General features: G+C 72.4%; 389 protein-coding genes and 8 pseudogenes (1 of these 397 only partly in view). 172 read left to right on the top strand and 225 right to left on the bottom strand.

Going from position 1 to position 454,560, the window contains the following annotated elements:
- Positions 1 to 1,804: pseudogene (rph, locus tag PSQ21_RS00005) on the bottom strand (rifamycin-inactivating phosphotransferase); the annotation flags it as partial.
- A 364-nt stretch (positions 1,805 to 2,168) separates the two neighbouring features.
- Positions 2,169 to 2,884 (bottom strand): annotated as a pseudogene (locus PSQ21_RS00010) (LuxR C-terminal-related transcriptional regulator).
- Positions 2,885 to 3,438: 554 nt separating this feature from the next.
- On the opposite strand from PSQ21_RS00010, the gene PSQ21_RS00015 reads away from it, so the two are divergent.
- The 3 genes and pseudogenes from PSQ21_RS00015 to PSQ21_RS00025 all read left to right on the top strand — a co-directional run bounded on the left by PSQ21_RS00015 (position 3,439) and on the right by PSQ21_RS00025 (position 6,761).
- Positions 3,439 to 4,095: a DUF5701 family protein gene (locus PSQ21_RS00015; RefSeq protein WP_274028209.1), complete on the top strand. Its 657-nt coding sequence runs from the start codon at positions 3,439 to 3,441 to the stop codon at positions 4,093 to 4,095.
- Positions 4,096 to 4,746: 651 nt separating this feature from the next.
- Positions 4,747 to 6,032, top strand: a pseudogene (locus PSQ21_RS00020) (family 16 glycoside hydrolase); the annotation flags it as partial.
- 180 nt (positions 6,033 to 6,212) lie between these two features.
- Positions 6,213 to 6,761, top strand: a complete 549-nt coding sequence (locus PSQ21_RS00025; protein ID WP_274035582.1) for an HAD domain-containing protein — start codon at positions 6,213 to 6,215, stop codon at positions 6,759 to 6,761.
- A 32-nt stretch (positions 6,762 to 6,793) separates the two neighbouring features.
- On the opposite strand, the gene PSQ21_RS00030 is transcribed toward PSQ21_RS00025, so the two are convergent.
- Entirely contained in the window at positions 6,794 to 7,378 is a 585-nt protein-coding gene (locus tag PSQ21_RS00030; RefSeq protein WP_274028211.1) for a DUF998 domain-containing protein, read from the bottom strand.
- Positions 7,379 to 7,676: 298 nt separating this feature from the next.
- Here PSQ21_RS00030 and PSQ21_RS00035 point away from each other — a divergent pair, with 298 nt between their 5' ends.
- Together PSQ21_RS00035 and PSQ21_RS00040 are read left to right on the top strand one after the other, a co-directional pair.
- The gene (locus tag PSQ21_RS00035) at positions 7,677 to 8,084 is read left to right on the top strand and encodes a YciI family protein (protein ID WP_047174922.1); all 408 of its coding nucleotides are present in this window, start codon (positions 7,677 to 7,679) and stop codon (positions 8,082 to 8,084) included.
- Between the two features lie 7 nt (positions 8,085 to 8,091).
- Complete coding sequence (locus PSQ21_RS00040) at positions 8,092 to 9,237, top strand: RNA polymerase sigma factor (RefSeq protein WP_274028214.1); 1,146 nt, start codon at positions 8,092 to 8,094, stop codon at positions 9,235 to 9,237.
- A 348-nt stretch (positions 9,238 to 9,585) separates the two neighbouring features.
- Here PSQ21_RS00040 and PSQ21_RS00045 read toward each other — a convergent pair whose 3' ends face one another.
- Positions 9,586 to 11,709: a glycoside hydrolase family 6 protein gene (locus PSQ21_RS00045; RefSeq protein WP_274028215.1), complete on the bottom strand. Its 2,124-nt coding sequence runs from the start codon at positions 11,707 to 11,709 to the stop codon at positions 9,586 to 9,588.
- 477 nt (positions 11,710 to 12,186) lie between these two features.
- On the opposite strand from PSQ21_RS00045, the gene PSQ21_RS00050 reads away from it, so the two are divergent.
- Positions 12,187 to 13,323, top strand: coding sequence for a PQQ-dependent sugar dehydrogenase (locus PSQ21_RS00050; protein WP_274028217.1), 1,137 nt, complete (start codon positions 12,187 to 12,189; stop codon positions 13,321 to 13,323).
- Positions 13,324 to 13,481: 158 nt separating this feature from the next.
- Here the strand turns inward: PSQ21_RS00050 and PSQ21_RS00055 are convergent, their stop codons facing one another.
- Together PSQ21_RS00055 and PSQ21_RS00060 are read right to left on the bottom strand one after the other, a co-directional pair.
- Positions 13,482 to 14,093, bottom strand: coding sequence for an XRE family transcriptional regulator (locus PSQ21_RS00055; protein ID WP_274028219.1), 612 nt, complete (start codon positions 14,091 to 14,093; stop codon positions 13,482 to 13,484).
- 184 nt (positions 14,094 to 14,277) lie between these two features.
- Positions 14,278 to 15,266, bottom strand: a pseudogene (locus PSQ21_RS00060) (aminoglycoside phosphotransferase family protein).
- Positions 15,267 to 15,482: 216 nt separating this feature from the next.
- Here PSQ21_RS00060 and PSQ21_RS00065 point away from each other — a divergent pair.
- Together PSQ21_RS00065 and thpR are read left to right on the top strand one after the other, a co-directional pair.
- Positions 15,483 to 15,860: a VOC family protein gene (locus PSQ21_RS00065; protein WP_274028220.1), complete on the top strand. Its 378-nt coding sequence runs from the start codon at positions 15,483 to 15,485 to the stop codon at positions 15,858 to 15,860.
- A gap of 212 nt (positions 15,861 to 16,072) precedes the next feature.
- Entirely contained in the window at positions 16,073 to 16,702 is a 630-nt protein-coding gene (gene thpR, locus PSQ21_RS00070; RefSeq protein ID WP_274028221.1) for an RNA 2',3'-cyclic phosphodiesterase, read from the top strand.
- Between the two features lie 277 nt (positions 16,703 to 16,979).
- On the opposite strand, the gene PSQ21_RS00075 is transcribed toward thpR, so the two are convergent.
- The gene (locus tag PSQ21_RS00075; protein WP_274028222.1) at positions 16,980 to 17,606 is read right to left on the bottom strand and encodes a hypothetical protein; all 627 of its coding nucleotides are present in this window, start codon (positions 17,604 to 17,606) and stop codon (positions 16,980 to 16,982) included.
- A 57-nt stretch (positions 17,607 to 17,663) separates the two neighbouring features.
- On the opposite strand from PSQ21_RS00075, the gene PSQ21_RS00080 reads away from it, so the two are divergent.
- Positions 17,664 to 17,891, top strand: a complete 228-nt coding sequence (locus PSQ21_RS00080; protein ID WP_274028224.1) for a hypothetical protein — start codon at positions 17,664 to 17,666, stop codon at positions 17,889 to 17,891.
- Here PSQ21_RS00080 and PSQ21_RS00085 read toward each other — a convergent pair.
- On the bottom strand, positions 17,885 to 18,373 hold the full coding sequence (locus tag PSQ21_RS00085) for a MarR family winged helix-turn-helix transcriptional regulator (protein WP_274028226.1): 489 nt from the start codon (positions 18,371 to 18,373) through the stop codon (positions 17,885 to 17,887). The two genes, PSQ21_RS00080 and PSQ21_RS00085, sit on opposite strands and share 7 nt — an antisense overlap.
- Positions 18,374 to 18,486: 113 nt before the next feature.
- On the opposite strand from PSQ21_RS00085, the gene PSQ21_RS00090 reads away from it, so the two are divergent.
- Positions 18,487 to 18,897: an Ohr family peroxiredoxin gene (locus tag PSQ21_RS00090; protein WP_097871267.1), complete on the top strand. Its 411-nt coding sequence runs from the start codon at positions 18,487 to 18,489 to the stop codon at positions 18,895 to 18,897.
- A 65-nt stretch (positions 18,898 to 18,962) separates the two neighbouring features.
- On the opposite strand, the gene PSQ21_RS00095 is transcribed toward PSQ21_RS00090, so the two are convergent.
- The gene (locus tag PSQ21_RS00095) at positions 18,963 to 20,492 is read right to left on the bottom strand and encodes an alpha/beta hydrolase (RefSeq protein WP_274028227.1); all 1,530 of its coding nucleotides are present in this window, start codon (positions 20,490 to 20,492) and stop codon (positions 18,963 to 18,965) included.
- Positions 20,493 to 20,584: 92 nt separating this feature from the next.
- On the opposite strand from PSQ21_RS00095, the gene PSQ21_RS00100 reads away from it, so the two are divergent.
- The 12 genes from PSQ21_RS00100 (at position 20,585) to PSQ21_RS00155 (ending at position 33,601) form a co-directional block, all read left to right on the top strand.
- Positions 20,585 to 21,667 carry a MerR family transcriptional regulator gene (locus PSQ21_RS00100; protein ID WP_274028229.1) on the top strand — a complete coding sequence of 361 codons (1,083 nt, stop codon included), beginning with the start codon at positions 20,585 to 20,587 and terminating at the stop codon, positions 21,665 to 21,667.
- Between the two features lie 209 nt (positions 21,668 to 21,876).
- Entirely contained in the window at positions 21,877 to 22,089 is a 213-nt protein-coding gene (locus tag PSQ21_RS00105) for a hypothetical protein (RefSeq protein WP_274028231.1), read from the top strand.
- Positions 22,090 to 22,176: 87 nt separating this feature from the next.
- Complete coding sequence (gene yhfZ / locus PSQ21_RS00110; protein ID WP_274028233.1) at positions 22,177 to 23,115, top strand: GntR family transcriptional regulator YhfZ; 939 nt, start codon at positions 22,177 to 22,179, stop codon at positions 23,113 to 23,115.
- A 91-nt stretch (positions 23,116 to 23,206) separates the two neighbouring features.
- Positions 23,207 to 23,593: a PRD domain-containing protein gene (locus tag PSQ21_RS00115; protein ID WP_274028234.1), complete on the top strand. Its 387-nt coding sequence runs from the start codon at positions 23,207 to 23,209 to the stop codon at positions 23,591 to 23,593.
- 91 nt (positions 23,594 to 23,684) lie between these two features.
- Entirely contained in the window at positions 23,685 to 24,041 is a 357-nt protein-coding gene (locus PSQ21_RS00120; RefSeq protein WP_274028235.1) for a DUF2620 domain-containing protein, read from the top strand.
- Between the two features lie 43 nt (positions 24,042 to 24,084).
- Positions 24,085 to 25,419 (top strand): YhfT family protein, encoded by a 1,335-nt coding sequence (locus PSQ21_RS00125; protein WP_274028236.1) that lies wholly within the window; start codon positions 24,085 to 24,087, stop codon positions 25,417 to 25,419.
- A 69-nt stretch (positions 25,420 to 25,488) separates the two neighbouring features.
- Positions 25,489 to 26,445 (top strand): phosphotriesterase family protein, encoded by a 957-nt coding sequence (locus PSQ21_RS00130; RefSeq protein ID WP_274028237.1) that lies wholly within the window; start codon positions 25,489 to 25,491, stop codon positions 26,443 to 26,445.
- Between the two features lies 1 nt (position 26,446).
- Positions 26,447 to 27,574 carry an aminotransferase class V-fold PLP-dependent enzyme gene (locus tag PSQ21_RS00135; RefSeq protein ID WP_274028238.1) on the top strand — a complete coding sequence of 376 codons (1,128 nt, stop codon included), beginning with the start codon at positions 26,447 to 26,449 and terminating at the stop codon, positions 27,572 to 27,574.
- A gap of 2 nt (positions 27,575 to 27,576) precedes the next feature.
- Positions 27,577 to 28,740 (top strand): YhfX family PLP-dependent enzyme, encoded by a 1,164-nt coding sequence (locus PSQ21_RS00140; protein WP_274028239.1) that lies wholly within the window; start codon positions 27,577 to 27,579, stop codon positions 28,738 to 28,740.
- A gap of 11 nt (positions 28,741 to 28,751) precedes the next feature.
- Positions 28,752 to 30,011 (top strand): phosphopentomutase, encoded by a 1,260-nt coding sequence (locus tag PSQ21_RS00145; RefSeq protein WP_274028240.1) that lies wholly within the window; start codon positions 28,752 to 28,754, stop codon positions 30,009 to 30,011.
- 161 nt (positions 30,012 to 30,172) lie between these two features.
- Positions 30,173 to 32,386 (top strand): HelD family protein, encoded by a 2,214-nt coding sequence (locus PSQ21_RS00150; RefSeq protein ID WP_274035584.1) that lies wholly within the window; start codon positions 30,173 to 30,175, stop codon positions 32,384 to 32,386.
- Positions 32,387 to 32,476: 90 nt separating this feature from the next.
- On the top strand, positions 32,477 to 33,601 hold the full coding sequence (locus PSQ21_RS00155; protein WP_274028241.1) for an AI-2E family transporter: 1,125 nt from the start codon (positions 32,477 to 32,479) through the stop codon (positions 33,599 to 33,601).
- An 11-nt stretch (positions 33,602 to 33,612) separates the two neighbouring features.
- Here the strand turns inward: PSQ21_RS00155 and PSQ21_RS00160 are convergent, their stop codons facing one another.
- The 3 genes from PSQ21_RS00160 to PSQ21_RS00170 all read right to left on the bottom strand — a co-directional run bounded on the left by PSQ21_RS00160 (position 33,613) and on the right by PSQ21_RS00170 (position 37,606).
- Positions 33,613 to 34,629 carry an alpha/beta hydrolase gene (locus PSQ21_RS00160; RefSeq protein WP_274028242.1) on the bottom strand — a complete coding sequence of 339 codons (1,017 nt, stop codon included), beginning with the start codon at positions 34,627 to 34,629 and terminating at the stop codon, positions 33,613 to 33,615.
- 131 nt (positions 34,630 to 34,760) lie between these two features.
- A complete protein-coding gene (locus tag PSQ21_RS00165; RefSeq protein WP_274028243.1) occupies positions 34,761 to 36,401 on the bottom strand; it encodes an alpha/beta hydrolase in 1,641 nt (546 codons plus the stop codon).
- Between the two features lie 164 nt (positions 36,402 to 36,565).
- Entirely contained in the window at positions 36,566 to 37,606 is a 1,041-nt protein-coding gene (locus tag PSQ21_RS00170; RefSeq protein WP_274028244.1) for an NAD(P)-dependent alcohol dehydrogenase, read from the bottom strand.
- A 162-nt stretch (positions 37,607 to 37,768) separates the two neighbouring features.
- Here PSQ21_RS00170 and PSQ21_RS00175 point away from each other — a divergent pair, with 162 nt between their 5' ends.
- Positions 37,769 to 38,698 (top strand): helix-turn-helix transcriptional regulator, encoded by a 930-nt coding sequence (locus PSQ21_RS00175; RefSeq protein WP_274028245.1) that lies wholly within the window; start codon positions 37,769 to 37,771, stop codon positions 38,696 to 38,698.
- A 402-nt stretch (positions 38,699 to 39,100) separates the two neighbouring features.
- Here PSQ21_RS00175 and PSQ21_RS00185 read toward each other — a convergent pair whose 3' ends face one another.
- The 3 genes from PSQ21_RS00185 to PSQ21_RS00195 all read right to left on the bottom strand — a co-directional run bounded on the left by PSQ21_RS00185 (position 39,101) and on the right by PSQ21_RS00195 (position 42,053).
- A complete protein-coding gene (locus tag PSQ21_RS00185; protein WP_274028246.1) occupies positions 39,101 to 39,949 on the bottom strand; it encodes an NmrA family NAD(P)-binding protein in 849 nt (282 codons plus the stop codon).
- Between the two features lie 12 nt (positions 39,950 to 39,961).
- The gene (afsA, locus tag PSQ21_RS00190; RefSeq protein ID WP_274028247.1) at positions 39,962 to 40,906 is read right to left on the bottom strand and encodes a 2-oxo-3-(phosphooxy)propyl 3-oxoalkanoate synthase; all 945 of its coding nucleotides are present in this window, start codon (positions 40,904 to 40,906) and stop codon (positions 39,962 to 39,964) included.
- Positions 40,907 to 41,441: 535 nt separating this feature from the next.
- A complete protein-coding gene (locus PSQ21_RS00195) occupies positions 41,442 to 42,053 on the bottom strand; it encodes a LysE/ArgO family amino acid transporter (protein WP_274028248.1) in 612 nt (203 codons plus the stop codon).
- Positions 42,054 to 42,120: 67 nt separating this feature from the next.
- On the opposite strand from PSQ21_RS00195, the gene PSQ21_RS00200 reads away from it, so the two are divergent.
- Together PSQ21_RS00200 and PSQ21_RS00205 are read left to right on the top strand one after the other, a co-directional pair.
- Entirely contained in the window at positions 42,121 to 43,041 is a 921-nt protein-coding gene (locus tag PSQ21_RS00200) for a LysR family transcriptional regulator ArgP (protein WP_274028249.1), read from the top strand.
- 106 nt (positions 43,042 to 43,147) lie between these two features.
- Positions 43,148 to 44,008: an endo alpha-1,4 polygalactosaminidase gene (locus PSQ21_RS00205; protein WP_274028250.1), complete on the top strand. Its 861-nt coding sequence runs from the start codon at positions 43,148 to 43,150 to the stop codon at positions 44,006 to 44,008.
- Positions 44,009 to 44,032: 24 nt separating this feature from the next.
- On the opposite strand, the gene PSQ21_RS00210 is transcribed toward PSQ21_RS00205, so the two are convergent.
- The 9 genes from PSQ21_RS00210 to PSQ21_RS00250 all read right to left on the bottom strand — a co-directional run bounded on the left by PSQ21_RS00210 (position 44,033) and on the right by PSQ21_RS00250 (position 53,341).
- Complete coding sequence (locus PSQ21_RS00210; RefSeq protein WP_274028251.1) at positions 44,033 to 44,830, bottom strand: VOC family protein; 798 nt, start codon at positions 44,828 to 44,830, stop codon at positions 44,033 to 44,035.
- 394 nt (positions 44,831 to 45,224) lie between these two features.
- A complete protein-coding gene (locus PSQ21_RS00215) occupies positions 45,225 to 45,890 on the bottom strand; it encodes a lysophospholipid acyltransferase family protein (protein ID WP_274028252.1) in 666 nt (221 codons plus the stop codon).
- 212 nt (positions 45,891 to 46,102) lie between these two features.
- On the bottom strand, positions 46,103 to 47,704 hold the full coding sequence (locus PSQ21_RS00220; protein ID WP_274028253.1) for a glycoside hydrolase family 13 protein: 1,602 nt from the start codon (positions 47,702 to 47,704) through the stop codon (positions 46,103 to 46,105).
- Between the two features lie 162 nt (positions 47,705 to 47,866).
- Positions 47,867 to 48,820 carry a carbohydrate ABC transporter permease gene (locus tag PSQ21_RS00225; protein WP_274028254.1) on the bottom strand — a complete coding sequence of 318 codons (954 nt, stop codon included), beginning with the start codon at positions 48,818 to 48,820 and terminating at the stop codon, positions 47,867 to 47,869.
- A gap of 17 nt (positions 48,821 to 48,837) precedes the next feature.
- Positions 48,838 to 49,806, bottom strand: a complete 969-nt coding sequence (locus PSQ21_RS00230; protein ID WP_274028255.1) for a carbohydrate ABC transporter permease — start codon at positions 49,804 to 49,806, stop codon at positions 48,838 to 48,840.
- A 7-nt stretch (positions 49,807 to 49,813) separates the two neighbouring features.
- A complete protein-coding gene (locus PSQ21_RS00235) occupies positions 49,814 to 51,166 on the bottom strand; it encodes an ABC transporter substrate-binding protein (RefSeq protein ID WP_274028256.1) in 1,353 nt (450 codons plus the stop codon).
- Between the two features lie 757 nt (positions 51,167 to 51,923).
- Positions 51,924 to 52,085: a hypothetical protein gene (locus tag PSQ21_RS00240; RefSeq protein WP_274028257.1), complete on the bottom strand. Its 162-nt coding sequence runs from the start codon at positions 52,083 to 52,085 to the stop codon at positions 51,924 to 51,926.
- Positions 52,086 to 52,418: 333 nt separating this feature from the next.
- On the bottom strand, positions 52,419 to 52,634 hold the full coding sequence (locus PSQ21_RS00245) for a hypothetical protein (RefSeq protein ID WP_274028258.1): 216 nt from the start codon (positions 52,632 to 52,634) through the stop codon (positions 52,419 to 52,421).
- Complete coding sequence (locus tag PSQ21_RS00250) at positions 52,631 to 53,341, bottom strand: alpha/beta fold hydrolase (protein WP_274028259.1); 711 nt, start codon at positions 53,339 to 53,341, stop codon at positions 52,631 to 52,633. Before PSQ21_RS00250 ends, PSQ21_RS00245 begins: the two co-directional genes overlap by 4 nt.
- Before the next feature lie 209 nt (positions 53,342 to 53,550).
- Between PSQ21_RS00250 and PSQ21_RS00255 the strand changes: the two genes are divergently transcribed.
- Complete coding sequence (locus PSQ21_RS00255; RefSeq protein ID WP_274035585.1) at positions 53,551 to 55,584, top strand: ATP-binding protein; 2,034 nt, start codon at positions 53,551 to 53,553, stop codon at positions 55,582 to 55,584.
- A 208-nt stretch (positions 55,585 to 55,792) separates the two neighbouring features.
- Here the strand turns inward: PSQ21_RS00255 and PSQ21_RS00260 are convergent, their stop codons facing one another.
- A complete protein-coding gene (locus PSQ21_RS00260; RefSeq protein WP_274028260.1) occupies positions 55,793 to 57,586 on the bottom strand; it encodes an acyl-CoA dehydrogenase family protein in 1,794 nt (597 codons plus the stop codon).
- Between the two features lie 345 nt (positions 57,587 to 57,931).
- On the opposite strand from PSQ21_RS00260, the gene PSQ21_RS00265 reads away from it, so the two are divergent.
- A complete protein-coding gene (locus PSQ21_RS00265; protein WP_274028261.1) occupies positions 57,932 to 58,432 on the top strand; it encodes a GNAT family N-acetyltransferase in 501 nt (166 codons plus the stop codon).
- Positions 58,433 to 58,540: 108 nt separating this feature from the next.
- On the opposite strand, the gene PSQ21_RS00270 is transcribed toward PSQ21_RS00265, so the two are convergent.
- Positions 58,541 to 59,356 (bottom strand): PepSY domain-containing protein, encoded by an 816-nt coding sequence (locus tag PSQ21_RS00270; RefSeq protein ID WP_274028262.1) that lies wholly within the window; start codon positions 59,354 to 59,356, stop codon positions 58,541 to 58,543.
- Between the two features lie 197 nt (positions 59,357 to 59,553).
- Between PSQ21_RS00270 and PSQ21_RS00275 the strand changes: the two genes are divergently transcribed.
- The 6 genes from PSQ21_RS00275 (at position 59,554) to PSQ21_RS00300 (ending at position 64,781) form a co-directional block, all read left to right on the top strand.
- A complete protein-coding gene (locus tag PSQ21_RS00275) occupies positions 59,554 to 59,802 on the top strand; it encodes a DUF6296 family protein (RefSeq protein WP_274035586.1) in 249 nt (82 codons plus the stop codon).
- A gap of 205 nt (positions 59,803 to 60,007) precedes the next feature.
- Positions 60,008 to 60,769 carry a DeoR/GlpR family DNA-binding transcription regulator gene (locus tag PSQ21_RS00280; RefSeq protein WP_274035588.1) on the top strand — a complete coding sequence of 254 codons (762 nt, stop codon included), beginning with the start codon at positions 60,008 to 60,010 and terminating at the stop codon, positions 60,767 to 60,769.
- The gene (gene pfkB, locus PSQ21_RS00285) at positions 60,766 to 61,713 is read left to right on the top strand and encodes a 1-phosphofructokinase (RefSeq protein WP_274028264.1); all 948 of its coding nucleotides are present in this window, start codon (positions 60,766 to 60,768) and stop codon (positions 61,711 to 61,713) included. The genes PSQ21_RS00280 and pfkB overlap by 4 nt, the downstream gene beginning before the upstream one ends.
- Positions 61,714 to 61,854: 141 nt before the next feature.
- Entirely contained in the window at positions 61,855 to 63,957 is a 2,103-nt protein-coding gene (locus PSQ21_RS00290) for a PTS fructose transporter subunit IIABC (protein ID WP_274028266.1), read from the top strand.
- Between the two features lie 47 nt (positions 63,958 to 64,004).
- Positions 64,005 to 64,274, top strand: a complete 270-nt coding sequence (locus tag PSQ21_RS00295) for an HPr family phosphocarrier protein (RefSeq protein ID WP_274028268.1) — start codon at positions 64,005 to 64,007, stop codon at positions 64,272 to 64,274.
- 60 nt (positions 64,275 to 64,334) lie between these two features.
- The gene (locus PSQ21_RS00300) at positions 64,335 to 64,781 is read left to right on the top strand and encodes a protein-tyrosine phosphatase family protein (RefSeq protein WP_274028269.1); all 447 of its coding nucleotides are present in this window, start codon (positions 64,335 to 64,337) and stop codon (positions 64,779 to 64,781) included.
- Here PSQ21_RS00300 and lepB read toward each other — a convergent pair.
- The 10 genes from lepB to PSQ21_RS00350 form a co-directional block, all read right to left on the bottom strand.
- Positions 64,778 to 65,482: a signal peptidase I gene (lepB, locus tag PSQ21_RS00305; protein ID WP_274028270.1), complete on the bottom strand. Its 705-nt coding sequence runs from the start codon at positions 65,480 to 65,482 to the stop codon at positions 64,778 to 64,780. The two genes, PSQ21_RS00300 and lepB, sit on opposite strands and share 4 nt — an antisense overlap.
- Before the next feature lie 92 nt (positions 65,483 to 65,574).
- Positions 65,575 to 65,865: a hypothetical protein gene (locus PSQ21_RS00310; protein ID WP_274028272.1), complete on the bottom strand. Its 291-nt coding sequence runs from the start codon at positions 65,863 to 65,865 to the stop codon at positions 65,575 to 65,577.
- A 112-nt stretch (positions 65,866 to 65,977) separates the two neighbouring features.
- A complete protein-coding gene (locus tag PSQ21_RS00315; protein ID WP_274028274.1) occupies positions 65,978 to 66,487 on the bottom strand; it encodes a mycothiol transferase in 510 nt (169 codons plus the stop codon).
- 111 nt (positions 66,488 to 66,598) lie between these two features.
- On the bottom strand, positions 66,599 to 67,627 hold the full coding sequence (locus PSQ21_RS00320) for an alpha/beta fold hydrolase (protein ID WP_274028276.1): 1,029 nt from the start codon (positions 67,625 to 67,627) through the stop codon (positions 66,599 to 66,601).
- A gap of 160 nt (positions 67,628 to 67,787) precedes the next feature.
- Positions 67,788 to 68,021 carry a hypothetical protein gene (locus PSQ21_RS00325; RefSeq protein WP_274028278.1) on the bottom strand — a complete coding sequence of 78 codons (234 nt, stop codon included), beginning with the start codon at positions 68,019 to 68,021 and terminating at the stop codon, positions 67,788 to 67,790.
- A gap of 6 nt (positions 68,022 to 68,027) precedes the next feature.
- Entirely contained in the window at positions 68,028 to 68,702 is a 675-nt protein-coding gene (locus PSQ21_RS00330; RefSeq protein ID WP_274028281.1) for a TNT domain-containing protein, read from the bottom strand.
- A gap of 226 nt (positions 68,703 to 68,928) precedes the next feature.
- Positions 68,929 to 69,444: a lytic polysaccharide monooxygenase auxiliary activity family 9 protein gene (locus PSQ21_RS00335; protein ID WP_274028282.1), complete on the bottom strand. Its 516-nt coding sequence runs from the start codon at positions 69,442 to 69,444 to the stop codon at positions 68,929 to 68,931.
- Between the two features lie 274 nt (positions 69,445 to 69,718).
- Positions 69,719 to 70,423, bottom strand: a complete 705-nt coding sequence (locus PSQ21_RS00340) for a DUF4230 domain-containing protein (protein ID WP_274028283.1) — start codon at positions 70,421 to 70,423, stop codon at positions 69,719 to 69,721.
- Positions 70,424 to 70,680: 257 nt separating this feature from the next.
- A complete protein-coding gene (locus tag PSQ21_RS00345) occupies positions 70,681 to 71,472 on the bottom strand; it encodes a DUF4389 domain-containing protein (RefSeq protein ID WP_274028285.1) in 792 nt (263 codons plus the stop codon).
- A 111-nt stretch (positions 71,473 to 71,583) separates the two neighbouring features.
- Positions 71,584 to 72,216 carry a VanZ family protein gene (locus tag PSQ21_RS00350; RefSeq protein WP_274028286.1) on the bottom strand — a complete coding sequence of 211 codons (633 nt, stop codon included), beginning with the start codon at positions 72,214 to 72,216 and terminating at the stop codon, positions 71,584 to 71,586.
- Between the two features lie 99 nt (positions 72,217 to 72,315).
- Here PSQ21_RS00350 and PSQ21_RS00355 point away from each other — a divergent pair, with 99 nt between their 5' ends.
- The gene (locus PSQ21_RS00355) at positions 72,316 to 72,816 is read left to right on the top strand and encodes a tetratricopeptide repeat protein (protein ID WP_274028288.1); all 501 of its coding nucleotides are present in this window, start codon (positions 72,316 to 72,318) and stop codon (positions 72,814 to 72,816) included.
- A gap of 306 nt (positions 72,817 to 73,122) precedes the next feature.
- Here the strand turns inward: PSQ21_RS00355 and PSQ21_RS00360 are convergent, their stop codons facing one another.
- The gene (locus PSQ21_RS00360; protein ID WP_274028290.1) at positions 73,123 to 73,383 is read right to left on the bottom strand and encodes a type B 50S ribosomal protein L31; all 261 of its coding nucleotides are present in this window, start codon (positions 73,381 to 73,383) and stop codon (positions 73,123 to 73,125) included.
- A 454-nt stretch (positions 73,384 to 73,837) separates the two neighbouring features.
- On the opposite strand from PSQ21_RS00360, the gene PSQ21_RS00365 reads away from it, so the two are divergent.
- On the top strand, positions 73,838 to 75,265 hold the full coding sequence (locus PSQ21_RS00365; protein ID WP_274028293.1) for a PP2C family protein-serine/threonine phosphatase: 1,428 nt from the start codon (positions 73,838 to 73,840) through the stop codon (positions 75,263 to 75,265).
- 51 nt (positions 75,266 to 75,316) lie between these two features.
- Here PSQ21_RS00365 and PSQ21_RS00370 read toward each other — a convergent pair whose 3' ends face one another.
- Entirely contained in the window at positions 75,317 to 76,804 is a 1,488-nt protein-coding gene (locus PSQ21_RS00370; RefSeq protein WP_274028295.1) for a DNA-binding protein NsdB, read from the bottom strand.
- Positions 76,805 to 77,035: 231 nt separating this feature from the next.
- On the opposite strand from PSQ21_RS00370, the gene PSQ21_RS00375 reads away from it, so the two are divergent.
- From PSQ21_RS00375 to PSQ21_RS00385, 3 genes are all read left to right on the top strand, one after another.
- The gene (locus PSQ21_RS00375) at positions 77,036 to 78,172 is read left to right on the top strand and encodes an aminoglycoside phosphotransferase family protein (RefSeq protein ID WP_274028296.1); all 1,137 of its coding nucleotides are present in this window, start codon (positions 77,036 to 77,038) and stop codon (positions 78,170 to 78,172) included.
- A gap of 567 nt (positions 78,173 to 78,739) precedes the next feature.
- The gene (locus PSQ21_RS00380) at positions 78,740 to 79,414 is read left to right on the top strand and encodes a transglycosylase SLT domain-containing protein (RefSeq protein WP_274028297.1); all 675 of its coding nucleotides are present in this window, start codon (positions 78,740 to 78,742) and stop codon (positions 79,412 to 79,414) included.
- A 163-nt stretch (positions 79,415 to 79,577) separates the two neighbouring features.
- On the top strand, positions 79,578 to 81,791 hold the full coding sequence (locus PSQ21_RS00385; RefSeq protein ID WP_274028299.1) for a terpene synthase family protein: 2,214 nt from the start codon (positions 79,578 to 79,580) through the stop codon (positions 81,789 to 81,791).
- 68 nt (positions 81,792 to 81,859) lie between these two features.
- On the opposite strand, the gene PSQ21_RS00390 is transcribed toward PSQ21_RS00385, so the two are convergent.
- From PSQ21_RS00390 to PSQ21_RS00405, 4 genes are all read right to left on the bottom strand, one after another.
- The gene (locus PSQ21_RS00390; protein ID WP_274028300.1) at positions 81,860 to 82,417 is read right to left on the bottom strand and encodes a TetR/AcrR family transcriptional regulator; all 558 of its coding nucleotides are present in this window, start codon (positions 82,415 to 82,417) and stop codon (positions 81,860 to 81,862) included.
- Positions 82,418 to 82,474: 57 nt separating this feature from the next.
- Positions 82,475 to 83,734 carry an MFS transporter gene (locus PSQ21_RS00395; RefSeq protein ID WP_274028302.1) on the bottom strand — a complete coding sequence of 420 codons (1,260 nt, stop codon included), beginning with the start codon at positions 83,732 to 83,734 and terminating at the stop codon, positions 82,475 to 82,477.
- Between the two features lie 217 nt (positions 83,735 to 83,951).
- Positions 83,952 to 84,452: a hypothetical protein gene (locus PSQ21_RS00400; protein WP_003971159.1), complete on the bottom strand. Its 501-nt coding sequence runs from the start codon at positions 84,450 to 84,452 to the stop codon at positions 83,952 to 83,954.
- Between the two features lie 500 nt (positions 84,453 to 84,952).
- Positions 84,953 to 85,951 carry an AraC family transcriptional regulator gene (locus PSQ21_RS00405; RefSeq protein WP_274028305.1) on the bottom strand — a complete coding sequence of 333 codons (999 nt, stop codon included), beginning with the start codon at positions 85,949 to 85,951 and terminating at the stop codon, positions 84,953 to 84,955.
- 261 nt (positions 85,952 to 86,212) lie between these two features.
- Between PSQ21_RS00405 and paaK the strand changes: the two genes are divergently transcribed.
- Positions 86,213 to 87,508, top strand: coding sequence for a phenylacetate--CoA ligase PaaK (gene paaK / locus PSQ21_RS00410; protein ID WP_274028306.1), 1,296 nt, complete (start codon positions 86,213 to 86,215; stop codon positions 87,506 to 87,508).
- Positions 87,509 to 87,682: 174 nt separating this feature from the next.
- Here paaK and PSQ21_RS00415 read toward each other — a convergent pair whose 3' ends face one another.
- Entirely contained in the window at positions 87,683 to 89,182 is a 1,500-nt protein-coding gene (locus PSQ21_RS00415) for an acyl-CoA synthetase (RefSeq protein ID WP_274028307.1), read from the bottom strand.
- Positions 89,183 to 89,335: 153 nt separating this feature from the next.
- Between PSQ21_RS00415 and PSQ21_RS00420 the strand changes: the two genes are divergently transcribed.
- A complete protein-coding gene (locus PSQ21_RS00420) occupies positions 89,336 to 91,750 on the top strand; it encodes an acylase (RefSeq protein ID WP_274028308.1) in 2,415 nt (804 codons plus the stop codon).
- 57 nt (positions 91,751 to 91,807) lie between these two features.
- Here the strand turns inward: PSQ21_RS00420 and PSQ21_RS00425 are convergent.
- Positions 91,808 to 91,921: pseudogene (locus tag PSQ21_RS00425) on the bottom strand (nitronate monooxygenase); the annotation flags it as partial.
- 225 nt (positions 91,922 to 92,146) lie between these two features.
- Here PSQ21_RS00425 and PSQ21_RS00430 point away from each other — a divergent pair.
- Positions 92,147 to 94,078, top strand: a complete 1,932-nt coding sequence (locus PSQ21_RS00430; protein ID WP_274028311.1) for a serine hydrolase — start codon at positions 92,147 to 92,149, stop codon at positions 94,076 to 94,078.
- A 206-nt stretch (positions 94,079 to 94,284) separates the two neighbouring features.
- On the opposite strand, the gene PSQ21_RS00435 is transcribed toward PSQ21_RS00430, so the two are convergent.
- The 3 genes from PSQ21_RS00435 to PSQ21_RS00445 form a co-directional block, all read right to left on the bottom strand.
- Entirely contained in the window at positions 94,285 to 95,904 is a 1,620-nt protein-coding gene (locus PSQ21_RS00435) for a phytoene desaturase family protein (RefSeq protein ID WP_274028312.1), read from the bottom strand.
- A gap of 224 nt (positions 95,905 to 96,128) precedes the next feature.
- On the bottom strand, positions 96,129 to 98,399 hold the full coding sequence (locus PSQ21_RS00440; RefSeq protein ID WP_274028313.1) for a serine/threonine-protein kinase: 2,271 nt from the start codon (positions 98,397 to 98,399) through the stop codon (positions 96,129 to 96,131).
- A 160-nt stretch (positions 98,400 to 98,559) separates the two neighbouring features.
- Entirely contained in the window at positions 98,560 to 99,462 is a 903-nt protein-coding gene (locus PSQ21_RS00445; protein ID WP_274028315.1) for an oxygenase MpaB family protein, read from the bottom strand.
- A 279-nt stretch (positions 99,463 to 99,741) separates the two neighbouring features.
- Between PSQ21_RS00445 and PSQ21_RS00450 the strand changes: the two genes are divergently transcribed.
- From PSQ21_RS00450 to PSQ21_RS00460, 3 genes are all read left to right on the top strand, one after another.
- A complete protein-coding gene (locus tag PSQ21_RS00450; RefSeq protein WP_274028317.1) occupies positions 99,742 to 100,575 on the top strand; it encodes a hypothetical protein in 834 nt (277 codons plus the stop codon).
- 638 nt (positions 100,576 to 101,213) lie between these two features.
- Positions 101,214 to 102,491, top strand: a complete 1,278-nt coding sequence (locus PSQ21_RS00455; RefSeq protein WP_274028319.1) for an MFS transporter — start codon at positions 101,214 to 101,216, stop codon at positions 102,489 to 102,491.
- A gap of 174 nt (positions 102,492 to 102,665) precedes the next feature.
- The gene (locus tag PSQ21_RS00460) at positions 102,666 to 104,099 is read left to right on the top strand and encodes an MFS transporter (RefSeq protein WP_274028320.1); all 1,434 of its coding nucleotides are present in this window, start codon (positions 102,666 to 102,668) and stop codon (positions 104,097 to 104,099) included.
- A 114-nt stretch (positions 104,100 to 104,213) separates the two neighbouring features.
- Here the strand turns inward: PSQ21_RS00460 and PSQ21_RS00465 are convergent, their stop codons facing one another.
- Entirely contained in the window at positions 104,214 to 104,969 is a 756-nt protein-coding gene (locus tag PSQ21_RS00465) for an alpha/beta fold hydrolase (protein WP_274028321.1), read from the bottom strand.
- Between the two features lie 165 nt (positions 104,970 to 105,134).
- On the bottom strand, positions 105,135 to 106,625 hold the full coding sequence (locus tag PSQ21_RS00470) for a SulP family inorganic anion transporter (RefSeq protein ID WP_274035590.1): 1,491 nt from the start codon (positions 106,623 to 106,625) through the stop codon (positions 105,135 to 105,137).
- Between the two features lie 450 nt (positions 106,626 to 107,075).
- On the opposite strand from PSQ21_RS00470, the gene PSQ21_RS00475 reads away from it, so the two are divergent.
- The 5 genes from PSQ21_RS00475 (at position 107,076) to PSQ21_RS00495 (ending at position 112,275) form a co-directional block, all read left to right on the top strand.
- Positions 107,076 to 107,477 (top strand): MerR family transcriptional regulator, encoded by a 402-nt coding sequence (locus tag PSQ21_RS00475; RefSeq protein ID WP_274028322.1) that lies wholly within the window; start codon positions 107,076 to 107,078, stop codon positions 107,475 to 107,477.
- Between the two features lie 74 nt (positions 107,478 to 107,551).
- Positions 107,552 to 108,778, top strand: a complete 1,227-nt coding sequence (locus PSQ21_RS00480) for a hypothetical protein (protein ID WP_274028324.1) — start codon at positions 107,552 to 107,554, stop codon at positions 108,776 to 108,778.
- Complete coding sequence (locus PSQ21_RS00485; RefSeq protein WP_274028326.1) at positions 108,762 to 109,532, top strand: hypothetical protein; 771 nt, start codon at positions 108,762 to 108,764, stop codon at positions 109,530 to 109,532. Before PSQ21_RS00480 ends, PSQ21_RS00485 begins: the two co-directional genes overlap by 17 nt.
- A 183-nt stretch (positions 109,533 to 109,715) precedes the next feature.
- Positions 109,716 to 110,705, top strand: coding sequence for an alpha/beta hydrolase (locus tag PSQ21_RS00490; RefSeq protein WP_443334414.1), 990 nt, complete (start codon positions 109,716 to 109,718; stop codon positions 110,703 to 110,705).
- A gap of 16 nt (positions 110,706 to 110,721) precedes the next feature.
- Positions 110,722 to 112,275, top strand: a complete 1,554-nt coding sequence (locus PSQ21_RS00495) for a peptidoglycan DD-metalloendopeptidase family protein (protein WP_274028330.1) — start codon at positions 110,722 to 110,724, stop codon at positions 112,273 to 112,275.
- Positions 112,276 to 112,442: 167 nt separating this feature from the next.
- On the opposite strand, the gene PSQ21_RS00500 is transcribed toward PSQ21_RS00495, so the two are convergent.
- Complete coding sequence (locus PSQ21_RS00500) at positions 112,443 to 114,095, bottom strand: hypothetical protein (protein ID WP_274028331.1); 1,653 nt, start codon at positions 114,093 to 114,095, stop codon at positions 112,443 to 112,445.
- A gap of 227 nt (positions 114,096 to 114,322) precedes the next feature.
- Between PSQ21_RS00500 and PSQ21_RS00505 the strand changes: the two genes are divergently transcribed.
- The 3 genes from PSQ21_RS00505 to PSQ21_RS00515 all read left to right on the top strand — a co-directional run bounded on the left by PSQ21_RS00505 (position 114,323) and on the right by PSQ21_RS00515 (position 116,941).
- Positions 114,323 to 115,408, top strand: a complete 1,086-nt coding sequence (locus tag PSQ21_RS00505) for an NAD-dependent epimerase/dehydratase family protein (protein ID WP_274028332.1) — start codon at positions 114,323 to 114,325, stop codon at positions 115,406 to 115,408.
- 67 nt (positions 115,409 to 115,475) lie between these two features.
- Entirely contained in the window at positions 115,476 to 115,970 is a 495-nt protein-coding gene (locus PSQ21_RS00510) for an NUDIX domain-containing protein (RefSeq protein WP_274028333.1), read from the top strand.
- Positions 115,967 to 116,941 (top strand): mevalonate kinase family protein, encoded by a 975-nt coding sequence (locus tag PSQ21_RS00515; RefSeq protein ID WP_274028335.1) that lies wholly within the window; start codon positions 115,967 to 115,969, stop codon positions 116,939 to 116,941. Before PSQ21_RS00510 ends, PSQ21_RS00515 begins: the two co-directional genes overlap by 4 nt.
- Positions 116,942 to 117,021: 80 nt before the next feature.
- Here PSQ21_RS00515 and PSQ21_RS00520 read toward each other — a convergent pair whose 3' ends face one another.
- From PSQ21_RS00520 to PSQ21_RS00535, 4 genes are all read right to left on the bottom strand, one after another.
- Positions 117,022 to 118,119 (bottom strand): radical SAM protein, encoded by a 1,098-nt coding sequence (locus tag PSQ21_RS00520; protein ID WP_274028336.1) that lies wholly within the window; start codon positions 118,117 to 118,119, stop codon positions 117,022 to 117,024.
- Positions 118,120 to 118,186: 67 nt separating this feature from the next.
- Positions 118,187 to 118,966 carry a carbohydrate ABC transporter permease gene (locus tag PSQ21_RS00525; RefSeq protein ID WP_274028338.1) on the bottom strand — a complete coding sequence of 260 codons (780 nt, stop codon included), beginning with the start codon at positions 118,964 to 118,966 and terminating at the stop codon, positions 118,187 to 118,189.
- A gap of 65 nt (positions 118,967 to 119,031) precedes the next feature.
- Entirely contained in the window at positions 119,032 to 119,946 is a 915-nt protein-coding gene (locus PSQ21_RS00530; protein ID WP_274028339.1) for a carbohydrate ABC transporter permease, read from the bottom strand.
- Positions 119,936 to 121,228 carry an extracellular solute-binding protein gene (locus PSQ21_RS00535; protein WP_274028340.1) on the bottom strand — a complete coding sequence of 431 codons (1,293 nt, stop codon included), beginning with the start codon at positions 121,226 to 121,228 and terminating at the stop codon, positions 119,936 to 119,938. The genes PSQ21_RS00530 and PSQ21_RS00535 overlap by 11 nt, the downstream gene beginning before the upstream one ends.
- A 315-nt stretch (positions 121,229 to 121,543) precedes the next feature.
- On the opposite strand from PSQ21_RS00535, the gene PSQ21_RS00540 reads away from it, so the two are divergent.
- Together PSQ21_RS00540 and PSQ21_RS00545 are read left to right on the top strand one after the other, a co-directional pair.
- A complete protein-coding gene (locus PSQ21_RS00540; RefSeq protein WP_274028342.1) occupies positions 121,544 to 122,707 on the top strand; it encodes a serine/threonine protein kinase in 1,164 nt (387 codons plus the stop codon).
- A gap of 8 nt (positions 122,708 to 122,715) precedes the next feature.
- Entirely contained in the window at positions 122,716 to 123,480 is a 765-nt protein-coding gene (locus PSQ21_RS00545) for an HAD family hydrolase (RefSeq protein ID WP_274028343.1), read from the top strand.
- On the opposite strand, the gene PSQ21_RS00550 is transcribed toward PSQ21_RS00545, so the two are convergent.
- On the bottom strand, positions 123,419 to 124,897 hold the full coding sequence (locus PSQ21_RS00550; RefSeq protein ID WP_274028344.1) for a N,N-dimethylformamidase beta subunit family domain-containing protein: 1,479 nt from the start codon (positions 124,895 to 124,897) through the stop codon (positions 123,419 to 123,421). The genes PSQ21_RS00545 and PSQ21_RS00550 overlap by 62 nt on opposite strands.
- 169 nt (positions 124,898 to 125,066) lie before the next feature.
- Between PSQ21_RS00550 and PSQ21_RS00555 the strand changes: the two genes are divergently transcribed.
- Both PSQ21_RS00555 and PSQ21_RS00560 read left to right on the top strand, forming a co-directional pair.
- Positions 125,067 to 125,942, top strand: a complete 876-nt coding sequence (locus PSQ21_RS00555; protein WP_274028345.1) for a class I SAM-dependent methyltransferase — start codon at positions 125,067 to 125,069, stop codon at positions 125,940 to 125,942.
- 28 nt (positions 125,943 to 125,970) lie between these two features.
- Positions 125,971 to 126,735 (top strand): GNAT family N-acetyltransferase, encoded by a 765-nt coding sequence (locus tag PSQ21_RS00560; RefSeq protein WP_274028346.1) that lies wholly within the window; start codon positions 125,971 to 125,973, stop codon positions 126,733 to 126,735.
- A 42-nt stretch (positions 126,736 to 126,777) separates the two neighbouring features.
- Here the strand turns inward: PSQ21_RS00560 and PSQ21_RS00565 are convergent, their stop codons facing one another.
- The 5 genes and pseudogenes from PSQ21_RS00565 to PSQ21_RS00585 all read right to left on the bottom strand — a co-directional run bounded on the left by PSQ21_RS00565 (position 126,778) and on the right by PSQ21_RS00585 (position 130,244).
- The gene (locus PSQ21_RS00565) at positions 126,778 to 127,845 is read right to left on the bottom strand and encodes a hypothetical protein (protein ID WP_274028347.1); all 1,068 of its coding nucleotides are present in this window, start codon (positions 127,843 to 127,845) and stop codon (positions 126,778 to 126,780) included.
- 124 nt (positions 127,846 to 127,969) lie between these two features.
- Entirely contained in the window at positions 127,970 to 128,269 is a 300-nt protein-coding gene (locus PSQ21_RS00570) for a hypothetical protein (protein WP_274028348.1), read from the bottom strand.
- A 99-nt stretch (positions 128,270 to 128,368) separates the two neighbouring features.
- Positions 128,369 to 128,721, bottom strand: a pseudogene (locus PSQ21_RS00575) (acyl-CoA dehydrogenase family protein); the annotation flags it as partial.
- 30 nt (positions 128,722 to 128,751) lie between these two features.
- Positions 128,752 to 129,906 (bottom strand): methyltransferase, encoded by a 1,155-nt coding sequence (locus PSQ21_RS00580; protein ID WP_274028350.1) that lies wholly within the window; start codon positions 129,904 to 129,906, stop codon positions 128,752 to 128,754.
- A 125-nt stretch (positions 129,907 to 130,031) separates the two neighbouring features.
- Entirely contained in the window at positions 130,032 to 130,244 is a 213-nt protein-coding gene (locus PSQ21_RS00585; RefSeq protein WP_274028351.1) for a hypothetical protein, read from the bottom strand.
- A 158-nt stretch (positions 130,245 to 130,402) separates the two neighbouring features.
- Between PSQ21_RS00585 and PSQ21_RS00590 the strand changes: the two genes are divergently transcribed.
- From PSQ21_RS00590 to PSQ21_RS00610, 5 genes are all read left to right on the top strand, one after another.
- Complete coding sequence (locus tag PSQ21_RS00590; protein WP_274028352.1) at positions 130,403 to 130,954, top strand: GH25 family lysozyme; 552 nt, start codon at positions 130,403 to 130,405, stop codon at positions 130,952 to 130,954.
- Between the two features lie 296 nt (positions 130,955 to 131,250).
- The gene (locus PSQ21_RS00595) at positions 131,251 to 132,525 is read left to right on the top strand and encodes a polyprenyl synthetase family protein (RefSeq protein ID WP_274028353.1); all 1,275 of its coding nucleotides are present in this window, start codon (positions 131,251 to 131,253) and stop codon (positions 132,523 to 132,525) included.
- Positions 132,522 to 134,039 carry a phytoene desaturase gene (locus PSQ21_RS00600; protein ID WP_274028354.1) on the top strand — a complete coding sequence of 506 codons (1,518 nt, stop codon included), beginning with the start codon at positions 132,522 to 132,524 and terminating at the stop codon, positions 134,037 to 134,039. The genes PSQ21_RS00595 and PSQ21_RS00600 overlap by 4 nt, the downstream gene beginning before the upstream one ends.
- Positions 134,036 to 135,064 (top strand): phytoene/squalene synthase family protein, encoded by a 1,029-nt coding sequence (locus PSQ21_RS00605; protein WP_274028355.1) that lies wholly within the window; start codon positions 134,036 to 134,038, stop codon positions 135,062 to 135,064. Before PSQ21_RS00600 ends, PSQ21_RS00605 begins: the two co-directional genes overlap by 4 nt.
- A complete protein-coding gene (locus PSQ21_RS00610) occupies positions 135,061 to 136,071 on the top strand; it encodes a DUF5914 domain-containing protein (protein WP_274028356.1) in 1,011 nt (336 codons plus the stop codon). Before PSQ21_RS00605 ends, PSQ21_RS00610 begins: the two co-directional genes overlap by 4 nt.
- 37 nt (positions 136,072 to 136,108) lie before the next feature.
- Here the strand turns inward: PSQ21_RS00610 and PSQ21_RS00615 are convergent, their stop codons facing one another.
- From PSQ21_RS00615 to PSQ21_RS00625, 3 genes are read right to left on the bottom strand one after another with little or no spacing between them, the layout of a single operon-like run.
- Positions 136,109 to 137,668, bottom strand: coding sequence for an NAD(P)/FAD-dependent oxidoreductase (locus PSQ21_RS00615; protein WP_274028358.1), 1,560 nt, complete (start codon positions 137,666 to 137,668; stop codon positions 136,109 to 136,111).
- Entirely contained in the window at positions 137,665 to 138,381 is a 717-nt protein-coding gene (locus tag PSQ21_RS00620) for a class I SAM-dependent methyltransferase (RefSeq protein WP_274028360.1), read from the bottom strand. The genes PSQ21_RS00615 and PSQ21_RS00620 overlap by 4 nt, the downstream gene beginning before the upstream one ends.
- Entirely contained in the window at positions 138,378 to 139,616 is a 1,239-nt protein-coding gene (locus PSQ21_RS00625; RefSeq protein ID WP_274028361.1) for a lycopene cyclase family protein, read from the bottom strand. Before PSQ21_RS00625 ends, PSQ21_RS00620 begins: the two co-directional genes overlap by 4 nt.
- Positions 139,617 to 139,986: 370 nt before the next feature.
- On the opposite strand from PSQ21_RS00625, the gene PSQ21_RS00630 reads away from it, so the two are divergent.
- A complete protein-coding gene (locus PSQ21_RS00630) occupies positions 139,987 to 140,805 on the top strand; it encodes an endonuclease I family protein (RefSeq protein WP_274028362.1) in 819 nt (272 codons plus the stop codon).
- Positions 140,806 to 140,830: 25 nt separating this feature from the next.
- Here the strand turns inward: PSQ21_RS00630 and glsA are convergent, their stop codons facing one another.
- Positions 140,831 to 142,180 carry a glutaminase A gene (gene glsA, locus PSQ21_RS00635; RefSeq protein ID WP_274028364.1) on the bottom strand — a complete coding sequence of 450 codons (1,350 nt, stop codon included), beginning with the start codon at positions 142,178 to 142,180 and terminating at the stop codon, positions 140,831 to 140,833.
- 341 nt (positions 142,181 to 142,521) lie between these two features.
- On the opposite strand from glsA, the gene PSQ21_RS00640 reads away from it, so the two are divergent.
- Positions 142,522 to 143,637 carry a baeRF3 domain-containing protein gene (locus PSQ21_RS00640; protein WP_274028366.1) on the top strand — a complete coding sequence of 372 codons (1,116 nt, stop codon included), beginning with the start codon at positions 142,522 to 142,524 and terminating at the stop codon, positions 143,635 to 143,637.
- A gap of 28 nt (positions 143,638 to 143,665) precedes the next feature.
- Here the strand turns inward: PSQ21_RS00640 and PSQ21_RS00645 are convergent, their stop codons facing one another.
- The 8 genes from PSQ21_RS00645 to PSQ21_RS00680 form a co-directional block, all read right to left on the bottom strand.
- A complete protein-coding gene (locus tag PSQ21_RS00645) occupies positions 143,666 to 144,625 on the bottom strand; it encodes a D-2-hydroxyacid dehydrogenase family protein (protein ID WP_274035591.1) in 960 nt (319 codons plus the stop codon).
- Positions 144,626 to 144,710: 85 nt separating this feature from the next.
- Positions 144,711 to 147,098, bottom strand: coding sequence for a phosphoketolase family protein (locus tag PSQ21_RS00650; protein WP_274028367.1), 2,388 nt, complete (start codon positions 147,096 to 147,098; stop codon positions 144,711 to 144,713).
- Positions 147,099 to 147,141: 43 nt separating this feature from the next.
- Positions 147,142 to 148,554 carry an NADP-dependent succinic semialdehyde dehydrogenase gene (locus tag PSQ21_RS00655; RefSeq protein ID WP_274028370.1) on the bottom strand — a complete coding sequence of 471 codons (1,413 nt, stop codon included), beginning with the start codon at positions 148,552 to 148,554 and terminating at the stop codon, positions 147,142 to 147,144.
- A 163-nt stretch (positions 148,555 to 148,717) separates the two neighbouring features.
- A complete protein-coding gene (locus tag PSQ21_RS00660; RefSeq protein WP_274028372.1) occupies positions 148,718 to 149,176 on the bottom strand; it encodes an ATP-binding protein in 459 nt (152 codons plus the stop codon).
- A 207-nt stretch (positions 149,177 to 149,383) separates the two neighbouring features.
- A complete protein-coding gene (locus tag PSQ21_RS00665; protein WP_274028373.1) occupies positions 149,384 to 151,483 on the bottom strand; it encodes a xanthine dehydrogenase family protein molybdopterin-binding subunit in 2,100 nt (699 codons plus the stop codon).
- Between the two features lie 65 nt (positions 151,484 to 151,548).
- Positions 151,549 to 152,550 carry an FAD binding domain-containing protein gene (locus tag PSQ21_RS00670; RefSeq protein WP_274028374.1) on the bottom strand — a complete coding sequence of 334 codons (1,002 nt, stop codon included), beginning with the start codon at positions 152,548 to 152,550 and terminating at the stop codon, positions 151,549 to 151,551.
- On the bottom strand, positions 152,547 to 153,119 hold the full coding sequence (locus tag PSQ21_RS00675; RefSeq protein ID WP_274028376.1) for a (2Fe-2S)-binding protein: 573 nt from the start codon (positions 153,117 to 153,119) through the stop codon (positions 152,547 to 152,549). The genes PSQ21_RS00670 and PSQ21_RS00675 overlap by 4 nt, the downstream gene beginning before the upstream one ends.
- A 60-nt stretch (positions 153,120 to 153,179) precedes the next feature.
- On the bottom strand, positions 153,180 to 153,569 hold the full coding sequence (locus PSQ21_RS00680) for a hypothetical protein (protein ID WP_274028377.1): 390 nt from the start codon (positions 153,567 to 153,569) through the stop codon (positions 153,180 to 153,182).
- Positions 153,570 to 153,799: 230 nt separating this feature from the next.
- Between PSQ21_RS00680 and PSQ21_RS00685 the strand changes: the two genes are divergently transcribed.
- On the top strand, positions 153,800 to 154,141 hold the full coding sequence (locus tag PSQ21_RS00685; RefSeq protein WP_274028379.1) for a DUF6479 family protein: 342 nt from the start codon (positions 153,800 to 153,802) through the stop codon (positions 154,139 to 154,141).
- Between the two features lie 127 nt (positions 154,142 to 154,268).
- On the top strand, positions 154,269 to 155,078 hold the full coding sequence (locus PSQ21_RS00690) for a VOC family protein (RefSeq protein ID WP_274028380.1): 810 nt from the start codon (positions 154,269 to 154,271) through the stop codon (positions 155,076 to 155,078).
- A 6-nt stretch (positions 155,079 to 155,084) separates the two neighbouring features.
- Here the strand turns inward: PSQ21_RS00690 and PSQ21_RS00695 are convergent, their stop codons facing one another.
- Positions 155,085 to 155,708 carry a DUF6328 family protein gene (locus PSQ21_RS00695; protein WP_397991779.1) on the bottom strand — a complete coding sequence of 208 codons (624 nt, stop codon included), beginning with the start codon at positions 155,706 to 155,708 and terminating at the stop codon, positions 155,085 to 155,087.
- Between the two features lie 165 nt (positions 155,709 to 155,873).
- Here PSQ21_RS00695 and PSQ21_RS00700 point away from each other — a divergent pair, with 165 nt between their 5' ends.
- On the top strand, positions 155,874 to 156,254 hold the full coding sequence (locus PSQ21_RS00700; RefSeq protein ID WP_274028382.1) for a VOC family protein: 381 nt from the start codon (positions 155,874 to 155,876) through the stop codon (positions 156,252 to 156,254).
- A gap of 94 nt (positions 156,255 to 156,348) precedes the next feature.
- Here PSQ21_RS00700 and PSQ21_RS00705 read toward each other — a convergent pair whose 3' ends face one another.
- On the bottom strand, positions 156,349 to 156,846 hold the full coding sequence (locus tag PSQ21_RS00705; protein WP_274028383.1) for a GNAT family N-acetyltransferase: 498 nt from the start codon (positions 156,844 to 156,846) through the stop codon (positions 156,349 to 156,351).
- Positions 156,847 to 156,878: 32 nt separating this feature from the next.
- The gene (locus PSQ21_RS00710) at positions 156,879 to 157,283 is read right to left on the bottom strand and encodes a J-domain-containing protein (protein ID WP_274028384.1); all 405 of its coding nucleotides are present in this window, start codon (positions 157,281 to 157,283) and stop codon (positions 156,879 to 156,881) included.
- A gap of 219 nt (positions 157,284 to 157,502) precedes the next feature.
- On the opposite strand from PSQ21_RS00710, the gene PSQ21_RS00715 reads away from it, so the two are divergent.
- On the top strand, positions 157,503 to 158,081 hold the full coding sequence (locus PSQ21_RS00715) for a hypothetical protein (protein WP_274028386.1): 579 nt from the start codon (positions 157,503 to 157,505) through the stop codon (positions 158,079 to 158,081).
- The gene (locus PSQ21_RS00720; protein WP_274028388.1) at positions 158,078 to 158,647 is read left to right on the top strand and encodes a hypothetical protein; all 570 of its coding nucleotides are present in this window, start codon (positions 158,078 to 158,080) and stop codon (positions 158,645 to 158,647) included. Before PSQ21_RS00715 ends, PSQ21_RS00720 begins: the two co-directional genes overlap by 4 nt.
- Before the next feature lie 127 nt (positions 158,648 to 158,774).
- Here the strand turns inward: PSQ21_RS00720 and PSQ21_RS00725 are convergent, their stop codons facing one another.
- Positions 158,775 to 159,572, bottom strand: a complete 798-nt coding sequence (locus tag PSQ21_RS00725) for a tyrosine-protein phosphatase (RefSeq protein WP_274028389.1) — start codon at positions 159,570 to 159,572, stop codon at positions 158,775 to 158,777.
- Between the two features lie 119 nt (positions 159,573 to 159,691).
- Positions 159,692 to 160,216 (bottom strand): SHOCT domain-containing protein, encoded by a 525-nt coding sequence (locus tag PSQ21_RS00730; protein ID WP_274028391.1) that lies wholly within the window; start codon positions 160,214 to 160,216, stop codon positions 159,692 to 159,694.
- 266 nt (positions 160,217 to 160,482) lie between these two features.
- Here PSQ21_RS00730 and PSQ21_RS00735 point away from each other — a divergent pair, with 266 nt between their 5' ends.
- From PSQ21_RS00735 to PSQ21_RS00755, 5 genes are all read left to right on the top strand, one after another.
- A complete protein-coding gene (locus PSQ21_RS00735; RefSeq protein WP_274028392.1) occupies positions 160,483 to 162,345 on the top strand; it encodes a methylmalonyl-CoA mutase family protein in 1,863 nt (620 codons plus the stop codon).
- On the top strand, positions 162,345 to 164,570 hold the full coding sequence (scpA, locus tag PSQ21_RS00740; RefSeq protein ID WP_274028394.1) for a methylmalonyl-CoA mutase: 2,226 nt from the start codon (positions 162,345 to 162,347) through the stop codon (positions 164,568 to 164,570). The genes PSQ21_RS00735 and scpA overlap by 1 nt, the downstream gene beginning before the upstream one ends.
- Before the next feature lie 11 nt (positions 164,571 to 164,581).
- Positions 164,582 to 165,601, top strand: coding sequence for a methylmalonyl Co-A mutase-associated GTPase MeaB (meaB, locus tag PSQ21_RS00745; protein ID WP_274028396.1), 1,020 nt, complete (start codon positions 164,582 to 164,584; stop codon positions 165,599 to 165,601).
- Between the two features lie 159 nt (positions 165,602 to 165,760).
- Entirely contained in the window at positions 165,761 to 166,249 is a 489-nt protein-coding gene (locus PSQ21_RS00750; RefSeq protein WP_274028398.1) for a MarR family winged helix-turn-helix transcriptional regulator, read from the top strand.
- Positions 166,246 to 167,541 (top strand): MFS transporter, encoded by a 1,296-nt coding sequence (locus tag PSQ21_RS00755; RefSeq protein ID WP_274028400.1) that lies wholly within the window; start codon positions 166,246 to 166,248, stop codon positions 167,539 to 167,541. The genes PSQ21_RS00750 and PSQ21_RS00755 overlap by 4 nt, the downstream gene beginning before the upstream one ends.
- A gap of 6 nt (positions 167,542 to 167,547) precedes the next feature.
- Here the strand turns inward: PSQ21_RS00755 and PSQ21_RS00760 are convergent, their stop codons facing one another.
- Positions 167,548 to 168,339: an ABC transporter ATP-binding protein gene (locus PSQ21_RS00760; RefSeq protein WP_274028401.1), complete on the bottom strand. Its 792-nt coding sequence runs from the start codon at positions 168,337 to 168,339 to the stop codon at positions 167,548 to 167,550.
- Positions 168,340 to 168,479: 140 nt separating this feature from the next.
- On the opposite strand from PSQ21_RS00760, the gene PSQ21_RS00765 reads away from it, so the two are divergent.
- Positions 168,480 to 169,484 carry an ABC transporter substrate-binding protein gene (locus tag PSQ21_RS00765; protein ID WP_274028402.1) on the top strand — a complete coding sequence of 335 codons (1,005 nt, stop codon included), beginning with the start codon at positions 168,480 to 168,482 and terminating at the stop codon, positions 169,482 to 169,484.
- Between the two features lie 84 nt (positions 169,485 to 169,568).
- Here the strand turns inward: PSQ21_RS00765 and PSQ21_RS00770 are convergent, their stop codons facing one another.
- The gene (locus PSQ21_RS00770; protein ID WP_274028403.1) at positions 169,569 to 170,780 is read right to left on the bottom strand and encodes an amidohydrolase; all 1,212 of its coding nucleotides are present in this window, start codon (positions 170,778 to 170,780) and stop codon (positions 169,569 to 169,571) included.
- Positions 170,781 to 170,915: 135 nt separating this feature from the next.
- Here PSQ21_RS00770 and PSQ21_RS00775 point away from each other — a divergent pair, with 135 nt between their 5' ends.
- From PSQ21_RS00775 to PSQ21_RS00785, 3 genes are read left to right on the top strand one after another with little or no spacing between them, the layout of a single operon-like run.
- Positions 170,916 to 178,316, top strand: a complete 7,401-nt coding sequence (locus PSQ21_RS00775) for an amino acid adenylation domain-containing protein (RefSeq protein WP_274028404.1) — start codon at positions 170,916 to 170,918, stop codon at positions 178,314 to 178,316.
- A gap of 5 nt (positions 178,317 to 178,321) precedes the next feature.
- Complete coding sequence (locus tag PSQ21_RS00780; protein WP_274028405.1) at positions 178,322 to 178,525, top strand: MbtH family protein; 204 nt, start codon at positions 178,322 to 178,324, stop codon at positions 178,523 to 178,525.
- The gene (locus PSQ21_RS00785) at positions 178,522 to 179,985 is read left to right on the top strand and encodes a DHA2 family efflux MFS transporter permease subunit (protein ID WP_274028406.1); all 1,464 of its coding nucleotides are present in this window, start codon (positions 178,522 to 178,524) and stop codon (positions 179,983 to 179,985) included. Before PSQ21_RS00780 ends, PSQ21_RS00785 begins: the two co-directional genes overlap by 4 nt.
- 68 nt (positions 179,986 to 180,053) lie before the next feature.
- Here the strand turns inward: PSQ21_RS00785 and fes are convergent, their stop codons facing one another.
- Positions 180,054 to 181,358, bottom strand: a complete 1,305-nt coding sequence (gene fes / locus PSQ21_RS00790; protein WP_274028407.1) for an enterochelin esterase — start codon at positions 181,356 to 181,358, stop codon at positions 180,054 to 180,056.
- Positions 181,359 to 181,372: 14 nt separating this feature from the next.
- Positions 181,373 to 183,733: a Fe(3+)-hydroxamate ABC transporter permease FhuB gene (gene fhuB / locus PSQ21_RS00795; protein ID WP_274028408.1), complete on the bottom strand. Its 2,361-nt coding sequence runs from the start codon at positions 183,731 to 183,733 to the stop codon at positions 181,373 to 181,375.
- A 99-nt stretch (positions 183,734 to 183,832) separates the two neighbouring features.
- Between fhuB and dhbA the strand changes: the two genes are divergently transcribed.
- The 5 genes from dhbA to PSQ21_RS00820 all read left to right on the top strand — a co-directional run bounded on the left by dhbA (position 183,833) and on the right by PSQ21_RS00820 (position 188,485).
- Entirely contained in the window at positions 183,833 to 184,663 is an 831-nt protein-coding gene (gene dhbA, locus PSQ21_RS00800) for a 2,3-dihydro-2,3-dihydroxybenzoate dehydrogenase (RefSeq protein ID WP_274028409.1), read from the top strand.
- A gap of 85 nt (positions 184,664 to 184,748) precedes the next feature.
- Positions 184,749 to 185,954: an isochorismate synthase DhbC gene (gene dhbC, locus PSQ21_RS00805; RefSeq protein WP_274028410.1), complete on the top strand. Its 1,206-nt coding sequence runs from the start codon at positions 184,749 to 184,751 to the stop codon at positions 185,952 to 185,954.
- Positions 185,951 to 187,588 carry a (2,3-dihydroxybenzoyl)adenylate synthase gene (locus tag PSQ21_RS00810; RefSeq protein ID WP_274028412.1) on the top strand — a complete coding sequence of 546 codons (1,638 nt, stop codon included), beginning with the start codon at positions 185,951 to 185,953 and terminating at the stop codon, positions 187,586 to 187,588. The genes dhbC and PSQ21_RS00810 overlap by 4 nt, the downstream gene beginning before the upstream one ends.
- Before the next feature lie 28 nt (positions 187,589 to 187,616).
- Positions 187,617 to 188,249: an isochorismatase family protein gene (locus PSQ21_RS00815; protein ID WP_274028414.1), complete on the top strand. Its 633-nt coding sequence runs from the start codon at positions 187,617 to 187,619 to the stop codon at positions 188,247 to 188,249.
- Positions 188,250 to 188,254: 5 nt separating this feature from the next.
- A complete protein-coding gene (locus PSQ21_RS00820; protein ID WP_274028415.1) occupies positions 188,255 to 188,485 on the top strand; it encodes a phosphopantetheine-binding protein in 231 nt (76 codons plus the stop codon).
- Positions 188,486 to 188,739: 254 nt separating this feature from the next.
- Here PSQ21_RS00820 and pgm read toward each other — a convergent pair whose 3' ends face one another.
- On the bottom strand, positions 188,740 to 190,383 hold the full coding sequence (pgm, locus tag PSQ21_RS00825; RefSeq protein WP_274028417.1) for a phosphoglucomutase (alpha-D-glucose-1,6-bisphosphate-dependent): 1,644 nt from the start codon (positions 190,381 to 190,383) through the stop codon (positions 188,740 to 188,742).
- A gap of 217 nt (positions 190,384 to 190,600) precedes the next feature.
- The gene (locus PSQ21_RS00830; RefSeq protein ID WP_274028418.1) at positions 190,601 to 191,668 is read right to left on the bottom strand and encodes a chitinase; all 1,068 of its coding nucleotides are present in this window, start codon (positions 191,666 to 191,668) and stop codon (positions 190,601 to 190,603) included.
- A 396-nt stretch (positions 191,669 to 192,064) separates the two neighbouring features.
- Between PSQ21_RS00830 and PSQ21_RS00835 the strand changes: the two genes are divergently transcribed.
- Entirely contained in the window at positions 192,065 to 193,819 is a 1,755-nt protein-coding gene (locus PSQ21_RS00835; protein ID WP_274035593.1) for a hypothetical protein, read from the top strand.
- Between the two features lie 34 nt (positions 193,820 to 193,853).
- Here PSQ21_RS00835 and PSQ21_RS00840 read toward each other — a convergent pair whose 3' ends face one another.
- Both PSQ21_RS00840 and PSQ21_RS00845 read right to left on the bottom strand, forming a co-directional pair.
- The gene (locus tag PSQ21_RS00840) at positions 193,854 to 196,034 is read right to left on the bottom strand and encodes an NB-ARC domain-containing protein (RefSeq protein ID WP_274028419.1); all 2,181 of its coding nucleotides are present in this window, start codon (positions 196,032 to 196,034) and stop codon (positions 193,854 to 193,856) included.
- Positions 196,031 to 196,489 carry a hypothetical protein gene (locus tag PSQ21_RS00845; RefSeq protein WP_274028420.1) on the bottom strand — a complete coding sequence of 153 codons (459 nt, stop codon included), beginning with the start codon at positions 196,487 to 196,489 and terminating at the stop codon, positions 196,031 to 196,033. Before PSQ21_RS00845 ends, PSQ21_RS00840 begins: the two co-directional genes overlap by 4 nt.
- Before the next feature lie 329 nt (positions 196,490 to 196,818).
- On the opposite strand from PSQ21_RS00845, the gene PSQ21_RS00850 reads away from it, so the two are divergent.
- Positions 196,819 to 197,772 (top strand): DUF3048 domain-containing protein, encoded by a 954-nt coding sequence (locus tag PSQ21_RS00850; protein WP_274028421.1) that lies wholly within the window; start codon positions 196,819 to 196,821, stop codon positions 197,770 to 197,772.
- Positions 197,773 to 198,051: 279 nt separating this feature from the next.
- Here PSQ21_RS00850 and eno read toward each other — a convergent pair whose 3' ends face one another.
- A complete protein-coding gene (gene eno, locus PSQ21_RS00855) occupies positions 198,052 to 199,356 on the bottom strand; it encodes a phosphopyruvate hydratase (protein ID WP_274028422.1) in 1,305 nt (434 codons plus the stop codon).
- A gap of 239 nt (positions 199,357 to 199,595) precedes the next feature.
- Here eno and PSQ21_RS00860 point away from each other — a divergent pair, with 239 nt between their 5' ends.
- On the top strand, positions 199,596 to 200,018 hold the full coding sequence (locus PSQ21_RS00860; protein ID WP_274028424.1) for a MarR family winged helix-turn-helix transcriptional regulator: 423 nt from the start codon (positions 199,596 to 199,598) through the stop codon (positions 200,016 to 200,018).
- Positions 200,019 to 200,103: 85 nt separating this feature from the next.
- The gene (locus PSQ21_RS00865; protein ID WP_274028425.1) at positions 200,104 to 200,634 is read left to right on the top strand and encodes a DinB family protein; all 531 of its coding nucleotides are present in this window, start codon (positions 200,104 to 200,106) and stop codon (positions 200,632 to 200,634) included.
- A gap of 33 nt (positions 200,635 to 200,667) precedes the next feature.
- On the opposite strand, the gene PSQ21_RS00870 is transcribed toward PSQ21_RS00865, so the two are convergent.
- From PSQ21_RS00870 to PSQ21_RS00900, 7 genes are all read right to left on the bottom strand, one after another.
- Positions 200,668 to 202,368: an ABC transporter ATP-binding protein gene (locus PSQ21_RS00870; protein ID WP_274028426.1), complete on the bottom strand. Its 1,701-nt coding sequence runs from the start codon at positions 202,366 to 202,368 to the stop codon at positions 200,668 to 200,670.
- 236 nt (positions 202,369 to 202,604) lie between these two features.
- On the bottom strand, positions 202,605 to 204,392 hold the full coding sequence (locus PSQ21_RS00875) for an ABC transporter ATP-binding protein (protein WP_274028427.1): 1,788 nt from the start codon (positions 204,390 to 204,392) through the stop codon (positions 202,605 to 202,607).
- A 63-nt stretch (positions 204,393 to 204,455) separates the two neighbouring features.
- Positions 204,456 to 205,505, bottom strand: coding sequence for an iron-siderophore ABC transporter substrate-binding protein (locus PSQ21_RS00880; RefSeq protein ID WP_274028428.1), 1,050 nt, complete (start codon positions 205,503 to 205,505; stop codon positions 204,456 to 204,458).
- Between the two features lie 91 nt (positions 205,506 to 205,596).
- Positions 205,597 to 206,505 (bottom strand): ABC transporter ATP-binding protein, encoded by a 909-nt coding sequence (locus PSQ21_RS00885; protein WP_274028429.1) that lies wholly within the window; start codon positions 206,503 to 206,505, stop codon positions 205,597 to 205,599.
- A 37-nt stretch (positions 206,506 to 206,542) separates the two neighbouring features.
- Positions 206,543 to 207,601, bottom strand: coding sequence for a FecCD family ABC transporter permease (locus tag PSQ21_RS00890; protein WP_274028430.1), 1,059 nt, complete (start codon positions 207,599 to 207,601; stop codon positions 206,543 to 206,545).
- Positions 207,598 to 208,656, bottom strand: a complete 1,059-nt coding sequence (locus PSQ21_RS00895; RefSeq protein ID WP_274028431.1) for a FecCD family ABC transporter permease — start codon at positions 208,654 to 208,656, stop codon at positions 207,598 to 207,600. The genes PSQ21_RS00890 and PSQ21_RS00895 overlap by 4 nt, the downstream gene beginning before the upstream one ends.
- Before the next feature lie 228 nt (positions 208,657 to 208,884).
- Complete coding sequence (locus PSQ21_RS00900) at positions 208,885 to 209,562, bottom strand: NUDIX domain-containing protein (RefSeq protein ID WP_274035594.1); 678 nt, start codon at positions 209,560 to 209,562, stop codon at positions 208,885 to 208,887.
- 91 nt (positions 209,563 to 209,653) lie between these two features.
- Between PSQ21_RS00900 and PSQ21_RS00905 the strand changes: the two genes are divergently transcribed.
- Positions 209,654 to 210,418, top strand: a complete 765-nt coding sequence (locus tag PSQ21_RS00905; protein WP_274028433.1) for a DeoR/GlpR family DNA-binding transcription regulator — start codon at positions 209,654 to 209,656, stop codon at positions 210,416 to 210,418.
- A 60-nt stretch (positions 210,419 to 210,478) separates the two neighbouring features.
- Here the strand turns inward: PSQ21_RS00905 and PSQ21_RS00910 are convergent, their stop codons facing one another.
- A complete protein-coding gene (locus PSQ21_RS00910; protein ID WP_274028435.1) occupies positions 210,479 to 211,009 on the bottom strand; it encodes a MarR family winged helix-turn-helix transcriptional regulator in 531 nt (176 codons plus the stop codon).
- 153 nt (positions 211,010 to 211,162) lie between these two features.
- On the opposite strand from PSQ21_RS00910, the gene PSQ21_RS00915 reads away from it, so the two are divergent.
- Both PSQ21_RS00915 and PSQ21_RS00920 read left to right on the top strand, forming a co-directional pair.
- Positions 211,163 to 211,672: a nitroreductase family deazaflavin-dependent oxidoreductase gene (locus PSQ21_RS00915; protein ID WP_274028437.1), complete on the top strand. Its 510-nt coding sequence runs from the start codon at positions 211,163 to 211,165 to the stop codon at positions 211,670 to 211,672.
- 87 nt (positions 211,673 to 211,759) lie between these two features.
- On the top strand, positions 211,760 to 212,857 hold the full coding sequence (locus PSQ21_RS00920; RefSeq protein WP_274028439.1) for an NAD-dependent epimerase/dehydratase family protein: 1,098 nt from the start codon (positions 211,760 to 211,762) through the stop codon (positions 212,855 to 212,857).
- On the opposite strand, the gene PSQ21_RS00925 is transcribed toward PSQ21_RS00920, so the two are convergent.
- Both PSQ21_RS00925 and PSQ21_RS00930 read right to left on the bottom strand, forming a co-directional pair.
- Positions 212,838 to 213,944, bottom strand: a complete 1,107-nt coding sequence (locus PSQ21_RS00925; protein ID WP_274028440.1) for a sensor histidine kinase — start codon at positions 213,942 to 213,944, stop codon at positions 212,838 to 212,840. The two genes, PSQ21_RS00920 and PSQ21_RS00925, sit on opposite strands and share 20 nt — an antisense overlap.
- Positions 213,941 to 214,873: a response regulator transcription factor gene (locus tag PSQ21_RS00930; protein ID WP_274028441.1), complete on the bottom strand. Its 933-nt coding sequence runs from the start codon at positions 214,871 to 214,873 to the stop codon at positions 213,941 to 213,943. The genes PSQ21_RS00925 and PSQ21_RS00930 overlap by 4 nt, the downstream gene beginning before the upstream one ends.
- Positions 214,874 to 214,992: 119 nt before the next feature.
- Here PSQ21_RS00930 and PSQ21_RS00935 point away from each other — a divergent pair, with 119 nt between their 5' ends.
- Genes PSQ21_RS00935 through PSQ21_RS37795 form a run of 3 tightly spaced genes read left to right on the top strand, consistent with a single transcriptional unit; the run spans position 214,993 to position 217,333 of the window.
- The gene (locus PSQ21_RS00935) at positions 214,993 to 215,760 is read left to right on the top strand and encodes a glycosyltransferase family 2 protein (protein WP_274028442.1); all 768 of its coding nucleotides are present in this window, start codon (positions 214,993 to 214,995) and stop codon (positions 215,758 to 215,760) included.
- Positions 215,757 to 216,464 (top strand): TIGR04282 family arsenosugar biosynthesis glycosyltransferase, encoded by a 708-nt coding sequence (locus PSQ21_RS00940; RefSeq protein ID WP_274028443.1) that lies wholly within the window; start codon positions 215,757 to 215,759, stop codon positions 216,462 to 216,464. The genes PSQ21_RS00935 and PSQ21_RS00940 overlap by 4 nt, the downstream gene beginning before the upstream one ends.
- The gene (locus tag PSQ21_RS37795; RefSeq protein WP_337961662.1) at positions 216,461 to 217,333 is read left to right on the top strand and encodes a class I SAM-dependent methyltransferase; all 873 of its coding nucleotides are present in this window, start codon (positions 216,461 to 216,463) and stop codon (positions 217,331 to 217,333) included. Before PSQ21_RS00940 ends, PSQ21_RS37795 begins: the two co-directional genes overlap by 4 nt.
- Positions 217,334 to 217,718: 385 nt before the next feature.
- Here PSQ21_RS37795 and PSQ21_RS00950 read toward each other — a convergent pair whose 3' ends face one another.
- Positions 217,719 to 218,990 (bottom strand): molybdopterin-dependent oxidoreductase, encoded by a 1,272-nt coding sequence (locus PSQ21_RS00950; RefSeq protein WP_274028445.1) that lies wholly within the window; start codon positions 218,988 to 218,990, stop codon positions 217,719 to 217,721.
- Positions 218,991 to 219,166: 176 nt separating this feature from the next.
- Between PSQ21_RS00950 and PSQ21_RS00955 the strand changes: the two genes are divergently transcribed.
- Positions 219,167 to 220,606 carry a hypothetical protein gene (locus PSQ21_RS00955; protein WP_274028447.1) on the top strand — a complete coding sequence of 480 codons (1,440 nt, stop codon included), beginning with the start codon at positions 219,167 to 219,169 and terminating at the stop codon, positions 220,604 to 220,606.
- Between the two features lie 28 nt (positions 220,607 to 220,634).
- Here the strand turns inward: PSQ21_RS00955 and PSQ21_RS00960 are convergent, their stop codons facing one another.
- Together PSQ21_RS00960 and PSQ21_RS00965 are read right to left on the bottom strand one after the other, a co-directional pair.
- Positions 220,635 to 222,296, bottom strand: a complete 1,662-nt coding sequence (locus PSQ21_RS00960) for an ABC transporter permease (protein ID WP_274028449.1) — start codon at positions 222,294 to 222,296, stop codon at positions 220,635 to 220,637.
- Entirely contained in the window at positions 222,293 to 223,270 is a 978-nt protein-coding gene (locus PSQ21_RS00965; RefSeq protein ID WP_274028451.1) for an ABC transporter ATP-binding protein, read from the bottom strand. The genes PSQ21_RS00960 and PSQ21_RS00965 overlap by 4 nt, the downstream gene beginning before the upstream one ends.
- 123 nt (positions 223,271 to 223,393) lie before the next feature.
- Here PSQ21_RS00965 and PSQ21_RS00970 point away from each other — a divergent pair, with 123 nt between their 5' ends.
- Entirely contained in the window at positions 223,394 to 223,900 is a 507-nt protein-coding gene (locus PSQ21_RS00970; protein WP_274028452.1) for a GbsR/MarR family transcriptional regulator, read from the top strand.
- A 36-nt stretch (positions 223,901 to 223,936) separates the two neighbouring features.
- Here PSQ21_RS00970 and PSQ21_RS00975 read toward each other — a convergent pair whose 3' ends face one another.
- The 28 genes from PSQ21_RS00975 to PSQ21_RS01110 all read right to left on the bottom strand — a co-directional run bounded on the left by PSQ21_RS00975 (position 223,937) and on the right by PSQ21_RS01110 (position 260,089).
- On the bottom strand, positions 223,937 to 224,104 hold the full coding sequence (locus PSQ21_RS00975) for a hypothetical protein (RefSeq protein WP_274028453.1): 168 nt from the start codon (positions 224,102 to 224,104) through the stop codon (positions 223,937 to 223,939).
- Positions 224,071 to 225,279, bottom strand: coding sequence for an esterase/lipase family protein (locus PSQ21_RS00980; protein ID WP_274028454.1), 1,209 nt, complete (start codon positions 225,277 to 225,279; stop codon positions 224,071 to 224,073). The genes PSQ21_RS00975 and PSQ21_RS00980 overlap by 34 nt, the downstream gene beginning before the upstream one ends.
- Before the next feature lie 266 nt (positions 225,280 to 225,545).
- Entirely contained in the window at positions 225,546 to 228,797 is a 3,252-nt protein-coding gene (locus tag PSQ21_RS00985) for an error-prone DNA polymerase (RefSeq protein WP_274028455.1), read from the bottom strand.
- The gene (locus PSQ21_RS00990) at positions 228,790 to 230,340 is read right to left on the bottom strand and encodes a DNA polymerase Y family protein (RefSeq protein ID WP_274028456.1); all 1,551 of its coding nucleotides are present in this window, start codon (positions 230,338 to 230,340) and stop codon (positions 228,790 to 228,792) included. Before PSQ21_RS00990 ends, PSQ21_RS00985 begins: the two co-directional genes overlap by 8 nt.
- On the bottom strand, positions 230,337 to 230,888 hold the full coding sequence (locus PSQ21_RS00995) for a hypothetical protein (RefSeq protein WP_274028457.1): 552 nt from the start codon (positions 230,886 to 230,888) through the stop codon (positions 230,337 to 230,339). The genes PSQ21_RS00990 and PSQ21_RS00995 overlap by 4 nt, the downstream gene beginning before the upstream one ends.
- 310 nt (positions 230,889 to 231,198) lie before the next feature.
- Positions 231,199 to 231,714, bottom strand: a complete 516-nt coding sequence (locus PSQ21_RS01000) for a hypothetical protein (protein WP_274028458.1) — start codon at positions 231,712 to 231,714, stop codon at positions 231,199 to 231,201.
- Between the two features lie 49 nt (positions 231,715 to 231,763).
- Positions 231,764 to 232,159: a gas vesicle protein K gene (locus tag PSQ21_RS01005; RefSeq protein ID WP_274035595.1), complete on the bottom strand. Its 396-nt coding sequence runs from the start codon at positions 232,157 to 232,159 to the stop codon at positions 231,764 to 231,766.
- 68 nt (positions 232,160 to 232,227) lie between these two features.
- On the bottom strand, positions 232,228 to 232,440 hold the full coding sequence (locus tag PSQ21_RS01010) for a gas vesicle protein (protein WP_274028460.1): 213 nt from the start codon (positions 232,438 to 232,440) through the stop codon (positions 232,228 to 232,230).
- Positions 232,437 to 233,285, bottom strand: a complete 849-nt coding sequence (locus PSQ21_RS01015; protein ID WP_274028461.1) for a GvpL/GvpF family gas vesicle protein — start codon at positions 233,283 to 233,285, stop codon at positions 232,437 to 232,439. The genes PSQ21_RS01010 and PSQ21_RS01015 overlap by 4 nt, the downstream gene beginning before the upstream one ends.
- The gene (locus PSQ21_RS01020) at positions 233,282 to 233,713 is read right to left on the bottom strand and encodes a gas vesicle protein (RefSeq protein ID WP_397991731.1); all 432 of its coding nucleotides are present in this window, start codon (positions 233,711 to 233,713) and stop codon (positions 233,282 to 233,284) included. Before PSQ21_RS01020 ends, PSQ21_RS01015 begins: the two co-directional genes overlap by 4 nt.
- Positions 233,714 to 233,765: 52 nt before the next feature.
- Positions 233,766 to 234,875 carry an SRPBCC family protein gene (locus PSQ21_RS01025; protein ID WP_274028462.1) on the bottom strand — a complete coding sequence of 370 codons (1,110 nt, stop codon included), beginning with the start codon at positions 234,873 to 234,875 and terminating at the stop codon, positions 233,766 to 233,768.
- The gene (locus PSQ21_RS01030) at positions 234,868 to 235,464 is read right to left on the bottom strand and encodes a hypothetical protein (protein ID WP_274028463.1); all 597 of its coding nucleotides are present in this window, start codon (positions 235,462 to 235,464) and stop codon (positions 234,868 to 234,870) included. The genes PSQ21_RS01025 and PSQ21_RS01030 overlap by 8 nt, the downstream gene beginning before the upstream one ends.
- Before the next feature lie 57 nt (positions 235,465 to 235,521).
- Positions 235,522 to 235,779, bottom strand: a complete 258-nt coding sequence (locus PSQ21_RS01035; protein ID WP_274028464.1) for a gas vesicle protein GvpG — start codon at positions 235,777 to 235,779, stop codon at positions 235,522 to 235,524.
- A gap of 51 nt (positions 235,780 to 235,830) precedes the next feature.
- The gene (locus PSQ21_RS01040) at positions 235,831 to 236,541 is read right to left on the bottom strand and encodes a GvpL/GvpF family gas vesicle protein (RefSeq protein ID WP_274028465.1); all 711 of its coding nucleotides are present in this window, start codon (positions 236,539 to 236,541) and stop codon (positions 235,831 to 235,833) included.
- A gap of 2 nt (positions 236,542 to 236,543) precedes the next feature.
- Positions 236,544 to 236,981 (bottom strand): gas vesicle structural protein GvpA, encoded by a 438-nt coding sequence (locus PSQ21_RS01045; protein WP_097869901.1) that lies wholly within the window; start codon positions 236,979 to 236,981, stop codon positions 236,544 to 236,546.
- Positions 236,982 to 237,026: 45 nt separating this feature from the next.
- Positions 237,027 to 237,326 (bottom strand): gas vesicle protein GvpO, encoded by a 300-nt coding sequence (locus tag PSQ21_RS01050; RefSeq protein ID WP_274028467.1) that lies wholly within the window; start codon positions 237,324 to 237,326, stop codon positions 237,027 to 237,029.
- Positions 237,327 to 237,832: 506 nt separating this feature from the next.
- Positions 237,833 to 238,234, bottom strand: coding sequence for a VOC family protein (locus tag PSQ21_RS01055; RefSeq protein WP_274028469.1), 402 nt, complete (start codon positions 238,232 to 238,234; stop codon positions 237,833 to 237,835).
- Positions 238,235 to 238,259: 25 nt separating this feature from the next.
- Positions 238,260 to 239,240, bottom strand: coding sequence for a TIGR03557 family F420-dependent LLM class oxidoreductase (locus PSQ21_RS01060; RefSeq protein ID WP_274028471.1), 981 nt, complete (start codon positions 239,238 to 239,240; stop codon positions 238,260 to 238,262).
- Positions 239,241 to 239,393: 153 nt separating this feature from the next.
- Entirely contained in the window at positions 239,394 to 240,356 is a 963-nt protein-coding gene (locus tag PSQ21_RS01065; protein WP_274028473.1) for an ATP-dependent DNA ligase, read from the bottom strand.
- A gap of 20 nt (positions 240,357 to 240,376) precedes the next feature.
- Positions 240,377 to 241,405: a non-homologous end joining protein Ku gene (gene ku / locus PSQ21_RS01070; RefSeq protein ID WP_274028474.1), complete on the bottom strand. Its 1,029-nt coding sequence runs from the start codon at positions 241,403 to 241,405 to the stop codon at positions 240,377 to 240,379.
- Between the two features lie 256 nt (positions 241,406 to 241,661).
- Entirely contained in the window at positions 241,662 to 243,422 is a 1,761-nt protein-coding gene (locus PSQ21_RS01075; protein WP_274028476.1) for a ThuA domain-containing protein, read from the bottom strand.
- Positions 243,419 to 246,241, bottom strand: a complete 2,823-nt coding sequence (locus PSQ21_RS01080; protein ID WP_274028477.1) for a PQQ-dependent sugar dehydrogenase — start codon at positions 246,239 to 246,241, stop codon at positions 243,419 to 243,421. The genes PSQ21_RS01075 and PSQ21_RS01080 overlap by 4 nt, the downstream gene beginning before the upstream one ends.
- Positions 246,242 to 246,733: 492 nt before the next feature.
- Entirely contained in the window at positions 246,734 to 247,966 is a 1,233-nt protein-coding gene (locus PSQ21_RS01085; protein WP_274028478.1) for a hypothetical protein, read from the bottom strand.
- A 334-nt stretch (positions 247,967 to 248,300) separates the two neighbouring features.
- Positions 248,301 to 250,058 carry a hypothetical protein gene (locus PSQ21_RS01090; protein ID WP_274028480.1) on the bottom strand — a complete coding sequence of 586 codons (1,758 nt, stop codon included), beginning with the start codon at positions 250,056 to 250,058 and terminating at the stop codon, positions 248,301 to 248,303.
- Between the two features lie 62 nt (positions 250,059 to 250,120).
- Entirely contained in the window at positions 250,121 to 251,188 is a 1,068-nt protein-coding gene (locus PSQ21_RS01095) for a hypothetical protein (protein WP_274028481.1), read from the bottom strand.
- Entirely contained in the window at positions 251,185 to 255,144 is a 3,960-nt protein-coding gene (locus PSQ21_RS01100) for a hypothetical protein (RefSeq protein ID WP_274028483.1), read from the bottom strand. The genes PSQ21_RS01095 and PSQ21_RS01100 overlap by 4 nt, the downstream gene beginning before the upstream one ends.
- A complete protein-coding gene (locus PSQ21_RS01105; RefSeq protein WP_274028484.1) occupies positions 255,141 to 257,528 on the bottom strand; it encodes a hypothetical protein in 2,388 nt (795 codons plus the stop codon). Before PSQ21_RS01105 ends, PSQ21_RS01100 begins: the two co-directional genes overlap by 4 nt.
- The gene (locus tag PSQ21_RS01110) at positions 257,525 to 260,089 is read right to left on the bottom strand and encodes a DUF6603 domain-containing protein (RefSeq protein WP_274028485.1); all 2,565 of its coding nucleotides are present in this window, start codon (positions 260,087 to 260,089) and stop codon (positions 257,525 to 257,527) included. The genes PSQ21_RS01105 and PSQ21_RS01110 overlap by 4 nt, the downstream gene beginning before the upstream one ends.
- Before the next feature lie 593 nt (positions 260,090 to 260,682).
- On the opposite strand from PSQ21_RS01110, the gene PSQ21_RS01115 reads away from it, so the two are divergent.
- Together PSQ21_RS01115 and PSQ21_RS01120 are read left to right on the top strand one after the other, a co-directional pair.
- Positions 260,683 to 262,293 (top strand): hypothetical protein, encoded by a 1,611-nt coding sequence (locus PSQ21_RS01115; RefSeq protein ID WP_274028487.1) that lies wholly within the window; start codon positions 260,683 to 260,685, stop codon positions 262,291 to 262,293.
- Positions 262,294 to 262,710: 417 nt separating this feature from the next.
- Positions 262,711 to 262,890 carry a nucleotidyltransferase domain-containing protein gene (locus tag PSQ21_RS01120; RefSeq protein WP_274028488.1) on the top strand — a complete coding sequence of 60 codons (180 nt, stop codon included), beginning with the start codon at positions 262,711 to 262,713 and terminating at the stop codon, positions 262,888 to 262,890.
- Positions 262,891 to 263,005: 115 nt separating this feature from the next.
- On the opposite strand, the gene PSQ21_RS01125 is transcribed toward PSQ21_RS01120, so the two are convergent.
- Positions 263,006 to 263,701 carry a flavin reductase family protein gene (locus PSQ21_RS01125; RefSeq protein WP_274028489.1) on the bottom strand — a complete coding sequence of 232 codons (696 nt, stop codon included), beginning with the start codon at positions 263,699 to 263,701 and terminating at the stop codon, positions 263,006 to 263,008.
- 56 nt (positions 263,702 to 263,757) lie between these two features.
- On the opposite strand from PSQ21_RS01125, the gene PSQ21_RS01130 reads away from it, so the two are divergent.
- Together PSQ21_RS01130 and PSQ21_RS01135 are read left to right on the top strand one after the other, a co-directional pair.
- Positions 263,758 to 264,537 (top strand): ArsR/SmtB family transcription factor, encoded by a 780-nt coding sequence (locus PSQ21_RS01130; RefSeq protein ID WP_274028490.1) that lies wholly within the window; start codon positions 263,758 to 263,760, stop codon positions 264,535 to 264,537.
- Between the two features lie 66 nt (positions 264,538 to 264,603).
- Positions 264,604 to 264,762, top strand: a complete 159-nt coding sequence (locus PSQ21_RS01135; RefSeq protein WP_274028491.1) for a hypothetical protein — start codon at positions 264,604 to 264,606, stop codon at positions 264,760 to 264,762.
- A 70-nt stretch (positions 264,763 to 264,832) separates the two neighbouring features.
- Here the strand turns inward: PSQ21_RS01135 and PSQ21_RS01140 are convergent, their stop codons facing one another.
- Positions 264,833 to 265,012, bottom strand: a complete 180-nt coding sequence (locus tag PSQ21_RS01140) for a hypothetical protein (protein ID WP_274028493.1) — start codon at positions 265,010 to 265,012, stop codon at positions 264,833 to 264,835.
- 844 nt (positions 265,013 to 265,856) lie between these two features.
- Between PSQ21_RS01140 and dhaK the strand changes: the two genes are divergently transcribed.
- The 4 genes from dhaK (at position 265,857) to PSQ21_RS01160 (ending at position 268,542) form a co-directional block, all read left to right on the top strand.
- Complete coding sequence (gene dhaK, locus PSQ21_RS01145) at positions 265,857 to 266,849, top strand: dihydroxyacetone kinase subunit DhaK (protein ID WP_274028494.1); 993 nt, start codon at positions 265,857 to 265,859, stop codon at positions 266,847 to 266,849.
- Positions 266,850 to 266,953: 104 nt separating this feature from the next.
- A complete protein-coding gene (dhaL, locus tag PSQ21_RS01150) occupies positions 266,954 to 267,565 on the top strand; it encodes a dihydroxyacetone kinase subunit DhaL (protein WP_274028496.1) in 612 nt (203 codons plus the stop codon).
- Positions 267,562 to 267,972, top strand: a complete 411-nt coding sequence (locus PSQ21_RS01155; RefSeq protein WP_274028497.1) for a PTS-dependent dihydroxyacetone kinase phosphotransferase subunit DhaM — start codon at positions 267,562 to 267,564, stop codon at positions 267,970 to 267,972. Before dhaL ends, PSQ21_RS01155 begins: the two co-directional genes overlap by 4 nt.
- A gap of 66 nt (positions 267,973 to 268,038) precedes the next feature.
- A complete protein-coding gene (locus PSQ21_RS01160; protein WP_274028499.1) occupies positions 268,039 to 268,542 on the top strand; it encodes an NUDIX domain-containing protein in 504 nt (167 codons plus the stop codon).
- Here the strand turns inward: PSQ21_RS01160 and PSQ21_RS01165 are convergent.
- The 6 genes from PSQ21_RS01165 to PSQ21_RS01190 form a co-directional block, all read right to left on the bottom strand.
- Positions 268,506 to 270,299 (bottom strand): ABC-F family ATP-binding cassette domain-containing protein, encoded by a 1,794-nt coding sequence (locus tag PSQ21_RS01165; protein WP_274028500.1) that lies wholly within the window; start codon positions 270,297 to 270,299, stop codon positions 268,506 to 268,508. The two genes, PSQ21_RS01160 and PSQ21_RS01165, sit on opposite strands and share 37 nt — an antisense overlap.
- A gap of 380 nt (positions 270,300 to 270,679) precedes the next feature.
- Positions 270,680 to 271,720, bottom strand: a complete 1,041-nt coding sequence (locus PSQ21_RS01170; protein WP_274028501.1) for an NAD(P)-dependent alcohol dehydrogenase — start codon at positions 271,718 to 271,720, stop codon at positions 270,680 to 270,682.
- Between the two features lie 69 nt (positions 271,721 to 271,789).
- Positions 271,790 to 272,602, bottom strand: coding sequence for an SDR family NAD(P)-dependent oxidoreductase (locus tag PSQ21_RS01175; RefSeq protein WP_274028502.1), 813 nt, complete (start codon positions 272,600 to 272,602; stop codon positions 271,790 to 271,792).
- Positions 272,599 to 273,315, bottom strand: coding sequence for a TetR family transcriptional regulator (locus PSQ21_RS01180; protein WP_274028503.1), 717 nt, complete (start codon positions 273,313 to 273,315; stop codon positions 272,599 to 272,601). Before PSQ21_RS01180 ends, PSQ21_RS01175 begins: the two co-directional genes overlap by 4 nt.
- Positions 273,316 to 273,460: 145 nt before the next feature.
- Positions 273,461 to 274,735 carry a PP2C family protein-serine/threonine phosphatase gene (locus PSQ21_RS01185; RefSeq protein ID WP_274035599.1) on the bottom strand — a complete coding sequence of 425 codons (1,275 nt, stop codon included), beginning with the start codon at positions 274,733 to 274,735 and terminating at the stop codon, positions 273,461 to 273,463.
- A gap of 186 nt (positions 274,736 to 274,921) precedes the next feature.
- On the bottom strand, positions 274,922 to 275,677 hold the full coding sequence (locus PSQ21_RS01190) for a GNAT family N-acetyltransferase (RefSeq protein WP_274028504.1): 756 nt from the start codon (positions 275,675 to 275,677) through the stop codon (positions 274,922 to 274,924).
- A 665-nt stretch (positions 275,678 to 276,342) separates the two neighbouring features.
- Between PSQ21_RS01190 and PSQ21_RS01195 the strand changes: the two genes are divergently transcribed.
- The 5 genes from PSQ21_RS01195 to PSQ21_RS01215 all read left to right on the top strand — a co-directional run bounded on the left by PSQ21_RS01195 (position 276,343) and on the right by PSQ21_RS01215 (position 281,007).
- A complete protein-coding gene (locus PSQ21_RS01195; protein WP_274028506.1) occupies positions 276,343 to 277,224 on the top strand; it encodes an RNA polymerase sigma factor SigF in 882 nt (293 codons plus the stop codon).
- A 155-nt stretch (positions 277,225 to 277,379) separates the two neighbouring features.
- Positions 277,380 to 278,294 (top strand): TetR/AcrR family transcriptional regulator, encoded by a 915-nt coding sequence (locus PSQ21_RS01200; RefSeq protein ID WP_274028507.1) that lies wholly within the window; start codon positions 277,380 to 277,382, stop codon positions 278,292 to 278,294.
- Between the two features lie 147 nt (positions 278,295 to 278,441).
- Positions 278,442 to 279,335 (top strand): 3-keto-5-aminohexanoate cleavage protein, encoded by an 894-nt coding sequence (locus tag PSQ21_RS01205; protein WP_274028508.1) that lies wholly within the window; start codon positions 278,442 to 278,444, stop codon positions 279,333 to 279,335.
- Positions 279,336 to 279,415: 80 nt separating this feature from the next.
- Positions 279,416 to 280,423 (top strand): 3-hydroxyacyl-CoA dehydrogenase NAD-binding domain-containing protein, encoded by a 1,008-nt coding sequence (locus PSQ21_RS01210; RefSeq protein ID WP_274028510.1) that lies wholly within the window; start codon positions 279,416 to 279,418, stop codon positions 280,421 to 280,423.
- A 98-nt stretch (positions 280,424 to 280,521) separates the two neighbouring features.
- Entirely contained in the window at positions 280,522 to 281,007 is a 486-nt protein-coding gene (locus PSQ21_RS01215) for a thioesterase family protein (RefSeq protein ID WP_274035600.1), read from the top strand.
- Between the two features lie 137 nt (positions 281,008 to 281,144).
- On the opposite strand, the gene PSQ21_RS01220 is transcribed toward PSQ21_RS01215, so the two are convergent.
- Positions 281,145 to 281,906: an adenosylcobinamide amidohydrolase gene (locus PSQ21_RS01220; protein ID WP_397992172.1), complete on the bottom strand. Its 762-nt coding sequence runs from the start codon at positions 281,904 to 281,906 to the stop codon at positions 281,145 to 281,147.
- Positions 281,907 to 282,133: 227 nt separating this feature from the next.
- Here PSQ21_RS01220 and PSQ21_RS01225 point away from each other — a divergent pair, with 227 nt between their 5' ends.
- Positions 282,134 to 283,180 carry a PRC and DUF2382 domain-containing protein gene (locus PSQ21_RS01225; protein ID WP_274028511.1) on the top strand — a complete coding sequence of 349 codons (1,047 nt, stop codon included), beginning with the start codon at positions 282,134 to 282,136 and terminating at the stop codon, positions 283,178 to 283,180.
- 309 nt (positions 283,181 to 283,489) lie between these two features.
- On the opposite strand, the gene PSQ21_RS01230 is transcribed toward PSQ21_RS01225, so the two are convergent.
- The 9 genes from PSQ21_RS01230 to PSQ21_RS01270 all read right to left on the bottom strand — a co-directional run bounded on the left by PSQ21_RS01230 (position 283,490) and on the right by PSQ21_RS01270 (position 293,671).
- Complete coding sequence (locus tag PSQ21_RS01230; protein ID WP_274028513.1) at positions 283,490 to 284,713, bottom strand: beta-ketoacyl-[acyl-carrier-protein] synthase family protein; 1,224 nt, start codon at positions 284,711 to 284,713, stop codon at positions 283,490 to 283,492.
- Positions 284,710 to 284,985 (bottom strand): acyl carrier protein, encoded by a 276-nt coding sequence (locus PSQ21_RS01235; protein WP_274028514.1) that lies wholly within the window; start codon positions 284,983 to 284,985, stop codon positions 284,710 to 284,712. Before PSQ21_RS01235 ends, PSQ21_RS01230 begins: the two co-directional genes overlap by 4 nt.
- Before the next feature lie 105 nt (positions 284,986 to 285,090).
- Positions 285,091 to 287,118, bottom strand: coding sequence for an acyl-CoA dehydrogenase family protein (locus PSQ21_RS01240; RefSeq protein WP_274028516.1), 2,028 nt, complete (start codon positions 287,116 to 287,118; stop codon positions 285,091 to 285,093).
- Positions 287,119 to 287,191: 73 nt separating this feature from the next.
- Positions 287,192 to 288,448 carry a beta-ketoacyl-[acyl-carrier-protein] synthase family protein gene (locus PSQ21_RS01245; RefSeq protein ID WP_274028518.1) on the bottom strand — a complete coding sequence of 419 codons (1,257 nt, stop codon included), beginning with the start codon at positions 288,446 to 288,448 and terminating at the stop codon, positions 287,192 to 287,194.
- A complete protein-coding gene (locus tag PSQ21_RS01250; RefSeq protein WP_274028519.1) occupies positions 288,432 to 289,466 on the bottom strand; it encodes a beta-ketoacyl-ACP synthase 3 in 1,035 nt (344 codons plus the stop codon). Before PSQ21_RS01250 ends, PSQ21_RS01245 begins: the two co-directional genes overlap by 17 nt.
- Positions 289,467 to 289,647: 181 nt before the next feature.
- A complete protein-coding gene (locus PSQ21_RS01255) occupies positions 289,648 to 290,580 on the bottom strand; it encodes a carbohydrate kinase family protein (protein WP_274028520.1) in 933 nt (310 codons plus the stop codon).
- The gene (locus tag PSQ21_RS01260; RefSeq protein ID WP_274028521.1) at positions 290,564 to 292,033 is read right to left on the bottom strand and encodes an MFS transporter; all 1,470 of its coding nucleotides are present in this window, start codon (positions 292,031 to 292,033) and stop codon (positions 290,564 to 290,566) included. Before PSQ21_RS01260 ends, PSQ21_RS01255 begins: the two co-directional genes overlap by 17 nt.
- The gene (locus tag PSQ21_RS01265) at positions 292,030 to 292,707 is read right to left on the bottom strand and encodes a winged helix-turn-helix domain-containing protein (RefSeq protein WP_274028523.1); all 678 of its coding nucleotides are present in this window, start codon (positions 292,705 to 292,707) and stop codon (positions 292,030 to 292,032) included. The genes PSQ21_RS01260 and PSQ21_RS01265 overlap by 4 nt, the downstream gene beginning before the upstream one ends.
- A 91-nt stretch (positions 292,708 to 292,798) precedes the next feature.
- On the bottom strand, positions 292,799 to 293,671 hold the full coding sequence (locus PSQ21_RS01270) for an ABC transporter substrate-binding protein (RefSeq protein WP_274028524.1): 873 nt from the start codon (positions 293,669 to 293,671) through the stop codon (positions 292,799 to 292,801).
- A 225-nt stretch (positions 293,672 to 293,896) separates the two neighbouring features.
- On the opposite strand from PSQ21_RS01270, the gene PSQ21_RS01275 reads away from it, so the two are divergent.
- On the top strand, positions 293,897 to 294,733 hold the full coding sequence (locus PSQ21_RS01275) for a M12 family metallo-peptidase (RefSeq protein ID WP_274028526.1): 837 nt from the start codon (positions 293,897 to 293,899) through the stop codon (positions 294,731 to 294,733).
- Positions 294,734 to 294,878: 145 nt separating this feature from the next.
- Here the strand turns inward: PSQ21_RS01275 and PSQ21_RS01280 are convergent, their stop codons facing one another.
- The 19 genes and pseudogenes from PSQ21_RS01280 to PSQ21_RS01375 all read right to left on the bottom strand — a co-directional run bounded on the left by PSQ21_RS01280 (position 294,879) and on the right by PSQ21_RS01375 (position 318,741).
- Positions 294,879 to 295,808 (bottom strand): YihY/virulence factor BrkB family protein, encoded by a 930-nt coding sequence (locus PSQ21_RS01280; protein ID WP_274028528.1) that lies wholly within the window; start codon positions 295,806 to 295,808, stop codon positions 294,879 to 294,881.
- A gap of 151 nt (positions 295,809 to 295,959) precedes the next feature.
- Complete coding sequence (locus PSQ21_RS01285; protein ID WP_274028530.1) at positions 295,960 to 296,277, bottom strand: cupin; 318 nt, start codon at positions 296,275 to 296,277, stop codon at positions 295,960 to 295,962.
- Positions 296,265 to 296,498 (bottom strand): annotated as a pseudogene (locus tag PSQ21_RS01290) (substrate-binding domain-containing protein); the annotation flags it as partial. The pseudogene PSQ21_RS01290 and the gene PSQ21_RS01285, both read right to left, overlap by 13 nt.
- Before the next feature lie 77 nt (positions 296,499 to 296,575).
- A complete protein-coding gene (locus PSQ21_RS01295) occupies positions 296,576 to 297,766 on the bottom strand; it encodes a S8 family peptidase (protein WP_274028532.1) in 1,191 nt (396 codons plus the stop codon).
- Positions 297,767 to 297,865: 99 nt separating this feature from the next.
- A pseudogene (locus PSQ21_RS01300) lies at positions 297,866 to 298,996 on the bottom strand (type III polyketide synthase); the annotation flags it as partial.
- Between the two features lie 22 nt (positions 298,997 to 299,018).
- On the bottom strand, positions 299,019 to 300,251 hold the full coding sequence (locus PSQ21_RS01305; protein WP_274028533.1) for a cytochrome P450: 1,233 nt from the start codon (positions 300,249 to 300,251) through the stop codon (positions 299,019 to 299,021).
- Positions 300,252 to 300,398: 147 nt separating this feature from the next.
- The gene (locus PSQ21_RS01310) at positions 300,399 to 301,238 is read right to left on the bottom strand and encodes an ABC transporter ATP-binding protein (protein WP_274028534.1); all 840 of its coding nucleotides are present in this window, start codon (positions 301,236 to 301,238) and stop codon (positions 300,399 to 300,401) included.
- On the bottom strand, positions 301,235 to 302,290 hold the full coding sequence (locus PSQ21_RS01315) for a FecCD family ABC transporter permease (RefSeq protein WP_274028535.1): 1,056 nt from the start codon (positions 302,288 to 302,290) through the stop codon (positions 301,235 to 301,237). Before PSQ21_RS01315 ends, PSQ21_RS01310 begins: the two co-directional genes overlap by 4 nt.
- Positions 302,287 to 303,327 (bottom strand): FecCD family ABC transporter permease, encoded by a 1,041-nt coding sequence (locus PSQ21_RS01320; RefSeq protein ID WP_274028536.1) that lies wholly within the window; start codon positions 303,325 to 303,327, stop codon positions 302,287 to 302,289. Before PSQ21_RS01320 ends, PSQ21_RS01315 begins: the two co-directional genes overlap by 4 nt.
- Complete coding sequence (locus PSQ21_RS01325; RefSeq protein WP_274028537.1) at positions 303,324 to 304,364, bottom strand: iron-siderophore ABC transporter substrate-binding protein; 1,041 nt, start codon at positions 304,362 to 304,364, stop codon at positions 303,324 to 303,326. Before PSQ21_RS01325 ends, PSQ21_RS01320 begins: the two co-directional genes overlap by 4 nt.
- Before the next feature lie 201 nt (positions 304,365 to 304,565).
- Entirely contained in the window at positions 304,566 to 305,339 is a 774-nt protein-coding gene (locus PSQ21_RS01330; protein ID WP_274028538.1) for a helix-turn-helix transcriptional regulator, read from the bottom strand.
- Positions 305,340 to 305,633: 294 nt separating this feature from the next.
- Positions 305,634 to 306,728, bottom strand: a complete 1,095-nt coding sequence (locus PSQ21_RS01335; RefSeq protein ID WP_274028539.1) for an aldose epimerase family protein — start codon at positions 306,726 to 306,728, stop codon at positions 305,634 to 305,636.
- A 96-nt stretch (positions 306,729 to 306,824) separates the two neighbouring features.
- Positions 306,825 to 307,856, bottom strand: coding sequence for a LacI family DNA-binding transcriptional regulator (locus tag PSQ21_RS01340; RefSeq protein WP_274028540.1), 1,032 nt, complete (start codon positions 307,854 to 307,856; stop codon positions 306,825 to 306,827).
- A gap of 44 nt (positions 307,857 to 307,900) precedes the next feature.
- Positions 307,901 to 308,950 carry an ABC transporter permease gene (locus PSQ21_RS01345; protein ID WP_274028541.1) on the bottom strand — a complete coding sequence of 350 codons (1,050 nt, stop codon included), beginning with the start codon at positions 308,948 to 308,950 and terminating at the stop codon, positions 307,901 to 307,903.
- Positions 308,947 to 309,924: an ABC transporter permease gene (locus PSQ21_RS01350; RefSeq protein WP_274028542.1), complete on the bottom strand. Its 978-nt coding sequence runs from the start codon at positions 309,922 to 309,924 to the stop codon at positions 308,947 to 308,949. Before PSQ21_RS01350 ends, PSQ21_RS01345 begins: the two co-directional genes overlap by 4 nt.
- Positions 309,921 to 311,567, bottom strand: coding sequence for a sugar ABC transporter ATP-binding protein (locus tag PSQ21_RS01355; protein WP_274028543.1), 1,647 nt, complete (start codon positions 311,565 to 311,567; stop codon positions 309,921 to 309,923). The genes PSQ21_RS01350 and PSQ21_RS01355 overlap by 4 nt, the downstream gene beginning before the upstream one ends.
- 92 nt (positions 311,568 to 311,659) lie before the next feature.
- Positions 311,660 to 312,742 (bottom strand): ABC transporter substrate-binding protein, encoded by a 1,083-nt coding sequence (locus tag PSQ21_RS01360; RefSeq protein WP_274028544.1) that lies wholly within the window; start codon positions 312,740 to 312,742, stop codon positions 311,660 to 311,662.
- A 743-nt stretch (positions 312,743 to 313,485) separates the two neighbouring features.
- Entirely contained in the window at positions 313,486 to 315,147 is a 1,662-nt protein-coding gene (locus tag PSQ21_RS01370) for an alpha/beta hydrolase (protein ID WP_274028545.1), read from the bottom strand.
- Between the two features lie 240 nt (positions 315,148 to 315,387).
- Complete coding sequence (locus PSQ21_RS01375; protein ID WP_274028546.1) at positions 315,388 to 318,741, bottom strand: LamG-like jellyroll fold domain-containing protein; 3,354 nt, start codon at positions 318,739 to 318,741, stop codon at positions 315,388 to 315,390.
- 299 nt (positions 318,742 to 319,040) lie between these two features.
- On the opposite strand from PSQ21_RS01375, the gene PSQ21_RS01380 reads away from it, so the two are divergent.
- Both PSQ21_RS01380 and PSQ21_RS01385 read left to right on the top strand, forming a co-directional pair.
- Entirely contained in the window at positions 319,041 to 319,538 is a 498-nt protein-coding gene (locus tag PSQ21_RS01380; RefSeq protein ID WP_274028547.1) for a hypothetical protein, read from the top strand.
- Positions 319,539 to 319,670: 132 nt separating this feature from the next.
- A complete protein-coding gene (locus PSQ21_RS01385) occupies positions 319,671 to 320,087 on the top strand; it encodes an ATP-binding protein (RefSeq protein WP_274028548.1) in 417 nt (138 codons plus the stop codon).
- A gap of 505 nt (positions 320,088 to 320,592) precedes the next feature.
- Here the strand turns inward: PSQ21_RS01385 and PSQ21_RS01390 are convergent.
- The 4 genes from PSQ21_RS01390 to PSQ21_RS01405 form a co-directional block, all read right to left on the bottom strand.
- Complete coding sequence (locus tag PSQ21_RS01390; protein WP_274028549.1) at positions 320,593 to 320,976, bottom strand: YkvA family protein; 384 nt, start codon at positions 320,974 to 320,976, stop codon at positions 320,593 to 320,595.
- 86 nt (positions 320,977 to 321,062) lie between these two features.
- Positions 321,063 to 321,329, bottom strand: a complete 267-nt coding sequence (locus PSQ21_RS01395) for a WhiB family transcriptional regulator (RefSeq protein ID WP_274028550.1) — start codon at positions 321,327 to 321,329, stop codon at positions 321,063 to 321,065.
- A 344-nt stretch (positions 321,330 to 321,673) separates the two neighbouring features.
- Positions 321,674 to 322,765 carry a PP2C family protein-serine/threonine phosphatase gene (locus PSQ21_RS01400; RefSeq protein ID WP_274035602.1) on the bottom strand — a complete coding sequence of 364 codons (1,092 nt, stop codon included), beginning with the start codon at positions 322,763 to 322,765 and terminating at the stop codon, positions 321,674 to 321,676.
- Between the two features lie 73 nt (positions 322,766 to 322,838).
- Positions 322,839 to 323,672: a Scr1 family TA system antitoxin-like transcriptional regulator gene (locus PSQ21_RS01405; RefSeq protein ID WP_274028551.1), complete on the bottom strand. Its 834-nt coding sequence runs from the start codon at positions 323,670 to 323,672 to the stop codon at positions 322,839 to 322,841.
- A 165-nt stretch (positions 323,673 to 323,837) separates the two neighbouring features.
- Between PSQ21_RS01405 and PSQ21_RS01410 the strand changes: the two genes are divergently transcribed.
- On the top strand, positions 323,838 to 324,248 hold the full coding sequence (locus tag PSQ21_RS01410) for an ATP-binding protein (protein ID WP_274028552.1): 411 nt from the start codon (positions 323,838 to 323,840) through the stop codon (positions 324,246 to 324,248).
- Positions 324,249 to 324,424: 176 nt separating this feature from the next.
- On the opposite strand, the gene PSQ21_RS01415 is transcribed toward PSQ21_RS01410, so the two are convergent.
- On the bottom strand, positions 324,425 to 325,138 hold the full coding sequence (locus PSQ21_RS01415) for a ribonuclease H family protein (protein ID WP_274028553.1): 714 nt from the start codon (positions 325,136 to 325,138) through the stop codon (positions 324,425 to 324,427).
- A 193-nt stretch (positions 325,139 to 325,331) separates the two neighbouring features.
- Here PSQ21_RS01415 and PSQ21_RS01420 point away from each other — a divergent pair, with 193 nt between their 5' ends.
- Positions 325,332 to 327,230, top strand: a complete 1,899-nt coding sequence (locus PSQ21_RS01420; protein ID WP_274028554.1) for an ABC transporter ATP-binding protein — start codon at positions 325,332 to 325,334, stop codon at positions 327,228 to 327,230.
- Between the two features lie 87 nt (positions 327,231 to 327,317).
- On the opposite strand, the gene PSQ21_RS01425 is transcribed toward PSQ21_RS01420, so the two are convergent.
- Entirely contained in the window at positions 327,318 to 327,587 is a 270-nt protein-coding gene (locus tag PSQ21_RS01425; protein ID WP_274028555.1) for a hypothetical protein, read from the bottom strand.
- 152 nt (positions 327,588 to 327,739) lie between these two features.
- Between PSQ21_RS01425 and PSQ21_RS01430 the strand changes: the two genes are divergently transcribed.
- The 3 genes from PSQ21_RS01430 to PSQ21_RS01440 all read left to right on the top strand — a co-directional run bounded on the left by PSQ21_RS01430 (position 327,740) and on the right by PSQ21_RS01440 (position 330,891).
- Positions 327,740 to 328,435, top strand: coding sequence for a class I SAM-dependent methyltransferase (locus PSQ21_RS01430; RefSeq protein ID WP_274028556.1), 696 nt, complete (start codon positions 327,740 to 327,742; stop codon positions 328,433 to 328,435).
- Between the two features lie 314 nt (positions 328,436 to 328,749).
- Positions 328,750 to 329,346 carry a carbonic anhydrase gene (locus tag PSQ21_RS01435; RefSeq protein WP_274028557.1) on the top strand — a complete coding sequence of 199 codons (597 nt, stop codon included), beginning with the start codon at positions 328,750 to 328,752 and terminating at the stop codon, positions 329,344 to 329,346.
- 75 nt (positions 329,347 to 329,421) lie between these two features.
- Positions 329,422 to 330,891 carry a SulP family inorganic anion transporter gene (locus PSQ21_RS01440; RefSeq protein WP_274028558.1) on the top strand — a complete coding sequence of 490 codons (1,470 nt, stop codon included), beginning with the start codon at positions 329,422 to 329,424 and terminating at the stop codon, positions 330,889 to 330,891.
- A gap of 91 nt (positions 330,892 to 330,982) precedes the next feature.
- Here the strand turns inward: PSQ21_RS01440 and PSQ21_RS01445 are convergent, their stop codons facing one another.
- From PSQ21_RS01445 to PSQ21_RS01455, 3 genes are all read right to left on the bottom strand, one after another.
- A complete protein-coding gene (locus PSQ21_RS01445) occupies positions 330,983 to 331,411 on the bottom strand; it encodes a DUF2267 domain-containing protein (protein WP_274028559.1) in 429 nt (142 codons plus the stop codon).
- A gap of 125 nt (positions 331,412 to 331,536) precedes the next feature.
- A complete protein-coding gene (locus PSQ21_RS01450; RefSeq protein WP_097870484.1) occupies positions 331,537 to 331,935 on the bottom strand; it encodes a DUF2267 domain-containing protein in 399 nt (132 codons plus the stop codon).
- A gap of 97 nt (positions 331,936 to 332,032) precedes the next feature.
- Positions 332,033 to 332,464 (bottom strand): Hsp20/alpha crystallin family protein, encoded by a 432-nt coding sequence (locus tag PSQ21_RS01455; protein ID WP_274028560.1) that lies wholly within the window; start codon positions 332,462 to 332,464, stop codon positions 332,033 to 332,035.
- A 138-nt stretch (positions 332,465 to 332,602) separates the two neighbouring features.
- On the opposite strand from PSQ21_RS01455, the gene PSQ21_RS01460 reads away from it, so the two are divergent.
- Positions 332,603 to 333,286 carry an HSP18 transcriptional regulator gene (locus PSQ21_RS01460; protein WP_274028561.1) on the top strand — a complete coding sequence of 228 codons (684 nt, stop codon included), beginning with the start codon at positions 332,603 to 332,605 and terminating at the stop codon, positions 333,284 to 333,286.
- A gap of 72 nt (positions 333,287 to 333,358) precedes the next feature.
- On the opposite strand, the gene PSQ21_RS01465 is transcribed toward PSQ21_RS01460, so the two are convergent.
- On the bottom strand, positions 333,359 to 334,144 hold the full coding sequence (locus tag PSQ21_RS01465; protein ID WP_274028562.1) for an SAM-dependent methyltransferase: 786 nt from the start codon (positions 334,142 to 334,144) through the stop codon (positions 333,359 to 333,361).
- A gap of 255 nt (positions 334,145 to 334,399) precedes the next feature.
- Between PSQ21_RS01465 and PSQ21_RS01470 the strand changes: the two genes are divergently transcribed.
- On the top strand, positions 334,400 to 336,460 hold the full coding sequence (locus PSQ21_RS01470) for a neutral/alkaline ceramidase (RefSeq protein WP_274028563.1): 2,061 nt from the start codon (positions 334,400 to 334,402) through the stop codon (positions 336,458 to 336,460).
- On the opposite strand, the gene PSQ21_RS01475 is transcribed toward PSQ21_RS01470, so the two are convergent.
- The 4 genes from PSQ21_RS01475 to PSQ21_RS01490 form a co-directional block, all read right to left on the bottom strand.
- Positions 336,453 to 336,947 carry an NUDIX hydrolase gene (locus tag PSQ21_RS01475; protein ID WP_274028564.1) on the bottom strand — a complete coding sequence of 165 codons (495 nt, stop codon included), beginning with the start codon at positions 336,945 to 336,947 and terminating at the stop codon, positions 336,453 to 336,455. The genes PSQ21_RS01470 and PSQ21_RS01475 overlap by 8 nt on opposite strands.
- A gap of 30 nt (positions 336,948 to 336,977) precedes the next feature.
- Positions 336,978 to 338,570, bottom strand: coding sequence for an apolipoprotein N-acyltransferase (lnt, locus tag PSQ21_RS01480; RefSeq protein ID WP_274035604.1), 1,593 nt, complete (start codon positions 338,568 to 338,570; stop codon positions 336,978 to 336,980).
- Between the two features lie 163 nt (positions 338,571 to 338,733).
- The gene (locus PSQ21_RS01485) at positions 338,734 to 339,297 is read right to left on the bottom strand and encodes a hypothetical protein (RefSeq protein WP_274028565.1); all 564 of its coding nucleotides are present in this window, start codon (positions 339,295 to 339,297) and stop codon (positions 338,734 to 338,736) included.
- A 98-nt stretch (positions 339,298 to 339,395) separates the two neighbouring features.
- On the bottom strand, positions 339,396 to 340,181 hold the full coding sequence (locus PSQ21_RS01490) for a glutamate racemase (RefSeq protein WP_274028566.1): 786 nt from the start codon (positions 340,179 to 340,181) through the stop codon (positions 339,396 to 339,398).
- 58 nt (positions 340,182 to 340,239) lie between these two features.
- On the opposite strand from PSQ21_RS01490, the gene PSQ21_RS01495 reads away from it, so the two are divergent.
- Entirely contained in the window at positions 340,240 to 341,421 is a 1,182-nt protein-coding gene (locus PSQ21_RS01495; protein ID WP_274028567.1) for a glycosyltransferase, read from the top strand.
- A gap of 40 nt (positions 341,422 to 341,461) precedes the next feature.
- Here PSQ21_RS01495 and PSQ21_RS01500 read toward each other — a convergent pair whose 3' ends face one another.
- The 6 genes from PSQ21_RS01500 to PSQ21_RS01525 form a co-directional block, all read right to left on the bottom strand.
- On the bottom strand, positions 341,462 to 342,811 hold the full coding sequence (locus PSQ21_RS01500) for a TerD family protein (protein WP_274028568.1): 1,350 nt from the start codon (positions 342,809 to 342,811) through the stop codon (positions 341,462 to 341,464).
- A 141-nt stretch (positions 342,812 to 342,952) separates the two neighbouring features.
- Positions 342,953 to 344,488 (bottom strand): SulP family inorganic anion transporter, encoded by a 1,536-nt coding sequence (locus PSQ21_RS01505; protein WP_274028569.1) that lies wholly within the window; start codon positions 344,486 to 344,488, stop codon positions 342,953 to 342,955.
- A gap of 81 nt (positions 344,489 to 344,569) precedes the next feature.
- Positions 344,570 to 345,172, bottom strand: coding sequence for a carbonic anhydrase (locus PSQ21_RS01510; protein ID WP_274028570.1), 603 nt, complete (start codon positions 345,170 to 345,172; stop codon positions 344,570 to 344,572).
- A gap of 394 nt (positions 345,173 to 345,566) precedes the next feature.
- Entirely contained in the window at positions 345,567 to 346,226 is a 660-nt protein-coding gene (locus PSQ21_RS01515) for a response regulator transcription factor (protein ID WP_274028571.1), read from the bottom strand.
- Complete coding sequence (locus tag PSQ21_RS01520; protein WP_274028572.1) at positions 346,156 to 347,655, bottom strand: sensor histidine kinase; 1,500 nt, start codon at positions 347,653 to 347,655, stop codon at positions 346,156 to 346,158. The genes PSQ21_RS01515 and PSQ21_RS01520 overlap by 71 nt, the downstream gene beginning before the upstream one ends.
- Positions 347,655 to 348,065: a hypothetical protein gene (locus PSQ21_RS01525; RefSeq protein ID WP_274028573.1), complete on the bottom strand. Its 411-nt coding sequence runs from the start codon at positions 348,063 to 348,065 to the stop codon at positions 347,655 to 347,657. Before PSQ21_RS01525 ends, PSQ21_RS01520 begins: the two co-directional genes overlap by 1 nt.
- Before the next feature lie 468 nt (positions 348,066 to 348,533).
- Here PSQ21_RS01525 and PSQ21_RS01530 point away from each other — a divergent pair, with 468 nt between their 5' ends.
- The 8 genes from PSQ21_RS01530 (at position 348,534) to PSQ21_RS01565 (ending at position 357,043) form a co-directional block, all read left to right on the top strand.
- Positions 348,534 to 348,689 carry a hypothetical protein gene (locus tag PSQ21_RS01530; protein WP_274028574.1) on the top strand — a complete coding sequence of 52 codons (156 nt, stop codon included), beginning with the start codon at positions 348,534 to 348,536 and terminating at the stop codon, positions 348,687 to 348,689.
- 132 nt (positions 348,690 to 348,821) lie between these two features.
- Positions 348,822 to 350,063: a hypothetical protein gene (locus PSQ21_RS01535; protein WP_274028575.1), complete on the top strand. Its 1,242-nt coding sequence runs from the start codon at positions 348,822 to 348,824 to the stop codon at positions 350,061 to 350,063.
- Positions 350,064 to 350,101: 38 nt separating this feature from the next.
- Positions 350,102 to 350,617: a hypothetical protein gene (locus tag PSQ21_RS01540; RefSeq protein WP_274028576.1), complete on the top strand. Its 516-nt coding sequence runs from the start codon at positions 350,102 to 350,104 to the stop codon at positions 350,615 to 350,617.
- 107 nt (positions 350,618 to 350,724) lie between these two features.
- On the top strand, positions 350,725 to 351,990 hold the full coding sequence (locus tag PSQ21_RS01545) for an MFS transporter (protein ID WP_274028577.1): 1,266 nt from the start codon (positions 350,725 to 350,727) through the stop codon (positions 351,988 to 351,990).
- A 326-nt stretch (positions 351,991 to 352,316) separates the two neighbouring features.
- Positions 352,317 to 352,799 (top strand): DUF6643 family protein, encoded by a 483-nt coding sequence (locus PSQ21_RS01550; RefSeq protein ID WP_274028578.1) that lies wholly within the window; start codon positions 352,317 to 352,319, stop codon positions 352,797 to 352,799.
- 129 nt (positions 352,800 to 352,928) lie between these two features.
- Entirely contained in the window at positions 352,929 to 353,765 is an 837-nt protein-coding gene (locus tag PSQ21_RS01555) for an MOSC domain-containing protein (protein WP_274028579.1), read from the top strand.
- A gap of 77 nt (positions 353,766 to 353,842) precedes the next feature.
- The gene (locus tag PSQ21_RS01560; RefSeq protein ID WP_274028580.1) at positions 353,843 to 354,448 is read left to right on the top strand and encodes an Rv1733c family protein; all 606 of its coding nucleotides are present in this window, start codon (positions 353,843 to 353,845) and stop codon (positions 354,446 to 354,448) included.
- A gap of 165 nt (positions 354,449 to 354,613) precedes the next feature.
- On the top strand, positions 354,614 to 357,043 hold the full coding sequence (locus PSQ21_RS01565; RefSeq protein ID WP_274028581.1) for a right-handed parallel beta-helix repeat-containing protein: 2,430 nt from the start codon (positions 354,614 to 354,616) through the stop codon (positions 357,041 to 357,043).
- Here the strand turns inward: PSQ21_RS01565 and PSQ21_RS01570 are convergent.
- Positions 357,010 to 359,469, bottom strand: coding sequence for a hypothetical protein (locus tag PSQ21_RS01570; RefSeq protein WP_274035605.1), 2,460 nt, complete (start codon positions 359,467 to 359,469; stop codon positions 357,010 to 357,012). The two genes, PSQ21_RS01565 and PSQ21_RS01570, sit on opposite strands and share 34 nt — an antisense overlap.
- Before the next feature lie 265 nt (positions 359,470 to 359,734).
- On the opposite strand from PSQ21_RS01570, the gene PSQ21_RS01575 reads away from it, so the two are divergent.
- The 4 genes from PSQ21_RS01575 (at position 359,735) to PSQ21_RS01590 (ending at position 363,402) form a co-directional block, all read left to right on the top strand.
- A complete protein-coding gene (locus tag PSQ21_RS01575) occupies positions 359,735 to 360,595 on the top strand; it encodes a DeoR/GlpR family DNA-binding transcription regulator (RefSeq protein WP_274028582.1) in 861 nt (286 codons plus the stop codon).
- A gap of 62 nt (positions 360,596 to 360,657) precedes the next feature.
- The gene (locus PSQ21_RS01580) at positions 360,658 to 361,104 is read left to right on the top strand and encodes an SRPBCC family protein (protein ID WP_274028583.1); all 447 of its coding nucleotides are present in this window, start codon (positions 360,658 to 360,660) and stop codon (positions 361,102 to 361,104) included.
- A 165-nt stretch (positions 361,105 to 361,269) separates the two neighbouring features.
- The gene (locus PSQ21_RS01585) at positions 361,270 to 362,862 is read left to right on the top strand and encodes an SDR family oxidoreductase (protein WP_274028584.1); all 1,593 of its coding nucleotides are present in this window, start codon (positions 361,270 to 361,272) and stop codon (positions 362,860 to 362,862) included.
- A 60-nt stretch (positions 362,863 to 362,922) separates the two neighbouring features.
- A complete protein-coding gene (locus PSQ21_RS01590) occupies positions 362,923 to 363,402 on the top strand; it encodes an SRPBCC family protein (protein ID WP_274028585.1) in 480 nt (159 codons plus the stop codon).
- Between the two features lie 20 nt (positions 363,403 to 363,422).
- Here the strand turns inward: PSQ21_RS01590 and PSQ21_RS01595 are convergent, their stop codons facing one another.
- Positions 363,423 to 364,556, bottom strand: coding sequence for a PLP-dependent cysteine synthase family protein (locus PSQ21_RS01595; RefSeq protein WP_274028586.1), 1,134 nt, complete (start codon positions 364,554 to 364,556; stop codon positions 363,423 to 363,425).
- Between the two features lie 232 nt (positions 364,557 to 364,788).
- Between PSQ21_RS01595 and PSQ21_RS01600 the strand changes: the two genes are divergently transcribed.
- Entirely contained in the window at positions 364,789 to 365,106 is a 318-nt protein-coding gene (locus tag PSQ21_RS01600) for a hypothetical protein (RefSeq protein ID WP_097871336.1), read from the top strand.
- A 257-nt stretch (positions 365,107 to 365,363) separates the two neighbouring features.
- A complete protein-coding gene (locus tag PSQ21_RS01605) occupies positions 365,364 to 365,882 on the top strand; it encodes an ATP-binding protein (protein ID WP_274028587.1) in 519 nt (172 codons plus the stop codon).
- Positions 365,883 to 366,047: 165 nt separating this feature from the next.
- Here PSQ21_RS01605 and PSQ21_RS01610 read toward each other — a convergent pair whose 3' ends face one another.
- A complete protein-coding gene (locus PSQ21_RS01610; RefSeq protein WP_274028588.1) occupies positions 366,048 to 366,341 on the bottom strand; it encodes an SHOCT domain-containing protein in 294 nt (97 codons plus the stop codon).
- A gap of 314 nt (positions 366,342 to 366,655) precedes the next feature.
- Positions 366,656 to 367,870, bottom strand: coding sequence for an ROK family protein (locus PSQ21_RS01615; RefSeq protein WP_274028589.1), 1,215 nt, complete (start codon positions 367,868 to 367,870; stop codon positions 366,656 to 366,658).
- A gap of 239 nt (positions 367,871 to 368,109) precedes the next feature.
- On the opposite strand from PSQ21_RS01615, the gene PSQ21_RS01620 reads away from it, so the two are divergent.
- From PSQ21_RS01620 to PSQ21_RS01630, 3 genes are all read left to right on the top strand, one after another.
- On the top strand, positions 368,110 to 369,240 hold the full coding sequence (locus tag PSQ21_RS01620; protein ID WP_274028590.1) for an MFS transporter: 1,131 nt from the start codon (positions 368,110 to 368,112) through the stop codon (positions 369,238 to 369,240).
- Positions 369,241 to 369,354: 114 nt separating this feature from the next.
- Positions 369,355 to 369,720, top strand: a complete 366-nt coding sequence (locus PSQ21_RS01625; RefSeq protein WP_274028591.1) for an SCO4225 family membrane protein — start codon at positions 369,355 to 369,357, stop codon at positions 369,718 to 369,720.
- 42 nt (positions 369,721 to 369,762) lie between these two features.
- A complete protein-coding gene (locus PSQ21_RS01630; protein WP_274028592.1) occupies positions 369,763 to 370,554 on the top strand; it encodes a maleylpyruvate isomerase family mycothiol-dependent enzyme in 792 nt (263 codons plus the stop codon).
- Between the two features lie 37 nt (positions 370,555 to 370,591).
- Here the strand turns inward: PSQ21_RS01630 and PSQ21_RS01635 are convergent, their stop codons facing one another.
- The 3 genes from PSQ21_RS01635 to PSQ21_RS01645 all read right to left on the bottom strand — a co-directional run bounded on the left by PSQ21_RS01635 (position 370,592) and on the right by PSQ21_RS01645 (position 373,530).
- A complete protein-coding gene (locus tag PSQ21_RS01635) occupies positions 370,592 to 371,254 on the bottom strand; it encodes a response regulator transcription factor (protein WP_274028593.1) in 663 nt (220 codons plus the stop codon).
- On the bottom strand, positions 371,251 to 372,558 hold the full coding sequence (locus PSQ21_RS01640) for a sensor histidine kinase (protein ID WP_274028594.1): 1,308 nt from the start codon (positions 372,556 to 372,558) through the stop codon (positions 371,251 to 371,253). The genes PSQ21_RS01635 and PSQ21_RS01640 overlap by 4 nt, the downstream gene beginning before the upstream one ends.
- A 267-nt stretch (positions 372,559 to 372,825) precedes the next feature.
- Entirely contained in the window at positions 372,826 to 373,530 is a 705-nt protein-coding gene (locus PSQ21_RS01645) for a TetR/AcrR family transcriptional regulator (protein WP_274028595.1), read from the bottom strand.
- Positions 373,531 to 373,656: 126 nt separating this feature from the next.
- Between PSQ21_RS01645 and PSQ21_RS01650 the strand changes: the two genes are divergently transcribed.
- Positions 373,657 to 374,112: a nitroreductase/quinone reductase family protein gene (locus PSQ21_RS01650; protein WP_274028596.1), complete on the top strand. Its 456-nt coding sequence runs from the start codon at positions 373,657 to 373,659 to the stop codon at positions 374,110 to 374,112.
- 73 nt (positions 374,113 to 374,185) lie between these two features.
- Here PSQ21_RS01650 and PSQ21_RS01655 read toward each other — a convergent pair whose 3' ends face one another.
- Positions 374,186 to 375,400 carry a geranylgeranyl reductase family protein gene (locus tag PSQ21_RS01655; protein WP_274028597.1) on the bottom strand — a complete coding sequence of 405 codons (1,215 nt, stop codon included), beginning with the start codon at positions 375,398 to 375,400 and terminating at the stop codon, positions 374,186 to 374,188.
- A 195-nt stretch (positions 375,401 to 375,595) separates the two neighbouring features.
- On the opposite strand from PSQ21_RS01655, the gene PSQ21_RS01660 reads away from it, so the two are divergent.
- Positions 375,596 to 376,960, top strand: a complete 1,365-nt coding sequence (locus tag PSQ21_RS01660) for a dipeptidase (RefSeq protein ID WP_274028598.1) — start codon at positions 375,596 to 375,598, stop codon at positions 376,958 to 376,960.
- 109 nt (positions 376,961 to 377,069) lie between these two features.
- The gene (locus tag PSQ21_RS01665) at positions 377,070 to 377,759 is read left to right on the top strand and encodes an MBL fold metallo-hydrolase (RefSeq protein ID WP_274028599.1); all 690 of its coding nucleotides are present in this window, start codon (positions 377,070 to 377,072) and stop codon (positions 377,757 to 377,759) included.
- Positions 377,760 to 377,803: 44 nt separating this feature from the next.
- Here the strand turns inward: PSQ21_RS01665 and PSQ21_RS01670 are convergent, their stop codons facing one another.
- Positions 377,804 to 378,841: an NUDIX domain-containing protein gene (locus PSQ21_RS01670; protein ID WP_274028600.1), complete on the bottom strand. Its 1,038-nt coding sequence runs from the start codon at positions 378,839 to 378,841 to the stop codon at positions 377,804 to 377,806.
- A 192-nt stretch (positions 378,842 to 379,033) separates the two neighbouring features.
- Positions 379,034 to 379,963: an ROK family protein gene (locus tag PSQ21_RS01675; protein WP_274028601.1), complete on the bottom strand. Its 930-nt coding sequence runs from the start codon at positions 379,961 to 379,963 to the stop codon at positions 379,034 to 379,036.
- Between the two features lie 197 nt (positions 379,964 to 380,160).
- Here PSQ21_RS01675 and PSQ21_RS01680 point away from each other — a divergent pair, with 197 nt between their 5' ends.
- Positions 380,161 to 381,189, top strand: coding sequence for a LacI family DNA-binding transcriptional regulator (locus tag PSQ21_RS01680; RefSeq protein WP_274028602.1), 1,029 nt, complete (start codon positions 380,161 to 380,163; stop codon positions 381,187 to 381,189).
- Between the two features lie 132 nt (positions 381,190 to 381,321).
- Here the strand turns inward: PSQ21_RS01680 and PSQ21_RS01685 are convergent, their stop codons facing one another.
- Positions 381,322 to 382,155, bottom strand: coding sequence for an alpha/beta fold hydrolase (locus PSQ21_RS01685; protein WP_274028603.1), 834 nt, complete (start codon positions 382,153 to 382,155; stop codon positions 381,322 to 381,324).
- 100 nt (positions 382,156 to 382,255) lie between these two features.
- On the opposite strand from PSQ21_RS01685, the gene PSQ21_RS01690 reads away from it, so the two are divergent.
- Positions 382,256 to 382,804 (top strand): CGNR zinc finger domain-containing protein, encoded by a 549-nt coding sequence (locus tag PSQ21_RS01690; RefSeq protein WP_274028604.1) that lies wholly within the window; start codon positions 382,256 to 382,258, stop codon positions 382,802 to 382,804.
- Positions 382,805 to 382,905: 101 nt separating this feature from the next.
- Here PSQ21_RS01690 and PSQ21_RS01695 read toward each other — a convergent pair whose 3' ends face one another.
- The 5 genes from PSQ21_RS01695 to PSQ21_RS01715 form a co-directional block, all read right to left on the bottom strand.
- Positions 382,906 to 384,204: a DUF6986 family protein gene (locus PSQ21_RS01695; protein ID WP_274028605.1), complete on the bottom strand. Its 1,299-nt coding sequence runs from the start codon at positions 384,202 to 384,204 to the stop codon at positions 382,906 to 382,908.
- A gap of 164 nt (positions 384,205 to 384,368) precedes the next feature.
- Entirely contained in the window at positions 384,369 to 385,331 is a 963-nt protein-coding gene (locus PSQ21_RS01700) for an electron transfer flavoprotein subunit alpha/FixB family protein (protein WP_274028606.1), read from the bottom strand.
- A 72-nt stretch (positions 385,332 to 385,403) separates the two neighbouring features.
- A complete protein-coding gene (locus tag PSQ21_RS01705) occupies positions 385,404 to 386,189 on the bottom strand; it encodes an electron transfer flavoprotein subunit beta/FixA family protein (RefSeq protein ID WP_274028607.1) in 786 nt (261 codons plus the stop codon).
- Between the two features lie 196 nt (positions 386,190 to 386,385).
- Positions 386,386 to 386,895: a flavin reductase family protein gene (locus tag PSQ21_RS01710; protein ID WP_274028608.1), complete on the bottom strand. Its 510-nt coding sequence runs from the start codon at positions 386,893 to 386,895 to the stop codon at positions 386,386 to 386,388.
- Positions 386,896 to 387,091: 196 nt separating this feature from the next.
- The gene (locus PSQ21_RS01715) at positions 387,092 to 387,418 is read right to left on the bottom strand and encodes a thioredoxin family protein (protein WP_274028609.1); all 327 of its coding nucleotides are present in this window, start codon (positions 387,416 to 387,418) and stop codon (positions 387,092 to 387,094) included.
- Between the two features lie 227 nt (positions 387,419 to 387,645).
- Between PSQ21_RS01715 and PSQ21_RS01720 the strand changes: the two genes are divergently transcribed.
- Positions 387,646 to 388,368 (top strand): lysophospholipid acyltransferase family protein, encoded by a 723-nt coding sequence (locus PSQ21_RS01720; RefSeq protein WP_274035606.1) that lies wholly within the window; start codon positions 387,646 to 387,648, stop codon positions 388,366 to 388,368.
- A 68-nt stretch (positions 388,369 to 388,436) separates the two neighbouring features.
- Here PSQ21_RS01720 and PSQ21_RS01725 read toward each other — a convergent pair whose 3' ends face one another.
- The 4 genes from PSQ21_RS01725 to PSQ21_RS01740 all read right to left on the bottom strand — a co-directional run bounded on the left by PSQ21_RS01725 (position 388,437) and on the right by PSQ21_RS01740 (position 392,362).
- A complete protein-coding gene (locus PSQ21_RS01725; RefSeq protein WP_274028610.1) occupies positions 388,437 to 389,036 on the bottom strand; it encodes a transglutaminase-like domain-containing protein in 600 nt (199 codons plus the stop codon).
- Positions 389,037 to 389,112: 76 nt separating this feature from the next.
- Positions 389,113 to 390,174: a threonine aldolase family protein gene (locus PSQ21_RS01730; protein WP_274028611.1), complete on the bottom strand. Its 1,062-nt coding sequence runs from the start codon at positions 390,172 to 390,174 to the stop codon at positions 389,113 to 389,115.
- A complete protein-coding gene (locus tag PSQ21_RS01735; RefSeq protein WP_274028612.1) occupies positions 390,171 to 390,938 on the bottom strand; it encodes an SDR family NAD(P)-dependent oxidoreductase in 768 nt (255 codons plus the stop codon). The genes PSQ21_RS01730 and PSQ21_RS01735 overlap by 4 nt, the downstream gene beginning before the upstream one ends.
- Positions 390,939 to 390,964: 26 nt before the next feature.
- Positions 390,965 to 392,362, bottom strand: coding sequence for a DUF6421 family protein (locus PSQ21_RS01740; RefSeq protein ID WP_274028613.1), 1,398 nt, complete (start codon positions 392,360 to 392,362; stop codon positions 390,965 to 390,967).
- A 327-nt stretch (positions 392,363 to 392,689) separates the two neighbouring features.
- Between PSQ21_RS01740 and PSQ21_RS01745 the strand changes: the two genes are divergently transcribed.
- Complete coding sequence (locus tag PSQ21_RS01745) at positions 392,690 to 393,340, top strand: glycerophosphodiester phosphodiesterase (RefSeq protein ID WP_274035607.1); 651 nt, start codon at positions 392,690 to 392,692, stop codon at positions 393,338 to 393,340.
- Positions 393,341 to 393,352: 12 nt separating this feature from the next.
- Here PSQ21_RS01745 and PSQ21_RS01750 read toward each other — a convergent pair whose 3' ends face one another.
- A complete protein-coding gene (locus PSQ21_RS01750; protein WP_274028614.1) occupies positions 393,353 to 393,928 on the bottom strand; it encodes a GNAT family N-acetyltransferase in 576 nt (191 codons plus the stop codon).
- Positions 393,929 to 394,213: 285 nt separating this feature from the next.
- On the opposite strand from PSQ21_RS01750, the gene PSQ21_RS01755 reads away from it, so the two are divergent.
- From PSQ21_RS01755 to PSQ21_RS01775, 5 genes are all read left to right on the top strand, one after another.
- Complete coding sequence (locus tag PSQ21_RS01755; RefSeq protein ID WP_274028615.1) at positions 394,214 to 394,822, top strand: DUF5134 domain-containing protein; 609 nt, start codon at positions 394,214 to 394,216, stop codon at positions 394,820 to 394,822.
- A gap of 98 nt (positions 394,823 to 394,920) precedes the next feature.
- Positions 394,921 to 395,856 (top strand): M56 family metallopeptidase, encoded by a 936-nt coding sequence (locus tag PSQ21_RS01760; RefSeq protein WP_274028616.1) that lies wholly within the window; start codon positions 394,921 to 394,923, stop codon positions 395,854 to 395,856.
- A 101-nt stretch (positions 395,857 to 395,957) separates the two neighbouring features.
- Complete coding sequence (locus tag PSQ21_RS01765) at positions 395,958 to 396,671, top strand: phosphatase PAP2 family protein (protein WP_274028617.1); 714 nt, start codon at positions 395,958 to 395,960, stop codon at positions 396,669 to 396,671.
- An 11-nt stretch (positions 396,672 to 396,682) separates the two neighbouring features.
- Positions 396,683 to 397,378, top strand: coding sequence for an HAD family hydrolase (locus PSQ21_RS01770; protein ID WP_274028618.1), 696 nt, complete (start codon positions 396,683 to 396,685; stop codon positions 397,376 to 397,378).
- Positions 397,379 to 397,473: 95 nt separating this feature from the next.
- The gene (locus PSQ21_RS01775) at positions 397,474 to 397,650 is read left to right on the top strand and encodes a hypothetical protein (protein ID WP_274028619.1); all 177 of its coding nucleotides are present in this window, start codon (positions 397,474 to 397,476) and stop codon (positions 397,648 to 397,650) included.
- Positions 397,651 to 397,957: 307 nt separating this feature from the next.
- Here the strand turns inward: PSQ21_RS01775 and PSQ21_RS01780 are convergent, their stop codons facing one another.
- Positions 397,958 to 399,448, bottom strand: coding sequence for an LVIVD repeat-containing protein (locus PSQ21_RS01780; RefSeq protein ID WP_274028620.1), 1,491 nt, complete (start codon positions 399,446 to 399,448; stop codon positions 397,958 to 397,960).
- A gap of 158 nt (positions 399,449 to 399,606) precedes the next feature.
- Here PSQ21_RS01780 and PSQ21_RS01785 point away from each other — a divergent pair, with 158 nt between their 5' ends.
- Both PSQ21_RS01785 and PSQ21_RS01790 read left to right on the top strand, forming a co-directional pair.
- A complete protein-coding gene (locus tag PSQ21_RS01785; RefSeq protein ID WP_274028621.1) occupies positions 399,607 to 400,293 on the top strand; it encodes a DUF305 domain-containing protein in 687 nt (228 codons plus the stop codon).
- 83 nt (positions 400,294 to 400,376) lie between these two features.
- Positions 400,377 to 401,756, top strand: a complete 1,380-nt coding sequence (locus PSQ21_RS01790) for an FAD-dependent oxidoreductase (protein ID WP_274028622.1) — start codon at positions 400,377 to 400,379, stop codon at positions 401,754 to 401,756.
- A 16-nt stretch (positions 401,757 to 401,772) separates the two neighbouring features.
- Here the strand turns inward: PSQ21_RS01790 and PSQ21_RS01795 are convergent, their stop codons facing one another.
- The gene (locus PSQ21_RS01795; RefSeq protein ID WP_274028623.1) at positions 401,773 to 402,501 is read right to left on the bottom strand and encodes a class I SAM-dependent methyltransferase; all 729 of its coding nucleotides are present in this window, start codon (positions 402,499 to 402,501) and stop codon (positions 401,773 to 401,775) included.
- Between the two features lie 89 nt (positions 402,502 to 402,590).
- Positions 402,591 to 403,025 carry a hypothetical protein gene (locus PSQ21_RS01800; protein ID WP_274035609.1) on the bottom strand — a complete coding sequence of 145 codons (435 nt, stop codon included), beginning with the start codon at positions 403,023 to 403,025 and terminating at the stop codon, positions 402,591 to 402,593.
- A gap of 379 nt (positions 403,026 to 403,404) precedes the next feature.
- Between PSQ21_RS01800 and PSQ21_RS01805 the strand changes: the two genes are divergently transcribed.
- The 4 genes from PSQ21_RS01805 (at position 403,405) to PSQ21_RS01820 (ending at position 407,400) form a co-directional block, all read left to right on the top strand.
- Positions 403,405 to 404,490 carry a WD40/YVTN/BNR-like repeat-containing protein gene (locus PSQ21_RS01805; protein WP_274028624.1) on the top strand — a complete coding sequence of 362 codons (1,086 nt, stop codon included), beginning with the start codon at positions 403,405 to 403,407 and terminating at the stop codon, positions 404,488 to 404,490.
- A gap of 44 nt (positions 404,491 to 404,534) precedes the next feature.
- Entirely contained in the window at positions 404,535 to 405,212 is a 678-nt protein-coding gene (locus PSQ21_RS01810; protein WP_274028625.1) for a uracil-DNA glycosylase, read from the top strand.
- The gene (locus tag PSQ21_RS01815) at positions 405,209 to 406,312 is read left to right on the top strand and encodes an N-acetylglucosamine kinase (protein WP_274028626.1); all 1,104 of its coding nucleotides are present in this window, start codon (positions 405,209 to 405,211) and stop codon (positions 406,310 to 406,312) included. The genes PSQ21_RS01810 and PSQ21_RS01815 overlap by 4 nt, the downstream gene beginning before the upstream one ends.
- Positions 406,313 to 406,476: 164 nt before the next feature.
- Positions 406,477 to 407,400: a sirohydrochlorin chelatase gene (locus tag PSQ21_RS01820; RefSeq protein ID WP_274028627.1), complete on the top strand. Its 924-nt coding sequence runs from the start codon at positions 406,477 to 406,479 to the stop codon at positions 407,398 to 407,400.
- 222 nt (positions 407,401 to 407,622) lie between these two features.
- On the opposite strand, the gene PSQ21_RS01825 is transcribed toward PSQ21_RS01820, so the two are convergent.
- From PSQ21_RS01825 to PSQ21_RS01855, 7 genes are all read right to left on the bottom strand, one after another.
- A complete protein-coding gene (locus PSQ21_RS01825; protein WP_274035610.1) occupies positions 407,623 to 408,684 on the bottom strand; it encodes a lactonase family protein in 1,062 nt (353 codons plus the stop codon).
- 218 nt (positions 408,685 to 408,902) lie between these two features.
- On the bottom strand, positions 408,903 to 410,024 hold the full coding sequence (locus PSQ21_RS01830; protein WP_274028628.1) for a cytochrome P450 family protein: 1,122 nt from the start codon (positions 410,022 to 410,024) through the stop codon (positions 408,903 to 408,905).
- On the bottom strand, positions 410,021 to 410,998 hold the full coding sequence (locus PSQ21_RS01835) for a class I SAM-dependent methyltransferase (protein ID WP_274028629.1): 978 nt from the start codon (positions 410,996 to 410,998) through the stop codon (positions 410,021 to 410,023). Before PSQ21_RS01835 ends, PSQ21_RS01830 begins: the two co-directional genes overlap by 4 nt.
- 2 nt (positions 410,999 to 411,000) lie before the next feature.
- Positions 411,001 to 418,431 carry a non-ribosomal peptide synthetase gene (locus PSQ21_RS01840; protein ID WP_274028630.1) on the bottom strand — a complete coding sequence of 2,477 codons (7,431 nt, stop codon included), beginning with the start codon at positions 418,429 to 418,431 and terminating at the stop codon, positions 411,001 to 411,003.
- Positions 418,428 to 419,000, bottom strand: coding sequence for a DUF6875 domain-containing protein (locus tag PSQ21_RS01845; protein ID WP_274028631.1), 573 nt, complete (start codon positions 418,998 to 419,000; stop codon positions 418,428 to 418,430). Before PSQ21_RS01845 ends, PSQ21_RS01840 begins: the two co-directional genes overlap by 4 nt.
- The gene (locus PSQ21_RS01850) at positions 418,994 to 420,262 is read right to left on the bottom strand and encodes an FAD-dependent oxidoreductase (protein ID WP_274028632.1); all 1,269 of its coding nucleotides are present in this window, start codon (positions 420,260 to 420,262) and stop codon (positions 418,994 to 418,996) included. The genes PSQ21_RS01845 and PSQ21_RS01850 overlap by 7 nt, the downstream gene beginning before the upstream one ends.
- Positions 420,259 to 421,938, bottom strand: coding sequence for a non-ribosomal peptide synthetase (locus PSQ21_RS01855; protein ID WP_274035611.1), 1,680 nt, complete (start codon positions 421,936 to 421,938; stop codon positions 420,259 to 420,261). The genes PSQ21_RS01850 and PSQ21_RS01855 overlap by 4 nt, the downstream gene beginning before the upstream one ends.
- A gap of 364 nt (positions 421,939 to 422,302) precedes the next feature.
- Between PSQ21_RS01855 and PSQ21_RS01860 the strand changes: the two genes are divergently transcribed.
- Positions 422,303 to 423,307, top strand: a complete 1,005-nt coding sequence (locus PSQ21_RS01860) for a ParB/RepB/Spo0J family partition protein (RefSeq protein WP_274028633.1) — start codon at positions 422,303 to 422,305, stop codon at positions 423,305 to 423,307.
- Here the strand turns inward: PSQ21_RS01860 and PSQ21_RS01865 are convergent.
- Both PSQ21_RS01865 and PSQ21_RS01870 read right to left on the bottom strand, forming a co-directional pair.
- Positions 423,215 to 424,570, bottom strand: coding sequence for an MFS transporter (locus PSQ21_RS01865; protein ID WP_274028634.1), 1,356 nt, complete (start codon positions 424,568 to 424,570; stop codon positions 423,215 to 423,217). The two genes, PSQ21_RS01860 and PSQ21_RS01865, sit on opposite strands and share 93 nt — an antisense overlap.
- Complete coding sequence (locus PSQ21_RS01870) at positions 424,567 to 425,721, bottom strand: sulfatase (RefSeq protein ID WP_274028635.1); 1,155 nt, start codon at positions 425,719 to 425,721, stop codon at positions 424,567 to 424,569. The genes PSQ21_RS01865 and PSQ21_RS01870 overlap by 4 nt, the downstream gene beginning before the upstream one ends.
- Before the next feature lie 173 nt (positions 425,722 to 425,894).
- On the opposite strand from PSQ21_RS01870, the gene PSQ21_RS01875 reads away from it, so the two are divergent.
- From PSQ21_RS01875 to PSQ21_RS01905, 7 genes are read left to right on the top strand one after another with little or no spacing between them, the layout of a single operon-like run.
- On the top strand, positions 425,895 to 427,559 hold the full coding sequence (locus tag PSQ21_RS01875; protein WP_274028636.1) for a B12-binding domain-containing radical SAM protein: 1,665 nt from the start codon (positions 425,895 to 425,897) through the stop codon (positions 427,557 to 427,559).
- 3 nt (positions 427,560 to 427,562) lie between these two features.
- Positions 427,563 to 428,582 carry a sulfotransferase family protein gene (locus tag PSQ21_RS01880; protein WP_274028637.1) on the top strand — a complete coding sequence of 340 codons (1,020 nt, stop codon included), beginning with the start codon at positions 427,563 to 427,565 and terminating at the stop codon, positions 428,580 to 428,582.
- A complete protein-coding gene (locus tag PSQ21_RS01885) occupies positions 428,579 to 429,322 on the top strand; it encodes a class I SAM-dependent methyltransferase (RefSeq protein WP_274028638.1) in 744 nt (247 codons plus the stop codon). The genes PSQ21_RS01880 and PSQ21_RS01885 overlap by 4 nt, the downstream gene beginning before the upstream one ends.
- 1 nt (position 429,323) lies before the next feature.
- On the top strand, positions 429,324 to 429,776 hold the full coding sequence (locus tag PSQ21_RS01890) for a rubrerythrin family protein (protein WP_274028639.1): 453 nt from the start codon (positions 429,324 to 429,326) through the stop codon (positions 429,774 to 429,776).
- Positions 429,773 to 431,704: a methyltransferase domain-containing protein gene (locus PSQ21_RS01895; RefSeq protein ID WP_274028640.1), complete on the top strand. Its 1,932-nt coding sequence runs from the start codon at positions 429,773 to 429,775 to the stop codon at positions 431,702 to 431,704. The genes PSQ21_RS01890 and PSQ21_RS01895 overlap by 4 nt, the downstream gene beginning before the upstream one ends.
- Complete coding sequence (locus PSQ21_RS01900) at positions 431,697 to 432,950, top strand: sulfotransferase (RefSeq protein ID WP_274028641.1); 1,254 nt, start codon at positions 431,697 to 431,699, stop codon at positions 432,948 to 432,950. Before PSQ21_RS01895 ends, PSQ21_RS01900 begins: the two co-directional genes overlap by 8 nt.
- Before the next feature lie 49 nt (positions 432,951 to 432,999).
- The gene (locus PSQ21_RS01905) at positions 433,000 to 433,878 is read left to right on the top strand and encodes a dimethylarginine dimethylaminohydrolase family protein (RefSeq protein ID WP_274028642.1); all 879 of its coding nucleotides are present in this window, start codon (positions 433,000 to 433,002) and stop codon (positions 433,876 to 433,878) included.
- A gap of 19 nt (positions 433,879 to 433,897) precedes the next feature.
- On the opposite strand, the gene PSQ21_RS01910 is transcribed toward PSQ21_RS01905, so the two are convergent.
- Entirely contained in the window at positions 433,898 to 434,308 is a 411-nt protein-coding gene (locus PSQ21_RS01910) for a DUF6027 family protein (RefSeq protein ID WP_274028643.1), read from the bottom strand.
- A 74-nt stretch (positions 434,309 to 434,382) separates the two neighbouring features.
- On the opposite strand from PSQ21_RS01910, the gene PSQ21_RS01915 reads away from it, so the two are divergent.
- From PSQ21_RS01915 to PSQ21_RS01930, 4 genes are all read left to right on the top strand, one after another.
- Complete coding sequence (locus PSQ21_RS01915) at positions 434,383 to 434,514, top strand: hypothetical protein (protein WP_274028644.1); 132 nt, start codon at positions 434,383 to 434,385, stop codon at positions 434,512 to 434,514.
- A gap of 146 nt (positions 434,515 to 434,660) precedes the next feature.
- Positions 434,661 to 434,885 carry an MbtH family protein gene (locus PSQ21_RS01920; protein WP_274028645.1) on the top strand — a complete coding sequence of 75 codons (225 nt, stop codon included), beginning with the start codon at positions 434,661 to 434,663 and terminating at the stop codon, positions 434,883 to 434,885.
- A 163-nt stretch (positions 434,886 to 435,048) separates the two neighbouring features.
- Positions 435,049 to 436,905, top strand: a complete 1,857-nt coding sequence (locus PSQ21_RS01925; RefSeq protein ID WP_274028646.1) for a KedN5 family methylcobalamin-dependent radical SAM C-methyltransferase — start codon at positions 435,049 to 435,051, stop codon at positions 436,903 to 436,905.
- Positions 436,906 to 436,928: 23 nt separating this feature from the next.
- Entirely contained in the window at positions 436,929 to 437,087 is a 159-nt protein-coding gene (locus PSQ21_RS01930; protein ID WP_274028647.1) for a hypothetical protein, read from the top strand.
- Here PSQ21_RS01930 and PSQ21_RS01935 read toward each other — a convergent pair.
- On the bottom strand, positions 437,063 to 438,568 hold the full coding sequence (locus PSQ21_RS01935) for an FUSC family protein (RefSeq protein WP_274028648.1): 1,506 nt from the start codon (positions 438,566 to 438,568) through the stop codon (positions 437,063 to 437,065). The two genes, PSQ21_RS01930 and PSQ21_RS01935, sit on opposite strands and share 25 nt — an antisense overlap.
- 255 nt (positions 438,569 to 438,823) lie before the next feature.
- Between PSQ21_RS01935 and PSQ21_RS01940 the strand changes: the two genes are divergently transcribed.
- From PSQ21_RS01940 to PSQ21_RS01955, 4 genes are all read left to right on the top strand, one after another.
- Positions 438,824 to 439,195: a hypothetical protein gene (locus PSQ21_RS01940; RefSeq protein WP_274028649.1), complete on the top strand. Its 372-nt coding sequence runs from the start codon at positions 438,824 to 438,826 to the stop codon at positions 439,193 to 439,195.
- A 90-nt stretch (positions 439,196 to 439,285) separates the two neighbouring features.
- Positions 439,286 to 439,795, top strand: coding sequence for an Lrp/AsnC family transcriptional regulator (locus tag PSQ21_RS01945; protein ID WP_274028650.1), 510 nt, complete (start codon positions 439,286 to 439,288; stop codon positions 439,793 to 439,795).
- Positions 439,796 to 439,832: 37 nt separating this feature from the next.
- Positions 439,833 to 440,546 (top strand): HAD family hydrolase, encoded by a 714-nt coding sequence (locus PSQ21_RS01950; protein WP_274028651.1) that lies wholly within the window; start codon positions 439,833 to 439,835, stop codon positions 440,544 to 440,546.
- Positions 440,547 to 440,789: 243 nt separating this feature from the next.
- Positions 440,790 to 442,046, top strand: coding sequence for a serine/threonine-protein kinase (locus tag PSQ21_RS01955; RefSeq protein ID WP_274028652.1), 1,257 nt, complete (start codon positions 440,790 to 440,792; stop codon positions 442,044 to 442,046).
- A gap of 52 nt (positions 442,047 to 442,098) precedes the next feature.
- Here the strand turns inward: PSQ21_RS01955 and PSQ21_RS01960 are convergent, their stop codons facing one another.
- A complete protein-coding gene (locus PSQ21_RS01960) occupies positions 442,099 to 443,082 on the bottom strand; it encodes an aldo/keto reductase (RefSeq protein WP_274028653.1) in 984 nt (327 codons plus the stop codon).
- A gap of 99 nt (positions 443,083 to 443,181) precedes the next feature.
- Positions 443,182 to 444,090: a glycoside hydrolase family 16 protein gene (locus PSQ21_RS01965; protein ID WP_274028654.1), complete on the bottom strand. Its 909-nt coding sequence runs from the start codon at positions 444,088 to 444,090 to the stop codon at positions 443,182 to 443,184.
- A gap of 271 nt (positions 444,091 to 444,361) precedes the next feature.
- Between PSQ21_RS01965 and PSQ21_RS01970 the strand changes: the two genes are divergently transcribed.
- The gene (locus PSQ21_RS01970; protein ID WP_274028655.1) at positions 444,362 to 444,925 is read left to right on the top strand and encodes a DNA polymerase ligase N-terminal domain-containing protein; all 564 of its coding nucleotides are present in this window, start codon (positions 444,362 to 444,364) and stop codon (positions 444,923 to 444,925) included.
- Between the two features lie 33 nt (positions 444,926 to 444,958).
- Here the strand turns inward: PSQ21_RS01970 and PSQ21_RS01975 are convergent, their stop codons facing one another.
- Positions 444,959 to 449,863 (bottom strand): HEAT repeat domain-containing protein, encoded by a 4,905-nt coding sequence (locus tag PSQ21_RS01975; protein ID WP_274028656.1) that lies wholly within the window; start codon positions 449,861 to 449,863, stop codon positions 444,959 to 444,961.
- Between the two features lie 140 nt (positions 449,864 to 450,003).
- Here PSQ21_RS01975 and PSQ21_RS01980 point away from each other — a divergent pair, with 140 nt between their 5' ends.
- Positions 450,004 to 451,413, top strand: coding sequence for a geranylgeranyl reductase family protein (locus PSQ21_RS01980; RefSeq protein ID WP_274028657.1), 1,410 nt, complete (start codon positions 450,004 to 450,006; stop codon positions 451,411 to 451,413).
- Between the two features lie 121 nt (positions 451,414 to 451,534).
- Here the strand turns inward: PSQ21_RS01980 and PSQ21_RS01985 are convergent, their stop codons facing one another.
- The 3 genes in view from PSQ21_RS01985 to PSQ21_RS01995 are tightly spaced (at most 9 nt apart) and all read right to left on the bottom strand, a layout consistent with a single transcriptional unit that may run on beyond the window.
- Positions 451,535 to 452,311 (bottom strand): uracil-DNA glycosylase, encoded by a 777-nt coding sequence (locus PSQ21_RS01985; RefSeq protein ID WP_274028658.1) that lies wholly within the window; start codon positions 452,309 to 452,311, stop codon positions 451,535 to 451,537.
- Between the two features lie 9 nt (positions 452,312 to 452,320).
- Positions 452,321 to 453,358 carry a hemolysin family protein gene (locus PSQ21_RS01990; RefSeq protein WP_274028659.1) on the bottom strand — a complete coding sequence of 346 codons (1,038 nt, stop codon included), beginning with the start codon at positions 453,356 to 453,358 and terminating at the stop codon, positions 452,321 to 452,323.
- Positions 453,355 to 454,560, bottom strand: partial view of a hemolysin family protein gene (locus PSQ21_RS01995; protein WP_274028660.1) — the 3' portion only. Its footprint extends 180 nt past the window's final position; 1,206 of the gene's 1,386 nt are visible here — the last part of the coding sequence; the start codon falls outside the window, past its right edge; its stop codon occupies positions 453,355 to 453,357. The genes PSQ21_RS01990 and PSQ21_RS01995 overlap by 4 nt, the downstream gene beginning before the upstream one ends.

A 454,560-nucleotide genomic window follows, 5' to 3' on the forward strand; every position in this document is an offset into this window, starting at 1 on the left:
TCGTGGCCTGGTGATGTCGATCTCGCCGACGCAGCGCATGCCGTACCGGTCGAGGTAGGCCTCGATGGCCCTCGCGCGCCTCGTCCCCGGCCCTCGGTCTTCGCCAGCTCGTCCAGGAAGGTGGCGTCCTCGAGGTGCCCGGCGTCCCGCAGGAACGCCAGCACCTCCGGCAGCGGGCGGATCACGTCCGCGAGCGTCGAGAAGCGCCAGCCCCATCTCCGACGTGATGTTGCCGGGGGCGGACAGTGTCAGCGTGTCCGCGGCGTTCTTCTCGCCCAGCCACTCCCACAGCCTGTCGTTGAGCCACCATGTGGCGTCCATCCCGCCATGATCGCCTGCATGCTCAGCGGAGTCGGCAAGTACCCGCTTGTGCTCCTCGAACGCCTCCAGCAGGAAGTCGAACAGTGCCGGACCCTTCTTCGTCCGGATGTCACGTTCCAGAGCGGCGATGGACGTCCGGCTGTACTCGATCAGTTCCGTGACAACGGCCGGATCGGTGTCGATCGGGGCGGGCGCACCCGTGGGCGGCGGGCCGCCGGGAGCCGCGTCCGGGAGCAAGGGAACGAAGCCCTCGCGTTCGAGGACGGTCTCCAGCGCGTCCCTGACCAGCGGATCACCCTTCCCCATGGCCTCCAGGAGAGCATCACGGCCGGCAGGCGATGCCAGTCGCCGGGTGACATCGACGAACAGCCGCCCACCCGCCTCGTGCATCGGCACCATGGCCGTCAGCTGCCACATGGAGAACCCGAGGGGCTTCATGGGGTCGGTCATCATCTGCTGGTGGCCGACAGAGACGTAGACGTGGTTCCCCCCGTCCTTGCCCTCTTCGCCGTTGTCGATGACGGGGAGGGGGAAGAGGGTGGTGACCGGCCGGCTCTGGACGATCCGGAAACCATCATCGACCAGGCACCATTCGATGTCCTGCGGGCGGCCGAAGTACGCTTCGATCCGGCGGCCGAGCCCCACGAGGCTGACGGCCTGCTCGTCCGTCAGCGCCGGCCGCTCCCGCTGCCGCGCGTCGACCGCCACGTCACACGTACCGCCGGCGGGCAACGGCGTGAACGGCGCGCTCCTTGACGGCGATGGCTCTCGTGACGACTTCGCCGTCCCGGACCGTGAAGACGTCGGGGTTCACCAGACCGGAGACCAGTGCCTCGCCGAGGCCGAAACCGGCTTCCACGGTGGCGACCTTCCGGTTGCCGGTGACGGGGTCGGCCGTGAACAGGACGCCGGACGCCTGCGGGAAGACCATCCGCTGAACGACCACGGCCATGTGGACCGTACGGTGGTCGATACCGTTCCGCTGTCGGTAGATCACGGCCCGCTCGGTGAACATCGAAGCCCAGCACCGGCTGATGTGCTGGAGGACCGCGGCCGCCCCCAGGACGTTCAGATACGTGTCCTGCTGGCCGGCGAAAGAGGCCGTGGGCAGGTCCTCCGCCGTCGCACTGGACCGGACGGCGTACGCGGCGTGCTCGCCATACCGGGCGAGCGCACCGGTGACCGTCTCCGCGAGGTCGCCCGGAACGGCGAGATCCTCGATGATGCCGCGCATCTGTGCGCTGAGCGTGCGAATCGCCTCCCGGTCGTCCGGGCTCAGGCGTGCCAGCTCATCGAGCCGACCGCCGATCGACGGGACCTTTGTCATGGCCCGCCGGAAGGCGTCCGTCGTCACGCAGAAACCCTCCGGCACACGCACGCCCTCGAGCCGCGACAGTCCGCCCAGGTGCGCGCCCTTGCCGCCGACGGCCGCGACGCACCTCTCGTCGACCTCTTTGAGATCCAGCACGTACGAGGCCGTCACCGCGACACCCCCGGGGCGGTCGTGTTCCGTCGCACCGCGGCGGCCGGCCCGGTCTCCGCCGCCCCGCCCTCTGCCGAACCCCTTGTCGGGCACGTACTCATTCCTGGTTCTCTTCCCTCTGACGTCATGGCCCGGTGGACACTCCCGGCCGACCGGCGCACGTCGTGCCCCGTTCCGCAGGCGGGGGCACCGACCCGAGGATTCTGCGCCGTCACCCGGGGCTTGCCGCAAGCCCCCCGGTAAGCTATAAGTTGAGAGTGGCAAGGAGAGGGTCTCTCCTTGCCTTTGTTCTGCCCTTCTGTGTTTTTGTGTTTTTGCGTTTCTGCCTTCTTTTTTGTCTTGCTGCGGCTTCCCCGGGGCGCTGTCATTCCTCCGCGTCGCGGACCAGCAAAGCGATCTGTACCCGGTGTTCTGGACCGCCGGAATGGAGAACAGACCGCCGGTGCGCGCCTTGACCGTCACAACACTGACGTGCAGCCTCCGGGCAATCTCCGCGTTCCCCAGTCCGTCCGCGCTGGCCCGAGGCGGTCTCGCGCTCGCGTTCGGTTCAGAGGCGACAGCCGTTCCCACGCGGCCCCACGGAACGATTCCCGCGCATGGGAGGACTGCGGCCCAGTGGCTGCGGCGATCACCCGTGCCGCGGCGGCCGGGGACAGCACGGGGCTCCCGCCCGCCACGGCCCGCACGGCACCGAGAAACCGCAGCGGCAGGGTATGTCCTTGAGGACGAACCCCAACGCTCCGGCCCGCAGGACGCCGGGCACCAAGCCGTCGGAGCCGAACGTCGCCAGCATGAGCACCCGGGGCGGCACCAGCCGGGCCAGGAACTCCCCGGGTCACGCCGAATCCGCCGACGCCGCCGAGGCCGCCGAGGCCAGGCATCCGTACGCCCATCAGCACAACGCCCGGCCACTGCTCGCCCGCCCCGATGACCACGGCGTTCCCGTCAGCCCCCCTCCGCGACGACAGTCCACAGTCAGACCCGGTCCGCCTTCGCCGTCGATACGAGCCGCAGCACCATCCGCACCAGTTGACCGCCGACGACGATGACGACACGCACCGGCTCCCGCTCACTGTCCACGCGTGCTCTCAGCTCGCGGGCGGGGTCCGGCCAGGGCAGCCGCACACTGAGGACGTAGCCGCTGTCGGACGCGAGGTAATGACGGAGCGCTCCGCCGGCCAGCCCGACCCGTTCGATCAGGCCGAGAAGTCCGAACCCCAAGGCCACTGGCCGACGGCCGGTGGCCGGTGGCCGGTGGCCGGCGGCAGGTGGCCGGCGGCAGGTGCGTGGTACTCGTGGTGGCCGGGGCATCGCGGACATCGACGCCAAGCCACTCACCCGCCGCTCCTCCGAGAGCGACACGGACGGGGGCACCCGGGGCATGTCCGGCAGCGCCGGCCAGCCCTGGACCACCCGGCAGCAGATTCACCCCACAACACCGGCCGGCGCTCCCCTGCGGAACGTCCAGAGCGTCGAACGAACAGCAGATCATGAACGCACCTGCCAACGCCGCCGCAACAGCGCGGGGTGCGGGTCCGACCCGAGGGAACGTGACCCCGCCGGGAACACTCCGGCGATCTCTCTCGTTCGACCTCCGGCCCACTACCGGCGAAACGTGAATCCGAGGAACTGCCTTGCCCAACGCTTCCACTGCCGACCCTGCACACGCGCTCCCGTCACCAGCCGACCAGGCACGGCGCCTGATCGAGCTCGGAGTGCACGAGATCGCGGGGATCCCCGCCGAGGACATCCACGCGTTCGCCGAAACAGCCGACCCGGGCCGCGACATACTGCTCGCCGTCCATCCCGACCACGCCCCCGCCTCCACCCTCGCACCACTACTGCTACGCGACGGCAAGCCCGGCTTCGTCGTCGTCGACATGCCCGACGTCGACCAGTTCACCCCCAACACGGCCGAACTCCCCGACACACCGCTCTACTTCATCACCGGACCCGACCGCGGCGACCACATGTCCAACTGGAGCCCGGAGGAAGCGTTGCCCGCCTTCACCCAACAGGGCCGCACCCCCCTGGTACTCACCGAGGGCATCCACTGGGTCCTGCAGCAACCGGCGGTACTCCAGCGGAACCTCTGCTTCATGACCATCGGGTCCCGGCTACGCAAAGCGAACGGCACCCTGGACGCGCGCACCCCGGCCATCTGGATCAGCAACGGCACCGGGCGAGACAGCCGGGAACGGCGCAACGCACCCAAGATCGGCTGGTGCTGGTGGGGCAACCGCCACACCTGGCTGGGATTCGCCTCCGCCACAAGCCGCGAACGTCAATAACACCCCCGCCCCCCCCACCCCCAGTTCCCCTCCAGCACCACAAAACACCACACCCACCAGAACCCGCCCCCGACAACCAGACACAGAACACACGGCACAGGGCACAGGGCACACGGCACACGGCACACGGCACACGGCACACACGAAACACCACACCACCACACAACCGAACATTCACCCCCACGACACCAGCCAACCCCACCGTCGACGACGGGCCCTTCGCCGCGAGGAGCCAGGAGGAAGAATGCGTTCATGGCCGCTCCCACCGTTGCCGCATACATCTCACCAGCCTGGGCGCCGGGCCCGCAAGGAGTGCGAGGGCGCCCTCGACTCCCCCGGGGACGGACTGCCGCTGACCGGGACACACCCGGACTACGTGCTCACCGATCTGCAGCCCACGGGCTCGAACCGCAGGTCACCGCGACGGCCTGGCTGCCCGACGGCCGACTCGCCGTGACCGCCTCGGCGGCACCGACCACACGACCGGCGAGGTCCACCTCCTCGACAACGTCCAGGGCGACACCGGTCCCGGTGAGGTGACCGCCAAGATGGTGACCGAAGGGCTCAAGGAGCCGATGGACATCAAGGCCGTCGACGGCAAGTTGTACGTGTCCCAGAAGCACGAACTCACCGAGCTCACCGACATCGCCGGGTCTGCGTACACCCAACGGCATCGGCTGGGGTCCGGAGGGCGACATGGTCGTCCTCGACAACCAGGGCGGCTGGCTGCCCTCCTCGAAGCTGGTCCACATCACGCAGGACCGCTTCTTCAGCCACTCCACCAACCCCTCGGGCCCGTTCGACGCGAAGCCGGTGACCAGGCCGGTGCTGTGGCTGCCACAGAACGAGATAGCCAACTCCCCCAGCAATCCGCTGCAGTTGGAAGAAAGCCGGTTCGCCGGGCAGATGCTGTTCGGTGATGTCACCTATGGGGGCACCCAGCGCGCCTACCTGGAGAAGGTCGACGACGAGTGCCAGGGGGCAGTCTTCCGCTTCACCCAGGGCCTGGAGGCGGGCGTCAACCGGATCAGCGCGGGCCCGGACGGCGCCATCTGCGCCAGCGGCCTCGGCGCGGGCGGCAACTGGGGCCAGGAGGGCAAACTGACCGGGGGCGCGGGCTTTGACACCGAGCACGCGGGCTACTCGGGTGGCGGCTTCGTCGACAACTTCGGCCAGCAGGGCGCGTCCGTCGCCTTCGACGTGGAGACCGCGAAGGCGGGCAAACACGACGTGGGCCTGTGCCACTCCAATGGGCCCGGCTCCGGGCACCAGTATGGTGAGCGTCCACGGCAACAGCGAGAAGGTCCGGCAGATCAAGCTGCTCTCCACCACTGACTGGAAGACTTGGTCGACGAGCACCCGCGTCCAGCTCTTCGACAGCACCAACCAGGCGGCCTGGCAGCATCCGGACGGCCGTGCGCCCGCATGGCCGGTGAGCGGTGGGGAGATGGAGGTCGCCAGCGGGGGCCTGCGCACCAGGCAGGGCTTCCAGGTGTTCCGTGCGCACGTCGGGTTCCGGCTGCCGAACCTCCCGCCGGACGTGACCGGCCAGGACCGCGCCAACAGCGGTGTGTACCTGCAGAAGCGTTACGAGGTGCAGCCCTCGACTCGTACGGGTGACACCACGCTCGCCGACAACGAGGCCGGGCGATCTACACCGAGAAGGCCCCGGACGTGAACGCCGCGACGGCCCCGGAGACCCGGCAGACGTACGACATCACCTTCCGCGCCGCCCGCTCCGACGCCTCGGGCGCGAAAACGGAGGACGCCCGGGTCGCCGTCCGTCGTATGGAACGGCGTCACCGTCCACGACGACGTGGCCGTCGACGGCACGACCGGGCGGTGGAGCGGCCGAGGGTCCGACGGCCTGAGCGATCAGGCTCCAGGACCACGGAAGCAAGGTCCGTTACCGCAGCGTGTGGATCGCGCCGCTCACCTGGAAGGCTGATGAAGATCTTGGGTTCGAGCCGGGCTCGATGTCCTGGTTCCGGGGTGGCAGCGGCCGGCTGTCACCCCGGTGCCGTCGGCACCGGCGCTCCAGCCGCGCGCCGCACCGGTCCTGGCCCTGGCTCCGGGGGCCCTGCCCGATGGGGCCGGACCACCGCTATCGTGCTCCCGTGACCGGCACCGTGCAGCGTCCGCTGCTGTTCCTCGACGTCGACGGCCCGCTCATCCCCTTCGGCACGACGTCCCGCCCCCACCCGACCTACGGGACGGACCCCGGGACTCCGGGGGCCGGCGCGAATCCACTCCTCACCAGGATCGATCCTCGGCACGGGCCCCGGCTCGCGGCGCTGCCCTGCGAGCTCGTCTGGGCGACGACGTGGGGGGAGGACGCGAACGCGTGGGTCGCGCCCCGCGTCCGCCTGCCGCCGTTGCCGGTCGTTTCCTGGCCGGAGCCCTCCGAGGCCGACGGCACGGCCGGAGTGGAGGACCAGGACGAGCGGGACGGGCTGCACTGGAAGACCCGTGCCCTGGTCGCACGGGCCGCCGGGCGTCCTTTCGTCTGGGTCGACGACGAGATCACCGACACCGACCGGGCCTGGGTCGCCGCCCATCACCCGGGCCCCGCCCTGCTCCACCGGGTCGACCCCCGGCAAGGCCTGGCGGACAGCGACTACACGGCTATCGACGCCTGGCTGCGGAACGAAGCGGACGACTCATAGGCGCGCCCCCGGCACGCCCACGGACTTCGCTTTCAGGCCGCGCTTCTCCGGCAGGAGACGACCACCAGGAACGGCCACAGCGCCTGGACGAACGTCACCACGCGCTCGGCGACGCCGGGCGCCCCCGCCCCCTGCAGCTCCGCCAGGAACCACAGAGCGCTCGCGCACATCAAAGCGCTCGCGGCGAGCGACACATCGAGCCTCAGCCCCCACGGCACCGGCCCCCTTCCCCGGACGGCGGCCAGCGGAGGCCACACCGCCAGCAGCACGAGGCCCACGGTGGACACGGCCCCGTGCCCCCACGCCCCGCCGCTGCTCGGGGCGGGCACCAGCGTCAGGGCCAGTGCGGACAGTCCGCCGCCTGCCAGGGCGACCCGTCCGGCGGGCGCCGCCGCCCGGAGCGCGTGCGCCGTCACCATGTAGGACGTCCCCAGCACCAGAAGCATCCCCGTCATCAGCCAATAGGCGGCGGCGCCGTAGGAGGCCAGCACGCTCAGCGTCTGCCTCGCGGGGTCGTACTCCGGCCCTTGACGCAGCTGCGCGATCATCCAGGCGCCGACCAGAAAGACGGGCGCGCATCCGGAGGAAACCAAGGCCCACCACGGAGCAGATCGCATCGAGTCAGCATAAATCCGAACATGTCGCCCGCTGTCGACATCCGTCCGCTGTCGGCCCGCCGAACCGAGTGCCGCGGGGCGGAAGACACCCGGCAGCAGTCGGGGGCGTCGGGCCGACAGCATGCGCAGGCGGGTGACGACGGCACCGATGGCGGCGGCCAGGGGTCTCGGGCGCCTCCCCGGCACGCCGAGAAGATTTCCAGAAGTTTTCGGGCGACGATGTCGAGAACCCGAGTCCGGCTCCGTCCCCGTAGTGAAAGCGGCCACAATGGGCCGCACCGCACCGAGGAGTAACACCATGGCCAAGTACCTGCTGCTCAAGCACTACCGCGGAGCCCCGGCCGCGGTCAATGACGTACCGATGGACCGGTGGACGCCCGAGGAGATCTCGGCGCACATGCGGTACATGCAGGATTTCGCGGACCGGCTGGAGAAGACCGGGGAGTTCGTCGACGGCTCGGCGCTCGCCCCCGAGGGCGCGTGGGTGCGGTACGACGGCGAGGGCCGCCCGCCGGTCACCGACGGGCCGTTCGCCGAGACCAAGGACCTCATCGCCGGCTGGATGATCATCGACGTCGACGGCTACGACCGCGCCGTCGAGCTGGCCGGGGAGCTGTCGGCCGCTCCGGGGGCGGGCGGAAAGCCCATCCACGAGTGGCTGGAGGTCCGGCCGTTCCTGTCCGCGCCGCCCACCGTCACGGAGTGACGCCACGATGAACGAGGCCCTTCTGCGGAGCCTCGCTCCGAGCGTTCTCGGAATCCTCGTCCGCCGCGGAGCAGACTTCGCGGCGGCCGAGGACGCCGTGCAGGACGCCCTGGTCGAAGCGGTCCGTGTATGGCCGGACGAGCAACCGCGGGACCCGAAGGGCTGGCTGGTCACCGTGGCCTGGCGGCGGTTCCTCGACGCGACCCGGGCGGAGGCCGCCCGGCGGCGGCGGGAGGGCCTCGTCGACGAGGAGCCGGCGCCCGGGCCCGTGCCGTCGGTGGACGACACGCTCCAGCTCTATTTCCTGTGCGCCCACCCGTCGCTGACACCGTCGTCCGCCGTCGCGCTCACGCTGCGCGCCGTCGGCGGGCTCACGACCCGCCAGATCGCCCGGGCCTATCTGGTGCCCGAGGCGACCATGGCGCAGCGCATCAGCCGGGCGAAGCGCACCGTCTCCGGTGTGCCGTTCGATCGGCCCGGCGATGTCGCCACCGTGCTGCGGGTCCTCTATCTGGTTTTCAACGAGGGCTATTCCGGCGACGTCGACCTCGCCGCCGAGGCGATCCGCCTCACCCGGCAGCTCGCGGCAGCGATCGACCACCCGGAGGTGGCGGGGCTGCTCGCCCTCATGCTGCTCCACCATGCCCGCCGCGCCACCCGGACCGCGCCCGACGGGAGCCTGGTGCCGCTCGCCGAGCAGGACCGGGGCCGCTGGGACACCGTGGCCATCGCCGAGGGCGTCGAGATCCTGCAGGCGGCCCTCGCCCGCGACCGGCTGGGCGAGTTCCAGGCCCAGGCCGCCGTCGCCGCGCTCCACGCCGACGCGCCGACCGCCGGTGAGACCGACTGGGTGCAGATCGTCGAATGGTACGACGAGCTCGCGGGCCTGACGGACAGCCCGGTCGTCCGGCTCAACCGGGCGGTGGCCGTCGGTGAGGCCGACGGGCCGCGTGCCGGGCTGGCCGCACTCGCCGAGCTGAGCGACACGTTGCCCCGTCACACGGCGGTGGCGGCGTATCTCCACGAGCGCGACGGCGACCTGCCGACGGCGGCTCGGCTGTACGCGGAAGCCGCCCACAAGGCTCCTACGCTCGCCGAGCGCGACCACCTGACGCGCCAGGCCGCCCGGCTCAACGCCCGTCTTCGGCGTTGATGGATCGAACACGCCGGCCGCGCCCGCCGTTGGACGCGCCCGGAAGTACACCTCCGAGCAGTCCGCGGTCGTCCCGTCGAAGGCCGACGGCTCCAGCGGGTGGAGCAAGCCGACGACCGTACGCGCCAACAGCACGCCCGTGTTCCCGAAGGGGGCTCACCGCGAAGAAGGACGTACCCAAAACGCGCGGTCCAAGGCCATATCACCCCGTCCGGGCACGACCGGCTCCGGCGACCGGGGCGACGTGCGCCGACCCGGGCCCGTCCGCGCCGCTGCCCCTCTCCCGTCGTCCGGTGAGAGGGGCAGCGGCAGTGGCAGTGGCAGAAGCCGTGCCGGTCGCGGGGCAGGTCAGGGGGCGGTGCCCCAGGCGAGGGTGGAGCCGGTGAAGACGCCGATCCTCGGGGCGTCGGCGAAGGCGGTGTTGGTGGAGCGGCTGTAGTCGTCGCTCTCCTGGAATGCCGACCAGTCGCTCTTGTTGAGACGCAGCTGGATCTCCCCGGTCGTGGCGCCCGCCGCGAGGCTACCGCTCCCGAAGCCGACCTCCAGGTAGTGGCCTGCGCCCGTGGCAGGCGCGCTCACCGGACGGACACCGTGCGTCACGTTGCCGCAGCCCAGTACCGCGTAGTCGCAGGCGGTGGCGAAGGTGCTCGCACCGCCGTCGGAGGTGAACCAGTAGCGGGCCGTCACCGTGGAGAGGTCGATCGCGGCCGAACCGGTGTTGACCAGGCGGAGGGACATCCGGATCTGATTGTCGGTCGGAGAGCCGTCGGTGTTGCGGTACTCGGCCTTGAGCGCTCCTGTTCCGGTGCCGCCACCCGCCTCGGTGGTGACCTGCGCGGCCGGGCTCCCCGCCGAGACGTTGCCTGCCGCGTCCTTGGCCCTGACCGAGTAGCTGTAGGCGGTCGAGGCACGCACGCCGGTGTCGGTATAGGTCGCCGTGGCCGCCGTCCCCACCCGGACGCCGTCACGGAGGACGTCATACCCCGTGACGCCGGTGTCGTCCGTGGACGCCGTCCAGGCGAGGGTGACGCTGCTGCTGGACTTGGCCGTCACCCGCAGGTTCGTGGGCACGGTCGGCGCCTGGGTGTCCTCCTCGCCTCCGCTGCCGCCGTCCAGCGGCGGGTGGGCGTTGCGAAGCAGTTCCTGGAACTGTGCGGAGAACCAGTGCCCGGCCACCGGGGAGTCCGGCAGGGCACCTGTGAGGTTGAAGCCGTTGCGGCCGTTGCCGGTGTACGTCGGGTCGCACATCCGGTCGAAGCCCTTGCCCTCGTCGTTGTCCCGGGGCTCGCTGCTGCCGTCGGACTCGCCCGGGGGCTTGGCCCAGACATAGGCGTCGATCCCCGGCTCGGGGGCGGTCGTGGGACGCTCGCCGATGCCGGCGCCGCTCTGGTTGCACCAGTTGCCGGCGTGGATGCGACGGTCGGTCCGGCTCCCGTCGACATAGGCGTCGGCGCTGGTCAGCGGCCCGGGCCCGGAGGGCCGGGAGGTCCCGCCCCAGCCGTTACGGGCGGTGTCGATGAGCATGCCGATGTCGGAGGCGAAGCCCTGGCGCACCAGTTCCGTGCGCAGAGCCTTGGCGAACGAGAGCTCGTCCACGTAGTAGTTCCAGTCCACCCAGCTCGACTGGCGCACCGTGGTCCCGTTCACGGAGTCGGTCACCGCGAAGTGCGGCTCCTGGAGCGCCGAGTAGTTGGCCGTGTTGACGATGAAGCCGTGCACGTCGGAGACGGTGGCGCCCTCCATCGTCGCGGCCTTCTTGAACTGCTGGGCCGCGGGGACGAAGTTGGAGTCCCAGCCGAGCCAGCCGTGGTGGGCGGCGTCGACGTAGTTGTAGACGTTGGGCACGGCGCCCAGGGTGTGCAGGGCGTATCCGATGCCCTTCTCGTAGTTGCCGTTGGCCTTCATCGTGGCGCACTCGGGCGTGGAGCCGGCGGTCCCTCCGGCGTTGGTGACGAGGTTGGGCAGCGAGTCCGGTTCGATGAGCGTGACAATGCGCAGGCTCGCGTAGGCCGGGTCGTCGAGGATGTCGGCGATGGGGTCGATGTAGTCGTTCTTGTAACGGCTCAGCTCGGTGGGGCCGAGTTCGCCGTTGGAGGCGAGTGCGGCGCAGTCCCGGCCGGGGAGGTTGTAGATGACGACCTGGAAGAGGTCGGCTCCCTGGCTCACGGCCGTGTCGAGGTGCGCGCGCAGGCCTCGCGCGCCGGGTGTGCCTTCGATCGCGGCGATGCGGTCCATCCAGACGAACGACGGCTCGTCCGCGATGACGTCGCCGCCGGGCTCGGCGGCGGCCTTGGCGGACCAGTCGGGATTCACGTACGGGGTGGCGCCTGTGTAGGGGTTGTCGACGCGGGCGGCGGCGGCTGACGCCTGTCCGGGTACGGCCACCGCGAGTGCGGCGCCCATCATCAGTGCGGACAGTGCGGCGGCCGCCCTCCTGCGGAGTGCGTGCGGGGTGGTGCCTCTGATTCTCATTGCGGCTCCGTGCTCCTCTCGTACGTCCGTCGGGGGTAACGACGGACGGGTTCGGGGGTCCGTGATGCTCGGGAGGTCAGGCATTCGCATGGGGAAGCATGTGCGTGGGAGCGCTCCCAAACTGGCGTGGCATTCGATGGCTGTCAAGCATTACGGCGCAATAACGTTGAACGGAGCGGCAGTTGGTGGGAGTTGGAGCGCTCCCACCAACGCCGGAACCGGCGGAACGAGCACATCACCGGTCGACTTCGCGTCGACGATTGGCCGACTACCGACTTGCGGAGCGCGCCAGAGCCACCGCGCGAGAAAACGTTGCGCCGCTGGTCTAGGCCAGGCCACGCCCGTCCCCCTATCCTCACCCGTAGCCGGTGCCACACCAACTCCCCCACCCAGGTTGCCTGCCGGCTCGTGCCCCCCACCCAACTCCGCTCGAGCAGCCGGGTGACCTCCCCCCTTCGCCGCCTCCAGGAGGCCACGGTGAGATTCCGCACCAGAAGCTCGGCGATCATCGGCACGCTCTGCCTCGTCACATCACTGGCGCTGGCCACGGCATCGGCCCACGAGCCGGCCGCCCCGGACCGGCCGGTGAGCGCTTCCCTGACCGAAGTGGCCAGGGCCCAGGGGCCGTCGGCCGGAGCGGCCGGACCCGATGACACGCTGTGGATCGCCGAACGCGCCGGTACCGTAAGGGTCCTGGACGATCAAGGCCTCGGCGCACCCGTGCTCGACATCTCCGACGAGACCACAACGGACGGCGAACGCGGCCTGCTGGGCGTCGCGTTCGACAAGGCCTTCGAGCACTTCTACATCTCGTTCACGGATCTCGAAGGCACCAGCACGGTGGACGAGTTCGCCGTGGAGGGCGGCCGGCTCCAGCCGGACACCCGGCGGACCGTTCTGACCCAGACGCAACCGTACGCGAACCACAACGGCGGGGACATCAAGTTCGGCCCCGACGGCTATCTGTACATCGCGTTCGGTGACGGCGGTGCGGGCGGCGACCCGCACGGCAACGGGCAGAAGCTCGACACCCTGCTCGGCAAGCTGTTGCGGATCGACCCGAGCGGAGGCGAGCCGTACGCGATCCCGGCGGACAATCCGTTCGTGGACGACGCGAACGCGAAGGACGAGATCTGGGCGTACGGGCTGCGCAATCCGTGGCGGTTCTCCTTCGACGCCGGCACGGGCGACCTGCTGATCGGCGATGTCGGCCAGAGCGACTGGGAGGAGATCGACTGGGCCCCGGCGGACAGCGAGGGCGGTGAGAACTACGGCTGGTCCTCCATGGAGGGCACCCACCCCTTCCGGGGCGGCACGGAGCCCGCGAACCACGTCCCGCCGGTCCACGAGTACGACCGTACGGGCCTCGGCTGCTCGGTGACCGGTGGATTCGTCTACCGCGGCGACGCGCTCGGGGACCTTCAGGGGAGCTATGTGTTCAGCGACTACTGCGACGGCACCCTGCGTACGCTCCAGATGCGGGACGGCGAGGTGACCGGCGTCGGCGACCTCGGAGTCAGCGGCGGCGAGGTGATCTCGTTCGTCGAGGGCGGTGACGGCGAGCTGTACGTCCTCGGCAGCGGCGGCGCCATCTCCCGCGTCGATCCCGCGTGAGCCGCTGAAACGCGCGAGAGGCCGGCTGTGCGGGCCCGCGCCGGGGGCCCGCCGATCACGGTGATCGGCGGGCCCGCGTCCCATGGTCCCGCCGTACGTGCCGGGGGCTCGGGTCCTGACGATGCGGCCGGCACCACCGGCTCACTGCCGCACGCTCGTCACCGCGGGCTCCGCCCGGGCGGGGCCGGGGAGTCCGCCTTCTCCGTGCCTTCACCGCGCTGATGGCCACGGCGGGCGTCCCGGTCGAAGATGCCCAGCAGCTCGCACGGCCCGCCCTCGGCGCCGATCGCGTGCGGGAGCATCGTGGGGAACTCCGCCGCCTGGTTCGTCTCGATCCGCAGGCGCCGGTTGCCCAGAAGCAGGACGGCGGTGCCGGACAGGACGACGAGCCACTCGCGGCCCGGATGCGCGCGCAGCCGGGCGGGGTTGTCGGGCGGCGGCTCGGTCATGCGCTGACGGATGACGGTCATGCCGGGTTCCGCCTTGATGGGCCACCGCATCTGACCGTGGGCCCCGTCGAGCGTCGGGTAAGAGACGACGTCGTCGGAGGCGGTCTCCACCAACTGGTCGAGGGAGGTGTCCAGGGCGCGGGCGAGCGTGACCAGCTGGTCCAGGGCCAGCCGACGCCGGCCGTTCTCGATGCGGCTGAGCGTGGACTGACTGACCTTCGCCCGGCCGGCCAGCTCCTCCAGGGACCAGCCCTGGGCCACGCGCAGGGCGCGGATGCGTTTGCGCACCAGGCTGTCCAGCTCACCGTCTTCTTGCGTCATACGCCTGAGCGTATGCCATCGGAGCATGGCCGTGATCGCGTCGGTCTCGGGGCTCGACGTCAACGTCACCCTGCCCGACCTGGCCGTCGCCTTCGACGCCACGCAGAGAACCGCCCTGTTGACTACCACGTCACCCCGGATGGACCCGGTCGGCCCGGCGGGTCGGGGACCGAGCGCCGATGGATCAGGTCGGGCGTCGCGAGGGAACGGGACCGAGTCCGGGCCAGCGGGCGACCATCCGCCGCCGCATGTCCGTGCAGAGCGTGCTCAGCCCGCTCGGACCGTCGCGGCCGGCAGTCATACTGCCGACGACACCGAGCCGGTGGACGAGGCGTTGCCGGGCGGTGACGGTGCCCCATTAGCAGTCACGGACCGGGACCCGGGCCAGGTGATCGGTGGCTCCGCGGTGGGCTCTCCGGACCAGGGCGTCGCCCCGGATCAGCCAGCCGGCGCAGAAGTCGGTGAGGTCGTCGTGGAGTTCCTCGCCGGTCTCGGAACGCCATGCCGTCCGGTAGGCGGCCTCCGCCCGTTCCAGCAGCGGGGCGGGCGCCGCGGTGACACACCAGCAGGTCGGGAAGCCGATGCGCAGGTAGGCGAGTTCCACCAGCCCGCTGCCCAGCGAGGCCTGTTCGAAGTCGATGAACCGGGTTCCGCCGGTGGTGTGCAGGTCGTTGCCGGGGCACGGGTCACCGTGGAGCAGGGCGTGCCCGGGCGCTCGGGCCAGCCGGTGCACGAGGTCGTCGAGCTCGCCGGGCACTCCGGGTGGGACAGGAGCGCCGAGCGCCTCGGCCAGCCGGAGGAAGGCGGCGGCGTCGGCGGCGTCCGGGCCCTGCCAGCGGGGCAGCGCTCCGGCGTGCTCGGGGCGGGCGACGGCATGCAGCCGGGCCAGTGCCGCCGCGTAGTCCACGATCCAGTCGCCGGAGGGGTGTTGGTGGTCCAGATGCTCCAGGACCAGCACCCGGTCGCCGGGGACGCTCCCCAGCAGCGCGGGCACCACGGCCGGGTCGGCTCCTGCGGCGAGCCGCAACGCGGCCAGTTCACGGGCGTACCGCTCCTCGGCGTCGGGACCGCCGACGATCTGCTTCACCACCACGGGCGCCCGGCCGTCTCCACCCGCCACACGCGTGAGCGCGGGCTGCTGCTCAGCCGCCGGGAGCGCCCCGGAGCGCCCAGCCCTGCCCGTAACCCGTCCCCCCAGGGCAGTCACGATCGCATGCGCTCATCCTCGCACGCGGGCCACGGCCTGATCCGTGGGATGCCCGGCCCCGGCCTCCGGGGCATGGAGCGACGCATGGCGTGGCCCGCGCCGGAAACCGATGCTGGAGTGAGCGGCCGGGGCCCCGGCCGAGCGAGACATTCCCGAAGTTCCAGGAACGGAGCGAAGAAACCATGACGCCGATCAACGCCCTCATCATCGATGCCTCGGACCCGGAACGGCTTGCCGCGTTCTGGTCCGAGCTGCTCGGCAGGCCGGTCGTGGGCCGTACCGGTCCCTACGTATGGCTGCGGCGCGAGCACGGCCTGGGACTGGGATTCCAGCGGACCGACGCGCCGAAGCGGTCCAAGAACCGGATGCACTTCGATATCTCGGCACCCGACCCGGCCGCGGAGCAGCAGCGAGTCGAGGCGCTCGGCGGGCGCCGGCTGGAGGGATACGCCGAGGGTGGCTTCCTGGTGATGGGCGACCCCGAGGGCAATGAGTTCTGCATCATCCCCGAGGGCCCTTTCGACCTCGACGAAGAAGGCCGCACGAACTATATGGGCTGACCCCCGCGCCGAACCGCCGCGGGCTCAGGCCCTCGTCCGGGCCGCCTCACGGTGCCGCGGGTCGCCCCGATGCCCTGATGCCCTGCCGCAGTCACCCCCGCCACTTTTCCGCCGCCGCATCGCGCCGTACGGTACGGGGTCGGCCCGCCCCCCAATCCCGTCGTCGGCCCCGCGTGGGGGCGGGGGCACGGCCGGCACGTACGGTACGGCAGGTGAACGAACCGCTCGAAGCCGTGACCGGCCCCCCTGCGGACGAGTGCGTCCGGGCCTCGACGACCCGCGTGTTCCTGGCGCTCGCCCCGCCCGACGACGCGAAGGAAGAGCTGGCGCGGGCGCTGCGCCCGGCCTACGACGCCTACCCCCGCATGCGGTGGAACCGTATCGAGGACTGGCACATCACCCTCGCGTTCCTCGGTGAGCTGCCGGTCGCCGCCGTCCCGCCCCTCATTCCTCCGCTCGCCGGGCTCGCGGCGCGGCGCCGGCCTCTGCGGCTGGCGCTGCACGGCGGCGGGCACTTCGACGAGCGGGTGCTGTGGACCGGGGTCACGGGGGACCTCGCAGGGCTGCATCACCTGGCCGCCGACGTACGCGCCCTCGTCAGGGAGTGCGGGGTCTCCTTCCCGGAGCGGCCGCTCCGGCCCCATCTGACCCTCGCCCGGTCCCGCCGGGGCGACCACGCGGCCACGGCGGAGGCCGCGGAAGGGCTCGCCGCGTTCGTCGGCCGGAGCTGGGAGGCCGGACGACTCCACCTGGTCGGCAGCAACTTCGGCCGAGGCCCGGGGCCGATCCACTACCGCGACATCGAGGCCTGGGACTTCCGCCACGGGGCGAGCGGGACCTGAACGGACCGGAGCTGCCTGCGGCCGTCGCGGGGAGCCCGCGTCGTCGGGGTGCAACGTGAGCAGACCCGGGTTGCCGTGGGCGGCCGGCCGCACGGTCAGTGCGCCGAGCGGCGTCGCCCGCGGGTGAAGTGCCGGAAACGGTCCCGTAGGTCGTCGGGACCGTTCGGTGGGAAGGGCAGCGACCGGCGTGCGCAGCGCTGTCCCCGAGCGCGGGAAGAGATCCGCATCGACAGCGGTCGTGCGGTGCGGGATCAAGCGAGTCGGGTGATGCCCGGCGTCACGCGGTTTCGCGCGGCGCGGGCCGGTCGTGCGCCAGCAGGAACTCGGTCGCCCGCGCGATGGCCTCGGCGGACGTGCCGTGGACGGCTTCCGACTCCTCCTCCCGCAGGTCCGCGCCCGTCGCGGTGTACCACCAGGCGTCGGCGCCCGGGTCGTGGTGAATGACGGCGTCGCCGCCCGCGTAGTGGAGCGGAATCGATTCGCTGGCGGACTTCTTGGGCACCGCATGGGGCCACTTGAGGCGGGCCGACTGGCGCTTGATGCCGCCCCAGGCCGCGCCGAGCTGTGCGTAGCTGGATCCACCGCGTCCGGCGACGGTGGCCGCGCTCTCGGCCAGCCGGTCGACGGACCGCTTGGTTTCGTAGAGGGACCGCAGCATTGCCAGCTGAACATCGGGAGCGGCCATGAGGGCCGCGTCGAAGGGCTTGCCGGCCGCGCGGTAGGCCAGCGCGCGTGTCGAGATCCGTTCCGCCAGTGACCGGGCCGCGTCGAGCACCTGCTTGTCCATGGCGAACGCGTCCTCGTCGCCGGGCTCGTTCCACGCGGGGTCCACCGGAGTCAGGACCGTGGCCCAGAAGTTCTCGTCGTTCTGGTCAGGGGTCGGAATCACCTTCATGCCATCCATGCGACAACTTTAGCTGTCGGCCAGCGGCACGGCAAGTATATTTGTCGCCTTGTGGCGATGACAGCTTCTCCTGTCATTCATGTCGCGAACGGACAGCGCGCTCGCCTGACCCGGGAAGGGACAGGAACCAGCAGCGCGCTCCACCAGCAGCCGGCCGACCGGTGGGAAGCCGACCTGGTCGCGGCGGCCGGGTCCACCCGCGAGGGACGGCTCGCCGACTTCAGCCGCCCCGCACCAGCGCGGAGCCGCTTCCGGCCGGGCACCTTGCCCCCGGCGGCTCAGTAGGCGTCGGCGGCCTTACCCAGGGCCGCGGTGAGGCGGCCCAGGACTTCCTGCAGCCCGAGAACCTCGTCCAGGGACAGGCCGGTGGCGCCCAGCACGCCACGGGGGACGGACAGCGCGCGGTCGCGCAGTCGCGCGCCCTCGTCGGTCAGGTCGATCAGAACGGAGCGTTCGTCCTCGCGGCTGCGCTCGCGCCGGACCAGCCCGGCCGTCTCCAGCCGCTTCAGCAGCGGCGAGAGGGTCCCGGACTCCAGATGGAGGCGCTCCCCGATGCCCTTGACCGGCTGGGCGCCGTGTTCCCAGAGGACCAGCATGACCAGGTACTGCGAGTAGGTGAGACCCAGGTCCTTGAGAGCCTGCCGGTAGAAGCCGCCGAACGCGCGCGACGCGGCGTGCAGCGAGAAGCAGACCTGGTGGTCCAGTCGCAGCAGCTCCGCGTCGGGGACGCCGGAGAGATCGGGCGAGCCGCCCGGAGCAGTGGTCATGGGTTCCAGCCTACCGTCGGCCACGCCATTAAGTTGTGCGCAACTTAGTTGTGTGCAATCTTTATCTCCGTCGCCGCGACCATCCCGGTCGGGGCTCCAGTGGAGGGTCACCCATGGACGCGTTGTACACCGCCGCCGCCACCGCCAACGGCCGCGAGGGCCGTGCCGTAAGCTCGGACGGTCAGATCGACCTCCCCCTCGCCATGCCCCCGGCCCTCGGCGGCAACGGCCGGGGCACCAACCCCGAGCAGCTGTTCGCCGCCGGCTACGCCGCCTGTTTCGCCAGCGCGATGGCCGCTGTCGGTCGCGAGTCGAAGATCGACACCAAGGACGCCTCCGTGACCGCCGAGGTCTCCATCGGCAAGGACGGCGACGGCTTCGGGCTCTCGGTGGTCATGCGCGTGGAGCTCCCGGACTCCCTCGCGGGCGAGGCCGGGCGGAAGCTGGTCGAGGCCACCCACGCCTACTGCCCGTATTCCAGGGCCACCCGGGGGAACATCGACGTCGAGCTGGTCATCGAGTAGTCGCCCCCCTCATCCGGCCGCCTCCCGGGCACGTCGCGCCCGGGAGGCCCTCCGCATCGGGGGCGTCACCCCTTCACGTGGCCCAGCACCGCGCTCACCGCGCGGTGCACGGCCTCGCGCGCCCCGTGGGTCAGGTCGAGCGTCTCGAAGCCGTGACGCCCCTCCGGTACGTCGATGACCTCGACGTTCGCTCCGCAGCGGGCTGCCTCGGCCAGGAACTCCTCAACGGTCGCGGCGATTTCGGCGCTCTCGCGTTCCGCCCGGACCAGCACGAAGGGAAGGCGACCGGCGTGGGAGACCGCCCGGACCGGGTGGAAGCGGGTGGCGTCCATTCCCCAGCTCGGCAGCGGCGCGAGGACCGGGTAGTTCGCGGCCACGCAGCGCAGCCACGCCGGCGGGTTCGTCAGCCAGTCCGCCGCCATCGGGCCTCCGCCCGAGAAGAACCACAGGGCGACCCGGTCCGCGTCCACCCGCGGATCGGCGCGCACCCTCTCCACCACGTCGGCCACGTCCGCGGCGGCCACCTCGTAGTCGGTGACGGCGCGCAGACGGTGGTCGAGCGTCACGCCCACGACGCCCTGCCCCGCGACGTGACGTGCGTATCCCGTGAGGGTCGGCCAGTCCCGGGGCGTGGGCCTGGCCTCGGCGGGCACCGGTCCGCCGTGCACGAACACCACGGCCGGGTGCGGGCCCGGACCGTCCGGCAGATAGAGGTCGGTGTTCCCGGCCCGTTCGCGGGGCCGTTCGGGCACATCGAGGAGGAACGGCCGCAGATGGGCGGGCGTACGGGTGGGGTCGGCGGCGGTGAGCCGGTGTCCCGCGCCGGCCGCGGCCTCGATCAGGGTCGCGGCCAGCTCGGCGGGGCAGGACAGCATCGGCCAGTGCCCCGTGGGCAGTTCGAAGAAGGGCACGTGGGCCTCGGCCAGGGCCCGGAGGGCGGGGTCGCCGACGTCCACCAGGATCTGGAGCATCGCGACGCCCGGCCCGTTGCCGGTGCAGAGCACCCCGGTCACGGGCACCTCGGCCACGGCTCCGGTGAGCCGCAGCGGCTGCAGGAGCGTTCCGAGCGGCTGCGGCGCCGCGAGAGCGGTGAGCCCGTCGAGCGCCGCCTCCGAGAGGCCCTCGGTGCTCCCCCAGCGGGACCACGCGTCCCGGGCCGGGGGCGGCAGCTCACCCCCGTACCCCCCTTCCCCGCCTCCGGCGGCGCGCTCCATCACTTCCTCGCGCAGGCGCTGGTCGGGCACGGCGGCCAGGGCGGGGACTCCGTCCCTGGGCATCCCGGCGTCCAGGTAGACGATCCGGGCGATCGCCCCGGCCCTCCGGTCGGCGGCGCCGAGCACCGGGTGGATGCCGTACTCGTGGCCGACGAGCACGATCTCCCTGCCGTCCTCCCCCGCCACCGCGTCGATCACCGCGAGCACGTCTGCGACATGGGTCTCCAGGTCGACGGCCGCGCCGGGATCCGCGGGGCGCCCGCCGAGCGCGGTGAGCGCCACCGTTCGCACCTCGGCGCCGTCCGCGGTCAGCCGAGCGGCGGTGTCCCGCCACACGTGCGGTCCGGTGAACGCCCCGGCCACCAGGATGAATACCGTCATGGTCCCTCCTCGTCAGGTGTCTTGCGCGCACCGGCCCGATCCCCCGGCAGCGCTCGCCGGTACCGTAGGAACTCCCCCTGGTGGAGGTTCAAGTGTTCTCGTCGCACGACGGTCTGTGCACCATCGGTGAACTGGCCGAGCACGCGGGCGTGAGCGTCAAGACCGTCCGTTTCTATTCGGACCGAGGGCTGCTTCCGGAGGCGTCCCGCAGCGCCGGCGGGCACCGCAGGTACGCCCCGGAGTCCGTGCAGCGGCTCGGCATGATCCGCTCTCTGCGCGGCCTCGACCTGTCGGTTCCCGAGGTGCGTCGCGTCCTCGACGAGCAGGACGCGCAAGATGGGCGGGACGACGGGGCCGCGGCGGGTGGCGCGCTGGAGAATGCCGTGGCCGGGCGGCTGCGCTCGCTGGGGTCCGAGCTGGCGGCGCTGCGCTGGCGGGAGGCCGCGCTCAGACTGGTGCAGGAGAGCCCGCCGGCCGAACGGCCGGGCCGGCTGCGGCTGGTCGGCGCGGTCGCCGCCCCGCCGAACACCGCCTCGCTGGCCCGATTCTGGCGGGCGTGGCTGCCGCCCCGCATGCCCGCCCGGTCCGTCACCGCCTTCCTGGAAGCGGCGGTGCCGCACCCGCCCGAGACCCCGCGGCCCACCCAGGTCCTCGCCTTCGCCCGGCTGCACGCCTACGTGACCCGTCCGTGCGACGGCGGGGGCCGCGGCTCCTGCCAGCCCCGGGCGCACGGCATCGCGGGGGCCCGTGCGTCGGCCGTGCTGTACGCGGGACTGGCCGAGGCGTACGACCTGGCGGGCGGGGAACTGCGCCGCGGCGCGGAGCCCTCCCCCGGCGAGGCGCTGGACGCGTTCGTGGACGTGTACGCGAGCACGTACGGCGCCCACGACACGCCCGCGTTCCGCCGCGTGCTGGCGGACCGGCTCGCGGCCGATCCGCGCATCGACCGGTACTGGGACCTGACGGCCGAGGTGATCAGCGCTCCCGGCGGCCCTCCCGAGCCGACGCCGGGCTCCGCGCACGACTGGCTTCTGGCTTCCCTGGAGGCGCAGTTGGTGGCGACGGACGGCCGCGGCGGTGCGCGGAGCGTGGCCACGGGTGAGCGGCCGGGGCCGGCCGCCGTCTCTCCCGGACGGGGCGTACCGGACGGGGCGGGGGCCGTTTCGTCCCGGTGAGCGGGACGGTCGCGCTTGACGACCGCCCGTGCGGGAACGCCCCCGGGGGTGGCCGCCGGTGACGGACCCCGCCGGGAGCACCGCGTACAGCCGGACGATGCCCTCGCGCTCACCGACACCGACAGGCTCGGGCGCGCCGTACACCGTCCACGGCCGACGCGCCCTCATATGCTTCGCCTTCTGCCAGTTCGCCCGCTTCAGGAGGTTCCGTGCCGGCCCGTGCCATGTACTGCTCCACGTGCGATTCCGATGAACAGCACCGTTCGCTCACCCCCGGCGAGAAGACCTGGCTCCGCAGCCGGACGGGCCGCCGGAGCGTCGACGAGTTCTTCATGTGCCAGGCGCCGGGGTGCCGCAATGTGCGCAGCGGTTTCAACAAGCACCCGTTCACCCCCGTGATCCGCGTCCCCCTGCCGGACTGAGGCGGCTCGGGAGGCGGCTCGGGGGCTTCTCCGTCCCGGCGACGGCGACCCTTGCCAGTATCCAGAATCCTGTTTACTGTTTGATGCGTGAACGACCTCGACGACCGCCTCCTCACGCGCAACGGCCTCGCCGCCCGGCAGCTGGCCGTCCTGCTCCTGCATCACGAGCCGGACACCCGTCTGCCCCGCGTGCGCGACTTCGCCCAGAAGCTGGACTGCGGGAACGGAACCGTCCAGGCGGCCCTCCAGCTGCTGGAGGAGGCCGGAGCGATCGCCACGACCGCGCGCGGCCACCTGGGGACCTTCCTGGTCCGCTCGGACCGCACCGTCCTGTGGCGGCTGTCCGGGCTGGGGACCCTGCTCGCGGCCATGCCGCTCCCCTACTCGCGCAGGTACGAGGGGCTGGCGACCGGGCTGCGCAGCGCCTTCGAGGAGGCGGGCGCGCCGTTCGCGATCACGTTCATGCGGGGCGCCGGAGCCCGCACCGCCGCCCTGCTGGAGGGCAAGGTCGACCTGGTGGTGCTGTCGCGCTTCGCGGCCGACCAGCTGATCGCCGAGCATCCGGTGGAGCTGGTGGCCGACCTCGGCCCCGCCACCTATGTCGGCGCGCACGGCATGCTCGTCCGGCGTGGTGCGGACCTGGCCGCACCGGGGCTCCGCGTGGCGATCGACCACGCCTCGGAGGATCTGCGCATGCTCGTGGAGCGGGTGTTCGCCGGCCGGGACGACATCGAGTGGCGGGAGGCCTCCTACATGCAACTGCACGACCTGTTCGCACGGAACGAGGTGGACGCGACCGTCTGGAACCTCGACGAGGCGCAGGACCGGCTCGGGCTCGGCGTCGACGTGGTGCCGCTCGGGGACGAGGTCACCCGGGAGCTGGCTCTGCGCAACTCCACCGCCGCGGTGATCGGCCGGACCGAGGGAGCGAAGTCGCTCGCCGCCGTCCGCGAGTCGCTCGACCTGTCCACGGTGACACGGCTGCAGAGTGAGGTACTGCGGGGAGAGCGCGTCCCCTCGTACTGACCCGCGGGCCCGGCCGCCGACACGAAGGTTCCGGAGCGCCGCGTACCCTGAAAATACAGAATCCTGGTTATTGTTGATTGAGGAGGACGTCATGGACGACCAGCTCGCGCTGCGGATCCAGCTGTTCCGCGAAGGCGGTCAGGTCACACCCGAGGTGGCCGATTTCGTCGCCGCCGAACTCGCCGCCCTGGAAGCCGAGGGGCACCTGATCACCGAGGCGACGGCCGCCATACTGACCAGCCATCTCATGATGGCCATCGGCCGCCTGCTGAACGGTGAGCCGATCGAGCAGTTCCTCACCGACGACCAGGTCGCCGCCGAACTGGCGGACCATCCGGAAGCGGTCGCCCGCGCGCGGGCTGTCGCCGCACGGGCCGAGCGCGAGCTGGGGGCCGCGCTCCCCGGATCCGAGATCAACTTCCTCGGCATGCACCTGGCCGTACTCGCCCGGCAGTCCCCGCCCGCCCCCGCGTCCTGACCGGTCGCCGCGCTCCTCCCCCCGTACGCCCACTCTCCCGTACGCCCCCTCCCCGTACACCCCGCGGGAACACGCAGAAAGCAGGACAGCCATGACGAAGATCCTCACCGGTGGAGTCGGCAAGGTCGAGGTCACCCAGGCCATCGGCAAGCTCGGCATCGACTCCCTCGATGTCGTTCCCTCCAGCGACATGGACGCCGCGATGAAGCTGCGGGCCGGCCAGGCCGACTACTACCTGGGCACCTGCCACACCGGCGCGGGCGCGTCGCTGGGGGTGCTCGTCGGTCTCCTCGGCAGCGCCTCCTGCCACACCTTCGGCCGGAGCGTCCCCACCGAGGACGCGATCGCCGCCCTGCTCGCCGACGGCAAGAAGGCCTTCGGTTTCTCGATGGACCAGATCGACGTCATCGCCCCGCTGATGGCCCGTGCCATCGCGGCCCGCGGCTGATCACAGCCGCCTTCTCATCGTCCCGGGCACCAAGGAGTGACTCGTGAGCACCACCCTCGCCGCCGGCGCGGAACTCGACTTCTCGCTGGCCCAGCAACTGACCGTGATAGCCCTCTGCGCGCTCACGGCGTTCATCGCGCACATGGCGCTGGCCGTCTTCAACGACGGTGTGCGCCCCTTCCTGCTGGACTTCATCCAGGGGCGCACCACCCGCAGCGCGACGACGGCTGTCTCGTTCGGGCTCTCCGCCGGGTTCATCTTCGGGCTCGGCGCGCCGATGGCCCTGTCCACCGGCGTGCTGAACCCGTGGCTGCTCTTCCTGCCCACGGACATCCTCGGAATGCTGTCACCGAAGAAGTGGCTGGCCCCGGTCCTCGGCGGCGCGTGGGGCGCGGTGGTGGTCTTCGGACTGAACGGCGCCAACAACATCGCCCATGATCTCCCGGTCGACTTCCTGACCGCGATGCAGCAGATGTCGACGCCGATCCTGTTCCTGTTCACGCTCTTCCCGGTGCTCGCCATCACCAAGCAGTTCGGCCGCAAGTGGGGCGGCATCGCGGGCGTCCTCGAACTGGCCCTGGTCGTCATGACGATGAAGCTGTGGCCCGACATGTTCGCCGGGGCGCTGGCCATGGCGGTGGGCGTGCTGATGCTCATCGGCCTCGCCGTCTCCAAGGACCTGCGGCAGCGCCGGGCCGACCGCGCGTCGGGCGTCGTGGAGGAGGTGACCGGGGACGACCCGATGGCGTCCCTCTTCAGCGCCAGCGCGGCTCGGCTGCGGAAGTACCTGCCGCTGTTCATGCTGCTGGGCGCGGGAGTGTGCGTCCTCGCCCAGATGCACGTGTTCGGCGGCGGCGAGGCGACCAGCTTCCTGATCGCGAAGGGGCAGTACGCGGAGGCGGCACAGGTCGACTTCTACCGGGTCTTCGGCTTCATCCCGCTGATCGCGACCACCGCCCTGGCGTCCGGCGCGTACGGCATCGCGGGCTTCACCCTGGTGTACCCGATCGGGTACCTCATGCCCAACCCGTTCCTCGCCGCCGTCGTCGGTGCGCTCGTGTTCGCCGTCGAGGTGCTGGCCCTCTCCTGGATCGGCAAGGTGCTCGGCAAACTGCCGAGCGTCCGGGACTCCTCGGAGCATCTGCGCAGCGCCATCGGGGACACCCTCCAGCTCGCGATCCTCTTCGGTTCGCTGATGGCCGCCAACGCCATGGGCGGCGGGCTCGGCATCCTCGTCGTCGGCGGGCTCTACCTGCTGAACGAGTCGATGGGCCGGCCCGTCGTGAGGATGGCCGCGGCCCCGGCGGCCGTGATCATCGGTGGCGTCCTCCTCAACATCCTGTACTGGCTCGACCTGTTCACCCCGGTCACGGGCTGAGGTCCGACCGGATCCGGCCGTGCCGTACACGCGGAAGGCCGCGCCGTACCTGGAGCAGGAGGCCCCACGATGAACCACCCCGCACCGCACACCCTGCACACCGTCACCGGAGAACTCCGGGCCGCTTCGGTACGCGGCCCCGCCCTCGCCCACGAACACCTCGTCCTCGACCTGGACCGCGTGGGCGACGGCGCGGCCGTCCTCGCACCGGAACGCCACGCGGCGGCCGTGGCCGCCGAACTCGCCACGCTGCGCGAGAAGTACGGCCTGGCCCTGCTCGTCGAGCTGACCTGCCGGGGCATGGGACGCGACATCCGCGCGCTGTCCCGCATCGCCCGGGAGACCGGCGTCGCCGTCGTGGCCGCGACCGGCTGGTACTACGAGCCGTTCCACACGCCGGAGATCGACGCCCTCGACGTTGCGGCGCTCGCCGGCGTCCTCGTCCGGGAGATCGAGGACGGCATCGACGGGAGCGGCGTCAAGCCCGGCGTCCTCGGGGAGATCGGCAGCCACGGCGACGTACCCACCGCCGCCGAGGCCAAGGTGCTACGGGCCGGCGCACGCGCCGCGCTGGCCACCGGCCTCTCCGTCGCCACCCACGCCCAGCTCGGCCGGGGCGGCCTCGCCCAGTTGGAGCTGCTCACCGGTGAGGGCCTGCCCGCCCACCGCGTGAGCATCGGGCACCAGGACCTCCTGGACGACCCCTGCGTCCACCGGGAGCTGGCGGCGAGCGGTGCGTACGTCGCGTTCGACACCGTGGGCAAGGCCGCGTACCAGAGCGACGAGACCCGGCTGCGGCTGCTGCTCGCGCTGCTGGAGGCAGGCCACGCCGACCGGGCCCTGCTCAGCTGTGACATCTCCCGCCACGGCTATCTGCGCGACGAGGGCGGCCAGGGGTACGGGCACCTCTTCGCGAGCTTCCTGCCCCGGCTGCGGGCGGCCGGGGCCGACGACGACCTGATCGACCTGCTGACCCGCCGCAATCCGGTGCGCTTCCTGACCGGCGCGACCGTGGAGGAGAACTGACATGAGCCCCGCACCCCCGCCCGCGCTCCCCGTGACCTTTCCGCTGCCGACGGTGGCCCTGGAGGACGCCGCGGCCCGGCAGTTTCGGCTGCTGGAGGCCACCGCCGCGCACTTCGAGGGCGACCAGCTGTTCTGCGCCGACGCGGGAGTCGTCCCCGGCCTCGGCCGGCCCCGCACCACCGCCCGCGTCGAGGCGGTCCTCGCCGACTTCTTCGGCGCCGAGGACGCCGCCCTCGTACAGGGCGCGGGCACCGGGGCGATCCGGGCCGCGCTCAACGCCGTCGTCCGGGCGGACGACGACCTGCTCATCCACCGGGCCCCGGTCTACCGCACCACCGAGGTCACCTTCCGGGGCATCGGCGTACGCACCACGGAGGCGGACTTCAACGACCCGGCGGCGCTCGACACCGCTCTGGCGTCCGGGCGGTACCGGTGGGCGTACGTCCAGCACACCCGGCAGCGGCTGGCGGACTCCTACGATCCGGCCGAGGTCATCGCCGCCTGCCGGGCGGCCGGGGTCCGCACGATCGTGGACGACAACTACGCCGTCATGCGCACCCCCGCCGCCGGGGTGGAACTGGGCGCCGACGCCTCCTGCTTCTCGCTGTTCAAACTTCACGGGCCCGAGGGCGTCGGCCTGGTCGTGGGCGCCCGCGACCTGGTCGAGGGAGTCCGCCGCGACAACTACTCCGGCGGCGGGCAGGTCCAGGGCCACCAGGCGCTGGACGCGCTGCGCGCCCTCACCCACGTACCGCTCCTGTGGGCCGCGCAGTCCCGGGTGGGGACGGAGGTCGCCGAACGGCTCGCGGCCGGTGAGGTGGCCGGGGTGGCGGAGGTACGCGTCGCCAACGCCCAGGACCGCTGCCTGCTGATCCGGCTGGACCGGCCCGTCGCCGCCGAACTGCCGTCCGTCGCCGCACGGTTCGGCGCCGCGCCCTACCCCGTCGGCTCCAACTCGCGCTACGAGATCGCCCCGCTCTTCTACCGGATGTCCAGCTCCGCCCTGGACGACGCCCCGGAGCTGGCCGACTGGACCGTACGCGTCAACCCGATGCGGGCCGGCGCGGACCTCGTCATCGACATCCTGCGCCGCTCGCTCGCCGCGATGGCCGACCCGAAGGACCACTGACCGTGTTTCTCGACACCGTGCTCACCCGCAACCCCGAGCTCGTCGACGCCGCGGCCGCCCTGCACCGGCGGGGCGAGATCCCGCCCGACACGTATGTGATGGACCTCGACGCCGTCGAGTCCAACGCCGCCCTGCTGGCGGCCGAGGCCGAACACCTCGGCCTCGGCCTGTGGTTCGTCGTCAAACAGATCGGACGCAACCCGGAACTGATCCGGGCAATCGCCCGGCACATCCCCCGCTCCGCCGCCATCGATCCGGCCGAGGCCCGGACCCTGCACGCGGCCGGGGCGAGGCCGGGCAACCTCGGCCACCTCGTGCAGATTCCCCGGCGGCAACTGCCCGGCATGCTGGCGTGGCGGCCGGAGAACGTCACGGTCTTCGACCTGGCCAACGCCCGTGCCGTCTCGGACGCGGCCCGGGAGCTGGGCTTCGTCCAGGACGTCCTGATCCGGCTCGAAGGCGCCGGGGGCATCGTCTACCCGGGACAGGAGGGCGGGGTTCCGGTGGAGCGGCTGGACGCCTTCGCCGAGGCGGCCGAGGCGCTGCCGGGCATCCGGATCGCCGGTGTCACCGCCTTCCCGTGCGTGCTGTGCGACCCCGCGACGGGTCTGCCCACCGCGACGGCCACCTTCGACCTGGCGCTCAAGGCCCGTGACCTGCTGGCGGCGCGCGGGCACCGGGACCTGAGACTGAGCGCGCCCAGCGCCACCTCGATGGCGTCCCTCCCGCTGCTCGCCGAGCGCGGGGCCACGCACGGGGAGCCGGGCCACGCCCTCACCGGCACCACTCCGCTGCACGCCCTGGACCCGGCCCAGCCCGAGAAGCCCGCGTACGTGTACGTCAGCGAGGTCGCGCACACCCTCGACGACGGCCGGCCGGCCCTGTTCGGTGGCGGTTTCTACGCCCGCTCCCACATCCGCGGCGCCCTCCTGCCACGCACCGGCACACGTCTGGGCGTGCGGGACGCCCCGGCCGAGAACATCGACTACTACCGGCTGCTCGACGCGCCCCCGCCCGGCTCGGACGTCCGGCTGGGCGACACCGCGCTGCTCGCCTTCCGCACCCAGATCTTCGTCACCCGCTCGACCGTCGCCGTCGTCTCCGGACTCGCCTCCGGTCGTCCCCGGCTGAACGGGCTCTACGACGCCCACGGCCGAGCCCTGTAAGGAGCTGTTCCATGGCCAGGACCGTCATCGTCGTCATCGACGGATTCGGCGTCGGCGCCATGCCCGACGCGGGCGCCCTGCGCCCCGGCGACCTCGACGCCGACACCTGCGGGCACGTCCTCGACCACGCCCGTGCCGCGTTCGGCCGGCCGCTGCGGCTCCCGGTGCTCGGGGCGCTGGGCCTCGGTCTGGTGCACCCGCACCGTGATCTGGCGCGGAGCACCCGGCTGCCCGTGGCGGCGGGCCGGGCCGCCCTCGGCTACCCGGGCGCGGACACTTTCGCGGGCCACCAGACCATGATGGGCGCGGACTTCAGCCGGGTGACGGTGGCCCGGCTGGCCGACCATCTCGACGAGGTGGCCGAGGCGCTCACGGGGGCCGGGCACCGGGTGGAGCGGCTGGACGGGGAGCCGCTGCTGCTGGTCGACGGGGCGGTGCTGGTCCACGACAACCTGGAGGCCGACCCCGGGATCAACTGGAACGCCTCGGGGCGCCTGGAGGATCTGCCGTTCGACGGTCCGGGCGGGATTCTCGCGGTCGCCCGTACGGTGCGGGCGGTCGCCCCGGTCGCCCGGGTCATCGCGGTGGGCGGGCACGCGGACGGTCCGCTCGGCTCCTACGTACGGCGCGGGGACGGGGGCACCGTCGGTCTCGACACCCCGGCCACCGGCTTCTACCGCAACGGCGGCCTGGAGGTCCAGCACCTGGGCGCCCCGCTCGACCACACCCGTCAGCTCCCCGGTCTCGCGGCGCGGGCAGGCATCCCGGTCACCCTGGTGGGGAAGGCCGCCGACATCCTGGTGTGCGAACAGGCGGACCGGCGGCCGGCCGTGGGCACCGCCGACGTCCTGGCGCACACCCTGGACGCGGTGCGCGCCGGGGGCGACGCCCTGGTGGTCGCGAACGTCCAGGAGACGGATCTGGCAGGGCACCAGCAGGACAGCGGGCGCTACGGACAGGTGCTGGAGCAGGTGGACTCGGGGCTCGCCGGGCTCCTGGCGCTGCTCACAGGCCCCGGCGACCGGCTGATCGTCACCGGCGACCACGGCAACGACCCCTCGATCGGGCACGCGCACCACACCCGGGAGTATGTGCCGGTGCTGATCCACCGCCCCGACGGGGCCGGGGTGGAGCTGCTGCCGGACGCGCGGAGTCTCGCCGACGTGGGCGCGACCGCCGCCCGGTCGCTGGCGCTGTCCCCCCGGGACCTGGCGGCGGGAGAGCCGATCGGCACGGACGGGGAGGCGCGGGCCGCCGCACTCGGGAGGTAATCGCCGGGCACGAAGAATCCCCGGGCCGTCATTGCGGTCCGGGGATTGCCTCGCGTATATTGAATTCTTCTGCGCTCATGCAGAAAGGCCCCACTCGGAGGCCTTATGAGAACGAATATATCTGGCGGGGAGCCGTTTTGTCAAACCGGGAAAGCGACGAATTGCGGGAAGAGCAGGAATTCATCGACCGGCTCCATGCCCGGGTCGACGCCCTGCGCGGGGTGGCCGCCGACGGCGTCGAGCACGCGCTGACACCGGTCGGTACGGGCCAGCAGGCGCGGCTGGAGCGCGACATCCTCGTCGCGGAGCGCTCCGGTCTGCTCGCCGCGCTCAACGCGGTGGACGGTTCACTGTGTTTCGGTCGCATCGACCGCTCCGATGGGCTCGCGCACCATATCGGCCGTATCGGGATCCGTGAGGACGACGCCGAGCACACCCCTGTTCTGATCGACTGGCGTGCGCCGGTGGCGCGTCCTTTCTATCTCGCCACGGGGCACACGCCGATGGGGCTTCGCCGGCGGCGGCACATCACCACCGAGGGCCGGACGGTCACCGAACTCCATGACGAGATCCTGGACCTCGGCGACCGCGACCGCACCGGTTTCGAGGATCCGAACGGCGACGCCGTGCTGCTGTCGGCGCTCAATTCCGCGCGCACCGGCCGCATGGGCGACATCGTGCGGACCATCCAGGCCGAGCAGGACGGCATCATCCGGGCACCGCACCGGGGCGTCCTCGTCGTCGAGGGCGGACCCGGCACCGGCAAGACGGCCGTCGCGCTGCACCGGGCCGCCTTCCTGCTGTACGAGCACCGCGAGCTGCTCGCCAAGCGGGCCGTGCTCATCGTGGGACCGAACCCGGCGTTCCTGCGCTACATCGCGGAGGTGCTTCCCGCGCTCGGCGAGACGGGGGTGCTGCTGGCGACGCAGGCGGAGCTGTTCCCCGGGGTGCGTGCCGCCGGTACGGACTCCTCGCGCGCCGCGGCCGTCAAGGGCGGCGAGCCGATGGCCGAGGCGCTGGCCCTGGCCGTACGCGACCGGCAGCGGCTGCCCGAGCCCGGGGCGGCGATGGTCATCCCGCACGAGGACGGCGGGGACCTGGTCCTGGACTGGGAGATCGCGTACGAGGCCCGGCAGGCGGCCAGGGACACCCGTCTGCCGCACAATCTCGCCCGCCCCCACTTCGTCTTCCGGGTCATCGACGCGCTCACCGCGCAGCTCGTCGAGCGCATCGGCGCGGACCCCTACGGCGGGCCCAACTTCCTCGGACCCGACGACGTGGCCCAGCTCGGCCGGGACGTCGCGCTGAGCAAGGAGGTGCACGCGGCGGTGGACGAGCTGTGGCCGCCGCTGACCCCCGAGGATTTCCTCGCCGACTATCTGGCCGACCCGGTGTACGTACCGGACGAGGACGCCGACGCGATCCGACGCCGTCGCGCCGCCGCGGTGTGGACGCCCGCCGACGTACCGCTGCTGGACGAGGCCGCCGAGCTGCTCGGCATCGACGACAGCGCGGAGAGGGCGGCTGCCGAGGCAGCCCGTCAGGAGCGGGTCGGCTACGCGCAGGGCGTGCTGGAGCTGTCGCGCGGTTCGGAGAGCTACGAGTTCGAGGACGAGGAGTCCGAGGTCCTCGCCGCCCACGACATCATCGACGCCGAGCGGATGGCGGAGCGGCACGAGGAGGCCGACCACCGCACCGCCGCCGAGCGGGCCGCCGCCGACCGCACCTGGGCGTTCGGGCACATCATCGTCGACGAGGCGCAGGAGCTGTCGCCGATGGCGTGGCGGCTGCTGATGCGCCGGGCGCCGACCCGCTCGCTGACCCTGGTCGGCGACCCGGCGCAGACCTCGGAGGAGGCCGGTGTCGGGTCGTGGGAGAAGATTCTTTGGCCGTACGTCGGGGACCGCTTCGAGCACGTCACGCTGGGGGTCAACTACCGTACGCCCGCGGAGATCATGGAGCTGGCCGCCGGGGTCCTGCGGGAGAGGGACCCCTCGTTCACCGCCCCCGTCTCGGTGCGGTCGACCGGCGAGAAGCCGTGGACGCGGGATGCCGGAGAGGATCTGGCGGGCGAGGTGGCCCGGGCCGTCGTGGAGCTGACGCCCCGGGAGGGACGCCTCGCGGTGATCGCGCCGCGTGCGCTGCACGAGGAGATCGCCGCGCCGCTGGACGGTGTCGTGGCGGGTGAGGCCCCCGACCTCACGCATCCGGTGGTGCTGCTGGATCCGCGCCAGGCCAAGGGGCTCGAATTCGACCATGTGCTGGTCGTGGAGCCCGCCCGGTTCGGCACGAGCGATCTGTACGTGGCGCTCACCCGCGCCACCCAGCGCCTGGGCATCGTCCATCGGGAGGAACTGCCCCCGGCGTTGCGCTGACGGGGCCGGACGGCCCGCCCTCGTGGCACTCGGCGTCGGCGGGCCGCGGGTGTGGCCGGAACACGGTCGGCGAAGCCATAGGGTGACGCCATGTCTTCGCCATTGAGTTCGACAAAGACCGCGGCTGCTCTCCGCACGTCGGCACGGGTCTCCGCAGAGGCGCTGCTGGTGCTCGTGGCGGCGGCGGTCGCGCTGTGGGTGCTGGGCCGGATGTGGTCGGTCGTGTGGCCGCTGATAGTCGGCCTCTTCCTCACCACGCTGACCTGGCCGCTCGCCCGTTTCCTGCGCCGGCTCGGGTGGTGGCCCTCGCTCGCCGCTTCGGTGGTGACGGTGTTCTCCCTGCTCGTGGGGGCGGGCATCGTGGCGCTGATCGCGGTGCCGGTGGCGGGCGAGTCCGGGGAGCTGGCCGACGGGGTGATCGCGGGTATCGACAAGGTCCGTGAGTGGGCGGCGGGTCCGCCACTGAACATCGGCGACGACCAGATCACCGGTGCCCTGGACACCGCGACCGCTCAGCTCCAGGACAGCGTCGGCAGCGTGGTCACCACCGCCGTCACCGGGGTGAGCACCGTGGTCAACGGGCTGGTCACGGCGGTTCTGGCGGTCTTCCTGATGTTCTTCTTCCTCAAGGACGGCCCGCGCTTCCTGCCGTGGCTCACCCGTCAGCTTCCCGGCCGGCTCGCCACCGACATCCCCGAGGTGGCTTCCCGCTGTTGGGACACCCTGGGCGCGTTCGTGCGGGCCCAGGCGTTCGTCGGTCTGCTGGACGCGGTCTTCATCGGGCTCGGCCTGTGGATCCTGGGAGTGCCGCTGGTGCTGCCGCTGGCGGTCCTGACCTTCGTCTGCGCGTTCGTGCCGATCGTGGGGGCGCTGTTCGCCGGATTCGTGGCGGTGGCCATCGCGTTGGTCTCGAACGGACCGATGGACGCTCTGCTTGTGCTGGCGATCATCGTCGTGGTGCAGCAGTTGGAGGGCAATGTGTTCCAGCCCATGATCCAGAGCCGTGGGCTGGGACTGCACGCGGCGACGGTCCTGCTCGCCGTGACGCTGGGCGGCAGCCTGGCCGGCGTGGTGGGGAGCCTGCTCGCCGTGCCGGTGGCGGCGCTGCTCGGGGTGGTCTGGAACTACCTCCGCGAGCAGCTCGTGGAGGAGCCGCGTCAGCCGGAGGCGGCGGATCCGGCCGACGGGGCCGGCTCACCGGTCCCGTCGGAGTAGGGCCCTGCCCCTCACCGCCCGAGGGTGCGCAGCAGCGCCGGCAGCGCCCCGCGCAACTCGCGCTCCCAGTAGGGCGGGGAGTGGGTGCCCTGGTAGAAGTGCGTGGTGACCGCCACCCCGTGGGCCCGCAGCCGGGAGGCCATCGCCCGGTTCTCCGCCCCCATGATGGCCTCGGTCGGGGACAGGACGTCCTCGGGGAAGGGGTCGTCGGGGTCCTCGAGGCCGGGGACGTGCGGGTCCGGCTCCGTGCCGGGCGGGTCGAGCGCGCCCGCCCGGCCGTCGCCGCTGGAGAGGTGGACCTCGACGCCGCGCAGTCGCTCCGGCCGGTAGTACGGGTCGTGGTCCTGCCAGATCCGCCGCTGGGCCACCGGGTCGCCCCACAGCGCGGACCGGTCCAGGCCCAGATAGTCGAGTCCGGCCCGGACCGCCCGGGGGTGCTGGAGCGGATGGACGTAGCCGCTGAGGCCCGCCACCGCGCGGAACAGGCCGGGGTGGCGTGCCGCGTAGGTCAGCGCGCCGAAACCGCCCTGCGACTCCCCCGCCGCGACCCGCCGGTCCCCCGCGCCGTAGGAGCGCTCCAGCAGCGGGCGCACCTCGTCGAGGTGGAAGGTCTCCACGCGCGGCGCGCCGCCGGCGCCGCCGTTCCACCAGTCGCTGTAGAACCCGAAGAGCGGCATCGACGGCATGACCACGAGCACGTCGCGCAGGTGCGGGAGCCGCTCCACCGCGTAGTCCTCGGTCCAGGCCTCGGGGTCGCCGTGGCCACCCGCCAGCAGATACAGGACCGGCCACCGCTCGCCCCGCCGGCGATCCTCCCAGCCGTCCGGGGTGAGCAGGCGGACCGTAGCGGCACCCTTCAACGCCGCCGACCGCACGGTCAGTTCGAGGAGCCGGTCGCCGATCCACCGCTCCCCCGTCACCCGTATCCCCGGGGGCGGTTCCCCGGGCGGGGCCGCTGCCGCCGTTGTTCCGGGCACGAGCAGCAGCAGGGCCGCGCCCCATGCGATCACCTTGCGCGCCGTGCTCATCACCGCGACCTCCCGACATCGTCGGCCGGACTTCGCCCGACTCCTCGGACGGTACGGAGTGGGCCGGGTGCCCGGCATCCTCCGACGGGAGGCCGCCCGTACACCGACGGGAGGCGGTCTCCTGCCCCGGGTCACTTCACGCAGGTCTCGTCCTTCTTCGGGAGCCGCCCCGTCGCCAGGTAGCGGTTGACCTCGGTGTCCACGCAGGCGTTCCCGTATTCGCCGTACAGGGCGTGGCGGTTGGCGTTCTCCAGGGTGAGGAGCCTGGAGCCCGGAAGCCTGCTGTGCAGGGTGGTGGTGCTCCGGTAGGTGGTGCGGGGGTCGCCCGTGGCCGCGACCAGGAGGACGCGGGCGTCGTGGCTGATACGGGTGGGGGCTTCCCGTGGCGCGTCCCAGAAGGCGCAGGGGCCGATGTTCTCGGTGAGGGGGCCGAACAGGGGGTGTGCGCCACGGCTCCGTTGGATGTCGCGCCAGTAGCGCTCGGTCTCGCGCGGGGCCGGTACGTCACCGCAGATGATCGCCGTCTGGGAGCTGCCGAAGGAGGAGCCCGCGCCGGAGAACAGGAGGCGCAGCGTCTCCGCGAACCCCGGGGGCAACGGAGCCTCACGGCCCTTGGACGCCCGGGACAGTGCCGCCACCTGCTGGGCAAGGAGGTCCCGCGCGCCGTCGACGTCGTCGGCCACGCCCATGAAGAGCAGCGTCGGTATGTGGGTGTCGTCGACCCGGAAGACGTCGGGGCCGGTGCCGAGCGTCAGCGGGGCGCGGGCCGCCTTCGCCATGACGTGGTCGATGGTGGAGAGCACCGCGGTACGGGAGCGGCCCAGGCCGTACGTCGTGTGGCGGGCGGCCGCCCAGGCGGCCCAGGCGGAGAGCGCCTGCTCGTTCTCGCGCACGGTGTTCTTCAGCAGGCGCGGGTTGTAGTCGTCCGGACCCACCGCTCCGTCCAGGACCATCCGGTCGTAGCGGCCGGGGAACATCTGGGTGTAGACCGTGCCCAGGTAGGTGCCGTACGAATAGCCCAGGTAGGAGATCTTGCGCTCGCCCAGTGCGCCCCGGATCACGTCCATGTCCCTGGCTGTGTTGCGGGTGCTGATGTGCGGGAGCACCGAGGCGTTCGTGGCGCGGCACTTGTCGGCCAGGCTCTTGCTCAGCGCCACCTGGCGGTCGAAGCCGGCCCGGCTCGCACCGGCCGAGAACCAGGTGAAGCTGACGGGCCAGCCGCAGTCCAGCGGGGTGCTCCGGCCGACGAAGCGCGGGTCGAAGCCGACGATGTCGTAGCGCGGGCCGACCTCCTTCATCGCCGTGCGGACGATCGGCGGGGAATCCACGGCCGGGCCGCCGGGGCCGCCGTTGTTGAGGAGGATCGCGCCGATGCGGCGGCGGGTGTCGGTGGCCTTCAGACGGGATATCGCGACCGTGATCGTCCGGCCCCCGGGGGCTGTGTAGTCCAGCGGGACCGTGACGTCGGCACACTGCACGCCCGCCCTGTCCAGGTCTCTGCCCGTCTCGTCCTGCGGGGAGCTCATACAGGTGCCCCAGTCCAGGGGTTGGTGGTAATAGCGGTCGAGCGCTCCGGCGGTCGTCGGCGGTGCGACCGTACGGGGTACCGGCCCGGGCCGTGCGGTGGCCAGGGCCGGTGACGCCGTGATGCCCGCCGCGAGGGCCAGGGCCAGGCCCGCGGCGGCGGCCCTGGCGGTCGTCCGGGCGGCCGGGGTGGTGCGGGCGGCCGCCCGGGGTCGGATGGTCTTCTCTGCGTCCTGTGCGTAACTCACATCAATGGACGCTAGGGGAAGGACCGTTGGGGATCATTGGGGCTGGCACCCCAACGCGGCGGGGGGTCGCCTCCCCCTTTCGTCGGGTTCCCGGGTCCAGGACCGCCTGTCCACTCCCGCAGGGGCAGGGTGGTGGACGTGCGCGTGGCGGGGCGGCCGACGCCTCAGATCGTCGCCGTGTCGATGACGAAGCGGTAGCGGACGTCGCTGGCGAGAACCCGCTCGTACGCCTCGTTGACCTGGCCCGCGCCGATCACCTCGATCTCGGCGCCGAGCCCGTGCACGGCGCAGAAGTCCAGCATCTCCTGGGTCTCCTTGATCCCGCCGATCATCGAACCCGCGATCGACTTGTTGCCCAGGATCAGGGAGAAGAGGTTCAGCGAGATCGGCTCCTCGGGGGCGCCCACGTTGACCAGCGTGCCGTCGGTGCGCAGCAGAGCGAGGTAGGCGCCGAGGTCGAGCGGGGCCGAGACCGTGGAGAGGATGACGTCGAACGTGCCGGCCAGCTCCTCGAAGGTCCGCGGATCGCTGGTCGCGTAGTAGTGGTCCGCGCCCAGCTTGAGCCCGTCGTCCTTCTTCCGCAGCGACTGGGAGAGGACCGTGACCTCGGCACCGAGCGCGTGCGCGATTTTGACGGCCATGTGGCCGAGTCCGCCGAGACCGACGACGGCGACCTTCTTGCCGGGGCCCGCGCCCCAGCGCTTGAGCGGGGAGTACGTGGTGATGCCCGCGCACAGGAGCGGCGCGGCCTCGTCCAGGGCGATGCCCTCGGGGATGGAGAGGGCGAACGTCTCGGCCACGACGATGTGCGTCGAGTAGCCGCCGTACGTGGGCTCGCCACCGCGGTCGAGAGCGTTGTACGTCTGGGTGTTCCCCTCGGCGCAGTGCTGCTCGCGGCCCAGCAGGCAGGCGTCGCACGTTCCGCAGGAGTCGACCATGCAGCCGACGCCGACGCGGTCGCCGACCTTGAACCGGGTGACCCCGGGGCCGGTCTCGGCGACGATCCCGGCGATCTCGTGGCCGGGCACCATCGGGAAGATGCCCTCGCCCCAGCCGTCGCGGGCCTGGTGGATGTCGGAGTGGCAGATCCCGGCGAACTTGATGTCGATCAGGACGTCGAACTCGCCCACCGGGCGGCGTTCGATCGTGGTGCGCTCCAGCGGGGCCTTGGCACGGGGAGCGGCGTAGGCGGCAACGGTGGTCATGCCGGAGGTTCTCCTCTGGGTGATGCGGTAGGAACGTCTCCCAGCATCACGCCGTGACGGATGTCTACCCAGGTCACCGCTTTGCCTACGTCCAGTGGTCCTACTACTGACGGGGACAGGCTCGGGCTCGTACGACCTGGGATCACAGGAATAATGGAAACCATGGACGATCGACCGGAGGGAGCCGCCCCCGAGCCGCTGGACGGGCGCGCCGAGCTCAGCGAGTTCCTGCGCACCCGCAGGGCCAGGCTCCAGCCGGGCGACGTGGGACTCCCGGAGTTCGGCCGGCACCGCCGGGTGCCCGGTCTGCGCCGGGAGGAGCTGGCACAACTGGCCGGGGTCTCCGTGGCGTACTACACGCGCCTGGAGCAGGGAAACGGGCGCAACGTGTCGGCCGAGGTCCTTGACGCGATCGCTCGGGCCCTGCGGCTCACGGACGCCGAGAGCGCCCATCTGACGCACCTGGCCAAGCCCGCGCGGCACAGGAAGAAGCGCCGCCCGGCCAGGGTGCAGCGCGTGCGCAAGGGCCTGCTGTACTTGCTCGACAGCATGGACGGCATCCCCGCGTACGTGACCGGGGCACGCTCCGACGTCCTCGCCTGGAATCCGATGGCGGCGGCGGTGTTCGGCGACTGGGGCGCGCTGCCGCCGGGCGAGCGCAACTGGGCGCGGCTGGTGTTCCTCTCCCCCGACTACCGGGACCTGTTCGCGAACTGGGACTCCAAGGCCTCGGACATGGTCAGCTATCTGCGGCTGTACGCGGGCTGCCACCCCGACGATCCGGAGCTCTCGGCGCTGGTGGGCGAACTCTCCGTCAAGAGCGACGAGTTCCGGCGGCTGTGGGCCACGCACAACGTCAAGGAGAAGGGCCACGGCAGCAAGGTGCTGCGGCATCCGCTCGTCGGGGAGCTGACCCTGTCGTACGAGACGCTGAACCTCCCGGACGACGAGGAGCAGCATCTGGTGACCTACCACGCGGAGCCGGGTTCGGAGTCGTACCAGGCCCTGCGTCTGCTGGCGAGCTGGGGAGCGGACGCGGGCCGGCCCGGCGCTGTCAGCGAGGCGGGCCGAGGTCCGGCCGGCGAGCGATGAGGACGTGCTCCCTGCCGGGGCGGCCGGGCGCCTCGCGCACGTCACGTACGACGAACCCCTGTGCCGCCAGGTCCGCCTCGGCCCCCTGACGTCCGCGGAAGCACAGGGTGGAGTCGGAGGTGAGGACCTGCCTGCCTGGCCGTCGCTCCGGAACACGTAGGTCCAGCGGACCCCGGTCTGGTCCGAGTGGGTCGTGGAGTGCAGCCGGCCGGGGATGCGCGAAGATCCGTCTTTCCGGCTTCTTTTCGGAGAACGGAGGAATCACGGCAGAGAAGAGTGAGCGCTTTCCGTGCACGCCTCTCCCGTGAATCCGCATAACGGACCGGAAAGGAAATGCGCGAGTCGTCGCTCCTGTGCGCGGTCGGCGAGTGTGCGGGGCCTCCCCTCGCCGGTGATGCGGCCTTATTCCGGCGTGAACGCCTCCGCGTGCTCGGCCGACCAGACGCGGTACGGCCTCGCCGGGCGGCCCGTCAGTTCCTGGACCGTGGGCACCACGGCTGCCTTCGCTCCCGCCCGCTGCCGCTCCGCGCTCCGCAGGAAGGCCTCCGCGACGGGCGGCGGATACTTCGCCAGCAGGGCCGTGCGCGCGGTGTCCAGGTCCAGTTCCTCGAAGCGCAACGGCCGCCCCAGCACCCGGGAGAGCTGGGCCGTCTGCTCCCGCGCGGTGATCGCCTCCGGGCCCGACACGGCGTACGCCCTGCCCTCGTGCCCCGTACCGGTGAGGACGGCGACGGCCACCGCGGCGACGTCGCGCGGGTCGACGCACGCGACCGGAGCGTCACCGTACAGGGCGCGCACCACTCCCGCCGACCGGATGCCGGGCCCCCAGGAAAGGGTGTTGGACATGAACGTCCTGGGGCGCACGAACGTCCACGGGACCCCCGACTCCCTCACCGCCTGTTCGTTCTCCCGCTGACGCCGGGTGATGAAGTCGTCGGCGCCCGGCTCCTCCACCGCCATCATGGACAGCTTGACCAGGTGGCGTACGCCCGCCGCGGCCGCCGCCGCCGCGACCCTCTCGTCGTCGGGCTCCGTGGGGCTGTTCGTCACCAGGAACACCGAGGCGACTCCCCGCAGGGCCCGGTCGAGAGCGGCGCGGTCCCCGTACTCGCCCTCGACGATTTCGACCCCTCCCCCCTGTACGGTGAGCCGCTCGGGGCGGCGCGCGAGAATCCGCACGGGGCCGGCCGCCGCCAGCTGTCCGGCGACCTCACGGCCCACCGCTCCGGTCGCACCCGTCACGAGAATCACTCGGGAAACCTCTCAGCCGTGGGCCCGGGGGCCGGACAGGACGGTGGAGAACACCGTTTCGCCGTCCTGATGGCCTGTCACCTGTACCGTCACCGTATCCTCGGCCGTCCCCGGCAGGACCACCGCCCTGATCCAGCACGGACTGCCGAACTCGGAGTACCGGTGGAAGCGGGTGCGCGCCTCGGCCGGAACGATCCCCGCGGGCCCGGCCGCGAGGCACGCCGCCTGGCGGGCCGCCTCCAGCAGCAACATGCCCGGGACATGGTCATTGGGGCGCTGGAACAGGGTGGGATGCCGGGTGTCCACGCGCAGTTCCCAGACTCCGTCCCGCCCGGTCTCCGAGAGCACCACGTCCTCGACGCGGGTACGGCCCGCCCGGACGGCCGGGACCGGCACGGTCTCCGGTATGGATATCCCCTCGGCCGGGGCGTCGCCGCGCATCCGCCTGTACGCCTTGGGAGTGCTGAAACGGGTCTCCCCCCTTCCCGTCGCGGCGAGCCGACCGTCGCGGTACACCGCCCAGCCGACACGCCCCTGGGCCGGGAGCCCGCCCCGCCACTTCAGGTCGGAGCAGAACACCTCCACGTCGATCTCGGTGGGTGCGCCCCCCACGGCCAGGTGCTCCTGATGACAGACGTAGTCGAGTCCCGTCATCAGGAACTGATAGCCGAGCGGGATCCCGTACCCGGCGTGGAAGGCGAGCATGGCCGCCTGCCGCATCGCCTCCGCGACCAGCAGCGGGTCGTGCCGGTCGTCACCCACCGGAGCGAAGAACGGATGATCGTGCGGAAGGACCGCCCCCACCGAGAACCGGTCGTGCTCCAGGCGGACCCAGTTCCGCGGAAACGCGTCCTCCGGCCTGGTCCGGTGCACCATGTCGATCCCCACGGAGTGCACCACCTCGGCCTCCGCATCCATGGTCGGCACCGAATCGATCAAAACTGCTGCTTCGGGCATAACTCCCCCCAGGGGTCATGTAGTGGCGAGCCGTTCCTGCGATGCTTATATCGGTATAATAAGACGAGAATACTCGGTCTTTTTCCCTTTACCCGGGACGAATCCCCCACGTCCGCCCCGCCGCATTTCCGGGCCCCGCCCGGGAATGCGGATGACGGCGGCGCGGGCATTGAGGAGGCGCGTCGTCCCGGCCGCGAAGTCCGCCGGAATTCGCCGGAGCGCCGACTCCGCGAAATGTGCCGGCCGCTCCAATTTTCCGCGCGCCCAGCGGCGCCCGGCCCGGGACGCCGGGCTCGGACGGATGCACCCCGTCCAGGGCGAGAACGACGGCCCGTTGCACGCTTCCCATGGCACGATCCTGTCGAAAGATGGCGATCATGGCATGGTACGCCGGGGGTGCGCCCTCGACCCTGGACGTGTCGAGTGCCCGGGGAGGACCCTGGGCACTGGCGAAGGCCGAACGCTCACCCTCGCGGCGTTCCGGCGTTCCGGCGTTCCGGCGTTCAGGCGTTCAGGCGTTCAGGCGTTCAGGCGTTCAGGCGTTCAGCGCCAGCTTCGCGCCGAGCCCGATCATCATCACGGCTACCAGACCGTCCAGCACCCGCCACGCGGAGGGCCGCGCGAGGACCCCGCTCAGCAGCCGGGCGCCGAACCCGAGCGCGGCGAACCAGCACACGCTGGCGAGGATCGCGCCGAGGCCGAAGGTCCAGCGCAACGGTCCTCGGTCGGCTGCGACGGATCCGAGCAGGAACACGGTGTCGAGGTACACGTGCGGATTGAGCCAGGTCATCGCCAGGCAGGTCAGCACCACGCTCCCGCGCGAGGCGGCCGGGGCGTCCCCCGCGTGCAGGGCGGACGGGCGCAGGACGCGGCGTGCGGCGAGCAGTCCGTAGCCGATCAGGAACACGCCGCCGAGCAGTCCGACCACGGTCAGCGCCGAAGGCCAGGCCACGACGAGGGCGCCGACCCCCGCGACCCCCAGCGCGATGAGCACAGCGTCGGAGAGGGCGCAGATCCCGACCACCGCGAGCACGCCGTCGCGGCGGACGCCCTGGCGCAGCACCAGGGCGTTCTGGGCTCCGATGGCGACGATGAGCGAGAGGCCGGTGCCGAAACCGGCGGCCGCGGTGGTCAGGGCGTTCGTCATGCGGGCGACGGTACGGAGCGGGGAAACCTGGTGTCCAGCTAAAGATTCTTACGTATCATCAGTGTTCATGATGTCCGAGCTTCCTCTCGACCAGGTGCGGACCCTGCTGGCCGTGGTCGACGAAGGCACCTTCGACTCCGCGGCGAACGCCCTGCGGCTGACGCCGTCGGCGGTCAGCCAGCGGGTGAAGGCGCTGGAGCAGCGCACGGGCCGCGTGCTGCTGATGCGCACGAAGCCGGTGCGGCCCACCGAGTCCGGTGAGGTGGTGGTGCGCTTCGCCCGCCAGCTGGCCAGACTGGAGCAGGACGCGCAGGCGGAGCTCGGGATGTCCGGGCCGGGCGAACCGACGCTCCTGCCGATCGCGGTGAACTCCGATTCCCTGGCGACCTGGTTCCTGCCCGCTCTGCGACGCGTGCCCGAGGAGCTGGGGCTCTGTTACGAGCTGCGCCGGGAGGACCAGGACCATACGGCCGCCCTGTTGCGGGAGGGGCTCGCGATGGCGGCGGTGACCTCGTCGCCGGAGGCGGTGACGGGCTGCTCGGTACGCCCGCTGGGCCGGATGCGGTATCTGCCGGTGGCGAGCCCCGGTTTCGCCGACCGGTGGCTGGGGCGGCGGGAGGGCACCGCGCTGCGTGAACTGATCGGCGACGCCCCGGTGATCGGCTTCGACCGGCGCGACGACCTTCAGGACGCTTTCGTGCGCCGGCTCGGCCCCGGCCGCCGGCCGAGCCCCCGGCGCCACCTGGTCCCCACGTCGGAGGGGTTCGCGCACGCCGTGGCGTCGGGCATGGGCTGGGGCATGGTGCCCGAGGTCCAGGCGGAGCCGTTGCTGAGCGGCGGACGGCTCGTGCGGCTCACCCCGGACCACACCGTCGACGTCCCGCTGTACTGGCAGCAGTGGAAACTGGAGTCCCCGGCCCTGGCGGCCGTCGCCGAGGCGGTGGTGGCGGAGGCCGCCGAGGCACTCGACGGCGACTGGCCGGACTGACCGCCGCACCGCCCGGTCACGGGGCGGTGCGGCCACGCACGATTCGCTCATGATCGGCCGTCCATGATGGGGGGCAGGTTCCGAAGTCCACGCACGGGAGTCACGTATGCCCCAGCCCGCCGTCCGTCCGTTCCTCCGCCGTGGGAGCACCCTCGCCGGTCTGGCCGTCGGCGTCGCGACCGCGACGGTAGCTGGGCTGCTCCTGTCCGACACGTTCGCCTCGGGCACCACGGCCGATGCCGCGCCCGAGGTCGTGCCGCCCGAGGCGAACGTGACCTTCGACTACCAGATCGGCGGCGGGTATTCCCCGCCCGCCGGGGTCGGGGCGGTCTCCCGCGACCGTCGCGACGAGCCGGCCGAGGGCCTGTACAACGTCTGCTACGTCAACGCCTTCCAGACCCAGCCCGACGCGCTGGACCAGTGGGAGAAGAACCACCCGGATCTGCTGCTGCGCGACGGCGACGGCCGGCTGGTCAACGACGAGGACTGGGGCGAGGCGCTGCTCGACACTTCGACGGCGGACAAGCGCGCCCGGCTGGCGGATATCGTCGGGGGCTGGGTCGACGGCTGCGCGAAGTCGGGCTTCCAGGCGGTGGAGCCCGACAACCTGGATTCCTTCGAGCGCTCAGAAGGATTGCTGACCCGGGAGCACAACGCGGCGTTCGCGGAGCTCCTGGCCCACCGGGCGCACGCCGCCGGGCTGGCGATCGGCCAGAAGAACACCACCGGTCTGCTGGAGCGGCGGGCGGAGATCGGCTTCGACTTCGCCGTCGCCGAGGAGTGCGGCCGGTACGACGAGTGTGCCGACTACGCCTCCGCGTACGGCGACAGGGTGTTCGTCGTCGAGTACACCGACGGCGACTTCGCGAAGGCGTGTTCGTCCGTGGGGACGACGGTCTCGGTGGTGCGCCGGGACCTCGACGTCCGGCCGGCCGGACAGCCGGGGTACGTGTTCCGCACCTGTTGAACGGCTCTTTCGGGGACGGGTGGCTCAGGGGGCGCCCGTCGGGTGGGCGCAGATGGTGAAGATGCCGCCGTCGGGGTCCCTGATCACCGCTTCGGTCCCGTCGGCGGGCGAGTCCACCGGCGGTCCACCCGTGCCGCCCGCGGCTCGGGCCGCCTCGGTGGCCGCTTCCAGGTCCGCGACCGGGAAGCGGACGTGCCAGCGCGGGCGCAGCCGGGGGTCGGGGGAGGACGCGTCGCCGCCTCCGCGCAGGGTGGCCACGGTGCGGCCGCCCTGCCGTACGACGACCGTGTCCTGCTGGTACGCGTAGCCGACCTCGCAGCCGCCGGGTTCCCCGGAGGCCCAGCCGAACACCTCGGCATAGAAGATCGCGCAGTCGAAGGCGTGGCTGGTCCGCAGTTCGATGGAGGCGGGAGGGTGGTCTCGGCCGAACGACCAGGGCGGGGTCCTGCCTTCCCAGAAGCCGAATCCGGCGCCTTCCCGGTCGGCGGCCACCGCTCCCCGTCCGGGGCCCACCCGGATCGGGCCGACGGCGATGGTGCCACCCCGTTCACGGATCCGGGCCGCTGTGGCGTCGACGTCGGCGACGGCGAAGTACGGTGTCCAGCTGACTTCCGTGGGCAGACCGTGGGCGATCTGCCCGATCCCGGCGACCGGCAGGGCGTCGGCGTGGGCGACGGTGAAGCCCTCGCCGAGGGTGCCGGAGCGGAAGGTCCACCCGAGAACGGTCCCGTAGAAGTCCTTGGTGGCCCGCAGGTCCCGGGTCATGAGACTGACCCAGCACGGAACCCCGTGCACCGGGGTGCTCTGCTCTGCCGCGGTCATCGGGATCCGTCTCCTCGTCCCCGGGTGGCGAGCCGCCGGACGTGGACGCCGGTCCGGCGGGTGGGCCTGTCGGTCACCTGCCGTCGCAGGCCGGTGCGCTCCGTGGCGTCGCACGTCCTCCGGAGCGGCACGCCTCCATACCTACGCCGCCGGGGTCGCCGCCGCCACCCGGGCCGCGCCCCGGAACGGTGCGGAGCGCACGCCCCCGGCCGGCCCGGACGGGACCCCGCAGGTCAGTGGCCCGGGACAGGCTGCCCGGTCGGCCGCCTCGCAGCCGAGGGCGGCCTCCCGCACAGTTGCCGGGCGACCGCGCGGGGTGGGAGAAGTGCCGGCAGCGCCCGGAGCCGGGGGCGTGGGAGGCCGGACTGCCGTTCCGCCGGGTTTCGTCGCCCGTTCAGTGTCCGGCGAGCGCCGCGGGTTCGCCGAGCCGGTGCGCGGCGGTGCGCCAGGCGGCGGTGACGGCTTCGCGGGCCGTGACGGTCGCCGCCTCCACCTCCGGCGGGAGCTGCAGCGGGGCGCCGACGTGGACGTGGAGCCGGGGGCGGCGGGCCGGAGCGGTGAGGATCCCGGAGATCTGCTTGACGCACGAACCCGAGGTCACGCGGCGGGCTCCCGCCTGGCCGAGCGGCACGACGGGCGCGCCGGACGCGTGCGCGAGACGGGCGAGGCCGCTGCGGAAGTTTTCCGGCGGGGCCTCCGCCGCGTCCGTGCGGCGGGGCAGCCGTCCTTCGCCGTAGATGAGCAGATGACGCCCGTCCCTGAGCGCGGCCGCCGCCGTGTCGAGGGCGTCCGCGGCCCGGTCGGTGTTCCGGTGCACGGGCACGTGCCCGCCACGCTCCAGGAGACGGCCGAGTACCGGTACGCGCCACAGGCCCGCGGTGGCCATGACGACGGGTTCGACGCCGAGGCGCAGCAGTGCGGCGAGGACGATGCCCGGGTCGGCCAGGGAGGTGTGGTTGGCGACGATGATGCTGCCGGCGGCCGGAGCCGTGGCGTGGTCGGATGTGACCGTGAGTCGTCCGAGCGAGGGGACGACGGCGGCGGCGAGGCGGCTGAGCACGGTTCTCCCGGGGTCCGGCGGGCGAGGCCGTCCTGGCGACGGCGGTGCGGGTGCGGGGTCCGCCTCTCCCGGCTTCGCCCGCCACGGCCTCATCGTCGTGGCAGCCGGGGCGTGGGGCCTGAGTGCGCGTACTCAGGCCCCCTGGTCGGTCTCCCCAGCGTCGGTTTGCTCCCGGGCTGCCGGAACTCTCCGGGGCGGTGCGCCGTGCCGGTTCAGAGGGCCAGCCACACCGCCGTGTCCCGGGGCAGCCGGCCCTCGGCGTCGAGGGGGCCGCTGGTGAGCAGGACCTCGGTGTGGGCGGGGAGGCCGGCGGAGCTCGCGGCGAGGTTGACGGCGCAGACCAGGCCCTCGCCGCGGGCGAACATCAGGAGGCCGGGCTCTTCGCTCAACCAGCGCAGCGGTTCGGTGTGCAGCGCGGTCAGGGTGCGCCGCAGCCGGAGGGCCTCGCGGTAGAGGGTCAGCATGGAGTGGGGGTCCTGTGCCTGGAGGTCCGCCGCGCGGGCAGGCCAGTCGGCGGGGAGCGGAAGCCAGGGTTCGACGGTGGAACCGAAGCCGGCGAACGGTTCGCCGGCCGCCCAGGGCAGGGGGGTGCGGCAGCCGTCGCGGCCGGGGGCCCGGCCCTGGGAGCGGAAGTACATGGGGTCCTGGACGCGGTCCACCGGTACGTCGGCCTCGGGCAGGCCCAGTTCCTCGCCCTGGTAGAGGTAGACGGAGCCGGGCAGGGCGAGCGAGAGGAGGGCTGCGGCGCGGGCGCGCCGGGTGCCCAGTTCCAGGTCGCTGGGGACGCCGAACGCCTTGGCCGTGAAGGCGAAGCCGGTCTCCTCGCGGCCGTAGCGGGTGACGGTGCGGGTGACGTCGTGGTTGCAGAGGACCCAGGTGGCGGGGGCTCCGACGGGGGCGTGCTCCGCGAGTGTCCCGTCGATGGCACGTCGGAGAAGCCGGCCGTCCCAGGGGCAGCTGAGGAAGGTGAAGTTGAAGGCGGTGTGCAGTTCGTCGGGGCGCAGGTAGCGGGCGAAGCGCTCCGGGTCGGGCAGCCACACCTCGCCGACGAAGACGCCGCCGAACGCGTCGGCGATGGCCCGCCAGCCCCGGTAGATCTCGTGCAGCTCGTCCCGGTCGATGTACGGGTGGGGCCCCTGGTGCCCGTCGAGGTCCGGGAGCGCCGGGTCCTTGGCGACGAGGGCCGCGGAGTCGATGCGCACCCCGGCGACGCCGCGTTCGAACCAGAAACGCAGGATGGCCTCGTGCTCCTGGCGTACGGCCGGGTGCGCCCAGTTGAGGTCGGGCTGTTCGGTGGCGAAGAGGTGCAGGTACCACTCGCCGTCCTCGACCCGGGTCCAGGGCACTCCGCCGAACTCGCTCTCCCAGTCGTTGGGAGGCAGTTCGCCGTGTTCGCCGCGGCCGGGCCGGAAGTGGAAGAGTTCGCGTTCCGCGCTGCCGGGGCCCGCCGCCAGGGCGGCCCGGAACCAGACGTGCTGGTCGGAGACGTGGTTGGGAACGATGTCGATGATGGTCCGGATCCCCGCCTCGCGGGCTTCGGCGATGAGCTTCTCGGCTTCCGCGAGGTCGCCGAAAGAGGGGTCGATGGCCCGGTAGTCGGCCACGTCGTACCCGCCGTCCGCCATCGGGGACCGGTACCAGGGGGTGAACCAGAGCGCGTCGACGCCGAGTTCGGCCAGGTAGGGCAGCCGGGACCGCACGCCCGTCAGGTCGCCGGTGCCGTCGCCGTCGCCGTCGGCGAAGCTGCGGACGTAGACCTGGTAAATGACGGCCGAGCGCCACCAGTCGGCGGCGGCAAGCTGGCTGCCTTCCATGAGGCGGGTTCCTTTCGGGCGGGGCACGGTCGCCGGCGGGGTGGGCCGGTGCGCGCGACGGAGGACGGGAGGTTCTGACGCCGCCGCCCCGGAGCGGGACGGGATGGCCGGGGGCGGCGGCGGGTCCGGGGCGGGCGGCACAGGTGGCGCCGTCCGGCGCGGTCAGCCTTTGGTGCCGCCGGCGCTGATTCCGGCGATGATGTGCCGCTGGAAGACCAGGAACATCAGGACCATCGGGATGCTCGCGATGACCATGGCCCCGATCAGCACGGTCAGCGGGACGTTCTGCGAGAGCTGCACCAGTGCCACGCTGATCGGTTGCTTGTCGGTGTCGGAGAAGACCATCAGCGGCCAGAGGAAGTCCTGCCACACGGCGACCAGCGCGAAGATCGACACGACGCCGAGGACGGGTCTCGACAGGGGCAGGACGATGGACCACAGGGTGCGGAGCTTGCCTGCTCCGTCGATCTCGGCGGCTTCCAGGACATCGCGCGGGATCTGGTCGAAGAACCGTTTGAGCAGGTAGAGGTTGAAGGCGTTCGCGACGGCCGGCAGCCAGATGGCCAGCGGGTCGTTCAGCAGGTTGACGTGGATCAGCGGCATGTCCGCGATCGTGAGGTACTTGGGTACGACGAGGGCCTGCACCGGGACCATGAGGGTGGCGAGGATGCCCCCGAGGATGATGTTGCCGAAGGCCGGCTTGAGTTTGGACAGGGCGTAGGCGGCGGCCGTGCAGAATACGATCTGCAGCACCCAGGCGCCGGTCGCCTGGACGACCGTGTTCCACAGGTGGGTCGGCAGCCGCATCAGGTCCCAGGCGTCGGTGTAGCCGCTCGCCCGCCACTGCTCGGGGACCAGGGTGGGCGGGGTGCGCACCACTTCCTCGGGCGGTTTCATCGCCCCGGTGACCATCCAGTAGACGGGGAAGAGGAACGCGAACGCGAAGAGCAGGACGACGAGGGAGAACACCGACCAGTAGGCGGCCCTGCCACGGCGTCCGGCGAGTGCCAGCGGCGAGATGACGGTACGTGTGGACCGCTCGGCCGGGGCGTCGCCGGACTTCCTGGCGCGGACGGCGGGCGGTTTCCGTACGGGGGGCGGAGCTGTCTGTGTCATTGCGGGCGACGCTCCTGTCAGTCGGTGCGGGTGAGTCGCAGATACAGGGCGGAGAAGGCGCTGAGCACCAGCAGGAGCAGCACGCTGAGGGCGGACGCGCCGCCGAAGTCGTTGTAGAGGAAGGCGTACTTGTAGATCAGGTAGAGCACGGTGACGGTGGAGTTCTCCGGGCCGCCGCCGGTGATGACGAAGGGTTCGGTGAACACCTGCATCGTCGCGATGACCTGGAGGAGCATCAGCATGAGGATGACGAAGCGGGTCTGCGGGATCGTGACGTGCCGGACGCGCTGCCAGACGGACGCACCGTCCAGCTCGGCGGCCTCGTACAGCTCGCCGGGGATGCCCTGGAGGGCGGCGAGGTAGATGAGGACGGTGCCGCCCATGTTGGCCCAGGTGGCGACGGCGACGAGCGAGACGAGCGCGGTGTCGGCGCCGTTGGTCCAGTTCGACGTCGGCAGGTGGAGGAAGCCGAGCACCTCGTTGGCGAGGCCCGCGCCCGGATCGTAGAACCACTTCCACAGCAGGGCGCTGACCACCGGCGGGATCATCACGGGGAGGTAGACGACGACCCGGAAGAAGGCCTTGGCGTGCCGCAGTTCGTTGAGGACGAGTGCCATGAGGAACGGGACGGCGAACCCGATGACCAGGGCGAGCACGGTGAAGGTGAGGGTGTTGCGCCAGGCTGCGGCGAACTCCGGGTCCTGGAAGAGGCGGGTGAAGTTCGCGGTGCCGACCCATGCGGGGTCGGACCCGGGGGTGTACTTCTGGAACGCGATGATCACCGACCGGACGGCCGGGTACCAGGAGAACAGGATGAAGCAGAGCAGGCCGCCGGTCAGGAAGCCGTAGGCGGTGGCCTGGTCGGCGATCTTCCTGCGCAGCGGGCCGAGGGGCCCGCGGCCCGCCGGGCGCGCGTCCCCCGGGGGAGGCGTCGTGCCGGCGGACCGCGGCGTCACGCGCGCCGCGGGCTGGGACGTGGTCTTCATGGCTCTCTCAGCCCCGGGCCAGGATTCCGTCGATCTTGGACTGGGCGTCCTTCAGCAGGGCGTCGATGTCCGCGTCCTTCTTCGTCAGGACCGCCGAGACGGCACCGTCGAGGACCGCGTAGATCTGCTGGCCGTGCCGGGGCTCCAGCTTCATGTCGAGCTGCTGGCCGCCGTCGATGAAGGCCTGGTAATTGGCGACCGGGACGTTGGCGGACGCCTTCTTCAGCTCCTGGTCCTTGGCGTCGGTGGCTCCGGTGAACAGGCGCGGCTCGGGCAGGCCGACCGGGGACTTGTCCTCGGCGGCACGGGCGTAGTTGTTCATGAACCCCTGGCCGGGGGTGAGGAAGGTCCACTCCAGCCACTTGAGACCGGCCTTGATCTGCTCCGGGGTGGCCTTCTTGTTGAACATGTAGCCGTCGCCGCCCATGAGGGTGCCCTTGCCGCCGGGCATCGGGGCGAAGGCGAGGTCCTGGTACCTGCCGCCGGCCTCCTTGACGATGCGCGGGACGTTGTCGGGAGCGGCCAGGTACATGCCGAGCTTGCCGGAGCCCATCATCTGGAGGGTGTCGTTGATGATGAGCAGTTGCTTGGCGCCCATGGAGTTGTCGCGCCAGCGCATGTCCTTGAGGTTCTGCAGGACGGCCTTGCCCTCGGGGGTGTCGACCGTGGCCTTCTTGCCGTCCGCGCTGACGACCGTGCCGCCCTGGGAGTAGATCGAGGCGGTGAAGTGCCAGCCGCCCTGGTTCTGGGCGCTGTACTCGGCGAAGCCGACGGTGCCGTCGCCGAGCGCGGCGATCTTCTTGGCCGCGGCCCGGACCTGTTCCCAGGTGGCCGGCGGCTTGTCCGGGTCGAGACCGGCCTTGACGAAGAGCGGCTTGCTGTAGAGCAGGCCCATGGAGTAGTTGGTGCGCGGGATGCCGTAGATCCTGCCGTCGACGGTGTAGGCGTCGCGCAGGGGCCGCGCTATGTCCTCGTACGCCTTGAGGTCCTTGACGTACGCGGTGATGTCGGCGGCCTGGTTGATGGAGACGACGCGCTCGGTGTCGGTGAAGTACGTGTAGAAGACGTCTTCCATCTGGCCGCCGGCCAGCTTCGCGTCGAAGGTCTTGGGGTCCTGGCACGGGAAGGCGTCGTGCGCGGTGACGTCGATGTCGGGGTTCTGCTTCTCGAACGTCTTGACGTCCTCGTCGAACCGCTGGTGGTCGATCTTCGCACTCGGCTGGGGCCAGCAGTTGACCGTGATGCGTGTCCTGCCGTCCGCGGGGCTGTCGCCCTCGCCGCCGCAGGCCGCCAGGCCGGTGAGGGTCAGGGCCGTGGCGACGGCGGTGACGCAGGTACGACGAAGAACAGAACTTCTCATCGGTGGACCCCTCTAGGGCAGGAGTGCGGGAAGCCCACAGCCCCGAGCTGTGTGGCGAGCCACACTCAACCACCGCCGACGAATGTCCGCAAGATCTCGCGTTCATTTCGTAAATCTTTGACAGTCTCTGCTCTCCATGGGTTGTGACGGCTGACGGAACCAGGGAGAACCGCGGAGTCGGGGCCCGTACGAGATGCCGCACGAGGGCTGCGAGAACGCTGTGACCGGGCCCGTCACCGCCGGGCCGCCGCGCACGCGGGAGCGGCGGAGCCGGCGGGGACCGCGCGGCGGAAAGCAGGGACGGTCACAGGCGGGGTTCGGTTTCGCGGGGCGCGCGACGCCCGCGAGAGCTGCCCCGCAGAGGCGGGCGGCGGCGGGGGGCACGCGGCGGGAAAAGCCTGCGGGAATCCGCCCGGGGGGGGCGGTGGCGCGGCCGGTGTCACCCACGGCCCCGGCGGCCCGGCCGCCGCTCGGCGGCCGGCTGGGAGCGCTCTCCACGCGGCTGCGTGGACCGCTCACCGAAGCCCGGCCGCCCGGGCGGTCGCGATGGACGGCCGGGGAGCCGCGGCGGCGTCGGGCGCGATGTCGGACGCCCGGCCTGCCGCGGCCTCACCCGCTCGCCCTGACGACGGCTTCGGCAAACCGTCGTGTCACGAACGCAAGAATATGGCAATAGTTGCAGGACGTTAATCGTCCCGTGATGAACATGACCGCCCCGAGGCGGCTACGACCGGGATTCCGGCTCGCCGGCGGCTCCCTAGCGGGCCGGGGCAGCCGTCCGCACCGTGCCGAAGTCGATGGCGCGGTCTGCCTCGCGCAGGACCTCCTCGGCCACCCTGCGTACTTCGGCGGGTACATCGCCGTGCTCCTCCACGAGGCCGGCGTAGATCGGTGCTTCGGTGCTGTCTGCGGAACTCATACGGTTCTTTCCCGTCGGTCTGGTGTGTGAGAAACCCCTGCCGGTCGGCGGAGGCGGGGGCGAGTGTACGTGCTGGGTGGCAGCGGTCGCGATTCCATTCCGGCGCGCGGACCCCGCCGCATCTGCTGGAACAGCGCCCCGCCCCGCCCCGGAGGGCGCGTGGCGGCCGCTCCGTCACCGGCCGGGTCGGCCCGTGCCGAGGTGCTGCGCGGGACAGCCCGCACGGCCGGCGAGCACGGTCAGCTCGACGGGGCGGAGGTGGGGCCGGGAACCGGGGCGCACGGGGTGGGCCGGGAGCCCGGGGGTGGGCCGGGGGTGCGGGACCGGGCAGCTTCAGGTCGGGTCCGCCGAGCGGCGTCTCCGGGCCTCGGGCAGGGGTCGGTGGCCCTCGGTCCACTCGTTGACCCAGCCGCAGCCCGAACAGGCGTACCGCCCGTCGAGGCCCGCGATCAGGGTGCCGCAGCGCGCGCATCCGATGTAGGTGATCTCCGGGTGCTGCGTGGCTGCTTCGTCCGGGGAGCGCCGCTCCGGGCGGGGTGAGGCCGTCATCGTCCGGCGTCCGTTCCCGCGGCGTCCAGCAGGATCCGGGCGAGCTCGCGCGGCTGCGAGAACATCGGCCAGTGACCGGTGTCCATCGTGGCCAGCCGCCATCGCTCCCCCGTCAGCAGCTCGGCCACCTCCAGGCTCGGCTCGGGCCGGTCGAGCAGGCACTTGACGTACGTCGCGGGCAGCAGGCCCAGGGGGCGGGTCAGGGCGGCGGGATCCGTGAGGGTGGCGCCGGGGTGGGGCGTCGAGCCACCGAGGAACCGGGCGAGCTGTTCCTCGGTGAGGCCCTGGTCCGCGCAGTCGGAGGCGGCCGGCGGCGGCCAGAAGCCCCCGTTGGCGGCGATGGCGGCCTCGACGCCGGCCCGGCCGTCCGGCCAGCCGGAGACGAAGGACTCGCCGTCGGCCGGGACGTTGGAGTCGACGAACACGACGCGGGTGAGCCGGTCGCCGATCCGCTCGGCGGCCTGCCCGACCGGAATGCCCGCGTAGCTGTGGCCGACCAGCACCACGTCGCGCAGGCCGAGGCGCTCGACCTCCTCGACGATGTCCTGGACGTGCGTCTGCTGCCCCGCCGCCGCCTCCTGCTTGTCGGCGAGGCCCGACAGGGTCAGCGGGTGGACCCCGTGGCCGGCCGCGCGCAGGCCGGGCTCCACGTCCTGCCACGCCCACGAGCCGAGCCAGGCCCCTGCCACCAGTACGAATTGCGTCATGCCAGCAACGTAGCGCAGGGGTACGACAGAGCCTGCCCCCCGCTGCCCCGCCGGCCGTCGTCGCCTCGCCGCCTGACGGGCGGCGGCACACCACCACCCCGTCGCTCTATGCCACTTGCCGATCGAACAGGATGCGTTGTCAGCCGTTTCTGACTGCTTTTCGCTATGAACGGAGGCGGCGGGCCGCAGCGAGGCAGGATGTCCCCGTGATGGGCAACCTCCCCGTCGTGACGACCAGCTTCGTCGGACGCGACAACGAACTGGCCGACATCGAACGGGCACTTCGAGAACGTCGGCTGGTCACGCTCACCGGCCCCGGCGGGGTCGGCAAGAGCCGGCTGGCCCTGCGCACCGCCGAGCGTACCCGGGACCGTTACGCCGACGGCGTCTGGTGGGCCGACCTTTCCCATCTGCACGACGCGCAGCTGCTCGCCACCACGGTCTGCGACGGCGTCGGGCTCCTGGACCACAGCCCCCGCCGACCTGCGGCCGCGCTCGGTGAATGGCTCTCCGGCCGACGTCTGCTCCTCGTTCTCGACTGCTGCGAGCGGATCGTCGGCCCCTGCGGGCAGCTCGTCGCCGAACTGCTCGCCGCGGCCCCGGGGCTGACGGTCCTCACCACCAGTCGGGAGCCGTTGGGCGCGGCGGACGAGAAGTGCGTCGAGGTGCCCCCGCTCTCCGCGGGCGACGACGGTGACGAGGCCGTCCGGCTCTTCCACGAGCGCGCGGCCGCCGTCGCCCCGGGTCTCTCGCTCGACGACCCGGAGAGTTCGGCCGCCGTCGAGGAGATCTGCCGTCGGCTCGACGGCATACCGCTCGCTCTCGAACTGGCCTGCGTGCAGCTCCGCGAGAGCAGCGCGCAGGAGATCACCGGACGGCTGGCCTCCCGGATGGAGGAGCTCACCGACGACACCCTCTGGCCCCGCCGCCACCGTGCGCTGCGCACCACGATCGGCTGGAGCCACGAACTCTGCGCACCGCTGGAGCGGCTGCTGTGGGCTCGGCTCTCCGTCTTCCGCGGCGTCATCACGACTGCGGACGCGGAGGCGGTGTGCGCGGGCGGGCCGCTGGACGCCGGCGCCATCGGCCAGGCCCTGGAACGCCTGGCCGACCAGTCCGTCCTCCGGCGCACCGGGAGTGGTTACCGGATGCTGGACACGCTGCGCGAGTACGGGGCGATGTGGCTGGCGGAGCTGGCGGAGGACGCGCTCCTCGCGGACCGGCACGCCCGGCACTTCGCCCATGTCGCCGTCCAGGCGTACGCGGGCTGGCTCGGGCCGTCACAGGTCCTCTGGTACCACCGGATCGCCGACACCCACGCGGACCTGTGCGCGGCCCTGGACCACCTGCTGGCCGAGGACCCGGAGATGGCGATGGAGCTGGCCGGGTGCGCGGGCCTCTTCTGGAGCTGCTGCGGCCATCTGCACCAGGCCCGTACGTATCTGGAGCGGGTGCTCGCCCTGCCGCTCTCCGCCGGTCCTCACCGCACCCGGGCACTGTGGGCCCTGGGCATCACGCTGACCCTGCAGGGCGACCACGAGGCGGCCCGCCGCACCGGCGAGGACTGCCGGCACGCGGCACTCCTCGACGAGGACCCGGAGGCGGTGCTCCTCGCGGCCCACTCCATGAGCTTCACGTATCTGATGATGGGCCAACCGCTCACCGCGTACGCCGTCAGCGACCAGGCACTGGGCCAGCACGAGGGCGACCCCGCCGACGCGCCCTCCCAGCTGCGCTGCCGGGTGATACGCCTGTTCGCCCTGTCCGCGCTCGGCCGGCTCGACGAGGCGTACGAGGAGGCCATGCGGCTCCAGCGGATCAGTCTGCGGTTCGGCGAGCACTGGGCACGGGCGTACGCCGATCACCAGCTCGCCCTGATCCACCTGCTCCAGGGCCGCCCCCGTCATGCCGAGAGTCACGCGCGCGCGATGCTCGCGAGCAAGCACGAGCTCCACGACAGCCTCGGCATAGCGCTCGGCCTCGATCTGCTCGCCGGAGCCATCGCCGCGCAGGGGAACGGAGTGGCCGCGGCCCGTGCCTCCGGTACCGGGCACGCCTACTGGCGCATGATCGGCCACCCGCACCGGGGCACCCCGGAGCTCGGGGCGATCCGCGCGCAGTGGGAACTCCGGGCCCGGCAGGTCGCGGGCGACTCCGCGTACGAGCGGGCCTACCGGCGCGCCTCGGCCGACGACGCCGAACGCGGTCTGGCCCACGCGCTGGAGCGCGGGAATCCCGGATAGCCGAAGCGGCCTCCGCACCGGCGTCCGCCGTCCGGACACCGGCCCCGTCCGCCCACCGCACCGGCGGCAGCGGGACACTCGACGAGACCCCACGTGGGCTGGGCCCTGTTGGGGGGGGGTGACTCGCTGGCCGCTGTGCCTCCGACCCGTCCTTCCGGCCGCCGCCCCTGTCCGGCGGCCGGGGAGACCGTTTCCCCCTTCGTCCTGGTCAGGCGCTGAGCATCGGGTGCGTCTCCAGCAGTGCGTCGGTTACGCCGAAGGCGCGGGTGAGGATCAGCGCGTGCGGCTCCAGGAAGCCGAGCACCGCGTCGACCGCGTCGGGCAGGCCCTCGACCTGATCGACGGTCATCCGCCCCCGTGCCAGCAGGTCCCCGCTGTGCGCGGCGACCCGGCGCAGCGCGAACAGGGCATGCAGCCCGCGCAGCAGGTCCGCCGCCTGCCCGGAGCGAACCTGGTCCGCCGCGGTCAGCAGGGACTCGGCGGCGAGCCTGTGGACGTGGGCGTCGGCCAGTGCCACGGCGGGCGTCACCGTCGCGTTCCAGCGGGCCAGCGGGGAGTCGGCGCGTTGCCGCAGCCGGGCTTTCGCACGGCCGTGGGCGATGCGCTCGATGTCGGCCAGGAGGTCCTGGAGGAACTGGGGGCCGGTCAGCTCCCGGTCCTCGGCCGCGAGCTCGCTCTCCGGCTTGAGGTCGACGCCGCCGAGCAGCATTTCACCCCCTGCCTTCTCCATGATGACCTTGTTGTCCCCCTCGGCCGTGATCGCACCCTCGACGGAGGCGAGCTGGAGCGCGATGCCGTTGGCCTGGATCAGGCCCTGGGCCCCGCACCGCTCGCGGCACTCGGTCATGACCGCCCGGGCCCGCCAGGTGATCCAGGCCTTGCTGATCGCCGTCAGCCGCTCGTACGCCTCGCGCTCCTCGCCCGTGGCCCGGTCCCACTGCCGCACCACCTGCCGCTGGAGCAGCGTGGCGGCGTAGGTCGTCGCCGCGGCGTCCAGCAGGGACGCGTGGTGACCGCGGTGGGCGATCAGCGGCACACGCTGCCCGTTCGTCATGCCCGAGGTGACCCGTGTGTGGGCGTAGCGCATGGCGACGTCGAGAGCGTGCCGCATGACGCCGAGGCTGTGGGCGGTCATGCACAACTTGCCCATCGTGACCCGCCCGATGGAATGGAGGAACCGTCGGCGGGGGCTGCCGAGCGCGCTGGTGAACTCGCCGTCGGGGGTGAGGCGGCCGTGGTCGCCCTGAAGAAGTGCGCTGAACGGAAGCCGGACACCGTGGAATCGGGTGGTGCAGTGATCGACCGGGCTGCTGGCCGTCTGGGGCAGCGGCCGCACTTCCACGCCCGGCAACGGGCTGCCGTCGCTGTCGCTGAGCGGCGTGAGGAACAGAAAGACGCCCTGGTCGGTGCCGTCCACTATCAGACGGGCCGCGACGACGGCCCCCTTCGCCCCTCCCGCCGGACCGGTGTTGGGCATGAACTTCTGCGCGCCGGCGTGCGGGGTGTGCAGGACGAATGCGCGCGCCGCCCGGTCGAACGTCGCCGTGGTCTCCATATGCGCGGCGTCATTGCCATGGGCAACCTCGGTACAGAGAAACGTTCCGATGCGGTCCGCGCGGATGTACTCGCTGAGGTCGCGCCCGGCCGGGTCGTGATCGACCAGGCTCCCGAGGAAGAGGTTGTAGTGGATGGCGACGACAGTGGCCATGCCGGGATCCACCGCACCGGCCCACTCGTGGATGGCGGTGAGTTCGACCGGATCGCTCGCGAGGGCCTGCGGAGCCTCTGCGGCCTCATTGACCAGCCGAAGCCGTTCGTAGCTCAGGGCTATGCGTTCTCCGTGGGTCAGTCCCTCCTCGAAGCGGAACGGGGTGGAGCTGAAGAGACGCCTCCATCGTTCGTGAGTCGTGGCCAGCTGACCGGCGAACAGTACGTCGGCGAGCGCGGCGGCGACGGGTGCGGCAAAGTCGGTTGCGGTATACGGAATCTGAGAGACAGTCACACCCGAGAAAGTTAGCCTGATCGATCACGTTTGACGGAGTGAGGATCAACACGATTGAGCTGGGCGAAACACGGTAGGCGCCTGCCTGCTCCGTCACTCGCTTCCGCTGCCCGGCGGCCCCTCGGAACGATCATGATCAGGGTGCGAGCGGGCCGATCCGACCCGGATCGCGGCCAGGGTCGCCCGCCTGCCCGGGGACGGGGCGGAGCGGCCGTGCCCTCGACGGCGGGATCGGCGGCTCCGCGATCTCCCCCAGCCCGTCCGCGGCCATCCGGCTCCACGCGGCCGCCCCCCGTCGGGGCCCACGCGCCGACCCCCCGTGGGGCACGGCCTTAGCATCCCCGTATGACGTCCATCAGCCGACTCCGTCCCGACCATGCCGAGGCTCTACTCGCTTTCGAGCGGGAGAACCGGGCCTACTTCGCCGCGTCCATTCCCGACCGGGGCGACGACTACTTCGCCGCATTCGCCGAACGCCACCGCGCGCTGCTCGCCGAGCAGGAGGCGGGGCTGCACCACTTCCACCTCATCGAGGACGACGGCGGCATCCTTGGCCGGATCAACCTCCTCGGCGTGCGGGAGCGGTCGGCCGAGCTGGGCTACCGGATAGCGGAGAAGGCCGCGGGGCGGGGGCTGGCCACCTGGGCGGTGCAGCAGGTCTGTGTCCTGGCGGTCCGGGAGTACGGGCTCACCGCTCTGCGTGCGGAGACGACGCTGGACAACACGGGATCCCGCGCGGTGCTGGCGCGCTCCGGGTTCGAGCCGCTGGAGGACGTCATGTTCGGCGACCGCCCCGGGCGGCGGTACGTCCTGGACCTGAGCGGGGGCGCTCCCCCGGCCCCTTGAGCGGCGCCGCCACCGAGGGGAGCGGCGGCGGGCGACGGGCATCATCGGGCGGGAAAGGGGTACGCCGGGCGTCCGGCGTACCCCTTCGAGGGCAGGGCGGGGCGGAGGTCAGTCCTTGTCGGTCTCTTCGCGGACGATGGTGTCGTTCTTGGCGTCCACGTCGAAGGTCGTCCTCTTCCAGTCCGAGCCGATCACGTCGACCTGCCAGATGGCGCCGTTGCCCTCCTTGTCGTCGAGGCCGACGGAGGTGACCGTCCCCTTCTTCTTCTCGGTGGCGACCTTGGCCGCCTGCTGCGGGGTCTGGGTGGCCTGCGCGAGCCGGTCGGCCGTCTGCTTCTTGTCGTCCGCGTCCTGATCGGCGTCGACACGGGCCTCGATCACCTTGCCGTCGACCGCGTTGATCCGGACGGTGTGGACCGTGCCGTCCTTCTCCGCGACTTCCGCGACCCAGACCGGACCCTCGGAGCCCGGGCTCGCGCTCGGGCTGGATGTGCCGGTCCCGGTCGGGCTCGCGGTCCCGGTCGGGCTCGCGGTTCCGGTCGGACTCGCGGAGCCCGTGGGGCTGCCGGACCCGGTCGGGCTGGGGCTCTGGTCGCTGTCGTCGTCGTCCACACCCTCCAGGTCCAGATCGATCAGCTTGCCCCCGGCCACCTCTCCGGAGGCGGTGGTGGCGGCGTCGTCGAAGGTGACCTTCGTGGCGTCGAGCACCTTCTTGCGCTCCTTCTGGTCCTCGGTCAGCTGGGCCGTGGCCGAGGGCGACGTCGTCTGCTTCTGCGGGACGACCTTCGCGGCCTCGGAGGTGGCGGCGCTTGTCGCGCTGTCCGAGCTCTGACCACATCCGGTCATCAGAACGGCTGTGGCGGCGGCCATGCCGAGGGCGCCGACCGTCTTGAGGGTGCGGGATCGGGAGGAGGCACTGTTCATGCGTCGAGGCTCAAGTCTCATGCACGCATGCCTAGCCCTCCGGGCCATCGGTCATGTTGTCCTACCGGGGAGTCACCCGATCGACCGGGCGGGTCCGCCCGTTGGCCGTCGCTCCCCGGGCGGTGGACGCCGAGGTGCGAAACAATGGCGGCAGGGCCGTATTCTTTCCGCCCGGCCGGGAGGCCGTCATGGATCACATGGTGCACACCGAGTGTTACGAGCTCATCTTCCAGATGTCCGGTGCCGCGGACGACGTGGTCCGTGTCCGGCTCACCGACCGCCTGGGGGCCGGCGGATTCCCGGTGTACGAGGACGATACGGGGATCGTGCGCGCCGAGATCAGTGACCGGGGCGAGGTCCGCATGCTCGCCAGCGGCGGCCACCAGGCCCCGGGAGCTCCCCTGCTGGCCCGGCCCCTGAGCGAGGACTCCCCCGGAACACCGTGACCTGACTGCGGGAGGGCGGGGCGCACCGTGCACGGTGCGCCCCGCTCCCCTGTGCCCGCACGTCCAGGTGCGAGCCCGTCCTCCCGTTGACGCCCACTCTTCGCCTGGTGCCCACTCTTCGCCCGATTGTGTTTACATTCCCGCGCCACACTCGTAATCTGAGCGCGAAACAACAGACTCGGGCATGAAACGGATACGAAACCACATGTACGCACCGGAGCGTCAGCAGGAGATCCTCCGCCTCGCCCAGGAGAGCGGGCGGGTCGACGTGCTGTCCCTGGCCGAGGAGTTCCAGGTGACGGCCGAGACCGTCCGGCGCGATCTCAAGGCCCTGGACCGGGCGGGGCTGCTGCGCCGGGTGCACGGTGGGGCGATCCCCGCCGGGCGGCTCGGCTTCGAGCCGGACCTCGCCGAGCGCGACACCGTCGCCGCCGACGAGAAGGACCGCATCGCGCAGGCCGCCCTCGCCGAACTGCCCGTCGACGGCAACGTGATCGTGGACGCCGGGACCACGACCGCGCGCCTCGCCGCCGCCGTACCGGTCGAGGCGGCGCTGACCGTGGTGACGCACGCACTGCCGGTGGCCGCGCGTCTCGCCGACCACCCCGGCATCGCGCTGCATCTGGTGGGCGGCCGGGTCCGGCACCGCACCCGAGCGGCGGTCGACGCCTGGGCGCTGGGCGCGTACGCCGAGATCAACGCCGACGTGGTCTTCCTCGCCACCAACGGCTTCTCCCCCGACAGTGGCCTGACCACGCCCGACCTCGCCGAGGCTGCGGTGAAGAGGGCCGTGATCAAGGCGGCACGCCGGGTCGTCCTCCTCGCCGACTCCGGCAAGTTCGGGCAGGAGCACTTCGCCCGCTTCGGCGATCTCACCGATGTGGACCTGCTCATCACCGACACGGGGCTCAGCCCCGACGACGCCCGCTCCATCGAGAGCCGGGGCACGGAAGTAGTACGCGCATGATCCTGACCGTCACCCCCAACCCCAGCCTGGACCGCACCTACGAGCTGCCCGGCCTGACCCGCGGCACCGTGCTGCGTGCCACGGCGGACCGCGTCGATCCGGGCGGCAAGGGCGTCAATGTCTCCCGCGCCGTCGCGGCGGCCGGACACCGCACCGTCGCCGTCGCCCCGATGGGGGGCCCGGAGGGCGCCCTGCTCGCCCGGCTGCTCGGGGACCTGGGCATCGAGGCCGCCGGCGTGCCGATCGCCGGGAACACCCGGATCAACGTCACCCTCGTCGAACCCGACGGCACCCTCACCAAGGTCAACGCGGCGGGCCCCGAGCTGAGTCCGGCCGAGGCCGAGGACGTCCTGGAAGCGGTGCGGGCACGCTCATCCGCCGCCGACTGGATCGCCTGCTGCGGGAGCCTGCCGCGCGGACTGCCGCCGCGGTGGTACGCGGAGCTGGTCGAGCGGAGCCACCGCGCCGGCGCCCGGATCGCACTGGACACCTCCGGAGCGGCGCTGACCGCCGCCCTGGACCGGGCACCCGATGTGATCAAGCCCAATGCCCAGGAACTCGCCGAGGCCGTCGGCCGGCCGCTCGCCACCGTGGGCGACGCGCTGAAGGCGGCCGAGGAGTTGCGTGCGCGCGGTGCCCGGTCGGTGCTGGCGAGTCTGGGCGCCGACGGGCAGCTGCTGGTCGAGGCGTCGGGCGCGTACTTCGCCACCGCGCCGGTGGCCGCCGTGCGCAGCAACGTCGGCGCCGGGGACGCCTCCCTGGCCGGCTTCCTGACGGCGGGCGGGCGGGGCCCGGAAGCCCTCACCGCGGCCGTCGCCCACGGTGCCGCCGCCGTGCAGTTGGCCGGAAGCCTCATGCCCACCCCGGCCGACCTCGATCTGCCGTCGGTCGTGACGACCTCCGACGTGCCGCTGAACCGCGTGCTGACGGAGCCCGCCCCATGACCCCCGCACCGCCATCACCCGCCTTCGTGCCCCCGTCGCCGCCGCAACTCCCGCGACGTCCGTACGGACCCGATCCGTACGAGCCCGCCGCCCCGTCCCCCCGAGCCGCCGCACGGCGGTCCCCGAGCAAGGAGCACCGCGATGAGTGAGCTGATCACCGCGGAACTGGTCGACCTCGATCTGTCCGCCACCACGAAGGACGCCGCCGCGAGGTCGCTCGCCGAGCGGATGGTGGCCGCGCACCGCGTCACCGATCTCGACGGCTTCCTGGCCGACGTCGCCGCCCGCGAGGCGCAGATGCCGACCGGGCTGGACGGCGGCATCGGCATCCCGCACTGCCGCAGCGAGCATGTGAGCGCCCCGACGCTGGCCTTCGGGCGCAGCGGGGCGGGCATCGACTTCGGAGCGGCCGACGGTCCGGCCGACCTGATCTTCCTCATCGCGGCCCCGGCCGGGGCCGACGACGATCACCTCACCATCCTGTCGGGGCTGGCCCGCAGGCTGATGGACCCGCGGTTCACCGCCGCTCTGCGTGCCGGAACGGATCGGCGGGAAGTGGCCGCGCTGATCCGGGACGAGGAGCCGCCGGAAGAGCCCGAACAGGCACCGCTGGGGACAGAGGACCAGGGCCAGGAGCAGGAGCGGAACCAGGAGCAGGAACGGGAGCGGGCGGAAGCGGGAACGGGAGCCGCGGGAGCCTCCGAAGCCGCCGGGAGCGTCCCCTTCCGGATCGTCGCCGTCACCTCCTGCCCCACCGGCATCGCCCACACCTACATGGCGGCCGAGTCCCTGGCCGCGGCGGGTCGCGCCGAGGGGGTCGAGGTGACGGTGGAGACCCAGGGCTCGGCCGGCTTCACGAAGCTGGACCCCGCCGTCGTGGCGGCGGCGGACGCCGTGATCTGGGCACACGACGTGGAGGTCCGGGAGAAGTCCCGCTTCCGCGGCAAGCCGCTGGTCGACGTCGGGGTCAAGGCGGGCATCAACCGGCCCGCCGAGCTGATCGCCGAGGCCCGCCGCAAGGCGGAACGCGGGGAGCCGGCCGCCCCGCCCGAGAACAGCCGGGCGGCGAATTCCGGGGACGGGGACGAGGACGGAGCCGGGGACAAGTCCGGTGCGGATCACGCGCACTTCGGCGTCCGGCTCCGTACGTATCTGATGTCCGGCGTGAGTTACATGGTGCCGTTCGTCGCGGCGGGCGGTCTGCTGATCGCTCTGTCGTTCGCCATCGGCGGCTACGAGACAGCGAGCGCCACTTCGGTCGCCGACCACTTCGCCTGGGGCGAGGCGGACAGCTGGGCCGCGCTGCTCAACCAGATCGGCTCGGCGGCCTTCGGATTCCTGGTGCCGGTGCTGGCCGGGTACATCGCGTACGGGATGGCGGACCGGCCGGCGCTGGTGCCCGGTTTCGTCGGCGGGGCCATCGCGCTCACGGTGAACGCCGGGTTCCTCGGGGGCCTGGTCGCCGGTCTGCTGGCCGGTGCGGTGGTGATGGCCGTCCAGCGCGTCCCGGTCCACGCGACCCTGCGCGGCATCATGCCGGTCCTGGTGATCCCCCTGATCTCGTCGGCGGTCGTGGGGTTCCTGATGTTCGTCGTGGTCGGCCGGCCCATCGCCTCGTTGCAGAACGCGCTGACGGACTGGCTGAACGGTCTGTCGGGCTCCAACGCGGTGATCCTCGGCGTCGTCCTCGGGCTGATGATGTGCTTCGACATGGGCGGCCCGCTGAACAAGGTGGCGTACGCCTTCGCGGTCGGCGGTCTCGCCGACCCGACGCCGGGCAGTCTCAAGGTGATGGCCGCGGTCATGGCGGCCGGGATGGTGCCGCCGCTGGCGATGGCGCTGGCCACCACCGTACGCACGAGGCTGTTCACGAAGACCGAGCGCGAGAACGGCCGGGCGGCCTGGGTGCTGGGCGCCTCGTTCATCACGGAGGGCGCGATCCCGTTCGCCGCCGCTGATCCGCTGCGGGTCATTCCGTCGGTGATGGCGGGCGGCGCGGTCACCGGCGCCCTGTCGATGGCCTTCGGCGCGACCCTGCGTGCTCCGCACGGCGGCGTCTTCGTCGTCCCGCTGATCGGCGAGCCGTTCCTCTATCTGCTCGCCATCGCCGCCGGGACGCTGGTGGCGACCGCGCTCGTCGTCCTGCTCAAGAGCGCGCGCGGGACGGCGCCGCAGGCGGCCGGGGACGCCGGGGGCGCCAGGTCCGTGGAATCCGACGAAGCCCGGGTCACCGCCACAGCCTGAACTCCCCACACCCACCCCTCCCGTACGTCCTTCACAAGGAGTGATCCATGCACCAGCAGACCGTCGCCATAGCCTCCCGCAGTGGACTTCACGCCCGTCCGGCGTCGCTGTTCGTCAAGGCCGCCGCCCGCCAGCCGGTCAAGGTGACCATCGCCCGGGAGGGCCGCGACCCGGTCGACGCCCGCAGCATGCTCGCGGTGCTGGCCCTGGCCGCCCCGCGCGGGGAGACCGTGGTGCTCAGCGCGGAGGGCGACGGGGCGCGGGCGGCGGTCGCGGAGCTGGCGGAGCTGCTCGCGCGGGATCTCGACGCCACCTGACCTCCGCGGGCCGCCCCGACGCGTACGCGCGGCGACTGCCGGGTCGTTAGGTTGGGACATGTGACCGAGACATGGAACGCCTCCGACCCGGCCGTCCTGGCCCTGCCTTCCGGACGCCTGGTGCGCGGCCGGGGTCTGCGCGAACCCTTGCCCGCGGGCCCCGAACCGGACTTCGCCCTCCACCTTCTGGGGCGCACCCCGCCCCAGGTCGCCTGGGAGTCCCGGTGGCTGCGGTGGCCGGACTTCCGGCTCCCGGCCGACCGGGCGGCGGCGCGGGACCTTCTCCAGGAGGTGTGGGAGCGGGCCGACGGGAGCCGGGTCGAGGTGGCCTGCGACGGCGGGAGGGGCCGCACCGGGACGGCGCTGGCCTGCCTGGCCGTCCTGGACGGGGTCCCCGCCGAGGAGGCGGTGGCGTTCGTGCGCGCCGGCTACCACCCACGGGCGGTGGAGACACCCTGGCAGCGCCGCTACGTACGGAATTTCCCGGCGCGCCGGGACAGCCCCTAGGACTTGTCGGGCACGCTCGTGAAGGTCTCCGGCACCGGCAGGGTGCTCCAGCGGCCGACCGGCCAGGCGATGACGACGGCCCGGCCGACGACCTCGTCGACCGGGACCATCCCCTGGTTCGGGTCGTCCTGGTGGTAGCGGGAGTCCGCGGAGGCCTGACGGTGGTCCCCCATCACCCAGACCTTGCCGTCGGGCACGGTGACCTTGAACCGGCCGCCGTCCTCGTCGTCGCTGCAGGGGGTGTTGCCGGGGAAGACGTACGGCTCGTCGAGGACGGCGCCGTTGACCTTCACCGGCCCGTCGCCCTCGCACTCCACGGTGTCGCCCCCGACGCCGATGACCCGCTTGATGAGGTCCTTCTCCTCGGCGGAGGGCATCACGCCGACGAAGCTCAGGACCTTCTGCACCGTGTTGGGCGGGTCCACGGGCACATTGGCGAGCCAGTCCGCCGGGTCGTGGAAGACGATCACCTCACCGCGCTCCGGCTCCGACCCGAACCAGGGCGTCAGCTTGTCGACGAGGACCCGGTCGCCCTGCTGGAGGGTGTTCCGCATGGAGTCCGAGGGGATGGAGAAGGCCTGCACCAGGAACGTCTTGATGAGCAGCGCCAGCACCAGGGCGACGCCGATGAGGAGCGGCAGCTCCACCCAGAACGGCCGGTTCTTCCGTGTCCTCGACCGCCGTGTGCCCGCCCGCCCCATCGCACCGCTCCTCGCCCGTGTACCGCCCGCCCGTCCCTGGGGGAACGGATCCGGTGATCCACTCTATGGGGCGTGGTGAGCGGTGCGGGACGTCAGGCGGGTCCCGCGCCGACCGGCGGGACGGTCGCGCCCTCACCGGCGCGGACGGCTTCGACCACGCTCTGGTGGAAGACGCGGCTCTCCTCCTCGGAGGGGCACGGCACGGGGCTGCCGGTGAGGGTGAACCAGTCCGACGAGCCGCTGTACTGCACGGCCACCGACGCCTGTCCGTCGGACCAGGTCGTATGCACCGTGAGGTCGCCGCTCAGGATGCCCGCTTCTTCCGTGCGCACTCCGCCGGTTCCCGCGTAGACACCGCTGGTCGTCCAAGATGCCCAGCTCATGACGGTCACCTTTCGGACGATGGCAAGCCTGTCCGGCCGACTTCTTCCGAGTATGGCACCGCTGGTGGGCCCGCGCACGGGTGTACGCGGGCCGGCCTCCTGCCGCCGGTCCTCAGGCGCGTTCCAGCACCCCTCGGACGAAGGCGGCCTGGCCCGCGTGCTGGAGATCCTCGGCGATGACGCTGATCAGCCGGACCCCGAGGGTCACCGGGGGCGACCAGCTCGCGTCGACGATGCGGTCGAGGGCGTGGCCCTCCAGGCCCGCGACGAAGTCCAGGGTCCGTTCGTGCACGGCGTCGAAGTAGCCGAGGAGGGGTTCGGCGGAGTTCACGCGGACGGCGGCGACCTCATCCGCGCTGTGCCCGTAGCCGGTCGCCGTCTCGTCGAACGGGAGGCCGAAGGTGTCCGACCAGCCTTCGGTGAGCCAGATCTGTCCGGTTCCGGCGGCGTCGGCGATGTGGTCGTCCTGGACGCGGGTGAGATGCCAGACCAGCCAGGAGATGGAGTTCGCCCCCGTGTCGATGCGGGCGTTGAGGATGTCGGGCGTGAGTCCTTCGACCGCCGCGTGGACCGCTTCCCCGACCCGGTCGAACGCTTCGGCCAGCATGCCTGCGGTGTTCATCGGTCCACCTTCGCCCGAGGGGTCCGCGGCTCCCGGGTGCGACACGCCGCCGGTCCGGCGGTGTGTCGCGGCCCGGCCCGCTGACGCGGGGCGTCGCGGGCCGGGTGTCCCTCAGCGCAGTCCGTGCAGCCAGTCGGTCAGCAGGCGGTTGACCTCGTCGGGGCGTTCCTGCTGGATCCAGTGGCCGCAGTCTTCGAGGATGTGGGCGGCGGACAGGCCGGGGAGGGTCCGCGGGTAGGCGTCGATGGCGTCGGACATCCAGGTGGTGGAGGCGTCCAGGGCGCCGCCGATGAAGATCGAGGGCTGGGTGATGGGTGTTCCGTCCCAGGCGGCGAGGTCCTCCCAGTCCCGGTCGATGTTGCGGTAGCGGTTGAGTGCGCCGGTCAGGCCGGTGCGCTCGAACTCCTCGCTGTAGACGTCGAGGTCCCGTTCGTCGAGCCACCCGGGCAGGCGGCCGGCGGGGAACCGGTCGGCCATGCGCGCGCCCGGCGGTACGAAGAAGAGCCCGGGGTGGTCCGTAGGGGCGGGGGCGTCGCCGGAGAGCCCCGCGTAGAAGCCGGCGAGCCAGCCGCGTACGTCCGGTTCGATCTCCGCCTCGGCGCGACCGGGGGTCTGGAAGTAGCTGACGTAGAACTCCTCCTCGCCCCCGATGCCCGCGAAGCCGTCGGTGGGGCGGGGGCCTCCCCGGGGCGCGTACGGAACGCTCAGCAGCGCGACCGCCGTGAAGACGTCCGGCCGGAGCAGGGCGCTGTTCGCGGCGATGGGCGATCCCCAGTCGTGTCCGACGACCGTGGCGGTCTCCTCGCCGAGGGCGTGGACGACCGCGGTGTTGTCGGCGACGTGGGCGAGCATGCGATAGGCGTCGGTGGCGGCGGGTGCGGAGGAGCGCCCGTAGCCGCGTACGTCGATGGCGACGGCCCGGTGTCCGGCGGCGGCCAGGGCGGGGAGCTGGTGGCGCCAGGAGTACCAGGACTCGGGGAAGCCGTGGACGAGGAGCACGAGGGGGCCGGTGCCCTGCTCGACGCAGTGGATCCGGCCGCCGGGGACATCGACCGTCCGGTGCGTCGCGCCGGGCAGGAGGGCCGAGGGGCGGGCTGTTCCGTCCGCGGACGGCGTGGGTAGGGGGGTGGACTCCGGCATGGCTCCTCCTCGGGCGCCCCGCACGGGCGGGGCGGTCGTGACGCTTCGGAGGGCGGCCGGGCCACGGCCCGGCCGCCCGCATCACGATCATTCGGCCGGTGCGACCGCCCGGACAAGGATCTTTGCCGGTCCGGCAAAAAGACCGGGGGCGAAAACGGCTTCAGACGAGCAGACTCAGCAGGTGAGCGCAGGCGGTGGCCTCGTCCGGGTGGCGGGCGACGACTTCGTGGGTTCCACGCTCGAACGCCCCGGTCTCCCAGCCGCCGGTCACGCCCCGCCGGACGAACAGGAAGTCCGGCGGGGTGGGAACGGGCTCGTGGACGCCCTCGATCCGGTAGTAGCCCCCGGGGATCCGTGCCTCGACGAGTGCGGCGTGCAACGCCCGGCGGTCCATGGAGGGTTACACGCCCGCGGGCGTCAGGTAGGCGTTGTCCAGCAGCCACTTCACATTGAGCCGCTGCCCCTCGCCCGGGTCGAGGAAGACCGCGTCGAGCTTGATCTGCCGGCCGCCGCCGGGCTGCTCGAACCACGGGGCGATGCCGCCCTGCCAGACCCAGAAGGGCTTGGCGACCTTGTAGACGCGGTAGTCGCACGGGGTGGCCGCGTCACGGGTGTTCAGGTTCTGCGGGGGCAGGGCGCGCTCGGCGTAGGAGTCGCCCGCGGGGGCGAGGTAGCCGCCGTACTCCGAGCCGAAGCGGTCCAGGCGCTGGCCGGTACGGAGCTTCACGGGCTCCTTGTCGATCTCACCGTTCACCTCGGCGAAGCCGTCGTTGGGCGGGTACTTCCAGCTGCCGGTGTCCGCGGGCCCTTCCCAGTACTTCTTCAGGAAGTCCTTCGGCGTGAGGTCGCCGGTGCGCTGCCAGCCCTTCAGGAGCGGGCCCACCGGGGCGAGCCGCTTGCTCGGCAGCCACTTGGGGCCCAGGCGGGCGTCGCCGCGGAACTCTCCGGTACAGGGGTCGTGGCGCTCGGCGGCGGGTGCGGGCCGGGCGGACACCGGCGCGGCGCTCGCCGCCGGAGCGGAGATCAGTCCGGCGGTGATGCCGAGCGCGGCGAGTACGGTACGCATGCGGTTCATTCAGGAGTCCCCTCGAGCACTGATGATCAATCAGGACAGCTGACGTAGGGTAACCGCTCGACTACCCACCCCTTCCACGCCATGCCGTTTTCCGGCCACCGCGGACAGCACCACGCCCCGGCCCGCGACGATGCGCGACCGGGGCGTGACGGGCCGAGGGGTGAGAACCCGACCGGTACGGGGCCCAGGGCCCTCGTGTCGGTCGGCCCGGCCCCGACGAAGGGCTCTAGCCGACGTTGACGTCGATGCAGGCGTAGAAGGCGTTCGCGGTGTCCGCGATGTTCCAGACGGCGAGCACCTCCTGCCGGCCGGTCTTGTTGCCGAAGTCGACCTGGTGCGTCACGGTCGCGCCGGGCCGCGCGCCACCGTCGTCGAACTCGGCGATCTTCTCGCCGCCCACGAAGTACTGCCAGGTGCTGGTCGAGTGGCGCGCGGTGAGCTTCCACTCGAACTGCTGGGAACGGTTCACCGGAGTGACCACCCAGCCCTTGGAGTCGTCGTCCAGCTCCGCGAAGCCGCTGTTCCCGCCGCTGCAGCTGGTGAGCCCCTTGGGACCCTCGACGCTCTGCGGTTCGTACGTGATCGCACCGCAGCTGACCGTGCCCGCGGCGCACTGCGCCTGCCTGCTCGGCGGGTTGGAGATGTAGCCGTGGGCACCGGCGGAGCTCGCCGGGAGGCTCAGGGCGAGGACCGGGGCGAGCAGGGCGCCGACGGCGAGCGCTGTCTTCCTTTTCGCGTGCATGCTTCTCCTTCACATGAGGCCGCACCGCGCGGTGGCGGGCCGTGGGGGGCCCGGCTTCGACGGCGAGACCTCGCGAGTGTGGGGCCAAGAGGCGCGAAGGGCCGCAAGTCCCTTGCCGGACACACCTGATGACGGTGTCCGAAAAGGCCTTGCACTTGGACTAGACCATACCGATGGACGCGTTCACGTCAAGAGCGGTACGCGGCGGGAGGCCTGCCCGTCCGACGCGCACGGACGGCCCCGCGCATCCGGCGCGTCCACCCGGGTGACGCGATCACCCCTGGTCGTCCCCGTAGCGGACCGTGACGCGCTCGAAGCCGAGGGAGCCGAGGAGACCCTTCAGCATGTCGGCGGTGTTCTTCTCCGCCCGAGCGGTCAGTTCGCTCTCCTTCGCCGCTTCGGAGATGTGCTGGGCGGCGAGCTTGTTGACCGCCTGCTCACTGCCGGGGTTGTCGGAGAACAGATCGCCCAGCCGGTCGAGGAGACCGCGCTGTTTGGACACCGCGTAGGAACGGTCGGGATCGAGGGCCGGCCTGCCCAGCACCGCGTGCGGCAGCCGCAGTTCGGCGGCGGTGCGGTCCTCGTTCACCACGACGCCGCCCTCGGTGACCTTGCCCAGGTCGACGGAGGCACCGACCGTGCCCGCCCCGACGAACAGGGTGCGGGTGCCGCGCAGGGCGTCGGGGACGAACTTCGCGTCCTTCTCCAGATCGACGACGACCTGGAAGTTGCCCGAGGCGGCCTCGTACGCGCTCATGTCCTGGATCGACTTGAGCACCGCGGGGCCCGAACGGTCGTGGGTCTCCTCGCCGAAGAGGTCGTCGAGTCCCGGCAGCAGGCTGAGCCCGCTGCCGACGAACAGCAGGGCCAGTGCGGCCACGGCCGCGCCGAGGGCCTTCGGCCACCACCGGGAGGGGCGGGCGTCGCTTTTTCGGTCGCCGTGCGGCGCGGACTCTGTGGTTACGTCGCTGGACGTCATGTTCTGCGTGTGGCCCGCGCCGGGTGCTTTCAGTCCACCACCCCCTCATCCTGAACGAACTCCCGCACAAAATGGGCCTGTTCCGGTACGACCGGGCAGACGCGAGGGCGCTTCCCCGGTTGCCGGGTCCGCTCGGAGCAGCGCGGCCGCCACCCGCACGCGATCGCTCTCCCCCGTCGGAGAGGACCACCGGATCGAAGCCCGCTCAGCCGGGACCAGGTCTCCCTCGTTGGCAGGGGACAGCCACGAGCCCCGCTTCAGGAACCGACGAGACGCGTGTCGGAGGTGTCATCGGCCGTCGAGGCGGTCACGGACGAGGTGATGTGCCCCGCCAGGCCCAGCACGAGGAACAGCACCACGAGCCATTTCGCGGCGCTGCTCAGGACCAGCGGGCGGGTGGCGGAGCGCGACCGCCCGCCCGGGGCCACGGCCGGGTCGTCGTCGCCGAACAGGCCCTTGGGGTAGGCGGGGGTGAGCATCATGGCGTACGCGGAGAACCGCATCCGGTAGCGCAGCGTGGCCGCCGTCGCCTCGAACAGCGGCCGGGGCATCCGGCCGAGACACAGCGTGATCAGCCACCAGACGAAGGCCAGCGCCCACCACCCGTACACGGCGAGGCTCTGCACGATCGCCGCCGGGATCATCAGGAAGACACGGAACAGCACCGCGAGGCGGTTGAGCGGGGTGGGCCGCACCTCGATCTGCGCCGGATAGTCCGCCGGCGGGGTCAGGGCGAAGGGAGGGTAGCGGTCGATGAGCAGCATGTCGCTCGCCGAGACGCGCATGTCGTAGCCGAGGACGCCGGTCAGGAAGCGGAAGACGGGGTCGGGCAGCCGTCCCAGCGCCAGGGCCGCGAACCAGCCCACGACGACGGTGAAGAACGCCGCGATGTGCAGGACGAGCAGCACGATGAAGTGCGGGATGAGCAGCAGCAGCCGCAGGAAGACGGTCAGCCGCCGCTGGCGTGCCGGTTCCACGATGTCCAGGACGGGCCGGAACTCGTCCGCGTCCGTCTCCTTGCGGCCCGGGCTCCACTGGCCTTCGGCCATGTCGCTCCTCCTCGGCAGGGGATCCGTACGGCATCCGCGCGCAGGACGTGTCCCCACCGTGCGACCGCTCCGGGCAGCCCGCAAACGGCCCGGCCCGAACGGGTGCCCGGGTCAGCGCCCGCGGAGGCGGTCGCGCAGCTTCGTGGGGGCGGTCTCCGTACGGGCGGCGTCGCCGGCCCGGGTGCGGGCGGCCGTCCTCGGCACGCGCTCGGGCCCGTCCTCACGCTTCTCCGCCGCCGGGGCGGGCGAACCCGCGTCGTCGGCGTAGGTGTAGTAGCGGCGGCTGATCCGGCGGCCGAGCACGAAGTACCCCAGCAGTGCGCCCGCCGTGTTGAGGATGACGTCGTCGATGTCGAAGGCGCGCCCCTCGACCAGGGCCCCCTGGATCAGCTCGACGGTGGCCATGGCGAGGGCTGTCAGCAGCGTCGTCCGGATCATGCGCAGGCGGCGAGGCCCGAAGAACGGCAGCAGGAGTCCGAACGGCACGCCGAGCAGCAGGTTCCCGCCGGCCTGTTTGCAGGCGGCGAGGAAGGTGTAGTCCTCGGCGTACTGGCGCAGCGAGCGGCCGGGGCGGAGATTCGCGGTGACGAGGTCCTCGGAGGCCGGTGAGGGCGTGAGCGTCACCCTGGCCAGCAGGACGGAGAAGGCCACCAGCCCCAGCAGCACCACCGTCAGGATCGCGCCACGCACCAGCACACGTACCCATGTCCCCTGGCGTGTACGGGGATTCGCCTCTGCGGTCATGGCCGACGGGTGCCCCCGCCCGCCCGGAACACACGCCCGGACCGCCCCGTGGGGCGAAGGTTCACCCGGCCGCCCCCGTTCGCCTGCGACGATGTGCGCATGAGCGCACGAGAGAAGAAGGACCTGCTGGACGAGGCCGACCGGTTGCGTACGGAAGGCCGGCCCGGGGAGGCGCGCGACCTGCTCCTCGCCCTGACCGCCGAGTATCCCGACGACGCGGAGGTGGTCTGCCGGACGGCGTGGATCCATGACGCGCTGGGGCTGGAGTCGGAGGCGGTGCCCTACTACGAGCGCGCACTGGCGCATCCGGCGCTGGCCGCGGAGGACCGGCGCGGGGCGCTCCTGGGGCTGGGCAGTACGTACCGGATCCTCGGCCGGTACGGGCAGGCGGTGGAGACGCTGCGCCGGGGCGTCGAGGAGTTCCCGGACGACGGCTCGCTCCGGACGTTCCTGGCCATGGCCCTGTACAACGTCGACGAGCACCAGGAGTCGATGCGCCTGTTGCTGGAGTTGACTGCCGCGACAAGCCGGGACCCGTACGTCCAGGAGTACCGGCGGGCGATCGAGCACTACGCGAAGGACCTCGACGAGACCGTGTGACCCGGGCGGGCGCCGAGGCGGCCCGCTACGAGCGGGCAAGGGGAAGCCCCGGCCGGATCGGGGGAATCCGGCCGGGGCGGTCTGCGTGCGGGTGGGAAGGGCGATCGCCTCTCGGCGGACGGCTCCATGGGCTTCGGGAGTGCGTTCATTCCCCCTGGGCCACAGGAAAGTCCCGGGGCACCGCCCCCTCGTTCCCGCATATAGATGAACGATAAACCATCCTGGGCCGCACCCGGAAATCCACCCCCGCACATGTGACCCACGGCACGGAATTCCGGGCTTCCCCCCTGGTCGGGGCCCCTTCGGTCAGCTCGCGGACGTCTCACCGGGGCCGTAGCGGCGGCGGAACCGTTCGACGCGACCCGCCGTGTCGTGCACCTGGCTGCCGCCGGTGTAGAACGGGTGGCTCGCCGACGAGGTCTCCACGTCGATCACGGGGTAGGTATTGCCGTCCTCCCACGCCACGCGCTCGCCCGAGTCGGCGGTGGAGCGGGTCAGGAAGGCGACATCGGCCGCGCGGTCACGGAAGACCACGGGACGGGACACGGGGTGGATGCGGGACTTCATCGATGCGTTCCTTCCTCACCGCGGACAGCGGTGACGTACGGGGGGGGACGGGCCCCTTCCGGACGGTCAGCGGGCCTCGCGGACCAGAACGCGCCGGCCGTCGGCGGAGTCGGACGTGCGGAGCTCCAGCCGGTTCGCTTGCGTTCTGGTGGGGTAACGCGGGCCGCCCGCCCGGCATTCCCTGCCCACCGCCCCCTCGGAAGCGTCGCGGCCAACTCGCCCCAGACGTACGCCTGTTCGGATCGTCTCCGCATCCGAAAGCCGCTGGCATATGCCAGAAGCAAGGACCCGTCGAGTGTTGCCAAAGCCCTTACGGACCGCCGCGGCCTGTGCGACAGTCGTAGCGGTCCACCCTCCAGAACCGGGTGGAGTCTTTCGTTCGCATCAGGCCGGACCCGGGAGCCGACATGATCGAAACGAGAGGCCCTGGGCCGCGCCTGTATCGGAGTACGAGATGCCGTCCCCCCTCTTCGCGGACCACCCCGCACCACAGCCTCCCGCGCATGACGCCGTCGACGCCCTGATCCACCGGACGCGCCGGCTGCGCGGGGACGTGGACGCCGTGCGGCGGGACGCCGTCGTGTTCGACGAGGACGACCCCCAGCTGCGCTGGCAGCGCGCCCTGTGCGAGCTTGCCGTGCAGCACCTGGACAACCTCGACGAACACCTGGGCCAGCTCCGCGCGGGCCTGCCGGACCGGAGTGCCGACGACGCCCCCCGGGCGGTGGAGGTCCCCGACGACCCGAGGGCCGGTTCTCCGCTCAGCCGGGTGGGCAGCGCCGAGTGGAACCTCCTCACCGACGAGTCCCGCTGGTCCGAGGAGCTGTACGAGATCTTCGGCAGGCCGCCCGGCTCCACCCCTCTCTCCCTGGACGACCTGCCTTCCGTGCTGCTCGCCGAGGACCAGCCGCTGCTGACCGCCATGGTGACGGGCTGCCTCGTCGACGGCCGGCCGATGGACGGCGAGTTCCGCATCGTGCGCCCCGACGGCCGTCTGCGCACGCTGCACATGACGGGCGAGCCCGTCCTGGACGGGGAGGGCAGCACCGCCTCCATGTGGGCGGTCCTGCGGGACGTCAGCGAGCTGCGGCGCGGCGAGCAGGCCGTGAGCGCGAACCGCGCGTCGGTGCGGCGCGCGGAGCACATCGAACGGACCGAACACCGCATGGCCGTGGAGCTCCAGGAGGCCGTCCTGCCCCCGTGGCGCGGATCTCTGCGGCTCCCGACGCGGGGACCCGGCGCCCTGGACATCGCCGCGCACTACCTCCCTTCCCAGGCGAGCGGCCTCATCGGCGGCGACTGGTACGACGCGATGGAACTGCCGGACGGGCGCACCCTCCTCACCGTCGGCGACCTCACCGGGCACGGCATCCCCGCCACCTCGGCCATGGCGATGATGCTGGGCGCGCTGCGTGGCATGGCCGTCGCCGGCATCGAGCCGGGCGCGCTGATGGGGCACCTCAACCAGGTACTCGAGACGTCGATGCAGCCCGCGCTGGGCAGCGCCCTGTGCTGCCGCTTCGACCCCGACACCTCCGTTCTGTCCTGGGCGCAGGCCGGACACCCCGCGCCGCTGCTCTTCCGCCACGGTTCGGGACGGCTCCTGCCCCCGCCGGACGGGATGCTGCTCGGCGCCGCGTCCAACGTCGCCTTCGAGCAGGACGAGGTACGGCTGTACCCCGGTGACGTGCTCGTTCTGCACACCGACGGCCTGATCCGACGCGGCAACCGGGGTGCGGGCCCGGAGGCGCTGCTCGCCCTCGCTCCTCGGTTCGCAGAGGCCCGTACGGCACAGGAGTGCGTGCGGAGCGTCGTCGAGGAGTTCGGCGGGACCGATCGCCTGGACGACGCGTGCGTGCTGGTCGCCCGAATCGGGGCATGAGGAAGCGCGGACGTGTCGGGGCGTGAGTGAGCGCGGAGTGGCGCTGCCGGGTCAGATCCGCATGCCCTTGGCCTTCTGGCTCGGCGGCATCGAGAGCTCGATCTGCTCGCGCAGATCCTGGATCCCCGCGTGTCCGGCGAACTGACCGGTGAGCCGGTACATTTCGCGGAGCCGGTCCCAGGTGCGGTGCGAGGAGGTCTCCCCCATCGACACCAGAGCGAGCCGTGCGTACCGGTCGGCCTGTTCGGGGTCGTTGGCGATGAAGCAGGCCGAGGCCAGCGAGATGTAGTCGAAGATCTTCGACCGCTGGCGTTCGGTGTCCCTCAACTCCAGCGCCTGCTTGGCATGGCGCTGGGCGATGACCGCGGCCCCCTGGTCGTGCTCGGCCAGCGTACGGAAGGCGAGCGCCTGCATCCCGTGCATATCTGCCTCGTCGAACATCTGCATCCAACTGGGCGGCGGCACGTCGCTCTTGTCCGAGACGAAGAGCTCCTCGGCCTCGCCGAGGGTGCGCCGCATGGCCTGCCCGTGGCCCATCGACGCCTGTGCCCAGGCCTCGATGGTGCGCAGCATCGCCTGGGTGCGGGGCAGGGTCTCGTCGCCGGAGCCGGACTTGGCGAGCTTCATCAGGTCGAGCGCGTCGTCGGGGCGGCCCAGGTGCACCATCTGGCGTGCCGCCCGGGAGAGCGCCTCTCCGGCGCGCGGCCGGTCGCCGCCCTCGCGGGCCGCGTGGGCCGCGATGACGAAGTACTTCTGAGCGGTGGGTTCGAGGCCGACGTCGTGGGACATCCAGCCCGCCAGGACGGCGAGGTTGGCGGCGACGCCCCACAGGCGGCGCTGGAGATGGTCGGGGTGGCGGTAGGCGAGCATGCCGCCCACCTCGTTGAGCTGGCCCACGACCGCCTTGCGCTGGAGTCCGCCGCCCCGGGACGCGTCCCAGGCGCGGAACACCGTGACCGAATGCTCCAGGGCCTCGATCTCCTCGGAGCCGACCGGTGCCGCCTCGTACCGGTCGAAACCGGCGGGATCGGCGTGCAGGGGATCGTTGGCGCGTGGAGCGTCGGCCGCCGGAGCGGGGTCGCTGTGCAGCCAGTCGTACATGGGGCCGGCGATGGTGGAGCCGGCGGCGAGCGCGGCGCCCGCACCCACCAAGCCGCGTCGGTTGAGCATGAGGTCCATTCCCGTGAATTCGGTGAGGACCGCTGCCGTCCGTTCGGGCGCCCACGGCAGTGCGTCGGGATGGTGTTCCGTCCCGGAGTCACGCCGCTTCCCCACACGCCCGCGTCGGCCGAACCCGAGGTCCTCGATGGTCACGACACGGCCGAGCCGCTCGGTGAACAGAGCCGCCAGCACTTCGGGCACGGGATCTCGGGGGGATTCCCCCATGTCGATCCAGCGCCTGACGCGCGAGGTGTCGGTGGCCAGCTGCGGGTGGCCCATGGCCGCCGCCTGCCGGTTCACCATTCTCGCGAGTTCGCCCTTGGACCAGCCGGCCAGGCCGAACAGGTCAGAAAGGCGGGTGTTGGGTTCTCCGGACACGTCAAGCCCCCAGGTTCTCGGCTGACTTGACACTAACCCCCTGTCAGATGCGCTGTGACTATTCGCCAGGGTTCGCCAGGGTCCGCCAGATGGTCTGCCACCCGCACTCCGGTGTCAGGTAGGAAAGCGCCACCCCGCCCGGCAGCCCTAGGTACTCCCCAGGGTGCCGAACGGCCGTCGGCCGGGTTGGCGCACGTACCTTGTCGGCGCACGAAGGGATCTGTCTCGCCCATGTACACAGCATCGTCCTCCGTGTCCGCCCCGCCCCGTCCGCTCCGCCCGATGGGCGCGGGCGGCGGGCCCTATCTCGCTCCTCACGCCGGCGCACCGGTGCAGGGTCCGGGCCGGGCCCGACGGGCCCCGGGGCCGGGCGCCGGACCGCTCAGCGGAAGGATCGACCTGTCCGGGCCCCAGGGGGCGCAGGTGCGGATGGCCATCGCCTCCGTGCAGCGCATCTGCCCCGAGTTCAACCCGGTCCAGGTGCTGCGCCGCAGCGGCCGTTCGGTCCTGATCGTCGGAACGACCGGGCGGGCCACCGCCGTCGCGAAGTGTTTACTGGATCACTCACCGGCGTGGACCGAGCGGTTCCGGCACGAAATAGCGGCATACCGCGCGTTCGTCCGGCACCGCCCCCCGGTTCGGGCGCCCCGGCTGATCGCGGCGGACCCGGAGAACTGCACGCTGGTGATCGAGCGGATGCCCGGCCGGGTCGCCGCTCTCACCCGGCACCCGGCGGAGGCGCCGCCGCGGGCCGACATCCGGGCCGCGCTCGGAGCGATCGCCCGGGTGAACGCCTGGCGGCCGCCGCCCGGACTGTTCGAGGCGCCGCTCGACTACGCGTCGCGGATCGCGCGCTACCACGAGCTCGGTCTGTTCACCGACCGTGACCTCGGTGACCTGCAGAAGCTGCTGCACGGTCTGGCGCATGCGGGCGGCAGACAGGGCATGGGGCAGTTCTGCCACGGGGACGCCCTGCTCTCGAACATCCTGCTGTCGCCGACCGGTCCGGTGCTCGTCGACTGGGAGCACGCGGGCTGGTATCTCCCGGGGTACGACCTGGCGACGCTGTGGACGGTGCTGGGCGACGCCCCGGTGGCACGACGTCAGATCAGCCAGCTGGCCCAGGCCAGGGGGCCGGCCGCGCGGGACGCGTTCCTGGTGAATCTGATGCTGGTGCTGACCCGTGAGATCCGCAATTACGAGACGGCGGTCCAGCGCGCCATGCGCGAGGCGCCCGCGGCGGGGGCGGGGGCCGACCGGCCCGGCGCTCTCTCCTCGGGCGAGGAGCAGCGGCTGCTGCTGCGGAGGCTGCACGACGACTGCGCCATGGCGCGGCGGGCCGTGCGGGCCGCGGTCGGCACACGCTGAGACGGGAGGAGGACGCGGGCGAACAGCCCGCCCGCCGAGAAACCACAGTGATGAGACCACTGTGAAGAAGAAGCGCGCTGCGGGACCGGTGCCGACACACCGGGCCCGCAGCGCGCTTCTGTGCGTCGCGAGGCCTGCCCACCGCCTCCCGGCCGAGCCGACGCCGGCCCTTCCGTGCCGAAGTCGCCGATGCTCCGTACGGCGGCCATGAGGCCCCTTCCGAGCCGCGCCTCCTCGTGACCGGGCGTTGACCCTGTGCTGCCCCGGGGCCCCCGCGAGTGAGGCCCGCCACGAGACCCACATCACCTACGGCCTCCGGTAGTAGGCCCGAGCCCTCCCGTGCGGCGTAACGAACCGCCCAAATGGCTCATAAATTGGCATCTCACGATGAAGAGTAGTAAAGGCGGTCATTGCTTCCTATGTCGGTGCGCGCTAACCATGGATTCCGGCGAGCACCGAGTACGAGCCGACGTCGATCACCCATCGGCGATCGCGGCCCGGACGCCCGGTTCCCGCCGACGCGGCGCGAAGGCCGCGAAGCCCGTCCCCCATAGGAAGAGCTCACGCATGCCCCGCATCTCCACCCTGCGCATCACCCGCTCGCACAAGATCGCCACCGCCGTGCTCGTCGCGGCCGGTTCCGTCACCGCCATAGCCGCCACCGGCGCCCCGAGCGAAGCGCAGGCCACGGCGACCCGGCCCTCCGTCTCCGTGGAGCCGGTCGCCGCCGCGGGCATCCCCACGGCGAAGGACGCGGCGGCCAAGAAGGCCGCCCAGGAGACCGCCGCCAAGGAAGCCGCGGCGAAGAAGGCCCTGGCCGCCCGCAAGGCGACCGCGGAGAAGGACGCCGAAGAGGCGCGCTCCGAGAAGCAGGCCGCCAACCGCTCCACCGAGCGCAAGGCCCCCGCGCCCAAGAAGTTCGCGAACAACCTCGACGGCTGGATCCGCGAGTCGCTCGACATCATGAAGAAGAAGAACATCCCCGGCTCCTACGAGGGGCTGCACCGCAACATCATGCGCGAGTCCAGCGGCAACCCGAACGCCGTCAACGACTGGGACATCAACGCGCGTAACGGCATCCCCTCCAAGGGTCTCCTCCAGGTGATCCAGCCCACCTTCGACGCGTACCACGTCAAGGGCACCCCGAAGAACCTCACCGACCCGGTCGCCAACATCACCGCCGCCGCCAACTACGCCGCGGACCGGTACGGTTCGATCGACAACGTCGACTCCGCCTACTGAGCGACCGACTTCCGAACGACCGGCTTCCGAGCACGCACCAACGCCGCGATTATGTGACTAATCGCCGTCGTGCGTGCTCCGTATGGCCGAAGGGTAGTGCTGCGCGGACACCACCGGTCCGCGCGTTTCCCCGCGCGGAGGCTTCTGGAAAGGCCTGACGCACATGGCACAGCCCTTCTCACTGCCGGACTTCTATGTTCCGTATCCGGCGCGGCTCAACCCTCATGTGGAGGCGGCCCGCACGCACACCCGGGCGTGGGCCCGCTCCATGGGGATGCTGGAGGGATCCGGCATCTGGGAGGAGAAGGACCTGGAGGCGCACGACTACGCCCTTCTGTGCGCCTACACGCACCCTGACTGCTCGGCCGAGGCGCTCTCCCTGGTCACCGACTGGTACGTGTGGGTCTTCTTCTTCGACGACCACTTCCTGGAACTGTTCAAGCGCACGCCCGACCGGGAGGGCGGCAAGCGGTATCTGGACCGCCTGCCCTCCTTCATGCCGATGGAGCGCGGCGCCCCGACGCCCACGCCTTCGAACCCCGTCGAGGCGGGGCTCGCCGATCTGTGGGCGCGCACGGTCCCTTCGATGTCGGACGCCTGGCGGGCCCGGTTCGCGGAGGCGACGGAGAATCTCCTCAACGAGTCCCTGTGGGAGCTCGCCAACATCCACGAGGGCCGCATCGCGAACCCCGTCGAGTACATCGAGATGCGCCGCAAGGTAGGCGGCGCGCCCTGGTCCGCCGGTCTGGTGGAGTACGCGGCGGCCGCCGAGGTGCCCGCGTCGGTCGCCGACGCCCGCCCGCTGCGGGTGCTGCGGGACGCGTTCTCCGACGGCGTGCATCTGCGCAACGACCTCTTCTCCTACCAGCGTGAGGTGGAGGACGAGGGGGAGAACAGCAACGGCGTGCTGGTGATGGAGAAGTTCCTCGGCTGCTCCACGCAGGAGGCCGCCGACGCGGTCAACGACCTGCTGACCTCACGGCTCCAGCAGTTCGAGAACACCGCCCTGACCGAACTCGGCCCGCTCTGCGCCGAGAAGGGCCTCGACCCGGCGCAGACCGCCGCCGTGCTGGCGTACGTCAAGGGGCTCCAGGACTGGCAGTCCGGCGGCCACGAATGGCATATGCGCTCCAGTCGCTACATGAACGGCGGCGGCGCGGGCGAGGCCGTCGCCGGCTTCGGCATGTCCGCCGCCTCCATCAGGTTCACGCTCCGTTCGGAGACCGCGCGGGCCCGGAGCCAGAGCCATGTGCCGTACCAGCACGTGGGCCCCTCGCTGCTGCCGGACTTCGACCTGCCGTTCGGGACGACGCTGAGCCCGCATCTGGAGGGGGCCCGGGTCCGGCTCGTCGACTGGGCGCGGCGGATGGGCATCCTGGAGGCCCAGCCGGGCGTACCGGGTTCGCACATCTGGGACGAGGAGCGGCTCATCGCGATCGACCTGCCGCTGTGTGCGGCGGGGCTGGATCCGGACGCGACCCCGGACGAACTGGACCTGTCCTCGGGGTGGCTGGCCTGGGGGACGTACGGGGACGACTGGTTCCCGGTCGTGCACGGGCGGACCCGGGACCTGGCGGGGGCGCGGCTGGCCAACGAGCGGCTGTCGCTGTTCATGCCGCTGGACGGCGAGGGAACGCCGGAGCCGGTGAACGCCCTGGAGCGGAGTCTGGGCGACCTGTGGCGCAGGACGGCCGGTCCGATGGATCCTGGCGGTCGGCGCACCTTCCGGACCGCGATCGAGTCGATGACCGCGAGCTGGCTGTGGGAGCTGGCGAACCAGGCGCAGAACCGTATCCCCGACCCGGTGGACTACGTGGAGATGCGGCGGGCCACGTTCGGTTCGGACCTGACGATGAGCCTGTGCCGGCTCGGGCACGGCAGGAAGGTCCCGGACGAGGTCTACCGCAGCGGTCCGATGCGTTCCCTGGAGAACGCGGCGGCGGACTACGCGTGCCTGATGAACGACCTGTTCTCGTACCAGAAGGAGATCGAGTACGAGGGCGAGGTGCACAACGGCGTCCTGGTCGTGCAGAACTTCTTCGGCGTCGACTATCCGACGGGCGTGGCGATCGTGCACGACCTGATGAACTCGCGGCTGCGGCAGTTCCTGCATGTCGCCGAGGTCGAACTCCCGGTGCTGTACGACGACTTCGCCCTGGACGCCGAGGCGCGGGAGATTCTGGCGGGCTATGTGCGGGAGCTGGAGCACTGGATCGCGGGGATCTTGATCTGGCACCGGGGCTGCCGCCGCTACCGCGAGGAGGACCTGCGGCGCGGTCACGGCACGCCCTGGCACATCAGCGGTCCCACGGGGCTCGGTACGTCGGCCGCGCAGGTGACCAGGCTGATGGCCCAACTGGCGGGCAGCCCGGCGTAGTTCGTGAGGTCTCGGCCCGCCGTCCGGAGGAACGCACGGCGGGCCGGGACCGATGGCGGAACCGGCCGTCAGAGAAGTACGTGCCGGAGCACGGCTTCGAACTCCGCCGCCGTCGGCGGGGTGTCGGTCAGCAGCCCCTGGAGCAGCAGGCCGTCGATCACGCCCTTGAGCGCCCGCACCCGGACCGGGTCGTCGGTGTAGCGGCGGCCGTACGCGGCGATGGCCTCCAGCCAGTGCCGGGTGGGACCGCGCAACTCCGGGCGGCGGGCCGCGAGCAGGTACAACTCGTACTCCGCGAGCAGCCGTCCGGGGCCCTCGACGACCTTCGCCAGCAGCTCCGCCAACGCGGTGATGCCCTCGGGGCCGCCGTCCGCCTCATCGGCCAGCCGGAGCATGCGGTGCGCGTCCTGCTCCATACAGCGGGTGAGCGCGGCGACGAGCAGGTCGTCGATGCTGGTGAAGTGGTAGGCGGCGGCGGTGGCGGGCAGGCCCGCCTCGCGCGCGACCGCCCGGTGACTGACGCCGGCGACCCCTTCCCGGGCGACCACCTGCAGCGTGGCCTCGATGAGTTCCTCCTTCCGTCGCTCGCCTTTGCGCAGGCGTCCGTCGGTCTGCGGTGCGTGCACGGTGCCTCCGGGCTTCGTGGCGGGTGGGGACGGCGGGCGCGCTTCGGCTCCGGCCCGTCAGTGCGCGGACCTTCCGGGAGCCTCGGTCTGCCCCTCGGCCGGCTCCTCGGCGTCGCGGTCCGCACGCTTCCGGAGGCTTCGCTCCAGCGGACGCCGGGCGCACAGCGCCGTCAGCAGAGCGGCCGCGCCCGCGGCGACGGCGACGACGAAGCCACCGCCGGGACCGAAGCGGTCGACGATCGCTCCCGACACCGCGGCCCCGGACGCGACACCCACGCTGAGGCCGGTGATGGCCCAGGTCATGCCCTCGGTGAGTGCGGCGGGTGGCACCGTCCTCTCCACCAGCCCCATCACCACGATCATGGTAGGCGCGAAGAAGAGCCCCGGGAGGAAGACGGCGGCGGTCAGCGTGACGAGGTCCCCGACGAGCAGCAGAGGGAGGGTCGTGAGCGCCGTCCCGGCGGTGCCGAGGACGAGCAGCCGGGGCAGTGGCGTCGTGAGCCTGAGTGCCCCGAAGACCAGACCGGCGACGGCGGAACCGGCCGCGTAGACCGAGAGGACGACACCGGCGCCGGCGGGCGAGCCCTGCTGCTCGGCGAAGGAGACGCTCACGACATCGATGGTGCCGACGATGGCGCCGCCGGCCACCAGGGTGAGGGCCAGCAGGCGGAGTGCTCCGCCACGGATCGCCGAGCCGCCTCGCGGGTCGCCATCGGCCGGCCGGACCACCGGGGGTTCGGTGCGCTTCTGGGGGACGAACATGAGGACGCCGAGCACCAGCAGCACTCCGGCGACCAGCGGCCCGGCCTCGGGGAACAGGGCGGTACACAGGGCCACCGAGAGCGCGGGGCCCACGACGAAGGTGAGCTCGTCGACGACCGATTCGAGCGAGTAGGCGCTGTGCAGCCGGTCCGAGCCCTTGAGCGCGTGCGTCCAGCGGGCACGCACCATCGCCGCCATGTTGGGCATCGCGCCGGCCACCGCCGCGCAGCCGAACAGGGTCCAGTCGGGGGCCTCGTACCGGGCGCAGAGCAGCAGCGCGCCGAGCGCCATCACGCTCAGACCGGCGACGGGCGGCAGCACCCGGCTCTGGCCCCGGCGGTCGACCGCCCGGGAGATCCGCGGACCGCAGAGGGCCATGGACAGGGTGAAGGTGGCGGAGACGGCTCCGGCGAGGCCGTAGTCACCGCGCATCTGGGACACCATCGCGATGATGCCGATGCCCGCCATGGACAGGGGCATGCGGGCGACGAACCCGGCGGCGGTGAAAGCCCTCGATCCGGGCGTCCTGAACAGGACGCCATAGGGGTTGGCCATGCGTGGACCTCCGGAAGGGCGGACGTAGGCGGCCGTTCGCGGGGAACGGCCGCCCGAATCGAGCGGTCGCTACAATTTGAACGCTCGTTTCGTTTTTTTACCATAGCCCTCCCCCGGTCCGCCTCCCACCCAGCCCTATGAAGAATGGCCCGGCCCCCTCCCCGGGCAACGGAAAAGGCCGCCCGGACGGATCCGGACGGCCTTGCGCAGGGACGTTTCAGCCCTGCTGGAACAGCTCTGCGGGCAGCGGCTTGAGGAGGGTGTACAGGTCGTCGGTGATCGGCCGGTCCCAGCTGGCGATGGTCACGAGGACGCCGTCGCTGCGGTCGAACTGGACGCAGGCGATACGGCTCTCGGAGAGCTTGACGCGGCGGACGATCAGCAGGTTGTCGCCCTGCATGACGGGGACGTCCTCGGAGCTGACGACCTCGATCGGCTCGTCGTTCTCCAGGGCGAGGAGCAGTTGGGCCACCTCGAAGGGGACCTGGCCCTCCTCGGTCTCGCGGGCGGGCGAGCCTTCCGGAAGATTGCCGATGATCATCGCCGGGCCCCGGCCGCCGTACAGGTCGTAACGGAGGAAGACGCCCTGACAGCTGCCGTCGGGGGCGGGGAGCAGACCGGCGCCGAGGTTGCCGGGCCAGTCCCCGGGGTCCATGGCCAGGACGTCGAAGTCCGGGCCCGCGGGTGTTGCGGCGCTACGGCGGCGGAGGAAGGACATGCTGCCATGTTACGTGTCCCGGCTCACGTCGCGGAGCCGGGCCCGGGCCCCGCGGGACCGGGCCCGTCGCGCTCGCTCAGCCGGGCGGGGGCTCCGCTCCGGGGGTCCACACGGCGAGGAACCGAGCCCCTCCGCCGTAGGGCGAGTTCGGTGACGCCCGCCTCGGTGAGCTTCCAGCCCTCGCCCTCGTGGCGGCGGGGGGCCGAACGGCGCTGAGGGAGCCCTCCGGACCCCCTCGGTGCTGGGATACCGCTGCGGGGAGACGCCCGGCGCTGATCGTCAACGCCCCGTCGCCCATCGTCAAGGACAGGGCGGGGAAAGATCCGCAGACTGATGGGCGTCGGGATGCCCGGTGCCACGGGGGTGCGCCGTGCGCCCGACCCAACACCACCGCTCCACCGCACCTTCGTGTGCGCACGAGGTGGTGAGCAGGGTCGGTTCGCCGCCGGCACGGGGGATCCGGAGCGCAGTGCCGAGACACCGACCGTGTCCCCGGCCGCTCAGCGCACCACCGGCTCTGTCCGCCCCCGGAGCCTGGTGTGCCGGTAGTCACTGGGTGACATGCCCTGGTCGGCTCTGAACACACGGCTGAAGTGGGCGGGCACGCCGAAGCCGCACCGCGCGGCGATCGTCTGCACCGGTGTGTCGAGGAGATGGGGGTCGGCGAGGTCCCGGCGGGCCCGTTCGAGGCGTCGGCTCCGGATGAGGGCGGCCACCGTGGTGCCCTCCTGCTGGAACAGCCGGTGCAGGTGGCGGGTCGATATGTGGTGCGCGGCGGCGACGGCCGCCGGGGTGAGCTTGGGGTCGTGGAAATTGCGGCCGATGAAGGAGCGGATGGTCAGGACGAGGTTGCGGGTACGGGCCTCCGGCGACAGGGCCGCCTCCCGGTCGAGCCCACCGGCGAGCAGTCCGGCCGCCAGATCGAGCAGGACCCGGTGCAGCCGGGCCGCGTCGGCGGGGCCGTAGACGTCCGCCGGGTCCACCAGATGGGTGACGAACTGGGTGAGCAGCGCGCCGAAGCCGTGCCGGCCGGACAGCCGCCGGCCCAGCACGTCGTCCAGGGGCACGCTCGCCGGAAGGGGCAACAGCGATCGGGGGAGGTCCACCCCCACCCCCACGATCGGCTCGTCGGCGGTCCGGACGTCACAGGGTCTGGACATGTCGAGGACATAGAGGTCGTGCGTTTCGGCCGTACTGCGCAGCCCGCCCTGTTCGACGTACAGGGCCCCGCTGCCGGGCCGGACCAGCGTCATGTGGAGCAGACCCGGGTCGGACTGTCTGATCAGCCGGGGCGTACGCCGGTAGCGGGACGCCTGCAGGCGGACGGGCCACAGCAGGGTGTCCTCAACACGCAGGAGCCGGTGGTCGGCCCAGAAGTCGTCGGCGTACGGGCTGGTGATCTCCATGGGCGCGATGACGTTGTTCACGCACTGCTGCCAGCCGGCGAACCGGTCGCTCCGCTGGAGGGCATCGGTCCGGAATACCGCTTCGGTCAGCACACGCCGCCCCTCTTTCGTTCCGCGCGGCCCCGTCCCGTACCGCCGTGCTCTTCAGGATCTTGCATCAGCGACGGCGCAACAACATGCGTCGCCGGTGGACTTGGCCGCGGGCTGATCCGCCGGGAACACCGCGCGCCTCTTGCCAGCACCCCCGGCCGCCTGCATTACTGCTCCCAGGAAGATCGACCGAATGATCGGTCGCCTCCCCTTCGCGGCCCGTTCGTCACCTGCCGGTCGCCTGTTTCGGAAGGAAGGGTCCTGATGACGGCCATGCTGGACGCGACGGAACGGCTCGGCCGTGGCGAACTGGAGGCCCTGCAACTGGAGCGGCTCCGGTCCACGCTGCGCCACGCGTACGACGCCGTCCCCTTCTACCGGAGCGCCTTCGACAGCGCGGGGCTGCGGCCCGACGACTGCCGGACGCTCGCGGACCTGGCCCGGTTCCCGTTCACCGTGAAGGCCGATCTGCGGGACAACTACCCGTTCGGGATGTTCGCCGTGCCGGAACACGAGGTGCGCAGGATCCACGCCTCCAGCGGCACGACCGGACGTCCGACGGTCGTCGGGTACACCGAACGGGACCTGGACACCTGGGCGGACGTGGTGGCCCGTTCGATCCGGGCCGCGGGCGGGCGGCCCGGCCACAAGGTCCATGTGGCGTACGGATACGGGCTGTTCACCGGCGGACTCGGGGCGCACTACGGGGCGGAGCGGCTCGGCTGCACCGTGATCCCCGCGTCCGGGGGCATGACCGCGCGCCAGGTCCGGTTGATCCAGGACTTCCGGCCCGAGATCATCATGATCACGCCGTCGTACATGCTGACACTGCTGGACGAGTTCGAGCGGCAGGGCGTCGATCCGCGTTCGACGTCCCTGAAGGTCGGGATCTTCGGCGCGGAGCCGTGGACCGAGGGGATGCGCCGGGAGATCGAGGACCGGTTCGCCATCGACGCGGTCGACATATACGGGCTCTCCGAGGTGATGGGCCCGGGGGTCGCGCAGGAGTGCGTGGAGACAAAGGACGGGCTGCACATCTGGGAGGACCACTTCTACCCGGAGGTCGTGGACCCGCTCACCGGTGAGGTGCTTCCCGACGGCGAGGAGGGGGAGCTCGTCTTCACCTCGCTGACCAAGGAGGCGATGCCGGTGATCCGTTACCGTACCCGGGACCTGACGCGGCTGCTGCCGGGGACGGCGCGGACGTTCCGCCGGATGGAGAAGGTCACCGGACGCAGCGACGACATGGTGATCCTGCGCGGGGTGAACCTCTTTCCCACTCAGATCGAGGAGATCGTGCTGCGTACGCCTGCCGTCGCTCCGCATTTCCAGCTGCGGCTGACCCGGCAGGGCCGGCTCGACGCGCTCACCGTCCGGGCGGAGGCGCGGACGGACGCCACGGCGGCCGACCGGGAGAAGGCCGCCCTGGCCATCGCGGCGGCGGTGAAGGACGGTGTCGGGGTGTCGGTGGGGGTCGAGATCGTGGACCCGGAGTCGCTGGAACGCTCGGTGGGCAAGATCCGGCGGATCGTGGATCTTCGGGCGTCGGGCACCGAGTAGCACAGCCGGGAGCGTGTCCGGCCGTTCGTGCGGCGGATCGTGGATGCGGGTCGGTTGCGGCGGCCGGTTCCGGGAAGCGGTCCGGTCGCGGGGAGCGGTCCGGTTTCCGGGATGCGGTCGGTCACCGGAAGCGGCCGGTTCCTGGAAACGGCCGGTTCCTGGAAGCGGCCGGTCTCAGGCCAGCTCGTCCCGCAGTTGCCGCTTGAGGATCTTCCCGCTGGCGTTGCGCGGGAGCGACTCCACGAACACGACGCGCTTGGGCGCCTTGAACGCGGTGAGCTTCTCGCGGGCGTGGGCGATGAGTTCACTCTCGCCCGCCTCGCCGCGCAGGACGACGACGGCGGTGACGGCCTCGATCCAGCGGTCGTCGGGAAGGCCGATGACGGCGGTCTCGGCGACGGCGGGGTGGGTGTAGAGGGCGTCCTCGACCTGGCGGGAGGCGACGAGGACGCCACCGGAGTTGATGACGTCCTTGACCCGGTCGACGACGGTGAGGTAGCCCTCGGCGTCGCGGACGGCGAGGTCGCCGGAGTGGAACCAGCCGTCGCGGAAGGCCTCCGCCGTCTCCTCGGGCTTGTCCCAGTAGCCGGAGCACAGTTGGGGCGAGCGGTAGACGACCTCGCCGGGGGTGCCGTCGGCGACCTCCTCGCCCTTCTCGTCGACGACCCGGGCCTCCACGAACAGGACCGGCCGGCCGCAGGACTCCATCCGGCCCTCGTGCTCGTCGGGGCCCAGCACGGTGGCCAGGGGGCCGATCTCGCTCTGGCCGAAGCAGTTGAAGAAGGCCAGGTGCGGGAGGTGCTCGCGCAGCCGCTCCAGGACGGGGACGGGCATGACCGAGGCCCCGTAGAACGCCTTGCGCAGTCCGGCGAGGTCGCGGGTGGCGAACTCCGGGTGGTTGGCGAGACCGATCCAGACGGTGGGCGGGGCGAACAGGCTGTCGGCCAGGCCCGCTTCGACGAGGTCGAAGACCGTGGCGGCGTCCGGGGCGTCCAGGATGGTGTTCTCCGCGCCGACCGCCAGGTAGGGCAGCAGGAACACATGCATCTGGGCCGAGTGGTAGAGCGGCAGGGAGTGCACGGGCCGGTCGTTCGCGGCGAGGCCGAGCGCGGTGATCGCGCTGACGTACTCGTGGACCAGGGCCCCGTGCGTCATCATCGCGCCCTTGGGCAGCGCCGTGGTCCCGGAGGTGTACAGGAGTTGCACCAGGTCGTCGGAGGCGGGCGGGCGCCGCGGGGTGAACGCCCGTTCCGTCTCCAGGGCGTCGAGCAGCGACCCGGGCGCGTCACGCAGCGCCCGCACCGGAGGCCCGGCGGGGAGCCGCCCGGCGAGGTCCGGGTCGGTCAGCACGAGGGAGGAGCCGGACTGGTCGAGGAGGTAGGCCAGGTCGTCGCCGGTGAGGTTCTGGTTGACCGGTACATGGACGAGACCGGCCCGTGCGCAGGCGAGGAAGCCGATCAGATACGCGTCGGAGTTGTGCGCGTAGGCGGCCACCCGGTCGCCGGGGGCGAGAGCGTGCTCCTCGGTGAGGACGGCGGCGGCCGTGGAGACGGCGGCGTCCAGGGAGCGGTAGGTCCAGGCCCGGCCGGCGTACCGCACGGCGGTCGCTCCGGGGGTGCGCCGGGCGCTGCGGGTGAGGACGCCGTCGACCGTGCTGCTGCGTACACCTGTCATGGCGTGATCCTGTGCGTCCGGGCCCCGAAGGTCAAGAGGCTGGATACCGACCGGACGGTTGACAGGTCCCGGGGCTCCCTGGCTGAGTGGCGCGTGGCTGTCCGGACGGTCCGGTCAGGCCGCCGCGCCACCCGCACCGCTGGGAGGAACACCTTGACCTTACGTAAACGTCTGAGACTGTTCGGGGTCGCCGGTCTCGCCCTGTTCACCGTGACGGCGTCGCTGCCGCCGGCCGCCGCGTCCGGGGCTCAGCCGTCGCGGCACCCGTCCGGGGGCGGTCTCTCCGCCGTCATCCGGTACACGGAGTACGGCATTCCGCACATCGTGGCGAAGGACTACGCGGAGCTCGGGTTCGGCACCGGTTGGGCCCAGGCCGCCGACCAGGTGTGCACACTGGCGGACGGCTTCCTCACGGTGCGCGGGGAGCGGTCGAGGTTCTTCGGCCCGGACGCCGCCACGGACCACTCCCTCTCCTCGGCGGCGACGAACCTCTCCAGCGACCTGTACTTCCGGGGCGTCCGGGACAGCGGCACGGTGGAGAAGCTGCTCAAGGAGCCCGCGCCCGCCGGTCCGAGCCGGGACGTCAAGGAGACGATGCGGGGGTTCGCCGCCGGGTACAACGCGTGGATCGCGCAGAACCGGATCACCGACCCGGCCTGCCGGGGCGCCTCCTGGGTGCGCCCGGTGACGGCCCTGGACGTGGCAGCGCGCGGCTACGCGCTGGCGGTGCTCGGCGGCCAGGGGCGCGGCATCGACGGCATCACGGCGGCGCGACCGCCGACCGCCGCTCCCCCGGCGGCCGGGGTCACGCCCGAGGAGGCGGCGACGGCGGCGGAGCGGCTGCTGTCGACGCAGAACGCGGACATGGGTTCCAACGCGGTGGCCTTCGACGGCTCCACCACGGTGAACGGGCGCGGGCTGCTGCTCGGCAACCCGCACTACCCGTGGCAGGGCGGACGCCGGTTCTGGCAGGCTCAGCAGACGATCCCCGGCGAGCTGAACGTGTCGGGCGCGTCCCTGCTGGGCTCGACGACGATCTCGATCGGGCACAACGCCGATGTGGCGTGGAGCCATACGGTCGCCACGGGCGTCACGCTGAATTTGCATCAGCTCACCCTCGATCCGGCCGACCCGACCGCCTATCTGGTGGACGGGAAGCGGGAGCGAATGACACGGCGGACGGTGAGTGTCCCGGTGAAGGGGGCGGCCGACGTGACCCGCACCCAGTGGTGGACCCGCTACGGGCCGGTGGTCACCTCGATGGGTCCGACGCTGCCGCTGCCGTGGACGGCGAGCACGGCGTACGCGCTGAACGACCCGAACGCGACGAACATGCGGATGGCGGACACCGGTCTGGGCTTCGGCAAGGCCCGCTCCACGGGTGACGTCGAGCGTGCGCTGCACCGGTCGCAGGGCATGCCGTGGGTGAACACGATCGCGGCGGACCGGGCGGGGCACTCGTTCTTCGCCCAGTCGCAGGTGCTGCCGAGGATCACGGACGAGCTGGCGGAGCGCTGCTCGACCCCGCTGGGGCGGGCCACGTACCCCGCTTCCGGTCTCGCGGTGCTGGACGGTTCGCGGGCGGACTGCGCGCTGGGCAGCGACCCCGACGCGGTGCGGCCGGGGATCTTCGGCCCCGGCCGGATGCCGGTGCTGAAGAACCAGCCGTACGTGGAGAACTCCAACGACAGCGCGTGGCTGACCAACGCGGAGCGGCCGCTGACCGGGTACGAGCGGGTCTTCGGCACGATCGCGACGCCCCGGTCGCTGCGGACGCGCGGTGCGGTCGAGGACGTCGCGTCGATGGCGGACCGGGGCCGGCTCCGGGTCGCGGACCTTCAGCGGCAGCAGCTCGCCAACCGTGCGCCGGCCGGGGATCTGGCGGCGTCCGAGGCGGCGAAGTGGTGTGCGGCGCTGCCGGGCGGCACGGCCGTGGGGTCGGACGGGACGCGGGTCGACGTGTCGGCGGCCTGCCGGGTGCTGCGGCGCTGGGACCGGAGCGTGGACAGCGACAGCCGGGGCGCGCTGCTCTTCGACCGGTTCTGGCGGAAGGCGTCGGCGGCGCCCGCCGCCGAGCTGTGGAGGACACCGTTCGATCCGGCGGACCCGGTGCGCACCCCGCGCGACCTGAACACTGCCGCACCCGTCCTGGGCCGGGCCCTGGCGGACGCCGTGGCGGAGCTGCGGGCGGCGGGCATCGCGCTGGACGCGCCGCTGGGCGAGCACCAGTTCGTCGTGCGGAACGGCAAGCGGCTCCCGATCGGTGGCGGGACGGAGTCGCTGGGCGTCTGGAACAAGACCGAGCCGCGGTGGGACGCGGCGGGAGGCGGCTATACGGAGGTGTCGTCGGGCTCCAGCTACATCCAGGCGGTCGGCTGGGACGACAGCCGCTGCCCGGTGGCCCGGACGCTGCTGACGTACTCCCAGTCGGAGAACCCCAAGTCACCTCACTACAGCGACCAGACCAGGCTGTACGCGGGGGAGCGCTGGGTGACGTCGCGGTTCTGCGAGCGGGACATCGCGCGCTCACCGGATCTGCGGGTGGTGCGGGTGCGCGAACGGCGCTAGGGCGGGCTCGTCCGGGCCGGACGCCCTGCGCCGAGGGCGATCCCGGGCGGCCCGTTCACCGAGCACGCCGAAGCCTCCGGCCCTGGTGATGGCTGCGGCGACCTCGGGAAACGGCGCGCAGCCGAGGATGGCGTGCTCGATTCCCGGTTGCCTGCTCAGTTCGGTCTCCATGAGCGGCAGGACGCCGCAGCGGAGCGGCCGGGGGAATGAGCTTTCCTGATGCCACATCAGATTCTTTGTGGGCCGGGAGGGACCCAGGAACGCGAGGGCGACAGTAATCTCTGCGGCGGCAAGAACTTTCACTGCTCGGCGAGATCTCGGAAGTTACTTTCGCGCGGGCTCCGGCGTACGGGCCTGGCCCGGTGACCGGACGTCGGGCGCGGGGAGGAGTTGCGGATGACCGGGGACATGCGGAAGAACGGACGGGCCGCGGACGGCCTGGACTCGCGCGGAGGCTCCGGGCGGACCTCGGACCGCGACGCGGCGGCCGGCTCCCGCGCCGACGGGAGCGGCATCGCCCGGCGGCGGCTGGGCGGCGGGATACTGGCGCTGGGCGGTGCGCTCGCGCTGACGCCGCTTCCGCTCGCGGGCACGGCCGCGGCCGTGCCCGGCACAGGGGCGACGGACGGAACCGCGGACACGGGAGCGGACATGGAGTCAGGGGCGCACCGGCCCACGCTGCGGCGCGGCAGCGCCGCGCGCGCCGGGCTGCTCCAGGGGCCGCTGGACCAGCTCGTCCGGGACGCCGAAACCTATCTCGCCGACTCCCCCGCGCACCCGTGGTACGCGGGCGCGGTCCTGCTCGCCGGGCGGGGCGGAACCGTGGCGCTCCACCGGCCGATCGGCAAGGCGGTGCGCTATGCCGCGTACGACGAGAAGACCGACACCGGGGTGGAGTTCCCGCCGGACCAGCAGATCGCGATGGCCGAGGACACCGTCTTCGACCTGGCCTCGATCTCCAAGCTGTTCACCTCACTCCTGGCGGTCCAGCAGATCGAGCGCGGTGAACTGGAGCTTCAGGCCCCGGTCGCCTCGTACCTCCCGGACTTCGCGGGCGGCGGGAAGCAGGACGTCACGGTCCGTCACCTGCTCACGCACACCTCGGGTTTCCGTTCGTGGATCCCGCTCTACCAGGAGCCGACCCGGGAGGGGAAGCTCCGGCGGCTGTGGGAGGAGGTCCCGGCGAGCACTCCGGGCAGCGCGTACCTCTACTCCGACCTCAACCTCATCTCGCTGCAGCTCATCCTGGAGAAGATCACCGGCCGCCCGCTGGACGTTCTGCTCCGCGACGAGATCACCGCCCCGCTCGGGATGCACCGCACCCGCTACAACCCGCCCGCCTCCTGGAAACCGAAGATCGCGGCGACCGAGGACGCCCGGCTGCCCTGGTCCGGTCTGGATCGCGGGCTGGTCTGGGGCGAGGTGCACGACGAGAACGCGTTCAGCCTGGACGGGGTGGCGGGCCACGCCGGGGTGTTCTCCTGCGCCTGGGACCTCGCGGTCCTGGCCCGGACCCTCCTCAACCGCGGGGTCTACGGCCGCTCCCGCATCCTGTCCGAGGACTCGGTCGACCTGCTGTTCACCGACTTCAACACCGCGTTCCCGGGCGACGAACACGGGCTCGGCTTCGAGCTCTACCAGCACTGGTACATGGGCGCGATGGCGACGCCGCGCAGTGCGGGGCACACCGGATTCACCGGGACCAGCCTGGTGCTCGACCCGTCGACCGACACCTTCCTCATCGTGCTGGGCAACTCCGTCCACCCGGTGCGGAGCTGGCGCTCGGGCAGCGCGCCCCGGGTGGCGGCCGCCAACCAGCTGGCGCGGGCCGTTCCGGTCCGGTCCGAACGGGGGCGTACGGCGTGGTTCTCCGGGATGGCGAGCGCCACCACCGCCACCCTCACCCTGCCCGCCCTGCGTCTGGACTCCACACGGGCCCGCCTGGAGTGCGCGCTGTGGTGGGACACCGAACCGGCCTCCGACGGCCTCTTCCTGGAAGCGTCGGCGGGGCAGGAGTGGCAGCCGGTGCCGTTCACCACGCTGGCGCCGGGCCCCGGCCACCGCACGGGCCCGCAGCCGCACCCGGCGGGCTCGGTGACCGGCTGGTCGGGGCGCGTCTGGCACCGGCTGGAGGCGGACCTGGCGGCCTGGCGCGGCCGGGACGTCACCCTGCGCTGGCGCTACGCCACCGACCGGCTGTACGTGGGACGCGGCGCGTACGTGGACGGACTGCGGGTCCTCGACGGCCACCGCACGGTCTTCGACGCGGAACGGTCCCGGGACGCCGGCCGCATCGAGGCGACGGGCTGGGCACCCTCGGCGGACTGAGCCCGCAGCCTCCTCACCCCACCGGAGCCACCGCGTCCGGAGCCGCCGCGTCCGGAGTCACCGCGTCCCGCCTGCGCGGGCGAGGGCCCGGACACCGGCACGACCTCGGGCACGGGCGCGGTCGACTCCCGGACCACCAGCCGCGGCCGGACCAGCAGGCAGCGGCCGGCGCTGCGGGGGGGGTGTTCGAGGCCTGAGCGGCGGTGTCAGCGGCCCAGCGCGGCCATCGCCGCGTTGTGGCCGGGAACCCCACTGACCCCACCGCCGCGCACCGCGCCCGCCCCGCAGAGCAGCACATTGGCGTGCGCGGTCTCCACGCCCCAGCGCCCGGCGCCCTCGTCCGCGTACGGGAAGGAGAGGTCGCGGTGGAAGATGTGGCCGCCGGGCAGCCGTAGATCGCGCTCCAGGTCGAGCGGGGTCTTGGCCTCGATGCAGGGTTCGCCGTTGGCGTCGAGGGCCAGGCAGTCGGTGACCGGCTCCTCCAGGTGCGCGTCCAGTTCGGCCAGCGTCGCCCGCAACAGGGCCGCGCGGGCGGCGTCGTTGTCGGCGGCGAAGAGCCGGGCCGGGGCGTGCAGGCCGAAGAGGGTCAGGGTCTGGTAGCCGAGCGCGGCGAGGCCGGGCCCGAGGATCGACGGGTCGGTCAGCGAGTGGCAGTAGATCTCCGAGGGCGGGGCGGCGGGCAGTCGTCCGGCCGCCGCGTCCCGGTAGGCGTCGGCGAGCTGCCCGTACCCCTCGGCGATGTGGAAGGTACCGGCGAAGGCCTGCCGCGGGTCGACGGACCGGTCGCGGAGCCTGGGCAGCCGGGTGAGCAGCATGTTCACCTTGAGCTGCGCGCCCTCGGCGGGCGGCGGCGGGGTGTCGCCGAGCAGGGTGGCGAGGGCCTGCGGCGAGGCGTTGACGAGCACCCGGCGGGCGGCGACGACGTGTTCCCCGTCCGGGGTGCGGACGGTGACCTCTGCGTGGGTGCCGTCGGTCTCGATCCGGGTCGCCTCGTGCCGTACGCGGATCTCGGCGCCCGCCGCCCTGGCGGCCCCGGCCAGCGCGTCGGTGAGCGCGCCCATACCGCCCACGGGGACGTCCCAGTCACCCGTACCGCCGCCGATCACGTGGTAGAGGAAGCACCGGTTCTGGAGCAGCGAGGCGTCGTGCGCATCGGCGAAGGTGCCGATCAGGGCATCGGTGAGGACGACCCCGCGTACCAGGTCGTCGGTGAAGGTCTCCTCGACGGCCACCCCGAGCGGTTCCTCGAACAGCATCCGCCAGGCATCGGCGTCGTCGATCCGCTCGCGCAGCGCGTTCCGGCTCGGCAGCGGCTCGGTGAGCGTCGGGAAGACCCGTGTCGCGAGTCGCTGGGTCATGGCGTAGAACCGCTGCCAGGCCGCGTACTCGCGCTCGCCGCCGGTCAGCGCGGCGAAGGACTCCCGGGTCCCGTCGCCCGCGACGAGCAGCCCGGTGGGGCGTCCGTCGCGCACGGCGGGGGTGTAGGAGGAGACGGTCCGCTTGCGTACGGCGAAGTCGAGGCCGAGGTCCCGCACGATCTTGTCGGGCAGCAGGGACACCAGGTACGAGTAGCGCGAGAGCCGGGCGTCGACCCCGGCGAAGGGGCGGGTCGAGATCGCCGCGCCCCCGGTGGCGTCGAGACGTTCCAGGACGAGGACCGACTGCCCGGCACGGGCGAGGTAGGCGGCGGCGACCAGGCCGTTGTGGCCGCCGCCGACGATCACGGCGTCGTAGCGCTCGCGGGCGGGCGTGCCGGGGCCGGAGGCCTCCCGGGCGGCGGGCTGACCTGCGGGGGGCCGGGGTGCGGGTGACTGGGGTGCGGGCATGCACCTTCGTAACACGACGCCTTCCGTCCCGGCCAGGGGTGGCGTGACGAACCCCGGGTGGGCGGGGCACGCCCCGGGCGGGCGGGTCGGTCACCGAGGTCGTGACGGAGGCGGTGCGGCCCGACGCATCAGGTCCGGTGCGGTTCGGCGCGTCGAGCCCCGTGCGGTCCGGCGCGTCAAGCCCCGTCCGGTCCGGCGCATCGAGCCCCGTGCGGTCCGGTGGATCAGGTCCCATCCGGTCCGGCGGCCTTCGTCGGCCGTCCGAGCCGTTCCAGGCAGTGCGCCTCGTCGTCGCGGGCCGCCAGCGTCTGGGGGTGGTCGGGGCCGAGCACCCTGCCGCGCGCCTCGGCGACCTCCCGGTACGCCACCAGCGCCTCGCTCCACCGGCCGAGCCAGCCGAGCCCCGCGGCGACCTCCCGGCGGCTGATCACGGTGTCCGGGTGATCGGGCCCCAGGGTGCGTTCCCGGAGCGCGCAGACCTCGCGCGCCTCCGCGAGCGCCTCCTCCCAGCGGCCCGTCCGCCCCAGGTTGACGCCGAGGCCATGGCGGGCGCGCAGCGTCTCGGGGTCGGACGCGCCCGCGGTCCGGGTGCGGTCGGCGACCAGGGACCGGTACAGCTCCAGGGCCTCCGCGTCGCGGCCGAGCCGGCCGAGGCTGATGCCGGCCTCGTAGCGGGCGGCGAAGGTGTCGGGGTGATCGGCCCCGAGGGTGCTCGCGCGGGCCCGGGCGACGTCCTGGAAGGTTTCCAGCGCCTCGGCCCAGCGGCCCAGCCTGCCCAGGGTGTACGCCACTTCGTAGCGGGTGGTGAGGGTGTCGGGGTGCGTCGGGCCGAGCAGCCGGGCGCGGGCGTCGGCGACCTCGCGGGCCAGCTGCCAGGACTCCTCGGGCCGCCCCAGCCTGTTGAGGTTGAACGCCAGGTTGTGGCGGCAGCGCAGGGTGTCGGGGTGGTCGGGGCCCATGACGCGTTCGCGGACGGCGAGGACCGCTTCGTACACCTGGTGGGCCTCGGCGTGCCGCCCGAGCCGGCCCAGCGCGTGGGCGGTCGCCTGGCGGGCGGCGAGCGTCTGGGGGTGGTCGGCGCCCAGGGCGCGCTCGCGGCCCTCGGCGGCCCGGGTGAACTCGCGCAGCCCTTCCTCGGCCCGGCCCGTACGGCTGAGGGCGAGGCCGAGTTCGTAACGGCTGGCGAGGGTGTCGGGGTGGTCGGGGCCGAGGACGCGGCCCCGCTGGGCGGCGACCTCCCGGTGCACCTCGCCCGCCTCCTCCCAGCGGCCCAGGCGGGCGAGGTCGATGCCCGCGCCGTGGCGGCCGTCGAGCGTGGCCAGGAGGCCCGGGGCGGGGGGCCCGGCCGGCGCGAAGACGGCGGAGCCGGAGGAGTACGGGGAGGCGGCGGAGTGCGGGGCGACGGCGTGCGGGGCGACGGCGTGCGGGGCGACGGCGTGCGGGGCGGTTGTGGCGCCGGTGGTCCACTGGCCCGTCAGTCCGGCCGCCGGGTCCGGCCGTTGGGCGCCGGGGCCCCTCGCCCCGGTCGCGCGGTGTCCGGCGGTCATGGACCGGGTCCAGGCGGGCAGGGCCCGCTCTCGCGGGGCCGGCGGCCGTCCGGGGCCGGACAGGGCGAGGGGCCCGGGTCCGAGCACGGGCTGTTCGCCGCTGCGCCCGAGGACGATGCGGCGGCGCAGGTCGCCCGCGTCGACGGGCCGCTCGTCGGGGGCCTTGGCGAGCAGGTCGAGGACGACGCGGTCGAAGAAGCCGGGCAGGTCGGCACGGTGGGTGCGCAGCGGTTCCGGCGGGGTGTCACGGTGTCCGACGAGTACGGCCCAGGCGTCGTCCTGGTCGAACGGCGGTACGCCGGTGGCGATCTCGTACAGGACGCAGCCCAGCGAGTAGAGGTCGCTGCGGTGGTCGACCTCCTTGCCGCTGATCTGCTCGGGCGACATGTAGTGCGGGGTGCCCATGGCGAGGCCGGTGGTGGTGAGGCGGGAGGTCATGCCGATGTCGTGGCCGAGGCGCGCTATGCCGAAGTCGCAGATCTTCACCGTGCCGTCGGTCAGCCGCATGATGTTGGCGGGCTTGAGGTCGCGGTGGACGATGCCCTGCCGGTGGGTGTAGCCGAGGGCGTCGGCGACCTGCTCCGCGATGTCGACGACATGGTCGACGGGCAGGGGATGCTGTTGGTTCTCCTCCAGCAGCTGACTCAGGTTGTGCCCGTCGAGCAGCTCCATGACGAGGTAGAGCACGCCGTCGTGCTCGCCGAAGTCGTGCACGACGGTGACACCCCGGTGCTGGAGGGCGGCCGCCACCCGGGCCTCGCGCCGGAAGCGTTCGCGCAGGACGCGGGTGAACGCCTGGTCGTGCTGGGGGCCCATGGGTTTGAGGCATTTCACGGCGACCTGACGGCCCAACGACTCGTCGCGGGCGCGCCACACCTCGCCCATGCCGCCGCGCCCGATCAGTTCGAGCAGTCGGTACCGGCTCTGGATCAGCCTGGTGTCCGCCATCTGCCGCTTCCCGCCCCCGTTGTTCCCCGCTGGTAGGTCCTGTCGTCGAACTGCCGCCGTCGCCCGGCAGGCGGCAGTTCGGTGGCAGGACCCGGGTCGTGTCCGCGACGTCTCGTCCGGCCCGCCCGAAGGGCGGACGACGATACCTCGCGGACCCTCCCTAGCGCTGTCCCCTCCCTGGCCCGTCCAGTATGGCGGCCGGCCGGCGGAGTCTGTACGCGGCGGGGCGGCTGTCGGGGCCCAGCCGTGCCATCGCCCCGAGGATGTGGCCGGGCGGCAGTTGCCAGCGCAGCCGGTCCGGGATCGCGCGCAGCACGGCGCCGGTGGCGCGCAGCCGCCGGTCGACGGTGGCCGCCGGCGGGGCCGGCCTGCCGTACAGCTCGTGGGCGTACGGAGGCAGGGACTGGTAGGCGAGCGCCGCCACCCGCCGCCACACCAGGGCGCGCGCCGGAACGAGCCAGGGGCGCACGGGCGGGCGGCGGAGGAAGGCGTCGATGTCGGCGGCCTCGGCCCCGGCGGCGAGCTCGGGGCGTACGCGGTCGAAGTAGGCGGCGAGTTCGGCGGTGGTGGCGGGCACTCGGGCGGGGTCGAGGCCGACGAGACGGGCGCCGGTGCGGTGTTCGTCGACGTACCGGTCGGCCTGGGCGTCGGTGAGGGGGAAGCCGGAGCGGCGCTGGACCCGGAGGTAGGAGTCGACCTCGGCACAGTGCACCCAGAGCAGCAGTTCCGGTTCGTCGACGCCGTATGTCTCCCCGGTGTCCGGGTCGGTGGCCTTGAGGACGCGGTGGATGCGGCGGACCCGGGCGCCCGCCTGTTCGGCGGCGTCGGTGGTGCCGTAGGTGATGGTGCCGACGAAGGAGGCCGTACGCATGAGACGTCCCCAGGCGTCCCGGCGGAAATCGGAGTTCTGGGTGACTCCGCGCACGGCGCGCGGGTGGAGTGCCTGGAGGTAGAGGGCACGGATTCCCGCGATCCACATCATCGGGTCGCCGTGCATCTGCCAGGTGACCGACCGGGGCCCGAAGAGCCCGGGGTCGGGTCGTCCGGGAGCAGCGTCGTTCATCCGCGGGTACCTCCGGCTCGGCGGTGCACGGCGGGCGGCGCCGGTACGCGTACGGATCGGGACCAGGGCCCGGACCGATGGTACGCCCGGGAGGGGTGATCCCGGCAGGGCGGGTCCGGCCCCGATCGGGGCCGGTTCACGGTGGCCGAGCAGCTCATGGGCCGTTTTTCGGCGCCCTGCTCGACACACCCCTTGGAATACCCCCTGGGGGTATGTTGTTATGGCGGATGTCCCCAGGACGGAAAGCACCCGAAGGCACAACACACAGGTGGAGTCACGATGAACAGCAACTCCGGCCACGACATGACCGGCCACGGCGGCGCCCGGCCCGGCGGGCTGTCGGTCTCCGAGGGCGGGTACACCCTCGAACTCGACTCGACGGTCTTTCCGGCCGGCGTACGGACGGTCACCTTCCGGGTGGTCGGTCCCGACGGGCGGCCGGTGACCGAGTTCACGCCCGAGCACGAGAAGAAGCTGCACTTCATCGCCGTCCGGCGCGACACGACCGGGTTCCAGCACGTGCACCCGGTGATGGACGGGGAGGGCACCTGGAGCGTCGATCTGACGCTGGAACCGGGAGACTGGAGGTTCTTCGCCGACATCCACCCGACCGGCCACGGCGGGACCATGACGCTGGGCATCGACGCCTCCGTCGCCGGGCCGTACGACCCGCGGCCGATTCCCCGGGGCTCGCGCAGCGCTCACGTCGGCGAGTACACCGTCACCCTCGACGGGGAACTCCTGCCCGGCACGGCGAGCGACCTGACGCTCACCGTCAGCCGGAACGGGCGGCCCGTCACCGATCTGCAGCCCTACCTGGGTGCGTACGGGCACCTGGTGGCTCTGCGGGTCGGCGACCTGGGCTACCTCCACGTCCACCCGGAGGGTGAGCCCGGTGACGGCGTCACCGAGCCGGGGCCCCGTATCACCTTCATGGCCGCGGCTCCTTCCGGCGGCGTCTACCGCCTCTACCTGGACTTCCAGCACCTCGGTGTCGTCCGGACGGCCGAGTTCACGGTGCGGACCGCCGCGACCACCCCCGGCCCGGGCGCGGCACCCCGGGCTACCGCGTCCGGGCACGCGGGCCACCACGCCGGCCACGCACACCACTGAGCGCGCACCGCACACCTCGTACCGCTGACCACTGACGGCCACAGGAACGCCATCGGCCGGCCACCGCCCGCACGGCCCGGCCGGGGCGCCCGATCCGTCGAGCGCCCCGACATCCCTCCAGCACAGCCTCCCGTCGGAAGGACTGCCATGCCCCGCCCGTCCCGACTCACCCCCGTTACAGCGGTCGGCGCGTCGCGCGACCTCCTGGCCGAGCCGGTCCCCCGGCACGGCAAGGCCGGGGACATGGCCTCCACGACGGCCCGATCGCCCGCCGTTGCGGGCGGCTGTCCGCGACTCGGCCGGGCCGTGGGGCGAGCCGAGCCCGGCCGCACGATCAGCGAACGGACCCCGGTCGCCGTCCGGACCCGGCAGGGCTGTCGGCTCTGTCCCGACGCGGCTGCCGGCTCCGTCTCGACGCGCAGGTCATCGCGGAGCGCGAGCACGGCCACAGCGACCGCGCGACAGCCGGCGCCGTCGGCCTCGTCGCGATCAACGTCCTCACCGGTGCCTTCAACCTGCTCGCCGGCCTCACTCCGGCGAGCGGCGCCGATGCCCAGCGACATCCCCGCCTCCCTCCGCGGGACGCGGCCTCCGGCGCGAGGCCGCGCCCCGCCGTACGGACCTGGAAGGAACACGTCATGCGCCTGTTCGCCAACCGCGACTACCGCCGCCTGTTCAGCGCCCAGATCATCGCCCTCTTCGGCACCGGACTGGCCACCGTGGCGCTCGGGCTGCTCGCCTACGACCTCGCCGGTCCGAGCGCCGGCGCCGTCCTCGGCACCGCCCTGACCGTCAAGATGGTCATGTACGTGGTCATAGCGCCGATCGCCGCCGCGTACGTCGACCGCTTCCCCAGAAGAACCCTCCTGACCCTCCTCGACGCGGTGCGCGCCGTGGTGGTCCTGGCCCTGCCGTTCGTCACGGAGGTCTGGCACATCTACCTGCTGGTCGGTCTGCTCCAGGCCGCGTCCGCGGCGTTCACCCCGACGTTCCAGGCCGTCATACCCGACATCGTCACCGAGGAGTCCGACTACGTACGCGCCCTGTCCGCCTCGCAGGTCGCCTCGACCATGGAGAGCCTCCTCTCCCCCGTACTGGCAGCGGTCGCCCTGGCGTTCCTGAGCTTCGACCGGCTGTTCCTGGGCACCTCCGCCGGCTTCCTCCTCTCCGCCCTGCTGGTGCTGTCGGCGCGCATCCCCGAAGCCCGCCCCACCGCCCATACCCGGGCATGGGACAAGGCGACGGCAGGGATCAGGACCTTCCTCCGGACACCGCGACTGCGCGGCGTCATGGCGCTCAATCTCGCGGTCGCGGCGGCGGGGTCGATCGTCGTCGTCAGTACCGTCAACTACGTCCGCGACGAGCTCGGGGGCTCGCAGTCGGCCGTCGCGTGGATGCTCGCCGCCTCCGGCAGCGGAACGCTTCTGGCCGCCCTCGCGCTGCCCCGGGTGCTCGACCGGGTCGCCGCCCGGACGGTCATGGTGACCGGTGCCGGAGTCCTCGTCGGCGGCACGGCCGCCGCGGTGGCACTCGTCGCGGCCGGCCTGACCACCTGGACCGGCACGGCGATCGTCTGGGCCCTGATCGGCATCGGCATGGCGCTGGTCATCACCCCGACCGGCCAGGTCCTGCGCGGCTCGGTCGCACCGAACGCGGTCCCCGGGGTCTTCGCGGCCCAGTTCTCGCTGTCACACCTCGCCTGGCTGATCACCTACCCCATCGCCGGATGGCTCGGCAGCGACGCCGGCTTCGCCGCCGCCTGGTCCGCCCTCGCGGCGCTCGCCGGGGCGGGTGCGCTCGGCGCCCTCCTCCTGTGGCCGCGCCACGACGGGCGGGGCGCCGCGACCGGGCCCGTGGCACCCGTCGGGGCCGGGCGTCCCGCCGCGGACCGGTCAACCATGTCCAGGGCCGCGTAGGACGCCCTGACGGCAAGACGGCAAGACGGCAGGACGCGGGGCCCGGCAGCCCCGTACGGAAGTCCCCGACCCGCCCGGCCGCGGCCCCGACCGCGGCCCCGACCGCGACTTACATACCCCCCGTGGGTATCTTGATCCTCGACGAGATACCCCCCTCCCGTATAGGAGACAGTCATGTCAGCTCCATCCGCCACTCCCAGTCCACGCCGCTGGACAGCGCTCGCCCTCATAGCCCTGGCCCAGTTCACGGTCATCATGGACACGTCCATCATTGGCGTGGCTCTCCCCAAGATGCAGGTGGATCTGGGCTTCTCCCCCGAAGGCCTGTCCTGGGTGTTCAATGCTTACGTCGTCGCCTTCGGCGGGCTCCTCCTGCTCGGCGGGCGGCTCTCCGACCTGTTCGGCGCCAAGCGGATCTTCGTCGCCGGCTGGACCGTGATGGCCTCGGGATCCCTGGTCGCGGGCCTCGCCTCCCAGATCTGGGTCGAACTGACCGGGCGCGCCCTCCAGGGCGTCGGCGCCGCGCTGATCGCCCCGGCCGCCCTGACGCTGCTGATGACGCTCTTCGGCTCCCGCCCCGAGGAGCTGACCAAGGCGCTGGCCCTGTACGGCGCGGCGGCTCCGGCGGGCGGCACCGCAGGCGTCTTCCTCGGCGGCATGATCACCGAGTACGCCAGCTGGCCCTGGGTGTTCTACATCAACATCCCGATCGCCCTGGTCGTGCTGGCCCTCACCCCGGCGGTCATGCCCTCCTCCCCCGTCCGCCGAGGATCCGTCGACCTCGCCGGAGCGGCCACCGTCACCGTGGGACTGGCCACCGCCGTCTACGCCATCGTCCGCGCCCCCGAAACCGGCTGGGGTTCGGCCGAGACCTGGCTCGTCCTGCCGGCCGGCCTGGCGCTGATCGCCGCGTTCGTCGCCATCCAGTCGAAGCGCCGTGAGCCGCTGATGCGGCTGGGCATCTGGCGGGCCCCCGGCCTGGCCGGAGCGAACATCGCCCAGCTGCTCATGGCCGCCGCGTGGATCCCCATGTGGTTCTTCCTCAACCTGTACCTCCAGCAGGTCCTGGGGCTGGGCGCGTTCGCCTCGGGCGCGGCCCTGCTGCCCATGACGGTCGCCATCATGATCATGATGATCGTCCTGGCGCCCCGCCTGATGGCCCGCTTCGGGAGCAAGCCGCTGATCGTCACCGGCCTGCTGGCCCTCGCGGCAGGCATGCTGTGGCTGTCGTTCGCCCGGGCGGACGGCACCTTCTGGGTCGACGTCCTGCCCGCCTCCCTGCTGGCCGCGGCCGGCATGTCGCTGGCGTTCATTCCCTCCCTCGGCACCGCACTGTCCAGTGCGCGCCCCGAGGAAGGCGGCCTGGCCTCCGGCATCGTCAACACCAGCTACCAGGTCGGCTCCGCTCTCGGACTGGCCGCGATGACGGCCGTGTCAGCGGCGTACGGCGCCCGCGAACTCGGCAACCCCGAAGCGCTCACCAACGGGTTCTCCGCCGCCTTTATCGGCGCGGCGGTCCTCGCCGCCGTCGGCGCGGTCGCGTCACTGCTCACCCTGCACGGGGCCCCCTCGCAGGGCTCCGCCCCCGACGAGAAGCAGCCCGCCTAGGCGGGCACTGTCCGACACCCCGCGGGGTGGTCGGCCCGGGCGGGCCGGCCCCCGCGGGGTGGTCGGCCCGGGCGGGCCGGCCCCCGCGGGGTGTCGGGCCGAGGACGGTCGGGCTCAAGCGCGCAGGAACGTCTCGACGCTGGTCGCCAGGGCCAGAGGAGTCTCGTACATGGGGTAGTGGCCGCTGTTGGCGATCTCCTCCAGTTCGGCGTTCGGATAGTGGCTGAGCCACGTGGCGCGCATGGCGTCGGCCGTCAGGGCGAGATCGTGCTCGCCGACGATGACCTTGACCGGTACGGGGTTGCCGGCGATCCGTTCCGTGAGGTCCGCCGTGACCCAGTCCCGCACGTAACCGCCGAACGCATCGCGGGTCGACCACTCCAGCGAGCGGTCGACCATCAGGTCGAGCCACACCCCGGGCGCACGTCGTCCGGTGACCAGGTCCACGATGGCCCGTCGCTTGTCGCGGTCCTGCGCGGCACCGTAGAACAGCGCCTCCCCGTCGCGGTCCAGCGGATAGACCCCGGCGGGGACGGGGGCCAGACCGACCAGCTTGCGAACCCTTCGCGGAGCCTGGGCCAGCACCTGCTGGGCCGCCTTGCCTCCCATGGAGTGGCCGATGAGGGAGAACGTCTCCCAGCCGAGTTCGTCGGCCAGGGCGAGGGCGTCGGCGGCGATCTCGGCGAGCGTGTACGCCCCGGGGACGCCGGTGCGATCGCCGTAGCCCCGGTAGTCGAGGAAGGCGTAGCTGAACACGTCGCCGTCCAGGCAGTCCAGGAAGGGGCCCCAGCCGGAGCTGGTCCCGAACCAGTCGTGGAGCACCAGCACGCGGTGGTCTCCGGAACCGATCAGACGGTGCGGCATGCTCATATCGGGCCCTCCCGGGTCGCGGACGATCGGGCGCGCGGGGCGACGCGCGCTCCGGATCCCTTCCCCCGGCCGGGATCGCGAACCGGTTCGACGGGGAACGCCACCGACCGCGCGGTGGAGTCCGGCCGGCCGCGCGCCCGCCGACGGCCGGTTCCCGGGGGCGGCTCAGTGGCCGCCGGCCAGTTCTCCGGTGAGCCGTTCGTGGAGGTGCGCGCTCGGGTCGTTGAGGCCGGTGATCTCGACGGTTTTGCCGCGCTGGGCGTACTTGGTCTCGATGGCGTCGAGGGCGGCGACGGAGGACGCGTCCCAGATGTGGGCCGAGCTCAGGTCGATGATGACGCGGTCGGGGTCGTTCGCGTAGTCGAACTGGCCGACGAGGTCGTTGGAGGAGGCGAAGAAGAGCTCGCCGGTGACCCGGTAGACGACCGTGGTGCGGTCGGGATCGGTGACGGCCGTGACCTCGGCGAGGTGGGCGACGCGCCGGGCGAAGATGACCATGGCCGTGACGGAGCCGACGATCACGCCGACGGCGAGGTTGTGCGTGATCACGACGCAGGCGACGGTGATCACCATGACGGCGATCTCGCCGACGGGCATCCGCTCCAGGGTCTTGGGCGCGATGGAGTGCCAGTCGAAGGTCGCGAAGGAGACCATGACCATGACGGCCACCAGCGCGGCCATGGGGATGTCGGAGACGACCGGGCCGAAGACGATGCACAGCACCATCAGGAACGCGCCCGCCAGGAACGTGGAGAGGCGGGTGCGGGCGCCCGACACCTTGACGTTGATCATGGTCTGGCCGATCATCGCGCAGCCGCCCATGCCGCCGAAGAAGCCGGTGACGATATTCGCGATGCCCTGCCCGACGGATTCACGGGTCTTGTTCGAGTGGGTGTCGGTGATGTCGTCGACCAGCTTCGCGGTCATCAGCGATTCCATCAGGCCGACCAGCGCCATCGCGAACGCGTAGGGGGCGATCGTCGTCAGCGTGTCGAGGGTGAACGGCACGTCGGGCAGGCCCGGCACCGGCAGCGAGGAGGGCAGGGCGCCCCGGTCGCCGACGGTCGGCACCGCGATGGCGGCGCCGACGGTGATCACGGTGAGGATGACGATGGAGACGAGCGGGGCCGGGACCACCGTGGTGATCCTCGGGAAGAACACCATGAGCACCAGACCACCGACGATCAGGGGGTACACGGGCCAGGGCACGTCGGTCATCTCGGGAATCTGGGCCATGAAGATCAGGATGGCCAGGGAGTTCACGAAACCGACCATCACCGACCTCGGAATGAACCGCATCAGTTTCGCCACGCCCAGCGCCCCCAGGACGATCTGGAAGACGCCCGCGAGGATGACGGCCGCGATGAGGTAGCCGAGACCGTGGTCACGGTTCAGCGGTGCGATCACCAGGGCGATGGCGCCGGTGGCCGCGGAGATCATGGCCCGGCGCCCGCCGACGACGGAGATCACCACGGCCATGGTGAAGGAGGCGAACAGACCGACCGCGGGATCGACTCCGGCGATGATCGAGAACGAGATCGCTTCGGGGATCAGCGCGAGAGCGACGACCAGCCCCGCCAGCACCTCGGTACGCCAGACCTTCGGGTCGGACAGCCAGTCGGGCTTCAGGCCGCGCAGGCGGGCGGCCGGGGACACAGCGGAGAAGGCGGAAGACAAGGAAGAAGGACCTGTCCTGCTCGGGCGCGCTCGGTCAGCGAGCGAGTGCGCGAAGGTGTGACGGGGCGCCGGGCGGCCCCCCGCGGACGGCTCCGGGAGCGCGGAGCCGGAAGAGCGGTGTGGGGACGGACGGGGAACCGCGCTTCGGCGCGGCCGGAGTCACGTCCGGGAGTAGGGCGTCACGGCGGGCAGAGGGCGGCGCCGGGCATCATGGGCTCGCGCACACTCTTCTCCTGCGACAATCGGAACTTCGCCGGAGGCGTCATCGGCCCCGACACGGCAGCACGGGCAGCGGAACACGGCCTCGCCTCCGGCAACTCTACCCTAACGTTAGGGTAGAGATCGGCCGTGGGGCAGCCGCCCCGGGGCCGGCACCGGCGGGGACGCTCCGGGGGCGTTCCGGGAACGAGAGAGGCCAGAGGCACGGGCGTGGACGGCAAGCACATGCAGATCGGCGAGGTCGCCGCACGGACCGAGCTCTCCCTGCGCACCATCCGCCACTACGAGGAGACCGGCCTGGTCGCCCCTTCCGCCCGGTCCCAGGGTGGCTTCCGGCTCTACACCGAGACCGACGTCGCCCGCCTCATGGTCATCCGGAGGATGAAGCCGCTCGGCTTCACCCTGGACCAGATGCGCGAGCTCCTCGATGCCACGGACCGGCTCGACGGGAACGACCAGCTCGACGCCGGCCGGCGCGAGGAGCTGCTGGCCCGGGTGCACTCCTATCAGCAGGCCGCCGCCGAGCAGGTCGAGAAGCTCCGGGTCCAGCTCGCCCGGGCCGAGGACTTCGAAGCCACCCTCCGCGCCCGCAAGGACGGCGACGCCCGGTAGAGGAGACGGACCGTTGGCGTGACCCCGGTTGTGAGCAGACCATCAAGTGCCGCGGAAAGGGCAGGTACCGGTTGATGGACACCACAGAGCTGACGGAAGCCCGCATCGAGGAGACGAGCAACATCTTGGTCGCCCCCTCGATGTCGCAGGGCACCGACGCGATCAAGGACTTCTTCGGTTCCGTCATCACCCCTGATGATCTCGCTTCGGGCTCGTCCGACGTCACCCACAGGACCGTCTATCTGTGCGGTGACATATCCGCGATCAGCAGCCGACTGCGCTCCGCCGCAAGGGTGTTCGTCGTCCGGGAGCTGTCACACGGCTACCACGAGGGGATCGACGAGCGCTGGGCCCTCATCGGCCTCGGCCGCGTCCCCATCCGCGTACACGGTGCCGGCGTGTACTACCGCCGCTTCTTCGAACGCGACGCCGACCACTTCGCCCGCATCCGCGCGGAGCACACGTTCCAGTCCCTGACGGAGTCCACCAAGCCCGGCACAGCGCACCGCAGCGGAATCTATCTGACGCCCGTCACACGGAACGGTGACGCACTGCGTTTCCGCCTGCTCCGGTGCTCCACGAACCTCTCGGGGCCGACCGAGAACTTCCGCACGACCGACACGCGCGTCGTCGAGGCCCTGAACCGCGAGGCGGCCACCGTCTTCCGAGGCCAGGCGCCGCTGAATCACGTCCTGGCCCAGATCTACCACAACACCCTTGCCACGGCCGGGCGCAAGCAGTCCAAGGCCAAGATCTCGGCCCATGCCGACAAGACCAAGGACATGCCCGTCAACGGCGTCATGGCCTTCTGTACTTTCTATGACCGGCTCGACCATCTGCGCCCCCTGCCCGATGACGCCTTCGACCTCGGCGTGAAAGGCACCAGCGGGCTGACCGCACTGCGTTTCCGTCTCAAGGATTCGGCCGGAGAGCTCCACGGGGCCCTCCTCCCCTCCCGGTTCGACGTGACCCTCTATCCCGGCTCCGTGCTCTTCATGCCGCTGTCCACCAACCGCCTCTACACGCACGAGATCCGGCCCTCGACACTGGACGCCGCGATGCTCCCGACCCGCCTGGGGTATGTGGTGCGCTGTTCGAGCACCGAAGCCGTGCACAGGAACGGTCACACGTTCCTCGACAGGGCCGGAGACCTGGTGAGGCTGGAACCCCCCACAGCGGACGGCATGGACGATCTGCGCAAGCTGTACGCCGAGGAGAACAGGACGTCGTCGTTCATCGACTACGGCGACGACTTTCGCTTCAGCATGAACACGGGAGACTACGTTGCCCCCCGCATCTAGGATCTCGGACGAGATACTCACGTTCACCCTGCCCACCGAGGCGAATCTGTTCGCGGAGCTGTCCACGTCGACGCCTCTGGAGGAGGTGGGAAAGGGCCGACGAGGCGCCGTGCTCACCAGGCCGGACGAGGCGGGTGGTGTACCGCTCGTACGCACGACCACGCGGTACACGAGCCCGGCGCAACGCTTCCGGGCCGTGCACGAACGGCTGGCGCGACACATCCAAGAACACGCGGCGCTTCCGGCCGGCTTCAACAACGCTCTCATCGAGAGCTACACGAGCGCCTACACGAAAATGGGCAGCCATTCCGACCAGGCCCTCGATCTGGCCGACGAGTCCTTCATCGCCGTTCTCTCCTGCTATCAGCACCCCGGAGCGGCCCCGCCGAGGAAGCTGATCTTCGCGTCGAAGGACTCCGGTGACGAGAAGTTCGAGCTCCCTCTGACCCACCACGGTGTCGTCGTGTTCTCCGTCGACTCGAACAGGCGGCTCAGGCACAAGATCGTGCTGGAGAACGCGTCCCGGACGGCCGACAACCCCTGGCTGGGCGTGACGTTTCGAACGTCGAAGACCTTCGTCCGGTATCGCGACGGGCAGGCACACCTCCCGCGCGGTGCGCGCCTCCTGCCGGCCGACGACGAGCAGAGGAAAGAGTTCTACCGGCTGCGACGCCGTGAGAACAACGAAACGGACTTCAGCTACCCCCTCCTGACGTACACCGTCAGCGACAGCGACCTGATGCCACCCGTCTGATGCCTCGGTCCCGAACCTCGCGGGCGGTCGATCCCCGGGCCGGACACCCCTAGGGGACACGAACCGGTCTTGTCAGCCCGTAAGGTTCCGGATACTCCTCACGGGCGAGGGCGGCTAGCTTCCCAACCGCCGGTGTCGCTGGGACGGCAGCCGGGCCCCCAGCCGGCTCGCTCACAGGAGGCCATCTTGACCGCGCAGAATCCCACCCGCAGAAGCATCCTCAAGTCCGCCGGCGGGCTCACCGCCGCGGCGGCCCTGGGAGCCGGCGGCGTTCTCGCGTCGGCGTCGCCCGCCCTGGCGGTCGGCGACGGATTCGGCCTGCACATCACGGAACGCGGCGAGCAGGATCACCGGATGTGGTACTACCGGTTCCAGACCTCCGCCATCGGCGGCTGGACCCCGGCCGTCAACGTCCTGCTGCCCGACGGCTACCACACCAGCGGCCGCCGTTACCCCGTTCTCTACCTGCTCCACGGGGGCCTGGAGGACTTCATCACCTTCGACGCCCATCACAACATCCGGGGCCTGACCGCCTGGAAGAACCTCATCGTCGTGATGCCCGACGGCGGGCGCGCCGGTTGGTACTCCAACCCGGTGAGCACCAACGTCGGGGCCCGGAACTGGGAGCACTTCCACATCGAGCAGCTGATCCCGTGGATCGACGCCAACTTCCGCACCTACGCGGAGTACGACGGCCGCGCGGTCTCCGGGTTCTCCATGGGCGGCTTCGGCGCCCTGAAGTACGCGGCCAAGTACTACGGACACTTCGCCTCGGTCAGCGCCCACTCCGGCCCGGCCAACCTGCGCGGGGGCAACGGCGATCTGGTGACCCACTGGGCCAACGTCTCCTCCGCCGCCGTGGAACTGGGCGGCGGAAGCATCTACGGCATGCCCTTCTGGGACCAGGCCCGGGTCAGCGCGGACAACCCGTGCGAGCGCGTGGAGAGCTACCGCAACAAGCGGGTCTTCCTGGTCGCCGGCACCAGCCCCCAGGACATCCAGGGGTACGCCAACGAGACCACGGTTCTCGCCACCCAGCGGGAGTTCAAGTGGCACCTGGACCGGGCGGGCATCCCCTACGAGCCGCATGAGGTGGAAGGCGGCCACGGGGTCCGCCCGCATCTGCTGGAGCGCGACATCAACGGCGTCATCGCCCGCCTGCGCAAGGCGTGACGGGGAGTCCCGCGTGATGTCCACCCTTCCCCGAGGCCTGTCCGGGCGGTTCCCCGGACGGGTGCTCGGGCTTCTCCTCGCGCTGTCCGTGATCCTGGCACCGGGGCTCGCCGTCGCCCCACCGGCCGGGGCCGCTTCCTCCCCGGTACCGGCCCGGGCCTCCGGCTACGCCGCCGCCTGCCCGGCCGCCGGCTACATCTCGCAGCACTACAGCTGGGAGCACAACGGCATCGACGTCGCCAACGACTACGGCACCCCGATCCACGCCGTCGGCGCCGGCGAGGTGACCATCTCGGGATTCGAACCCGGCTACGGGCAGTGGATCCGCGTTCTGCACCCCGACGGCACGATCACCGAGTACGGCCACATGTACCGGCGGGACGTCCAGGTGGGCGACCGGGTGAGCGCCGGGCAGCGGATCGCCCTGATGGGCAGCGAGGGCCAGTCCAGCGGGCCTCACCTGCACCTTCGGGTCTGGGGGAACGCGGGCGCGTCCGTGCGTGTCGACCCGATTCCCTATCTGGCGGAACGGGGCATCACCATGCCCTGCATACCCGGCAGCCGGCCTGGCCCCGCCCCCCTGGTGTATCCGGCGGAGACGGGTCGTGTGGTGTCGGCGCGGTCGGCGGACGGGCGTCTCGAGGTCTTCGCCGCCGGGGCCGACGGTGTGCACCATGCCTGGCAGGAGAGCGTCAACGGCGCCTGGTCGGCGTGGGAGTTCACCGCCGGGCCCAAGGGAGCGGAGCTGGCGATCGGGCCGAACGCCGACGGCCGGCTCGAGGTGTTCGCGATCAACGGCCAGATCCTCCAGCACCGCTACCAGAACCAGCCCTCCGGCGGCTGGTCGGGCTGGGAGAACTTCGGGGAGGGGGGCCGTGACATCGCCGTGGGCTCCCAGGGCGACGGGCGACTGGAGGTCTTCGCCTCCGGCCCCGAGGATGTGTTCCACCGGTTCCAGACAGCCCCCAACAGCGGCTGGTCGGGCTGGGAGGGGACCGGCGGCGGCCCGGGGCAGAGCCGTATCGAGCTGGCCAAGGCGCCGGACGGCCGGCTTGAGGTGTTCGCCCTCAACGGTGAGGTCTTCCAGCATCTCTACCAGACATCCGTGAACGGTGGCTGGTCCTCCTGGGCGGACTTCGGGACCGGTGGTCATGACGTGACCGTCGACCACAACCTGGACGGCCGGCTCGAAGTGTTCGCCTCCGGGCCCGTCGGCGTCTTCCACCGCTACCAGACCGGCCCCACCAGCTGGTCCGGCTGGCAGGAGACCGGCGGCCTCGCGAACGCGCAGCTGACGAGTCAGCGCACCGCCGACGGGCGGGTCGAGGTGTTCGCCGTCAACGACGGCGAGGCCCAGCACATGTGGCAGACCGGTGCGAACGCCTCCTACGGCCCGTGGGAGTCCTTCGGCACCGGTGGCACGGAGATCACCGCGGTGGCCAACGCCGACGGCCGGATCGAGGTCTTCGGGACCAATCCCACCGGGGTCTACCACCGCTGGCAGACCGGCTTCTCCACCTGGTCCCCGTGGGGCTGGCTCAAGGACACCGCGGGACCCGCGATCGGCTGACGCCCAGCGTTCGTCCGCCGCCTTCTCACGCATCCGTTCAGCGGGCGCCACCCGCCGCGGGCGTCCGTGAGCGGGAGCCGCCCTCGCGCTCCCGCTCACGGACGATGCCGCGGAGGTCTCCTTCGCGCCCCCTCGCGCCGCCGGTCCGCCGACGGCGCGAGGGGCCGTCAGAGGGCGTCAGCCGGGTCGAGCAGGATGCCCTCGTAGGCGAGCCACTGGGCGAAGGCGTGCAGCCCCCGGCCCATCGCCGTCCCGGGCGTCCAGCCGGGGACCCGGGGGGCGGCGGCCGGGATGCGCCACCGCGCCGCGCCGTCCGGCGCCTCCTGTACCGGTACGGGGCGCACGGAGTCGTGCACGGCCCCGGCCAGCTCCAGGGCCGTGCAGGGCTTCTCGGGCGCGACCACCAGGTTCCGCCGGGCCGGTCGGGTGCGCAGGACGGCCTCGATCGCGTCGGCGAGGTCGTGGACGTAGACGGGGTGGACTTCGGCGTCGGGGTCGCCCTCGACGGTGACGGGGCGGCTGCGCAACGCGTCCCACACCATGCGGCCGATCGGGGTGCGGTGCGAACAGCCCGGACCGTAGACCTCGCCGACGTCCAACGTGTACGGGTCGGGGTCGTTCCGCGGACGGACGGTCACCCGGGCTTCGGCGGAGTGGAGTCGCGTCAGGTCGATCACGGCGTCGGCCCGCACGCCCCGGTCGGCCAGCCTGCGTACGAGGTGTTCACCGAGCGGGGTCGCCGCCCCGCGCCAGACGGGGCCGCCCTGCCGTCGGGCGCGTGGGCGGTGCTCGGAAGCGGCCTCGCGCCCGGCCAGGAGCGCACGTCGCGCCACCTCGGCCAGCGGTGCGCGGCGCTCCGCGATGTGCTCCTCGGTGCTGGTGTTGCTGATGCCGCCGGGGCCGATCGTCGCGACCGCCTCCGCGTACGCCTCGGAAGTCGGGGACGGCTCGGGCAGTCCGGCGCGGGCCGCCTCGAACCCCATGGTGAGGGCCGTGAGCCAGGTGCCCCGGACGTCCGGCTCGACCGGCTGGCGGCCCGGCGGGCGCAGGAGAGCGGCCGGTAGTCCCGCCCCTTGGAGGTACTGCTCCGCGTCCAGGTGCAGCCAGCGTTCGGGTCCCGGGCCCGGGACCCGGACCGCGCAGCGTGCGGCACCGTACTTGAAGAACGGGAGCACCGTCAGGCCGTCGAGGGTCCGCCCTTCCTCTCCGGCGCGGTCGCCCGGCAGGAAGCAGACCGAGCGGCGCGGGCCGCGGAAGGCGTTGCCGGAGATCGAACCGCGGTCCTCGTGCTCCGTGAGGTTGGGTGCGGCGACATAGCGTGGTACTCCCTCGTTCCGCAGGTAGCGGTGCATCAGGATGTCGTCGGGCCAGCCGCCGAGCCGTTCTCCGCCGTAGGTGACGAAGCCTTCGGCGACCGGGCGCGGCAGTACGATGGCCACGCACGGGAAGTACTCGTTGACGGCGCCGACCCAGCGGGCGCCCGCCAGCGTGCCGAACCGCACGGCCGCCCCGTTGCGGGAGTCCCAGAGGGCGAACAGGGCGAGCGCCGCGTCGGGATGCTCCTCGATCGCGCTCCGGACCCGCTCGAAGAAGGATTCGGACAACCTCATGTCGTCCTGTACCACCAGTTGATGCGTGGCCCCTTCCTCGATCGCCGACCACGCGGTGAGCGCGGTGCGCAGGACGGAGGGGGTGCCGGTGGGGTCGGGGTCCATGACGACCCTCAGTAATCCGGAAGGTGCGCTCCGGGCCAGCTCCTCGGCTGCCGCACGGCGTCTGGGGTGTGTCATGACCACCGCGCTGAGTCGTTGACGTGCCATACGTCCTCCCTCGATCCGGATCCGCCGGCCCCCCGTCGGGCGTCCGTCGGAACCCTTGCCCAGCAACCGGATCCGGACAGTACGGAGGGTGTCGGCGGCCCGCAAGAGTGCCGAAATGGCCCTCTGGCAGACGGGTGACGTGCCCGTGGATGCTTGCCTGGCCCGCCGGGACCCCCGACCGGTCGGCACACCTCTCCCCCGATGCCCGAAACCCGAAAGGTGCTTTCATGCCCGCGTCACCCCGTTCGACCGCCACCACCACCGATGCCGTGGACGAGACCGTCCGGTCCCGGCTCGGCAAACTCCGCGATGCCCGCGTCGTCGTGACCGGTGGGGGCGGCCTCGTCGGCAGCAGGCTGACGGCGCTGTTACACAGCGCGGGCGCGGTCGTCACCGTCCTGGACCGTATGGACGCCTACCCCGAGTCCGGGCACGAGACCTTCGGGGTGGCGCGCAGTGGGGCCCGGCTCGTCGTCGGCGACGTGCGCGACGCCGACACCCTGGGCCGGCTGCTGCGTGAGGCCGACTTCGTGGTCCACGCGGCCGCCTACGCGGATGTGGCGGCCTGCACCCGCCGCCCCGACATCGCCTTCCGGGCCAATGTGGAGGGAACGCAGGTCGTCCTGGAGCAGGTGGCCAGGCACCCGGTCCGCCGGCTGGTGATGGTCTCCTCGGCCTCCGTGTACGGGGACGGTGTGCCCTCCGTCGAGGGGCCGCAGGTGTTTCACGAGGATCAGCCGCTCCACCCGGTGTCGGTGTACGCCAACGCGAAGCTCTGGGCCGAGCACCAGACGCGGCTGATGCTCGGCGGCTCCAGCGGTACCGAGCACGCGGTGGTGCGCTACTTCTCCGTGTACGGCGAGCCCCAGATCCCCAAGCCGGGCAGCCACTCCTGGATGGTGCCCTGGCTCTCTCTCCAGGCGCGCCTCGGCCGGCCGATGCGGCTCAACGGAGGGGGGAACCAGGTCCGCGACCTCATCCACGTCGACGACGTCGCCGAGGCGACCGCGCTCGCCCTGATCGAGGAACAGATGGCCGGTCGGACCGTCAACGTGGGTACGGGCAGGCCCACATCCGTCCGTGAGGTCGCCGACCTGATCGCCCCGTACTTCCCCGGCGCACGGCAGATCACCACCCCGAGGCCGGAGGGCGACCCGCTCGGCGGCTACGCGTCGACCGAGCTGTCCCGCGAACTGCTGCGCTGGGAGGCGGGCATCGAGGTCCGGGAGGGCGTGGACCGGTATGTGCGGTGGCTGCTCGCCACGCCGGAGGCCATGCCCGGCTGGCTCGCCGACCCGGCCGGTGAGGAGTGACAGGCTGCGCACCGAGGGGCCCGCGGCGGGCGGGACGCGCGGGACGACGAAGAGGACGCGTACGAGGATGAGTTACATCGGTTCCTACATCTGGTCGTTGCGCCAGAAGGTCGGTTCGAGGACCCTGCTGGTGCCCGGCGCCCAGGTGCTGCTGCTCGACGCCGAAGGCCGGGGGCTGTTCCAGCAGCGGACGGACAACGGACTCTGGGAGCTCCCGGCCGGCGCGTGCGAGGAGGGCGGTGACTTCGCCGACGCGGCCGTGCGCGAGGTCGCCGAGGAGACCGGCCTGCGGGTGGAGAGGGAGGAGCTAGTGGCGTTCGGGTCGCTCTCCGATCCCCGCGTGCACACCCTGACCTATCCGAACGGCGACGTGACCCACTGCTTCGCCCTCTGCTTCGTCACCCGACGCTGGTCGGGTGCGCTGGCGCCCGGGGCCGACGAGGTGCGGCAGGCCCGGTTCCAGCCGCTCGACGCCCCGCCCCGGCCCCTGCACCCGCCGACAGCGGTGGTGCTGTCCATGTACGAGAGTTTCCGCACGGAGGGAAGGTTCCAGGCCCGGTGAACGCCATTCACGCGATACGAGCGACGGTGCCGTGCCGGGCCTGCCTGTCCGGCGAGGACCTGGACTGGCTCGGCGGAGGCCGCTCGGTCAGCCTCGCGCTCGACCTGATGACGACCGTGGAGGCGGGCCCCGGTCCGGCGCCGGAGGACGGGGCGGCGGACGGCTGGCCGGGGGAGGTGTGGGCGTTCCTTCGTGAGCGGCTGCCCGGTCTCGCCCCGCGGCCGCCGGCCGTCACCGTACACAGCGATGCTCCGGCGGCGAGCGGCCTGTCGTCCTCCACGGCGCAGATCGTGGCGCTGTTCCGGGCATTCACGGACCGGTCGTTCACCGGTCGGCACGTCGGTGACCGCACGATCGCCCAGTGGGCGTACGAGTTCGAGTTCGCCGTGTTCCACGGCGGCGGCATGGACCATCTCGCCGTCGTCGAGGGCGGTGCCCTCCTCCTCGACGGCCGCGAGCGTGGCCTCCCGGCCGTGCGCGAGCGGCTGCCGTTCCCGGACGCGTGGCGGGTCGTCGTCGTGGACTCCGGCACCCGCAAGGACACCCGGCACCACATCCGGGACGTACGGGCGCAGCTCGCGGCCGGCGATCCCGCGCTCGCCGCCTACCGGGCGGTGGCGGACGAGGCGTCGGAGCGTGTGTGGGAAGCGCTGCGCGACCGGGACCTGGTGGCGCTCGGGGCCGCGATGGTCCGCGCCCACGAGGCCATGCGGGACCACCAGCGGATGTCGACACCGCTGCTGGAGGAGGTGCGTGCTGTCTCGCAGCGGGCCGTCGGTCTGCCGCTGAAGCTCAGCGGCGCGGGCGGGGGCGGTGCGCTGGTGGGCGTCTGCGCGGCCGGCACCGTGGCGGAGACGGCGGAGCGGCTCACGCGGGCGCTGCGCGTCTCCCACCCGCGGGCCCGGGTCATACCCGTGTCGGCGGCCCCCGGCTCGGTCGGGGAGCCGGTGCCCGCCGAGAGGGGCCGGTAGGCGTCCGGCGGATCGGGGCCGCACGCCCGAAGCGTGTCGTCACCCTGTCGCCCGGCGGGCGGCAGGGTGACGACAGGCCTTTAGAGGAACGGGTCGTAGTCCTCCGCGAGCGGTAGCTCGCCGGCTCCCCGGTCGATGCGCTCCAGCTCCAGGTTGGAGCGGTGGCGCGCGCAGTGGAACCGGCAGTCCCGGCTCGGGTCGATCATCCCCCGGTCCGAGTCCCGCCAGATGTCGGCGAGGTTGTCGGTGACGGCGTCGCCGATCCGGGCGAGCGGATTGCCCCGGTGGTAGGCGCAGACGTACACCCCGGACGGGGTGACCAGGGTGCGGAGTTCGGAGACCCTGCAGCGGTCGTACTCCTTGGGCTGGACAGGCCCCACGTGGTTGCGCAGGGCGGTGAGGGTGGAGGAGTTGACGAGCTGGAAGGTGTCGCTCTCCAGGCGGGCGGCCTCGGCGAGCTGCCGGTCGACGGATTCCACCACCTCCTCGGGGACCTGAACGATGTGGTGGTCGTCGTCGAACATGGCCTTGGTCTCGAAGTAGTCACAGCCGATGTCGTGCGCGAGTTCGGCGGCGCGCAGCACCTCGTGGTGGTTGGTGACGGTCCGCCCGTCGGGTTCCCGTCGAGACATCACCAGGAAGGAGTAGCCCAGCGACCCGGTCTTCTCGGCGGCGAGCAGCCGCATGTTCTCGACCACTTTGTCGAACACGCTGCGGCCCTTGCGGTCGGGCCGGAACAGACCGTACGTCTCGGCGGTGCCGGCGTCCATGGAGACGCGGACCCAGGTGGCGTACCGGGCGAGCTCGGTGAGGTTCTGCCGGATCATGGTGCCGTTGGTGACGACCCCTATGGACAGGCCCGCTTCGCCGAGTATGCGTAAGACGTTCCGTGTGCCGCGATGGGCCAGGGGTTCGCCGCCGCCGATGAGGACCACGCCCCTGACGGACATGGTGACGAGTTCCTCGGCGAGGGCGGCGAGCCGCTCGGGGGTGAACCGGCCCTGGTTGAGGAGCTTTCCGCTGATGCACTCGGGGCAGGCCAGGTCGCAGAACGTGGTCGGGTCGAGGTCCACGACGAGCGGGGCACTGGAGGGTTTGCCGGTGGCGGCCTCAAGGACCCGAGGCCAGTCCGTGGGCTGGTACAGCTTGGAGACGAGGTCGAGGCGGTCGTGCGTCACAGGGTTCTCCTCTGCGGGTGAACAGGGTTGTGCCGACATGTCGTTCCGGTGCGGGCAGGCAGGCGTGTCAGCCCTTGACCGCTCCGGTGGCGAGCCCCGCGGCAATCTTGCGATGGACGGCCAGAAAGAACACGACGACGGGCAGGGCGGTGAGCGTGGCACCCGCCATCAGTCCGCCGTAGTCGGTGCCGAAGCTGGTCTGGAAGGAGACCAGCCAGATGCTGAGCGTCTGTTTCTCCGGGGTGGAGAGCAGCACGTAGACGAGGACGTACTCGTTCCACGCCTGGACCATCGCGAACACGGAGGTGGCGACGAGCCCGGGGGCGAGCAGCGGCAGGACGACGCGGACGAACGCGGTGAGCCGGCCGCAGCCGTCGACCATCGCGGCCTCTTCGAGCTCCACCGGGATCGTGGCGATGAAGCCGTGCAGCATCCACACGGTGAACGGCAGGGTGAAGACGAGGTAGACGAGGATCACACCGCCGAGGCTGTCGGTGAGCCCGGCCTCGTTGAGCAGCAGGTAGACGGGGATCACCAGGGCGGCCAGGGGGATCATCTGAACGGTGAGGATCACGACGACGAACGCCTTGCGGCCGGCGAAGCGGAAGCGTGCGAGGGCGAACGCCGCGAGGGTGCCCACCACCAGGGAGACGAGGACGGTGCCGAGCCCGATGACGGCGCTGGAGCGGACGTTGGCCCAGAAGGTCTCGGTGCTCATCGCGCGGGTGAAGTTGGCGAGGGTGGGGCTGCTCGGCCAGAACGCGGGCGGAAGGCTGAGGATCTCGCTCGCCGGCCGGAACGCGGTGAGGACCATCCAGTAGACGGGGAAGCCGATGACAGCGGCCACGAGGAGCGTGAGGAGATCGTAGCGGCGCCGGTGCCGGGAGTTCTTCCTGTGCCTGCGTCCCCGGCTCACTCGGTCTCTCCCAGTTTCATCATCTGCCGCAGGTAGACCACGGCGCCCGCGAGCATCAGGACGACGGTGACCAGGGCGATGGCGGCACCGACGCTGTAGCGGTTGACGGCGAAGGACTCGATGAAGGCGTGCACGCCGAGCAGGTAGTACTCGCGCTCCGGCTGGCCACCGCGCATCAGCCAGATCTGGTTGAAGACGCCGAAGTCCCAGATGGCCATCAGGGTGGTGACCATCACGAACAGCGGTTTGACCACGGGGAAGGTGACGTAGCGGAAGACCTGGAACGGTCGGGCTCCGTCGATGACGGCGGACTCCTCCAGCTCCGGCGGCACCTGGGCGAGCGCCGCGTGCAGACTGATCGCGGCGAAGGGCAGCGCGCCCCAGACGACCACCCCGGTGATCACGGCGAACCCCTGCCACGGGTCGGTGAACCAGTTGTGCCGTGCGAGGTCGATTCCCGGCAGGGCCGAGAGGAACCAGTTCACGACGCCGTAATCGGCGTCGAAGAGCCAGCGGAACACGGCTGCCGCGACCATCACCGGCATCGCCCACACGGCGACGAGCACCCCGGCGAGGACCGCCCGGGCCCACGGCGCGGCCCGCCGCATCAGCAGGGCGACGAGGAGAGCGCAGCCCATCGTGAGGGTCACGCAGACGACGGTGAACAGGGCCGTGCGGCCCGTCACGGTCCAGAAGAACCTGTCGCCGAGGATCGTGCGGAACTGGTCGAGCCCGGCCCAGGGCGGGGTCTCGCCGCTGAACAGCTCCTTGCGCGTCATGTCCTGGAACGCCAGGGTGACCATGTCGACCAGCGGATAGGCGAGAACGACGAGGAGCGCGATCAGGGCGGGGGCGATCAGGAGGTAGGGCAGGACGGGGCGCGGTGAGCGCCGGGCCGGATCAGCGCTCATTGATCACGGCGTCGATCCTGCGGTCGGCCTCGCGGGCGGCGTCCTGGACGGAGTCCTTTCCGGTGGCGATGCGTTCCAGCATCTCCGGCAGGATGTTGGACTTCTCCACCGAGGTCCAGCCGGGAGCGAGAGGCGTGACCCAGCCGCGGGCGGCGGCCTGGGCGGCCGCGCCGTTGATGCCGTCGGCGGCGACTTCGCGGAGCTGGACGGTGTTGTTGGGGAGGGTGTTCGCGTCGATGAGCCGCTGCTGCGACTTCCGGTCGGTGAAGAGGCGGATCCAGTCGGAGGCCAGGTCCTGGTTCCGCGACTTGGCGGGTACGGCCAGGGTGGAGCCGCCGAGGAACGGCGGGAGCAGTTCTCCGGACGGGCCGGGGAAGGGGAAGGTCGCGAACTTGCCCTTGAGCCGCGGATCGCCGCCGGAGCGGGCGTCGGCGGCGGCCTGGGCCTCCCAGGTGTTGCCGTAGAAGACGCCGACCTTGCCCTGTCCGACGACCGCCGGCTGGTCGCCGTTGTCCTTCGCCCGGTCGCCGACGTAGTAGTCGTCCAGGAGCTTCTTCCAGGCGGTGAGCCCGGCGACGGACTTCGGTGAGGAGAGGTCGCCGTGCCAGCGGCCGTCCTTCTCGACCGCCATCTCGCCGCCGGCGTCCTTGACGAAGGCCATGGCGGCGTACCAGTAGCGGCCGGGCATGTAGAGGGCGGAGAAGGCGGGGTCCTCGGTGCCGTACTCCTTCTTGAGCCGGTCGAGGGCGGCGATCAGCTCGGGGTACGTGCGCGGGGCGGCGGCCAGGCCGGTGCGCTCGAAGTAGTCGGTGCGGTAGACACCGACGCGCGCCCCCACGTAGTACGGCACGCAGTACGTCCTGCCGTCGAGCCGGCAGGCGTCGGCGAGCGCCGGCAGCCACTGCTCGGACTGGTCGAAGGTCTTCGGGTCGACCGTGGCGAAGGCGTCGTTGACGATGTAGTTGGTGGTCTCGCTGTTCCCCATCTCCACCACGTCGGGCGCGTTACGGCCCGCGAGGACGGCGTCGAGCTTCTGGTTCTTCGTCGTCCACTGCTGGTACTGGACATCGACCTCCACACCGGGGTGCTTCTTCGTGAACCGGGCGTTGGCGGAGGCCACCAGCTCCGGCCAGCTCTCGCGTGCGTCCACCGTCAGCCACACCGTCAGCCTGCTGTTGCCCCGTTCACCTGATGTGTCCTGTCCACCCGAGCCGCATCCCACCGCCGCGAGAAGCAGCATGACTCCCAGGGCGACGGGTCGGCGCGATCGGGTCAGGGCCATGAATTCCTCCGGACGTGGTGGGTCAAGGGCGTACCGGGCTCGGGCAACGGTCCATTCACTACCCCGCTGACCGCGCTACTCAGCGGCGACACGGAGTTTCGGCCGGAAGGCGACGGTGGGCGTCCCTCCGAACGGTGCGGCACGCACCCGCTGTGCTGCGCGGATGCCGTCCGCGGCCGGAGGGGCGGCGGACGCACTCAGGCCACGCTGACGTGAACAGCACGGTGGGTAGCGGAGGGGCTCTTGACGGTGATGGCTCCGCACCCGCAGTTTGGCCCCTGCGGTACTCCACGACCCCGATCGAAGGGCTTGTACGTGACCGACCAGAGGACGACCGCCCCCGCCGCGCCCGAACGCCCCGTGCGGGTCAACTCGTGGAACGGCTGGGACCCGCTGCGCCATGTGATCGTCGGCCGTGCGGAGGGCACGGTGGTGCAGGCCCCCGAGCACGCGGTGCGCCGCGCCTACCCGGACGACGGCTTTCCGCTGGGGACGTACGGGCCCATGCCGGCGGACATGGTCGCCGAGGCCGAGCAGCAGCTCGACGACTTCTCCGCCATGCTGCGGCGGCGCGGCATCCGCGTGGATCGCCCCACCCCGATCGACTTCTCCCAAGAGGTGTCCACGCCGGAGTGGACCCATGAGTCGATGTTCGGCTGCATGCCGCCCCGGGACCTGCTGCTCACGGTCGGCAACGAGGTCCTCGAAGCGACCATGTCCTACCGCAGCCGCTGGTTCGAGTACCTCTGCTACCGGCCGGTGCTCCAGGAACTCTTCGATCACGACCGGCGGATGCGCTGGGAGGCGGCGCCCAAACCGCGGCTCACGGACGCCTCGTACAACACCGGGTTCTGGGACACGTACAACGACCTCCCGACGGCGGAGCAGCTGGCGCGGGTCCGCGACTACGACCTGGTGCTCACCGAGGCCGAGCCGCTCTTCGACGCCGCCGACGTGGCGCGTTTCGGCAAGGACCTCTTCGTACAGCTGTCGTTCGTCACCAACAGGAGCGGCTACGACTGGCTGCGCCGCCACTTCCCCGACCATCGGGTGCACGCGGTGACCTCGACCAACACCCATCCGCTGCACATCGACGCGACCTGGGTGCCGCTGCGGCCCGGGCTGGTGCTGCACTGCGGTGAGCGGCTCGCGGACGCCGAGCTGATGGAGTTCTTCAAGCTCAACGACTGGGAGATCGTCGAGGCCGTCCAGCCGGCCAGCTGGGACCATCCGCCGAAGCTGTCGTTCTGCAGCCCCTGGCTCGCCGGGAACATGCTGAACCTCGACGAGAACACGCTGTGTGTCGAGGAGAACGAGGTGCGTCTGGCCGAGCAGTTGTCCTCGTACGGCTTCGAGATCGTGCCGGTGCCCTTCCGGGCGGTCGGGCCGTTCGGCGGCGGGCTGCACTGCGCGACCGTCGACATCGAACGGGACGGCGATCTGCAGGACTACTTCCCCCGCCGGTACGGCCGGTTCTAGGGGCCCCCGTGACGGTGGTGCCGGACGGGATCGAAGCGGTCGTCTTCGACTTCTACGGGACGCTCGTACGGATGGTCCAGCCGCTGCCGCCCGACCATCGCGGCATCTTCGCGCGCCGCGGCCTTGCCGACCAGGGTGAACGCTGGGGAGACCAGTGGTCGGTGGGCCCCGGCGAGGGCGAGGAGCACGCCGCGCACTCGGTCGACGAGATCACGTACGTGACGTGGGAGCGTGACCGGCTGAGGCGCCGTGCGCGGGCCTGTGGCGTACCGGAGCCGGAGCTCGACGGCCTGGTCACCGAGCTCGACCGGGCGATGAAGGCGGTCAGGCTCGAGCCCTACGCGGACGTGCCCGGAGTGCTCGCCGCGCTCCGGGCGCGGGGCCTGCTCGTCGGGGTGTGCTCCAACTGGTTCTGGAACCTGGAGGAGTGCGTCGCGGCGGTCGGACTCGCCGGGGCCGTGGACGTGGTGGTGGGCTCCGCGCGCACGGGCGCGCGCAAGCCGCATCCGCTGATCTACCGGACGCTGCTCGACCGGTGCGCGCTGCCGGCGGAGCGGGTGCTGTTCGTCGGGGACATGTGGGCGCCCGACGTGCTCGGTCCGCTGGCGGCGGGAATGCGGGCGGTGCATCTGTACCGCCCGGACCGGGCGGTACAGGGCACCGCGCCGCCCCTGCCGGAGCGGGCGGCGCGGGTCTTCGGCCTGCGGGAGCTCATCGCGACGGGCGGGTCCGGTCACTTCGACGGCTCAGTCGGTCGAGGAGGTTGCGGGTGACGCGGACGACGGCGGGATCCTGTTCGTGTCCGCAGACCACGGGCCAGTCCGTGGTGCCCGCGGTGAAGACGGTGCCGCCCGCGGTGTAGATGCCCATGGTGGCGGCGCGCGGGCTGGAGATGGTCTTCTCCCGCACGACGGCGTTCCAGTGCCCCCACTTGAAGTGGTGGAAATCCTCGTGCACCGGTTCGAGGACATGAATTCCCAGAATGAGGAAGGATTCCGGAGTTCCGTCCTCCCCGGTGGCGTGGGCTGTTCCGTCCGCGTCGTAGAAGAACGCGGCGCCGTCGCATTCATATCCGATGAGGGGTGTTCCGGCCCCCAGCCGGTCCGCTTCGCCTCCGCCGGATCCGTCGCGCAGGCCGGTGCCTTCGTAGATCCAGTGGTCGGCGTGCTGCACGGTGTATCCGACCCGGGGGCGGTCGCCGGGCCACTCGGTGGCGGGCCACATTCCGCCGTTGCGGAAACTCACACCGGTGAGGGCGTTCTCCGGAATTCCGACGCCGTCGGGCGCCGGGGCCCACCATTGGTCGGTCGCGGGGAGGTGGGGGTACTCCTCACCGACATGGTGGTCGGTGTCGGACACGAAGGCCGTGTTGCCGTCCGTCGGATGCACGCGCCACCAGCAGGTGTTGGCGCTGAGAAAGGCGATGTTTCCGCCGTCGCGGACGAATCGTTCCGCCTGGTCACGCATCGCGGCGCTCCAGTATTCGTCGTGCCCGACGCTGAGGAGGAGGTCGTACGAGGAGAGCAGTTCGGGGTTCTCGTGCAGATCCAGGTCGGTGCAGAACTCCACGGGGTACTCATGGCGGTCGAGCCATGCGATGAACGGGGCGTCCCAGTACGCGAGGTCGATGACGCCGCCGGGGCGGTGGAAGCTGACCTTGTGGCCTCGGGGCCCGTCGGTGGCGCCGGCGCGGTGGACGGGGTGGTCGTAGAGGCTGACGGCGCGCTCCAAACCGGGCCGGTCGGAGCGGTTGTAGGCATGCCGCGTGAAGGTGGACTTCTTGTAGAGGACGCGGGAGTGGCCGCCGGCGACGCGGGGGCGCACGATGAAGAACTCCCGCCCGTGCCCTTCGAGGTGCTCCGCGTCGAGCAGAGGCGGCTGCGCGGCGCGCCCCGGGCCGCATTCGACGAATTCGACCAGATGGACTCCCGGCTGCCAGCCCTCCGGTACGGCGTGGGAGAGCGGCGGCCAGTTCCAGTCGTCGGAGGGCGAAGCGCGGCCGGCCGTCCCATCGGGATGGGCGGGCGGGGGGTGTTCGGCGCCCTGGTACTCCCCTGTTTCCCCCACGAGTGCGAGTTCCTGGCCGAGCCGGTAGAAACGGAGACGGAATCGGGGGGCATCGGTCGAGACATGGACCGATAAAGCGTCCCCGACCGTGACGCTTTCACGTCCGATATAGCCTTCTATCATGGCGCTCATGCTAGGCAGCGGTCAGACGGGCGACAACGGCGCCTTCAATCAGCCATTCATCCTCGTTTTTCGGACACGGCGAGTGGGTCCGGAATTCCTGTCCCTATTTCCGGGTAGTGCGGCATCCGATATGGACACAGGACCGTCCACCGATCGGTGAGGGGCTCGCATGAGCGGAGCATTCCGCGGTGAATTCCGCGTAAGGGAACTGGTATTGGGGATCGAGGGGCTCGCGCTGCTGCGCCACGCGGTCGACGGGGACGAGGCGTTCCTGAAGGAGCGGGTGGCGGAGATACGCCGCTTCGCCCGGGCGGACCTCACGGACGAGGACGAGGAGAAGCTGCCGGACGGCGGGGCCCTGGTCAGCGAGCTCGACGCGGCGGCGGGCTACGCGTCCTGGTCAGCGGTGTACGACTCGCTGCCCAGCTCCTACATCGAGGTGGAGGAGCCGGCCGTCCACGCGATCCTCGACGGGCTCGCGCCGGGGGTGGCACTCGACGCCGCCTGCGGCACCGGCAGGCAGACCCGCGCGCTGGCCGCGCGCGGCCACCGGGTCATCGGTGTGGACCAGTCACCGGAGATGCTGGCCAAGGCCCGCGAGCACACTCCGGAGGCCGACTTCCGGGTGGGGCGTATGGAGCGGCTGCCGCTGGAGGACGACTCCGTCGACGTCGCGGTCTGCTCGCTGGCCATGACGCACCTTCCGGACCTCGCCCCGGGCGTGGCGGAGCTGGCGCGGGTGGTCCGGCCGGGCGGGCGGATCGTGGTCACGGACATTCATCCGTTCGTGATCGCCCTTCAGGGGCAGTGCCTCTTCGTCCGTGACTCCGAGGAGCTCGCGTTCGTACGCAACCACGTCCATCTGCCCGGTGCCTACCTGGAGGCGTTCAAACGGGCCGGGCTCCGGGTGCTCGGCTGCCGGGAACCCCTGTTCAACGGGCGTCTGGCGCCCGGAGGTTACGAGGAGTTCATCGCGGACGCGGCCCGCGCCGCCTGGAACGGTCTGCCGATCGTCGTCGTCTGGGACGTCGAAGTCCCCGCCTGAGGGCTGCCCCGCCCGGAAAGTAGACCCGATGACCCTGGCACTGGTACGTCATTCGGAGCGGCCCGAGCTGTGGGACCGCATCCCCGAGCGTTTCGCGGGTGTGGTGCCCGAGTACAACCTGCACGGAGACATCAACGGCGACTACTGGAACCGGTTGTTCGAGGACTTCCCGGAGTTCCAGTTCGTCCTGTACGACGACGAGCGCGACGTGATCGCGGGGGTCGGCCGTTCGCTGCCCCGCACCTGGGACGGCACCACGGCCGACCTGGGGCCGGGCCTCGACGACTCGATCGAGCGGGCCTTCACGGACCGCGACGCGGGACGCGCCCCGGGCGCGCTCTGCGCGCTCGGCATCGAGGTCGCCGAGGACCACCGGGGCCGCGGCCTGTCCAAGGTGCTGCTCGACGCGATGGCACGGACCGCGCGGAACGCCGGGCTCCCGACGGTCCTGGTGCCGGTGCGGCCCACCTGGAAGGACCGCTACCCGCTGGTCCCGATCGAGCGGTACGCCGCGTGGACCCGGGACGACGGCACCCCGTTCGACCCCTGGATCCGGACCCAGGTGGGCGCGGGCGGCACGGTCGCCGCGGCGTCCGCGCGGTCCTCGCGGATCACGAGCACGGTCGCCGACTGGGAGCGCTGGACGGGGCTCGCCTTCCCGGAGGACGGGGAGTACGTCTTCCCCGGCGGGCTCGCCCCGCTCCACGTGGACCGGGCGCGGGACGTGGCCGCCTACTGGGAGCCGGGGGTGTGGATCACCCACCGGGTTCAGGGGGTGCCAGGCGGATCCTGACCGGATCCACGACGCCTGGCACGGCGCCCCGCCCGGCGCTCCCTAGCCGAGCGACTCCCCCGCGTGGATCGCGGTCCAGGCGAACACGGCCATGGTGCGGACCTCGTCCGGACCCGCCTCCGGGCGGCGTTCCGGCGGGAGTCCGGCGATCCCGGCGGTGGCGACGGCGGAACGCCGCAGCCGGTCGAGGACGTCGCCGGGGATCTCTCCCGGCGCCGGGCCGAGGCGCCGGGAGGCGTGGGCCGCCTGCCGGCCGAGCAGCAGGCAGTGTGTCCACAGCTCCTCCGCGAACGCGCCGCCGAAGGCCCCGGCCACCTCCGCCGCGAGCTCCGGCGGCAGGTGCGCCTCCTGTGCGGCGAGCACCGCCCCCTCGGTGAGCCCGGTCGAGGGCAGGGCATCGCGCCACCGGTGGTGGCCGCGGCCACCGTCGGGGCCGTGCTCCTGCCCGACGAGCCGGATGTAGCCCTCTCCGTACCGCATGTACGGAATCCAGCCCGGCTCCTCCAGGACGCGGCCCCGGCTCAGCAGGCAGGCGGCGTCGGCGGCGGAGGTGGGGCAGGCGGCACGGCGGATGCCCTGCGCGGCGTGGCCGTTGATACTGCTGGTGCCTACGTGCTCGACGATGTTCGGTACGGCGAGCAGACTCATCCGGCCGCGTGCGCGGAAGAAGACGGAGAGCTGTTCGTCGTCATGGCGTTCGGGACTCTCGCGGGCCTCCTCCCGGAAGGCGGCGGCCGTCTCGGCCGGAAGGCAGACGCCCAGGGACGGCGTGAACTCGTCCGGCACCGCCCGGACCCAGGAGGCGCCCGCGAGAGCGGCCAGCCGGGCGGCGGCGCCGTTGCGTGCGTGCCAGTTGGTGTAGAACACCAGTGCCTCGTCGGGGAACCGGGCGGCGGCCCGGGCGACGATCTCCAGGAGCTCGACCGGGGCGTCGACGTCGTCCTGGACGACGAGGTGGTGGCGGGCCCCCGGGGCCACGGCCGACCAGGCGACCAGGGCGGTGCGCAACGCCGAGGGCGGGCCCTGGGGGTCCGGGTCGAGCGCGAGGCCGTCGAGCCGTAATCGGGCTGCGAGGTCCTGGGCCTGGGCGAGGCGTACAGGATGAGTCATGACGGACGAGCTCACAGGAAGACTGCTTACGTCGGGCACGCTGCGCTCCTCGGCAGAGATGGTCGCCGGCCATGGTCGCAAAGCTTGGGCGACCGGAGCGGGGCGGCCCACGATTTTGGCCGGATCAGTGGCGGTGGCGGGTTCCCCCGCAGGAACGGGCGAGAGGTTCACTGTCGGTGGAGTACCGCACGGCGCGATGGTCGCGGGGTCCCGGAGCATCGCCGCCGTCCGTGTCCGCCCCGGAGTTCGCGGCCCGGCCGCGAAGCAGCAGCGTGACGGCGACGAGCCAGCACAGACCGAGGACGGCGTCGACGTACACGACGACCGCGAGCGGCAGGGTGGCCGCGCCGTGCGCGGCGGTCGCCGCGAGGACGGAGAGGCCGGCCCCGACCGCGAGCAGCAGGTACCGCAAGGTTCGCCGCACTGTGAGCACCTCTCGTCCGTTGTTCCGCTTCCGAGAAGTGAACGGCAGACCACCGCGTTCTGTGACGGGCCGTTCCGGTCAGATCGGCGGTCGGTCCCCTCACCGCCGCACGCGCGGCGTGCCCAGCCCGATCCAGGAGCTGATCTCCCGCTGGATCTCGTGTCGCCGCCGCCGAAGGTGAGGGTCACGGCCCACCGGTATCCGCGTTCCGGTTCACCGTGGAGCACCGCACCGGCCTACCCCTCCTTCAGCGCGTCCCCGGAGCCGACGATCTCCATCAGCCGGGCGTACGCGTCCCGGCGGGCCTCGGAGCCGTGGACCTCGACCGCCGAGGCGCCCTGGGGGGTGAGCGTGCCGTTCTGGGGGGCCGCGGCCATCTGCCGGTCGAGCAGTCTCATCGCGTCGAGGCGGGTGTGGCTGCGGGCGGGCAGGGCGTGGACCGGCGGCCGGTCGCGGGCGCAGTGCGGTGCGGTGCCTCGCGGTCAGCGCTTGACGGCGCGCAGCACCACGAACTTCGGGTCGCCCGCGACCGTGGTGCAGTTCCCGAAGATCCGGCGCAGGTGGGTGTGGTACGAGAGGTGCCGGTTGCCCACGACCCAGAGCTCACCACCCTGGCGCAGGGCGGTCCGGGCCCCGGCGAACATCGTGCGGGCCGTCGCGTCGGTGGTCGCCGTGTGCGAGTGGAAGGGCGGGTTGTTCAGCACCAGGTCCACGCTTCCCGGGTCGAGGTCGCCGAGACCGTCGCCGACCAGGAAGTCGGCCTTCGCGCCGTCGGGCGCACCGGCCCGGAAGGTCTCCTCGGCGGAGGCGACCGCCCCGTAGGACTCGTCGACGAAGGTGACGTGCGCGTCGGGGTTGGCGATGGCGGCGGAGAGCCCGAGGACACCGTTGCCGCATCCCAGGTCGACGACCCGGACCGCCCCGCCCCGGGTGGGCAGGTGCTTCAGGAAGAAGCGGGTGCCGATGTCGAGGCGCTCCGCGCAGAAGATCCCCGCGTGGTTGACGGCGGTCAGGCCCGCTACCGGGCCCACGTCGGCGGGCAGCTCGTAGCGGTACGGCCACGGGCTCGGCGTACGCGGCAGAGCGGGGTCCGGGGTGCAGAAGATGAGCCGCGCCTTGCGCACCGCCAGGGAGGTGCGGGTCGGGCCGATGATCCGCTCGAAGAGCTTGAGCGTGGAGGTGTGGATCTCCTTGACCATGCCGGTGCCGATGATCACGGTGCCGGGGTGGACGGCGGGGGCGATCCGGTGGAGCTGGTCCTCCAGGAACGCCAGGGACTTGGGCACCCGGACGATGAGTACGTCGATCCGGTCCGGCGGGGTGTCGCGCGAGGACAGCAGCCGGACCGCGTCCTGGTCGAGACCGTTACGGGCGAGGTTGGCGAGGGTCGCGCGCCGGGCCAGATAGGAGTCGCTGATCTGGACGGGCCGGTGTGCGGCCAGCGCGGTGGCGAGCGCCCCCCACCTGTCCCCCACGACCGCGACCGTCCCCGAGAGGTCGACCGAGCCCGTCTCGGGGTCCGTCAGCTGCCGGAGCAGGTATTCGTCGGCGGCGTCCCACGCACGGAAGGGGTCGCGCGGGTGCTCGGGGAAGCGGGCGAGCTCGAAAGTGCCCTGTGAGGTCGTCAAACGGTTCATATGTCACTCAGGCTAGCCGAGGGAGCCGGGGCGCGACCCACCCGCTCCCCGGCTCCCCGCGCCTCCGCCCCGGCGCACGGCTCCGCACGGTCGCCCACCGGGGGCACCCGCGGGCCGTCGGACCGTCAGGGCAGTTGTTTGTCGATGGCCGATCGCCCCTCGGCGGCCAGCTTGCGCCGCGCCCATTCCAGGGTCTCCGGCGTCAGGTCCCGCCCGGAGGCGAGCACCAGGTCCTCCGCGCTCGGCCGGTCGCTCGCGCCCGTGTGCAGGAGCCGGTCGGGCGTGACGCCCTCCGGCCCGGACATGGTCGCGGATACGGGTTCGGACTCTTCGCTCATGCCGCCTCCTCGTCCTTGCGGCAATTCTCGCCCCCCGCGGACCCGGCCGCATCCGAAGAGCCCGCGCACGCCTACCCGGGAGGGTGAATCGGCCCTTGGGGCACCCGGGGAGTGGGCAGGAGAGGGAGGTCGTTGCCCCATTCTCCGAGGCGGTGCCCATGCTCCACGGTGTCGACGTCAGCGCCTATCAGCCCTCCTACGACACGGACGGACTCGACTTCGTCATCGTCAAGTCCACCGAAGGCCGCACCTATGTCAATCCGCGTCTGGCCGCACAGGTGAAGCGGGCCAGGGACGCCGAGTGCGTCGTCGGCTTCTACCACTTCCTCTGGCCGGGAGACGTGGCGGACCAGGTGGACTACTTCCTGAGCAAGACCCCGGAGAAGGCAGGTGACCTGCTCGCGGTCGACTGGGAACAGACCGGGGGCGGTACGCGCGCGAGCAACGCGGACAAGGACCGGTTCATCCGCGCGGTGAAGCGGGAGCGGCCCGACCACCGGGTCCTGCTGTACTGCAACCGCACCTTCTGGCTCGACCACGACACCACCGGCTACGCCGGCGACGGGCTGTGGATCGCCGACTACGGCACCGCGGGCAAGCCCCGCATCGAGGCGGACTGGCGCATTCACCAGTACACCGACGATCCCCTCGACCGGAACGTGGCCGACTTCGGCTCGGCCCGCGCCCTGCGCGACTGGGCGGCCGGATGAGGTGACGGGCCCGGTGCCCCGGCGGCCGCCGCGGACGATCGTCGTCGGGCGGCCCGCCGGGGCGGGCCGGTGCGCCCCGTTCACGTGGGCCATACGGGCGTGGTGGGCGCCGCCATGACGTGTCCGGGGTGTTTCTCCCCCGGGAGTGCGCGGCAGACGTGATCGTCTCTGTGTCAGTGCCTGCTTCCGCTCGGCACGAACTTCTGGTCCCCGTGCGAGTACGCACGCGATCGGGGTACGCGTCCGTGCGGAGTGACGAGTCGTTCGTCACCATCACTGATTCGGAAGGGCGTGAGATGGACCGTCCCCAGCCCACGGAGCACTCGTTCGGCGAGCCCTCACCGTCGGCCCACGAGCGGGACGGGCACCGCCACCCTGTCCCGTCGGCCGAGGACCCGCGGGTCGTCGACCCGGATGTGGCCGATGCTCTCCTGCGCACCGCACGGGCCGTGCTGGCGGAACGGGTCCTTGAGGCCTCGCGGAGCGACGCCCTGTTCTCCGAGGAGCTGGCGCGGCGGGTCGCCGACTTCACGCTCGACGGCGGCAAGCGGACACGGCCCCGCCTCCTGTGGTGGGCGATGCGCGCGTGCGGTGCGGCGGAGACCACGGCCGCTCTGCGGCTCGGGGTGGCGCTGGAGCTGATCCAGACCTGCGCGCTGATCCATGACGATGTGATGGACCGCTCGCGGCTTCGCCGGGGGAGGCCCGCCATGCACATCGGTCTGGCCGAGCGCGCGGGGCTTCGGCCGGAGTCGGGGCGGGGTTTCGCGTTCGGTTCCTCCGCCGCCGTTCTGGCGGGGGATCTCGCGCTGGTCTGGGCCGACGACACGGTGGCGGAGACCGTGCTGTCCGCCGACCAACGCCGGCGCGTCGGCACTCTCTGGCGGGCCATGCGGACCGAGATGGTCGCCGGACAGTACCTGGACCTGCGCGGTCAGGTCAGCGGTGGCTCCTCGACGGCGCGGGCCCTGCGGACCGCCCGGCTCAAGAGCGCCTCGTATTCCGTCGAGCGGCCTCTGGCGCTCGGTGCCGCCCTCGCGGGCGCCGACGAGCGGACCACGGACGCCCTGCGTGCCGCAGGCCGGTCCGCCGGTATCGCCTTTCAGCTGCGCGACGATCTGCTCGGGGTCTTCGGCGACCCGGCGCTGACGGGGAAGCCGTCCGGCGATGACGTCCGCGAGGGCAAGCCGACCTACCTGCTGGCGGTCGCCCGGACGTGGGCCGAAGCCGCGGGCGACGAACAGGCGCTGGCCGTCCTCGGTCGTGTCACGGGCGACGCCGACCTCACCGAGGAGGATCTCGTGGACGTACGCGGCGTCCTCGACGCGACGGGGGCGCGCGCCCATGTGGAGCGGGCGGCGGAGCGCCTTCACCACCGCGCCGTACGTCGTCTGGGACAGGCCGTCGACGTGGACGCGCACGGCGGCCGCCAGCTGCTCGGTCTGCTGCGCACGGTCTCCGGAGACCGGTCCGGCCACTTCGGCGCCGCTCCCGGCGGGACGCGCCACGACGGCGGGTCGGCGGCCGCCACACGGGTCCTGACGTCGGCCGAAGGAGGCGACACCAGGTGATCACGGTCAAGGGGCCCGTCGACCACGTGGTCGTGGTCGGCGCCGGTCTGGCGGGACTGGCCGCCACGCTCCATCTGCTCGGCGCGGGCCGCGGCGTCACGGTCGTCGAGCGGGACGGCGGGCCCGGGGGCCGGGCCGGGCTGCTGGAAGCGGGCGGATTTCGCATCGACACCGGGCCGACCGTGCTGACGATGCCCGATCTGGTGGAGGAGGCCTTCGCCGCCGTCGGCGAGCGGATGGCCGACCGGCTGGAGCTGATGCGGCTGGACCCCGCCTACCGGGCCCGTTTCGCCGACGGCTCCCAGCTCGACGTGCACACCGACGGCGCCGCGATGGAGGCCGCCGTCGAACAGTTCGCGGGGGCCCGGCAGGCGGCCGGCTACCGGCGGCTGCGCAGCTGGCTGGAGCGGCTCTACCGGGTGCAGATGCGCCGTTTCATCGACACCAACTTCGACTCACCGCTCCAGCTCGCCCACCCCGACCTCGCCCGTCTGGCCGCGCTCGGCGGTTTCGGGCGGCTCGACGCGCGCATCGCACGTTTCGTCCCGGACGAACGGCTGCGCAGGGTCTTCTCCTTCCAGGCGCTGTACGCGGGTGTGCCTCCGGCGCGGGCGCTGGCCGCGTACGCGGTCATCGCCTACATGGACACGGTGGCCGGGGTGTACTTCCCCCGGGGCGGCATGCACGCGCTGCCCCGCGCGATGGCGGACGCGGCCGCCGACGCCGGAGCCTGCCTCCGCTACGGACAGAGCGTGACGCGGCTGGAGCGTTCGGGCGACCGTGTCACCGCCGTCGTCACCGACCAGGGGCGCATTCCCTGCGACGCGGTCGTGCTGACCCCCGATCTGCCGGTCAGCTACCGGCTGCTCGGCCGCGACCCGCGGCGGCTCCTCCCTCTCCGGCACTCGCCGTCCGCGGTGGTCCTGCACGCGGGCACGGACCGCACCTGGCCGGATCTGGCGCACCACACCATCTCGTTCGGCGGGGCCTGGAAGAGCACCTTCCACGAACTCACCCGCACCGGGAAGCTGATGTCGGATCCCTCGCTCCTCATCACCCGGCCCACCGCGAGCGACCCCTCCCTCGCACCGCCGGGCAAGCACCTCCACTACGTGCTGGCGCCCTGTCCGAACACCCGGGTCGGGCCCGGGGTGCGGGAGTGGCGGGAGCTGGGGCCCCGCTACCGGGACGAGCTGCTGGCCGAGCTGGAGCGCCGCGAGATGCCCGGTCTCGGCGCGGCGATCGAGGAGGAGGGGCTGGTCACGCCGCTCGACTGGACCGCGCGGGGCCATGCGGCGGGGACCCCCTTCTCGGTGGCCCACACCTTCCCCCAGACCGGCCCCTTCCGCCCGCGCAACCTGGTGCGGGGCACGGTCAACGCCGTCCTCGCCGGCTGCGGTACGACGCCCGGCGTCGGGGTGCCGACCGTCCTGATCTCCGGGAAGCTGGCGGCGGAGAGGATCACCGGCCCCCGGGCCGCCCCGCACTCTGCTCCGGGAGGCATGCGCGTATGACCGTTCGCGAACTCGACGCGGCGGGTATCCACGACCCCGCCCTCCGTGCCGCGTACACCCGCTGCCGCGGGCTCAACGCCCGTCACGGCAAGACGTACTTCCTCGCGACACGGCTCCTCCCCGTCGACCGGCGGCCGGCCGTCCACGCCCTGTACGGCTTCGCCCGCTGGGCCGACGACATCGTCGACGATCTGGACACCACGGCCACGCCCGGGGAGCGCGCCCGCGCCCTGTTGGCGCTGGAGGCCGAGCTGGAGGCGGGGCTGTGGGGGAACCGGGCGGCCGAGCCGGTGATCCGCGCGCTCGCGGACACGGCGGGGAGGTACGGCATCGATCATCGGCACTTCACCGATTTCCTGTCCTCCATGCGCAGCGATCTGACGGTCGGCGGGTACGCCTCGTACGAGGAGCTCGGCCGCTACATGCACGGGTCGGCGGCGGTGATCGGCCTTCAGATGCTGCCGGTGCTCGGGACGGTGGGGCCGCGCGAGGAGGCGGCACCGCACGCGGCCGCGCTCGGTGTCGCCTTCCAGCTGACCAACTTCCTGCGGGACGTGGGCGAGGACCTCGACCGGGGGCGGCTCTATCTGCCGGCCGAGCTGCTGGAGGCTTACGGGGTGGACCGGGAGCGCTTCGAGTGGAGCCGGCGCACGGGGGCGCGGGACAGCCGGATCACCGACGTCCTGCGGGCCGCCGCGGCCCACAACCGGACCGTGTACCGGGCCGCCCTGCCCGGCGTCGCGATGCTCGCCCCGGTCTCGCGACCCTGCATCCGTACGGCGTTCGTGCTGTACAGCGGCATTCTCGACGCCATCGAGGCGGACGGGTACGCCGCCCTGCACCGGCGGGCGGTCGTCCCTCGCCGACGACGGGCCGCCGTGGCGCTGGACGGGCTGGCCCGAGCGGTCGCCGTGCGTACGGTGGGCCGCCGCCGGGAGAGGCAGGTCTCGCCGGCGCGCGGCCTGGCGGCGTCCCGCCTCCGGGTGTCCGGCGCCGCACGCTGGGCGCGGAAGGAGGCGGTGTGAGCCGCGCGGCAGGGTCCCCCCGGCGCGTTCCGCTACGGCTGCGCCGCGCGCCCGTGCCGTGGGAGCGGCAGGCGCCGACGTGGCGGGAGGCGAAGCCGGCGCTGATCGCGCGGGCCCTGGGGCGTGCGCGGAGCCGGCCTTCCGGCAACTGGTACGTCATCGGCGCCTCGCGCGACCTTCCTCCCGGGCGGCCTCTCGGGGTCACCGTCGGTTCCACCGAAGTGGTGGCGTGGCGCGACGGCCGGGGGAAGCTCCGCACGGGCCCGGGAGCCTGCCCTCATCTGGGGGCGCCGCTGCGCGACAGCCCGGTACGCCGCGGCACGCTGGTCTGCCACTGGCACGGGCTGGCTCTGGACGGCGGTCCGTGCGCGGGATGGGAGCCCTTTCCGGCCTTCGACGACGGGGTCCTTCTCTGGGTGCGGCTCGACCGGACGGGGGGCGAACCCCCGTCGGAGAGGCCCTACGTGCCGGTTCGGCCGAGGCTGCGGGACGGTGTGGAGGCGGTCTTCCGCGGTATCGGCCGCTGCGAGCCGGAGGACGTGGTGGCCAACCGCCTCGACCCGTGGCACGGCGCGTGGTTCCACCCGTACTCCTTCGTGGACCTGACCGTGACGGGAACACCCGGCGACGGCCCGGGAGACGACGACGCGTTCACGGTCGACGTGTCCTTCAAGGTGGCCGGGCGGCTGGTGGTGCCGGTCCGGGCCCGGTTCACCGCGCCCGGGCCCCGTACGGTCGTCATGCACATCGTGGAGGGCGAGGGCGCGGGGTCCGTGGTGGAGACGCACGCCACTCCCCTGGCTCCGGACGATCGGGGACGGCCCCGTACCGCTGTGACGGAGGCACTGGTCGCGGCGTCGGACCGTCGCGGGTTCAGGGTGGCCCGCGCGGCAGCGCCGCTGCTGCGTCCCCTGATGCGCGCCTCGGCCGGCCGGCTGTGGCGGGACGACCTGGCGTACGCGGAGCGGCGCTGGCAGCTCCGCGCCGAGGGACGATTCCCGGGTTGAGAGGCGCGGGCCTTTCGTGAGCCCGCGCACGCCTCCGTCAGTCGGTCCCCAGCGCGGCGAGCCGGCGCAGAGCTGCCGAGCGTCCGGTGCGCGGCACCGTCCAGAGCGTCTGCCCGCGTACGCCCCACCGTTGCAGGAGGGCGTTCGCGGCGAGGAATCCGCTGGTCGCGGCGCGCTCCATCAGCGCCACGGGCAGCTCGGTGCGGACCAGGTCCCCGGCCACGGTGACGGCGGGGTCGGGGCTGCGTACCCCCGGCCGGTCGCGGTAGCCGCCCACGGGGAACATCGGGCAGTCCGACCGCCACGCGTGGCGCTCGTCGATGACGCGGGCGCTCCGCGTCTCCGGGTAGATCCGGCGCAGTTGGCGCAGCGTCTCGTGCTGTACGGCGGACCGGTCGGCGTCCGGGGCGACGGCGTAGGCGTGGAGTTCGAGGACCGATCCCCTGGTGCGGGCGGCCCAGCGGGCGGCTTCGCCCTCCCACCGGTCCAGGACGCTCACGTTGTCCAGCGGCCCGTAGCCGCTGGTGCCCAGGAAGCCCGGCCGGTCGTGTGCCACGGGCCGGTCCAGCCAGAGCCGTGAGACGAGGAACGGCGGCGCGGTGCGCAGCCGTGCGATCCGGGCGCGCCAGCCGGCGTCGCCCAGGCGGGGCGAGGCGGCGACGAGTCGGCGCAGGCCGCCGCTGTCCAGGGCGAGGACGAGGGCGTCGTAGCGGGTGGTGCGGTCGTCGGTGGTGAGGTCCAGCCCGCCGTCGGGCAGGGGGTGTGCCTGGCGGACCGGCGTCCGGGTCCGTACGTCGACGCCGTGGGCTTCCAGGTAGCGGTGCAGCGGGTCCCACAGGGCAGCGGGAAACGGTTCGCCGGGAACGTCGAAGAGCAGGCCCTCGCTGGAGCCGAGGAAGTAGATGTGGAACATCAGCGCCAGTTCGGCCGCCGACAGTTCCCGCGGATCGGAGAAAAAGCTGCGGGAGAACACCTCGAACGCGAGGTGGTGGGCGGCTTCCGGGAACCGGATGCGGGTGAGGAAGTCATGGGCGCTGACGCCGTCGAGCCGGTCGTAGACGTCGGGCACGCGCACGTCCAGCAGGGGCAGGGCGGCCCGCGGGTTCATCCGGGCGAGGTCCCGCACCCCGAATGTCGGGCTGAGGGCGACGAACCCCAGGGCGCTGAGGGGAGGGGTGCGGGGTACCCGGGCGAAGCTGTCGTGCAGACCTGAGCTGTGCCGCAGGGGGTAGTCGGGCAGCCGGGTCAGCGAGTGGAGCCCCGGGTCGACACGGCGCAGCAGGCCGCGCAGGTTGTAGTACTGGCGGAAGAAGGCGTGGAAGCCGCGGCTCATGGTGACGGTCGCTCCGTCGGCGAGCTCGGTGGGCCAGCCCGCCAGCCGTCCGCCCAGGCTCCGTTCGCTCTCGTGGAGGGTGACGCGTACGCCTCGCTCGGCCAGGAGGGTGGCCGCCGCGATCCCGGCGATGCCGCCGCCGACGACCGCCACGGCAGGGGCCCGGCCGGTGAACCGGGCACGGCCGGCAGGGGCGGGGATCACGGCCGCCCGCCGGTCACGGCCCCGCCGCGGGCCTGTTCCGCCGTCCCTCGGGAGCCTCATGCCGGCTCCCCCGCGCGGCCGGTGAACGTGTGGGTGATCCCGGTCTGCCAGCCGGGCAGCGGGAGGGCCCGTACGTCGGTGAATCCGGCCCGCCGCAGGCGGCCGGCGAAGGCGGGGGCCGTGTCGAACTCGATGACGCTGCGCCTCAGATGGCGGTACAGCTCGGTGTCCCCGGCGAGGCGGCCGGCGGGCTGGACGATCGCGGCGCAGACCGTGTTCCACACGCAACGGTGAACGCGGGATCCGCCGAGCGTGTACTCGTGGACGGCGAGACGGCCGCCCGGTGCGAGCAGACCGCGCACCATGTCGAGGGTCATGTCGGGGTCGGTCAGGTTGCGGAAAAGGTACCCGGCGAACACCGCGTCGTAGGCCCCGTTCTCCAGCCGCCCGGCCAGCTCCTCGACCGGGCGGTGCACGAAGTCGACGCCGCGGGGCCAGCTCTTGGCCGCCGCGCGGTCCAGCATGCCCGCCGACGCGTCGACCCCGGTGATCCGGGCGTGCGGGGCGGCGGCGAGGAGCGCGGCCGTGGAAGCACCCGTGCCACATCCCAGGTCGAGCACGCGCAGCCCGCGTCCGCCCTCCGGCAGGCCCAGGCGGCGTGCGGAGCGGCGCAGGTGGGCGTGGTAGCCGGGGCTGGCCGCGACGAGGCGGTCGTAGGCGGCCGAGCCGTGGTCGAAGGCCGCGGACAGTGCGTCACCGCGCAACACGCTCATGAAGTGCTCTCTTCGTGGTCGGTCGGTGTGGGAGGGGGCGGAGCCCCGGGGAGTTCACGCCGTGGTCGGAAGGGGAGTTCGACGACGGTCCGCAGCATGGGGACCACCGGGGTCCGCGAGCCGATGAGCAGGTCCTCGTGCAGCCGCGTACGGCCGTCCATGAAGTTCAGCAGCCGGTCGCCGGGCACACCGCGGAAGAGACGGCCGAAGAAGTCCGCGCCGTCCACCCGGCCGCTGTCCAGAGCCCGCAGCATCACCGCGTCCATCGCACGCGCCCGCCACCCGTGCGGCGGAGGCACGCGCAGCGGTCGTCCGCCGCGCAGCTGCGCGGCGATGGACCGGCTCTGTCGCTGTACGGCGGCGAAGGTGTAGCCGGTCGAGGCACGGGTCGCGCCTCCGGCGGTGCCGATGCGATACACCGAACGCCCCCGCTTGTGCGGAAAGCGACCGTCCGTCATGGGGATGACCCCGTGCTCCTGTGCCGTGACGTGGAACGGTCCGAGCCTCAACACCTCGTGGGTGTAGTGGCGCAGGGCACGCCGGTAGCCGTCGGCGTCCAGCGGGGCGGGCGAGAACTCGGTGTACTCGACCAGCGCGGTGTGCGGGTCCAGCGGCAGGACATAGCCGAAGGAGAGCCCGCGAGCGGGCTGCGGCGTGCGGAAGTCCATCAGGTCCGCGGTCGCCGGATCGAACACGGGACGCTCGGTGCGGACGAACCAGCCGGTGAAGTGCTGGAGCAGTGTGGTGCGTGCGGGCGGCAGGCGGCGGGGCGGCCGGGAGTCGAAGACGAGACGGCCCCGGACGAGGATCCGTTCGCCCCGGGCGCCCCGGGCGTGGACCTCGCCGCCGCCGGACGGGACCGCGCGCACCTCGCTCACCGTCGCCTCCATCCGGCACAGCGCCGGCGCACGGGACAACCGCTGCTCGACCAGTGCTTCGAAGGCGTCCGAGCGCAACATCTTGTAGCGCAGCGCCGAGAGCCGGGTCACCGTGCGGGCCCCGTCGGCCGCCCGGACCCGCAGCCGGTGCCAGGAGGCGGTCAGGCTCGGATCGTAGGGCCCGCCCGGCGGCTCCCAGAAGCACCAGGTCCGCGGGGGCGGCCTCAGAGGACCCGGCGGGGCGTCGACGAGGGCCACCGACAGCGGTACGGGGCTGTCCGGCGCGCAGAGGTGGTGGGCCAGGCTCAGCCCGGCCGCGCCGGCCCCCACGATGACGACGTCGAAGTCGACGGGCACGGCTTTCCTCTCGGTCGGACAGGTACGAGCCCCCGCGGTGTGGCGGAAGCCGATGTCTTCCCACCCCGGCCCCCGCGCGGGACGCGTGCCAGGCGACCGTATCCCGCTGTGCCCGCTACCACCCGGTCTGACCTGCCGCTCCTACCTGAGTGGCGGTAAGGCGCGGCCGCCGTCCGGGCTGCGCCCCCGGGCTGCTCCTTCCCGCGCCCCGAGGAGTCACTCTTGACCTGCACATGATAGATACGCCGTGTTCACACGTGGGGCACGGTGCGTGTGGAAGGCTCCGCCTGACCACCTACCGCACGGCCGCCGCGCGAGCATCCTCCAGGGGCCCGTCGCGACGCCCGCGTTCCGGAGAGGACACCCCCACATGTCCCGTCGTCACTCGTTCTACGCGCGTCCACTGCTCGCCGCGGTCGCAGCCGTCACCGTGCTCGCCGGCACCGCCGCCGCGGCCCCGTCGGACGGCTCGCCCGGCCGTTACGCCGCCACTTCGGCGGCCCTCGACGAGACCTACTACCAGGACGCGCTCGGCAAGACCGGCGCCGAGCTGAAATCCGCCCTGAACACGATCATCAGCGACCAGACCAAGCTCTCCTACAGTCAGGTGTGGGACGCCCTCAAGGCCACCGACGAAGATCCCGCCAACCCCTCCAACGTCGTCCTGCTGTACACCGGGCGCTCCCAGTCCAAGAACGACAACGGCGGCAACTCGGGCGACTGGAACCGGGAGCACGTCTGGGCCAAGTCGCACGGCGACTTCGGCACGGCGACGGGTCCGGGCACCGACGTCCACCATCTGCGGCCCACCGACGTCCAGGTCAACTCCACGCGCGGCAACAAGGACTTCGACAACGGAGGAAGCCAACTGAGCAACGCGCCAGGCAACTTCACCGACGGCGACTCCTTCGAGCCGCGCGACGAGGTCAAGGGCGACGTCGCCCGTATGATCCTCTACATGGCGGTGCGCTACGAGGGCCACGACTCCTTCGCCGACCTCGAACCCAACGACCAGGTGAACAACGGGTCCGCACCGAAGATGGGCCGGCTGTCCGTCCTGAAGCAGTGGAGCCAGGAAGACCCGCCGGACACCTTCGAGAAGCGCCGCAACGACGTCATATTCGACCGGTTCCAGCACAACCGGAACCCGTTCATAGACCACCCGGAGTGGGTCGGCGCCATCTGGTAGTCCCGGCCCACCCGGCGGTACCGGCTCAGTCCTCCCCGGCCAGGGCCTGCGCGCAGCCTTCGACGGCGCCCTCACGGGTGGCGTAGCGCGGCAGGTCCTGGCCGGTCCGTTCCCGCACGAGGTCGGGCGGGCCCAGCAGGTCGTTCGGATCCACGACCGCCGCGCGCCGCCCGTCGGCGGCGAGCCGGGCGAGTCCGGTGTGCAGCATCGCCAGGGCCACGGAGTCGACGGCCGTGACGTCGTGCAGGTCGAGCACCACCGAACCCCCGTCCGGCCCGGACTCGTCCAGTGCGTACAGCACGCGCTCCGCGGCCGTGAAGTCGATGGACCCCTGGGCGACGACGACGCCGACCTGCTCGTGGAGCACCCGTTCGCTCCCGGCCGAGGGCGCCGACGGCAGGTCGTCCGCGGTGGTGACAAGGGTGACGGTGGAGCCGGGGAGCGCGGGGTTGAGCATGAGGTGGAGCCCGTAGCGGTCCGACATCGCCTCCAGCGCGGCGTGTCCGCGTACCGATCCGCCGGTGGCGTCCAGCGGCGGGCTGTACGTCGCCACTCCGAAGCGGGCGGGACCCACCGCGATGAGGCCGCCGGACACCCCGCTCTTGGCGGGGAGGCCGACGCGCAGCAGCCATTCGCCGGAGCCGTCGTACATGCCGCAGGTCGCCATGACGGCGAGGACCCGGGCGGCGACCTCCGCGGAGACGACCCTCTCGCGGGTCACCGGGTTCACGCCGCCGTAGGCGAGGGTCGCGGCCATCGTGGCGAGGTCGACGGCGGTGACGCGGATCGCGCACTGGCGGAAGTAGCGGTCGACCGCCAGGACCAGGTCGACGGGCATGGTGCCGGTGGAGCGGATCAGGTACGCCAGCGCCCGGTTGCGGTCCCCGGTCACCGACTCCGAGCTGAACACCTCTTCGTCGACGTCCAGTTCACGCCCGGCGAAACAGCCGAGACAGTGCAGGATCCGGTCGAAGGCGGGTTCGTCCGGGGTGTCGGGGACCAGGGCGGTGGTGACGATCGCGCCGGCGTTGACCATGGCGTTGGCGGGCCTGCCCGTACCGGGTTCGAGGCTGATGGCGTTGAACGCCTCACCGCTCGGCTCGGCGCCGACCCAGCGGCTCACCTCGTCGAGGCCGAGCAGGGAGAGCGCGAGGGCGTAGACGAACGGTTTGGAGACCGACTGGAGGGTGAAGGGGACCTCGGCCTCGCCCGCGATGTAGCGGTGTCCGTCCATACTCACCAGCGCGAGGCCGAAGGCGTCCGGATCGGCGAGGGCCAGTTGGGGAATGTAGTCGGCCGGCTTCCCCTCCCGTACGTCGACGAACCTGGCGCGCAGGTTCTGGAGGGAGTCGGTCACCGCGTCGGCGGCGCTCACGGCCCGGCGCCTTCGCCGCTGGTGTCGGGGAGATTCGCTCGCACGGACGGTCCGTCCAATCCTGGAGAGGGGGGACGTGAGGGGTGACGGGCGGTGCGCGCATCACGCCGTCCCGTCGCCGAAGATATCGCGGAGCTTCGCCTCGCGCTCGGTGTCGAGCGCCTCCTCGACGCCTTCCGCGCCTTCGGCTGTCCGGGGCTTCCCCACCGTGAGCGTGGACATCGCGCGACCTCCCGCGGTCCGAGGGCAACAACTCGCTCACATGAGGATCAAAAGGTATGAATTGACTCGTCGAAGCATCCGCTTCATACGGGAGCGGGTTCGAGCCCCGGGAGGGAACGATGGATACGGACGCCCTGACCGCCGACCTGTTGCGGGAGCTGCGGGCGACCCGGCCCTATCCGGCCCTGTCCCTGACCATGCCGACCCACCGCACGGCCCCGGACAACGCCCAGGACCCGGTCCGCCTGCGGAACCTGGTGGCCGACGCCGGACACCGCCTCGACGCCGATCCGCAGGTCAGCCGCGAGGTCCGGGCCGCCCTCATGCACCAGCTGGAGCGGGCGGCGGGCGAGGTGGACCCGCGGGGGGCGATGGACTCCCTGGTGCTCCTCGCCACCACCGACGAGTTCTGGATCTGGCAGCTTCCGCGCACCGCACCCGAACGGGTGGTGCTCAGCGACACCTACCTCACCCGCAACCTCGTCGCCGCCAAAGCCCAGACCCGGCCCTTCCGGGCGCTGACGATCGCCGCCGACCACGCCACGTTGTGGATCGGCACGGGCGACGGCATCCGTCCGGAGAAGGCGGGCGGCTTCCCGCTGACCGCGCCGGAGGAACCGCCGAACCCGCAGCGCGAGGAGCGGATCGGGGACACGCCGAGCACCTTCACCGACGAGGAGACGCGGAACTTCTTCCGCGATGTCGACGAGAAGCTGCGCGCGGTGCTCGCCGACGACCCGCGCCCGCTGTATCTGATGGGCCTCGCCCCCGCCCTCGCCCTGCTGGACGAGGTCGGCGAGAGCTCCGGGGCCGCCGTCGGCCGGGTCACCAAGGGCGCGCCGGCCGACCTGACGCCCGCCGAGGTCCTCAAAGAGCTGCGGCCCGCCCTCGACGAGGGCGCTCGCCGGGCGGCCTCGGAGGTCGCGACCCGTCTCGACAACGCCCGCAGCGCCCACTCCTTCGCCGGTGGGCTCGACGAGGTGTGGGCCGCCGTCCGTGAGGGCCGGGCGGGTCTGGTCGCGGTGGAGGAACACTTCCAGGCGACCGTTCAGGTGACCGACGAGCACCTGGAACCGGTGCCCGAGGGCAGCTCGCAGGGTGCGGACGGCACGGTCCGCGAGGACATCGTCGACGAACTGGCCGAAGCGGCGCTGGACAGCGGCGCCGATGTGGTCTTCGTCGAGGACGGTTCGCTCGCGGACCACGGCCGGATCGCGGCGGCGCTGCGCTACTGACCGGAGCCGCTGACGGTGCCCGCCGCCGTCAGCCCAGACGGCGGACCGGCCGCCCGTCGAGGAAGGCCCTGATGTTCTCCACGGCCTGGCCGTAGTACGTCTCGTAGTTGGCGCGCGACACATAGCCCAGGTGCGGGGTGGCCAGCAGACGCGGGGCCGTACGGGCCCGGTGGCCGGCCGGGAGCGGCTCGGTGTCGAACACATCGGTCGCGGCCCCGGCGATCACGCCGGTGTCCAGGGCGGCGAGCAGGGCGTCCGTGTCGACGAGGGCCGCCCTGGAGGTGTTGATCAGGTACGCGGTCGGGCGCATGAGGGCGAGTTCGGCGGCTCCGATCAGGCCCCTGGTCCGCTCGCCGAGTGCCAGGTGGACGGAGACGAAGTCGCTGGAGGCCAGCAGTTCTTCCTTGGAGGCGGCGAGCGTGGCCCCGACCTCGTCGGCGCGTTCCGCCGTGAGGTTCTGACTCCAGGCCAGGACGTCCATGCCGAAGGCCAGGCCCACCCGCGCCACCCGGCCGCCGATCTTCCCGAGCCCCAGCAGACCGAGCCGCCGCCCGTGCAGATCGGCCCCGAGGGTGGACTGCCAGGGCCCGCCCGCACGCAGGGCCTCCGCCTCGGGGACGATCCCGCGCGCCAGGCCCAGGAGCAGCGCCCAGGTCAGTTCGACGGGCGGGGTGGAGGAGCTGGCGGTTCCGCAGACGACCACGCCGTGCCGCTTCGCGGCCTCGAAGTCGATGACGGAGTTGCGCATGCCGGAGGCGACGAGGAGCCGCAGCCGGGGCAGCCGGGCCAGCAGCTCCGCCGGGAAGGGCACCCGTTCGCGCAGCGTGACCACGATGTCGAAGTCGGCGAGGGCGGCGGCCGCTTCGTCCTCGGTGGCGAGGTGCTCGGTGAAGGTCACCACCTCGATGTCGGCGGTCACGGACGACCAGTCGACGACGGTGGTGGCGACGGACTGGTAGTCCTCGATCACGGCGCAGCGCGGCTTCATGGCGGCCTCTCCGGTGGGTCTCGGGTCGCCGCCCATGATCGCTCATCGGCCGGTCCGGAGGGGCGGCGGCCGGTGCGAGGCCCTGTCAGTCGCCCCACGTCCAGTCCACGACCTCCGGAAGGTCCGTGCCGTGCTCGCGGATCCAGGCGTGGTGGCGGGTGCGGACGTCCGCCATCTGCTGGCGTACGGCGACGGCGCGGACGCCGAGACCCGGTACCCGGTCGATGACGTCCATGACCAGCCGGTAGCGGTCGAGGTCGTTGCGGACGACCATGTCGAACGGCGTGGTCGTGGTGCCTTCCTCCTTGTAGCCGCGCACATGGAGGTGGGCGTGGCCGTTGCGGCGGTAGGCGAGCCGGTGGATCAGCCACGGATAGCCGTGGTAGGCGAAGATGACCGGCCTGTCGCGGGTGAAGAGGGCGTCGTACTCGGCGTCCGGCATGCCGTGCGGATGCTCCGCGTTCGGCATCAGGCGGGCGATGTCGACGACGTTGACCACGCGCACGGCCAGCTCCGGCAGGTGGCGGCGGATCAGGCCGGCGGCGGCCAGCGTCTCCTGGGTGGGCACGTCCCCGGCGCAGGCGAGGACCACGTCCACCTCCCGGCCGCCATCCTCGGTCCCGGCCCACTCCCAGACGCCGGCCCCGCGCGCGCAGTGGGCGCGGGCCTCGTCCAGGGTGAGCCAGTCGAAGGTCGGCTGCTTCCCGGCGACGATCACGTTGACGTGGTCCCGGCTGCGCAGCGCGTGGTCGGTGACGGAGAGCAGGGTGTTGGCGTCCGGCGGGAGGTAGACGCGCACGACCTCGGGACTCTTGTTGAGGATGTGGTCGACGAAGCCGGGGTCCTGGTGCGAGAAGCCGTTGTGGTCCTGGCGCCAGACGTGCGAGGTGAGGAGGTAGTTGAGCGAGGCGATGGGCCGCCGCCAGGGCAGCCGGCGCGAGGTGCGCAGCCATTTGATGTGCTGGTTGACCATGGAGTCGACGATGTGGGCGAACGCCTCGTAACAGGAGAAGAGCCCGTGCCGCCCGGTGAGGAGATAGCCCTCCAGCCAGCCCTGGCAGAGGTGTTCGGAGAGCACCTCCATCACCCGGCCGTCGTGGGCGAGGTGTTCGTCGGTGGGCAGGGTGCCGGCCTGCCAGGCCTTGCCGGTGGCCCGGTAGAGGGCGTCCAGCCGGTTGGAGGCGGTCTCGTCGGGGCCGACGACGCGGAAGTCCCTGCGGCCGTCGGTGGCGGCCATGACGCTCTCCAGGAGGCCGCCGAGCACCTTGGTGGGCTCGTGGAGGCCGGTGCCGGGCTTGTCGACCCGTACTGCGTGGTCCGCCAGGTCGGGCAGCGGGAGGTCGCGCAGGAGCATCCCGCCGTTGGCGTACGGGGTGGAGCCGAGCCGGGCCGTTCCCTCGGGCACACAGGCGAGGACCTGTTCGGTGGGGCGGCCGTCGGCGTCGAAGAGTTCGGCGGGCCGGTAGGAGCGCAGCCAGGCTTCCAGCTGCCGCAGGTGCCCGGGGTCGTCGCGGACGCCGGAGAGCGGGACCTGGTGGGAGCGCCAGGTGTTCTCGACGGGCAGTCCGTCGACCTCTTCGGGTCCCGTCCATCCCTTGGGGGTGCGCAGCACGATCATGGGCCAGCGGGGGCGTTCGGTCGCGCCGTTCTCGCGGGCGGCCCGCCGGCAGGCGTCGATGCGGTCCAGGGCGGTGTCCATGGCGGCGGCCAGCGCCCGGTGGACGGCGGCCGGGTCGTCGCCGGTGACGTACAGGGGGTCGTGCCCGTAGCCGCGCAGCAGCCGGTCCAGCTCGTCCTCGGGGATGCGGGCGAGGACCGTCGGGTTGGCGATCTTGTAGCCGTTGAGGTGGAGGATGGGCAGGACGGCCCCGTCGTGGACCGGGTCGAGGAACTTGTTGGCGTGCCAGGAGGCGGCGAGCGGCCCCGTCTCGGCCTCGCCGTCACCGATCACGCAGGCCACCGTCAGGTCCGGGTGGTCGAAGGCGGCTCCGTAGGCGTGGGCGAGGGCGTAGCCGAGTTCGCCGCCCTCGTGGATGGAGCCGGGCGTCTCGGGGGCGACGTGGCTGGGGACCCCGCCGGGGAACGAGAACTGTCTGAAGAGCAGCCCCATCCCCTCGGCGTCCCGGCCGACGTCCGGGTAGGTCTCGGAGTAGCTGCCTTCCAGCCAGGAGTTGGCGAGGACGGCCGGTCCCCCGTGGCCGGGCCCCCACACGCACAGGGCGCTCAGGCCCCGGGACCTGATCACCCGGTTGAGGTGGGTGTGGACGAGGTTGAGCCCCGGCGAGGTGCCCCAGTGGCCGAGCAGCCGCGGCTTGATGTCCTCGGGGACGAGCGGCCGGGTCAGCAGCGGGTTGGCCATGAGGTAGATCTGGCCGACGGCGAGGTAGTTGGCCGCGCGCCAGTGCGCGTCGAGCGCGGCGAGTTCGTCGTCGGAGAGGGCGGAGGGAGCGGAGGGCGTACGGGGGTCGCTCACGGAGCGGGTCTCCTCATCGGGTGACGGCACACGGGCGGGGGTGTCAGGGCGCCTCGGTCCCGTACCAGAGCGTGGTGGCGTTGCAGAACTCGCGGATGCCGTGTCCGGCCAGCTCACGGCCGTAGCCGGAGCGCTTGACGCCGCCGAAGGGCAGGGCCGGGTGCGAGGCGGTCATCCCGTTGAAGAAGACCCCGCCGGCCTCCAGGTCGCGGGCGCAGCGTTCCTGGTCGCCCGGGTCGCGGGTCCAGACGTTGGAGCTGAGGCCGAAGGGGGTGTCGTTGGCCAGGTGGATCGCCTCGTCGAGGTCGGCGACCCGGTAGAGGGTGGCGACCGGGCCGAAGGCCTCCTCGCGGTGGATCCGCATGGCGGTGGTGATGGAGGCGAGCACGGTGGGCTCGTAGTACCAGCCGTTCTCCAGGCCGCCGCCGAGCTTGTCGGGACGGCGTCCGCCGCACAGGACCCCGGCTCCCCGTTCGACGGCGTCGTCGACGAGTTCCTCCAGGTCGGTGCGGCCCTGTTCGGTGGAGAGCGGTCCGATGTCGGTGCCCTCCTCCAGTGGGTCGCCGACGGTCAGGGCGCGCATGCCCGCCGTGAACCGCTCGGCGAACGCGTCGTACACGTCGGCGTGCACGATGAAGCGCTTGGCGGCGATGCAGGACTGGCCGTTGTTCTGGACGCGGGCGGTGACGGCGGTGGCGGCGGCCTTATCCACGTCCGCCGACGGCAGGACGAGATACGGGTCGCTGCCTCCGAGTTCCAGCACGGTCTTCTTCACCTCGTCCCCGGCGGTGGCGGCGACGGCGCGCCCGGCCGGTTCGCTGCCGGTGAGGGTGGCGGCGGCGACGCGCGGATCGCGCAGGACCGCCTCGACGTCGCCCGAGCCGATCAGGAGCGTACGGAAGCATCCGGCGGGGAAGCCCGCGCGGTGGAAGAGGTCCTCCAGGTAGAGGGCGGTCTGCGGGACGTTCGAGGCGTGCTTGAGCAGTCCGACGTTGCCCGCCATCAGCGCGGGGGCGGCGAAGCGCACCACTTGCCAGAGCGGGAAGTTCCACGGCATCACGGCGAGGACCACGCCGAGCGGACGGTAGCGGACCAGCGCACGGGAGGCGCCGGAGTCCTTCACGTCGCCGGGGTCCGGGTGTTCGTCGGCGAGCAGCCCCTCCGCGTGGGCGGCGTACCAGCGCATCGCCTTCGCGCACTTGGCCGCCTCCGCGCGGGCCGCCGTGACGGGCTTGCCCATCTCGACGGTCATCGTGCGGGCGATGGTGTCGCGGTCCTCGTCGAGGAGGTCGGCGGCCCGGTTCAGCCAGGCGGCCCGTTGCTCGAAGGGGGTGGTGCGGTACTGGCGGAAGGTCTCCGCGGCGGCGGCGATCCTGCGTGTCGTCTCCTCCTCGCCGTGGGCGTCGAAAGACCTGATCAGTTCGCCGTTCGCGGGATTGACCGTCGCGATGGGCATGGCAGTGGCCTCCTTGCATCGGTACTCCGACCGTGCCGCGCCGCACCGGTCCGCGCAACGCGGCCCTCCCCTCCCCCGCACGTACCCGGCCGACGCGGATCATGCGTGCCGGGGGCGGCACGTTCCGCGTCGGCCGGGTGAGCGCGCGGCCTTTGCGGGGCGGTTACGCGAGCACCGCCAGGGGAAGGGGGCGGGCGGTGCGGACGCCGGGCAGCGGGGCGTACGGGAGCAGGTCCGCGGTCCGCGGCGCCTCGGCGTAGCGGGTGAACCAGACCACTTTTCCGTCGGTGGTCCGGCAGGTTCCCCAGCTGTCGCTCAGGGCCATGACCCGGCTCAGCCCGCCGCCGGCCGGCAGCAGCCGGGGCATCCGGGCACTGTCGTCCGCGACGGACACGGTCACGTGCCGCCCGGTCCAGCGGAGTTCGACGACGCAGGCGTGGCCGTCGCCGACATGCCGGTGGACGTTGGTCAGGAGCTCGTCCAGGGCCCGGCACACCGGGCGGACGTGCAGGTCGAGACTCCAGTGGCGAAGGTGTGCGGCGACGATCCGCCGCACCTGGGAAACGCGCGCTGCCGACACCTGCAGTTCGACCGAGCAGTGCCGGTCGAGTGGAACGGTCATCGTCGAGGCTCCTCACCACGAGGCCCACGTGTTTCACCCCGTCGTACTTCACCCCGTCGTACGAACGACCCCCGAACACGAAGCGTGAGCATTGATCACTTCTGGGTCACTCATCAGGGTGCGCCGAGTAGGCCGGACGCGCAACAGGTGGGCCGTCCGGGCCGGTGGGGGGGGTGTCCGGTGGGGAGGTGTCCGGTCGCGACACGGTCAGAGCAGGTAGGGCAGCAAGGTGTCCGGGGTGAGGGGCAGTTCGCGCAGCCGGGCGCCGGTGGCATGACGGACCGCGTTCCCGATGGCGGCGGCGGTGCCGACGATCCCGATCTCGCCGATGCCCTTGCTGCCCATCGGGTTGAGGTGGCGGTCGTCCTCCTCGATCCAGTGCGCCTGGATGTCGGCCGTGTCGGCGCAGACGGGCACGTGGTAGGAGGCGAGGTCCTTGGCGGTGAAGTCGCCGAAGTCCGGGTCGATGCCGCAGCCCTCGGTGAGGGCCATGCCGATGCCCATCACCATGGCGCCGGTGAACTGGGAGCGTGCGGTGCGCGCGTTGAGGATCCGCCCGGCGGCGTACACGCCGAGGAGGCGGCGTACGCGCACCTCGCCCGTGACGGCGTCGACGGCCGTCTCGGCGAAGTGCGCGCCGAAGGCGTGCCGGGCGTACGGGGACTCCTCCCCGGCCTCCCGTTCGGTGTCGGCGGTGGTGGTGATCCCGTCGGCGGGCAGGGGGCCGTTGTGCTCCGCGAGGCGGGCGGCGAGGCCGGACGCCGCCTTGTGCACGGCCCAGCCCCAGGAGGCGGTGCCGGAGGAGCCGCCGGCCAGCGGGGCGGCGGGCAGCGCGGTGGAGCCGATGTCGACGCGTACGGCCTCCGGGGCGACGCCGAGCGCGTCGGCGGCGATCTGGGCCAGGACGGTGCGGGCCCCGGTGCCGATGTCGGTGGCGTTGACCTCGACGCTCAGGCCGCCGTCCCGCGCGGCGTGGGCGCTCGCGGAGGACCGGGAGACCAGGACGGGGTACGTCGCCGAGGCCACGCCCGTACCGATGAGCCAGCGGCCGTCCTGGTGGGTGGCGGGCCGGGGGTCGCGGTCCTGCCAGCCGAACCGGGCCGCGCCGTCGCGCAGGCAGGCGGCGAGGCCGCGGCTGCTGAAGGGGAGGCCGCTGTCCGGTTCGGTCTCCGGCTCGTTGCGCAGCCGCAGCTCCACGGGGTCCAGGCCGAGCGCCGAGGCCAGCTCGTCCATGGCGGACTCCAGGGCGTACATCCCCGAGGCCTCCCCCGGAGCGCGCATCCAGGACGGGCTGGGGACGTCGAGGGCGGCCACCCGGTGCGCGGTCCGGCTGTGCGGCGAGGCGTACATGACGCGGGCGGGCACGGCGGCCTGCTCGACGAACTCCTTCACGGTGGAGGTCTGGGTGACGACCTCGTGACTGACCGCGGTGAGCACCCCGTCCAGCTCCGCGCCGAGCCGGACCCGCTGGATCGTGGGGGCGCGGTGGCCGACGACCTCCGCCAGCTGGGCCCGGGGGAAGGCGAGTTTGACCGGACGGCCGGTGTGCCGGGCCGCCATCGCGGCCAGGATCCCCTGGGGGCGGGTGGTGCCCTTCGAGCCGAACCCGCCGCCGACGTGCTCGGAGACGACGGTGATCCGGTCCTGGTCCAGGCCGAACGCCTGGGCCAGGCTCTCGCGGACCTTGGTGGAACCCTGGCTGGAGTCGTGGACGGTGAGGTGTCCGTCCTCCCACACCGCGGTGGCGGCGTGCGGCTCCATGGGGTGGTTGTGCAGCGCGACCATCCGGTAGGTGGCGTCGACCTGGACGGGCGAGGCGGCCAGGGCGCGTTCCACGTCGCCCCGCACCCGGACGGCGGGTTCACCGCCGTTGGCCTCGTCGGGCGTGTAGAGGCCGAAGTGGTCCTCGGTGAGGGTGACGTCGTGCTGATCGCGTTCGTACTCGACGAGGAGTTCCCCGGCACCCGTCCGGGCGGCCTCCAGGGACTCCGCGATCACGAGGGCGATCGGCCAGCCGTGGTGCGGGACCCGGTCGTCCTGGAGCACGGCGAGAATCGGGTCGTCGGGCTCGTGGAGCGCGGGCGCGTTGTCATGGGTGAGGACGCAGTGGACGCCGGGTACGGCGAGGGCGTCGACGGCCCGTACGGCGGTGACGCGTCCGGCCGCGACGGTGGCCGGGACGGTCCAGGCGTACAGGCAGCCGTCGGGCGCGCGGTCGGCCGCGTAGCGGGCGGTGCCGGTGACCTTGTCCCGGGCCTCTCTGCGGACGACGGGCGCACCGGGGAACTGCGCGGCTTGCGTGGTCATGGCGATGGGTCCTCGGGGTCGGTGGTGCGGAGGGGGGCGGACGCGGAGAGCGCTCGGGGCGGGGTTCAGCCGCTCCGGGCGGGCTGCCTCTCGGTGAGTTCGCCGAGCAGGTCGAGGGCGAGCCGACGGGCGAGGTCCACCTTGAACGCGTTGTCGCGCAGTGGCCGCGCCTCGGCCAGTTCGGCGATCAGGGCGTGCTGGAACACCGCGGGCGTGGCCGGCGCCCCGCGCATTTCGGTCTCGGCCCGGCGGGCGCGCCACGGCCGGTGGGCGACGCCCCCGAACGCGAGCGTGGCGTGCTCCACGTGGCCGGCTTCCACCCGGAGCGTGGCGGCGACGGAGACGAGCGCGAAGGCGAAGCTGGCGCGGTCGCGGGCCTTTCGGTAGCGGGAGGCCGCCCCGGGCGTCGGCGGCGGGAGCACCACCTCGGTGATCAGCTCACCGGGCCTGATGACGGTGTCCTGGTCGGGGTTCTCCCCCGGCAGGCGGTGGAACTCGGTGAGGGGGACGGCCCGTTCGCCCTCGGGGCCCAGCAGCACCACGGTCGCGTCGAGGGCGGCGAGGGCCACGGCCATGTCCGACGGGTTGGTGGCCACGCACTCCGGGGAGTGCCCGAGGATCGCGAGGTCGCGGTGGGTGCCCTCGCGTGCGGGGCAGCCCGAGCCGGGGAGTCTCTTGTTGCAGGGCTTGGAGACGTCCTGGAAGTAGCGGCACCGGGTGCGCTGGAGAAGATTGCCGCCGGTGGTGGCGGCGTTGCGGAGCTGGCCGGAGGCCCCGGCCAGCAGCGCCTGGGACAGCACGGGGTAGCTCTCCGTCACGTCGGGGTGGGCGGCGAGGTCGCTGTTGCGCACGGTCGCGCCGATGCTCAGGCCGCCGTCGGCCGTCCGGGTCACCCGGTCCAGTGGCAGCCCGGCGACGTCGATGAGGACCCGGGGCGTCTCCACGCCGAGTTTCATCAGGTCCACCAGATTGGTGCCGCCGCCGAGGAAGCGGGCGCCGGCGCCTTCCGCGCAGAGCCGGACGGCCTCGTCGGTGGAGGCGGGGCGCACATAGCCGAACGGTTTCACTCGATCACGTCCTCGATGGCTTCGACGATCCGGGGGTAGGCCCCGCACCGGCACAGGTTGCCGCTCATCCGCTCCCGGATCTCGTCGGCGTCGAGTGCGACGGGGCCGCCCCGTCCGGTGGCGGGGGCGTCCGGTCCGGTGGCGTGCGAGGGGTGGCCGTCCGCGGCCTCGCGGAGCATGCCGACGGCGGAGCAGATCTGGCCCGGGGTGCAGAAGCCGCACTGGAGTGCGTCCCGGTCGATGAACGCCCGCTGCACCGGGTGCAGGCTCTCGCCCTCGGCGAGCCCCTCCACGGTGGTGATCGTGGCGCCGTCCTGGGCGACGGCGAGCAGCAGGCAGCTGTTGACCCGCCGCCCGTCGACGAGGACCGTGCAGGCCCCGCACTGGCCGTGGTCGCAGCCCTTCTTGGCCCCGGTGAGGCCCAGGCTCTCCCGCAGCGTCTCCAGGACCGTGGTGCGGTGGTCGACGTTCAGCGTCGTCGGGTCGCCGTTGACGTGCAGGGTCACGGCGGAGTGTTCGTCGACGACCGGTTCCGGTTCGAGGTCGGCTCCCAGAGCGAGTGAATCCATGCGCGCGCCTTTCGCTTCGCCGCGGGGCGGGTCACCCCGGTCGTGTTCTCGTCCGTGCCGTCAGCGGCTCTCCAGCCGCAGCCTGACCTCCTCCTCCTGGTCGCCGGCCGCCGTGCCGACGACGCTCACCGCGAAGGCCCCGGTGAGATGGGTACGCAGCCGGTCGACGGCCCAGTAGCCGCCCTGTGCGTCCACCGTGACCGGTGCGGTGAGGCGGGCGGGGGTGGCGTCCGCCCTCGGTTCGGACACGTCGACGGTGGTGACCCAGACGGTCGGACGGGGGCCCGAGGCCGACGTGGGCGTCTCACCCATCGGGTGGTCGGAGGCGAAGGCGGTGGCGAGCACATCGAAGACGGTCCGTGCGTCCTGTGTGTCGCAGCGGCTGAGCGAGACCACGACCTCCCGGCCCGCCGGGTGCTTCTCACCGCTCTGCTCAGGGGTGCTGTTCACCGTGATTCCTTCCGCTGGGGGCGCCGGCCTTCGGGACCACTCCAGGCTGACCCCGCATCGGGCCGACGGCGACACGGGACATGTCCGAAAGAGGTCTGGATCTCGCGAAGAGCGGGCAGGAGGGCGGTCCTGACCCACGGTCTTGAAACGCGTTTCCCCTGAGATACCCATAAAACATGAATTGCTGTGAATAGCTGACTGATGCCCTTCTACCGGGGTATGCGCATGACATGGATGTTCTGAATGCAGTCAACGCGGCCAAGGCGTCCGCCGCGGTCCCCCTCGCGGACGGCACGGGGGCTCTCGGGCTGGTCCTGCCCATCGTGGCGGTGGCCGTCGTCGCCCTGCTGATCGGCGGCTTCATCCTCACCAAGCGCAAGCACGACGCGGAGCCGCCACCGCCGCAGCCCCATGAGCAGCCGGAGAAGCCGGCGGGGCGCACCCACATCGAGCAGCACGACCCGCACTCCTCCGACCGGTTCCCCGCGGACGGCCACGCCCTGTCCCCGTACGAGCTGAAGGACCACGGCAACGGTCCGCTGCCGCCCGACGAGGAGCCCCCGCGCGGCTGACGGGCCCGCCGCGCGCCGGGCGGTGGCCGGGGCCCGCGTTGCGGGACCGGGCGGGCCGGTCGAGGGTGGGTTCTGGACCGCAGCGGCCGGGCAGGACGCCGCTCCTCGACGAAGGCAGTGGACCACCATGACCGGAAGCGACCCCCGCACGGCCTCGGCAGCACCGCTGACGGGGCCGGCCGCGCCGTGCTGGGTCACCCTGATGACCCGGAACCTGGAGACCGCCGAGCGGTTCTACGCACAGGTCCTGGGCTGGTCGTTCCGCCCCGGGCGGCTCGGGGCGGACTTCGCCGTGGCCTACCGCGGAGAGGTGCCGGTCGCCGGCGTCTTCGCCGTCTCCTCGGCGCACCGGGTCGCGGTGGCCTGGACGCCGTACTTCGCGGTGGAGGACGCGGACGTGGCCGCCGCCCGGGTGCGCGAGCGCAGCGGGACCGTGGCGGTGGGGCCGCTGACGCTCGGCAAGGGGCGCGGGGTGCTGGCGTCGGACCGGGACGGGGCGTCCTTCGGTCTCTGGGAGCGCACCGAAGCCTCCGCCTCGCCGCCGGCCCCGGCCGACCACGCGCACGCCTGGCTGCGCCTGCGGACCCGTGACGCCTTCGACGCGGCGATCTTCTACGGCGAGGTGCTCGACTGGGCGAGTGGGCGGCCGGGGTGCTGCGATGTCGCGTACGAGGGCGACGAGGTCATCGTGCGGTGCGAGGGGCACGCGCTGGCCCGGATCAGCTCGGGGGCCGTGGAGGCGGCTGTCGATCCGATGGTGCGCCCGCACTGGCAGGTCCAGTTCCCGGCGGCGGACCTCGCGGCGACGGTCTCCGCGGCCGGGCGGCACGGTGGCGCCCTCGTCGAGGAGCGCACCGGCTTCGGGGGCACCGAGGTCACCCTGCGGGATCCGGACGGCGCGCTGTTCGCGGTGACCGATGTGCGCAGCCCGGCCTGACCCTCCTCAGGCGGTGCCGCTCCCCCGATCGGGGGACCCTCCCCTGGTCCCGTTCCCGTTCCCGTCCGTGCTCCCGTCCTCCTCGTTCTCGTCCTCCTCGTCGTCGGGGTCCCGTCGGCCGGAGCGCCCCCGGGCCAGGGCCCATACCGGGAAGACGAACCAGCAGGCGACGAACCACAGGGCCATGGCTCCGACGAGCCACAGGGCCAGCTGGTTGTGCAGGGCGACGCGCAGGATCAGCAGAAGCACCGAGCACATCGTGCAGAACAGCAGCACCAGGCCGAGCACGGTCATCCGGGAGGCCCAGATGACCGTCTCGGGCTTCATCCGGCGGCCGGTGAGCAGCCGGTGGTACGACACGGGGCCGATGAGCGCCGCCGCGGTCGCCGAGCCCAGCATCACCGTGACGACGTAGATGTTCCGGTCGGTCTCCCCCAGGTCCTCGAACCGCGACTGGAAGACCACCGCGAGCAGGAAACCGAAAAGGATCTGCACCCCGGTCTGTGCGACGCGCAGCTCCTGGAGCAGTTCGGACCACTGCCGGTCCGCCCGCTCCTCCTGGGTCTCCTGACGGCCTCTGCTGGCTGTCACGTGGCCTCCCCTTCTCCTTGAGGGCCCGGCGGGGACCATGCCGTGCCGATGGCCGGATCTCACAGGTTCCCCACGGCCTCGGGCGTAACCCCGTGGACCGGTGTGTGCGGCCCGCCTATGATCACGACAGGGCATCGCGCGTCGGTCACCGGCCGGGTGAGGCGTGGAGGTGGCCCGTGAGATGCCCGTGGGAGGCATTCCACCGTGTCAGTCGAGTTGAACCACACCATCGTCCATTGCCGGGACAAGCGCGAGTCCGCGGAGTTCCTGGCGGATCTGCTGGGCCTGACGGTCGGAGACGAGTGGGGTCCGTTCATTCCGGTCGTTCTCGCGAACAGCGTCACGCTGGATTTCGCGACGGTTCCCGCCGCTTCGATCACCCCGCAGCACTACGCCTTCCTCATTTCGGAGGCGGAGTTCGACACCGCGTTCGCGAAGATCCAGGCGCTGGGGATCGACTATTTCGCCGATCCCCATCAGAAGATTCCCGGCGAGATCAACCACAACGACGGCGGACGGGGCGTGTACTTCCCCGATCCGAGCGGTCATGGCATGGAGTTGATCACCCGCCCGTACGGCGGCTGATCGCCGCCCGGAACGACCCGCCCCGGAGCCCGGCCGCCGTGCGCGGCCGGGATCCGGCCGTTCCCGGCAGTGCCCCTCCCCGGAAGTGCGCGTCTCAGCCGATGCGGAGCAGGAGTTCGGGGCGGTCCCACATCACCGTCGGCGGGACGGCCCGCACCGTGCCGACGGGTTCGGCGCCGATGCTCCGGTAGAAGCCCTCGGCGGGCGGGTGGGAAACGATCCGGACGCCCGTGAGCCCGGCGCTCCGGGCCTCCTCGCGCAGATGTGCGGCGAGCAGTCGGCCGATGCCGAGCCCCTGGGCGGAGTCGGCGACGAACATCAGGTCCAGTTCCGGCGGGTCGAGGAGCAGCGCGTAGAAGCCGAGGATCCGGCCCGTATCGCCGTCCGCGGCGACGAAGACCCGGTGCGCCTCGATGTAGTCCGGCCCGACCCGGTAGCCCTCGACCATCGGGGCGTACGGGCCCTCGTAGGCGCCTGATGAGCGGACCAGCCGGGTCAGGCGGCCGGCGTCGCCCGCCGCTGCCCTGCGGACCGTCACCTCGGCGCGCTGCGGTGCGCGCCCGCGCCGCCGCCCTTCCCTGCCCGATCCCATACGGTGAGTATGCGGCACCGGGGTGGCGGCTTTCAGGCCGGGCGGCGTTCCTCGTGCCAGCGGCGGACGGTCCCGTCCACGTCGAAGGGGGTCAGCCGCAGCGGCGGGCCCTCGGGAGGCATCCGGATCGCCCGTTCGATCTTGTCGTTCACTTCGGTCAGGATGCGCCGCACCTCGGCCTCGGTGCGAGCCGCGGACACCGCGCGGGGGACGTCTTCCGCCTCTTTGCGCAGGGCCAGCGCGGGCGGCAGCATCGACACGCCCTCCCGCTGCATCTTCTGCTTGATCCACCAGGCCTCGTCGTACGGGCGTTCCAGGCCGGCGATCGGCTTGCCGAAGCCCGGGAGCGCGGAGAAGTCACCGCGCTGTTCCGCCTCGTGGATCTGCCGGTCGACCCAGGAATCGAAACTGACTCCCGGTGGTTTGCGCTCCGTCATCGCGTGTCCCTCCGACCTGCCGCCGATTCGACGTTTTCACCCTACACAGAGCGTCGCGCGGAGCTTCCTTCCGGAGGGCCGCTGCCTCGAACCGGGATCCTGGGGTACACGAACTCCTGCACATCACCCGGCGGTTACGCCGGGCTCGGATCGAAAGGGGTTGACCACTGTGCGACAGCAGAGCTACGTACCGGCCGATGAACGTCGGGGGCGGTAGCCGTGACGACAACGATCATCATCATCGCCGTGGTCGCCGTGGCGGCCGTCGCCGCGTTCTTCCTTCTTCGTGGACGTCAGGTCGGCGGCGGAGGGCTGCGCGACCGCTTCGGACCGGAGTACCACCGCGTGGTCGCCCGGCACGGCGGCGACACCGCGGCAGCCGAGCGGGAGCTCGGCGATCGAGTGAAGCGGCACGGGCACCTCGACGAGCGGCCGTTGGCCGAGGAGGCGCGCGCACGGTACGCCGCCCGCTGGGCGAGCGCCCAGGAACTGTTCGTGGAATCCCCGGAGCGGGCGCTCATCGAGGCCGACGCGCTGCTGGCCGATCTTTCACGCGAACGCGGCTTCCCGGACGGCGAGGACTTCGAGGACCGTACGGACGCGCTCTCCGTGCACCACGCCGCGCACGTCGACGGCTACCGCCGGGTGCACGCCGCCCGTCGCGGGGACGCGAGCACCGAGGAGATGCGCGAGGCCCTGATCGAGGCCCGCGGGCTCTTCGACGAGCTGCTCGTGGGCGGCCCGTCGGGGCGTGAGCACGGCAACAGGCATCTGGTGAAGGGACGCGGTACATCATGACGCGGACACCGAACGGAAAGGCGCCGCTGGCCGGCGGCGTGGACCTGCCCGAAGGCGCCGAACCCATCGACACGGGCACACCCGTGAGGGGCCCGGGCACACCCGTCAGGGGACAGGGCGCTCCCCTGACGGCTCCGAGGACGGTCACGGGCAAGGAGCCGGCGGACCGTACCGGGACGGACCTTCGCACCTCCCCCGGGCCCACCGCCCCTGGGCCCACCGCCCCCACCGCCTCCACGGCAGGGCAGGCCGGGCTCCCGGGCAGCGTCGAGGACGGCCCGCGTCCCGGCAGGCCGCTGTTCGCCCCCGAGGAGCAGGAGGCGTTCGCCGCCCGGATCCAGCAGGCGGTGACCGGGTTCGTGGAAGACCCGCACCGGGCGGTGCGCGAGGCCGACGCCACCTTCGACGAGGTCGTCGCCGGCCTCGGGGCGGCCCTGGAGGAACGCGGGCGGCGACTGCGCGCGGGGAGGGACGGGAGCGGCCCCGCCACCGGTGCGGAGACCGAGGATCTGCGGATCGCCCTCCAGCACTACCGGGACCTGACGGAGCGCCTCGTACGTCTGTAGCCGGGTCTCACCCCGGACGTCCGGGGGCCGGTCGGGCCGGGAGACTCCCGGCCCGACCGGCCCCCGCTCCGCGTCTCGACGCTTCCCTCACTCCCTCATCTCCCTCCCCCCTGTCGCCCCTGTCGGTTCAGCCGCGCATCACCAGGCCGTCGCGCAGCCGCTCCAGGGCGGCGCCGGGCACGCGCAGCCCGTCGCGCACGTAGCCGTCGAGGCCGCCCCAGCGCTCGTCCATGGCGTCGAGCGCCACGTCCAGGTAGCGGGGGCGGACCTCGATGATCGCCGCGGCGACGGCGGGGTCGCCGCCGCCGTCCAGGAACTTCGCCACGTACGGGGCGAAGGCCGCCCGTACGGCGGGATTGACCGCGAGGAAGTCCGACCGCACCGTCGCACGGGCCGCCCCCAGGAGCATCAGCAGGACGGCTGCCGCCCAGCCGGTACGGTCCTTGCCCGCCGTGCAGTGGAAGAGCAGCGGGCGTGCAGCGGGGTCGGCGGCCGTCTCCAGGAAGGCCCGGTAGGCGGCCGCGGCGCCCGGCGAGAGGACCATCTTCCGGTAGGTCTCGGCGAACAGTTCCTCGGCCCGGCCGCCCCCCAGCGTCCGCTCCGCCTCGACCGGGTCCGCGAGCAGGGACCGCAGCCTGGCGGGCGCCACGCCCGGGTGGTCGCCCAGAACGTCGGCGACGAAGAGCCTGGCCCGGTCCGGCAGCCGGTCCGGGGCCCACTGGCGCTCGTCGGCGGTGCGCAGGTCCACGACGGTGCGGATACCGAGCGCGCGCACCGCACGGTCGCTCTCCGGGTCCAGCTCGCTCAGCTGACCCGAGCGGAACAGGACGCCCTGCCGCACCCGGCGGTCACGGCCCAACGCGATGCCGCCCAGGTCGCGCAGATTGACAACGGTGGCGGCCGGAACGGTCCGGGCGGTCTGCACGATGAACTGCCTCTTTCCCCGATGAATTCCAGGAATTCCACATATCAGGACCAACATCGCACGCAGCGGGGAAAGCACCACCGGAGAACGCCGGAGGCACCCCGGGGCGTCGACGCGCGTCAGTCCGACAGGAGCCTCGTCTTCTGCTCCACGAACTCGGCGTCGGTGAGGATGTCCCGTTTCCACAGTTCGGCGAGTCGCTCCAGACGAGTGATGATGTCGTCCCCCGCGGCACCCTCCTCGCCGGGCCCGGCCGGCCCGCCGCCCCCCAGGCGCTCGTGCGCGACGAACGCGCCGCCGGCCTCGCGGGCCGCGCGGGCGAGCCGCGTGGTCCACAGGTCCTCCCGGACGACGATCGCCACCACATCGCCCGCCGGTACTCGCCGGTCGAGCTTCTCCACGTCCTCGGGGGTGAGCACCGCCGCCGCGCCCTCCGCCGTATCGGCGGGAACCACTCCCCCGGGGTCCAGCTCCCGCAGTTCCACCGGGGCCGCCGCGCCGCCCTCGCCCCTGCGGACGAATGCCAGATCTCCGGCCCGTACGGCTCCGGACGACATGGCGTCGGCGAGCACGGGGGCGACCGACCCGGTGAAGCGACTGCCGGGGAAGGCGATGACGAGGTACTCCACAGGTCCGACGGCCACGGTCGCGTCCTCTCCCTATCCCGGCGGCCACGGGGCGCCGGGGTGGATACGGCATTCGAGTGATGACATAGAGAATCGGGAAACTTCGCACATAATATGCATCGCTGTCCGGATTCATCCCGATCTCGGGAACCGTCGTGTTGCCACTGTCCGCCCGCCACGCCGATTACGCGACCGTGTGTAAAGGATCAAGTGCATATCCGAGAGGGCAAGGTCACAGCACGTGCCCCTGCTGCTGGCTGAGCGCGCTGCCCTAGCATCTGAGCATGACGGTCCAGCCTGCTGACGGGCTCTCTCCGGCCGCCGTGTTCCCCGACCCCTCCCATGACCAGTGGCAGACCCTCGTCGAGGGCGTACTGCGCAAGTCGGGCAAGGAAGTCTCGGGCTCGGCCGCCGAGGAAGCGCTGTCCACCACACTGGAGGACGGGCTCACCACCCGCCCCCTCTACACCGCACACGACGAGTCGCCGGACACCGGTTTCCCCGGCTTCGCCCCCTTCACCCGGGGCAGCAGGGCCGAGGGGAACGCGGCAGGCGGCTGGGACGTGCGCCAACGCCACACCCTGACCGACCCCGCACGGCTCAACGAGGCGGTGCTCGGCGATCTGGAGAACGGGGCCACCTCCCTCTGGCTCACCGTGGGCGGCCCGGTGGGCGTCCCCGTCGACGGGCTCGCCCGGGCGCTGGAGGGGGTCTACCTCGACCTCGCGCCCATCGTCCTCGACGCCCCGGCCGACCTGGACTCCGCCGCGACGGAGCTGCTGCGGCTGTACGGGGAGCGCGGCGTCGCCAAGGACGGGGCGCGCGGCACGCTGGGCGCCGACCCGCTCGGCCACGAGGCCCGGACGGGCGTCGAGGCCGACCTCACCTCCGCCGTGCGCTGGGCGCGGGTGTGCGACGCGGAGTACCCGGGGTTGCGGGCCGTCGCCGTGGACGCGTTGCCGTACCACGAGGCGGGCGGTTCGGCGGGCGAGGAGCTGGGGCTCTCCCTGGCCTCCGGGGTCGCCTATCTGCGGGCCCTGACCGGTGCCGGGATGAGCGTGGAAGCCGCCTGTGGGCAGCTGGAGTTCCGCTACGCGGCCACCGCCGACCAGTTCCTGACCATCGCCAAGCTGCGCGCGGCACGCCGGCTGTGGGCGCGGGTCGCCGAGGCCTCCGGAGCCCCCGCCGCCGGGGCCCAACGGCAGCACGCCGTCACCTCGCCGGTGATGATGACGCGCCGCGACCCGTGGGTGAACATGCTGCGCACCACGCTGGCCACGCTGGGCGCGGGGGTGGGCGGCGCGGACTCCGTGACCGTGCTGCCGTTCGATCACGCGCTGGGCCTGCCCGACGCGTTCGCGCGGCGCATCGCCCGCAACACCTCGACGATCCTCATGGAGGAGTCCCACCTGGCGCGGGTCATCGACCCGGCGGGCGGCTCCTGGTACGTGGAGCGGCTGACCGACGAACTCGCCTCGGCCGCCTGGGCGTTCTTCCAGGAGACCGAGCGGGCGGGCGGTCTGCCCGCCGCGCTGCGCTCCGGGATGGTCGCGGAGCGGCTCGCCGCCACCTGGGCGGCGCGCAGTGCGAAGCTGGCCCGTCGCACGGAGCCGATCACCGGGGTGAGCGAGTTCCCGCAGCCGGGCGAGCGCCCGGTGGAGCGCGAGCCCGCGCCCGACGCGTACGCCGGGGCTCCGGGCGGTCTGCCCCGGGTCCGGCGCGACGAGGCGTTCGAGGCGCTGCGCGCCCGGTCGGACGCGCACCTCGCGGCGACCGGGAGCCGCCCGAAGGTGTTCGTCGCCGCGCTCGGTCCGGCCGCCGCGCACACCGCGCGGGTCTCCTTCGCCGTCAACCTCTTCGGGGCGGGCGGGATCGAGGCGGTCCACGAGCCGGTGTCGGTGGAAGCGGACACCGCCGCCGACTCCCTGACCGCCTCCGGGGCGACGGTCGCTGTCCTGTGCTCGTCGGACGCGCTGTACGCCGAGCGGGCGGAGCAGGTGGCCGGGGCGCTGAAGTCGGCGGGAGCGGAGCGGGTGTTCCTCGCCGGCCGGCCCGGCGAGTACGCCGACGTCGACGCCTACGTCTTCGCCGGCTGCGACGCGGTCGCCGTTCTCACCTCCGTACTCGACCGCATGGGAGTGGCGTGATGCCGACACCGCCCACGGATCAGGAACCCTCCGTTCCCGACTTCTCCGACGTGCCGCTCACGTCCGCCGCACCGCCCGCCGGCTCCGCCGCGCAGTGGCGGACGGCCGTGACCGAAGCCGCCGACGGCGCCGAGGCCCCGCTCTGGGAGACGCCCGAGGGCATCACGGTCAAGCCGCTCTACACCGGTGAGGACCTGGAGGGTCTGGACGCGCTGCACTCGTATCCGGGGATCGCCCCGTATCTGCGCGGGCCCTACCCGACGATGTACGTCAACCAGCCCTGGACGATCCGTCAGTACGCCGGGTTCTCCACGGCCGAGGAGTCCAACGCCTTCTACCGGCGCAACCTGGCCGCCGGGCAGAAGGGGCTCTCCGTCGCCTTCGACCTGCCGACCCACCGGGGGTACGACAGCGACCACCCCCGGGTGACCGGCGACGTCGGCATGGCCGGGGTGGCGATCGACTCGATCTACGACATGCGCCAGCTGTTCGACGGCATTCCGCTGGACCGGATGTCGGTGTCGATGACGATGAACGGCGCGGTGCTCCCCGTGCTGGCGCTGTACATCGTGGCCGCCGAGGAACAGGGCGTACCGCCCGAGAAGCTGACCGGGACCATTCAGAACGACATTCTGAAGGAGTTCATGGTCCGCAACACCTACATCTATCCGCCGTCGCCCTCGATGCGGATCATCTCCGACATCTTCGCGTTCACCTCGCAGAAGATGCCACGCTACAACTCCATCTCGATCTCCGGCTATCACATCCAGGAGGCCGGGGCGACGGCCGATCTGGAACTGGCGTACACGCTCGCCGACGGGGTGGAGTATCTGCGCGCCGGTCAGGAAGCCGGCCTGGACGTCGACGCGTTCGCGCCGCGGCTGTCGTTCTTCTGGGCGATCGGCATGAACTTCTTCATGGAGGTCGCCAAGTTGCGGGCGGCCCGGCTCCTCTGGGCGCGCCTGGTGAAGCAGTTCGACCCGAAGAACCCCAAGTCGCTTTCCCTGCGCACCCATTCGCAGACCTCGGGGTGGTCGCTCACCGCGCAGGACGTGTTCAACAATGTGACGCGTACGTGCGTGGAGGCGATGGCCGCGACGCAGGGGCACACCCAGTCGCTGCACACCAACGCGCTGGACGAGGCGTTGGCGCTGCCCACCGATTTCTCCGCCCGCATCGCCCGTAACACGCAGCTCCTCCTCCAGCAGGAGTCCGGCACCTGCCGGGTCATCGACCCGTGGGGCGGCAGCGCGTACGTGGAGAAGCTGACGCGGGACCTGGCGGACCGGGCCTGGCAGCACATCGAGGAGGTCGAGGCCGCCGGCGGCATGGCGAAGGCCATCGACGCGGGCATCCCCAAGCTCCGGGTGGAGGAGGCCGCCGCCCGCACACAGGCGCGGATCGACTCCGGGCGGCAGCCGGTGATCGGGGTGAACAAGTACCGGGTGGAGACCGACGAGAAGATCGACGTCCTCAAGGTCGACAACTCCTCGGTGCGCACCCAGCAGATCGAGAAGCTGCGCCGGCTGCGCGAGGAGCGCGACGAGATGGCGTGCCAGGAGGCGCTGCGCGCGCTGACGGCCGCCGCCGAGCGCGACCCGGGGCCGGGCCTGGAGGGCAACCTGCTGGCGCTGGCGGTCGACGCGGCGCGGGCGATGGCCACGGTCGGGGAGATCTCGGACGCACTGGAGAAGGTGTACGGGCGGCACGCCGGGCAGATCCGTACGATCTCCGGTGTGTACCGCAAAGAGGCAGGAGAGTCCCCTTCGGTGGACCGCACCCGCGCACTGGTCGAGGCCTTCGAGGAGGCGGAGGGCCGCCGGCCGCGCATCCTGGTCGCCAAGATGGGGCAGGACGGGCACGACCGGGGCCAGAAGGTGATCGCCACGGCCTTCGCCGACCTGGGCTTCGACGTGGACGTCGGCCCGCTGTTCCAGACGCCGGGCGAGGTGGCGCGGCAGGCCGTCGAGGCCGATGTGCACATCGTGGGCGTCTCGTCGCTGGCGGCGGGGCACCTGACCCTGGTGCCGGCGCTGCGCGAGGAGCTGGCCGCCGAGGGGCGCGAGGACATCATGATCGTGGTGGGCGGGGTGATTCCGCCGCAGGACATCGAGGCGCTGCACGAGGCCGGCGCGGCATCCGTCTTCCCGCCGGGGACGGTGATCCCGGACGCGGCCCACGACCTGGTGACGCGGCTCGGCGCCGCGCTCGGCCACGAGCTGTGAGCCGCTGACGGATGGCAGTGAAGATCGACATCGACGGTTATGTGCGGGGAGTTCTCGACGGGAAGCGGGCGTTCGTGGCGCGCGCGATCACGCTCGTCGAGTCGACCCGGGCCGAACACCGGGTGCTGGCGCAGGAGTTGCTGAGCCGGTTGCTGCCGCACGCGGGGTCGGCCCGGCGGATCGGGATCAGCGGGGTGCCGGGCGTGGGCAAGTCCACGTTCATCGACGCGCTCGGCACGATGCTCACGGGTCTCGGGCACCGGGTGGCGGTGCTGGCGGTCGACCCGTCCTCCAGCCGTACGGGCGGCTCCATCCTGGGCGACAAGACCCGGATGGAGCGCCTCGCGGTGGATCCGGCCGCCTTCGTCCGCCCCTCCCCCACGGCGGGCACCCTGGGCGGGGTGGCCAAGGCGACCCGGGAGTCCATCATGGTGATGGAGGCGGCGGGTTACGACGTGGTGCTGGTGGAGACGGTGGGCGTCGGGCAGTCGGAGACGGCGGTGGCCAACATGGTCGACACGTTCCTGCTGCTGACGCTGGCCCGTACCGGCGACCAGCTGCAGGGCATCAAGAAGGGCGTCCTGGAGCTGGCGGACGCCATCGCGGTCAACAAGGCGGACGGTCCGCACGAACGTGACGCCCGGTCGGCCGCGCGCGAACTGGCGGGCGCGCTACGGCTGATGCATCCGGCGGACGCGGCCTGGACGCCCCCGGTGCTCACGTGCAGCGCGCGTGAGTCGAGCGGTCTCGACACCCTGTGGGAGCGGCTGGAGCAGCACCGGACGCTCCTGGAGTCGACCGGCCGGCTGGCGGCCAAGCGCCGCGACCAGCAGGTGGACTGGACGTGGACGATGGTCCGCGACGCGTTGCTGGACGGCCTGCACAGCCATCCGGCGGTGCGGAAGCTCGCACCGGAGCTCGAACAGCGGGTGCGGGAGGGCACGTTGACGGCGACGCTGGCCGCCGAGGAGATCCTCGGGGTCTACCGCGGGGGCGGGCCCCGCGAGGGCGGCGCGGCGGAGTCCGGCTGAGCGCGTCGGCGTCGCACGCCGAGGTGGATACGTACCGAGGGGCCCTGGAGTTTGCCGCGGGGCCCCTCGGTGCTGTGCGGACACCGGCGCGACTCCCCCTGGCCGGAGATGACGCCGAGGCGGCACGGACAATTATCGCAGCGCTGTTATATTAGCGCTGTGACATTTTCGGACCCCACGGCGCGACCCGACCCCTGGCACTCCCTGCACGAGCTTCTGGCAGCCATGGACGCGGAGATCGAGCGGCTCTACATCGAACGAGGCATCGAGGGGGTGCGCCCTCGGTTCGCCTATCCGCTGATCCGGCTCGCCCACACCGGACCGCTGACCATCCGCGAGCTCGCGAAGTCCCTGGACCGCTCGCACTCCGCGATCAGTCAGACCGTCGCCGCCATGCGCAAGGAGGGTCTCGTCACCTCCGAGCCGGGGCCCGACGCCCGCACCCGGCGCATCGACCTGACCGAGCACGGCCGCTCGTTGGTGCCGTTCCTGGAGGCGGAGTGGCGCGCCACCCACGAGGCGGTCGCCGAGCTGGACGGCGAGGTCCCGTACGCGATGACCGCGGTCGTCCAGGAGGTGCGGCGGGCCCTGGAACGCCGGTCGATGCGACAGCGGATCACGCACCACCTTGTCGAGCCACCCCGATGACGTGGCGCGGACGCGTTCGTTTCCTCGACACTCGCCCCCTGCGCCGCAGTCAGCCGTTTCGCGACCTGTGGATCGGCACCTCCGCCTCTCAGCTCGGTGGACAGATAGCCAACGTGGCGGTGCTGGCCCAGGTCTGGGAGCTGACCCGGAGCCCCGTGGGCACCGGAGCCATCGGACTCGCCACCGGCCTGCCGATGGTGCTGTTCGGGCTGCTCGGCGGCACCTTGGCCGACACCTTCGACCGCCGTGCGGTGGTGCGGGCCACCACCGCGGGCCAACTCCTGGCCGCCACGGGGCTGTGCGCGCAGGCCCTGGCGGGCAACCGCGACGTGCTGCTCCTGCTCGCCCTGGTGGCCGCGGGGACGAGCTGCGGCGCCCTCGGAGCGCCCGCCCGGCGCGCCTTCCCGGTCCGGCTGTTGCCGGCCGACCAGGTCGCGGCCGGTCTCGCGCTGACCAACGTCTCCTTCCAGGCGGCGATGCTGACCGGCCCCGCGGTGGCTGGGCTGATCATCGCGCGCTGGGATCTTCCCGCCGCGTACGCGGCCCAGGCCGTGGCGGTGGCAGTCGCGATGCTGACCGCGATCCGTCTGCCTGCCACGCGGCCCCTGGGCACCGACGCGGCGGGGGGCGGGCGCCGGCCGGAGCGTGGCGGTTGGCGGATCGTCCTGCGCCGCCCGACGCTGTGGGGCTCGATGGCCACTGACCTGTCCGCGACACTGCTCGCCATGCCCATCGCGCTCTTCCCCCTGGTCAACGAGGTTCGCTTCGGCGGAAACCCGCAGACCCTCGGCCTGTTCCTCTCGTCCGTCGCGGTCGGGGGGATCACGGCCGGTCTGCTCTCCGGCACGGTGACGCGCCGGCGCCGTGGCGGCCTGGTGCAGCTGTACGCGGCCGGCGCCTGGGGCCTGGCGCTGGCCTGTTTCGGTCTGGCGGGTCCGTTGTGGCTGGCGCTGGGGTGCCTGGCGGTGGCGGGCGCCGCCGACACCGTGTCCGTCGTCACTCGCAGCGCCCTGGTGCAACTGGAGACCCCGGACGCCTACCGGGGGCGGGTCTCCTCGGTGGAACACGTGATCGGTGTCGCGGGACCCGAGCTCGGCAACTTCCGCGGCGGCCTGGTGGCGTCGGCCACCTCGGCCTCCTTCTCGCTGGTCTCCGGAGGGCTGTCAGCCGTCCTCGCGGTCGCCGTGGTGTACGCCACCAACCAACCCCTGCGCGCCTACCGGACACCGACCGCCCACGAGAAGCCGTCCGCCCCCTCGGGTCTCTCCCCGGCGGAAACGATCACCGATTAGACCGGCTCACACGCCGGCCGCCGGCACGCGGACGGCCGGTACGACGACGGGCGCCCCGTCGGAGGTCGCGGTGAGGATCTCCGCCTCGATGCCGTAGAGCTCCTGGACCAGGGCGGTGTCCACGGTCTCCCGGGGCGGCCCCGAGGCGACGATCCGCCCGTCGCGCATCGCGATCAGGAGGTCGGCGTACCGTGCGGCGGCGGCGAGGTCGTGGAGCACCATCACGATGGTGCGGCCCTGCGCGGCGACTTCGCGGACCAGGTCCAGCACCTCCACGGCGTGGCCGATGTCGAGGGCGCTGGTGGGCTCGTCGAGCAGGACGACGGGGGTCTCCTGGGCGAGGGACATGGCGAGCCAGCAGCGTTGGCGCTGACCGCCGGAGAGCTGGTCGAGCCGGCGGCCGGCCAGTGCGGCCGTGCCGGTGGCCTCCAGGGCATGGGCGACCGCGTTCTCGTCCTCCCGGGACCACTGACGGAACAGCCCCTGGTGCGGGTGGCGTCCGTACCGTACGAGTCCGGCGACGGTGACCGACTCCGGCGCCTGCGGGGCCTGGGGCAGCAGGGCGATCCGGTGGGCGGCGTCGCGCTGACGCAGTCGCCAGACGTCGGCCTCGCCGACGAACACCCGGCCGGAACGGGGCTGGTGGAGCCGGGCCATGGTGCGCAGGAGGGTCGATTTGCCACAGCCGTTGGGGCCCACGATCGCCACGACCTGCCCGGAGGGCACCGCCAGGTCGACCTGGTCCACGACCGTACGACCGGCGTATCCAGCGACGAGCTGTTCCACACGGATGTCCACGAAGACCGGCCTTTCCGAAGGACAGGGCATCACCTTGCCCGAAGCGACTAAAGTAAGGCTAACCTTATCTCGCTCACGAGCCGACGGTCGCATCCGCGCGACCGTCACCGCTTCATGTCCCGTTGAACCCGGAGCCCTTGATGATCCTGCACCACCGCCCCACCCGCACCGCCGCCCGAAGAGCGGCACGCGCCGTCGCCACGCTCGGCGCCGCCGCCCTGCTCCTGACGGCCTGCGGAACGGACTCCGAATCGGGCAAGTCCTCCGGGGACAAGGCCGGCAAGGCGGACACCTCCTCCGCGACCCGCACGGTCAAGGACGCCACCGGCAAGGCGGTGGAGATACCGGCGGAGCCGAAGCGCATCGTCACCCTGACCCAGGAAGACCTGGACGCCGTACTGGCGTTGGACATCAAGCCGGTCGGCATCACCAACGGGCAGGGCCTCGACAAGCCGCCGGCCTACCTTGCCGACAAGGTCGAGGGCATCGACGTCGTGGGCAACCTGCTCCAGCCGGTCATGGACAAGGTCGTCGCCGCGAAGCCCGACCTGATCCTCGCCGGCGACATGCAGGACGAGCAGGTGCTGAAGCAGTTGCGGGAGATCACCCCCGCCACGCTGGTGACGATGGCGCCGGCCGACGACTGGAAGCTGTTCTTCCGGGGTGTCGGCAACGCCGTCAACAAGCTCGACGACGCGAACAAGTTCATCACCGGCCACGAGGCCGCCGCCAAGGCCGCCGGGGAGAAGCTCGGCGCACACAAGGGCGCCGAGGTGTCGATCGTCCGCTGGAACCCGGACGGCCCGAGCTGGATGGAGAACAAGCAGTTCGCCAGCGGTGTCGCCCTGGAGATGGGACTGAAGCGGCCCTCGTCCCAGAACAAGGACGGCAACGCGCACACGCCGTCGCTGAGCCTGGAGAAGATCGACGAGATCGACGGCGACTGGCTGTTCCTGTCGACGCTCACCTCGGACGGCGAAAAGGCGCTCAAGGACGTCCAGTCCAAGCCGGCCTACAAGGAGCTGGACGCCGTCAAGAACGGTCACGCGGTGACCGTCGACGGCTCGGTGTGGTCCACCCGCGGTGGCCCGCTCGCGGCGGGCGTCGTCCTGAACGACTACGTCGAGGCGCTCTCGGCCGAGTGACCTCCGGGTGACTCCCGCGTCGTGCGGCCCGGACCGGCGGTTCCGGCCCGGGCCGCACGGCTTCCGGAGGCCCGGCCGGCCCCGTCAGGCGGACGGCCGGCCCGGGACCCGGGAAGCCGCGAAGTCGGCAGCCGTCCAAGCCATGCCCACCGCCCCGTCGAGCAGGGCCTGTTCGGCCGCCGGGGAGACCGCCGCCTCGGCGAACGCCGCCTCGTGCGGGCCACAGGCCCCGCCGCTGATGTCGAGCACCGGGTGGATGGACGGCACCACGTGCGAGACGTTGCCCATGTCGGTACAGGCGAACGGCGGGCGCTCGACGGGTTCGGAGCGGCCCAGCTCGCGGGCGTTGGCGGTCCAGAGCCGGATCAGCTCCGGGTCGCCCCGGAAGTCGAGGTAGTCGGGCTCGGGCCGCTCCAGGGTCACTTCGCAGCCGGTGGCGAGCGCCCCGGCACGGAAGCAGTCCTCGACCCGCTGTCGCAGTTCGCGCAGGTCCTCGGCGGCCAGCGCCCGGATCTCGTACGTGGCGGTGGCCCGGTCGGGTATCGCGTTGGGCGCGGTCCCGGCGGCGGTGGTGATGCCGTGCACCCGCCACTGCGGGGGCAGTTGCTGGCGCAGGAGGCCGAGGGCGACCTGGGCGACGGTCAGCGCGTCGGCGGCGTTGCGGCCCTCGTGAGGATTGAGGCTGGGGTGCGCGGCGCGGCCGGTGTAGACGACGTCGAGGGTGCCGAGCGCGAAGGAGCGGAAGTCTGCCATCTCGAAGGGGCAGGGGTGCACCATCATCGCGGCGTCGGCCCCGTCGAACGCGCCGGCCTCCAGCAGCAGCGCCTTGCCCGCACCCCGCTCCTCGGCGGGAGTGCCGATGACCCGGACGGTCAGGCCGAGTTCGTCCGCGTACGGAGCGAGTCCGAGGGCCGCGCCCACTCCGGCCGCGGCGATGAGGTTGTGCCCGCAGGCATGTCCCAGTCCCGGCAGGGCGTCGTACTCGCAGGCGATGGCCACGGTGACGGGGCCGGAGCCGGTCGTGGCGCTGAACGCCGTGTCCAGACCGTGCGCGGGTGCGGTGACCTCGAAGCCGTGCGAGGCGAGGAGTTCATGGCAGAGGGCGGCGGCCTTGTGCTCCTCGAACGCGGTCTCGGGTTCGGCGTGCAGACGTCGGCTCAGGCCGAGCAGGGCCGGGGCGCTGGAGCGGACCGTCTCCCGCACGGCGGCCCTGAGGGCACGGATCCGCTCGTCGGCCTGCTCGTCGGCCCGGGTCCCGGGGCGCGTCCCGGGGCGTGGGGCTGCGGGAACGGTCATGGGCTCTCCTTGCGTTCTGGACCGCCCCGGGGCGGTCGCCTGCACAGTCAAAGGTAGGTTAACTTAGCCTTACCTAAGTGCTCGCCGAGCCCGTGGGCCCGGTGTCCGTTGTCCTTCAGGGGAGTCGTCACACCCATGCATGAGCGTCCGAACCGCCCGACCAGCTCTTCGGCAGCGCACCCCGACGGCGCGCCATCCCCCGGACTCCCCCTCCTGACCGCCCAGTCGGGCATCTACTACGCGCACCAGCTGGCCCCTCTCGGCACCGAGCTGAACACCGCGGACTGTGTGGAGATCGACGGGCCGCTGGACGGGGACCTGTTCGCGGAGGCGCTGAGACGGACGGTCGGTGAGGCGGAGACCCTTGCCCTGCGGGTGTACGAGGCCGACGGCGTACCGGTGCAGCGGATCGCTCCCGCCGCCCGACCCGTGGTGCGGCGACTGGAGTTGACGGAGGAGCAGGCCGAGGCGTGGATGCGGGAGGACCTGGCCCGGCCGGTTGATCTCTCCGTCGACGGCGCGCTGATGACGCAGGCCCTCATCCGGATCGGCGAGGGACGCCACCTGTGGTACCAGCGCGTGCACCACATAGCCGTCGACGCCTACGCGCTGTCCCTCATCGGGCAGCGCGTCGCCGAGCTCTACCGGGCCCTGGTGGCCGGACAGCCGCTGCCCGAGAGCCGGTTCGCGCCGCTGAGCGAGCTGACCGAGCAGGAGGCCGCCTATCTGGCCGGGGAGGAGTACACGGCGGACCGGGTCTTCTGGGCCGCGCGCACGGCGGGCTCCTCCGTCATCCCGCTCCCTCGCTCCCCCGCCCCGTCGGACCCGTCGGGTGACGGCCCGGTCCACCGGACCACCGGCCTCCCCGCCGAGTCCCTTCAGCGGCTGTCCGGTGCGGCGCGCGTGGCGAAGGCGACGTGGGCCGAGCTGGTGGTGGCCGCGACCGCCGGTCATCTGCACCGGCTCACCGGTGCCGAGGACGTCGTGCTGGGCCTGCCGTTGACCAACCGCCGGGGTCCGGCGGCGCTGCGGACCCCGGCCATGACCGTGAACGTGCTGCCGCTGCGGATCTCCGTGCGCCCGGGTGACACCGGAGCCGAACTGCTGCGCCGCGTGGTGCTGGAGATCCGCGCGGTCCGCCGCCACCAGCGCTATCCGCAGGCCGACCTGCGGCGCGACCTGGCCCTTGAGTCGGCCGACATCCCGCTGACCGGTCCGATGGTCAACATCAGGCCGTTCGACGGCGGCCTGGACTTCGCCGGGGCCACGGGCACCGTGCGCAATCTCGCCGCCGGACCGGTGGAAGGCCTCGCGGTCGGCGCGGCCCCCGGCCCGGGCGGTGGCCTGCGGCTCACCCTGGACGCCGACCCCGCGGCGTACGGGCCGGAGGACCTCGCCGCCCACGAGGACACCTGGCTGCACTACCTGGACGGCCTGACCGAACTGCTGCTGACCGACCCGGACCGCGCGATCGGCACCCTGGACCTGCTCCCCGGCGACCAGGTGCGCGAGGCCATGACGTACGGCCGCTCCGAGCCCGCCGCCCCGCTCCCCCTTCCCCGTTCGTTCACCGCGCAAGCGGCCCGGACGCCGGACGCCGTCGCCGTGCGCTCCACGGTGGCCGGCACCTTCCGGGGGGCGATATCCGCTACGGACACATCTGCGGGCTCGGATGAGGCCGCCGAGCCCGGGGTCCGGCTCACGTTCGCCGAGCTGGACGCCGTCTCCGACCGACTGGCCCACCTGCTGGCCGGCACCGGCGCTCGCGCCGCAGGCGAAGGGAGGCGCGGCACGGTGGCCCTCGCGCTGCCGCGGACCGCCGACATGGTCGTCGCACTGCTGGCCGTGCTCAAGGCGGGCCTGGTCTGCCAGCCGTTGGACCTCGGCCATCCCGCCGCCCGGACCCTGGCCGTCCTGGAGGACGCGCGGCCGATGTGCGTGATCGGCACAGCCGCCACGCTCGCCTCGCTGCCCGACCACGGGTTGCCGGCCGTCGCGCTCGATGCTCCCGCCACGGCCGACGCCCTGGCCGCCTGCCCCGACGGGCCGCTGCCCACCGGGCCGACGCTCGCGGACCCCGCCTACCTCATCCACACCTCCGGTTCCACGGGCCGTCCCAAAGGCGTCCTCGTCGGCCACGCCTCGCTCGCCAACCTCTGCGCCGGGCACGGCACGGACCACATCGCCCCGGCCGTCGCCCGGGCCGGCCGGGAACGTCTCCGGGTCACGCACAGCGCCTCGTTCGCCTTCGACGCGTCCTGGGACCCGCTGCTGTGGATGGTCCACGGGCACGAGCTGCACCTGCTGGACGACGCCGCCTACCGGGATCCCGCGGCGCTCACCGCGTACGTCGACAGGCATCTGGTCGACTATCTCGACGTCACCCCCTCCTACGCCGAAGCGCTCATCGCCGAAGGCCTGCTGGACGAGGGCCGCCACCACCCGGCCCATCTGGTGGTCGGCGGGGAGACCGTCCCCCCGCCGTTGTGGGAACGGCTGACCGAGGCCGGGTCCGTGCACCCGGTCAACCTCTACGGGCCGACCGAGACGACGGTCGACGCGTACTACTGGGTGCCCGGGTCCTCGGCCGCCCGGCCCGACGGCCGCCCCGTACGCGGCTCACGCGTCTACGTCCTGGACTCCTCCCTCCGTCCCGTGCCCGTCGGCGTGACGGGGGAACTGTACGTCGCGGGGGCCTGCCTGGCCCTCGGCTATCTGGGCCGCCCCGACCTGACGGCCGAGCGGTTCGTCGCCGACCCGTTCGGCGCGCCGAACGGCGCTCCCGGGGGCCGGATGTACCGCACCGGCGACCTGGTGCGTCGCCGCGAGGACCACACGCTGGAGTTCCTGGGGCGCGGCGACGACCAGGTGAAGATCCGCGGCTTCCGGATCGAACTCGGTGAGATCCAGGCACGGCTGGCCGCGCACCCGCGGGTCGCGGCGGCAGCGGTCATCGCCCGCGACACCGGTCACGGCAAGCGGCTGCTGGCCTACGCGGTCCCGGCAAAGGAGAGGAACGCCCTCCCGGCGGGGCCCGAGGGCACGCCGGCCGCCGCCAGCGCGCCGCTCACCCCCGCCGAGCTCCGCGACCACCTGGCCGGAGCCCTGCCCGAGCACATGGTCCCCGCGACCGTGACGCTCCTGGACGCGCTGCCCCGTACCGCGAACGACAAGCTCGACCACCGCGCGCTGCCCGATCCCGAACCTCTCCCGCCCGTAGCGGGTGGCCCGGACGGCGCCGGCGGCGGGCCGCACGCCGAGATCGTGCGCGGGCTCTTCGCCGACGTGCTCGGTATCGCCGAACCCCCGGCCGCCGACGCGGGCTTCCTCGACCTCGGCGGGCATTCGCTGCTCGCCGCCCGGCTGGCCGCCCGCGTGCGGGAGCACTTCGGCGTGCCGATGGGCATCGCCGACGTCTTCCGCCACACCACGCCCGCCGCCCTGGCGGCACTGGTCCGCACGCGCGGCGGCGCGGCCACCGCGTCCGTCCCGCTCTCCCCCGTACCTCGCACCGGCCCCCTCCCCCTGTCCCCGGCCCAGCAGCGGCTGTGGTTCCTCCACCGCCTCGAAGGCCCCAGCCCCACCTACAACATCCCGCTCGTCCTGAACGTCAACGGTCCGGTCGACCGCGACACGCTCCAGCTCGCCCTGTACGACCTGGCGGAGCGTCACGAGACACTACGGACGGTATACCCGTCCACTGACAACGCCCCCGTCGCCACCGCCGACGGCGAGGGCGCGGGCGCCTCGCACGACATGCCCCACCAGCGGATCCTCGCCCCCGACGACCCGGCCGCCCGCCCGGTGCTGCACCTGGCGGAGCCGGGCAGCGATCTCACCGAGGCCGTGCGCCACCACTTCGACCTCGCCACCGAACCGCCGCTGCGCACGGTCCTGTTCAGCGAGTCGCCCGACCACCACACCCTGCTTCTCCTGCTGCACCACATCGCGGGCGACGGAGCCTCCACCACTCCCCTCGCGCGGGACCTGGCCGTCGCCTACACCGCCCGCGCCCGGGGCCGCGCACCGGAGTTCACCCCACTGAGCGGCCAGTACGTGGACCACGCGGCCCGGCTCCAGCGGCTCCTGGGCACCCCCGCCGAGCCGACCCCGCTCGCCGAGGCCCAGCTCGCGCACTGGCGCGACGCGCTCGCCGGGCTGCCGGACCAGCTGGAGCTGCCCACCGACCGGCCCCGGCCGCCCGTGGCCACCTCTGCGGGCGACACCGTGCCCTTCGCCCTGGACGCCACCACGCACGAGGCGCTGCGCCGGCTCGCACGGGCGCACGGGGCGACCGTGTTCATGACGGTGCAGGCCGGGCTCGCGGCCCTGCTGACCCGGCACGGCTGCGGCACCGATATCCCCGTCGGTACCCCCGTCGCGGGCCGCGACGACGATGCCACCGCCGGGCTCGTCGGCTTCTTCACCAACACCGTGGTCCTGCGCACCGACACCTCCGGCGACCCCTCCTTCGGCGATCTGCTGGACCGGGTACGGACGGTCACGCTCGCCGCGTACGAGCACGACGCGCTGCCCTTCGACCACCTCGTCGAGGCGCTGAACCCGCCGCGTTCACTGGCCCGGCATCCACTGTTCCAGACCATGCTGGCCTGGCAGTCGCTGCCGGACGGACCCGTCTCCCTCGGCCCGGACACCACTGCCCGGCTGACCGCCGTGCCGTCCGGCACCGCGAAGTTCGACCTGACCCTGAACGCGGGCGAACTGCCCGGCGGCGGGATCGGGGGCTTCCTGGAGTTCCGCACCGACCTCTTCGACCGGTCGACCGCCCAGGCCCTCGCGGACCGGCTGTCCCGGCTCCTCTCCGCGGCGGCCCGGCGGCCCGGGACCCCGGTCGGCCTGCTGCCGGTCCTCGACGAGGCCGAGATCCACCGTGCCGTGGTCGGGGCCAACGGCGTCCACCACGACCGGACGGTGCCGCTCACCCTCGCCGAGGTCTACGGGGTGGCGGCGCGCCGCCACCCGGACCGGACGGCGGTGAGCTGTGGGAACGCGTCGCTGACGTACGCCGAACTGTCCTCCCGGGCCCGGTCCCTGGCACGGCTGCTGGCCGGCCGGGGAATCGGTCCCGGTTCGATCGTGGCGCTCGCGCTACCGCGCTCCACGGACCTGGTGGCCGGGCTGCTCGCGGTGTCGCTGGCCGGGGCGGCGTATCTGCCGATGGACCCGGACTACCCGGCGGACCGGCTCGCGTACATGCTGGACGACGCCCGTCCGGCGGCGCTGATCACCGACGCCGCGACCGCCGGACTGCTGCCCGCGCACGAGCTGCCGCTGATCACGGTCGACGAGGCTGCCGGCTTCCCGGACGGACCCCTCGGCCAGGCGGACCGCACCCGGCCGCTGGGCCCTGATGACCCGGCGTACGTCATCTACACCTCGGGGTCCACCGGCCGCCCGAAGGGAGTCGTGGTCACCCAGCACAACGTGACGCGGCTGCTGACGGCCACCGAACACTGGTTCTCGTTCGGGCCCGACGACGTGTGGACGCTGTTCCACTCCTACGCCTTCGACTTCTCGGTGTGGGAGCTGTGGGGTGCGCTGTTGTACGGCGGGCGCGTCGTCGTCGTCCCGTACGCGACCAGCCGGGACCCGCGGGCGTTCCTGCGGCTGCTGGCGGACGAGGGGGTGACCGTCCTCAACCAGACGCCGTCCGCCTTCTACCAGCTGGCCGCCGCCGACCGGGAGGCTCCGGGACGCGAACTGGCTCTGCGGTACGTGGTGTTCGGCGGCGAGGCGCTGGAGCTGGGGCGGCTCGCGGACTGGTACACCCGCCACCAGGAGAACGCGCCGACGCTCGTCAACATGTACGGCATCACCGAGACGACCGTCCATGTCTCCCATCTGGCGCTGGACCGGGCGACCGCCGCCGCCGCGGTCTCCAGCGCCATCGGGGTGAACATTCCCGATCTGCGCGTCTATGTGCTGGACGACCGCCTGCAGCCGGTGCCGCCGGGGGTCACCGGCGAGATGTATGTCGCCGGTGAGGGGGTGGCGCTCGGCTATCTGGGCCGTCCGGACCTGACGGCCGGGCGCTTCGTCGCCGATCCGTTCGCGCGTCTCTTCGGGGAGAGCGGCCGGCGGATGTACCGCTCGGGCGACCTCGCCCGGCGGCGCGTGGACGGCACGCTGGAGTACTTCGGCCGGAGCGACCAACAGGTCAAGATCCGCGGGTTCCGTATCGAACTCGGGGAGATCGAGGCGGTGTTGGCCGCACATCCGGAAGTCGCGGATGTGGCGGTCGTGGTCCGTGAGGACATGCCCGGCGACAAGCGGCTGGTCGGTTACGTCGTCCCCGCGCCCGGCTCCGACCCGGTGTCGGCGGCCCTGCGCGAGCACGCCGCCGCCATGCTGCCGGTGCACATGACGCCCTCGGCGGTGGTGGTCCTGGAGCGGCTGCCGCTGACCGGCAACGGCAAGCTGGACCGCAAGGCGCTGCCGGCGCCGGGCGCTCCGGTGAGCGCCGGTGGCCGCGCGCCGCGCACGGTACGCGAGGAGCAGCTCTGCGCGGTCTTCGCGGAGGTGCTGGGGCTGCCGTCCGCCGGGGTGGAGGACAACTTCTTCGACCTGGGCGGCCATTCGCTGCTCGCGGTGCGCCTCGCCGGCCGGATCAGGTCGGCGTTCGGCATCGAGGTGTCGATCGGCACGGTGTTCCAGGCCCCGACGCCCGCCGCGCTGGACGCGGCGCTGGACGTCTCGCGCGAGGAGGACCCGCTCGATGTGCTGCTTCCGCTGCGGCCCGCCCGTCCCGGCGATCGCGCACCGGTCCACTGTGTGCACCCGGCGGGCGGTCTCAGCTGGTGCTACGCGGGCCTGATCCGCCATCTACCGGTCGATGTGCCGATCTACGGGCTCCAGGCCCAGGGCGTCGGCGGGGCGACGGCGGACGAGCCTCTGCCGACCACGCTGGAGGAGCTGGCCACGCACTACGCCTCCCGGATCCGCGAGGTCCAGCCGGAGGGGCCGTACCGGCTGCTCGGCTGGTCGACCGGCGGCATCATCGCGCACGCGATCGCGGCGGTCCTGCAAGAGGGCGGCCAGGAGGTGGAGTTGCTGGCGATCCTGGACGCCTACCCCGCCGAGGGTTTCCGCGACCTTCCGGTTCCCGACCGGGCCGAGGCCCTCGAATCGCTGCTCACCATGGGTGGTTACGGCCCCGAGAGCCTCGGAGACAGGGAGCTGAACACGGCGAACGTCGTGGAGGTGCTGCGCCGCGAGGGCTCCCCGCTGGCGGCGCTCCCCGCCGCGAGGATCGAGGCGCTCGGCGAGGTGTACCTCAACACCAACGACCTCGTACGGGCCTACGACCACCGGGTGTTCCGGGGCGATGTGCTGTTCTTCCGGGCCACGGTGGACACCATCGACGACACCCTGACGCCGGACACCTGGGCCCCGTACGTGAGCGGGCGCGTCGACAACACGAACGTCGCCTGCTCCCACAAGGACATGACCCTGCCCGAGCCGATCGCGCACATCGCGCGCGTGGTCGCCGACCGACTGACCGAGCTGGAGAAGTGACACCGATGAGCGACGCATCCGCCAACCCCTTCGACGGCGAAGGGGAGTTCCTCGTCCTGACCAACGCGGAGGGGCAGCACTCGCTGTGGCCGCTGTTCGCCGCGGTGCCCGAGGGCTGGTCGACGGCGCACGGCCCGTGCGCGCGACAGGAGGCGCTGGACTGGATCTCCGCGCACTGGGCCGGTCCCGTCCCCGGCTCCGCCCGGTGAGCGGACTGCTGATCCGGCCCCGGATACGTCCCCGGGTCGCGGTCGTCCTCGTCTACACGGCCGCGATGTGCATGAACGGCCTGGACTCGACGATCGTGAACCCGGCGCTCTACACGATCGCGGGTGACTTCGGGCGTCCGCTGTCGGCGGCGAACACCGTGGAGACGGCCTTCCTCGTCGCGCTCGCGGTGGGCCTGCCGGTGGCGGGGTGGCTGGGTGACCGGTGGGGAACGAAGCGGGTGTTCCTCGGCGCGCTGACCGCGTTCACGGTCGCCTCCGCGGTCTGCGGACTGGCTCCGGACCTCACCACGCTCGTGGTCGCCCGTGCTGTACAGGGCCTGGCGGGCGGGTTGTTGACACCGGTCGGGATGACGTTGCTGTTCCGGGCGTTCCCGCCGCACGAGCGGATGAAGCTGGCCAAGGTGCTGATCGTGCCGACGGCGCTGATGCCGGCGCTCGGTCCGCCGCTGGGCGGCCTGCTCACCGAACACCTCTCCTGGCACTGGCTGTTCTTCGTGAACGTGCCGATCGGGGCGGCCGCCGTACTGCTGGGCGTTCTCGGTCTGCGGGAGCATGTCGAGGGCCCGGAGGGGAGGTTCGACACGGTCGGTTTCTGGCTGGCCACTCCGGCGCTGGGGCTGCTGACGTACGCACTCGGCTTCGGCCCCTCGCAGGGCTGGACCCGGCCGGCCGTCGCCGTGAGCGCGGCCCTGGGGTCCGTCCTGTTGGTGGCCGCCGTCCTGCACCAGATGCGTGCGGGGACGCCGTTGCTGAGGCTGCGGCTGCTCACCGACCGGGTGTACGGGCCGGCCTCCGCGCTGGCCGGGGTGACGGCCGCCGGGCTGATGGGCGTGCTGTTCGTCTTCCCGCTGCTCTACCAGGCGAGCCTGGGAGCGTCTGCGCTCGATGCCGGGCTGAGTGTGTTCCCGGAGGCGGTCGGGCTGATGCTCGCCTCTCAGGTGGTGGACCGGTTGCTGCCGCGGCTCGGCCCGCGGCTGCTGACCGTACCGGCGCTGCTGGTCGCCGCCGCGGTCTTCGCGACGCTCGCCGTGCCGGGGGTCGCGGAGAACGCGTGGACCGTGCGCGGGCTGATGTTCCTGATCGGCCTGGTGCTCGGCACGGCGGTGCTCACCGTGCAGATCTCCGGGTTCGGGTCGATCGCGCCGCCCGACCTGGGGCAGGCCATGGGCCTGTTCCAGATCGTCCGCACGCTGGGCGGCGCGGTGGGCATCGCCGCCTGTGCGGCGGTGATCGGCGGCGGTCACGGGACGGGGGCCGCCGATCCGGGCCCGTACCGCACCGCGGTCTGGGTGACGGCGGCGCTCGTCGCGGTCGGGGCGCTGATCGCACTGCGGCTGCCGCGCGAGGCCCCCCAGCCGCCGCCGTTCGACGACGAGGACGGGGGGCCCGGCCCCGGCGAGGGCCTGGCGGCGACCGGGGCTCCGGGCGCCAAGGGCTGAGAGCGCGAAGAGAGGAGGGGCGGGGCGGCATCCGGGGAGGATGCCGCCCCGCCCTCCTTTCCCGCCGGTCAACGGCGCGGGGGCACCGCTGTGCGACCGCCGAGCAGCTCCGCCAGGCCGTCCGCGAGGCCGCCGCGCCAGCAGGCGTAGTCGTGGCCGCCGTTGAACTCGCGGTAGCGGACGTCGTATCCGCGGGCGCGCAGCACATTGCGGAGTCTGCGGTTCTCCGCGAGGAGCATCCACTCCTGGAGGCCGACCTCCAGGTGGAGGGTCACCGGTCTGCGTTCCGCCCGGGCGTACTGCCCGGTGAGCCATTCCCCGCCGCGTTCGTCGTCGGGCCACCAGAAGGAGCCGGACTGGGAGAGGGCGAGGCCGAAGCGGTCGGGGCGTCGGAAGGCGGCGAACGCGGCGGTGAGGCCGCCCGCGCTCTGTCCGGCGACGACGGTCCGTGCGGAGTCGGCCCCCGCCCCGTACTCCCGTCCGGCCCAGGGCAGCAAGGTGTCGGCCAGCCAGTCGACAAACGGCGCGCTGCAGGCCAGGTCCTCCATGCGCCGGCCCATGGTGTCGACCAGGACCGCCACGGTGGGGGGCAGGTCCCCGTCGGCGTGGAGGTTGTCGAGGATGTCGCCGATGCCGAGGACCGGGCCCCACATCTCGCCGTCGAGGAGGACGGCGAGGGCGTATGGGCCGCCGTCCGGGCTGTGGCCGGGCGGCAGGTGGACCGTGATCCGGCGGCCGTCCACCTCGGCGTCGAGCGTCTGCCCCCGGTCCACGTCGTCTCGCCGCCGGGTACATGACTGGGCGGGGGCTTCGGGGAGTTCGAGCACGGAGGCGGGGTTGCGGCCGTCCCGGGAGGGCAGCGGGGCGCGGTCGTTGAACGGGTCGGCTTCGGCGTGGTCGAGGACCCGGAGCCAGGCGGCCCGGTCCGCGCGCAGCGCGTCCTCGCGCGTTCCCTCGGTGGCGTGGAACTGGTACGAGGCGCGGTGGTCGGCCCGCAGCCGGTGGCTGATGGCCCAGACGCCGGTGCCTCGGACGCGTTCCATCAGGTGCGGGGCGAGGTCGCCCGCGTGCCGGTCCCTGTCGGTGACGGTGTGGACGATGGCCAGGACATGGGTGGCGGGGCGCTCGGGGTCCTCACGGCGGAGGAAAGTGACGAGCCGGTGGCCGGGGTCGCCCTCGGGGTCGGGTTCGACGAGCGGGGTGCCGATGGTGCCCACGTGGCTCCAGAACGCCTCCTCGGCGTCGGGGCTGCCCGTGGTCACGTCGTCGAGGAGTCTGCGCAGGAGGGGGCTTCGCACGGTGTGCGCCTCGGTTCCGGTCGGTCCCGCGGGGGCGGGAGGGGTGGGCGGGTCGCGGTGCTGTGAACCGGTCATGTGCGGGCCGCCCTTCACACGCGGGTGGCGGCGGAGCGGCCGAGCAGCACCCACAGCAGGAACGGGCCCCCGAGGACGGTGGTGACGATGCCGACGGGAAGTTCGACGCCGTCGAAGGCGATGCGGCCGAGGGTGTCGGCGGCGACCACGAGGACGGCCCCGGTGAGCATCGAGCCGACGAGCGGTACCCGCAGGGGGCCGGCGAGCCTGGAGGCGATGACCGGGGAGGCCAGCGCCACGAAGCCGACGGGGCCGCAGATGCCGACCGCGAGGCCCGCGAGGGCGACGGCCAGGAGCAGGGAGAGGGCCCGGACCCGGCCGGGGGCGGAGCCGAGTGAGGAGGCGGTCGAGTCGTCGAAGCGCAGGACACCCAGGTGGCGTGCGACGGCGAGGGCGACCGGGACGAGGAGCGCGAGGCCGATGAGAACGGGGACGGCGACGGAGTAACTGCGCCCGTTGAGGCTGCCGGAGGTCCATACGTACAGCGAACTCGCGGAGGAGAGGGACCTGCGGGACAGGACGACCTGGGTCACCGCTGAGGCCAGAGCGGACATGGCGAGGCCGACGACGAGGACGCGGTAGCCGCGTTGGCCGAGGCCTCCGGACACGGTGGTGACGACGATGACGGCGGCGAGCGCGCCGAGCGGTCCGGCCCACCAGGCGCCGAAGGAGCCGGTGGCGCTGAGGGTGACGGAGAGCAGGACGGCGGCGGTCGCCCCGTCGTTGACGCCGAGGAGTTCGGGGGTGGCCAGGCGGTTGCGGGCCAGGGTCTGGGTGAGGCAGCCCGCGAGGCCGAGGGCGGCGCCCGCGGTGAGTCCGGCGACGATGCGGCCGAGGCGGAACTCCCGCACAAGCAGGACGTCGAAGCGGTCGCCCTGGCCGAGCACCGCGCGGAAGGTGCGGCCGACGCCCATGTCGCTCTGGCCGGCGTACGCGGAGAGGACGACGGCGAGCAGCAGGGCACCGGTGAGGGCGAGTGCGGAGAGCGCTGCGCGCCGCGTGACGAGCAGCGACAGCGGGCCGCACCGCAGGACGAGGGTGTCGGCCGGGCGGACCCGGAGCGTCCTGGTCCTCGGCGTGCGGAGGGCGGGACGGGGCAGGGCGATCCGGAAGCGGCGGGGGCGGTCGGGGGCGCGCTCCTCGGTGGCCGGTTCCGTCATGCCCATCGAGGCCAGCTGCCTGGAGCGGACGATGGCGATGAGGACGGGGGCTCCGATGAGGGCGACGATGACGGAGACGGGCGCCTCGAAGGGCCGGGAGACCACGCGGGCGGCGATGTCGGAGACCGTGAGGACGCAGGCGCCGATGAGCCCGGCGAGCAGCAGCCGGGCCGTGAGCCGGGTGCCGGCCAGGGCGCGGGCGAGGAATCCGGCGAGCAGGCCGAGGAAGGAGATGGGTCCCGCGAGCGCCACGGCGGCGGCGGTGAGGAGGGTGACTCCGACGGCGACGACCGTACGGATCACGGGTGGCCGGTGGCCGAGGCTGCGGGCCAGGTCGTCGCCGAGGGCGAGGGCGGAGAGCGGGCGGGCGACCAGGAGGGCGACGAGGAATCCGAGGGCGAGCACCGGGGCGAGGCGGCCGAGTTCACCGAATCCCTCGACCCCGGCGAGGGAGCCGAGGACCCAGAAGCGGAATCTGTCGTAGGTTTCCGCGGAGTTGACGACAATGACACTGGTGAGCCCGCCGAAGGTCGCACCGAGTGCCGCTCCGGCGAGGACCAGGCGCATGGGAGAGCCGCCGCCGCGCCTTCCGGAGATGAGGAGGACGAGGCCGCTGGCGACCACCGCGCCGACGAACGCACAGACGAGATAGGCGTAACCGGAATCGAAGCCGAGGAGTGCGATGCCGGCGACGACGCCGAGCGAGGCACCCGCGTTGACGCCGAGCAGTCCGGTCTCGGCCAGCGGGTTCCGGGTGACCGCCTGGAGGAGGCACCCGGCGACGCCCAGGGCGGCTCCGACGAGCAGCGCGGTGAAGGTGCGCGGCAGGCGCAGGTCGCCGACGACGAGGGAGAGCCGGGCATTGTGGCGTGCGCCGTCCCGGCCCAGCAGGTAGTCCAGGACGCCGCCGGGGCCGACCTCGCCCGCGCCGATCGAGAGGGAGAGCGCCGTCAACAGCAGGACGGCGAGGGCCAGTCCGCCCACGGCCGCCGCCACGGTCCGGCCCCGCGGGTCGGCGGTGGAGCGGGGTTCCCCGGCCAGGGCGGTGGGCCGTCCGGTGTCCGGGGTTGCTCCGTGCCCGGTTTTCCGGGATGCCTCCGCGCGCCCGGCGGGCACGGCCTTCACCACCCGGTCGCTTCCGCTTCCATCCAACTGAACGGTCGCGGAGTCATGTTCGGGAGCCGAGGCCGTGGTCCCCGTGTGCGGCGTATGCATAAGGTGAGGCTAACCTAATTAGAAGTCGACGGCTCGACACCTCCTGAGCGGTCGATTCAAGTTAGGTTACCCTTACCAAGCATCCGGAGGAGGTCACTCATGCCTGAGCACATACCGGGCAGAAGTGGCGAGTTCACCGGCCGCACCGCCCTGGTCACCGGTGCCGCACAAGGCATCGGCGCGGCGGTCGCCGACCTGCTCGCCGCCCTCGGCGCCCGCGTGGCCGCCACCGATCGCGCCCGGCCGAACGGCGGGGCGTCGGCCGCCGAGCGGCCCCTGACCCAGGAGAGACCGCCCGGCGTCGAACGTTCGGGGGGCAGCCCGACCCCGTACGTGATGGACGTCACCGACCGGACTTCGGTGGAGAGCACCGTGGCCCGGGTCGAACGCGAACTCGGCCCGATCGACGTCCTGGTGAACGTGGCGGGCATCCTGCGCACCGGCCCGGCGGCGGTGCTCTCCGCGCAGGACTGGGCGGAGACGTTCGCGGTGAACGCCACCGGCGTCTTCCACGTCTGCCAGGCCGTCGCCCCGCTCATGGCGGCCCGCGGATCCGGCGCGGTCGTCACCGTCGGCTCCAACGCCGCCGGCATCCCCCGCACCGGCATGGCCGCCTACGCCGCTTCCAAGGCGGCCGCCGCCATGTTCACCAAGTGCCTGGGGCTCGAACTCGCCCGCAGCGGCGTTCGCTGCAACGTCGTCGCACCCGGCTCCACCGATACGCCGATGCAACGCGCGCTGTGGGCCGGCCCGGGCGCTGAACAGCGTGTCATCGACGGGGACCCCTCGACCTACCGCACCGGCATCCCGCTCGGCCGGATCGCCGACCCCGGGGACATCGCGGAGACGGTGGCGTTCCTCGCCTCGGACCGTGCCCGCCACATCACCATGCAGGAGCTGTACGTCGACGGCGGCGCGACCCTGCGCTGACCGGCCCGACCATCCCTCCCCCCTTTCCCTCACCTCCCGTCAAGCCCCCGCACCCGCTGACGGGATCATCGAGAATGGAGTCCCCGTGTCGACGGCATCCCAGGTCGCCACGCACACCGCCCCGGCCGATCCGGCCCATCCGGCCGTAGGAGCGGCCACCTCACTGCTGGACGCCTACACACCGGGCGCCCACTTCCTCGCCACCCCCGGACGCACCCTGCTCGCACCAGGCGCCGGGCGCCACGTCCCGCACGACGAGAGACCGTTGACCGCGCGGGTGGGCCTCACGCTCGCCGAGGCGGTCGCCGCCGGTCAGGATGCGCCGGTGGTCATGGGCGCCATCCCCTTCGACCACGCGGCCCCGGCCGCCCTGAGCGTCCCGGAATTGGTGCTCTGCGCGCCGCCGCTCGCCTCCGACCCGCTCATAGCCCTGCCCGCGAGCGCACCCGCCGCGGGCGGCTGGCGGATACGCCCGGTGCCCGAACCGGAGACCTACGGCAAGGGCGTCGCAGCCGCCGTGGAGCGCATGTGGCGCGGCGAGTTCAGCAAGGTCGTGCTGGCCCGCACCCTCGAACTCTCCTCCGAGGCCCCGCTCGACCTGCCGGCGATGCTCCAGCGCCTCGCCCGCCGTGACCCCTCCGGCTACACCTTCGCCCTGCCGACCGGTCCCGGGCGCACTCTCATCGGCGCCAGCCCCGAACTGCTGGTCTCCCGCCACGGGCGGCAGGTCGTCGCCAATCCGCTCGCCGGGTCGACCCCCCGCAGCACCGACCTCGCCGAGGACGTGCGCCGGGCGGCCGCCCTGCTGGAATCCGTCAAGGACCTGCACGAGCACGCCGTCGTCGTGGACGCCGTCCACCAGGCACTCGCCCCGCACTGCACGGACCTGACCGTCCCGGCCCGGCCGACGCTCATCCGCACCGCCACCATGTGGCACCTGTCCACCACGGTCACCGGCGCCCTCGCCTCCCCCGACGCCTCGGCACTGGAGCTGGCCTGCGCGCTGCACCCGACGCCCGCCGTCTGCGGCACACCGACGCCGACCGCCCGTCAGGTCATCAGGGAGACCGAACCGTTCGACCGCGGGTTCTTCACCGGCGTGGTCGGCTGGGGCAACGCCGAGGGCGACGGCGAATGGGTCGTCACGATCCGCTGCGCCGACGCCGAGGAGCGCACGCTGCGGCTGTACGCGGGAGCGGGAATCGTCGCCGCCTCCGAGCCCGAGGCGGAGGCCGCCGAGACCGCCGCCAAGTTCCGCACCTTCCTGAGCGCCGTGGGAGCCGAGCTGTGAGCACGGACGCGGCGCCCACCTGGCCCGCCGAGTTCGCGGAGAAGTACCGGGCGGCCGGCTGGTGGCGCGGGGAGACGTTCGGGGAGATGCTGCGGCAGCGCGCCGAGGACCACCCGGACCGGGTCGCCGTCGTCGATCCGGCGGCGGGAAGCCGGTGGACGTACGCCGATCTCGACCGGCGCGCCGACCGGCTGGCGGCGGGGTTCCTCGCCCGCGACATCGCCAAGGGCGACAGGGTGGTGGTGCAACTCCCCAACATCGCCGAGTTCTTCGAGGTGATCTTCGCGCTGTTCCGGATCGGCGCGCTGCCCGTCTTCGCACTGCCCGCGCACCGGGAGAGCGAGATCACCTACTTCTGCGAGTTCACCGGGGCGGTGGCCTACGTCATCGCGGCCGAGCACGGCGGCTACGACTACCGTGAGCTGGCGTCGAAGGCCCGCGCCAACGTGGGGACCCTGCGCCATGTCTTCGTCGCCCAGGGGGACCCCGGCGAGTTCGAGGCGCTGGCCGAGGTCGCCGAGGAGCCGGTCGGCTACGGCGGCCCCCGCCCGGACGACCTCGCCTTCCTACAGCTCTCCGGCGGCAGCACCGGCGTACCGAAGCTGATCCCGCGCACCCACGACGACTACATCTACTCGCTGCGGGGCTCCAACGAGATCTGCGCCGTCGACGCGACGAGCGTGTATCTGTGCGTGCTGCCGGCGGCCCACAACTTCCCGCTCTCATCGCCCGGTTCACTCGGCACGCTGTACGCCGGCGGCCGTGTGGTGCTGTGCCCGGGGCCCTCGCCGGAGGTGGCGTTCCCACTGATCGAGCGTGAGGGCGTCACCATCACCGGACTCGTGCCACCGCTGGCCCTGTTGTGGACGGAGGCGGCGCCCGGCACCGCGCACGACCTCGGCAGCCTGGACGTGCTGCTCGTGGGGGGCGCCAAGTTCAGCGAGGAGGCGGCCCGCCGGGTCCGCCCCGCTCTCGGCTGCACGCTCCAACAGGTCTTCGGCATGGCCGAGGGGCTCGTCAACTACACCCGGCTGGACGACCCCGTCGAGACCATCGTCACCACGCAGGGGCGGCCCATCTCGCCCGACGACGAGATTCTCGTCGTCGACGACGACGATCAGGAGGTCGCCCCGGGCCGGACCGGTCATCTGCTGACCCGGGGGCCGTACACGATCCGCGGCTACTGGAACGCCCCCGAGCACAACGCCCGTTCCTTCACCGAGGACGGTTTCTACCGCACCGGCGACATCGTGCGGACCACCGCCACCGGACACATCGTCGTCGAGGGGCGGGCCAAGGACCAGATCAACCGGGGCGGCGAGAAGATCGCCGCCGAGGAGGTCGAGAACCACATCCTCGCCCACCCCGCCGTGCACGACGCCAACGTGGTGGCCGAGCCCGACCCGTACCTGGGCGAACGCGTCTGCGCCTACGTGATCCTGCGCTCGGGCGCCGGTCCGCTGAAGGCGGTGGCCGTCAAGCGGTTCGTACGCGAACGGGGCCTGGCCTCCTACAAGGTGCCGGACCGGGTCGAGTTCGTCGACGCCTTCCCGCAGACCGGTGTGGGCAAGGTCTCCAAGAAGGACCTGCGCCACGCCGCGGCTCGCACCGCCTCTCCTTCCCCCTCCCGCTGAACGCCTCCCCGAACGGAACCTCTCCACCATGGCTCTGCCCGCCATCGCTCCCTATCCCATGCCGGCCGCCGACGAGCTGCCCGCCAACCGGGTCGGCTGGACCGTCGACCCCGCGCGTGCGGTGCTCCTCGTCCACGACCTGCAGAACCATTTCCTGTCGGCGTACGACCGCCGGGCCGAACCGGTGCCCGAACTCCTCGCTCACGTGGCCGAGTTGAAGAAGAGCGCGACGCGGCTCGGCGTGCCGGTCCTCTACACCGCGCAGCCCGGCGGCCAGAGCGCGGAGGAGCGCGGTCTCCAGCAGGACTTCTGGGGCCCCGGACTCCCCGCCGACGAGCACCTGGCGGCCATCGCGGACGAGGTCGCACCCGACGCGGGCGACACCGTGCTCACCAAGTGGAAGTACAGCGGGTTCGTCCGCACCGATCTGCTGGAGCGGCTGCGCGGGCAGGGCCGCGACCAGATCGTCATCACCGGCGTCTACGCCCACATCGGTGTGCTCATGACCGCGTGCGACGCCTGGATGCGGGACATCCAGGCGTTCGTGGTGGCCGACGCTGTGGCGGACTTCTCGGCGGATGACCATGCGATGGCGCTGCGCTGGGCCGCGGGCAGGTGCGCCGTCGTCACGACCGCCCGGACCGTCTTCGAAGGGAAGTGACCGCGGTGGCGCTCACGCTCGAACAGCTCCGTGCCGATGTCGCGGACGTCCTGGGCGAGGACCCGGAGGAGATCCCGCTCGACGAGAACCTCGTCGACTACGGCCTCGACTCCGTCCGCCTCATGTCACTGGTCGCCGCCTGGCGCCGCGACCACGGCGTCGAGGTGGCCTTCGCCGACCTCGCCGAGCAGCCCGCCCTGGAGTCCTGGGCCTTGCTGCTGGGTGTGACCGGCTGACGCTGCGGCCGTCCAGGGGCACGTCGCCGGGACGCGGGGGCGGCGGGTGGCACGGTCCCAGTGACGGGAGGACCGAGAGCGTGCCCCTACTGCGGGTGCCACAAGCCCCCTGATCAGGGAGTTCAGCCATCCCTCACCGAGTTGACCGGGGATCGGCGGGACCGGTCCACGGCGGCCACGCGCGCGCCCACCCGAGCCGAGCGCGTGCCGCCCGGGGACGGGCCGCCCCACCCCCGGACGGCATCCCGGTCGGCTCAGGCGTCGCCGAGTGCTTCGGAGACCAGAGCCCGGGCCTCCTCCTGGACCCGGGCGAGATGGCCGGGGCCCTGGAAGCTCTCCGCGTACACCTTGTAGACGTCCTCGGTGCCCGAGGGGCGGGCGGCGAACCAGGCGCTGTCGGTGCAGACCTTGAGGCCGCCGATCGCCGCACCGTTGCCGGGGGCCTCGGTGAGCACGGCGGTGACGGGCTCTCCGGCCAGGCTGTCGGCCTTGACCTGCTGCGGGGAGAGCCGGGCCAGGACGGCCTTCTCCTCGCGGGTGGCGGGTGCGTCGACGCGGGCGTACGCCGGGTCGCCGAAGCGGCCGGTGAGCCGCGCGTAGTGCTGGGAGGGGGTGGAGCCGGTGACGGCGGTGATCTCGGAGGCGAGGAGGGCCAGCAGGATGCCGTCCTTGTCCGTGGTCCAGACCCGGCCGTCGCGGCGCAGGAAGGAGGCCCCGGCGGACTCCTCGCCGCCGAAGCCGAGACGGCCCTCGAAGAGGCCGTCGACGAACCACTTGAAGCCGACCGGGACCTCCACCAGGGGACGGCCGAGGTCGTGGGCGACCCGGTCGATCATGGACGAGGAGACCAGGGTCTTGCCGATGCCGGTCCCGGCGGCCCAGCCCTCGCGGTGGGTGTAGAGGTAGTCGATGGCGACGGCCAGATAGTGGTTGGGGTTCATCAGGCCGCCGTCGGGGGTGACGATGCCGTGCCGGTCGGCGTCGGCGTCGTTCCCGGTGGCGATGGCGTACGCGTCGCGCTGGGCGATCAGCGAGGCCATGGCGTGCGGGGACGAGCAGTCCATGCGGATCCTGCCGTCCCAGTCCAGCGTCATGAACCGCCAGGTGGGGTCGGCGAGCGGGTTGACGACGGTGAGGTCGATGCGGTGGCGTTCGGCGATCCGCCCCCAGTAGGCGACGGACGCGCCACCGAGCGGGTCGGCCCCGATGCGGATCCCCGCGTCCCGTACCGGGTCGAGGTCGAGGACGGAGGGCAGGTCGTCGACGTACGCGGTCAGGAAATCGTGCCGGCGGGTGGTGTCGGCGGCCAGGGCGCGGGCGTACGGGATCCGGCGGACCTCTCCGAGCCCGGACTCGATCAGGGCGTTGGCCCGGTCCTGGATCCAGGAGGTGGCGTCGGAGGCGGCCGGTCCCCCGTTCGGCGGGTTGTACTTGAAGCCGCCGTCGGCGGGCGGGTTGTGCGAGGGGGTGATCACGATCCCGTCGGCCAGGTGCGCGGTGCGGCCCCGGTTGTACGTGAGGATGGCGTGCGAGACGGCGGGGGTCGGGGTGTAGCCGTCCTCGCTGTCGATGAGGACGGTGGCCCCGTTGGCCGCGAGCACCTCCAGGGCGGTGACCCGGGCGGGTTCGGACAGGGCGTGGGTGTCCGCGCCGAGGAACAGGGGTCCGTCGGTGCCCTGGCGGGTGCGGTAGTCGCAGATCGCCTGGGTGGTCGCGGCGATGTGGTCCTCGTTGAACGCGGCGTTGAACGCGGAGCCCCGGTGGCCGGAGGTCCCGAAGGCCACCCGTTGCGCGGGCTCGGCCGGATCGGGGTGGAGTGCGTAATAGGCCGTCACCAGCCGGGCCACGTCGACCAGGTCTGCGGGCTGCGCCGGGTGACCGGCCCGTTCGTGCACCATCGGGTCTCCTCGTACGTTCTCGTCGTCGGGCCGGCCCGCGGGGAGACGGGCCCGGCGCACCGGGGAAACGATCACACCGGTCCGTACCCGATTCTGCTCTCCCGGCCGCCCCGGCGCGCGACCGGTTCACGCCTTCCTCGTGTCGCGGCCCGGCCGGAGCGGCGCCGCGCCCCGGGTCCGGAGCGGACCGGGGGCGCGGAACCGTACGGGCGGGGGCTCAACGGCCCTGGAGGGACCTCACGTTGTCGCCGAAGGTCCAGCCCCTGGAGCCGTCCCAGTTCAGGGACCAGGTCATCAGCCCCTTGAGGGAGCCGTTGTAGTGGTTCCAGGCCTGTGAGACGAGTCCGGTGGACATGTGGCCGCCGCCGGCGCCGGGCTGGGCGGGGAGGCCGGGGACCTGCTTGTCGTAGGGCACCTTGATGGTGGTGCCCTGGATGACGAGCCCCTTGTTCAGACAGTCGGTCTGGGCGGTGAAGCCCGCGACGGTGCCGGCGGCGTAGGAGTCACCGGAGCAGCCGTACATGCTGCCGTTGTAGTACTGCATGTTCAGCCACCACAGGCGGCCGTTGTCGGCGTACTTCTTGATGATGGGCAGGTACGAGCCCCAGATCGAGCCGTAGACGACGCTGCCGCCGGTGACGTACGCCGTCTCGGGCGCCATGGTGAGGCCGAAGTTCGGCGGCATCGCGGCGAGGACGCCGTCGATGATGCGGATGAGGTTGGACTGCGACGCGGACAGCTGGTTGATGTTGCCGCTGCCGACGAGGCCGGTCTCGATGTCGATGTCGATGCCGTCGAAGTTGTACTTCTTCAGGATCGGGACGATCGTCGCGACGAACCGGTCGGCCACCGCGCTGGAGCTGAGATCGATCCCTGCCGCGGCTCCGCCGATCGACATGAGGGTGGTGAGGCCGTTGGCCTTGGCCTGGCACATCTCGGCGGGGGTCGCGACCTTGACGGTCCTGTCCATGCCGTCCTCCCAGAGGACGGTGCCGTCGGAGCGGATGACGGGGAAGGCCGCGTTGATGACGTTGTAGCCGTGCTGGGTGATGCGGGGGTCGGTGATCGGGATCCAGCCGAGCGGCGGGTGCACGCCGTTGGCCGCCCCGTCCCAGTTCTCCCAGTACCCCTGGAGCACCTTGCCCGTGGGCTTCGACTTGACCGCGCAGGTCTCGGCGGCCGCGATGTTCGTCTCCGCGGACTTCGGCGGAGCGGCTCCGACCAGCATCGGTACAACGAGCGCCGCGGCCAGGCCGAGGCCCAGCAACCGTGATGTACGCCCCATGATCCGTACGTCCTTCCTGCCCGGGTCCGCCGCCGACAGGGCGAAAGGTTCGCCCCGCCCCGCCCTGTGTCGTGACCCTGCCAAACCGTAGAATGGTCCAGACCTTCGGTCAAGAGGTCTGGACCAGACCGTCCGTCAGGAGCCGCACCGTCGGGGGCCGGTCGACCCACGGCCCGACCGGTGACGACTCCCGTACGATATGACCGCCCCGCGCCCCCAGTTCGAGGTCCAGTTCGAACCCCGAGAGGATTGCCCTACCGCTTGAAAAGCGATAAGTCGACCATAGCCGCGAGCCGCGAGCCGCGAGCCGCGAGCCGCGAGCCGCGAGCCGCGAGCCGCGAGCCGCGAGCCGCGAGCCGCGTCGGCACGGTGTGCCCGTAGCCTTTCGGGGTGGCCATGCACGCTAGCCAGCCCCTCCGCGTCCCCGTCGGCGCCGACGCCGGACGATGGAGCACCTTTCACGGTGAGAAGACCCTGGTCGTAGCGGCCCGTACGGTGACCTCGACCGTACGGGTCCTCGAATGCCTGCCCGCCCTGCTGCGCGGGGACGCACGGGTGACCGTGGTCTTCGCCCATGACCCCACTTCCGCGTTCGGCGACGGCGTGCTGGAGCTGCTGCACGACGCAGGCTGCCGGGTCATCCCCTGGGCGCAGGTGCGGCACGCCGAGCCCGATCTGATCCTCACGGCCAGCGAGAACGTCGATGTGCCGGAAGGGCCCTGCCCGGTCCTCGTGCTGCCGCACGGCATCGGCTTCCAGAAGCAGGTACCGGATTCCCGCGGTCCGCGTGACCGGCTGTCCGGAGTGGTGCCGGACCGTCTCCTGGAGTCCGGGCGTGCCTGGCTGGCGATCTCGCATCCGAGCCAGGAGGAACAGCTGCTCTCCTCCCATCCGAAGGCGGCCGGTCGCACGCTGCTCGTGGGTGACCCCTGCTACGACGAACTGCTCGTCAGCGCCGGACGGGCGGACACCTACCGGCGGGCGCTCGGGGTACCCGCCGGGCACCGGCTCGTGGTGCTCAGCTCCACCTGGGGCCGCACCTCGCTGATCGGGCAGGACCCGGAGCTGGCGGCCCGGACCCTGGCCGCACTCCCGTACGACGAGTTCCGCGTCGCGGCGATCGTCCACCCCAACGTCTGGTCCGGCCACGGTTCCTGGCAGATCCGCACCCTCCTGGCCCCGGCGCTGGAAGCCGGGCTGATGCTCGTCCCGCACATCCACGCCTGGCGCCCCGCGCTGGTCGCGGCGGACGTGGTGGTGGGCGATCACGGCTCGGTGACGCTGTACGGGGCGGCGCTCGGCAAGCCGGTCCTGTTGGGGGCCTTCGGCAGCGAGAGCGTCGACGGCACCGCCGCGGCCGCGCTCGGGCGGACCGCTCCCCGCCTGGACGCCGACGGTGACGTACGTGAACAGATCATGTCCGCCCTGGCGGAGCAGACCCCGGGCCGGTTCGCCGCGATCGCCGAGGGAGCGTTCGACCGGCCGGGGCAGGCTCTGGCCCGGCTGCGCGCCGCGCTCTACCACCTGCTGGACCTCACGGAACCCAGGCCCGATCCCCCGCCCGCGCTGTATCTGGACGAGCCCGACGCGGCCGGAGCGGAGGTGACCGCCTGGACGGTCGTCAGCACCGTCTCCCCGGGTGCGGAACCGGACACCGTCACCGTACGCCGACGGCCTGTGGCGGTGGCACCGTACGGGAACGCCGGCGGAAGCGTGGACAAGGACGCGCGCGGGTTCGGGGAGGAGGACGAGACCGTCGGGCGCTTCCGTCATCTCGCCTGCGACGAACGCGAGCAGGACCGGAGGCTGGTGGAGAGCGCTTCGGTACTGCTGCGCGGGGCTCCGGCTCCTTCCTCCACGGCCGCGCTCCGATGGATCGGGAACGCCCTGGCACGTCTGCCGGGATGTCGGCTCGCGGCGGCCGCGCTGAGCGATGGGGGCTGCCTGGTGGGGCTCCGCGACGGGCGGATCGTGGAGGCGTCCATGACCGGGCCTCCGGCCACCCCGGGTCCGACCGCCGCGGTCGTCTACTCACTGCTGCGCGCCGCCGCTCCGCTGGACGGCGTGCTCGTGACGCTGCGGATCGGCGCGCGCGACGAGGCCGTGGCCCTGCGACTGCGCGCACCGTCGGCGGGCAGCGGCGCGGGCTGAGCGAAGCTGCGCGCGGGCACACGCCCGCCGTGCGTCACCCGCTCGTCGGCTCTTCCTCCGGTCCTTCCTCCAGCCGCTCCCGCAGCTCTTCCGCGCGAGGGCTGCCACCGGCCTCGTAGATCTCCAGGGCGCGCTCAAGACGGGCCCGCACCTCGCGGGGGTCGCCGTGGGAGCGTTCCTGAATGTCCGCCAGTGCCACGAGGGCCTGCGCCTCGTAATGGGTGGCCTCCTGCGTGCGGAGGACGGCGGCGGCCTCACCGAGGGCGGTGATCGCCTCCCGCGTCTCGTCGAGGTGGTCGTGGGCGAGACCGATGGCCATCAGGACCCGGGCCGCCATCCTCGGATCCTCGCGTGCGGTGAGCTGTTCGTGGGCGCCGCGCAGGGTGTCGAGCGCCTCACGGGAGTCGCCGGCGGCGTCCTGGGCACAGCCGAGGAAGTAGGAGGCGATGGCGGCGCCGCGGTACTCCTTCGCCGCCGTGTTGAGGGCGAGCGCGCTCCGGTAGGCCGCCATGGCCCGGGAGGGGTCGATACGGTCCCAGTAGCGTCCGGAGAACTCCTGAACGGAGGCACGGACGACCAGATGATCCGCCACCTCGGCGCAGGCCTGCGCGGTGTCGAGCTCACGCCGGGCGGCCGCGTACTCGCCCAGGTCCATCAGCGGGCGCGACAGCAGGCTGCGCAAGCGCGCCTCGGCGGCCGGGACCACGGCCTCCGCGGCGGCGTTCGCTCCGAGTTCGAGCGATTCCCGCCAGTCACCGAGGTGCCGGTGGTGGAGGAACAGGACCGTGAACGCCTCGGCGAGCTGCCAGACCTCCGTGTGCAGCGTTCCCTCGCGCGCGGCGGCACGCAGCACGCCGAGGATGTTGCGGTGTTCGGCCTCCAGCCAGGCCAGCGGCTCCGGGCCGCCCTCGGCCGCGAAGGGGTCCGGTACGTCGGTGAGCAGGCCGGTGTGGTCGGCGATCCGCAGCCGGTCCAGCCGGACGGCCCGGTCGGCGAGCGCGGTGAGGGCCAGGTAGTGCTGCGTCACACGCCGTACGAGAGCGGGGCGCTCGCCCGGGGGCTCTTCCTCCGTCGCGCGCTCACGGGCGTGCAGGCGCACGAGATCGTGGAAGCGGAAGCGCCCGTCCGGCGTCTCCTCCAGCAGACCGGCCCGGGTCAGCGCGTCCAGCGCGTCCGCGGTACGTCGCGGGTCCAGGTCCGCCGCCACCGCGGCGACTCCGGCGTCGAAGGTGGCTCCCGGGTACCAGCCCATCAGGCGGTGGAGCCGGGCCGGCTCGGGGGCGAGTTCACGGTAGGCGAGGTCGAACGCGGCGGCCACGGACCGTTCCTTTCCCAGGGACATTCCTGCCAGTCGGCGCGACTCGTCGGCCAGCTCCGCCGCGAGCGCGGGAAACGTCAGACGCGTCTCCGTCGTCAGCCGGGCGGCGGCCACGTGCAACGCCACCGGCAGCCCGCCGCAGAGCCGCACCACCTCGTCCGCCGCGTCCGGGTCCGCCGCGACGGTCTCGGCGCCGCACCGGTCGGCGAGCACCTGCAGGCTGCTCTCGCGGTCGAGCGGCTCCACCGGCACCATCCGCGCGCCGTCCATGGCGAGTTCCCCCAGCCGTGAACCGCTTGCCACGAGCAGCACACTGCCCCTGCCCTTCGGCAGGAGCGCGGCCGCGTGGGCGGGGTCGGAGATGTTGTCCAGGAAGAGCAGCAGCCGTCTGCCCGCCGTCCGGGTCCGCAGGAGGCGGGCCCGGTCGGCGAGCGAGGTGGGGATGTACGCCGCGTCGACGCCCAGGGACTTCAGGCAGCTCCACGCGGCCTCGGAGACGTCGGCGCCCGCCGTCTCTCCCCGCAGGGTGGCGAAGTCCACGTAGATCTGCCCGTCGGGGAACCGCTCCCGTCCCCGTTCCGCCCAGCGGGACGCCAACGTGGTCTTGCCGACGCCCGGCAGTCCGTACAGCGCGGCGAAGCCGATGCTCGCGCCTTCGGGGTCGGGAGCGAACAAGCCGTCGAGCAGGTCGAGCATCCCGTCCCGGTTCCGGAACCGCACGGTCAGTGGCGGGATCTCGTCGGGGGCGGCCCACTCCCCGGCCGGGGCGGTCGCCCCGACGTGGAACGTGATGCCGCCGTGGATCGTGCCGGCCTGCACGACCGGGCCGTTGACGACGCCGGACAGCTCGTTGCGCGCGGTCGTCCGGTCGGGGCCGCTCCGGTCCCCGCTCGTCACGCCGTGCCCGGCCGCTGCTCCGGGGCGTCGGCACCGCGACCGCTGTTGAACGTCAGGGCGGAGAAGTTCTGCCCCTGGATGACCGGACCGTTCTGGGTCCCTCCGCTGATGGTGTTGGTGACGGACACCGCGGGGCCCGCGGGCGCGTGGGGGGACAGTTCGTCGAGCAGGGCCCGCAGCTCGTCCGCCGCCCCGGGGTTGGCGCGCAGGGCACGGCGGAGCCTGATGCGCCACTCCTCCTCGACGTCGGCGACCGCTTCGTCGTCGGCCGCGGCGCGTGCGGCCGTCAGCTCCGCGCGGGACGCCTCCAGCTCCGCGTCGACCGCCTCGTCGTCCTCGCCTCCGCCCAGGAACCGGGCCACCCGCCCGCGCGCCTGCGTCCAGGCCTCGGTCACCATCAGCCCCACGAAGGCCGTGGCCCCCGATGCCGCCAGTGCCGTCAACTCGGCTTCCACCGAACCCCCTCTGCCTCGTCTGTCGTACTGGTCCGGGCGTGTCGTACTGGTCCGGGCGCGGAACCCGTCGCTGGTGCAACCGTAGAGAGCCAACCGCCACCACGGAAGCGGAATCAGGGGCGCGGCGCAGAGCAGTTCCGGCCAAGTCGGCCGGTCCGTGCGGGGGCGGCGTTCGCCGCGCAGCTGTTCGGGGCCGTTCGGGGCCGTTTCCGCCCGGACCGGCGGTCGCGCAACCATGCGCGCGCCGGATGCGTGATGATGGATGAGGGGCCGCGACACGACGGCGTTGCGCCGACACCGTCGGCCGACGCCCCGGAAGGGCGGTCGCCATGTCCGCAGCCGGAGCCAGGACCTCGGCCGCAGTGCTGTTCACCGCACTCGTACTGGCCGTCACGGCCGCGTGCGCGGGCGGGGACGGCCCCTCGCCCCGTGACAGCTCTCCCTCCGGGGCGGGCCGGGCCACCGACGTACTCGCCGTGAAGATCGACAATGTGGCGCCCGCGCGCCCCCACACCGGTCTGGAGCGGGCCGACATCGTCTACGTCGAGCAGGTGGAGGCCGGCCTGAGCCGGATCCTTGCCGTGTACTCCTCCGTTCTGCCGCCGGTCGTCGGCCCGGTGCGCAGCGCGCGGGAGACCGATCTGGAGCTGCTGCGGCAGTTCGACCGGCCGACGCTGGCCTTCTCGGGGGCCCAGAGCAGGCTGCTGCCCCTCATCGACCGCGCGCGGCTGGACGCCGTGCCGCCCTCGAAGGCGCCGGGGGCGTACTTCCGGGGTCCGGAGCGGCCCGCGCCGCACAATCTCTATCTGCGGCCGGAGCGGATCCCGTTCGAGGCCTCCGGGGTGAACGCCGTAGGGGAGCTGGGGCTCGAGGTCGGCGCGCCGCCTCCCGGCGGGGAGCCGGAGGACAGCCGCACGGTTCGCTATCCGTCCGCTTCCGTGACGTTCAGGTGGTCCGCCGAACGGGATCGGTGGCTCGTCTCGCTGGACGGCTCCCCCGCCCGCGCCACCGAGGGCGGGCGGCTCGGGGCCGGTACGGTCATCGTCCAGGACGTGACCGTACGGCCGTCGGACTTCCGCGACCGGTCCGGGAACACCAGTCCGTTCACCGAGACCGTCGGATCGGGGAGCGCGGTGGTCCTGCGGGACGGCCGGGCGTACGAGGCCCGGTGGACGCGGAGCGCGGCCGACGCGGACACGGTGTACACCGCCCCCGACGGACAGCGTGTCGATCTCGCCGAAGGGCCGCTGTGGATCCTGTACGCGCCGCGCGGTGGCGGCTGAGCGAGAGCTCGCCGGAGCGCCGTGCCTCCGCTGTTCCGGTCCACGGCGAAGGTGGGGACGCCGTCGGCGGAGTTCGCGCCCCCGGGCAGCGGGCCGGGGTTCCGTGGCCGGCCGCGCCGCTGCCGGCGCGTGCGTGCGGCGTCGGGTACCTGGTGTCCGGCTCCTTGCCCGGACCGGGCCACCGTGAGCCGAGGGCGGCTCCCGGCGGGCGCGACCGTCCGCCGGGAGCCACACGTTCCGCGCGCACGGGGAAGCGTGCGCGGGAGTCTCCCCGCCCGGCTATCGGGAGCGGGACAGCAGCGCCCCGCCCGCGTACTGGGCCGATGCGCCCAGCTCCTCCTCGATCCGGATGAGCTGGTTGTACTTGGCCGTGCGGTCGGAGCGGGACAGCGAGCCGGTCTTGATCTGGCCGCAGCCCGTCGCGACCGCCAGGTCCGCGATCGTGGTGTCCTCCGTCTCGCCGGAGCGGTGGGACATCACGGCGCTCCAGCCCGCACGACGGGCGGTGGCGACCGTGGCGAGGGCTTCGGTCAGGGTCCCGATCTGGTTGACCTTCACCAGGACCGAGTTGCCGACACCGGTCCGGATCCCCTCGCGCACCTGCGCCTCGTCGGTACAGAACACGTCGTCGCCGGTGAGCTGGCAGCGGTGCCCGACGCGGGTGGTCAGTTCGCGCCAGCCGTCCATGTCGTCCTCGGCCATCGGGTCCTCGATGGAGACGACCGGATACGCGTCGATCAGCTTGACCAGGTAGTCGACCTGTTCGGAAGGGGTGCGGCGCACGCCCTCGCCCTCGTACACGTACGCGCCGTCACGGAAGAACTCCGACGAGGCCGGGTCCATGATCAGGCCGATGTCCGCCCCGGGCCGGTACCCGGTGCGTTCGACGGCGCTCATGACGAAGTCGAGCGCTTCCTCCGCCGTGCGCAGCGCGGGCGCGAAGCCGCCCTCGTCGCCGACACCGGTGGCGTGTCCGGCGGCGAGCAGGTCACGCCGCAGGGTGTGGAAGATCTCGGAGCCCATGCGGACGGCTTCCGCGAAGGTCTCCGCACCCACCGGCGCGATCATGAACTCCTGGAAGTCCAGCGGGTTGTCGGCGTGCGCGCCGCCGTTGATGATGTTCATCATCGGCAGCGGGAGAAGGCGGGCGTCGGATCCGCCGAGATGGCGGTAGAGCGGCTGGCGGTGAGCCGCCGCGGCGGCCTTCGCGGCGGCGAGGGAGACACCGAGGATCGCGTTCGCACCGAGCCGGGACTTGTCGGGCGTGCCGTCGAGCGCGACGAGCGCGGCGTCCAGGCCCGCCTGGTCGTCCGCGTCGCGGCCCACGACCGCGGCCGCGATGTCCTCGTTGACGTGGGCGACCGCCCGGTCGACACCCTTGCCGTGCCACTGCCCGGCGTCCCCGTCACGCAGCTCCAGGGCCTCCCGGGCGCCGGTGGAGGCACCGGAGGGAACCGCCGCGCGGCCGAGGGAGCCGTCGGCGAGACGGACATCGACCTCGACGGTGGGGTTGCCCCGGCTGTCGATGATCCGGCGGGCGGTGACGGACTGGATGACGGTGGGCTCAACTGCCTTGGGGGCCATGCGAGGTCCTTCCGAAGTCACATGCCGCGGCACTCTTGCGACAACGCCGGCGCGAGCCACGACGAGGCAACTCTACAGCAAGGCTGTTCAGATATGCTGTTCAGGTCAGCTGCGTAGCCTCACTGTTCAGTCGCGCTGTTCAGTCGCGCTGTTCAGATGCGCTGTTCAGATGCGCTGTTCAGATGCCTCCGCGGGCCATCTGCGGGGATCCACCGACGGTCGCCGGGTTAAAGTGCCCTATGCCCACCCCCGAGCCCGCCACCGTCGCCGCCGATCTGCGCGTCGCCATGGGCAAACTCGCGCGACGCGTGAAGCAGGAGGACCGGATCCCGCACGGTCAGGTCGCCGTACTGGGCGTCCTCGACCGGGACGGGGCCATGACCACCAGCGATCTCGCGGCGGACCAGCGTGTGCGCCCCCAGTCGATGGCCCGCGCGGTCGGGCTCCTCATGGACCAGGGTCTCGTCGTCCGCCGGGCGCACCCGACGGACGGCCGCAAGTCCCTCGTCGACCTCTCCGACGTGGGAAGGGCGGCACTGGAGGCGGAGCGCGACCGCCGCGCCGACTGGCTCGCCCGGGCCATCGACCTCGAACTCGGCGAGGACGAGCAGGAGACGCTCGCGCGCGGTGCCGCCCTGATGGAGCGGCTCGCCGCTTACTAGAACCCGGGATCTCCGTCCGGGCCGGAGAGCCCGGACCACGGAAAAGCGCGTTGTCGGGGACGCGTGGGTGTGTCAGGGTCGCCCGGTGAACGCTTCGCGATGTGACCTTCTGCGCCGCCAGTTCGATCTGACCTGGTCGCTGTTCGAGTACCACCTCGAGCGGCTCGACACCGAGGACTTCCTCTGGCAGCCGGCGCCGTTGTGCTGGACGGTGCGCCTGCGGGCCGACGGCCGGTGGACGCCGGACTGGGCCGAGACGGAGCCCGATCCCGTTCCGGTCCCGTCGATCGGCTGGCTCAGCTGGCACATCGGCTGGTGGTGGGGCACGACGCTCGACCTCTCCCTGGGCCGCAGGCCCCGGGACCGGGAGGACGTCGCGTGGCCGGGCGACGCCGAGAAGACAATCGGCTGGCTGCGCGGGCTCCGGGAGGAGTGGCTGGGGGTGCTGGACGGCCTGGACGACGCGGCTCTCGACGCCCCCGCCCCGTCGTCTCCCTGGGAGCAGGGGCCGGACCACACCGTCGCGCACCTGGCCGCGTGGGTCAACGCCGAGCTGATGAAGAACGTCGCGGAGATCGGGCAGCTCCGGATGGTGCGCGCGGCGTCCCCGGGCTGACCGGGCCGCCGTGGCGCCGGCCCCCGTTCCGGTTCACCTGGCCACGGCCCGGCAGTAGGCCTCGTCGCCGGCGAGGAGGCCGCGGTGGGTGTCCTCGGCGGTGACGACGCCCCCGTCCAGGACGAGCACCCGGTCCGCGGCGTCCAGGAGCGCCGGGCTGCTGGTCATCACGACAGTGGTACGGCCCCGGCGCAGCTTCGCGATGTTGCGCGCGATGAGCTGTTCGGTGACCGCGTCGACGGCCGTCGTGGGATCGCGCAGCACCAGTATCTCGCTGTCGGCGGCCAACGCTCGGGCCAGGGACAGCCGTTGGCGCTGGCCGCCGGAGAGGTTCGCGCCCCGGTCGCGTACCGCGTGGTCGAGCCCTTCCCGGTGCAGGGCGACGACGTCGGTGAGCATGGACGCCTCGACGGCGTCCGCGATCGCCCGGCCGGTGCCCGACGGGTCGATGTTCGTACGGAGCGTGCCGGCGAAGATCTCTCCGTCGTACGGGTTCACCAGCAGGTGTTCGCGGACCGCCTCGATCGACAGGTCGGCGATCTCCCGGCCCCCGACCCGCACCACTCCCCCGTACGTGTGGGGGGCGGCGTTCACCGCGAGGACGGAGGCGAGGTCGGCCGCCGCACGCGGCTGATAGGCGGCGATCGCCACGAACTCACCGGCCGCCACCGAGAACGTGACCCCCTGGAGCGTCCCGTGGCGTACGCCTTCGACCTCGAGGCTTCCGCCGGGCTCCGGGCGCCCCGTCCCCGGTGTCGTCACCGGTCGCGCGGAGAGGACGAGAGCCATGCGCTCGGCCGAAGCGCGGGCCGTCATCACGTACTTGGGCATCTCGGCGAACAACCTGAGCGGTTCCATGATGAACTGCGCGAGGCCCACGGCCATGACGAGTTCGCCGATGGTGATCCGGCCCTCGAACGCCAGCAGGCCGGCCGTCAGGGAGACGGCCGCGGCGAGGGCCGCGTTGAGGGCCAGCGCGGTGCCCGCGTAGGCGCCGTTCACGCGGGCGACGGTGATCGCCTGGCGCTTCGCGTCCGTACTGACCCGGCGGTAGGCCCCGAAGGCGGCGTGGTTGCCGCCGAACCCGTGCAGCGGGCGCAGGCCGACGATCAGGTCGGCGACCTTGGCGCCCGCCCGGGCCACCCTGGCCTGCTGTTCCCGCGTGCCGGCCCCGATCCGTCTGGACATCACGGCGAGGACCGACAGGATCGCGACGGTCCCCACGATCACCAGCAGGCCGAGCCGGAGGTCGGCGAGGCCCAGGGCGACCGCCGCGACGGCCACCGCGACCAGCGAGCTGATCAGCAGCGGCACCACCTCGATGATGTCGGCGGTCTGGTCGGCGTCCTCGGTGGCGATGGTCAGGATCTCGCCGGACTTGAGGTCCACGTCCCTGGCGACCGGCTGCAGCCCGCAGGCGGCCACCCGCACCCGCCAGCGGTGCGCTTCGGTGGTGTTGGCCTTCTGCAGCACGCGCATACCGAACCGCCACGACAGGGAGACCGTCGTGATGATCACGGCGAGCGAGCCGACAGCGACGGCGAGCGAGCCGAGGTCGCGGTCCTGCATCGTGTGCTCGACGATGAGGCCGAGCGCGATGGGAAACGCGGTCTCCGCCGCCTGGTACAGGCCCATGAGCACGGTGCCCAGGATCATGGCGCCCTTGTTGCGGCGCAGCGCCGTGAGCAGGATGGCGGCCCCCGGGCGGGGCCGCTGGGTGTGGGAGTTCTTCATCAAGGTGGCGGTCGATCGCTTCCGGGGGTCGCGGGGTGAACAGATCGCGGAGGGTGCTGACAGGACCGTACTCGCGAACCCCGGCCCCTCCCGTGTCCGGGCGGCTCCGGCCACCCCGGGGCGGGCGCGCCGGGTGCCCCGGCCGGTGCCGGCACGGCCCGAACCAAAGACCCAGGGTCGTGTCCGCGCGGTCCCGTCCGGCCCGAGGTCGGACGACGATCCTTCGCGGACACTCCCTAACTGCCTTCTCGCCACGCGCGCCACAGCCGGGCGTACTGGCCGCCCAGCTCGACCAGTTCGCTGTGGGTTCCCTCCTCCACCACCCGTCCCGCGGACAGCACGGCGATCCGGTCCGCGGCCATCGCCTGGGTCAGGCGGTGGGCCACGAACAGCGTGGTCCGGCCGGAGCAGGCGGCCAGCACGGCACGTTCCAGTTCGGCGGCGCCCTCGCTGCCCGCCTCCGCGGTCGACTCGTCGAGCACGACCACCGGGGACCGGCTCAACACCAGCCGGGCCAGCGCGATCTGGGCGACCTTGGTGCCGTCCAGCCGCTCGCCGCCCTCGCCGACCACGGCGTTCAGACCCTCGGGAAGGAGTTCGGCCCAGCCTCCGGCGCCGACCGTGCGCAGCGCGTCCCACAGCTCGTCGTCGCTCGCGTCGGGTGCGGCGAGCCGCAGGTCGTCGGCGAGCGGACCGGAGAACACATGGGTCTCCTGGGTCAGGATGCTCACCAGGGCGCGTGCCCCGGCCTCGTCCGTGTCCGCGAGGTCGTACGTCCCGATGCGCACGGACCCGGCCTGCGGTCTCCCGATGCCGGCGATGAGCGCGGCCAGCGTCGACTTGCCGGCGCCCGTCGCCCCGACCAGGGCGAGCGAACCACCGGCCGGGACGGACAGGGAGACCTCCCGCAGCACCGGTTCCCCGGCCCCGGGATAGCTGAAGGTCAGCCCCTCCACCCTGACCGGGTACGGTGCGACGGCCGCGGGCAGGACGGATCCGTCGCCCACCAGCCGCTGCTCGGACGGCTCCTGGAACACGCCGACGAGACGGGCGAGGCTCGCTCCGGACTTCTGCGCCTCGTCGAAGGTGAACATGATGGCGCCCAGCGGGGTGAACAGGCGGTGGAACATCAACGGGGCGGCCGACACCTCGCCCAGGGTGGCGGCGTCCGCCTCCAGGAGGGCGTACCCGACGAGCAGGATGAGGACGAGCCCGATGAACTCGGCCCGGTTCTCCCGGCCGACGAACCGGCCGAAGAAGCGGAACACCTCGACGCCGAGGTCGCGCACCCGCCACGACTCGCTGGTGACCTTGTCGCTCACGGCGTCCTCCAGGCGGTACGCCCGGACCGTGTCGATGCCGTTCAGTCCGCTGATCAGCGCCTGGGCGCGGTCGGCCTGGGCCTCCCGCTGCCTCCGGTAGAGGGGTGCCGAGCGGGGCAGGTACCAGCGCAGCGCCAGCGCGTACGCGGGCAGGGCGCAGGCGCCGGCCAGGCCGAGCCGCCAGTCGAGACCGAACATGGCGAGCGTCGCGATGCCGACCAGGACGCCCGCCGAGAACACGGTGGGGACGGCGGTCCGGATGCCCTTGGAGATCACGGCCACGTCGTCGCCGACGCGGGACAGCACGTCCCCCCGGCCGACCTCTTCGACGCGGGCGCTGGGCATTCCCAGCACGGCGCGGACGGCTTCCTCGCGGAGCCGCGCGAGCAGTTCGGCCCCGAGCTTCCCGGTCAGGAAGGTGGAGGCCGCGGTGGCCGCGGCGCCGAACAGCGCGGCGGCCACCATCAGGACGCCGACGGTGAGCAGTATCGAGCGTGACTCGCCCCCGACGACCCCGTCGACGATCCGGCCGAGCAGCAGCACCGGGAGTACCTGGAGCGCGGCCCCGGCCACCGTGGTGAGGACGGTGGAGGCGGTCAGCCAGGGGGCCCGTCGGCAGTGCCCGGCCACCCAGCGGGCGGCCTCTCCCCCGGTCGCCGTGCCGAGGGCCGCCGGGGCGGCGGGAGTGTCGGTGGCCGTCACTCGAAGACCGGTTCTCGCCGGGGAACGGGGCGGTGGGTCGTCATCACCGGGTGGCGGGCGTCTCTACTTGACCGACGCGACGAGCTCGTCGATCGCGTACGGCAGGGAGAGCAGGGTGCCCTGGGACATCGCCGCCCCGACCGCCGGGCCCTCGCTGTCCAGCAGGTAGGAGACCTTGCCGTTCTTGACGGCCGGCAGGTTGGTGAACAGCTCGAACTTCTTGAGCGCCTCCGTGTCCGCCTTGTCGTTGATGACGAAGATGTGGTCGACGTCCACCAGATCGACGCGCTCGGGGGAAAGCTCGGTGAAGAAGCCGCCGTCGGCGATCTTGTCGATCTCGGTCTGGTAGGTGAATCCGGTGCCGGTGACGAGCCGTCCGCGTACGTCGGTGGAGGTGAAGGCCGAGATCGAGTCCTTGTACCAGGACAGCGCGACGGCCTTCTGCCCGCCGAACTCGGGGTGGGCCTTCTTCGCGGCGTTCAGCCTGCCCTGAATGCCCTTCACCAGGTCGGCGCCCTCCTTCTCCTTGCCGAGAGCCTTGGCGATGTGCACCGCGTTGTCCTGCCACGGGGCGCTGAAGAGTTCCTTCTCGCCCTTGGTGCGGCCCACGGTCGGGGCGATCCTGGAGAGCTTCTCGTATGCCGCCCTGTCGACCTCGGAGTACACCGCGATGATCAGGTCGGGGCGCAGGGAGGCGATCTTCTCGAAGTTGGGGCCCGCGTCGCCGTTCTTCATGACGACCTCGGGGCGGGTGTCGCCCCACTGGTCCTTCACCCAGGGCCACTGTGTGTTGATGTCGGGCGTCCGGCCGGCCGGGTTCGGGTACTGGTCGACCATCCCGACCGGCTTGACGCCGAACGCCAGGACGGCCTGGTCGTCGGTGTAGCCGACGGTGACGACCCGCTGGGGGGCCTGGGCGACCTCGGTGGTTCCGAACGCGTGCTCCACGGTGACCGGGAACGCGCCGCCGGTCGCGGCCGGGGCGCCGTCGTTCCTCCCGTCCGCCGAGTCGCTGCCGCATCCCGCGAGGAGACCGATGCCGAGGGTGGCGGCGGACACCGCGGCGGCCGGCCGCCGCCACCGCTTCAGCGGCGTCGTTCGTTGGAGAGACATCCGGAATCCCTTGCTTTCGCGCTGTCCGCCGCCCCGGGTGGGAGGCAGCCGGACTGTACCGTAAGTCGTGAGGCCAGCCTAACCTTACTTGTCAACTTTCTTCTGGGCAGGGTGGATTGATCCGCCCGTCGGGCGCCGACGGCCCGCCGGGCGCCACCCGCGGTCCGGGCCGGACGTGCGCCCGGCCGATCGGCACGATGAGCGGCCGGGCGCCCACCGGGTCGTCGATCACCTCGGCCCGCAGTCCGAACGCCTCGTGCAGCAGCTCGGCGGTGATCACGTCCCGGGGGTGCCCCTGCGCCAGGACGGCTCCCGCCCGCATGACGATGAGGTGGTCGCTGTAGCGCGTGGCCAGGTTGAGGTCGTGCAGCACCATGACCACGGTGCGGCCCGACTCGTGCAGATCGTCGACCAGGTCGAGTACGTCGATCGCGTGGGCCAGGTCCAGATAGGTGGTCGGCTCGTCCAGCAGCAGCAGGTCGGTGCCCTGGGCCAGGGCCATCGATATCCAGACGCGCTGGCGCTGTCCGCCGGACAGCGAGTCGACGGGCCGGTCGGCCAGGTCCGCCACCCCGGTCATGGCCAGCGCGCGCCGCACCACGTCGACGTCGTCCGAGGACCACTGCCGCAGCCAGCTCTGGTGCGGATGCCGTCCGCGGGCGACCAGGTCGGCCACGGTCAGCCCCTCCGGGGCGACCGGCGCCTGCGGCAGCAGTCCGAGCTTCTTCGCCACGTCCCTGGTCCGGAGCCCGCCGATGTCCTCGCCGTCCAGCACGACGGTGCCGCCGGCCGGTCTGAGGAGCCGGGCCAGAGTGCGCAACAGGGTGGATTTGCCACAGCCGTTGGGGCCGATGATCGTGGTGATCACCCCGGGGGGAATGGCCACGTCGAGCTGGTCGATGACCGTGCGGTCGCCGTATCCGACGGTGATGCCCCTGGCGGCCAGCCGTGGGACGTCCCCGGCGTCGGCATCGGTCCTGGCGGTGAACTGAGCGGCCACAAGCCCCCCTTGTCGAGGTTCGTCTTACTTCTACCATCTACCGGCGGTTCGCCCGCACCAGCAGGTAGACGAGGAACGGACCGCCGATCAGGGCGGTGACCACGCCGACCGGCAGGCCGATCGGCAGGACCGCGCGGGCCACCAGGTCCGAGCCGATCAGCAGCGACGCGCCCACCAGGCCGGAGGCGATGACCGGCGGCGTCGGCCATCTCGCCAGGCGCATCGCCACCTGGGGCGCCACCAGCGCGACGAACGGGACCGGCCCCGCCGCGCTCACCCCCACGGCGGCCAGCAGGACCGCACAGAGCAGCAGGAGGGCCCGCACCCGGCCGACCCGTACGCCGAGCCCGGCGGCCACGTCGTCGCCGAGGTGCATCGGCTTGAACGGGAAGGCCACGACGGCCACGACGGCCAGCAGGACGAGCGTGCACCAGAACGCCGCGCGCACCTCGTCCCAGGACCGGTTGTCCAGCGAGCCGACCAGCCACACCTGGGCGCGCGCCACGTCCCGGATGTCGGCCGAGGCCAGTAGCCAGGTCGTGATCGCCTGCATCATGGCGGTCACCGAGATACCGATGAGGATGAGCCGGAAACCGTCGACGCCGCGCCGCCAGGCGAGGAAGTACACCAGCAGCCCCGTGCCGAGGCCGCCCAGGAGGGCCGCCGCGGGCAGCCCGACCGAGCCGGCGGCCGCGGCGGTCCCGCCCGTGGCCGTCACCAGGAACACCGCGCCGGCTCCGGCTCCGGCGGTGATCCCGAGGACGTCCGGGCTGGCGAGCGGGTTGCGTGCCACGGACTGGGTGATCGCGCCGGACACGCCCAGGGCGACCCCCACGACGAGGCCGGCCAGCGCCCGGGGCATCCGGAGGTCCATGACCACGAAGGCGTCGACCTGTTCGCCCTGGCCGAGGATGGTGGCGATCACCCGGGAGAGGGCGATGGGGAAGTCCCCGATGCTGATGGAGAGGCAGAGGACGAGGAAGACCGCCGCCGCGAGCACCAGCGTGACCAGTACGAGCCGGGGCCGCCAGACGAACGACACCCGCCCGAGCCGCGCACCCGGCGGCATCGGCGCTTTCACTTCGGTCCCGTTCATGCGCTCCTGAACTTCCCTCGCCACACCAGGGCCGCGAAGAAGGGGGCCCCGAGGAGGGCGACCACGATGCCCGCTTCCAGCTCGCCCGGCCGCACGACCAGGCGGCCCACGATGTCGCAGACCAGCAGGACACCGGCTCCGAGCAGACCTGCGTACGGCACCAGCCAGCGGTAGTCGGGGCCGGTCAGGTACCGGGCCACATGGGCCACCATCAGTCCGAGGAAGGCGATGGGGCCGCAGGCCGCCGTGGCGGCTCCCGCCAGCAGGGTGATGGCGACGATGCCGATCGTGCGGCTCCCCGCGATGTTCACCCCGAGCGCCCGCGCCACGTCGTCGCCCAGGTTGAGCAGGTTGAGGGCGGGCAGGGTGATCAGAGCCAGGACCAGGCCGACGGCCACGAATCCCGCCACCGGCCAGATGACATCGAATCCGACACCCGTCACGGAGCCCGCGTTCCAGAACCGCAGCGCGTTGAGGGACTTCTGGTCGGACAGGGCGACCGCCGTGGTCATCGCGGCGAGGAACACGGTGACGCCCTGCCCGGCCAGGGCGAGGGTCAGCGGGTTGCCCGCGCCCCTGCCGAGGCTCGCCAGGCCAAAGACGACGACGCCGGCGACGCCCGCGCCCACGAAGGCGAACCAGACGTACTGGAACGGGTCGGTGAACCCGAACAGGGCGATGGCCGACACCACCGCGAAGGAGGCTCCGGCGTTCACCCCCAGCAGTCCGGTGTCGGCGATGGGGTTGCGCGTGTACCCCTGGATCAGCGCCCCGCCGACCCCCAGGGCCAGGCCCGCCACGATCGCGAGGACCGTCCGGGGCAGGCGCACGGTCCGCACGATGAGCCGGATCTCGGTGAGCTTGCGGTCGGGGTCGGGCTCCGCGAACAACCCGTGCCAGACCTCGCCGGGGCTCAACGCGCGGGCCCCGACGGCCAACGAGACCGTCGCCGCGATCACCAGCGCCACCGTGAGGACGCCCAGCCCCACGACGCGCCGCCGCCGGGCGTCCGTCGTCCCCCCTGGCGCGGGGTGCTCCACTGCGGTGGTGAACATGTCGAGGAACGATATCCCTACGATCGGATCACTCGCGCTCCGCCCGCCCCACGGGGGCCGGGCGGGCCGAGCGCCGAACTCGCCGCGGGTCGGCGGCCGCTCGACCCGGCACCGCGTGAACGGCCACCCCGGCCCCGCTGCCCACCGCGGCACCGAACGCCCGCGGCCGACCGGCACCGGAGCGCGACCGCACGCACGCCACCGGTCCGCGGCGAAGGGGCGGCGGCCTCAGCGACCGTCCGCCGCCGGGGCGAACGGCCCGTCCAGAGCGGCCCATTGCAGCAGCAGGATGGTCTTGCCGTCGGCGATGCGCCCGTCGCGGGTCATGGCGAGCGCTTCGGCGAAGGGCAGCTCCAGGACTTCGATGTCCTCACCGTCCTCCTCCAGCCCGCCGCCGGGCCCGGTCCGGTCGGCCGGGGTGTAGGGGGCGGCGAAGAAGTGAAGACGTTCGGTGACGGACCCGGGGCTCATATAGGCCGTGAGGACCCGGGTGAGGGGGCCGAGCGTGACGCCGAGCTCCTCGGCGCTCTCCCGTCGGACGGCGGCCGGCGGGTCGTCGGCGTCGAGCAGCCCCGCGGCCGCTTCGACGAGCATGCCGTCGGGGTGGTCGTTGACATAGGCGGGGTAGCGGAACTGCCGGGTGAGCAGGACGACGCCGCGCGCGGTGTCGTGGGGCAGGACGACGGCGCCGTCGCCCCGGTCGTACGTCTCCCGCTGCTGGGTCTCCCAGCGGCCGTCGCGGCGGCGGCGGTCGAAGGTGGTGCGCCGCAGGACGTGCCAGCCCTGGGAGGTGAGTTCGACGTCGCGGATCACGATGTCGCGATTGCGGTCCAGGCCGCGTCCGGCCCGGTCGAGGCCCGTGCGTCCACGGTGGTCGGGGGTGTCGATGCCGGGTCGGCCGGTCACACGGCCCTCTGCGGAGTACGGCGAGGAATCTCGGTCGGTCATGAACGGCTACACTACAGGCGGAAACGTGCAAGAACAGGAGAGACTGCGCATGCTGGCTGCTGAACGGCGCGACCACCTGCTCGGCCTGCTCGCCCGCGAGGGCAAGATCGTCGCCAAGGACGTCGCCGCCGGCCTGGCGATCTCCGAGGACAGCGTGCGGCGCGATCTGCGCGACCTCGCCTCCGAGGGCCTGTGCCAGCGGGTCTACGGCGGCGCCCTGCCCGTCTCGCCGGCGGTGGTCGGCCACGCGGCACGGCTGACCGTCGCCCCGGACGGCAAGCGGAAGGTCGCGGCGGTGGCCGCCGGTCTGGTACGGCCGGGCAGTTCGGTGATCCTCGACGGCGGCACCACCGCCCTAGCCGTCGCCCGCGCGCTCCCGCGGGACCTCGCCTGCACCGTGATCACCCACAGCCCGACGGTTGTCGCGGCGCTGCTCGACCATCAGCAGGCGGAGCTCTTCCTGCTCGGCGGGCGGATCTTCAAACACTCCGCGGTCGCCTGCGGTGCCGCCGCCGTCGAAGCGGCCCAGAACGTCTCCGCCGACCTCTGCCTGCTCGGCGTCACCGGCGTGCACCCCGAGGCCGGGCTGACCACCGCGGACGCCGAGGAAGCGGCCATGAAGCGCGCCCTGTCGGCACGAGCCGCGGAGACCTGTGTCCTGGCCTCCGCCGAGAAAATCGGCACAGCCTCCCGGTTCCGCGTCCTGCCCTGGGAGAAGGTCGACGGGCTGATCACCGACGCCGACGCCCGCGACCCGGTCGTCGGGCAGCTCACCGCGCTCGGTGTGGAGATCCTGACGGCCGCCGACCGGTGACCGCACCGCGCCTTCCCGCCCGGCCGGGCCCGGCGTCGGCGGGGCGTCCCGGCCGCCCGGTCAGCCCGCCGTCGTCGCCTCGCCCCAGCCCAGGGGATGCGGTCCGGCACCCTCGTCCGGCAGCGGGGCCGGGGGCTCCCCGCCCGCCTCGTTGAAGTCGGTGAGGGCTTCGATGAGCGCCGTCCGCTGGTGCGGAGCAAGCCGCTCGACGATCGACGCGATCTCCTGACGGCGGCGCGCGGTGACGTGTCCGACCGTACGACGCCCCTCCTCCGTGAGCCGGAGCAGCGTCTCCCGGCGGTTGTCCGGGTTGGTCTGCCGGTCCGCGAGGCCCGCCGCGATCAGCCGGTCGACCATGCGCATCGCCGTCGACGGCGCCACCCCCAGCAACTCCGCCAGCGTCACGAGCTTGGTGGCCCCCCGCGAGGAGAGCACCACCAGCATCCGGAACTGCGGCAGCGTCACCCGGTCCTCGACCTCCGCCAGCGAACGCGCCGACACCGCGACCAGCAACCGGGAAGCCGTCAGCACCGCCCCCGTCACCGCGTCCACATCGTCCATGCGCTCCGCAGGAGCCGCCTTCCTGGCCATGGCACCTTTCTACCCTGTTCCCGGCACGGCGCGCCCCACCCCCCGGCCTTCCACGGCCCCAAGTTTTAGATTGTGCAAAGATTGCACAATCTAAGAGTCGAACCGGGACCCGCTGTGCCGTCGACTCCCGTTCGCGTCCAGAGGAGGGTTGTGATGACGTCACAACAGAACGCCGGGCGCGGCCGCCCGCCCCTGCCGCGCGGCTGGCGGCGGCGCCTCGCCCGCCTGCCCATAGCGTTCTACCGCGTGGGCCTCGGCCCGGTCTTCGGCCGGCGCCTGCTGCTCCTGCACCACACCGGCCGCAACAGCGGCCTGGACCGACGGGTGGCCCTGGAGGTCGTCGCGTACGACCGCGGGGAGGGAACCTGGTTCCTGGCCTCCGGTTTCGGCCCCGAGGCCGCCTGGTACCGCAACCTGCTCGCCTCGCCGAAGACGACGATCCAGTTCGGCAACCACCACTACGCCGTCACCGCCCACTTCCTGAGCGCCGACGAGGGCGGCGAGATCATGGCCCGCTACGCGCCCGCCCGCCCGCGCACGGCCCGTCGGCTGTGCGCCTTCATGGGCTTCGACGTCGACGGCAGCGCCGACTCCTATCGGCGGGCCGGCCGCCGCATCCCCTTCGTGCGTCTCGAAGCGGCCCCCGGCCAGCGGGTGCGCTGACCGTCCGCTCGCCCACGTCCTTACGGACCCGTGACGTGTGCGCGCCGCGCCGGGCCGGTCGGCGCGCCGGGCCCTAGCGTGGCGGTCATGCGCGTACTGGTCACCGGCGGAGCCGGGTTCATCGGGTCACATGTCGTCGCCGCACTCGCCGCGGCCGGGCACGAGAGCGTGGTGCTGGACGCCCAGCTGCCCTCGGCCCACCCCGGCGGCACTCCCCCGGAGCCGCCGGGCGACCGGGTGATCGTGGGGGATGTCCGGGACCGGGGAGCGGTGGCGGACGCGCTGGCGGGGGTGGACGCCGTGTGCCACCAGGCGGCCATGGTCGGCCTCGGCAAGGACTTCGCGGACGCCCCGCTGTACGTGGGGTGCAACGACCTCGGTACGGCGGTGCTGCTGGCGGAGATGGCCGCGGCCGGGATCCGGGACCTGGTGCTGGCCGGGTCGATGGTGGTCTACGGCGAGGGCCGCTACGAGTGCCCCCGGCACGGCACGGTCCGTCCCGGGCCGCGCGCGGAGGCCGATCTCCGGGCGGGGAGGTTCGAGCCGCGCTGCCCGGACTGCGGGGCGGAACTGACGCCCGGCCTGGTGGCCGAGGACGCGCCCGTGGACCCGCGCAACGTGTACGCGTCGACCAAGCTGGCCCAGGAGCACCTGGCCGCCGCGTGGGCACGGGCGACGGGCGGCCGCGCGGTGTCCCTGCGCTACCACAACGTGTACGGGCCGGGGATGCCGCGCGACACCCCGTACGCCGGTGTCGCCTCGTTCTTCCGCTCGGCCCTGGCGCGCGGTGAGGCCCCCCGGGTGTACGAGGACGGGGGCCAGCGGCGCGACTTCGTCCACGTCCGTGATGTGGCGGCGGCGAACACGGTGGCCCTGGAGGCGGTGCGGCAGCGGCGGCCCGGGTCCTTCGCCGCGTACAACACCGGCAGCGGCGAGCCGCACACCATCGGGGAGATGGCCGCCGCGCTGGCCGGCGCGCACGGCGGGCCGGACCCGGTGGTCACCGGGGAGTACCGCCTCGGGGACGTACGCCATGTCACGGCGGACTCGCGGGCGCTGCGCGAGGAGCTGGGCTGGCGGCCCCGGGTCCCGTTCGCCGGAGGGATGCGGGACTTCGCGGTGGCCCCCCTGCGCGGTTCGGGGAGCCGCCGGGCGGCGGACGCCGTCACGCTGTCGGGAGCGTGACCGAGAAGCAGCAGCCGCCCTGTACGTTGCGCACCTCGGCGCGCCCGGCGTGCGCCTCGACGATGCCGCGCACGATGGCGAGCCCGAGGCCCGCCCCGGCCGGCGGGGTGCGGGCGTGGGTGCCGCGCCAGCCGGTGTCGAAGACCCGGGGCAGGTCCTCCTCCGGGATGCCGCCGCAGCCGTCGGTCACCGACAGCACGACGCCGCCGTCCGAGCGGTGCGCCGCGACGGCCACGGTGCCGTCGGGCGGGGTGCGGCGGATGGCGTTGATCAGGAGGTTGCCCAGGACCCGGCTCATCTCCTTGCCGTCGACCTCCACCGGCACCTCGTCGATCCGGTCGCCGATCAGCCGCACCCCGTGCTCCCGGGCCAGCGGATCGACCCCGGCCAGCGCGTCGCCGACCAGGTCGTAGAGAGAGATCCGGGCTCGTGTCAGGGCGAGCGAACCGGCCTGGATGCGGGAGAGTTCGAAGAGGTCGCCGACCATGGCGTTCATCCGCTCGACCTCGGTCCTTATCTGCCGGAGATAACGTCCGGAGTCGGCGGCCATGCCGTCCTCCAGCGCCTCGGCCATCGCGCGCAGCCCGGCGAGCGGGGTCCGCAGGTCGTGCGAGATCCACGCGACGAGTTCGCGCCGCGAGGTCTCCAGGGCGCGTTCCCGTTCCCTGGAGCTGTCCAGTTTGGCGCTGGTGGCGGCGAGTTCGCGGGCGAGCGCGGCCAGCTCGGCGGTGGGCTGCCCGGCGGGCGCGGCGAAGGTGCCGCCGTCGCCGAACGACCGGGTGGCGAGGGTCAGTTCACGGCTCCGGGCGGCCACCCAGCGGCCCAGCACGACGGCGGTGGCCAGGGAGACCAGGGCGGCCATGGCGACGACGGTCGTGACGACGTAGAGATCGTGGGACGAGAGGAACATCGCCCAGGCGACCGACAGCGTCCCGGCGAGCATCGCCGTGACCGCGACCCCGGCGACGACGCTCAGCGAGATCACCAGCGAACGGTGCCGCAGCAGGCGCAGGACGCCGGCGCCGAGGAGCCCGGCGGCCGCCGCACCCAGAAAGGCGAAGAGCGCGATGAGCAGGACGTCTTTCACCGCGACCGGTCCTCGGCCGGCGGCACGACGCGCACGGTGGCCGGGCCGGCGTCCGTACCGGCCCGGTCCGCTCCCGTACCGGCCGGGCCGGCACCCGTACGGCCCGGATGCGCTCCCGGGCCCTGCGGGTCCGTCCCGCCGCGAGGGTCCTCGGTTGCGGCCCGGCCGGCGTCCGCCCGTACGTCCGGGCCCTCCTCGTCCAGGTCCAGGCGGTACCCCACGCCCCACACGGTGCGGATCAGCCGGGGGCGGGCCGGATCCGTCTCGACCTTGCCGCGCAGTCTGCGGATGTGGACGGTGACCGTCGAGAGGTCGCCGAAGTCCCATCCCCAGACCTCCCGCATCAGCTCCTCCCGCCCGAACGCCTTCCCGGGGTGCCGCAGGAGAAAGGCGAGCAGGTCGAACTCCCGGAGCGTCAGGGCCAGTCCGCGCCCGTCGCGGGAGGCCTGCCGGGCCGCCGGGTCAAGGATCAGACCGCCGCCGGACAGCGGGCCGGCCCCGTCCGCCGGTACGGTGGCCCGGGCGCGGCGCAGCACGGAGTCGACCCGCAGGACCAGCTCGCGGGGGCTGAACGGCTTGGTGACGTAGTCGTCGGCGCCGGTCTCCAGTCCGAGGACGCGGTCCTCCTCGTCGCCGCGGGCGGTGAGCATGATGACGGGGACGGGTCCGTGTTCACGCATCCGGCGGCAGACCTCGAACCCGTCCATGGCGGGCAGCATCAGATCCAGGACGACGAGGTCGGGCCGGTGTGCCGCGAACCGCGCCAGCGCGGCGGGGCCGTCGCCGGCCTGCTCGACGGTGTAACCGGCGCGGTGCAGATAGCCGACGACGACCTCGGCGACGGTCGGGTCGTCGTCCACGACGAGGACCCGGCCGCGTGCCCCCTGCGGGAGGGGGGCCGGCTGCCGGACGGGCGGGGTGTTCTCCATGGCCTCCACTGTGGCACCCCCGCCCCGGGACTCCGGGAGCCCGAGCGCCCCCATCCGGCCGATGTCCATGTTTCGTAAGAACCTGATGACCTAAATGCCGGAGTTGTCTCCGTAGGGTGATGCGGGTGACCGATTCTTCTGCCGCTCTTCCGTTCCCGCCCGCCCCGCACACCGGCCTCCCCCGGGCCGACATCGTTCTGCCCTGCCTCGACGAGGTTGCCGCGCTGCCCTGGGTACTCGATCGCGTCCCCGACGGCTGGCGCGCGATCGTGGTCGACAACGGCTCGACCGACGGTTCGGCCGAGCTCGCCCGGTCCCTCGGCGCGCACGTCGTCACGGAGGAACGGCGCGGGTTCGGCGCCGCCTGCCACGCCGGACTGCTCGCCGCCGAAGCCGAGTTCGTCTGCTTCTGCGACTGCGACGGCTCGCTGGACCCCGCTCTGCTGACCGGCTTCGTGCGCCGGATCGCGGACGGCGAGTGCGATCTGCTGCTCGGCCGCCGCCGCCCCGAGGGCCGGGGCGCCTGGCCGCCGCACGCGCGCGCCGGCAATCTGGCACTGGCCCGGATGCTGCGCCGCCGCACCGGCCTGCGCCTGCACGACCTGGGCCCGCTGCGGGCGGCCCGCCGGAGCGATCTGCTCGCCCTGGACCTCACCGACCGGCGCAGCGGCTATCCGCTCCAGATGGTGGTCCGGGCCTCGGACGCCGGGCTGCGGGTCGCCGAGAGCGATGTCCCCTACCGGCCGCGCACCGGGAAGTCGAAGGTGACGGGCACCTGGCGCGGGACCTGGCAGGCGGTACGCGACATGCGGGGCGTGCTGCGGGAACCACCGGCGGACCGCACGTCCGGCCGGATCGCGCGCGCGGGGACGGGGGCCGTCCGATGAGCGCGTACGAGGGCGGGGGCCGCTGGACGGGCGCGTCCGGGGGCGGGGACCGCCGGGCGGGCGCGTGCGGGCCCACGGAGCTGCTGGTCATCGCGAAGGAACCGGTGGCGGGGCGGGTCAAGACCCGGCTCTGCCCGCCCTTCTCCCCCGCCGAGGCCGCCGAACTCGCCGCCGCGTCCCTCGCGGACACCCTGGACGCCGTGCTCGCCCTCCCCGCCCGGCGACACGTCCTGGTACTCGACGGGCGGCCCGGCCCCTGGGTTCCCCCGGGCTTCGACGTGGTGCCGCAGAGCGCGGGCGGTCTCGACGAACGTCTCGCCGCGGCCTTCGGCGGGTGTACGGGGCCGGCCCTCCTGGTCGGCATGGACACCCCGCAGATCACGGCCGCGCTGCTCGCCCCCGCTCTCGCCCCGGGCGCCTGGGACGGTGTCGGGGCCTGGTTCGGTCCGGCGGAGGACGGCGGCTTCTGGGCCCTGGGCCTGGCGGATCCCGATCCGGCCCTGCTGCGCGGGGTCCCGATGTCCGTCCCGGAGACGGGTGCGGTGCAGCGGCGCAGGCTGGTGGGGGCAGGGCTCGCCGTGCGGGATCTGCCGGTACTGGTCGACGTGGACACCGCCGCCGACGCCCACCGGGTCGCGTCGGCAGCGCCGGGCGGCCGGTTCGCCGCGGCGCTCGGCCGGCTGACCGGGGCGGGGGTGCGATGAGTACGACGGTGCCCTCGTCCGGGCTCGCCGCCCCGGCCCCGGCCGACCGCGTCGAGGCCCCGGACACCCGCGAAGCGGCCGTCGGCTCCGCGGACGCCACCGGCGCCGCGCCGATCCGCACCGCGCCGTGGGAGGCCGACCCGTACGCCAACGCCCTGCGTACCGGCCGCGGGCCGCTCTTCCTCCGCCGCAGCGACGGCTGGCTGCTCCCCCTGGACGTGGAACGCTGGTGCTCCGACGCGGGCTCCGCCGACCTGTCCGCGCTGCACCGGTGCGAGGGGCCGGTGCTGGACATCGGCTGCGGGCCGGGGCGGCTGGTGGCGGAGCTGTCCTCGCTCGGACACCGGGCGCTGGGCATCGACGTCAGCGAGGCGGCGGTGGCCCGTACCCGCGGGCTGGGCGGCGCGGCTCTGCTCCGCAGCGTGTTCGACCCGCTGCCCGGGGAGGGCCGTTGGGGCACTCTCCTGCTCCTCGACGGCAACATCGGCATCGGTGGTGATCCGGCCGCGCTGCTGGGCCGGGCGGCCGATCTCCTCGGCGCCGGCGGGCTGCTGATCGCCGAGACCGCCCCCGTCGACGTCGACGAAAGGGTCCGGGTCCGTCTCGACGACGGCCGGAACGGCCCGGGCGGGAGGGCCGCCCCCGCCGCACGCGACGCCGAGCCGTTCCCCTGGGCGCGGATCGGGACGCCGGCCCTGCTGCGGCACGCCCGCGCGGGCGGCTGGCGTACGGCCGATCAATGGGGTGCGGAGGGGCGGACCTTCGTCTCGCTGCGCCGGCCCGCACGGGAGCGGAGCGCCCGGACCAGCAGCCAGAGCGCGGACAGCGCGAACAGCACGCCGGTGATCAGCAGCCAGTTGCCGAAGTAGACGTCCGGGGAGGTGCCGGCGGCGGCCTCGTACCGCCGTTCGGTCCGCCGGGCGATCAGCGGGAACCAGATCAGCAGGAGCAGCCCGGAGAGCAACGCCGGCACCCGGACGAAGTTCACCAGGGCCGTCCGGGGGCCGAGCGCGGCGCGCAGCGCCCGGTCGGCCCCCGCGTACACCGGCAGCAGCACCAGGTCGTGCAGGAGCGCCGACCCGGCGAGCCAGAGCAGCACGCCGACGGTGTCACCGTCCAGCAGCCGTACGCCCGCGTAGCCGGCCAGGCAGAACGTGACGGCGAGCAGCAGCAGGTGCAGCGGGCCCTCCCCGTACGCGCGGCGCGGCGAGAACCGCGAGCGGCGGGGTGCGGGCGGTACGGCTCGGGTGGACATCACAGCTCTCCGAACGTCAGGGTCTCGACCCACTTGGTGTTCAGCACCCCGGGCGCGGCGGGGACGATGACGCGGGCCGGGTAGCCGTGGTCGGGCGACAACGGTGCGCCGTTCACCTCCAGCGCCAGCAGCGAGCGGCCGTCGCGGACCTGGTTGTCGCGCAGCGCGGCCTTGCGGAACGAGCCGCTGCGCTGGAGCGACTCGACGAACACGCCCGGCGGCCGGTCCGGGTATCCGGCGAGCGCCGCCAGATCCGAGAGCCGTACCCCGCGCCACCGCTGGTCCGAGGTCGACCAGCCCTCCACGCAGGCGATCGGGAGCGCGGCGCTGTGCTGTTCCATGGCCAGCAGCTCGGCCCGGGAGAAGCGGAACTCCCCGGCCGGCCCCCGTACCGTCAGCCGCCAGCGCTCACCGGTGTCGTCCGGTGTGACCCGTACGGCGGCGGCGGTCTTGTTGATCTGGAAGGCGTTCGGCCCCGGCCCCGGGTCGGTGCCGCCGCGCGGGGTGAGCAGCGCGATGCGGCGCAGCGGCCCGTCGAAGCTGCGGCCGGCCGAGGTGACCAGCAGAAGGAGCGACCCGGCCCCCACGAGGGCCAGCGCACCGCGCCGGGACAGGGTGGCGGGCAGCGGGTCGGGGGCGGCGAGGGTGTCCGGTCCGCCGCGCGGGACGCCGTTGCGCAACACCCGTACGGCCGCGGGCGCCTTGAGCGCCACATGGGTGACGAACCCGGCGAGGAAGACCCAGGCCCCGTAGAAGTGCAGGGTGTAGAAGGACCCGGGGAAGAGGTAGTCCAGCTGGATGTTGAGCAGCCCGGTGAGGAACTCGAACAGCGCTCCGCCCACGAGCAGCAGGAGCGAGATCCGCTCCAGGGCGTGGCCCACGGAACGGGCGGGCGGCAGCGCGAAGAGCCGGGGGATCACCGACCAGAGTTTGGCGAGCAGGACGGGCACGAGCACGATGCCGACGGTGACGTGCAGCCCCTGGGTCAGCCGGTAGAGCCAGTGCGGGCCGGTCGGCCAGGAGAACAGGTAGAAGCCGAGCCACCCCTTGCCGGGGGTCTTGTCGTTGACCCGGTTCAGGTCCGGGTTGTAGGCGGCGTACGAGAGCAGACCGGTGACGAACAGCAGCGTGAGTCCGGCGAGCAGGATGACGCCGAGCACGGCGGTGAAGCGCGCTCCGCGCACGGGGCTGCGCCAGAAGGCCGGGTCGGCGGGCGTGCGCGGGACGCGGAGGGAGCCGGGGAGGGAGCGGATGCGGCGACGTTCGGGCATGAGGCCGACGCTAAGCGGGGAACGGCGCCGGCGGGCGGACGCGACTCCTGACGAAACTCTGACGTCGCGGTCGGGCCGGGGGACGGGCATCGCCGCCGGGAGAGCGAATCTGACGGTTCGGTGACGCGGCCCTGCCGTACCGCCCGATCGCCGCCCGGTGTGCATAGCGTGCCAGCGTGAAGACCGAGGACGCCACCCCCACGGACACCGCCGACGGCACGGGGCACGGCCCGCCCGCGCCGCCGGGCCTCCACCACGACCGCGCCCGGCGCGCGGGGCGGGCCGACCTGGTCGCCGCCGCCGCGGGCGTGCTGCTGGTCACGGCCGCGGTGGTCGTCGGCCATGTCATCCAGAACCGGGACGGGAGCCTGCGCGCCCAGTGGCCGCCGCTGCTGGCCTCCTGGGACCCCCACCTGGGTCCCGGCACCCCGGCCGCGCTGATCATGGCGGTCCTGGTGGTCGCTCACGGCCCGGCGCTCGCCGCCCGGCTGCCCTGGCGCGGGCTGCTGGCGGCGGCCTGGGCCGGGTCGACGGCCTGGGTCCTCTCGATGGCGTTGATCGACGGCTGGCACCGGGGCGTCGCGAAGCGGCTCACCACGAAGCACGAGTACCTGCGGGTCATCGACCGCTTCGAGGACATCCCCGCCACCCTCCGCGACTTCACCAACCACATCGTGATCGGCGAGCCCGGCAACTGGCCCGCGCACGTCGCCGGGCATCCGCCGGGCGCGACGCTGACCTTCGTGTGGCTGGACCGCGTCGGCCTCGGCGGCGGCGCCTGGGCGGCCGTCTTCTGCGTCGTCGTGGGCAGTTCGGCGGTGCTGGCCGCCCTGATCACCGTGCGGGTGCTGGCCGACGAGCGTCTGGCCCGGCGGGCCGCGCCCTTCCTCGTCCTCGCCCCGGCGGCCGTCTGGGCGGGCGTCTCCGCCGACGGCTACTTCACGGCTGTGGCCGCCTGGTCGGTGGCGCTGCTCGCGCTGGCCGCCACCCGCCGGGTCCGCTTCCCGGCGGTGGCGGCGGCCGGCGGGGGTCTGCTGTTCGGGTGGACCTGCTACCTGAGTTACGGGCTGGGGCTGATGGCGACCGTCCTGCTGGCCGTGCCGGCGCTCGCCCGGACCGCCCGCCCGGTGCCGTTGTTCCTGTGCGGCGCCCTGGTGGTCCCGGTGGCGTTCACCCTCGCCGGGTTCAACTGGTGGACCGCCTATCACCTGTTGGTCGAGCGCTACTACCAGGGCGCGGGCGGTGTCCGTCCGTACGGCTACTGGGTCTGGGCCAATCTGGCCTGTGCGACCCTCGCGGCCGGACTCGCCGCCGTCGCCGGGCTGCGCCGGAGCGCGGTGGCCGCGCCCGGCGCCGTACGGGCCCTGCGGGACGGCTCCACGGCGGCCTCCCCGGAAGCGAGGCTCGCGCTGCTCGTCCTGGCGGCGCTGGCGGCGCTGCTCGCCGCGGACCTCTCCGGCATGAGCAAGGCGGAGACCGAACGCATCTGGCAGCCGTTCCTGCTGTGGCTGCTGCCGGCGACGGCGCTGCTCCCCCGCCGGGGTGTGCGCTGGTGGCTGGCCGCGTCGGCGCTTCCGGCGCTATTGATCAACCACCTTCTGTGGACCGGATGGTGAGAGGCCACCGGCACCGGTCCCCCGTCCGTCACTTGGTATCCAGATCCCGGCGGCGGAAGCCCGTCAGCCCCAGCAGGATGAGACCGGCGGCGACGGCGGTCAGGACGAGCAGCGGGACCCAGTTCATCCCGGCGGCCGGGAGCTGGGGCACGTGGCCGAAGGGCGACAGGTTCTCCGTCCAGCCCGGCAGCTGGAGGATCGGCCCCAGATAGCCGACGAGGAACGCGTACACGGGCACGATCCAGGCCACCGCTCCCGCACGCGGGAACCAGCCGAAGAGCAGGACGGCCACGCCGACGGTCACCCACAGGGCGGGGGCGTACGCGACGGCCGCTCCGACCAGTTCGAGTACCAGGCCCCCGTCCCCCGCCGACGCCGCGCCCGAGAGGCCGAAGCCCAGCCCGGCGAGGACCAGCAGCGCCGTTCCGCCGGCCAGGGCGACGGCGACATGGCTCCCGAGCCAGCGGTTGCGGGAGAGGCCGGTCGCCAGGAGCGGTTCGGCACGGCCGGCGCTCTCCTCGGCACGCGGTCGCAGCGCGGCCATCACCACGTACACGGCGGCGACGACCGCGACGACCACCATCACCATGGACGCGAAGGACTCGGCCACCGTGGCGCCGCCGATCCGCGCCAGCGCCTCCTGGATCTGTTCGATGTCCTTCACCATGTCGGCGGCCTCGCCGAGGATCGAGCCGTACATGACGCCCATCAGGCACAGCCCGGCGCCGAAGCCCAGCAGGGTCGCCCGGTGCAGCCGCAGGGCGAGGCCGAAGGGCCGGGTGAGCGCGTCGGACGCCGTACGCCGGCCGAGCCGCGCGGCGCGCAGGCCCGCGCCGACATCGCGTCGGGTGCTCAGCACGAAGCCGTACGCCGCGGTCAGCGCGGCGAGGGCCAGGCAGAGCGCGAGCGGCCACCACCGGTCGTCGACGAAGACGTAGGTGCGCTGGATCCAGCCGATCGGGCTCAGCCAGGACAGTGCGTCGTTGCCCACGTCGCCGGAGGCCCGCAGTACGTAGGCGACGCCGATCGCCGCGAGCGCCATGCCCGAGGCGCCCCGGGTGTGCGCCGTGATCTGTGCGGTGACGGCGGCGACCCCGGCGAAGACGAGTCCGATCGCGGCGTGCGTGAGGCCGTACAGCAGCGCCCCGCCGGGGCCGATTCCGTCGATGCCCATCGCGGTGAGGCCCAGGGCCAGCAGCAGGGCGAGCGCGAGGTTGGCCACGACGGCGAGCGCCAGTGCGGAGGCGAGGTGCGCGTGGTGTCCCACGACGGTGGAGCGGACCAGTTCGGCGCGGCCGGTCTCCTCCTCGTCGCGGGTGTGCCGGGTGATGATCAGGATGCTCATCAGGCCGACCAGGACGGCCATGAAGCCGAGCATCTGGTGACCGAGCATCGCTCCGGCGGTGTAGTCGGAGAGATAGTGACGCGGGCCGGTCATGGCGAGCGCGGCCGGGCTGTCCATGGAGCTGACGGCCGCGGCACGCTCTTCGGGGGTGGAGTACAGCTCCTTGTACTGGGCCGCCGTGGCCAGCGTGCCCAGGGTGAGGGCGAGCAGCCACACGGACATGCGGACGCGGTCCCGGCGCAGGCCGAACCGGACCAGGGTCCCGGTGCCGGTGAAGGCGACGGAAGCGGTCCTGGCGGGCGCGGGCCTTCCGGAGGCGTCGGGCGGCGCGAGGGTGCTGGTCATCGGGGAACGCCGCCCTTTCCGCCGGTGGTGGTGGAGGGGGCCGTGCCGGAGGACGCTGGGTCGCCGTTGCCCGTCCGGCCGTTGGACGTGAGCTCGTCACCGTAATGACGCAGCATCAGCTCTTCGAGCGTCGGCGGGTGGCTGGTCAGGCTCCGGATGCCGAACTCGCCGAGCCTGCGGATCGCGGCGTCGAGGTGTGCGCCGTCCACGGCGAAGTTCACCCTCCGGTCCGTCACCTTCAGTTCGTGCACACCGGGCATCGCGTCGAGCCCGGTGGCCGGGCGCTCGGTCTCGGCCTCGACGGTCGTGCGCGTGAGGTGGCGCATCTCGCCGAGCGTGCCGGACTGCACGGTGCGGCCCTGGCGGACGATGCTGACGCGGTCGCAGAGCTTCTCGACCTGGGCCAGGATGTGGCTGGAGAGCAGCACGGTCTTCCCCGCCGCCTTCGCCTGGAGGATGACGTCCTGGAAGACGACCTCCATCAGGGGGTCGAGGCCGGCCGTGGGCTCGTCGAGGAGGAGCAGTTCGGCGTCGGAGGCGAGCGCGGCGACGATGGCGACCTTCTGCCGGTTGCCCTTGGAGTAGGCGCGGCCCTTCTTGACCGGATCGAGGTCGAACCGTTCGATGAGTTCGTCGCGCCGCCGCCGGTCGAGGCCGCCACGCAGCTTCGCCAGCAGGTCGATGGCCTCTCCTCCGGTGAGGCCCGGCCACAGCTCCACGTCTCCGGGGACGTAGGCGAGCCGCCGGTGCAGCTCGACCGCGTCCCTCCACGGGTCCTTGCCGAGGAGTTGCGCGCCGCCGGAGTCGGCCCGCAACAGCCCCAGCAGGATGCGGATCGTCGTGGACTTGCCGGCCCCGTTGGGTCCGAGGAAGCCGTGGACCTCCCCTGCCTCGACGGAGAGGTCGAGGCCGGCGAGGGCATGCGTCCGACCGAACGACTTGTGCAGTCCGGCGACAGTGATTGCCTTCTTCATATTCCGAAAGTACGCTTCTTTCAGAAGTGTGTGAAGTTAAGAAAGCGTATGAATCGCTGGATAGACTGACCGAAAGCGCGGGCGCGCACGGGCGTCAGGAACCACACGGACCGGGGTCGGAGCATGGATGAGCGGCGGGAAGAGAGCCGCGTGGACGGCGACGACGAGGCGGCCGTCTCCCGTTTCGTGGAGCGTTTCGCCGCCCAGCTGGTCCAGGCGGGCATGGCGCGCATGCCGGCCAGGGTCTTCGCCGCCCTGCTCTCGTCGGAGCGGGGAGTGCTCACCTCCGCCGAGCTGAGCGAGCAGCTGAAGATCAGCCCTGCGGCCGTGTCGGGGGCCGTCCGCTATCTCGCCCAGGTCAACATGGTCAGCCGCGAGCGGGAGCCGGGGTCCCGGCGCGAGCGCTATCGCGTGCAGGGCGACCAGTGGTACAACGCTCTGCTGGAGCGGGACACCCCCCTGCAGAACTTGCAGGCCACGATGCGGGAGGGTGTGGACCGGTTCGGCCTCGACAGCCCGCAGGGACGCCGGGTCAACGAGTCCCTGGAGTTCTTCCGGTTCCTGGAGAAGGAGCTCGGGTCGATGATGGAGCGTTGGGCCGCGCATCGGGCCGAACACCTCGGCGGCTGAGGAAGCACCCCCGGCCGGGCGCTTCCTCGACACCTGTCAGCTCAGGCCCTGTGCGGCGAGGTCGAGCCAGTGCTCGACGTCGGACAGGGCGAAGTGCCTGATGGCCCGGTCGACGACGCCGGGCAATCGAGCCGTCGGCCGCCCGGAGCCTCCCGGGCGCGGGACGAGGATCAGCCGGGGAGCCGGTCCATGATCCAGGTGCACAGCTCCTCGGTGATGCCCGTGTGCTCGGTGGTCGTGGACGAGCAGAGGAACGCGTCGAGCTCACTCTCCTGCGGGTCCAGGTCGTCGACGTTCGCGTACAGGTCGTCCTGCTTCTCGATGTCGCGGATCGCGACCGCGCTGACGGTGGGGACGAAGCAGATGTTCTCGTGCCGCAGGTCGACCTTGCCGCCGAGCTTCTCCATCGCCCCGGAGAGGATCGCGTACGTGTGCAGGGTTCCGCCCGGTGCGCCGTCCAGTTCCGGGAAGCCGTCGGTCGCGATGGTCTTCTCGGCCTTGGGGAACCTGCGGTTCAGGTACGCGGCCGTCACGTCGTCACCCTGGGCCTGGGTGTAGAAGGTGGTGCCGGGGTAGATCCGGTCGATCCGCAGCGCGACCTCGCCGGGCTTCACGTCCGGCAGACCGATGCCGTCGGCGCGGCCGTTGGCCACGGCGATCTTCATCGGGATCCGCGGCCAGGAGCCGACCTGGTCCAGGGCGGCCAGGAACTCCGCGCGCTCCGGGGCCACCGTGATCTTCTCGGTGTCCTTGTCGTAGTGCTGCCACAGCATCTGACGCGCGGCCTGGCTGTCCATCTGCCTCGCGAAGTCGTTCGGGAACGGAATGAAGTGGGAGAACGCCTGGACGCCCACCGGGATGGAAGCGCCGCGGTGCGGGCTGTCGTAGGAGAAGTACAGCGCGGTCCTGTGGTCCAGCCGCTGCACCTCCAGCTTGGCGAGTGCGTAGCGGGTGACGATGCCTCCCATGCTGAAGCCGCCGACGACCAGAGGGACGTCGCCCACCTGTTCGGCGGTCGCCCGCAGGATGGCGGCCACCGCTGCCTCCGCGTTGTCCAGGATCGAGGCGCTGCGCTCCTCGAAGCCGAGGAGGATCACGTCCCTGCCGCGCCGGCGCAGCTCGCTGATGAACGGGAAGCTGCCGTTCTCCAGCCCGTGGTAAAGCACGTCGAGCTTGCTCCGGCCGAGGTTGAAACCGTCGGCCATGATCACGGGCCTGGCGAGGCCGCCCCGGTTGCCCTCGCCGGGGAAGACCCACGCGAAGCCGTTCGGCAGGGGCCACTCCTCGTGCTTCGGCACCTCGATGGGCTCGGCCGGTCCAGCGGTGAGCGGGCCCCCGAGGGTGAAGGCACCGACATTGGGCTCGGACGTCTCTGACATCGTCGTATCTCCTGGAGGAGGTGGGTGGGACGACCTCATCATGGTGGGCGATATGGACGCGTCCCCCCGGGAAGCGGGAGGGTTCACCACATCTGGTGATCATGACCGGAAGTCGGGTGCGGTGCGTCCGGCAGGTGCTCCAGGTCCTGTCGTCTCCCTTCCGTCGTCGCCCGAAGGGCGGGCGTGTGACGACAGGGCGAGAAAGTGGCCGCAAAGTACCGTCGTCCGCCCTCGTCACGGGCCGGACGAGACGTCGCGGCCACGGCCTAACGCCGCCCGACGTGGCGCCGGGGAACGGGCCCGGCCACGGTGAGCGCCTCCACTCGGCCGACGGCCACGTTGACCGTGCCGTCGGAGCGCTCGACCCGGCCGGTGATGATGACGGCGGGGGCGTCGAGGAGGGTGCGGTGGCAGCGGTCCCAGACGTGCGGGGCGAAGACGAGGTTGACCATGCCGGTCTCGTCCTCGATCGCCCCGAAGGCCACGCCGTGCGCGGTCGGCGGGCGTTGGAGGTACTTCGGCAGCCCGCCGATCCGGACCGGGGCCCCGTCGGCGAGCGTGCGGGCGGTGGCCGCGGCGAGCGTGCCGAGGCGGTCCAGGTGGGGGCGGATGTGCTGGACGGGGTGGGCGGTGGCGCTGGCGCCGGTGACGGTGACGTCGGCGGTGGTCTCCTCGGCGGCGGTCATGGAGGTGAGTTCGGGTGCGGTCGCGGGGGTGGCGAGTCCGGGCAGCGGGGCCTGGTGGCTGCGGCCGGGCGCGGTGCCGGCGCTCCACAGGGCGGTGCGACGGTGCCCGCCCAGGCCGTCGAGCGCGCCCGCGGTGGCCAACTGCTCCAGGACCCGGGCCGGCAGGCGGGTGCGGGCGGCGAAGTCGTCCAGGTCGGTGAACGGCCGCTGCGCGCGGAGGGCGACGATCTGCTCGGCGGCCTGTTCGCCCAGGCCGGTGACGCTGGTCAGCCCGCGACGGATCGCCGGGGGGCGCGCCCCTGACGGCGATCCGGGCATCGGGCCGGACGGCGAGCCGGGCGTGGAGCCCGCCGTGGGGCCCGGCTTCGAGTCCGGTGTCGGGCCCGGCTTCGAGCCCGGCTTCCAGTCCGGTGTCGGGCCGGGTTCGAGGGTGGCGTGGACACGGGAGGTCCGTACATCGGGTCCTCGGACGGTGATGCCGTGGCGTTCCGCGTCGCCGATGAGGGTCTGGGTGTCGTAGAAGCCCATCGGCTGGTGCGCCATGATCGCCGCGATGAGCGCGGCGGGGTGGTGGTGCTTGATCCAGGCGCTGGCGTAGATGAGTCCGGCCATCGACTGGGCGTGGGACTGGGGGAACCCGTAGTCGGAGAAGGCCTCGATCATCGAGACGATCTTCTCGGCGGCGGCCGGGGGGATGCCGCGCCCGGCCATGCCGGTCAGCAGGCGGTCGCGCATCGCGGCGACCTTCTCCGGAGCGTGCTTGGCCGCCATCGCCTTCCTGAGCCGGTCGGCCTCGCCGGGGCTGAACCCCGCGCAGTCGATCGCGAGTTGCATGGCCTGTTCCTGCCAGAGGGCGACGCCGAGGGTCGGCTCCAGCGCGGCCTTCGCGAGCGGGTGGGGATACGTCACCGTCTCCTCGCCGCGCCGTCGGCGGAGCAGGGGGTGCTTGCTGCCGGCCTGGATGGGGCCGGGGCGGATGATCGACGCGGCGACGGCCAGGTCCTCGAACTTCGTCGGCCGCAGTTGGGGAAGGGTGGAGATCTGGGCCCGGGACTCGACCTGGAAGACGCCGATGGTGTCCCCCCGGGCGATCATCCCGTAGACGTCCGGGTCGTCCTGGGGGATGGACGTGAGGTCGTAGCGGACGCCGTGGTAGGCGTGGATGAGGTCGCAGGCGGTGTGGAGGGCCGACAGCATGCCGAGACCCAGCAGGTCGATCTTGACGAGTCCGGCGGCGGCGACGTCGTCCTTGTCACCCTGGAGGACGCTGCGGCCCTCGGCGGTCGCCCACTCCACGGGCATGATCTCGCCGATGGGCTGCCGGGTGAGGACCATGCCGCCCGAGTGCACCCCGAGATGTCTCGGGAGGGTGTGGAGTTGGGCGGCGAGGTCGCGGACGTCGCCGGGCAGGTCGGTGCCGGGGCCGGGCGGGGCGTGATGGATGTGCCGGGTCATCTCCCGGGTCTGCGCTTCCGGGTAGCCGAGGACCCGGGCGGCGTCGCGGATCGCGAGCCGCGGTTGATACGTGATCATGTTGGCGACCTGGGCGGCGTGCGGGCGGCCGTAACGGGTGTAGACGTACTGGATGACTTCCTCGCGGCGGCCGGACTCCAGGTCGAGGTCGATGTCCGGCGGGCCCGCCTTCTCCAGGGAGAGGAACCGTTCGAAGAGCAGGCCGTGCCGGAGGGGGTCGACGGCGGTGATGCCGAGGACGTAGCAGATCACGCTGCTGGCGGCGGAGCCCCGGCCCTGGCACCAGATCCCCTGTTCGGCTGCGTGCCGGACGATGTCGTGGACGATCAGGAAGTAGCCCGCGAGTCCCAGTCCGGCGACGAGGCCCAGTTCGTGGTCGAGCTGCCGCCAGGCCGCCCCCGCCGCCGGGTCGGTGCGGAGCCCGTAGCGGCCGGTGCAGGCGGCCTCGGCCCGGTGCCGCAGCCACGAGTCCTGCGTATGCCCTGCGGGTACGGCGAACTCCGGCAGTTCGGGGCGCAGTTCGTCGAGGTCGATGACACAGGCGCGGCCCAGGGAGACGGTGGCGTCCGCGACGCCCGGATACCGTGACAGGAACGCCGCCCGCTCGGCCCGGGGGCGCAGGTGCGCGGTCGGGGCGGCCATCAGATGCCCGGCGGCCCGGTCCAGGGTCTCGCGGCGGCGCAGCGCGGTGAGCGCCTGCGCCACGCGGGCCTGGCGGGGAGCCGCGTAGTGCACGGCGCCGGTGGCCACCACGGGGATCCCGGCCCGGCGGGCGGCCACCCACATCACGTCGGCGGCGACCGAGTCCTCCGGAAGCCGGTGGTCGACCAGCTCGGCGTGCGTACCGCTCGTACCGAAGACGTCGGTCAGCCGGGCCAGCCGGTGGGCGACGGCGGCGACGTCGCACCGGTCCGTGCCCGGCGGCGGACAGCCGGGCAGGACGGCCCAGTGCCCTGCGGCCGCTGCCCGGGCCACCGCTTCCAGGTCGTAGACCGGGGCGTTCTTGGAACCGGCGAGCTGCGCGTCGGTGATCACCGACGACAGCAGCCGGAACCCCTCCACCGAGCGGGCGAGCACCACCGGCGTTCCCAGTACGGGGTCGCCGAGGGTGAGTTCGGCGCCATGGACCGCACCGATCCCGTGGTCGCGGGCGGCGGCGTGCAGGCGGCGTGCGGCGTGCAGGCCGTCCCTGTCCGTCACCGCCAGCACGCCGATGCCGAGCCGGGCGGCCTCGGCGACCAGGTCCTCCGGCCGGCTCGCCCCCCGGAGGAAGGAGAACGCGCTGTGCGCGTGCAGCTCGGCCCAGCCGTCCCCCTCTTCCGGGTGGTCGGCGGTGGGGAGACGCAGGAGTTCACCCATAGTGGGCCTCCGCCCACCACCGGCTCCGGTCGACGAGCAGCAGCCAGGCGTGCCCGTCGTCGGTGGTGACCTGCATCCGGGCGACCCGCCGGCCGCCGTCCGGCGCCCACCACCGCTCCAGCACCGGCCACGGGCCGGCCCACCCGCTCACTCCGGCCCGGCTCCGCCCGTCGACCGAGAGGAACGCGGGCTCGGCCGACAGCTCCAGCCGCCCGGCCACGCCGACCGGCACGCCGTCGGTCCCGGTCAGCCGGGCCGGACGCCGGACCGGGTAGACCGCGGCCGGGTGCGGGGCGGGCAGCAGTCCAGGCCACGGGCCGCCCGCGGCACCCGCACCGTCGTCGGGGACGTCGCCGACCGGGACGAGCCGGATCCGGTCGCCCGGCCCCCGGCCGCCGGCCTCGACGATCCGCGCGACCGCCCGGTGCCCGAGCACCGCCTGTACCCGGGCGGCGGCCCGCTCCACCTCCACCGGAGTGTCGCGTTCTCCGTCGAACGCGCCCTGCGAGCCGGTGTCCGGAGCGATCCCGTCGGGGCGCAGGGCGAGGCGGCGGATTCCCGGTTCACCGTCGCCGGCGTCCAGCAGGCCCGTCTCGGACCAGGCGGCCAGCACGCCGCGCACCCGCTCGGCGACCGCCAGGGAGGACAGCCGCCCCTCGTGCCGGAAGGTCCGCGTCAGAATCCGGCCGTCGGCCGTCTCGACCGCGGCCTCCACCCGCCCGCACACCACTCCCGCCGCCGCCAGGCGCTCGTGGAGCTCGTCCGCGAGCGCGACCGCCACGAACACGACCGCGTCCAGCCGCCCCTCGGCGACCTCGAACAGCCGCCGCACCGTGTGGTCCTGGACGGCGGTCCGTACGGACACCGGCCGGGCCGACCCCCCGCGGGCGACACGGTGCGCGCCGATCCCCTCCGCGCCGAGCCGCTCCGCGACCCGGCCCGCCGGCAGCCGCGCGAAGTCCCCGACGGTACGCATACCGAGCTGCTTCAGAAGCTCGGACAGGCGGGGCACGCCCAGCACGCCCACCGGATACGGGGACAGGAACGCGGCGTTCCCGCCCGCCGGGACGATCACCCCGTCGCCCCGGCGGGCCGCGAGCGCCGCCACGAACGTGTTGTCGGCGATCCCGGCACGGGCGGGCAGCCCCAGTTCGGCGACGGTGTCCACCAGCCGTACGGACAGCTGCCGCTCGCCGCCCCAGTACCGCGCGGCCCCGCGCGCCGGTGCCGCCAGCAGCCCGGGACGGATCACCTCCAGCCTGGGCACCACGTCCGTTTCCACGCGGTGCACCACCTGCTCGAACAGCCTCACCTCGGCGGCGAGATCCCGCTCGACGACCCGCAGCCCGGGGCATCTGGCCTGCGCGGTCCGCAGCCGCATGTGCCGCCGGACCCCGGCCGCCCGCGCGGACGCGGAGCAGGCCACCACCGCGCCCCGGTGCACCACCGCCACCGGCGCGCCGTCCTCCGCACCGCACGCCAGCACCGGGAAGTCGGGCACCCAGACCACGGCCACCCGCACGGAATCGGTCGCCCCGGTCATCCGACGACGCGGAGATCCGCCCGCGCCCCGCTCACCACGGCCTCCGCCGTCCCCCGCTCCACCATGCCCACCAGGCCGTCCGGGCCGGGCAGCCACAGCTCCGCGCTCCGGGGCGCGGCGGCCGCGCCGCGCCCGCCCGCCGTCACCGTCACCCGGCGGCCGCGCAACAGGCCGTGTCCCCGGCCCACCCCTGCCCAGCCCACCGGCACCACCCGGAGCTGCACGTCCGCTCCCGGCCACCGGCCCGCCGCCAGCAGCACCGCTCCGCTGCGCCGCATCACCGCCCGCAGCCGCCGTACCGCCCGCTCCGGCACCCGTACCGAGGCGCCGACGAGGACCACCGGCACCGACTCCAGCAGCACGGCGAGCACCTGGGCCGCGCGCGGCCCCGGATCGCTCACCACCAGGCCGGTGGCCAGATCCAGACCTGCCTGCGCCGCCGCCAGCCCGCCCAGCTCCGGCACTCCCACCGCAGCCCATGCCACCGAATCCGCTGCCGCCAGAGCGGCCAGCGCCAGCAGCAGGGGCAGGTCTCCGCCCGTACCCACTGCGGTACCAGGACGAATGCCTCCTCCCGGCAGCAGGCCGGAAAGTGGCGACGCCACCGCACCGGCTCCCGCGCCCCGCTCCTCGACTACCTGCTGACCTGTCCACACCTTTCGATATTCGCTCGAACGTTCGAATAATTCAAGCCAGGCATCTGGCGGCAGGGACACGGCGGGCAGGGGCGCACTCGGGGCGGCGGCGCGGCTACGGAGGACGCGGCCGGTGTACGCACATGGGGCGGGGCCGGAGAATCCTCTCCGGCCCCGCCCCATGTCCTGGCCCGTGCCGAGCCCGGCGTTCTCCGTTCCGCGGTCAGATCCGCCCGCGCGCCAGTCGGGTCAGCGGGCCCGTCGGAGGCCTGGCGGTCGAACGGCCGATGGCGAACGCCGCCCCGGCGACACCGGCCACCCCCGCCGCGGCCCCGGCGGCGACCGCCTTACGGTGCTTGAGGACGGTCCAGGCCGTGGTGGCCGCGCTCGCGGCCTTCGCCGCGTTGGCGGTCACGGCGTGCTGCCCGCTCTGGAGACCCGCGGCGGCGGCACGGCCGACGCGGCGGGTGGTCTCACCGGCCGCCCGGGCACCGTCCGAGGCCGCGTCCTTGCCGCTCCCGGCCGCATCCTTGGCGCTCCCCGCCGCGTCCTTGGCGCTCCCGGTCGCATCCTTGGCGCTCCCGGTCGACAGCGCCTCGTCGGCCGTCGCGTCGGCCCGCTTACCGGCCCGCTCGGCCGTGGCTCCGGCCGCCTTGCGGGCCGATGCCGACTTGTCGGCGGTGGTGGTCCTGCCCTTGTTCGGGGTCGAGTTCTTCGCGTCCTTGTCGTCAGTGGTCATGGCCTCCTCCTTGCCTTGGGTGATGCGGTGAAACCTGGGCTCTGCCCGCTCATGCGCCGTGGTGCGGCAGCAGTGAGCCGAGCGGCCCGAGGTCGAGATTGAGGTCGTCCATCGTCAGGTCGTAGCGGTCGCACAGCTCCGTCATGCGTTCGTGCAGGATCATCAGCGTCATGCCGATCCGCTCCTCCTGGAGCTCGCTCAGATCGCCCTGATCGACGCGGTGGATCGCCGTACGCTCCATGAGCTGGCGAAGCAGCTCGACGATGGTGAGCACCAGCTTGATGAGATCCCGCTCCACGGTGTCCGGGTCGGTGTGCAGCCGCTGGGCCGCCGCCGAGGGACCGCGGTCGTCCGGTTGCGCGGGGCTGAGCCCGAACGCCCTGGCCGCGGCGCGTGCCACCTCTTCGGCCGCCGCGGAGGGCACAGCGGGGTCGTCCTCGGCCACCGTGTCCACCTCCTCAGCCTCCTCGCTCGCCGGCCTGCTTCCCCGTTCGCGCCCGGGGGCGGGCTGCCTCACCACGGCCCCGGCTCCTCACCGGTGACCGACCTGATCACCGCTCGAAGGTTGATGTGGACGAGATCCACGTCGGCGATGGACAGGACGAGGTCTCCGGTGAGCACGGCCCCGCCGTTCAGCAGGCGGTCCAGGAGGTCGATCAGCGCGACGGGCGGACCTCCCCGGGGCTCGGTCTCACCGAGAACGCCGCCGATGATGTCCGTGCTCACCGTGGACCACCGCCGTCCGCGCCCTCCGCCACCACGGCGGTGGCGAACGAGTAGGGCGCCCACGGCCCGGTCACCTCGATCGAGACCCCGGGGACGTCGTCGGCCAGTGCGGAGAGTTCCCGGCGGAGCCGCTCCAGGTGCTCCCGGGGCACGAGGCAGGCCTCGTTGGCCACGTTCACCCCGGGCCGGGAGGCGAGCTGCCCCTGCTGGGGGCGGTGCACCGCCCGTGAGGCAGCCACCGTCTCCGCCAACCGCGCGGCACGGGCGGCCACGTCGGATGCCGCCCGGTAGACGTCCTGGCTGTCGCGCTGCTGCTCCTGGCGCCTGCGCAGATAGGCGCGGCCCGCTCCGGCTCCCGTCGGCGGCGCGGCGGGCCGCGGCGGCGCGGCGGCGGTGCGGGGATCGGCGTAGACCTTCACCCCCAGTTCGACGTGCCCCTCCAGGCGACCCAACAGCTCCTGGAAATCGCTGCGTTGCCGGACCAGCATGTCGGCCACCCGGGCGTCGTCCAGATAGACCGTGGCCAGCCGCATCGGCAGGACGGAGGTCTCCGCGAACGCGGCGTCCACCACGGCGTGGTGGGCGCGGGCCACCGCTTCGAGCCGCTCCAGGTCCTCCATCTGCGCGGTGAGACCCTGCGCGCCGAACGTGTCGGCCGGTACGGGGGAGACGAGTGCGCACAGCCCGCCTCCTTCGACGGGGCGCAGGGGGCGGCCGTCCACGCCCGGCAGCCGGGTGGCGAGCCCGTCCAGGGCCGGACCCTGACGGCCGACGGCGTAGACGTAACTCATCTCCCCGGCGCCCTCACCCGGAACGCGGACGGGTGCGTTCGGTCCGGTGTTCATCGTTCCTCCTCCTGTTCCGCCGGGGCGGCCCGGTCTCCGGCCGCCCCGGAACCCGGGGCCCCGACCGCCGACCGCAGGTGGGCCAGTTCGGCACGCAGCCGCTCGTTCTCGTCGGCCAGCGCGTCACGTCCGGGGCCGGCCCCGGTCTCACGCGCGGGGCGGGCCCGTGAGGAGAGCGAGGGATCGTGCTCCCACCAGTCGATGCCCATCTCCTTGGCCTTGTCGACGGAGGCGACGAGCAGGCGGAGCTTGATGGTGAGCAGCTCGATGTCGAGCAGATTGATCTGGATGTCACCGGCGATGACGATGCCCTTGTCCAGCACCCTTTCCAGGATATCGGCGAGATTGGCCGACGAGCCCTGCTGCCCGTATGCCGGGCCGGTCCCTCGGGGCGGGGCCGGCATACGGCCGGCGAGTGAATCGGACACGGTGTCTCACGCCTTTCCGTGGGTCTCGGTGCGGCTCTGTGCGCGGGCCCGGTCACCGGACGGCGGGCTGCTCCGACTCGTCCACCGGCACGGCGTCCTCGTCGTCTTCCTCGTCCTCGTCAGGTTCCTCGTCGTCGTCTTCCTCGTCGACGAACTCCTCGTCCTGCGGCTCTTCGTCGTCGTACGCGGGATCCTCCTCCTCGGGGCCGACTTCCTCGGGGTCGTCGTCCTCGGGGTCGTCTTCCTCTTCGGAGGGCCGCTCGTCCTCGTACGCGTCGTCGGGCGCGCCGTCATCGGACTCGGCGCCCTCGTCGTTCCGCGCCTCCTCCTCGTCGAGCGCTTCGTCGTGGCCGACGACGACTTCTCCGTCCCTGATCTCGCCCCGCCAGCTGTCGGTCGCCTCGCCGCGCATCATGATGAACTTGCGGTAGAGCTTGAGGTCGAGCCGGGCGCGGCGGCCCTGGGCGCGCCAGATGTTGCCGGTCTTCTCGAACAGTCCCTTGGGGAAGTATTCGAGCACCAGAAGGACACGGGTGAGACCGTCGGTGATCGCGTGGAAGGTGACCACGCCCTTGACGGTGCCCTTGGCCCCTTCGGTGGTCCAGGAGATGCGTTCGTCGGGTACCTGCTCGGTGACGTTCGCCTTCCAGCTGCGGGTCGACTTGGCGACCTTCACCTTCCAGTTGCTGGTGGTGTCGCCCGTCTGCTCCACGCTCACGACGCCCTTGGCGAACGAGCTGAACTCCTGGAACTGGGTCCACTGGTCGTACGCCTCGCGGACCGGCACGCCGACATCAATGTCCTCGACGATGACGACACTCTTGGACTTGCCCCCACCGGACGCGCGCCCCTTGCCGAACAATCCCTTGACCTTGTCCTTGACGGTGTCCTTGAGATGCGAGGCACCCGCGCTCAGAGCGGCCTGACCGGGTGACGCGCCTTCGCCGAGGGCTTGGCCGCCCTTGGCCAGGCTCTTGAGGGCGCCGCCCCCGCCGCCCGGCTCCGCCAGCTGGGACACCGAGTCGCCGAGCCGGTGTCCCAGCTGGGTCACCGCGTGTTCGGCTCGGGCCCGGAGGTAGTTCCGCAGTTCGTCCTTGAGACGGTCGGTGGCCGGGCTCCTGACCACGTCGTCCTTGATGCCGCCGAGTGCGGAGTCAGGCATCGTCGCCTCCCCGGGTCTTGCGGGCGCCGGAGGCCGCGGTCTTCCGGGCTGTTCCGCCGCGTTTGCGGGCGGGGGCGGACTTGCTCCCGCTCCCGCTCCCGGACCGGCTGCGGCCGGACGAGGACCGGTTCCTGGAAGCGGGCGCGGACTCGGAGGCGGCGGCGGCCTTTCGGGGAGCGCGCTTCGCGGCCCCGCCCCCTTCCGTGTCCTCGTCCCGGTCCGCCTCGGCTCCGTCGTCGGCGGACGTCCTGGGCTCGTCGTCCTCGTCCCGCTCCTCCTCGTCGGCCCCGGGGCCGGCCCCCAGCGCCTGAGTGCGCTGCTGCAGGGAGTCGGCCAGGCTGCCAGCCCGCTGCGTGACGGCCTTGGTGGCCGCCGTCCTGGTGGCGTCGACCAGTTCCTTGCGCACCTGGTCGTTGAGAGAGCCCAGGACCGGTGAGTCGGCCAGCAACCTGCCGATCTGCCGCGGGTCGAGGTCGATCTTCTTGCCGAGGAGGAACATCCCGAACCCCAGGGCGAGTTTGGCCTTCTTGGTACGCCCCAGCAGGTATCCCCCCACCAGAGCCGCGCCTATCTTGGCGTTCTTCGTCATCTGCGATGCACCTCTGCTCTCCCCCCGGTCACATGTCTCGTGTGTCGTGGTTGATGGTCATTGCGCGTGCCGTGTGCTGTCGCGGTACTCCTCGATCTCGTCGAGCCGGTCGAGGAGTTCGTCCTCTCGCCGGTCGAACTCCTCGGCGTCGATGAGGCCGTTGACCAGGTCCTGTTCCAACCGGGCGAGCCGGGCGCGTACCGGCTCGGGGTCGTAGTACTCGTCCTCGGCGGCCTGGACGACCTGGTCGAGGACCCAGACCGTCCCGCGTACGGGGGCCAGTGGCAGGGTCAGGATGCTGCTGATGAGGCCCATGGCGGACAGATCACCTCCGCTCCCGGGGGCCGGGCGGCCGGGCCCCGGCGGTCAGACGAAGCTGTACGGCGGCAGCGGTCCGGTCAGGGTGAACGTGTACGCGTCGCCGCGCTGCTCCGCCTCGCGTCGGACCGCGGCCACGAAGGCGTCGGTCTCCGCCCGGGACACGAGGAAGGACAGGTTGAGGAACTGCTGCGGGGCCGGCTCCGCGTGCGAGCTGCGGGCGGCGACGTCCGCCAGCCGGGCGGCGACATCCTCCGCCTCCCGCTGGTGACGGGCGGTCACCTCGCGGGCCACCAGCTCTCCCAGGGCGACCCGGTCGTCGTGGCCGCCCCCGGAACGTGTCCGTTCATTGAGTTCCCGCAGGTCAGGGGAGTCGGTCATGATCTCCCGCAGGAGGTCGTCCTCGTCGCGGCCGGCCTTGAGGTTGTACTCGACCCGGCCGTCCAGCTCCGCCAGCCGCTCCTGGTACGCGTCGGCCTCCCGCTCCAGGGCGGCGGTGACCTCGTCGTCGCCGGGCCCCACCAGGCCGAACCGCATGGGCAGGGTCGCACCCCCCGTCATGAGGGATTCCAGCACTCCCTGATGGGCCATCACGTCCCGCCGCTTGGCGCGGAGACCGGAAGGGGCGTCGCTGACCACGGCGGCCAGCCGCTCGGTGCGCAGAGTGCGCAGCGCGGAGGGCGGATCGCCCACGCCGTGCAGGCCGTTCAGGAACAGCGGGTGGTCGGCGCCGGTGATGGCGTAGATGTAGGTGGGCACCGTCACTCCTCCCCTCGCTGGGCCTGGCGGCTGGATGTCGACTTGCGGGCGGGCCGCTTGCGCGGCTCCTCCTCGGGCTCCTCGCGCTTGCCCTGCAAGGACTCGCTGACCGCCTCGACGGCGCCGCTCAGTGCGCCCTTGGACTTGCCCTTGGCACCGTTCTCCGTCATGTCGCCGACCAGGTCGGTGAGTTGACTCGGCGCCTTGCGTCCGGACTCGAGATCGAGCCGGTTGCAGGCTTCGGCGAATCGCAGATAGGTGTCGACACTCGCGACCACCACCCGGACGTCGATTTTGAGAATCTCGATACCGACCAGGGAGACGCGGACGAATGCGTCGATGACCAGGCCGCGGTCGAGTATGAGTTCAAGAACGTCGTAGAGATTTCCCGAACCGCCGCTCCCACCGGACGTCGCATTGCTCTGCTGAACGAGAGTCATGGGGAACTCCTTTCGGTGATCCTTATTACGTCTGACGACGGAATTTCAGCGCCGATCGATCTGGCCCCTGGCATAGCGGTGCAGTCGCTCGTAGGACAGCAGCGTTCCGCGCGGGTCGAGTTGAACCCGGTAGGAGGCCATCACGCTCATGGTGTCCGGCACTCTTTCCAGCTCGACCACTTCCACGTCCGCCGACCAGCCTTCCTCGGTGGCCTTCATCGCGGAAACGGAACCCGGCTCGCACTGGAGCAATTCCGTGAGCTGCGCGGAGGCCTGCCGCATGGCGGTAGGAACATCGACGCGCTTTCCGTCGTGCTCTTCATCGGTCTTCTTCTCGGTACTCATCCTCCACCTGTCGCCGGGGATGGCCGCTGGCAATCGGCCTCCGTCGTCCATGGCTGACATTCGCCTGCCCCTGCGATCCGGACGTATGCACGGATGATGTGGCCGATGGTGGCGATGGGCGCGTCGAATGACGCGGATTCCCCTGTACGGCGGGGAATTGGGGGGTGTCGTGGAGAGCCGGCGTGCCTCGCGTACCGACCGGGGGTCCGCATCGCCCCGGGGTACGCGCCCGCGGAGGCGTCGGCCGTGGAGGGGCCGGACACGCACATCCGCGGACTCGTCAGAGCCCCGGTCGTCGGCCGCGGCGGTGGGCCCGCTGGGGCGTCTCGTTCTGCCCGGTCGTCGGCCGCGGCAGTGGGCCCGCTGGGGCGTCTCGTTCTGCCCGGCCGTCAGCGCGGCGGCGTCCTGTGGACGCTCGTCGCCGGCATGGCACGGCCGCCGCGAGGTCGGTGCGCGAGCCCCGCGGCCAGGCCGGCCAGGTCGCCCTTCCGGCGAATCCGGTCAGGTCAGGTCGTCGCCGTACGGCTCCCGCCGCTGGGTGCGCGGCTCAGGTCCACGACGCAGAAGATGTTGTCGTCCGGGTCGGCCAGAACAACGAAGTCCGGCTCGGGCGGGTAGAGGTCCCACTCGACGCTCTGCGCGCCGAGGCCGAGCAGTCGCCGGACCTCCCTCTGCTGTTCCTCGGCCGAATCCGTGAACAGGTCCAGGTGGATACGAGGGTGCGGCTCGGCCGGGGAGTCGCTGCGCAGCAGGCCAAGCGCCCGGCCGGAGCCGTCGGCGTGGTCGAGCGTTCGCCATGTTTCGCTCGCCCACTGCGGACTGTCGACCAGGTTCAGCGCCGCGGTCCAGAAGGCCACCGCTCGCGGGAGGTCCGTGACACCGACGACAGGCATTCCGAGTCTCAACATGCGGCCGAGCGTAACAAGGCGCCCTTCAGACCCGCGTGCTGTCCGGCTTGAGCTGTCGGAGACGCCCGTCGAGTTCACGCCGGTAGAAGTCGATGAAGCCGTCGGGGTCGGGGCCCGCGTTCTGCATGACCAGCCTGTCGAAGCCCGCGTCGACGAACTGCTGGACCACCTCGACGTACCGTCCGGGGTCCGCCCCGCAGGCGAACCTCTCCAGGATGTCCTCCTCGCGCACGGTGGTGGTCGCGGCATCGAAGTTGACCGGATTGGGCAGCTCGCTCATCACCTTCCACCCGGTCAGCGCCCACCGCGAAGTCTCCAGAGCGGCGCGCGCGGCGATGTGCGCGTCCGGCGCCCAGGCCATCGGGACCTCCCCGTAGCACGGGCCGCTGCCGCCGGCGTCCCGGTAGTGGCGGACGATGCCCGGCTTGTCCTCCGTGGCGAACAGGCCGTCGCCCAGCTCGGCCGCGATGCGGGTCGACTCCCGGCCGCTGGCCGCCACCGCGATCAGGGGCAGCTCGTCGGGGAGGTCGAAGACCCGGGCGTCCCGCAGCCGCAGATGCTTTCCCTCGTAGGACTGATAGCCCCCGCGCCACAGCAGTCGGATGATCTCCAGGGCTTCCCTGAGCATTTCGTGGCGGGTGCTGACCGCGTCGGGGAAGCCGGGACCGACGACGTGTTCGTTGAGCCGCTCCCCCGAGCCGACGCCCAGGACGAAGCGGCCCTCCGCGAGCAGCGCGAGCGTCGCCGCCGCCTGAGCGATGACGGCGGGGTGGTAGCGCACGGTGGGGCACGTCACCCCGGTCGCCAGACCGATCCGTGACGTCCTGGCCGCGATGCTTCCCAGCACCGTCCAGGCGAACGGCGAATGCCCCTGGTTGTCGAGCCAGGGGTGGTAATGATCGCTGATCTCCACGAAGTCGAAGCCCGCCTCCTCGGCGAGCACGGCCTGCCTGACCAGCTCCGCCGGGCCGAAAGCCTCCGCCGCCAGCTTGTATCCCACCTGCATGTGATTCCTCGCTCCGCATGCGTCATGGCCGCTTTGTCCGCATAGAGGTACCCCCTGATCTCCGCGCGTAACGCATGCCGCCCACGGCGCGGGGGCCGGTGGCGGAGCCCGTACGGCGCTTGCTCCACTCAGGACGGGCATCCGTCCCGCGGCTCAGTGGAGGTCATCGGGTGTGAGGTCGGGGCGCAGGCGGTGCCAGGAGGGCTGGCGCAGGCGCCCGGCCCTGGTGCGGGCCGTGTAGCGGACCTCTCCGACCAGCCGGGGCTCCACCCACCGGGCCCCGGTCACCGCGGGCCGCTCGGTGAACGGGCAGGTGTCGGACGCCGTGGCGTGGAGGAGGGCTGCGAGGGTGGTGCGTTCGGCGTCGCTCCAGCCGGTGCCGACGCCACCGACGTAGCGGAGCCTCCCGCCGGGGGCCGGCCGGCCCATGAGGAGGGCGCCGGGCAGGGGGGCGAGGCGGCCGTGGCCGGGCAGCCAGCCGCCGACGACGATGTCCTCTGTCCGCACGTGCCGGATCTTGATCCACGCCCGGGAGCGGACACCCGGTTCGTAGAGGGAGGTGCGCCGTTTGGCGACGAGTCCCTCGAAACCGGCGGACCGCGTCATCTCCAGAGCCTGCTGACCGTGCCCGACGACCGCCGCCGGGGTCGACCACGCGGGTCCGCCCAGGTCCAGGGATTCCAGGACGGCGCGGCGCTCGGAGTACGGGGTGCGGGTGAGCCGGCTCGTGCCGAGGAACACGACGTCGAAGAGCATCAGGTGCACAGGCGTCTTCGCGGCCATCCGGGCCGCCCTGGCCCGGGAGCCGGCAAGTCCCATCCGGGGCTGCAGCCGCTGGAAGTCGCCGCGCCCCTCGTCGTCCAGGGCGACGATCTCCCCGTCCAGCACGGCGGGGCGGGAGCCCAGCACCGGCCCCAGCCCCGCGAGCTCGGGGTAGGCGGGGGTGATGTCGGCGCCGGAGCGGGAGCGCAGCTGCAGCGAACCGTCACCGGGGAGGTAGATCACGCACCGCTGACCGTCCTGCTTCACCTCGTACGCGTACGAGGTGTCCTCCGAGGGCGGGGGCAGCCGCCCGGGGGTCGCGAGCATCGGTGCGATGCGGGGCAGACGCGCCACGGCACTGTCCCGGCCCTCGGTCAGGAGGCGCTCCGTTTCCTCGCCGTGCGCTGGGTGCCGGCCGTCTTCTTCGCCGTCGTCCTCTTCGCCGCGGCTGTCTTCTTCGTCCCGGCGGTCTTCCCGGCGCCCGCCTGCCGGCCGGTGGTCTTCTTCGACGCGCCGGTCCTGCGGCCGGTGGTCGTCCTTCCGGACGGGGCGGCCTTCTTCGACGCGGTCTTCTTCCGGGGCCGCATCTCGTGCACCGTGGCCTCCCCTCCCCCACGCTCCCCGCGGCTCTCCTTCGCCGCCTCGACCGACGCGTTCAGCGCGGCCATCAGGTCCACGACCTTGCCCTCCTCCGGCTCCTCGCCCTCGGCGGGCTCCGGAAGCTCCTTGCCCTCCGACTTCGCCGTGAGCAGTTCCTCCAGGGCGTCCCGGTAGGTGTCCCGGAACCCGCTGATGCTGTCCAGGGCCATGGTGTCGGTCAGCTGGACAGCCCTCTCGATCTCGTCGTCGTCCAGCTCCACCTGCCTCGGGGCCAGGGACTCGGGGCTGCGGATCTCGTCCGGCCAGCGCATCGAGTGCAGCACGATCGCCCCTTCCCTGACCCGCAGCAGCCCCAGCCGCTCACGGTTGTGCCAGGCGAACTTCGCGACGGCCACCTTGTCCGAGCGTTCCAGCGCCCGGCGCAGCAGCGTGTAGGGCTTCTCGGCGACCTTTCCGTCGATCGCGAGGTAGTAGGAGTCGCTGATCCGGATCGGATCGACGCTGTCGGCGTCCACGAAGGCGACGATCTCGATGGCTTTCGCGGTGGGCAGCGGAATCCGGTCCAGTTCCTCGTCCGTGATCGGAACCGTCTGCTCCTTGGAGAGCTCGTAGCCCTTGCCGATCTCGTCCTGCGACAGTGCTTCGCCGTCCAGCTCGCAGACCTTCCGGGTGCGCACACGTCCGAGGTCCTCCAGGTGGACCTGGCGGAAGTGGATCGAGTGGTCCTGGGTCGCGGAGACGACCTTCACCGGGATGGTGACCAGGCCGAAGCTGATCGCACCGGTCCACAAAGGCCTCGGCATGCCTACCTCCATGCCCACTGCGGGCTGGGTCGCCGTGCGGGTTCTCGAACCCCCACCACATTCTCAGCACCATTCATGGGTCCGCGCCATTCGTCAGGTGTCCGCGACGGGCTTCGTCCTTCGTGCGACGACGGTGATCACGAAGGACGGCGGCGGGGCGCTTCGGCGTCGCGCCCCGCCGCCGTCACCGGCCCGGTGGAGACGGCCGGTCCCGTCACCGTCGCCCTCCGCGCCGATGACGGTGTCAAGGGGTCACTCAGCCGGGGAGGACCCATTTCTGGTTGGCGCCGGTCCCGCAGGTCCACAGATGCAGCCTGGTGCGGTCGGCCGAGGAGACGCCCTCGGCGTCGAGGCACTTGCCGGAAGCGGGGTTCTTCAGCGTCCCGTCACTCTGCGGGACCCACTTCTGCGCCCCGGTGTCATTGCACCCGTACAACTGGATCCTGGTCCCGTTCGCCGTACCGGCACCACTGACATCCATGCACTTGCCGAGCGCCCGCAGCGTACTGTCCGTGCCCACCGTCCACTTCTGGGCAGCCGACTGATTGCACGTGAACAGCTGGATCTGCGTCCCGTCCGCCGACACACCACCCGCCACGTCCACACACTTGCCACCGATACCGGTGACAGCACCCTCCCTCGGCCCCGTCGAACCGCCGAGTTCCTTGATCCGGACGTTGCGGAAGGACACGTCGTCGCCGTCGCCGTGGTTCTGCAGGCCGATATGGCCCTGCTGGAGGCTGCGGGCGGGGTCGGTGTTGGTGAAGTCGTTGATCTTACGGCCGTTGAGGAAGAGCTGGAGGCGCTCGCCCTCGACCCGGATCTCGTAGGTGTTCCACTCCCCCGGCGGATTCAGGGCCGCGTCCCGGACGGCGAGGTCGGCTGACTTGAAGCCGTAGACGGAGCCGGTGGTGCGGTCGGGGCTGTCGGTGGCGTCGATCTGGATCTCGTAGCCGTTGTCGACGGCCGACCACGGGTCGTCGGAGGCCGGGAAGCCCACGAAGACACCACTGTTGTCGTCCCCGCTCTGCCGCCAGTCGAGCTTGAGGGAGTACGACCGGTACTCCTTGGCCTGGTACCAGTACAGGCCCAGACCGCCCTGGGAGGTGAGGGTGGCGTCGGCGTGGGTGAAGGAGCCGGGCCCGGCCTGCTTCCAGCCGGTGGTGCCCGAGGAGCCGAAGAGCGTGATGTAGCCGGTCTCGGGGCGGCAGTCGGCCTCCGTCAGCTCCGCGGCCCAGCGGATGCCGCCGAGGAGGTGCCGACGGAAGGCGGGGTCGGTGTAGGAGTCCTCGGTGTGGCCGCCGCCGGTGTAGAAGGCACGCCCGCCGGCGTAGTCCTTGCACCAGGCGATGGGATGGTCGGCGCCCATGGTGCCGCCGCTGTAGGTGGACTCGTCGAGCGAGGCCAGGACGTGCGCGGTGGTGCGCGGGTTGCTCCGGTAGTCGTACCACTCGTCGGTCCGCTGCCAGTTGGGGCCGAGGTGGGCGGTGGCGTCGTGGGCGCGGTCCTCCACGTTGACCGTGGCCTGCTGAATGTGCGGGTGGGACTTGAACAGCGCCCCGGCCAGACCTCCGTACCAGGCCCAGTCGTATTCGGTGTCGGCCGCCGCGTGGATGCCGACGTAGCCGCCGCCTGCCGCGATGTATCCCTCGAAGGCGGTCTGCTGGGTGGCGTTGAGGACGTCGCCGGTGGTGGAGAGGAAGACGACGGCCTCGTATCCGGCGAGGTTCGAGGGGGTGAAGGCGGCGGCGTCCTCGGTGGCGGTGACGGTGAAGTTGTTGGCGGCACCCAGGTCGCGCAGGGCGGTGACGCCTTCGTCGATGGAGGAGTGGCGGAATCCGGCGGTCTTGGAGAAGACCAGGACGTCGTACGCGGGGTCGGCGGCGGCCGCCACGCGGGCGGGGGTGTCGGGAGTCGCGGCCGTGGAGACGGCGGCGGGCAGGGCGGTGGCGGCGAGCAGGCCGCAGGCGCCCCAGGTGGCGAGGTGTCCGAGAGGTCGGAGCGGTCGTCGGCTCATGGCAGGATCCATTTCTGGTTGGCGCCGGTCCCGCAGGTCCACAGATGCAGCCTGGTGCGGTCGGCCGAGGAGACGCCCTCGGCGTCGAGGCACTTGCCGGAAGCGGGGTTCTTCAGCGTCCCGTCGCTCTGCGGGACCCACTTCTGCGCCCCGGTGTCATTGCACCCGTACAACTGGATCCTGGTCCCGTTCGCCGTACCGGCACCACTGACATCCATGCACTTGCCGAGCGCCCGCAGCGTACTGTCCGTGCCCACCGTCCACTTCTGGGCAGCCGACTGATTGCACGTGAACAGCTGGATCTGCGTCCCGTCCGCCGACACACCACCCGCCACGTCCACACACTTGCCACCGATACCGGTGACAGCACCCTCCCTCGGCCCCGTCGAACCGGAGGTGGTGACGGTGAACTCGTCCACGTCGAAGAGGGCTCCGCCGCCGCCCTTGAAGACGAGGTGGAGCGTGGTGGTGCCGGCCGGGCGGTTGGTCAGGTTCGTGGAGACGTCCTGGAACGTCTCCCAGCCTCCGGTGACGGGGACGGCCACGGAGCCGAGCAGGGCGCCGGTGGGTGATCCGGCACGTACCTCCAGTGTGCCGCCGGCTCCGGCGGAGGAGACGCGGGCGGTCAGTTCGGTGGCGTTGTCGAGGGCGTAGGGCGTGAAGGAGATCCAGTCGCCGTTCTCGATGTTGCCCACGGTCTTGCCGCCCCGGGCCGCGGCGTGGTCGACGACCGTCACGCCGGCGGAGCCGCCGTAGTGCTCGGCCTGGCGGTGGCTGGGCTGGCTGATGTGCTCGTCGTGCGTGGTCAGGGCGGGCTGCCCACCAGCTCCCTTGTCGGTGTACTCGGCGTCCCAGACGCCGAAGATATTGGCGTTGGGGTCGTGCTCGCCGTCGGCGATGGTCTGTACGGTTCCGGAGCAGCCGGTGGCCGAGGTCTGCGGGTGGCCATGGCTGTCGTGACCGATGATGAAGGTGACCTTGACCTTCGAGCAGTCGATGGTGCCGTCCTCCGGGTCGGTGACGGTCACCTCGAACGGAACGGCGGCGCCCGGGTCGATGATGCGGCCGTCGACGGGCAGTTCCAGCTTCACGGAGGGTGCGGTGTTGCCCACGGTCACGGTGACGGAGGCTGTGGCGGTCAGGCCGGTACCGTCGGAGACGGTCAGCTCCGCGGTGTACTGGCCGTTGGCCGTGTAGGTGTGCGTGGGGTCGGGCGACGTCGACGTACCGCCGTCACCGAACTTCCAGGCGTAGCTCAGGGGGTCGCCGTCGGGGTCGGAGGTCCCCGCCGAGGAGAACCGCACGGCGAGCGGGGCCTGGCCGGAGGTGCGATCGGCCTTGGCCTCGGCGAGTGGGGAGCGCCCGCCGGACACGTTCTCGATGCGGTAGACCGCGCTGTTCGCGTCCCCGTTGAAGTAGCCGGTGCCGTAGTCGAGCACGTACAGCGCGCCGTCGGGTCCGAAGGCCATGTCCATGACCTGGGTGCCCTGCCAGGGGAAGGCGTTGATGGACTGCACGGTGCCGTCGTCGGCCTGCTCGATGCGCTTGATCCACTTGCGGCCGAACTCGCCCGCGAAGAAGTCCCCGTCGAAGCTCTCGGGGAACTTGACCGGGGAGGTCGAGGCCGCGTCGTAGCGGTAGACCGGGCCTCCCATGGGGGATTCGGAGCCGCTGCCGAACTCCGGGACCGAGCCGCCGTCGTACGGGACCCAGGCGGGCTGAGCCGCGGGGAGGTCGGTCAGGCCGGTGTTGTTGGGCGAGGTGTTCCTCGGCGCGGAACAGGAGAAGGCGGATCCGGACGTCGAGTTGGCGAAGTCGTAGTCGACGTAGGCGTTGTTCTTGCCGGTGCAGTAGGGCCAGCCGTAGTTGCCGGCCTTGGTGATCCGGTTGAACTCGACCTGTCCGGCGGGGCCGCGGGTGGTGCTCGCGGTACCCGCGTCGGGGCCGTAGTCGCCGAGGTAGACCGTGCCGGTGGGCTTGTCGACGGTCATCCGGAAGGGGTTGCGGAATCCCATGGCGTAGATCTCGGGCCGGGTCTTCGCGGTGCCGGGGGCGAAGAGGTTGCCCGCCGGTATGGAGTAGCCTCCGTCGGCGTTGACCTTGATCCGGAGCACCTTGCCGCGCAGGTCGTTGGTGTTGCCCGACGAACGCTGGGCGTCGTAGGCGGGGTTGCGGTTCGCCCGCTCGTCGATGGGGGTGTAGCCGTCGGAGGCGAAGGGGTTGCTGTCGTCGCCGGTGGAGAGGTACAGGTTGCCCTGCGCGTCGAAGTCGATGTCGCCGCCGACGTGGCAGCACAGGCCTCGGCTGGCGGGGACGTCCAGGACCCGCTTCTCGCTGGCGGTGTCCAGGGTGCCGTCCGTCCTGAGGACGAATCGGGAGAGCCGGTTGACCCCGTCGAAGGGGGCGAAGTCGGCGGCCGAGCCGGTCGCGGGGGCGTCCCCGGCGGGGGTGTTCAGCTTCGGGGCGTAGTAGAGGTAGACGAAGCGGTTGGTGGTGAAGGCGGGGTCGACTCCGACGCCTTGGAGTCCCTCCTCGTCGTGCGAGTAGACGTCCAGCTTGCCGGCGACCTTGGTGGTGCCGCCGGCGTCGGTGCGGCGCAGGGTGCCGTCCCGCGAGGTGTGCAGGACGGACCGGTCCGGCAGGACGGCGAGCGTCATCGGCTCGCCGGTCTCGGCCACCCCCTTGGCAAGGGTGACCTGTTGGAACTCCGGTGCCGCGGGGGCGGCTTCGGCCGATCTCTGCTGGAAGGTGAGGGCGCCCGCGGCGGCGAGCAGAGCGCTGGCGAGCGCCGCGAGGGGCCGGGTGAGTCTCCTGTGCACGCGCATCCTCCGTGGGTCAACGGGGCGGGGGGTCTGGCACAGGCGCGCGCCGTCGCGCCGGGGGGACGTGGGCGCCCTGGAGGGAGGGAGGCACACGTCGCTGTTGTCCGGTACAGGTCAGGAAGGTAATGGCTTTTTCATCAACCAGAAACCCCTTTGACGACACAGGCCAGAACTTTATTCTCTGGGGGGACAAAGTGCCCGCCGCCCGCACGGCTCCGCCAACTCCGTTGCCAACTCCGCTGACCTCAACGGGACTTACGGGCCGACGGGCGTGCGCCTCTCCCAGAACCGGCGCTATCGGGCGTGGCTCAGACCCATTCGGCGCCGCCGTCCTCGGCGCGGGTGCAGGCCGGCGGCGCGGGCTGCCCCTTGCGCCGGTCAGCTACGGAAGCCAGTCCGCGCCGCTCAGGGGTGGGTGGTGGTGGCGGAAGCGATCAATCACGCTCGGCAGTGGCGTGGACCTGGTGCGGGGGGGGCGGGATGAGGCGTTCAAGACGTGGGGGTGAGTGAGCCGATGCCCCATGGGCGCCAGTGGAGGCTGGTGAGGAAGGAGTCCGGAATGCCGCCTTCCTTGTCGGTGGTGCGCTTGTTGTCGGTCAGGGTCCAGGTGATCCTGACGGTGCTGTCGGCGAGGACGAGGGCTTCGAGGTTGTCGCCGGGCTTACGCGGGTCCTTGTGGCCGGCGCCATGGCACCTGATCTTGTAATGATGCCCGAGCTTGCTGTGCGGCGGGGTGACATCGATGGCGAGCGTGCCGTCCGCGCTGTCGGTGCAGCTGCGGAGGGTGCCGGTGAGCAGGCCGTCGGTTTCGGCTGTGTAGGTACGGGAGACGGTGGAGCCGTACATCTCGCTCTGGAGGAGCTCCAGCGGCGGGGTGTCATCAGCGTGTGGACTGTGCGGGGCGGGGTCGGGCTGGAGGATGTCGGCCGGGCCGCCGACGGTCAGGTTCCCGGCCCAGAGCCAGGGGTGGCAGACGGTGGCGACGGTCTGCTGGATCAGATGCGGTGTGGAGGGGGTTTCGGGGGGACAGTCCCAGAGTTGGAAGACTGTTGTCCGGTAGATGTGCACGTCGTAGGAGTTCCTGCCGGTGACGTTCTCCTGGTGACCGCTCCAGAGGAGGTAGACCTGGTGCCCTTTGGGTAGTTGGGCTCTCCAGGACAGATGGATCTCCGCACCGGCGTGCACGCTTGATTCGTCGGGCCGGAAGTCGCGGAACTCGATGCCGGCGGGAACCTTGGGAAGGGCGAAGAGCGGTGGGCGGTTGGTGACGTCGTTGACGACTTCTTCGATGGCGAGGGTGGCGGTTCCGTGAGCGGAGTTGATCTCCACGTTGGGAAAGGTGAACTCCAGGGGAATGTCGCCGGCGGAGATGGTGCCGTAACTGGTGTTCTTCGGCTTGGCCAGGAAGCAACCGTAGGTCTTCGTGGGGCGGATGGTCCAAGTTCCGGGGTATCCGGGATGGATGACGCGGATGTGGTTCTCGGGAATGAGGTCGGTATCCTTGTCCCCGACCGGGAAAGTGAACGTCAGCTGTTTGCAGACGACGGGTGTTCCGGCAGCGAGGGAGACCTTGACGCTCACGGAACCGATCCGTGCAGCGCCGCTCTTCTCGGACGCGTCCAGCGGGTTGGGCGCGGTGTAGACGTCGTAGTCGAGCAGTTGCGTCCCGTCGTCCGTGCCCGAGACGCGTACACGCTGGGGGCGTGCGCCAGCCGGCGTCATCGGACGAGCCCGCTGCCTGTGAGGAGCCCTGGGGCCGACGTGTTGTGTGCCGCTGTGGGCTCCGCGAGCACACCGGCGCCTGGCGGAGGTGTCATGGGTGGGCGCGGGCGGGGGTGGGCGGACACGTCGGCCTCCTGGGTGCGTGAAAGGAATACGCGGCCTCGGCGGGCAGGACTGCGGCGGAGCGCACCGGTTCGAGGCTGGTTCATCGCGCCGTTGTGGAACCGGCATCCTCCGGCTTGCCCACATGAACGGCCTGTGAGCCGGGGAGGCCACGGGCGACTCCATCGTGGAGGCGACGGCGGCACGTACGATCCGGCCCGCGACTTCGTCATCATCCCGCGTCGTTCCAGTACGGCACAGCGACCACGGAGCTACGGCCTTCAAAGCCTTTGGATTTGAGGTCGAGCTTCCCGACATCCACGAGGGCGGCCGTGTCGATGTCGATGACGAAAACCTCGGGTGGTTCGTTGTCGTACGCCTGGAACACGAAGAGGAGATTCCCGTTCGGATCTGCGAAAAGTGACTGGATGCGGCAGTTTTCGGCGGAGCCAGAGTCGGGGAGGGTGACAGTTTTGTGTTCTTTTGATTCCGTATAGACGATCTCGACCTTGGCGCTTCGTCGCCCTACAGCAACGGCGCGACCGTCCGGGGTGGCGACCGGATCGGCGTACCAGAGGGTGTCCTCGGGATACTTCAGCAGCTCGACAGGGTAGCCCCATTTTTTTGCCTGAGACTGGTACAGACACTTCCCGTCCCCGGAGACGTAATAGATGGTGGTGCCGTCGAAAGAGATCCCGAGCGCCCGCAACCACGGCCACACCTTGTGGCCTTTCAGCTCCACCGCTCCGTCCTTGGGTGCGTTGAACCAGTGCATCATGGCCGCTTCCGTCTTCCATTCCCTGGTGACGACGTAGAAGTCGTCCCCGACGCAGGGCACGGCGACGAACGGGGTGTCGCCCCCCGGTTCGATGTGGGGATAGGTGTCCTTGTCGTCGAGTGGCCCCAGCTTATGAAGGTCAGCGACCCTGGGTACAGCGATGAACCCTCCTACCCCTCCCACGATATCGTCCCTGCTGGTAATGAGAAGGCGCGTTTCTCCGGCAATGAGGCAGGCCCTGGTGTAGTTCATTTTCTCCACTTTCAGGGACACTGATTTCTTCAAATCCAGGGCCATGGAGGCGCGAGAACTGAAGAGTTCCTTCTTCGGGTAGATCCGGTGATCTTGAATCAGAAAGAAACCCGTGCTGGAATTTTGTCCGAAGGCCACGGTGTCCAACCGGTTCTCGGAACGCACGTGCGCGGGTTCTTTGGTGTCGACCGTGCTTCCGGAGAGGTCGACCGGACGCATCTCGATCCGTGCGAAGCTGCCGTAACCGATCACCTTGTACAGCGGGATACAGAAAGTAGGAACAGGGCCGAAGGACCAGTTGTACTGGGATTCTTTGGAAGCGTCGCCGAGTTGCAGCTGCGCGTCCTTTTCGTGCGCTGTTGCTTTGCAGCTGGAAGAGAAGGACGTGACGAGGAGACTCGGTGGGTCGGAAGGCCCTGATGTCGCGCCGACGGCGTCGATACGGGGGGAGAAGCCTTCCGGGAGCACTTTGCGGAAGGGGGCGAGGTCCAGTGTGCGGGAGGAGGTGGTGGCGGCGCCGTGTTCGAAGTTGTAGAGGTAGTAGGTGGCGCCGTTGAAGAGGTAGACCTCGGTGTCGCTGATGGCGGTGGCGGCGGTGATGCCGTGGACGAAGGTCTTGTCCAGGTTGATTTCCTTGGCGGGGTCGGCGTCGGCGGGGGTGACGACCTGGCCGGTGGTGAGGTCGAGCTTCAGGTAGCGGTCGCCGCGGAACATCCACAGTCGGCCTTCAGCGACGAAGGGTGCCCTGTAGGGGTGTCGGCCGGCGGTGAAGCGCAGTTCCGGCCAGCGGACGTTGAGATGCTGCCAGTGCGGGGTGGGGTCCGCGAGGTCGGCGATGAAGGTGCCGCGGAAGAGCCACAGGCTCTTGTCGGGGCGGGAGACGACGCCGGTCAGGCCGGGGGCATCGGGGGTGGGAACCTTGTTCCACGCGTCGATGGACCCGGGCGTGGTCTCGGTCATGCGGTTCTCCTGACGTGAGGTGGGTCGAGTCCGGTGGCGGGGTGGTGGGGCTGGGGGCTGTGTCATGCGAGGCTGCCGCGGCCCATGGGGTACCAGGTGACCTGGGCGAGGTAGTCGCCCTTCTCCGTTCTGGTCTGGACGTTGAGTGTGGAGCCCTGGGGGACGGGGACGAGCAGGTTCCGCGGGGTGGTGGCCTCGGGAGAGAGTGCTTCGGCACGGTGGGCGACTTTGTTGGGCGCGGTGACCTGGACGGCAGCGAAGGCGTTGGCGCCACCGGTGACCGGGCGGATGCGTGCGGCAATGAAGCCGTCGGTACCCGCCTTCTTCTCGACACTCTGCGGCGTGCCCAATGCCTTGGTGTCGTCGATCAGCGTGACGGGTTCGGTGAGGAGAGCGACTTTCCCGTCCGCGCGCAGTTGGCCGGTGGTCAGGTTGGGTGTGCTGACGCTGATGGCCATGGTGCGCCCGCTGGTGATGGTGTCGTTGTTGAGGGTGTGGGTGGCCAGCAACGCGAAGGCGGTTGTGTCCTGGACGCCTTCTTTGCAGGTCCAGGTCCCTTTCGCCGCGCCCTTGTCAGGTTTCGTCTGGTGAGTGACGTCGATGGGAAGTTGATCGCCGTAACACAGGTGGAACTTCAGGCCGGGTGGGAGTGGTAGGGCGGCGGTCCAGTTGAGGGTGAAGTCTTTGCCGGGGGCGACGTGGGCGGTGTCGCTCCAGAAGCCGGTGATGGTCTCGGTGCCGGAGGTGACGGTGTGCGGGTCCGATTGCGGGGCGGCCCCGTCGGGGGTGTAGGGGGTGGCGCTGATGCGGGCACTGCCCTGGCTGGGGCGCAGGCCGTCGAGAAGGAGGTGGAGTCGTGCGCCGGGGGCCAGGACGGTGGGTGCGCTGGGGCGGAGGTGGTGGCGGTGCTGTCCGTCGGGGTGCGGTTCCCAGACGGAACCGTCGGTCGCGGTGACTTCTGGGGCCGGTTCGGCGTGGGCGGCCGGGGAGTCGACGGTGGTGGTGTGGCGGGTGAGGGTGATCTGGGTGCAGGTGGCGTGCTGGGCGGTGGTGTTGATCAGCGTCAGACGCAGGGCCCGTGTGTCGGCGTGGGGGGCGAGCGTGCACGTGAGGGCGGTTGGCGTAGTCATTGGCCAGTCTCATTGTTCGTGGTGGGGCGGGTGAGGGTGAGGTAGCCGGTGCGGACGTCGGGGACGGTGCCGGGTGGGTGGGCGAGGGCGTCGGTGTGTCCGATGTCCAGGTGTGCCCAGGGGGCGCTGTCGCCGGGCGGGGTGCGTTCGCACCAGGTCCAGGTGCCGTGCCATGAGCCTGGCGAAGGTAGCGCCAGGGCGGTGGCCGACTCGGGGTGTTGGGGCTGGTCGGGGTCGGTGGTCTGCGGGGCGAGGGTGGCCAGGAGGGGGCCGGTGGGAACGCACAGGGCGATGCGGGCCAGGGAGCCGCGGATGGCGTTGTCGGGGACGCGGGTGGTGGCGGCGGGCAGTATGCCGGTGCGCGCGCTGAGCGGGACGAAGGGGTTGACCAGCATGGTCACCCAGGCGGTGGCCGCGGGTGAGGGGCGGGCGCCGTGCGGGGTGTTCTCGGCGACGACCGTCGGGAACGCCTGCGGGGTGATGGGGCGTGCGTAGTGATGGGCGGTGGGCTCGGTGTAGGGGGTGTTCAGGCGGGTGTAGTCGGTGGGTTTGCCGTCCGGGGCGGTGTAGTAGCCGATGAGACCGTCGCCGGGGTGTGCGGCGTCGCCGAGGCGGATGGGCCACGTGGTGCTGCGGAGGGGGTTGGCGTCGGTGGGGAGCGGGCCGTCCAGGAGGTGTTCCCAGGTGGGCTGGGGGTGGGGGGTGTCGGCCAGTTCGATGCGCAGGCGGGCGCGGACGACGGCCACGGGACGTCCGGCGAGGAGGGTCCAGGGGGTGGTGTGGCTGTCGTCGGGGGCGTGGGTGGCCAGGAGCGCTTCGTCGATCACGTGGCGCAGGTCGGTGCAGGCGTGCAGGACATCGGTGGGACTGCCGGCGAACAGCTCCTGGATGAGGGGGCCGAGGTGGGGGTGGCGGTGGGCGAAGTCGGCGTGCCGCAGGTGGTCGGTCGTCAGCCAGGGGGAGCCGGGGAGGGGGCGCCAGTCCGGGCGGGGGGCGTCGTCCGGGCCGGTGATGAGGATTTCACCGAGTCCGGTGCCGTCGGCTGCGTAGACGGCGAGCGTGTTGTTGCGGTGGTCGGGGACGAGCCAGCCGCAGACGGGCCCGCTGTCGGGGGTGCCGGCGGGGGTGGGGGCGGCTTCGGCGGACAGAACGAGGTGGTCGTCGGTGGGGCTGACGAGTTCGAAGCGGGTGCGCGCGGGCTGCTGGATGCGGGGTTGGAGCTGGATGCAGGCACCTGGGTGGGTCTCGTCGAGGGCCAGGAGCTTGCCGTCGTGGTCGCCGGGGCGGGGTGTGTGTCCTGCGGGGTGGGCGGTGTTGGGTGCCAGGTCGGTGGAGCGGGCCGGCGTGGAGCGGTGGAGGGTGTGGGGGTTGATGTGGTCGTAGCCGCGGCCGAAGCGGTCGACGATGACGAGTTCGGTGAGTACGAACTGCCCTGCCGCGACCGGTCGGCCCCACGGGGGCGTGTCAGGGCCGGGGCTGGGCACGGCCCATGTGGGGCGCAGGAGGGCGGACAGGTCTTGGCGCGGTTCGGGCGGGTCGCTGTGCGGCACGGCTCGGTACTGGGCGAGGTAGGCGCCGAGGCCGCCCAGGGTCTGGCAGATCTGAGAGGTGGTGGCCTGGTCCCGGAGGGTGTTCAGCACGGCGTGGTCGGCGTCCTGGTGGCGGTGCAGATAGTCCCTGATGCGACCGCTCACCAGGAAGTCCGGCAAGGGGGTCAGGAGGGCGCGGCCGACCAGGTCTTCCGGCGTGGTTGTGCCCTTACCGTCCAGTTCCCATTGGCCGCTTGTGCCTTGGTGCCATTCGGTGCCGACGTCCAGGTGCCAGTGGCGTCCGTCGTAGTGCCATCCTGGCCATCCGGGTGCGGCGGGGTCGGGTTTTTGGGGGTGCGCGGGAAGTGCGCGGATGCGGGCGGTCCACAGCAGGAACAGCGGGGCCCACGGCTGGTTCCACAGGTTCGTCGAGGGCCAGATCGGGTCGGTGGAGCCCGTCATGGTGTGGGCTCGGTGCTGGTGTGCCTTGGCCCAGGAGTGCACGTCGGTGGGGGTGGGCGTGGCGATCAGGGCGTCGCCGGCGGCCTGCTCCAGGGCGTGGAACTCGCGCAGGACGGGCAGCAGTGGCGCCCAGTCCTCGGTGGAGGTGATCGGCTGCCAGGGGCCGGCTGGATCGCCGGGCTCGGCCGTGGCGGCCAGGAGCGTCGGCGCGAGCGGCAGGCCGGCCTCACGCGGTTCAATTCTGTCGACGAGGTGCTCGTGGAAACGGCATTCGACGGTGGTGCGCGGTGCGAGTTCGGGGCCGGTGCCCGCGCCCTGGAGAAGGACCACAGGGTCCTGAGGACGGTGGTACGGGGGGTGGATGACGCACTGCAGACGCTGTCCGGCCGTGAGTTTCATGCGCTGGGCGCGGGCCGCGATGGCGTCGATGAGGTCTTTGGTCCGGGCTCCGGACGGGACCTTGGCCCGCAGCGCGGCGAGCTTGCCGCGCAGATCGCGGACCTGGGCGGCGAGGCCGTCTCGGTCGGGGTTCAAGTGGGCGTCCAGCCTGGGCAACAGGGCGTCCGGACACGCGCGGGGGTCACGCAGCTCGGGATCGGCGCAGGCGGACAGGCCGGCCAGCCACCACAGGTCGTACAGACGGCGCTGGGCGTCGGCGAGTTCACGGGCCGTCTGGTCGTGAGCGAGCTGCTCGGCGTTGAGTTCGTCCAACGCGGCACGCTGCCCGTCGGTCAGCGCGGTGGGCGGGCGCGCACCGGCCTTGCTGCCGTCGGCGACGGGGGTCTCAGCGATCGTCCAGTGGCAGCCGGCCGGGCTCGCGGTGAAGCAGGCGTCATGCTCGATGTCGCGCAAGGCGTCGCTGCCGTCGTCGAGGACCTGGTCCAGGATCTCCAGGCGGGCGCTGTCGAAGGCACGGTGCAGGAGCCGTTCGGTGGCGGGCAGCCCCTGCTGGGCGCGCAGGGCGTCGCGGGCGTCGGCGGTGTTGATGCCCAGGGCGACGTGGACCTGGCCGGTGTTGTTACCGGGTTTGGCCGAGGGCCAGTCGTCCTTGTTCTTCCAGGTGAGGGCCAGCACCGTGCCGGTGTACAGGGTGTGGGTGAGGTGGCGGGCGTCGGGTGCCGTCCAGCCCAGCAGGCGCAGTCCGGCCGCGGTTTTGGCCCGCTGATCGAGGGCGTCCGTGTACAGGCCGTGGAATTTCAGTAGTGCGTCCAGCGGGCCGGTTCCCTGCGACGTCGAGGTGAGGGGGTCGTCGGCGGAGTGTGAGTACCAGCCGGCGACGAGGTAGCTGACGGTGCCGTCCGGCAGCGGTTTGCCGTTGACGCCGGTGAGGGGGTCGTGGACGGAGAAGACGTTCTGGTTGTAGTGCTGCAGGAGGTGGAAGGCGGGCAGACCACAGCCGTCGGCGGTGAGGAACCGGGCGCCGCTGAGCTGGGCCTGTTCGACCGCCTGCCATCCGTCCTTGTCCAGGTCGCGGGCGGCGCCGATGGCCACCTCACGCCCCTGCCACAGATAAGGCGTGCCCGGATTGAGGGGGTCAGAGGCGTCGAAGTCGAGGTAGTCGCTCTGCACCAGCCATGCGGCGGCGGCTGGAGGCGGGGCGGTGCCGCTGTCGGGGGCGGGAGTGCGGTGGATGCGCACGATCAGCCACCGGTTGGGGACCAGAGGGTAGGTCAGGCGGGCCAGTCCCGCCTCCTGGTGGGGGTCTTGTGCGGTCGTGGTGAGGTCCGCGCGGGCGCGAGTGAGGGCGTGTGGCACGTCCCATTGCAGGTAGACGCCGTTGCTGCGAGGGCTGTTGGACCAGCGGGTGTCCTGGGAGGCGAGGTTGCCCACGGGGTCCTCGCGCATTTGCCCGGGCTGGGGGAAGGCGGGCGGCATGCGGTGGAAGCGTTCGGTGCGCACCTGGTCGTTGACAGCCAGAGCACTGGTCTGGACGGGCACGATCAGCGTGGTGTCAGCGCCGGTCACGATGTGGCCTCCGTGGTGGATACGTCGAGGTCGCTCGCATCGTCGGCACGGGAGAGGACCAGGCGGGCGGTGGTGTCCAGGAGCTGCAGCCCCATCTCGGCCGCGGTCAGTTCCTGCCGGTTCTTGTTCGCCTCGTCGGTGTACCACTGGCCTTGGTCGGACAGGGCGTTGCGCAGGGCCCGGTTGAGGCACTTCCGCGTGGCGTCTTCGGTGAGAACGGTCAGCGTTTCGGTCGGCTGTCCGGTGGCGCAGCCGGTGCGCCGCAAGTCGAGGATGCCGCCGCAGTCGTGATTGTGCAGGGTCTGCCCGAGGTGGCGGGCGTCGGCGAGGTTGCGCAGCTTGACGGTGTCCTCGCCGTCCAGGCCGTAGTGCGGCTGTTCGGCGGGCCGGCGCAGGACGATGCGGCCAGGCGCGGCGGTGAAGTGGGCGAGCAGCAGATCGGGCGCGAGACGGCGTGGAGGGCTGAAGAGAACCGGTCTCGCGAGCGTGCCGTCGACGGCCTCGATGATGAGCGCGGGCCAGTCCCGTACGACACGGGAGCGCACCAGCATGCCGTACTTCGGCAGGGCGAAGGTGCTCAGGAGCCTTCTGCGCAGATGCTGGCCGACACTGTGATCGAGGGAGGTGGCCTGGCCCATCTGGACGGCGCCGGCGACCATGGTGGACAGCCACGTGCCGTCCACGGCGAACAACCGGATGCTCTCCTCGGGCAGCAGACGCGGGTCGGGCACCAGGTGGTCCAGCGGCACGGCCTGGAGCAGTTTGCGCGCGCACAGCGAGTCGTCGATGACCGCGGCGTGCACGTCCACCACGTGGGAGACGAAACCGGCCAGCGCTGATCCCTGCGGGGCCCGCAGCACCGCCCGCAGCTCGGCGCGCACGTCTGCTCGCTCCTGCGCTGCCTCGCCGTCCGCTTCCAGGGCCGGAACGGGGGTGGGCGCGGAGGCAGCGCGGGTCATGCGGGCCGCGAGGAGCGCTTCGAGGTCGCGCCTGGCGCTGCCGGTGGCCCGCAGGTGGCGGGCCACTCGCGGGGAGCTGCCGGGCCCGGACGGAGCGGGTGCCGTACGGGCCCGGGCAAGGGCCTCGCGGGCGGCGGGCCCGTCAGGCCCGTGGCGAGCGGCGCCCTGAACGACAGCCGTGTGCACGGTGGCGAGGGCATCCTTGCGCAGCAAGGTCAGGGCCTGGTTGAGGGCGGGGTCGGCCAGGGTGAGGAAGCGGCCGAGGGCGAACGCGCTGGAGTAGCTGACGTCGAACATGCCGTGTTCCGGCTCATAGGCCAGAGCGTTCGTCTCACAGGTCAGCTTCTCCGCCGTGAAGGGCGGCGGAGCAGGCAGGACGGGGGTGAACGGTCCGCGGTACCAGGCCACGGTTCGCTCCCCGGTCGGCAGCCGGTGGGCGACGGGTACGCATCCCGCGCTGAGCCGCTTGCGGGCGGCGGCGCCGGCAGTGGTGTCCTGGTGGGATCCGCCGGGCACGGGCAGGCGCAGCAGGAGGTCGTTGCCGCTTCGGGTGGCCAGCTCTTTGACGGCGTCCTCGAAGGAGCCCTTGGCATCGGGGTCGTGGTGGAAGGACCACGAGTACAGCGACAGCATCTTCACCGTGCGCACGGTCGTGTTCCGGTGGGTCAGGGGCCAGGTGCCGTGGAGGTGAGCGCCCATTCCTTCCAGGGAGATGAGGTGGGCGCTGTAGTCGCCCGCGGTGTGGGGCAGACGCGCGGACAGTACGACGGAAGTGGCGTGTTCGGTGGCCTTGCCGGGGCCTGTCGTACCGTCGGCCCACGCACGGTCGGCGTCCTCGCGTACGCGCCGCACGAACACCAGCTTGGCCGTCTCGCCCAGGCGTGGCAGGACGTCGGTGAACACCTCGGCCGACATCTCGACGGTCCGGCACAGGGTCACCCCCTTCGGGAGTTCTTCGGGCCCCAGTGTGGGAAGCAGCACCCCGTCCTTCGGGGCGGCGCACTCGGCCAGGAAGTCCTTGATCTCGCACTCAACCCAGGTCTTGCCCGTGACCGGATCGGCGCGCAGGTCTGTCGCACTGAGGACGACCAGGGCCAGCCATGGCGTGGAGCCGGCGTCCGCGGACCGCTGCCACGGCAGTGACGGTTCGGCGAGCGCGAGGTGGGCCATCGTCTGGCGGTAGTCGGCAGAGGAACCGGGCGGGGGATAGAGCGATTCGACAGCGGCGGCCTCCAAGGCGAAGCGCGGGCCGGCTACCGTCAACTCGTGCGAGGCGTCCCTACGGGCACCGCTGACGCCGTGGCCGGCGACTTCGGTGGCGACGGCCACCTTGTAGGTTCCCGCCTGCACCGCTACGGACGCCTCGTTCTGCAGCAGCAGGCGTCGGTCGGTTGCGTCCAGCGGGGAGGGGGCGGTCAGGGTCACGAGGCGCCTTTCTTGTCCTGGCACAGCAACGGCTCACTGCGCAGGTACACCCACAAGTGGTCGGAGTACTCGCACAGGGCGTCCTGCGGACAGGGCTGTCCCTGGCTGGTGGGCGCCAGGCCCCACTGGGCGAGCTGGTCGACAAGCGCAGTGCGCCCGGTGGCTCCCGCACCCGCGACGTCGGCGGCGATCATGGCCCGCACGCCGGGTCGTTCCACGGCCGCGGGGACGGGACTCGCCCGGACGGGCAGCGCAAGAACGGGGCCGTCGGTGTCTTCGAAGGCCAGGGTCTTCTCGGTGGTGGCCAGGCCGGCGTCGTCCTGGGGGGCGGGCGGCACGGTCAGCCTCAGGCCCGTGACCGCTTCGGTGGTCTCCTCGCCGGACGGCAGGGACGGCTCGTCGTCGCCGAGCGGAGTGCCCCACAGCCCCAGAGGAACCGGGCCGGTGATCCTGTCGACCTGCCACCGGTTCTTCTCGACATCGTACGGTTGCCCGTTGTGGGTGACCTCCACGGTGTGCGTGGAGGTCACCGCGTCCAGGCCCACCGGTCTGACCGGGATGGGGCCGCTGTCCTTCCAGCCGGCCGGCGCCCGGTGCTCCTGGCCGTTGCGCAGCCTGGCGTGGGTGACGGGCACGGCGCTGCGGGTGGTGAGGCTGAACGCGTCGTGGGACATCTGCCAGATCGCGTCCTCGCCGGTGCCGCCGGCGGGCAGCAGGCCGGTGACCGGATGGACCTCGACCACCGGGTCGTGCAGACGGCGTTCGGTGAACTCTTTCCAACTGAGCAGCGGGCGCTTACGGGGGCGGTCCTCGCCGAAGGAGATGTCGAAGCTGCAGCCCAGGGCATGCACGGTGGCGATACCGCCGGTGGGCGGCCCCCAGAAGTCCACGCCGACCCCGAAGGTCCCCCGCAACGTGAACAAGACGTCCAGCTCCACCCAGATGTCAGCGTGCGCGGTGACCTCGAAGAAGAACGGATCCCACTGGATCAGCGCGTCGATGCCCACCTCGCAGCCCGCGCTGATCGGCCCCGCGTGGAAACTGACCTTCACCTCCGTGCCGACCATGAACGCCGCCGGTGTCAACGCGGCGTAGCAGGATCCGCGCATCGACACATTGTCCGACACCGACCAGGACAGCTCCAGGCGGCCTACGTCGGGGTAGTGCGACGGTCTGCTGAAGTCCTGGTGGTAGCCGCCGACCGTGGCGACGAAATCCCCGGGATGCGCGCTGGCGCCGAACCACACGCACAGCGCCGCGCCGCCGGAGAGCCGGCACGACTCGTGCACGACGAACGAGCCGGGTGAGATTTTCGCGAAGACACCCAGCATGTCGGTGCGCGAGGAGTAGGAGGCGGCGAGGTCCAAGCCGACCTTGGCGAACGGTTGGGAGCTGTTGGGGAACTCCGCTTCCAAGTGACCGAGCAGAGCGAGGGTGAAGTCCTTGTCCGCCCCGGTGCCGAAGTCCACCAGAGCCAGGGCGCTCCCCTTGAGGAACTTGAAGGAGTCGAAGTCGATGCCGGCGGCCAGCCACGCCCGTCCCGGAGCCGGGCTGATCCACGGCCTGCCGGAGCCCGTGGCGCCGGTCAGCTTCTCCAGGTAGGCCAGCGGCGCGGACAGCAGATGGTCTGCGCCCGCCGGCATCAGCGGGAAGTCGCAGATCTCCTCCGCCCCGGGGACACGCACCGTGCTGTTGAAGCCGAATCCGGCTGCGGCGCCGGTGATACGGAACGGCGGCGGCCCCACTCCCTGACCGTTCTTCAGCGCGAGGCGACCGAAGACGAACACCGACGGTCCCTCTCCGATCTTCTGCGCGTACCCGCCCACCGCAACCAGCGCCAGCGCCGGCGTCTCGACAGCGGCCGCGCCGTCGATCATCACGCTGTACCCGGGCTTGTCACGTAGCAGGAACGAGCCCGCGACCTTCAGCGGCGGCCGGTCCCAGGCCAGACCCAAGCCGTCCAGCCGCGCCGTCACGTGAGCGGGGTCCTTCACCGGGATGCCCAGGCCCATCCCGTCAGCAGCGAACGTGAGCCCAGCGAGTTCGACCGAGGCGTCCGCGAGCACCCACACGGTGGCCGGGGGCGCCTTGTACTGCACGCCGAGGCGCTCCAGGCGCACCGGCCCCAGCCCGCGTCCCACCGGGACCCACACGATCGCCCCCGCGGTGCCGTCGCGCGGATGCCCGTCGGTGGCCGTGAGGCTTCTGCCTGAGGCGCTCCGCATCGCCCACAGGTCTTCGCGCCTGCCCGCCAGCGATGCCGTCACACCCAGCGCCACGCGCGACTTCAGGCCGGTGGGAACCAGCAGGTCGCCCGAACCGATTCGGGCGAGCGCCTCGTTCAGATTCCGTACCTCGTCCGGTCCCTGGCCCTGGCTCATGGCCGCGGCCGACAGCGCCTCCAGCCGTACATCCGCGTCGACAGGCACCAGATCCCCCACGACCGGAACACCCCTCAGCCCGGCCTTCAGATCGACCCGCACCAGCACCGCCCACGCGCGCGGTGTACCCCCGCCCCCTCCACCCGCCTCCACGGCTCGACGCTCGCCCCGCTCGTCCACGGCCCTCGGCCTCCTGATGACCACACCGTGCCCGGCCAGGCACGGCGGCGGCCCGTGCGGACCGCCCTGTTTCGTGGCCACACTGTGCAGCACACCCTCGCGCCCCGTGCCGCGAGCGCCACGGCTACGGAGGAGATCACCCGATCACCGGGCGGCGCCCAGTAGCGCGGAGAGGGCGCGCGCCATGCGTGCCCGTGCGCTGGGGCCGAGGGCCGGGAAGGGAGGGTCTTCGCCCCGGTGCAGCGGTGTCCCCAGGCCGTACCCCGGACTGCGAGGGTGGTCAGACCGTGCGGGGAGACCGGCGCGCCGTGCCGTGCGTCCACGGCCCCTGTGGGAGGGTTGGCGCCGCCCCTCCCACAGGACCGGACGGCCCGGTGGAGCGGGCGCGGTGCGCGGCAGCCTCGGCCCCAGAGGTCCGGACCAGCCGGAGACGCTCGTGCCGCAGCCCCGGACACCGCCGCACGAAGGCGAAGAGCGTCTGTGAGCGGGTCTGCCCCGCAGAGCCCCACGGCTTCGGACCGCGTCCCGTATTCCCCCTCAGCCACGGACCCGGCGCGCCGGGTCTCCCGCCGCAAGGAGCGACCTTGCCATCGATGGACCTCAGATTCGGCACGGGCCGACCTGGATACCCGTACCTCGACGAGACCTCCGTTCCCGCCGTCATGGCGGAGCGTGATCAGCAGAATCTGTACAGAGCGCGCAGCGTCGGCGCCGCGGGAACAGGCGTGACGCTCGCACGGCACCACCTCCTCCCCTGCAAAGACATCCTCCACTACTGGAATTTCGCAGTCGACCATTTCTATGGAAGCGACACGGACCAACTACCCAAATCCGTGGAGAAATTCTTCGACTCTTTGATCAAATACGTCAACGCTGCCCCGCTGGCCGCCATTGGGGACAAAGGGGCACTCGTGAATTTCCTGCGCGCACTGAAGGACAAGAAGATCTCCCACGAGGGAGGCGCGGCAGGTGAATACGTGGAGCAGAAGGAAGAGTTTCGCCAGGTCTTCGCCTGGTGTCCGGGAAACCTGATCATCGGCCCGGAACCATACCGAGTGGCCGACAACCGAGCCGGCCGCGTGGACGATCCACAAGACGATCCCGAGATCTACCTGGCCGACGAAGCAAAGCCACCCGCAGTCAGCCAGCTGCTGACGTGCCGTGAGCTCCTCGTGCCTGGGCAGAACATCAACGGAACGGAACGTACGCTCAAGCCGCAATACGTCCCGAGGCTCGAGATTTTCTTCCAGAACTACCGCCGGCTGTTCGAATACGGATCCGCAGCCGTCAGCTATCCCCAGAAAGTCGCGGACACAGCCTGGACAAAAATCCCCCCTGATTGGGCCTACGTGCGGAGAGCCATCGGAAAAAACGGGACCCCCTCCAAAAACGACTACGTCAGGAACACAACGGGAAACACCCTGCGGCAGGCCGCGAGCAGAAGCAGGAACTGCCCTGTCAGCGCGAAAATTCCTCGCGACAGGACCTCGTTCCAGACACTCCCGGCCACCTCCCCAACGCCGTCGAGCGTCACGATCGGCAACACGGTAGTGCCCCTTACCGTCGACGCCACATGGAACGACGGCGGCTGCGACTACCGCCGTTACCTCGGGAGCGCCCATGGGGTGGAGATGGCCGGCCTCCTGAGCTGGGCAAGCGAGACCTGGAAGATCCCGGTCGAACTACCGGACTGGGTACGGAACCTGAAGCTACGCGAGGTGGCGTTCGAGAGCGTGGTGAGCGATCAGTGGACGTCCTGGAAAGTCAGCCTGGGCGTGGCGATGGACGTCTCCGGCATGACGGCGGACGCGGTCGTGACCCTGGAGTGCGCCACAGGTCGCGCGGTGGCATTGGCGGCATACCTCGCACTGCGAAATCAGGACGATCCCGAGGCCGATCCGCTCCTGCTGTCCGGAGCCCTCATCCATACCGCAACCGACGGTTGGGATCTGACGGCCTCCCTGGCCGCACCGGAGCCGATCCGGCTCGCTGACCTCGCCCGCTGCTTCTCCATCCCACCCGAGGACCTCCCGGAAGAACTGAGCGAGATGGCACCGGCCGTCAGCAACGCGGACCTGCTGTACACCCGGAGCGCTGCGGGGCAGGTCCTCGCGCTCACCGTCAAGACGGAGCACGTTGAAATCGCCCTGGCCTGCAGCTCCCCGACGGGCTCCAGGGAGGGCAACGATCTTGCCACCCCGTGACACGGACGGGTCAGAAGGAGGTGTCACGGCACGACTGCCAGTGAGTGGGGACGGCGGCGAGTCGGTCGAGAACGCTTCGCCATCTCCGTAGTCCGCCAGCGGCGCCCGCACGCCTCGTGGCGGGCTGCCGGCTCGAAACCCGTGCGGGAAGCGGGAGCCACTCCCTCCTGGCCCCGATCGCGACGGCAGGCTCTGCGTACGCGAGAAGTGGTGCTCGCGTGTCCGGTTGGGGGCCAGCAGTGGCCGGCGACGCCTCTTGCCGGGCCGGGGCGAAGAGGGGGCGGCGGACGGACCGTTGGCAAGCTGTTCCCATAGGGCGTTGTTGGTGTATTCGAGTTCCTGCACCGACCACAGAAGCGTGTCGTAGCAGTGCAGTTCCTCTGAAACCCTGGCGCGTCGGCGGCTCCAACTGTGGACATGGGACGTGCTGATCAACAGCTTCGCCTGATCACTGAGACCGTGCAGGTTGCCGGATTTCTTGAGGTCGAGGTGTGGCTTCTCGGCGGATGGGCCATGGATTCCTTCCTGGGCAAGGTCACGCGAGACCATGAGGCGGCATCGCCGACAACGACCCCGTCGAGCAGGAGAAGGCGATGAAATTCAACGCCCTGCTCACGAACGCGGTGATCTTCCACAACGCCCTGGACGTCGGCTTCACTCCGCTGCGGGGCCAGGGCCCTGCAGCCATCGGCTTCGGCCAGGCCGCCTGATCTCAGTGGGTCGCGGAGCCGGCGAGGGCGGGCTCTGCGGCAGGCCCCTCGGATCTGCGGGGTGTCTGGGTGCGGTAGGAGTGACCGAGTTCCGGGCCGAGTCCGAAGTAGTGGCGGAAGTTGTAAATAAGGGGACTCCATGCGGCGGGGTCGATGTGGTCGGTGCCCGGAACGACGATCCGGGAGTCGGCGTGCACCTTGCACACGACTGCCTCGACGATGACGAAGTCCCCGGAGACGTCCGGCTGTACCCGTTCGGCACGGGCCTCCAGTTGAATCGGGCATCCGGCGACGCGAGGCGGCCGGACCCGATGGGAGGGCTCGCTGGTCATGCCTGCGGCGGCGAACTTGTCGGGCTCGAAGCGGCAGCCCTCGGGCTTGCTGCAGGGCACTGGATCCCGGCCGGTCAGTGGCGCCAGCCGCTCCACGGCCGGCCACTGGGCGGGGGCCGGCAGGTTGATGACCAGGTCGGGGCGGCTGCCGAGGTTGTACGCGGTCTGCCCCTCACGGCCCAGTCCGATCACAACCGTCTTCCCGAGGGCCCAGGCGGATGATATCGGGGCAAGGTTGAACGAGCCGTCCTGATTCTCTGTCGACAGGAGCACCACCGGCGTCCCGAAGTACAGGATGCTCGGCTCGATCTCCAGGTGGGAGGCGACTGTCTGTGCGGGCAGGGTGCTGGGGAGTGCCGTGTTCATGGCCAGAAGGCTAAGGTCCGGTCGTTTCGGCCGGGGCCGAAGTGTCATAGGGGACAATGGACCGCATGGACACGCAGCGTGCACATGTAGCCGGTACGGGCCTGGCTACCGTGGCAAAGCTTCTGGCCGATGGCACGCGGGCAGGTTTCTGTCTGGCCCTGCTCGACGGCCGGGCTTGGACAGCGACGGAACTGGCGCGTCACATGGGGGTGGCGCCCTCGACCGCGACTGAGCACCTGCACGCGCTCGTCCGCGGAAACCTGCTGGCTGAGGAACGGCAGGGCCGCCACCGCTACGTGCGTCTGGCCGGTCCGCACGTAGCCGAGCTGATCGAGAGCCTCGCCTCCATGGCACCCGAGCGCACCCCGGCACCCCGCTCCCTGTCGGCGTCTGGCCGCCGTCAGGCCCTCACCCACGCCCGTACCTGCTACGACCACCTCGCCGGGACCGTCGGAGTCGCCATCACCGATGCGATGCTCGACCGAAGGCTGCTGGACCTGGAGCGCGGACTCGGGCTCACCAGCGCCGGAGCGACCTGGCTCGAAGATCTCGGCATCACCGTCCCGACCGGCACGCGCCGACCATCGGTACGGTCGTGCCTGGACTGGACCGAACGCCGCCCCCACCTGGCCGGCGCCGTCGGCGCCGCCCTGTGCCGTCACGCGTTCGACACGGGCTGGATCACTTCCATAGGAACCACGCGCGCCGTCGCAGTCACCCTCCTCGGCCGACAGGCACTCCGCCGTCATCTCGGCCTGTCCGATGGACTCCTTTCGCAGAAAGGTAGTCCTGAGATACCTCGGACCCTCGCCCGACCACATCCGTTCTGCCCTTGATCTTCGTTCTCACAACCTCTCGCAAAACAGCATTCGCACCATGCCCCTCGCGATAGGTTCTGCGACATGTTCCAGCTCGCCGAACCGGCCTCCGCCGTCGAGCAGTTCGACTACCCCACCTGTTCCGCTTCTGCGGGAAGCGCCTGCAGCACCCGCGGCGGCAAGGTCGCCCCGAAGTACCCCACCCCGCGCTTCATGTTCGCCCTCGGCTCCGCGCCGAGCTGAAGGTGAAGACTCTCGCCGAGCTCGGCCGGATCTCGAGGAGAGCCGGCTCGCCAGCCCCGTACTTCGCAGGTCACTGATTCAGACCTGCGGTGCCCGCCGCTGCGCGGCCGAGCGTTCCTTGCATCAGCAAGGTGTCGATGCAGCGGTCTTGCTCGTGGCCGACGCCGGACAGCCGGCCCACGCCGGTGAAGCCATAACGGCGTTGCAGCGCGACCAAGGCGCCGTTGTCGGCGATCACGGCGATCATCATGCGTGTGAGTTTCCGGACGGGCCGTCAGTCCAGGCGACCTGGTTCTCCGTTCGAGGACTGCAGACGGGCGAACGGCACCCCGGCTTCGCCGCGATCCTCAGCTGGGCCCAACTCCGACCAAGAAAACAGCCCCAAAGGTCGTTGCAGAAGGGCAAGCGCGGGCAGGTCGAAGTGGTGTTTGACCTGGTGGTTGAGCATGCCATAGCGAGGTTATGCATGGTGGATACGGCGTGGTGGATGCCGTCTCCTGTGCGATCCTCGGCAACAACGGAGCGGTCCGCTCCCACAGGGGCTAACGGCCAAGGTGGCATGCTCTTCAGCCCGCACTGCCGTTGGGGGAGAGTTTCCCACCGCCCCGGCCATACGTCCCGAAAGGCCGCAGCACTCCACGATGACGAGTCCGACCGAGCCTTCGCGTAGGAAACCGCGAACCTCCAGGTTGACCGAAACGGTGAAATCAGGCGGCTCTCCGGAGGCCACGGTGGTTATGCACCCAGCTTCAGATACTGCTCCATGCGTCACACGCCTTCGGCCCGATCCAGGCCGGCGATCTCAGGCTCCGCCGTTTGAGCCTGGGGCTTTCAGGACGCCTTCGCGGTGGCATCGGCCACGCCACGTTGGCATCATCACGTCGGAGTACCCAAAAGCCGTCCCTCAAGATCAAAAAGCGCCGCACCCATAAGCTGACGAGCAGTCACAATGCGCAGCAACCAGGCGGCATCAGTACCGCCACAAGGCGCGGCAAGCCGCCGCTGACCGCCAAGATCCACAACTGGATACACCCTTACTGACCTGGAAAAACGCAGGTCGCGAAGCCCTCTACTACGCTCACCAGGAGATCGGCATGAAGATGCTCATCAACGTTCCCGAGACCGTGGTCGCCGATGCTCTGCGGGGCATCGCGGCCGCGCATCCCGAGCTGACCGTCGATGTGGAGAACCGGGTCGTCGTACGGCGGGACGCGCCCGTGGCGGGGAAGGTGGGCCTCGTCTCCGGGGGCGGTTCGGGGCACGAGCCGCTGCACGCCGGGTTCGTCGGTCCCGGGATGCTGTCGGCCGCCTGTCCCGGAGAGGTGTTCACCTCCCCCGTGCCGGACCAGATGCTGCGGGCTGCGGCAGCCGTCGACAGCGGGGCGGGCGTGCTGTTCGTCGTCAAGAACTACACCGGTGACGTGCTCAACTTCGAGATGGCCGCCGAGCTCGCCGACGACGAGGGGATCCAGGTCGCCCAGGTGGTGGTGGACGACGACGTGGCCGTGAGCGACAGTACGTTCACCGCCGGGCGGCGCGGTACGGGAGCGACGCTGTTCGTCGAGAAGATCGCCGGAGCCCTGGCGGACGAGGGCGCTCCGCTGGAGCGGGTGGCCGCCGTCGCGCGGCAGGTGAACGGGGCCTCGCGCAGCTTCGGGGTGGCGCTCGGCGCCGTCACCACTCCGGCCAAGGGCAGCCCCACCTTCGATCTGCCGGCCGGGGAACTGGAGTTGGGTATCGGCATCCACGGGGAGCCGGGGCGTGAGCGGCGGCCGATGATGACGTCCGGGGAGATCGCCGACTTCGCCGTGAACGCGGTGCTGGAGGACCTGCGCCCCACCGGCCCGGTACTCGCGCTGGTGAACGGCATGGGGGCGACACCGCTGCTGGAGCTGTACGGATTCCATGCCGAGGTCCATCGGGTCCTGTCCGAGCGGGGTGTCCCGGTGGCCCGTACGCTCGTGGGGAACTATGTGACGTCGCTCGACATGGCAGGCTGTTCGGTGACGCTGTGCCAGGTCGACGAGGAGCTGCTGCGCCTGTGGGACGCGCCCGTGCGGACGGCCGCGCTCCGCTGGGGCTGTTGAGCCCCGACCGGGTTCCGTGACCGTGCGGGGCCCGGGGGGGGCGACCGTACAGCCCGTGCCGCCGGGACGATCGGTCCGGGTGGGACCGAGGAACAGGAGATCATGTGCTCGACACCGACTTCTTCCGCCGCTGGATGGCCGCTGTCGCGGCGTCCGTGGAGCGCGAGGCGAACCATCTGACCGAGCTGGACTCGGCGATCGGGGACGCCGATCACGGCAGCAACCTCCAGCGGGGCTTCACGGCGGTGACAGCGGCGCTGGAGAAGGAGGCCCCCGCCACCCCCGGTGCCGTGCTCACCCTGGCCGGGCGGCAGCTCATCTCCACCGTCGGCGGGGCGTCCGGACCGCTGTACGGGACCCTGCTGCGCCGTACGGGCAAGGCTCTCGGGGACGAGGGCGAGGTGACGCAGGACCAGCTCGCCCAGGCGTTCGCGGCCGGGGTCGCCGCGGTGGGGCAGCTGGGCGGCGCCCAGGCCGGGGACAAGACGATGCTCGACGCGCTGCTGCCCGCGGCGGAGGCGCTCGCCACCTCGTTCGACGGTGCCGCGGAGGCGGCTCGTGCGGGCGCCGGGGCGACGGTGCCGCTGCAGGCGCGCAAGGGCCGGGCCAGCTATCTCGGCGAGCGCAGCATCGGGCATCAGGACCCGGGCGCGACCTCGGCGGCGCTGCTCGTCGAGGCCCTGGCGGCGACGGCGGCGGACGGAGCGGGCGCGTGAGCGGCGAACGGCAGGTGGGCATCGTGCTGGTCTCCCACAGCGGTGCGGTCGCCGCTTCGGTCGCCGAGCTGGCCCGGGGCCTGGCAGCCGGGGGTGTGACCGCGCCGGTGGCCCCGGCCGGCGGGCTGCCGGGCGGCGGGCTCGGGACGAGCGCGGAACTGATCGGCCGGGCCGCCGCCTCGGTGGACCGGGGTGCGGGTGTCGCGGTCCTGGTGGACCTGGGGAGCGCGGTCCTCACGGTGAAGGCCATGCTCGCCGAGGGCGATGAGCTGCCCGAGGGCACGCGGCTGGTGGACGCGCCGTTCGTGGAGGGCGCGGTGGCCGCCGTGGTGACCGCCTCGGCGGGCGGCGACCTCGCGGCGGTGGAGGCCGCGGCCTCGGAGGCGTACGGCTACCGCAAGGCGTAGCGCCTCCTTCCGGATCATGCCGGGGCCCGCGTGGCGCCCCGCACCGCGCCGCAGCAGACTGACGACATGTCGACAGGCAGGCGCAGTGCGGGGCTTCTTCTCTTCCGGGTCGTGGAGGGCGTGGGCGAGCGGGATGTCGAGGTGCTGATCGGGCACATGGGCGGTCCGTTCTGGGCGGGACGGGAGACGGCCGCCTGGTCGGTGCCGAAGGGCGAGTACGGACCGGAGGAGGACGCGGAGACGGCCGCCCGGCGGGAGTTCGTGGAGGAGCTGGGCGTGCCGGTCCCGCCGGGTGAGTGGATCGCGCTGGGCGAGTCACGGCAGCGCAGCGGCAAGACGGTGACCGTCTGGGCGCTGGAGGCGGAGCTGGACGTGACGTCCGTCGTGCCCGGGACCTTCTCGATGGAGTGGCCGCGCGGGTCCGGCGTGCAGCGGGAGTTCCCGGAGATGGACCGGTTCGCCTGGTGCACGCCGGAGCTGGCCGCCGAGCGGCTGATCGTCGGCCAGCGGGTGTTCGTCGGCCGGCTGCGCGCTCAGGTGCTCGGGACGGCCGCCTCCCCCGACGCGTAGGCCGGGCGGCCTGCCCGCAGTTCCAGTACGTCGCCGGTGAAACGGGCCCGGAAGCTGCGGTCGTGCGAGACGACGACGACCGCGCCCCGGTACTGGTCGAGGGCCTGTTCCAGCTCCTCCACCAGGCTCAGCGCGATGTGGTTCGTCGGCTCGTCGAGTACCAGCAGATCGGCCGGTCGGGTCACCAGACGGGCCAGGGCCAGCCTCCGTTGCTGACCGACGGAGAGGGACGCCACGGGCACGTCGAGGTCCTCGGGGCGGAACAGGCCGAGGGCCAGGAGTTCGTCGGCGTACTCGTCGGGGAAGCCGGGGCGGCCCGCCGCGAAGGTGGCGAGCAGGGTGCGCCGGGTCGGGCGCGCGGGCAGTTCCTGCGGGAGGTAGCCGATGCGGGCGCGGCGGGTGACCGTGCCCGCGTCGGGGGTGAGGTCTCCCGCGAGGACCCGCAGCAGGGTGGTCTTCCCGGCCCCGTTCTCGCCGGTCACCAGAAGGCGGGCTCCCGACTCCACGCGCAGGGAGGGGAGGCGGAGGCGGTCCCCGACGGAGACGTCGTCCAGCTCCACGAGGGACCTCGCGCCGCCCGCCGCGCCGGTCACGGGCATGGTCCCGTCGCGGTCCGCCACGCCGGCCCCGGCAGCGGTTCCGTCGCGGCCCGCCGTACCGGTCCCGGCAGCGGTTTCGTCAGGGCCCGCCGTACCGGTCCCGTCGGTGACGGTCGGGCGGCCGGTGAAGGCGAGCGGGCGGGGCGGGGGCGGCACGGGTGACCTGCGCAGGGCGTCCAGCCGGGTCCGGGCGGCTCTGACCTGGCCGGACAGTTTGGCCTCGTGCGAGCGGCGGTGTTTGCCGAAGCCCTGTTTCGGGTCTCTCCCGGTGGCCGCGAGCCGCGCCCCGGCCGCTTCGACGAGTTCCTCGGTGCGGGCCAGGTCCGTCAGGTACTCCTCGTGCTCCTGGGCCCAGCGGCGGCGGGCGGCGGCCTTGGCGGTGCGGTAGCCGTCCCAGCCGTCCCCGTACCGGGTGACCGTGCGCAGGTCCCGGTCGACCTCCAGGATCACCGAGGTGACGCGCTCCAGGAACGCCCGGTCGTGGGTGATCGCCACGACGGTGCCCCGATGGGCGCGCAGGTGGTCCTCCAGCCAGCCGACGGCGCGTGCGTCGAGGTGGTTGGTCGGCTCGTCGAGCAGCAGCAGTTCGGGGGCGGCCGCCAGGACGCAGGCGAGGGCGAGGCGGGACTGCTCGCCGCCGGAGAGCGTGGCGAGCGCGCGGTCGCGGGTGAGGTGGGCGAGACCGAGGCCGTGCAGAGCCGCTTCGGTGCGGGCGTCCGCCCGGTAGCCGTCGCGGTCCTCGTAGGCGGTGAGGAGGTCTCCGTACGCGGCGAGCTCCGCGTCGGTGGGCCCCGCGTCGCCGGGCTCGCGGTCCGAGAGGCCGGCCTCCGCCTCACGGATACGGTGTTCGAGGTCGCGCAGTTCGGCGAGGGCCGCGTCGACGGCGTCCTGCACGGTGTCGGCCGGACCGAGGTCGAGGGTCTGGGCGAGATAGCCGGTGCCGCCGGGGAAGCGGACGGTGATCTCCCCGGTGTCCGGGTGCTCCACTCCGGCCAGCAGCCGGAGCAGGGTGGACTTTCCGGAGCCGTTCTCGCCGATGACGGCGGTCTTCTCACCGGGCCGGACGGTGAGGGTCACCTGGTCGAGTACGGATCGGTCCCCGTACGCCTTGGAGACGTCCTTCATGGCAAGTTGAGCGCGGTCGCGCTGGGGGTGCATGGGTGCCTTTTCCCTGGGTGACGGCCCGCGAAGGCGCGCGCGGAGGCGCGGCGGCGGGGCGTGGATGCCGGACGGCGGAGGGGACGGCGGCGGGCGCGCGGGGTGACGTCGACGTCACCGGGGCGTCTCAGAGGGACGCGCGGTGTGGCGCGCTGCGGCCGTCCGGGCCGGGAATCAGCGGAAGAAGTAGTAGCGGTACGAACCCATGCCGGCCATTCTAACGGCGGCCGGCCCCCGGCGTCGGGAGTTTTTCGCCCTCCTCCCCGGCGGCGGGGAGGAGGAGCCGGAGGTCGCCGCCGGGTGCGGGAGGGGTTCAGCCGCGAGAACGGGAAGGTTCAGCGCGGGTGCGGGAGGGGTCCAGCCGCGGGTGCGGGAGGGGTTCAGCCGCCCGGGAGGATGACGGCCCGGCCGTTGATCCTGCCGTCGTGGAGGCGCTCGTAGGCGAGCGGTGCCTCGTCGAGGGAGTACGTCTCCACGTGCACGTCGACCGCCCCGGCGTGGGCCAGGTCGAGGACCTCGGCGAGTTCCTTGCGCGAGCCCCAGTAGGGCGCGCTGACGTTGGTGCCGTACGGGAGGGCCCCGAAGCCGACCGGGAGCGCGCCGCCGCCGATGCCGACGATGGTGACGTCGCCGTCGACGCGGGCGGCGGCTCCGGCGGTCGCCACGGTGGGCGGTGCTCCGACGAAGTCGAGGACCACGTGCGCGCCGAGTCCGCCGGTCAGTTCCATGACGCGGGCGGCCGCCTTCTCGTCGGAGAGGACGGTTTCGTGTGCGCCGACGGTCCTGGCCAGGGCGAGCTTGTCCTCGGTGACGTCCAGGGCGATCACCCGGGCGGCCGTCATGGCGCGCAGCAGCTGGATCGCGACGTGGCCGAGGCCGCCGGTGCCGATGACGACGGCGGTGGAACCGGGCACCAGCTTCGCCCGCGAGCGGACGATCGCGTGGTACGGGGTGAGTCCGGCGTCCGTGAGGGGCACCGTCTTCACCGGGTCGAGGTCGCCGATCGGGATCAGATGACGGGGGTCGTCGACGATCATGTACTCGGCCATCGCGCCGGGTGCGCCGAGTCCGGGCGGCATGATGCCGAGCTCCTTGGCGCGCAGGCAGTAGTTCTCCTTGCCTTCGGCGCAGTTCACACAGGTGCCGCAGCCCCAGGGCCCGTACACCGCGACGGAGTCGCCGGGGGCGAAGCCGTCGACGCCGTCGCCGAGGGCGGCGACCGTGCCGACACCCTCGTGTCCCAGGGTGAGGGGCAGCGGGAAGGGGATCTGGTCGGCGGGCCAGCTCATCACGGCGATGTCGGAGTGGCAGACACCGGCGGCGGTGACCTTCAGCAGGACCTGGCCGGGGCCGGGCTCGGGGTCCGGAACGGTGACCACCTCGGGGGCGGCGCCGACGGCTCGGTACTGAACGGCTTTCATGAGGTCTCCTCGCTTCTCTCTTGACTCTCTTTGTCGCCCCCGTGTCCCCCGCGCGCCACTCGGGCTCCGTCACGGGGCGGAGTAGCCGCCGTCCACCAGGTGATAGCTGCCGTGGATGAAGGAAGCCTTGTCCGAGAGCAGGAAGGCGGCGAGTTCGGCGACTTCCTCGGCGGTGCCGAGCCGTCCGGCCGGGTGCCGGGAGATCAGGTGCTCGCGGGCCTCCGGGTCGGTGTCCCGCAGGAGCGGGGTGTCGATGAAGCCGGGGCCGACCGCGTTGATCCGGACGTTCTGCCCGGCGTATTCGAGCGCGGCGGTCTTGGTGAGGCCGACGACGCCGTGCTTGGCCGCGACGTAGGCGGGCGACCCGGCGAAGCCGTTGGTGCCGAGGATGGAGGACATGTTGACGATCGCGCCGCCGCCCGCCGCGACGATGGCGGGCAGTTCGTAGCGCATCGAGTGGAAGACGCCGCTGAGGTTGGTGGCGACGACGCGGTTCCAGTCCTCGACCGGGTACTCGCCGGTGGGACTGCTGGGGCCCGCGATGCCGGCGTTGTTGACGGCCAGGTGGAGGGCGCCGAAGGTGTCCACCGCGAACCGCACCCCCGCTTCGACGGAGGCCGGGTCGGTGACGTCCATCGCGACGGCGGCGGCCCTGGCTCCGGTGCTCTCAAGCTCGGCCGCGGTCTTGCGCGCGCTCTCCTCGTCGTAGTCGGCGACGACGACAGCCGCGCCGCCGGCGGCGAGCCGCCGGGCCAGGGCGAGGCCGATGCCGGAGGCGCCGCCGGTGACGAGGGCGGTGCGGCCCGCGAACTCGGCCCGGGCTTCGGCCTTCGCCTCGGCCGCGGGGGTGGAGCTGTGCTCGGTGCTCGTCTCGGTGCTCATGAGGTTGCCTCGGTTCTTTCTGCTTCTTCTGTGGTGCTGGTGGTGCTGGTGTGCTGCTCCGGAGCGCCGCTGTGCCGGCCCGGAGCGAGGCGCGGCTCGCCGAGCAGGTCGGCGGCGAGCGCGTCGAACGCCTCGGCGACCAGTCCGGGCAGGGCGTCCGGCTGCCCTCCGCGCACCCAGGCGGCCTGGGCGGCGAGCAGCGCTCCCGCTCCCGCGGCGACGGTCACGGCGGGCCGGATGTCCCGCCGCGGGTCGACGCCGAGCCGGTCCGCGACGATGGCGACCGAGTCCTCCTGTGCGTCCACCCGGATGTGATGGAAGACGGCGTAGAGAGTCGGCTCCTCCTCGGCGACGACCAGCAGGTCGAAGATCCGGGGGCGGCGGTGCCAGGGCTCCGCCCCGGGATCGGCGAGCCAGTCGAGAACGGCCCGCCGGTAGGCGAGGAGCGGAGGTTCCGGGGCCGGGCGGGCGCGCAGGGCCGCGTTGATGCGGTCGCCGTCGCCCCGCAGGGAGTCGAGGGCGGCGGCCTCCTTGCTCGGGAAGTACCGGCTGAACGTGCGGCGGTCGACGTCCGCGGCTTCCGCGATCTCCTCGACCGTCACGTTCCGCAGTCCCCGGTCGAGCACCAGCTCGAACGCGGCCTGGGCCAGGGTGTCGCGGGTGCGGCGCGCCTTGCGGCTGCGCCGTTCCGGGATCTTCCGTTCCGGAGTCATACGTGCACCGTACACCTGAAAATGTCCCTACGCGACATTCGTCTCGTAGGGACATCAGGGGGCTGCCCGGAGGGCCCGGCCGTGGGGGTGGCTCTGGGCCCGGCCCTGGGGTGGGCCCAGAGCCGGGCCGACGCGGACGCGGCGCTCAGACCGCGGCGGTCCGCCGCTCGCCCTCGCCCGCGTCGGTGGCATCGCGGGGAACGGCGACACCGGGAACCGGGTCTTGGAGAGCGGTGACACCAGGAACCGCGTCGCTGGAAACGGCGGGCCGCCCGCTGCCGGCGGGGGCGCGCCGCAAGGCGAGCGCGGCGATGTCGTCGCGCCGGACGCCTCCGGAGAAGTCCTCCAGATCGGCGTGGAGCGCGTCGAGCAGTTCGCGCGGTCCGTGCCGGGCCCAGGCCCCGATCCGCTCGTCCAGCGGGTAGAAGGCGCCGGCGGCGTCGCGGGCCTCGGTCACCCCGTCGGTGACGGCGAGGAGCGTCGCGCCCGGCGGGAAGTCGAAGGATTCGGTCGTCCGGGTCTCCTGGCTGAGGCCGGCGAGGCCGAGGGGCACGTACGTCCGGTGGAGCGTGACGGCCGAGGCCCGGCCGTCGTGCAGCAGAAGCGGCGGCAGGTGTCCGCAGTTCACGGCCGCCACCCGGCCCCCCTCGTCGAACCCGAGCACGAGCGCGGTCACGAAGCGTTCGGCCTCACCGGTCTGGGCGGAGAACACGTTGTGCCGGACGACGGCGTCCTCCAGCGCGTCCACGACTCCCGTCAGCGTGGGTTCACGGATGGCCGCCTCACGGAACGCGGCGATGGCCGCGAATCCGGCGCCGATGGCCGCGAGCCCCTTGCCCTGGACGTCCCCGATGATCACCCGGGTTCCGTAGGGCGACTCGACGACCTCGTAGATGTCTCCGCCGACGAAGCGGTCCTCCTCCATCGGCTCGTAGAGCCCGTCCGCGAAGATGTCACCGGTCGCGAGCGGCAGCGGCCGCAGGATCTGGCGCTGCAGGGCGACGGCGGCGGACCGCAGCCGCGCCATCTCGGTGCCGTGCCGGATGCGCGCCGCGCAGGCGGCGACCCCGAGAGCACAGGCCAGTACGGCGAATCCGATGCCGAAGACGAAGTCCCAGAAGGTGCCGTCCGCGCCGACCCGGAACCCGACGACGACCGTGGTGATCCACACCGCGACCCAGATCGTCTGGCGGAGGCTGCAGTAGACCGAGGCCAGCGCGGGGACGACCACGAGCAGCGGCACGACCCGCAGGTCGTCGCCGGTCGTGTCGTCGAGGAGCACGACCAGCACGGTCAGCAGCGCAAGGCCGCCGGCCAGCGCCCAGTTGCCGATCCGGCTCTGGGACACCGCCGCGACGCCCGCGTCCGCACCGGGCACACCACCGCCTCGGTGCCGTACCCCGTTCCGCTTCTGCGCCATGTCCAGCAACCTCATGGGCACGGCCTGTCCTCCCGCTGATCTTCCGGTGCCGCCCGCGGTTGCGGCCGGTCCTTCCAGTTGACCGGGTGGCGGGCGTCCGCGCAGGAGGGCTTAGGGCCCCGAGCGGCTGCCGAAGGTCCCGCACGGGACTTCCGGCCCGGACTCCGGTCCCGTACGCGGAGTGCCTCACGTCCCGGTCCCGCCGGCCGACGGGACCGTGGCGGGGACGAGGGCGGTGAGGAATTCCGTACGGCGGCGAAGCCGGAAGCCGAGGGACTCGTAGAGCCGGACGGCCCCGGTGTTGGCGGCGGCGGCATGCAGGAACGGAGTCTCACCGCGCTCCCGGATCCCGTGCGCGACCGCCAGGAGCAGGCGGCTCGCCAGCCCCTGCCCCCGAACGGACTCGTCCGTGCAGACGCCGCTGATCTCGGTCCAGCCGGGCGGGTGCAGCCGCTCCCCCGCCATCGCGACCAGGGCGCCGCCCCGGCGGATTCCCAGATACGTGCCCAGCTCGACCGTGCGCGGCAGGAAGGGGCCGGGGCGGGTGCGTGCCACCAGGTCCAGCATCTCCGGCACGTCCCGGGGGCCCAGCGGGACCGCCTCCGGATCGGGCGCGGCGTCCACCGACGCGTCGACCAGCTGGACGCCCTCGGCCCGGAAGACGATCTCCCAGTCCCGTGGCGGCGGCTCCTGGAACGCGGCCAGGGCGACGGAACCGCCCGGCCCGGCGAGCGCCGCGACATCGGCCCAGTCCGGGGCGTCCGGGGCGTCGGGGAGCGCGAGCCAGGGAGTGACCTCGGCGGGATAGCGCAGGATCCGCCCCCGGCTCTCGGCGAAGTGCGCGTGCGGGCCGGTGAGCGAGGACCGGATGGGGTTGTCCAACGGGTGGAGCGGGGAAGGCGCATCGATCCGGGTACGGCTCATGGCGTGGTTCTGGGGCATGGTCTTCCTCGTTCTCGTTCCGTCCCGCGCGGTTCTCGGCAGCGGGTCATCGGGGTCGGGAGCGGCGCACCCGCCAGGCAGGAAAAGCCGGTGGATACGACAGGTATTCCGCCGGGCCCATCTGTTCATGGCGCCGCGATCACCGGGGCGCGGGCCGTCCGGCCCGGCACCGCCGGGGCCGTCGGCCCTACGGCACCCCGACGCCCCGATGCCCTGACGGGCGCCCGCACCGGCGAGCGGCGAAATCGACTCATCCGTAGGCCAATAAGAGCCGGTCCGCCCCCAACGGCCCCCTGGCTGTGGCACTCTGGTGGCGACCGCCCCACCGGGCTCCCCCGTACCGGTGGGGCGGTTGTTTGCGCATTCATTGCCGGCGCCCTTCCCGCGCCTCCTTCGCGCGCACCTTTCCCGCGCCTCCTTCGCGCGCCTCCTCACCCGCCTCCTTCGCGCGCCCCCTCGGCTCCCCCTCGGCTCCCCCTCGGGTCCCCCTCGACTCCCCCTCGGTCGGCGCCGCCCGGGTGACGGTGATTCAGCACCGAACCCGGCCCATTTCGGGTCAACTCGTACCGCACGACCGGACCAACTCCTTCCGCCACGCATGAGACCCGCACCCCTGGGAAGGCGAACAGACCTCAGGGCCTACGAACCAGGGAGCGTGAAGCGACATGACCGCGCAGACCGCGCAGACCGCGCAGACGGCGGGTACGGAGCAGGCGGGCGCCACCGAGGAACTTCCGTGGATCGAGGATGCCGGAAAGATCGCTCCGCTCGACGCGCGCCGGCTCTCACGCCCTTTCTTCGACCGCCTTCAGGTCCTGGAGGAGGGCACGCACGAGTACCAGTACGCGCGCAACACCCTCATCGAGATGAACCTGTCCCTCGTCCGCTTCGCCGCCAACCGCTTCCGCAACCGGGGCAGTGGCGACATGGAGGACATCATCCAGGTCGGCACCATCGGGCTGATCAAGGCGATCGACCGTTTCGACCTCTCGCGGGAGGTCGAGTTCACCTCCTTCGCGGTGCCGTACATCGTCGGGGAGATCAAGCGGTTCTTCCGTGACACGAGCTGGGCCGTGCACGTGCCGCGGCGCCTCCAGGAGCTTCGGGTCGACCTCGCCAAGGCGAAGGAGTCCCTGGCGGGCGACCTCGACCGGGACCCCACGGTGCGGGAGCTGGCAGAGACCCTGGGGATCGAGGAGTCCGAGGTCACGGAGGGGATCGTCGCCTCCAACGGCTACACGGCGGGTTCCCTGGACATGCCGACCGACAGCGCGGAGAGCGGGCCCCGCCAGGCCGCCGGGCGGACCTTCGCCGATGTGCTGGGCGAGCCGGACCCCGCCATGGAGGCCGTGGAGAATCTCCACGCACTCGCGCCCCTTCTGGGCGAACTGGACGAGCGGGAACGCCGGATCATCGACATGCGCTTCGGCCAGGAGATGACCCAGGCGCAGATCGGGGCGGAGCTCGGGATATCGCAGATGCATGTGTCCCGGCTGCTGAGCCGGATGCTGGGCAAGCTGCGGAACGGCATGCTCGTCCAGGAGTGACGGTCGCGAGCCACCCCGTTTGGGCGGCGGAGAGCGGGTGACGAAGCGTTGCGGTTCTGACTGATGCATCAGTCAGAACCGCAACGCTCTGCTCGTTGGGGGTCTACGTCCGCTGATGTTGAGGTTTTCTCAACACATGGCTACGGTGGCTGACCATGCAGCAGGACGAGGTGGCCGCACGGGTCCGGCAGGTGATCGACGCGACGGGGGTGAGCGCGCGCGAGTTCGCGCGGCGGATCGTCATCGATCCGTCGAAGCTGTCCCGTTCCCTGAACGGCACACGGCGCTTCACCGCCGCCGAACTGGCCCGGATCGCGGACATCGGCGGCGTGGACGTCAGTCGGCTGATCGGTACGACGACCGGCGCGGAAGGTACGACTGCCGGGACGGCGGGCGATGGGCCTTTCCGGGCGGCGTCCACGCCGTCGACCACGCGCTCCGCGTCTCCCTCGCGCCCGCCCGTCCCCTCACCGGAGGGCGGCAGGCCCTTGCAGATCGTGCGGGAGACGGTCCGGCTCATCGCCGAACGTGGTTTCCACTCCGTCCGGGTCGCGGACATCGCCGCGGCCTGCCACACCAGCACGGCGGCGATCCACTACCACTTCCCCGGCCGTGACGAACTCCTCGAAGCGGCGGTCCGCTGGTGCATGGACGAGGACACCCGCCGTCGTGCCGACGCCACGGCCGATACCCGTCACGCCGGGGACGAGCTGCGGCTGCTGATCGAGCTCCAGACGCCCCGCACCGAACAGCAGCGGCGGCAGTGGTGCGTCTGGCTCGACCTGTGGGCCGAGGCCGCCCGGTCCACCACGGTCGGACGGCTCCACGTGGAGTACTACCGCCAGTGGCGCGGAACGGTCGCCGCCGTGATCCGTCGCGGCGTCGAACAAGGCGTGTTCCGTCCGGTCGACGCGGAGAGCACGGCCCTCGCCCTCACCGCGCTGATCGACGGACTGGCCTCCCAGGTCCTGGCCACCGAACCCGGCCTCCCGGGCACCGATGCACAGGCGATGCACGACGCGCTCATCGCCCACGTGGACGACTGCCTGATGGCACCCGCGCCCGGCTGACACCCGCACCCGCCCCGTACATCCCGTGTACCCCCTGACCCCTGAACCGAACTTCCCGAATCCCCGAACTACCCGGACCCCCCTCATTCCCCCGGACTCATTCCCCCGGACTCACTCCCCGCACTCCCCGAGAGGAGACGTTCCCGCATGCCCGTGAACCAGGACGTCATCATCACCTGCGCCCTCACCGGAGCCGGCGACACCGTCGGCCGCAGCCCCCATGTCCCGGTGACGCCCGAGCAGATCGCCGCCTCCGCCGTCGAGGCCGCCGGCGCCGGGGCCGCTGTGGTCCACATCCATGTCCGCGACCCGGAGAGCGGCGCGCCCTCCCGCGATCCGCGGCTCTACCGGGAGGTCGTCGAGCGGATCCGGGAGACCGGCACCGATGTGGTCATCAACCTGACGGCCGGAATGGGCGGGGACCTCGTCATCGACCCGGAGGCCCCGCTCCGTCAGCTGCCGGGCACCGATCTGGTCAGCGGTCTCGAACGGCTGCCGCACGTGGAGGACCTGCTGCCGGACATCTGCACCCTCGACTGCGGTTCGCTCAACTTCGGCGACGGCAGCAACCTCTACGTCTCGACCCCCGACATGCTGCGCACCGGCGCGAAGCGCATCCAGGAGCTCGGGGTCCGGCCCGAGCTGGAGATCTTCGACACCGGGCAACTGTGGTTCGCCAAACAGCTCCTCGCCGAGGGGCTGCTCGACGACCCCACGGTCTTCCAGCTCTGCATGGGCATTCCGTGGGGCGCGCCCGCCGACCCGGGAGTCCTCCAGGCGATGGTCAACATGCTTCCGCCGGGCGCCCAGTGGGCGAGCTTCTCGCTCGGCCGGATGCAGATGCCCTGGGCCGCCCAGTCGATCCTGCTCGGCGGACACGTCCGGGTCGGCCTGGAGGACAACCTCTATCTGGGCAAGGGCGTCAAGGCCACCAACGGCCAGTTGGTGGAGCGCGCCGTGCGGATCACCGAATCCCTGGGCTCCCGGGTCGCCACGCCCGACGAGGCACGCGCGAAGCTCGGCCTGCGCCCGCGCGCCTGACCACGCACGCCTTCCACCTCCCCCTCCCCCCCTCCCCCGTTCGTCCCCTCCCCCCACCCCACCCTTCTGGAGTACCGCCCGTGACTGTCACCCCCTCTGCCGCCGCGCCCGACGGCCCCGCCGCCCCCTGTGCCCCGGAGGACGTACGCCGTGTGGCGTGTGTCGGGGCCGGGGTGATCGGCGGAGGCTGGGCGGCCCACTTCCTCGCCCGCGGCTACGACGTCACCGCCTGGGACCCGGCCCCCGACGCGGCCGTCCGGCTGCGCCGGCTCATCGCCGCCGCCTGGCCCGCCCTGGAGCGGCTCGGCCTGGCCGCCGGAGCCTCGCAGGACCGGCTGACCGTCACCGCGACCCTCGAAGAGGCCGTGGCCGACGCCCAGTTCGTCCAGGAGAGCGCCCCCGAAAAGCTGGACCTGAAGCGTGACCTGCTGGCCAGGCTGGACGCCGCCGCGCCCGTCGGCACGGTGATCGCCTCGTCGACCTCCGGCTATCCGATGACGGACATGCAGACGGAGGCCGCCGACCCCGGCCGACTCGTCGTCGGGCATCCCTTCAACCCGCCCTACCTCATCCCCCTGGTCGAGGTCGTCGGCGGTGAACGGACCGCACCCGCCGCGGTCGACTGGGCCTCGCGCTTCTACGCCGTCGCGGGCAAGTCCGTGATCACCATGGACCGCGAGGTGCCCGGCTTCATCGCCAACCGGCTCCAGGAGGCCCTCTGGCGCGAAGCCCTGCACATGGTCGCCAACGGCGAGGCCACGGTGGCCGAGATCGACGCGTCGATCACCGAGGGCCCCGGGCTCCGCTGGGCGGTCATGGGACCGATGTTGACCTTCGCGCTCGCGGGCGGCGAGGGCGGGATGGCCCACATGCTCGACCACTTCGGCCCGTCGCTGAAGTCGCCCTGGACCCGGCTCGAAGCGCCCGAACTGGACCGTACGCTCTACGAGGCGGTGGTGGCCGGCTGTGAGGAGGCCGCGGACGGCCGGAGCATCGCCGATCTGGTCGCCGAACGGGACCGGGGCGTCATCGACGTCCTGCGGGCGACGGGCCGCCTGCCCCTGACCGCCGAGGAGGCGACCCGATGAGCGAGCAGCGGACGCCCGACGAGCACATCGCGGGCGCGGACACCACCGGCCCCCTGGGCACCGCGGACGTCGGACACACCGCAGCCGCCGAGGAGACCATGGCGCTCCCCCTGGTCCACCGGACGGTACGGCCCGAGTGGATCGACTACAACGGCCACATGAGCGAGGCGTTCTACGTCCTGGTCTTCGGGTACGCCACCGACGCGATGATGATCGAGACCGGTCTGCACGCCGGATACCGCGAGAGCACCGGCTGCTCGCTCTACACCGTCGAGTCGCATCTGCGCTATCTCCGCGACGTGGCCGAGGGTGCCCATCTGGCCGTCCGCACCCGCCTGTTGGGAGTGGACGCGAAGAAGGCGCGCTTCAGCCACGAGATGTACGCGGTCGGCGCACCGGACGGCCTCCCGGAGCCGGAGGCCACGCCGGTGGCGACGAGCGAGCTACTGGCGCTCCACGTGGACCAGCGGGCGGGCCGTACCGCCCCGTTCCCGGATTCCGTCCGGGAACGGCTGGCCGCGCTCGTCGAGCCGGCGCCCGCGTGGGCGGGCCGCTCGATCGCCGAGGTCCCGGCGGCCCGCTGAGCCGTCCTGGCCCCGGGCGGGCGGCGGACCCTCCGGGCGGAGACGACCGGTGCCCGCCGCCCGCGACCCGGGGGTTCCGCCCGTACGACGCCGTGGTGCGGCATCCGGTGACCGTGGACCGAGCCGACCGAGCCCCGTCACACCGTCGTGCGGGCTCCCGCCAGTACGGCGGTGTGCACGGCGCGGGCGATCCGCGCGCCCCAGGGGGAACGGGGTCCGGCAAAGGGCACCCCGCCGTCCGGCCCCGGTTCGGGGGCGGCTACGCACACGGCGTCCGTGGGGGTGCCCGAGCAGTCGAGTCCGGCGTCCAGGAGGGCCTGGACCTTGGCCTCCGTGGCGGTGGCGACGGCGTTGACGAGGGCCGCGTCGGAGAGCGCGACGGGCAGCGTGACGACGATGTTGACCGTTCCCGGCCGGAACGGGGGCTCCGGCGCTTCCGCGGAGCCCGGCCGGTGCGGCGCCGCCCGGGTGACGGTGTCGGGGGCCGCCGCCCAGCCCCGTACTCCGAGGCCGGTGGTGACGGTCGCGGCGACACCACCGTCGTGGCCGGTCGTGTACGCGCCGACGTCGGCAGCGGTCATCAGCCCGGCGCCCGGCCCGGTGAGCCCCTCCGCGGCGGCGATCTCCGCGAGGTGTCGGTCCGGGTCGAGGCGCGGGTAGCCACCGGGAACCTGGGCGTTGAGGATCCAGCCCCGGGGGCCGATGCCACCGCCGAGGACCGCGCTGCTGCAGACCCGGACGCCGGGTCCCAGCCGCCATAGAAGCTGGTGGAGCCGGTGCCCGTCCTCGTGCCGGTCGCGCAGTTCGCCGCGTTGCGCGGGCGGCCGGAGGCGTACGGAAGAGATGGCGCACCCCTGGTGGCTCGGCGGGTCGGCGGTGGTCCGGCCTTCGGCCGTCACGGTCCGCCGATCATATCGGGACCCGGGATCTCACCCGATTGGCCTAACGGGTTCCAGGGCGGCACAGTGCCGTGGCACGGGCCCGGGGCCCCGCACCGGGCTTCCGGGAGCCCTGATCCGGGCGGGCGGCCGGTTGCAGCGTCCATGCGGGTGAGGCGCGATGGAATCCGGACGCGCCACCTCTGGTGGAGCCACCCACAGGGCGTGCCCGAGAGGAGGAATCGGTTATGGGAGCCGCTGACGGTTTCACGGATTCCGGAGAACTCGACGGTCTGACCGTGTACGACAACGACGGCGAGAAGGTCGGCAGTGTGGGCCGGGTGTACGTCGACGACGACACCGGCAAGCCCGACTGGGTCACGGTCAAAACCGGCCTGTTCGGCATGAAGGAGAGCTTCGTTCCGCTCGCCGGAGCCCGTCGGGTGGGCTCCGACCTGCACGTGGCGCATCCGAAGGACAGCGTCAAGGACGCTCCGCGCGTCGATGCGGACGCGCACCTCTCCGTGGCCGAGGAGGAGGAGCTGTACCGGCACTACGGCCTGACCAGGAAATCCGGCGGGAATCTCGGTGAGAACCGGTCGGCGGGCATGGACGCGCCGACCGTCGCCGGGACCGGTGCGATGGGTGCGGCGGGCGCCGCCGGCACGGCGGGCGCGGCCCGTGGCACCGGAACGGCCCCCGGCGCGAAGGCGACCGGGAAGGCGGGCACGGGCGCCGGGACCACCGGTGCGGGAACGACGGGAGCGGGCATGGCAGGAGCAGGCAGCGGTACGGGCAGGCACCGCGACACGGACGCCTCCACCACGGCACGCCCGATGGCGGGCGCCGGCGCGGGCACGTCCCGGTCGGCCGACATGGGCGGCCGGGAGGAGATGATCCGCTCCGAGGAGCAGCTGCACGTCGGCAAGGAGGAGTACGAGAGCGGCAGGGCACGGCTGCACAAGTACGTGGTGACCGAGGAGGTCACCCGGACCGTGCCCGTGTCCCACGAAGAGGTCCGGGTGGTCCGCGAACCGCTCCGGCCCGGTGAGAAGACCACCGGGACGACGGACTTCGGCGAGCAGGACGTCGAGGTCACGCTGCACGCGGAGCGCGCCACCGTACGCAAGGAGGCCGTGCCGGTGGAGCGGGTCCGGCTGGAGACCAACCGGGTCACCGAGCAGAAGGAAGTCTCCGCCGAGGTCCGCAAGGAGAAGATCGACTACGCGGACGGCAAGGACATGGGCACGGGCAAGGACGCCGGTGGCGAGTTCGGCCAGGGGCGTCGCCGCTGACGCGCACGTCCTCAGTCAGGTGGCCACACGGCCGCTCCCACGTCCTCGGCCGCCGGGCGGGCTCGTTCAACGGGCCCGCCCGGCGGGCTGTCCGGCGGGCTGTCCGGCGGGCTGTCCGGCGGGCTGTCCGGCGGGGCGACCGCACGGGCCGCGGGGACATCCTCGGTGATGACCTCGGCCGGGGCGCCGCGGCGTACGGCTGCGCGCGGGGCCGACGCGGGGTGCGCTCAGCCTGTCGCACCGGCCCGGGCGGATCCGGCCCGGGCTTCGGCGCCCCCGGGGGTGCGGCCTGGGTCGAACAGCCGGGGTTTACGGAGCCTGGAGGGCGATCACCGCGTTCTGGCCGCCGAAGCCGAAGGAGTGGCTGACGGCCCGCCGTACGGGCACCTCGCGCGGGGCCTTGGTGACGCAGTCGATGTCGAACCCGGGCTCGGGGGTGTCCAGGTTCGCGATCGGGGGGACCACACCGTGCTGGAGAGTGAGGACCGTCAGCCCCGCTTCGATAGCGCCGGCCGCCCCCATGCAGTGGCCCAGCACCCCCTTGGGGGCGGTCACGGGCGGCCGGTGCGGATAGCAACGGCCGATGAGGGCGGCTTCGGTGGCGTCGTTGAGGGGGGTCGACGTGCCGTGCGCGTTGACGTGGTCGACGTCCTCGGCACGCCAGCCCGCGTCGCGCAGCGCGGCGTCGACCGCCGCCCGTGCGACCTCCCCGGACGGGTGGGGGCTGGTGGGGTGATGGGCGTCGGTGGTGGCGCCCGCGCCCGCGATCAGCGCCCTGGGGGCGGCTCCTCGCGCCCGGGCGTCCTCCGCTCGCTCCAGGACCATGATGGCCGCGCCCTCGCCCATGACGATGCCCGCCCGGTCCGCGGCGAAGGGGCGGCAGAGGCGGGCGGGGTCGCCGTCCCGCACCGCTGCCGCGCCGGAGCGGGCGAAGCCGGTCATGGCGACCGGGAACACGATCGACTCGGTGGCCCCGGCGATGGCGATGTCGCACTGGCCCAGCGTCAGCATGTCCCGGGCCACCGACAGCGCGGTCACCCCGGACGAACAGGCCGTGCACGGCGCCAGGCTGGGGCCGGTGGCCCTCATCCGGATGGCGATCTCGGCGGCGGGCATGTTCGGGATGGTCAGCAGGATGCCCGAGGGCGAGGTGGCCGCGGGGCCCCGCCGCTCCAGGACGACGGCCTGTTCGGTGAGTCCGGCGGATCCTCCGCTGCTGGTACCGACGACGACGGCGACCCGGGCGCTGTCCCAGTGCGCCGGGTCGAGCCCGGCGTCGGCGACCGCTTCCCTGGCGGCCAGGAGGGCGAACTTGACGTACCGGCCCATCCGGAACGCGGTCCGGCCGCCGACCGCTTCTTCGAGGTCGATGCCGGAGACCGTACAGGCGAAGTCGATTTCGCAGCCCAGCAGGTCGGGGACGGTGCGAGCGGTCGACAGACCCGCGCAGACCCCGTCCCAGGTGGTGTCGGTGGTGTTGCCGACCGGAGTGATCATCCCCAGCCCGGTGACGGCGATGGCTGGTCGCTTCATCGGGTGTTGCTCACCGGAACCGTGGCCTCGGCCGCCGCGCTGCCGACGGCGGCGTCGATGTACGCGGAGATGTCGGCCAGCGTGGCGTCCTTGTACAGCTTCTCCGAGTCCGCGTCGACGCCCAGGGTCTCCTTGATGACGACGGCGAACTCGGCGACCGCGAGGGAGTCCATCTCCAGGCTGTCCATCGTGGACTCCGGCAGGATCTCGCCGGCGGGTACCTTGAACGTCCCGGTCAGCACCTCGGTGATCTTGGGGTGGATGCTCTTCATGGTGGTTCCTCTCATCGGCGTCTCATCGACGTGGTCGCGTCCTGCGCGGCGGGTGCCTGAACGCGGCGGCCCACCGCCGGAATTAACTGGATGGCCATCTTCCGGTTACGCCTTCGGGCGAACCGATTCGTCTACGCTCACCTGCGGCTTCTCGAACCACCGGGCGAGCATGGATGTGGTTCCCCAGTACGCCAGCAGCACCCCGCGAGAACCGAGCGCCGCCACCTTCTCGCGCAGCGGGCGCCTCCTGCTGCCGCAGACGGGACGCTTGAACTCCGCCGCTCGGCCCCGGATTCCCGTCCTGCGAGCCCGGTGCCAGGGCCCCTCCGGGTCGTCGTAGACGTCCACGTAACCGGGTCCGGCGATCGGCCAGTCCGACATCAGGCGCTCGGGGAGCGCGAAGGACTCCACCAGGGCGGGAGTGTGCTGGGCCACCACGGCGACCGCGTCCTCCACCGCGTCGGGCAGCAGGGTGACCTGATCGGCGGTCAGCCGTCCGGACGCGAGCAGGTCGCCGCTGTTGACGGCGACCCACCGCAGCGCGAAGAGCCTGCGCAGCTCGGCCAGCCGTTCGCGCGCCGGCCCCTCGGGCAGGGAGGCGACGGCCTCGGCGTACGCCTCGTCCGCCTGTCGGTAGGCGTGCGCCTCGACGCCGCGCAGCGCGGCCGAGGAGGCCGCGTTCCACCGGCCGAGCGGGTCGCCGGGCGGGGCGGCGCCCATCCGCTCGCGGGCGCGGGCGAACCAGAGGTCCTCCACGGCCGCGAACAGCCGTCCGAGGAAGGCGGGGTCGCCCGTGTCGCCGGGGCCGTCCGTGTCGCCGGGGCCGTGCGGGGCCGGTTCCCGGCCGGTGGCGCTGAACAGCATCTCCGCGGCGGCCTTGGCGTGCACGGCGAGGTTGTCGCCCTCGGCGGTAATCGCACCCTCGATGCCGGTGAACAGCTCGGTCATGCCGTTGTTCTCCAGGAGCCCCTGCGCGCCGCACCGTTCGCGGCATTCGACGATGACGGCGCGCGCCTGCCAGGTGATCCACCCCTTGGCGACGGCCACCAGACGCTCCGCCTCGCCCCGGTCGGCCTCCGGGGCCGACTCCCAGCGGTCCAGGGCCCTGCGGTGCAGCAGGCTCATCGCGTAGACGGTGGCCATCGCTCCGGCCAGTGGCCCGTGGTGGGTGCGGTGCGCGTACACCGGGATCCGCCGCGCGGTGCGCGACCCGGAGATCATCCGGTGGCCCGCGTAGCGGACGGCGATGGCCAGGGTGACCCGGGCGGAGCCGACCGCGCAGGCGCTCATGGAGAGCTTGCCGGGGACGACCCGGCCGATGGAGGCGAGGAACCGCCTTCTGCGGTTGGGGACTTCGCTGTGCACGTGCCCGTCGTCGCCGATCCACCCCTGCTGTCCGGCGAGCAGCGCGTCGCGCGGCACGAAGCGGCGGTCGAAGGAGGTCAGGCAGTGGTCGACCGGGGAGCCCATCCGGGCGGGCAGCCGCCGCACCCGGACGCCGGGCAGGGCGCGGTGGGCGTCGGTGAGCGGGACGAGGAAGAGGAAGACCCCGTGGTCGGCGCCGTCGACGAGCAGCCGGGCCGCGACCACACCGGACTTGGGGCCTCCGGCGGGGCTGGTGTTGGGCATGAACTTCTGCGCACCGGCGTGCGGGGTGTGCAGCACGAAGCCGTCGCGTTCACGGTCGTACGTCGCGGTCGTCTCGATGGCCGCCGCGTCGTTGCCGTGCGCCACCTCTGTACAGAGGAAGGTGCCCACGCGCCGCAGCGCGAGGAAGTCCGACAAGTCGCGGAGTGTGCCCGCGTCGTGGTCGAGGAGGCTGCCGAGGAAGAGGTTGTAGTGGATGCCCGCCACGGTGGTCAGCGCCGGGTCGACGGGGCCGAGCCACTCGTGCAGGGCGGCCAGCGCCCGGGGGTCGGCGGCCAGTCTCGCGCCGCTGTCGAGCGCGCTGTTGAGGATGCGCAGGCGGTGGTAGGAGAGGGCGAGTCGCTCGTCGGGGGTGCCGCCACCGGGTCGGCGGAAGGGTTCCGTTGTCAGCAGCCGGCGCCAGAACCCGTGCTCCTGACGGAAGTTGGGCCCGAAAAGCACCGCGGTGAGGAGGTCGTTCGTGGACGGCGGGGCCGCGTCGTTCATGATTACGGTCACAACAAAGTAACGATCAAGGAACGGCGAGGACACCCCCGCCGTCCCGAAATGCCCCTGGGAATCAGGCGCGTTGGAAAGCCAGGGCGACGTTGTGGCCACCGAAGCCGAAGGAGTGGCTCACGGCCGTCTCGACCCGCTGCCGACGGGGCTCCTTGGTCACGCAGTCGAGCGGGAAGGCGTCGGGGAGCGCGTCCAGGTTGGCGATCGGCGGGATGGCGGAACGTTCCAGCGTCAGGACGGTGGCCACCGCCTCGATCGCCCCCGCCGCCGCCAGGGTGTGCCCGACGACACCCTTGGGCGCGGTCACCGGCGGCCGGTGCGGAAAGAGCCGGGAGATGAGGGTGGTCTCCATGGCGTCGTTGAGGGGTGTGGAGGTGCCGTGGGCGTTGATGTGGTCGACGTCCGACGGTGTCCAGCCCGCCTGGTCCAGCGCCGCCCGGACCGCCCGCTCGGCGCCGTACCCGTCGGGGGCCGGGGCGGTGGGGTGGTGGGCGTCGGTGCTGGACCCGGCCCCGGTGAGCAGGGCGCGCGGGCGGCCGCCCCGGGAGCGGGCGGCACCCTCGCGTTCCAGGACGAGCATGGCGGCGCCCTCGCCGATGACGAAGCCGTCCCGGTCGGCGGCGAACGGGCGGGACGCGCCCGCCGGGTCGCCGGTGCGGGTGGAGAGCGCGCCCATCCGGGCGAAGGCGGTGACCACCAGCGGGGTCAGCACCGACTCCGCACCGCCCGCCACCACCACGTCGCAGCTGCCGCCGAGCAGGAGGTCACGGGCGACGGCGACGGCGGTGGCGCCGGAGGCGCAGGCGGTGGCGGGGGCGAGGCTCGGTCCGCCCGCCTTCAGCGCGATGGCGACCTCTCCCGCCGCCGCGTTGGGAATCATCATCGGGACGAGCAGGGGGGACACCGCCTCGGGGCCCGAGGCGGCCAGCTTGGCCGCGTTGTCCACCAGGACGGAGACACCGCCGACGCCCACGCCGAGGACCACCCCGACCCTGCTGCCGTCCCATCGTGCCGGGTCGAGGCCGGCGTCGGCGACGGCCTGCCGGGCGGCCACCAGCGCCAGCTTCACGAACCGGGCCATCCGCCACACCGACCGGCCGCCCACCGCGGCGTCCAGGTCGATGCCGTCGACCGGACAGGCGAAGTCGACCGGCAGACCGGCGAGTTCCTCGCACCGCCGGGCAGTGGAGTGCCCGGAGCACAGCCTCTCCCAGAAGCTGTGCTCGTCCGCCCCTGCGGGTGTCACCAGGCCGACCCCCGTCACCGCGATGGCGGTGCCGGTTCCGGCCTCGGTGCCCTGGTCAGCGGGGAGCGACATGCTGTGTTCCTTCCGTAGAATCCGTGGAAATGGTCCCCGGGGCCCCCGGCCAGCGGAGCGCCGCCGACCCCCAGGTGAGTCCGCCCCCGAAGGCGGTGAGCAGCACCCGGTCGCCGGAGCGCAGGCGGCCCCGGCCCGCCGCGTCGGCCAGGGCCAGCGGGATGGAGGCGGCGCCGGTGTTGCCGACCCGCTCCACATGGGTCACGCAGCGCTGCGGCGCGATGCCGACCCGCTCCGCGACGGCGTGCAGGATCCGGGCGTTGGCCTGGTGCGGCACGAAGCGGTCGACCTCGGCCGGGTCCCAGCCGACCCGGTCCAGGAGTGTCCGGCAGGAGCCGGTCATCCGCTCGACGGCGTGCTGGTAGACGGTGCCGCCCTGCATACGGAAGAAGCCGTCGTCCGGGGCCGGCGGCGCTCCGTTCGCCCGTGCGCGGGCGCCGCCGCCGGGGACGGTGATCAGGTCGTAGCCCGAGCCGTCGCTGCCCAGGTCGAACGCGAGCAGCTCCCCGGGATCGCCCGAGCGCCCGGCGGCCACCAGGGCGGCGCCCGCCCCGTCGCCGAAGACGACGCCCGCGGAGCGGTCGGCCGGGTCGAGCCAGGTGGAGTAGACGTCGGCGCCGACCAGCAGGATTCGCCCGTAGAGACCCGAGGCGACCAGCCCGTGGCAGACGGCGAGTCCGTAGACGAAGCCGCTGCACACGGCGGCGATGTCCAGGGCCGGGACGGTGCCGAGCCCGAGCCGGGCCGCCAGTGCGGGAGCGGTGCCCGGACAGAGGTGGTCGGGGGTGGCGGTGGCGAGGACCACCGCGTCCACCTCGCCCGCCGCCGGGGCACGGGCCAGCAGCCGGGAGGCCGCCTCGTAGGCGAGGTCCCCGGTGGCGACGCCCGGTCCGGCGCGGTGCCGGCTGCCGATGCCGGTGCGGCGGCGGATCCAGGCGTCGTCGACGGCCCAGTCCGCGGGGAGCCGGTCGTTGCCGACCGGCTCCCCCGGCACCCATCCCGCCACGCTCTCCAGCACCGCCGTGCGCGTCCCGGCCGCTAAGACGCCTGCCCGCGTCCCCGGCTCCGTACCGCTGTCGGCCGTCCGTCTCCTCGCCACCCGTTGCCCCGATCCCGTTGTCGTACCGCATCCGGTTGACGAACGGCGGAACGTCTCACGAGGATGCGTTCGACTGCGCCGAACGGGTCATGACGTGGCGTCAGTTGTGGGCGAGCGCCTCGCGGAGCTCGTCCGCGCCGGGCGGGTTGGCTCCGGCCCGGGAGACGGTCACGGCGGCGGAGGCGACCGCGTGGCGCAGGACGTCGGTGACGGCGTCCCGGCCCACGGCGTGCAGCCGGTCACGGGCCCCGGGGCCGAGGAGGCCGTGTGCGGCGAGGGCGTGGAGTGTTCCCGACATGAACGCGTCGCCCGCGCCGACGGTGTCGACGACGTCGACCGGCAGCGCTTCGGCGACGGCCCGGCCGCCGGTGAACAGGGCGAACGCGCCGGCCCCGCCCCGGGTGACGAGGACGAGCGCGGGGCCGGCGGCGAGCCACCGCTCGGCCACCTGCTCCGGCTCCTCGTCCGGGTACAGCCACCGCAGGTCCTCGTCGCTGGCCTTCACCACGTCGCTCAGCGCGACGCAGCGCTCGACGCGGTCCCTGGCCCGGGTGCGCTCTCCCATCAACTCGGGCCGCACGTTGGGGTCATAGCTGACGGTGGCGCCGGCCCGCAGCGACTCCACGGCGGCCAGGACCGTCGCGGCCCCGGGCTCGACGACGGCCGCGATCGAGCCGGTGTGCACATGCCGCGGCACCCGGTCGAGCACCACCGGGCCCAGAGCCCAGCCCACCTCGAAGGCGTACGTGGCGTGCCCGCGGTCGTCGAGGGTGACGGCCGCCGACGGGGTGGGCCCGGTGGCGCCGTCGGTGCGGACCTCGACCCCGGCGGCGGCCAGATGGTCCCGGATGAGCCGCCCGTGGGCGTCCGGTCCCAGCTGGGTGAGGAGGGTGGTGTCATGGCCGAGCCGGGCCAGGCCGTACGCGACGTTCGCGGGGCTGCCGCCCGGGTGGACGCGGTCGGCCTCGCCCGGCTGCCGGACGATGTCGGCGACACATTCACCGATGACCAGCGGATCACATCGATCGAGCATGGGAGCGGGTCTCCTGGGTTGCCGGGGCGTGGAGTTGTTCGGTGGTGCCGGCGGCCGCCGGCGCGGAGGCCGGTGCCGGTGAGGGCGCGGCCTCCCGGAGGAGTTCGTCGTGGCCGCGTCGGTCCGGCCCGGGGAACGGCTTCGCGGGGGCGGCCCGGCGGATCCAGAGGAGGGCTCCGGCCAGCACGGCCGTGGCGGCCAGCAGCCAGGGCAGCGGGCCCGGCGGCAGGGCGCCGGCCACCAGTCCGGCGCCGGCGGCGACCAGTTGCAGGGAGAGCGACTGGACGGAGAGGGCGGTGGCGCGGCCCGAGGCGTCGACCCGGCGGTGCAGCAGGTCGTTCTCGTTGGGGCCCGCGACTCCGAGGCCCAGGTACACCAGCCCGTAGCCGGTGACGGCGGTCGTCGTGGCGAGGGCGCTCATCGAGTGCGCGGTGAGGCCGAGGAGCGTCAGCCCCAGCGTCACCAGCCCGAGGCTCACCAGCACCGCACGCTCACTTCCGCCCGCGAACCGGGCTACGAGCGGGGCGAGTTGACTGCCCAGGGCGGAGCAGAGGAATCCGGCGCAGGCGAGCCCCGCGAAGACCAGGGCTCCGGATTCGGCCGCCCCCATGAGGGCGGCGGCCCGGCCCGGGGTGAGCAGTTCGACGGCCGCGAGCGCGGCGCCGGCGGCGCTCGCGGTCAGCAGGATGCGCCGGATCAGGGCGTCCCGGGCGCCGAGCCGGAGCCCGGCGGCGACGGCGGCGGGCACACCACCCACGACACCTCGTACGCCTGCCCGGGGCCGGGGCGGTTCGGTCAGCGCGCTCAGCACATAGAGCACGAAGACGACCTCGACCAGTGCGCCGAGCAGGGCGGGTACGGAGAGCAGGATCACGAGCCCGCCGGTGGCGTCGGCCAGCCACTCCGCCGAACCGGGAGCGAGGCCGAGCAGCCAGGGCAGCCCGCCGCCGAGCAGGGTTCCGAGCGCGAGGGCGGCCGAGGTGGCGGAGCCGCCGCGCGCCAGCCCCGTACGCAGATCGGCGTCGGGTCCCGCGTGGGCGTGGACGGTGTCGACGTACCAGGCCTCGGCGGGACCGCTGGACAGGGCGCGGGCCAGGCCCATCAGCCCCATGCCGAGAGCGATGGCCCAGCCGGCCGCACCGAGGCCGATGAGGGTGAAGGCGGTCAGGTTGAGCAGCCCGGCGATGACCAGGACGGGGCGCCGCCCGATGACGTCGGAGAGGCCGCCGGTGGGCAGTTCCATCGCGGCGGCCGTGAGGGAGTGCACGGCGTAGAAGGCGGCGATGGCGGCGAGGCCCATGCCCCGTTCGGTGAAGAGCAGCACTCCCGTCGCGATGGACATGCCGATGGGGAACCAGAAGAGGAAGGAGACCGTGGCGAACCGGCGGCGCGCGGTCGCCTCGTCCGGGCCCCGCCCGGAGGCGAGGGCGGCGACGGCCGGGCGGCCGGTCATGAGACGTTCCCGGCAGCGGGGGCGTCCGGGGCTCCGGCGTCCGTCGCTTCAGGTCCGGCGGGGTCGTCCGCACGGTCCTGACCGGCCACCGGCTCCGGGGCCAGCGGCAGCCCGGCGGTGAACAGGACGACCTGCTCGGCGCGGGGATTCTCCGCGTCGCGGGCGGTCAGCTCGTCCGTCTTCGCCTGGATCGCCTCCCACAACTCGGCGAGCGACTCGGGGGTCAGCCGGGGCATCGAGTCGCTGACGCCCGACGGCTCCTGCCACTCCTGGCCCAGTCGGCCGCTCTCCAGGTCCGCCTCGTGACGGTCCAGCGACAGCTGGAGGTGCTCGATCTGGCGGCGGTGCAGGACGCTGAGGATCGTGCTGCCGCCGGGGCTGCGACGCAGCGCCTCGTTGCTCCACGAGGTCATGTCGTGTACGGACTTCCAGCGCCGTTCCCGGCTGTCGCGGTGTTCGGCCTCGGCGACGAAGGCGTACTTGGCGAGCACCCTCAGGTGGTAACTGGTGGAGGCCGAGGACTCCCCCGTCCTGGCCGCGAGCTCGCTGGCGGTGGCCGGGCCGTGCTGACGCAGCAGTCCGAGCAGGGTGAGGCGCAGGGGGTGTGTGAGGGCCTTCAGGGCTGCCCCGTCCTGCGCGGGATCGAGTACGCGAGGGCCGTCTTCGCTGTCCATGGCCACAGCGTAGAACGAACGGAACACTTTCCCAAAGTATTTTTGCAGAATATTTTTGGGAAACTCGCGAGCCGTTCGGTGAGCCGCTCGATCAGCTCGCCCGCGCCGCCTCCAGGGCGTCCGCGACCAGCCCCAGGAACCGGGCGTGGTCGCGGGGTCCGTAGAGGGGCTCGGGGTTCCACGGGACGACGGGCGTCGGCACGCCCTCGCTCCCCCGCAGCTCTTCCAGCGGGGCCGCGTGGGCGCGAATGTCGGTCAGGAGCACCTCGGGGCGCAACGCGAAGGCGTCGGAGCGGCCGAGCGTGGACCAGTTGGCCCCGGGGCCCGGGGCCGGCTCCACGACCCGGACGCCCAGTTCGGTGAGCACCCGCAGCTCGGGCCACATCCCGGGGCGCGCGACATGCGCCTGGTCCGGGCCGGCCGGGGAGAGGGCGAGCACCCGCGGCGCGTCGGCGGACGTGGCGGCGACCACGGCACGCAACCGCTCCCGCGCGGCGCCCAGGTCCCGGTCGGCGCCCGGTCGGGCCGTGGCGCCGAGCGAGCGGGCCAGTTCGGCGAACCGGTCGCCGATCTCACCGAACGTACGGGCCTGGCTGACGTCGATGACGACCACCGGGACCCGCTCCTCCAGGGGCTTGGCCGTCTCGGGGGGCAGCCCGTAGACATGACCGCCGCCGTAGCTGACGGCCACGACGAGGTCCGGCCCGGTGCTCAGCAGCCGTTCGACGTCCAGGGCCCCACCCGCACCGGCGTACTCGACCTCGTCCAGCGGCAGGCTCCCGGTCTTCGCCACGTCGGGGTCCGGTCCGTCGTGGTCGGAGCCGAATATTCCCACCGGCCGGATTCCGAGGTCCCACAGAGTGGCCCCGGCCTGAACATAGGCCAGCACCCGCCCGGGCGGCCGGGGAGCCGTCGACTGCTGACCCCGGTCGTCGGAGAACCGCCATGCGCTCTGCCCCGTCACGTCACACACGCTCCTCTGCCGCCGACTGCCGTTTTGCCCGTGCGAGTTCGTACACGTGTACCTGCCCACCTCCTCGCCGCCACACCCCTCCGACCGGGGAACAAACGGTCGTCAACCGGTTTCGCCCATACCGGTGACCCGCATCACGGAGTGTTAGAAATGAGCACCTCTCAGTCACCGGGCGGCCACCTCCGCCGCCCCCCTTTCGGACGGAGCCAACTCCCCATGCGCGCGACCCTTGTGAAGGCAGCCCTGGCCATCGGCGTCGGCGCGTCGCTCTGTGCGGCCTCGGTCGGCGACGGGGCATCGGCACGCCCGGCGGCGGAAGCGGCGAGGGCTGCGCGGTGCCCCGTGGTCGATGTGCTGACCGTCTACACGCCGAAGGCGGCGAAGCGGGCCGGCGGCGAACACCGGGTGTCCTCGTCGGCCCGACGGATCGCGGCACGGATGAACCGGTCCCTGGCGGCGGGCGGACTCTGCGGCGCCGTCCGCGTCGTCCACCCGTACACGGCGACGGGTTACGAGGGCTCGGAGGAGTTCCACGCCGCGCACTCCACCCTCAAGGACCACTCGGCGGGGCTCGGACGACAGGTGCACGAACAGCGGGCGCGGTACGGCGCCGATCTGGTCACGCTCGTCGTGGACCGGCCGGAGCGCGGCGGCGGCACGGCGGACTACACGCCCGCGCTCGACCGTTCCACGGACGAGTACGCGTACGCGGTCGTCGAGGTCGACGGCATCGGCCTGGATTCGGCGAGCCACGAGATCGGCCACAATCTGGGCCTCGCCCACGACCGCACGACACTGGCGGGCACCACGGACGGGGCGATGAGCGTGAGCCACAACCGTCCGTACAACACCGGCTGGATCACCGAGGACGGCGAGCACTACACGATCATGGCGTACCGCTCCGCGTGCGGGGACCACTGCCGGCGGATCAGCCGGTTCTCCAGCGCGACGGGGACCTGGAAGGGCCACCGGCTGGGCGACGCGGACAACGACGGGGTACGGGTGCTGCGCGAGACCATGCCGATCGTCGCCGGATACCGCGACAAGCGCTGAGCCGGACCCCGGCCCGTCCGTCGACGAACCGCGCGACACCGTCGACCGGTCGGCCGCGCTGTCCGACGCCCCGGGCGGCGGTGACCGCCACCGGCGATCCGCTGTTCCGCTCCCTCCGGCACCGGATCCCCCCGGCCGCTACGACTCAGGATCCTTCCGCGGCCGTGACGGGCTCCCCGCCGTCGGAGCCGGTCTCCCGCTCCGGTTGGGCCCGCCGCAGCTCCACGTTGAACTGGGCTCCGGCCAGCAGCGAGAGGTTGGCGAACCAGATCCAGATGAGGAAGACGACGAGCCCGGCGAGCGATCCGTACAGCCTGCTGTAGCTGCCGACCTGGGTCGCGTAGAGAGCGAACAGCGCCGACGCGGTGAGCCAGCAGAGCGCGGCGAGGATCCCGCCGGGCAGGCTGCGGCGGACACCGCGCGCGGAGCGGGGTCCGGTACTGAAGAGGACCATGATCAGGCAGGCCACGAGGAAGACCAGCAGCGGCCACTTCAACGCCGCCCACAGGGTCTCCCCCTCGTGCGGCAGGCCGATCCGGCGGCCCAGCCAGCGGGCCGACGGGCCGGTCATGACGATGGCGAAGGCGCTGGTCATCAGCAGGAGGAGCAGGCCGATCGCGGAGACGACGATGATGTGTGCCTGCCGCAGGGGCGGGCGCGTGTCCCGGACGCCGTGCATGGCGTGCATCGCCCGGCGGAAGACCGCGAGGTAGCTGCACGCGGACCACACGGCGCTCACGGACCCGGTGGCGACGAGCAGCCAGACGGCGGAGCGCTGTTCGGTCGCCGCCTCCAGCGGCCTGCGCAGCGCCTCACCGGACTCGGCCGGGGCGAACGCGGTGATGTCGGCGATCAGGGCGCCGGTCGCGTCGGGGCTGGCCAGTCCGATCACCGAGACGGTGGCCAGGAGCGCCGGGAGCAGGGCGAGGATGGCGTAGTACGTCAGGGCGGCGGCCCAGTCGGTGATGTCGTCGTTCCACAGCGAGACCGGCGTGCGGCGCAGGGCGATGCCCCAGCGGCGGGGCAGGGCGGCGGGGGCGGTGCTTTCCGCGGCGGACGCGGTCTGGGTGGGCAAGCTGGTACTCCGAGGACGTGGGCGGACACGCGGGGGCGGCGTGACCTGTCCGTTTCCGGACGCGCCGACTCCGCTCGATCCTCTCCTGCCACGTCGCGGCCGGAGCACACACCCCCTCCCCGGCCGGCGGGGCCGGTGTGCTCCGGGACGATCAGTCGTTGACGGCCGTGAGCAGGACCACGGCGTCCTGGAGGGCCAGCAGCCCGTGCCGTTCCTGCGGGATCGGGTGCAGGGTCCCGGACGGCAGCTCGGCGTCCCCGGAGGCGGCGGTGAGGCGGACGCTGCCGCGCAGGACGAGGAGCGAGGCGGCGGGCGGCGCGTTGTGCTCGTCGAGCGCCGTCCCCTCGGTGAGGGCGATCACGGTCTGTCGCAAGGGGTGCTGCTGGAGCAGGAGGTGGGCGCTGCGGCCGTGCGCGGAGGCGCGGGCGGCGGTCAGGTGTTCCTCGGCGAGTGCGTTCAGGTCGTCCATGTGCCCACTGTGCCGCAGCCGTGACAGCGCCGCGATCCGCGGGACCAGCGGGGCGTTTTCGCGGTGGAGCCCCGTACGACCGGCTCCGGGCTCGAACAGCAGCTCGTCCGGGGGGCCGTTCCGCCCTGGATGCCCGTGCGGAGCAGTTCGACGGCGGCCCGGCCCATGGCCTCGATGGGCCGGCGGATCGTGGTCAGCGGGGGTTCGGTGCAGTTCATGAACCGGGGGCGGGTTCCGCCGCGCGGTCACCGCCCCCGCCCCGCCGGACGGCCCGCCGGTCCGGCCGTCCGGCCGTCCGTCAGATACCGCCGGTGTACAGCAGCAGGTCGGGCGATCCCTGGCCGAGTCCGGAGAGCACGTCCGGGGTGGCCGTGTCCGTCAGCCACCGCGAGACGGCGGCGGGAGAGGCCGAGGGGTTCCCCTCCTTGTAGAGCGCCGCGACGCCCGCGACGTGCGGGCTGGCCATGGAGGTGCCGTTCAGCGAGACGGTGCCGCCGCCGAGGCGGGCGGAGACGATGTCGGCGCCGGGGGCGTACAGCGAGAGGCAGGAACCCCAGTTGCTGAACGAGGTCTCCTTGTCCTGCCGGTCGCTCGCCCCGACCGTGACCACTCCGTCCGCCGCGGCCGGGGAGACGTCACAGGCGTCCCGGTCGTCATTGCCCGCCGCCACGACGGGCAGCACGCCCGCGTCGGCGACCGCCTCGACCGCGGCGTCGACCGAGGTGGAGCGTTCGCCGCCGAGCGAGGCGTTCAGCACGGCGGGGACGCCGCCGCGCTCGGCGTCCTTCGCGACCCAGTCGAACCCGGCGAGGATGCCGGCCCAGGTGCCCCGGCCCTCGCAGTCCAGGACGCGCACGTTGACCAGCGAGGCGCCCTTCGCCACACCGGACGTCGCGCCGCCGACCGTGCCCGCCACGTGCGTGCCGTGTCCGTTGCAGTCCATGCCCCCGCGGCCGTCCCCGACGGCGTCGTACCCGTTCACGACCCGGCCGCCGAACTCGCTGTGCCCGGCGTCGATCCCGGTGTCGACGACGTACGCCTTCACTCCCTTGCCGGTGGCCGTGGTGGTGAAGGTGTCGTCCAGCGGCAGGGTGCGCTGGTCGATGCGGTCGGTGCCCCAGCCGGCCGCCGGGGCCCGCAGCGGATTCGCGGCGGTGGGCTCGGGGACCGTCACCTCGGCGTTCTCCTCGACGGCGAGGACACCGGGAACGGCCCGCACCGATTGGAGTTCGGAGGCGCTGAGCGCGGCGGCGAAGCCGTGCAGAGCCTTCCCGTACGTGAACAACGGGCTGAGCCCGAACTCCCGCAGGAAGGTGTCCGGCGAGAGGTCGGGTTCCAGGGTGACGATGTACTGCCCGGGTACGGCCCGGGCGGACTGCTCCACCAGGACCCCTCCCGGTCCGCTGTCGGCCGAGGCCGTGGCGGGTGCGCCGATCAGCGGTGCGATCAGCAGCAGGGCGGCCGAAGCCCATCGGGCGGGCAGGCGCATGCGTTCTCCTCGGGGTGGGGATCCGGTCACGGAGCGAGTGGGTCCGCGCATCGCGAACACCCGTTCCTTCGTCCGCGCCCGTCGGTCGCCTTAGCGGGTTCAGCCGGACAGCGCAACGCCGGCGGTCAACTCCAGCTCGTCGAGGTCGTGTCCGGCGCCCGCCCGGAGGTCGTCCTTCGCCCAGCTGCCCACGGCCACCTCGGCGGTGATGCCGGGCCCGAAGCCGGCGATGAGCCCCTGCGCGGACTCGGCGGCTCCGCCGTCGTCGAAGAGCCGCGCCAGCGCGTCGAAGACGACGGAGCTGGCGATGTTGCCGCGTTCGGTGAGGGTGGCCCGGCTGTAGCGGAACATCTCGGGCGGCAGCCGCAGGAAGTGGCAGAGGTCGTCCAGGATGCGCGGTCCGCCCGCGTGGACGATGAAGAAGTCCATGTTCGGGACGGACCAGCCGTGCAGGTGGACCAGGTCCAGGAGCACCGGGGCGAGCATCTCCATGGTGCCGGGAACCCGCTTGTCCAACTGGAAGTGGAAGCCGGTGTCGCGGACCGCGTAGGAGATCCAGTCCTCGGTGTCGGGCACCAGGTGGGAGCCGTTGCGCTCCAGGCGCATGCCGGTGCCGCCCTGTCCCCGTACGACGGCCGCGGAGAGGGCGTCGCCGAAGAGCCCGTTGGAGAGCAGCGAGCCGACCCCGATGTCGGTGGGCTGGTAGCACAGCGAGCAGAACTCGCAGGACACGATGAGGACGTTGGACTCGGGGTAGGCCAGGCAGAAGTCGTGCGCGCGGTTGATCGCCGCGCCGCCCGCCGCGCAGCCGAGCTGGGCGATGGGCAGTTGGCGGGTCTCGGACCTGAAGCCCATGCTGTTGATGATCCACGCGGTCAGCGAGGGCATCATGAAGCCCGTGCAGGAGACGTAGACGATCAGGTCGATCTCGGACGGGTCGGTCTCGGCGTGGGCCAGCGCCTGCCGGACGACTTCGGGGACCCGGGCCCTGGCCTCGGCCTCGTAGACCTGGTTGCGCACCTCGAAACCGGGATGCGCGAGGGTCTTCTCGATGGGCTGTACAAGGTGCCGGGTCTGGACGCCGGTGTTCTGGATGAGCCTCAGGACGAGGTCGCGCTGCGGGTGCCCGGCGTGGGTCTCCCGGGCCAGGTCCAGCGTCTGCTGCATCGTGATGACGTGCTCGGGCACAGCGATGGCCGGTCGGCACAGGGTCGCCATGGGTTCTCCTCGTTCTCTGGAGCGAAGGCTCTCGTCACCATGTGACGGGCAGGGCGAGCGGGTAACGCCAGATGGACGTCGTGTTCCACGAGACGTCCGCGGGCGGCACGTCCAGACGCAGGGCCGGGAAGCGGGTCAGCAGCGTGGAGAAGGCCACTTCCAGTTCCATGGTGGCCAGCGGCGCGCCCAGGCAGTGGTGGGCGCCCCAGCCGAACGTCATGTGGGGGATGGTCGGCCGGTCGGGATCCAGCTCGTCGGGACGGTCGAACTTGGCGGCGTCCCGGTTGGCCGTCAGATAGGACACGTGCACCACGTCGCCGGCCTTGATGAGGACGCCGGAGAGCTCCACGTCCTCCATGGCGACGCGCGGGATGCCGACGCCCTTGCGGAAGGGAATGTGACGCAGCAGCTCCTCCAGGGTGCGGGGCAGCCGCCGCGGTTCGGCCCGGAGGGACCGCATGAGGTCCGGGCGGGTGAGCAGGGTGTAGGCGATGTTGCCGAGTTGATAGGTCGTGGTGTCCTGACCGGTGATGAGCAGGACCATCGCCATGACGGCCAACTCGTCGTCGTCCAGCAGTTCGTCGCCGTCCCGGGCGGTGGCCAGGGTGCTGATGAGGTCATCGCCCGGGGAGCGGCGCCGGTCGGCGGTCAGCTCCTGGAAGTAGCCGCGCAGCTCCGCCTTGGCGCGTACCGCGTCCTGCTTGCCCGCGGCCCCGACGTTCATCATGGTCATGGCGTGGGCCCGGAGCCAGGGGCGGTCGGCCTCGGGGATGTCGAGGGCCTCGCAGATGGTGATCAGCGGCAGCGGCGCGGAGACCCGGGCGACGAAGTCGGCCGGTGACCCCTCCTCCTCCATCTCGTCCAGCAGCCGGTCCACCACACGCTGGGTCCCGCCGCGCATCTGCTCGACGCGACGCGGGGTGAAGCTCTTGGCGACCAGGCCCCGCAGCCGGCTGCTGGCGGGCGGGTCCATGAGGTTGATGGACTCCGCCTGCACGATGGGCTCCGGCGTCATCCGGGGGAAGTCACGGCCGAGGACGGCGCTGCGGCTGAACCGCCGGTCGGTGGTGACCGTCCGGACGTCCTCGTAACGGGTGACCAGCCAGGCCTCGCCCTCTCCGTACGCCATACGGATGCGGGACACCGGCTCCTCGGTCAGCAATTGCCTCAGCTGGGGGTCGAACTCCAGCTGCTGGGCGTAGTCGAACGGACAGTTCCGGACGGTTTCCTTGTTCTGCACCGAGTTCTGCACCGAGGTGTTCTCCACCGAGGTTCTCCCAATGACCGCTTCGAGGAAAAGGGCGTGTGCCGGACCGTGGCCCGGCGCCCGACCTACCCTGTGTGCCCCGTCACTCTTCGAAACATGTCAGTGACATACAGCAGTCAGCCGATCAGGGGGTGTGCGCCCCCGCGTTCACGCGGTCGCCTCCCCGACGGGCAGCGCCTCGGCCCGGTCCAGGACGTGATGGCGGCCGATCGGGAGCATCAGGGGCCGGCCCGACACGGGGTCCTCGATGATGCGGCTGTCGAGGTCGAACACCGCCCGTACGGTCTGCTCCGTCAGCACCTCGGCCGGGGTGCCGGACGCGTGGAGGCCGCCGTCGGCCAGGGCGATCAGATGGTCCGCGTAGCGGGCGGCGAGGTTGAGGTCGTGCAGGACCATCACGATGGTGGTACCGCGCGAGCGGTTCAGGTCGGTCAGGAGGTCCAGGACCTCGATCTGGTGGCTGGCGTCGAGGAAGGTGGTCGGCTCGTCGAGCAGCAGCAGGTCGGTCTGCTGGGCGAGGGCCATCGCGATCCACACGCGCTGGCGCTGGCCGCCGGAGAGCTCGTCCACCGCGCGCTCGGCGAGCGGCTCGGTGTGGGTGGCCTCCAGCGCGGCGGCGACGGCGGCGTCGTCCTTCTCGTTCCAGCGGGAGAAGACGGACTGGTGGGGGTGGCGGCCGCGGCCGACGAGGTCGGAGACGGTGATGCCCTCGGGCGCGACGGGCGACTGCGGCAGCAGGCCGAGGGTGCGGGCCAGCTCCTTGGCGGGCAGCCGGTGCACCTCCTTGCCGTCCAGGACGACCCGGCCGGCCCGGGGGGCGAGCAGCCGGGACATGGAACGCAGCAGCGTCGACTTCCCGCAGGCGTTGGCGCCGACGATCACGGTGATCCGGCCGGGCGGTACGGCCAGGTCGAGGGAGTCGACGACGGTGCGGTCGCCGTAGCCGAGGGTGAGTCCTTCGGCGGTCAGTCGGTGGTGCGTGGTCATAGCGAGCCTCCCGCCCGGTTGGTGCGGATGATCAGGTAGACGAGGTAGGGGGCTCCGAGCACGCCGGTGACGACGCCGACCGGGTAGCGCTCGCCGAAGGCGAACTGGCCGGTGAAGTCGGCGACGAGGACGAGCAGCGAGCCGACGAGTCCGGCGGGCACCAGCAGGGAGCCGCCCGCTCCGGTGATCCGGGCCGCGATGGGGCCGGAGAGGAACGCCACGAACGCGATGGGGCCGGCCGCGGCGGTCGCGAAGGCGATCAGCCCGACGGCGGCGACGATCACCGTGATCCGGGTGCGCTCCACGCGTACGCCGAGGGCGGAGGCGGTGTCGTCGCCGAGCTGGAGCGCGGAGAGGTTACGGGCCTGGCCCAGCAGCAGCGGGGTGAGGACGGCCGCCGCGAGGAGCGCGGGGAGGACCTGGTCCCAGGTGGCCCCGTTGAGGCTGCCGGTCAGCCAGCGCATCGCCTCCTGGAGGTCCCACTCGGCGGCCCGGGACAGGACGTAGGAGGTGATGCTGTCGAGCATGGCGGAGATCCCGATGCCGATCAGGATGAGCCGGGTGCCGACGACACCGCCCTTGAACGCGAGGGAGTACACCAGCAGGGCCACCCCGAGGCCGGCGGCGATGGCGAGGACGGAGACCTGGAACTCGCCGAGCGACAGGGTGACGATGGCGATGGCCGCGGCGGCGCTCGCACCGGAGCTGATGCCGATGATGTCGGGGCTGGCGAGCGGGTTGCGGAGCATCGTCTGGAAGGTGACCCCGGCCAGGCCGAAGCTGAATCCGGCCACCAGGGCGAGGACCGCGCGGGGCAGCCGCAGCCGGCCCACCGTGAACGACGCGCCCGGTACCTGCTCCCCGAGGATCACCCGGAACACGTCGCCGGGCGGGTAGAAGGTCCGGCCCGCCATGAGCGTCACGGCGAACGCGGCGAGGACGAGGACCATCAGCGCCAGGACGACCCGGCGGCGGCGCGAGGCGCCGCGCACGCGGCGGCGGGTGGCGGCCTCGACGGACGACGGCCGCCGGGTGAGAACAGGGGCGCTCACAGGGCACGTACCTTCTGTCGGCGGACGATGTAGATGAAGAAGGGGGCGCCGATCAGGGCGGTCACGATGCCGACGTCGATCTCCGAGGGGCGTGCCACGATCCGGCCGACGATGTCGGCGGCGGTGAGCAGGACCGCGCCGAGCACGGCCGAGAGCGGCAGGAGCCAGCGGTGGTCGACGCCCACGATGAGCCGGCAGGTGTGCGGGACCACGAGGCCGACGAAGCCGATCGGCCCGGCGACGGCGGTGGCCGCGCCGCAGAGCAGTACGGCGCCGAGGGCGGCCACGGCGCGCGCCACGGCGACCCGTTCACCGAGTCCTGCCGCCAACTCGTCGCCCAGGGCCAGAGAGTTGAGGGCGCGGGCCGAGAGCAGGCAGACGGCGAAGCCGACCGCGAGGAACGGCATGACCTGGCCGATGCGTTCGAAGGACGCGCCGCCGACACCGCCGATCTGCCAGAGCTTGAAGCTTCCGGCGATGTCGTTGCGCGGCAGGATGACCGCGCTGACGAGCGAGGCGAAGGCGGCCGATGTGGCGGCCCCGGCGAGGGCCAGCTTCAGGGGCGTGGCCCCTCCCCTGCCGAGCGTACCGACGGTGTGGACGAACAGGGCGGACAGGGTCGCGCCCACGATGGCGGCCCAGATGTATCCGGTCGGCGAGGTGAGCCCGAAGAACGCGACCGCCGTGACGACGGCGAGCGAGGCGCCCATGTTGACCCCGAGGATGCCCGGGTCGGCCAGCGGGTTACGGGTCACGCCCTGCATCACGCCGCCGGCGAGGCCGAGTGCGGCGCCGATGACGACGGCGAGGACGGTACGGGGGATCCGCTTCGTCGCCGCCGCCCGTCCCAGGGTGTCGTCCGCCCCGCCGAGCGCCGCGACGACGTCGGACCAGGGGACGTCGCGCGAGCCGAGGGCCACGGACGCGACCATGACCGCGGCCAGGGCGAGTACGGAGAGCAGGACCCACAGCAGGCGCACGCCCGCCGGGCGCCTGGTGACGACGTCCGGCGGGGTACGGGTGTCGGGCTCGGTCACTTGACCTTGTCCGCGGCCTCGGCGAGCGCGGCGGCGTAGTCGTCCAGCACGTAGCTGATCGACAGCGGCGTCGGGTTCGCGGCGGTGGCCAGCGGGCTGGTGCCGGGCAGCAGGTAGACGGAACCGCGCTCGACGGCGGGGATCTTCGAGAGCAGCGGGTCCTTGGTGACCGTCTTCAGCAGCTCGCCGGTGTCGTCGCCGTAACCGGTGATGATGTCGACGTCGTCGAACGCGTCGACCTGCTCGGCGCTCTTGGTGAGGGCGAACTTCTTCGTGCCCTCGGATGCCTTCGCGATGGAGCCGGGGATCTTCATCCCGAGGTCCTGGAAGAACTGCGTGCGGGTGTCGTGGGCGGTGTAGAAGCCGACCTGGCTGACATCGTTGGGGTCGACGTGCGTCATGAACATCGCCGACTTGCCCTTGAGCTGCGGGTACTTGGCGGCGGTCTTCGCTATGTCACCGTCGAGCTTCTTGATCAGCTTCTCGCCCTCGTCGGCCAGCCCGATCGCCTCGCTGTTCGTCCGGACGATCTCGCGCCACGGGGTCGCCCAGGCGGCTTCCGGGTAGGCGACGACGGGGGCGATCTCGCTGAGGGTCTCGTAGTCCTTCTTGGTGAGACCCGAGTACGCGGCCAGGATGACGTCCGGCTTCGTGTCCGCCACGGCCTCGAAGTCGATGCCGTCGGCCTCGTCGAAGAGCACCGGCGTCTTCGCCTTCAGCTCGTCGAGCTTCTCCTCGACCCAGGGCAGCACGCCGTCGTCGTTGTCGTCGCCGAAGGTGGCCGCGGCCATGCCGACGGGCACGACGCCGAGCGCGAGCGGCACTTCGTGGTTGGCCCAGTTGACGGTCGCGACGCGCTTCGGCTTCGCCGGGATGGTGGTCGTGCCCAGGGCGTGCTCGACGGTCAGGGGGAAGCCGCCGGAACGGCTTTCGTCGTCCTTGTTCCCGGCGTTCCCGGCGTCGGTGGTCCCGCCGCAGGCGGAGACGCCGACGAGGGCGGCCGCCACGACGAGCAGGCGGAGGCGGTGTGAAGACATGGGTGTGTACCCGGCTTTCCGGATGTCGGGGTGCCGCTTCTCGCACATTCGGGCATGCGCGGCCGTCATGGATCGGTGCGCGGCCTGTGCGTCATCGGCTTAGGTAAGGCTTGCCTTCGCACCTTATGAGAATCGCCCCCGCTGTCGCAATCAACCGTTTGAGACATGCCCTGTAGCGATACGGACAGCTCGATCCGGCGATCACTCCGGCCGGAAGGCTCCCGGGGTGAGGCCCGTCGTACGCCGGAAGGCGGCGCCGAACGCGCTCGCCGAGCGGTAGCCGACCTGTTCGGCCACCGCCTCCACGTCCCATCCCCGGGTCAGCAGGCCGATGGCGTGCTGGGCGCGGACCGCGGCCACCCAGCGCACGAAGCTCGTGCCCGTCTCGGCGGTGAACGCCCGGGCGATCGTGCGGGCGCTGACACCGAGGGCGGACGCCCAGTCCGCCAGCGTCCGCCGGTCGGCCGGGTCCTCGCGCACCGCGTCGGCGATCGGGCGCAGCAGTCCGGAGACCGGGATCCGGACGAGCAGCTCGCGGGGCGAGGGAACGAGGACGTCGAGCACCAGCGCCTCGGTCGCGGTGCGCGAGGCGGCCGGGAGGCCGGGGTCGCCGAGCCGTTCCAGCAGCAGGCGCAACAGCGGGGTGATCTCGACGGCGACGGGCGTGGCGGAGATCGACGCGGTGGTGCGGAAGCCGAAGAAGCTCGCCCGGAACCAGGTTCCGGCGGTCGCCGATCCGGTGTGCAGGGTCCCCGCGGGCATCCACAGGCCCAGGGTCGGGGTGATCGTCCAGATCCGGCTGCCGACCACCGCCGTGGAGGCGCCGCGCTCGTTCCAGAGCAGCTCGTGGAAGGGGTGGGAGTGCGCGTCCCAGAGGGTGTCGTGGGTGACGACCTCGTCGTAGCCCGCGATGACGAAGGAGGTGTCCACCGAACCGGGAGCGAACGCGGGCAGCGTCCGGGTCTCCCTGGTCATGGACGGTGGACCTGTCTCGTACGGGGGCCGCTCGCGGCGGACGGGGCGCGCATCCGTCCAGACTAGAGGCCGGGGGTTCCGGTTCCGGCTCCGGCTCCGGCCCCGGTTCCGGCTCCGGCTCCGGCTCCGGGCAACGCGCCCGCTTGCCCCGCTTGCTCGCGAGGTCAGCAGGTCAGCCGCTCAGCAGGTCGGGGTTGCCGGCCAGCGCGGCCAGCCGGCCCTGCGGGTCCGGGACGAGCCGGCGTTCGGACAGGTCCAGGATGCCGGCGACTCCGGTGGGCTGCGGGGAGTGGATCAGGGGGCCGCCCGGGGCGGCAACCGGTTGTCCGCGGCGCGCAGGTGCGGGAAGCGCCATTCGCTGCGGCTGCGCAGGGTCTCGCCGGGGCGCAGCACGGTGGTGGGGTGGCCGGGGCGGTTGGGCGAGTCCGGCAGGTGCTGGGTCTCCAGGCAGAGCGAGCCGTGGCGCCGGTGGCGGCGCCCGGTGCCGTCGGTGAACGCGCCGTCGAGCTGGTTGGCGGTGTAGACCTGGAGGCCGGGTTCGGTGGTCCAGAGTTCCAGGGTCCGCCGGTCGCCGGGGGCGGTGAGGCGGGCTGCCCGGCGCAGGGTCCCGGGGGCGGTGGGGCGCAGGACCCAGCAGTGGTCGAAGCCGCCGGCCCGCCGCAGTTGGGCGTGCGTGTGGTCGAGGCGTTCGCCGATGCGCCGTGGGGTGGTCAGGTCGAAGGGGGTTCCGGTCACCGGGGCGGGCGGGCCTTCGGGGATGGAGCCGGGGTCGACGGGGAGGTAGGTGTCGGCGTCGACCTGGAGGGTGTGGCCGAGGATGTCGTCGTCGCCGAGGTTGAGGTAGGCGTGGTTGGTGAGGTTGACGACGGTGGGCCGGTCGGTGGTGGCCGTGTAGGCGACGGCGAGGGTCCCGGTGGTGTCCAGGGTGTAGGTGGCGGTGACGTCGAGCGCTCCGGGGAAGCCCATGTCGCCGTCGGGGCTGTGCAGGGTGAGCCGGAGGACGGCGGCGGTGTCCGTACGGTCCCCGGTGGCCTCCCAGACCTTGGTGTGGAAACCGTCGGGGCCTCCGTGGAGGGCATGCCCCCGGTCGTTGGCGGGGATGTGGTGCGTGGCCCCGTCGAGGGTGAAGCGGCCGTGGGCGATGCGGTTGGCGTACCGGCCGACGATGGCCCCGAAGTAGGGGTTCTTGTCGGTGTAGTCGTCGAGCGCGGGCAGTGAGCGGACGACCGGGCCGGGCTCGCCCGCGGTGTCCGGCACGGTGAGGCTGTGCAGGACACCGCCGTAGGTGAGGACCTCGGCCCGGACGCCGGTGCCGGAGTCGAGGGTCCAGAGGTCGATCTCGCTCTGCCCGTGGGCGCGGCCGAACGGTTTGCGGTGCACGGTGGGCATGAGGAGTTCCTTGGGGATGCGGGAGGGGGCCTCGCCGGGGGCCGCCGCCCAACCGCCGCCTTTCGGGGCGCGGTTGGGCGGCAGCCCCAGGGACCGTTAGCGAGGCGGTCCGGAGGCCTCGTGGGGCGTGGTGGATTCGCGGACGACGAGCCGGTAGCCGGGGCGGGGCCGCCGGGGTTCGGCGACGGGGGTTCCCGCGAGGCGTTCGACGAGGCTGTCGACGGCGAGCCGGGCGATGGCCGCCTTGTCCGGCGCGATGGTGGTGAGGGTGGTGGCCCCGTACCGGCTCTCCTCGATGTCGTCGAAGCCGACGACGGCGATGTCGTCCGGGATGGCGAGGCCGCGTTCGGTGATGGTGCGCATGGCTCCGGTCGCGATCATGTCGTTGTACGCGAACACGGCGTCGGGCCGCTCGCCCCGGTCGAGGAGGGAGGCCATGGCGGCGGCCCCGTCCTCACGGCCGTAGCCGTCGGTGACGACGACCAGGGATTCGTCCGGTTCGATGCCGGATGCGGTCAGCTCCTCGCGCCAGCCGCGCAGCCGGAGGTGGGCGGGCTGGCGCTCCTGGCCGGTACGGGAGCCGAGGAAGGCGATCCTGCGGTGGCCGAGGGCGACGAGGTGGGCGACGGCCTCACGGGCGGCGGCCACGTTGTCGATGGCGATGTGGTCGTAGGGAGCCTCGTACTCGCGCTCGCCGAGCAGCACCAGCGGCGCGGTCTCGGCGCGGGCCATCAGGTCCTCGGTCTCCAGGTGGATGGGGCTGAGGATGAGGCCGTCGATGACATGGGAGCGGAATCCCTGGCAGACCAGCAACTCCTTCTCCCGCAGGCCCGCCGTGTGGTCGACCAGGACGGTGTAGTCGTGCCGGGCCGCCGCGTCGACGACCTCGCCGGCCAGCTCCGCGAAGTACGGGTTGCCGAATTCGGGGACGGCGAGGGCGATGATGCCGGTGCGGCCCTTGCGGAGATGGCGGGCGGTGAGGTTCGGCCGGTAGCCGAGCTCGTCGATCGCCTGCTGCACCTTGGCCCGCATCTTCGGGGTCACGTGCTGATAGTTGTTGACCACGTTCGACACGGTCTTGATGGACACGCCCGCCCGTTGAGCCACGTCCTTGAGGCTGACGCCCACGGCACTCCTTGTTGCTTGGTTCGACTCGGACCGATCCGTACGGTTCAGGTGGATCTCCGGCTGCGCGCGAGGTAACGCTGCGCCACCACGACAACGATAAGGAAGCCGCCGCTGACCACCGACTGGTACGAGGAGTTGAGAGAGCCGATCTGGTTGATGAGGTTCTGGATCACCGCGAGCAGCAGCACGCCCCAGAGTGTGCCGCTGATCGATCCCGCGCCACCGATGAGGAGGGTGCCGCCGATGACGACGGCGGAGATCGCGTCGAGCTCCATGCCGACGCCGACGATGGTGACGCCGGAGGAGAGGCGGGCGGCGTTGAGCGCTCCGGCGAGCCCGGCGAGCAGTCCGCTGAGGGTGTAGACGAGGATCTTCGTCCGGGCGACCGGCAGGCCCATCAGGGTGGCCGCGTCGCTGCTGCCGCCGACGGCGAACAGCGTCTGGCCGAACGAGGTCCGCTGGAGCAGGAGTCCGCCCGCTCCGAAGAGCGCCAGGGCGACGAGGATCGGGTGTCCGAACCCCCAGACGCTGCCCTGGCCGAGCTCGGCGAAGGCGGAGTCCTTGGGCACCAGGTAGGTGGTGGCGCCCTCGTCGGTGAAGGCGAGGAGCATGCCGCGCGCGGCGAGGAGGGTGGCGAGCGTGACGATGAAGGGCGCCATGTTCCCGCGGGCGATGAGCAGGCCGTTGACCAGTCCGATCGCGCCGCAGACCACCAGGGGTACGAGCAGGGCGGCGAAGAAGCCCCACTGGGAGGCCCAGGCGGCCAGCACGCCGCCGAGGGCGAAGACGGAGCCGACGGAGAGGTCGATGCCGCCGGTGATGATGACCAGCGTCATCCCGAGGGCGACGATCGCGAGGAACGAGGCCTGGACGGTGACGCCCCGGGCGTTGTCGAGGCTGGCGAACGTCGGGTAGACGAACGAGGACACGAGGATCACGGTCAGCAGGACCGCGAGGACGCCCTGGCCCTGGAGGAGTTCGGCGATACGGGATCCGGTGGAGCGCCCGGGGCGGGGTTCGGGGCGCGAGGGGGCGCTCTTGAGGGGCGCCGGGGCCTCGGGCGCGGGCACGGTGGCCGGTGGGGTGTGGTTCATCGGGACCTACGCTCCCGGGCTACGTAGACGGCGGCGATGATGATGGCCGCCTGGGCGATCTGTGCGGTGGAGTCGGGCAGGTCGTGCTTGACGAGGGTCGCGCGCAGCAGCTGCATGAGCAGGGCGCCCGCGACGGTGCCGAGCACCCGGATGGAGCCGCCGTTCAGCGGGGTGCCGCCGACGACGACGGCCGTGATGGCGGAGAGCTCCATGAGGGTGCCGAGCGAGGAGGGGTCGCTGGCGGTGAGCCGGGCGGTCGCGAGGATGCCGGCGAGGGCGGCCATCACCCCGCACAGGATGTAGACGCCGATCAGGACGCGCTTGACGGGCAGGCCGGACAGCGCGGCGGCCGAGCGGTTGCCGCCGATGGCGACGATCTGGCGGCCGAAGGTGGTGCGCTGCACCAGGAACGCGACGGCGAGCGCGAGGACGCCCGCGATGAGGACGACCGTCGGGATGCCGAGGAAGGAGCCGGTGCCGAGGGCGAGGATGTCCGGGTTGACGATCTGCTTGAGCTGACCGTCCGCCATGACGAGGGCGAGCCCCCGGCCGCCGACGAACAGGGCGAGCGTGGCGACGATGGGTTGCAGCCCGACGAGCGAGACGAGCGTTCCGTTGACCGCGCCGACCACCGCCCCGGCGAGCAGGGCGATCAGGAGCGCGGGGACCAGCCCGTAACCGAGGTAGAGCGGCAGCAGGGCGGCGGCGAGCGCCATGGTGGAGCCGACGGAGAGGTCGATGCCCTCGGTGCCGATGACCAGGGCCATGCCGAGCGCGACGATCACGATGGGCGCGACCTGGACGAGCTGGGTGCGCAGGTTGTCGGCCGTCATGAAGTGCTCGGTGAACAGCGCGTTGAACAGCAGCACGACGGCGACGGCCGCGTACACCCCGTACTCCTGGTACCAGGCGGGGTCGCGCAGCCGGGCCAGTGGCTTCGCGGCGGGGCGTGGCAGGGTGGCCTGGGTGGTCATCGGGGGTCCTCCTGGGCGGCCGGGGCCTTCCCACCGGTGTCGGGCGTGTGGTCGGTCGGCGCGGTCTCCGGCGTGTGGTCGGCGAGCACCGCGAGGAGGCGGCTCTCGTCCACCTCGTCGCCGGCGAGCTCACCGGCGACCGCGCCGCCGCGCAGGACGACGATGCGGTCGGCACCCTCGATCAGCTCCTCGATGTCGGAGGAGATCAGCAGTACGGCGAGTCCCTCGCGGGCGAGTTCGTCGATGAGGGACTGCACCTCGGCCTTGGCGCCCACGTCGATGCCCCGGGTGGGCTCGTCGAGCAGCAGCACCTTGGGTTCCAGGCAGAGCCAGCGGGCGAGCAGCACCTTCTGCTGGTTGCCGCCGGAGAGTTCGCCGACCTTCTGCTCGGGGCTGGAGGCCTTGATCCGCAGCCGTTTCATGAAGACGTCGACGACGCGGTCCTGTCGGGCGCGGGAGACGATGCCGCCCCTGGAGAGCCGGGGCATGGCGGCGAGGACGATGTTCTCGCGGACGGAGAGGCCGGGGATGATGCCCTCGGCCTTGCGGTCCTCGGGGAGCATGCTGATCCCCGCGCGGATCGCGGCGGCCGGGGTGGGGCGTCCGACGCGCTTGCCGTCGACGGTGATCTCCCCGGCGTCCAGGGGCAGTGCGCCGGTCAGCGCTTTCGCGGTCTCGCTGCGGCCGGAGCCCAGCAGTCCACCGAGTCCCAGCACCTCACCGGCGTACAACTCCACCGAGATGTCGTGCAGTTGGTGACGACGGTCGAGGCCGGTCGCGGTGAGGACGGGTGCGCGGGCCGGGTCGTGCCCTTCGGTAGCGAAACCGGTGAGGCCGTCGCGCCGGACTTCGGACATGTCGCGGCCGAGCATCATCGACACCAGTCGCATGCGGTCCAGCGGGGCCAGTTCGCCGGTGTGGATGTGCCGGCCGTCGCGCAGGACGGTGACCCGGTCGCAGATGCGGTAGAGCTCGTCCATGCGGTGGCTGACGTAGAGGACGGCGATGCCCTGGCCGCGCAGGTTCTCGATGACCCTGAAGAGGGTCTCGACCTCGCGGGGCTCCAGCGACGAGGTGGGTTCGTCCATGATGACGACCTGGGCCCGTACGGAGACGGCGCGGGCGAGCGCCACCATCTGCTGGGTGCCGATGCCCAGGGTGTGCAGGGGCCGCTTGGGGTCGACGCGGACGCCGAAGCCGTCGAGGAGTTCGGTGGTCTCGCGGTTCATCCGGGCGAAGTCGATGAGCCCGAAGCGGTTCTTCGGTTCCCGGCCCAGGAAGATGTTGCGCGCCACGCTCATCAGCGGGACCAGGTTCACCTCCTGGTAGATGGTGGAGATCCCGGCCTGCTGCGCCTCGAACGGGCGGGCGAAGCGGACCGGTTCGCCTCTCACGCACACCTCGCCCTCGTCGCTCCGGTAGACGCCGGTGAGCACCTTGATGAGGGTGGACTTGCCGGCCCCGTTCTCGCCGACGAGCGCGTGGACCTCGCCCGCGCGCAGGGCGAAGGAGACGTCGTCCAGGGCGACGACGCCCGGGAAGCGCTTGCTCACCGAGCGGGCTTCGAGAACGGGTTCCGCCACGGCGGCGGCTCCGGCCCCGGGGAGCTCCGGGCGCTGGGGTGTCGCTGGGGTTGGTGCCATGAATCCTGGCCTTCCGGTGTTACGGGAGTGGGGCCGGGCCGCCGGCCGCCCCGGGGTGCCCGGGCGTCGCGGCGGCCGGCCGGCCGACGGGGTCAGTAGGCTCCGCCGAGCGATTCCTTCGCGTTGGCCTCGTCGTACGCGCGGTCGGTGATGATCACGTTCTCGGGGATCTCCTCACCGGCGTAGAACTTCTGCGCGGTGGCGAAGGCGAGCGGGCCGAAGCGCGGGTTGGACTCGATGACGGCGTTGTATTCGCCGTTGACGAGGGCCTGGACGGCGTTGCGGGTGCCGTCGACGGAGACGATCTTGACGTCCTTGCCGGGCTTCTTGCCGGCCGCCTTCAGCGCGGTGACCGCTCCGAGGCCCATCTCGTCGTTCTCGGCGTAGACGGCGGTGATGTCGGGCTTGGACTGGATGAGCTGCTCCATGACCTGCTGGCCCTTGTCGCGGGCGAACTCGCCGGTCTGCTGGGCGACGATCTCCAGGCCGGGGGCCTCGGCCTTCACCTGGTCGACGAAGCCCTTGGTGCGGTCGGTGGTGACGTTGTTGCCGGAGGCGCCGAGCAGGATGGCGACCTTGCCCTTGCCTCCCGTGACCTTGATCATCGCGTCGGCGGCGCGCTTGCCCTGCTCGACGAAGTCGGAGCCGAGGAAGGCGACGTAGTCCTCGCAGGCGGTGGAGTTGACCTTGCGGTCGATGGTGAGGACGGGGACCTTCTTGGCGGCCGCCGCCTTCAACGCGGGCTCCAGCCCGTCGGAGTTGAGCGGGGCGACGATGAGGAACTGGGCCCCCTGGGACAGCATGTCCTGGATGTCGCTGATCTGCTTGGACAGCTGGGACTGGGCGTTGGTGGTGAGGAGCTTCTTGACGCCGACCTTCTTCGCCTCGTCCTTGATGGACTGGGTCTCGGCGATCCGGAACGGGTTGGCCTCCTTCTCCGACTGGGAGAAGCCGACCACGGCGTCCTTCAGGTCCAGTTTCGGCGCGCCGTAGGTCTCCAGCTTGCAGCCCGGACCGGACGAGGAGTCAGGGGTCTTGGCCTCCTGCACCCCCTGGGCACTGTCGCCGCCCGCGCTGGTGGAGGTCTCCGACTTGGCGCAGCCGGCGGCGGCCAGCGTGGTGGCGGCGAGGACGCAGGCCACGGCGAGAGTACGGGATCGACGCTGGATCATCATGCGCGGAACGCTCCTTGGCGGTTGACGGCACGCTGATCGGCGTGCGGTCGGGGCATGCGGGACGAGGCATCAGCAGCTCTGCGGCTGATGCCACTGCATTCCTCACACCCCTGCTCCGTACTGCGGGAACAGTGGTCGTGAGAGCCTGCGCGGCCTGTCGGCGGCTCGGTTTACAACGTTATATATGCGGCGCGGCACGGGCGGCAAGGGTGATGTCGACGCGTTTCCAAAATGTGTCGGCAGACCGCCGGAGCTCGTCCGCGGTCAACAGCCCGCTCTCCGGCGAAGGCCCTGCGCGAGGTCTGGACGTCGGCCCCGGCAACGCCGCGCCGAGCGCCACCCGGGGTGCCGGGCTGGGCGGGCTGGGCGGGCTCTGCTCGTCGGGCTCTGCTCGTCGGGCTCTGCTCGTCGGGCTCTGCTCGGCGGGCTCTGCTCGTCGGGCTGCACGGAGATCACGGACGTCGAGACCGCGGCGAACGGACTGCCGACCCACGACCGCCAGGTGGCCAAGGCCGACACCGCCCGGGTCGAGGCCGCCGCCCAGGCCCTGCTCCGGGCGTCCCGGAGGCAGTCCAGTCTCCTTCGCCGAGGACACCGCCTGGGCGGCGGGAGCGCCCCGGACCCCATGATTCCCGGGGACCGATGACGATGAGCGGGGGAACGACCGGCCGGCCCGGTCGCGACGGAGAGGGTCTTCCGTCGCGGCCGGGCCGGCTGTGTGCGGGGGGAGATGCGCGGTGGGGTCAGAACCGGTCAGGGGCGCGGTCCGGGAGCGGGGACCCGGGGAGCACGCCCTCCTGCTGGTTCTGCCGCGCCTTGGCGTTCGACTCGGCCGTTGCCTCGCAGGTCAGGTCCTTCGCCGGGAGCTTGCCGGTGAGCAGATAGCGGTTGACCGCGCCGTCGGTGCACGCGTTGCCGCTGGGGTAGACGCCGTGGCCCTCGCCGCCGAGGACGGTGACCATCTTCGACCCCCTCAGCTGCCGGCGCAGGGCCTGACCGCTGGGAAGCGGCGTCTGCGAGTCCCACTCGTTCTGGACGACCAGGGATCCGGCCTTGTTGTTCACCTCGGTCGCCCGCTCCGCGGACCGGTCCCAGAAGGCGCAGGGCTTGACGCTGGACGCGAAGTCTCCGAAGAGCGGGTAGCGCGCCCTGTCCGCGATGGCGTCCCGCCGGTAGCTCTCGGGGTTGCGGGACCAGGCGGCCGAGTTGTCACCGCACACCACGGACCAGAAGCTCGCGAACACGTTGTCGGCCGGCGTCTCGACCGCCGCGCCCGCCGTTCCGCGCTCCTCGGATCCGGTGAACGCCTTGAGCTGTTCGGATCGGGTGAACGCCTTGAGCTTCTCCGTCGCGGCGGGCTTGCCGTCTGCCGCCTTCTTCAGCTCCACGAACGCCTCGGTGGCGGACAGCGGGCTGAAGACCGCCCCCCGCATTCCGCTGCGGATGTCGTCGCCGGTGACCAGTTGCCCGTCCAGGTCGATGGGCTCCTCGCCGGCCTGCGCGACCAGGTCCCAGAAGGTCCCCTCGACCTTCTTCGGGGTCTCGCCGAGGCCGTACCGCTCCGAACGCTCGGCGGCCCACTCGGTCCACCGGTCGAACGCGGGCTCGGCGCCCTCCGCCCACCACTGGATCATCCCCCGCCAGGCGCGTTCCGGGTCGACCGCGCTGTCCAGTACGAACCGGTCGGCGCGTCGCGGGAAGAGCTGGGTGTAGACGGCCCCGAGGTAGGTGCCGTACGAGTAACCCACGTAGCTGATCTTCTTCTCGCCGAGGACCGCCCGGAGCAGGTCCATGTCGCGTGCGGTGTTGCGCGTGGTGATGTGCGGGAGCACGTCGCCCGCCTTCTCCTCGCACTTGTCCGCGACCGTCCGCGCCCAGGCGACGTCGTCGTCGAACGTCTCCTCCTTGTACGGCCTCAGCCAGTCCTGCTCCTCCGGCTCCAGGCCGCAGGAGACCGGGCTGCTCCGTCCCACACCGCGCGGGTCGAAGCCGACGAGGTCGTACTTCTGCCGCGCGGACGCGGGGAGCGACTCGGCCATCGACAGCGGCATGTACAGGCCCTCGCCGCCCGGGCCGCCGGGGTTGGAGAGCAGGACACCGTGGCGCTTGCCGGGTGCGGTGGTCTTGATCCGGGATATGGCCAGGTCGATCCGTTCGCCCCCGGGAGCCCGGTAGTCCAGTGGGACCTTGATCGTGGCGCACTGGAACTCCGCGGGAGCGGCGGCCTCGCACCGCTTCCAGCGCGGCTTCTGCTTCGCGTAGCGGTCCAGCGCGCCCTTGCCGGCGTACGAGGACGCGCTCGACGGGACGGACGCCGACACGGAGGCGGCCGGAGCGGCGGCGGCCGTGGAGGTGACCAGCGCGGGGGAGAGCGTTGCTGTGACGCTTACCGCTAACAGGGGCACGAGACGTCGTCTGCTGCGCACGATATCGATCCTTCCGGTCAGATGTTCGGACAGGAAGGATCATCCAGGAAGGGGCCGGGCGTACGGATCCCCCACCGGGCTGCCACTCGTCTCCACCTTGGGAGTGACGCAACCGGACGGGGTGGTCCGCGAGTTGGAGAAGCCGAGGACAGGACGGAGGCCCGCTCCCCCGCGCCGGGCGGTCCGGCGCGGGGGAGGCGGACCTGGGTCCGTGTCCCGTTACGGCTTCTGACGGCCGTGGAGCGCGGACACCTCCTCGGCGGTCAGGGCCTTGTCGTACACCGCGACCTGATCGACGGAGCCGTTCCAGAAGTCGACCCGGGCACCGTCGTACTGGGCACGCCCGACGGAGAGCGGGCCGGTGCTCACCTCGGCCGGCCCGGCCTCCGTGGTGGCGGCGGGCTTCCCGTCCACGTACAGCGTGATCGTGTCGCCCCTGCGGACCCCGACCAGGTGGTACCACTTACCGGTCTCCGGGGTGATCTCCTGGCGGGCACGCTTGCCGCCCGGGGTGGAGAAGGCGAACGCGCCCTGCCCGTACTGGAGATAGAAGGGGTTCTCGGTGCGTCGGCCGTCCTGGCTGACGACGGTGGCGTAGTTGCCCGGCACGGCGTCCAGCGAGGCCCACGCGGAGACCGTGTAGTCCTTCGTGGTGTCCACGACCGGTCCGGCGCTCTGCGCGTACTGCCCCTCGCCGTCGAACTTCAGCGCCGAGCCCGCGACGCCCGGGGTCCAGGACGTGCCGCCCTCCAGGGCGAGATGGGCCTTGTTGGGGCCGCTGTCGCGGGCGGTGGCGCCCTTGTTCTCGTCGAGCGACCAGGAGCCACCGCCCTTCAGCTCGTCGCGCTCACCGGCGTTCGCCCCGGCGGCGATCACCTGCCGGTTGATCTCCCGCACCTTCTTCGGGTCGACCTTGATCTCGCGCCGGTCGTACGTCCACAGACCGTTCAGCTCGTTCTCCAGATCGCTGACCTGGGTGTAGACGGAGCCGGACAGCTCGGCGCCGGCGGCGGCGAGGTAGTACGTACGAGTGTTGTCGACGTACTTGGCGGTCAGGGCGTCCTTGTCCGCGACCCCGCTGTAGATGTTGGCAGGCGCACCGGGCCACATGTGTCCCGGAGTCCGGAGCGTGAAGCCGCCGTGCTCGCCATCCATCGCGGCGCGACGGTCGTCCGGGAAGGCCGGGTCGTTGTTCACGTAGTCGTGATGGTCGATGATCTCGCCCTTGCCGGAATCACCCTTGGAGGCGCAGCAGTTGACGCCACTGTGCGCGTTGACCACGCGGGACGGGTCGAGCGCCTTGACGTCCTCGGCGATCTTGCCGGTCTCGGTGCGGTCCCACTCGCCCCAGCCCTCGTTGAAGACAATCCAGCCGCTGATCGAGGGGTAGTTGTGGAACTGCTTCATCATCTCCTTCCCCTGGGTGAGGAAGGCGTTCCTGCCCGCGTCGTTGTCGATGTCGGCGTTGACGAAGTCCTGCCACACGAGCAGCCCGAGCCGGTCGGCGTGGTAGTACCAGCGCGGCGACTCCACCTTGATGTGCTTGCGTACGGCGTTGAAGCCGAGGTCCTTCTGGGCCTTCAGGTCGAAGGTGAGGGCGGCGTCGCTGGGCTGGGTGTACAGCCCGTCGGGCCAGAAGCCCTGGTCGAGCATGGCGAGGGAGAAGAAGGGCTTCCCGTTGAGAACGAGCTTCTGGTAGCCGCCCACCTTGTCGATCTTCAGCTGGCGCATTCCGAAGTAGCTCTCGACCCTGTCCTTGGAGCGGCCGTCGGCGAGGGAGACGTCGAGGTCGTACAGGTAGGGATCGTCCGGCGACCAGAGGTGCTGGTTCTTGACCGGCAGGCTCAGCTTGCGGTTGGCCGGTCCGGTGACCGTACCGACGACCTTGCCCTTGCGGTCGCGGGCGACGGCGGTGATCCGGGCGTCGGCGGAGGCCTTGGCGGAGTTGACGGTGACCGCGAGGCGGCCGGCGTCGATGTCCGGTGTGGTGGTCAGGGAGTCGATGGCGGCGGGCGCGACCGGCTCCATCCACACGGTCTGCCAGATGCCGGAGGTCGGGGTGTAGACGATGCCGCCGGGGTTGGTGGACTGCTTGCCCTTGGGCTGGTTCGGGCCGGTCCTGTCGGTGACCGCGACGACGATCTCCTGGGGGCCGCCGCCTCGCAGCGCGTCGGTGATGTCGGCGGTGAACCCGGTGTAGCCGCCGGTGTGCTCGGCGACCTTGGTGCCGTTGACCCAGACGGTGGACTGGTAGTCGACGGCGTCGAAGTTGAGCTTCAGCCGCTGGGCCGCGCCCTTGTTCCCCTTGCCGACCGACCAGTTCTTCGGCACGGTGACGAGCTTCCGGTAGAACATGTGGTCCTCGTCGCGCTCCAGGCCGGAGAGCTGCGATTCGACCGGGAACGGCACGATGATCTTCTCGTCGAGTTTCTTGCCGAAGACCGGCTGCTCGCCCTCGGCCGCCCCGGCGAACTCCCAGGGACCGTTGAGGTTCTTCCACTGGTCGCGGACCTGTTGCGGCCGTGGGTACTCGGGCAGCGGGTGATTCCTGTCCAGCCTGTCGCCCCAGGGGGTGGTGAGGCGGTGCGTGGAGAGGTTCTTGGCGGTGCGGCCGATCTCCGGGACGGTTTCGGAGCCCGACTTCAGGCCGCCCCGGCCGTCGTAGACGACCTTGACGCGCTGGTCCTTCTGGACCGGTGCGGCGAGATCGATGACCAGCGCCCTCGGGTCGTCCGAGGCCCGGTTCACCGACTTCACCGGCATCGGCGAGGTGTCGACCTCGATCTTGAGGTGCTCCTTCACCTTCCGGTAGTCCGAGACGCGGTCCCTGAAGGTGGCCTGGAGGCGCTTGCCGTTCTCCGCGACGCTCAGGGCGACCGGGTAGACCTCGAAGTCGGCGGGCGGGGTGAACGCCGACTCGGGCACGATCTGCTTCTCCAGGGTGTCGCTCCCCCAGCGCAGGAACATGCTGGCACCGCCGACGTCCTGGAACATCTCCAGCTTGAAGTCGTGCTTCTCACCGGCCTTCAGGGCGATCGGAGCGCTGTGCTGCTCCTTGTCCCAGTCCGGCTGCCAGTGGTCGATGACAACGTTGCCGTCGAGGAAGAGCCGGAAGCCGTTGTCGCCGATGGCGGAGAAGGTGTACTCCCCGGTCTCGGGGGCTTCCAGCTGTCCCGTCCAACGGGCCGTCGTGTGCTCGGTCTTGCCGGTAGCCGACTCGAACGTCCCGGTGAGACCAGGGAAGTTGATCTCGGGGTCGAGGGAGGTGGCGCCGAGTTCGGCGAAGTCACGGGCGCCCGGGGCGGACATGCTGAAGTACTCGCCCTTCAGCCCATGGACATCGGTGACCGGATCCTCGGCCGTGAAGGCCTTGGCGGCGGCTTCGGCCGGTGCGGCCGGTGCGGCGGCCGCCGTCGGGACCAGAGTGGCACCGACCGGTACGAGCAGCGCCGCAGCGCAGGTCAGGGCCCTGAACAGGGCGCGGGGGCGCGGGTGTTGTCGTCTCAAGGCGTCATCCTCGTCGAAGAGCCGGGGGTACCTCGAACCAGCGAGGCACTGCACATAGTCGAACATTGAGCCACAACACCAAACACTGCACAACGGTCGTGCACGCAGAATTTTCAACGATAGAAAACCTGGCCCGAGCCCTCTGGGTGACGACCTCCGGCCGACCGGGGTAGCGGACGGCCGACCGGGGTAGCGGACGGGCGGTCAGGGTGGCCGGCGGGCGGGCAGCGGCCGGGATCGGAGACCCCGCCACGGAGCACGGCCCGCCGGCGCCACCGGGATCCGGCCGGCCTCATCGGCGATGGAACCCCCGGGTTTGACGCCCGCGACCTCGGGAAGGCGCGGAGCGGAGGGGGGCAACACCCATGTCGGGACTCGCGTTGACTTGCGCGCGGGCGGCCGCCTGGGCGGGCGGGCTGATGTGCGTCGCACTCGGCGGCCTGCTGATGGTGATCGCCACGATGATCGCGTTCGGGATCGGACTCGACGAAAAGACCGCGCCGGACCGCGAGGCCGACGCGGTGGTGACCGATTTCGTGCGGATCCGGTCCGGCGGAGGGCCGATCGGCAGCCGGTCCGCTCCCCGGGTGACCTACGAAGTCGAGGGCATCCGCTACACATCCCGGCTGCGCGGCACACCGAAGGGGCGCACGCTGCGCGTGGGCGATGCCCTTCGTATCGCGCACCGGGGCGACGAGCCCGGCCGCCCCTTCCCCCGGCACTACGCCGAGATGAGCCCTCCAGGTGTCGCCGACCGAATCCTGCCGGTCGGCCTGTGCGTGTTCTTCGGCGCGGTCCCTCTCATCTTCGCCTGGCTGCTGATCTCGTTCGCCCGGAAGAGCGAGGAGCCCCGCCCCGCCTGACGGGGACGGAATGCCACGGCCATCAAGGGCGGTACGTGAGCGATGACGTTCCCTGACAGCCGACGTCCATGAAATGCCGTTTCGGGGGTACCCGCACTCCAGCCAGAACGCTCACGCGACGGGGTGGAAACCATGAACGACCGCATTCTGATGACGTTTTCACCGGACGGTGAGACCCGTACCGACTTCGTCTGCCGGCCGGAGAAGGCCGCCGACGCGCGGGACGCGGTCAGCACCTTCGTGGCACGGCTGCACCCCGCACCGACCTCGCACACGGTGCAGAACCTCCTGATCCTCGTGAGCGAACTGGTCACCAACGCCTTCCAGCACGCGGGGGCCGTCACCGCGCTGTGGCTGACCGCGGACCGCGAGGTTGTCCAGGTCCGGGTCACCGACCCGAGCCCGGCGCACCCGCAGGACCGGACGCCCGACCTGACCGGCCTGACCGGCGGATTCGGCTGGCCGATGGTCCAGCGGCTGGCCCAGGAGGTACGGGTCCGCGAGACGGCGGGCGGCGGGAAGGTCATCCTCGCCACCGTGCCGCGCTGAGCCCTTCGGCCTCCAGGAGGACGGCGAGGCGACCGCCTACCAGGCGATGCTCCAGGCGGGTACGGCGGTGCTCTGGACGACCGGAGCGTGCCCGGGTGTGCGGGGCCTGCGGGAAATCGCTGCCGCCGTCCGTCGCCTGTAGCCCGTCGTCGCCCGTCGCCCGTCGCCCGTCGCCCGGGAGGAAACTCCGCGGCGGACGGGCGAGGTCCGGCCCGGGTGACCGGGCTCCGATATGGCCGTGGTGGAGCCGTCGAAGAAGCCGCTGAAGGAGTGCGTGACGGTATCGCCCCGGAGAACGGCGACGGGTTCGAGCGGCCGGCCGGCGACACCGGCGAAGGCGACCAGCAGACCGATCCCCCGAAGGACGCGTCCGCTTCCCCTTCCTGTCCGCGCCGGATCCGACTGCCCACGCCCCTCGTCGTCGTGACTCACAGTCGGGCCCGCAGCCTCCCGGGCCCGTTTCCCCGGATCCGGTGGCGGCCGACCCAGCAGGAAGCCCCCGCGTTCAGCTGGAGAGGTCGGGGTCCGCGCGGCGCGGATCGGCGCCGCGGGCCCGGTCCCGGCCCACGGCGTCGGGGCTGCTCTCCGACGGAGGGTTCTTCGCCTGTGTACCGGTGCGCACTCCGGCGGCCGACGCCGCCGAGTGGAGGGAACGCAGGGCGACCAGCAGGAAGCCGATGTCGTCGAGGTAGACGGGGTCGGGCAGCAGGTCCACCGGTGACACAGTGTAGATGACGGCCGCCCAGACAAGCGCCTTGCTGCGCAGCGGGATTCCGGCGTCGACCAGCAGCTTCCTGGCCTTGAAGACGCGCACCAGAAGGACGATGGCCGCGGCCATCATGATCAGTGCGGCCACGGCGCCGAGAACGAGCCAAGCGGTGGTGTCCATGGCTCATCGTGTACCCATTCGCACGCGGATGACGAACCCGTGGCGACGGTGCCGGCGTTCCGGACCGGGGAATTGCCGGGTGCGGGTCAGGCCGTGCCGCGCCCCCGAGCCTCCGCCCGTCGGCGGCTGCGGCGCTTCAGAGCACGCCGCTCATCCTCGGAGAGGCCTCCCCAGATGCCTGAGTCCTGCTTGTTCTCCAGGGCCCACTCCAGGCAGGCTGCCTGTACCGGGCAGGTCCGGCAGACGGCTTTGGCCTCCTTGGTCTGGACGAGGGCGGGGCCCGTGCTCCCGATGGGGAAGAACAGGTCCGGGTCCTCCTCGCGACAGGCGGCGTGCAGGCGCCAGTTCTCCATGCTGCTCAACTCCGCTCACTCCCGATGTCGATACCTCGTAGGTCGCTTGCCGTACGTGTCTTCCGTGCGGGTGACCGACGATCGGCTCCTCAAACATCACCGGTGTTCGGCAGGTCGGCGCTGGAACGACGAGGCCGCGAGATCGTCTCCCCCGTGCAGTACGGAGGTGCGGACGAGGGGCTCGTTCAGGACGATGTCGCGGCACAGGGAATCGAACGTCGACGAGGGGCCACGGCCCGGGGCCGCGGTTGGCTTCCCGACACCCGACACGGAAGTCCGGTCCAGCTCGTGCCCCGGCGGACGACACGGACGGTCGCCCGGGGCGTGGCGACGCGCGGCGGCCGTCACGCGTGCGGGCGGTGCAGGGCGAGGAGCGCCTGGTCGTCCTGGATCCGGCCGCCGGTGTGATGCCCCACGTCCTCGATCAGCAGGTGGAGGATCTGCGCCGGGGTGGCCGGGTCGCCGATCAGCGCGCGGTGGTGGAAGAGGAAGGGCAGCCGGACGGACGGGTCGTAGAAGACCCCGGACTCGTCGCGGGCCTCGGTGACCCCGTCCGTGTAGCAGATGAGGGTGGCGCCGGGCGGGAACGGGAACGTGTCGACCGGGCACTCCCATGTCCCCAGGGCGCTCATGCCGAGCGGGGGCGCCTCCTCGGAGGGCCCGAGGACGGTGGCCCGGCCCTCGGCGTCCAGCAGCACCGGCGGCGGATGCCCCCGGTTGGCCACGCGTACGGCGCCGAGGTCCTCGGCGAACTCGGCGATCAGCGCGGTGGTGAACCCCTCGTCCCGTTCCTGGCCGCCGCGTCGGCCGCCCTCGCGCAGGAGGGCGCGTTCCAGCGCGGTCACGAGGGCGGGCAGGTCCTCCGCCTCGTCCGCCGCGTACCGGAAGGCCCCCAGGTCCGCGCCGACCGCGCTGACCGCGCCCAGCCCCTTGCCGCGGACGTCCCCGACCATCACGCGCACCCCGTGCGGGGTGTCCTGGACGACGTAGAGGTCGCCGCCGATCATGGCCTCGTTCTCGGCGGGCACGTACCGGGCGGCGATCCTGAGCTCGCCGATGCGCGAGGGGGGCCTGGGCAGGACGGCGCTCTGGGCCACGGCGGCGATATGGCGGGCGCGGCGGGTCCGGGCGTCCTGGCCCTCCAGGGCACGGTGGATGAGTACGGCCAGCACGGTTACGGCCAGAAGGGTGAGCTGGTTGGCGACGCCCCGCTGCCAGCCGAAGGTGCCGTCGTACTTCGCGAGGGCCGCGTGGACAGCCATCGAGAGGACGCCGATCGCGACGATGCCGGGCAGGGTCAGCAGCGGTGCGGCGGCGACGGGAGCCGCGATCAGCAGGGGCGCGGATGTGACCCCCGCGGGGGTCACCAGGTCCAGCACGACGGCCAGCACCACGACCCCCAGCGGGATCCACTTGGCCCTGCGCAGCTGCACCACTCCCCCACGCTCCACGGCGCCGGGGTCCGCCGCATCCCGGGCGGCGGCCGGCCATGCCGGGCCGGAGGCCGGGTCAGTCCGGCAGCGGGGCCCCGGGGCCGGGTGCGGCGGCGCACGCGGCGTCCAGCCGGATGCGGTGGGCCATCACGGCCTCGGGATCGTCGATGACGTCGACCCGGACCCCCGGGGTCTCCAGCACCGCCTGGTCCCCGATCTCGGGTGTGGGCACCCGGAGGATGTGCAGGGGCGGCATACCGGTCAAGGGGTGCGGCGGGTGATCCATGGGCACCACCTGGATGGTGACGTGCCGCTCCTTCATCGCCTCGGTCAGCGCTGCCCGCTGTCCGTCCATGGTCTCCCGGTCGCCGACCCGCGTGTGGAGGGCCGCTGCGGGGAAGAGGGCCCACAGGTCGGCCCCGCGCTCGCGCATGCGGCGCCGACGCTCCCGCAGCAGCTCGACGCGGCGTTCCCGGCGGGCGGGGGTGTCCTCGGGGTGCTGCGTGCGCAGGAGCGCGGCGGCGTACGCGGGGGTGCGCAGCAGTTCGGGCACCAGCGCCGGGTGCCAGGTCCGCACGAGGCTCGCCGAGGATTCCACTCCGATGACGTCCTGCTGCCAGCCCTCCATCGCGTCCCGCCACCCGTGCCACCAGCCGGGCAGGTTCGCGGCTCCGAGCCCGGCCATGATGGGCTCGGCCGCGGCGGGCGGAACGCCGTAGCAGCGCAGCAGCTCGCCGACCTGCCGGGCGTCGAGTCCGGTCTCGGCGCGTTCGATGCGCCGGACGGTGGCGGGGTGGGCGTCCAGCGCCTCGGCCGCGGCCCGCAGACTGATTCCCGCGCGTTCCCGCAGCATGCGGAGGCGGACCGCGAGGACGCGGTGCTCCACGGTGGGACCGGATCGGGCCCGCATGCGCCTGCCTTCCTCGTCGGGCCCCGGAGCGGAGCCCACACTCTGTCGCTTGCAAAGTATGCGATTTACACCGAGAGTGCATACATGTCGGAAATAGTCAGTTGCGCGGAACGCGCCCCCGATGACGGAGGTGTCCGAGGTGCACACAGCTGGTGGGTTCCCCGATTGCCCGGGGGTGCTCCGGAGGCCCGCCATCGGGTCCAGGAGGCCATGCGGGCCTGGGGCGAACCGGCCGACCGGGTCGAGGCGGCGGCTCTGATCGTGACCGAACTGGTCACCAACGCCGTGCAGCACACCAGCACCCGGCGGATCCGCTGCCGGCTCCTGCGCTCCGCGGACGGCGTGCGCATCTGCGTATGGAATCGCGGCCGGGCCCGGATCCCGGCACCGGCCACCCCGGGTGACTCGGCGGGCCTTCCCGTCGGCGGGGTACCGGCGATGGGCGGCCACGAGGACGACGACGCACTCGACCGCCTGGCGGAGGACGGCAGGGGCCTCCTGCTCGTCGACGCGCTGGCGGCCCGCTGGGGCACGCGCGCCGCACTGGCGGGCCGCCTCGTCTGGGCCGACGTCTGAGCCTCCCCACGACACCCCGTCTCGCGACATCTCCGCGACGACGTCTCCACGAACCTCCACGAACCTCCGCGGACCTCCACGAACCTCCGCGGACCTCCGCGGACCTCCGCGGACCTCCGCGACCGATGGGACCGCCCGTCCGGGCGTCTCCTACTCCTCCCTCGGCCCTCGCGTGCTCAGGCGGGAGCGGTACGGCACTCCGGGTGGCCCCAGCCGTTCGGGTTCTTCGCGATCGGCTCCTTGGCCGCGTACGGCTTTCCGCAGTGGCACCGGCCCGCGAAGCGCGCCGCGATCGTGCCGGTGGACCGTCCGCCCCGCGAAGCGCCCGCGGCGCTCCGCCCCTTCGCGCCGCCCGACGCCCCGGACGCCTCCGATCGCCCCTTCGTGGACCGCGCGGGCGCGGGGACCGGCAGAGCCGTGGCGCCGTGCGCCGTACCGGCCGGGCACTGGGCCACGGCCGCCTCGCTGGCGGCCTGGTCGGCGATCGCGTTGAGCGGGTCCCCGTTCACCTGGTGTGCGGGGACGTAGCGGAACGTCACCGAGCGGTCGGCCAGCAGGGCGTCGATGCGGGTGACCAGCTCACGGTTGGCGACGGGCTTGCCGCCGGAGGTCTTCCAGCCGTTGCGCTTCCAGCCCGGCAGCCACTTGGTCACGGCGTTCATGGCGTACTGCGAGTCCATCCGCACCTCGACGCGCGCCGCCGGACCGGTGGACTCCAGCAGCTCCGCCAGCGCCGTCAGCTCGGCGACGTTGTTCGTCGCGGTGCCGAGCGGGCCGGCCTCCCAGCGCACGGGGCTCCCCTGCGCGTCGGCGACGACCCACGCCCAGGCGGCCGGACCCGGATTTCCCTTCGACGCCCCGTCACACGCGGCGATGATGCACTCGTTCATCCCTTGATCATGCCAGCCCCGCATGACCGGCCCGACCGGCCGCGCGGCCGGTCGGGCCCGACGCCCCCCCACCGCCGCCGTTGACCTCAACCAAACCTGAGGTCATAGCCTCCGAGTGAACCCGGGGCCGCACGGCCCACGGGATCCGCAGGCCGTCGGGGGAACCGGGGGCCGTCAGACCTCGGAGCGTCCCATGGACATGGAAGTCACGGCGTGGCATTCGCTGCACAGTGCGATGAACGCCCAGCAGGATCGCCGGCCCTTCTCCCGGAAGGCGTTGCGCCGCATCATGGCCTTTGCCCGGCCCCACCGGCGGCGGATCTACCGTTTCCTGCTGCTGAGCGTCCTGACCGCGCTGCTCGCGGTGGCCACCCCCCTGCTGGCCGGCAAGGTCGTCGACGCGATCGTGAACGGCGCGGACACCGGGACGGTCACCCGGATCGCCCTGCTCATCGCGCTCATCGCCGTCGTCGAGGCCGGTCTCGGCCTCCTCACCCGCTGGCTGTCATCGACCCTGGGCGAAGGCCTGATCCTGGACCTGCGCACCGCCGTCTTCGACCATGTGCAGAAGATGCCGGTGGCCTTCTTCACCCGGACCCGGACCGGCGCCCTGGTCAGCCGCCTCAACAACGATGTGATCGGCGCGCAGCGGGCCTTCAGCAATACGCTCTCCGGCGTCGTCTCCAACGTCGTCACGCTGCTGCTGACGCTCGCCGTGATGCTCACGATCTCCTGGCAGATCACGCTGCTCTCCCTGGTGCTGCTGCCGGTGTTCGTCGTGCCGGCCCGCCGGATGGGGGCCCGGATGGCGGGGCTCCAGCGGGAGGCGGCCGACCACAACGCCGCGATGGGCACCCAGATGACCGAGCGGTTCTCCGCCCCCGGCGCGACGCTGGTCAAACTCTTCGGGCGCCCCTCCGACGAGTCGGCCGAGTTCGCCGCCCGCGCCGACCGGGTACGTGACATCGGCGTCCGTACGGCGATGGCCCAGTCGGCGTTCATCACCGCCCTCACCCTGGTCTCCGCCCTGGCACTGGCCCTGGTCTACGGGCTCGGCGGCTACTACGCCCTGCGCGGCAGCCTGGAGCCGGGGGCCGTCGTGGCGTTGGCGCTGCTGCTGACCCGGCTGTACGCGCCGCTCACCGCGCTGGCCGGGGCCCGGGTCGAGGTGATGAGCGCGCTCGTCAGCTTCGAGCGGGTCTTCGAGATCCTGGACCTCAAGCCGCTGATCGAACAGAAGCCGGACGCCACCCGGGTGCCGGAGGGCCCGGTCTCCGTGGAGTTCGACAAGGTGTCCTTCGGCTACCCCTCCGCCGAGAAGGTCTCCCTCGCCTCGCTGGAGGAGGTCGCCACGCTCGACGAGCGGGGCGGTACACCGGTCCTGCACGAGGTCTCCTTCCGCGCCGAACCCGGCCAGATGATCGCCCTGGTGGGCTCCTCCGGCGCGGGCAAGTCGACCATCGCGCAGCTGCTGCCCCGGCTGTACGACACGGACTCCGGCGCCGTACGGCTGAACGGTGTCGACGTACGCGATCTGAGCGCGGACTCGATCCGGGACACGCTCGGCATGGTCACCCAGGACGGGCACCTCTTCCACGAGTCGGTGCGGGCCAACCTGCTGCTCGCCCGGCCCGACGCCTCCGAGGACGAGGTCTGGGACGCCCTGCGCCGCTCCCGGCTCGACGGTCTGATCGCCTCGCTGCCGGACGGGCTCGACACGGTGGTGGGCGAGCGCGGCTACCGGCTCTCCGGCGGGGAGCGCCAGCGCCTCACCATCGCCCGTCTGCTGCTGGCCCGCCAGCGGGTCGTGATCCTCGACGAGGCGACCGCGCACCTCGACTCCACCTCGGAGGCCGCCGTCCAGGAGGCGCTGACCGAAGCGCTGACGGGCCGGACCGCACTGGTGATCGCCCACCGGCTCTCGACCGTACGGGCGGCCGACCGGATCCTGGTGGTGGAGGCGGGCCGGATCGTCGAGAACGGCACGCACACCGAGCTGCTGGCCGCCGGCGGGCGGTACGAGGAGCTGTACCGCACCCAGTTCGAGCGGCCGGCATCGGACGGGGAGAGGCCGGTCCAGGCGGCCCGCTGACCCGGCGCACGCCCCACCCCGTCCGGCCGGACCTCACCGGCCGCACGCCCCCACGCCGTCCGGCCGGACCTCACCGGCCGGACGGCGTCAGCGCATGCCGACCCGGGCGAGGGACGCCCGCTCGGCGGTCCGCAGCCGTCGCAGGGCGTGGCCTCCGCACCGGCGCCACTCCTTGGGCGACACCCGCGGCCGGTGCCCGCCGTTGGTGACGAGCGCGTTCACCGACGTCATCGGGTCCGCCGCCATGGTCTTGGCCAGCAGCACGCCGACCACCAGCGGGAGCAGCGTGACGGCCAGGGCGGAGCCGGCGGTGGTGACGTGCTGGACGCAAAGGCGGCGCGGCGCTTCGGAGGTCATGCGGTCATCGAACAGCGGCCCGGACGCCCGGACATCGGGGAACGTACTCAGGGGCGCGGGACGGGCATACTCAGCCGCCCGCGGGGGGACGCTCACAGCGGCCGGGTACACGGATCCCGGCCGGGCCGCCGGACCACGGAGGGAGCGCCTCGATGGGTGACAGCCAGGGACCCGGCGACAGCGGGGAGCCCCGTGACAGCCAGGAGCTTCCGGGCGCGGACGCCGGCGGCGGGAGTCCGGCCGCGGCGGTGTTCGACGCGCTGGGAGCGGAGTACGAACGGGCCTTCGCCGCTTCGGCCGCCCACCGCGAGTCGCTGGAGAGGCTGCTGGCGGACCTGGCCCCGGGGAGCCGGGTCCTGGACGTGGGCAGCGGGACGGGCCGGCCCACGGCACGAACCCTGGCGGACGCGGGGCACCGGGTGCTGGGCGTCGACGTGTCGCCGGTGATGACGGCGCTCGCTGCCCGGCAGGTGCCGGAGGCGGAGTTCCGGTGTGCGGACGTCCGTGATCTCCCCCTGCCGGAGGGCGCGTTCGACGCGGTCTGCGTGTACTTCTCGCTGCTGCAGATGGAGCGCGAGGAGCAGCGCGAGCTGCTGGAGCGGCTCGCGCGGTCGCTGCGGCCGGGCGGACTGCTGGTCGCCGCGACGGTGCCGGTGGACGCCGCGGGCGTCGACGCGGTGTTCATGGGGCAGCCGGTCCGGGTCTCCAGCTTCGGCGCCGAGGAGTTCGCCGCCCTGTTCGCTCGGGCGGGGGTCACCGTGGAGTGGGAGCACAGCGCGCTGTTCATCCCGGACCACCCGGCCGGCGCACCCGAGCCGCAGCTTTTCCTGCACGGCCGCCGCAGCTGACGGCGCGGCCTTTCCACGCGACCCTCCCCACCCATTGGCTATCACAAAGAACAAGCCGAATGAATGACATGGGTGGCGCATTTGTGTTCCTTCACGAGAAGGTAATGCGATAGCAAAGTTCTTGTCTATATGCTCAGCTCCAGTCGCATCCGCGAGGAGCGATCGAATGGGCTTCCCGGCGCCTGCCTTCCGGCATACGGCGAGGTGAGGCACCTTCACCATTCCGAACATTCATCCGGTTTCACACAGCACATTCGTCAATATGACCCGACCACACCGCTCCCGGCACCGCCGGATGCAGGAGGCAGGCCACCATGCAGTCCCTCGTAGAACACGCCCGGACATTCACCGAGCACGTCGCCGCGAACGCAAAGCAATTCGAACATCTCGCGGACGGCCAGACCCCCGAAGCACTCTTCGTCACGTGCTCGGATTCACGTGTCGTCCCCTCACTGATCACCGGCGCCCGCCCGGGTCAGCTCTTCGAACTCCGCACCGCGGGCAACATCGTTCCGTCCTATCCGGCGGAGGACCGCCCCACGGGCGAGGCCGCGACCATCGAGTACGCGCTGCGCGCGCTCCAGGTGCGCGACATCATCGTGTGCGGGCACTCCCACTGCGGCGCCGTGGGCGCCGTGTTCCGCGGTGACGACCTCTCCGCCATGCCCGCCGTACGTCACTGGCTGGAGCACTCCACGGACGGCCGGGACCCGGCGGCGGACCCCGGCGACCTCCCCCTGGCGATCCAGGCCCACGCCCTCGCCCAGCTCAACACCCTGCGGGGCTACCCCGCGGTGCGCGAGCGGCTCGCCGAGGGAACCCTCGGCCTGCACGCCTGGTACTACGAAGTGCACACCGGCTCCGTCAGCGTTCACCGACCGGAACGCGGGACCGAGTTCGCCCGCCTTTGACGGTTTTCCCTCCCCCCACGCTCGCGCGCCCGGCCCCCGGGCCGGGCGCGACCGTACCCACAAGGGAAACCCACCGTGATTTCCGCGAAGGAACTCAAGAACCCCCACGTCGTACGGCGTGACCTGCTGGCGTCACTCGTCGTCTTCCTGGTCGCGCTGCCGATGTGCGTCGGCGTCGCCGTCGCCTCCGGAGTACCGGCGGAGCTGGGGCTGGTCACCGGCATCGTCGGCGGGCTGGTCGTCGGCTTCCTGCCGGGCAGCAGACTCCAGGTCAGCGGTCCGACCGCAGGCCTCACCGTGCTCGTCTACGAGGCGATCACGGAATTCGGCCTCAGCACGCTCGGCCCGATCGTGCTGGCCGCCGGACTGCTCCAGGTGGTGCTCGGTCTGGCGCGCTTCGGCCGCTGGTTCCGCGCCATCTCCGTCTCCGTGGTGCAGGGCATGCTCGGCGGCATCGGCCTGATCATCGTCTTCGGCCAGGTGTACGCCATGGCCGACACCGAACAGCCGGGCAGCAATCTCGCCACGCTGGCCGGACTGCCAGGTCTCGCCGTTGAGATCGTCACGAACCACGAGGCCCTGACCGCCTTCGGCCTCGGCGCCGGAACGGTCGCCGTGCTACTGCTGTGGCCGAAGCTCCCGGCCGCCGTACGCCGCGTCCCGGCGCCCCTCGTCGCGGTCGTCCTGGCCACCGCCATCGCCTCCCTGGCCGGGCTGCGGCCGGCGGTGGCCGATGTGAACGGGCTGCTGCAGGCCATCGCCCCGCCCGGCGGGGCGGAGTTCGCGCGGCTCGCCGATGTGACGATCATCGGCACCGTCCTGGCCATCGCACTCATCGCCTCGGCCGAGAGCCTGTTCAGCGCGGCGGCCGTCGACCGGATGCAGGACGGCCCACGCACCCACTACGACAAGGAGCTGGTGGCCCAAGGCGTCGGCAACACCCTCTGCGGGGCGCTCGGCGCGCTCCCGATGGCAGCGGTCATCGTCCGCAGCACTACCAACGTCCAGGCCGGGGCGACCACCGCGCTCTCCCGGATCGCCCACGGCCTGTGGCTGCTGCTCCTGGCCGCGCTGCTGCCCGCCGTCGTCGGAATCATCCCGCTGGCCGCGCTGGCCGGAATCCTCGTCCACGCCGGGTGCAAGCTGGTGCCCGCCAGGGAGTTCGGTCCGCTGTGGCGCGAACACCGCGGGGAGGCCCTGCTGCTGGCGGTCACCGCGATCGCCATCGTGGTGACCAACCTGTTCGAGGGGGTCGTGTTCGGCCTGCTGCTGGCGGTGGTCAAGTCGGCCTGGGAGACCTCGCACGTCCAGCTCACCACCCGCCGGCTCACCGGCGGCCGGGTCGTGGTGACCCTCACCGGGAACGCCACCTTCCTGCGGCTGCCCCGCATCCTGGAGCAGTTGGAGAAGCTCCCGCAGAACCAGCCCATAGAGCTGGACCTGACCGGTCTGCGCCACCTCGACCACGCCTGCCGGGTCGCCCTGGAGAACTGGGCGCGCCGGCACAACAACGCGGAGATCGAGCCGGTGACGATCCGCCGGTAGCCCGGGGGGGCGGGGTCCGGGCAGCCGTACGGCCCCGCCGCCCCACGACTTCGCGGCGGCCCCGGACGGGGGCCGCCGCGAAGTTTTGGGATCAGGCGGCCTGGGCGAGGAGTTCGGCGCGGCCGAAGAGGAGCGCGTAGCCGGGCGGCAGGCTGCTGACGACCCGGGTGACGAGATCATCGCCCAGCAGAACGGCGATCTGGCTCAGGACGACGCCGGCGTCCCACCGGGCGGTCGCCGGGGTGCCGCCGGTGTGCTCGGCGAGGTCACGGACGAAGGCCGCACCGGAGAGCTGCTTCACAGCGGGCACTTCGGAGGTGAACACCAGGGCGGCCTCCCTGGGCAGCGCCGCGGCGAGCGCGACGCGCTCGTCGCCGGTGACCTGCCGACCGAGGGCGCCCAGCACGGCGCGGAGGCTCGCCTCGGCCCGTTCGCGCGTCGGGTACGCGCCCTCGTAACGGATCTTCTCCAGCAGCCGGTCGACCGTCGGTGCGGCGGCGCTGGAAGGCTCATGGATCATCGTGGCGGCAGCCTTTCTCGTCAGTGCTGTTCGCATCTCAGTGCTGTTCGCATCGGGGCGCTGCCCACTCCGGCCGCTCACCGTCACGGCGGCGCGGAAGGGGCGGGCAGCGGGGTGGATCACGCTCACGCGTTCTTCGGATGCCCGCCGAAGAGCACGTCATACCCGGGCGGCAGTTGAAGCAGGATGCGCCGGGTGAGTTCCTCGCCCGCCGCCTCCGCGGCGACGCTCAGAACAGCGCCGACGTCCCAGCGGGCGGTCTGTTCGCCGGCTCCCTCGATCCAGGCCGCGGTGGCACGCACGAAGCGCTCCGGCGAGAGCGGTTCGGCAGCCTGAAGCGGGTTGAGCAGAATCAGGGCCATCGTCTCCGGCAGCCGGGCGGCCAGTTCGGCCCGTTCTCCGCCGACCAGATGAGCGCCGAGGAGGGCCAGGACGACGCGCGCGGCGCGTTCGGCCTCCGTCCGCGTCCCGTACTCGCCGCGCTCCCGGATCCGGTCCAGGAACGCCTCCCATCGCAGGGTCACCTCAGCTACCCCCTCGGGTCGTGCCGGGCGGGGCCGGGAGCGGGGAAAGGAAGGGGAATCCGTCCCGGCCCTCGCCGCTGTCGTGGGCCGACCGGGGTCAGCCCTTGATCTGCTTGCGCCGGGACTCCCCGCCGATGGCGATCTTGCGGGGCTTGGCGCGTTCGGCGATCGGGATGCGCAGCGTCAGCACCCCTGCCTCGTAATCGGCGTCGATCTGTTCGGTGTCGAGCGCGTCGGCGAGCACAATCTGCCGGGAGAAGACGCCCAGCGGGCGCTCGGAGAGCTCCATCTGCACATGGTCGGCGTTGGCGGCGGGGCGGCGCTCGGCCTTGACGGTCAGCATGTTCCGCTCGACGTCGATGTCGATCGCGTCCGGCGGGACGCCGGGGAGATCGAACGCCACCACGTACTCGTCGCCGTCGCGGTACGCGTCCATCGGCATCGCCGAGGGCCGCGACCAGGTGCCGGGGCGCAGGAGCTGCTCGGTGATCCGGTCGAGTTCACGGAAGGGGTCGGTACGCATCAGCATGACGGAAACACCTCCAGTCGATCGGGCGGACGGGCCCGTGCTTTTCACCTGAGACCGTTGTAGCATGTCATCCATTCGATGACAACTGGCCGTGTCGCCGAAAGGATGACCAATCTCCGAGAGAGCGAGGGAGCTCCCGTGTCCCCACGAGACAGGCCCGAGCCGTTCCCGCACCCCGCCCCGGACGCCGTGTCCCTCCTCGCGGCGGCAGCGGCCCTCAAGGACATCGACGAGGCGCTCCGCGGCGCCCACGCCGGCACCGCGGACACCGACTCCGGCCCCGCACCGACTACCGATCGGGCCCAGGCCCTGGCCTCGCTCCAGCTGTTGCGCGAGGTGCGGGAGCGGCTCGCGGGCTGGGAGACGGGGCTGATCGAGACGGCCCGCGCGGCCGGCGCGAGCTGGGCCGACCTGGCAGACCCGCTGGGCGTGGCCAGCCGTCAGGCGGCCGAGCGACGTTACCTGCGCCTGCGCCCCGGCACGGAGGGCAGCACCGGGGAGCAACGGGTCCGGGCGACCCGGGACCGCCGCGCCGGCGACCGCTCGATCACGGCTTGGGCACGGCAGAACGCGGCCGACCTCCGGTCCCTCGCCGGCCAGATCACCGCGCTGGCCGACCTCCCCGCCTCGGCCGACCCTTCCCTGGACCGGCTGCGACAGGCTCTCGGCGCGGACGACGCCGCCGCCCTGGTCGGCCCGCTGACCGCGCTCGGCCCCCATCTCACGCCGGAGCACCGGAAGTTGGCGGACCGGGTGGGTTCACTCGCCCGGCACACCAGCCGGCTGCGCGAGGACACGGCCGTCAAACGACGGAGCGAATGAACGACACCCCTGCGGGTCCTGGCCTCCCGGACCCACAGGGGTGCATGTGCGGCTCCCCGCCCCGCCGTACGGCTACGGCTTGCGGGCGACGAGCCCCCACTGGTCGACCGGCACCGCGTCGTCCTCCTCGGGCCTCCAGCGGTCGATCGAGACGAATCCCGGCTCGACCAGCTCCAGGCCCTTGGCGCAGTCGGTGATCTCCTCCGGCTTCCGGACGAGGTAGGGCGGGTTGTCCCCCGACGCGTACGCCTCCTGGGCGGCCAGCGTCTGAGGCGTCGTCACCGTGTCGCAGAGCACCAGGTAGCTCCCCGACGGCATCCGGGACAGGTACCGCTGGACGACCTCGACGCCCTCGGCCGGAACGAGGTGCCCCAGGGTCGAGAGCAGGAGAACGGCGACGGGTTCGGACAGGTCGAGCGTCTTGGCCGCCTCGTCCACGACCGCGTCCACATCGGACAGATCGGCGTCCACGTAGGCCGTGCGGCCCTCCGGAGCGCTGGTCAGGAGCGCCTCGGCGTGGGCCAGGACGATCGGGTCGTTGTCCACGTAGACGATCCGCGACTCGGGCGCGATGCTCTGCGCCACCTCGTGCGTGCTGTTCGCCACCGGAAGCCCGGTCCCGACGTCCAGGAACTGGCGCACCCCGGCCGAGGCCAGGTGGTGGATCGCGCGGATCTGGAAGGCGCGCGAGGCACGGGCGATGTCGACCATCTGCGGGTAGGCCGCGCTCACCACGTCGGCCAGCTCCCGGTCCACCGGGTAGTGGTCCTTGCCGCCCAGCCATGCGTTCCAGACGCGCGCGGAGTGGGGAATGTCGGACCGGATCCGGCGGCGGAAATCGTCGTTGTCGACGCTCATGTCTCTCCTCTACTCACTGTCCGTACAAGGCCGTTGACCGCATTCCCGCTGGCCGGGGCCCTGGAGGTGACCGTACCCCGCCGCCCGGCGGCACGCAGCGGGGGTGGGTCACCGACGCACCGCTTTACTGGCCGGTAGCCGTCTATGCGACGCAGGTCACACTCCTCTACGGTCGGGGCACTGCCCGGGCCCCTCCACCTCGGCGAGCCGCCGACCCGGCCCGGGCAACCCCTGTCTCCCGCCCCAGGAGGTCCCATGCCACCCCCCGCCGCCCGCCGCTCCTGGCGCAGGCTTCCCGGCGCCCTGCTCGCCGCCACCCTCGGAGCGGTCGCCCTCGGAGCCCCCTCCCCCGCATCGGCGTCGAACACCGCCGCCGAAGGGGACTACCTCGTCGGGCGCGGCATCGCCGATGTCACGGGCGAGGCCGCCGAGACCGGGATGATGGGCTACTCCAGCTTCGACCAGAAGACCTCGGGCATCCACCAGCGGCAGAGGTCGCGCGCCTTCGTCGTCGTCGACCGGGCGAGCGGCAAGCGCGTGGTGTACGTCAACGCCGACCTCGCGATGATCTTCCAGTCGGTCCGGCAGGGCGTCATGGCCCGGTTGAAGGAGCGTTACGGCAGCCTGTACGGCGAGGAGAACGTCCTCCTCTCGGCCACCCACACCCACTCGGGGCCCGGTGGATACTCCCACCACGTCGCCTACAACCTGTCCGTCCTCGGCTTCCAGAAGGAGACCTACCGGGCCGTCGTCGACGGCATCACGGACTCCGTCACCAAGGCCCACGAGGACCTGAAACCCGGCACGATGAGCCTGGGCACGGGAGCCCTCACCAACGCCAGCGTCAACCGCTCCCGGGAGGCGTTCGACCGCAATCCCGCCGCCGACCGGGCGGCCTTCCCCGACGCGATCGACCCGGCGATGACCGTGCTGCGCTTCCAGCAGGGCGACAGGGAAGCGGGCGCGATCAGCTGGTTCGCCACCCACAACACCTCGATCACCAACAAGAACACGCTCATCAGCCCCGACAACAAGGGCTACGCCGCCTACGCCTGGGAGCACGACCACGAGGGCGTGCGGTACCTCGACGACGCCCCCGGGTTCGTCGCGGCCTTCCCCAACACCAACGCCGGCGACATGTCTCCGAACCTCAACCTGAAGCCGGGGTCCGGGCCCACCGAGGACGAGTTCGAGAACACGCGCGTCATCGGCGAGCGCCAGCTCGACAAGGCCCGCGAGATCTACGACGACACACGGCCCGTCTCCGGAGGAGTCGATTCCCGGCTCGCCTACGTCGACATGGAGAACGTGACCGTACGCCCCGAGTACACCCCGGACGGCGAGGAGCACCGCACCTGCCCCGCCGTCGTGGGCGCGTCCACGCTCGCGGGCAGCGTCGAGGACGGTCCCGCGATCCCCGGCTTCGAGGAAGGCACGCGCACCCCGGTCGCGGGCATCATCGACGCGTTGCGCGTCGACACCCCGTCCTGGCTCGCGACCTGCCAGTACCCCAAGGCGAGCCTGATCCCCACGGGGCTGCTGAGCAACGTCCACCCGGTCACCCCGAAACGCCTCCCGCTCCAGATCATGAAGATCGGCGAGCTGCACCTGGTGGCCGCCCCGGGCGAGTTCACGATCACCTCCGGCCTCCGCGTACGCCGTACGGTGGCCGAGCGGCTGGGCGTCCCGCTGGACCGCGTCCTGCTCCAGGGGTACGCCAACGCCTACAGCCAGTACGTCACGACGCCGGAGGAGTACGACACCCAGAACTACGAGGGCGGCTCCACGCTGTACGGCCGCTACACCTTGCCCGCCTACCAGCAGGAGTACGCCCGGATCGCTGATTCCCTCCGCGAGGGCACCCCGCTGGAGCAGGGCGCGACGCCTCCGGACGAGTCGGGCCGGCAGTTCACCTTCCAGACGGGGGTCGTGTACGACAACCCGCCCGCCGGCAAGGCGTTCGGCGGCGTCCTGAAGGCCCCGGAGACCTCGTACGCGCGGGGCACCACCGCGACCGTCGAGTTCGCCACCGGACATCCGAAGAACGACGTCCGCCGGGGCTCCACCTTCCTGGAGGTGCAGCGGCTGGAGAACGGCACCTGGCGGCGGGTGCTGGACGACGGCGACTGGGAGACCGCCTACCGCTGGACGCGGCTGAACGGTCTGACCGGCACTTCGAAGGCCACCATCACCTGGGACATCGCGGCGGACACCGCACCCGGCACCTACCGGATCGTGCACCACGGGGACGCCAAGAGCCTGCTCGGGAGGATCACGCCGTTCACCGGGGCGACGGGGTCCTTCACGGTCAACTGAGGGCTACGGGGGTGCGCGGGGTGGGCTGGAACCAGGCGGGGCCCTCGGTGAGGGACTGCTTGATCCGGAACAGGGCGAACTCGCCGAGCGGCGGGAGCCCGTCCAGCGGGAACCAGCCCACCTCCAGCGACTCGTCGTCGTTGACCCGCGCCTCGCCGCCGGTCGCCCGGCAGCGGAAGGTGACGTCGAGGTACTGACAGATGTCGCCGTTGGCGTACTGCACGGGCTTCAGCGCCTGCGTGAGCACCACCCGCTCGGCCACGCAGTGCACGCCGGTCTCCTCCAGCACCTCGCGCTCCGCCGTCGCCGCCGGCTCCTCCCCCGGTTCGGAGATCCCGCCGATGACCGACCACTTCCCGGTGTCCGCGCGCCGCCCGAGCAGCACGCGGCCCTCGTCGTCGAGGACGACGGCCGTCACCCCGGGCAGCAGGAGCAACTGGTGCCCGGCGGTGGCGCGGATGTCACGGATGAAGTCGGGGGTAGCCATGCATCCGAGCCTACGTGGCCGGGTCAGGTGCTACCGCGCGGTGGCCCCGCTCCGGCGTGCGCGGAACGCCGAGACGCTCACCCAGCCCAGGCCCGCCAGGGCCAGCAGCGCGATGACGCCCTCGGGCAGCGGGCCCATCCGGGTGGCGGGGGTGAGCGAGGAGCGCAGTGGGACCTCGTCCACGAGTGCGTCGGGGGTGAACATCCCGCTCTTCTCGACGATCGTGCCGTCCGGGCGGATCACCGCGCTGACCCCGCTGGTGACGGGGACGACGACGGCCCGGCCGTGCTCGACGGCCCGCACCTGCGACATGGCCAGCTGCTGGTAGGTCATCTCGCTGCGGCCGAACGTCGCGTTGTTGCTCGGCACGGCGATCATCTGGCCGCCGTGCTTGACGGTGTCGCGTACGGCGTCGTCGAAGGCGGCCTCGTAACAGGTCACGAGCCCCACCCGCGTCCCCGCGAGGTCGAAGACTCCGACCTCGGTGCCGGGGACGAACTCGCGCTGCACCCGGTCGACGTCCTCGCTGAAGAAGCGGGCGACGGTGCGCATCGGCATGTACTCGCCGAACGGCTGGATGTGCCGCTTGTCGTAGGTGTCGACGGGACCCTGGTCGGGGTCCCACTCGATCAGGGTGTTGCGGAGGCTCTCGGAGCCCTTCTCGACCACCGAGCCGACGACCGTGGGGGCGCCGATCGCCTTGACGGCGTCGTCGATGACCTGGCGGGCGTCCGCGTTGAGGTAGGGGTCGAGGTCGGAGGAGTTCTCCGGCCACAGCACGAAGTCGGGCTGCTTCTCCTTGCCGGCCTTCACGTCCTCGGCCAGCTGCTCGGTGCGCCGGGCGTGGTTGTCGAGGACCGCGCGGCGCTGGGCGTTGAAGTCCAGGCCCAGGCGCGGCACGTTGCCCTGGATCGCGGCGACGGTGGCCGTGCCGTTCTCCGCCGATCCGTCGACCAGGGGCAGCGCGGCGAGCGCCCCGGCGACCGGCACGAGGACGCTCACGGCGGCGCCGACGACGGCCGCGCGCGGAACCTTTCCGGTCCTGCGGTACGCGACGAACCGGCGCACGGCCTCGTAGAGCCCGAAGCCGCACAGCACGACGGCGAAGGAGAGCAGCGGGGTGCCGCCGAGCGCGGCGAGCGGCAGGAAGAGGCTCTCGGACTGGCCGAAGGCGATCTTGCCCCAGGGGAAGCCGCCGAACGGGATCCGGGCACGGACCGCCTCGTCCAGCGTCCAGACCGCGGCCGCCCACACGGGCCAGTACGCGAGCCGGGTCACGGCGGCGATCCCGAGGCACCCCACCGCGATGAAGAGCGCTTCCGCGGCGGCCAGGGCCAGCCATGGCACCGGTCCGACGTCCTCGCCGGTCCAGTGCAGCAGCGGGAGCATGAAGCCGAGGCCGGACAGGAGGCCCAGGCCGAGGGCGGCCCGGAGCCTGCGCCCGTGCAGCACCCATCCCAGCAGCGCGAATCCGGGCAGCACGAGCCACCACAGGGGCCGGGGCGGGAAGCTCGCGTAGAGCAGCAGTCCGGACAGCACGGCGGCGGCCGGGCGGAGGAGCCGCGGCAGCGGTCCGGCGGCCGGGGAGGCTGTGGCGGGCGGCGGGTCGTCGACGGGAGTCATGGTGGCGCTCACCCGGCGGAGTCTACGGTGGGCGGCGGGGAGCGGCGGCGTTGACCTGCGTGGGGCGGGGACGGCGGCGGCTTCGGGGTGGCTCGCCGACGGCAGCGCGGCCGGTCGCCGGGACGGTGGCCCGTGGCCGACGCTGCCCGGGCCGGTGGCCCGGTCAGTCGCCGGGCCGTTTGCCGGAGGCCGGCAGCCGCAGGCGTTGCCGGATGAACCGTACGGCCGTCTCCGCGTCGTCGACCGTGATGGTGAAGACGCGGCCGTCGCCGAGGCGCAGGGCCATGCCCTCGCCCTTGCGGACCACGACGGCGGTGCCCTGCTCGGGACGCCAGCGGTAGCCCCAGCCGCCCCACTGGCGCGGATGGATATGGGGGACGAACTCCGCGCCCGTCACATGGCTGAGCAGGATCCGGCGGCGCGGCAGGCCGGCGTGGCCGCAGCGCACCTCCAGGCTGTCCCCGTCGACCTTGACGGTCACATGGACGAAGGCGAGTGTTCCGAAGAGGATCAGCAGTCCGGCGGCGAGGCAGCCGATCACCGACATGAGCAGCGGGGCGATGCCCGAGGTCCACGCGCCGTCGACGGCCAGCTCGATGCCGAGGGCCACGCAGCCCGCGCCCGCGAGGGCCAGCAGCCACTGGAGCCGGTTGGTGGCGCGGCCGTTCCACTCCGTGGGCGGCGGCCGGCTCGACCCGTGCCTCGTACGCTCGGGGTGGTCCGTCATAGGCAGCAGCGTAGCCGCGTTCCGGGCTCCCGGCCGGGGCCACGGGGGCCGATCGGGCTACCCGGCCCTGATCCCCCGGGCGCTCCCGGCGGGCCGGGTCAGCGGACGGGTACCGCGGCGGCCAGCATCCGGCCCTCGGCGTAGGTCAGGGCGGCCTCCGGGAGGGCGGCGGGGCGGCCGGCCCGGAGCACGGTGAGCCTGCCGGAGGGCCCGGCCACCGGGGCGGAGCCCGCTCCGATCCGGCGCAGCGCCTGGGCGGCGACCGCTCCGGCGGACCCGTGCAGGGCGAGCGGCGGGCGGCCGGGCCGCTGCACGGCCTCGCGGATCCGGGCCGCGACCAGCTCGTAGTGGGTGCAGCCGAGGACGACGGCCCGCACGTCGGCCGGGGTGAGGGCGGCGGCAGCCGCGACGGCCCGGTCGATCCCGGCCTCGTCACCGTGCTCCAACGCGTCGGCGAGCCCGGGGCACGGGACCTCGGTGACGTCGGCGGGCCCGCCGAAGTCCGCGATCAGCCCGCGCTGGTAGGGGCTGCCGGTGGTGGCCGGGGTGGCCCAGATGGCGACGGAGCCGCCGCCCGCCGCGGCCGGCTTGATCGCGGGGACCGTGCCGATGACGGGCAGCGCGGGCTCCAGCTCGGCGCGGAGCGCCGGCAGGGCGTGGACGGAGGCGGTGTTGCAGGCGACGATCAGCGCGTCCGGCCGGTGGGCGGCGGCGGCGCGGGCGACGTCCAGGGCGAGCGCGGTGATGTCCTCGGGGGTGCGGGGCCCCCAGGGCATGGAACCGGGGTCCGAGGAGAGGACGAGTTCGGCGTCGGGCCGCAGGCGGCGTACCGCGGCCGCTGCCGCCAGCAGGCCGATTCCGGAGTCCATGAGCGCGATCTTCACCCGGTCACCCTAGCCGACAGCCCTTGCGGACCGGGCTCAGTGGGGCAGACTGCGGCGGATGAGCGCCGTTGCCTGGATCGCCGTGGGTTCCCTGATCGCGTGGGTGTGGCTGCTGCTGGGGCAGGGCTTCTACTGGCGGACGGACCAGCGGCTCCCCCGGCGCACCGACCCGGCGCGCTGGCCGTCGGTGGCGGTGGTGGTGCCGGCCCGCGACGAGGCGGAGATGCTGCCGGTGAGCCTGCCGTCACTGCTGGTCCAGGACTACCCGGGAGACGTCCGGATCGTCCTCGTCGACGACTGCAGCAGCGACGGCACCGGGCAGCTGGCCCGGGAGCTGGCCGCCCGGTACGGCGGGCTCCCGCTGACCGTGGTGACGCCCGGGGAGCCGGAGCGGGGCTGGACGGGCAAGCTCTGGGCCCTGCGGCACGGGATCGCCGTGGCCCGGCGGGACAAGCCGGATTTCCTGTTGCTGACCGACGCGGACATCGCACACGAGCCGGACAGCCTGCGCGAACTGGTGGCCGCGGCCGGCTCCGGGGGCGAGGGCGGCTTCGACCTGGTGTCGCAGATGGCGCGACTGCGGGTGGAGAGCGTCTGGGAGCGTCTTGTGGTGCCCGCGTTCGTCTACTTCTTCGGGCAGCTCTACCCGTTCCGCCGGGTGAACCGGGCCCGGTCACGGACGGCGGCGGCCGCGGGGGGCTGCGTCCTCCTGCGCACCGACGCGGCCGAGCGGGCCCGGATCCCGGACTCGATCCGGCAGGCGGTGATCGACGACGTGTCGCTGGCGCGTGAGGTGCGGCGCAGCGGCGGCCGGATCTGGCTGGGGCTCGCGGACCGGGTGGACAGCGTGCGGCCGTATCCGCGGCTGGCCGACCTGTGGCGGATGGTCGCGCGGAGCGCCTACGCCCAGCTGCGGCACAGTCCGCTGCTGCTGGCGGGGACGGTGCCGGGGCTGCTGCTCGTCTACGCGGCGCCGCCCGCGACGCTGGCGGCGGGGCTGCTGGCGGGTGACGGGGCGGCGGCCTGGGCGGGCGGCGCGGCGTGGGCGGTGATGACGGCGACGTATCTGCCGATGCTCGCGTACTACCGTCAGTCGCTGTGGCTGGGGCCGCTGCTGCCGCTGACGGCGGTGCTGTACCTGCTGATGACGGTGGACTCGGCCGTCCAGCACTACCGGGGGCGGGGCGCTGCCTGGAAGGGCCGCACGTACGCGCGCCCGGAGGCCGCGCCCGACCGGTGACGCCGTGATGAGGGCGGGCGGGCGCGTCCCGCGGGGCGGGTCACTTGCGGCCGGGCGTCCAGTTCATGCCCCAGCCGTAGGCCGCGTCGATGGTGCGCTGCGGGCTCACGCCCCGGTCCGGGACGAGGTAGCGGGCCTCGCGCTGCACGGTGAGGTCGCCGCCGTTGTTGGTGATCAGGGCCAGGGCGCAGACGGTGGAGGGCACGGTGCATTCGTCGAGGGAGAAGTCGATGGCCGCGCCGTTCTGCGGCTGGAGGGTGACCGTGGCGTGGAGGTCGGCGAAGCTCCGGGCGCCTTCGTAGATGGTGACGAAGATCAGTACGCGCCGCAGCAGGTCCTTGTGGTCGAGGTTGATGGTCATGTTCTCGCCGGTGGAGAGCGCCCCGGTGCGGTCGTCGCCGTCGAGATGGATGAAGGGCGGCCTGTCCAGGGAGCCGAACGCGTTCCCGAGCGACTGCACGACTCCCTTCCGGCCGTCGGCGAGTTCGTACAGGGCGCAGAGGTCGAGATCGAGGTCGGCGTGCAGGGCCACGGCCCGGCCGAGCTTCGCTCCCCAGCTCTTGAACTGCTTGCGTGTCTCCCAGTTGAGGTTGACACGCAGCGCGCCGGAGGTGCCGCCCTGTTTGGCGAGCGAGACGGACGGCGCGCTCTTCGTCAGCGTGACCTTGGTCAGCCGTACGGGCGTCGCGGCGGGCGGGGCCACGGGGGCGGCGGGGGCAGGCGGCGGAACGGGGGCGGCGGGCGGGGCGGCCGGTGCGGGAGCCGGGGCGGCGGGTGCGGGAGCCTGGGCGGCGGGGCGGGGTCGCGACGGGGTGACCGGGGTCGCTGGTGGCTGCGGGGCGGACGCGGCGGGCGGGGCCTGCTGCGGTTCGTCCACGGAGATACCGAAGTCCGTCGCCAGGCCTTCGAGGCCGGTGCTGTAGCCCTGTCCGACCGCGCGGAACTTCCAGGCGCCCTGTCGCAGGTACAGCTCGCCGAGGATGAAGGCGGTCTCGACCGTGGCGTCCGTACTGTCGAAGCGGGCCAGCTCCGCCCCGCTCACCGCGTCGGTGACCCGCACGTACAGTCCGCTCACCCGGCCGAAGCTCCCGCCGTCCGCCGAGGCGGCGACGACGATGCGCTCGATCCCGGGCTCGACCTTGCCGAAGTCGACGACGAGGGTGTCGGTGACGTGGTCGGGAGTGGTCCGCTTGCCCTCGTGCCTGACCGCACCGGACGCGTGGGCCGGCTGGTTGTAGAAGACGAAGTCCGCGTCGCTGCGGACCTTGCCCGCCACCAGCAGGAGAGCGGAGGCGTCGACGTCCGGGGCGCCCGCCGCGGCGTGCCGGCCCAGTTCGACGCGCACCGTGCCGGCCGGCACCGCGACGTTGCTTCCCTTTTGCATGGTCATGCTCTCGCCCCCATCACACATCCGGCTGCCCGCAGGCTTTCCCCCCACAACCTAACGGCATGTGGCGGGAACGCCTGCGGGCACCGGGACCGTGGCGGACGAGGGCGTGTCCGGCGGACCGGAGGGGCCGCGGGACAGTCCTCAGCGGCCCCCGGTGCGCGGAGGTCCTTCACCGTCCGGAGCGGCGCCCGCCAGGGCGGCCTCGCGGGGTGTGTCCTCCGTCGCCGGGTCCGGGCCATGGACGGTGCCGCTGTGTGTGCTCCACGCCTCCAGGGCGGTGCGGCAGGCGTGGTCCACGTGGCGGAGCCGTGAGAGGTCGAGCTCCACCGGCCGGTCCTTCGGCAGGGCCTCCAGGGTGTCGAGGATCAGCGGCAGGCGCAGGAAGGTGGCGCTGCCGCTGAGGGAGACCGTGGTGCGGTCGTCCTGCTCGTCGATGTCGAGGCGGACGGCGGAGGTCTCCCAGGCCGTCTTGATCACGGCCAGCCCGATGCCGAGCAGCACGCCCATGAACATGTCCGTGAAGACGATCGCCAGCGCGGTCACCACCAGGACCACGGCCTCGCCCCGGTGTTCACGCCAGAGCGGGCGGATGGTGGCGACGGGGATGAGCTTCGCGCCGGCGTGGACGAGGATCCCGGCGAGGGCGGCCACGGGGATCAGCCCGAGTACGGCGGGGAACAGGGCCGCGAACAGCAGCAGCCACACCCCGTGCATGATCCGGGAGGCCTTGGTGCGCGCACCTGCCTGCACGTTGGCCGCACTGCGCACGATGACGGCGGTCATGGGCAGTGCGCCGACGAGGCCGCAGATGGTGTTGCCCGTTCCCTGGGCGATGAGTTCCTTGTTGTACTGCGTGCGCGGGCCGTCGTGCATCCGGTCCACGGCGGCGGCGCTGAAGAGGGATTCGGCCGAGGCGATGAGCGTGAAGGCGAGGATGACGCCCAGGAGGCTGACGTCTGCCAGGAGGCCGAAGTCGTCCAGGCCCGTCAGCCGCAGGGAGTCGATCAGTCCCTGGACCTTGATGGGAGCGACGGGCAGGTTGAACAGGGCCACCGCGGCGGTGGCCAGTCCCACGGCCACCAGCGGCCCGGGGAGCACCTGGGGCAGCCGTCCGGGAAGCCGCTTCCAGAGGATCAGTACGACGATGGTGCCGACGCCGATCGCGGTGGAGGAGATCGCCGCGGCCCCTGTGATCTGCGTGAACAGTTCCGGCAGCCCGGCCAGGTTGTCCAGGCCGTTCCCCGGGGCGCTGGCCCCGGCCATGGCGTAGAGCTGGCTGCCGATCAGGACGAGACCGATCCCGGCGAGCATGCCGTGGACGACGGCGGTCGATATGGCGCGGAACCACCGGCCGAAGCCGATCAGGCCGAGTCCGACCTGGAGGAGTCCCGTGCACAGGACGAGGACGCCGAGCGCCGCGACGCCGTGGGTGGTGACGGCCTCGTACACCAGGACGGTGAGCCCGGCGGCCGGGCCGCTGACCTGGAGCGAGCTGCCCGGCATCGCGCCGGCGATCAGGCCGCCGACGATGCCGGTGACCAGGCCCAGTTCGGCGGGGACGCCGGAGGCGACCGCGATACCGACGCAGAGGGGGACGGCGACGAGGAACACCACGATCGAGGCGAGGATGTCGCGGGACATGGTGTCCGGGCGTAACCGGAGTTGTGGAGACGACATGAGAACTTCAGCTCCTAGAGGAGTGGGGGGAGACAGCAGGTGGCGGCGGGAGCGGCCCGCGTACTCACCGGTGGGTCGCTGTCACAGGGAGGAGAAGGTTCCGGTGGAGAGCCGGTGTGCCTGCACGGCGCCGGTGTGGACCTCGTAGTACCAGGCGTGCAGGCCGAGCCGGCCCTCGCGGACGGCCCGGCTCACGCACGGGTAGTCGCGCAGCGCGTCCAGCTGCGCCACCACATGGCGCTGTACCGGCTTTTCGCAGTCGGGGCCGAATTCGTCGGGATCCTGAGGAGGACCGCCGGCCGGGGCGCATCTGCCGAGCCAGCCGCGTACCGCCGGCAGGGTCCGCAGATCGTCGCCCCGGGCCAGGGCTCCGACGGCACCGCAGTGGGAGTGCCCGCAGAGGATGATGTCGGACACCTCCAGCACGCTGACGGCGTACTCGATCGTCGCCATCTCGCTCGTGGGCGCGTCCGGATCATAGGGCGGGACGATGTTCCCGGCCGTGCGCATCTCGAACAGTTCGCCCGGGCCGGAGTCGGTCAGCAGGGTGGGGACCACACGGGAGTCGGAGCAGGTGATGAACATGGTGGAGGGCCGCTGGCCGTCCTCGAAGCTCTGGAGATCACGGCCCTCTCCGCCACAGCGGGAACGGAAGGTGCGGGCATGGTCGATGAGTCGTCGCACAGGAGTGTCCTCCATACGGAAGTGGCGTGTGGCTCGTCACGCTGGGCGGGCTCTCACCCCGCCCACAACCGGGCCTTCGTGGCACACGGGTGGCCGGGTACCACGGGGGATCAGGTGCGGGTGTTCGCGTCGCAGGGGCAGGCGGGGGGTTCGCCTCGTTACCTGCTGCCGGTGTGACGACGGCGCCCTGTTTTCGGGCGGGGCCGCTGTGACCGTCTGCGCCGCTCACGGGCCTCGCGTCACCGATGACCCGTAAGGAGGAGTCTCGGGGAGGGCTATGAGCTGGCGGTGAGACAGGGGTGAGACTGTTCTCATCGGTTACGGCGGACGTGCGTCTCTCATCGGTTACGGCGGTGTGCGTCCGCCGCCGGGTGAGGGCCGCTCGCCCCGGTGGTCAGGCCCGGAGCCGGTAGCCGACTCCCCGCACGGTCTGGACCCGGTCGGCGCCGATCTTACGCCGCAGATAGCGGATGTAGACGTCGACGATGTTCGACCCGGGGTCGTAGTCGAACCCCCATACCTGGCTCAGCAGTTGCTCCCGGGACAGCACCCGGTCGGGGTTGCGCATGAGGATCTCGGCGAGGGCGAACTCCCGGGCGGACAGGTCGGAGACCCGCTCGCCCACCTGGGCCCGGCGGGTGCGGAGGTCGAGGATCAGATCGCCGACCCGCAGCAGGAAGTTCTCCGGCGGCTCCTCACGGCGCAGACGCAGTCGTACCCGGGCCAGTAACTCGTCGAAGGCGAAGGGTTTGACCATGTAGTCGTCGGCGCCGCTCTCCAGTCCGGCCACGATGTCGCTCACGCTGTCGCGTGCGGTGAGGATGACGACGGGCAGGGTGATGCGCGCTTTCCGCAGCTTGCGCAGCACCGTCAGCCCGTCGTCGCCGGGCAGGCCGAGGTCGAGGATCAGGAGGTCGAAGTCCCGGCCGCGGGCGTGCTCGTAGGCGGAGACCCCGTCGGCGACGACCCGGGTGACGTACCCGCTACGGCGCAGGCCTTTTTCGACGAAGGCGGCGATTCTTTCCTCGTCCTCGGCTATCAAGATCCTGCTCACCATAGGTTCCTTCCGTCGTGGGGTGCAGTGCGGGAAGGTCGATGACGAATCTCGCGCCGCCCTCGGGGGCCTCCTCGACGCGGGCGACGCCGTCGTGTGCCTGGGCGATCTCGCGGACCAGCGCCAGGCCGAGCCCGATGCCGGGAGCGGCCCGGCCGGGGACCGCGGTGCCCCCCTGGTAGAAGCACTGGAAGATCCGTTCGCGGTCCTCCGGAGCCACGCCGGGCCCGGTGTCCGACACCCACAGCTGCGCCCGGCCGCGCCACAGGCGTGACCCTATCTCGATGGCGTCCCCTTCTCCGGTGTGGCTGACCGCGTTGGCCGCGAGCTGCATCAGCGCCTGGGTGACCCGCTGTTCGTCCAGGTGCACGCTGACGTCGGCGACCTCGGCCACCGTCCAGCGCCTGCGCCCCAGCGCCTGGGCCTTGGCCGCCGTGTCGACCACCAGGTCGGTCAGACTGGTCTGGCCGAGGGTGAGGAAGTCGGGGCGCTCGGCCCGGGCCAGGAGCAGCAGGTCCTCCACGATCCGCCGCATCCGGTCCAGTTCGTCGAAGAGCAGGGCCCGGGTCTGGCCGCGCTGGCTGTCGGGGTCCTCGTCCATCAGCTCCAGATGTCCGCGCAGGACCGTGATGGGGGTCCGCAGTTCGTGCGCCACCTCGTCCAGGAACTGGCGTTGCGCGGTGAAGGCGCCCGACAGGCGGTCGAGCATGTGGTTGAAGGTCTCGGCCAGTTCCGCCACGTCGTCGTTGCCCCGCACCGGCAGCCGCTGGGTCAGGTCCGTCTCGCTGATCCGCTCGGCGGTCTGCCTGACCAGCCGGATCGGAGCCAGCACCCGGCCCGCGACCAGCCAGCTCGCCAGTCCCGCCACCACCAGGGCGAAGCTTCCCGAGGCCAGCAGCAGCCGCGCCATGTGGCGCTCCTGCCGCAGTTCCCGGTCCCGGAAGGCCACCAGGACGAGCCGGGTGTCGGTGTGGTCGCCCGCCATCTGTACCGGGACGACACCGTAACGGACCTTGCCGGCCGGGGTGTCCAGCCACCGGATGCGGGTGTCGGCCGTCCGTGCCATCAGGGCCACGACCTCCGGGTCCCGGTCCAGACGGGCCGGGACCGGGCCCGGGCTGCGGCGGTCCGCCCGTCCGTTGACGACGCTGAAGAAGGCGGCGTTGTGCTCGGGCCGGTGGACCGCCATGAACGCCGTGAGCAGCGAGGCGCCCGTGGAGAAACGCTCACCGCTGTACGGGTCGCGCGACGTGCGGGCGAACGTGCGCAACTTGTCGGCGTCGGACAGCAGTTGGGCGTCGACCTGCCGGTCCAGCTCCTCCTGCCAGACGATCGTGATCCCGAAGGTGGGTACGGCCAGGGCCGCACTGAGAAGCAGGAGCATCCAGCCGACGATCCGGGACCGGGCGCTGGTCGAGCGCCTGAGCATCAGTCGTCCCACTCGTCGCCCGCATCCCTCCGACTGTCGAGTGACGCTTCCCCGTCTTCTTCCTCGGGCTCGTCCTCTTCGTCCAGCTCATCCTCTTCGTCGTCCAGGTCGTCCGCGTGGCCCACGTGGCCCGCGTCGCCCCTGGGAACGCGCGACGCCTTCTCGTCGTCACCGGTGACCCGTGACACTCCGCCGGCCCCGACGCCCGGGACGCCCGGGGCGTCGGCTTTCCTGTCGTCGGACTCGGGCGGCGGCGGGGGCTGCACGGGCCGGCCGCCCAAGCAGGTGCCTGACGGGCTGGGCGAAGCGGGGGACGGTGTCGGTGTCACCGCGGGGCGGCCGGGTACGGACGGGGCGGTGGCCGACGGCGTGGGGCCGGGCAGGAAGGGCACGACGACCACGGGCCCCATGGAGGGCGGCACATTCTGCCTGGGCCACATCGATACGACCAATAGCACCAGTGCCCCTGCTCCACATCCTGCCAATACCGACCACCCACGCCACAGCATCGGACCAGTCTGCCTTCGCGGGGGCCCGGGAACGGACATGAGGAGAGCATTCTCATCTTCGGGGCCCGCCACCGCGTCGGGTGCCGGACCGACACCCCCCGAACGGGCCGGGCCACCCGCTTCCATCAGGGGCTCCGCGGATGACGCGGCCGTGTGCGCGAACCGCGCCCCGAGCGGCCGCCGCCGCGACGCAGGGGACCGGAATCCCACCAAACCGGGCTCGCCGGGGCCGCTTCTCATGGCTCGGCATTACTGTTCGTTGACAGTCACTCAACCCCCCTTTTACATTCAGCTGGCAGGGCGAGGAGAAATCCGACCCCCGTCGTCCTGCCTCAGGGAGTACCTTCCGCACTATCACCGGAGGACCTCATGGAACACCTGATCAAGAAGATGGCACAGGACCATGTCTGGCAGAATTGGCTCGCCGCCAACTCGGCCCAGCAGGCCGCAAAGAACGGGTGCATCAGCGCCGCACCGAAGAGCGGATGCATCAGCGCCGCGCCGAAGGCGGGCTGTATCTCCTGATCGGCCTCAGGGGCGCCGGGGAACAGCTCCGCGAAAGCTTCCTCCCCCACCGCAGCGTGTTTCCGGGCGCCCCGGTCCCGACTCCCGCACAGCCCACATTTCTTCAGCTGAGCGAAGCATGAGAAGGAATTAATGAAGGGCCAGCCGAGCAGCGATGTCATCGAGCATATTCGCGACATACCGATCTACCAGGAGTCCCTGACGAAGGGCCACTTCCCCCTGCTCGACAAGCCCGAGATCGCCCGCGGGTTCCCCGACAACTGGATGACGCCCCGGCTGGCGACGGCGCTGGAGACCGGCGAGGCGGAGTTCGTCCTGTCCACCGGGACCAACCACGCCCGGATGCAGATCATCCGGCCTCCGTACTTCCTGCTGCGCTCCTACTACGAGCTGTGGCGGAACCACCCCGACATCGGCGGGACCTGGGAGTCCGGCTGCCGCCGCGTCTCCCTGACCACAGTGCTCGCGACGGAGCACGTGGCCCGGGTCAACGCCGCCCGACGCGGCGTGGAGCCCGACCCGACTCCCGCCCTGGCCGACCGTTGGCTGGACGAGCGCACCTGCTACGTCAACCTGCGGCTGGACCCGGCTCGGTGGGACCGCGAGGACGTGGTGCGGATGCTGCGCGAGATCGACCGAGCGCGGAGCACGCACCCGCGGGGCCAGTACCACCTCGACTGTTCCGGCTACCACTTGGCGCACCTGGTACGGAAGGCGGAGGCCTGGGGCCTGATGGACGCGTTCCCCGCGCCGGCCAGCATCATCCACGCCTACGAGTACACCCCGGGGAACGTCCGCCGGTTCCTGCGCCGGCACTTCGCCTGCCCGGTCATCGACCTGTTCGGCAGCACGGAGTTGGGCTACCTCTACTACAGCGACCGGGAGGGCCGGTACTGGCCGCACCTGGCCGGGATGAGCGTCGAGCTCCTGCCGGTGGCCCCCGGAAGCACGATCCACCAACTCATCGTCACCAGTGTGCGCAATCCCTACATGCCGCTCGTCCGCTACCGGTCGGGCGATTGTGTGCGCACCCTGGACGGCTCGCCGGATCCCGCGGCCATCACCCAGTTCTGCGGCCGCCAGAAGGAATTGCTGAGCACACCGAACGGCCCGGTCGCCCAGGGCGACCTCGACCGGCACATCGCGAACGCTTCCCCCCGGATCTTCCTGCATCAACTCCGCCTCCAGGGCGACGCCGAGGCCTCCCTGCTGTACACGACGTTCACCGGCGAACCCCTCGAAGCCGCGGAGGCCGCCGTGTTGCGACAGAGCGTCGGCGAACTGACCGGGCGGCACTGCCGGACCGAACACCGCACCCATATCCCCATCGGCCGCTCCGGCAAGTACGCCTGGCTCGCCACCGACGACACCTGACGCGCCATCACCCTCCCCCCCTCGGAAATCGGAGTGCCATGACCACCGGACAGACACGCTCCGCCGACGACCTGAAGCGTCTTCTCGGGGACGCTCTGCACACCGAGGTGATGCGGCATTTCTGTGACAAGGCGCCGGACACGCCCCAGGACTTCGTGGAGCGCCAGGTCACCGAATGCCTGCGGTACCTCTATCTCGTCTCCCGGTACCGCGACCGGCTCAGTGGGCTCTTCCTGCCGGTCGAACAGGACATCGACGAGATATGGCACTACCTCATCCTGCAGACCCGCGAATACCGCGTGCTGTGCGAGGAGCGACTCCCCGGGCGTTTCTTCATCCACCATCGCAGCATCGCCTACGAGGACTACCAGGAGGAGCCGGGGCGCGAACAGGCTTTGGAAGAGGCATTGCGCTGGATCCCTTTGTACTGCCGGGAATTCGGACCGTTCGACGAAGGCGCGCTGCCGCACTGGACCGTGGTGCGGTTCCTTCATGAGCAGATGGGCATTTCCCTCGCGGACATCGCTGATCTGGAACCCGTGGCCGTTGCCTGAGCAGAACTCTCTACGCTCGTACGAGGATCGGAATCCCTCCCTTGTCGACTCGCAGCAGAAATCCGGTTGCCACGGGGGAAGTTCCGGAACAGCGGCGCATTCTGACGGTGCTGGTGCTGGCCCAGATCATGAGCGGTGCCGGACTCACGGCGGGGATAACCGTAGGGGCCCTGCTCGCCGAGGAGATGCTCGGCTCCACCGGCCTCGCGGGCGTGCCGAGCGCGCTCTTCACCGCCGGGGCCGCACTCGGCGCGTTCGGCATCGGCCGGCTCTGCGCCCGCTGGGGCCGTCGCCCCGGACTGGCCCTGGGCTACGCGACCGGTGCGCTCGGCAGTGTCGGTGTGGTGGTGGCCGCCGCCACCGGAAGCGTGGCGCTGCTCTTCCCCGCCCTCGTGGTGTACGGAATGGGAACGGCGACCGGCCTCATGGCGCGCTACGCCGGCGCGGACCTCGCTTCCCCCGCCCGGCGCGGCCGGGCCGTGAGCGCGGTGCTCTTCGCCACCACCCTGGGGGCGGTCGTCGGGCCCATGCTGGTGACGCCGGCCGGCGAGGTCGCGCACGCCTGCGGCGTGCCGCGTCTCGCCGGGCCCTTCCTGCTGGCGGCCGCGGCGTTCGCCGCCACCTCGGTCGTCCTCGCCTGTCTGTTGCGGCCCGACCCGCTCCGGCTCGCCCGGGCGCTGGCCGCCCGGGATGCGGGCGCGGGCACGGGCACGGGCACGGGCACGGGCACGGGCGTGGAGGGGGACGCGGGTACGGACGGGTCCCGCGCCGGGGCAGCGGCGCCCGCCGGGCGTCACGACGTGGCGGTCGGCACCACCGTGATTATCCTGACCCAGGTCGTGATGATCGGAATCATGACGATGGCCCCGGTGCACATGCTGGCGCACGGTCATACCGCCCAGGCCGCGGGGCTCGTGATCTCCCTGCACGTCGCGGCGATGTTCCTGCCCTCCCCGCTCACCGGGCTGCTCGTCGACCGGGTCGGCAGACGGTGGGTCGCCCGCGCCTCCGGGCCGCTGCTGCTGGCGGCGGGTGTCCTGGCCGCCCTGTCGCCCGCCGGCTCGGCGCCCGCGCTCGGCGTCGCTCTCGTACTCCTCGGCCTGGGCTGGAACTTCGGTCTGATCAGCGGCACCGCGATCGTCACCGACGCCCTGGCCCCGGACCGACGCGGCACGGCACAGGGGCTGGTGGACGTGGGCCTCGCGGTCGCCGGAGCGGTCGGAAGCCTGGCGTCGGGCCTGGTCGTCGCGCGGGACGGCTACCCGGCACTGGCTCTGGCGGGCGGGCTCGCCGCCCTGTTGGTCCTGCCGGTGGCCGGCCGGTTCCCGCGCCGCGCACCGCGTACGGCCGGTCCCACCGGGCGGCACGGGTGAGGGCAGCGCCGAAAGCCGTACGGGGACGGAGGCGGGGCGGGGGAAGGCGGGGCCTTTCGGGGCGGCGGACGATCTCCGCGACGTCGAACCGTGCGCATCGCGCTTTGGCCAAACGCTATTCGCTTGCCTCCCGGATGCGTCGGCGCCGTTCACCTTCACGGTCGGGAGCGCGGGCCGAAGCCATCGCCCACCAGCGGAAAGGTCCCTGCTGTTAACGAAAGCTTTAACGATGCTTAGGCGGGTCGGGCGCGCAGAACCCGCGTAAAACGGATTACCCAAAGATTGGGGCTCCCCATACAGCACATCGTGGGCTTAACTTAGGTGGCATGACGTCCCCCCGCTCCACCTTCGGCGGCGGCTACTACGCCGCGTCGTTCCCCGACACTCCGATCTACGACTCCTTGGTCGCGGAGCGGGGAACCCCTCAGATCGCGCCCATCCGGGTGCCGGCCGCCTATGACACCGGCAACAGCTACCTGCCGGCCCTGCCGTCGGCGCTGCCCGCCCTGCCCGCGGCCCCGTCGCAGCAGTCCGGTTACGGCTACCCGCAGCAGCAGCCGATGCCGCAGTACCAGCAGGCTCCGGCGCCGCACGCGCCGATGCAGCCCGCCCAGCTGCAGCACGCGCCCGCGCCGTACATCCCGCAGCAGCCCGCGGCGGTCCGCGGCTACCCGCAGCAGCCCCAGCCGCCGCGCCCCGCGCCCGCCACCGGGTACGAGTCGATGCGCCCGGCCTCGCCGCGGCCCGCGCCGGCGCAGTCGCCGTACGAGGACCCGTACAACCGGCCGTACCAGAGCCGGGGGTACTGAACCGCGACTCCGTGCGGCGAGGTGCGCCGGGGGACGCACCGGGCATCAGGCACATCCCGGGCACAGGGGTGCCGCTGACGCCCGACAGCCCGCTCGTACGGGGTCCGGGGGTGCTGGCAGGATGGGCGCATGAGCTTTCCCGTGCTCCGTTCCGCCCACGTCTATCCGGTCAAGTCGCTTGCCGCCCGCGCCTGCGACACGGTCGCCGTCGAGCCATGGGGACTCGTCGGCGACCGCCGCTGGATGCTGGTCGACAAGGCGTCCAAGGCCGTCACACAGCGTCAGCAGCCGTCCATGGCGCGGATCGCGGCCGAGCCGCTGCCGGACGGTGGCGTACTCCTGTCCGCGCCGGGCTTTCCGCCCCGGCGCGTCGAGGGGCCCCGGTCCGGCCGTCTGCTCACCGTGGAGCTGCACCGGGACACCGTGGTGGTGGAGGAGGCGCCGGGCGACGTCCATGACTGGCTGAGCGCGGTCCTCGGTACGGAGGTCCGGCTCGTGCATCTCGACGAGCCGTCGCACCGCAGGCCCGTCGACCCGCTCTTCGCCCGGCCCGGGGACATGGTCTCCCTCGCCGACGGCTTCCCGCTGCTGGTGACCACCACGTCGTCGCTCGACGCGCTCAACGCCCTGATCGCCGCGGGCGACCGGCCCGGGGAGGGTCCGCTGCCGATGGACCGTTTCCGGCCCAATGTGGTGATCGGGGAGACCGAGGCGTGGGCGGAGGACGGCTGGCGGCGGATCGCCATCGGCGAGGTCGCCTTCACGGTGGCCAAGCCCTGCGGCCGCTGCGTGATCACGACGACCGACCAGCGCACCGCCGAGCGGGGCCGGGAACCGCTGCTCACGCTGGCCCGCCACCGCCGGTTCGGCAAGCAGTTGGTCTTCGGCCAGAATCTGATCCCGGAGGGAACGGGAGTGATCAGGGTCGGGGACCCCGTCCGGATCCTCGACCCGCTGGACCGATAGACCGCCGGACCGACAGACCAACAGATCGAAGAACCAACAGATCGACAGATCGACGGAACGAGCAGGGGGGCGCGGGCGTGTGGGTGCTGTGGGCGCTGCTGCGCGGGCGGGGCAGTCCGCTGCGCCGCGCCACCGACCGCCGCGAGGCCTGGGTGGCGCTCGGAGCGCTGGTGCTCCTCGTGATCGGCGCCCCGGCCGCGGGCTGGGCGGGCGGGACGGCCGCCGACGCCGCCCTCCAGCGGTCGGTGCGGGCCCAGCACGAGGAACGTCACCCCGTCGACGCGGTCGTGGTGGGTCCGGCGGGGCGGGGACGGTTCGCCAGTGATCCCGGGAGCGGCGTCGAACGGGTCGCGCGCACCTGGGTGGTGGCGTCCTGGCAGGCCCCGGACGGCAGTCCGCGCACCGGAAAGGTGGCCACCGCGTCGCGGCCGGGCGGCCCGGGGTCCCCGGTGCGGATCTGGACGGACGCGGCGGGCTACCCGGTGGAGCCGCCGATGGACGGGCGCACCGCCCGGACGCACGCGGTGCTGGGCGGCATCGGCACGTTCCTGCTCGCCGCCGCCTGCGTCGAGGCGGGCCGCCGGCTGACCGTGAGACGCATGGCGCGGCGGCGGTACGCACGGCTGGACCGGGAGTGGGCCGCTGTGGGCCCGGACTGGGGCAGGGCCGGAACGGGCGGCTGACCACGGTCTCCCCCGGCCGGAGCGGCCGGCGGCGATCTCGCTCGGCGGGGCCGATCGTCAACTCCCGGCCCGCACGCGCGCTACGGTGGTCCGACCCCGTCCGCCTCCCCGGCGACGGACGGACCCGAGGCATCGCACAGCACGAGGTGGGGGCAGAGCAACTCCATGGCACAGGGCACGGTCCAGGTGACGCACACCGGCACATCGCGATGGCGCCGCCGCACGGGCGAGTACGCCTCCCTCTCCGCGGCCCTGGAGGCGGCAGCCGACGGCGACGTGCTCACCGTCGCGCCCGGGACCTACCGGGAGAATCTCGTCGTCCATCGCGCGGTGACGCTGCGCGGCCCCGAGGGTTCGGCCGGTTCCGTACGGATCGCGCCGGTCGACGGCGTACCGCTGACCGTGCGCGCCTCCGCGGTGATCCAGGACCTCCATGTCGAGGGCCAGGACTCGGCGGCGCCCGCGCTGCTGGTCGAGGAGGGCACAGCGGAGCTGACGGACCTGCGGATCGTGACGCGGTCCGCCGCGGGCATCGAGGTGCGCGGCGCGGCCCGGCCCACCGTGCGGCGCTGCGCGGTCGACAATCCGGCCGGAGTCGGGATCGCCGTGCTGGACGGAGCGGGCGGCGTGTTCGAGGAGTGCGAGGTCCTCTCCTCGGGCCAGTCCGGGGTCTCGGTCCGCGACGGCGGGCATCCGCGCCTGGACCGCTGCCGGATCCACCACGCGTCCGGGGCGGGCATCGGCGTCACCGGCGAGGGCAGCGGCCTGGAGGCGTTCGGCTGCGAGGTGTACGAGATCAAGGGCAGCGGTATCCAGATCACCGCCCGCGCCTCGGCCCAGCTGACCGACTGCACGGTGCACCGCACCTCGGCGGACGGCGTCACGCTGGATACCGACGCGGTGCTGACGCTCGCCGACTGCGACATCCACGACATCCCGGAGAACGCGATCGACCTGCGGTCGCGTTCGGTGCTCACGCTGACCCGCTCCACGGTCCGCCGATTCGGCCGCAACGGGCTCTCGGTCTGGGATCCGGGGACCCGGGTCGACGCCAACCAGTGCGAGATCCACGACAGTACGGGCGACTACCCGGCGGTCTGGGTCAGCGACGGCGCGACGGTGATACTGGACGCCTGCCGGGTGCACGACGTGCCCGACGCGCTCTTCGTCCTCGACCGGGGGTCGCGCGCCGACGTCGTGGACAGCGACCTCTCCCAGATCCGCAACACCGCCGTCTCCGTGAGCGACGGGGCGACCGCCCAGCTGGACGACTGCCGGATCCGGGAGGCGTCCACGGGCGCCTGGTTCCGTGACCACGGCAGCGGCGGCACGCTGAACAACTGCACCATCGACGCGGCGCAGACCGGGGTCATCGTCACCAAGGGCGCCGACCCCACCATCGAGCGGTGCGCGGTCACCTCTCCGGCCGAGGCGGGGTTCTACGTCTCGGCGGAGGGCCGGGGCACCTTCGACAGCTGCCGGGTGACCGGCAGCGAGGGCTACGGCTTCCACATCATGGACGGCTGTCGCACCACGCTCACCCGCTGCCGTACCGAGCGGTGCGCCCGGGGCGGGTACGAGTTCCCCGAGGGCGACAACGGCGCCGCGGCCGGCCCGGTGGCCACGGACTGCACGAGCGACGAGAGCGGTCTGCGTACGGCTTTGGCCCCGCCGCCCGCCGTGCTGACGGAAACCCGGTCCACGCCCGGCCTGCTGGGCGCGCTGCCCGGACAGCGCGTGGTCGAACCCGCTCCGGAGCCGGTCGTCCCGGCGGAACCGGCCCGGGACGCCGCCGCCGTCCTCGGCGAGCTGGACGCGCTCGTGGGCCTGGACAGCGTCAAGCGCGAGGTGCGGGCGCTCACGGACATGATCGAGGTGGGCCGCCGCCGTCAGGAGGCCGGGCTCAAGGCCGCGTCCGTCCGCCGCCACCTCGTCTTCACCGGCTCTCCCGGTACGGGTAAGACCACGGTCGCCCGGCTGTACGGGGAGATCCTGGCCTCGCTCGGGGTGCTGGAGCGCGGCCATCTGGTCGAGGTGTCCCGGGTGGACCTGGTCGGGGAGCACATCGGCTCGACGGCGATCCGGACGCAGGAGGCGTTCGACCGGGCGCGCGGCGGGGTGCTGTTCGTCGACGAGGCGTACGCCCTCTCCCCCGAGGACTCCGGCCGGGACTTCGGGCGGGAGGCCATCGACACGCTGGTGAAGCTGATGGAGGACCACCGGGACGCGGTGGTCGTGATCGTCGCGGGCTACACCCACGAGATGGAGCGGTTCCTCACCGTCAACCCCGGGGTGGCCTCGCGGTTCTCCCGGACCATCACCTTCCATGACTATCTGCCCGAGGAGCTGCTGCGGATCGTCGAGCAGCAGGCCGAGGAGCACGAGTACAGCCTGGCGGAGGGTGCCGGGGAGGCGCTCCTGAAGTACTTCACGGCGCTCCCCAAAGGCCCCGCCTTCGGCAACGGCCGCACCGCCCGCCAGACCTTCGAGTCGATGGTGGAGCGGCACGCGGGCCGGGTCGCCCAGCTCGCCGAGACGAGCACGGACGACCTGACCCTGCTCTATCCGGAGGACCTTCCCGAGCTGCCCCTCTGAGGTCCTCCCTCCGGCTGCGGCAGGCCGGCCCCGGCCTGCCGGGGCACCAGCGGCCCCAGTTCGTCGAGGAGCGCGGCCCGCTCCTCGGCGAAGGCCGGGTCGGCCTGGTAGTCGGAGTGCCCGAGGATCGGTTCGGGCAACGGGAGTTCCGTGGTCCGCCCGTAGGCCAGCGGGTCCTTCAGGGGGCCCCGGTCGACGCCCGGGTCGGGTTCGGCGCAGATGCGGACGGGCCCGCCGATCGGGTCGGTGGCCCGCCACAGATTGCGCCAGCAGTGCACCGAGCGGTGCAGCCCGAGCAGCGGACCGGGGCCGAAGTAGGCCGGGAACCAGCGCCCGTACAGCCGCTCCAGGGGGGAGCCGTAGGTGAGCAGCGCGACCCGGCGGCGGGTCGCGTCGGGCAGTTGCCAGACGGCGGAGGCGGCGAGCACGCTGCCCTGCGAGTGGCCCGAGATGACGAGCCGGCCCCGGGGCGTGGTGGCCGTCCAGGCCGACATCCGGGAGGCCAGGTCGGGGACAGCGCGCTCGGCGTAGCACGGGGGCGCGAAGGGGTGGGCGGCGCGCGGCCAGAAGGTGCCCACGTCCCAGAGGATGCCGATGGTGCGGCGGGCCGAGGCGTCCTTGTAGGCGCGTCGGCCGCCGGCGACGAACAGGACGAAGCCGAGACCGATCAGCCAGGAGCCGGTCGACTGTGCGGCCTCGGCGAACGATTCGAGGAGCGGCCAGCTCCCGTCGGCGGCCCGGCCCGGCACCTCGTCACTGCGCCAGGATCCGGCGATCGCGCCCGCCCCGAGCAGCAGGGTGGCCCCGGAGACCACGCCGACGATCCAGGGCGCCGAGTCGGTGAGCGCGGCGGTCGCGCGGATGCGGGCGATGCGGCGGGTACGGCCCTCGTCGGGCGGTTCGGGGGCGTACTCCGCCTCGATGACCGGGCCCAGGCGGCGGGCGGTGCGAACGGTGCGGACGATCAGCACCAGGACCGGAACGAGCAGGAGCAGCAGGAGCACGGGGATGACGGAGGCCTGCCAGCTGAGCAGGACCGGCGGCCCGGCGATGTCGGTGGGGTGGCCCATGCCCGGGCTCCCGGGCCCGTCAAGCCAGTCGGCGACGCGCTGGGCGACGCCGCCGGTCATCACGCCGCCGAGGGCGCAGGCGAGCATGGCGACCGTGGGGCCGCCGAGTCCGTACAGGATGGTGCGCGGTTCGGGGGTGCGGCGGTAGAGGTCCCGGGCGACCAGGGCGAGGACGACGACGAGGACCCCCTGGCCGAGCGCGAGCAGGCGGAAGGCGGTCTCGCCGGGGAGGCTGCCCGAGGACCGCCAGTCCGGGCGCGACCAGGAGGCGTACACGACGGCGAGGGCGAGCAGGGCGAGCGCGGAGCCGGGCAGACAGGTGGTGAGGGCGGCGTCCAGGCGGGTGTCGCGGGTCCGTTCGCTGCGGCCCCGGCGGCAGACGACCCAGACGACGACGATCGCGCACAGGGCGATGCCGCCCTCGGTGGCGGCGCCGAGGAACCGGGGCACGGGGCCGTCGGTGCTCCGGTCGTGCCGGGCGGCGGCGCCGGCGACGGCCGCGGCGACGGTCAGGAACCCGGCCGCCGTGTGGGCGGCGCGGAGCCGGGCGACGATCCGGCGCCCGTACCAGAAGCCGGGCCTGCCGAGCGCGGGGCGGACCGGAGCGGGCGGGTGCGGGGCCCCGTCGGTGTCCGGGTCGGGCGCGCCGGGGCCGTGGGCCTCCCGCGGCCCCTCGGGGTCGTGCGCGTCCATGTCGGCTTCGTCCAGGGGGCATTGGGACTCGTACGCACTCCAGGTCCGGTTGGACAGGTACCACAGGAGCCCCACGAGGGCCGCGGGCACGACGGCGGCCAGGGCGAGGCGGCGGCCGGGCTGGGACCACCAGCCGCCCTGATGCGCCGACAGGAAGCCGAGCCAGGAGCGGCGTTCGGCACAGGCCTCGGCGCCCGCGCACTGCCAGGCCAGCAGGTCCAGGGCGACTTCGCAGGCGGCCGCCGTGAGCAGCACGGTGAGGCTGAGTGCGACGAGCCGCACCAGCACGCCGTACAGCCGGACCGCGCGGGTGCGGCCGGTGGCGGTGGGACGCATCCAGTGGGCGAGGTTGACCACCATGAACGGCAGGAGCAGCAGCCACAGCGCGCGGGAGCCGTTGCCGGAGGTGAGGCCGGACCAGCAGTACGCCTCGGCGACGGGCTCGTCCCGGTAGCGCTCGGGGTGCTTCTCGCCGTGGGCGTCCTCGGTGCGCCGGTACACGGCCGCGGTCTCGTCCCCGGTGACCCGGACGGTACGGGGGTCTCCCAGTACCTCCTGCGGGGTGGCGCCGCCGACGCCGTGGACGAGCAGTTCCAGGGCGGTCCCGGTGTGCCGCGGAGACGGGGAGGACGGCGGGGGCGAGGGCGTGGCGGCAGGAGCCAAGGGGGACTCTCTCTCGGGCGCGTCGGCCTCGCGGCCGACGAAGACGTGCGCAGGGGCGGGTGGTGCGGGGCCGGGGGCGCCGTGGGCTCCGGGCGTGGTGCACCACCGGTCGCGGGGTTCCCAGGATTCCGGGCGCGGGGCGGGTGCGTGAAGCGGTCTCACGGAATCTCCCCAGGTGATACGCCGGGCATGCCTGCGTGGCAGGATGAGCGTGTCGCGCAGACCGCTGCGGACCGTACGGCAGAGGGAAGGACCGGACCCGGCGTTGAGCGAGAATCAGAACCTGCTCGCGGAGCAGCGACGTGCGCTGATCCTCGACGAGGTGCGCAGGCGCGGTGGGGTCCGGGTCAACGAGCTGACCCGCAAGCTGAACGTCTCCGACATGACGATCCGCCGGGATCTGGACGCGCTGGACCGCCAGGGCGTGATCGAGAAGGTCCACGGCGGTGCGGTCCCGGTCGTCGAGGCGAGTACGCACGAGCCCGGGTTCGAGGCGAAGTCGGCGCTGGAGCTGAGCGCCAAGGAGGACATCGCGCGGGCGGCGGCGGCGTTGGCGGTACCCGGCAGCGCGATCGCGCTCTCGGGCGGGACGACGACCTTCGCTCTGGCCCGGCATCTGCTGGACGTGCCGGATCTGACGGTGGTGACCAACTCGGTGCGGGTGGCCGACGTGTTCCACGACGCGCAGCGTCCGGCCGGGGGGCGCGGCGCGCGGCCCGGGGCGGCGACGGTGGTGCTGACGGGCGGGGTGCGCACCCCCTCGGACTCGCTGGTCGGGCCGGTCGCGGACCGGGCCATCGACTCCCTGCACTTCGATGTGCTGTTCCTCGGCGTGCACGGGATCTCGGCCGAGGCCGGGCTCTCGACCCCCAACCTCGCGGAGGCGGAGACCAACCGCCGTTTCGTCCGGGCGGCGCGCCGGATCGTGGTCGTGGCCGATCACACCAAGTGGGGTACGGTGGGCCTGAGTTCCTTCGCCGCGCTGGAGGAGGTCGACACGTTCGTCACGGACGCGGGCCTGGCTCCGCGGACACGCGCGGAGATCGGGGAGCATCTGCCGGGCCTGCTGGTGGCGGGCGACGCCCCCGCCGGGGCCGAGGGGGCTTCGCCCGCCACCGAGGGCTGACGCGGGCCCTTCGGGTTCCGTTCGGCGCGGCGGGTCCGCCGGGCACCCCATAGGATCGTGGGGTGGCCGTCTTCCGGATCGAGCGTTTCTCCCCTCTCCCCGCAGCCGAGGCCTGGCGCCGGGTGACCGACTGGGAACGGCACGGGGCGCAGGTTCCGTTGACCGCGATCTCGGTCCCGACCGGCCTTCCCTCGCAGCTCGGGACGGTCTTCGTGGCGCGTACGGGGCTGGGTCCCCTGGCGTTCGACGACCCGATGGAAGTGGTGCGGTGGACGCCGCCCGCCGGGGGCCGGGCCGGGGTCTGCCGCCTGGAGAAGCGGGGGGCCGTGGTGCTGGGCCGGGCCTCGATCGACGTGCTTCCCACGGATTCCGGTTCCCATGTGGTCTGGGTCGAGGAACTGCGGGTGCGGCTGGTGCCCCGGTGGGGTGATCCGCTGCTCGCCTCCGCCGGGCGGCGGATGTTCGGCAAGGTCCTGGACGCCCTGCTCGCCTCCCCCGGCGAAACGTAGGACGGCCGGGGGCGCGGGGCGCTCGCGGCGGTGCGCCGGGCGGGCGCGAGGGTCATGTCCGCGGAGCCGTCGGGCCCGGGGAGCACTCCCGTACCGGTGACGTCCATGCCGCCGTACGGAGCCCCCGACCGGTCGTACGGGCCGTTCGGTGCCAGACTCGCAAAGGTGACGGACCTTGACGACACCTCCGACGGCGGCTCCGGCGGCCCGCGTCCCCCCGAGGGCCCGGACGGCTCCGACAGCTCGCGCCCGCGCTGTCTGGTGACCGGGGCGACCGGCTACATCGGCGGCCGGCTGGTGCCCGCCCTGCTCGATGCGGGGTACCGGGTGCGCACCCTGGCCAGAACGCCGCGGAAGCTGCGCGACTACCCCTGGGCGGACCGGGTCGAGGTGGTGCGCGGCGATGTCACCGACGCCGCGTCCCTGGCGGAGGCGATGCGGGACGTCGATGTGGCGTATTACCTGGTGCACGCGCTCGGTTCCGGCTCGGACTTCGAGGAGACCGACCGCAGGGCGGCGCGAACCTTCGGCGAACAGGCGCGGGCGGCCGGGGTGCGCCGGATCGTGTATCTGGGCGGGCTGACGCCGGCCGGGGTGCCGGAGAGGAACCTGTCGCCGCATCTGCGCTCGCGGGCCGAGGTGGGCCACATCCTGCTGGACTCCGGGGTGCCGACGGCGGTGCTGCGAGCGGCGATCGTCATCGGCTCGGGGTCCGCCTCGTTCGAGATGCTGCGGTACCTCACCGAGCGCCTGCCGCTGATGATCACCCCGAGCTGGGTGCGGACCCGGATCCAGCCGGTGGCCGTGCGGGACGTCGTCCGGTATCTGGTGGGGAGCGCGAAGCTGCCCGAGGACGTCAACCGGGCCTTCGACATCGGGGGCCCGGACGTCATGACGTACCGGGACATGATGCAGCGCTACGCGCGGGTGGCGGGGCTCCGGCGACGGCTGATCCTGCCCGTGCCGGTGCTCACCCCGACGCTCTCCAGCCGCTGGGTCGGTCTGGTCACACCGGTGCCCGGCTCCATCGCCCGGCCGCTCACGGAGTCGCTGCGCCACGAGGTGGTGTGCCGGGAGCACGACATCGCGGAGTACGTCCCCGACCCGCCGGACGGGCCCATCGGCTTCGACCGGGCGCTGCGCCTGGCCCTGGAGCGGATCCGGGAGGCGCGGGTCGACACCCGCTGGTCCAACGCCTCGGTGCCCGGCGCGCCGAGCGACCCGCTGCCCACCGACCCGGACTGGGCGGGCGGCAGCCTCTACCGCGACGACCGGGAGCTGGCGGTGCCGGTCGGTCCGGACGCGCTGTGGCGGGTGATCGAGGGCATCGGCGGGGAGAACGGCTGGTATTCCTTCCCGCTGGCCTGGGCGGTACGCGGCTGGCTCGACCGGATCGTCGGCGGGGTGGGGCTGCGGCGCGGCCGGCGGGACGCCCAGCGGCTGCGGGTGGGTGACTCGCTGGACTTCTGGCGGGTGGAGGAGATCCTGCCGGGGGAACTGCTGCGGCTGCGGGCCGAGATGCGGCTGCCGGGGCTGGCCTGGCTGGAACTGTCGGTGCGCCGCGACGACCGGGGCCGGACGGTGTACGGGCAGCGCGCCCTGTTCCATCCGCGCGGGCTGCCCGGTCACGCGTACTGGTGGAGCGTGTGGCCCTTCCACTCGATCGTGTTCGGGGGGATGGCGCGCAATATCGCCGAGGCGGCCGCGGCCGAGGAGAAGCGCCGTGCGCCGATGGCGGACAGTGGTACAGACAACTAGGGGCGCGACCGCTATCGTATGCCCGGCTCCACCCGCCGCAGACGCCCGGAGGTGCACGCGATGGCCCGCCGACTCCGTACCGTGGGACGGGAGTTCGCCGACTCCGCGCCGATACGTCTGGTGTTCGCCGCCGATGTGTCCGCGCCGGTGGACGTGGTGTACCGCGCGCTCGCCGAGGATGTCGCGTCCTGGCCGTCCTGGTTCACCGCCGTCACCCGGGCCACGCCCACCGACGCGGGCGCGGGCCGCGAGGTGCGGTTACGGGGCGGAGTCCGGTTCCGCGAGACGATCGTGGCCGCCGAACCGGACACGTGCTACGCCTACCGGGCCGACGAGTCCAACGCCCCGGGCCTCCGGGCCCTGCTGGAGGAGTGGCGGCTCACGCCCGAGGAGTCCGGCACCCGGGTGCAGTGGACCTTCGCCGCCGACGGGACGGGGATGTTCCGCCTGGTCCTGAGCCTGGCACGGGCGGGGGTGGGCCGGTCCTTCCGGGACGCCGTGCGCCGGCTGGACGCGCGGCTGGCGACGACGGCGCCCTGAGCGACGCGCCGAGTCCGGCCTCAGCAGGGCCAGGTCCCGGTCATGAGGAAGTCGTCGATGGCGGCGGTGTACGGGGCGATGTCCAGTCCCTGTTCCTCCAGCCACGCGTCGGAGTAGTACTTGTCCAGGTAGCGGTCGCCCGGGTCGCACAGCAGGGTGACGACGCTGCCCCGCTCGCCCCGCTCCACCATCTCGGCGATCAGCTTGAAGGCGCTCCACAGTCCGGTGCCCGTGGACCCGCCCGCCTTGCGGCCGATGACGCGCTCCAGGGCGCGGACGGCGGCGACGCTGGCGGCGTCGGGCACCTTCATCATGCGGTCGATGGCGCCGGGCACGAAGCTGGGCTCCATGCGCGGGCGGCCGATGCCCTCGATGCGCGAGCCGCGGTCGCTGGTGGCGTGCGGGTCGTTGCGGGTCCAGCCGTCGAAGAAACAGGAGTTCTCCGGGTCGGGCACGCAGATGCGGGTGTCGTGCTGGAGGTAGTGGACGTAGCGGGCGATGGTCGCCGAGGTGCCGCCGGTCCCGGCGGTGGCGACGATCCAGGCGGGTTCCGGGTAGCGCTCCAGGCGCAGCTGCTGGTAGATCGACTCCGCGATGTTGTTGTTGCCGCGCCAGTCGGTGGCGCGCTCCGCGTAGGTGAACTGGTCCATGTAGTGCCCGCCGGTCTCGGCGGCGAGGGCGGCGGACTGTTCGTACATGGTGCGCGAGTCGTCCACGAAGTGGCACCGCCCGCCGTGGAATTCGATGAGCCGGGTCTTCTCCGGGCTGGTGGTGCGCGGCATCACGGCGATGAACGGGACGCCGATCAGCTTGGCGAAGTACGCCTCCGACACGGCGGTCGAACCGCTGGACGCCTCGATGACCGGCCTGTCCGGCCGGATCCAGCCGTTGCAGAGCCCGTACAGGAAGAGCGAGCGGGCGAGGCGGTGCTTGAGGCTGCCGGTGGGGTGCGTCGACTCGTCCTTGAGGTAGAGGTCGATGCCCCACGCCTCGGGCAGCGGGAAGCGCAGCAGGTGGGTGTCGGCGGACCGGTTCGCGTCGGCCTGGACCTTGCGGACGGCGTCCTTGAGCCAGGCCCGGTACCCGGGGTCGCTGCGGTCGACGTCCACGGTCACCCTGGCCCCGTGTTCGGTTGCGTGCTCACTGGTGTGCATGGGCCTGCTCCTGTTGCTCGCCGATCCGTACCCCGCGCGTCCACGATATGCACCCCACCTGCACAAACGGTCACTTTGGTGGCCCATAGCGTTACCTTTGACCGCCGCCCCCGGAGCGGCGGCGACCGGAGGTGCGCACGGGGCCCGTCACCCGTCCGGGCCCTCTGGCGATCCGGCGCGCGTCGGGGCACACTGCACAGCAGGAGTGGTGTCGAAGGGGGGCGAATCCGCCATGGCGGACGTCGAGTTCAGTGCGTCGGGAGTCAGGATCGAGCGGTTCACCCGGTCGCTGACCAGAGCTGGTCAGGTGGTGGTGAAGGACGGGCGGCTGTCGCTGCTCACGAGCAGCGGGCGGGAGATCGACAGCGCCCCGGTGGGCTCCGTGAGTGCGCGCACATGGTGGTTCATCGCGGCCGATTCCGTCATCGCCCGGGTGAACGGGGTGCGCTACCGGTTGACGATGGGGCAGCGCAGCCGCAGACGCGACGGGGCGGCTCCGTTGCGGCGTTTCCTGGAGACGCTGCGCAGTGCGCGGGGCCGCCGGGACTGAGGGGCCGGTGACGGGCGGGGCGGGCCGACGCCCGGGCCGCCGGTCTCCCCCGCGAGTTGCGGAGCCGTATCCGCTGGGCCACGCTGGACCCATGTCACTGAAGGTGCACCCTCGGTGACAGAGCGATCCGCTCCACGGGCCGGATCGCGCGACACGAGCAGACACGACAAGAGCAGAGCGGATTCGGCAGTCAGTCGTCCGCCGGCTCCGTTGGTGTCTCTTCTCTTCTTCCGGACCTATTTCGGGGAGTCGCAGCCGTGATCAGCGAGCCAAGCAGGCACTGCACGGTGGAGCTCCAGGCCCTGCCGTCGCGGATCGGTCAGGTCCGCAGAATCATTTCGGCGCAACTGCGCTACTGGCATCTCGATCCTCTGATCGACCAGGCGGCCCTGGGCGTCACCGAGCTTCTCACCAATGTTCACCGGCACGCACAGCCGGACAAGTCATGCACCGTCGACATCGAGCTGCTGCTCGACCGGCTGACGGTCTCCGTCCACGACCACGATCCGCGCCTGCCCATGGTGAACGAGGCGGACTCGTTCGCCACGTCGGGCCGGGGCCTGGCCCTGATCGCGGCCGTCAGCGAGAGCTGGGGGGTGCGGCCGATCGGCTCGGCCGGGAAGGCCGTCTGGTTCACCCTGCCGGCGGCCACCGGCGCCTCGACCCTGCCACCGCTCGCGGTCTACGGGTCGATGACCGATGGGCCGTTCGGGGCCGTGACCATCACCCCCGACGACATCGTGGCCGTGCCCGCCCGGTCGGCCGTCGTCGGCTGACGGCCGACCGGGCGCGCACGGCCGGGCAGGGCGCGTACGGCCGGGCAGGGCGCGTACGGCCGGGCCGGGAGCGCGGCCGGGCAGGGCGCGTCGGCCGGGCCGGGGAGCGCGGCGGGGCGGAGCGGACATCGCACCGCCCCGCCGCACTCCGTTCCGGCCCCGGGGTCACGCCTTGCCGCCTCCCGCGGCCCGGCCGAACTGCTCGTCCAGCACGGACAGTCGGCGCCAGTACTCGTCCTCGTCGATCTCCCCCGCGGCGAAGCGGCGGCCGAGCAGCGCGATCGGCGAGGAGTCGCCGGGGACGGCCCCCGCGGTACGGGCGGCCGCCCACGGGCCTCCGCGCCCGCGCCACACGGTGCGGCGCAGCAGGGTGACGATCCCGATCACGACCGCCGCCCAGAGAAGCGGGAAGAGCAGGACCCAGGGGCCGGGTCCGCCGGAGTGCGCCAGGGTGTACATGTCGGTCAGCTCCCTCGTTCGCGGATGGCGTGGTGCCGTTCCCGTCGCTTCCGAGCCTGCCTGGCGGGGCCCCTCCGGGGCGTCGTACGTCCGGCGGCCGTGTGCGTACTCCGTCGGGAGCAGCCGGAGTACGCGCCTCCCCGCCCCTGCCTTTCGGTGCCCACTGAGCACCCGGGACCGGGCTGATCGAGGCCGCGCGGGAGCTCCCGCGGAAGCACGGCCAGGGTCTTTCGTTCGGATCAGGCCGGGTCGGGGAGCGGGACGGCAGGGGTGAACGGCTCCCGCCCGGCGTCGGCCCGGCCGCCGCTCACCGCTCAGGCCAGGGCGGCGAGGGGGTCGTCGAGGACCGGCTGCCAGGCCAGTTCGGCGGCGCCCACCAGGCTGTTGTGGTCCAGGGTGCACGGCAGGATCGGCACGCTTCCGCTGCGCCCCCACAGGCTCCGGTCGGCGACGACCGCACGCAGCCGCTCCGGATCCGCCTCCAGCAGGTCGCGGTGGAGCCCGCCGAGGATGATCCGGTCCGGGTTGAGGATGTTGACCAGCCCGGCGAGCCCCAGGCCCAGACGGTCGATCAGCGCCTCGGCGGCGTGACGCACGGCGGGGTCGCCGTACTCCGCGCGGAGCAGGTTTCCGGCCTGCTTGAGGAGGGACTCCTCGGGGCCGGGTTCGCGGCGGGCGGTGGTGAGGAAGGCCAGCGGGTCGGTCTCCACGTCGAGGCAGCCGCGTCCGCCGCAGTGGCAGGGCCGCCCCTCGGGGTTCACGGTGAGGTGTCCCACCTCCAGCGCGAGGCCCGAACTCCCACTGTGCAGGCGGCCGTCGAGCACCAGCGCCCCGCCGACGCCCCGGTGGCCGGTGGCGACGCAGAGGAGGTGCTGGGCGCCGCGGCCCGCGCCGTGCCGATGCTCGGCCAGTGCGGTGAGGTTGACGTCGTTGCCGGTGAACGCGGGCCCGGTGATGCCCGCTTCGCGTACACACGCGGCGAAGATGTCCCGGACCGGGGAGCCCACGGGCCAGGCGATGTGCAGCGGGTTGAGGGCGGTGCCCTCCGGCTCGGCGACCGCCGACGGCACCGCGAGCCCGGCCCCCGCGCAGCGCAGCCCGCTCTCGCGCAGCAGCCCGGCCCCGGCCTCCACGACCTCGCCGAGCACCTGCGCGGGGTCGGCCATCACCGCGACGCAGCCCGGCGAGGTGGCGACGATCCGTCCGCCGAGCCCGACGAGCGCGGCCCGGAAGCCGTCGGCGTGCACCTGGGCGGCGAGGACCACGGGGCCGGTCTCCAGGACGGACAGCCGGTGCGAGGGGCGGCCCTGGGACCCGGCCGCCGACCCGGGGCTGGAGTCGACCCGGATCAGCCCGAGCGCCTCCAGCTCCGCGGCGACCGCCCCGGCGGTGGCGCGGGTGACGCCGAGTTCGGAGGTGAGCACGGCCCGGGTGGGGGCGCGCCCGGTGTGGACCAGTTCCAGTGCGGGCCCGAGCGCACTGCGGCCCCTCTCCAACTTCGTCCGGGTGGTGGTCGCCTTGCCGTTCATGGGGGCGAGTCTCCCATGATCCGGAGGCGTCCCGGACGCCCAGGGCCGGTCCGGGGATCCCGTTCCGGCCACGGCCGGGCCCTCGGAACGTACGGCGTGCGGCGATGTTGCGCCCATCGCCGGAGCGACCCTATGCTGAGTTTGTGCCGCAACTAAACAAACTGCGGACGGCCCTACCGGGGGGACCTCGCGGAGACACCGCCCCACCCTCGTCGGCCCGCCTCCGTACCGCGCTGACCGTGTTCTTCGCCCTCGACGGGTTCCTCTTCGCCGGCTGGGTGGTCCGTATCCCGGCCATCAAGCAGCAGACCGGAGCCTCCGCCTCCACCCTCGGACTCGCCCTGCTCGGCGTCTCCGCGGGGGCGGTCATCACCATGATGCTCACCGGCCGGCTCTGCCGCCGTTACGGCAGCCACGCCGTCACGGCGGGCTGCGGCGTCCTGCTCCCCCTGAGCATCGCCCTGCCCGCCCAGACCCACTCGGCGCTCTCCCTCGGTCTCGTGCTGCTGGTGTTCGGAGCGGCCTACGGCGGAATGAACGTGGCGATGAACAGCGCCGCCGTCGACCTGGTCACCGAGTTGCGCAGGCCCGTGATGCCAAGCTTCCACGCGGCGTTCAGCCTGGGCGGCATGGTCGGCGCCGGGCTCGGCGGGCTGGTCGCGGGGGGCCTCTCCGCGTCCACGCACCTCTTCCTGCTGGCCGGGACCGGCCTGCTCGTCACCGCCTTCGCCGGACCCGCCCTGCTGCGCCACCGCCCGGCCCCCGTCGCCCCGGAGGCCGTCGACCGGCGAGCGCCGAAACAGCGGCTGTCGCCCCGGGCCCGCCGGGTCGTGGTGCTCTTCGGCGTGATCGCCCTGTGCACGGCGTACGGGGAGGGGGCCCTCGCCGACTGGGGCGCACTGCACCTGGAACAGGACCTGGGCGCGCACCCCGGGATCGCCGCCGCCGGATACGCGCTGTTCGCCCTGACGATGACAGCGGGCCGGCTGACCGGAACGATGCTCCTGGAACGGCTCGGCCAGACCCGCACCCTCGTCCTCGGCGGCGCGACCGCTTCGGCCGGCATGCTGCTGGGCTCGCTGGCCCCGACCACCTGGGCGGCGCTGGCCGGGTTCGCGGTCACCGGCCTCGGACTCGCCAACATCTTCCCCGTCGCGGTGGGGCGCGCGGGCGAACTCGCGGGACCGAGCGGGGTAGCCGCTGCCTCGACGCTCGGCTACGGCGGGATGCTGCTCGGTCCGCCCGCGATCGGCTTCCTCGCCGACTGGTTCTCCCTGCCGCTGGCCCTGACGACGGTGGCCCTGCTGGCCGCGGCGGCTGCCGCCCTGGGTTACGGGGCCCGCAACGCCACATCGGATGCGCACACCTGATCACCCGCACACCTGGTCGATTGAGTAGCCGTACTCAGGCGGGCCCCGCTCCCCCGGCGCACGATGGAAGCCTCGACCGAGCACGAAGCAGAGCAAGAAGCAGGGGAGCACACCATGAAGCGCCTGACCGGCCACCCGCACCTGAACACCCTGGTCCGGCTGACCTTCCGCAACCCCGCTTCCCTGATCTACCTCGGGCTGGTGCTCGCGGCGACCCTCTTCGTCGCCGTGGACACCCTGTTCGTCGCCCACGAGGACGCCTCGTTCTCCGGTGTCTGGCTGTTCCTCCTCGCGGCCCCGACCGTCTTCCTGTTCTTCCTCGGCGGCTCCCTGGCGGGCGCCGAGGCGGGCGGGCCCACGTGGTTCCTGGTGCTCGGCCTGGTGGTCTCGGTCCTCGTCCAGTCGCTGGCCCTGGGCTGGTTCGTCCGCCTGGTGCGCCGGGCCGGGTCGGCCGGTTCCGCGCACCCGCAGGGCGTCTGACGCCCCGGACGGGTCCCGCGGGCCCCTGGCACAATCGCCGTCATGCAGATCGCCGAGCACATCGCGTCGTTGTCCGAGGAAGGGCGGCTGCTGGCGGCCGCCGCCGAGCGGGCCGGAACGGGGGCGTCGGTCCCGACCTGCCCCGGCTGGCAGATACGCCATCTGCTGCGGCACACCGGCATGGTCCACCGGTGGGCGGCGGCGTTCATCACCGAGGGGCATACGGCCTACCGGCCCGACGGCGGCGAACCCGACCTCGACGGCGCCGAACTCCTGGACTGGTTCCGCGAGGGACACCGCCATCTGGTCCGGTCCCTTGAGGAAGCGCCCGACGGGCTGGACTGCTGGACCTTCCTGCCGGCCCCCTCGCCCCTGGCTTTCTGGTCCCGCCGCCAGCTGAACGAGACGACCGTGCACCGCGTGGACGCGGAATCGGCGCACGGCGGACCACTGACCCCGGTGTCCGCGGACCGGGCGGTCGACGGCATCGACGAACTCCTCACCGGCTTCCACGCCCGGCCCAAGAGCCGGGTCCGCTCCAAGACACCGCGCACGCTGCGGGTGCGGGCCGTCGACACGGAGGCGGCCTGGACGGTACGGATATCGCAGGACCCGCCAAAGGCCGTACGTTCGGCCGGGCCTGGCAGCACGGACCCCCGGGGCGGCGACGGCGGCACGGGCGGCCTCACGGAACGCGTCGACTGCGAGCTGAGCGGTACGGCGGAGGGGCTCTATCTCACCCTCTGGAACCGGCTTCCGCTCACCGCCGTCACCCTGCGCGGCGACCGCTCGGTGGCCCGGACCTGGACGGACAACTCCGCGGTCACCTGGTGAGCGCCACCCGGGCCGGAGGACGGGGGCGCGCCCTGCCTCAGCCGAGCCAGCCGGGGCGTACCAGCCCCGATTCGTAGGCGAGGACGACGAGCTGGGCGCGGTCGCGGGCGCCGAGCTTGACCATGGTGCGGCTGACGTGGGTCTTGGCGGTGAGCGGGCTGACGACCAGTCTGCGGGCGATCTCCTCGTTCGACAGACCGATGCCGACCAGCGCCATCACCTCCCGCTCCCGTTCGGTGAGCCGGGCGAGCGAGGCGGTGGCCGGCTCCTTGGAGCGGGCCGCGAACTCCGCGATCAGCCGGCGCGTCACGCCCGGGGAGAGCAGCGCGTCCCCGCCGACGACCGCCCGCACCGCGCGCAGCAGTTCCTCCGGCTCGGTGTCCTTGACCAGGAAGCCCGAGGCCCCGTTGCGGATGGCCTCGAAGACGTACTCGTCGAGTTCGAAGGTGGTGAGCATGACCACCTTCACCTCGTTCAGGTCCGGGTCGCCGGTGATCCGCCGGGTGGCGGCCAGTCCGTCCAGGCGCGGCATGCGGATGTCCATCAGCACGATGTCGGGGCGCAGTTCGCGCACCACGCGGACCGCCTCGTCACCGTCGGCGGCCTCCCCGGCGACCTCGATGTCCGGCTGCGCGTCCAGCAGGGCGCGGAAGCCCGCCCGTACGAGCAGTTGGTCGTCGGCGAGCGTCACGCGGATCACGGTGTCTCCTCGGAGGGCTCCGGCGGGGTCCGGCGACGGCGGTCGCGGTCCGGTGCGGTGAACGGCAGTTCCGCGAGGACCCGGAAGCCGCCTTCCGGGCGGGGCCCCGCCTCGATGGTGCCACCGAGGGCGGCGGCCCGCTCCCGCATCCCGACAAGTCCGTTGCCGCCGCCGCCCGCGTCGTCCCCGGTGGCGGGTCCCGCGTCGTCGATGCGGAGCCGGACGCGCCCGGAGCCGTGGTCGATGCGCACCAGCGCGGTACGGGAGCCGGAGTGGCGGACGACGTTGGTCAGGGCCTCCTGGACGATGCGGAAGGCGGCGAGACCGGCGCCGGGCGGGACGGCGGCCGGATCGCCCTCGCTCTCCACGGTGACGGTGAGTCCGGCGGACGCCGCCTGCTCGACGAGCTCGGGGAGCCGGTCGAGGCCGGGGGCCGGGGACGTGGGGGCGTCGCCGGGCGTACGGAGGTTGGCGAGCACCTGACGTACCTCGTCGAGCGCCTCCTTGCTGGCCCCCTTGATCGTGGTGAGGGCGGACCGGGCCTGCTCCGGGTCGGAGTCGAGCAGCGCGAGGCCGACCCCGGCCTGCACGTTGATGACGGAGATGCTGTGCGCCAGCACGTCGTGGAGTTCACGGGCCATGCGCAGCCGTTCCTCGTCGGCCCGCCGCCGCTCCGCCGCCTCGCGCTCCGCACGGGCGGCGGCCCACTGCTCGCGGCGCACCCGCAGCAGTTCGGCGGCGGCGGCGACGGCCACGACCCACGCGGTGACGAAGCCCTCCTGCGTCCAGGGCGCGGCCCTGTCGTCGTCCGGCGGCAGCCATCGGTACAGCCAGTGGGAGACCAGGACGTGTCCGGCCCACAGCCCGCCCAGCGACCACCAGGCGGCCTTCCGGTGCCCGGCGACGATCGCGCTGAAGCAGCCGACGGCGACGGCGACGAACACCGGCCCGTACGGATAGCCGGCCGCGAGATAGGCCAGGGTCGCCGCGCAGGTGGTGGCCACGGCGACCACGGGGCGGCGGTGGCGGAGGAGCAGCGCGACGACCGCGACGAACAGCAGCAGCCGCGCGGCCGGGTCCAGGGGCCGGCGGTCCTGTCCGTGCTCGGCGAATCCCGAGCCGACCATGACGAACACCAGGAGGACGGCCGTCGACACCCAGGGCAGCCCGGCGGCGGTCCGCGAGCGCGCGCCGGACAGCCACGCGGGCGGACCGCCCCGCCGGCCCGGCCGTCCGGGAGGCCGGGGGTCCGGGAAGCCGCAGGGGTGACCACCGCCCCGGATCGGCGGTCGCTGTTCGTCCATGGCGGCCACGCTAAGGGCTGTCCCGTGATTCCCGGTGGATGAGCGCGCGGCGTCAGATGCGGTGCATCGCAAGGCGGAGGGACGTCCGCATACTGGATGTATGTGGACGTTCCGACAACGCGGCGAGGTGCCGTAGCTGTCGTCGCGCGCCCGCCGGGAATTGCGGGACAGCCCTTAGACAACGGACGGGTGCGGGGGCGTCCGCCGTGCGTGGTGGTCACCCGTACTCCGTGGGGAGTACGCCGTCGGGGACGCGGTGCGCCGCCGTCAGGCCGTACGGACGCCGGGCAGGCCCACCGAGCGGGCCAGCTCACCGGCGGCCTGCCGGAACAGTGGCTCGCGCGCCTCGACGACCCGGTTGAACTGGCCGAACAGCTCGAAGGAGATCAGGCCGAACAGCTGGGCCCAGGCGGCGACCAGGGCCGCCACGGCGGCCGGAGGCACGTCCGGGGCGAACTCGGCGGCCATCCGCTCGGCATCGGAGCGCAACTCCGGCGCGAGGGAGGGGACGGCGAGGTCCTCGGACCGGAACGCGGTACGGACGATGTCGATGAAGACCAGGCCCACCCGGGAGGCGGGGCCCACCGTGTCCATCGGGGCGATGTAGCCGGGCACGGGCGAGCCGTAGATCAGGGCGTACTCATGGGGGTGGGCGAGCCCCCACTCCCGTACGGCGCAGGCCACCGCGATCCAGCGCTCGGCGGGCGGGACGGTTCCGGCCCGCTCCCCCGCCGCCCGTTCCGCGACCGAGCCGATCGCGTCGAACGCGTCGACGATCAGCGCGGTGAGCAGATCGTCGCGGCTGGGGAAGTAGCGGTAGAGCGCGGAGGAGACCATGCCCAGCTCCCGGGCCACGGCGCGCAGCGAGAGCTTCGCCGCACCCTCCTCCGCCAGCTGCTTCCTCGCCTCGTCCTTGATCGCCGCGGTCACTTCGATGCGGGCGCGTTCCCTGGCCCCTCGGATGGTGCTCATGCGCATCAGTCTGTCATGTGCAGGGAGCACCGACCACCGATGAGAGCAGTGCTCTTGCTTGGCGGCGCCATTCCGTGCACACTGATCACAAGCGAGAGCACCGCTCTCCAAATCGCGGGAGTCACCATGTCGCAGCAGACCTACTACCTCCGGGCGAGCGCCTCCGCCGCCCGCCTCAACCGCATCGTCGGATGGCTGGCCCGGCACGGCATCAGCCTGATGGGGTCGGCCGAGCTGTCCGTGCGCGGACGCAGAAGCGGGCAGATGCAGCGCATCCCGGTCAATGCCCACGCCTTCGAGGGCGAGCGGTACCTCGTCTCGGCCCGGGGCCACTCCCAGTGGGTGCGCAACATGCGCGTCGCGGGCGGCGGAGAGCTGCGGCTGGGGCGCAGGGTCAGCCGCTTCACCGCCGTGGAGATCGCCGACGACGCGGCGAAGGCCCGGATCATCCGGGCCTATCTGGAGCGGTGGGGCTGGGAGGTCAACCAGTACTTCCAGGGGATCACGGCGAAGGCCACGGACGCCGAGCTGCTGGCGGCCTGCCCGGACCACCCGGTCTTCCGCATCACGGTCGAGGACTGACCCGCCCCGTGCGATGCCGGGGCGCCGCCGCCCGGGTCGGGCGGGGCGGCCCCCCGGGGAGCACGGTGGGAGCTCAGCGGTCCATCGCGGACAGCGCCCGCTGCGCCAGCGGGTGCGTACGGACCAGCTCGGCCAGCGACGTCGTCCCCCGGGTGATTCCGGCGAACGCCTTCCACGCCGGGCGGAAGCCGGTCAGCGCCGCGTGCAGCAGCCCCGGACGGCGCTCGAACAGCTTGAGCATGCGGCGGCCGACACCCATCTCCACGCCGAGACCGGCCTTGACGGCGAAGGCGTAGTTGAGGGCCTGACGGCGGGCGTCCACCGCGTCGTGCGACTCGGCGATCCTGACGGCCCACTCCCCCGCGAGGCGGCCCGAGCGCAGCGCGAAGGAGATGCCCTCGCGGGTCCACGGCTCCAGCAGTCCGGCCGCGTCCCCGCAGACCACGACCCGGCCGCGCGACAGCGGCGAGTCGTCGCTGCGGCAGCGGGTGAGATGGCCCGAGGAGACGGCCGGCTCGAATCCGGCGAGGCCGAGGCGGGCGATGAAGTCCTCCAGATACCGCTTGGTGCCCGCACCGTCGCCGCGCGCCGAGATGACACCCACGGTGAGGGTGTCCCCCTTGGGGAACACCCAGCCGTAACTGCCCGGCATCGGGCCCCAGTCGATGAGCACCCGGCCCGCCCAGTCCTCCGCGACGGTCGCCGGGACCGGGATCTCCGCCTCCAGGCCGAGGTCGACCTGGTCGAGCTTCACCCCGACATGAGCTCCTATCCGGCCCGCGCTGCCGTCCGCGCCGACGACCGCCCGCGCCAGCACCGTCTCACCACCGGTCAGCACCACGGCGACCGTCCGCCGGTCGGGCACGGCCGGACCGTGCTGCTCGACCCGCGCCACCGACGCCCCGGTGCGCAGTTCGGCCCCGGCCTTCTGCGCCTCCTCGACCAGACCGGCGTCGAACTCCGCGCGGTTGATGAGCCCGAAGAGCATGCGCCGGGAGCGGCGGGTGCGCGACAGCTTGCCGTTGAGCGAGAAGGTGACCGCGTGGATGCGGTCCTTCAGGGGCAGTTCGAACCCCGGCGGCAGGGAGTCCCGCGAGAAGCCGATGATTCCCCCGCCGCAGGTCTTGTAGCGCGGCAGTTCCGCCTTCTCCAGCAGCAGGACTCTTCGCCCCGCCACGGCCGCCGCGTACGCCGCCGATGCGCCGGCCGGTCCGGCGCCGACGACGACGACATCCCACACGGACGACTCTTCCGGCTCACGTCCGGCGTCTGCGTTCTCGCTGCTCACGATGTGCTTCTGCTCCTGATCCGACCAGTGGCCCCAAGCTGCTCACGGCATCCTACGGCGCGTTCCGGCCAAGCCCTCCTGTGGGAGGATCGGCCGTGCTTTCGTCGTACAAGCGTCGCCGCACCCACGGCGTCGCACACGGTCGCGTACACACCGCGCCCTACCCATAACGTCGCACCCACGAGGAGCGTGCCCATGACCGCCCGTCCGATTCCCGAGACCGTCGCCTCGCTGATGCCCCGCGCCCGGGAGGAGCTGGCCGAGCTGGTGGCGTTCCAGTCGGTGGCGGACCCGGCGGTGTTCCCGAGGAGCGAGTGCGAGGGCGCGGCGAGGTGGGTCGCCGACGCGCTGCGCGCCGAGGAGTTCACGGACGTCGCCCTGCTGGACACCCCCGACGGCACGCAGTCCGTCTACGGGTTCCTGCCCGGCCCGGCCGGGGCCCCGACCGTGCTGCTCTACGCGCACTACGACGTGCAGCCGCCGCTGGACGAGTCGGCCTGGATCTCCCCGCCGTTCGAGCTGACCGAGCGCGACGGCCGCTGGTTCGGCCGGGGCGCGGCCGACTGCAAGGGCGGGTTCATCATGCACCTGCTCGCGCTGCGCGCCCTCAAGGCGAACGGCGGCGTCCCGGTCTCGGTGAAGGTGATCGCCGAGGGCTCCGAGGAGCAGGGCACCGGCGGTCTGGAGCGGTACGCGGAGGCGCACCCGGAGCTGCTGGCGGCCGACACGATCGTCATCGGCGACACCGGGAACTTCCGGGTCGGGCTGCCGACGGTCACGGCGACGCTGCGCGGGATGACGATGCTGCGGGTGCGGCTGGACACCCTTGAGGGGAACCTGCACTCGGGGCAGTTCGGCGGCGCGGCCCCGGACGCGCTGGCCGCGATGATCCAGCTGCTGGCCTCGCTGCGTGCCGAGGACGGGACGACCACGGTCGACGGGCTGACGGGCGACGCCGACTGGGACGGGCTGCAGTACCCGGAGGCGGAGTTCCGGCGGGACGCCAAGGTGCTGGACGGGGTGGAGCTGATCGGCACGGGCACGGTCGCCGACCGGATCTGGGCCCGCCCCGCCGTCACCGTCATCGGCATCGACTGCCCGCCGGTCGTCGGCGCGACGCCGTCCGTGCAGGCGAGCGCGCGGGCGCAGATCAGCCTGCGGGTGCCGCCGGGCCAGGACGCCGCCGAGGCGACGAAGCTGCTCACCGCCCACCTGGAGTCCCACGCCCCCTGGGGTGCGCGGGTCCGGGTGGAACAGGTGGGCCAGGGCCAGCCGTTCCGCGCGGACATGACCAGCCCGGCGTACACGGCGATGGCGGACGCGATGCGGGACGCCTACCCGGGCCAGGAGATGCAGTCGTCCGGGATGGGCGGCTCCATCCCGCTGTGCAACACGCTGGCGGGCCTCTACCCGGAGGCGGAGATCCTGCTGATCGGGCTGAGCGAGCCCGAGGCGCAGATCCACGCGGTGAACGAGAGCGTCTCGCCCGAGGAGCTGGAGCGGATGTCGGTCGCCGAGGCGCTGTTCCTGCGGAACTACGCGGAGTCGAAGAAGGCCTGACCTCCGGAGACCCTCCCAGGGGCGGCCGGGGCAGCCGCTACGCCTTCGGCGAAGTCGCCCGCAGCAGAGATCCGTGTGGCGGACGTCCGCCGCCGCGTACGTTCGCCGCATGGATCTCGTCGAGGTGACTCCCCAGCTGCACATGTTCCGCTTCCGGATCGGTCAGGCCCATCTCTGGCGCGACGGGACGGATCTGACCCTGATCGACGCGGGTGACGTCGATTCGGCCGCCGCGATCGAGGACGCGATCCGCACCCTGGGCCTCGCCCCGGCCGGGCTCCGCCGCATCGTCGTCACCCACGGCCACCGCGACCACTACGGGGCCGCGCAGGAGCTGGCGGACCGGCACGGCGCCGAGATCATCGCCCACGCGCTGGACGCCCCGGTGGTACGGGGTGAGCGCCCCGTACCGGAGCCGGACCTGCTGGACTGGGAACTGCCGCTGTGGGAACACGGGCTGACGTGCCCCGACGCCCCGCCCACCCGGGTCGACCGCGAGGTGACCGGCGGCGAGGTGCTGCCGTTCGGCGACGGCGCGCGGGTGGTCCACGCCCCCGGTCACACGGCGGGCTCCATCGCCCTCCATCTGCCGCTCCACGGCGTGCTGTTCACCGGGGACAGCGTCGCCTCCGTGGAACGGCGGGTGATGCTCGGCGTGTTCAACGTGGACCGTGCCGGGGCGGCGGCCACGTTCCGGCGACTGGCCGCGCTCGCGCCCCGTACCGTCTGCTTCGGTCACGGCGACCCCCTCACCGAGAACGCCGCCGCGTTGATGGAGGCGGCGGCGAACGGCGCGTGAGCGCCGCCCGCGTGGAGGCCGGCCCCGAAGTCCCGGTCCGCCGGTCAGCCCACCGGCACCCCCGCCTCCAGGTTGAGCACCGTCGACCGCTCGCGCGCCCGCAGGGCCCAGCGCAGCCTCTCGTACCGGGTGGGCGGCAGCAGCCCCGCGGCCTCCTCCTCGGTGACGAAGCGCCAGCCGCGCAGCTCGGAGCCGGGCAGCAGCAGCCGTCCCGCGTCCTCGGAGCGCAACAGGCCGCCGTCGAAGAGGAAGCGCAGACCGCCGTAGCCGGGCGGGCGGGGCGACTCCCAGTCGACGAGCAGCAGGGTGGGGACCCGGTCGAGGCGCAGGCCTATCTCCTCGGCGACCTCACGGATCCCGGCCCGCGCGGGAGCCTCGCCCGCCTCCACGACCCCGCCGGGGAACTCCCACCCCGGTTTGTACGTGGGGTCGACGAGCAGCACCCGGTCCTGCTCGTCGAAGAGCAGCACCCCGGCGGCCACCGTCTCGGCGGTCGGCTCCGGGCTCTGGACGATCGGGCACGGCGCGGCGTTGCCGGTGCGCACGGCGTCCGCGATCCGCTCGGCGGTCTCCCGGGGCGTGAGGGCGCTGTTGTCGACCACATGCGCGTCCTCGGTGATCCAGTCGAGGGCGTCGCGGTACGGGCCGATGTGCTCGTACGCCCATCTCCGCACCCGTTCGCTCTGCTCCTCGTCGCCGGGAAACTCCTCGCGGCCCGCGATCCGGCGTCGCAGGATCGTTTCCTCCGGTGCGAGCGCCACATGCCGGACGGGAATGCGCCGGGAGGCGAGCCCTCCGAAGATCTCGTCGCGGTACTCCTGTCGCAGCAGGGTCATCGGCACCACCAGCACCCCGGGCACCTCGGCGAGCAGCGCCGCCGCCGTGTCCACCACGAGCCGCCGCCAGATCGGCAGATCCTGGAAGTCGGTGACCTCGGCGAGCCGCTTCTGCGGCAGCAGGCCGCGCAGCCCCGCTCCGGTGATCTCCGGGTCGTACAGCGTGCTGTTCGGGATCAGATCGATCAGTTCGCCCGCGGCGCTGGTCTTGCCCGCACTGAACGCACCGTTGATCCAGACGATCACGGTTCCCCCTCTTCCGTAGCCCCCTGTGGCTTGCCCGCAACACCCTGCCGCGGAAACCCCGCGGCGGCGACGGCGTTGACCGGATGCGGCCGTCCGGCGCGATCGGGGGCCGGGTACGACGCCCGGAACGTGACCCAGGGGGCGCCCGGCCTGACGAACCGGGCGCCCCCTGGAAGCTGCTGCGGGGGTTCGCTAGCGAAGCGCGATGGCCGCCGCCGCGGCGCCGACCAGACCCGCGTCGGTGCCCATCACGGCGGGCGCCACGGTCAGCCGCCGGAGGTAGGAGAGCGTGGCGTAGTCGCGCAGGCTGCGGCGCAGCGGCACGAAGAGCACGTCGCCGGCCCCGGCCACTCCCCCGCCGACCACCGCGATGTCGAGGTCCGCCAGGGTGGCGGTGGCGGCGATGCCGGCCGCCAGCGCCTGGGCGGCACGCTCGTAGGAGGCGATGGCGACCGGGTCCCCCGCGCGGGCGGCGACGGCCACCGCCGCGGCCGTCGCGTCGCCGTCCGGGCCGGGCCGCCAGCCGTTCGCCAGCGCGCGGCGGGCGATGTTGGGGCCGCTGGCGATGCCCTCGACGCAGCCGCGCGCACCGCAGGGGCACGGGTCGCCGTCCAGGTCGACGCTGATGTGGCCGATGTGCCCGGCGTTGCCCGAGGGACCGGGCCGCGGGGTGCCGCCGAGGACGAGCCCGCCACCGACGCCCGTCGACACGACGAGGCACAGCGCGTTGTCGTAGCCCCGGGCCGCACCGAGCCAGTGCTCGGCGGCCGTCATCGCGACCCCGTCGCCGACCAGCGCGACCGGCAGTCCGCCCGCCGTCTTGTGCACCCGCTCCACCAGCGGGAAGTCCCGCCAGCCGGGGACGTTGACCGGGCTGACCGTGCCGGCGGCGGCATCCACCGGACCGGCGCTGCCGATGCCGACGGAACCGGCGCGGCCCCACAGGGGCGAGGCCATCAGCTCGCCCAGCACCTCGTCCACGGCGCCCATGACCGCCTCGCCGCCCTCCCGGGCGGGCGTCGGCCGCTGTGCCCGTACGAGGAGGGATCCCTCGCCGTCCACGAGCGCGCCGGCGATCTTGGTGCCGCCGATGTCGAGCGCGGCGACGAGGTCGGTATGCATCGGTGTGGGCTCTCCGGATCGGTGAAGGGGCGGGACCTGCGGGTTCCGACCGTAGTCTGCACAGTCTCCATTCTGTTGACAACGTTGTCCAGGGCCTATGCTCGACGCCACAGCTCCCGCTCACCCCCGCGGCGCCCCGCTCGGGGCCGACGGGAGCACCGCAGCCCCGCCCGTAATCCGACGACAGGACAGCGCACGTGGACCGGACCGCCCGTCATTCCGAGACCCGATACGGCAACCGGCCGACCATGAAGGACGTGGCGGCCCGCGCCGGAGTCGGCCTGAAGACGGTCTCCCGGGTGGTGAACAGCGAGCCCGGCGTCACGCCGGACACCGAACGCCGCGTACAGGAGGCGATCGACGCGCTCGGTTTCCGCCGCAACGACAGCGCCCGTGTACTGCGCAAGGGGCGTACGGCATCCATCGGACTGGTCCTGGAGGATCTGGCGGACCCGTTCTACGGTCCGTTGAGCCGTGCGGTGGAGGAGGTCGCCCGCGCGCACGGCGCGCTGCTGATCAACGGCTCCAGCGCCGAGGACCCGGAGCGGGAGCAGGAGTTGGTGCTGGCGCTGTGCGCCCGCCGGGTGGACGGTCTGATCGTGATCCCGGCGGGCGACGACCACCGTTATCTGGAGCCGGAGATCAAGGCGGGCATCGCCACGGTCTTCGTGGACCGCCCCGCGGGCCACGTGGACGTCGACATGGTGCTCTCCGACAGCTTCGGCGGGTCCAGGGAGGGCGTGGCGCACCTCATCGCGCACGGCCACCGCAGGATCGGGTTCATCGGCGACCAGCCGCGGATCCACACGGCCACCGAGCGACTGCGCGGCTATCACGTCGCCATGCGGGACGCGGGCATCACCGTCGAGGACGGCTGGGTCTCCCTCGGTTCCACCGAGCCGGAGCGGGTGCGGGCCGCCGCCGAGGAGATGCTCTCCGGGCCCGAGCCGGTCACCGCGCTGTTCGCGGGCAACAACCGGGTGACGGTGACGGCGGTCCGGGTGATCGCGGAGCGGGAACGGCCGGTGGCACTGGTCGGGTTCGACGACATCGAGCTGGCCGACCTTCTCGGCATCACCGTGATCTCGCAGGACGCGGCGGCGGTCGGCAGGACCGCCGCCGAGCACCTCTTCCGCCGTCTCGACGGGGCGGACCACGCCACGGCGCGGGTGGAACTGCCGACACGGCTGATCCCGCGCGGCTCGGGCGAACTGCCCCCGGGCTGATACCTGCCGGGCGCGGCCCGTACGAGGGCACGGGCCCGCCCGAGGACGTGGGGCGCCGCGCGGGAGAGTGAGGTCGCGATACGAGGGCGTCGGGCCGCAGGCCGGGGCGCCGCCGCCCGAGGGGCCTCGGTTTCAGGCCCCCGGGCCGGCCGGCCGGAAGTCCCGGGTCAGCAGGGCCAGCAGCTGCGCGGGGGCGTCCTCCTGCACCGTGTGGCCCGCGTCTTCGATCCAGTGCAGTTCGGAGTGCGGGATCAGCGCGTGCAGCTGCTCGGCGAAGTGCGCCGGCAGGAACCGGTCCTCACGCCCCCAGATGATCCGGGTCGGCACCGGAACGTCCCCCAGCAGGTGCTGGAACGCGTCGGTCGCGGCCTGGTCGGCCTGCCGGTACTGGCGGTAGTACGCGGCCCGGCCGCGCTCGCCGCGCCACGGATCGGCATGGGCGGCCAGGACGTCCGCCCGGTAGCCGGTGTGCGTGGCGTGGCGCAGATGGCTCTCGACCAGCGCCTCGTGGGCGTAGCCGGGGAGCTGCTCGAAGAGGTCCGCGTTCTCCCTGATGAGCCGGAAGAGCCCGGTGCCCCAGTCCCCGCAGGCCACCGCGTCCACCAGGGTGAGGTCTGCGTACCGCGCGCCGTCCAGGAGCAGGGGCCGCAGGGCCACGGCGCCTCCGATGTCGTGGGCGATCACACGCGGGCGTTCCAGCCCCCAGTGCTCCAGGAGCCGGGTGAAGACCTTCGCCTGGGCCGCCGGGCCGACGTCCTGCCCGTCGCGCTGCTCCGACTGCCCGAACCCGAGCAGGTCCCAGAGGTAGACGCGGTGGTCGCGGGCGAGGGCCGGGGCGATGTCGCGCCAGATGAGCGAGGAGAACGGGGTGCCGTGCAGCAGGACCACCGGCTTCCCCTCCCCCAGCACGTCCCAGCGGACCGCCCCGTCCGGAGTCTCGAACGTCCTGGTCAGCTTCCCTTTCACGGTGTGCCTCCTGGCTCGCGGTTGGGAGGGGGGACCCCCGCCGGACCATCGACGTTACCAGCTAAGGCCTATTGTCGGTAACCTTGCTACAGTGGCGATCATGCGACGGAACCCTGCGCCCGCGGAGCTCGAACTGGTCGAGGACTTCTGCAACACGGCCACTCATCTCCATGGCGAGGACGATCTCGCCCGGCCGGAGACGGCTGCCCGGTGGCTCGGCGCGCGCGGCTTCCCGGCACCGGCCGATCAGGGAGAGCTGGACTCGCTCACGGAGGCGCGGGAGACCGTGCGGGCCTTTCTGGTCGAGCGGACCTCACCGGAGGCGGTCGACGCCCTCAACCGGCTCATCGCCTCGGTCGCGGGTGCTCCCGCCGTGCGCCCCGACGGGGCGCTCACCCTGCGGCCGGCCTCCGGCGGGGCGGTGGCGGAGGTGGTGCGCCAGGTGCTCGAAGCCCTCCTGATCCACGGCCTGACCGGGCGTCACGCCACCCGCCTCAAGGCCTGCGCGGCCCCGGAGTGCCGCTGGGTCTTCTACGACCGGGCACCGTCGTCGAACGGCCTCTGGTGCGACATGGACGTGTGCGGCGCACGGCACAAGATGCGCGCCTACCGCGCCCGCGGCGGGGCCGCCGCACGCCGGGGCGCCTAAGGGCTGTCCTGCGGGGCGCGTTTCGTCTGATCACGTCGGGCACACGGGAGCGCCCCGGCGGGAGGTCCGTCCCACCGGGGCGCGCTCTTCACCGAGGCCCCTTACGGAGCCGTGACCGTCAGGTCGCCCCGGCGCGGCGAGGCGAAGGCCTCCAGGTCCGCGCGGGTCAGGCCGGTCAGCCGGGCCACCTCGGCGGTGTCCAGCGCGCCGCAGTCGATGCCGCGCAGCAGGTAGCCGCTGAGGGCCTTGGCGGTGGCGGGCTCGTCCATGACGTCGCCGCCCGCCCTGGCCACGTAGGCGGCGAGCCGGGCGGCGGCCGGCTCCAGGCCCTCCCGGTAGAAGGCGTAGACGGCCGCGTAGCGCGTCGGCAGGTGGGCGGGGTGCATGTCCCAGCCCTGGTAGTACGCACGGGCGAGAGCGCGGCGGGTGAGGCCGTAGTGGAGCCGCCAGGCCTCGTGGACCCGGTCGGCCGGGCCCACCGGCAGGACGTTGGTCGAGCCGTCGGAGACGCGTACGCCGGTGCCCGCGGCGGCGACCTGCATGACGGCCTTGGCGTGGTCGGCGGCCGGGTGGTCGCTGGCCTGGTAGGCGGCGCTGACCCCGACGCAGGCGCTGTAGTCGAAGGTGCCGTAGTGCAGCCCGGTCGCACGGCCCCGTGCCGCGTCGATCATGCGGGCGACGGCGGCGGTCCCGTCGGCGGCGAGGATCGACTGGCTGGTCTCGATCTGGATCTCGAAGCCGATGCGTCCGGCGTCCAGGCCGTGCGCCTTCTCGAAGGCTTCGAGGAGCTGGACGAAGGCGGTGACCTGCTCGGGGTAGGTGACCTTCGGAAGGGTCAGCACGAGCCCTTCGGGCAGGCCTCCGGCGGCCATCAGCCCGCTGAGGAAGACGTCCGTGGTACGGATGCCGCGGTCACGGACGCCGGCCTCCATGCACTTCATCCGGATGCCCATGTACGGGGCCGCGGTGCCGTTCGCGTACGCCTCCGAGACCAGCCGGGCGGCGCGGGCGGCGGCCTCGTCCTCCTCGGCGTCCGGGCGGGGGCCGTAGCCGTCCTCGAAGTCGATGCGCAGGTCCTCGACGGGCTCGCGCTCCAGCTTGGCGCGTACGCGGTCGTGGACGGGCCCCGCCAGCTCCTCGGGGATGCCGAGGACGGCGGCGAACGAGGAGGCGTCGGGGGCGTGTTCGTCGAGGGCGGCCAGCGCCTGATCGCCCCAGGAGCGCAGGGTGCCGGGCTCGAAGACATCGCCGGGCACGTAGACGGTGTGCACGGGCTGGCGGGTGCCGGGATCACCCGGGTAGCGGCGGGCGAGTTCCGCGTCGACCGCCGTGAGGGAGGCGCTGATCTCCTCGCTGACCGCACCGGCGAGGCTCGTTGCCACCTTCTCCTGCTGACCCATGACCATACCCTCCACGCTCTCGCTGTTTCCGCTTCCCGGAATCAACAATCCGTATAGTGAAGTTATAAGGCCGCTTGATCCCCGTCAATGCTCGCCCGGAACGGCCGCGGGCCGCGCGGTGGGGTTCACCGTGCGGCCCGGGGCGGGGGGTGTTCGCCGGGGGGTCAGCCCTTGCGGGTGTTGATCTCCTCGGTGAGCTGGGGCACGACGGCGAAGAGGTCGCCGACGACGCCGTAGTCGACGAGTTCGAAGATCGGGGCCTCGGCGTCCTTGTTGATCGCGACGATCGTCTTCGAGGTCTGCATGCCCGCCCGGTGCTGGATCGCTCCGGAGATGCCCGAGGCGATGTACAGCTGCGGGGAGACGGACTTGCCGGTCTGCCCGACCTGGGAGGTGTGCGGGTACCAGCCCGCGTCGACCGCCGCACGCGAAGCGCCCACCGCCGCCCCCAGACTGTCCGCGAGAGCCTCGATGAGCGGGAAGTTCTCCGCGCCGTTGACGCCCCGGCCGCCCGAGACGACGATCGCCGCCTCGGTCAGCTCCGGGCGCCCCGTCGACTCACGTGCCGTCCGCGAGACCACCTTCGTACCCGAGGCCGTCTCGCCGAACGACACCGTCAGCGCCTCGACCGTGCCGGCGGCGGCGGCCGGCTCGACGGGGGCGGAGTTCGGCTTGACCGTGATCACCGGAACACCCTTGGAGACCCGGGACCTGGTGGTGTAGGAGGCGGCGAACACGGCCTGCGTCGCCACCGGACCCTCGTCCCCGGCCTCCAGATCGGTGGCGTCGGTGATGATGCCCGACCCGATCCGCAGCGCGAGACGAGCGGCGATCTCCTTGCCCTCGGCCGAGGACACCACCAGCACCGCCGCGGGGGAGACGGCGTCGAACGCGGCCTGCAGCGCGTCGACCTTCGGCACCACCAGGTAGTCCGCGAACTCCGGGGCATCGGAGGTGAGGACCTTCACCGCACCGTGCTCACCCAGCACACCCGCAGTGCCCCCGGCACCCGCGCCCAGGGCCACCGCGACCGGGTCACCGATCCGACGCGCCAGCGTCAGCAACTCCAGCGTCGGCTTACGGACCGCACCGTCCACATGATCGACCAGAACCAGAACTTCAGCCATGACAACGCACTCCAGACAGACGAGAGAAGAGAAGGAGAAAAGAGAGGGAGAGGGAGGACCGGCCGTGCGGGATCAGATGAACTTCTGGCCCGCGAGGAACTCGGCGAGCTGCTTACCGCCCTCACCCTCGTCCTTCACGACCGTGCCCGCCGTGCGCGCCGGACGCTCCGTCGCGGAGTCGACCGCCGTCCACGCACCCGCCAGACCGACCTCGTCCGCGTCCAGCTCCAGGTCCTCCAGATCCAAGGACTCCACCGGCTTCTTCTTCGCCGCCATGATCCCCTTGAACGAGGGGTAACGCGCCTCACCCGACTGGTCGGTCACCGACACCACCGCCGGCAGCGACGCCTCCAACTGCTCCGAAGCGGTGTCACCGTCACGCCGCCCGGTCACCACACCCCCGGCCACCGACACCTCGGACAGCAGCGTCACCTGCGGCACACCCAGCCGCTCCGCCAGCAGCGCGGGCAGCACACCCATCACCCCGTCGGTGGAGGCCATCCCGCAGATCACCAGGTCGTACCCGGTCCTCTCGACCGCCTTCGCCAGCACCAGCGACGTGCCCATCACATCACTGCCGTGCAGATCGTCGTCCTCGACGTGAACCGCCTTGTCCGCACCCATCGACAACGCCTTGCGCAACGCGTCCTTGGCATCCTCCGGACCCACCGTCACCACGGTGATCTCCGCATCGTCCGCCCCGTCCGCGATCTGCAACGCCTGCTCGACCGCGTACTCGTCCAGCTCCGACAGCAGACCGTCGACATCCTCACGGTCCAGCGTCAGGTCATCGGCGAAACGCCGGTCACCGGTCGCGTCGGGCACGTACTTCACACAGACAACGATCCTCAAGCTCACGCCGGCTCTCCTACTGCATCGTCATTTCCGGGCTGCCTTGTTGCACGCAGCATAGGCGCCTTGTCGGGCCGGATCCGGTCAGGACGACCGAGGCTCCGAGCCCGATATTACTCGCCAGTACACCCAGACTGTTACCCCTGAGCAAGCGCATCGCACTGTGACCTTGCCAACGCGGCAGACCCGTGCGTGCGTGACCTCAGTCTCGCAGAGCCGTGAACCGTCCCTGGTGGTAGACCAGTGGGCGACCGGCCCCCGAGGGCGAGCCTGCCACGGCTTCGGCGATGACGATGCGGTGGTCCCCCGCCGGAACGCGGGACACGACCCGGCAGACCAGCCAGGCGGACACGTCCGCCAGCAGCGGAACGCCTTCGGGGCCGCTGCTCCAGTCGGTCGACGGGCCGAAGCGGTCGGCTCCGCTGCGGGCGAAGGTCGCGGCCAGTTCCCGCTGGTGCTCGCCGAGTATGTGGACGCCGACGTACGCGGCTTCGGACAGCACGGGCCAGCTGGAGGAGGACGTACCGACACCGAAGGAGATCAGCGGAGGTTCGGCGGCGACGGAGGTCAGCGAGGTGGCGGTGAAGCCGACCGGCCGCTCGCCCGCGGCGGTGATCACGGCCACGCCCGCGGCGTGGCGGCGGAAGACGGAGCGGAAGAGTTCGGGGGTGGCGGCCGTCGGGGCAGGGGCGAGATCGCGCGTTGCCGTCATGGCTGTGTCCTTCCGCGGAAGTGGCGTACGGGTCCGTGGGTGCTCAGACACCCGGACAACGCGCACTCGCATGGCGGGCGAGGTCCCCATGGGCCCGGCCGTGAAGAAGGAGTTCTGACGACATAACGTCAGACTGACGATGCTGAGTGGGCGCAGTCAAGAGCGTCCCGGATTGTGGGAGATGCGTCACGCCCCGTCACATGGCGTGCCCCAGCGCCGCGACGACGTCGACGGTGCGGGGCTGGCCGGATGCCCGGCGGACCACCTCGCCCTCGGCGTCGAGCACCAGGACGGTCGGCGTCTTCGTGATGTCCAGCCGCCGCACCAGCGCGAGATGGGCCTCGGCGTCGACCTCGATGTGGGCGACCCCGTCGACCATCCCGGCCACGTCGCCGAGGGTGCGGCGGGTCGCCCGGCACGGCTGGCAGAAGGCGCTGGAGAACTGGACGAGTGTCGCGCGCTCCCCGAGTTCCGCGCCGAGTTGGGATGCGTCGAGCCGCTGTCCGGTTGTCCGGCGGTCCACGTGTGCCTCCTGATCAGAGTTCTTCCCCAGAGGTAGCACCGGCCGTCGCCCGCGCATTCCCCGCGGCCCCGGGGGCATACGCACGTGACGAGAATCTCGCGCCCCGCGTCCGTCGGGACTGGCCAGGGGCTCGCGCATGGGGCACCATCGCCACAATGCCGAAAACCTACGGCTGCGTAACTTCCGCCGGGAGAACCACCCAGGCGCTGAAGAAGGGTCTTCTCCAGATGGCAGAACTCGTCTATCGACCGGTCATCGGCGCCGCTCGCACCCTGTTCAAGGCGCTCGACCTGAAGATCGACACTCAGGGTTCGGAGCACATCCCGAAGACCGGTGGTGCGGTGCTGGTCAGCAACCACATCAGTTATCTCGATTTCATCTTCACCGGCCTCGGCGCTCTGCCGCAGAAGCGGCTGGTGCGGTTCATGGCGAAGGAATCGGTCTTCCGGCACAGGATCTCCGGTCCGCTGATGCGGGGAATGAAGCACATCCCGGTCGACCGTGACCAGGGCGAGGACGCGTACGCCCACGCGCTTCGGTCGCTGCGTTCCGGTGAGATCGTCGGAGTGTTCCCCGAGGCCACCATCTCGCAGTCCTTCACCCTGAAGAGCTTCAAGTCGGGCGCCGCGCGCCTCGCCCAGGAGGCCGGGGTCCCGCTGATCCCGATGGCGCTCTGGGGCACGCAGCGGATCTGGACGAAGGGGCGGCCGCGCAATTTCCAGCGCAGCCACATCCCGGTCACCATCCGCGTCGGCGAGCCCATGGAGGCACCTTCCGACCAGTACGCCGGCGCCATCACCCGGCGGCTTCGGGAGCGGGTCCAGGAACTGCTGGAGGCCGCGCAGCGGGCCTACCCGGTGCGTCCGAAGGACGCGAGCGACACCTGGTGGGTGCCGGCCCATCTCGGCGGTACGGCCCCGACGCCCGCCGAGGTGCGCGAGCTCGGCTGACGGCCGGCCGTGACGGCCGCCCGCCTCACTGCTCGGCCCGGTGCGGTGGTGCGGGGCGGCGGGCGGGTTCAGAGGCTCCCGGGGAGGTTCCGCCAGAGCTCCGAGCGGTCACGCGCGCCCCTCAGCGCGCGGAAGATCACCTCGGGTGGCGCGCCATGGACCACGGGATAGTCGACTTCACCGAACTCTTCGCGCGCCACCCACGCCAACCGCTCCCCCTCCAGGGAGAACTGCGCGTCGATGCCCGGCTTGTTACCCCGGGGGTCCACCCGCTTCCAGCGCCCGGACCCGGGAAGCCGCAGGGCGACCAGTCCATGGACCATCGGGTTCGTCCCGTCGTCGTCGGCGAGCCGCTGGTAGCAGAGGCCGGCCGGGATGGAGCGGGCCCGCAGCAGGGCCACGAGCGCGATCGACTTCGCGTGACAGATGCCGGTCCGGGCGGCGAGCACCTCGGAGGCGCGCCAGGTGACGCGCGGGTCCCCCGAGTCGGCGGAGTGCGCAATGGTGTCGCGGACGTACTCGAAGGCGGCCCGCGCGTATGCGTATGCGGTGTCGGCGTCGAGCGCGAGGCGGGTCATTGCCTCCCGGACCCGGGGATGCTCATGGTCGATGGCCTCGTCGGCGGCCAGATAAGCGTCGATGTCGGGGGACTGCTGTGTCAGCTCCATGACCGGAGAGCGTACGAAGCGGCCGACCGGAAGTCTATCGATTTCCGGTCGGCCGCATAGTCATGCAGGGGTCGCGCTATCGGGCCATCTCTTCCTTGAGCGCCTGGAGGAAGGCGTCGACGTCGTCCTCGCCGGTGTCGAACGCGCACATCCAGCGGACGTCGCCGGCCGCCTCGTCCCAGAAGTAGAAGCGGAAGCGCTTCTGGAGCCGCTCGCTGACCGCGTGCGGCAGCCGGGCGAACACGGCGTTGGCCTGGACCGGGTAGAGGATCTCCACCCCGTCGATCGCCCGCACGCCCTCGGCGAGCCGCTGGGCCATGGCGTTGGCGTGCCGGGCGTTGCGCAGCCACAGGTCCTTGGCGAGCAGGGCCTCCAGCTGGACGGAGACGAAGCGCATCTTGGAGGCGAGCTGCATGGAGAGCTTGCGCAGATGCTTCATCGCCCGGACCGCGTCCGGGTTCAGCACGACGACGGCCTCGCCGAAGAGGGCGCCGTTCTTGGTGCCGCCGAAGGACAGCACGTCGACGCCGACCGCGTTGGTGAACGTCCGCATCGGCACGTCGAGCGAGGCGGCGGCATTGGCTATCCGGGCCCCGTCGAGGTGCACCTTCATGCCGCGCTCGTGGGCGTGGTCGCAGATCGCGCGGATCTCGTCGGGGGTGTAGACGGTTCCCAGCTCGGTGTTCTGGGCGATCGAGACGACCTGCGGCATGGCCCGGTGCTCGTCGTCCCAGCCGTACGCCTGCCGGTCGATGAGTTCCGGGGTGAGCTTGCCGTCCGGTGTGGGGACGGTGAGGAGCTTCAGCCCGCCCATCCGCTCGGGCGCGCCGCCCTCGTCGACGTTGATGTGGGCGGACTCGGCGCAGATGACGGCGCCCCAGCGGTCGGTGAGCGCCTGCAGGGCGACCACGTTGGCTCCGGTGCCGTTGAAGGCGGGGAAGGCCTCGGCGGTGGGGCCGAAGTGGCTGTGCATGACGCGCTGGAGGTGGCCGGTGTAGTCGTCCTCGCCGTAGGCGACCTGGTGGCCGCCGTTGGCCAGCGCGATGGCCGCGAGGACCTCCGGGTGCGCGCCGGCGTAGTTGTCGCTGGCGAAGCCGCGCACCTGCGGGTCGTGGTGACGCCGAGCGTCGGTCCTCACGTTTGCGGGGTCAGCCACAGGCGCTTTCCGTTCACTTCGAGGGCGGGCTTGTCCCAGACGCCGGCGATGGCCTCGGCCAGCTCCGTGACGTCGGTGAAGCCCGCGAACTTCGCATTCGGGCGTTCGGCGCGCATGGCGTCGTTCACCAGTGCCTTGACCACCAGGATCGCAGCAGCAGCCGCCGGTCCGTCCTCGCCCCCCGACTTGCGGAAGGCGTCGCCGAGCGCGAGGGTCCACGCCTCGGCGGCGGCCTTGGCGGAGGAGTAGGCGGCGTTGCCCGCGGTGGGCTTGCTGGCCCCGGCCGCGCTGATCAGGAGATAGCGACCCCGGTCGCTGCGCTCCAGGGCCTCCTGGAAGGCCAGCGAGGTCGACTGGACGGTGCGGATGAGCAGCTTCTCCAGGGCGTCCCAGTCGGACAGCACGGTCTCCTGGAACGACTTGCTGCCGCGCCAGCCGCCGACGAGGTGGACCAGGCCGTCGATGCGGCCGAACTCCGCCTCGGTGCGCTTGGCCCAGTCGCGGGTGGCGTCGAGGTCGAGCAGATCGACGGTCTCGCCGGTGACGGTCGCGCCCCCGTGGGCGTACCGGGCGGCGTCCACCGCCTCGGCGAGCCGTTCGGGGTTCGCGTCGCACCCGACGACCGTCGCGCCCGCCTCGGCGAGCCGCAGCAGCGTCGCCCGTCCGGCGGGGCCGGCCGCTCCGGCGACCGCGACCACGGCTCCTTCGAGCACACCGGTCCCCTCGCCCGTACCGTTCGCGTTCATGGCCACCGCCTCCTCGGGAGAATGGTTCACGCGGCTGCCCGCTCGTCGTTCGCCGCGGTGATTCCCTTGGTGGAGGCAATCACGTTCTTCAGCTTCTTGGCGAGCGCCTCATAGAACATGCTCAGGGGAAACTCGTCCGGAAGCACGTCGTCGACGAGCTTGCGAGGAGGAAGTGTGAGGTCCAGGGCGTCGGGGCCCTTGGCCCAGCGGGATCCCGGATGCGGGGCGAGGTAGGTCGAGACGAGGTCGTAGGCGGCGAACCAGTGGACCAGCTTGGGGCGGTCGATGCCGTCGCGGTAGAGCTTCTCGATCTCGGCGCAGAGCTGGTTGGTGACCTGCGGGGCACGGTCCCAGTCGATCTTCAGGGTGTTGTCGGTCCAGCGGACGACGTCGTGCTTGTGCAGGTAGGCGAAGAGCAGCTGGCCGCCGAGGCCGTCGTAGTTGCGGACGCGCTCGCCGGAGACGGGGAAGCGGAACATCCGGTCGAAGAGCACCGCGTACTGCACGTCACGGCCGTGGGCGTTGCCCTCGGACTCCAGCTTCACGGCCTCCTTGAAGGCGGTGAGGTCGCAGCGCAGCTCCTCCAGCCCGTACATCCAGAACGGCTGGCGCTGCTTGATCATGAACGGGTCGAACGGCAGGTCGCCGTGGCTGTGGGTGCGGTCGTGGACCATGTCCCACAGGACGAACGCCTGCTCGCAGCGCTGCTGGTCGCCGATCATCTCGCGGATGTCGTCGGGCAGCTCCAGGCCGAGCAGGTCGACGGAGGCCTCGGTGACGCGGCGGAAGCGGGCGGCCTCGCGGTCGCAGAAGATGCCGCCCCAGCTGAAGCGCTCGGGGGCCTCGCGCACGGCGATGGTCTCCGGGAAGAGCACCGCGGAATGGGTGTCGTACCCGGCGGTGAAGTCCTCGAAGGTGATGCCGCAGAAGAGCGGGTTGTCGTAGCGGTCCGCCTCCAGGTCGGCGAGCCACTCGGGCCAGACCATCTTCAGCACGACCGCTTCGAGGTTGCGGTCCGGGTTGCCGTTCTGCGTGTACATCGCGAAGACGACGAGGTGCTGGAGACCGTCGGTCCGGTCCTTCGCGGGCTGAAAGGCCAGCAGCGAGTCCAGGAAGTCGGGGACGCCGAAGCCGTCGGCGGCCCAGCGGCGCAGATCGGTGAGGAGCGCACGGTGGTAGGCGGCGTCGTGCGGGAGGAGCGGGGAGAGTTCCCCGATCGCTCCGGTCACCCGGTCCAGGACCCGTTCGACGACGGCCGGGGACGGGGCGCCCTCGGCCTCGAAGTCGATGGATCCGTCCTTCGACTGCCAGGGGCGGATCTCCTCGACGGCATCCTTGAGCACAGGCCAGGCCGGGTGCTCGACCACCCGCTGGGCCGTAGCTATCGTGCCGTCGACTGCGTCGTGCACAAGAATTTCCGTCATAACACTTCCTCCACGGGAGAACCTCGCGTGGATTCACCGTAGCCGTGCGGGGCTCCTCCCGACAAGTGGAGGTCTGGAAATTATCCTGCGTACCCCCCATGGTCACCGCTGTTTTTCCTGCCGTATCCCGAGTAGGCGCATAGTTCCCGCAGTCGCTGCGGGATCCGTCCGACCCGGCCCGCACGGCTCGGGACATCGCGGGCCCCGGCCGCTACCCTCCCCAGTGCCGTATCGCCGTACCTCCGCGCGGGCAGGAGCAGTCGACGGACCACCGCCGACGGAAACGAGGTCGCCTTGTCATTTCTCACCCTGGGTCATCGCGGAGTGATGGGCGTCGAGCCCGAGAACACCCTGCGCTCCTTCGTCCGCGCCGAGGCGTCGGGAATGGACGCCATCGAGCTGGATCTCCATCTCAGCAAGGACGGTGCGCTCGTCGTGATGCACGACGCGGACGTGGACCGCACCACGGACGGGACCGGACCGATCGCGGCCAGGACCCTGGCGGAGCTGCGCGAACTCGACGCCGGTCGGGGCGAGCGGATCCCCGTCTTCGAAGAGGTGCTGGAGGCCGTCTCCTCCCCGCTCCAGGCGGAGATCAAGGACGTGGCGGCGGCCCGCGCGCTGGCGGACGTGATCCGGGAGCGTGACCTCGTCGGCCGGGTGGAGGTGTCCTCGTTCCACGACGAGGCCGTCGCCGAGATCGGCCGGCTGGTGCCGGGCGTACGCACGGTGCTGATCGCCAGCCGCTGGGGCGCGGACGTGGTGGACCGGGCGAGGACGGCGGGCGCGGCGACGCTCGCGCTGAACATCCGCCGCCTCACCCTGGAGGTCGTGGAGCGGGCGCACGCCGAGGGCGTGAAGGTGATCGGCTGGGTGGTGAACACCCAGGACCACCTGCGTCTCGCACGGGCACTGGGCCTGGACGGCGCGACGACCGACTTCCCCGAGATCCGTCGCGCCGGGCGCTTCACCGCCTGAGCGCGGGCGTCATCAGACGCCTTCCCCGGTGCCGCCCCCCTTCAGGTTCTTGACGAGCAGTTCGAAGGCCAGGTCGTCGCGGAGCGGGATCCCGAAGCGCTCGTCGCCGTACGGGAACGGGGTGAGCCGTCCCGTACGGCGGTAACCTCGGCGCTCGTACCAGGCGATGAGGTCCTCGCGCACCGAGATCACCGTCATATGCATCTCGCCGACGCCCCAGCCCTCCCTGACGGTGCGCTCCGCCTCGGCGATGACCGCCTTGCCGAGTCCGCCGCCCTGGAGCCCCGGCCGCACCGCGAACATGCCGAAGTAGGCCGCGTCGCCCCGGTGTTCGAGCTGGCAGCAGGCGACGAGCTCTCCGCCGTGCTCGACCGTGAGGAGGCGGCCCGCCGGAGCGTCGAGGACCTCGCGCACACTCTGTTCGTCGGTCCGCTGTCCCTGGAGGATGTCGGCCTCGGTGGTCCAGCCCGCGCGGCTGGAGTCACCGCGGTAGGCGGACTCGATGAGGGCCACCAGCGCGGGTACGTCGTCCCCGGTCGCGTCGCGGAAGGTCAGCCGGGCCGCGTCGGGGGGCGTGGCGGTGTCCATGGCGGGTGCTCCGTTTCTCTGCTGTACACGCTTCGGTGCTGCCGTACAGGCTTCTGTGCTGCCGTGCGCGCTTCTCTGCTGCCTCACGTACGGTCGCGGTCGTCGCGGTCGTCGCGGTCTCCGCCGTCGCCCGTGCGGTCGAGAGTAACGCGACCCGGAGCGCCCCCGGTGGGCCCCGGCGCACCCCCTTCACACCCCCGCGCGCCGGATTCGGCGGCGGCCGCCCGGGCATCGATGGGACGACCCGCAACAGTGCCGTACGTCCGACCCGGGGGGAGGCGCGCCGTGCACGGAGGGGCCCTGGCAGGCTGGCTGCTGATGGCGTTGTGCGCGGTGAGCGGCGCCTACTGCCTGCTGCGCTCCCGTGTGGGGACGCCGCGGGAGCGCAGCACCGCGCGCTCGGAGGCGCTCATGGGTTTCGGCATGGCGGCGATGGCCGTCCCGGCGGCGGTGCTGTCGCCTCCCCACTGGGCCTGGGCGGTGTACGCGGTGCTGTTCGGCACGGCCGCGCTGCGAGCGTTGCGGCCCGCCCTGCGCGGCGGCCACCATCTGCACCATCTCGTCGGCTCACTGGCCATGGTCTACATGGCCGTTGCGATGGCCCCCGCGGTCACCGGGAGCGGCGGGGGCGGGCATGCCGGGCACGGGGCGACCGCGGGCGCCGGGGGCGTCCCTCTCCTGACCGGGGCGCTGCTCGTCTACTTCGCGTTCTACGTGCTGGGCTCGGCCGGCCGCCTGCTGCCCGGGACCGCCATGGCCCCGGCCGGCGGCACGGGTCTCGACGCCCGGGACCCGGGAGGATTCGGGGGCGGAACGGACGGCCGGCCCGAGCTCACGACGGCCTGCCGGATGACGATGGGCATCGGCATGTTCGCCATGCTGCTCACCCTGTGAGACGGGAAGTGGGACAGACCCCCCGGCAAACCGTGGTCTACGTCACTTGCCGGTCGAGGCCGTACCCCCGGCCGGCCGGCCCCTCCTAAGCTGGGACCATGCTGGTCTCCCTCGCGCTGCTGCTGCTCGGTGCATTGACCGCCCTGGTGACCCCCCGCGTCATGGCGCGCGCCCGGTGGCCGGAGCGCGAGCCGGTCGTGGCCCTGTGGGTCTGGCAGTGTGTGGTGGCCGGGGTCCTCCTGTCGTTCGCCCTGTCCATGACGTTGAGCGCGGCCGCCGCCTGGCAGGCGGTGCGCGGCCATGTCTTCGCCCCCGCGCCGCACGCCGTCGTCGAGGCGTACGCCCTGGCGGCGTACGGGCCGTGGTCGGCCGTCATCGCGGTACTGCTGGCGCTGGGCGGACTGTGGACCGGAGCGATGCTCCTGAGGGAGATCCGGCGGGCGCGGCGTCGCCGCGAGCAGCGCCGGGCGGAACTGCTGGTGCGTTCCCCGCTGATGCCGGGCGAGGAGCCGGGCGCCGACCGTCTCGTGGTGCTGGAGGGCGAACGCCCCGACGCCTGGTGGCTGCCCGGCACGGCTCCGCAACTCGTCATCACCACCGCCGCGCTGGGCCGCCTGAAAGGCCGTCAGCTCGATGCCGTGCTCGCCCACGAGCAGGGGCACGCCCAGGCCCGGCACGACTGGCTGCTGCACTGCTCGTCGGCGCTGGCGATCGGCTTCCCGCAGATCCCGGTGTTCGCCGCGTTCCGCGACGAGATGCACCGGCTGGTCGAACTGGCCGCCGACGACGTGGCGTCACGTCGCTTCGGCCGTCTGACGACCGCGCTCGCCCTGGTCGGACTCAACGAGGACCGCGGGGTGTTCGGCCCCTGCCCCACCCCGCAGGCCCAAGTGCCCCTCCGGGTGAACCGGTTGCTGGCTCCGGTCGAACGGCTGACGGCGGGCCGCAGGATCCGGCTGACGGCCGCCGCCGCGCTGGTCCCGGTCGTCCCGGTGTTCGTGGCCTTCGTCCCGGGTCTCCGCGCGCTGGGTTAGGGCGTCTCCGGCGGATCAGGAGCCGGGGGCGCGACGTCCGGCACACCCTTGGTCATGCCCCACGTTGGCCTTGGGGCGGTGTCCTCCGCGAGGATCACCCCATGCCCTCCCCTCACTTCCGCCTCCGTTCACCGGATCGCTCTTCCCGCGCCGCGCCCGCGCCGTGGACCGGAGCCGTCGTCGGCGTGGCCGCTCTCGTGCTGCTCGTGCTGGTGGCGGTGCGCTGGTCGCCGCTGATGTCCCTGGACCGGACGGTCGCCGACGCACTGCACCGGCACGCGGTGGCCGACCCCGGTCTGGTGCGGGTGAGCCGGGTGCTGACGGACTGGGTGTGGGACCCCTGGACCATGCGTGCCCTGATCGCGGTGACCGTGGTCGCCCTGTGGTGGCGGGGCGCGCGCCGGCTCGCCCTCTGGGTGGCCGCGACCAGCCTGGTCGCCTCTCTCCTCCAGCAGGGGCTCAAGGCGGCGGTGGGCCGGGAGCGTCCGCGGTGGCCCGATCCGGTGGACTCGGCCCACTACGCGGCCTTCCCCTCCGGGCACGCCATGACGGCCGTCGTGACCTGCGGTCTGCTCGTCTGGCTGCTGCGGCTGTACGGCGCGGGCCCCGGCGTCCGGGGCGCGGCGGTGGCCGTGGCGGTGGTCTCGGCGGTCGGTGTGGCGGCGACCCGGGTGTACCTGGGGGTTCACTGGCTGACCGATGTCGTGGGCGGCGCGCTGCTGGGGGCGGCCGTGGTGGCGTTGAGCACCGCGGGGTACGCCCGGTACGCGGCGGCCCGCGAGGACGCTCTTGTCGGCGCGGGGACGGACCGGTAAGGATCACGTCCATGGTGATCGAAGGCGTGCTGTTCGACTTCTCCGGAACCCTGTTCCGTATCGAGCCGGTCCGCGACTGGTTCGCCGCCGTACTGCGCGAGGAGGGCCTCGACGTCACCCCGGAGGACTTCGAGCGGTACGTGAGGGGGCTCACGGCGGCCGGCGCGCTCCCGGGCGGCCCGCCCCCGGTCCGGGTCCCCGACCGGCTGGCCGGGGCGATGTCCCGCCGGGATCTGAGCCCCGCTCTGCACCGGGAGGCGTACACGGGTCTGGCCCGGGGCGTCGCCCTGCCCGATCCGGGGCTGTACGACGCGCTGTACGACCGCCATATGCGGCCGGAGGCCTGGCGGCCCTATCCGGACGCCGCGGAGGTGCTGGCGGGGCTGCGGAGGGCGGGGATCGCGGTGGGTGTGGTCAGCAACATCGGGTGGGACCTGCGCCCGGTCTTCCGCGCGCACGGGCTCGACTCCCTGGTCGACGCCTACGTCCTGTCCTTCGAGCACGGCCTCCAAAAGCCCGACGCGGGTCTGTTCCGCATCGCCTGTTCGCTGATCGGCCGGGACCCGGCGGACGTGGTCATGGTCGGTGACGACCGGGGCGCGGACGGTGGCGCGGCCGCCCTGGGCTGCGGGGTCCGCTTCGTGGACCACCTGCCGGTGGCGGAACGGCCCGACGGACTGCGTTCGCTGGGTCTCGTGCCGGAATGAGCCCACCGCGAACGGAGGAGATCGGTGCGGAGTGTGAGGCATATCCCGCCGCGAATGGGGTAGTGGCAGGCGCTCGTGGTCGTAGCCTGGTGGGCATGTCCCCGATGCCGTCGTCCGTGTCAGCGCGTTCCGCAGCCGAGGTCAACGCGGAGATCCGCGACCTGTGGCAGCGTTCGGGCGGGTGCCTGACGCCGCAGGAAGAGGCAAAGTACCAGCGGCTGCTGGTGGAGTGGGCCGCTGCCGCCGGCGGAAGCGTCCGCACCGCCGCCTGACGTCCGTATCCGCCGCGCGCCGGTGCCGGGAACCGGTGCGGAGATCGCGCCCGATCCGGCGATCCCCCGCGTCGCCGGATCCAGGCGCACCCTCGGCGTACCCCGTGGGACACGGCCGCGGACCGCGTCGGGGACCGGAGGTGCCAAGGCCGCCGTCGCAGGGATCCAGCATGTCCCCACCCGGCTCATCGGTCAATGAATTTCCGGCGGCACACGCGGCGGGGCCGGTGTCTCCCGAACGGGCGAACGCCCGGGAGACACCGGCCCCGCATGCGGAAAGGCGTCGGCTACCGGACCCGCTGACGGATCAGCGGGCGAAGTAGTCCGGCTGGGTCTGCGCGTTGAGCTCGTCCAGCTTCACCCGCTCGGCCGGTGCGGTGCGCCGGTCCTTCAGCTTCAGCACGTCGAAGCCCTTGGCGATGTCGCTGGAGTAGATGTGACCGTTGTAGTAGTACGCCGACCAGGGGCCGGCCGTGGTGACCTGGTCGAGCGTGACCGGGCCGCGCTCGAAGAAGGCGATCTCCTCGGGCTTCGCCGAGTCGGTGAAGTCCCATACGGAGATGCCGCCCTGGTACCAGGCCTGGACCATCAGGTCGCGGCCCTTCACCGGGATGATCGAGCCGTTGTGGGCGACGCAGACCTCGGCGTCGGCCTGGTGGCGGTCGATCTTGAAGTAGCTGCGGAAGACCAGCTTGCGCTGGTCGCCCTTGCCGACGATGTCGTAGATGCCGTCGGCGCCCCGCTCGGGCCCGATCTCCTCGTTGCAGGTGGCCGCGCCGCCGCCACCGAGCTCGTCGGTGAAGACGACCTTGTTCGCGCCCTGGTTGAAGGTGGCCGAGTGCCAGAACGCGAAGTTCTCGTTGTCCTGGACGCGGTCGATGATCTTCGGCTGCTCCGGGTCCTCGATGGAGAACAGCAGACCGTCACCCATGCAGGCGCCGGCCGCGAGGTCCTTGGACGGCAGCACGGTGATGTCGTGGCAGCCGGTCGTCTTGGAGACACCGGGGTTCTCCGGTGCTCCGGGGTTGCCGCCGTCCGGGAAGAGCACCGGGAAGTTGACGATCCGGGCCTTCTGGGGCGCCTTGAGGGGCACCTTGATGATGGAGATCCCGTCGTGCGGCGGCTTGCAGTCCGGGAACGCCTCGTTGGGCGAGTACGAGGAGACGTACACGTACACGTTCTTGCCGTCCGGCACCAGCGTGTGCGTGTGGGAACCGCAGGCGGTCTCCACGGCGGCGATGTACTTCGGCTGCCGCTTGTTGCTGATGTCGAAGATCTTCATGCCCTCCCAGGAGGACTTCTCCGTGGCGGGCTGGGAGGTGCTGGAGCAGGAGTCGTCGCTGCGCGAGGAGTCCGTCGACAGGAAGAGCAGGTTCCCGGAGACCGAGATGTCGTTCTGCCCGCCGGGGCAGAGGACCTGGGCGACCGTCCTGGGCTTCTTCGGCTTGCTGATGTCGTAGATGACGAAGCCGTCGTAGTTGCCGACGTACGCGTACTTCCCCTGGAACGCGAGGTCCGTGTTGGTGCCCTTGAGGGCGTCCTTCGGCACGTTCGTCAGGTGCTTGATGTTGGGGCTGTGGACGATCTCGTCCACGCCGGGTATGTCGCCACCGGTGATCGCGGCCCTGGCCTCGGCCTGCTCGCTCTTGGTGACGGAACCGCGCTCGGCCGGGGCGTCGCCCGGGTCGGGGGTGGCGGCCGCTGTGGTGGCCGTCAGCAGCGTGGCGAGAAGTCCGGCCGCGGCTGCCACCGCGCCCAGACGTCTGCGCCGCACGCGGGTGGTGTGCAACGAGGTCACTGCGTCCTCCCTTGTCTCCGTTCGGGGTCGAACGGTTCATGAACCCCCGGCAGTATCGTCCCTCCCATGTACACATCAACAGATGGCAACACAGATGTAATAAAAGTTTCTGATCTTCGCCCGGTGGAAGCGTGTTAGGACGGTCTGCGACAAACCATGTGGCACAGGAGGTCGCCGTGTTGATCCATCGTCGGTCCGCAGCTCTGCGCTCAACCGCTCTGGCGGCGACGGCGGTTGCCGCCGTGCTCGTCCTGGGAGCCTGTGAGTCGGGCAGCGGTGACGGAACGTCGGACCGGGCCAAGGACGCGGATCCGGGCGTGGTCGCGCCCGGCAGACCGGGCGAGCCCGCCCGGACGCTCTCCGCCGAGGAGGCCATCAAGGAGGCCGGTCAGGACACCGCCAACTCAGCCGATTTCCGCTATACGCGGATGATGATCGAACATCACGGCCAGGCGCTCGTGATGACCGGACTCGTCCCGGAACGGGCCTCCGCCGACACCGTCAAACGGCTCGCGGATCGCATATCGGCCGGCCAGAAGCCGGAGATCGGCGCGATGGAAGGATGGCTGAAAAGGAACGGCGGCGACCGGCGCACGGAGCACCACGACCACGCCACGATGCCCGGCATGGCGACCGATGCCCAGCTCGAAAAGTTGCGCGCCGCCAAGGGCAAGGCCTTCGACAAGCTCTTCCTGGAGCTGATGATCACCCACCACCAGGGAGCAATCACCATGGCCACGGAGGCGCTCACCGAGGGCAACGACGTCATCGTCGAGGAGATGGCGAGCGACGTCGTCGCCCAGCAGACCGTGGAGATCAACCGGATGCGCGGGCTGATGGACTGAGACACGCGGCCGGCCGTGCACGCGGCGGTGCGGTTCGGCCGTGCGGTGCCATCCTGGAGGAAACCTCCGGGAAGAGGTGCGCCGTGCTCTCCGTCGCCGTCGTCGGTTCCGGTCCCAGCGGGGTCTACACCGCTCAGGCCCTGCTGCGGCAGTCGCTCGTGCCCGATGTGCGCGTGCACGTCCTGGACCGGCTGCCCACCCCGTACGGACTCGTGCGGTACGGGGTGGCTCCCGACCACGAGAAGATCAAGTCGCTGCAGGACAGTCTGCGGGCGGTGCTGGAGGACGACCGGGTCACCTTCGTGGGCAACGTCGGCGTCGGCGGGGCGGAAGGGGTCTCCCCCGCCCGGCTGGCGGAGCTGTACCACGCGGTCGTCTACTGCGTCGGAGCACCGGCCGACCGGGCGCTCGCGGTGCCGGGCGAGAGTCTGCCCGGCAGCTACTCCGCCACCCGCTTCGTCTCCTGGTACAGCGCCCATCCGGACGTCGGCGCCGACCCGTTCGTCCTGGACGCCCGCTCGGCCGTCGTGATCGGCGTGGGCAACGTGGCGGTCGACGTGGCCCGGATCCTGGCGCGCGGCGCCGACGAACTGCGGACCACCGACGTGCCCCGTGCGGCGCTCAGCGCGCTGGAGGACAGCCGGGTGCGCGACGTGCACATCGTGGGCCGCCGGGGCCCCTCCCAGGCCCGGTTCACCACCAAGGAGCTGCGGGAGCTGGGGGCGCTGCCCGGGGCACGGGTCGTCGTCGACCCGGCGGAACTCGCGCTCGACCCCGCGTACGCCGCTGCGGACGGACTGCCGGGAGCGCTGCCGCTGCCCGCCGTGGTGCGGCGGAACCTGGAGGTCCTGCGCGCGTGGTCGGCGGCCGGGGAGCCGACGGCGGCCGATGCCGGGCGCCGTGTCCGGCTGCGTTTCTACCTGCGGCCGGTGGAGCTGCTGGAGCGCGACGGGCGGGTCGCCGGGGTGCGGTTCGCCCGGACGGCTCCGGACAGCGGGGGCGGGGTGCGGGACACCGGCGCGTACGAGGACATCGAGGCGCAACTGGTCCTGCGCGCGGTCGGCTATCGCGGGGTGGAGCTGCCGGGGCTGCCCTTCGATCCGGCGCGCGGCACGGTGCCGCACGCGGCGGGCCGGGTGCTGCGGGACGGGGCGCCGGCGCCGGGTGAGTACGTGGCGGGATGGATCAAGCGGGGGCCGACCGGGGTGATCGGCTCCAACCGCTCCTGTGCCAAGGAGACAGTGACCTCGCTCCTGGAGGACGCGGCGGCGCTGAGGAGCCGCCCGGCGGCGGACGATCCGCTGGCCGTGCTGCGGGAAGGAGGGCTGCGGCCGGTGGAGTGGTCCGGCTGGCTGTCGATCGAGCGTGCGGAGGCGGAGCTGGGCCGTTCGCTGGGGCGCGGCCCGGTGAAGATCCCCGACTGGCCGGGGCTGCTGGCGGCAGCCCGGGACGAGGACCGGTGAACGGCTCCCCGCGCCGTCACTCCCGGGTCGCGACCACCAGCCGGGCACGGGGGCTGCCGTCGGGGCGCGGGCCCAGTTCGGTCAGCGGCAGCAGCCGCACGGCGAATCCGGCCTGCGTCAGGTCCTCCAGCACGTCGCCGAGCGGGAACGTGCGGTAGTACATGACGAACCGCGGGCGCCACAGGGCGTTGCGCACCCGCATCGCCGCGTCGAAGCCGAACAGCGACCAGTAGGCGCGCGATCCCACCGGGGGCGGTGCGCCGAGCGGGAAGACGAACTGCCCGCCCGGCCGGAGGGAGCCGTACACCTCGGCGAAGAGGCCGAAGCGTTCGGCGGGCAGGAAGTGACCGAACGCGCCGAAGCTCAGGGCGAGGTCGAAGGCGGGCGCGAAGGGCAGGGAGCGGGCGTCGGCCCGCACCCAGTGCACCGTCGGCCCCTCGCCCCCGGGCGGGAAGGCGGCACGGGCCTCGGCGAGCATGCCGGCGCTGAAGTCGACGCCGACCGCGCGCTCCCGGCACAGCTTCCGGAGCACGCCGACCCCCGCGCCGGTGCCGCAGCAGACGTCGAGTCCGGCGTCGAAGGGTCCGAGGTCGCGTACCGCCCGGGTGACGGCGTCGAGCACGCGGTCAGGGGTGCGGTAGGGCGTCTGGTCGAACTTCGGGGCGAGGAGGTCGTATCCGCGCTCGGTCGAGGAAAGCGCCTGAACGGCCAGTTCGCGCACGGTGGGGCCCTGTTTGGTGAACATCACGGGTCACCCTACCGACGCGGCGCACCCGCTGGGACCGGTCATGGCGGCCGTGCGGGCCCGGGCGGGGGGAGGGCGGGGCGGGAGCGTCAACGTCCTTCGGAAAGTCGCCGCTTGAGGGTGATGGCGGTATCGGCGGCGTACGCCTGGGTCCAGCTGCGGCCGGCTCCGGACTTCCAGGTGACGTGGACCGTGGAGCCGTCGGTCCGGGCGTTCTCCACGGTCATGGACCGGTCGCCGTCGCGGACGTCGCCCCGGCGCAGTTCGCCCGCCTCGACCGTGACGGGACGCTCCCCCGGCGCCTTCTCGGTCTCCTCGGCGGCCCGGAGAAGTGCGGCGGCCAGCTCGCGGGCCGCCCCGGGGGTGCAGGACCAGACGAGCTCGCCGCGCGGGGACGAGAGCCGTACGCCGACGCGGGGTCCCTGGTTCGCCCCCGGCTCGGCGACCGCGACCGGCGCGGGCTCGCCCGCGGTGACCGTGACCGGCACCGGGTGCCCGTCGGCGTCCGTGATCCCGCTGCCCATCGTCGTCTCCTCGGTGTCGCTGTGCCCGGCCGTGTCCAGGCCGTCGCCGGGCCGACGCGCGGCCTCCGCCAGCATGGCAGCACCCGGTAGCGGGGGCCGCGAGCGGGGCGGGGGCGTACGGGTGTCGGTCGAAGGCCACCACGGGAGCTCCTGGGTCTCGGCGGCACACGGGCCGCGCGGGCACACCGCACCGGCCACCCCGCAAGCGCTTTCTACGGCAGCTGAACGCTGGGTCCTGTCGTCAAACTGCCGTCGTCGCCCGTAGGGCGCCCGCGCGGCGGCGCGACCGGGGAGGCGGGCGTGTGCGCGGGCCGCTGTCAGTGGCCGGGTGCAGACTGGCACTGTTCCGGCACAACGGCGTTTCGGGAGGTCCAGGACCATGACCGACGTATTGCTCACCGCAGGCACCCGCAAGGGTCTCTTCATCGGCCGCAGGCGCGGCGGGGCCTGGGAGATCACGGGCCCGCACTTCAACGCGCAGGCGATCTACTCGGTCGCCGTGGACACCCGGGGGGACACCCCCAGAATCCTGGTCGGCGGGGACAGCGCGCACTGGGGGCCGTCCGTCTTCCACTCCGACGATCTGGGCGAGACCTGGACCGAGCCGCGGCAGCCCGCGGTGAAGTTCCCCCAGTTCACCGGAGCGTCGCTGGAGCGCGTCTGGCAGCTGCATCCCGCAGGACCGGAGGCGCCGGATGTGGTCTACGCGGGCACGGAGCCGGCCGCGCTGTTCCGTTCCGAGGACCGGGGCGAGTCGTTCGAGCTCGTCCGTCCGCTCTGGGAGCACCCGACCCGCTCCCGGTGGGAGCCGGGCGGCGGCGGTGAGGGACTGCACACCGTCCTGACCGACCCCCGGGACGCCAAGGCCGTGACCGTGGCGGTGTCGACGGCCGGCGTGTTCCGGACGAAGGACGGCGGTGCGAGCTGGGCCCCGTCGAACAAGGGCGTCTCCGCGGTCTTCCTCCCGGACCCGGACCCGGAGTTCGGCCAGTGCGTGCACAAGGTCGCCCGGGACGCCGCCGACCCGGACCGGCTCTATCTGCAGAACCACTGGGGCGTGTTCCGCAGCGACGACGCCGGGGACCACTGGAGCGACATCGGCGCCGGCTTGCCCTCCGACTTCGGGTTCGCCGCCGTCGCGCACCCGCACCGCGGTGACACGGCGTACGTCTTCCCGATCAACGCCGACGCCGACCGGGTCCCGGCGGAACACCGCTGCCGGGTGTTCCGCACGACCGACGCGGGACGCACCTGGGAGCCGCTCACCGAGGGCCTGCCGGACGGCGCGCACTACGGCACGGTGCTGCGGGACGCGCTGTGCACCGACAACGCGGATCCCGCCGGGGTCTACTTCGGCAACCGCAACGGCGAGTTGTACGCCAGCGCGGACGACGGGGACAGCTGGCGGCAGCTCGCGTCGCATCTGCCGGACGTCCTGTGCGTGCGCGCGGTGGTGCTCGGCTGACGGCAGTTGATCGGAGTGGTCGTATCAGCAGTAGAGTGCGGGCCGTGGCAGCAAGACCGTTGAAAGAGATCATCGAGCCGGGGTGGGCGGACGCCCTCGAACCCGTCGCCGAACGCGTCGCCGCTATGGGCGACTTCCTCCGCGCGGAGATCGCCGCGGGACGCACGTACCTGCCCTCCGGGGCTCATGTACTGCGGGCGTTCCAGCAGCCGTTCGAGGAGGTGAGAGTGCTGGTCGTCGGCCAGGATCCGTATCCCACCCCGGGGCACGCGATCGGGCTGAGCTTCGCGGTGGCACCCGACGTCCGGCCGCTGCCGGGCAGTCTGGAGAACATCTTCCGGGAGCTGCACGCGGATCTGGGGCTGCCCAGGCCGTCCAACGGCGATCTCACACCGTGGACTCGGCAGGGGGTGCTGCTGCTCAACAGGGCGCTGACCACCGCGCCGCGACGGCCTGCGGCCCACCGGGGCAAGGGCTGGGAAGAGGTGACCGAGCAGGCGATCAAGGCGCTGGTCGCCCGGGGCAAGCCGCTGGTGTCGGTCCTGTGGGGGCGCGACGCCCGCAATCTGCGCCCGCAGTTGGGCGACTTCCCCGCGATCGAGTCCTCGCACCCCTCCCCCATGTCCGCGGACCGGGGCTTCTTCGGCTCGCGGCCGTTCAGCCGCGTGAACGAACTGCTGGAGCGCCAGGGGGCGCAGCCTGTGGACTGGCGGCTGCCGTGACCCGTCCCCCGGTGGCGCCCGGCGCGGCCGGACCGGGCGCCTACGTCCTCGGGGTGGACTCCGGGGGCTCCGGTCTACGGGTGGCGCTCGGCCGGGTGGGGCTGCCCGGCCCCCTCTCGACGACGCTCTGCGCGGAGCCGGTGCGGACGGGGCCCGGCGGCATCGACGCCGGACATCTGCTGGATCAGCTGCTGCCCGCCGCCCGGGAGTTGCTGGACCGGGCCGCCGCCTCCGCGACCGACGAGGCCCCTGCCGGTGGAGTCGCGGCGCTGGCGATCGGGGCCACCGGCATGGCCACGCTGGGCGATCGGTTGCGTGCGGAGCTGCCCGGTGCGCTCGCGGACGCGCTGGGGGTCCGTCGGCTGGCGCTGGCCGCCGACGCGGTGACGGCCTACGCGGGCGCGGTGGGACAGCGTCCCGGGGCGGTCGTCGCGGGCGGCACGGGCATGATCGCCCTCGGTACGGACCTGATGGAGTGGCACCGGGCCGACGGGTGGGGTCATCTTCTGGGTGACAGTGGCGGCGGCGCGTGGATCGGCCGTGCCGGGCTGGACGCGGCGATGCGGGCCCACGACGGGCGGCGTGGCGGCTCCCCCGCCCTGCTGGACCGGCTGCGGGCCGTGTTCGGACCGGCCGAGGCGTTGCCCGGGCTGCTCTATCCGCGCTCCGACCGGCCGGCCGCGCTGGCCTCGTTCGCCCCGGAGGTGGCGGCGTGCGCCGGAGCGGACGCGGTGGCCGCCGGCATCCTGCGGCAGGCCGCCGGACATATCGCCGAGGCGGCGGCGGCCGTGTGCCCGACGCCTGCGGGAAAGGAGTCCGAGCGCGGCGAGAGCGGCGAAGTGGCTCTGACCGGTGGCCTGTTCAAGATGGGCGAACCGCTGATCGCCCCCCTGCGCGAGGAGCTGGCACGGCTGCTGCCGGGGGCCCGGGTGACGTCGGCGGAGGGCGATCCCCTGACCGGCGCACTCCGGATCGCGCGCGCCCTGGCAGCCGGGGATCTGCGCCTGCCCGCGCACCCGACGATGTTGTTCGTGCCCGGGAAGCACGGAAGCGGTCGGCCCGGCGGAACGGCGGCGCCCGACGGACCCCGGACGAGGTGACGGTCGGCGGGACGGAGGAACGCGGGCGGAGACCGGCGGGACAACGACCCGACAGACAGGGATACTCCGGCGGTACATCACTCATCGGACATAAGCGGATAGTTAACGCTCGACCGGACCCTCCCCGAACGGAGGGGGAGGCAAAACCAGTAGCATGCGGCGCCATGAGCACCCCCACTGGGCCCGCTTCCGGCCTGCCTGTACGAATGCCGCGACCTCGCCAGTCCGGACGGCACCGCCGCCCGGAGCCCGTGGTCGCACCCGAGGGCGCTGCCGCGCTCGTTCTCGCCGTTCCCGGTACCCCCTCCTCGGCCACGCGCAGCCTGGCCGAGGAGGTGATCAGCATTGCCCGTTCCGAGCTGCCCGGCCTCAACGCCCGGATCGGCTACCTCGACGGCGACGATGCCGAGTACCCGACCCTTGCCACCGTTCTCGCCCACACCGCCGCCGAGCGCGTCGCGCGCTTCGAGCAGGCCATCGCCGTCGGTCGTGAGGTCGCCGAGCCCGCGGGTCCGCCCGCCGTCGTGGTCCCGCTGCTCGCGGGTCCCGACAGCGCGCTGATCCGGCGGATACGGCAGGCCGTGATGGACAGCGGTACGCAGGCCGAGCTGACCGATGTGCTCGGCCCGCACCCGCTGCTCGCCGAGGCCCTGCACGTACGGCTGTCGGAGGCCGGGCTGGCGCGCGCCGACCGCGCCAGGCTGTTCACCGTGGCCACCGCCGCCGACGGCATCGTGCTGGTCACCGTGGGCGGCGAGGAGGCCGTGCAGGCCGCCGGGATCACCGGCATGCTGCTGGCCGCGCGGCTCGCCGTGCCGGTGATGGCCGCCGCGCTGGACGTGGAGGGCTCGGTCGCCTCGGTCGCGGAGCAGCTCCAGGGCTCCGGCTCCGCGCAGCTGGCGCTGGCTCCGTACCTGGTGGGCCCGGAGGTCGACCCCGGCCTGCTGGACGCCGCCGCGAAGGAGGCGGGCTGCGCGACGGCCGAGCCGCTGGGCGCCTACCCGGCGATCGGCAAGCTCGTGCTGTCCCTGTACGCCACGACGCTGGGCATCACGCCGGCGACACCGCAGGGGGCTCAGGCTCACTGACCGGACGCCGTCGCCGCGGGGCGGCGGCTCGGGAAGCCGGACAGCGCGGCGGGCCCGGACCGGGAGGAGATCTCCGGTCCGGGCCCGCCGCGCTGTCCGGGACGGTCGCCGTCCGACGCGCCGCCCCGGGTGGTCGCCTCCGACGCGCCGTCCCGGGTGGTCGCCTCGGACGCGCCGTCCTGGGTGGGCGCTGTCGGGCGCGCCGTCCGTCCCGGGCCGCTGTCAGACGAGGACGACGCAGGAGGCCGCCGGGACCTCGACGGAGCCCGCGTGCCGCGGGACGCCCGTCTCGGCGTCCACGGCGAACCAGCTGACGTTCCCGGAGTGCTCGTTGGCCGCGTACAGCCACTGGCCGCTCGGGTCGAGGGTGAGGTCGCGCGGCCAGCGGCCGCCGCAGCCGACGGTGGCCACCAGGGCCGCCTTCTCGCCGCTCTCGTCGAGAGTGAGCACGGAGATGCTGTCGTGGCCCCGGTTGGCGGTCCACAGGAACCGCCCGTCGTGCGCGACGACCACCTCGGACGGGTAGGTGCGCGCCGCGTCGTCGGCCGCCTCGTGCTCGGGCAGCACCGGCGTCTCGCCGAGCACGTCGAGGCGGCCGGCCGCCGCGTCCCAGCGGCATACGGTGAGGGTCGGTTCCAGCTCGCCCAGGACGTAGGCGAACAGGCCCGAGGGGTGGAAGGCCAGATGGCGCGGGCCGACGCCCGGGCGCAGAGCCGTCTCACCGTGCAGGCGCAGGGCGCCGGTGGCGGGGTCCAGGGCGCAGACCCGTACCGAGTCGGTGCCGAGGTCCACACTGACCACCCAGTTCCCGGAGGGGTCGGCGAGCACCTGGTGGGCGTGCGGGGCCTCCTGGCGGTCGGTGTCCGGGCCGCTGCCCTCATGCCGGAGCACCGAGGCCGCCGCTCCGAGCGATCCGTCGGGGAGGACCGGCAGGGCAGTGATGCTGCCGGAGGTGTAGTTGGCCGTGACCAGGTGGTTCGCGGCAAGCGCGAGGTGGGTGGGCGCATCGCCGTCGACGGCGCGGACGGTGCCCAGGAGGGCTGGTACGTCGCCGTCGAGCGCGAAGGCGGCCGCGACGCCCGGGGCGCTCTCGCCGACCGCGTACAGGGTCGTGCCGGACGCTCCCGGGCCGGTCGTGAGGAACGACGGGTCGGGCACGGCGTCCGTGGATCCCAGCACCGTCAGCGCTCCGGTGTCCCGGTCCACGGCGGCGGCGGTGATGCCGCGCCCGCCCGCCGAGGTGAACGACCCCATGAATGCCCGCCCGGCGCTGTTGCCGATCATCGCGCTACCCCTCTTCACCGTCGCCGTGATCTTCACGGCCGACGGTAGCAGGCAGCCTGTCGCGGTCCAGACCAATGTGCGCCTCGACCGTCCTGCCGCGCTCGCGCCGGGAAGCCTCGATCGGCCCGGCCCACCACACCCGGAGGACCTTGGGCGACGTATGCCTGGTCACGTTCCCCCGATCCGTCGCGTCCTCCAGCGGAGACGAGGTCATGGGCTCATGGAGGGGTGAAGGTGACCGGGAGTGCCTGGGGGCCGCGGAACGTCGGGGCGTAGCCCCAGTCGACCTCGCCGCTCGGGATGTCCAGGGTCAGGTCCGGCAGGCGGCCGAACAACGTGGTGATCGCGATCTCCGTCTCCAGCTTCACCAGGTGGCTGCCCAGACAGGTGTGCGCGCCGTGGCCGAACGCCAGGTGCGGTCGGGCGTCACGGGTGAGGTCCAGGGCGCCGGGGTCGGGGAACCGGTTCGGGTCGCGGTTGGCCGCGGCCAGCGACAGCAGCACCACGTCGCCCTCTCCCACCTGGGCGTCCGCGATCGTCATGTCCTCGCTCGCGTACCGGTACTCCGCCACGTGCGACGGCGAGTCCAGGCGCAGCAGCTCGTTGATCGCCCGCGACCAGTCGATCTCGCCGCCGAGGAGGGCGGCTCGCCGGCCGGGGTGGGCGAGCAGACGCAGGACGGTGGTACCGAGGAACTGGATCGTGGTGATGTGACCGGCCCCGATCAACGTCATGACCATCACCTCCAGCTCGTCCCCGGTCAGCGCGCCCGACTCGATCAACCGCGTCAGCAGGTCGTCCCCCGGGTGCGATCGTTTGTAGGCCACCAGCCTCCGGACGTAGTCCAGCACCTCGGCCAGCTTCGCCTCGTCCCGCGGCTGCTGGAACTTCGCGCGGTACCACAGGTCCAGGACGTCGGCGGCGGGCGCGCGCTCGGTTTCCGGGACGCCGAGCAGGTCGTGCATGACGGCGACCGGGACCTCCCGGGTGTATTCGGCGACGAGGTCCGCGCGCCCCCGCCCGGCGAACGACTCGACGGCGTGCGCGCAGGTGCGGGCGGTGCGGTCGCGCAGGCGGGACACCGCGGCGGGAGTGAACGCCGCGGCGACGAGCCGGCGCAGCCTGGTGTGCCCGGGATCGTCGAGGTGGGACAGACCGGGCGGGTGCGGGTCGGGGTTGACCGGGGCGGCGCTGCCCAGGCGGCGGTCCGCCAGGCAGGCGCGGACGTCGTCGTACCGGGTCACCAGCCACATACGGCCCGGGACGTGCGGGCCGCCGACGGGGCAGACCGGGTCGTGCTCGCGCAGCCAGGCGTATCCCGGGTACGGGTCGGCGGTCACGACGGCCGGCCGGCGATCAGCAGCTTCTCCAGCGGGGAGGCGGCGAGCGGCGCGACGCGCGTCTCGGTGAGCCCGGCCTCGGCCAGCCATGCCGCGAGGTCGGCGTAGCGGTGGACGCCGCCGCCGTGGCCCTGCCACAGGGTCAGGTCGAACATGCCGAGGAACCCTGCCGCGGCGGGTCCCAGTCCGGCCGGTGGTTCCCGGTCGTGGTCGAGGATGGCGATGCTTCCCGTGGGGGACAACGATTTCGCCGCGCGCCGGAACAGCTCGCGGCATTCTTCGGGGCGGTGGCCGTGCAACACGTTGAACAGCAGCACCAGGTCGTGCCCGGAACCCAGGTCGTCGGTGAGGTAGTCGCCCGCCCGGACCGTCACCCGGTCCGGCGGGGCGTCTTCACGGAGGGCCGTGACCGTCTCGGGCAGGTCGAAGACGGTGACCCGCACGTCCGGGCGACGGCGGCACAGTTCGACGGTGTGGTCGCCGTGGCCGCCCCCGATGTCCAGGACGGTCGCCGCGGGAGGCAGCGCGGCGGCGATGTCGTCGGCCAGGTCCGCGGCGGCGCCGGCGAGCATCCGGCGCAGGCGGGCCGAGGTGGCGGGGCGCTCGCGCAGCCAGGTGTAGAAGCCGCGGCGGGGCGTGCCGGTACGGATGGTGTCCTCGACGTCGGCCCAGTGCTCGAACAGGACCTCGTGCCAGAACAGTTCGACGTCCTCCGGGCCGGGCTTCGCGGCGGTCGTGACGCCGCCCTCGTCGTACCGCAGGTAGCCGAAGGTCACCAGGACGTTCACCAGGCTGCGCACGCCGGCCGGGTCACCGCCGATCGTGGTGGCCAGCTCCTCGACGGACAGCGGGCGGGCTTCCAGCGCGGTGAACACCCCGAGGCGGACACCGGCGATCATGGCCCGGTACCCGGCCGCGCCGAGCCGGTCCACCACCGGAGCGGGGACACCAGAGGATTCTTCGGGCAGGGGCATGGTCATCCACTTCCGGAAAGCACGCCGGCACCGGTGAGGAAGTCCAGGTGCCTGCGCAGCATTCGCTCGTCGGCCGGGGGGAACCCCACCCCCGCCCCGGCCGCGGCGGACCAGGTGCGGGAGCAGTCGAACCGCGGGTGCGGGCGGGGGTGTTCGGGCAGGGAGAAGGCGAGCGGGGCGAAGGGCCCGGCCGGGTCGGCGAGCATCCGCTCCCGCCATCGGTGGTACGGCACCACCTCGGTCGGGTGACCGGCCGAGGTGAGGGCGGCGGCGAGGGCGGCACGGGTGAGGCCGCCGTCGCCGTGGTAGTGGTGGTCCCGGCAGAGCTGGTCCGGGGCCTGTGAGAGCGCGACGATCGCCGCGGCCACCGTGTCCACGGGCACCATGTCCAGCACCTCGGTGGTGTCCGGGACGGCGCCCGCGGCGACGCATCCGGTCAGCCAGCGGCTGAACGCGGAGCGCGGGTCGGCGGTGCCGGTGGCGGTGTCGCCGACGATGGCCGCGATGCGGTGGATCGAGACGGACAGGCCGTGGCCGCGGGCGGCGGCGGCCATGGTGTCGGCCACCCACTTGCTGAGGTCGTAGCCGCTGGTGAGGCCGCTCGGGTCGGTGGGAGGGTCGGCCTCGGTGACGACGCGGCCGTCGTAGGCGTCACCGAGGAAGACGCCGAGGGTGGAGATCAGGTGCAGCGGGGCGTTGCTGTCGCCGGCCAGGCGCAGGATCGCGGCGGTGGCGTCGACGTGGGCGGGTTTGAGGGCGTCGTACGGCGCGGCGAAGTGCGGCACCGCGGCGTTGTGGTAGATCGCGTCCACGGTCGTGAGGGTGTCGTGGTCCTCGGTGGACAGACCGAGGCCGGGCGCGGCCAGGTCGCCGGGGACCGGGATCACGCGGTCGGTGACCGGCAGCCGTTCGATCGAGCCCGGGCGGACGAGGCAGTGGACGTCGGCGTCGGTCCAGGCCAGGAGCTGAGCGAGGAGGTGGCGGCCGAGGAAGCCGGTGGCGCCGGTGAGCAGGATGCGGCGCGGCGTGCCGACCGGGGGGACGCCCGGTGGGGGGAGGGTGCGGAGACGTATCTCGGGTGGGGGGACGGCGTCGGCGCGCAACCGGTCGATCGTGGGCAGGTCCGCCGAGGCACCGTCGTCGATGGCTGCGGCGAACGCCGCCACGGTGGGGGCGGTGAACAGGGTGCGCATCGGCACCGTGACGCCGAGGCGGTCGCGGACGGCGGCGAGGACGTGGGCGGCGATGAGCGAGTGCCCGCCGACAGCGAAGAAATCCGCGGTGCGGTCCACGTCGGACCGGTCGAGAACGGCGGCCCAGATGGCGGCTACGGCTCGCTCCGTGGCGGTCCGGGGCGGATCCGCCGGGACGGAGGGGGTGGCGGGGGGTTCGGGGAGGGCGGTGGTGTCGACCTTGCCGGTGCTTCGGGTGGGAAGGGCGTCGAGGACGACCACGACGTCCGGCACGAGGTGGGCGGGCAGGCGGTCGGCGCAGAAGGCGCGCAGGCCGGAAGCGTCCGGGACGGCGGCCCGCGAGTTGGGGGTGGCCGGGACGCCTACCCCCGAGTCCGGAGCTGCCGGGGTGGCGGCCCGGGGGTCCGGAGCTGCCGGGGCCGGTGCGTTCCGGGCGGGCGTGGTCGAGGTCCGGGTGCCGACGTAGCCGATGAGGCGGTCGCCCCTGGCCACCACCACGGCCTCCGCGACGGCCGGGTGCCCGGCGAGCACGGCCGCCACCTCCCCCGGCTCCACCCGGTTGCCGCGGACCTTGACCTGGTCGTCGGCCCGGCCGACGAACTCCAGCGTGCCCTGCGGGTTCAGCCTCGCGAGGTCACCGGTCCGGTACATGCGGGCGCCGGGGTGGGCGCCGTACGGGTCGGCGAAGAACGCCGCGGCGGTCGCGGCCGGGTTTCCCCGGTACCCCCGGGCGGGCGCCGTCCCTCCGATGTAGACCTCACCGACCACGCCGACGGGCACCCGGCGCAGAGCCCGGTCGAGAAGGTGGACACGGACGTGTCGCAGCGGGCGGCCGATCGGCAGTCGGGTGGGGTGCTCGCGGCCGTCGACGGTGCGATGGCTGGTCGCGCAGACGGTGGCTTCCGTCGGGCCGTAGTGGTTGTGGAGGGGAATGCCGTGCTTCGCCCACGCGCGGACGGCCGCCGCCGGGACGATGTCGCCGCCGACCATCATGATCTCCAACGGGAGGCGTTCCCCGGCGAGGTCGGCCACCCAGCGCTGCCAGAGGGGAGCCGCCGTGTCCACCGCGGAGAGGCGGTGCTCGACGCAGAGCCGGAGGAGGTCCGGTCCGGTGAGGCTGCCCGGGTCGGGGTGGATGACCAGGGTGGCCCCGGCCGCGAGGACCGGGAAGATGTCGCCGAACGCGGCGTCGAAGTGCGGGGGCGGGACCATAAGGAGGCGGTGCGCGGCGGTGAGACCGTGTTCGGCGATGAACGCGGTGGTGAGGTTGAGGAGGGTGTCGTGCTGAACTGCGACGCCCTTGGGCTCGCCGGTGGAGCCGGAGGTGTGGACGACGTAGGCGAGCTGGAACGGGTGGATGGGCACGGGTTCGTGGTGGCCGGTGGCGGGGAGGGCGTCGCGGGTCAGGACGGTCCTCGCGCCGCTGGCGGTGATCAGGGCGTGTTGGCGGGAGGGCGGCTGGGCGGGGTCGATGGGGACGAAGCATCCGCCCGCCTTGAGCACGCCGAGGATCGCGATGATCGCCTCGGCGCCGGACGGGATGGTGATCGCGACCGGGTCCTCGCTCCGGATGCCGGTTTCGCGCAGGCGGCTTGCGACGGCTGAGGATCTGCGGTCCAGGTCGCGGTAGGTGAGGGGAGCGGCGGCGAGGTCGAGGACGGCGGTGGCGTCGGGGGTCCGGGCCGTCCGGGCCGCGATCAGGTCCAGTACGGTCGTGGCCGCCGGCCGCGTGGGGACGGCCGGGCCGGGGGACGGCGCGTCCGGTGCGCCGGGGCAGGCTGGTGCGGACCGGGCGCCGAGGGCGGTGTGGACGGCTCTGTCGGCCGGGGACAACAGGTCCAGGTGGGACAGGGGAAGACCGGGGTGGCGGGTCACGGCCTCCATGACCGCCAGTACCTGGTCGGCGATCCTGGTGATCGTGTCCGCCTCGTACCGGTCGGTGCGGTAGTCGATGAGGGCGGGCCAGTCGCCCTCGCGTTCCCTGATGTGGAGGGTGAGGTCGAAACGGCTGGTGGCGCGGTCGATCGGCAGCGGGGTGGTGGTCAGGCCCGGGAAGGAGACGGGGTCCGTTTCGCGGTTGAGGACCAGCATCGTCCGGAACAGGGGGTGGTCCTCCCGTGGGGCGGGGACCGTGGTGAGGATGTCGGCCAGGGAGATGTCGGCGTGGTCCATCGCGTCGGCCACCACTCCGGTGGCGTCGGCGAGCAGGTCGCGGGGGGTGGCTCGACGGTTCGTGCGGAGCCGGAACGGGAGGGTCGTGACGAACATGCCGATCACGTCGTCCGCCCCGGCCGGGCGGGTACTGACCGGGGCACCGACGACGAGGTCGTCACCACCGTCCCGGGTGGAGGAGACGATGGCGAGGACGGCGAGGAGACCGGCGAAGGCGGTGGCCCGCTCGCTCCTGCACCAGGTGGTGAAGCGGCGGACGAGCCCGGCCGGGACGGTGAACCGGTGGGTGGCGCCGGGGGCGGCGTCCGCGCGGCGGGGGTGAGCCGGGTCCCGGCCGGATTCCGGGGGCGGCGATCCGCCCGGCGTGGGGGCCAGGGCAGTGCCGTACGGGTGGTCCGGCGAGGGGCCGGAGGCAGGCGGGGCGTCACGGAGTGTTTCGGCCCAGAACTCGACGGTCCGTCGCCGTGGACCCACGGCCGCCGGTGCGAGGACCGGAAGGTCCGGTGCGGGGGCCGGAAATCCCCGGGCGGGGCCCGGAAGTCCCCGGGCGGGGGCCGGAAGGTCCGGGGTGCTGGTCTTCGTGCTGAGCGCGGCCCTCGGCCCCTGGACGGCCGTGGCGCCGGACCGGGGCGCGGAGATCGGATCCATGGTGGTCAGGGCCGTCAGCAGGATCGATATCGACAGGTCGTCGCAGATGATGTGGTGCGCGGTGATCGTCAGGAGATGCGTCGTGGGGGCGGTTCTGATCAGGTGGGCTCGCACCAACGGGCGCCGGGTCAGGTCGAAGGGGTGGTCGGCGTCCCGGGCGGCCAGGCGTTCGGCCTCCGGCCAGGGGTCCGCGTGAGCGCTCAGATCGGTGGTGTGCCAGGCCTTCGCCGGCAACGCGTCCGTGCAGGGCGCCGCGCTCAGCCGCGGGACGCCGTCATGGACGAGGATCGCCGACCGCAGGACGGGGTGGGCGGCCAGAGCGGCGGCGAACCTGGCGCGCAGGTCCGCCTCGTCGAGCGCGCCGTCGAGCCGGAACGCGGAGTGCACGACGTAGGCGCCGTTGTCCCGGCCCGCCTGGTGCAGGATCCACAGTCCGTGCTGCGGGCCGGACAGCCGTCCCGGTGGAGCGGGCACGGCCCCCGGCATGCCCGGGCCGTCGGAAATCTCCGCAGCACCGGAATCGCTCCCCCGGCCCCCATCGATCGCGGCGGCCAGGGCGGCGACGGTGGGGTGGGCGAACAGGGTTCTGATCGTCACCTCCGCGCCGACCGTCGCCCGGATCCTGGCGACGGCCTTCACCGCCGCGAGGGAATGGCCGCCGGACAGGAAGAAGTCGTCGTCGCGGTGCACCGGGCGAGCCAGCAGACGCGCGAAGATCTCCGCGATCGTGGTCTCCAGACCCGGAAGGGGATCCGCGGCGGCGGCGTCCTCCGCCGGTGGGGGCAGAGCGCGTACGTCGAGCTTTCCCGAGCTGGTCAGCGGGAACGCGTCCACGGACACCATCGCCGACGGCACCAGATAGGCGGGGAGGACACGGCTCAGCCGCTCCCGCACCCCGGGCCGGCGGGGCCGCCCGGCGGCCGGGATCACGTAGGCCACCAGACGGTCGCCGTCACCGGCCACGCGGGCGTCTGCGACCTCCGGGTCCGCCCGCAGCGCCGCCTCCACCTCGGCCGGTTCCACCCGGTGGCCGCGCACCTTGAGCTGTGCGTCCACCCGCCCGACGAACTCCACGACACCGCCCGGCCGACGTCGCGCCAGGTCGCCCGTCGCGTACATGCGCGCGCCGGGGAGCGGTGAGAAGGGGTCGGCGACGAACCTCGTCGCCGACCGGCCGGGCGCGCCGAGATAGCCGCGCGCCAGCGGGAAGCCGCCCAGGTACACCTCGCCGACCACGTCGTCGTCGACCGGTCGCAGGCCCGCGTTCAGCAGATACACGGCCACGCCGTCGAGCGGGTCGCCGATGCCGAAGCGGCCGCCGCGGCGCACCCGCCCGGCGGTCGACCAGATCGTCGTCTCGGTCGGGCCGTACGCGTTCCACAGCTCGGCTCCGCCCAGCGACGCGGCCAGCTCCGGGCTCAGCGCCTCCCCGACCGACACCCGCACCCGCACGCACTCCGGCACGCCCCCGGCCGCCACCAGCACCGCCCACACCGACGGGGTGACCTGGACGACCGTGACCGCCTCGGCCGTCAGACGTCGCGCCAGCGCGGGGCCGTCCACCACCAGCTCGGGCTCCATCGCGACCACCCGGGCGCCCACCGTCAGCGGCGCCACCAGTTCCCACACCGAGATGTCGAACGCGGGGGAGGTCATGGCCGCCACCACGTCGTCGGCGCCCAGCCCCACCAGCGCCGTCGACCGGGCCAGCATCCCGGCCACCGCGCGGTGCGGCACGCCCACCGCCTTCGGGCTGCCGGTCGACCCGGACGTGTGGAGCACGTACGCCAGTGACTCGGGAGTGAGGAGGGGATCGACGCGCTCGAACTCCTCCGGCAGGTCAGGGATCCCGCTCAGCACGACGCGGGCGGCCTCCGTGACGGCCCGGCGCCTCGGCTCGGGCCACAGGGGTTCCACCGGCACGTACACCGCGCCCGCCCGCCAGATCCCGAGGATGGCCACCACCAGGTCCGGGCCGCGCGGCAGGTCCACCGCGACCCATGCCTCCGGCCCGGCGCCCCCGGCCCGCAGCACCGAGGCCAGCGCCGCCGAACGGCGCTCCAGCTCGGCGTAGGTCAGCTCCCCCACCGCGAGGCCGTCCGCGCCGAACCGGATCAGCTCCAGTACGGTCTTCGGCTCCGGAGCACCGGCCGGCCCGGCCGCAGGCCCGGCCTCCGCCGAAGGCCCTGCGGTCAGCGCCGACAACCGGAGGTCGGGGCCGGCGCACGCCCGGTCCAGGAGGGCCAGGAGCCGCCCGGCGACACCGTCGACCGTCGCACCGTCGAACAGGTCCGTGTCGTGCTCGGTGACCACGGCCATCTCCGCGCCGCCGGACTCCACCATCACGGTGAGGTCGACGTCGGCCGTGCCCGTGTCCGGCAGCATCCGCTCGGCGCGCACGCCGGGGAGCGCCATCGCGGGTGGGTCCTGCATCACGAGGTGCGCCTGGCACAGCGGCGCGTGGCTCGGGTCCCGGGAGGCGCCGACCGCCTCGACGATCCGGTCGAACGGGACCGCCGCGCCGGCCAGGCCCGCCGCGACCGCGCGGCGGGCCCTGGCCACCAGCTCGCGGAACGTCGGATCACCGCCGATCCCCACCCGCAACGGCACCGGGTTCACGAACATCCCGACGGCGCCGGCGAACTCCGGCCCCGGCCGCCCGGACACCAGGGTGGCGACCACGACGTCGTCCTGACCGGCCGTCGTGCCCAACGTGGCGGCGTACGCGGCATGCAGCACGACGAACCGGGTGGCACGGGTGGCGCGGGCGAGCGCGTCGACCCGCGCGGTGAGACCGTCGGGGACGGCGTGGCGGCGCAGCTCCCCCCGGAAGGCGCGCAGCCTCGGGCGGGGCCGGTCGGTGGGCAGGGTGAGCAGGTCCGGCACACCGACCAGATCGCAGGCCCGGCGAGACGGGTCGTGGTCGATGACGGCCGGCGGCGCACCAGGATCCGGCAGTGGCCGGGCCGGGTCGGCGTACAGGGCGCTGATCTCCCCGCACAGCACCGACAGTGACCTGCCGTCGACGACCGCGTGATGCGTGTTGATCACCAGGATGTGGTCGGTCGGCGTGATCCGGCCCAGACGGATCCGGAACAACGGCCCGGTGCGCAGGTCGAACGGCTCCCGTGCGGCCCGCGCCGCGAACGCCTCCGCGTCGGCGGCGGGCACCGTCAGCACCACGACGTCCGCGGCGCCCACCGGGCCCACCCGTCCGACCGGTTCGCCGTCGGCCTCGTCGCATGTGGTGCGCAGCACCGGGTGCCGGGCCACCACCAGATCCGCCGCGCGCCGGAGCGCGTCCACCGACACGGGGCCGGCCAACCGGAACACCGCCGGGTTGTTGTGCAGCGGTGCGCCGTCGGCGAACGCCTCGAGGAACCACAGCCGTCGGGCCCCGGGCGGGAGCGGGATCGTCATCGTTCCGCTCCTCGGTCGCCGAACCTGCGCCGGTACGCCGCCAGATGCTCCGGGTCCGCCCGCAGGAACGGCGCGTCGGCGGACACCATGTGCCGCACCGCCAGCAACGGCAGTGGGCTGCGCATCGGCCGGAAGTCCGCGTTCCACAGACCGGGCGAGGACGGCGGTCCCGGGTGGAACTCACCGATCATCAGGCCGCGTTCCACGAAACCTGGCTTCAGCTCCCGCTGCGTGCGGTCGATCTCCCCGGGCGTGACGTCCGGCAGCACCACCAGGACGGTCCGGAACCGGGCCCCCGGCCCCTCACGCGGCGGCAGGTCGGGGAACCAGTCGCGGTAGGCGGTCATCACCGCCCGCAGGTCCGGCCGCCCGGGGTGCAGGGCGAGGAAGAGCCCGCCCCGCTCCAGGGAGAGGGCCGTGTACGGGCAGACGTCGCCGCCCCGTCCCAGATCGGGATGCGGTCGGCACAGGTAGGACCGCGCCCACGCCAGCACCACCTCGGCGGGGGCAGGCAGATCCGGGTGGTCCGGCTCGAACAGCGCGACGTCACCCGCCGGGTGGCTCAGCATCCCCCGCTCCGCTTCCGCAGCGCCGCGGCGAGCAACGTCGCTCCGCCGAGCCCGGCGAGCCCACCGAGGAGGCGGTTCTGCCGGCGGGCCCGGGCGAGCGCGTCGCCGTACGGGAGGCTGCTGTGGCTGATCATCGCGTACAGCGTCCGCCACCCCGGTACCAGGCTGCCGAGCGCGAAGTCGATCCGTCTGCGGGCCAGGAACACCGGTGACCGCACCCGGTCGCGCAGCTCCACGAAGTTGCGCGCGGACAACTCGGCCAGCACGTCGGTGTGCGGGCGGCGGCGGGCCTCGAACGCGGCGAGCGCGTCGCCCGGGGCGTGCTCGGCGAGACACGCGTCGAGCACCGCGCAGTCCTCGAACGCGGCGTTCATCCCCTGTCCGTAGAACGGGAACACGGCGTGTGCGGCGTCGCCGACGAGGACGACACGGTCGTGCTGCCACGGCGCGGTGCGCACCGAGACCAGGCTGCCCGGTTCGTGTGCGAGGAACTGCGTGACCAGGTCCGGCACCAGGTCGGTCAGGTCGCCGAACTCCTCGGCCAGGAACGCCCCGGCCCGCGCCGGGTCGCGCAGCCCCGAGAACCCGGTGTCGCCGTCGAACGGCAGGAACACGGTGCCGGTCAGCGATCCGTCCGGGTTGGGGTGTGCCACCACCAGTCCCCGCCGGCTCGGCCACACGTGCAACGCCTCCGGTCGGTCGACGGCCGGGATGGTGAACTCCCGGTAGCCCCAGTCCAGGTGCGTCCGGTGGAACTCGCCGCGCACCCGGCGGTGCAGGTGCGTGCGCACGGTCGAGTACGCGCCGTCCGCGCCCACGACGAGATCCGCCGGGAACGTCCGGGCCGGGGTCCGCACCTCGGTGCCGGCCAGGCCGGTGACACGGTGCCCGAACCACAGCCGCACTCCGGGAACCGATGCGGCGGCGTCGAGGAGGGTGAGGTTGAGGTCGTGGCGGCGGACCGAGTGGAGCACCTCGGTGTCATCCGCGCCGTAGGGCTGGTAGGTGACCCGGCCGCTGTGGTGGACGGCCCGCCCCCGCATGGGGACGGCTCTGGCCAGGGCCTCCTCCAGGAGGCCGATGTCGCGCAACGCCGCCCGCCCGCGTTCGGAGAGCCCGATGCTGATCGACACGGCTTCCGGGCCCCCCGTACCGCGCGGGTCTCCGCGCCGCTCCACCACGTCCACCCGGTGGCCCCGGCGGGCCAGCCGGATCGCCAGCATGGTTCCGGCCATGCCCGCTCCGACGACGACGACGTTCATGTCCGGCCCCTGGCCGGGTCCACCGAGGCCACCGGGTCCGTCGGAGCCACCGGGTCCGTCGTGGACAGGGCCCGGGCGAGATCGGCGGGGGTGGAGGCGTCGAACACGGTGGCCACGGACGCGTCCACGGCCAGTTCGATCCCGATCCGGCTGACCAGCGCGGTGGCCATGAGCGAGGTGCCTCCGAGGGCGAAGAAGTCGTCGTCCGGCGCGACCGCGTCCACCGACAACACCTCGGCGAACATCCGGGCGAGGTCGTCGGCGAGCGTGCCCGACGTCCGCGGCGCGGGCTCGGCGAACGCGGCCCGGTCGAGCTTTCCGTTGGGGGTCAACGGGAAGTGCCCGACCACCTCGATCAGGTCGGGGACGAGGTGGGCCGGCAGCCGCTCGGCGAGGTACGCGCGCAGGTCCGGCACGCTCGCCCCGCTCGGCACCACGTAGCCCACCAGGTAGGCGCCGAGCGGTCCGGAGCGGGCGACGACCGCCGCCCGCGCCACCGCCGGGTGAGCTCCGAGCGCGGCCTCCACCTCGGCCGGTTCGACCCGGTGGCCGCGGATCTTCACCTGGTCGTCCGCCCGGCCGAGGAACAGCAGGTCGCCGCCCGGCCCCACCCGGACCAGGTCGCCGGTGCGGAACATGCGCGACCCGGGCGGGCCCCACGGGTCGGCGACGAACCGCTGCGCTGTCGGCCCGGGGCGGCCCAGATAGCCGCGCGCGACCCCGGCGCCGCCGATGTACAGCTCGCCCTCGGCGGCCGGGGCGCACGTCCCGTCCAGCACCCGTAGTTCGGTGCCGGGGATCGCCGCCCCGATCGGGACCACCGGGCCGTCGGTGAGCGGCGCGCTCATGGTGGCGCACGCGGTCGTCTCGGTCGGGCCGTAGGCGTTGATCATCCGGCGGCCTGCGGACCATCGGGCGACGAGGCCCGGGTCCAGCACCTCCCCCGCGACGATCAGACAGGCGACCGAAGGCAGCGCCATGTCCGGCTGGGTGGCGAGCGCACTCGGTGGCATGCACACGTGGGTGACGCCGTGCTCGGCGACGAACCGGGCGAACGGTTCGCCGGGCGGGAGTCCCCCGGCCGGCGCGAGTACGAGCGTGGCCCCGGTGAGCAGCGCCATGCACAGGTCGGCGACGGCCACGTCGAAGCCGACCGACGCGTACTGCAGCACCCGGGCCCCGGGGCGGGCACCGAAGCGTTCCCGTTGCGCCGCGACGAGACGGGCGATCCCCGCGTGGGGAACGACCACGCCCTTGGGTGTCCCGGTCGAACCGGAGGTGTAGATGACGTAGGCGGCGCACGCCGGATCGGGTTCCGCCGCCGGGACGGCGGACACCGCCGCGTCCTCCAGCGCCCGCAGCTCCCCCGGTGTCAGCACCAGGGCGGGGCGGGCGTCGGCGAGCACGGCGGCCACCCGGTCGGGCGGTTGGGCGGAGTCGACCGGCAGGTACGCGGCTCCCGCGGCGAGCACGGCGACGACGGCCACCACCATGTCCGCGCCGCGCGGGATCGCGACGGCGACGATGTCGTCCGGCCCGATCCCGCGGTCCCGCAGCCCGCCCGCCACCGCGCCGGCGCGGGTGTCGAGCTCACCGTAGGAGAGGGTGCCGTCAGCGGCGACGACCGCGATCGACTCCGGGGCCCGGGCGACCTGGTGGCGGAACATCCCGACCATCGTCCCGGCCGTTGAGGAATTCACCGTATCTATTCGCGCGTCCACTGCGGTTTCACACTCCGTGACCCACGAAAATCTATGAGAGGGAACGGGGGGAACTCTGTCCCATGACGCGGATCGGTGTCAACGAGATCGACGAGGCGGTCACTTCGGAACTCATCCGGTGTGCGGCCCGTAATGGCAATCGTGAGAACTTGCTCATGGAATCTTTGTCCCGCCGGTCTGTTCGGTGCCATAACCTGGCCCGTATCTCGTCAGTCGTTTCCTGGCTTGTCAGCCGCCTCCCTGGACCTGCTCGGTCACGCATTGCCGAGCGTGACCAGGTCGTGCCCGGAAACGGGTTGGCCCATCTGGAGGAGTTCGGATGAGCGGGACATCGCTGGGTTCGCAGCCGAGGGACACGCCACCGGCGTTCGTGCCGGTCGACCAGGTGACCGAGACGTGTCTCGTGCGGGTCGCCGGCTCGAGTCCCGACCACGTCAGCGCGCTCGCGCAGTGCCCGGACGACCTCCCGCCGATCCTCGTGCACCGGCCGACCATGCGGGTGATCGACGGCGCGCACCGCCTGCGAGCGGCCAAGCTGCGCGGGGACGCCACCATCGCCGTGCGGTTCGTCGACGGCACCGAGGAGGACGCGTTCGTCCTGGCCGTGAGCGTCAACGTGACCCAGGGGCTGCCCCTGACGCTGGCCGACCGTACCGCCGCCGCCTCCCGGATCCTCGCGTCGCACCCGCACGTGTCGGACCGCCTGATCGCGTCGACAGCCGGATTGTCCACCAAGACCGTGGCCGCGCTCCGGCGGCGTGCAACCGGGGAAATACCTCAGTTGCACACCCGCCTCGGCCGCGACGGGAAAGTGCGGCCGCTCGACGCCTCCCACGGGCGCACGATGGCGAGTCAGGCGATTTCGAACAATCCAGATCTTTCGTTGCGGGCGATCGCCCGCATCGCCGGAATATCGGTCGGCACCGCCAGGGACGTCCGGGAAAGAATGCGCCGCGGCGAGGATCCCATTCCGCCGCGGTATCGCCTTTCCACCGGAAACCGTACGGAGAACAACGCGCCGGAAAGCAGCGCGCCGGGCCGGAAAACCGGCGGAGACAACGGCGCCGACGGCCCGTCCCGCGCCGAACGGGACCGGTTCCTGCTCTCGCTGCGCACCGATCCGTCGTTGCGGTTCTCCGAGGTCGGCCGGGCGCTCCTGCGGCTGCTCGACGCCAACACCCTCGACGCCGCGCAGTGGGACCGCCTCGCCGCCGCCGTCCCCCAGCGCTGGTCACCGGTGGTCGCCGACCTCGCCATGGACTGCGCGGCCGACTGGTCGGCGCTCGCCTGCCGGGTCCGCGGCCAGGTCCGCGCCAGCGCGTGAGTCCGGCGCGCACGCCACGGCGATCGCCGCCACCCCCTGGACCACGGCGAACAGCGCGACCACCGGAAGCAGCGCCGACGAGCCGCCGGTGACCGCCACCGCGACCAGCGGCCAGAAGCTGGAGATCGTGACGCCCACCTGGTAGGTCACGGCGATCGCGGAGAACCGCACCATGGTCGGGAACAGGTCCACCAGGAACGCCGCCAGGCCACCGTAGATCGCTCCGTGCGCGATGGTCAGCGCGGGAAGGAACACCAGGGCGACCAGTACCGGATCGCCCGAGGACAGCCAGGCGCCCGCCGGGACCATCGCCGCCACCGAGACCACGTAGCCGAAGATCATGACCGGCCGGCGGCCGAACCGATCGGACAGCGCGCCGAACACCGGCAGGGTCACGCACTCCCCCAGGGCCGCGATCATCAGCCCGGTCAGCACGGCCGACCGCACCTGCGGCCCGGCCTCCGCCGCGTGCGCCACCAGGAACACGGTGAACATCGCGATCACCGACCCGGTGCCGAGGGAGGCGAGGATGCCGATCACCACGCGGCGCGGCCACTGCCGCAGCACCGTGGCCACCGGCACCCGGGCGGCGCGGTTCTCCGCCCGGCCGCGCACGAACTCCGGTGTCTCCTCGATCCCCAGCCGGACCCAGATGCCGATGCCGACCAGGACGATCGACGCCAGGAACGGCAGCCGCCATCCCCAGGTCAGGAAGGACTCCTCGGGCAGCTCGGAGATCAGCACGAAGGTCAGGTTGCTGGCGAACAGCGCCAGCGCGAAGCCCATCGCGGGCCAGCTGCTGAAGAAGCCCCGGCGTCCGGGCGGGCCGTGTTCGGTGCTGAGCAGCACCGCGCTTCCCCATTCGCCACCGATGCCGATGCCTTGGGCGACGCGCAACGTCACCAGCAGGACGGGCGCGAGGACGCCGGCCGTCTCGTAGGTGGGCAGCAGGCCGACGCCGAACGTGGCGATGCCCATGACGAGCAACGTCCACACCATCATCGACTTGCGGCCCACCCGGTCGCCGAAGTGGCCGAACAGCAGGCCGCCCAGCGGGCGCGCGACGAAGCCGGCCGCGTAGGTGGCGAACGAGGCGAGCACACCGCCGGCGGCCGACGATCCGGGGAAGAACAGCGGGCCGAACACCAGCGCGGACGCCGTCGCGTAGAGATAGAAGTCGTACCACTCGATGGCGGTGCCGATCGTGCTCGCGATCAGCACCCGGCGGGCCGAGCGGGGGGCCGAGGTCACCCCTGCCGTCATGCGTCCTCATCGGACACGAGAACCCGCCCGCCGAGCTCGTCGGGATCGGCGGCGAGGTCATAGGCCCACACCTGCCGCCCGTCCGCCTCCCAGATCACCTTCCGCCCGTCCGCCCGCACGGCGTGCAGCGCCTTCAGGTCCGGGTAGTCGTCCGAGGCGGCGGCCCGTTCCTGCGGGAAGTAGGTCTCCGAGTACGCCTCGCGGGACGCCCCGGTGCCGTCCGCGAAGAACTCGGTCAGCGAGGCGCCGTCCGACGACAGCGGGTCCAGCCCGAGATGGTCGAGCACGGTCGGCATGATGTCGACCAGCCGGACCTGGCTGTCCACGCTCGTCCCCTCCGGCACCCCGGGTCCGCTGATGACCAGCGGCACGTGCTGGGTCGCGTCGAACAGCAGGCAGCCGTGACCCTCCTCGTACGGGTGGCCGAGGTCGCCGGCGTGGTCGTTGGGGTACCACCCGGCCAGGTCCTCCCCGTGGTCGGAGAAGCACACCACCAGCATCGACTCGACGTCGTGGCCCATCTCGGCGATGCGGCGCAGCAGGAGCTGCACGTAGTGGTCGGTGTAGGCGATCTCGCCCTCGTACGGGTTCGCCACCTCGACGCCGACGTCCTCCGGCGGCTCGTACGGCCAGTGCGCGTCGAAGAAGTGCGCGAACAGGAAGAACGGGCCGGTGCCGTCCAGCGACCGGAGCCAGTCGGTGGCGCGTTCGACCACCAGCGGGGCGCGCTTGAGTGCCAGCCCGCGCAGCTTCACGTCGCCGACCGACAGCGGGTCCCGGCCGTCGGGCAGCAGCGGGATCTCGTCGTCGTAGAAGTCGAACCCGCGGTCCATCCCGTACCACTGGTTCAGGCCGGGGCAGGAGACCACCGCGCCGGTCGTGTACCCGGCCGCCGACAGGCGCTCCGCCAGGGTCGGCACCCGCTTGTCCAGCGTTTCGCGGAAGAGGTGTCTGATCCCGTGGCGGGGCGGCTGGAGCCCGGTGAACACCGTGGCGTGGCTGACCGGCGTCAGGGGGCACGACGAGATCGCCTGCGTGAAGCTGACCCCGCTCGCGCGCAGTCGCTCGATGCCGGGGTACTTCCCCGAATAGGCCACGTCGGCGCGCACGGTGTCCAGGGAGATGAACAGGATGTTCGGCTGTGCGGTCACCGGGATACCTCGGTATTCCTCTGTCGACTCCAGCGGCCCCGAAAGGTAACAACGAGCTCGCGGCGTACGACAACGACGCGTTGTGCGACCTGAACACCCGTGCTGAACAGGCCATCCGGCTCCTACAGTTACGCGGCGGAGACTCCACGACCGTGAAGCGAGGGAGCATTCACATGGCGCGCAAGTTGTCCCTGGCACTGGAGCTGTATGCCGACGCGAACGGCACCGTCGACCAGCGTTACATCGATCAGATGCGCGACCAGGACGCCGAACCGGTGCCGGTCGATCCCACCTTGCCGAGGTTCACCCTCGTCGTCGGGCCCTCGCCGTTCACCATGCCGCGCGGCTGGGAGTTCTTCCTCACCTCTCCGTACGAGGGTGCGACGTACATCTCGACCGTGCTGCACAACGCCGGCTATCCGGTGCGCATCGTCGACGTCCGCTACACCCCGAACCCGTTGCAGGCGGCGTACGAGCAGATCATCGAAGGCACCGACGTGCTCGGGGTGTGCACGTTCGAGGACAACTTCCCGTTCTGCCGGGCGCTGATGGCGATGGTCCGCGCGTCGCACCCGGACATACCGATCATCTGCGGTGGCTCGCTGGTCACTTCGGCTCCGTCGGTGTTCATGTCGGACACCGACTGCGACATCGCGGTGATCAGCGAGGGCGAGATCACCATCCTGGAGCTGATGGAGAGTTACACCCGCGGCTCGTGGAAGCAGGACCTCCCGACCGTCAAGGGCATCTGCTACCGGGACGAGAAGGGCAACGCCCGCCGCACGCCGCCGCGCGGCCAGATGATGGATCTCGACGCGCTGCCCCGGATGCGGCTCGACCTGTGGCCGCAGGCGCGGTCGCCGCTCGGCATGCAGCCCCAGGTGATCTCGTCCTACAGCCGCGGCTGCAAGATGGACTGCTCGTTCTGCTACCGCACCACCCCGCAGGTGCGGGCGAAGTCGCCGGAGAAGATGGACCGCGACCTCGACTGGCTGAAGACCCAGTACGGCGTGGAATTCTGCTTCTTCGTCGACCTCACGTTCAGCTCGCACCGCGGCCAGACCATCGAGATGTGCGACGTGATCTCCCAGCACGATCTGCGGTGGACCTGTCTGACCCGGTGCGCCGACATGGACGTACCGCGCATCGACGCGATGCGGGAGGCGGGCGCGGACATCATCCTGTACGGCGTCGAGTCGCTGGGCCGCGAGGTGTTGCGCGAGGCCCGCAAGGGCAGCAGCGAGAACCTGACCGTCCGCGCGATGCGCACCACGTTCGAGGGCGGCGTGCGGTTCGGCTCGCTGCTCATCGTCGGTCTGCCGAACGAGACCGAGGAGTCCCTGGCGGACATGGTGCAGTTCGCCGAGCAGTACAACCACGTGACCCGGGTGAAGTACCTGTCGGCCATGCCCGGCACGACGGTGTACCAGGACGCGGTGCGGAACAAGGTGATCCGCACCGAGGTCGACCACCTGAACTGGCTGTCGGTCGAACAGGCCCTGCACGAGGACGAGTTCCTGAACGTGAGCGGGCTGCCCGAGCAGGTCTGCCGGGACGCGTACAAGCGGGTGTACGACGCCTATCAGCCCGGCCCGGTGATGGACTTCCAGCACTGGCCGGAGCACTTCCAGTACTTCCACCCGCAGCCGGCCGACGGGACCGAGCGGTCGACGTCGTACGCCGGTACCGGCTGGCGCGCGCAGTGGAGTTCGGCCGCCGCGCCCCTGGTGCCCGGGTCCGAGCAGTACACCTTGGACAAGGTGGCCGACCCGGAGGTGGCCGCGGTCGGGAGCACGCTGATGGACTGCGGCGCGAAGAAGCTCGCGGTGGGGGGCTGACCCGTGTCCGCTCAGGACGGCCCGATCCTGATCATCGGGACCGAACGCTCCGGATCGAACCTGCTGCGGCTGGTGCTCGACGCGCACACGCGGATCGCGGTCCCGCACCCGCCGCACTTCATGCGGTACCTGTCCGGCATCCCGTACGACGGTGATGTCGACGCGATGGTGGGCGACGCGATGCGGCTGCTGCGCGATCACATCCACCCGTGGCCGCACGTGATCGACCGGGCCGCGGTGACCGAGGCGGCCGGCCCGTCGCTGTTCGGGGTGGTGTCGGCGATCTACGACCAGTACCGCGTCGCGGAGGGCGCGGCCCGGTGGGGGTGCAAGAGCACGTTCATGGTCGAGCACGTCGACGAGGTGCTCATCACTCTCCCGCACGCCCGGTTCCTCTGGCTGGTGCGTGATCCCCGCGATGTGGCCGCGTCCGCGAAGCGGGCCGTGTTCGGCCACTGCCACCCGTACCGGATGGCGCTGCGGTGGAGGGCCGAACAGGAGCTCGCCCGCGCGGCCCTGGAGCGGTGGGGGCCGGAGGTGGTGCACCTGGTGCGGTACGAGGACCTGGTGTCCGAGCCCGAGCGGGAGATCCGGGCGATCTGCGACTTCATCGGGGAGGCGTTCGAGCCCGCGATGCTGGCGCACCATCTCGGTGGCAACGCCCGGGTGACCGCGTCGCTGTCGGCGTCCTGGCGCACGGCGGGCGACCCGATCACCACGGCCCGGATCGGCGCCCACCGGCGGGGGCTGTCCGACCGGGAGCGGCGGGAGGTCGAGAGCGTGACCGCGCGGGCGATGGAGAAGCTTCGCTACCCGTGCGACCTGGCCTCACTGGACGAACCGGCTCCCGGCCCGCTCGGCGTCGCGCTGCGCGGGTTCGCGGTCCGGATGGCGGTGGAGGCGCGATCGCTGCGCACCGACCGCAACCACTTCCGGCGCTGGCGGCGCGACGCCACCGTCCGCCGGCTGCGCCGCCGCGCGAAGCACCGCCGCACCCTTGTTCCGGCAGGAGAGAGCAGATGAACGAGACGGGAAGCGTCCGCACGCACTTCGCCGACCGGGCGAGCACCTACGACCGGTCCAGTTCGTGGTGCACCGACGACGCGCTCGGCGAGCTGATGCTGTCCGCGGCCGCGCCCCGGCCGGGCGACGCGGTCCTGGACGTGGCGTGCGGCACCGGACTGGTGTCGAGGCTGTTCGCCGGGCGGGTGCGGCGGCTGACCGGCGTGGACATCACGCCGGAGATGGCCGAGCAGGCGCGCGACGTGCTCGACGAACTGGTGATCGCCCCGGCGGAGGAGCTGCCGTTCGACGACGGCACGTTCGACCTCGTGGTGTGCCGTCAGGGGATCCAGTTCATGACGCTGCCCGACGCGGTGCGGGAGATGGTGCGGGTGACCCGGCCGGGTGGGCGGGTCGTACTGACCCACCTGTGCGCCTACGGGGACGACGACCGCGACGAGTACGCGGAGATCCTGCGGCTGCGCAACCCGGCCCGGCGGCACTTCTTCCGGCCCGGCGACGTCGAGGCCCTGCTCACCGGCGCGGGGTGCGACCCGGTGCGGTCGCAGCGGTACGTGTCGGCGGAGGACGTGGACGTCTGGTCGGACAACGGCGCGATCGGCGAGGACGCGCGGGAGGCCATCCGGGACCGCTACCGGAAGGCGTCGCCCGCGTTCCGCGCACGGCACGCGGTGGCCGAGGCGGACGGGCGGATCACCGACCGGATGCTGTTCGTCGTCGCTTCGGGAACGAGGGTCTGACATGGAACCGGACCAGTCCCCCGCCGACGGCGTGCGGGCCGCGTTCCTCGCCGAGGCGGCCACCGCCGCGCGGTACACCTACTTCGCGCAGGTCGCCGGGATCGAGGGCCACACCGAGGCGGCCCGGGTGTTCGGCGAGCTCGCCGAGAGCGTGGCCTGCGCCGCCCACGGGCACCTGGACGTGCTGCGCGACCTGCTGGGCGGCGACGACCCGGGCACCGGCCGCACGCTCGGCGACACCCGCCGCAACCTCGCCGCGGCGATCAGCGGCGACCTCGGGGAGGCCACCGAACGCTACCCCGGCCTGGCCGCGCGGGCCCACATGGACGGCATGGCCGATCTGGCGAGCTGGCTGGAGACGCTGTGCACGCTGAAGAAGACGCACGTGGACCGGCTGGAACAGGCCCTCACCGGGCTGGACGAGCCGCGGTTCGCCGGGAACGGAGCGCCATGACCACCGACTACGACGCCGAGGCGATCACCGTCTACTCCGGGCTGGAGGCGGTGCGCCGCAACCCGTCCATGTACGTCGGGTCGACCGGCCCGGACGGCGCCCACCACCTGGTGCTCGAACTGGTCGACAACGCCGTGGACGAGGCCGCCGCCGGGCACTGCGGCGCGATCTCGGTGGAGCTGTACGACGACGGCTCCTGCTCGGTCACCGACGACGGCCGGGGCATCCCCACCGCCCCGCACCCGGAGGCCGGGATCCCGGCGTGCGAACTCGTGCTCACCACACTGCACTCGGGGGGCAAGTTCGACCACTCCTCGTACGCGACGTCGGCCGGGCTGCACGGTGTCGGCCTGGCCTGCGTGAACGCGTTGTCGGAGTGGTTGCGCCTGGAGGTGTGGCGCGACGGCGCGCACCACAGTGAGTCGTTCGTCCGGGGCTCGGTCGAGACCCCGCTCAAGCGGGGCGGTGACAGCGACCGCCGCGGCACCCGGGTGTGGTTCCGCCCGGACCCGGAGATCTTCTCCTCCTGTGTGCTCGACGCCGAAGTGCTGCACGCCCGGCTGCTCGACATCGCGTATCTGCACCCGGGCCTGCGCGTCGACCTCATCGACCACCGCACCGGGCGGGACGAGTCGCTGTACGAGATGACCGGGGTGCGGGGCCTGCTCACCCACCGCGCCCGCGACACCGAGAAGGTGCACGCCGAGCCGGCCACCTTCACCTGGGCGGGCGACGGGTGCGTGATCGACGCCGCCGTCCAGTGGACCGAGGGGTACGCGGAGCAGATCTTCAGCTACGTCAACACCATCCGCACCGACCTGGGCGGGTCGCATGTGGACGCCCTGCGCCGGGCGCTGGCCGGGGTGGTGGCCGAACATCTCGGCCCGGCCGCGGACAAGATGACCGTGGTCGACATCCTGGAGGGGCTGACCGCGGTGATCGCGATCCGGATCCCGGACGCGCGGTTCGACGGCCAGACCAAGCGCACCCTGCGCAACGAAGCGGCGGGCGCCCGCGTGTTCGACGTCGTCACCGAGCAGGCGCGGCGGGCGCTGGCGGCCGACCCGGAGCTGGCCCGCCGTATCGCCGAACGGGCCATCGACGCCAGTCGGGCCCGGCTCGCCGCGCGGCTGGCCGGGCGGACGGCCCGCTCCCGGCCCCGGGCCGTCGAGGTCGACTACGCGGTCTACCAGCGGCAGTTCGGGATCCGGTCGAAGGACTGGCACGACTCGTGCTCGTGGCTCACCGACGAGGACCTGCTCGGCAAGCACGCGGAGCTGTGCGCGGTGCCGCCGGACGCGCGGATGCTGGACGTGTGCTGCGGCAGCGGTGTCGTCGGCGGCGCGTTCCGCGGCCGGGTCGGTGAGATGGTCGGGCTGGACCTCACCCCGGAGATGGCCGCGCTCGCCGCCACCCGGCTGGACGTGGTGCACCAGGGCACCGTCTACGACCTGCCGTTCCCCGACGCCAGTTTCGACCTGGTGGTCACCCGGGAGGTGCTGCATCTGCTGCCCCGGCCGGAGCTGCCGGTGTCGGAGATCTTCCGTGTGCTGCGGCCCGGCGGACAGTTCATCGTCGGGCAGATCGTGCCGTACGCGGACGTGGACGCGTTCTGGATGTTCCGCGTGTTCAAGAAGAAGCAGCCGCTGCTGTACCAGATGTTCCGTGAGGAGGACTTCCGGGCGCTGCTCACCGGTGGCGGCTTCACCGATGTGCGGATGGAGGAGTACTTCCTGTGGGAGTCGATCGACCGGTGGATCGACACCCACGAGACGACACCGGCGAGCCGGCAGGAGATCTACCGCCTCTACTACGACGCGCCGCGCGAGGTGCGCGCCGTACACCCCTTCGAGGTGCTGCCGGACGGCTCGGTGCGCGACCGGTGGCGGTGGTGCGTGTACTCGGTGCGGAAGCCCGGCCATGCCTAGCCGCGCCGTGGATCACCCGGTCGCCGAGGTCGTGCGCGGGCTGGAGGTGCTGCGGCCGCTGCGGGGCACGCCGGTGGACGGCTTCCGCGCGAAGGTGCGCGATCTCGTGGTCGTCGCGTCCAGTTCGCGGGGCGGGTCGAGCATGCTCGCCGAGCTGCTGCGGGCCTCGCCGCACCTGCTGCACCTGCGCGGTGAGCTGAATCCGTTGCTGCGGCTGGTCGGCCTCGACCACCCGCACAGTGGCACCGGATCCGACGTGCTGGAGGCGGCGCACTGGCACGGGCTCCCACCACGGTCCCGGGCGTTGTTCGAGGCGGAACTGGCACTGGACGCGGGCTCTCCCGGCACCGGCGTGGAGAACCTGGCGGCGGACGCGGTGTGGCGGCTTCTCGTGCAGTGGCCGGATCGTGGTCTCGATCCCGTCGATCTGATGCGGACCGCCGAGGCGTTGCTGGACCATGATCTCCCCCGGTTCGCACGGGCGCTGATCGGCAAGGCCGGCGTGGACCCGCGGTACTACGACCTTCCCGGGCGGTCGCCGGGACCACGACCGGCCGGGCCGCCCGGCGACGTACTGCTCGAAGAGCCGCCGTTCGTCCTCCCCCGTCCCTGGCGGCCCGCGGACGAACACGATCTCGCCACGAAGCCCCTGGTGATCAAGACGCCGGGCAACGCCTACCGACTCGGCTTCCTGCGGGCGGTGTTCCCCCACGCACGGCTGCGGGTGCTGCACCTGACCAGGAACCCGGCCGCGTCGGTCAACGGCCTGATCGACGGGTGGCTGCACCACGGGTTCCACGCGTACCGGCTGGACGAACCGCTGCGCATCGCCGGATACGCCGATGTGCGGCCGGCCGACCGGCACTGGTGGAAGTTCGACCTGCCACCCTGCTGGCCCGCGTACACCGCCGCCGCCCTGCCCCGGGTCTGCGCCCACCAGTGGTGGTCGAGTCACCGTGCGGTGCTCGCGCACGGGGCGGACCACACGGTGCGGTTCGAGGACCTGATCAGCACTCCGCGCGGGCGCGCGGACGCCGTCGAGCGGGTCGCGGACTGGCTGGGGATCCCGTTCGACGGGCGGCTGAAGCGGGCCGCGACCGACGGCATCGCCGCCACGGTGTCCACCGCCGCGCCCCGCCCCGGCCGGTGGCGGGCGCGGGAAGAGGAAGTCAGATCGGGACTGAGCGCCGACGTGCTCACGATGGCGGAGAGGCTCGGCTATGCCCGTGACGACGACTGGATCTGAGCTGAGCACCCACGGGGGCCCGGGGTGGGTGCCCCGGGCGGCGTCGCATGTGGACGAAGTCGCGGCCGGGGAGGTGTGGGCGCCGTGCGGGTACCGGTCGGAGACGGCCGCGCTGCGGTCGGTGCTGCTGGTCCGCCCGCCGGACAGCATCGCTGCGGTGCGACGGCCGGGGGCCTCGCTCATGCTCGGGCCGGTGGACCTCCCGGCGATGCGGGCGCAGTACGACGCGCTGGCGGACCGCCTGCGGGGCCACGGGGTCGAGGTACACCTGGCCTCCCCCGCGGCGACGCCGAACGTGGTGTTCGCACGCGACCTGTTCTGGATGACCCCGGCCGGGGCGGTGGTGGCGCGGATGGCGTCGGCGCAGCGGGCCGGCGAGGAACGGCATGCCGCGCTCGCGCTGGCCGGGGCGGGGTTCCCGATCCTGCGCACGGTCTCCGGCACCGCCGTGTTCGAGGGCGCCGACGCCCTGTGGATCGACCCGTCGACGGTGGTCGTCGGTACCGGGTTCCGCACGAACGCGGCCGGTGCGGCCGAGGTCGCCTCGGCGGTCGCGGGGCTGGGGGCGCGGGTGGTGACGGTGCCGCTGGCGCCGGGTGTGCAGCACCTGCTGGGGACGGTGGTGTTCCTCGACCCGTCCACCGCCGTCGTCCACCGGGCGGCGAGCCCGCCGGAGCTGACGGCGCTGCTCGCCGAGTACGGCTATCGGGTGATCGCGCTGCCGCCGGACGAGGAACTGCTGGTGGGGCGCGGGATGAACCTGCTGGTACTCGCACCGGGGCGGGTGCTGATGCCCGCGGGCTGCCCGGGAATCCGGCGGACGCTGGAGCGGGCGGGGGTGGCCGTCGACGCGATCGACATCGGCGCGTACCTGCGGGCGGCCGGCGGCATCGGCTGCGTCACGGGGGTGGTGCGCCGTGAGCACTGAGAGCCGGCCGCCCGACCGGTCACTGGGGCGGGTACACCGTGGGATCGTCCAGCGGCACCTTCAGCCAGGAGATCATCTGCCGGAGCTGGTGGTACGCCGCGAGCCGCTGCTCGTCGGAGTCGGCCTCCTCCGCCGCCGCGATCGGCTCCCACAGGCGGGGCACCATCACCGGCCCGAGTTCGAGCAGGCCGCCGCTGCCGCCGGTGGCCCACTTCGCCAGCACGTACCGGACGATCGCGCCGACCGGGATGTCCAGGTTCCGGGACATCCCGCGCACGGTCTCCAGCGGATCGAGGAGCCCGTAGTCGACCACCTCGGCCTTGAAGTTGGCATGCGGGTCGTCCGGTGGCCAGCACCGTTCCCACTGGCGCAGCCGAACCGTCGGCGTACCGGTCACGTCGAGGGCCAGGTCATCCATGTCGCCGTCCATACCGCCACCCTAGGGCGGCACCGAGCTTGTCCGACCGGGCAGGGATGAACACCGAAGTCAGGAAAGGAGAACCAGTGAACGAGAACCTTCGTGAGGAGCACGTCGCGCTCATTCCGACCGACTCGGGGGCCGCGGCCAGCGGCACCGCCACGGCCGACGACGAGGCGATCCGTCAGCAGCTGCGCAGCCTCGGCTACCGCATCTGACCCAACCGCCCCGGTCCTCCCGCACGGGCGGGCCGGGGCGTCCCCGCCTGAGAGTCCGGGCAGGCCCGCCAGGCACGCGCCGAGCTCCTGGCGGGAGTGTTGACCGCCCGGCGGCGACTTGTAGTGTGCGGCGACCTGGAGACGGCATGACTGAGACGACCAACCCGTTCGACGACGACAACGGAGTGTTCCGGGTGCTGCGCAACGACGAGGACCAGCACTCCCTGTGGCCGGAGTTCGCTCCGGTGCCCGCCGGGTGGCACGTGGTGCACGGCCCGGACGGCCGGGCGGCGTGCCTGGCCTACGTCGAGGAGCACTGGACCGACCTGCGTCCCGCCTCCCTGCGCCGCGCCATGGACGGCCGCGGTTGAACGTCGGAGCCGGTGGGCCGACCGCCGCACCCGGCGCAGGGCGTGCAGCGCCCGGGGGAACCGTGCGGCCCGGCGGCATAGGGGCGGAACAGTGAGTCAGTCCGTACTTCCGTCACCACGACGACGGCCACGTTCACGGGAGAAGCGCGGGCGGGCGCTGATCGTGCAACAGGGCGCCTGGGACATGCCCCAGCAATCGATGCCGCTCGCCGCCGGCTACCTGACAGCCGCGGCACGGGCCGATCCCGTGGTGGGGCCCGAGTTCGCCGTGGGAATACAGAACTTCCGCGGTGGCGAATCGCTCGGCTCGATGGCACGCACGATCTTCTCCGGGACCCTTCCGGACGTGCTGGCGTTCTCGGTCCTCGGCTGGAACTTCAACCAGTTCGGCGCGCTCGCCGAGACCTACAAGTCGGTGCGCCCGGACGGCTGGGTCGTCTTCGGCGGAACGCACGTCGCCCACCAAGCGGAACGCGTCTTCCGGCGCTTCCCCGAGGTCGACGTCGTCGCCAACGGCGAGGGCGAGTTCACCTTCCGCGACCTGCTGCTCGCCTTCCTCGAGGAGAAGTCGCCGCACGACCTCGCGCAGGTGCCGGGCATCTCCTACCGCGACGAGGAAGGCACGATCCACACCACTGCCGAGGCACCGCGCATCGACGACCTGGACATCATTCCGTCGCCGTTCCTCACCGGGGCCATCCCGCTCCTCGACCACCATGGCCGGTTCCCCTACGACGTCGCGCTGATGGAGACCAACCGCGGCTGTCCGTACAAGTGCTCGTTCTGCTACTGGGGTGGCGCGGTCGGTCAGAGAATGCGCGACTTCTCCCGCGAGCGGCTGCGCGCGGAACTCGACGTCTTCGGCTATCACCAGGTTCCGACGGTGGTGTTGTGCGACTCGAACTTCGGCATGCGACAGCCGGACGCGGAGTTCGTCGAGGACCTCGTCCGAACGCGTGAGAAGTACGGGTTCCCGCAGTCGTTGGAGACCTCGTGGGCGAAGAACAAGTCGAAGACGTTCCACAACATCATCCGACGGATGAAGGCCGAGGGGTTCAAGAGCTCGTTCACCGTGGCGCTGCAGACACTGGACGACACGGCGTTGCGGGACATGGGCAGAAGCAACATGCGGCTCAACGAGTGGCAGGACCTGGCGACCTGGCTCGCGGCGGAGGGGCTCGACGCCTACGCCGAGCTGATCTGGGGCGCGCCGGGTGAGACGGTCGACTCCTTCCTGACGGGATACGACCGACTGTCCGAACACGTGTCCCGCATCGCCGTCTATCCACTGTTGCTGCTGCCCAACACGGACTACACGAAGAACCGCGAGGAGCACGGCTTCGTCACCGTACGCGGCGACAACGACGACTTCGAGTACGTTCTCGCCCACCGCACCGTCACGGTCGCGGAGAACACGATGATGCAGCGGTTCATGTTCTGGGCCCGGACGATGAGCGAGAACATGTACTTCCGGCACATCTGGGCGCCGCTGCGGGAGCTCGCCGGGCTCACCCAGAGCGCCGCCCTGCTGACCCTGTCCGACTGGTTCCAGGGCTCGGCCGATCCCGCCGTCGCCGACCTGCTCGGCCACGGCCGCGAGTTCACCGACTCCGGCCTCGTCGTCGAGTCGCTGCACAAGCTCTACGCCGATCCCCGGTTCGCGCCGGTCTTCCAGGGGTGGTGGGACGAGGAGATCCTGCCGAAGGTGCCCGAGCGACACCGGCCGCTGCTGAACGAGATCTTCCGCTACGACAACGCGACCCGCCCGATCTACTCCGGGGCGGGTGCCGAGGACATCGAGGTGCGCAGCATCGACGGCCTGCCGCACTACGTCCGCAGCGGCCTGCGGTTCCAGTACGCGATGCCGCGCGTACTCGACGCCATCCGCACGAGCCGGCCGTTCGACGACACACCCTCACCGGTCGAACTGACGCTCGCGTATCGCGTCGGGTTCGACGACTACCTCGACAACCACGAACTCGCGACCTACTACTCCGGTCGTTGCCTCGACATCCGGTAGCGGGCGTGAGAGGGAGGCAGCGGATGGACAGCGACTCGACCGGGGAGGCGGCGGAGCTGCCCGTACGGCCGCTGTCGGTGCCGGCTCGCGTCGGCGCGCTGAACGTCGTGCTCACGGGCGGTGCCGCCCGCGACCGGCACCGCCCCGCCGCCGGGCTTCAGGCGTTGGTCGACGCCGCGTAGGGAGCGTGGCTCAGCGGGCTGACAAGTTCGGCGAGGGCGCGTTCCAGGTCGTGGAGATGCGCGAGGGCGGGGTCTGCCGCAGGGGAGCGATGCGCGTGGACGGGCACGGTGGGGACCGCGCCGGGGCGGGGCGCGGTGAGGATCTCCACCGCGGTCTGGACCCGCCAGCAGGCAGCCGCGAGACGGGCGTCGTGCGAGGCGTCGGGGTCGGCGGCGATCGAGGCCAGGCCCCGGACCTCGGTCACGCAGTCGTCGAGCAGCGCGAGCACCTGGCGGGCGCGTGCCTTGCGGGCGGGCAGCGGGCTCAGGGGGTGCACCAGCGGTGCGAGGGAGAGCCGGACCCGGCCGAGCAGCACCTCCAGTTCGGCGACGCGGGGGCCGGGGTCGGCGAGTGTCGAGCCGGCGAGCCGGTCGGCCGCCTCGGCCGTGCAGGCGTGTACGCACCGCAGGGCCTTCTGGATCCACGCGTCGGTGATGGCGTGGGTGGTGACGGGGAGGACCAGCAGCACGGCGAGCACCGCGCCGAGGGTGCCGACGGCGGTCTCCGCGACGCGCAGCCAGAGCAGGGCGGCGTCCAGGACGCCCAGCACGCCGTAGAGCAGGCCGGCCATCACCGTCACGAAGAACATCATCCAGCTGTACGAAACCGCCGCCGTGTAGAAGATGCCGAAGACGCTGACCGCGACGACGGCGGCGGTCGGGGCCCCCGCGCCGTCGAGCGGGATGGCCACGGCGAAGCCCGCGACGATGCCGATCACGGTGCCCAGGACGCGCCGGAATCCCCGTACGAGCGTCTCGCCGCGCGAGGTGGTGTTCACGAAGACCCACCAGGTGGCGCCCACGGCCCAGTACCACCGCTGGTCGGACAGGAGCTGCCCCAGACCGAGCGCGAAGGCTCCGCCCAGGGTGGCCTGGACGGCCTGCCGGGTGGTGATACGCAGCCGGCCCCGGCCCTCCGGGGGAGCGGGCACGGCCGCGACGGGCAGCCGCCGCTCGTAGCACCACAGGCCGAAGCGCACGGCGGACGAGGCGCCCAGGGACAGCAGCACGGCGACGTACAGCTCGGGCAGCTGGCCGGGCACGGTGTGCAGGAACTGCGCGGCGAAGAACATCATGAACGCGAAGACGCCCAGCGCGTGCCCGCGAGGCCCCCAGCGCCGGGCGTACACGCCCGCCCCCATCACGGCGAGGAAGCTCAGGTCGCGGGCGACCGGCTGGTCGTGCAGCACGGCGGCCACCGCGAGGACGGGCAGTCCGACGGCCGGGAGCAGGGCCGTGGTGGCCGCCTGGCCGCGCACCGTCGGGTCGGTCACGGTGAACAGCGCGAGCAGCGCCGCGAGGCCGCCCGTGATGGCCGCCACCAGCGAGTGCCCGGCGAGGCCGCACAGCGCGACCGCGAGGCCGATGCCGAGAACGCCACGGGCGGCGAAGCGCAGCCGCACCCGCCCCGGGTCCGGCGCCACGAACACCTTCTTCAGCACACTTCCGCCCCTCCCGCGTCTCCGCGCGGAACTCGCATGAAAAAGGCGCCGCGGAAGTCCGCAGCGCCATCGATGGGTCCATTGCAGCATCCGTCGGGCTCTTGGATCAAATCGGGAGGAAAACTGTGTACCAATGGCTCAGTTTTCTTCACGAAGCTTCGGCCACCAGCGTGCCAACGGACCATCCGGGAAGGCACCGCTCGGCGCAACGGACGCGCGCACCGGACGGCCGCGCTCCGGTTCGGGGACCCGGGGATGAGTACGCGTACTCATCCCCGGGTCGTGCGGGCGGCGCACCATGCCGACATGGACATGGACCTGCGCACGGACGGGATCCGGGAGCGCGTGCCCCGGAGCGGAGCGGCGAACCTCCTGGTGTTCCTGGCTCTTCTGCCGCTGAACGCGCTCGTCGGCGGCTACGCCTGGCTCGCGATCGGCATGAGCGCCTGGGCCGCCGCGCACAACGGCGAGGAATTCACCGTCGCGGTGACGGAGCTGGCGGGGTACGGCGGCGTACTGGCGGCTGTGGGGCTGGCTCTCTGCCGGGGGAGGTACTGGGGCGCCGCGGTGGCCCAGTTCGCCCTGACGGCCGCGCTGACGGCCTGGCTGCTGTCGTTCTCCGGGTGACGCGCTGTCCTGGCGCCCCGGCGGCGCGGGCCCCTCGCCCTGGGTACAGTCGGGGCCGCACCGGACGGCTCGGAAGGAGATCTGCGGATCATGGCGGTGGATGCTCTCGACACCCGGATCCTGCGCCTGCTGATCGAGCAGCCGCGCACCAGCGTCCGGGAGTACGCGCGCGTGCTCGGCGTGGCCCGCGGCACCCTGCAGGCCCGGCTCGACCGACTGGAGCGCGACGGGGTGATCACCGGCACCGGGCCGACCCTCTCCCCCGCCGCGCTCGGCCATCCCGTGCTCGCCTTCGTCCACCTGGAGGTCACGCAGGGGCATCTGGTCGAGGTGGGCGACGCCCTGGCGGCGGTGCCCGAGATCATCGAGGCGTTCTCGACGACGGGCGGGGGCGATCTGCTGACCCGCGTCGTCGCCCGGGACAACGGGCACCTGGAGGACGTCATCCAGCGGCTGATCCAGCTCCCGGGGGTCGTCAGGACGCGGACCGATGTGGCACTGCGCGAGCGGGTGGCGCACCGGGTGCTGCCGCTGGTCGAATCCGTGGGGCGTACGGCGGGCGACCGGGACCGGCCGGGTTCCGCGCCCGGTCAGGGGTGACCGGGACCGTCACCGGCGGCTGCGGCATGCTGGAGCCATGACTTCCCGCCCCGTGACCACGCCCGGCCCTCATGTGATCTTCGACCTCGACGGGACGCTGGTGGACAGCGAGCCGAACTACTACGAGGCGGGGCGCCGGCTCCTCGCCCGGTACGGGGTGCGGGACTTCGACTGGGAGGCCCACACCCGGTTCATCGGCATCGGCACCCGGGAGACGCTGACCGTCCTGCGCGCGGAGTACGGGATCGACGCCCCGGTCGAGGAGCTGCTCGCCGGGAAGAACGCCCTGTATCTGGAGCTCGCCGGGGCGTCGACGGAGGTCTTCCCGCAGATGCGGGTCCTCGTGGAGCGCCTGTACGCGGCGGGGGTGCCGATGGCGGTGGCCTCCGGTTCGTCCCGGGCCGCGATCGGGGCGGTCCTCGCGGTCACCGGGCTCGACGCGTACATCCCGCTGTACGTCTCCGCCGAGGAGGTCGCACGCGGCAAGCCGGAGCCGGACGTGTTCCTGGAGGCGGCCCGGCGGATGGGGGCGGCGCCGGCGGACTGCGTGGTGCTGGAGGACGCCCCGCCCGGAGCGGCGGCCGCGCACGCGGCGGGCATGCGGTGCTTCGCCGTCCCCTACGTGCCGGAGACCGCGTCCGACCCGGCGTTCGAGGCCGCCGACCTGCTGTTCGCGGGCGGGCAGTCCGCGTTCACGGCCGATGCCGCGTACCGCCGGCTGCTCGGCCGACCCGGGTCCGGCGAGCGCTGACTGCGCGGAGCCGTGCCGGGCGGAGTGCCGGGCCGTCAGCGAAGCCCGGGCAAAAGGCCGTCAGGGCATCGGAGCCCCGCCGGACCGATATCCTGATCATGTCGTTCGCCGCTCCGCCCAGGGCTCCGCCGGAGACCGGGAATCACGGGCGCCGGCGGCCGGAGCGGGCCACCATTCGAGATAGGTGTACAGGTGCTGGTAGCTGGTCGGTACCGATTGGTATCCCCCATCGGTCGTGGCGGCATGGGCGAGGTGTGGCGCGCCACGGACGAGGTGCTGGGGCGCGCGGTGGCCGTGAAGCTGCTGTTGGGGGACCAGGCGGACGCCTCGGCGACCGCCCGCTTCCGGCTGGAGGCGCAGACCGCCGCCCGGTTGAGCCACCCGCACCTGGTGGCCGTGTTCGACTTCGGGGCCTGGGAGGACCGGTTCTTCCTGGTGATGGAGCTGGTCGAGGGGCAGAGCCTCGGCGACCTGCTGGCCGCCCAGGAGCGGGTCCATCCCGAACAGGTCGCCCTGATCGCGGGCCAGGCGGCCGCCGGGCTGGCCGCCGCGCACCGCCAGGGCATCGTCCACCGCGACATCAAGCCGGGCAACCTGATGCTGGACGCGGATGGCTCGGTGAAGATCGGCGACTTCGGGATCGCCCAGTTCGTCGATGATCCCTCGACCGCGCTGACGACGGCCGGTCACATCGTCGGCACGAGCCTCTACCTGGCTCCCGAGCGGGCGCTGGGACGTACCGCTGACTCCGCGTCCGACATGTACTCCCTGGGGTGCGTCGTCTATCAACTGCTGCTCGGGCAGCCGCCGTTCCGCTCCGACACGGCGACCGCGACGCTGTACCAGCATGTCGACACCCCGCCGGTCCCGCTGCGTCAGCGGGGCGTGGAGATCTCCGCCGCCTTCGACTCGTATCTCCTCGGACTGCTGGCCAAGCAGCCGGAGGAGCGGCCCACCGCGCAGCAGGTCTCCGACTGGTTCCGCACCGACGCCTGGCGCGGCCGGCCGGAGCCCCTCCCGCTGCAGACGCCCTCGTCCCACCGGGCGCCCGCCCCGATGGCGCCGCAGCCCTCCCCCGGCGGGCCGCCGGCGCCGGTCGGCCCGACCACGTACCGGCTCCCGGGGCCCACGGGGCGAAGACGGCAGGCGCCGGCCCGATCGGCTCCGGCCCGTCGTCGCAGTACCCGTGAGGCGATACGACGGAGGCCCAGGGTGGCCAGCGTCATCGCGGGCACGGCGACGTTCCTGGCCGCCGTGTATCTCGGAATGATCCTCTTCTCCCCGGACTCCAGCTCCGCCGGAACGCCGGACCAGAGTCCGTCCTCGGGTCCTTCGCAGGACGTTCGCAACGGCGGGCAGCGGCCGGACCAGCAGGGCGGGCAGGACGGCGGCTCGCCGGAGGAGGGCCGGGAGAACCCGGGCGAGGGTCAGGGCCGAGGCGAGAACCAGGGACAGGGCCAGGGCCAGGAGGACCGGGACGAGGACGAGCGGGACGACTGAGTCCCGCCCGCTCCTCCCCCGCCCGCTCCGGTCCGCCGCACGCCGCCCGCCGTCACCAGCGGTCGTGGACCTCCGCGCGGATCGACCGGTCGTACAGGTCCCGCACGGCGTCCAGCGTGGACTGCGGCAGCGGCGGCAGGGCGGCCGCCGCCGCGTTGGCGCGGGCCTGCTCCACCGAGCGCGCGCCGGGGATCACGCTGGTCACGCCCGGCTGCTGGATGATCCAGCGCAGCGCGGTCTGCGCGGGGGTGGCGCCCTGGGGAGCCAGCTCGGCGAACTCGGCGGCCGCGGCGACGCCGGTCGCGTAGTCGATGCCGGAGAACGTCTCGCCCTGGTCGAACGCCTCGCCGTGCCGGTTGTACGTGCGGTGGTCGTCGGGGCCGAAGACGGTGTCCTTGGTGTACCTGCCGGAGAGCAGGCCCGAGGCGAGCGGAACCCGGGCGATGATGCCGACGCCCGCTGCTGCCGCCGCCGGGAGGACCTCGTCCAGCGGCTTGAGGCGGAACGGGTTGAGGATGATCTGCACGCTCGCGACGCCGGGGCGCGCGATGGCGGTCAGCGCCTCGGCGCAGGTCTCGACGCTCACCGCGTAGGCGGCGATCCGCTGCTCGGCGACCAGGGTGTCCAGGGCGTCGTAGACGGCGTCGGAAGAGTAGACGCCGGTGGGCGGGCAGTGCAGTTGTACGAGGTCGAGTGTGTCGGTGCCGAGGTTCGCGCGGGAACGGTCGTTCCAGGTACGGAAGTTGTCCAGGACGTAGTTCTCCTCGACCTGGTCCGCGCGGCGGCCCATCTTGGTGGCGACGAGGACGTGGGCGTCGGGGCGGTTCTTCAGGTAGCGGCCGATGAGCTGTTCGCTGCGGCCGTCCCCGTACACGTCCGCGGTGTCGAAGAAGGTGACGCCGGATTCGACGGCCGCGTCGAGAATCCCGAACGCGTCGTCCTCCGCGATCTCGCCCCAGTCGCCCCCGAGCTGCCAGGTGCCCTGTCCGACGACCGAGACGTCACGGCCGGTCCTGCCGAGTGTGCGCTGTTCCATGAGGATCACCCTATTCCGCTCCCGGGCCGGGGGTGGACGGCGGCAGGAGCACCTCTGCCACCGCCCACGTTTCGGGGCCGCCCCGGGGTGGGCCGGTGGTCAGTCGCCGGTCGTCACGCGGACGTAGTCGATGACCATCTGCTGCGGGAACCGCGTGCTGCCGTCGGGGTCGCCGGGCCAGTAGCCGCCGACCGCGAGGTTCAGGATGAGGAAGAAGGGCTTGTTGAACACCCACTGGTTGCCGCCCAGATCGGCCGGGGTGCGCCGCTGGAAGACCTGGCCGTCGACGGACCAGGTGATGGAGTCGGGCGCCCAGTCGACGGCGAAGGTGTGGAAGTCGTCGGCGAACGCCTGCCCGTCGGGCAGCGTGTACGCGGCGCCGATGCCACCCGAGCCGGAGTAGCCGGGACCGTGCAGGGTGCCGTGAACGGTGCCCGGTTCGAAGCCGACGTTCTCCATCACGTCGATCTCACCGCTGTTCGGCCAGCCGACGTTGCCGATGTCGTCGCCCAGCATCCAGAACGCGGGCCAGATGCCCTGGCCGCGCGGGATCTTGATACGCGCCTCGACGTGACCGTAGGCGGCGGCGAACTTGCCGGAGGTGTTGAGCCGGGACGAGGTGTACTCACAGGTCCCGTACCAGCACTGGTAGTTGCCCGGGTTCTCCTTCCGGGCGGTGATCACGAGGTTGCCCTGGCCGTCGAGCGCGGCGTTGTCGTTGCCCGGCGTGTAGAACTGCCGCTCGTGGTTGTTGACGTTGTCGCCGGTCTCGATCTGCCACTTGCCGCCGTCCACGGCGGCGCCGGCCGGTCCGTCGAACTGGTCCTCGAAGGCGACGGCCCGCGCCCCGGGCCCGGGAGCCGGGGAGCCGGCGGCGGGCGCGGCGGACGCTCCCCCGGGGAGCGCGGTCAGGATGGCGGAACAGCAGAGCAGCGAGGCCGCGTGGAGAGCGACGCGGCGGCGCCGGGAGACGCTGCGCGCGGTGGAGTGCGGGGGGTGCACGGTCATCACATCACTTCGCGTGGGGGGCATGCGCATGACAGATCAACACCGAGAGGTGAACGGTTGGGGCGATCACCTCTGGCGCATATTTCACTACTTGATTTAAGGGAGCGCCCCAGGAGCCGTCAATAACCTGGTCCGGACCGGAGAGGGACCGGCACGCCCCAGAGGCATATGCGCCTGAAGGCGGTGGGCTCACCGTGCGATCCGTCCCGGGCAGCCGCAGAGTGGAGACACGGACCGGCGGGACGGGCCGGGGCCACGAAGGGAGCACGACGTGGAGAACAACGGCACACCGCGGCCCCACTTCGTCGTGCAGATCCATGACGCGCGGCGCCTGCACTTCGATTTCCGGCTGGAGGTCGACGGCGTACTGAAGTCCTGGGCGGTGCCGCGCGGGCCCTCCGAGAACCCCAGCGACCGCCGGCTCGCCGTGCCGACGGAGGATCACGCCCTGGAGTACCGCGAGTTCGAGGGAGTCATCCCCCGGGGCGAGTCCGGCAGCGGCACGGTCATCGTCTGGGACCAGGGCACCTACCGGCCGCTCGGGCACGACGGACAGGGCGGGTCCCTCCCGTTCTCCGAGTCCCTGGCGCTCGGCCACGCGACGTTCTGGCTGTACGGGTCGAAGCTGCACGGCGAGTTCGCGCTGACCCGCGTCCAGAAGGGCGACGAGCCGGACAGCGGCGGCCACGAGGCGTGGCTGCTGATCAAGGCCAACGACCGCCTCGCCGTGCGCGGCAGGCCCGGCTCCCCGGACCCGTACCACGCCCGGTCCGCCCGTACGGGACGGACGCTGCACCAGGTCGCGGCAGCGGCGTCCCGGGGTGCCGGGGACTGACCGCACACCCTCGGGCGGTGCGCGCGTGCCCCGTCAGCTCCCCGCACCGGAGATCTCGGCGAGCACGTCCGTGTAGAGCGGCCGCCGGTCGGGCCGGGCGTGGGCCGCGGCCCGGCGCAGGACCGGGACCGCCGCGCCGCCGAAGCCGGCGAGCGCGTCCCGGGCGGCTTTGCGGACCACCGGCTTCGCGTGGTCGAGGAGCCGGACGAGGCCGGGCAGCGCGGGCTCCCAGGCGGCGCGGCCGAGCGTCCGCGCCGCCATGCGCACCACGTCCGGCAGCGGATCGGACAGCAGGAGCGCGGTGAGCCGGGCATGGGTGCCCCGGTCGAACAGGGCGCGCGACGTCCGGTGTGCGTGCAGGCGTACCCCGGCGCGCGGGTGACGCAGCAGCTCCTCGACCAGCGCGCGCAGTTCCGGAGGCGGTCCAGCTCCGGGCGCGGGAGCGTACTCCTCGACGAGGCGGGTGAGGACCTGGCGGGTCTGCTCGGGTGTTCCCGCACGGGCGAGGCCGAGCAGCTCCGGCAGCGACGGACGGTCCGCCGGGGCGTCCGCCGGATCGCGGAACGGGGTGCGCAGGGCGGCGAGCGCGGCAGCGTCCTCGTGTTCCGCCCCGGTCGCGCGCAGGGGGCCGTCGACGAGGACGAGCGCGTCGGCCAGGGCGTCGCGGCCTTCGGTACGCAGCCGGCGCTCGACCCTGGTCAGCGCGGGGGTCCGGAGCAGCCGCACACCGGTCAGCAGGTCGAGGAGCCCGAGGCCGCCCGCCTCCACGCGCGGCACGAGAACGGGGGCGAGGACATCGGCGGGCACGCCGCGCAGCGTGGCGCGGGCCGCCTCGTGCACGGCGGGCGAGCCGTGTTCCCACCATCCGACGATCAGCGGGAGGAGCGGCGGCAGGTCGTCCTCGGGCAGCCGCGCCGCCCAGCGCAGCGCCCTCTCGGGCAGCACCCCGCGGGAGGCCAGTTCCACGAGGGCGGGGTGTCGGCCGTCGCCCTCTTCGGGGTGGGCGCCCGGATGGGCCCCGGCGGGGCCCTCCGGGTGTGCGAGGAGATCCAGGGTGGCGGTGGCGGGGAGGACGTCGGTCCGGCCGCGCAGATACGCCCGCAGCACGGCGCTCGACACCCCAGGCTCGGGCCAGTCGAGCAGGGCCCGCGCGGCGGCGGTCCGGCGTTCCGGCCGCTCCGCGTCCAGCATGGCCAGCAGCCGGGACCGCTGGGCGGCCGACCGGGGCTGGTCGAGATCGTCCGCCCGCACCGGGCGCGACGAGGCGGGGGAGGCCGTGCCCGCCGCCCTGGTCTCGGCGATGATCCACTCGGGTGCGTCGATCGGCTGGAGCTCGGTCATCCAGTCGACGAGTCGCCCGCGCACGTCGGGCGCGGCCTTCGGGTACGCCTCGACGAGCGCGGAGAGCAGTTCCCGGGACGTGGGTGCGGTGGGGGTACGCCCGGCACCGTCCGTGACGGAGGCACGCCCGGGTCCGGCCCCGGCGGCGACATCACGTGCCCGGAACTCCGCCAGCGCCTCGGGGGCCCGTACCGACTCGGTCAACTCGGCACGCCAGGCGGCTGGTTCATCGACGATCGCTTGCTCCCCCGGTACGCCGAACGCCTCCCGGAGCACGGCGGGCGCGGCGTTCCAGGGGTCCACGCCGAGGTGGGCGGCGTCCAGGGCCCGGTCGAGATCGGCGCGGACGAGCACCGCGCCCAGCTGACGGAGCAGCGTGAGGCCGCACACGGCCGTCCCGGGCCGCGGCGATCCGGCCGGGCCGACGGGAGGCAGGGCGCGCAGCCCTTCGACGACGCCGAAACGCTGGACGGCGGACAGGTGCGGCGCGAGGGCGTGCAGGACCTCGATCAGGTCCCCGGCCGCCGGCCCCGCGGCGGTGGCCCGGGGAGACCCGTCCGCCGCTCCCCCGCCCATGGCGGCGTCGAACGCGTCGGTCACCGTACCGGCGTGCCGGGCGAGAACCGCCACCTCATCGGCGGACCACGGCCCCGGGCACAGGCGCAGGGCGCACCGCAGGACGCGGCTGCGGAGCCCGGTCTCGACGGTGCTGCCGGCCAGGCCGAGCCAGTCACCCAACAGCGCGCGGGCCGCCGGGCGTTCGTGGGCGGCAACGGCGTCCGGGAGGGCGGACCGCCGGGCGATGCGCAGAGCGAGCGCCGGGTCCCAGCCGGAGCGCAGCAGAGCCGTCACCTCGGGGTCGGACCTGTCCGGGGGCCCGCCCGGGGCGGCGGGCGGCGTGGGCACACCGTGCCGGGCCAGGGGTTCCGCCAGGTCCTCCACGGAACCGGCGGCGAGCCGCACACCGCCGTCGGCGACGAGCGCCAGCAGGGCGGGGACGACCGGCGATCCCCCCGCGTCGAGGGCGAGCACGGCGCGGGCGGTCACCTCCTGGTCGAGGGCGCGGAGCAGGAGGCGGCGGGTGCGCTCGCCGCGAGCCGCTTCGGCGGCGGCGAGGAGGGTCGCGGCACGGGCGCGGCCCACGACGGCGCGCAGCGCCCGGGTCAGCGCGGACCGCAGCCCCGGGTTGTCGTCGCGGCCGAGCGCCCGCAGGAGATGCGGGACGGCGGACGGCGCGCCCGCTTCGATGAGGGTGGCCGCCGCGGTCTTCCTGATGTTCATGTTCGGGTGGTGGAGACAGCGGGCGATCTCCTCGGCCGCCCAGCGGGCCCGTGCCGCGCCCAGCGCCGACAGGGCCGCGCGCACGGTCCGGATGTCCGCGTCGCGGGTGAGCGGGACGAGGGTCGCGGACAGGGCCCGCGCGTCCTCGCCCGAGGCGTCGTGGGCCAGCAGGGCGATGACGTGCTTGCGCACGTGCGGGTCGCGGTCGCGCAGCAGGCGGTGGACCCGGGCGCGGGTGGACGGGGTCGCCGGGACCTGGAGCAACGCCTTGAGGAGCACCGCCCGTTCGCCGCCGGTGAGCCCGGGGCGCTCCAGCAGGCCGAGTACCGTCGCGGTGAGGAACGCGTGGCCCGCTCCGGTGTCGTCCGGTGCGTCGAGCAGACAGACCGGCCTGATCCGCCGCCGCCTCCACAACCGGCTCCCGTGGGCGCGCATCGCGTCCAACACCTCGGGCGGCAGCTCCGGTTCGCCGTCCGGGCGGGCCGGTCCCACAGGTGTGGAGCCGGGGCCCGGGGCGTCCGTACCCGGCCCGAGCCGGCCTGCGGCGAGGTCGCGCACGATACGCAGGAGCAGGTCGGCCAGGGGGACGCCCCCCGAGGAGACGGTTCCCGCGCCGGCGTACGCCGCGATCCGGCAGAAAGCCGCCACGGGGGCGTCCACGTCCACACGGGCGCGCAGAACGGCCAGTTCCCGCTCGTCGGGGGCTCCGAGATCGGCCTCGATGCCACGCGGGAGGTCCTGGGGGGCGAGGCGGGCGAGGAGGTCCTGCCGCTGCCCGGGTTCGCGGGTGAGGTGCCACAGGAGCGCGAGCGCCCGGTCGCGTACGGGGCGCAGTTCGCGGGCGACCGGGAGGCGTGGCGGGCCGTCCGTGGCCGTGGGCGGTCCGTCCGCCGGGCCGCCGACGCCGAACGCGCGGGCCAGCGCCGAGCGCGTACGGTCCCCGCCGATGGCTTCCAGGGCGTCCAGGGCGGCCGACGGGGCCCCGGGAAGCAGGGCCAGCACCGCTTCCTCGGCGGACGGCGGTCGCAGGACGCGGATCGCGGCGAGGAACGGGCGCAGGGCGCGGACGGCCGGAAGGAGTCGGGTGACGGCCTCGCCGATGGGAACGTCCGCGGCCCCCTGCCGCCACAGGGCGATGAGCAGTTCCAGGCGGCGTGGCCAGTCGGGGGCGGTGGGCGGGGCGTCGGTGAGGGCGTCGAACAGCGGGCGACGGGAGGTGTAGAGGACCGTGGCGAGGTCCTCCGCCGGAAGCGTGTGGTCGGCCAGGGCCAGGGAGAGGAGCGGGCCGACGTCCGGGTCCGCCGGGAAATGGCCGCGCCGGTGCAGTGCGCGCAGACAGGTCAGCACAGGTCCGGCCAGCAGGAGGGGATCCGTGGCGGCCAGGGCCACCAGGCGGCCGATGTCGGCGCGTTCCGCCCGTTCGCCCAGGAGTTCCACGGCCTGACCGCGCAGGGCCGGAGCCTCGGCCGGATTCTCCGCCGTGCCCCACAGCACCGTGGAGTGACCGTGCCGGGCCGCGGCGCGGAGGGAGGCGGCCGCGAGCGCGGCCGACGCCCCGTCGCGGTCGGCGGACCGTCCGGCCAGGGCCCTCGCCGGACGGGTCAGCGGTCGTGCGTCCACGGGGGTGACCGCCGCCCAGGGCTCGGCGAGTTCGCGCAGCGCGTCGGTCACGACGCCGGGGTCGGGCGAGTCAAGCAGCCGCACCAGATGGCCGCGTACGAACGCCGGTGCGAGCAGTCCGGCGTGCAGCCCGTCGCGGGCCAGCCGCAGCGCCTCGGTCCCCAGGACCGGGTCCCCGGTGTCGACGAGTTCGGCCACGAGCCGGTCGGGGCGGTACGCCCCGGCGGCGTCTATCTCGCACACGGCCCGGTAGAGGAGCTCGCCCGCCGGTTCCGTACGGAGGACCGCCGGGTCGCCGAGGAGTTCCGCCCGCAGCCACGCGATCCGTACCCGGGCGGGCAGCGCGGCCGCACGCCAGTCGGGCAGCGGGTGCCGCGGCTTCCGCGCCCGGAGCCGGGCGTGGAGGCCCGCGAGCAGGAGGGACTCCTCGGGCGAAGCCCCGGGGGTGTCGGGCAACAGGCGGGCCACCGGGGCGTGATGACCTGCCCCGCTCGCTCCCTCTCCACCGGTGTCCGCAGTGTCCGCGCGTTCGGCGAGGAGGGTGAGGCCGAGGTGCCGGATCCGGGGCGCGGGGTGCCGGACCATCCGGCCGAGCGGTTCCGGCGGACAGGTACGGGCATCGAGGCACCGGGCGAGGAGCGCGGCGTCGGCACGGTCGAGGGCGTCGGCGATCGTTTCGTCCGGCGGGGTGGTCACCGACGGAGCGTAGACGGCGGGGTCGCTCGGCCGCCCGCGGTTTTCGACGCCTGGTACCGCCCCGTCCCGTCCTGATCGATGATGTTGCCCTGGGCCGCCGCCCCGGCAGGAGCAACGGCCGCTGGGACGAAGGGGTTGTGATGCGGGAACTGCCACCGGACCCGACGACGACGGACGCACAGGAGGCTCCCCCTGCGGGAGCCCCGCGGGAAACGTCCCGCACGGAGAACACGCGGGAGGTGTCCCCTACGGGAGAGGACGCCCAGGTGATCGTGGTGGGGGCGGGTCCGGCCGGCTCCTCGGCCGCGTACCACCTGGCGCGGGCCGGAGTGGACGTGATCCTGCTGGAGAAGGCCCGCTTCCCCCGGGAGAAGGTGTGCGGCGACGGCCTCACCCCGCGCGCGGTGCACCAGCTCATCCGGATGGGCGTCGACATCACCGCGCCGGGCTGGACCCGTTCGCGCGGTATGCGCTGGGTGGCCGGTGAGCACCGCGTGCATATCGACTGGCCCGCGCTGGGCCGCTACCCGGACTTCGGGCTCTCCCGCAGCCGGCACGACTTCGACGACATCCTGGCCCGGCACGCCGTGGCGGCCGGGGCCCGGCTGTACAGCGGCTGGAAGGCTGAGCGCCCGCTGACGGACCGGGCGGGCCGGGTCACGGGGGTCGCCGCGTCCTCGGACTCCCCGGACGTCCCGGAGCCGGTCGACTTCCGCGCGCCGGTCGTCATCGCCGCCGACGGGGCGTCGGCCCGCCTCGCCCTGGCGCTGGGGCTCGACCGGGACCCCCGGCGGCAGATCGCGACGGCCGCCCGGCGCTACTACCGCAGCCCCGAACGCTCCCGGGAGGAGTACCTGGAGCTGTGGGCCGACCTCCGCTACCCGGACGGGGGCCCGTACCTTCCCGGCTACGGCTGGATCTTCCCGATGGGCGACGGCCGGGTCAACGTCGGGCTCGGGGCGCTTCCCCACCGGCGGCACGGCAAGGCGGACCTGCGCGCCACCCTGGACCAGTGGCTGGCCCGGACCCCGGAGGGCTGGGGTCTGCGCGAGGAGAACGCGGAGGGTCCGGTCCGCAGCGCCGCCCTGCCACTGGGTTTCAACCGCCATCCGCTGTACGCACGCGGGCTGCTGCTGGTCGGCGACTCCGGCGGGATGGTCAGCCCCTGGAACGGCGAGGGCATCGCCCAGGCGATGGAGGCGGGCGAGGTCGCCGCCGGGGCCGCGGCCCTCGCCCTGGCCCACGCGAAGGGGCCGCGGCGCGAACAGGTGCTGCGCGGCTACCCGGTGGAGATGAACCGCCGCTGGGGCCGCTACTACCGCCTCGGGAACACCGCCGCCGACCTGATCTTCAGCCGCTCGGGCTTCCAGCCGGTCCTCAACCGGCACGTCATGGGATCGCCGTTCCTCCTCAACACGCTGGCCCGGCTGCTCACCGACCTGACGGACAAGCCCTCGCGCGATGTGATCGACCACGTCCTCAACACGGCGTTCCGCCTCGTCCCCGCCCCGAAGCCGGGGCCCGCGCGGCGAGGGGCCCGGAAGCGCTGACGGGCCTGCGGCGGGGACCCGCGACGGGGGCCGGGGTCCGGGCCGGCTCAGGTGTCCCAGCCGCGCGTGCCCGTGGCCAGGGCCTCCAGGCCCTCGACGGGGGCCGGGCGTCCGGGCCGGCTCAGGTGGCGATCCCCGCGACGGTGGCCGCCTCCTGGACCACGTCGACCAGCATGGGCATGGTCAGCCGGCCCGTGAAGGTGTTGCGCTGGCTGGGGTGGTAGCTGCCCAGCAGATGCAACTGCTGCCGACGCCCGGTGGCGGGCAGCACGACCCGGGCGCCGTGTCCGAAGGCGGGACGCGGGCGCGGGACCTCCCACCCCGCCTCCGCGAGGGCCGGAAGCAGCGCCTGCCAGCCGAAGCCGCCGAGGACGACCACCGAGGTCAGCCCCGGGCTCAGCAGGTCCAGCTCCGCCGCGAGCCAGGGACGACAGGTGTCGCGTTCTTCGGGGGTCGGCCGGTTCTCCGGAGGCGCGCAGTGCACGGGCGAGGTCAGTCGCACGCCCCGCAGACGGAGCCCGTCCTCGGCGTGGACCGAGGTCGGCTGCGAGGCGAGGCCCACCGTGTGCAGCGCGGAGAGGAGGAAGTCACCGGTCGCGTCACCGGTGAACATCCGCCCGGTCCTGTTGCCGCCGTGGGCGGCGGGCGCCAGCCCCACCACCGCCACCCTGGCGTCCGCCGGGCCGAAGCCCGGCACCGGTCGCGCCCAGTAGTCCTGGTCCCGGAAAGCGGCGCGTTTGACCCCGCCGACCTCCTCCCGCCACGCCACCAGCCGCGGACAGGCCCGGCAGTGGGGAACGAGCGCGTCGAGCTCGGCGAGCCCGGTGCACGAGGGCGCGTGCCGCGCCGGGAATCCCCGGTCGTCGGCCGGCGCCGTCGGATCCGCCGCCTCGTCCATGCCTCCACGCTACTTCCCGGTCTGCCGCGGTGCCGTGGGGGGATGCAGCAGCCGGGCGAGCAGGTCGTCCAGGCTCACCAGTCCGGTGAGCCCGCCCTCCCCGTCGCGTACGACGGCGATCGTCGCCCGCCGCTCACGCAACTGCTCCACCGCGTGTGCCGCGGTCGCGTCCGGGGCCAGCTCCGGGACGGGACGGGCCAGGTCGCGGGCGAGGACGTCCCGGCCTCCGGCGCGGGCCACGAGGGCGTCCCTGGCATGCACCGACCCGAGGATCTCCTCCCCGTCCCGTACCAGCAGACGGGTGCGGTCGGCCTCGGCGGCGGTGGCCAGGATCCGGTCGAGCCCGGCGTCCGCCGGGACGGTCGCGATCCGCTCCACGGGGGTCCGGAGCGCGGAGACCGGGGTCCCCGGCTCGGTCAGGGACCTGGTCATCAGTCCGGAGTCGCCCTTGCTGATCAGCCCCAGACGTTCGGACTCCTCGATCAGGTGGGTGAGCTGGTCGCGGTTGTGCACCGAGGCGAGTTCGTCGCGCGGGGTGACCCGGCACAGCCGCACGAGGGCGTTACTGATCGCGTTCAACAGCCGGATCAGCGGGCGTACGGCGCCCACGACGGCGCGGAAGGCGGGGCTCAGCAGCATCGCGGAGCGCTCCGGGTGGGCGATGGCCCAGGATTTCGGGGCCATTTCGCCGACCACCATGTGCAGGAAGACGACGACGATCATCGCCAGCGCGAAGGCGATGCCGTAGCTGAGGGCGGCGGGCAGCCCGAGCCGTTCCAGCAGCGGGTCCAGCTCGTGGGAGATCGCCGGCTTGGACACGGAGCCCAGGCCCAGGGTGCAGATGGTGATGCCGAGCTGCACTCCCGCGAGCATCAGCGACAGCTCGCGCATCCCGTCGAGCGCGGCCCCGGCCCCGCGCTGCCCCCGGGCGGCGGCCTGTTCCATGCGGTGTCGCTTGGAAGCGACCAGGGCGAATTCGGCGGCGACGAAGAACCCACTGCCGATCAGGAGCAGGACCGTCACGAAGAGCGCCATGGGGAAGCTCATGCCTGCGGCTCCTGTTCGGTGGGCCCGGTGCGTTCGGTGGACCCGGTGCGGCTGGTGCGTTCCGTGGGTCCGGTGCGGCCGGTGCGTTCCGTGGGGTCGATGCGGACGTACTCGGCGACATGCCGGTCGAGGGTGCGCACCTCAATCCGGACCTCGCCTACGGTGAGCCGGTCGCCCACGGTGGGGAAGCGTCCGAGCCTGTCGATGATCAGCCCGGCCAGGGTGTCGTAGTCGTCGCTCTCCTGGGGCAGTGCGGCGCCGGTGGCCTCCTCGATCTCGTCGAGGCGGCGGCCCGCGTCCACGATCCAGCCGGAGCCGTCGGCGACCGCGAGTTCGACGACGGTGTCGGACTCGTCGGCGATGTCCCCGACGAGTTCCTCGGCGATGTCCTCGTACGTGACGATCCCGGCCAGGCCGCCGTGCTCGTCGAGGACGACGGCGAACTCGTCGTCGCGCTCGCGCATCTGGGCGACCGCCGCCGGGAGTCTGAGGAGTTCCGGCAGCAGAAGGGGGCGGCGGGCCAGGGAGCCCACGGTGGTGCGACCGATCTCGGCGGCGGGCAGCCGCATCAGCTCCCGTACGCCGAGCACTCCGGCGGGGTCGTCCGGGTGGTCGCCGAGCACCGGGTAGTTCGAGTGTCCGTGCCGAGCGATCAGCTCGACCGCCTCGGCGGCGAGGGCGTCCCGGCGGACGAACGCCACGTCGGCGCGCGGGATCATCACCTCGCCCAGATTCCGCTCGGAGAACTCCAGCGCGTGGTCCATGAGTTCGGCCGTGGCGGCCGGGAGTTCACCCTGTTCGTGGGATTCGCCGATGAGGTGGCCCAGCTCCTCCAGGGTCGCGCCGTGGTGGAGCTCCTCGACCGGTTCGATGCCGATGCGGCGCAGCAGCCGGTTGGCGACGCCGTCGAAGACGTGGACCACGGGGCCGACGATCCGCAGGTAGAGCAGGGTGGAGGAGGCGAGGGACTTCGCCATGCTCTCGGGCACGGCCAGGGCGAGGTTCTTGGGGGCGAGTTCACCGAGGACCATCTGGATGACGGTCGCCACCACGAACGACAGCGCCACGGAGATGCCCGAGACGAGTCCGTCGGAGAGGCCCGTCCCGTTCAGGGCGGGCCGCAGCAGGGCGGAGACGGACGGTTCCGCGAGGAAGCCGACGACGAGGCCCGTGACGGTGATGCCGAGCTGCGCGCCGGACAG

Origin of the sequence: Streptomyces sp. MMBL 11-1 (genome assembly GCF_028622875.1) — a bacterium.
Classification (GTDB): domain Bacteria; phylum Actinomycetota; class Actinomycetes; order Streptomycetales; family Streptomycetaceae; genus Streptomyces.

Excerpts from the sequence above, each read along its gene's own strand:
- PSQ21_RS00030 (WP_274028211.1), bottom strand. The coding sequence starts at position 7,378 with ATGCGATCTGCTCCGTGGTGGGCCTTGGTTTCCTCCGGATGCGCGCCC.
- PSQ21_RS00035 (WP_047174922.1), top strand. The coding sequence starts at position 7,677 with ATGGCCAAGTACCTGCTGCTCAAGCACTACCGCGGAGCCCCGGCCGCG.
- PSQ21_RS00040 (WP_274028214.1), top strand. The coding sequence starts at position 8,092 with ATGAACGAGGCCCTTCTGCGGAGCCTCGCTCCGAGCGTTCTCGGAATC.
- PSQ21_RS00045 (WP_274028215.1), bottom strand. The coding sequence starts at position 11,709 with ATGAGAATCAGAGGCACCACCCCGCACGCACTCCGCAGGAGGGCGGCC.
- PSQ21_RS00055 (WP_274028219.1), bottom strand. The coding sequence starts at position 14,093 with ATGACGCAAGAAGACGGTGAGCTGGACAGCCTGGTGCGCAAACGCATC.
- PSQ21_RS00065 (WP_274028220.1), top strand. The coding sequence starts at position 15,483 with ATGACGCCGATCAACGCCCTCATCATCGATGCCTCGGACCCGGAACGG.
- PSQ21_RS00075 (WP_274028222.1), bottom strand. The coding sequence starts at position 17,606 with ATGGATGGCATGAAGGTGATTCCGACCCCTGACCAGAACGACGAGAAC.
- PSQ21_RS00080 (WP_274028224.1), top strand. The coding sequence starts at position 17,664 with ATGACAGCTTCTCCTGTCATTCATGTCGCGAACGGACAGCGCGCTCGC.
- PSQ21_RS00085 (WP_274028226.1), bottom strand. The coding sequence starts at position 18,373 with ATGACCACTGCTCCGGGCGGCTCGCCCGATCTCTCCGGCGTCCCCGAC.
- PSQ21_RS00090 (WP_097871267.1), top strand. The coding sequence starts at position 18,487 with ATGGACGCGTTGTACACCGCCGCCGCCACCGCCAACGGCCGCGAGGGC.
- PSQ21_RS00095 (WP_274028227.1), bottom strand. The coding sequence starts at position 20,492 with ATGACGGTATTCATCCTGGTGGCCGGGGCGTTCACCGGACCGCACGTG.
- PSQ21_RS00115 (WP_274028234.1), top strand. The coding sequence starts at position 23,207 with ATGGACGACCAGCTCGCGCTGCGGATCCAGCTGTTCCGCGAAGGCGGT.
- PSQ21_RS00120 (WP_274028235.1), top strand. The coding sequence starts at position 23,685 with ATGACGAAGATCCTCACCGGTGGAGTCGGCAAGGTCGAGGTCACCCAG.
- PSQ21_RS00130 (WP_274028237.1), top strand. The coding sequence starts at position 25,489 with ATGAACCACCCCGCACCGCACACCCTGCACACCGTCACCGGAGAACTC.
- PSQ21_RS00135 (WP_274028238.1), top strand. The coding sequence starts at position 26,447 with ATGAGCCCCGCACCCCCGCCCGCGCTCCCCGTGACCTTTCCGCTGCCG.
- PSQ21_RS00145 (WP_274028240.1), top strand. The coding sequence starts at position 28,752 with ATGGCCAGGACCGTCATCGTCGTCATCGACGGATTCGGCGTCGGCGCC.
- PSQ21_RS00155 (WP_274028241.1), top strand. The coding sequence starts at position 32,477 with ATGTCTTCGCCATTGAGTTCGACAAAGACCGCGGCTGCTCTCCGCACG.
- PSQ21_RS00160 (WP_274028242.1), bottom strand. The coding sequence starts at position 34,629 with ATGAGCACGGCGCGCAAGGTGATCGCATGGGGCGCGGCCCTGCTGCTG.
- PSQ21_RS00170 (WP_274028244.1), bottom strand. The coding sequence starts at position 37,606 with ATGACCACCGTTGCCGCCTACGCCGCTCCCCGTGCCAAGGCCCCGCTG.
- PSQ21_RS00175 (WP_274028245.1), top strand. The coding sequence starts at position 37,769 with ATGGACGATCGACCGGAGGGAGCCGCCCCCGAGCCGCTGGACGGGCGC.
- afsA (WP_274028247.1), bottom strand. The coding sequence starts at position 40,906 with ATGCCCGAAGCAGCAGTTTTGATCGATTCGGTGCCGACCATGGATGCG.
- PSQ21_RS00195 (WP_274028248.1), bottom strand. The coding sequence starts at position 42,053 with ATGACGAACGCCCTGACCACCGCGGCCGCCGGTTTCGGCACCGGCCTC.
- PSQ21_RS00200 (WP_274028249.1), top strand. The coding sequence starts at position 42,121 with ATGATGTCCGAGCTTCCTCTCGACCAGGTGCGGACCCTGCTGGCCGTG.
- PSQ21_RS00205 (WP_274028250.1), top strand. The coding sequence starts at position 43,148 with ATGCCCCAGCCCGCCGTCCGTCCGTTCCTCCGCCGTGGGAGCACCCTC.
- PSQ21_RS00210 (WP_274028251.1), bottom strand. The coding sequence starts at position 44,830 with ATGACCGCGGCAGAGCAGAGCACCCCGGTGCACGGGGTTCCGTGCTGG.
- PSQ21_RS00220 (WP_274028253.1), bottom strand. The coding sequence starts at position 47,704 with ATGGAAGGCAGCCAGCTTGCCGCCGCCGACTGGTGGCGCTCGGCCGTC.
- PSQ21_RS00225 (WP_274028254.1), bottom strand. The coding sequence starts at position 48,820 with ATGACACAGACAGCTCCGCCCCCCGTACGGAAACCGCCCGCCGTCCGC.
- PSQ21_RS00230 (WP_274028255.1), bottom strand. The coding sequence starts at position 49,806 with ATGAAGACCACGTCCCAGCCCGCGGCGCGCGTGACGCCGCGGTCCGCC.
- PSQ21_RS00235 (WP_274028256.1), bottom strand. The coding sequence starts at position 51,166 with ATGAGAAGTTCTGTTCTTCGTCGTACCTGCGTCACCGCCGTCGCCACG.
- PSQ21_RS00240 (WP_274028257.1), bottom strand. The coding sequence starts at position 52,085 with ATGAGTTCCGCAGACAGCACCGAAGCACCGATCTACGCCGGCCTCGTG.
- PSQ21_RS00245 (WP_274028258.1), bottom strand. The coding sequence starts at position 52,634 with ATGACGGCCTCACCCCGCCCGGAGCGGCGCTCCCCGGACGAAGCAGCC.
- PSQ21_RS00250 (WP_274028259.1), bottom strand. The coding sequence starts at position 53,341 with ATGACGCAATTCGTACTGGTGGCAGGGGCCTGGCTCGGCTCGTGGGCG.
- PSQ21_RS00255 (WP_274035585.1), top strand. The coding sequence starts at position 53,551 with ATGGGCAACCTCCCCGTCGTGACGACCAGCTTCGTCGGACGCGACAAC.
- PSQ21_RS00265 (WP_274028261.1), top strand. The coding sequence starts at position 57,932 with ATGACGTCCATCAGCCGACTCCGTCCCGACCATGCCGAGGCTCTACTC.
- PSQ21_RS00270 (WP_274028262.1), bottom strand. The coding sequence starts at position 59,356 with ATGAACAGTGCCTCCTCCCGATCCCGCACCCTCAAGACGGTCGGCGCC.
- PSQ21_RS00275 (WP_274035586.1), top strand. The coding sequence starts at position 59,554 with ATGGTGCACACCGAGTGTTACGAGCTCATCTTCCAGATGTCCGGTGCC.
- PSQ21_RS00280 (WP_274035588.1), top strand. The coding sequence starts at position 60,008 with ATGTACGCACCGGAGCGTCAGCAGGAGATCCTCCGCCTCGCCCAGGAG.
- pfkB (WP_274028264.1), top strand. The coding sequence starts at position 60,766 with ATGATCCTGACCGTCACCCCCAACCCCAGCCTGGACCGCACCTACGAG.
- PSQ21_RS00290 (WP_274028266.1), top strand. The coding sequence starts at position 61,855 with ATGAGTGAGCTGATCACCGCGGAACTGGTCGACCTCGATCTGTCCGCC.
- PSQ21_RS00295 (WP_274028268.1), top strand. The coding sequence starts at position 64,005 with ATGCACCAGCAGACCGTCGCCATAGCCTCCCGCAGTGGACTTCACGCC.
- lepB (WP_274028270.1), bottom strand. The coding sequence starts at position 65,482 with ATGGGGCGGGCGGGCACACGGCGGTCGAGGACACGGAAGAACCGGCCG.
- PSQ21_RS00310 (WP_274028272.1), bottom strand. The coding sequence starts at position 65,865 with ATGAGCTGGGCATCTTGGACGACCAGCGGTGTCTACGCGGGAACCGGC.
- PSQ21_RS00315 (WP_274028274.1), bottom strand. The coding sequence starts at position 66,487 with ATGAACACCGCAGGCATGCTGGCCGAAGCGTTCGACCGGGTCGGGGAA.
- PSQ21_RS00320 (WP_274028276.1), bottom strand. The coding sequence starts at position 67,627 with ATGCCGGAGTCCACCCCCCTACCCACGCCGTCCGCGGACGGAACAGCC.
- PSQ21_RS00325 (WP_274028278.1), bottom strand. The coding sequence starts at position 68,021 with ATGGACCGCCGGGCGTTGCACGCCGCACTCGTCGAGGCACGGATCCCC.
- PSQ21_RS00330 (WP_274028281.1), bottom strand. The coding sequence starts at position 68,702 with ATGAACCGCATGCGTACCGTACTCGCCGCGCTCGGCATCACCGCCGGA.
- PSQ21_RS00335 (WP_274028282.1), bottom strand. The coding sequence starts at position 69,444 with ATGCACGCGAAAAGGAAGACAGCGCTCGCCGTCGGCGCCCTGCTCGCC.
- PSQ21_RS00340 (WP_274028283.1), bottom strand. The coding sequence starts at position 70,423 with ATGACGTCCAGCGACGTAACCACAGAGTCCGCGCCGCACGGCGACCGA.
- PSQ21_RS00345 (WP_274028285.1), bottom strand. The coding sequence starts at position 71,472 with ATGGCCGAAGGCCAGTGGAGCCCGGGCCGCAAGGAGACGGACGCGGAC.
- PSQ21_RS00350 (WP_274028286.1), bottom strand. The coding sequence starts at position 72,216 with ATGACCGCAGAGGCGAATCCCCGTACACGCCAGGGGACATGGGTACGT.
- PSQ21_RS00355 (WP_274028288.1), top strand. The coding sequence starts at position 72,316 with ATGAGCGCACGAGAGAAGAAGGACCTGCTGGACGAGGCCGACCGGTTG.
- PSQ21_RS00360 (WP_274028290.1), bottom strand. The coding sequence starts at position 73,383 with ATGAAGTCCCGCATCCACCCCGTGTCCCGTCCCGTGGTCTTCCGTGAC.
- PSQ21_RS00365 (WP_274028293.1), top strand. The coding sequence starts at position 73,838 with ATGCCGTCCCCCCTCTTCGCGGACCACCCCGCACCACAGCCTCCCGCG.
- PSQ21_RS00375 (WP_274028296.1), top strand. The coding sequence starts at position 77,036 with ATGTACACAGCATCGTCCTCCGTGTCCGCCCCGCCCCGTCCGCTCCGC.
- PSQ21_RS00380 (WP_274028297.1), top strand. The coding sequence starts at position 78,740 with ATGCCCCGCATCTCCACCCTGCGCATCACCCGCTCGCACAAGATCGCC.
- PSQ21_RS00385 (WP_274028299.1), top strand. The coding sequence starts at position 79,578 with ATGGCACAGCCCTTCTCACTGCCGGACTTCTATGTTCCGTATCCGGCG.
- PSQ21_RS00395 (WP_274028302.1), bottom strand. The coding sequence starts at position 83,734 with ATGGCCAACCCCTATGGCGTCCTGTTCAGGACGCCCGGATCGAGGGCT.
- PSQ21_RS00400 (WP_003971159.1), bottom strand. The coding sequence starts at position 84,452 with ATGTCCTTCCTCCGCCGCCGTAGCGCCGCAACACCCGCGGGCCCGGAC.
- paaK (WP_274028306.1), top strand. The coding sequence starts at position 86,213 with ATGACGGCCATGCTGGACGCGACGGAACGGCTCGGCCGTGGCGAACTG.
- PSQ21_RS00415 (WP_274028307.1), bottom strand. The coding sequence starts at position 89,182 with ATGACAGGTGTACGCAGCAGCACGGTCGACGGCGTCCTCACCCGCAGC.
- PSQ21_RS00430 (WP_274028311.1), top strand. The coding sequence starts at position 92,147 with ATGACCGGGGACATGCGGAAGAACGGACGGGCCGCGGACGGCCTGGAC.
- PSQ21_RS00435 (WP_274028312.1), bottom strand. The coding sequence starts at position 95,904 with ATGCCCGCACCCCAGTCACCCGCACCCCGGCCCCCCGCAGGTCAGCCC.
- PSQ21_RS00440 (WP_274028313.1), bottom strand. The coding sequence starts at position 98,399 with ATGGCGGACACCAGGCTGATCCAGAGCCGGTACCGACTGCTCGAACTG.
- PSQ21_RS00445 (WP_274028315.1), bottom strand. The coding sequence starts at position 99,462 with ATGAACGACGCTGCTCCCGGACGACCCGACCCCGGGCTCTTCGGGCCC.
- PSQ21_RS00450 (WP_274028317.1), top strand. The coding sequence starts at position 99,742 with ATGAACAGCAACTCCGGCCACGACATGACCGGCCACGGCGGCGCCCGG.
- PSQ21_RS00455 (WP_274028319.1), top strand. The coding sequence starts at position 101,214 with ATGCGCCTGTTCGCCAACCGCGACTACCGCCGCCTGTTCAGCGCCCAG.
- PSQ21_RS00460 (WP_274028320.1), top strand. The coding sequence starts at position 102,666 with ATGTCAGCTCCATCCGCCACTCCCAGTCCACGCCGCTGGACAGCGCTC.
- PSQ21_RS00465 (WP_274028321.1), bottom strand. The coding sequence starts at position 104,969 with ATGAGCATGCCGCACCGTCTGATCGGTTCCGGAGACCACCGCGTGCTG.
- PSQ21_RS00480 (WP_274028324.1), top strand. The coding sequence starts at position 107,552 with ATGGACACCACAGAGCTGACGGAAGCCCGCATCGAGGAGACGAGCAAC.
- PSQ21_RS00495 (WP_274028330.1), top strand. The coding sequence starts at position 110,722 with ATGTCCACCCTTCCCCGAGGCCTGTCCGGGCGGTTCCCCGGACGGGTG.
- PSQ21_RS00500 (WP_274028331.1), bottom strand. The coding sequence starts at position 114,095 with ATGGCACGTCAACGACTCAGCGCGGTGGTCATGACACACCCCAGACGC.
- PSQ21_RS00505 (WP_274028332.1), top strand. The coding sequence starts at position 114,323 with ATGCCCGCGTCACCCCGTTCGACCGCCACCACCACCGATGCCGTGGAC.
- PSQ21_RS00510 (WP_274028333.1), top strand. The coding sequence starts at position 115,476 with ATGAGTTACATCGGTTCCTACATCTGGTCGTTGCGCCAGAAGGTCGGT.
- PSQ21_RS00530 (WP_274028339.1), bottom strand. The coding sequence starts at position 119,946 with ATGAGCGCTGATCCGGCCCGGCGCTCACCGCGCCCCGTCCTGCCCTAC.
- PSQ21_RS00535 (WP_274028340.1), bottom strand. The coding sequence starts at position 121,228 with ATGGCCCTGACCCGATCGCGCCGACCCGTCGCCCTGGGAGTCATGCTG.
- PSQ21_RS00550 (WP_274028344.1), bottom strand. The coding sequence starts at position 124,897 with ATGATAGAAGGCTATATCGGACGTGAAAGCGTCACGGTCGGGGACGCT.
- PSQ21_RS00555 (WP_274028345.1), top strand. The coding sequence starts at position 125,067 with ATGAGCGGAGCATTCCGCGGTGAATTCCGCGTAAGGGAACTGGTATTG.
- PSQ21_RS00560 (WP_274028346.1), top strand. The coding sequence starts at position 125,971 with ATGACCCTGGCACTGGTACGTCATTCGGAGCGGCCCGAGCTGTGGGAC.
- PSQ21_RS00565 (WP_274028347.1), bottom strand. The coding sequence starts at position 127,845 with ATGACTCATCCTGTACGCCTCGCCCAGGCCCAGGACCTCGCAGCCCGA.
- PSQ21_RS00580 (WP_274028350.1), bottom strand. The coding sequence starts at position 129,906 with ATGAACCGTTTGACGACCTCACAGGGCACTTTCGAGCTCGCCCGCTTC.
- PSQ21_RS00585 (WP_274028351.1), bottom strand. The coding sequence starts at position 130,244 with ATGAGCGAAGAGTCCGAACCCGTATCCGCGACCATGTCCGGGCCGGAG.
- PSQ21_RS00590 (WP_274028352.1), top strand. The coding sequence starts at position 130,403 with ATGCTCCACGGTGTCGACGTCAGCGCCTATCAGCCCTCCTACGACACG.
- PSQ21_RS00595 (WP_274028353.1), top strand. The coding sequence starts at position 131,251 with ATGGACCGTCCCCAGCCCACGGAGCACTCGTTCGGCGAGCCCTCACCG.
- PSQ21_RS00605 (WP_274028355.1), top strand. The coding sequence starts at position 134,036 with ATGACCGTTCGCGAACTCGACGCGGCGGGTATCCACGACCCCGCCCTC.
- PSQ21_RS00615 (WP_274028358.1), bottom strand. The coding sequence starts at position 137,668 with ATGAGGCTCCCGAGGGACGGCGGAACAGGCCCGCGGCGGGGCCGTGAC.
- PSQ21_RS00620 (WP_274028360.1), bottom strand. The coding sequence starts at position 138,381 with ATGAGCGTGTTGCGCGGTGACGCACTGTCCGCGGCCTTCGACCACGGC.
- PSQ21_RS00630 (WP_274028362.1), top strand. The coding sequence starts at position 139,987 with ATGTCCCGTCGTCACTCGTTCTACGCGCGTCCACTGCTCGCCGCGGTC.
- PSQ21_RS00640 (WP_274028366.1), top strand. The coding sequence starts at position 142,522 with ATGGATACGGACGCCCTGACCGCCGACCTGTTGCGGGAGCTGCGGGCG.
- PSQ21_RS00645 (WP_274035591.1), bottom strand. The coding sequence starts at position 144,625 with ATGAAGCCGCGCTGCGCCGTGATCGAGGACTACCAGTCCGTCGCCACC.
- PSQ21_RS00655 (WP_274028370.1), bottom strand. The coding sequence starts at position 148,554 with ATGCCCATCGCGACGGTCAATCCCGCGAACGGCGAACTGATCAGGTCT.
- PSQ21_RS00660 (WP_274028372.1), bottom strand. The coding sequence starts at position 149,176 with ATGACCGTTCCACTCGACCGGCACTGCTCGGTCGAACTGCAGGTGTCG.
- PSQ21_RS00665 (WP_274028373.1), bottom strand. The coding sequence starts at position 151,483 with ATGACCACGCAAGCCGCGCAGTTCCCCGGTGCGCCCGTCGTCCGCAGA.
- PSQ21_RS00675 (WP_274028376.1), bottom strand. The coding sequence starts at position 153,119 with ATGGATTCACTCGCTCTGGGAGCCGACCTCGAACCGGAACCGGTCGTC.
- PSQ21_RS00685 (WP_274028379.1), top strand. The coding sequence starts at position 153,800 with ATGGATGTTCTGAATGCAGTCAACGCGGCCAAGGCGTCCGCCGCGGTC.
- PSQ21_RS00690 (WP_274028380.1), top strand. The coding sequence starts at position 154,269 with ATGACCGGAAGCGACCCCCGCACGGCCTCGGCAGCACCGCTGACGGGG.
- PSQ21_RS00695 (WP_397991779.1), bottom strand. The coding sequence starts at position 155,708 with ATGGTCCCCGCCGGGCCCTCAAGGAGAAGGGGAGGCCACGTGACAGCC.
- PSQ21_RS00705 (WP_274028383.1), bottom strand. The coding sequence starts at position 156,846 with ATGGGATCGGGCAGGGAAGGGCGGCGGCGCGGGCGCGCACCGCAGCGC.
- PSQ21_RS00710 (WP_274028384.1), bottom strand. The coding sequence starts at position 157,283 with ATGACGGAGCGCAAACCACCGGGAGTCAGTTTCGATTCCTGGGTCGAC.
- PSQ21_RS00720 (WP_274028388.1), top strand. The coding sequence starts at position 158,078 with ATGACGCGGACACCGAACGGAAAGGCGCCGCTGGCCGGCGGCGTGGAC.
- PSQ21_RS00735 (WP_274028392.1), top strand. The coding sequence starts at position 160,483 with ATGACGGTCCAGCCTGCTGACGGGCTCTCTCCGGCCGCCGTGTTCCCC.
- scpA (WP_274028394.1), top strand. The coding sequence starts at position 162,345 with ATGCCGACACCGCCCACGGATCAGGAACCCTCCGTTCCCGACTTCTCC.
- meaB (WP_274028396.1), top strand. The coding sequence starts at position 164,582 with ATGGCAGTGAAGATCGACATCGACGGTTATGTGCGGGGAGTTCTCGAC.
- PSQ21_RS00755 (WP_274028400.1), top strand. The coding sequence starts at position 166,246 with ATGACGTGGCGCGGACGCGTTCGTTTCCTCGACACTCGCCCCCTGCGC.
- PSQ21_RS00765 (WP_274028402.1), top strand. The coding sequence starts at position 168,480 with ATGATCCTGCACCACCGCCCCACCCGCACCGCCGCCCGAAGAGCGGCA.
- PSQ21_RS00770 (WP_274028403.1), bottom strand. The coding sequence starts at position 170,780 with ATGACCGTTCCCGCAGCCCCACGCCCCGGGACGCGCCCCGGGACCCGG.
- PSQ21_RS00775 (WP_274028404.1), top strand. The coding sequence starts at position 170,916 with ATGCATGAGCGTCCGAACCGCCCGACCAGCTCTTCGGCAGCGCACCCC.
- PSQ21_RS00780 (WP_274028405.1), top strand. The coding sequence starts at position 178,322 with ATGAGCGACGCATCCGCCAACCCCTTCGACGGCGAAGGGGAGTTCCTC.
- fes (WP_274028407.1), bottom strand. The coding sequence starts at position 181,358 with ATGACCGGTTCACAGCACCGCGACCCGCCCACCCCTCCCGCCCCCGCG.
- fhuB (WP_274028408.1), bottom strand. The coding sequence starts at position 183,733 with ATGCATACGCCGCACACGGGGACCACGGCCTCGGCTCCCGAACATGAC.
- dhbA (WP_274028409.1), top strand. The coding sequence starts at position 183,833 with ATGCCTGAGCACATACCGGGCAGAAGTGGCGAGTTCACCGGCCGCACC.
- PSQ21_RS00815 (WP_274028414.1), top strand. The coding sequence starts at position 187,617 with ATGGCTCTGCCCGCCATCGCTCCCTATCCCATGCCGGCCGCCGACGAG.
- pgm (WP_274028417.1), bottom strand. The coding sequence starts at position 190,383 with ATGGTGCACGAACGGGCCGGTCACCCGGCGCAGCCCGCAGACCTGGTC.
- PSQ21_RS00830 (WP_274028418.1), bottom strand. The coding sequence starts at position 191,668 with ATGGGGCGTACATCACGGTTGCTGGGCCTCGGCCTGGCCGCGGCGCTC.
- PSQ21_RS00835 (WP_274035593.1), top strand. The coding sequence starts at position 192,065 with ATGCACGCTAGCCAGCCCCTCCGCGTCCCCGTCGGCGCCGACGCCGGA.
- PSQ21_RS00850 (WP_274028421.1), top strand. The coding sequence starts at position 196,819 with ATGTCCGCAGCCGGAGCCAGGACCTCGGCCGCAGTGCTGTTCACCGCA.
- eno (WP_274028422.1), bottom strand. The coding sequence starts at position 199,356 with ATGGCCCCCAAGGCAGTTGAGCCCACCGTCATCCAGTCCGTCACCGCC.
- PSQ21_RS00860 (WP_274028424.1), top strand. The coding sequence starts at position 199,596 with ATGCCCACCCCCGAGCCCGCCACCGTCGCCGCCGATCTGCGCGTCGCC.
- PSQ21_RS00870 (WP_274028426.1), bottom strand. The coding sequence starts at position 202,368 with ATGAAGAACTCCCACACCCAGCGGCCCCGCCCGGGGGCCGCCATCCTG.
- PSQ21_RS00880 (WP_274028428.1), bottom strand. The coding sequence starts at position 205,505 with ATGTCTCTCCAACGAACGACGCCGCTGAAGCGGTGGCGGCGGCCGGCC.
- PSQ21_RS00890 (WP_274028430.1), bottom strand. The coding sequence starts at position 207,601 with ATGAACGGGACCGAAGTGAAAGCGCCGATGCCGCCGGGTGCGCGGCTC.
- PSQ21_RS00895 (WP_274028431.1), bottom strand. The coding sequence starts at position 208,656 with ATGTTCACCACCGCAGTGGAGCACCCCGCGCCAGGGGGGACGACGGAC.
- PSQ21_RS00905 (WP_274028433.1), top strand. The coding sequence starts at position 209,654 with ATGCTGGCTGCTGAACGGCGCGACCACCTGCTCGGCCTGCTCGCCCGC.
- PSQ21_RS00910 (WP_274028435.1), bottom strand. The coding sequence starts at position 211,009 with ATGGCCAGGAAGGCGGCTCCTGCGGAGCGCATGGACGATGTGGACGCG.
- PSQ21_RS00915 (WP_274028437.1), top strand. The coding sequence starts at position 211,163 with ATGACGTCACAACAGAACGCCGGGCGCGGCCGCCCGCCCCTGCCGCGC.
- PSQ21_RS00920 (WP_274028439.1), top strand. The coding sequence starts at position 211,760 with ATGCGCGTACTGGTCACCGGCGGAGCCGGGTTCATCGGGTCACATGTC.
- PSQ21_RS00930 (WP_274028441.1), bottom strand. The coding sequence starts at position 214,873 with ATGGAGAACACCCCGCCCGTCCGGCAGCCGGCCCCCCTCCCGCAGGGG.
- PSQ21_RS00935 (WP_274028442.1), top strand. The coding sequence starts at position 214,993 with ATGCGGGTGACCGATTCTTCTGCCGCTCTTCCGTTCCCGCCCGCCCCG.
- PSQ21_RS00940 (WP_274028443.1), top strand. The coding sequence starts at position 215,757 with ATGAGCGCGTACGAGGGCGGGGGCCGCTGGACGGGCGCGTCCGGGGGC.
- PSQ21_RS37795 (WP_337961662.1), top strand. The coding sequence starts at position 216,461 with ATGAGTACGACGGTGCCCTCGTCCGGGCTCGCCGCCCCGGCCCCGGCC.
- PSQ21_RS00950 (WP_274028445.1), bottom strand. The coding sequence starts at position 218,990 with ATGCCCGAACGTCGCCGCATCCGCTCCCTCCCCGGCTCCCTCCGCGTC.
- PSQ21_RS00960 (WP_274028449.1), bottom strand. The coding sequence starts at position 222,296 with ATGACCAGCACCCTCGCGCCGCCCGACGCCTCCGGAAGGCCCGCGCCC.
- PSQ21_RS00965 (WP_274028451.1), bottom strand. The coding sequence starts at position 223,270 with ATGAAGAAGGCAATCACTGTCGCCGGACTGCACAAGTCGTTCGGTCGG.
- PSQ21_RS00970 (WP_274028452.1), top strand. The coding sequence starts at position 223,394 with ATGGATGAGCGGCGGGAAGAGAGCCGCGTGGACGGCGACGACGAGGCG.
- PSQ21_RS00980 (WP_274028454.1), bottom strand. The coding sequence starts at position 225,279 with ATGTCAGAGACGTCCGAGCCCAATGTCGGTGCCTTCACCCTCGGGGGC.
- PSQ21_RS00985 (WP_274028455.1), bottom strand. The coding sequence starts at position 228,797 with ATGGGTGAACTCCTGCGTCTCCCCACCGCCGACCACCCGGAAGAGGGG.
- PSQ21_RS00990 (WP_274028456.1), bottom strand. The coding sequence starts at position 230,340 with ATGACCGGGGCGACCGATTCCGTGCGGGTGGCCGTGGTCTGGGTGCCC.
- PSQ21_RS01000 (WP_274028458.1), bottom strand. The coding sequence starts at position 231,714 with ATGACCACTGACGACAAGGACGCGAAGAACTCGACCCCGAACAAGGGC.
- PSQ21_RS01015 (WP_274028461.1), bottom strand. The coding sequence starts at position 233,285 with ATGAACACCGGACCGAACGCACCCGTCCGCGTTCCGGGTGAGGGCGCC.
- PSQ21_RS01025 (WP_274028462.1), bottom strand. The coding sequence starts at position 234,875 with ATGCCTGACTCCGCACTCGGCGGCATCAAGGACGACGTGGTCAGGAGC.
- PSQ21_RS01030 (WP_274028463.1), bottom strand. The coding sequence starts at position 235,464 with ATGACGAAGAACGCCAAGATAGGCGCGGCTCTGGTGGGGGGATACCTG.
- PSQ21_RS01035 (WP_274028464.1), bottom strand. The coding sequence starts at position 235,779 with ATGGGCCTCATCAGCAGCATCCTGACCCTGCCACTGGCCCCCGTACGC.
- PSQ21_RS01045 (WP_097869901.1), bottom strand. The coding sequence starts at position 236,981 with ATGACTCTCGTTCAGCAGAGCAATGCGACGTCCGGTGGGAGCGGCGGT.
- PSQ21_RS01050 (WP_274028467.1), bottom strand. The coding sequence starts at position 237,326 with ATGAGTACCGAGAAGAAGACCGATGAAGAGCACGACGGAAAGCGCGTC.
- PSQ21_RS01055 (WP_274028469.1), bottom strand. The coding sequence starts at position 238,234 with ATGTTGAGACTCGGAATGCCTGTCGTCGGTGTCACGGACCTCCCGCGA.
- PSQ21_RS01060 (WP_274028471.1), bottom strand. The coding sequence starts at position 239,240 with ATGCAGGTGGGATACAAGCTGGCGGCGGAGGCTTTCGGCCCGGCGGAG.
- ku (WP_274028474.1), bottom strand. The coding sequence starts at position 241,405 with ATGCCGAGGCCTTTGTGGACCGGTGCGATCAGCTTCGGCCTGGTCACC.
- PSQ21_RS01075 (WP_274028476.1), bottom strand. The coding sequence starts at position 243,422 with ATGAGCCGACGACCGCTCCGACCTCTCGGACACCTCGCCACCTGGGGC.
- PSQ21_RS01085 (WP_274028478.1), bottom strand. The coding sequence starts at position 247,966 with ATGACGCCGGCTGGCGCACGCCCCCAGCGTGTACGCGTCTCGGGCACG.
- PSQ21_RS01090 (WP_274028480.1), bottom strand. The coding sequence starts at position 250,058 with ATGACCGAGACCACGCCCGGGTCCATCGACGCGTGGAACAAGGTTCCC.
- PSQ21_RS01095 (WP_274028481.1), bottom strand. The coding sequence starts at position 251,188 with ATGACTACGCCAACCGCCCTCACGTGCACGCTCGCCCCCCACGCCGAC.
- PSQ21_RS01115 (WP_274028487.1), top strand. The coding sequence starts at position 260,683 with ATGGACCTCAGATTCGGCACGGGCCGACCTGGATACCCGTACCTCGAC.
- PSQ21_RS01120 (WP_274028488.1), top strand. The coding sequence starts at position 262,711 with ATGGGACGTGCTGATCAACAGCTTCGCCTGATCACTGAGACCGTGCAG.
- PSQ21_RS01125 (WP_274028489.1), bottom strand. The coding sequence starts at position 263,701 with ATGAACACGGCACTCCCCAGCACCCTGCCCGCACAGACAGTCGCCTCC.
- PSQ21_RS01130 (WP_274028490.1), top strand. The coding sequence starts at position 263,758 with ATGGACCGCATGGACACGCAGCGTGCACATGTAGCCGGTACGGGCCTG.
- PSQ21_RS01135 (WP_274028491.1), top strand. The coding sequence starts at position 264,604 with ATGTTCCAGCTCGCCGAACCGGCCTCCGCCGTCGAGCAGTTCGACTAC.
- PSQ21_RS01140 (WP_274028493.1), bottom strand. The coding sequence starts at position 265,012 with ATGATGATCGCCGTGATCGCCGACAACGGCGCCTTGGTCGCGCTGCAA.
- dhaK (WP_274028494.1), top strand. The coding sequence starts at position 265,857 with ATGAAGATGCTCATCAACGTTCCCGAGACCGTGGTCGCCGATGCTCTG.
- PSQ21_RS01160 (WP_274028499.1), top strand. The coding sequence starts at position 268,039 with ATGTCGACAGGCAGGCGCAGTGCGGGGCTTCTTCTCTTCCGGGTCGTG.
- PSQ21_RS01165 (WP_274028500.1), bottom strand. The coding sequence starts at position 270,299 with ATGCACCCCCAGCGCGACCGCGCTCAACTTGCCATGAAGGACGTCTCC.
- PSQ21_RS01170 (WP_274028501.1), bottom strand. The coding sequence starts at position 271,720 with ATGAAAGCCGTTCAGTACCGAGCCGTCGGCGCCGCCCCCGAGGTGGTC.
- PSQ21_RS01175 (WP_274028502.1), bottom strand. The coding sequence starts at position 272,602 with ATGAGCACCGAGACGAGCACCGAGCACAGCTCCACCCCCGCGGCCGAG.
- PSQ21_RS01180 (WP_274028503.1), bottom strand. The coding sequence starts at position 273,315 with ATGACTCCGGAACGGAAGATCCCGGAACGGCGCAGCCGCAAGGCGCGC.
- PSQ21_RS01185 (WP_274035599.1), bottom strand. The coding sequence starts at position 274,735 with ATGGCGCAGAAGCGGAACGGGGTACGGCACCGAGGCGGTGGTGTGCCC.
- PSQ21_RS01190 (WP_274028504.1), bottom strand. The coding sequence starts at position 275,677 with ATGCCCCAGAACCACGCCATGAGCCGTACCCGGATCGATGCGCCTTCC.
- PSQ21_RS01195 (WP_274028506.1), top strand. The coding sequence starts at position 276,343 with ATGACCGCGCAGACCGCGCAGACCGCGCAGACGGCGGGTACGGAGCAG.
- PSQ21_RS01200 (WP_274028507.1), top strand. The coding sequence starts at position 277,380 with ATGCAGCAGGACGAGGTGGCCGCACGGGTCCGGCAGGTGATCGACGCG.
- PSQ21_RS01205 (WP_274028508.1), top strand. The coding sequence starts at position 278,442 with ATGCCCGTGAACCAGGACGTCATCATCACCTGCGCCCTCACCGGAGCC.
- PSQ21_RS01215 (WP_274035600.1), top strand. The coding sequence starts at position 280,522 with ATGGCGCTCCCCCTGGTCCACCGGACGGTACGGCCCGAGTGGATCGAC.
- PSQ21_RS01225 (WP_274028511.1), top strand. The coding sequence starts at position 282,134 with ATGGGAGCCGCTGACGGTTTCACGGATTCCGGAGAACTCGACGGTCTG.
- PSQ21_RS01230 (WP_274028513.1), bottom strand. The coding sequence starts at position 284,713 with ATGAAGCGACCAGCCATCGCCGTCACCGGGCTGGGGATGATCACTCCG.
- PSQ21_RS01235 (WP_274028514.1), bottom strand. The coding sequence starts at position 284,985 with ATGAAGAGCATCCACCCCAAGATCACCGAGGTGCTGACCGGGACGTTC.
- PSQ21_RS01240 (WP_274028516.1), bottom strand. The coding sequence starts at position 287,118 with ATGAACGACGCGGCCCCGCCGTCCACGAACGACCTCCTCACCGCGGTG.
- PSQ21_RS01245 (WP_274028518.1), bottom strand. The coding sequence starts at position 288,448 with ATGTCGCTCCCCGCTGACCAGGGCACCGAGGCCGGAACCGGCACCGCC.
- PSQ21_RS01255 (WP_274028520.1), bottom strand. The coding sequence starts at position 290,580 with ATGCTCGATCGATGTGATCCGCTGGTCATCGGTGAATGTGTCGCCGAC.
- PSQ21_RS01260 (WP_274028521.1), bottom strand. The coding sequence starts at position 292,033 with ATGACCGGCCGCCCGGCCGTCGCCGCCCTCGCCTCCGGGCGGGGCCCG.
- PSQ21_RS01265 (WP_274028523.1), bottom strand. The coding sequence starts at position 292,707 with ATGGACAGCGAAGACGGCCCTCGCGTACTCGATCCCGCGCAGGACGGG.
- PSQ21_RS01275 (WP_274028526.1), top strand. The coding sequence starts at position 293,897 with ATGCGCGCGACCCTTGTGAAGGCAGCCCTGGCCATCGGCGTCGGCGCG.
- PSQ21_RS01285 (WP_274028530.1), bottom strand. The coding sequence starts at position 296,277 with ATGGACGACCTGAACGCACTCGCCGAGGAACACCTGACCGCCGCCCGC.
- PSQ21_RS01295 (WP_274028532.1), bottom strand. The coding sequence starts at position 297,766 with ATGCGCCTGCCCGCCCGATGGGCTTCGGCCGCCCTGCTGCTGATCGCA.
- PSQ21_RS01310 (WP_274028534.1), bottom strand. The coding sequence starts at position 301,238 with ATGACCACGCACCACCGACTGACCGCCGAAGGACTCACCCTCGGCTAC.
- PSQ21_RS01325 (WP_274028537.1), bottom strand. The coding sequence starts at position 304,364 with ATGTCTTCACACCGCCTCCGCCTGCTCGTCGTGGCGGCCGCCCTCGTC.
- PSQ21_RS01330 (WP_274028538.1), bottom strand. The coding sequence starts at position 305,339 with ATGACCAGGGAGACCCGGACGCTGCCCGCGTTCGCTCCCGGTTCGGTG.
- PSQ21_RS01335 (WP_274028539.1), bottom strand. The coding sequence starts at position 306,728 with ATGCCCACCGTGCACCGCAAACCGTTCGGCCGCGCCCACGGGCAGAGC.
- PSQ21_RS01345 (WP_274028541.1), bottom strand. The coding sequence starts at position 308,950 with ATGAACCACACCCCACCGGCCACCGTGCCCGCGCCCGAGGCCCCGGCG.
- PSQ21_RS01350 (WP_274028542.1), bottom strand. The coding sequence starts at position 309,924 with ATGACCACCCAGGCCACCCTGCCACGCCCCGCCGCGAAGCCACTGGCC.
- PSQ21_RS01355 (WP_274028543.1), bottom strand. The coding sequence starts at position 311,567 with ATGGCACCAACCCCAGCGACACCCCAGCGCCCGGAGCTCCCCGGGGCC.
- PSQ21_RS01360 (WP_274028544.1), bottom strand. The coding sequence starts at position 312,742 with ATGATGATCCAGCGTCGATCCCGTACTCTCGCCGTGGCCTGCGTCCTC.
- PSQ21_RS01375 (WP_274028546.1), bottom strand. The coding sequence starts at position 318,741 with ATGTTCGACTATGTGCAGTGCCTCGCTGGTTCGAGGTACCCCCGGCTC.
- PSQ21_RS01380 (WP_274028547.1), top strand. The coding sequence starts at position 319,041 with ATGTCGGGACTCGCGTTGACTTGCGCGCGGGCGGCCGCCTGGGCGGGC.
- PSQ21_RS01385 (WP_274028548.1), top strand. The coding sequence starts at position 319,671 with ATGAACGACCGCATTCTGATGACGTTTTCACCGGACGGTGAGACCCGT.
- PSQ21_RS01390 (WP_274028549.1), bottom strand. The coding sequence starts at position 320,976 with ATGGACACCACCGCTTGGCTCGTTCTCGGCGCCGTGGCCGCACTGATC.
- PSQ21_RS01395 (WP_274028550.1), bottom strand. The coding sequence starts at position 321,329 with ATGGAGAACTGGCGCCTGCACGCCGCCTGTCGCGAGGAGGACCCGGAC.
- PSQ21_RS01405 (WP_274028551.1), bottom strand. The coding sequence starts at position 323,672 with ATGCGGGCCCGATCCGGTCCCACCGTGGAGCACCGCGTCCTCGCGGTC.
- PSQ21_RS01415 (WP_274028553.1), bottom strand. The coding sequence starts at position 325,138 with ATGAACGAGTGCATCATCGCCGCGTGTGACGGGGCGTCGAAGGGAAAT.
- PSQ21_RS01420 (WP_274028554.1), top strand. The coding sequence starts at position 325,332 with ATGGACATGGAAGTCACGGCGTGGCATTCGCTGCACAGTGCGATGAAC.
- PSQ21_RS01425 (WP_274028555.1), bottom strand. The coding sequence starts at position 327,587 with ATGACCTCCGAAGCGCCGCGCCGCCTTTGCGTCCAGCACGTCACCACC.
- PSQ21_RS01430 (WP_274028556.1), top strand. The coding sequence starts at position 327,740 with ATGGGTGACAGCCAGGGACCCGGCGACAGCGGGGAGCCCCGTGACAGC.
- PSQ21_RS01435 (WP_274028557.1), top strand. The coding sequence starts at position 328,750 with ATGCAGTCCCTCGTAGAACACGCCCGGACATTCACCGAGCACGTCGCC.
- PSQ21_RS01445 (WP_274028559.1), bottom strand. The coding sequence starts at position 331,411 with ATGATCCATGAGCCTTCCAGCGCCGCCGCACCGACGGTCGACCGGCTG.
- PSQ21_RS01455 (WP_274028560.1), bottom strand. The coding sequence starts at position 332,464 with ATGCTGATGCGTACCGACCCCTTCCGTGAACTCGACCGGATCACCGAG.
- PSQ21_RS01465 (WP_274028562.1), bottom strand. The coding sequence starts at position 334,144 with ATGAGCGTCGACAACGACGATTTCCGCCGCCGGATCCGGTCCGACATT.
- PSQ21_RS01470 (WP_274028563.1), top strand. The coding sequence starts at position 334,400 with ATGCCACCCCCCGCCGCCCGCCGCTCCTGGCGCAGGCTTCCCGGCGCC.
- PSQ21_RS01475 (WP_274028564.1), bottom strand. The coding sequence starts at position 336,947 with ATGGCTACCCCCGACTTCATCCGTGACATCCGCGCCACCGCCGGGCAC.
- lnt (WP_274035604.1), bottom strand. The coding sequence starts at position 338,570 with ATGACTCCCGTCGACGACCCGCCGCCCGCCACAGCCTCCCCGGCCGCC.
- PSQ21_RS01485 (WP_274028565.1), bottom strand. The coding sequence starts at position 339,297 with ATGACGGACCACCCCGAGCGTACGAGGCACGGGTCGAGCCGGCCGCCG.
- PSQ21_RS01495 (WP_274028567.1), top strand. The coding sequence starts at position 340,240 with ATGAGCGCCGTTGCCTGGATCGCCGTGGGTTCCCTGATCGCGTGGGTG.
- PSQ21_RS01500 (WP_274028568.1), bottom strand. The coding sequence starts at position 342,811 with ATGACCATGCAAAAGGGAAGCAACGTCGCGGTGCCGGCCGGCACGGTG.
- PSQ21_RS01505 (WP_274028569.1), bottom strand. The coding sequence starts at position 344,488 with ATGTCGTCTCCACAACTCCGGTTACGCCCGGACACCATGTCCCGCGAC.
- PSQ21_RS01520 (WP_274028572.1), bottom strand. The coding sequence starts at position 347,655 with ATGCTCAGGCGCTCGACCAGCGCCCGGTCCCGGATCGTCGGCTGGATG.
- PSQ21_RS01525 (WP_274028573.1), bottom strand. The coding sequence starts at position 348,065 with ATGGGGCCCGTGGTCGTCGTGCCCTTCCTGCCCGGCCCCACGCCGTCG.
- PSQ21_RS01530 (WP_274028574.1), top strand. The coding sequence starts at position 348,534 with ATGGAACACCTGATCAAGAAGATGGCACAGGACCATGTCTGGCAGAAT.
- PSQ21_RS01535 (WP_274028575.1), top strand. The coding sequence starts at position 348,822 with ATGAAGGGCCAGCCGAGCAGCGATGTCATCGAGCATATTCGCGACATA.
- PSQ21_RS01540 (WP_274028576.1), top strand. The coding sequence starts at position 350,102 with ATGACCACCGGACAGACACGCTCCGCCGACGACCTGAAGCGTCTTCTC.
- PSQ21_RS01550 (WP_274028578.1), top strand. The coding sequence starts at position 352,317 with ATGACGTCCCCCCGCTCCACCTTCGGCGGCGGCTACTACGCCGCGTCG.
- PSQ21_RS01555 (WP_274028579.1), top strand. The coding sequence starts at position 352,929 with ATGAGCTTTCCCGTGCTCCGTTCCGCCCACGTCTATCCGGTCAAGTCG.
- PSQ21_RS01565 (WP_274028581.1), top strand. The coding sequence starts at position 354,614 with ATGGCACAGGGCACGGTCCAGGTGACGCACACCGGCACATCGCGATGG.
- PSQ21_RS01590 (WP_274028585.1), top strand. The coding sequence starts at position 362,923 with ATGGCCCGCCGACTCCGTACCGTGGGACGGGAGTTCGCCGACTCCGCG.
- PSQ21_RS01595 (WP_274028586.1), bottom strand. The coding sequence starts at position 364,556 with ATGCACACCAGTGAGCACGCAACCGAACACGGGGCCAGGGTGACCGTG.
- PSQ21_RS01600 (WP_097871336.1), top strand. The coding sequence starts at position 364,789 with ATGGCGGACGTCGAGTTCAGTGCGTCGGGAGTCAGGATCGAGCGGTTC.
- PSQ21_RS01610 (WP_274028588.1), bottom strand. The coding sequence starts at position 366,341 with ATGTACACCCTGGCGCACTCCGGCGGACCCGGCCCCTGGGTCCTGCTC.
- PSQ21_RS01615 (WP_274028589.1), bottom strand. The coding sequence starts at position 367,870 with ATGAACGGCAAGGCGACCACCACCCGGACGAAGTTGGAGAGGGGCCGC.
- PSQ21_RS01625 (WP_274028591.1), top strand. The coding sequence starts at position 369,355 with ATGAAGCGCCTGACCGGCCACCCGCACCTGAACACCCTGGTCCGGCTG.
- PSQ21_RS01630 (WP_274028592.1), top strand. The coding sequence starts at position 369,763 with ATGCAGATCGCCGAGCACATCGCGTCGTTGTCCGAGGAAGGGCGGCTG.
- PSQ21_RS01640 (WP_274028594.1), bottom strand. The coding sequence starts at position 372,558 with ATGGACGAACAGCGACCGCCGATCCGGGGCGGTGGTCACCCCTGCGGC.
- PSQ21_RS01645 (WP_274028595.1), bottom strand. The coding sequence starts at position 373,530 with ATGAGCACCATCCGAGGGGCCAGGGAACGCGCCCGCATCGAAGTGACC.
- PSQ21_RS01650 (WP_274028596.1), top strand. The coding sequence starts at position 373,657 with ATGTCGCAGCAGACCTACTACCTCCGGGCGAGCGCCTCCGCCGCCCGC.
- PSQ21_RS01660 (WP_274028598.1), top strand. The coding sequence starts at position 375,596 with ATGACCGCCCGTCCGATTCCCGAGACCGTCGCCTCGCTGATGCCCCGC.
- PSQ21_RS01665 (WP_274028599.1), top strand. The coding sequence starts at position 377,070 with ATGGATCTCGTCGAGGTGACTCCCCAGCTGCACATGTTCCGCTTCCGG.
- PSQ21_RS01675 (WP_274028601.1), bottom strand. The coding sequence starts at position 379,963 with ATGCATACCGACCTCGTCGCCGCGCTCGACATCGGCGGCACCAAGATC.
- PSQ21_RS01690 (WP_274028604.1), top strand. The coding sequence starts at position 382,256 with ATGCGACGGAACCCTGCGCCCGCGGAGCTCGAACTGGTCGAGGACTTC.
- PSQ21_RS01695 (WP_274028605.1), bottom strand. The coding sequence starts at position 384,204 with ATGGGTCAGCAGGAGAAGGTGGCAACGAGCCTCGCCGGTGCGGTCAGC.
- PSQ21_RS01700 (WP_274028606.1), bottom strand. The coding sequence starts at position 385,331 with ATGGCTGAAGTTCTGGTTCTGGTCGATCATGTGGACGGTGCGGTCCGT.
- PSQ21_RS01710 (WP_274028608.1), bottom strand. The coding sequence starts at position 386,895 with ATGACGGCAACGCGCGATCTCGCCCCTGCCCCGACGGCCGCCACCCCC.
- PSQ21_RS01720 (WP_274035606.1), top strand. The coding sequence starts at position 387,646 with ATGGCAGAACTCGTCTATCGACCGGTCATCGGCGCCGCTCGCACCCTG.
- PSQ21_RS01725 (WP_274028610.1), bottom strand. The coding sequence starts at position 389,036 with ATGGAGCTGACACAGCAGTCCCCCGACATCGACGCTTATCTGGCCGCC.
- PSQ21_RS01735 (WP_274028612.1), bottom strand. The coding sequence starts at position 390,938 with ATGAACGCGAACGGTACGGGCGAGGGGACCGGTGTGCTCGAAGGAGCC.
- PSQ21_RS01740 (WP_274028613.1), bottom strand. The coding sequence starts at position 392,362 with ATGACGGAAATTCTTGTGCACGACGCAGTCGACGGCACGATAGCTACG.
- PSQ21_RS01745 (WP_274035607.1), top strand. The coding sequence starts at position 392,690 with ATGGGCGTCGAGCCCGAGAACACCCTGCGCTCCTTCGTCCGCGCCGAG.
- PSQ21_RS01750 (WP_274028614.1), bottom strand. The coding sequence starts at position 393,928 with ATGGACACCGCCACGCCCCCCGACGCGGCCCGGCTGACCTTCCGCGAC.
- PSQ21_RS01760 (WP_274028616.1), top strand. The coding sequence starts at position 394,921 with ATGCTGGTCTCCCTCGCGCTGCTGCTGCTCGGTGCATTGACCGCCCTG.
- PSQ21_RS01765 (WP_274028617.1), top strand. The coding sequence starts at position 395,958 with ATGCCCTCCCCTCACTTCCGCCTCCGTTCACCGGATCGCTCTTCCCGC.
- PSQ21_RS01770 (WP_274028618.1), top strand. The coding sequence starts at position 396,683 with ATGGTGATCGAAGGCGTGCTGTTCGACTTCTCCGGAACCCTGTTCCGT.
- PSQ21_RS01775 (WP_274028619.1), top strand. The coding sequence starts at position 397,474 with ATGTCCCCGATGCCGTCGTCCGTGTCAGCGCGTTCCGCAGCCGAGGTC.
- PSQ21_RS01795 (WP_274028623.1), bottom strand. The coding sequence starts at position 402,501 with ATGTTCACCAAACAGGGCCCCACCGTGCGCGAACTGGCCGTTCAGGCG.
- PSQ21_RS01800 (WP_274035609.1), bottom strand. The coding sequence starts at position 403,025 with ATGGGCAGCGGGATCACGGACGCCGACGGGCACCCGGTGCCGGTCACG.
- PSQ21_RS01805 (WP_274028624.1), top strand. The coding sequence starts at position 403,405 with ATGACCGACGTATTGCTCACCGCAGGCACCCGCAAGGGTCTCTTCATC.
- PSQ21_RS01820 (WP_274028627.1), top strand. The coding sequence starts at position 406,477 with ATGAGCACCCCCACTGGGCCCGCTTCCGGCCTGCCTGTACGAATGCCG.
- PSQ21_RS01825 (WP_274035610.1), bottom strand. The coding sequence starts at position 408,684 with ATGATCGGCAACAGCGCCGGGCGGGCATTCATGGGGTCGTTCACCTCG.
- PSQ21_RS01835 (WP_274028629.1), bottom strand. The coding sequence starts at position 410,998 with ATGCCCCTGCCCGAAGAATCCTCTGGTGTCCCCGCTCCGGTGGTGGAC.
- PSQ21_RS01840 (WP_274028630.1), bottom strand. The coding sequence starts at position 418,431 with ATGACGATCCCGCTCCCGCCCGGGGCCCGACGGCTGTGGTTCCTCGAG.
- PSQ21_RS01845 (WP_274028631.1), bottom strand. The coding sequence starts at position 419,000 with ATGCTGAGCCACCCGGCGGGTGACGTCGCGCTGTTCGAGCCGGACCAC.
- PSQ21_RS01850 (WP_274028632.1), bottom strand. The coding sequence starts at position 420,262 with ATGAACGTCGTCGTCGTCGGAGCGGGCATGGCCGGAACCATGCTGGCG.
- PSQ21_RS01855 (WP_274035611.1), bottom strand. The coding sequence starts at position 421,938 with ATGGTCGGGATGTTCCGCCACCAGGTCGCCCGGGCCCCGGAGTCGATC.
- PSQ21_RS01860 (WP_274028633.1), top strand. The coding sequence starts at position 422,303 with ATGAGCGGGACATCGCTGGGTTCGCAGCCGAGGGACACGCCACCGGCG.
- PSQ21_RS01865 (WP_274028634.1), bottom strand. The coding sequence starts at position 424,570 with ATGACGGCAGGGGTGACCTCGGCCCCCCGCTCGGCCCGCCGGGTGCTG.
- PSQ21_RS01875 (WP_274028636.1), top strand. The coding sequence starts at position 425,895 with ATGGCGCGCAAGTTGTCCCTGGCACTGGAGCTGTATGCCGACGCGAAC.
- PSQ21_RS01885 (WP_274028638.1), top strand. The coding sequence starts at position 428,579 with ATGAACGAGACGGGAAGCGTCCGCACGCACTTCGCCGACCGGGCGAGC.
- PSQ21_RS01890 (WP_274028639.1), top strand. The coding sequence starts at position 429,324 with ATGGAACCGGACCAGTCCCCCGCCGACGGCGTGCGGGCCGCGTTCCTC.
- PSQ21_RS01895 (WP_274028640.1), top strand. The coding sequence starts at position 429,773 with ATGACCACCGACTACGACGCCGAGGCGATCACCGTCTACTCCGGGCTG.
- PSQ21_RS01900 (WP_274028641.1), top strand. The coding sequence starts at position 431,697 with ATGCCTAGCCGCGCCGTGGATCACCCGGTCGCCGAGGTCGTGCGCGGG.
- PSQ21_RS01910 (WP_274028643.1), bottom strand. The coding sequence starts at position 434,308 with ATGGACGGCGACATGGATGACCTGGCCCTCGACGTGACCGGTACGCCG.
- PSQ21_RS01920 (WP_274028645.1), top strand. The coding sequence starts at position 434,661 with ATGACTGAGACGACCAACCCGTTCGACGACGACAACGGAGTGTTCCGG.
- PSQ21_RS01930 (WP_274028647.1), top strand. The coding sequence starts at position 436,929 with ATGGACAGCGACTCGACCGGGGAGGCGGCGGAGCTGCCCGTACGGCCG.
- PSQ21_RS01940 (WP_274028649.1), top strand. The coding sequence starts at position 438,824 with ATGAGTACGCGTACTCATCCCCGGGTCGTGCGGGCGGCGCACCATGCC.
- PSQ21_RS01945 (WP_274028650.1), top strand. The coding sequence starts at position 439,286 with ATGGCGGTGGATGCTCTCGACACCCGGATCCTGCGCCTGCTGATCGAG.
- PSQ21_RS01950 (WP_274028651.1), top strand. The coding sequence starts at position 439,833 with ATGACTTCCCGCCCCGTGACCACGCCCGGCCCTCATGTGATCTTCGAC.
- PSQ21_RS01955 (WP_274028652.1), top strand. The coding sequence starts at position 440,790 with ATGGGCGAGGTGTGGCGCGCCACGGACGAGGTGCTGGGGCGCGCGGTG.
- PSQ21_RS01960 (WP_274028653.1), bottom strand. The coding sequence starts at position 443,082 with ATGGAACAGCGCACACTCGGCAGGACCGGCCGTGACGTCTCGGTCGTC.
- PSQ21_RS01965 (WP_274028654.1), bottom strand. The coding sequence starts at position 444,090 with ATGACCGTGCACCCCCCGCACTCCACCGCGCGCAGCGTCTCCCGGCGC.
- PSQ21_RS01980 (WP_274028657.1), top strand. The coding sequence starts at position 450,004 with ATGCGGGAACTGCCACCGGACCCGACGACGACGGACGCACAGGAGGCT.
- PSQ21_RS01985 (WP_274028658.1), bottom strand. The coding sequence starts at position 452,311 with ATGGACGAGGCGGCGGATCCGACGGCGCCGGCCGACGACCGGGGATTC.
- PSQ21_RS01990 (WP_274028659.1), bottom strand. The coding sequence starts at position 453,358 with ATGAGCTTCCCCATGGCGCTCTTCGTGACGGTCCTGCTCCTGATCGGC.